Origin of the sequence: Pseudovibrio sp. Ad13 (assembly GCF_001623225.1) — a bacterium.
Taxonomy (GTDB): domain Bacteria; phylum Pseudomonadota; class Alphaproteobacteria; order Rhizobiales; family Stappiaceae; genus Pseudovibrio.
This window is the reverse complement of the sequence record NZ_LMCC01000013.1, coordinates 1-461373: the sequence shown is the minus strand read 5'-3', so window position 1 is coordinate 461373 and position 461373 is coordinate 1. Positions and strand designations below refer to the sequence as shown.

Annotated in this window: 395 protein-coding genes, 4 tRNA genes, 1 pseudogene and 1 riboswitch (1 of these 401 only partly in view); of the genes and pseudogenes, 187 read left to right on the top strand and 213 right to left on the bottom strand. The window is 51.5% G+C overall.

Annotation, left to right across the window (positions count from 1 at the left end; genetic code table 11):
• From PsAD13_RS15855 to PsAD13_RS15775, 17 genes are all read right to left on the bottom strand, one after another.
• On the bottom strand, window positions 1–955 hold the 5' portion of the coding sequence (locus tag PsAD13_RS15855; RefSeq protein WP_153040901.1) for a hypothetical protein. Its footprint begins 740 nt before the window's first position; only the first 955 of its 1695 coding nucleotides appear in the window; the start codon lies at window positions 953–955; the stop codon falls past the left edge of the window.
• Between the two features lie 96 nt (window positions 956–1051).
• Complete coding sequence (locus PsAD13_RS15850) at window positions 1052–4243, bottom strand: DUF4815 domain-containing protein (RefSeq protein ID WP_063318777.1); 3192 nt, start codon at window positions 4241–4243, stop codon at window positions 1052–1054.
• Between the two features lie 11 nt (window positions 4244–4254).
• Window positions 4255–5364, bottom strand: coding sequence for a hypothetical protein (locus PsAD13_RS15845; RefSeq protein WP_063318776.1), 1110 nt, complete (start codon window positions 5362–5364; stop codon window positions 4255–4257).
• On the bottom strand, window positions 5361–6209 hold the full coding sequence (locus tag PsAD13_RS15840) for a baseplate J/gp47 family protein (protein WP_063318775.1): 849 nt from the start codon (window positions 6207–6209) through the stop codon (window positions 5361–5363). The genes PsAD13_RS15845 and PsAD13_RS15840 overlap by 4 nt, the downstream gene beginning before the upstream one ends.
• A 5-nt stretch (window positions 6210–6214) precedes the next feature.
• The gene (locus tag PsAD13_RS15835; RefSeq protein ID WP_063307386.1) at window positions 6215–6619 is read right to left on the bottom strand and encodes a GPW/gp25 family protein; all 405 of its coding nucleotides are present in this window, start codon (window positions 6617–6619) and stop codon (window positions 6215–6217) included.
• Between the two features lies 1 nt (window position 6620).
• Window positions 6621–6827 carry a hypothetical protein gene (locus PsAD13_RS15830; protein WP_063292085.1) on the bottom strand — a complete coding sequence of 69 codons (207 nt, stop codon included), beginning with the start codon at window positions 6825–6827 and terminating at the stop codon, window positions 6621–6623.
• A gap of 11 nt (window positions 6828–6838) precedes the next feature.
• Entirely contained in the window at window positions 6839–7402 is a 564-nt protein-coding gene (locus PsAD13_RS15825) for a phage baseplate assembly protein V (RefSeq protein ID WP_063318774.1), read from the bottom strand.
• Window positions 7395–8132 carry a hypothetical protein gene (locus PsAD13_RS15820; protein WP_063318773.1) on the bottom strand — a complete coding sequence of 246 codons (738 nt, stop codon included), beginning with the start codon at window positions 8130–8132 and terminating at the stop codon, window positions 7395–7397. Before PsAD13_RS15820 ends, PsAD13_RS15825 begins: the two co-directional genes overlap by 8 nt.
• Entirely contained in the window at window positions 8129–8506 is a 378-nt protein-coding gene (locus PsAD13_RS15815) for a hypothetical protein (protein ID WP_063318772.1), read from the bottom strand. Before PsAD13_RS15815 ends, PsAD13_RS15820 begins: the two co-directional genes overlap by 4 nt.
• 48 nt (window positions 8507–8554) lie before the next feature.
• A complete protein-coding gene (locus tag PsAD13_RS15810; RefSeq protein WP_063318771.1) occupies window positions 8555–8986 on the bottom strand; it encodes a hypothetical protein in 432 nt (143 codons plus the stop codon).
• 9 nt (window positions 8987–8995) lie between these two features.
• Entirely contained in the window at window positions 8996–10018 is a 1023-nt protein-coding gene (locus PsAD13_RS15805) for a major capsid protein (RefSeq protein ID WP_063318770.1), read from the bottom strand.
• 43 nt (window positions 10019–10061) lie between these two features.
• Window positions 10062–10430 (bottom strand): head decoration protein, encoded by a 369-nt coding sequence (locus tag PsAD13_RS15800; protein WP_063292079.1) that lies wholly within the window; start codon window positions 10428–10430, stop codon window positions 10062–10064.
• Between the two features lie 65 nt (window positions 10431–10495).
• Complete coding sequence (locus tag PsAD13_RS15795; protein WP_063318769.1) at window positions 10496–11518, bottom strand: head maturation protease, ClpP-related; 1023 nt, start codon at window positions 11516–11518, stop codon at window positions 10496–10498.
• A gap of 6 nt (window positions 11519–11524) precedes the next feature.
• The gene (locus PsAD13_RS15790) at window positions 11525–11749 is read right to left on the bottom strand and encodes a hypothetical protein (protein ID WP_063307380.1); all 225 of its coding nucleotides are present in this window, start codon (window positions 11747–11749) and stop codon (window positions 11525–11527) included.
• Entirely contained in the window at window positions 11746–13398 is a 1653-nt protein-coding gene (locus tag PsAD13_RS15785; RefSeq protein WP_063318768.1) for a phage portal protein, read from the bottom strand. The genes PsAD13_RS15790 and PsAD13_RS15785 overlap by 4 nt, the downstream gene beginning before the upstream one ends.
• Window positions 13395–15479 (bottom strand): terminase gpA endonuclease subunit, encoded by a 2085-nt coding sequence (locus PsAD13_RS15780; RefSeq protein WP_063318767.1) that lies wholly within the window; start codon window positions 15477–15479, stop codon window positions 13395–13397. The genes PsAD13_RS15785 and PsAD13_RS15780 overlap by 4 nt, the downstream gene beginning before the upstream one ends.
• Window positions 15451–15918: a terminase small subunit gene (locus PsAD13_RS15775; RefSeq protein ID WP_063318766.1), complete on the bottom strand. Its 468-nt coding sequence runs from the start codon at window positions 15916–15918 to the stop codon at window positions 15451–15453. The genes PsAD13_RS15780 and PsAD13_RS15775 overlap by 29 nt, the downstream gene beginning before the upstream one ends.
• 285 nt (window positions 15919–16203) lie before the next feature.
• On the opposite strand from PsAD13_RS15775, the gene PsAD13_RS15770 reads away from it, so the two are divergent.
• Window positions 16204–16935, top strand: a complete 732-nt coding sequence (locus PsAD13_RS15770) for a hypothetical protein (RefSeq protein WP_063318765.1) — start codon at window positions 16204–16206, stop codon at window positions 16933–16935.
• On the opposite strand, the gene PsAD13_RS15765 is transcribed toward PsAD13_RS15770, so the two are convergent.
• A complete protein-coding gene (locus PsAD13_RS15765; protein ID WP_063318764.1) occupies window positions 16932–17549 on the bottom strand; it encodes a hypothetical protein in 618 nt (205 codons plus the stop codon). The two genes, PsAD13_RS15770 and PsAD13_RS15765, sit on opposite strands and share 4 nt — an antisense overlap.
• Window positions 17550–17676: 127 nt before the next feature.
• Between PsAD13_RS15765 and PsAD13_RS15760 the strand changes: the two genes are divergently transcribed.
• Entirely contained in the window at window positions 17677–17970 is a 294-nt protein-coding gene (locus tag PsAD13_RS15760; protein WP_063318763.1) for a hypothetical protein, read from the top strand.
• A 421-nt stretch (window positions 17971–18391) separates the two neighbouring features.
• On the opposite strand, the gene PsAD13_RS15750 is transcribed toward PsAD13_RS15760, so the two are convergent.
• Window positions 18392–18946 (bottom strand): hypothetical protein, encoded by a 555-nt coding sequence (locus PsAD13_RS15750; protein WP_063318761.1) that lies wholly within the window; start codon window positions 18944–18946, stop codon window positions 18392–18394.
• 367 nt (window positions 18947–19313) lie between these two features.
• Here PsAD13_RS15750 and PsAD13_RS15740 point away from each other — a divergent pair, with 367 nt between their 5' ends.
• Entirely contained in the window at window positions 19314–19904 is a 591-nt protein-coding gene (locus PsAD13_RS15740; protein ID WP_063318759.1) for a hypothetical protein, read from the top strand.
• A 43-nt stretch (window positions 19905–19947) separates the two neighbouring features.
• Here the strand turns inward: PsAD13_RS15740 and PsAD13_RS15735 are convergent, their stop codons facing one another.
• Window positions 19948–20853: a hypothetical protein gene (locus PsAD13_RS15735; RefSeq protein WP_063318758.1), complete on the bottom strand. Its 906-nt coding sequence runs from the start codon at window positions 20851–20853 to the stop codon at window positions 19948–19950.
• A gap of 345 nt (window positions 20854–21198) precedes the next feature.
• Here PsAD13_RS15735 and PsAD13_RS15730 point away from each other — a divergent pair, with 345 nt between their 5' ends.
• Window positions 21199–22173, top strand: a complete 975-nt coding sequence (locus PsAD13_RS15730) for a hypothetical protein (RefSeq protein WP_153040900.1) — start codon at window positions 21199–21201, stop codon at window positions 22171–22173.
• Between the two features lie 30 nt (window positions 22174–22203).
• On the opposite strand, the gene PsAD13_RS15725 is transcribed toward PsAD13_RS15730, so the two are convergent.
• The 14 genes from PsAD13_RS15725 to PsAD13_RS15655 form a co-directional block, all read right to left on the bottom strand.
• Window positions 22204–22737 (bottom strand): DUF6362 family protein, encoded by a 534-nt coding sequence (locus PsAD13_RS15725; protein ID WP_063318756.1) that lies wholly within the window; start codon window positions 22735–22737, stop codon window positions 22204–22206.
• On the bottom strand, window positions 22738–23004 hold the full coding sequence (locus PsAD13_RS15720; protein ID WP_063318755.1) for a hypothetical protein: 267 nt from the start codon (window positions 23002–23004) through the stop codon (window positions 22738–22740).
• On the bottom strand, window positions 23001–23189 hold the full coding sequence (locus PsAD13_RS15715; RefSeq protein WP_063318754.1) for a hypothetical protein: 189 nt from the start codon (window positions 23187–23189) through the stop codon (window positions 23001–23003). Before PsAD13_RS15715 ends, PsAD13_RS15720 begins: the two co-directional genes overlap by 4 nt.
• Complete coding sequence (locus tag PsAD13_RS15710) at window positions 23186–24547, bottom strand: DnaB-like helicase C-terminal domain-containing protein (RefSeq protein ID WP_063318753.1); 1362 nt, start codon at window positions 24545–24547, stop codon at window positions 23186–23188. The genes PsAD13_RS15715 and PsAD13_RS15710 overlap by 4 nt, the downstream gene beginning before the upstream one ends.
• The gene (locus tag PsAD13_RS15705) at window positions 24544–25572 is read right to left on the bottom strand and encodes a site-specific DNA-methyltransferase (protein WP_063318752.1); all 1029 of its coding nucleotides are present in this window, start codon (window positions 25570–25572) and stop codon (window positions 24544–24546) included. The genes PsAD13_RS15710 and PsAD13_RS15705 overlap by 4 nt, the downstream gene beginning before the upstream one ends.
• Entirely contained in the window at window positions 25572–27209 is a 1638-nt protein-coding gene (locus tag PsAD13_RS15700; protein ID WP_063318751.1) for a DNA cytosine methyltransferase, read from the bottom strand. The genes PsAD13_RS15705 and PsAD13_RS15700 overlap by 1 nt, the downstream gene beginning before the upstream one ends.
• Window positions 27209–27898: a hypothetical protein gene (locus PsAD13_RS15695; RefSeq protein WP_063318750.1), complete on the bottom strand. Its 690-nt coding sequence runs from the start codon at window positions 27896–27898 to the stop codon at window positions 27209–27211. Before PsAD13_RS15695 ends, PsAD13_RS15700 begins: the two co-directional genes overlap by 1 nt.
• Window positions 27895–28938: a toprim domain-containing protein gene (locus tag PsAD13_RS15690; protein ID WP_063318749.1), complete on the bottom strand. Its 1044-nt coding sequence runs from the start codon at window positions 28936–28938 to the stop codon at window positions 27895–27897. The genes PsAD13_RS15695 and PsAD13_RS15690 overlap by 4 nt, the downstream gene beginning before the upstream one ends.
• Window positions 28935–29375 (bottom strand): hypothetical protein, encoded by a 441-nt coding sequence (locus tag PsAD13_RS15685; RefSeq protein WP_063318748.1) that lies wholly within the window; start codon window positions 29373–29375, stop codon window positions 28935–28937. The genes PsAD13_RS15690 and PsAD13_RS15685 overlap by 4 nt, the downstream gene beginning before the upstream one ends.
• Window positions 29372–29692 carry a hypothetical protein gene (locus tag PsAD13_RS15680; RefSeq protein ID WP_063318747.1) on the bottom strand — a complete coding sequence of 107 codons (321 nt, stop codon included), beginning with the start codon at window positions 29690–29692 and terminating at the stop codon, window positions 29372–29374. Before PsAD13_RS15680 ends, PsAD13_RS15685 begins: the two co-directional genes overlap by 4 nt.
• Before the next feature lie 336 nt (window positions 29693–30028).
• Window positions 30029–30400 (bottom strand): hypothetical protein, encoded by a 372-nt coding sequence (locus tag PsAD13_RS15670; protein ID WP_063318745.1) that lies wholly within the window; start codon window positions 30398–30400, stop codon window positions 30029–30031.
• Window positions 30401–30416: 16 nt separating this feature from the next.
• Complete coding sequence (locus tag PsAD13_RS15665) at window positions 30417–30959, bottom strand: hypothetical protein (RefSeq protein WP_063318744.1); 543 nt, start codon at window positions 30957–30959, stop codon at window positions 30417–30419.
• Complete coding sequence (locus PsAD13_RS15660) at window positions 30959–31327, bottom strand: hypothetical protein (RefSeq protein WP_063318743.1); 369 nt, start codon at window positions 31325–31327, stop codon at window positions 30959–30961. The genes PsAD13_RS15665 and PsAD13_RS15660 overlap by 1 nt, the downstream gene beginning before the upstream one ends.
• Complete coding sequence (locus PsAD13_RS15655) at window positions 31324–31809, bottom strand: hypothetical protein (protein WP_063318742.1); 486 nt, start codon at window positions 31807–31809, stop codon at window positions 31324–31326. The genes PsAD13_RS15660 and PsAD13_RS15655 overlap by 4 nt, the downstream gene beginning before the upstream one ends.
• A gap of 149 nt (window positions 31810–31958) precedes the next feature.
• Here PsAD13_RS15655 and PsAD13_RS15650 point away from each other — a divergent pair, with 149 nt between their 5' ends.
• Window positions 31959–32201, top strand: coding sequence for a hypothetical protein (locus PsAD13_RS15650; RefSeq protein ID WP_063318741.1), 243 nt, complete (start codon window positions 31959–31961; stop codon window positions 32199–32201).
• Between the two features lie 60 nt (window positions 32202–32261).
• On the opposite strand, the gene PsAD13_RS27820 is transcribed toward PsAD13_RS15650, so the two are convergent.
• A complete protein-coding gene (locus PsAD13_RS27820) occupies window positions 32262–32447 on the bottom strand; it encodes a helix-turn-helix transcriptional regulator (RefSeq protein WP_063318740.1) in 186 nt (61 codons plus the stop codon).
• 94 nt (window positions 32448–32541) lie between these two features.
• On the opposite strand from PsAD13_RS27820, the gene PsAD13_RS15640 reads away from it, so the two are divergent.
• Entirely contained in the window at window positions 32542–33204 is a 663-nt protein-coding gene (locus PsAD13_RS15640; protein ID WP_063318739.1) for a LexA family transcriptional regulator, read from the top strand.
• Window positions 33205–33210: 6 nt separating this feature from the next.
• Here PsAD13_RS15640 and PsAD13_RS15635 read toward each other — a convergent pair whose 3' ends face one another.
• The 3 genes from PsAD13_RS15635 to PsAD13_RS15625 are packed head-to-tail and all read right to left on the bottom strand — an operon-like array spanning window position 33211 to window position 35004.
• A complete protein-coding gene (locus PsAD13_RS15635) occupies window positions 33211–33636 on the bottom strand; it encodes a hypothetical protein (protein WP_063318738.1) in 426 nt (141 codons plus the stop codon).
• 43 nt (window positions 33637–33679) lie between these two features.
• On the bottom strand, window positions 33680–34141 hold the full coding sequence (locus PsAD13_RS15630) for a hypothetical protein (protein ID WP_153040899.1): 462 nt from the start codon (window positions 34139–34141) through the stop codon (window positions 33680–33682).
• 20 nt (window positions 34142–34161) lie between these two features.
• The gene (locus PsAD13_RS15625) at window positions 34162–35004 is read right to left on the bottom strand and encodes a hypothetical protein (protein ID WP_063318736.1); all 843 of its coding nucleotides are present in this window, start codon (window positions 35002–35004) and stop codon (window positions 34162–34164) included.
• 137 nt (window positions 35005–35141) lie between these two features.
• Here PsAD13_RS15625 and PsAD13_RS15620 point away from each other — a divergent pair, with 137 nt between their 5' ends.
• The 19 genes from PsAD13_RS15620 (at window position 35142) to PsAD13_RS15535 (ending at window position 44715) form a co-directional block, all read left to right on the top strand.
• Complete coding sequence (locus tag PsAD13_RS15620) at window positions 35142–35441, top strand: hypothetical protein (RefSeq protein WP_063318735.1); 300 nt, start codon at window positions 35142–35144, stop codon at window positions 35439–35441.
• On the top strand, window positions 35438–35887 hold the full coding sequence (locus tag PsAD13_RS15615) for a hypothetical protein (protein ID WP_063318734.1): 450 nt from the start codon (window positions 35438–35440) through the stop codon (window positions 35885–35887). The genes PsAD13_RS15620 and PsAD13_RS15615 overlap by 4 nt, the downstream gene beginning before the upstream one ends.
• Before the next feature lie 121 nt (window positions 35888–36008).
• Window positions 36009–36197 (top strand): hypothetical protein, encoded by a 189-nt coding sequence (locus PsAD13_RS27620; protein ID WP_153040898.1) that lies wholly within the window; start codon window positions 36009–36011, stop codon window positions 36195–36197.
• A gap of 1 nt (window position 36198) precedes the next feature.
• A complete protein-coding gene (locus PsAD13_RS15610) occupies window positions 36199–37194 on the top strand; it encodes a hypothetical protein (protein WP_063318733.1) in 996 nt (331 codons plus the stop codon).
• A 131-nt stretch (window positions 37195–37325) separates the two neighbouring features.
• On the top strand, window positions 37326–38303 hold the full coding sequence (locus PsAD13_RS15605; RefSeq protein WP_063318732.1) for a PD-(D/E)XK nuclease-like domain-containing protein: 978 nt from the start codon (window positions 37326–37328) through the stop codon (window positions 38301–38303).
• The gene (locus PsAD13_RS28590; protein ID WP_063318731.1) at window positions 38300–39406 is read left to right on the top strand and encodes a recombinase RecT; all 1107 of its coding nucleotides are present in this window, start codon (window positions 38300–38302) and stop codon (window positions 39404–39406) included. Before PsAD13_RS15605 ends, PsAD13_RS28590 begins: the two co-directional genes overlap by 4 nt.
• Complete coding sequence (locus tag PsAD13_RS15595) at window positions 39406–39801, top strand: DUF968 domain-containing protein (protein ID WP_063318730.1); 396 nt, start codon at window positions 39406–39408, stop codon at window positions 39799–39801. Before PsAD13_RS28590 ends, PsAD13_RS15595 begins: the two co-directional genes overlap by 1 nt.
• The gene (locus PsAD13_RS15590) at window positions 39798–40073 is read left to right on the top strand and encodes a hypothetical protein (protein ID WP_063318729.1); all 276 of its coding nucleotides are present in this window, start codon (window positions 39798–39800) and stop codon (window positions 40071–40073) included. The genes PsAD13_RS15595 and PsAD13_RS15590 overlap by 4 nt, the downstream gene beginning before the upstream one ends.
• On the top strand, window positions 40070–40381 hold the full coding sequence (locus PsAD13_RS15585; RefSeq protein WP_063318728.1) for a hypothetical protein: 312 nt from the start codon (window positions 40070–40072) through the stop codon (window positions 40379–40381). Before PsAD13_RS15590 ends, PsAD13_RS15585 begins: the two co-directional genes overlap by 4 nt.
• Window positions 40381–40710, top strand: a complete 330-nt coding sequence (locus PsAD13_RS15580) for a hypothetical protein (RefSeq protein WP_063318727.1) — start codon at window positions 40381–40383, stop codon at window positions 40708–40710. The genes PsAD13_RS15585 and PsAD13_RS15580 overlap by 1 nt, the downstream gene beginning before the upstream one ends.
• A complete protein-coding gene (locus PsAD13_RS15575) occupies window positions 40710–40997 on the top strand; it encodes a hypothetical protein (RefSeq protein WP_063318726.1) in 288 nt (95 codons plus the stop codon). Before PsAD13_RS15580 ends, PsAD13_RS15575 begins: the two co-directional genes overlap by 1 nt.
• A 137-nt stretch (window positions 40998–41134) precedes the next feature.
• Window positions 41135–41422 carry a hypothetical protein gene (locus PsAD13_RS15570; RefSeq protein WP_153040897.1) on the top strand — a complete coding sequence of 96 codons (288 nt, stop codon included), beginning with the start codon at window positions 41135–41137 and terminating at the stop codon, window positions 41420–41422.
• Window positions 41422–42078, top strand: a complete 657-nt coding sequence (locus tag PsAD13_RS15565; RefSeq protein ID WP_063318724.1) for a hypothetical protein — start codon at window positions 41422–41424, stop codon at window positions 42076–42078. Before PsAD13_RS15570 ends, PsAD13_RS15565 begins: the two co-directional genes overlap by 1 nt.
• A complete protein-coding gene (locus PsAD13_RS15560; RefSeq protein ID WP_153040896.1) occupies window positions 42078–42296 on the top strand; it encodes a hypothetical protein in 219 nt (72 codons plus the stop codon). The genes PsAD13_RS15565 and PsAD13_RS15560 overlap by 1 nt, the downstream gene beginning before the upstream one ends.
• A 346-nt stretch (window positions 42297–42642) precedes the next feature.
• Complete coding sequence (locus PsAD13_RS28515; RefSeq protein WP_275496459.1) at window positions 42643–42768, top strand: hypothetical protein; 126 nt, start codon at window positions 42643–42645, stop codon at window positions 42766–42768.
• 24 nt (window positions 42769–42792) lie between these two features.
• Complete coding sequence (locus PsAD13_RS15550; RefSeq protein ID WP_063318721.1) at window positions 42793–42996, top strand: hypothetical protein; 204 nt, start codon at window positions 42793–42795, stop codon at window positions 42994–42996.
• Window positions 42997–43000: 4 nt separating this feature from the next.
• Complete coding sequence (locus PsAD13_RS15545) at window positions 43001–43507, top strand: hypothetical protein (RefSeq protein WP_063318720.1); 507 nt, start codon at window positions 43001–43003, stop codon at window positions 43505–43507.
• The gene (locus PsAD13_RS15540; protein ID WP_063318719.1) at window positions 43473–43700 is read left to right on the top strand and encodes a hypothetical protein; all 228 of its coding nucleotides are present in this window, start codon (window positions 43473–43475) and stop codon (window positions 43698–43700) included. The genes PsAD13_RS15545 and PsAD13_RS15540 overlap by 35 nt, the downstream gene beginning before the upstream one ends.
• Complete coding sequence (locus PsAD13_RS15535) at window positions 43690–44715, top strand: tyrosine-type recombinase/integrase (protein ID WP_063318718.1); 1026 nt, start codon at window positions 43690–43692, stop codon at window positions 44713–44715. The genes PsAD13_RS15540 and PsAD13_RS15535 overlap by 11 nt, the downstream gene beginning before the upstream one ends.
• A gap of 73 nt (window positions 44716–44788) precedes the next feature.
• On the opposite strand, the gene PsAD13_RS15530 is transcribed toward PsAD13_RS15535, so the two are convergent.
• Both PsAD13_RS15530 and PsAD13_RS15525 read right to left on the bottom strand, forming a co-directional pair.
• Window positions 44789–44865, bottom strand: a tRNA-Arg gene (locus PsAD13_RS15530).
• 79 nt (window positions 44866–44944) lie between these two features.
• Entirely contained in the window at window positions 44945–45250 is a 306-nt protein-coding gene (locus tag PsAD13_RS15525; RefSeq protein WP_057465385.1) for an ETC complex I subunit, read from the bottom strand.
• 585 nt (window positions 45251–45835) lie between these two features.
• Here PsAD13_RS15525 and PsAD13_RS15520 point away from each other — a divergent pair.
• Window positions 45836–47326, top strand: a complete 1491-nt coding sequence (locus PsAD13_RS15520) for an inorganic phosphate transporter (RefSeq protein ID WP_193777056.1) — start codon at window positions 45836–45838, stop codon at window positions 47324–47326.
• Between the two features lie 355 nt (window positions 47327–47681).
• On the opposite strand, the gene PsAD13_RS15515 is transcribed toward PsAD13_RS15520, so the two are convergent.
• The 4 genes from PsAD13_RS15515 to PsAD13_RS15500 all read right to left on the bottom strand — a co-directional run bounded on the left by PsAD13_RS15515 (window position 47682) and on the right by PsAD13_RS15500 (window position 49242).
• Window positions 47682–47758: transfer RNA gene (locus PsAD13_RS15515), tRNA-Pro, on the bottom strand.
• 22 nt (window positions 47759–47780) lie between these two features.
• Window positions 47781–47857, bottom strand: a tRNA-Pro gene (locus PsAD13_RS15510).
• A 21-nt stretch (window positions 47858–47878) separates the two neighbouring features.
• Window positions 47879–47955, bottom strand: a tRNA-Pro gene (locus PsAD13_RS15505).
• Between the two features lie 390 nt (window positions 47956–48345).
• The gene (locus PsAD13_RS15500) at window positions 48346–49242 is read right to left on the bottom strand and encodes a tetratricopeptide repeat protein (protein ID WP_208986665.1); all 897 of its coding nucleotides are present in this window, start codon (window positions 49240–49242) and stop codon (window positions 48346–48348) included.
• A 593-nt stretch (window positions 49243–49835) separates the two neighbouring features.
• Between PsAD13_RS15500 and parE the strand changes: the two genes are divergently transcribed.
• The 3 genes from parE to PsAD13_RS15485 all read left to right on the top strand — a co-directional run bounded on the left by parE (window position 49836) and on the right by PsAD13_RS15485 (window position 54736).
• Window positions 49836–51926, top strand: a complete 2091-nt coding sequence (parE, locus tag PsAD13_RS15495; protein ID WP_063318716.1) for a DNA topoisomerase IV subunit B — start codon at window positions 49836–49838, stop codon at window positions 51924–51926.
• 207 nt (window positions 51927–52133) lie between these two features.
• Entirely contained in the window at window positions 52134–53567 is a 1434-nt protein-coding gene (locus PsAD13_RS15490; RefSeq protein ID WP_063318715.1) for a DEAD/DEAH box helicase, read from the top strand.
• A 110-nt stretch (window positions 53568–53677) separates the two neighbouring features.
• On the top strand, window positions 53678–54736 hold the full coding sequence (locus tag PsAD13_RS15485; protein WP_057465157.1) for a GGDEF domain-containing protein: 1059 nt from the start codon (window positions 53678–53680) through the stop codon (window positions 54734–54736).
• A 13-nt stretch (window positions 54737–54749) separates the two neighbouring features.
• Here PsAD13_RS15485 and PsAD13_RS15480 read toward each other — a convergent pair whose 3' ends face one another.
• The 9 genes from PsAD13_RS15480 to PsAD13_RS15440 form a co-directional block, all read right to left on the bottom strand.
• The gene (locus tag PsAD13_RS15480) at window positions 54750–55160 is read right to left on the bottom strand and encodes a TfoX/Sxy family protein (protein WP_082831175.1); all 411 of its coding nucleotides are present in this window, start codon (window positions 55158–55160) and stop codon (window positions 54750–54752) included.
• A gap of 115 nt (window positions 55161–55275) precedes the next feature.
• Window positions 55276–55935 carry a thiaminase II gene (gene tenA, locus PsAD13_RS15475; RefSeq protein WP_063318714.1) on the bottom strand — a complete coding sequence of 220 codons (660 nt, stop codon included), beginning with the start codon at window positions 55933–55935 and terminating at the stop codon, window positions 55276–55278.
• A gap of 42 nt (window positions 55936–55977) precedes the next feature.
• The gene (locus tag PsAD13_RS15470; protein ID WP_057465160.1) at window positions 55978–56355 is read right to left on the bottom strand and encodes an iron-sulfur cluster assembly accessory protein; all 378 of its coding nucleotides are present in this window, start codon (window positions 56353–56355) and stop codon (window positions 55978–55980) included.
• Between the two features lie 65 nt (window positions 56356–56420).
• A complete protein-coding gene (locus PsAD13_RS15465; RefSeq protein WP_063288640.1) occupies window positions 56421–56816 on the bottom strand; it encodes an SUF system Fe-S cluster assembly protein in 396 nt (131 codons plus the stop codon).
• Window positions 56817–56821: 5 nt separating this feature from the next.
• A complete protein-coding gene (locus tag PsAD13_RS15460; RefSeq protein ID WP_063288639.1) occupies window positions 56822–58069 on the bottom strand; it encodes a cysteine desulfurase in 1248 nt (415 codons plus the stop codon).
• On the bottom strand, window positions 58066–59349 hold the full coding sequence (gene sufD, locus PsAD13_RS15455) for a Fe-S cluster assembly protein SufD (RefSeq protein ID WP_063318713.1): 1284 nt from the start codon (window positions 59347–59349) through the stop codon (window positions 58066–58068). Before sufD ends, PsAD13_RS15460 begins: the two co-directional genes overlap by 4 nt.
• Before the next feature lie 15 nt (window positions 59350–59364).
• Window positions 59365–60117 (bottom strand): Fe-S cluster assembly ATPase SufC, encoded by a 753-nt coding sequence (gene sufC, locus PsAD13_RS15450; RefSeq protein WP_057465164.1) that lies wholly within the window; start codon window positions 60115–60117, stop codon window positions 59365–59367.
• Window positions 60118–60177: 60 nt separating this feature from the next.
• Window positions 60178–61650, bottom strand: a complete 1473-nt coding sequence (gene sufB, locus PsAD13_RS15445) for a Fe-S cluster assembly protein SufB (protein WP_057465165.1) — start codon at window positions 61648–61650, stop codon at window positions 60178–60180.
• Window positions 61651–61801: 151 nt separating this feature from the next.
• Window positions 61802–62959 (bottom strand): cysteine desulfurase family protein, encoded by a 1158-nt coding sequence (locus PsAD13_RS15440; protein ID WP_063318712.1) that lies wholly within the window; start codon window positions 62957–62959, stop codon window positions 61802–61804.
• Between the two features lie 328 nt (window positions 62960–63287).
• Between PsAD13_RS15440 and PsAD13_RS15435 the strand changes: the two genes are divergently transcribed.
• The gene (locus tag PsAD13_RS15435; protein ID WP_057465167.1) at window positions 63288–63947 is read left to right on the top strand and encodes an alpha/beta hydrolase; all 660 of its coding nucleotides are present in this window, start codon (window positions 63288–63290) and stop codon (window positions 63945–63947) included.
• A 69-nt stretch (window positions 63948–64016) separates the two neighbouring features.
• Here PsAD13_RS15435 and PsAD13_RS15430 read toward each other — a convergent pair whose 3' ends face one another.
• On the bottom strand, window positions 64017–64403 hold the full coding sequence (locus PsAD13_RS15430) for an NADH:ubiquinone oxidoreductase subunit NDUFA12 (protein ID WP_057465168.1): 387 nt from the start codon (window positions 64401–64403) through the stop codon (window positions 64017–64019).
• A gap of 169 nt (window positions 64404–64572) precedes the next feature.
• A complete protein-coding gene (locus PsAD13_RS15425; RefSeq protein WP_063318711.1) occupies window positions 64573–65262 on the bottom strand; it encodes a response regulator in 690 nt (229 codons plus the stop codon).
• Between the two features lie 698 nt (window positions 65263–65960).
• Here PsAD13_RS15425 and PsAD13_RS15420 point away from each other — a divergent pair.
• Window positions 65961–69632 (top strand): vitamin B12-dependent ribonucleotide reductase, encoded by a 3672-nt coding sequence (locus tag PsAD13_RS15420; RefSeq protein ID WP_063318710.1) that lies wholly within the window; start codon window positions 65961–65963, stop codon window positions 69630–69632.
• Between the two features lie 129 nt (window positions 69633–69761).
• On the opposite strand, the gene PsAD13_RS15415 is transcribed toward PsAD13_RS15420, so the two are convergent.
• The 11 genes from PsAD13_RS15415 to dctP (PsAD13_RS15365) form a co-directional block, all read right to left on the bottom strand.
• Entirely contained in the window at window positions 69762–71135 is a 1374-nt protein-coding gene (locus PsAD13_RS15415) for an aspartate aminotransferase family protein (protein ID WP_063318709.1), read from the bottom strand.
• 12 nt (window positions 71136–71147) lie between these two features.
• Window positions 71148–72623 carry an NAD-dependent succinate-semialdehyde dehydrogenase gene (locus tag PsAD13_RS15410; protein WP_063318708.1) on the bottom strand — a complete coding sequence of 492 codons (1476 nt, stop codon included), beginning with the start codon at window positions 72621–72623 and terminating at the stop codon, window positions 71148–71150.
• An 89-nt stretch (window positions 72624–72712) separates the two neighbouring features.
• Window positions 72713–73198 carry an Lrp/AsnC family transcriptional regulator gene (locus tag PsAD13_RS15405; RefSeq protein ID WP_244271778.1) on the bottom strand — a complete coding sequence of 162 codons (486 nt, stop codon included), beginning with the start codon at window positions 73196–73198 and terminating at the stop codon, window positions 72713–72715.
• 13 nt (window positions 73199–73211) lie between these two features.
• A complete protein-coding gene (gene doeB / locus PsAD13_RS15400; RefSeq protein WP_208980956.1) occupies window positions 73212–74219 on the bottom strand; it encodes a N(2)-acetyl-L-2,4-diaminobutanoate deacetylase DoeB in 1008 nt (335 codons plus the stop codon).
• Between the two features lie 9 nt (window positions 74220–74228).
• The gene (locus tag PsAD13_RS15395; protein WP_063318707.1) at window positions 74229–75218 is read right to left on the bottom strand and encodes a cyclodeaminase; all 990 of its coding nucleotides are present in this window, start codon (window positions 75216–75218) and stop codon (window positions 74229–74231) included.
• Window positions 75211–76224, bottom strand: coding sequence for a hydroxyectoine utilization dehydratase EutB (gene eutB / locus PsAD13_RS15390; RefSeq protein ID WP_063318706.1), 1014 nt, complete (start codon window positions 76222–76224; stop codon window positions 75211–75213). The genes PsAD13_RS15395 and eutB overlap by 8 nt, the downstream gene beginning before the upstream one ends.
• Window positions 76221–77012, bottom strand: coding sequence for an ectoine utilization protein EutA (gene eutA / locus PsAD13_RS15385; protein ID WP_063318705.1), 792 nt, complete (start codon window positions 77010–77012; stop codon window positions 76221–76223). The genes eutB and eutA overlap by 4 nt, the downstream gene beginning before the upstream one ends.
• A gap of 8 nt (window positions 77013–77020) precedes the next feature.
• Complete coding sequence (locus PsAD13_RS15380) at window positions 77021–77461, bottom strand: universal stress protein (protein ID WP_063318704.1); 441 nt, start codon at window positions 77459–77461, stop codon at window positions 77021–77023.
• Between the two features lie 13 nt (window positions 77462–77474).
• On the bottom strand, window positions 77475–78761 hold the full coding sequence (locus PsAD13_RS15375) for a TRAP transporter large permease (protein WP_063289781.1): 1287 nt from the start codon (window positions 78759–78761) through the stop codon (window positions 77475–77477).
• 11 nt (window positions 78762–78772) lie between these two features.
• Entirely contained in the window at window positions 78773–79336 is a 564-nt protein-coding gene (locus PsAD13_RS15370) for a TRAP transporter small permease (RefSeq protein ID WP_063318703.1), read from the bottom strand.
• A 78-nt stretch (window positions 79337–79414) separates the two neighbouring features.
• The gene (gene dctP, locus PsAD13_RS15365) at window positions 79415–80434 is read right to left on the bottom strand and encodes a TRAP transporter substrate-binding protein DctP (RefSeq protein ID WP_063318702.1); all 1020 of its coding nucleotides are present in this window, start codon (window positions 80432–80434) and stop codon (window positions 79415–79417) included.
• A 307-nt stretch (window positions 80435–80741) separates the two neighbouring features.
• Between dctP (PsAD13_RS15365) and PsAD13_RS15360 the strand changes: the two genes are divergently transcribed.
• The 6 genes from PsAD13_RS15360 (at window position 80742) to PsAD13_RS15330 (ending at window position 89825) form a co-directional block, all read left to right on the top strand.
• Window positions 80742–81926 carry a M24 family metallopeptidase gene (locus PsAD13_RS15360; protein WP_063318701.1) on the top strand — a complete coding sequence of 395 codons (1185 nt, stop codon included), beginning with the start codon at window positions 80742–80744 and terminating at the stop codon, window positions 81924–81926.
• Window positions 81927–82029: 103 nt separating this feature from the next.
• Entirely contained in the window at window positions 82030–82728 is a 699-nt protein-coding gene (locus tag PsAD13_RS15355) for a GntR family transcriptional regulator (protein WP_244275171.1), read from the top strand.
• A gap of 574 nt (window positions 82729–83302) precedes the next feature.
• A complete protein-coding gene (locus tag PsAD13_RS15350; protein ID WP_063318700.1) occupies window positions 83303–84964 on the top strand; it encodes an acetolactate synthase large subunit in 1662 nt (553 codons plus the stop codon).
• Window positions 84961–86346, top strand: a complete 1386-nt coding sequence (locus PsAD13_RS15345; protein ID WP_063318699.1) for an aldehyde dehydrogenase family protein — start codon at window positions 84961–84963, stop codon at window positions 86344–86346. The genes PsAD13_RS15350 and PsAD13_RS15345 overlap by 4 nt, the downstream gene beginning before the upstream one ends.
• A gap of 414 nt (window positions 86347–86760) precedes the next feature.
• Window positions 86761–88755: a BCCT family transporter gene (locus PsAD13_RS15340; protein ID WP_063292032.1), complete on the top strand. Its 1995-nt coding sequence runs from the start codon at window positions 86761–86763 to the stop codon at window positions 88753–88755.
• An 803-nt stretch (window positions 88756–89558) separates the two neighbouring features.
• Window positions 89559–89825, top strand: coding sequence for a DDE-type integrase/transposase/recombinase (locus tag PsAD13_RS15330; protein ID WP_084404729.1), 267 nt, complete (start codon window positions 89559–89561; stop codon window positions 89823–89825).
• A gap of 585 nt (window positions 89826–90410) precedes the next feature.
• On the opposite strand, the gene PsAD13_RS15325 is transcribed toward PsAD13_RS15330, so the two are convergent.
• The gene (locus PsAD13_RS15325) at window positions 90411–90641 is read right to left on the bottom strand and encodes a hypothetical protein (protein ID WP_063318696.1); all 231 of its coding nucleotides are present in this window, start codon (window positions 90639–90641) and stop codon (window positions 90411–90413) included.
• On the opposite strand from PsAD13_RS15325, the gene PsAD13_RS15320 reads away from it, so the two are divergent.
• From PsAD13_RS15320 to PsAD13_RS15280, 9 genes are all read left to right on the top strand, one after another.
• Window positions 90640–90900 carry a DUF4212 domain-containing protein gene (locus tag PsAD13_RS15320; RefSeq protein ID WP_057462081.1) on the top strand — a complete coding sequence of 87 codons (261 nt, stop codon included), beginning with the start codon at window positions 90640–90642 and terminating at the stop codon, window positions 90898–90900. The genes PsAD13_RS15325 and PsAD13_RS15320 overlap by 2 nt on opposite strands.
• A gap of 14 nt (window positions 90901–90914) precedes the next feature.
• Window positions 90915–92702 (top strand): sodium:solute symporter family protein, encoded by a 1788-nt coding sequence (locus PsAD13_RS15315; protein ID WP_063296079.1) that lies wholly within the window; start codon window positions 90915–90917, stop codon window positions 92700–92702.
• Window positions 92703–92807: 105 nt separating this feature from the next.
• Window positions 92808–94637 (top strand): DUF294 nucleotidyltransferase-like domain-containing protein, encoded by a 1830-nt coding sequence (locus PsAD13_RS15310; protein WP_063318695.1) that lies wholly within the window; start codon window positions 92808–92810, stop codon window positions 94635–94637.
• A gap of 116 nt (window positions 94638–94753) precedes the next feature.
• Window positions 94754–95275 (top strand): hypothetical protein, encoded by a 522-nt coding sequence (locus PsAD13_RS15305; protein ID WP_057462084.1) that lies wholly within the window; start codon window positions 94754–94756, stop codon window positions 95273–95275.
• Entirely contained in the window at window positions 95275–96687 is a 1413-nt protein-coding gene (locus tag PsAD13_RS15300) for an exonuclease domain-containing protein (RefSeq protein ID WP_063318694.1), read from the top strand. The genes PsAD13_RS15305 and PsAD13_RS15300 overlap by 1 nt, the downstream gene beginning before the upstream one ends.
• A 459-nt stretch (window positions 96688–97146) precedes the next feature.
• The gene (locus PsAD13_RS15295) at window positions 97147–97611 is read left to right on the top strand and encodes a type III secretion system chaperone (RefSeq protein WP_063304913.1); all 465 of its coding nucleotides are present in this window, start codon (window positions 97147–97149) and stop codon (window positions 97609–97611) included.
• A gap of 26 nt (window positions 97612–97637) precedes the next feature.
• The gene (locus PsAD13_RS15290; protein WP_063318693.1) at window positions 97638–99611 is read left to right on the top strand and encodes a hypothetical protein; all 1974 of its coding nucleotides are present in this window, start codon (window positions 97638–97640) and stop codon (window positions 99609–99611) included.
• Between the two features lie 161 nt (window positions 99612–99772).
• The gene (locus PsAD13_RS15285) at window positions 99773–100765 is read left to right on the top strand and encodes a hypothetical protein (protein WP_063318692.1); all 993 of its coding nucleotides are present in this window, start codon (window positions 99773–99775) and stop codon (window positions 100763–100765) included.
• A gap of 280 nt (window positions 100766–101045) precedes the next feature.
• On the top strand, window positions 101046–101666 hold the full coding sequence (locus tag PsAD13_RS15280) for a 2OG-Fe(II) oxygenase (protein ID WP_208986663.1): 621 nt from the start codon (window positions 101046–101048) through the stop codon (window positions 101664–101666).
• 28 nt (window positions 101667–101694) lie between these two features.
• Here PsAD13_RS15280 and PsAD13_RS15275 read toward each other — a convergent pair whose 3' ends face one another.
• The gene (locus tag PsAD13_RS15275; RefSeq protein ID WP_057465180.1) at window positions 101695–102141 is read right to left on the bottom strand and encodes an Lrp/AsnC family transcriptional regulator; all 447 of its coding nucleotides are present in this window, start codon (window positions 102139–102141) and stop codon (window positions 101695–101697) included.
• Window positions 102142–102289: 148 nt separating this feature from the next.
• On the opposite strand from PsAD13_RS15275, the gene PsAD13_RS15270 reads away from it, so the two are divergent.
• Both PsAD13_RS15270 and PsAD13_RS15265 read left to right on the top strand, forming a co-directional pair.
• Entirely contained in the window at window positions 102290–103360 is a 1071-nt protein-coding gene (locus tag PsAD13_RS15270; RefSeq protein WP_057465181.1) for an ornithine cyclodeaminase, read from the top strand.
• Complete coding sequence (locus PsAD13_RS15265) at window positions 103357–104280, top strand: arginine deiminase-related protein (protein ID WP_063318691.1); 924 nt, start codon at window positions 103357–103359, stop codon at window positions 104278–104280. Before PsAD13_RS15270 ends, PsAD13_RS15265 begins: the two co-directional genes overlap by 4 nt.
• A gap of 76 nt (window positions 104281–104356) precedes the next feature.
• Here the strand turns inward: PsAD13_RS15265 and alr (PsAD13_RS15260) are convergent, their stop codons facing one another.
• The 4 genes from alr (PsAD13_RS15260) to dctP (PsAD13_RS15245) form a co-directional block, all read right to left on the bottom strand.
• The gene (gene alr / locus PsAD13_RS15260; RefSeq protein ID WP_208986662.1) at window positions 104357–105499 is read right to left on the bottom strand and encodes an alanine racemase; all 1143 of its coding nucleotides are present in this window, start codon (window positions 105497–105499) and stop codon (window positions 104357–104359) included.
• Between the two features lie 88 nt (window positions 105500–105587).
• Window positions 105588–106877, bottom strand: coding sequence for a TRAP transporter large permease (locus PsAD13_RS15255; protein ID WP_063292005.1), 1290 nt, complete (start codon window positions 106875–106877; stop codon window positions 105588–105590).
• Entirely contained in the window at window positions 106874–107488 is a 615-nt protein-coding gene (locus PsAD13_RS15250) for a TRAP transporter small permease subunit (protein ID WP_063318689.1), read from the bottom strand. The genes PsAD13_RS15255 and PsAD13_RS15250 overlap by 4 nt, the downstream gene beginning before the upstream one ends.
• Window positions 107489–107568: 80 nt before the next feature.
• A complete protein-coding gene (gene dctP / locus PsAD13_RS15245) occupies window positions 107569–108561 on the bottom strand; it encodes a TRAP transporter substrate-binding protein DctP (RefSeq protein ID WP_057465185.1) in 993 nt (330 codons plus the stop codon).
• Between the two features lie 166 nt (window positions 108562–108727).
• Between dctP (PsAD13_RS15245) and PsAD13_RS15240 the strand changes: the two genes are divergently transcribed.
• Window positions 108728–109687 (top strand): LysR family transcriptional regulator, encoded by a 960-nt coding sequence (locus PsAD13_RS15240; RefSeq protein ID WP_063318688.1) that lies wholly within the window; start codon window positions 108728–108730, stop codon window positions 109685–109687.
• Window positions 109688–109757: 70 nt separating this feature from the next.
• Here the strand turns inward: PsAD13_RS15240 and PsAD13_RS15235 are convergent, their stop codons facing one another.
• A complete protein-coding gene (locus PsAD13_RS15235; RefSeq protein ID WP_244275169.1) occupies window positions 109758–110927 on the bottom strand; it encodes an amidohydrolase in 1170 nt (389 codons plus the stop codon).
• A 1163-nt stretch (window positions 110928–112090) separates the two neighbouring features.
• Window positions 112091–112864, bottom strand: a complete 774-nt coding sequence (locus PsAD13_RS15230) for a DeoR/GlpR family DNA-binding transcription regulator (RefSeq protein ID WP_063318687.1) — start codon at window positions 112862–112864, stop codon at window positions 112091–112093.
• A 245-nt stretch (window positions 112865–113109) separates the two neighbouring features.
• Here PsAD13_RS15230 and PsAD13_RS15225 point away from each other — a divergent pair, with 245 nt between their 5' ends.
• The 6 genes from PsAD13_RS15225 to PsAD13_RS15200 all read left to right on the top strand — a co-directional run bounded on the left by PsAD13_RS15225 (window position 113110) and on the right by PsAD13_RS15200 (window position 120910).
• Window positions 113110–114051 (top strand): ABC transporter substrate-binding protein, encoded by a 942-nt coding sequence (locus PsAD13_RS15225; protein ID WP_063318686.1) that lies wholly within the window; start codon window positions 113110–113112, stop codon window positions 114049–114051.
• 98 nt (window positions 114052–114149) lie between these two features.
• The gene (locus tag PsAD13_RS15220) at window positions 114150–115181 is read left to right on the top strand and encodes a betaine/proline/choline family ABC transporter ATP-binding protein (protein WP_063318685.1); all 1032 of its coding nucleotides are present in this window, start codon (window positions 114150–114152) and stop codon (window positions 115179–115181) included.
• On the top strand, window positions 115178–117184 hold the full coding sequence (locus PsAD13_RS15215) for an ABC transporter permease subunit (protein ID WP_063318684.1): 2007 nt from the start codon (window positions 115178–115180) through the stop codon (window positions 117182–117184). Before PsAD13_RS15220 ends, PsAD13_RS15215 begins: the two co-directional genes overlap by 4 nt.
• Window positions 117181–118074, top strand: a complete 894-nt coding sequence (locus tag PsAD13_RS15210; protein WP_063318683.1) for a phosphotransferase — start codon at window positions 117181–117183, stop codon at window positions 118072–118074. The genes PsAD13_RS15215 and PsAD13_RS15210 overlap by 4 nt, the downstream gene beginning before the upstream one ends.
• A 7-nt stretch (window positions 118075–118081) precedes the next feature.
• Window positions 118082–120526, top strand: a complete 2445-nt coding sequence (locus PsAD13_RS15205) for an FAD-dependent oxidoreductase (protein WP_063318682.1) — start codon at window positions 118082–118084, stop codon at window positions 120524–120526.
• Window positions 120527–120652: 126 nt separating this feature from the next.
• A complete protein-coding gene (locus tag PsAD13_RS15200) occupies window positions 120653–120910 on the top strand; it encodes a hypothetical protein (protein ID WP_063288620.1) in 258 nt (85 codons plus the stop codon).
• Here PsAD13_RS15200 and PsAD13_RS15195 read toward each other — a convergent pair.
• Window positions 120907–121902, bottom strand: coding sequence for a GlxA family transcriptional regulator (locus PsAD13_RS15195; RefSeq protein ID WP_153040895.1), 996 nt, complete (start codon window positions 121900–121902; stop codon window positions 120907–120909). The two genes, PsAD13_RS15200 and PsAD13_RS15195, sit on opposite strands and share 4 nt — an antisense overlap.
• 98 nt (window positions 121903–122000) lie before the next feature.
• On the opposite strand from PsAD13_RS15195, the gene PsAD13_RS15190 reads away from it, so the two are divergent.
• The 7 genes from PsAD13_RS15190 to PsAD13_RS15160 all read left to right on the top strand — a co-directional run bounded on the left by PsAD13_RS15190 (window position 122001) and on the right by PsAD13_RS15160 (window position 131976).
• A complete protein-coding gene (locus tag PsAD13_RS15190; RefSeq protein WP_063318680.1) occupies window positions 122001–123254 on the top strand; it encodes a sarcosine oxidase subunit beta family protein in 1254 nt (417 codons plus the stop codon).
• Window positions 123255–123266: 12 nt separating this feature from the next.
• Entirely contained in the window at window positions 123267–123584 is a 318-nt protein-coding gene (locus PsAD13_RS15185) for a sarcosine oxidase subunit delta (RefSeq protein ID WP_063318679.1), read from the top strand.
• A complete protein-coding gene (locus PsAD13_RS15180) occupies window positions 123565–126567 on the top strand; it encodes a sarcosine oxidase subunit alpha (RefSeq protein WP_063318678.1) in 3003 nt (1000 codons plus the stop codon). Before PsAD13_RS15185 ends, PsAD13_RS15180 begins: the two co-directional genes overlap by 20 nt.
• A gap of 13 nt (window positions 126568–126580) precedes the next feature.
• On the top strand, window positions 126581–127093 hold the full coding sequence (locus PsAD13_RS15175; protein WP_063318677.1) for a sarcosine oxidase subunit gamma family protein: 513 nt from the start codon (window positions 126581–126583) through the stop codon (window positions 127091–127093).
• A 701-nt stretch (window positions 127094–127794) separates the two neighbouring features.
• Complete coding sequence (locus PsAD13_RS15170) at window positions 127795–129069, top strand: aromatic ring-hydroxylating dioxygenase subunit alpha (protein ID WP_063288615.1); 1275 nt, start codon at window positions 127795–127797, stop codon at window positions 129067–129069.
• The gene (locus PsAD13_RS15165) at window positions 129066–130196 is read left to right on the top strand and encodes a hybrid-cluster NAD(P)-dependent oxidoreductase (protein ID WP_063304896.1); all 1131 of its coding nucleotides are present in this window, start codon (window positions 129066–129068) and stop codon (window positions 130194–130196) included. The genes PsAD13_RS15170 and PsAD13_RS15165 overlap by 4 nt, the downstream gene beginning before the upstream one ends.
• Before the next feature lie 133 nt (window positions 130197–130329).
• Window positions 130330–131976, top strand: coding sequence for a BCCT family transporter (locus tag PsAD13_RS15160; RefSeq protein WP_063304895.1), 1647 nt, complete (start codon window positions 130330–130332; stop codon window positions 131974–131976).
• 68 nt (window positions 131977–132044) lie between these two features.
• Here PsAD13_RS15160 and PsAD13_RS15155 read toward each other — a convergent pair whose 3' ends face one another.
• Complete coding sequence (locus PsAD13_RS15155; RefSeq protein WP_063304894.1) at window positions 132045–133082, bottom strand: GlxA family transcriptional regulator; 1038 nt, start codon at window positions 133080–133082, stop codon at window positions 132045–132047.
• Window positions 133083–133171: 89 nt separating this feature from the next.
• Window positions 133172–133315 (bottom strand): hypothetical protein, encoded by a 144-nt coding sequence (locus tag PsAD13_RS27815; RefSeq protein WP_193777054.1) that lies wholly within the window; start codon window positions 133313–133315, stop codon window positions 133172–133174.
• 241 nt (window positions 133316–133556) lie between these two features.
• Between PsAD13_RS27815 and purU the strand changes: the two genes are divergently transcribed.
• Together purU and PsAD13_RS15140 are read left to right on the top strand one after the other, a co-directional pair.
• Window positions 133557–134414 carry a formyltetrahydrofolate deformylase gene (gene purU / locus PsAD13_RS15145; RefSeq protein ID WP_063292011.1) on the top strand — a complete coding sequence of 286 codons (858 nt, stop codon included), beginning with the start codon at window positions 133557–133559 and terminating at the stop codon, window positions 134412–134414.
• A 71-nt stretch (window positions 134415–134485) separates the two neighbouring features.
• Complete coding sequence (locus PsAD13_RS15140; protein ID WP_063288610.1) at window positions 134486–137047, top strand: FAD-dependent oxidoreductase; 2562 nt, start codon at window positions 134486–134488, stop codon at window positions 137045–137047.
• 126 nt (window positions 137048–137173) lie between these two features.
• Here PsAD13_RS15140 and speB read toward each other — a convergent pair whose 3' ends face one another.
• From speB to dctP (PsAD13_RS15120), 4 genes are all read right to left on the bottom strand, one after another.
• Entirely contained in the window at window positions 137174–138172 is a 999-nt protein-coding gene (speB, locus tag PsAD13_RS15135) for an agmatinase (protein ID WP_063288609.1), read from the bottom strand.
• A 20-nt stretch (window positions 138173–138192) separates the two neighbouring features.
• Window positions 138193–139473 carry a TRAP transporter large permease gene (locus PsAD13_RS15130; RefSeq protein WP_063288608.1) on the bottom strand — a complete coding sequence of 427 codons (1281 nt, stop codon included), beginning with the start codon at window positions 139471–139473 and terminating at the stop codon, window positions 138193–138195.
• Window positions 139470–140075, bottom strand: a complete 606-nt coding sequence (locus tag PsAD13_RS15125) for a TRAP transporter small permease (protein WP_063288607.1) — start codon at window positions 140073–140075, stop codon at window positions 139470–139472. Before PsAD13_RS15125 ends, PsAD13_RS15130 begins: the two co-directional genes overlap by 4 nt.
• A 61-nt stretch (window positions 140076–140136) precedes the next feature.
• Window positions 140137–141159 (bottom strand): TRAP transporter substrate-binding protein DctP, encoded by a 1023-nt coding sequence (gene dctP, locus PsAD13_RS15120; RefSeq protein ID WP_063288606.1) that lies wholly within the window; start codon window positions 141157–141159, stop codon window positions 140137–140139.
• Window positions 141160–141301: 142 nt separating this feature from the next.
• Here dctP (PsAD13_RS15120) and PsAD13_RS15115 point away from each other — a divergent pair, with 142 nt between their 5' ends.
• A complete protein-coding gene (locus tag PsAD13_RS15115; RefSeq protein ID WP_063304889.1) occupies window positions 141302–142183 on the top strand; it encodes a LysR family transcriptional regulator in 882 nt (293 codons plus the stop codon).
• A gap of 139 nt (window positions 142184–142322) precedes the next feature.
• Here PsAD13_RS15115 and PsAD13_RS15110 read toward each other — a convergent pair whose 3' ends face one another.
• The 5 genes from PsAD13_RS15110 to PsAD13_RS15090 form a co-directional block, all read right to left on the bottom strand.
• Window positions 142323–143561 carry an O-antigen ligase family protein gene (locus tag PsAD13_RS15110; RefSeq protein WP_063304888.1) on the bottom strand — a complete coding sequence of 413 codons (1239 nt, stop codon included), beginning with the start codon at window positions 143559–143561 and terminating at the stop codon, window positions 142323–142325.
• Complete coding sequence (locus tag PsAD13_RS15105) at window positions 143558–144463, bottom strand: ATP-grasp fold amidoligase family protein (RefSeq protein ID WP_084404728.1); 906 nt, start codon at window positions 144461–144463, stop codon at window positions 143558–143560. The genes PsAD13_RS15110 and PsAD13_RS15105 overlap by 4 nt, the downstream gene beginning before the upstream one ends.
• A gap of 6 nt (window positions 144464–144469) precedes the next feature.
• Window positions 144470–145768, bottom strand: a complete 1299-nt coding sequence (locus PsAD13_RS15100) for an oligosaccharide flippase family protein (RefSeq protein WP_063318675.1) — start codon at window positions 145766–145768, stop codon at window positions 144470–144472.
• 81 nt (window positions 145769–145849) lie between these two features.
• Window positions 145850–146443, bottom strand: coding sequence for a polysaccharide biosynthesis/export family protein (locus tag PsAD13_RS15095; protein ID WP_208986661.1), 594 nt, complete (start codon window positions 146441–146443; stop codon window positions 145850–145852).
• A 165-nt stretch (window positions 146444–146608) separates the two neighbouring features.
• Complete coding sequence (locus PsAD13_RS15090) at window positions 146609–147718, bottom strand: glycosyltransferase family 4 protein (RefSeq protein ID WP_084404727.1); 1110 nt, start codon at window positions 147716–147718, stop codon at window positions 146609–146611.
• A 945-nt stretch (window positions 147719–148663) separates the two neighbouring features.
• Here PsAD13_RS15090 and PsAD13_RS15085 point away from each other — a divergent pair.
• The 4 genes from PsAD13_RS15085 to PsAD13_RS15070 all read left to right on the top strand — a co-directional run bounded on the left by PsAD13_RS15085 (window position 148664) and on the right by PsAD13_RS15070 (window position 153926).
• Window positions 148664–149275 (top strand): sugar transferase, encoded by a 612-nt coding sequence (locus PsAD13_RS15085; RefSeq protein ID WP_063318674.1) that lies wholly within the window; start codon window positions 148664–148666, stop codon window positions 149273–149275.
• Window positions 149276–149518: 243 nt separating this feature from the next.
• Window positions 149519–150769 carry an outer membrane beta-barrel protein gene (locus tag PsAD13_RS15080; protein WP_063318673.1) on the top strand — a complete coding sequence of 417 codons (1251 nt, stop codon included), beginning with the start codon at window positions 149519–149521 and terminating at the stop codon, window positions 150767–150769.
• A 5-nt stretch (window positions 150770–150774) separates the two neighbouring features.
• A complete protein-coding gene (locus tag PsAD13_RS15075) occupies window positions 150775–152988 on the top strand; it encodes a polysaccharide biosynthesis tyrosine autokinase (RefSeq protein WP_063318672.1) in 2214 nt (737 codons plus the stop codon).
• Between the two features lie 245 nt (window positions 152989–153233).
• Window positions 153234–153926: a hypothetical protein gene (locus PsAD13_RS15070; RefSeq protein WP_208986660.1), complete on the top strand. Its 693-nt coding sequence runs from the start codon at window positions 153234–153236 to the stop codon at window positions 153924–153926.
• A gap of 99 nt (window positions 153927–154025) precedes the next feature.
• On the opposite strand, the gene PsAD13_RS15065 is transcribed toward PsAD13_RS15070, so the two are convergent.
• Window positions 154026–155303, bottom strand: a complete 1278-nt coding sequence (locus PsAD13_RS15065; RefSeq protein WP_063318670.1) for a DsbA family protein — start codon at window positions 155301–155303, stop codon at window positions 154026–154028.
• Window positions 155304–155525: 222 nt separating this feature from the next.
• Between PsAD13_RS15065 and PsAD13_RS15060 the strand changes: the two genes are divergently transcribed.
• The 4 genes from PsAD13_RS15060 (at window position 155526) to PsAD13_RS15045 (ending at window position 159637) form a co-directional block, all read left to right on the top strand.
• Window positions 155526–156338, top strand: a complete 813-nt coding sequence (locus tag PsAD13_RS15060) for an IclR family transcriptional regulator (protein WP_063318669.1) — start codon at window positions 155526–155528, stop codon at window positions 156336–156338.
• A gap of 22 nt (window positions 156339–156360) precedes the next feature.
• Complete coding sequence (locus PsAD13_RS15055) at window positions 156361–157671, top strand: selenium-binding protein SBP56-related protein (RefSeq protein WP_063318668.1); 1311 nt, start codon at window positions 156361–156363, stop codon at window positions 157669–157671.
• Between the two features lie 65 nt (window positions 157672–157736).
• On the top strand, window positions 157737–158447 hold the full coding sequence (locus PsAD13_RS15050; RefSeq protein WP_063318667.1) for an SCO family protein: 711 nt from the start codon (window positions 157737–157739) through the stop codon (window positions 158445–158447).
• Entirely contained in the window at window positions 158447–159637 is a 1191-nt protein-coding gene (locus PsAD13_RS15045; RefSeq protein WP_063288589.1) for a cytochrome c peroxidase, read from the top strand. The genes PsAD13_RS15050 and PsAD13_RS15045 overlap by 1 nt, the downstream gene beginning before the upstream one ends.
• Before the next feature lie 91 nt (window positions 159638–159728).
• Here the strand turns inward: PsAD13_RS15045 and PsAD13_RS15040 are convergent, their stop codons facing one another.
• The 4 genes from PsAD13_RS15040 to PsAD13_RS15025 form a co-directional block, all read right to left on the bottom strand.
• A complete protein-coding gene (locus tag PsAD13_RS15040) occupies window positions 159729–160844 on the bottom strand; it encodes an ABC transporter ATP-binding protein (RefSeq protein WP_063318666.1) in 1116 nt (371 codons plus the stop codon).
• A gap of 10 nt (window positions 160845–160854) precedes the next feature.
• Window positions 160855–161742: a carbohydrate ABC transporter permease gene (locus tag PsAD13_RS15035; RefSeq protein WP_063318665.1), complete on the bottom strand. Its 888-nt coding sequence runs from the start codon at window positions 161740–161742 to the stop codon at window positions 160855–160857.
• A complete protein-coding gene (locus PsAD13_RS15030) occupies window positions 161735–162646 on the bottom strand; it encodes a sugar ABC transporter permease (protein WP_063292227.1) in 912 nt (303 codons plus the stop codon). Before PsAD13_RS15030 ends, PsAD13_RS15035 begins: the two co-directional genes overlap by 8 nt.
• Before the next feature lie 72 nt (window positions 162647–162718).
• Complete coding sequence (locus tag PsAD13_RS15025; RefSeq protein ID WP_063292228.1) at window positions 162719–163966, bottom strand: ABC transporter substrate-binding protein; 1248 nt, start codon at window positions 163964–163966, stop codon at window positions 162719–162721.
• Between the two features lie 201 nt (window positions 163967–164167).
• Here PsAD13_RS15025 and PsAD13_RS15020 point away from each other — a divergent pair, with 201 nt between their 5' ends.
• From PsAD13_RS15020 to ptsG, 6 genes are all read left to right on the top strand, one after another.
• Window positions 164168–164887, top strand: a complete 720-nt coding sequence (locus PsAD13_RS15020) for a response regulator (RefSeq protein WP_057464588.1) — start codon at window positions 164168–164170, stop codon at window positions 164885–164887.
• Window positions 164888–164914: 27 nt separating this feature from the next.
• Window positions 164915–166327 (top strand): ATP-binding protein, encoded by a 1413-nt coding sequence (locus tag PsAD13_RS15015; protein ID WP_063292229.1) that lies wholly within the window; start codon window positions 164915–164917, stop codon window positions 166325–166327.
• A 216-nt stretch (window positions 166328–166543) separates the two neighbouring features.
• Window positions 166544–167440 (top strand): sugar kinase, encoded by an 897-nt coding sequence (locus tag PsAD13_RS15010; RefSeq protein WP_063318664.1) that lies wholly within the window; start codon window positions 166544–166546, stop codon window positions 167438–167440.
• 1 nt (window position 167441) lies between these two features.
• Window positions 167442–168482 carry an oxidoreductase gene (locus PsAD13_RS15005; protein WP_063318663.1) on the top strand — a complete coding sequence of 347 codons (1041 nt, stop codon included), beginning with the start codon at window positions 167442–167444 and terminating at the stop codon, window positions 168480–168482.
• Window positions 168483–169061: 579 nt separating this feature from the next.
• Complete coding sequence (ptsP, locus tag PsAD13_RS15000) at window positions 169062–171614, top strand: phosphoenolpyruvate--protein phosphotransferase (RefSeq protein WP_063318662.1); 2553 nt, start codon at window positions 169062–169064, stop codon at window positions 171612–171614.
• Between the two features lie 100 nt (window positions 171615–171714).
• Complete coding sequence (ptsG, locus tag PsAD13_RS14995; RefSeq protein WP_057464597.1) at window positions 171715–173424, top strand: PTS glucose transporter subunit IIBC; 1710 nt, start codon at window positions 171715–171717, stop codon at window positions 173422–173424.
• A 153-nt stretch (window positions 173425–173577) separates the two neighbouring features.
• On the opposite strand, the gene PsAD13_RS14990 is transcribed toward ptsG, so the two are convergent.
• From PsAD13_RS14990 to PsAD13_RS14955, 8 genes are all read right to left on the bottom strand, one after another.
• Entirely contained in the window at window positions 173578–178761 is a 5184-nt protein-coding gene (locus tag PsAD13_RS14990) for a hypothetical protein (protein ID WP_063318661.1), read from the bottom strand.
• Window positions 178762–179107: 346 nt separating this feature from the next.
• Window positions 179108–180178: a Gfo/Idh/MocA family oxidoreductase gene (locus PsAD13_RS14985; RefSeq protein ID WP_063318660.1), complete on the bottom strand. Its 1071-nt coding sequence runs from the start codon at window positions 180176–180178 to the stop codon at window positions 179108–179110.
• 15 nt (window positions 180179–180193) lie between these two features.
• Window positions 180194–181045 carry a sugar phosphate isomerase/epimerase gene (locus tag PsAD13_RS14980; protein WP_084404726.1) on the bottom strand — a complete coding sequence of 284 codons (852 nt, stop codon included), beginning with the start codon at window positions 181043–181045 and terminating at the stop codon, window positions 180194–180196.
• A gap of 11 nt (window positions 181046–181056) precedes the next feature.
• Window positions 181057–182481: a CehA/McbA family metallohydrolase gene (locus PsAD13_RS14975; RefSeq protein WP_063318659.1), complete on the bottom strand. Its 1425-nt coding sequence runs from the start codon at window positions 182479–182481 to the stop codon at window positions 181057–181059.
• Window positions 182474–183574 carry an ABC transporter ATP-binding protein gene (locus tag PsAD13_RS14970; protein WP_063318658.1) on the bottom strand — a complete coding sequence of 367 codons (1101 nt, stop codon included), beginning with the start codon at window positions 183572–183574 and terminating at the stop codon, window positions 182474–182476. Before PsAD13_RS14970 ends, PsAD13_RS14975 begins: the two co-directional genes overlap by 8 nt.
• 14 nt (window positions 183575–183588) lie before the next feature.
• Window positions 183589–184419, bottom strand: a complete 831-nt coding sequence (locus tag PsAD13_RS14965) for a carbohydrate ABC transporter permease (RefSeq protein WP_063291991.1) — start codon at window positions 184417–184419, stop codon at window positions 183589–183591.
• A complete protein-coding gene (locus tag PsAD13_RS14960) occupies window positions 184419–185327 on the bottom strand; it encodes a sugar ABC transporter permease (RefSeq protein WP_063318657.1) in 909 nt (302 codons plus the stop codon). The genes PsAD13_RS14965 and PsAD13_RS14960 overlap by 1 nt, the downstream gene beginning before the upstream one ends.
• Before the next feature lie 100 nt (window positions 185328–185427).
• A complete protein-coding gene (locus PsAD13_RS14955) occupies window positions 185428–186783 on the bottom strand; it encodes an extracellular solute-binding protein (RefSeq protein ID WP_063318656.1) in 1356 nt (451 codons plus the stop codon).
• Window positions 186784–187054: 271 nt separating this feature from the next.
• Between PsAD13_RS14955 and PsAD13_RS14945 the strand changes: the two genes are divergently transcribed.
• On the top strand, window positions 187055–188113 hold the full coding sequence (locus PsAD13_RS14945) for a LacI family DNA-binding transcriptional regulator (RefSeq protein WP_063318654.1): 1059 nt from the start codon (window positions 187055–187057) through the stop codon (window positions 188111–188113).
• Between the two features lie 13 nt (window positions 188114–188126).
• Window positions 188127–190058, top strand: coding sequence for a DUF5054 domain-containing protein (locus PsAD13_RS14940; protein WP_063318653.1), 1932 nt, complete (start codon window positions 188127–188129; stop codon window positions 190056–190058).
• 78 nt (window positions 190059–190136) lie between these two features.
• Here the strand turns inward: PsAD13_RS14940 and PsAD13_RS14935 are convergent, their stop codons facing one another.
• Together PsAD13_RS14935 and PsAD13_RS14930 are read right to left on the bottom strand one after the other, a co-directional pair.
• Complete coding sequence (locus tag PsAD13_RS14935; RefSeq protein WP_057465389.1) at window positions 190137–191333, bottom strand: iron-containing alcohol dehydrogenase; 1197 nt, start codon at window positions 191331–191333, stop codon at window positions 190137–190139.
• A 73-nt stretch (window positions 191334–191406) separates the two neighbouring features.
• Window positions 191407–193029: a BCCT family transporter gene (locus tag PsAD13_RS14930; protein WP_208980913.1), complete on the bottom strand. Its 1623-nt coding sequence runs from the start codon at window positions 193027–193029 to the stop codon at window positions 191407–191409.
• A 164-nt stretch (window positions 193030–193193) separates the two neighbouring features.
• Here PsAD13_RS14930 and gcvA point away from each other — a divergent pair, with 164 nt between their 5' ends.
• Window positions 193194–194087 carry a transcriptional regulator GcvA gene (gene gcvA, locus PsAD13_RS14925; protein ID WP_063318652.1) on the top strand — a complete coding sequence of 298 codons (894 nt, stop codon included), beginning with the start codon at window positions 193194–193196 and terminating at the stop codon, window positions 194085–194087.
• 313 nt (window positions 194088–194400) lie between these two features.
• Window positions 194401–196899 carry a CoA transferase gene (locus PsAD13_RS14920; RefSeq protein ID WP_063318651.1) on the top strand — a complete coding sequence of 833 codons (2499 nt, stop codon included), beginning with the start codon at window positions 194401–194403 and terminating at the stop codon, window positions 196897–196899.
• Between the two features lie 129 nt (window positions 196900–197028).
• On the opposite strand, the gene PsAD13_RS14915 is transcribed toward PsAD13_RS14920, so the two are convergent.
• The 3 genes from PsAD13_RS14915 to PsAD13_RS14905 form a co-directional block, all read right to left on the bottom strand.
• Complete coding sequence (locus PsAD13_RS14915) at window positions 197029–197334, bottom strand: hypothetical protein (RefSeq protein ID WP_063318650.1); 306 nt, start codon at window positions 197332–197334, stop codon at window positions 197029–197031.
• Window positions 197335–197336: 2 nt separating this feature from the next.
• On the bottom strand, window positions 197337–197948 hold the full coding sequence (locus PsAD13_RS14910) for a cytochrome c oxidase subunit 3 (RefSeq protein ID WP_063318649.1): 612 nt from the start codon (window positions 197946–197948) through the stop codon (window positions 197337–197339).
• 93 nt (window positions 197949–198041) lie between these two features.
• Window positions 198042–198965 (bottom strand): LysR family transcriptional regulator, encoded by a 924-nt coding sequence (locus PsAD13_RS14905; protein ID WP_063318648.1) that lies wholly within the window; start codon window positions 198963–198965, stop codon window positions 198042–198044.
• A 151-nt stretch (window positions 198966–199116) separates the two neighbouring features.
• Between PsAD13_RS14905 and PsAD13_RS14900 the strand changes: the two genes are divergently transcribed.
• From PsAD13_RS14900 to PsAD13_RS14885, 4 genes are all read left to right on the top strand, one after another.
• Window positions 199117–200127 carry a TAXI family TRAP transporter solute-binding subunit gene (locus PsAD13_RS14900; protein ID WP_063291981.1) on the top strand — a complete coding sequence of 337 codons (1011 nt, stop codon included), beginning with the start codon at window positions 199117–199119 and terminating at the stop codon, window positions 200125–200127.
• 169 nt (window positions 200128–200296) lie between these two features.
• Entirely contained in the window at window positions 200297–202519 is a 2223-nt protein-coding gene (locus tag PsAD13_RS14895; RefSeq protein WP_063318647.1) for a TRAP transporter fused permease subunit, read from the top strand.
• Entirely contained in the window at window positions 202516–203766 is a 1251-nt protein-coding gene (locus PsAD13_RS14890; RefSeq protein WP_063318646.1) for an FAD-dependent oxidoreductase, read from the top strand. The genes PsAD13_RS14895 and PsAD13_RS14890 overlap by 4 nt, the downstream gene beginning before the upstream one ends.
• Before the next feature lie 10 nt (window positions 203767–203776).
• Window positions 203777–204502, top strand: coding sequence for an aspartate/glutamate racemase family protein (locus PsAD13_RS14885; RefSeq protein WP_063318645.1), 726 nt, complete (start codon window positions 203777–203779; stop codon window positions 204500–204502).
• 5 nt (window positions 204503–204507) lie between these two features.
• On the opposite strand, the gene PsAD13_RS14880 is transcribed toward PsAD13_RS14885, so the two are convergent.
• From PsAD13_RS14880 to PsAD13_RS14865, 4 genes are all read right to left on the bottom strand, one after another.
• Complete coding sequence (locus PsAD13_RS14880) at window positions 204508–216336, bottom strand: LysM peptidoglycan-binding domain-containing protein (RefSeq protein WP_063318644.1); 11829 nt, start codon at window positions 216334–216336, stop codon at window positions 204508–204510.
• Between the two features lie 32 nt (window positions 216337–216368).
• Window positions 216369–219962: a hypothetical protein gene (locus tag PsAD13_RS14875; protein WP_063318643.1), complete on the bottom strand. Its 3594-nt coding sequence runs from the start codon at window positions 219960–219962 to the stop codon at window positions 216369–216371.
• Window positions 219963–220333: 371 nt separating this feature from the next.
• Window positions 220334–222520: a molybdopterin cofactor-binding domain-containing protein gene (locus tag PsAD13_RS14870; protein WP_063318642.1), complete on the bottom strand. Its 2187-nt coding sequence runs from the start codon at window positions 222518–222520 to the stop codon at window positions 220334–220336.
• Window position 222521: 1 nt separating this feature from the next.
• Window positions 222522–222983 carry a (2Fe-2S)-binding protein gene (locus PsAD13_RS14865; protein ID WP_057465391.1) on the bottom strand — a complete coding sequence of 154 codons (462 nt, stop codon included), beginning with the start codon at window positions 222981–222983 and terminating at the stop codon, window positions 222522–222524.
• A 277-nt stretch (window positions 222984–223260) separates the two neighbouring features.
• Here PsAD13_RS14865 and PsAD13_RS14860 point away from each other — a divergent pair, with 277 nt between their 5' ends.
• A complete protein-coding gene (locus tag PsAD13_RS14860) occupies window positions 223261–224256 on the top strand; it encodes an AraC family transcriptional regulator (RefSeq protein ID WP_063318641.1) in 996 nt (331 codons plus the stop codon).
• Between the two features lie 65 nt (window positions 224257–224321).
• Window positions 224322–224849, top strand: coding sequence for an AAA family ATPase (locus PsAD13_RS14855; RefSeq protein WP_057465224.1), 528 nt, complete (start codon window positions 224322–224324; stop codon window positions 224847–224849).
• A gap of 5 nt (window positions 224850–224854) precedes the next feature.
• On the opposite strand, the gene PsAD13_RS14850 is transcribed toward PsAD13_RS14855, so the two are convergent.
• Window positions 224855–225760 carry a LysR family transcriptional regulator gene (locus PsAD13_RS14850; RefSeq protein ID WP_063318640.1) on the bottom strand — a complete coding sequence of 302 codons (906 nt, stop codon included), beginning with the start codon at window positions 225758–225760 and terminating at the stop codon, window positions 224855–224857.
• A gap of 102 nt (window positions 225761–225862) precedes the next feature.
• On the opposite strand from PsAD13_RS14850, the gene PsAD13_RS14845 reads away from it, so the two are divergent.
• The 7 genes from PsAD13_RS14845 to PsAD13_RS14820 all read left to right on the top strand — a co-directional run bounded on the left by PsAD13_RS14845 (window position 225863) and on the right by PsAD13_RS14820 (window position 231835).
• Window positions 225863–226222, top strand: a complete 360-nt coding sequence (locus PsAD13_RS14845; protein ID WP_063318639.1) for a VOC family protein — start codon at window positions 225863–225865, stop codon at window positions 226220–226222.
• Window positions 226219–226620 carry an NAD(P)H-binding protein gene (locus tag PsAD13_RS28125; RefSeq protein ID WP_208986655.1) on the top strand — a complete coding sequence of 134 codons (402 nt, stop codon included), beginning with the start codon at window positions 226219–226221 and terminating at the stop codon, window positions 226618–226620. The genes PsAD13_RS14845 and PsAD13_RS28125 overlap by 4 nt, the downstream gene beginning before the upstream one ends.
• A 20-nt stretch (window positions 226621–226640) precedes the next feature.
• On the top strand, window positions 226641–226928 hold the full coding sequence (locus PsAD13_RS28120; protein ID WP_208986653.1) for a hypothetical protein: 288 nt from the start codon (window positions 226641–226643) through the stop codon (window positions 226926–226928).
• A 324-nt stretch (window positions 226929–227252) separates the two neighbouring features.
• Complete coding sequence (locus tag PsAD13_RS14835; RefSeq protein ID WP_063318638.1) at window positions 227253–227921, top strand: response regulator transcription factor; 669 nt, start codon at window positions 227253–227255, stop codon at window positions 227919–227921.
• Window positions 227918–229231 (top strand): ATP-binding protein, encoded by a 1314-nt coding sequence (locus PsAD13_RS14830; protein WP_057465228.1) that lies wholly within the window; start codon window positions 227918–227920, stop codon window positions 229229–229231. Before PsAD13_RS14835 ends, PsAD13_RS14830 begins: the two co-directional genes overlap by 4 nt.
• Window positions 229232–229436: 205 nt before the next feature.
• Entirely contained in the window at window positions 229437–230753 is a 1317-nt protein-coding gene (locus PsAD13_RS14825; protein ID WP_063318637.1) for a ferredoxin reductase family protein, read from the top strand.
• Between the two features lie 209 nt (window positions 230754–230962).
• A complete protein-coding gene (locus tag PsAD13_RS14820; RefSeq protein ID WP_063318636.1) occupies window positions 230963–231835 on the top strand; it encodes a DUF1989 domain-containing protein in 873 nt (290 codons plus the stop codon).
• Between the two features lie 37 nt (window positions 231836–231872).
• Here the strand turns inward: PsAD13_RS14820 and PsAD13_RS14815 are convergent, their stop codons facing one another.
• Window positions 231873–232859: a zinc-dependent alcohol dehydrogenase family protein gene (locus PsAD13_RS14815; RefSeq protein ID WP_063318635.1), complete on the bottom strand. Its 987-nt coding sequence runs from the start codon at window positions 232857–232859 to the stop codon at window positions 231873–231875.
• A gap of 299 nt (window positions 232860–233158) precedes the next feature.
• Here PsAD13_RS14815 and PsAD13_RS14810 point away from each other — a divergent pair, with 299 nt between their 5' ends.
• The 5 genes from PsAD13_RS14810 to queF all read left to right on the top strand — a co-directional run bounded on the left by PsAD13_RS14810 (window position 233159) and on the right by queF (window position 238424).
• Window positions 233159–235891 (top strand): hypothetical protein, encoded by a 2733-nt coding sequence (locus PsAD13_RS14810; RefSeq protein ID WP_063318634.1) that lies wholly within the window; start codon window positions 233159–233161, stop codon window positions 235889–235891.
• A gap of 219 nt (window positions 235892–236110) precedes the next feature.
• Window positions 236111–236809, top strand: coding sequence for a 7-cyano-7-deazaguanine synthase QueC (gene queC / locus PsAD13_RS14805; protein WP_063318633.1), 699 nt, complete (start codon window positions 236111–236113; stop codon window positions 236807–236809).
• Window positions 236809–237165, top strand: coding sequence for a 6-carboxytetrahydropterin synthase QueD (gene queD / locus PsAD13_RS14800; RefSeq protein ID WP_057465233.1), 357 nt, complete (start codon window positions 236809–236811; stop codon window positions 237163–237165). Before queC ends, queD begins: the two co-directional genes overlap by 1 nt.
• Window positions 237144–237884: a 7-carboxy-7-deazaguanine synthase QueE gene (gene queE, locus PsAD13_RS14795; protein WP_057465234.1), complete on the top strand. Its 741-nt coding sequence runs from the start codon at window positions 237144–237146 to the stop codon at window positions 237882–237884. The genes queD and queE overlap by 22 nt, the downstream gene beginning before the upstream one ends.
• A gap of 72 nt (window positions 237885–237956) precedes the next feature.
• On the top strand, window positions 237957–238424 hold the full coding sequence (queF, locus tag PsAD13_RS14790) for a preQ(1) synthase (RefSeq protein WP_063318632.1): 468 nt from the start codon (window positions 237957–237959) through the stop codon (window positions 238422–238424).
• 128 nt (window positions 238425–238552) lie between these two features.
• Here the strand turns inward: queF and rbsK are convergent, their stop codons facing one another.
• From rbsK to PsAD13_RS28510, 18 genes are all read right to left on the bottom strand, one after another.
• A complete protein-coding gene (rbsK, locus tag PsAD13_RS14785) occupies window positions 238553–239470 on the bottom strand; it encodes a ribokinase (RefSeq protein WP_063318631.1) in 918 nt (305 codons plus the stop codon).
• A gap of 9 nt (window positions 239471–239479) precedes the next feature.
• Window positions 239480–240475 carry a substrate-binding domain-containing protein gene (locus tag PsAD13_RS14780; protein WP_057465237.1) on the bottom strand — a complete coding sequence of 332 codons (996 nt, stop codon included), beginning with the start codon at window positions 240473–240475 and terminating at the stop codon, window positions 239480–239482.
• Window positions 240476–240544: 69 nt separating this feature from the next.
• Window positions 240545–241426, bottom strand: coding sequence for a ribose ABC transporter substrate-binding protein RbsB (gene rbsB / locus PsAD13_RS14775; RefSeq protein ID WP_063318630.1), 882 nt, complete (start codon window positions 241424–241426; stop codon window positions 240545–240547).
• A gap of 29 nt (window positions 241427–241455) precedes the next feature.
• Window positions 241456–242400 (bottom strand): ribose ABC transporter permease, encoded by a 945-nt coding sequence (rbsC, locus tag PsAD13_RS14770; protein WP_057465239.1) that lies wholly within the window; start codon window positions 242398–242400, stop codon window positions 241456–241458.
• Window positions 242401–242405: 5 nt separating this feature from the next.
• The gene (locus PsAD13_RS14765) at window positions 242406–243899 is read right to left on the bottom strand and encodes an ATP-binding cassette domain-containing protein (protein ID WP_063288554.1); all 1494 of its coding nucleotides are present in this window, start codon (window positions 243897–243899) and stop codon (window positions 242406–242408) included.
• A 41-nt stretch (window positions 243900–243940) separates the two neighbouring features.
• Window positions 243941–244360 (bottom strand): D-ribose pyranase, encoded by a 420-nt coding sequence (gene rbsD, locus PsAD13_RS14760; protein ID WP_063288553.1) that lies wholly within the window; start codon window positions 244358–244360, stop codon window positions 243941–243943.
• A gap of 378 nt (window positions 244361–244738) precedes the next feature.
• A complete protein-coding gene (kduI, locus tag PsAD13_RS14755) occupies window positions 244739–245575 on the bottom strand; it encodes a 5-dehydro-4-deoxy-D-glucuronate isomerase (RefSeq protein WP_063318629.1) in 837 nt (278 codons plus the stop codon).
• 91 nt (window positions 245576–245666) lie between these two features.
• A complete protein-coding gene (gene kduD / locus PsAD13_RS14750) occupies window positions 245667–246425 on the bottom strand; it encodes a 2-dehydro-3-deoxy-D-gluconate 5-dehydrogenase KduD (RefSeq protein ID WP_063318628.1) in 759 nt (252 codons plus the stop codon).
• Window positions 246426–246436: 11 nt separating this feature from the next.
• The gene (locus PsAD13_RS14745) at window positions 246437–247822 is read right to left on the bottom strand and encodes a glycosyl hydrolase family 28 protein (RefSeq protein ID WP_063318627.1); all 1386 of its coding nucleotides are present in this window, start codon (window positions 247820–247822) and stop codon (window positions 246437–246439) included.
• Window positions 247812–248903, bottom strand: a complete 1092-nt coding sequence (locus tag PsAD13_RS14740; RefSeq protein WP_063318626.1) for a glycoside hydrolase family 88 protein — start codon at window positions 248901–248903, stop codon at window positions 247812–247814. Before PsAD13_RS14740 ends, PsAD13_RS14745 begins: the two co-directional genes overlap by 11 nt.
• Window positions 248896–251409 (bottom strand): hypothetical protein, encoded by a 2514-nt coding sequence (locus tag PsAD13_RS14735; protein WP_063318625.1) that lies wholly within the window; start codon window positions 251407–251409, stop codon window positions 248896–248898. The genes PsAD13_RS14740 and PsAD13_RS14735 overlap by 8 nt, the downstream gene beginning before the upstream one ends.
• 39 nt (window positions 251410–251448) lie before the next feature.
• On the bottom strand, window positions 251449–252684 hold the full coding sequence (locus PsAD13_RS14730) for an HAD family hydrolase (RefSeq protein ID WP_063318624.1): 1236 nt from the start codon (window positions 252682–252684) through the stop codon (window positions 251449–251451).
• Entirely contained in the window at window positions 252674–253714 is a 1041-nt protein-coding gene (locus tag PsAD13_RS14725) for an oligopeptide/dipeptide ABC transporter ATP-binding protein (RefSeq protein ID WP_063318623.1), read from the bottom strand. The genes PsAD13_RS14730 and PsAD13_RS14725 overlap by 11 nt, the downstream gene beginning before the upstream one ends.
• A gap of 12 nt (window positions 253715–253726) precedes the next feature.
• Window positions 253727–254725 carry an ABC transporter ATP-binding protein gene (locus PsAD13_RS14720; protein WP_063318622.1) on the bottom strand — a complete coding sequence of 333 codons (999 nt, stop codon included), beginning with the start codon at window positions 254723–254725 and terminating at the stop codon, window positions 253727–253729.
• Window positions 254726–254737: 12 nt separating this feature from the next.
• Window positions 254738–255880 carry an ABC transporter permease gene (locus PsAD13_RS14715; protein ID WP_063318621.1) on the bottom strand — a complete coding sequence of 381 codons (1143 nt, stop codon included), beginning with the start codon at window positions 255878–255880 and terminating at the stop codon, window positions 254738–254740.
• 7 nt (window positions 255881–255887) lie between these two features.
• Window positions 255888–256874 (bottom strand): ABC transporter permease, encoded by a 987-nt coding sequence (locus PsAD13_RS14710; RefSeq protein WP_063291949.1) that lies wholly within the window; start codon window positions 256872–256874, stop codon window positions 255888–255890.
• A gap of 97 nt (window positions 256875–256971) precedes the next feature.
• The gene (locus tag PsAD13_RS14705; protein ID WP_244275167.1) at window positions 256972–258627 is read right to left on the bottom strand and encodes an ABC transporter substrate-binding protein; all 1656 of its coding nucleotides are present in this window, start codon (window positions 258625–258627) and stop codon (window positions 256972–256974) included.
• Window positions 258628–258798: 171 nt separating this feature from the next.
• Complete coding sequence (locus PsAD13_RS28510) at window positions 258799–258921, bottom strand: hypothetical protein (RefSeq protein WP_275496458.1); 123 nt, start codon at window positions 258919–258921, stop codon at window positions 258799–258801.
• A 409-nt stretch (window positions 258922–259330) separates the two neighbouring features.
• Between PsAD13_RS28510 and PsAD13_RS14700 the strand changes: the two genes are divergently transcribed.
• From PsAD13_RS14700 to PsAD13_RS14685, 4 genes are all read left to right on the top strand, one after another.
• Window positions 259331–260380 carry a LacI family DNA-binding transcriptional regulator gene (locus PsAD13_RS14700; RefSeq protein ID WP_208986652.1) on the top strand — a complete coding sequence of 350 codons (1050 nt, stop codon included), beginning with the start codon at window positions 259331–259333 and terminating at the stop codon, window positions 260378–260380.
• 373 nt (window positions 260381–260753) lie between these two features.
• Window positions 260754–262139, top strand: coding sequence for a cytochrome P450 (locus tag PsAD13_RS14695; RefSeq protein WP_057465251.1), 1386 nt, complete (start codon window positions 260754–260756; stop codon window positions 262137–262139).
• Window positions 262140–262167: 28 nt separating this feature from the next.
• Window positions 262168–263343 (top strand): hypothetical protein, encoded by a 1176-nt coding sequence (locus PsAD13_RS14690; protein ID WP_063318619.1) that lies wholly within the window; start codon window positions 262168–262170, stop codon window positions 263341–263343.
• Window positions 263344–263421: 78 nt separating this feature from the next.
• Entirely contained in the window at window positions 263422–264435 is a 1014-nt protein-coding gene (locus PsAD13_RS14685) for a hypothetical protein (RefSeq protein WP_208986651.1), read from the top strand.
• Here PsAD13_RS14685 and PsAD13_RS14680 read toward each other — a convergent pair.
• Complete coding sequence (locus PsAD13_RS14680; protein WP_063318618.1) at window positions 264401–265084, bottom strand: protein kinase; 684 nt, start codon at window positions 265082–265084, stop codon at window positions 264401–264403. The genes PsAD13_RS14685 and PsAD13_RS14680 overlap by 35 nt on opposite strands.
• Before the next feature lie 320 nt (window positions 265085–265404).
• On the opposite strand from PsAD13_RS14680, the gene tssA reads away from it, so the two are divergent.
• From tssA to PsAD13_RS14565, 23 genes are all read left to right on the top strand, one after another.
• On the top strand, window positions 265405–266454 hold the full coding sequence (gene tssA, locus PsAD13_RS14675) for a type VI secretion system protein TssA (protein ID WP_057465254.1): 1050 nt from the start codon (window positions 265405–265407) through the stop codon (window positions 266452–266454).
• Between the two features lie 42 nt (window positions 266455–266496).
• The gene (tssB, locus tag PsAD13_RS14670) at window positions 266497–267030 is read left to right on the top strand and encodes a type VI secretion system contractile sheath small subunit (RefSeq protein ID WP_057465255.1); all 534 of its coding nucleotides are present in this window, start codon (window positions 266497–266499) and stop codon (window positions 267028–267030) included.
• On the top strand, window positions 267023–268528 hold the full coding sequence (tssC, locus tag PsAD13_RS14665; protein WP_057465256.1) for a type VI secretion system contractile sheath large subunit: 1506 nt from the start codon (window positions 267023–267025) through the stop codon (window positions 268526–268528). Before tssB ends, tssC begins: the two co-directional genes overlap by 8 nt.
• Window positions 268529–268661: 133 nt before the next feature.
• Window positions 268662–269192, top strand: coding sequence for a type VI secretion system tube protein Hcp (locus PsAD13_RS14660; protein ID WP_057465257.1), 531 nt, complete (start codon window positions 268662–268664; stop codon window positions 269190–269192).
• Between the two features lie 82 nt (window positions 269193–269274).
• Window positions 269275–270126, top strand: a complete 852-nt coding sequence (locus PsAD13_RS14655) for a type VI secretion system accessory protein TagJ (RefSeq protein ID WP_063318617.1) — start codon at window positions 269275–269277, stop codon at window positions 270124–270126.
• On the top strand, window positions 270119–270625 hold the full coding sequence (gene tssE, locus PsAD13_RS14650) for a type VI secretion system baseplate subunit TssE (protein WP_063318616.1): 507 nt from the start codon (window positions 270119–270121) through the stop codon (window positions 270623–270625). Before PsAD13_RS14655 ends, tssE begins: the two co-directional genes overlap by 8 nt.
• A gap of 1 nt (window position 270626) precedes the next feature.
• Window positions 270627–272504 carry a type VI secretion system baseplate subunit TssF gene (tssF, locus tag PsAD13_RS14645; protein WP_063318615.1) on the top strand — a complete coding sequence of 626 codons (1878 nt, stop codon included), beginning with the start codon at window positions 270627–270629 and terminating at the stop codon, window positions 272502–272504.
• Window positions 272501–273661, top strand: a complete 1161-nt coding sequence (gene tssG / locus PsAD13_RS14640) for a type VI secretion system baseplate subunit TssG (protein ID WP_063318614.1) — start codon at window positions 272501–272503, stop codon at window positions 273659–273661. Before tssF ends, tssG begins: the two co-directional genes overlap by 4 nt.
• An 8-nt stretch (window positions 273662–273669) precedes the next feature.
• Window positions 273670–276351, top strand: a complete 2682-nt coding sequence (gene tssH / locus PsAD13_RS14635) for a type VI secretion system ATPase TssH (RefSeq protein ID WP_063318613.1) — start codon at window positions 273670–273672, stop codon at window positions 276349–276351.
• A gap of 130 nt (window positions 276352–276481) precedes the next feature.
• Window positions 276482–277369: an ion transporter gene (locus PsAD13_RS14630; protein ID WP_063318612.1), complete on the top strand. Its 888-nt coding sequence runs from the start codon at window positions 276482–276484 to the stop codon at window positions 277367–277369.
• Window positions 277362–279350, top strand: coding sequence for a type VI secretion system contractile sheath large subunit (locus PsAD13_RS14625; RefSeq protein WP_063318611.1), 1989 nt, complete (start codon window positions 277362–277364; stop codon window positions 279348–279350). Before PsAD13_RS14630 ends, PsAD13_RS14625 begins: the two co-directional genes overlap by 8 nt.
• Window positions 279351–279371: 21 nt before the next feature.
• On the top strand, window positions 279372–279653 hold the full coding sequence (locus PsAD13_RS14620; protein ID WP_063291939.1) for a hypothetical protein: 282 nt from the start codon (window positions 279372–279374) through the stop codon (window positions 279651–279653).
• 40 nt (window positions 279654–279693) lie between these two features.
• On the top strand, window positions 279694–281802 hold the full coding sequence (tssI, locus tag PsAD13_RS14615; RefSeq protein WP_063318610.1) for a type VI secretion system tip protein TssI/VgrG: 2109 nt from the start codon (window positions 279694–279696) through the stop codon (window positions 281800–281802).
• A gap of 8 nt (window positions 281803–281810) precedes the next feature.
• Window positions 281811–282404, top strand: a complete 594-nt coding sequence (locus tag PsAD13_RS14610) for a hypothetical protein (protein ID WP_063318609.1) — start codon at window positions 281811–281813, stop codon at window positions 282402–282404.
• A complete protein-coding gene (locus tag PsAD13_RS14605; RefSeq protein WP_057465268.1) occupies window positions 282401–282691 on the top strand; it encodes a PAAR domain-containing protein in 291 nt (96 codons plus the stop codon). Before PsAD13_RS14610 ends, PsAD13_RS14605 begins: the two co-directional genes overlap by 4 nt.
• A gap of 4 nt (window positions 282692–282695) precedes the next feature.
• Complete coding sequence (locus tag PsAD13_RS14600) at window positions 282696–283511, top strand: FHA domain-containing protein (protein ID WP_208981864.1); 816 nt, start codon at window positions 282696–282698, stop codon at window positions 283509–283511.
• Complete coding sequence (tssJ, locus tag PsAD13_RS14595; protein ID WP_082597106.1) at window positions 283501–283995, top strand: type VI secretion system lipoprotein TssJ; 495 nt, start codon at window positions 283501–283503, stop codon at window positions 283993–283995. Before PsAD13_RS14600 ends, tssJ begins: the two co-directional genes overlap by 11 nt.
• On the top strand, window positions 283995–285332 hold the full coding sequence (gene tssK, locus PsAD13_RS14590) for a type VI secretion system baseplate subunit TssK (RefSeq protein WP_063288533.1): 1338 nt from the start codon (window positions 283995–283997) through the stop codon (window positions 285330–285332). The genes tssJ and tssK overlap by 1 nt, the downstream gene beginning before the upstream one ends.
• Before the next feature lie 28 nt (window positions 285333–285360).
• Complete coding sequence (gene icmH / locus PsAD13_RS14585; RefSeq protein WP_063307289.1) at window positions 285361–286779, top strand: type IVB secretion system protein IcmH/DotU; 1419 nt, start codon at window positions 285361–285363, stop codon at window positions 286777–286779.
• A complete protein-coding gene (gene tssM / locus PsAD13_RS14580; protein ID WP_063291935.1) occupies window positions 286776–290405 on the top strand; it encodes a type VI secretion system membrane subunit TssM in 3630 nt (1209 codons plus the stop codon). The genes icmH and tssM overlap by 4 nt, the downstream gene beginning before the upstream one ends.
• A gap of 50 nt (window positions 290406–290455) precedes the next feature.
• Window positions 290456–293194, top strand: a complete 2739-nt coding sequence (locus PsAD13_RS14575; protein WP_063291934.1) for a hypothetical protein — start codon at window positions 290456–290458, stop codon at window positions 293192–293194.
• Window positions 293195–293239: 45 nt separating this feature from the next.
• The gene (locus tag PsAD13_RS14570; protein ID WP_063318608.1) at window positions 293240–296491 is read left to right on the top strand and encodes a hypothetical protein; all 3252 of its coding nucleotides are present in this window, start codon (window positions 293240–293242) and stop codon (window positions 296489–296491) included.
• A gap of 30 nt (window positions 296492–296521) precedes the next feature.
• Window positions 296522–299668, top strand: a complete 3147-nt coding sequence (locus PsAD13_RS14565) for a hypothetical protein (protein WP_063318918.1) — start codon at window positions 296522–296524, stop codon at window positions 299666–299668.
• Window positions 299669–299747: 79 nt separating this feature from the next.
• Here the strand turns inward: PsAD13_RS14565 and PsAD13_RS14560 are convergent, their stop codons facing one another.
• The 10 genes from PsAD13_RS14560 to PsAD13_RS14515 form a co-directional block, all read right to left on the bottom strand.
• On the bottom strand, window positions 299748–300836 hold the full coding sequence (locus PsAD13_RS14560) for an endonuclease/exonuclease/phosphatase family protein (RefSeq protein ID WP_063318607.1): 1089 nt from the start codon (window positions 300834–300836) through the stop codon (window positions 299748–299750).
• Between the two features lie 157 nt (window positions 300837–300993).
• A complete protein-coding gene (locus PsAD13_RS14555) occupies window positions 300994–302364 on the bottom strand; it encodes an L-serine ammonia-lyase (protein ID WP_063291931.1) in 1371 nt (456 codons plus the stop codon).
• 70 nt (window positions 302365–302434) lie between these two features.
• On the bottom strand, window positions 302435–303712 hold the full coding sequence (locus tag PsAD13_RS14550; protein ID WP_057465273.1) for an aromatic amino acid transport family protein: 1278 nt from the start codon (window positions 303710–303712) through the stop codon (window positions 302435–302437).
• 580 nt (window positions 303713–304292) lie between these two features.
• Window positions 304293–305855 carry an indolepyruvate oxidoreductase subunit beta family protein gene (locus PsAD13_RS14545; protein WP_063318606.1) on the bottom strand — a complete coding sequence of 521 codons (1563 nt, stop codon included), beginning with the start codon at window positions 305853–305855 and terminating at the stop codon, window positions 304293–304295.
• 2 nt (window positions 305856–305857) lie between these two features.
• Complete coding sequence (locus tag PsAD13_RS14540; RefSeq protein ID WP_063318605.1) at window positions 305858–308008, bottom strand: indolepyruvate ferredoxin oxidoreductase subunit alpha; 2151 nt, start codon at window positions 308006–308008, stop codon at window positions 305858–305860.
• Between the two features lie 62 nt (window positions 308009–308070).
• The gene (locus tag PsAD13_RS14535; RefSeq protein WP_082830504.1) at window positions 308071–308592 is read right to left on the bottom strand and encodes a MarR family winged helix-turn-helix transcriptional regulator; all 522 of its coding nucleotides are present in this window, start codon (window positions 308590–308592) and stop codon (window positions 308071–308073) included.
• A gap of 119 nt (window positions 308593–308711) precedes the next feature.
• The gene (locus PsAD13_RS14530) at window positions 308712–309185 is read right to left on the bottom strand and encodes a MarR family transcriptional regulator (protein ID WP_063318604.1); all 474 of its coding nucleotides are present in this window, start codon (window positions 309183–309185) and stop codon (window positions 308712–308714) included.
• Window positions 309186–309215: 30 nt separating this feature from the next.
• Complete coding sequence (locus tag PsAD13_RS14525) at window positions 309216–310502, bottom strand: TRAP transporter large permease (protein ID WP_063288524.1); 1287 nt, start codon at window positions 310500–310502, stop codon at window positions 309216–309218.
• Window positions 310502–311011 carry a TRAP transporter small permease gene (locus PsAD13_RS14520; protein ID WP_063288523.1) on the bottom strand — a complete coding sequence of 170 codons (510 nt, stop codon included), beginning with the start codon at window positions 311009–311011 and terminating at the stop codon, window positions 310502–310504. Before PsAD13_RS14520 ends, PsAD13_RS14525 begins: the two co-directional genes overlap by 1 nt.
• Window positions 311008–312036 (bottom strand): TRAP transporter substrate-binding protein, encoded by a 1029-nt coding sequence (locus PsAD13_RS14515; RefSeq protein WP_057465278.1) that lies wholly within the window; start codon window positions 312034–312036, stop codon window positions 311008–311010. The genes PsAD13_RS14520 and PsAD13_RS14515 overlap by 4 nt, the downstream gene beginning before the upstream one ends.
• A gap of 199 nt (window positions 312037–312235) precedes the next feature.
• Here PsAD13_RS14515 and PsAD13_RS14510 point away from each other — a divergent pair, with 199 nt between their 5' ends.
• The 8 genes from PsAD13_RS14510 to PsAD13_RS14475 all read left to right on the top strand — a co-directional run bounded on the left by PsAD13_RS14510 (window position 312236) and on the right by PsAD13_RS14475 (window position 320704).
• On the top strand, window positions 312236–313195 hold the full coding sequence (locus tag PsAD13_RS14510; protein ID WP_063318603.1) for a PDR/VanB family oxidoreductase: 960 nt from the start codon (window positions 312236–312238) through the stop codon (window positions 313193–313195).
• Between the two features lie 82 nt (window positions 313196–313277).
• Window positions 313278–314633 carry an aromatic ring-hydroxylating dioxygenase subunit alpha gene (locus PsAD13_RS14505; RefSeq protein WP_063318602.1) on the top strand — a complete coding sequence of 452 codons (1356 nt, stop codon included), beginning with the start codon at window positions 313278–313280 and terminating at the stop codon, window positions 314631–314633.
• Window positions 314614–315096 (top strand): aromatic-ring-hydroxylating dioxygenase subunit beta, encoded by a 483-nt coding sequence (locus tag PsAD13_RS14500; RefSeq protein WP_063310949.1) that lies wholly within the window; start codon window positions 314614–314616, stop codon window positions 315094–315096. Before PsAD13_RS14505 ends, PsAD13_RS14500 begins: the two co-directional genes overlap by 20 nt.
• 17 nt (window positions 315097–315113) lie before the next feature.
• Window positions 315114–316733 (top strand): AMP-binding protein, encoded by a 1620-nt coding sequence (locus tag PsAD13_RS14495; RefSeq protein WP_063318601.1) that lies wholly within the window; start codon window positions 315114–315116, stop codon window positions 316731–316733.
• Window positions 316730–317908, top strand: coding sequence for a thiolase family protein (locus tag PsAD13_RS14490; RefSeq protein ID WP_063318600.1), 1179 nt, complete (start codon window positions 316730–316732; stop codon window positions 317906–317908). The genes PsAD13_RS14495 and PsAD13_RS14490 overlap by 4 nt, the downstream gene beginning before the upstream one ends.
• Window positions 317908–319167, top strand: coding sequence for an SDR family NAD(P)-dependent oxidoreductase (locus PsAD13_RS14485; protein WP_063318599.1), 1260 nt, complete (start codon window positions 317908–317910; stop codon window positions 319165–319167). Before PsAD13_RS14490 ends, PsAD13_RS14485 begins: the two co-directional genes overlap by 1 nt.
• A 2-nt stretch (window positions 319168–319169) precedes the next feature.
• Entirely contained in the window at window positions 319170–319976 is an 807-nt protein-coding gene (locus PsAD13_RS14480) for a cyclase family protein (protein ID WP_063318598.1), read from the top strand.
• Window positions 319976–320704 (top strand): SDR family oxidoreductase, encoded by a 729-nt coding sequence (locus tag PsAD13_RS14475; protein WP_063318597.1) that lies wholly within the window; start codon window positions 319976–319978, stop codon window positions 320702–320704. Before PsAD13_RS14480 ends, PsAD13_RS14475 begins: the two co-directional genes overlap by 1 nt.
• Before the next feature lie 64 nt (window positions 320705–320768).
• Here the strand turns inward: PsAD13_RS14475 and soxR are convergent, their stop codons facing one another.
• Window positions 320769–321236, bottom strand: a complete 468-nt coding sequence (soxR, locus tag PsAD13_RS14470; RefSeq protein ID WP_063318917.1) for a redox-sensitive transcriptional activator SoxR — start codon at window positions 321234–321236, stop codon at window positions 320769–320771.
• Window positions 321237–321328: 92 nt separating this feature from the next.
• On the opposite strand from soxR, the gene PsAD13_RS14465 reads away from it, so the two are divergent.
• Window positions 321329–321970: an MBL fold metallo-hydrolase gene (locus PsAD13_RS14465; RefSeq protein WP_063318596.1), complete on the top strand. Its 642-nt coding sequence runs from the start codon at window positions 321329–321331 to the stop codon at window positions 321968–321970.
• 56 nt (window positions 321971–322026) lie between these two features.
• Here PsAD13_RS14465 and ugpC read toward each other — a convergent pair whose 3' ends face one another.
• From ugpC to PsAD13_RS14445, 4 genes are all read right to left on the bottom strand, one after another.
• Window positions 322027–323142 carry a sn-glycerol-3-phosphate ABC transporter ATP-binding protein UgpC gene (gene ugpC, locus PsAD13_RS14460; protein ID WP_063288512.1) on the bottom strand — a complete coding sequence of 372 codons (1116 nt, stop codon included), beginning with the start codon at window positions 323140–323142 and terminating at the stop codon, window positions 322027–322029.
• Window positions 323143–323147: 5 nt separating this feature from the next.
• Window positions 323148–324029, bottom strand: coding sequence for a carbohydrate ABC transporter permease (locus tag PsAD13_RS14455; RefSeq protein WP_057465290.1), 882 nt, complete (start codon window positions 324027–324029; stop codon window positions 323148–323150).
• Window positions 324029–324940 (bottom strand): sugar ABC transporter permease, encoded by a 912-nt coding sequence (locus tag PsAD13_RS14450; protein ID WP_063318916.1) that lies wholly within the window; start codon window positions 324938–324940, stop codon window positions 324029–324031. The genes PsAD13_RS14455 and PsAD13_RS14450 overlap by 1 nt, the downstream gene beginning before the upstream one ends.
• Before the next feature lie 100 nt (window positions 324941–325040).
• Window positions 325041–326291: an ABC transporter substrate-binding protein gene (locus tag PsAD13_RS14445; RefSeq protein ID WP_057465291.1), complete on the bottom strand. Its 1251-nt coding sequence runs from the start codon at window positions 326289–326291 to the stop codon at window positions 325041–325043.
• Between the two features lie 205 nt (window positions 326292–326496).
• Between PsAD13_RS14445 and PsAD13_RS14440 the strand changes: the two genes are divergently transcribed.
• The gene (locus PsAD13_RS14440; RefSeq protein ID WP_063304810.1) at window positions 326497–327549 is read left to right on the top strand and encodes a LacI family transcriptional regulator; all 1053 of its coding nucleotides are present in this window, start codon (window positions 326497–326499) and stop codon (window positions 327547–327549) included.
• A gap of 4 nt (window positions 327550–327553) precedes the next feature.
• Here the strand turns inward: PsAD13_RS14440 and PsAD13_RS14435 are convergent, their stop codons facing one another.
• Window positions 327554–328246: an HD domain-containing protein gene (locus PsAD13_RS14435; RefSeq protein WP_063318595.1), complete on the bottom strand. Its 693-nt coding sequence runs from the start codon at window positions 328244–328246 to the stop codon at window positions 327554–327556.
• 166 nt (window positions 328247–328412) lie between these two features.
• The gene (locus PsAD13_RS14430) at window positions 328413–329906 is read right to left on the bottom strand and encodes an alkaline phosphatase (RefSeq protein WP_063318594.1); all 1494 of its coding nucleotides are present in this window, start codon (window positions 329904–329906) and stop codon (window positions 328413–328415) included.
• Window positions 329907–330127: 221 nt separating this feature from the next.
• On the opposite strand from PsAD13_RS14430, the gene PsAD13_RS14425 reads away from it, so the two are divergent.
• Window positions 330128–331438, top strand: coding sequence for a DUF3422 domain-containing protein (locus tag PsAD13_RS14425; protein WP_063318915.1), 1311 nt, complete (start codon window positions 330128–330130; stop codon window positions 331436–331438).
• A gap of 38 nt (window positions 331439–331476) precedes the next feature.
• Here PsAD13_RS14425 and PsAD13_RS14420 read toward each other — a convergent pair whose 3' ends face one another.
• The 4 genes from PsAD13_RS14420 to PsAD13_RS14405 form a co-directional block, all read right to left on the bottom strand.
• A complete protein-coding gene (locus PsAD13_RS14420) occupies window positions 331477–333099 on the bottom strand; it encodes an ABC transporter ATP-binding protein (protein WP_063318593.1) in 1623 nt (540 codons plus the stop codon).
• The gene (locus PsAD13_RS14415) at window positions 333092–334234 is read right to left on the bottom strand and encodes an ABC transporter permease (protein ID WP_063318592.1); all 1143 of its coding nucleotides are present in this window, start codon (window positions 334232–334234) and stop codon (window positions 333092–333094) included. Before PsAD13_RS14415 ends, PsAD13_RS14420 begins: the two co-directional genes overlap by 8 nt.
• Window positions 334234–335259 carry an ABC transporter permease gene (locus PsAD13_RS14410; protein WP_063318591.1) on the bottom strand — a complete coding sequence of 342 codons (1026 nt, stop codon included), beginning with the start codon at window positions 335257–335259 and terminating at the stop codon, window positions 334234–334236. The genes PsAD13_RS14415 and PsAD13_RS14410 overlap by 1 nt, the downstream gene beginning before the upstream one ends.
• 80 nt (window positions 335260–335339) lie before the next feature.
• On the bottom strand, window positions 335340–337364 hold the full coding sequence (locus tag PsAD13_RS14405) for an ABC transporter substrate-binding protein (RefSeq protein ID WP_084404748.1): 2025 nt from the start codon (window positions 337362–337364) through the stop codon (window positions 335340–335342).
• Window positions 337365–337585: 221 nt separating this feature from the next.
• On the opposite strand from PsAD13_RS14405, the gene PsAD13_RS14400 reads away from it, so the two are divergent.
• Window positions 337586–338473, top strand: coding sequence for a helix-turn-helix domain-containing protein (locus PsAD13_RS14400; protein ID WP_208986647.1), 888 nt, complete (start codon window positions 337586–337588; stop codon window positions 338471–338473).
• Window positions 338474–338502: 29 nt separating this feature from the next.
• Here the strand turns inward: PsAD13_RS14400 and PsAD13_RS14395 are convergent, their stop codons facing one another.
• The 6 genes from PsAD13_RS14395 to dctP (PsAD13_RS14370) all read right to left on the bottom strand — a co-directional run bounded on the left by PsAD13_RS14395 (window position 338503) and on the right by dctP (PsAD13_RS14370) (window position 345205).
• A complete protein-coding gene (locus PsAD13_RS14395) occupies window positions 338503–339273 on the bottom strand; it encodes an SDR family oxidoreductase (protein WP_063318589.1) in 771 nt (256 codons plus the stop codon).
• A gap of 118 nt (window positions 339274–339391) precedes the next feature.
• On the bottom strand, window positions 339392–340762 hold the full coding sequence (locus PsAD13_RS14390) for an alpha-glucosidase/alpha-galactosidase (RefSeq protein ID WP_063318588.1): 1371 nt from the start codon (window positions 340760–340762) through the stop codon (window positions 339392–339394).
• A gap of 221 nt (window positions 340763–340983) precedes the next feature.
• Window positions 340984–342390: an amidase gene (locus PsAD13_RS14385; RefSeq protein WP_063318587.1), complete on the bottom strand. Its 1407-nt coding sequence runs from the start codon at window positions 342388–342390 to the stop codon at window positions 340984–340986.
• Window positions 342391–342401: 11 nt separating this feature from the next.
• Window positions 342402–343664, bottom strand: coding sequence for a TRAP transporter large permease (locus PsAD13_RS14380; protein WP_063318586.1), 1263 nt, complete (start codon window positions 343662–343664; stop codon window positions 342402–342404).
• Window positions 343661–344149, bottom strand: coding sequence for a TRAP transporter small permease subunit (locus PsAD13_RS14375; protein WP_063318585.1), 489 nt, complete (start codon window positions 344147–344149; stop codon window positions 343661–343663). The genes PsAD13_RS14380 and PsAD13_RS14375 overlap by 4 nt, the downstream gene beginning before the upstream one ends.
• A gap of 57 nt (window positions 344150–344206) precedes the next feature.
• The gene (gene dctP, locus PsAD13_RS14370; RefSeq protein WP_063318584.1) at window positions 344207–345205 is read right to left on the bottom strand and encodes a TRAP transporter substrate-binding protein DctP; all 999 of its coding nucleotides are present in this window, start codon (window positions 345203–345205) and stop codon (window positions 344207–344209) included.
• A gap of 133 nt (window positions 345206–345338) precedes the next feature.
• On the opposite strand from dctP (PsAD13_RS14370), the gene PsAD13_RS14365 reads away from it, so the two are divergent.
• Both PsAD13_RS14365 and PsAD13_RS14360 read left to right on the top strand, forming a co-directional pair.
• Entirely contained in the window at window positions 345339–346007 is a 669-nt protein-coding gene (locus PsAD13_RS14365; RefSeq protein WP_063318583.1) for a TetR/AcrR family transcriptional regulator, read from the top strand.
• A gap of 59 nt (window positions 346008–346066) precedes the next feature.
• On the top strand, window positions 346067–347701 hold the full coding sequence (locus PsAD13_RS14360; RefSeq protein ID WP_063318582.1) for an AMP-binding protein: 1635 nt from the start codon (window positions 346067–346069) through the stop codon (window positions 347699–347701).
• A 78-nt stretch (window positions 347702–347779) separates the two neighbouring features.
• Here PsAD13_RS14360 and PsAD13_RS14355 read toward each other — a convergent pair whose 3' ends face one another.
• The 4 genes from PsAD13_RS14355 to PsAD13_RS14340 all read right to left on the bottom strand — a co-directional run bounded on the left by PsAD13_RS14355 (window position 347780) and on the right by PsAD13_RS14340 (window position 352617).
• Window positions 347780–348067 (bottom strand): DUF1330 domain-containing protein, encoded by a 288-nt coding sequence (locus tag PsAD13_RS14355; protein ID WP_063318581.1) that lies wholly within the window; start codon window positions 348065–348067, stop codon window positions 347780–347782.
• A gap of 79 nt (window positions 348068–348146) precedes the next feature.
• Window positions 348147–349646 carry an NCS1 family nucleobase:cation symporter-1 gene (locus PsAD13_RS14350; protein WP_063288494.1) on the bottom strand — a complete coding sequence of 500 codons (1500 nt, stop codon included), beginning with the start codon at window positions 349644–349646 and terminating at the stop codon, window positions 348147–348149.
• Between the two features lie 212 nt (window positions 349647–349858).
• Window positions 349859–351313, bottom strand: coding sequence for a dihydropyrimidinase (gene hydA, locus PsAD13_RS14345; protein ID WP_063318580.1), 1455 nt, complete (start codon window positions 351311–351313; stop codon window positions 349859–349861).
• Between the two features lie 32 nt (window positions 351314–351345).
• Window positions 351346–352617, bottom strand: a complete 1272-nt coding sequence (locus PsAD13_RS14340; RefSeq protein ID WP_063318579.1) for a Zn-dependent hydrolase — start codon at window positions 352615–352617, stop codon at window positions 351346–351348.
• Window positions 352618–353459: 842 nt separating this feature from the next.
• Here PsAD13_RS14340 and cofG point away from each other — a divergent pair.
• The 8 genes from cofG (at window position 353460) to PsAD13_RS14300 (ending at window position 360995) form a co-directional block, all read left to right on the top strand.
• Window positions 353460–354599 carry a 7,8-didemethyl-8-hydroxy-5-deazariboflavin synthase CofG gene (gene cofG / locus PsAD13_RS14335; protein ID WP_193776952.1) on the top strand — a complete coding sequence of 380 codons (1140 nt, stop codon included), beginning with the start codon at window positions 353460–353462 and terminating at the stop codon, window positions 354597–354599.
• Window positions 354596–355870 (top strand): 5-amino-6-(D-ribitylamino)uracil--L-tyrosine 4-hydroxyphenyl transferase CofH, encoded by a 1275-nt coding sequence (gene cofH / locus PsAD13_RS14330; RefSeq protein ID WP_063318578.1) that lies wholly within the window; start codon window positions 354596–354598, stop codon window positions 355868–355870. The genes cofG and cofH overlap by 4 nt, the downstream gene beginning before the upstream one ends.
• Complete coding sequence (cofD, locus tag PsAD13_RS14325) at window positions 355867–356850, top strand: 2-phospho-L-lactate transferase (RefSeq protein WP_063318577.1); 984 nt, start codon at window positions 355867–355869, stop codon at window positions 356848–356850. Before cofH ends, cofD begins: the two co-directional genes overlap by 4 nt.
• Window positions 356847–357497 carry a 2-phospho-L-lactate guanylyltransferase gene (gene cofC / locus PsAD13_RS14320; RefSeq protein WP_063318576.1) on the top strand — a complete coding sequence of 217 codons (651 nt, stop codon included), beginning with the start codon at window positions 356847–356849 and terminating at the stop codon, window positions 357495–357497. The genes cofD and cofC overlap by 4 nt, the downstream gene beginning before the upstream one ends.
• On the top strand, window positions 357497–358267 hold the full coding sequence (gene cofE / locus PsAD13_RS14315; RefSeq protein WP_063318575.1) for a coenzyme F420-0:L-glutamate ligase: 771 nt from the start codon (window positions 357497–357499) through the stop codon (window positions 358265–358267). Before cofC ends, cofE begins: the two co-directional genes overlap by 1 nt.
• A complete protein-coding gene (npdG, locus tag PsAD13_RS14310; RefSeq protein ID WP_063318574.1) occupies window positions 358264–358932 on the top strand; it encodes an NADPH-dependent F420 reductase in 669 nt (222 codons plus the stop codon). The genes cofE and npdG overlap by 4 nt, the downstream gene beginning before the upstream one ends.
• Before the next feature lie 93 nt (window positions 358933–359025).
• A complete protein-coding gene (locus PsAD13_RS14305) occupies window positions 359026–360060 on the top strand; it encodes a TIGR03842 family LLM class F420-dependent oxidoreductase (RefSeq protein ID WP_063318573.1) in 1035 nt (344 codons plus the stop codon).
• 305 nt (window positions 360061–360365) lie between these two features.
• Window positions 360366–360995, top strand: coding sequence for a TetR family transcriptional regulator C-terminal domain-containing protein (locus PsAD13_RS14300; protein ID WP_063304794.1), 630 nt, complete (start codon window positions 360366–360368; stop codon window positions 360993–360995).
• Between the two features lie 12 nt (window positions 360996–361007).
• On the opposite strand, the gene PsAD13_RS14295 is transcribed toward PsAD13_RS14300, so the two are convergent.
• The 5 genes from PsAD13_RS14295 to PsAD13_RS14275 all read right to left on the bottom strand — a co-directional run bounded on the left by PsAD13_RS14295 (window position 361008) and on the right by PsAD13_RS14275 (window position 367051).
• Complete coding sequence (locus tag PsAD13_RS14295; protein ID WP_063318572.1) at window positions 361008–361769, bottom strand: ABC transporter ATP-binding protein; 762 nt, start codon at window positions 361767–361769, stop codon at window positions 361008–361010.
• Window positions 361769–362767 (bottom strand): iron ABC transporter permease, encoded by a 999-nt coding sequence (locus tag PsAD13_RS14290; RefSeq protein WP_063318571.1) that lies wholly within the window; start codon window positions 362765–362767, stop codon window positions 361769–361771. The genes PsAD13_RS14295 and PsAD13_RS14290 overlap by 1 nt, the downstream gene beginning before the upstream one ends.
• A complete protein-coding gene (locus tag PsAD13_RS14285; protein WP_063291891.1) occupies window positions 362764–363636 on the bottom strand; it encodes an ABC transporter substrate-binding protein in 873 nt (290 codons plus the stop codon). The genes PsAD13_RS14290 and PsAD13_RS14285 overlap by 4 nt, the downstream gene beginning before the upstream one ends.
• A 97-nt stretch (window positions 363637–363733) precedes the next feature.
• Window positions 363734–365593, bottom strand: coding sequence for a TonB-dependent receptor (locus tag PsAD13_RS14280; RefSeq protein WP_063318570.1), 1860 nt, complete (start codon window positions 365591–365593; stop codon window positions 363734–363736).
• A gap of 175 nt (window positions 365594–365768) precedes the next feature.
• Window positions 365769–365982: riboswitch (cobalamin riboswitch) on the bottom strand.
• 175 nt (window positions 365983–366157) lie between these two features.
• Window positions 366158–367051 carry a DMT family transporter gene (locus PsAD13_RS14275; protein ID WP_063318569.1) on the bottom strand — a complete coding sequence of 298 codons (894 nt, stop codon included), beginning with the start codon at window positions 367049–367051 and terminating at the stop codon, window positions 366158–366160.
• A 332-nt stretch (window positions 367052–367383) separates the two neighbouring features.
• Between PsAD13_RS14275 and PsAD13_RS14270 the strand changes: the two genes are divergently transcribed.
• Entirely contained in the window at window positions 367384–369051 is a 1668-nt protein-coding gene (locus PsAD13_RS14270; RefSeq protein ID WP_063318568.1) for a formate--tetrahydrofolate ligase, read from the top strand.
• Here PsAD13_RS14270 and PsAD13_RS14265 read toward each other — a convergent pair.
• From PsAD13_RS14265 to PsAD13_RS14250, 4 genes are all read right to left on the bottom strand, one after another.
• The gene (locus PsAD13_RS14265; protein ID WP_063318567.1) at window positions 369048–370172 is read right to left on the bottom strand and encodes a heparin lyase I family protein; all 1125 of its coding nucleotides are present in this window, start codon (window positions 370170–370172) and stop codon (window positions 369048–369050) included. The genes PsAD13_RS14270 and PsAD13_RS14265 overlap by 4 nt on opposite strands.
• A gap of 116 nt (window positions 370173–370288) precedes the next feature.
• Window positions 370289–370822 (bottom strand): regulatory protein RecX, encoded by a 534-nt coding sequence (locus PsAD13_RS14260; protein WP_063318566.1) that lies wholly within the window; start codon window positions 370820–370822, stop codon window positions 370289–370291.
• Between the two features lie 53 nt (window positions 370823–370875).
• Window positions 370876–371688: a ferredoxin--NADP reductase gene (locus PsAD13_RS14255; protein ID WP_063318565.1), complete on the bottom strand. Its 813-nt coding sequence runs from the start codon at window positions 371686–371688 to the stop codon at window positions 370876–370878.
• A gap of 339 nt (window positions 371689–372027) precedes the next feature.
• Entirely contained in the window at window positions 372028–373677 is a 1650-nt protein-coding gene (locus tag PsAD13_RS14250; protein WP_063318564.1) for an EAL domain-containing protein, read from the bottom strand.
• Between the two features lie 249 nt (window positions 373678–373926).
• On the opposite strand from PsAD13_RS14250, the gene PsAD13_RS14245 reads away from it, so the two are divergent.
• Both PsAD13_RS14245 and PsAD13_RS14240 read left to right on the top strand, forming a co-directional pair.
• Window positions 373927–375120, top strand: coding sequence for a hypothetical protein (locus PsAD13_RS14245; RefSeq protein ID WP_063318563.1), 1194 nt, complete (start codon window positions 373927–373929; stop codon window positions 375118–375120).
• Between the two features lie 37 nt (window positions 375121–375157).
• Window positions 375158–377275 (top strand): hypothetical protein, encoded by a 2118-nt coding sequence (locus PsAD13_RS14240; protein ID WP_063318562.1) that lies wholly within the window; start codon window positions 375158–375160, stop codon window positions 377273–377275.
• A gap of 163 nt (window positions 377276–377438) precedes the next feature.
• Here the strand turns inward: PsAD13_RS14240 and PsAD13_RS14235 are convergent, their stop codons facing one another.
• Together PsAD13_RS14235 and aspS are read right to left on the bottom strand one after the other, a co-directional pair.
• A complete protein-coding gene (locus tag PsAD13_RS14235) occupies window positions 377439–379244 on the bottom strand; it encodes an ABC transporter ATP-binding protein (RefSeq protein WP_063318561.1) in 1806 nt (601 codons plus the stop codon).
• A 155-nt stretch (window positions 379245–379399) separates the two neighbouring features.
• The gene (aspS, locus tag PsAD13_RS14230) at window positions 379400–381184 is read right to left on the bottom strand and encodes an aspartate--tRNA ligase (protein WP_063291880.1); all 1785 of its coding nucleotides are present in this window, start codon (window positions 381182–381184) and stop codon (window positions 379400–379402) included.
• 297 nt (window positions 381185–381481) lie between these two features.
• Here aspS and rnd point away from each other — a divergent pair, with 297 nt between their 5' ends.
• Window positions 381482–382705, top strand: coding sequence for a ribonuclease D (gene rnd, locus PsAD13_RS14225; protein ID WP_063288472.1), 1224 nt, complete (start codon window positions 381482–381484; stop codon window positions 382703–382705).
• Between the two features lie 93 nt (window positions 382706–382798).
• On the opposite strand, the gene PsAD13_RS14220 is transcribed toward rnd, so the two are convergent.
• The 5 genes from PsAD13_RS14220 to PsAD13_RS14200 all read right to left on the bottom strand — a co-directional run bounded on the left by PsAD13_RS14220 (window position 382799) and on the right by PsAD13_RS14200 (window position 388942).
• Entirely contained in the window at window positions 382799–384322 is a 1524-nt protein-coding gene (locus PsAD13_RS14220; protein ID WP_084404725.1) for a Ppx/GppA phosphatase family protein, read from the bottom strand.
• Entirely contained in the window at window positions 384300–386447 is a 2148-nt protein-coding gene (locus PsAD13_RS14215; RefSeq protein WP_244272077.1) for an RNA degradosome polyphosphate kinase, read from the bottom strand. Before PsAD13_RS14215 ends, PsAD13_RS14220 begins: the two co-directional genes overlap by 23 nt.
• 318 nt (window positions 386448–386765) lie before the next feature.
• The gene (locus PsAD13_RS14210; RefSeq protein WP_057465335.1) at window positions 386766–387446 is read right to left on the bottom strand and encodes a DnaA/Hda family protein; all 681 of its coding nucleotides are present in this window, start codon (window positions 387444–387446) and stop codon (window positions 386766–386768) included.
• Window positions 387443–388534: an AI-2E family transporter gene (locus PsAD13_RS14205; RefSeq protein WP_057465336.1), complete on the bottom strand. Its 1092-nt coding sequence runs from the start codon at window positions 388532–388534 to the stop codon at window positions 387443–387445. Before PsAD13_RS14205 ends, PsAD13_RS14210 begins: the two co-directional genes overlap by 4 nt.
• 84 nt (window positions 388535–388618) lie before the next feature.
• Window positions 388619–388942, bottom strand: coding sequence for a hypothetical protein (locus PsAD13_RS14200; protein WP_153040894.1), 324 nt, complete (start codon window positions 388940–388942; stop codon window positions 388619–388621).
• Between PsAD13_RS14200 and purM the strand changes: the two genes are divergently transcribed.
• Window positions 388941–390026, top strand: coding sequence for a phosphoribosylformylglycinamidine cyclo-ligase (gene purM, locus PsAD13_RS14195; RefSeq protein ID WP_063291875.1), 1086 nt, complete (start codon window positions 388941–388943; stop codon window positions 390024–390026). The two genes, PsAD13_RS14200 and purM, sit on opposite strands and share 2 nt — an antisense overlap.
• Window positions 390023–390676 (top strand): phosphoribosylglycinamide formyltransferase, encoded by a 654-nt coding sequence (gene purN / locus PsAD13_RS14190; RefSeq protein ID WP_063318559.1) that lies wholly within the window; start codon window positions 390023–390025, stop codon window positions 390674–390676. The genes purM and purN overlap by 4 nt, the downstream gene beginning before the upstream one ends.
• A gap of 157 nt (window positions 390677–390833) precedes the next feature.
• On the opposite strand, the gene PsAD13_RS14185 is transcribed toward purN, so the two are convergent.
• Window positions 390834–392108 carry a hypothetical protein gene (locus PsAD13_RS14185; RefSeq protein ID WP_063318558.1) on the bottom strand — a complete coding sequence of 425 codons (1275 nt, stop codon included), beginning with the start codon at window positions 392106–392108 and terminating at the stop codon, window positions 390834–390836.
• Window positions 392109–392335: 227 nt separating this feature from the next.
• Window positions 392336–394429, bottom strand: coding sequence for a molybdopterin oxidoreductase family protein (locus PsAD13_RS14180; protein ID WP_063318557.1), 2094 nt, complete (start codon window positions 394427–394429; stop codon window positions 392336–392338).
• Between the two features lie 223 nt (window positions 394430–394652).
• On the opposite strand from PsAD13_RS14180, the gene PsAD13_RS14175 reads away from it, so the two are divergent.
• Complete coding sequence (locus PsAD13_RS14175; protein WP_063288465.1) at window positions 394653–395270, top strand: HAD-IA family hydrolase; 618 nt, start codon at window positions 394653–394655, stop codon at window positions 395268–395270.
• An 18-nt stretch (window positions 395271–395288) separates the two neighbouring features.
• Here the strand turns inward: PsAD13_RS14175 and PsAD13_RS14170 are convergent, their stop codons facing one another.
• From PsAD13_RS14170 to PsAD13_RS14160, 3 genes are all read right to left on the bottom strand, one after another.
• Entirely contained in the window at window positions 395289–395852 is a 564-nt protein-coding gene (locus PsAD13_RS14170) for a TetR/AcrR family transcriptional regulator (protein ID WP_063318556.1), read from the bottom strand.
• A gap of 223 nt (window positions 395853–396075) precedes the next feature.
• Window positions 396076–396618 carry a TetR/AcrR family transcriptional regulator gene (locus PsAD13_RS14165; RefSeq protein WP_063318555.1) on the bottom strand — a complete coding sequence of 181 codons (543 nt, stop codon included), beginning with the start codon at window positions 396616–396618 and terminating at the stop codon, window positions 396076–396078.
• A 228-nt stretch (window positions 396619–396846) separates the two neighbouring features.
• Window positions 396847–397455 carry a TetR/AcrR family transcriptional regulator gene (locus PsAD13_RS14160; protein WP_244275176.1) on the bottom strand — a complete coding sequence of 203 codons (609 nt, stop codon included), beginning with the start codon at window positions 397453–397455 and terminating at the stop codon, window positions 396847–396849.
• On the opposite strand from PsAD13_RS14160, the gene PsAD13_RS28365 reads away from it, so the two are divergent.
• Window positions 397339–397611: a hypothetical protein gene (locus PsAD13_RS28365; RefSeq protein WP_244273479.1), complete on the top strand. Its 273-nt coding sequence runs from the start codon at window positions 397339–397341 to the stop codon at window positions 397609–397611. The two genes, PsAD13_RS14160 and PsAD13_RS28365, sit on opposite strands and share 117 nt — an antisense overlap.
• Window positions 397612–397727: 116 nt before the next feature.
• Here PsAD13_RS28365 and PsAD13_RS14155 read toward each other — a convergent pair whose 3' ends face one another.
• From PsAD13_RS14155 to PsAD13_RS14135, 5 genes are all read right to left on the bottom strand, one after another.
• On the bottom strand, window positions 397728–398321 hold the full coding sequence (locus PsAD13_RS14155; protein WP_244272075.1) for a helix-turn-helix domain-containing protein: 594 nt from the start codon (window positions 398319–398321) through the stop codon (window positions 397728–397730).
• A gap of 233 nt (window positions 398322–398554) precedes the next feature.
• Window positions 398555–399169, bottom strand: coding sequence for a TetR/AcrR family transcriptional regulator (locus PsAD13_RS14150; RefSeq protein ID WP_057465344.1), 615 nt, complete (start codon window positions 399167–399169; stop codon window positions 398555–398557).
• A gap of 485 nt (window positions 399170–399654) precedes the next feature.
• Window positions 399655–400263, bottom strand: coding sequence for a TetR family transcriptional regulator (locus PsAD13_RS14145; protein ID WP_063291870.1), 609 nt, complete (start codon window positions 400261–400263; stop codon window positions 399655–399657).
• Between the two features lie 238 nt (window positions 400264–400501).
• The gene (locus PsAD13_RS14140; protein WP_208980904.1) at window positions 400502–401113 is read right to left on the bottom strand and encodes a TetR/AcrR family transcriptional regulator; all 612 of its coding nucleotides are present in this window, start codon (window positions 401111–401113) and stop codon (window positions 400502–400504) included.
• Between the two features lie 364 nt (window positions 401114–401477).
• Window positions 401478–403463, bottom strand: coding sequence for an inositol phosphate phosphatase SopB (locus tag PsAD13_RS14135; protein WP_063318553.1), 1986 nt, complete (start codon window positions 403461–403463; stop codon window positions 401478–401480).
• Between the two features lie 162 nt (window positions 403464–403625).
• Between PsAD13_RS14135 and PsAD13_RS14130 the strand changes: the two genes are divergently transcribed.
• Window positions 403626–404063 (top strand): hypothetical protein, encoded by a 438-nt coding sequence (locus PsAD13_RS14130; protein WP_057465348.1) that lies wholly within the window; start codon window positions 403626–403628, stop codon window positions 404061–404063.
• Between the two features lie 104 nt (window positions 404064–404167).
• On the opposite strand, the gene PsAD13_RS14125 is transcribed toward PsAD13_RS14130, so the two are convergent.
• Together PsAD13_RS14125 and ndk are read right to left on the bottom strand one after the other, a co-directional pair.
• On the bottom strand, window positions 404168–404641 hold the full coding sequence (locus PsAD13_RS14125) for a heme-binding protein (RefSeq protein WP_063310867.1): 474 nt from the start codon (window positions 404639–404641) through the stop codon (window positions 404168–404170).
• 221 nt (window positions 404642–404862) lie between these two features.
• Window positions 404863–405285, bottom strand: coding sequence for a nucleoside-diphosphate kinase (gene ndk / locus PsAD13_RS14120; protein ID WP_057465350.1), 423 nt, complete (start codon window positions 405283–405285; stop codon window positions 404863–404865).
• Between the two features lie 493 nt (window positions 405286–405778).
• Between ndk and PsAD13_RS14115 the strand changes: the two genes are divergently transcribed.
• From PsAD13_RS14115 to PsAD13_RS14100, 4 genes are all read left to right on the top strand, one after another.
• The gene (locus tag PsAD13_RS14115) at window positions 405779–406312 is read left to right on the top strand and encodes a DinB family protein (protein WP_057465351.1); all 534 of its coding nucleotides are present in this window, start codon (window positions 405779–405781) and stop codon (window positions 406310–406312) included.
• Window positions 406313–406418: 106 nt separating this feature from the next.
• Entirely contained in the window at window positions 406419–406856 is a 438-nt protein-coding gene (locus PsAD13_RS14110) for a DUF1801 domain-containing protein (RefSeq protein ID WP_063318552.1), read from the top strand.
• Window positions 406857–406966: 110 nt separating this feature from the next.
• Window positions 406967–407791, top strand: a complete 825-nt coding sequence (locus PsAD13_RS14105) for a hypothetical protein (RefSeq protein WP_063291865.1) — start codon at window positions 406967–406969, stop codon at window positions 407789–407791.
• A gap of 105 nt (window positions 407792–407896) precedes the next feature.
• Window positions 407897–409783, top strand: a complete 1887-nt coding sequence (locus PsAD13_RS14100; protein WP_057465405.1) for an ABC-F family ATP-binding cassette domain-containing protein — start codon at window positions 407897–407899, stop codon at window positions 409781–409783.
• 79 nt (window positions 409784–409862) lie between these two features.
• On the opposite strand, the gene PsAD13_RS14095 is transcribed toward PsAD13_RS14100, so the two are convergent.
• The 5 genes from PsAD13_RS14095 to PsAD13_RS14075 all read right to left on the bottom strand — a co-directional run bounded on the left by PsAD13_RS14095 (window position 409863) and on the right by PsAD13_RS14075 (window position 414406).
• Complete coding sequence (locus PsAD13_RS14095) at window positions 409863–410315, bottom strand: hypothetical protein (protein WP_063318551.1); 453 nt, start codon at window positions 410313–410315, stop codon at window positions 409863–409865.
• Between the two features lie 110 nt (window positions 410316–410425).
• Window positions 410426–410980 carry an AAA family ATPase gene (locus tag PsAD13_RS14090; RefSeq protein ID WP_063318550.1) on the bottom strand — a complete coding sequence of 185 codons (555 nt, stop codon included), beginning with the start codon at window positions 410978–410980 and terminating at the stop codon, window positions 410426–410428.
• Window positions 410981–411056: 76 nt separating this feature from the next.
• On the bottom strand, window positions 411057–411749 hold the full coding sequence (locus PsAD13_RS14085; protein ID WP_063318549.1) for a methyltransferase domain-containing protein: 693 nt from the start codon (window positions 411747–411749) through the stop codon (window positions 411057–411059).
• Entirely contained in the window at window positions 411746–412195 is a 450-nt protein-coding gene (locus tag PsAD13_RS14080; protein WP_063288455.1) for a DNA polymerase III subunit chi, read from the bottom strand. The genes PsAD13_RS14085 and PsAD13_RS14080 overlap by 4 nt, the downstream gene beginning before the upstream one ends.
• A 720-nt stretch (window positions 412196–412915) precedes the next feature.
• Window positions 412916–414406 carry a leucyl aminopeptidase gene (locus PsAD13_RS14075; protein WP_063318548.1) on the bottom strand — a complete coding sequence of 497 codons (1491 nt, stop codon included), beginning with the start codon at window positions 414404–414406 and terminating at the stop codon, window positions 412916–412918.
• Window positions 414407–414690: 284 nt separating this feature from the next.
• Here PsAD13_RS14075 and lptF point away from each other — a divergent pair, with 284 nt between their 5' ends.
• From lptF to rsmA, 6 genes are all read left to right on the top strand, one after another.
• The gene (gene lptF / locus PsAD13_RS14070; protein WP_208986645.1) at window positions 414691–415884 is read left to right on the top strand and encodes an LPS export ABC transporter permease LptF; all 1194 of its coding nucleotides are present in this window, start codon (window positions 414691–414693) and stop codon (window positions 415882–415884) included.
• Window positions 415884–416975: an LPS export ABC transporter permease LptG gene (gene lptG, locus PsAD13_RS14065; RefSeq protein ID WP_063318547.1), complete on the top strand. Its 1092-nt coding sequence runs from the start codon at window positions 415884–415886 to the stop codon at window positions 416973–416975. The genes lptF and lptG overlap by 1 nt, the downstream gene beginning before the upstream one ends.
• A complete protein-coding gene (locus PsAD13_RS14060; RefSeq protein WP_063296522.1) occupies window positions 416975–419377 on the top strand; it encodes an LPS-assembly protein LptD in 2403 nt (800 codons plus the stop codon). Before lptG ends, PsAD13_RS14060 begins: the two co-directional genes overlap by 1 nt.
• A gap of 208 nt (window positions 419378–419585) precedes the next feature.
• Window positions 419586–420527: a SurA N-terminal domain-containing protein gene (locus PsAD13_RS14055; protein ID WP_063318546.1), complete on the top strand. Its 942-nt coding sequence runs from the start codon at window positions 419586–419588 to the stop codon at window positions 420525–420527.
• Window positions 420528–420561: 34 nt separating this feature from the next.
• Window positions 420562–421578 carry a 4-hydroxythreonine-4-phosphate dehydrogenase PdxA gene (pdxA, locus tag PsAD13_RS14050; protein ID WP_063304766.1) on the top strand — a complete coding sequence of 339 codons (1017 nt, stop codon included), beginning with the start codon at window positions 420562–420564 and terminating at the stop codon, window positions 421576–421578.
• A complete protein-coding gene (gene rsmA, locus PsAD13_RS14045) occupies window positions 421578–422417 on the top strand; it encodes a 16S rRNA (adenine(1518)-N(6)/adenine(1519)-N(6))-dimethyltransferase RsmA (RefSeq protein WP_063318545.1) in 840 nt (279 codons plus the stop codon). Before pdxA ends, rsmA begins: the two co-directional genes overlap by 1 nt.
• Before the next feature lie 85 nt (window positions 422418–422502).
• On the opposite strand, the gene PsAD13_RS14040 is transcribed toward rsmA, so the two are convergent.
• The 8 genes from PsAD13_RS14040 to fabD form a co-directional block, all read right to left on the bottom strand.
• On the bottom strand, window positions 422503–423882 hold the full coding sequence (locus PsAD13_RS14040) for a multicopper oxidase family protein (RefSeq protein ID WP_063318544.1): 1380 nt from the start codon (window positions 423880–423882) through the stop codon (window positions 422503–422505).
• 210 nt (window positions 423883–424092) lie between these two features.
• Complete coding sequence (gene gmk, locus PsAD13_RS14035) at window positions 424093–424785, bottom strand: guanylate kinase (RefSeq protein ID WP_063318543.1); 693 nt, start codon at window positions 424783–424785, stop codon at window positions 424093–424095.
• Window positions 424786–424877: 92 nt separating this feature from the next.
• Window positions 424878–425768: a YicC/YloC family endoribonuclease gene (locus PsAD13_RS14030; protein ID WP_063318542.1), complete on the bottom strand. Its 891-nt coding sequence runs from the start codon at window positions 425766–425768 to the stop codon at window positions 424878–424880.
• 245 nt (window positions 425769–426013) lie between these two features.
• Entirely contained in the window at window positions 426014–427189 is a 1176-nt protein-coding gene (mltG, locus tag PsAD13_RS14025) for an endolytic transglycosylase MltG (protein ID WP_063318541.1), read from the bottom strand.
• Between the two features lie 192 nt (window positions 427190–427381).
• Complete coding sequence (gene fabF / locus PsAD13_RS14020; RefSeq protein WP_057460955.1) at window positions 427382–428647, bottom strand: beta-ketoacyl-ACP synthase II; 1266 nt, start codon at window positions 428645–428647, stop codon at window positions 427382–427384.
• 153 nt (window positions 428648–428800) lie between these two features.
• A complete protein-coding gene (locus PsAD13_RS14015; RefSeq protein ID WP_008551920.1) occupies window positions 428801–429037 on the bottom strand; it encodes an acyl carrier protein in 237 nt (78 codons plus the stop codon).
• Window positions 429038–429311: 274 nt separating this feature from the next.
• Window positions 429312–430049, bottom strand: coding sequence for a 3-oxoacyl-[acyl-carrier-protein] reductase (fabG, locus tag PsAD13_RS14010; protein WP_057460954.1), 738 nt, complete (start codon window positions 430047–430049; stop codon window positions 429312–429314).
• A gap of 115 nt (window positions 430050–430164) precedes the next feature.
• Window positions 430165–431118 carry an ACP S-malonyltransferase gene (gene fabD / locus PsAD13_RS14005; RefSeq protein WP_063304761.1) on the bottom strand — a complete coding sequence of 318 codons (954 nt, stop codon included), beginning with the start codon at window positions 431116–431118 and terminating at the stop codon, window positions 430165–430167.
• A gap of 514 nt (window positions 431119–431632) precedes the next feature.
• Here fabD and rpsF point away from each other — a divergent pair.
• The 9 genes from rpsF to PsAD13_RS13960 all read left to right on the top strand — a co-directional run bounded on the left by rpsF (window position 431633) and on the right by PsAD13_RS13960 (window position 440641).
• Window positions 431633–432073 (top strand): 30S ribosomal protein S6, encoded by a 441-nt coding sequence (gene rpsF / locus PsAD13_RS14000; RefSeq protein WP_057460953.1) that lies wholly within the window; start codon window positions 431633–431635, stop codon window positions 432071–432073.
• Between the two features lie 6 nt (window positions 432074–432079).
• A complete protein-coding gene (gene rpsR / locus PsAD13_RS13995) occupies window positions 432080–432325 on the top strand; it encodes a 30S ribosomal protein S18 (RefSeq protein ID WP_008552033.1) in 246 nt (81 codons plus the stop codon).
• Between the two features lie 150 nt (window positions 432326–432475).
• Complete coding sequence (rplI, locus tag PsAD13_RS13990; protein WP_057460952.1) at window positions 432476–433093, top strand: 50S ribosomal protein L9; 618 nt, start codon at window positions 432476–432478, stop codon at window positions 433091–433093.
• Between the two features lie 336 nt (window positions 433094–433429).
• Window positions 433430–434917 (top strand): replicative DNA helicase, encoded by a 1488-nt coding sequence (locus PsAD13_RS13985; protein WP_063296513.1) that lies wholly within the window; start codon window positions 433430–433432, stop codon window positions 434915–434917.
• Window positions 434918–435052: 135 nt separating this feature from the next.
• Window positions 435053–436204 (top strand): alanine racemase, encoded by a 1152-nt coding sequence (gene alr, locus PsAD13_RS13980; protein ID WP_063318540.1) that lies wholly within the window; start codon window positions 435053–435055, stop codon window positions 436202–436204.
• A gap of 33 nt (window positions 436205–436237) precedes the next feature.
• On the top strand, window positions 436238–437641 hold the full coding sequence (gene radA / locus PsAD13_RS13975) for a DNA repair protein RadA (RefSeq protein WP_057460949.1): 1404 nt from the start codon (window positions 436238–436240) through the stop codon (window positions 437639–437641).
• Between the two features lie 81 nt (window positions 437642–437722).
• Window positions 437723–438349, top strand: a complete 627-nt coding sequence (locus PsAD13_RS13970) for a CvpA family protein (protein WP_057460948.1) — start codon at window positions 437723–437725, stop codon at window positions 438347–438349.
• 46 nt (window positions 438350–438395) lie between these two features.
• On the top strand, window positions 438396–439889 hold the full coding sequence (purF, locus tag PsAD13_RS13965; RefSeq protein WP_063288438.1) for an amidophosphoribosyltransferase: 1494 nt from the start codon (window positions 438396–438398) through the stop codon (window positions 439887–439889).
• A gap of 5 nt (window positions 439890–439894) precedes the next feature.
• Window positions 439895–440641, top strand: coding sequence for an SDR family NAD(P)-dependent oxidoreductase (locus tag PsAD13_RS13960; RefSeq protein ID WP_063318539.1), 747 nt, complete (start codon window positions 439895–439897; stop codon window positions 440639–440641).
• Window positions 440642–440715: 74 nt separating this feature from the next.
• Here the strand turns inward: PsAD13_RS13960 and PsAD13_RS13955 are convergent, their stop codons facing one another.
• The 6 genes from PsAD13_RS13955 to PsAD13_RS13930 form a co-directional block, all read right to left on the bottom strand.
• Entirely contained in the window at window positions 440716–441498 is a 783-nt protein-coding gene (locus PsAD13_RS13955; protein WP_063318538.1) for an inositol monophosphatase family protein, read from the bottom strand.
• A gap of 218 nt (window positions 441499–441716) precedes the next feature.
• A complete protein-coding gene (gene der / locus PsAD13_RS13950; RefSeq protein WP_063318537.1) occupies window positions 441717–443123 on the bottom strand; it encodes a ribosome biogenesis GTPase Der in 1407 nt (468 codons plus the stop codon).
• Window positions 443124–443246: 123 nt separating this feature from the next.
• A complete protein-coding gene (locus PsAD13_RS13945; protein WP_063318536.1) occupies window positions 443247–444593 on the bottom strand; it encodes a PQQ-binding-like beta-propeller repeat protein in 1347 nt (448 codons plus the stop codon).
• Window positions 444594–445265, bottom strand: coding sequence for a tetratricopeptide repeat protein (locus tag PsAD13_RS13940; RefSeq protein WP_063318535.1), 672 nt, complete (start codon window positions 445263–445265; stop codon window positions 444594–444596).
• Between the two features lie 227 nt (window positions 445266–445492).
• Window positions 445493–446071: an NnrU family protein gene (locus PsAD13_RS13935; RefSeq protein ID WP_063318534.1), complete on the bottom strand. Its 579-nt coding sequence runs from the start codon at window positions 446069–446071 to the stop codon at window positions 445493–445495.
• 168 nt (window positions 446072–446239) lie between these two features.
• Window positions 446240–446818, bottom strand: a complete 579-nt coding sequence (locus PsAD13_RS13930; protein ID WP_063318533.1) for an NnrU family protein — start codon at window positions 446816–446818, stop codon at window positions 446240–446242.
• A 278-nt stretch (window positions 446819–447096) separates the two neighbouring features.
• Here PsAD13_RS13930 and PsAD13_RS13925 point away from each other — a divergent pair, with 278 nt between their 5' ends.
• Together PsAD13_RS13925 and PsAD13_RS13920 are read left to right on the top strand one after the other, a co-directional pair.
• Window positions 447097–447405, top strand: a complete 309-nt coding sequence (locus PsAD13_RS13925; RefSeq protein ID WP_057460940.1) for a PilZ domain-containing protein — start codon at window positions 447097–447099, stop codon at window positions 447403–447405.
• Window positions 447406–447511: 106 nt separating this feature from the next.
• Window positions 447512–447853 (top strand): TraR/DksA family transcriptional regulator, encoded by a 342-nt coding sequence (locus tag PsAD13_RS13920; protein ID WP_063296616.1) that lies wholly within the window; start codon window positions 447512–447514, stop codon window positions 447851–447853.
• Window positions 447854–447873: 20 nt separating this feature from the next.
• On the opposite strand, the gene PsAD13_RS13915 is transcribed toward PsAD13_RS13920, so the two are convergent.
• The 3 genes from PsAD13_RS13915 to PsAD13_RS13905 all read right to left on the bottom strand — a co-directional run bounded on the left by PsAD13_RS13915 (window position 447874) and on the right by PsAD13_RS13905 (window position 450813).
• Window positions 447874–448512: a class I SAM-dependent methyltransferase gene (locus tag PsAD13_RS13915; protein ID WP_063318532.1), complete on the bottom strand. Its 639-nt coding sequence runs from the start codon at window positions 448510–448512 to the stop codon at window positions 447874–447876.
• Between the two features lie 140 nt (window positions 448513–448652).
• Window positions 448653–450203: a glutamine-hydrolyzing GMP synthase gene (gene guaA, locus PsAD13_RS13910; RefSeq protein ID WP_063304753.1), complete on the bottom strand. Its 1551-nt coding sequence runs from the start codon at window positions 450201–450203 to the stop codon at window positions 448653–448655.
• Between the two features lie 115 nt (window positions 450204–450318).
• Complete coding sequence (locus PsAD13_RS13905) at window positions 450319–450813, bottom strand: MarR family transcriptional regulator (protein WP_057460936.1); 495 nt, start codon at window positions 450811–450813, stop codon at window positions 450319–450321.
• A gap of 308 nt (window positions 450814–451121) precedes the next feature.
• Between PsAD13_RS13905 and PsAD13_RS13900 the strand changes: the two genes are divergently transcribed.
• Window positions 451122–452345 (top strand): tetratricopeptide repeat protein, encoded by a 1224-nt coding sequence (locus tag PsAD13_RS13900; protein WP_063318531.1) that lies wholly within the window; start codon window positions 451122–451124, stop codon window positions 452343–452345.
• 80 nt (window positions 452346–452425) lie between these two features.
• Here PsAD13_RS13900 and PsAD13_RS13895 read toward each other — a convergent pair whose 3' ends face one another.
• Window positions 452426–453718: an RsmB/NOP family class I SAM-dependent RNA methyltransferase gene (locus PsAD13_RS13895; RefSeq protein WP_063318530.1), complete on the bottom strand. Its 1293-nt coding sequence runs from the start codon at window positions 453716–453718 to the stop codon at window positions 452426–452428.
• A 303-nt stretch (window positions 453719–454021) separates the two neighbouring features.
• Between PsAD13_RS13895 and PsAD13_RS13890 the strand changes: the two genes are divergently transcribed.
• On the top strand, window positions 454022–454318 hold the full coding sequence (locus tag PsAD13_RS13890) for a hypothetical protein (RefSeq protein WP_057460933.1): 297 nt from the start codon (window positions 454022–454024) through the stop codon (window positions 454316–454318).
• 67 nt (window positions 454319–454385) lie between these two features.
• On the opposite strand, the gene PsAD13_RS13885 is transcribed toward PsAD13_RS13890, so the two are convergent.
• On the bottom strand, window positions 454386–456416 hold the full coding sequence (locus tag PsAD13_RS13885) for a methyl-accepting chemotaxis protein (protein ID WP_063318529.1): 2031 nt from the start codon (window positions 456414–456416) through the stop codon (window positions 454386–454388).
• Between the two features lie 563 nt (window positions 456417–456979).
• Here PsAD13_RS13885 and PsAD13_RS13880 point away from each other — a divergent pair.
• The 4 genes and pseudogenes from PsAD13_RS13880 (at window position 456980) to PsAD13_RS13865 (ending at window position 460012) form a co-directional block, all read left to right on the top strand.
• A pseudogene (locus tag PsAD13_RS13880) lies at window positions 456980–457246 on the top strand (DUF2312 domain-containing protein).
• Between the two features lie 2 nt (window positions 457247–457248).
• Window positions 457249–457818, top strand: coding sequence for a hypothetical protein (locus PsAD13_RS13875; protein ID WP_063318528.1), 570 nt, complete (start codon window positions 457249–457251; stop codon window positions 457816–457818).
• Window positions 457815–458006 (top strand): helix-turn-helix domain-containing protein, encoded by a 192-nt coding sequence (locus PsAD13_RS28505; protein ID WP_063318527.1) that lies wholly within the window; start codon window positions 457815–457817, stop codon window positions 458004–458006. The genes PsAD13_RS13875 and PsAD13_RS28505 overlap by 4 nt, the downstream gene beginning before the upstream one ends.
• 278 nt (window positions 458007–458284) lie before the next feature.
• A complete protein-coding gene (locus PsAD13_RS13865) occupies window positions 458285–460012 on the top strand; it encodes a M10 family metallopeptidase C-terminal domain-containing protein (RefSeq protein ID WP_084404724.1) in 1728 nt (575 codons plus the stop codon).
• A 134-nt stretch (window positions 460013–460146) separates the two neighbouring features.
• Here the strand turns inward: PsAD13_RS13865 and PsAD13_RS13860 are convergent, their stop codons facing one another.
• On the bottom strand, window positions 460147–460395 hold the full coding sequence (locus PsAD13_RS13860; RefSeq protein WP_063318525.1) for a transposase: 249 nt from the start codon (window positions 460393–460395) through the stop codon (window positions 460147–460149).
• A 219-nt stretch (window positions 460396–460614) separates the two neighbouring features.
• Between PsAD13_RS13860 and PsAD13_RS13855 the strand changes: the two genes are divergently transcribed.
• Window positions 460615–461127, top strand: a complete 513-nt coding sequence (locus PsAD13_RS13855) for a hypothetical protein (RefSeq protein ID WP_063318524.1) — start codon at window positions 460615–460617, stop codon at window positions 461125–461127.
• Window positions 461128–461373: the final 246 nt, after the last annotated feature.

Genomic DNA, 461373 nt, shown 5'->3' with positions numbered 1-461373 from the left:
CATAGGCATAATCAACACTCCCCGTGGAATTGGTATCAGTTCCACACTGAGAGTACGAACCTCCCATGCTTCGAACTTTTGAAGAGCCGCGCTGTCGAGTCGACAACAACCCCCCAAAAGCTTCGTACGTTTTTCCTTGCGAACCGCCGTCAATATACGAGAAAGACTTTAGCCCGCGTTTTGTGAAACGCTTGCCGGTATCTTCAGAAGCATTAGCTGGAGCATATTGTTTGTTTTCAAGAACCAGACTGTCGCTAAATCTGTTTGCAGAAATGTTTTCTGTGTTTTCTGACATGTTGCGATAACGCGCTAACCATCGGTCAGAAGATTTCATGGACCAGTCCGTATCCAACAGGTCAAGGCGCTTCGCTACGAATTTTGTATTCCCCACGGACTTGTAAGGACCATCAGAAACAAAGTGCCATGCATTGTCGCTATCATCATGCCAAAAGTGGTCAATGTTCTCACCTGATCTATCGGCAAATTCACCTTCTGAATCATTCGCAATGATGGCTTTATTGTTGAGATATAGATCACCAAGAACTGACAGCACTTTTTTGAACTTAGCATTCTTCGTTGCATCAGCGAATTTATTGAGATCAGAAGCCTTTGCCAGTGTTGCAAGTTTGGTCGAAAGGCCTTGAACATCACCTATCAGGTGTTCGTGATCCCCACTCGCCAGCTGCGACACAATATTATTGATCTCCTGAACTGAGTAACCGCGCTGCCCCAATGACCACTTTCCTGCAATAAACTGCAAAATGGAGTTGTCAGGCGCATCCGTCACATCAACATCAGAAAGATCATTGAGTTTGTGCGCGTGATTGGCCAAGGCTAGCAGGGCTAATGCCTCTGCCAGTCCATTGATCTTGGCCATCTCATGAGAATGTCCGGCAGTAGCAAGGCTCGCCAAAGTGACTGCAACCTCACCCAGGCGAGCATCAAATGCTTTCACGAACTCATTGATCTTTTTATGATCCTCGGAGACATTCTCTTCGCTGTCGAGCAGTGGCAGGTTTAGATTTGGCGTTGTTTCCATTGATCACTTCTCCTAGATGGTCGCAACTGCACGCAGGTCTTCCAGAACCGGCCTTGCCTTCGGATTGCCAGTTATGGTGATTTTCACGGCTGTCTGGCTGCCAAGGTTTTGGTCCAGTTCATAGGTGGCATCCACTGTGCCCGCCGCATCCAACACTTCACCGGTCTTGTAAGGAGCCTCAACAAAATCTCCTGAACTGTTCTTCAGGAATACTTTTGCTGAGGCGCCATTTGGTAGAGTTCGTTTGACCCGAACCGGGAAGCGGCTTGCATTGCCGGTCTGGAAGGCAACGCCGATATAGTCAGCGGTTTCAGCAAGCTTACCTGCCCGTACCTGAACACCGGGGAAGAGACGAGGGCTTGCGGTTCTGGTCCCCTTCAGGATTGCTGCAATACTGACAGTTTCCTTCACCCATTCATCGAACTGCACACCGGCATAGGCCGCTGTCCGGATCTTTGATCCATCTGCACGAGTGATTTCAAATGTAATGGAACACCCGGTTTCAGGAGTATCGACAGCCGCCGCAATCATCAGATCAGAGCAACGATCCAGATCCACGTTCCCCAACTCGACGCGCTTGGTGGTCTGCGTAAACTCAGCCGCATCTACGCCGCACGTCAGGTCAGAACCATGCACCGGAAGATAGGTTGAGTTGTTCGAGCTCTCAATCTCGGTGCCAACGGTGTAAGGGTTCACACCGAGGAAGCTCTGGTTTTTCTCGTCAAACTCACCAAGCACCGCAGCTGAGATCGAATGCTCATTATCGGGAGTGATCGCAATGAACGCATATTCCCGCGTAGAAAGCAGATAAGGCAGAGATGGAAACGGACATGGTGTCCACTTATTCAGCTCTACCTTGGACATGTCGATGACAGCTTGAGCAAGAATTTCATCAGTAGGAAAACCCGCTCCATTGGTAGCCCGCAACTCAACCACAACAGGTGTGTTTGGATTACCTATCTTGCAGAACCAGAGTTTTACCTGCGCAATATGCCTGTTACCTGCTGGCAAGCTAAAGGTTTGCCCTCTTGGATCGCGGTTTCGCGTAATGATGCGCGTCACCGTGATAATCTGAGGCGGTGGTGGTGGCGGAGGAACGAGAACAAGTGTTGTTACCCGCTGCATTGTTTGAGTGGTGACTTTGCCCTCACCCACAAAGCGAGCAAACGCCTCAGAGCCACCCACACCAAATGCTTCAACCAGCTTCTCACCAGCTGCATGCTTTTTGGCTGGAATGCTCAAGGTAAGCGTTAGCTGTCCATCTCCGGCAGCCGCTGGTTTTTGCACTGGCGTCATGTCCACATTATCAAACAAGATACGGTCAAGGATCTCTCCCCCACCGAAACCTTCAATCGTGACCGTGATATCAATTGCCCGCAAAAACTTGGCATTCTCTTCAGCAGTCCCAACCACCTGTTGCTCAGAGGTAGAAGAGGCCTCAGGCCCGAACACCTCATGGGTCACATCAGACGCCCAAACCTCATCAACATCTGTCCAGAAGTCCTGTGAGGGCTCCAGCTTCATTGAGGCCGGGAATGGTTCATGACTAGCAAAACGGTTGATCAGCTTGCACGTGGTGCTGAGCGGCTGATCAATCACATTTTCCAGCTTGTATGGAAGCATCTCCACGCCCGTGTTGTTGAGGTCATGGATGGTGACGTCCAAGGGCAGCGTGAGCATACCGTTGCGGACTGCTGCGTTTTGCTGAGCGCCAAGATCACGCCAGCGATCATCGGCAAACGGATCAACAAAGATCCCGCGCTTTGCTGCTGGTTCCTTGTCGTGAATATCAAGTTGCAAGCGGTTAAGGGCAATCAGATCGCGAGAACTATTGAGGAGCTGCACAACCTCCCATAGCTTGTCATAAGTGATGTTGTGAGTGCCATCATTCTTAACCAAAGGCAGCCCGTCAAAGTCGTTGTAGACGGTTGCCAGTTTCAAAAGGTTGTCAGGGGTTTTGGGAGCAACTGCACGTGCAGAAGATTGGCCTTCCACATAAACAGCGTTTCCGGTCTGATCCAGACAAACCAGATCTACACGCGGCAGCTTGCGCTTGTAGATTACGACTACCTCACCGCCTGAGCGGCCGCCTGTTAGTTCGATGTCATGAGCAGATACGGTCACAGGCTGAACAGAGTCACGATAGCGATATTTGCAGTGATAACTGGAACCGGGTGACGGCTCATCTCCGGCCAATGACCAATCAACCTTATCGGCAGTCAGCTGGTAGTCAGTACCCCTCACGAATGTTTTGCTGCCTTGTTTGATCTGAACGATCTCTTTCAGGCTGTCATTTTGGAGTGTATCGGAGCCGTTGATAATCTGGCTGCGTGTGACGTCCTCTGTGACTTCCTTTTCAAGCTGAATGTTGACCAGCTCATCAATCGGCCCATAGTGGAGGCGAAACTTCTGCTTTTTGTTGGATGCTACGGTGTAAGTGTGCTGCTCACCGTCAATCTGGAAAGTGTCCCACTTCTCTTCGATCTCAAGGCGCAAGGCATGCTCACGGGAACGTTTGAAGCCTTTGATATTGCCGGTGCCCGCAGCAATGGAAAAGACCACATTGCCGTTAGATTTCTCAATTGCAGTTACGCGGCACCCCTCATCAATGTAGTTGCCATTTGCTCCAAAATCCTGCGCTGCAGATACCTGCGCTACTTGGCTCATTTCGGCAGGCGGCGTCTGGTCTAGCGGTGTGCCTTTTACCAGCGTGTAAACCGGGTAAAGCTGACCTTCCGCGCCATCTCCCGCATAGCCCCACACAAGGCGGGTCACGATCCTTGAAGCCCCCTTCTCGCCTTCCGCTTCTGTACCCGGCTTTAAACCTGCAAGCGTTGGGTCATCCTCGGAGTTGATCACGGTAGAGCTTACGCGCACACCAACAATCAGGTCAGTAGTCAGATCGACTCCTTCCAGAACAGCTGCACCAACCGGACGCACATCGCCTGCCACATAGACAGTCCCACCACCAAGAAGGATTCTGCTTCCTGCCCGGTCAATCTCAATGGCCGCGCCGGACTTACGATCACCATCGCGAGAAACGGTATTGCCAATGCGCTCAGACTGGCGGCGTGCAATACCGAACGCATCATTGAGATCGGTTCCGGTGATAAAGACTTCCTCAGGCCAGACAGCTGCGGAATCGTTTTGGCGCTCAGGCGTGCGATCATGCGCACCTGGCACGAGTGGATGTTCAAAAGCCATTTGAGTGGTCCTTATGCGAAGCTCAGGAGAACCTTTACGCGAGTGCGCTTGGTGAGCCGCAAATCAGTTGTAAGCGCCTGCGAGCAAACAGCTGCAAACGGTGTTTCGATCTGGTCAGGAAGAAGCCAACGCTTTCCTTGTGGCTGGTCAGGCTTTGGCGTGGCTCCAAACAACAGAGCAACGGAGGTGCATTCCTCGCCTGCCCCTTCCCCAAATCCGGTGAGCGCTTCCACATAAACGCGCTGTCCCTGATCGTGGGGAGTGATCTGCTCAGAGCCAATCTTGTAGGTGATGCCGGGGGCAACTTGATGCAAAGCCTTACAGCGCCTTGCCCCAATCATGGAACCATCAGCACGGTAAAAGCCCATGTATCCACCGAGCAGAGCTGTTTGGCGGGCCATAACACGCAACTTAGCGCCGATACCCAAATCCTGCCACGAGGTTTCAACCTCGCTCCATGGAGCTGCCAGTTCTTCCCAAGTCACACCGCCCGAAGAGGTGTCGATATAAACGCCGATTGCTTGTTTTTCAGCAGCGGTAAGCGCCCTTTGAAACTCATGGGTAGTGCCAACGCTCCATTTGGTTGGAACCTCTCCCACCCGTGCCCCGGAGTGCGAAGACAAAAGAGCATTCCCAAGTTTTGAATAAGACAGCTCAGCTGCGCGGATATCATAGCCATTGAAGGCCCGCATGACTTTGGTGCGCCGGGAAACTGACAGACCAACAATCCCGGCGATGCGCGGCAGATCTTCTTCACTGCGTGGGAGCCGGTCCAGTGCCAGCTGATCCCAATGCCATTTACGCCGCCTGCTTGGCGCTTGTTCCAGGAGCCCGCCATAGTCGATGAAGCCAAGCCCCTTATAAACAGCAGCTTCAAAGCCGCGAATGCGCAGCCATTCAAGCCCCTCATCATAGAGCTGGTAGATGTTGTCTACATAAGGGCTTAGGATACCAAGGCCGGTTTCCTGTATCAGGTGCGGCATGATGCGTGGCTGCGGGTTTTGCCACTTCATGCCCATGTTGTTGTAGTGCTGGCGAACGACCTCAAGGCCTTCGTGATTGGTCTGCGAGATCGCCCGCATCCAAGGCGTGGCGTTGGCCGGCAAAAGAGTTTCAGTCATCGCCCGCGCCCCATGGAAGTGGTTGAGATTGAACCAAGCGCAATGGCTTCATTTGGATCCGCGACCACATCAACGAAAGGCGCTTCTACGATCACGTTGTTAATCCCGTCCCCCATGGCCGTGTTGATCAGCCAGGCTCTTGTGAGATCAAGGCCAAGCCGCTCTTCTGCCTCCCACGCAGCCCGCAGTTTTGCCTCCAGCGCTTCCAAGGCAGAATTACGCGCGTGCTCTTCAAGTTGAACCTGAAGGGCCACATCAATGGTCTTGGTCACAGCTGAAACGACAATGAACCGGTCAGAGGTGACTTTGTTGGTTGGCTGGATCAGGTGCCCCAGAACAGTTTCAAGAAGTTCATCGCTTGCATGTCCTCCCGGAACGGCTGACAGCACACCGACATAGAGCGTGGGATCAATGCCGTTGTCCCAGATAGCAACGCCCTTCACGTCAAGATGGGCATCCATGGAAAGCGCTTTGTAACGCTCCTCAGGACCGCCACCAGAACGCCCGACAATGTGAAGCTTGATGCGTGTGCGAAACCGCTCATCTTTTTCGCTCTGCATGCGCGTAACGCCATAAAAGACCGCCAACACATCAAGCGCCACGCCATAAGCGTAATCCACGAAGTAGAGAACAAACTTCTCATTCCCCAGCTGCAGAAGATAGACCACCAGATAAACCAGTTCTTCCTGCAAGATTTTGGCGGGGTCTGTTTCAAGGCCTTCTACGGTCCATGGGATTCCGGCTGCATCAAACTTGGATTTCAGGCGGTTTAAAGATGCTGCAAGGATGGCCTCATAGTCGATATTCTCGATCAACTCAGGTGGTGGAAGCTTGGTCTGGCCCATGTGGCTTAACTTTCCAGTGTTTGCACCTTCCCATCCCGAAAAAACAGGCCGAAGGAAATAGAGCGTTCAACGGTATAATCTGGTGGTGAAAGGTGTGCTTTCGGGCGAAAATCCGCCTCAATAGTTAGGCCAACGTTCCCTAAGCGAACTTGTTCTACGGTGCCTTGCGGTGTCAGGCGCCTCACCTTGAACCGGGGCTCCCACCGGTCAATGGCTACAGCTATCAGCTGCATGAAGACTGCAAAGCGCTTCGGGGTAAGCTTCTTACCCAAGATCTCGACAAAGCCAGCGCCGAACTGCCTGCGCATCACCCGAGAATAGAGCCGGGTTCCAAGGATGACTTCTACCCCTTGGAGCGCTGATTGCAGATTAGAGATCGGTTGCCCAGTGTGCCTGCTCAATCCCGTCATATCAGGCCCCAGTCTTGGTAGGTGCCTTACTGCGACGCTTGCGAGGTGCCTTCTCTTCAGCGGCGTCTTCATTGGCAAGGCTAGCGGCGGCGATTGCCACGTAGTAGTCAGCGGCCTGCTCGGTCATCTCAACAATGCGGTCCTCAGGAACGCGCTCACCATCGATCGTGTCCGCACCCTCACGAATGCGGTATCTTTGCTTCGTCATGTCTGGAGTCCTTAATTAGGGCCTTTGGTGTCAGCTGGTCCCGGCGAAATACCGCCGTGTGTGTGCGTTGAGCCAACGTTCTTGTCATCGTGTGTGACCTTCCCGCCCTGAGTAGCAACACCATCACTGCTGATAATATGCTTCACGCCACCGACGGTGATTTCAATACTGTTCTCAGCTGAGATCTGGAGCTTGCCGTCCTTGATCTGAATGCGGACACCAGCATCCTTAAAAACGTTTGCTTGCATGTCCGAGTTGGGTGTTTCGTGGCCGTCGCTATATCCACCTGGCAGTACTAAACCTTGTCGGGGGTCACCGCTTGGATTGAGCATCCCTACCATCTGCCCAACTTTCAGCGGAATGGAGGTTTTGGAGGTTTCTGGATGCGGTTTCCAAGGTGAGAGATAAGGGTTGCCTTCTTCATCCTCTCCCAGCTTGATACGGTAGCCCTTCTTCGGATCAACTGCGTGAACCGGCCCGACCTGTATCATCTCCGCTATCACTGATCTTAAAGTTTCCAACTCGGCTTGCTGTTGCGTGAGAAGCTCGGTGATGACGTCCCACTGGTCATCCATCTTGAACTGCCTCGTCTAATCCGAGCGTCTCGATTTGGTCAGGATGCATACCGTTCTCCATTCTGAACACATCAAGCGGAGGCGCTTCCGGCTCTAAGGCAGCGCGCATCAAGTCAGCTTTAGCGGCTATGCTCGGATCACCACTGCCCTCCATAAGCTCAAACAGTTCCCCGAATGGGTTTGAGAGCACTTCAGCACCGGTTCTCGGCTCTTCCAAAAGCATGCACTTGAGTTCAAACTGGTGAGCTGCGAGCCGCAATCCATCCTGCTCGTTTGCAATGCGGCCTTTTTTGAAGCCGGTCACCCCCATCAAGAGTTCTCGGAACATCTTCACATACGGATCTCTGGTATCTGATAGTGCGTTGAGGATCTCGCGACCAATGAGATCAAGCTTGAACTCCATGTTGGCATCAGTAACCGGAATATCCTGTACGATGACAGCTTCGCCTGTTTCATCATCTTTGACGGACATTGAAGAGGTAATGCCCCATTCGAAATAGATTTTGGTGTCAGCTTGGCCGAGCAATTCCAGACTATTGCCGCTCGCCTGCATGTCTGCCTCGTCGGTATAAACAGTCAAGAAAGGTTGTTCTTGGCTCGTTTCTGGCAGGCCATCCTCATTGAAATTGAGTGCACCAAAAGCCGAATCCTGAACATTATCGCCCACGCTTGTTTTACCCTTCAGGGCTTCGCAAAGGCAGTGCCGTGCGGCAATTCTAACGATGCTCATGCTTCCCCCAGCTCCAGTACAATGCGCATTTCATCTCGATAACTTGCGTGCAGGACATCAAACCAAGGCTTTCCATCGCGTGTAATTGCCCTGATGGTGTCGCCCTTTTTGATCTCAGGGCCGGTGTAAAGCGACTTTGCGATATGCAATTGAGTCTTCGCCGAGTTGACGCGGCCACGCCATTTCAAAGCATCGCCACCGCTCAAGTTGGTGTTGCGAACATTGCCTACTCTCAAAATCGCTTGGATTGTCGTGTTCCCGCGTGATTGGTCTTGTCTGCCATCCTGCAAAAATTTGAGCTCGATAGTTTCCGCCCATCGTTCATCTGCGGTCTTCACTACTTTCTCAAAATGTTTCTTCGTTTCAGGTGTCATGGCTTGGCCCCATAAAGAGAAAGGCGCGAGTTTCCTCGCGCCTTTGTTTTATTGTGCTTCGGCGGCTTCAATAGCCGCTTGGTACTCTTCGACGGTCCAGTCTTCGTCTGGCGTAATGCCAAGCTTTTTGGCTTTGGTGTCGAGGTCATCAAACTGAGCCCGAACCAGATCGCGAACTTTCTCACGCAGAGTTTCAAGACCAATGTTTTTAGGCGGACGGTAATCAAGCTTTTCAGCTTCTTCACGCAGCTCGTCCATGGTCATGGCGCTATAAGCGTCTTCCCCGCCCACATCAGCTACCGGCTCGGTGTCTGGCTCATCAGCTTTATATGCAAGACCATCATCAATCAGGCTTGTTGCATACGACGCTGGAACCTTAACAGCTTCACCGGGCTCAACAGTGACGACGTCGTCCTTACCCACGACCTCTCCGGGGATCATGAGCCCAGAAAGGTTTGCAATCCACATAGCTTTGGTCATCGTGCCCCCTTACTGGCCCGGAGTGTAGTTCTGAAGGCGAATTTTTCGCAGGACGCCGGGGTTTGTACAGAGAGACATGGCGTTCATCTGAACCTCAATGGAGCGCCCTTTATCGTTTGGATCCTTGAACTGTCGAAGGTAAAGCGGCAGGCCTTCGGAGTTCACCGTATCTTCGTAATCAGCAGGACCGAAACGAGTGATAAACAAATCAGGCACACCAAACGGAACAATGCGAGCCTCATTGTGGGCAATATAGGTGCCCCCACCGGCTTCTCTCGCTTTACGGCCCTGTTTGTAGCGTTCAAACTTGAAGCCACCGAAATCAAATTTATCCGGGGCTGCGTTCCGCAACTTCCCTGCAGAAGAGGTGTTGAGGAAAGTCTCGCGAACTTCAGGACGGTTCCAGATCCATTCATGAAGGTTTCGGCCAGAGAACACATGCATATGCCCGTATGCCCGATCAAGGTCATCTTCAATGCCATACAGCGCATGCATCAAGAAAGAGCCAAGGCTCAGATCTACGTCTTCATGATCGAGGTCAAGCGGAGCTGGGATTGCATAGCCAAACTTGGCATAGAGGTTCGCCAGCGTTTTGCCATTGCGAGTCAGAACGATGCCGTTCAGTGCACCCATACGTTGGTGTTCCAGCGTGTTATCAAGGTCGCGGGTATGTTTGCGCCCCTTCTTCACAACGCGTTCCTGAAGCCGTTCCAACTGATCATTTGTCCCGGTTCTGCGAACGTTCTGGATTTCGTCAGCCGAGATATGATCATTGCGCTCGTAATGAGGGATCTTGAAGGACTCGAGGGTGCGCTCTTCGTCCCCGGTTGTTTCCCCTGGTCCACCACGAGCGGTCGGCTCGACCAGCTGCAAATCGTTGACTTCGCGTTCAATGTCAATATAGGTGGTGTCCACCCCATCTTCTTCGAACAGGCCGGACTTGCCAATCTGATCAGGAACCGAAGGTTCTTCATTGATGGCAAGCGTAAGGTTGTGAACGCTAAAGCGGTCGTCATCCCAGATATCAGGCATTTAAGTCTCACATAATTGGAAGGAAAGTTGGTCTGATTGCGGTTTAGCGTGCGATCAGGCCAGAGGCCTCGAGCTCTGCTAGCTTTGCAGCTACTTTTGTGTCGTCATCAACGGATGCATCGAAGTTCAAAAGGACCTTTTTGACTTCTGCATCCCGGTGCAACACGACTGCTTCAACATCCTGCGACGTTGCATCAACAGCATGGGCAAGAACCGCTTTTGCCGTCTCTGAGCCATCGGCACCAGTTGCCGGAGATGGAACATACTTTTTGGAAGCTGTTTGCTTCCCGACCACAGTGGCAGCCTTCACCACGCCTGAGCCAGCAGCGATGGTCACGGACTCGCGAGAGCGATTGCCGCTTGCTTCGGAAAGTAGAAAAGACCAGTCACGCTGGCGCATTTTCGTTGACATGCAAAACTCCATAAAAAAAGGCCGCGTATGCGACCTGCTTAAGCTTTGTTGCGGGTGAAGATGGCTTAAGAGGCCACCAACTCGCGACGCTTTTTGTAAATAGAACCAGCACTCATTGTCGGCTGTTGTGGCTTGTCTGTGCTGTCCAGACCGGCGCCTGTCTGTCGCATAGAGGAGTAATCGTTCTGCGATGGGTTGTTGTTGGAGTTTGGCGCAATGTCTTCCATCAAATCAAACTTAGCTTTGATCTGTTCGAAGTCCATGCCATCGGCCATGAAGGATTCTGCAAGTTTTGGCTGCTTCTGCGCCTGTGGTAGTTCCATCACTTGCTTTTGCAACTTCATGTAGGTTGTGACGCCTTCTTTCTTGCCTTCTTCCTTGGCAGTAGCAATGCGCTGCGCAATTTCTGCTTCAGTTGCCATTGTAGGCCCATCCTCTTGCGTTTCCGGTTTGGTAGGTGTTGGCTCTGGCTCCTGATCCCACTTGTTTGAGCGGGCCATAGTCACCAGTTCTTTGGGAGCCTTTTCGTACATGGTGAAATTAAAAGGTTGGCAGGACATCAAAGACTGAGACCCTGCCTCATGTGATGTCGCAAAGCCTTGCGCTACAGCGTCCTCGCCTGTCATCCATGTCTCAGCTTTCATTAGCCCGCGAACTTCATCAGCAGCCTTACCACTGAAGTTTGCGTAGATTTTTGCGAACTCTTCTGCTTGCATATTGAGCAACTTCGCGCTCTTTTCGTGGTCTTCTGCGGTGCCTCGCGCCAACCCCGATGGGTCATGGATCATCATAAGCGCACCCGGCTTCATAACGACCTCATCGGCTGCCATTGCAATGAGGGATGCTGCTGAACCTGACATAGCATCAACCTGCAAAGTGACTTTGCCACCATGGGCTTTCAATGCGTTGTAAATGCTCAAGCCTTCCATTGCATAACCGCCACCCGAGTCCATACGAACGGTGACATCATCGTCGCGGCCATGCTCTGCAAGAGCTTCGATAACCTGCATGGTGGTGAAACCTTCATCCCACCAATAGTCTCCGACAAACCCATACATGAAGATCTGCCCGTCTCGATAAATACCCATGGTTCCTCATGCTCTCAGGCGGGCAGCAAAGCGTCTCCGTTTTCGCTTGCCCTGTTTGATTTCACACTGTGCCTTAGCTTGGTCTAGATCGCGTTCAATTCGGTTGAGGTCGGCATCGCGATACTTGACGAAGTCCTCACCAAAGCGACTTTCAGTGACCTGCTCACCGTTGCGCACGGCCTCATAGATTGCCTCCAGTTTTTCAACTTCGGCGCACCAGTCCTTGCTCATTCATCATCCCCAGGTTGCTTGGCTTTGGGCTTCTTAGGCCCGTCTTCGGATTGGCCGCTACCTCCCTGCACTTTTTCAGATGGGTGCATGCGGCCCTGCTTCTTAAAGTCCCCGATCTCTTCATCGATCTCTCTTTGGATTTGGTCATAATCAACCCCATCCAAAGAGCATTCACGGCGGACCGAAGAAACTCCATTTTCAAGCCGTTTTTTGCGGGCGCTTTCCTTCTTGTCATCGTCGGCGGTTGGCTGAGCCGGTCCTAAAACATCAACCTGGCTTACATGCTCCCGATTGGCTCGGAATGCCGAATATCCGCCTTTGAATGGGATGCGAGCTTCTGCGACTTCTTCATCCAACCAGTTGGCGAAAGTCACTTTTGTAAGTGGGGCCACCACCCGGTCACGCCGTCGAGTCACAATGGGCCAGATGGTTGCATACTCCATTCTGACTGAGCTGTAAGTCGCTCCAGTGTGGTCCATCGTTACCGATGATGCGGTGGCGCCTATACGCCGGGCAACCTCTCTCAAGAGGTTTTGGAAGAAGGAAACATAGTGCGGGTTTGGCGTTTTACTCGAGTGAAGCTCAAACTCTTCTCCCGGAGCAAGGTGGTTGACCCTCACCCCATCCGAAAGGTTGATTGTTCCTTCCTGAAGAGCCTCAAGGCGTGACCGCCATAGGTTTGCAAGGTCTTCGCCGATATCTTCGTTGTCACTTCCATCAAGCGCCTGAAATGCTTGAAAGATATCTTCAGAGGCGTCGGGACTTTTGACTGTAGCCGCCATGATCGCCTGCGCGAGTGCAGTAGCAAGAGTCGCGTTTCCCAGCTGCTCCTGAAAGCTCATGTTGTTCAGAACTGCGGTCATCAGAGGGACACCGCGAGAGGCGTCAGGGTTCTCTGAGCGATCCATTAGCTGTACTACTTGACGCAAACCAAGGCCATCAAAGGCGTCCACATCGTGATCGATTAACCCGCCTATTTTGCCTTTGCGCTGGAACCTGTACTTCAGGTGTCGTCCGTTATCATCTTTGAAGATGCCATCTTCCAAACCAATCAACTGGCTGGTTTCCCACTTCAGTTTATGGGGTGAAACGAGCGAAATTTTAGTGCCGGTCCTGATGCCATACTTCTTACGCTCCGCGGGAGACATAAAGCTGAAAACGCCATACGCCTCTCCTTTAGTTGCGTAGATCCGGCAGACACCATCATCCATCTCAGCAAGCTTCTTCTGGCCCGCTAAATCCACTTCAAGAGGGTTGTTTGCATATGCGCGAAACTCCTTTTCAACGAGCTCTGCAAACTCTTTCTCTTCCTTCTTGTCATACCCGAGTTTTGAGAGGTCTGGCTTATAGTTGATCTTGAGCCCTTCCCCGATTGTATCAGTGATGACTTGATCAACTGCACCGGCGATCCATCCGCTGTTGTGCATGAAGTCCGTCGCAAGGGCAGAGGCCCGCGCCGCCGCCGCTCTCACATCCTCGGACCCTGAGCGGATCGGGGCGGAGCGCTTTGCCAACACGCCAGATGGATCGCCACCAAGATAACGCATTGTCGAGCGGGGGTTGCTCGACAAGCGCGGGCTGGTCTTCGCGAGCTGCCGGGTATTGGCAGGCACGCGGACACGAGGTCGCGTCAAACCTTTGCCTGTCATTGAAATCTTCTCCGAAACTTGTTCTTCGAGCGGGGTGCCTTAGGTGCCGGTCGAGTAGTCCCACGACTGGCCTTGTTTGGCGCTTCGGGTCTACTCGTCTGTTTGGGTTCCTTAGGCTCGTTCGGCAATGCCGGTTTAGGTAGGCTCTGTTTACTGCCCGGTTTACTGATCAAACGATCAGGTAGCGATAGACGCGCGGCGGCTGCATAAACCTTGCAGTCCCACGCTTCGTTGCGGATACCGTCTTCTTTAGGCTCCCAGCACCTAACGGGCTTACCTGCATGCTCTTTGATAATCGCTTGCTCAGCGGTCATTTGAGCGAAGTAGTCAGCTGGCAGGTCATCACAGGGGAAGTGAGTTGCGTTCGGCGTTGGCTCACCATCTTCCGGCAGCAGAACCCCAAGCTGCAAGGCGATCAAGTCCTTTGCCGTATCAACCCCCACGATGTAGACATGCTCACCTGAGTTCTTGGTTCGAGATGGCGTTTTGGGCCAGATCTGGCGATGCCCGGCATTGTTCCCTTTACCCTTGATTGCATAGATCCGGCGGTGCTTACGTTTCGCGCAGAACGATTGCACAATCGCAGCCCTATGACCTTGGGAGTCAATGCAAGTCGCCTTGACTGAGAGCCTCTTCCCATCTTCGCGGTGGTAGACCTTACGTAACTCTCTGTCGAACTCATCCCAGACCCGCTTGCCTGCTGTATCGCCATCCAGCACTATATGCCGGATGACCCAGTTTTCATCGTCAAGGCCATAACCAACCACAGTCATTTCAATGCGGTCGTCCTGCGTGTCTGCCCCTACAACAAGCAGGCGCACGCCTTCTGGTATCGCTTCATGGGTGTAGTTCTCCACCCGCTCGGCCAGACCTTCAGCGCTCAATGCCAGCTTGATACCTTTCACGACCTCTGCAAGGGCGGTGTTGGTCCATTTGCGCAGCATTAAAGGTTTTTTGTAGGAGTTGAGGAACTCCTTCACGACATCAAAAAGGGAATGCCTCGTTGAATAGAGTTTGGATACATGGAAACCTGCATGCCCTTCATAGTGCGAAACTTTTTTGCATTCGGGGCAATGAGAGCGCCCCTTTTCGTCCCAATGCCCTGCACCACCCCATTCGAGCGGGTTATGCGTCTTTCCGCAACATGTGAAAGGCTTCGTCTGCCTCCAGCCATAATCTGCTTCATCTGCAATGCGCAGCAGCGCTAACTTACGCTCCTTCTCACTCCATCCAGCACCACACTTTGAGCAAAAGTACTCGGCGGTATTTGAAAGATGGTTGCCGTTATCGTCTTTGTCCCACTGAACTGTTTCGCGGGACCAATAAAGAACTTGCTCTTCATCGCAATGAGGGCAACGAACAAAGCACTTCCGCTGATCGCTGGCCATGTACTCATGATAGATTTTCGATGTTTCTTCATCTGAAGGTGAGCACACACGGACATTCAAGCGCCGCTTGTTAAAGGTTGATGATCGCTCCTCACCCAATGCCAAAGGGTCACCCATGCCACCTGCGTCCGCCGGGTAAAGATCAACCTCATCAGCGAGGGTAATGCGTTTAGGACGTGATGCCAGATCGTTTGGCGAATTAGCGCCCACGAAATCCAATGCTCCGCCTGGGTACTCTTTGTGATCTAGTGTTGTGCCAGAGTCTCTCGACTTGGCGTCCGGTATCAACTCCCTCAGAACCGGTGTTGTATCGACGGTCTTCTGAAAGCGTTCCTTTGAAAAGGAAACAGCAAGCTTTTGCGTAGGCTGCACAAACAATATGGGCGATGGGTCTTGGTGTATGTGGTAACCCGCGACGTTCTGGAGGAACTCAGTCTTCATTAGCTGAGTGCAAGCCATGGCGGTGAGAACCTGCGTATCCTTCTCTGTAACCGCCATCATGGGACCAATCGAAACAGGAACACGTCTTGTCTTCCAGCGCCCCGGATTGGCTGTGTTCTCGCGTGCTACATAGCGGTACTCATCTGCCCACTCTACGAGGTTAAGTCGTGGTGGTGGTTTGAGATCGCGCTGCCGACATTCTGCGAAGACGTCATCAATTCGCTCACCAGCTATCGTCCGCCAATGCTTCAAGGATTTCACTCACTTTTGAAGAGAGGATCTCCTCAATATCTGGAGCCTCAAGAAGTTCAAGATCTGCCGAGATTTCGCCAGGCATAGCGACAAAGTTCGCTCGGATTTCAGCGTATTCCTTGGTCAGTTTCTCTTTGACGATATCTATCGGGATTGCTTTTTTGCGCAGTAGCTCAAGTTCAATTTCAGCTGTTTCAGCTTTGGCGTTGTCCCTACGGATCGCCGCTCTCTCACGCTCTGGTATCTTGTCTTCTGACAGTGACGAGCGAATGAACTTCTCACGCCATTCAAAAACTTCTGCTGTGTTGAAGAGTTTGGGCTTTCCTTTGCCTTCGTCAGAGTGAACCGGGCAACCCTTAACCATCCAGTTTCGGAGCGTTTGGCGCGTGATCCCAAAGAGATCTGCAAGCTCTAACTGGTTTACAATTTTGCCCGACATGCAGTTGAGAACCTCAAAACGTGACGATTTTACATGTTCGCGACCGTGTCAAAGTTACGGAACATTGATTTTATTGACCTTTTTAGGATCGATCGTAGGGAAAACGTGACAAGTAAAACAGCGGTTTTTGAAATTAAAACGGGCCATAACGTGGGCTCCGCCACCGTAGCGGGCTGAAAAAAGCGAAATACGGTCCCTAAACCGGGGGGGTATGCATCGCGCATGCCTTTTGCCGCACCTCGCGCCCCCTAGCCTGCCCTCGCGAATCCAACTATTGGAAGTCGCATGAGCAATGAGAAATACAATCTCTGGGTGGTTCGCGTCCTGATCTTAACCCTGTGTAGCGGATGGGCTTACGTGCTCTTTTCCGCTGTTGCGTCCTTTGATGCATTCAACCCTGCCAATGCCAACCCACCCCATACGTTCTGGACTGATTGGCTCGGCGCCTTTGGCGCGCTCTTCACTGGTCTTACTCTATTGATCTTGATCAGGCACCTTGGAGAACTAAGGAAGAGCAACCGCATACATGAAAGCGACTTTATCTTTCAGACGCGTGGAATGCTCGTAAACGAAGACAAAGCACTATACTCAGCCAGGGAAATTCATGACTACTTATCCAATTGTTCGTCTGCAACATTTGGGCAGCCTCTAATTTCTTCCAACGATGCAGTTACTTGCTTGGCAATCATTAGTGAGCAAACTTTGAGCACCAAAGACGAGCTTAATCACCTATTGACGCTTGAAGCTTCACGCGCACGGCTTAAGTTCTATATTTCATCTGGTCGTTTACTTGTAGATCTCGGCATAACTTCTCTAACGCCTGAAAACACCGAGCAATGTGTAGTTGCTATTGAAGAAGCGAGGAAGAGCTATTCTGATCCGAACAATAATGCAAGGCAATCCGAGCTCTATGAGTTTTTACAAACTGTCATTAAGTATGAGCACTTACTAAACTCTGAACTAACTTTGAAGATTGAAACTAAGCGAGAAGAAATAGTTCGGTCGCTCTCCACTTAACTCTTTAGCGCTAACAAACGCCTAATCTCCGCTTCCATTGCCGGTGCAAAGGAGCGGGTAGCGTTGTCGTACTCGGCCTTTGATGGGCCTATTACCATCTCATCCGGAATGCGAACGCTACTCTTGAGGCTATGGAAGCCTCTGTACCAGCGCTTACTTGCATTGAGGTTTGCCCTGAATACTGCACCGGCCCCATCCATGTTCAAGGTTTTACGGTTAGGGAAGCGTCCGCCCTTCATGAAGGCTTTCTCTAGATAGAGCCGCTGGCCCCTTGGCCGGGCTACTACCCCGCCTCGCTTCAGCTCTCTTGGCTTGAAGTGCTTCAGGCTGATTAAACCACCCTTGGTTGTCAGCACATAAGACAGGCTGGCAGCGTTGCCCTTATAGCTTGCGCTCGCCCTCTTAGGCTTCCCCAGAGCCTTCCTGATTGTACGGGATGGCAAGCCTGTTTGCTTAGGAAGCGTCTTCAGCACGCCTTTGCGCAGCTTGGTGCCGGTCTTGTTGATGACCTTCCTGTAGGCGCGCTCTGCTGTCTTTCTGTTTCCTATCCGCTCAACAGCTTTCTGGAAGCGCAAGTGGTTGTCGTCAACGAATTTTAAGGCGACTGCTGCCATTTGATCCCTCGATAACGCTCCCCTCGCAACCCACAGCATTTAGCATTGCACACTATGCATTCGACCGATTTACAAAAGGACATATGCAGCGTACCTACTTCAGATAGCAAAAAGGATATTTACAATCATGAGTTCTATTTATTGGGTGCGTGCGGGTTTAACTGCTGCGCTAATTCTATCTACTTACATCATCCACCTTCTCCCAGTTGCTTACGTCTGGTGGATGTTCGTACCTATTATCGTGCTTGCAATAATGACCGGGAGAGTTATCTCTACAATGCTTGTAGGATCCACCGGATTTTCATTCTTCCTCACCCCAGTCGGGTTAGGTATTTTTTATTCCGTAATGCTAGTTTTGACGCCTATCGTTGCACCGGTCTATATCCTTTGGAATGTTTTCAAGGCACTGACTGTAAAGTAACAACGCACACGATGTTCTGAGCTTGATCGCTAGGGCGGCACGAACTTGCAACTCCTTGCCCTAGCATACTGATCTTAGAGCCGTTCAGCTCAATATAGCCTCATCAGGTTTTGTGAGTGGTGGCTCTAAGCTGGTGCAAGACTGCGTCTGTTCCATCGTCGATATACTGTGTCATGGACACCTACGTCCAAGACTTCATATTCATTTTCGGTAACCCGTTTTAGAATAATTCGGTCACCAGCTTTTCCATTAATTATGAAAATGTCGGAGAAAGGTTCTAAAACCCGAAAGCGTAAGGAGTTTGTTTGAGGATTTCCCATAAACAGACGGAGTTTATTCTTCACTCCCTTCTGGCGATCCGGTGGGAGCTTCTTAATGCGCTTAATAAAAAGAGGTGTTAAAGCAAGTTCAACTGACATCTTCACCCTAGATTATCAAAGAAATCATCTAAAGCGCTAGTTGAACTGATGCGCACCGAGTTCTGTTTGTTGGAATAATCAGCTCGTAGAGCACGATACAAAAGAGTGTATTTTGTATGTAGCGCCACTTCTTTTTTCAACACCTCGAGCATCCGCAAATTCTGCTTGTTCATGCGGGTTGCTCCTTTAGAGGAGAACTTGGAAAATTCTTTCACCTGTTTTTTTAGAACACCCCTGCTCTTTGCGATTGCTTCAGATAGTTCCGTCGCTCTCATCGCAATGACTTGAATGAGATTGTCCAGCCCCTCTAAATGGTGGGTTTCAACTGGATGGGTCTCAAAAGCTAACTTCGTATCAACAAAATCTCGCTCAACTCGCTGCTGAAGGTCAATAAATTGGGTTTTGAGATCTTGAACGTCTCGATCATGTTTAACTAAGAAACGTTCAATTGAACCATCTGCTTCGAAAACATTGCGCTCAATAGCAGTAGCTGGTGCCAGCAAACTTGCTAGCTCCATTTTTCGCATTGTCTCATCAAGGGCAGTATCAATATCCATAGTGACTCGAAGCATAAGCGACCGTTAGTTTGAGCGCAAATGTAAATCTGCGGCTTTCATTTCTGATTGTGCGGACTAAGTTATTCAAAACTATTTGGCACAATTTACCTAAAAGATCTGCGTCCGCTCTATAAGGCTTCCCATGGACGCGCTCTGCTGTCTTCCTGCTCCCTACTCGCTCAACAGCCTCACGGAATTGTAAATGGTTGTCGTCACCGAAATAGAGCGAGGTTCGTGGCATGAGGCTCTGCTTTTCTAAAAAACTAAATGCTCTTGTCTGCTGATGCAAAATGCTCAAAGCAATGAATTTCACACTCTTTCATTTCAGGCGTCTCCCTATTGCCAAAACAATAAAAAGGAGAATGGCATGCCAGATCTAACTTATGTCCCCCAGGGTGGCTGGGGATTAATTGATGATGACGTGAATAAGCCCGGAGTTTATGCCAAGAATATGAGGGATCGTAATCCTCTAGCTATCGTCAGTTCAGACGGAACAAGAGGAGCATTTTGCCACTATGACGATGATCCCAATCGTTTGAAAGGTCTCAAAAGTATCCTGCAATGGCTAAGTGGTACTAACGATATCCGTGATCAACGATATCTTGTGTATTTTCCGAATATAGATATTGCAGAAGTACTTCATAATAATAGAGGCGAATCTACAGTCGCTTTCACCCTATCTTATTTTAGTGAAGGTTCCGGCGCTGGCCTTTACCTTGTTGGTGGTATCCGACTCCTCGAAAACCAAGATCTCGATGATCCGCAGTTTACGCTTCTTCTTCCTCCGGACAGCTGGAAAGTTCCCAGTTTTCCAAGTGCGTTTAATGTTCTCGATACTGAGCCCAGTGATTGGAAAGGAGGCGGAGCAGTTACCTCTGTGGTTGGCGCCAACCAAGAAGTTATTGATATCTTTGAACAAGTTAGGGACGGCGCTCTAAAAGCGCCATATCAAGGCTGAGCAAGAGAGTTTTAGTAGGGGTAACTGGATCTTCGCCACCCCTCTAAAACTCGTAGCCAGCCACCTTCCCAGCTGCCTCAGTGGCTGCTTTAGGGTCGCCTTTCACGAAGATCAGCACGTTCTGGTGTGTCTTGCCGAGCTTACGCCCGCTCTCAAAGCCTCCGCGTGCCCTCAAAGGCAGGGAACCTGCTTTAGTAACCAAAACAGCATCATTGTAAAAGCGTAGGCCCGCATCTTCACAGGCTTCAATGGTGTCCCGTACAAAGCCCCGGTTGATACCTTCCCGGTCCCTGAAGTCGCCAACCACGATAGCTGCAAAGCGGTTCTCCTTCAGACGCGCTGCAGCCTGCTTCATTGAGGCACGGAAGGCCCCGACAAACACGTCGTAGTGCATGTTCGAAAGGTCTGAGGGATCATCTGAATACTTCTCAAGATCGCCATAAGGCGGGCAGGTCAGTATGAAATCAAAGTAGCCGCGCACATGCTTGTAAAGCTGCACAGCGTCGCCAACCTTCCACTTAGGCCTTGGTTTAATCCCAAGGGCATCAGCCTGCATGTCATTGGCTTCAACCTGCTCAGGGCGCAAATCTACACCTGTATACTCGCGCCCCATGTAGGCGGCCACTAAGCCCCTTACAGATCCACCAGCAAAAGGATCAAGAACCTTTCCCTCAGGCGGACAGAACCAGGCATAACAAAGCTCAGTCAGGACTGGGTCAAATATGCTTTTACTTGCCCATGAGCCGGGTGCTGTGCCCTTCCCGTTGATCTCTGACCACTTAGCCATTGCGCTGGCGTATCCGCTTAGGAGGTCTTCTTTCCTTCCTTCACCGCTATCAATCCCCAGGCCGAGCCAAAGGCGCTTGCGGTCTTGCCATTCCTTGGCCCTTGCGCTCAACACTGAAAAAGGCGGTACGATAAAATCTTGGCTTAGTGCCCCTTTAGTCATTCCATGCTCTCTAAGCTTGATGCTCAGGGCATTCGCTTATGGGCTCTAAGGGCCTCAACTGGTTTAAAGTGGCGCATCTGCGGCACTTGATTTCAATGGGTTTCACAATTGCGCCCGGTTCGTTTTTGAACAGGAGTGCATTGCAGTGGCCACATCTGGTTGATTCCAAAATGATTCTCGACGCATAAAAGCCCCCTGCTCATTAATTGCGGTGAGTAGATATGGCGGGGGCGGTAATATGCTAAGTCTTACCGGGCGGGTGCTGTAGTCATAAACGTGCCCGTAGCTCTGGAGGTTGCTGCCTCCTAGCCTCTCGCTTTGAACCGCTATTTTATTGGATCAATTATGAAACAGTCTTCACAAGATCAGGTGGAAGGAAATACTGAACTTTCTAGTCGATCATTACATCACGCTGAAAATCTCGAACTCAAAAGACAGCTTAATGCGATTGATTCTGAACTGCAAAAATCTCGAGAGCTACTTCATGTCGCTGATAAAGAACGAAAATTTTCAGAAACCAAATTAGAAAATTTGCAAGCAGAAAAGCATCAATTATATTCTCAGGTTAATGACGCACGAAAGCAGCTAGAGCTCAGTAAAGAGGAGTACGCATCTCTTAGTCGAGAAGCTTCACGACTAAATGGAGAAAGAGCAGAACTAAAGAGTCAACGTGATGATATTGTGCGTTTGCACGAAGAGTTGTCTTCAGTCATTGATGTGACAAAGGATGAAAACAACTCTATCACGGCAAAGAACACGGAACTTTCTGAAGCAAACACCGATTTACAACTGCGCCTAACGGACGTACTAAAAGACCGTCGGTCATGGCTTCTTCAAGTTTTTCTACTTGTGCTTTTTTCACTTTCTTATGTCCTTGCAGTAGGCGCATTGTTCTTCAATAATCTAGATTCCTTTTCAATTAGTCCAAGCGTGCTCACCACCATCAACAATGCAATGAATGTTGGGGCAGAGATCGCCATTCCTTTTTTGTTTGGATGTATCGGTGCACTTACGCGTGTCATGATTGCTGGTGTTGGGCAAAAAAAATCAGCTCAGTTAGTTGTTGCATCTGGCATCATTGCAGCGTTTTCATGGGTCTCTATTAAGAGTAAACTTTTTATATCCATCGTTGCCCCACACTTGCTAGATGACAGCAAGCTTCAAGAGCAGGTCGCTTCAGATGGAGAGATCTATACTCTTGTTCTTGTGTCTGCCTTAGTTGGCATGTTTGCTTCTAACATCTATATTTTCATAGATCAGCGTGTTCGCCAGTTAACGGCGGAAGCCGTCAATAATAAAGAAGACAAGCAGCCTGAATAACTGTTTGTCTCTTTTGGGATGAACTTTTCATCAAGCCGCAAGTTGTCTCATCTTATCTGAATAGATACCCGATTTAGGCCGGAACTGTCCAACTAGATTTTCATCAGAGAATGACGTTAAAACGTCTATTTTACAAAGATTTAGAGCAATTATCTCAAGCGCAGAATGAAAACGTAGATGAGCCGTCGATTTTGCAAGGCCCATCTGGTCAAGAACCTTCTTCGGCTGGATTTTATAGGCGTAGCAGAACACCAGAAGCGAGAGCGCTTTTCTCTCTTCATTTCGCTTGATGTAATGCATCCAATCCCATGTCTCTTCCATGCGGGCTATTGCGGCGGCATCCGGCCCAGTCATGTTCCTGGCTCTTTTTTCCGCTTCCGTAAGCTTCTTTGCAACGGCATTCAAAGCCGCTTCCCATTGATCATCATCGCTTGGGTTGAAGTCCGGCCAGAAGCTTTGCGGTTGCCCCGGTCTAACGCCTCGCACCTTCATAAGGCGCATGACAACCTGTGCCTCTATCAGCCGATCTAGGATCACCGCATATAGTGCCTGAATGTCGCTCATTTATTCCTCCGGCTGTTTCAAAAATTCAATAAAGGCAGTTTCTGCTTTGCGGGCTGCTTCAAGGTGTGTTTCGGCGTAACCTTCCGCAACTTTCTTCCAATCATTTACAACCCAACTCCAGCGCCCTCCACCATTTGGGCCAAGCTCCCAAAACATACGCATAGTTGTCGTTTTTCGTTGAGGCGGTTTTGCTGTGAAATCTTGCGGTTGATCCTCCCATGTTGGGCGCCAACGAAACACCGGCTTGTATGGTTTGTTGTCGTTCATGCCGCTTTCTTTTCCTGCTTGATGGCTCGGCTTCGTAAAGCCTCATAGTTCAAGGGGGAAACATAGAGCACCCGATTGTAAAGTGCGCAGATCTGATCTGTAACCTCTGTTCTGTCGCCTGTCTCTCTATCTTCCACCACTGTTCCAACCTCCACTTTCCACACAAAGCGGATTGGGACGCTCATAAGAGCATCCCGTCTTGGTGTCCGCGATCTTCCCTAAAGGTTGTGGTGGGCCCATCAAAAACAAGCTCAGCACAGCGCCCACCTGAGCCCATACGGACTTTATCGGCATGGACCTGTGCCCTGTTCTTCCAGTTGATCAGATCCGTTTGCCATTTGACATGAAGCTCAGTGCCTTCTTTGGGTTCCTTGCGCAGCAGTATGGGCTCAGGGCGGAAGAGAATGAGGATGTTGTCCGCGCTGTCTTCCATGTTGGAGCCGCCAAACAGCTCTTTACGTGTCAGGCGTTGCAAAGGCTCGCGCTCTGTTCTGACCTCATGAGCCAACGCCACCACCGGAATCTCAAGCGTTTTGGCAAGTTCTTTGAGCTCTGAAATGACGAAGCCGCAACGCGCCGGCAGATTGGCATCAAGACGGGCATCTTTGACCCGCATTGCCTTGACGCTATCGACGAAGAGAACACGGGTGCCATAGCGCGCCATGTTTGCTTTTGCGCGTATGTGCAGCTGTTCAATCGTGGTCTTTGCTGTGCTGTCGATATAGAGCGGAATCCGTTTGCAGTCTTCCTTAGCAAGATAGATCTTTTCAAGGTCATCGGCAGACAGGCCACCGCGGCGCATTGCATGGGTGGATATGCCGGACATCGCAGCCACGCGCCTCATGGTGAGCTGTTCTGCTGTCATTTCTTTTGACTGGAAATCTACCGGCCCGTACTCGCAGGCGATGTATTCGCCTATCTGAAGCGCTAACGCTGTCTTCCCCGCTGCACCTTCTGCTCCAATAACGGTCAACTCTCCATCAACAAGCCCACCGCCGAGCAGATCATCTACCTGCCTTATGCCAGTCGAGAACGCCTCGCCTCCAGTTGTTTCAGGCTGTGCTGCGCTCTCATAGACCGCTTCTGCACTCTCACCTAAGCTGACGACGTTTGCCTGCTGTGCATGCCCTGAGATTGCTTGCAGCTCCTCTATAACGTCTTCTGCAAGCTTGATCGCTCTTGTGTCTCCGTTCAGCGCCTTCTGGCCCTTTAGGAATGTCTCTGCAATCAGTTCTTTGTTTCTGCGATTAAAGAGAGGCTTAGTCAGGTCTTCAATGGCCGCTGTAAGCTTCCTCCCCTTAGCCGCAAGCGATTTGATGCGTGCCACCAGATCTGCATCTCCTTCATAAGGGGCGTTTGTCTCTACCAGATGCAGATCGAAGCTGCCTTCCTTGTGGCAAGTGTCCAACCCGGTCCAGACAGCCTTCCAGATAGCGTCATGGAAATGCGCCGGTGTCATTTGGTCCGCAACATCCCAATACAACTCGGGCGAAGCCAAAAGCCGCGCAAGAACCTGCTGTTCGATTGGTTCAAGGTTATTCATGCTGCTTCCCCTCCAAATAGCGGACCTGCGTCATTACTTGCTTCAGTTATTGCTCGCTTGCGCTCTTCCGGTCCCATCCAGTCCCGCTCAATCCTCTTACGGGCAATATCTGCGTAGTCTGGGTTGAGTTCTATCAAGATCGCTTCCATGCCCATCCTAAGAGCCACCAAGGCAGTGGTTCCTGCACCACCGAACGGGTCAAGTACAACGCCACCATTAGGGCACCCGGCCTTCAGGCAACGCTCAACAAGTTCTGGAGGGAAAGTTGCGAAATGAGCTTCAGAGAATGGGCGTGTTGCCATGTTCCAAACTTGGAGGGGAGCTGGTTCGTAATTACGCAGATTGCGAGTTGTTATTTCATCGTCCTGGGTCATGTAGCTGCACCAATCCTTATGCCCTTGTCCTGCGCGGTCTATTGGCGGAGTTCTTTTGGTGCCTCGCGGCTTAGCGCCACCTGAAACAGGCTGCTTCACCGCCGTTAAGTTGTAGTTGTAGTGGGGAGACTTAGTGACAAGCCAGATCTTCTCATGAGCCGTCGCAGGTCGATCCTTGATGCTCTCCGGCATCGGATTAGGCTTAGCCCAAATACATTCTGCTCGTACCCACCAGCCAGCTTCCTGCAAAGCTATGGCAAGTCGGTTTGGTAACATGCAGAGATCTTTAGGCTTCAACACTCCTTGAATAGTAGAGAATGGCTTTTGCGTGAAAGTCCGGTCATCCTTGCCGGTTCGGATGCGCCCGTCGGCATCAGCTTTATGCCCTGCCGGAGTGGTTGCATAGCAGTCACCGTAATTGATCCAGCATGTGCCCTCCGGCTTGAGGACGCGTTTCACCTCTTCGAAGACTTCAATCATCTTGTCGAGATGTTCCTGCAGAGTTGCTTCAAGCCCTAACTGACCTTCGACGCCATAGTCACGGAGCCCCCAGTAAGGCGGAGAGACGACAACACAATCGACGCTGTCGTCCGCGAGTTCCTTTAGACGATCAAGAACGTCGCCCACTAAGATAACAAGCTTTTCCAGCATCAAGCAGCTTCCTTCGTTACTTTCAGGTCTGGAAGGTTTGCCTCGATAATCGCCTTTGCTATTGGCGGGCACACACTGTTACCGCACTTGGCAACCTGCTCTTTCTTGGACAAGGGCTTACCTTTGAACTCAAAGTCGATCTTGTAGTTCTCTGGAAAACCTTGCGCGCGATATAGCTCCTCTGGCGTAAGCATTCTCATACCGATATCGACTATCGCATAGGGCTCGCCACCAATCTCAACAGTTACGAGGCTGAAGCGGTCCTTCGTTGTCACAGTGCCCATTGGCTCCTTAGTATCCTGCCCTACGCTTGTTCCATAATAGGCCATAAGGAAAGCTCGCACCTCAGCGATATGGTTGCCCCCGGCTGTTAGCGTAGGCATTGCAGCATCAGCAGGCTGCCCATCCTTACAAGTGCCGCGCATCATCATGAGGTGACTGGTGACCAACGCTTGGTGAGAACCCGTCTGAAGGATAGTTGAAACCGGCGCCTCAGCTGATCGTCCCACTACACCGGTGTTATGTTGCGCGAGGAAAGCAGAAACCAAGGCGTGCTTTGCTCCGCCTGCAACAACCGTTCCTAAAGGCGCTTCAATATCCATGGTGCGGGGCAGCTGCCCTTCGCGCTCCCCGTATCCGGTTTGAACAAGAGATGCGGCAACCAAAGCAGACTTACCACCTCCTGAGGCTGTTACGGTGCCGAGTGGGCTATCAGCTTCGCCGCCGACGGAGTTTCCAAACTGGCGCTGAATATATGGGACCACCAATGCCCTGCACCCGCCTCTTTCTGTTTTGATGGTTGTGACAGGTTTACCCATGGGCTCCAGACTGCCCCCATGGCTCATGTTTAGAATGAAAGGCTCTGGCGCATCGATGACAAACTTCTTTATTCCTGCTGCAATGCGTTTCAGGGTGTTATCAGCAAGAGGTTTCTTGCGTTCAAAAATGGATGGGCACGGGATTGACCAGTCGATGCAATCTGCTGCCGTCTTCCAAGGGAGCAGCTGTCCACTTTTAACCTCAAGAGTGCTTGGATCTCCATGTGTGGGAGCTGGCCACTTGATTGCCTTCTTGTCCCGTCTGGCTACCATGAACATGCGCTTTCGGATGGTCGGGGCGCCATAGTCGCAAGCCTTTAAGTCCCTGACTTCAACCTGATAACCCAGTTTCCCAAGAGCAACTTTCCATGGTTCAAAGTCTTCCCAACCGCGAAACTCCATAACGTTTTCTAAGACGATTATTCGTGGCCTGTTCTTCCCAAGCTTCTGGCAGAAGTTCACGATGGACCACGCTAGCATTCGCACTGACTTGGAGGTTGGCTTGCTACCCCGAGCCTTTGAGAAATGGCGACAATCTGGAGACGCCCAAAGCAACCCCACAGGACGGCCTGCTGTGTACGCTTTCAGATCAACATCCCAAACGCTTTCAGGTAAATGCACGGTTTCTGGGTGGTTGGCCGCGTGCATGGCCAGCGCAGCTTCACAGTGATTGATAGCAAGATCCGGAGAACGCCCCAGAGCCATTTCAATGCCGGTGGATGCGCCACCTCCACCCGCAAAGGCATCAATGATAATCTCGCCCTGCTGCCCACTCAGATATTCAAGTCTTTCAATGCCAGGTAAGTTCAAGTGTTCCATTATGCTGCCTTCCTCATATCGTCAAAAATTGGCGCGTCCGCATGGGCGAATTCTCGCGCTCTGAGCTGTCTGCAAACTTCTCGTGTGATCTGCTCACCGGTAGCGTGAAAAGCGACACGTCGCGCTCTCTGCGCCTTCTGAGTGCATCCTTTGAGCGAAACACCAAGCGCCTGCGCGAGCCGCTTTTGTTCTTCAGTCCAAAGAAGGTCCATGAGGTTTTCGGCTGGTGGCATGTCCCAGCGGGACGCCTTGTCCAAGTTCCATTTGTCACTACGGTGATGCAGGTCATGCCCTGCTGGTAATGCCGGATAAGGCCAGAACTCAGCCCACTTAAAATGCAGCCACGTTTGCTTTTCGTGCTTATGGCCGATGTACACGTAGCTTTTGGACCAGTCGGTCGGAGCGCTATGCCTTCTTTCAAAAAACTTCTCATGCAGCACGGCTATGCTGTGATGGGCACAAAGACGCGAAGCATGCGCCTGATCATTGAGACGGTCGATCTTGTCGCGCTGGCTCTTCAGCTCTGCAAAGATGATCTCATCAGGGCTCACACAAGCCAGATCAATCCGGTGCTGGCCGCCCATGATGTTCATTTCATGGATTATTCGCCCTTGTGGCCGCAGCTCTCGCAGGCGAAGGACCGTTGCCTCTCTGATTTCCTTTTCTGCGTCGGATTTGGGCAATGTCATGCAGCAACTCCATAGAGATCATTGTAAACGTCCAGCCAGTCAGAGCCTGCCTCAGGCAATGCTATGTCCAGCACTTCCAATCCGGTTTCCTGAAGGTTCTGAGCTGCTCGCTTTGCAGCCTTTTCACCCGGCGCCATCTCCCACGATCCGTCCGGCTTCTGATAAGCCTGATCGCCGTCGCCATAGATCCGCAGCCGGTCTACATCCAAGGGAGGTTCAAAGTTGATGAGGCCCGCCGTAGATAGGCAGGACCAGCAAGGGCGCCCCGTCAGGGCGTAAACCGCAAGGGCTGTCTCAACGCCTTCAGCGATGCCGACTTCCCCGTCAGCAGCTTCCTGAAGCCGCACAGCACCCCCGGCAACCGGACCAAGACCCAGCTTGGCGTTGTCTACGGGGGCTTTCTGGCCTTCCTTGGTGATGAAGATGCGCCAGATCCCGGTGAGATCGCCCATAGTGTCATCAACACGGCAAACAAGAGCGTGGAGCTTTCCTGCGTCCGGATACTTCAATCCCGGGTGGAAACGCAGGCAGTCTGGCCACTGCATTCTTGGAAGCCCGCGCCCCAGCAAGTAAGCTTCTGCAGGAGTACCCTCAATCGGCTTGGCTTGATCCCAAAGCTTTTGTGCGTATTCGGTGCTATCGGCTTCCTGTTGGGCTTGCTCTTCAGCTTCGCGCTCTGCCTTTGCAGCTGAGGCTTTCTTCCGTTCAGCTGCTTTGCTCTTTGCCTCTTCATCCCAAGATCCTTCACCGGAGGGAGGCGCTTCACCAGTCAGAATTTCACAAGCTGCTTTGAAGTCCACGGACATGCAGTGCATCACAACACCGATGGCATCACCTCCACCGCCTGCCCCTCTACAGTTCCACTTCTGCTTGACTGGATTAACGCTAAAGCGGTCTGTGCCGCCGCATGCCGGACAAGGCCCCGTATGCTCTTTACCGCCCCGCTTGAGTTCTGCCCCGCATTTTTGTGCGGCTTCTAGCAAGGGCGTTTTGTTTGCCCTGACCTTGTAGTCTTCCCACTTTTGATCAAGGGCGCTCACTCTGCCTCCCCCTTCTGCTCATAAAGGAAGGTTTGACAGTGCTCACAGTAGGTCTGCCGAAGATCTACTGGAGCGCCGCAGTAGAAGCGCTGATCAAGGGGAGGCTCTCCGCTCCACATTGGGCGTCTGCATTGCTTGTCGGTGATCTCAAGGAGGGTAACAGGAAGACTGTCAGGCGCTTGCAAGCGGGCCTCAAGGGACTGTTGAAAGGTACTGCTCCCCTTGACCCATTTAGTAGAGCTAATTGCTCCCTTACGCCCTGTAAGCTTGCCGCCAGAGCGGCGGATAATACCCGCAATACTGCCGGTGGTGATACCTGTGTATCGAAAGGACAGTTCTTCAAGGATTACCCGTGTAGACCGTGTTCCGTCTGCAAGGCTTTGTACGGCAGTAATCTGGTCCTGCCGGTCTAACTCTTCCCATTTTTGTGCAATCATAAGAACACACCTTGTTCTTGAGGTTCCATGACCGGCATAAGCAACACTTGCAGATAGCCGGTGATCAAAATTCGGGTTTTCGGTGACGCCCCATCAATGCCGGGGCCGCTCCAAGCAAGGCGCTGCAACTCTTCAAGGTCGAGCAAGTCCAGCGCGTTCAGGAAGTCACCCAGCCTTCTTTCCCAAGCCGGGTAATTGGAGAACAGGTCGCTTACCGCGCCGATCAGGGAGCTTTTGAGTTCGATTGGTGGGTTTTCCATCTCGGAAAGCGCGTATAGAACTGCCCACGCATGCTCCCTGCCCCGCAGATTGATCATCTTCTGGATCCGCACTGCGGAGTGCGTCTGTTGAGGTGAGCAAGGCCCAGTTCTGATCCGCTTGCTCGCGTGAAGTACCTCTATGCTCAGTTCTGCGCACAGGCTTTCCGCTTCCCTCGTGTCGGTTGTCGTTACCGCTGGCACGTTGCAACCTCCTCTTCAGATCGCGATTTTGAGAGCGCAACTCCTTGTTCTGAGAACGCAGTTCTTCGTTTGACTCTTTCAATGGCTGGTTTTTTCGACGCTCAACCTGATACTTTTCAGCAAGATCGTTATGCGCCTGTTCTCGCCGCTGATAGCTAGCGATCATCTCATTCAGGCGTTTTTCGACAGTACTCATGCAGCAAATGCAGGATAGGTGTAGGTGACTACCGAAGACCTGTGTGGCAAAGAGCCATTATAGAGCTGTTTCGTCTCGTCGCTCTTTGGTGCTCGCTCCGGGTGGTGCTCATAAAGCGCTTCTAGGTGGCTATGACACTCAACGATTGCCACATCCAAGTCGCTATCAATTCCACCATCACCCGGCACATGCGTGCCATGCTGCAAAAGCCCTGACCATGAGGTAAAGTTGCGACATAAGAAGGATGTGAGAGTTGACTTACCAACCCCAAGAACTTTTGCGGTTTCTCCTGCAGAAGCACCCTGAAGCTTCATCTCTTTCATGAACTCGATTTTCTCTTCAATAGACTTAGAATTCCAAAGGTCCATAACGGCACCTCATAAGCTAGAGATTGGTGAAAAGGTCTGTTGTCTGCACTGCGTAGGAAGGTGACTGGGTGGATCTAAAAAAATCCATCAAAGCAAGCGCTTCCGCTTCATTGTCATCCTTTGGATCCCACCCCAAGAGCTTGCAACGTTGAATGGCTTGTTGCTTGATCCAAGCCCGCCCGTTCTTCACTCCTCTTGGAGCGACTGATCGGCCAATGAAGTGCTTGCGCCACTTCTGCATGGTGATCTTCTGATACGGGATCTGGTTCGCGACGGCTGCCATCTCACAAAGTCGATGTTGTGCGGGCTGCCATTGCTCATTGCCCCGGTTCATCGGCTTTCCACTGATAGCTGGAAGCTCATCTTCAATTGCAAGGTGCGTAACGCCAAAGCTTTCGATCTTTCCCAGCAACCAACCGTAGAAAGAAAGACTTCTGCCGCCGTACCCGCCTGCTTTGTCTTTAGCCCCGCAGTCAAAAACTCCTGAGACTGGTTTAGAAAGACCGGGCTCCCAACGAGCCCAGCCAGTCTTCACACCAAGGTCGAGCGCCAGGTACATCAGGCGGCCTCTGGCTGGTCTTCATTGTCATTGGCTGCCCAACCGAGTGCCAGCTCCATCTGATCAACCAGCTCGGCTTCGTCTTGATCCATATTGGACACAACAGCCTCAACCTGATCCATCAGCTTTTTACGCTTCAGCACTGCATTGAGTTCCCTGGTCGGAACCCCCTTGTCACGGGCGTCCTGCTTGATCTCCTTGATCTTCTCGCGATTGGTTGCGCACTTGGACATGTACGAACCTTTGTCGCTCTCAATGACGGTTTCAACGTCTAGGATTTCTTTGACAGCCGTGGACAGGGCTTCTTTATCGACTTGATTGCTCATGTGCTGCATCTCCTGCGGATTGCTGGTGGTGGTCTGGTTCATTCCGCAGCCATCTGGTGTTGGCTGGCGTTGTAGCTCGCGTCGTAGTTGCGCATCAGTTCCTTGATCTGCTCAAAGCTCTTCTTGATGCGTTCGTGTTCTTTGGGGGAAATTTCACCGTCTTCTGCGGCCTGCACGATCTCTTTCATGCTGTCGCAATGCACGGGCACAACGTTCATTGCCGCGGCTGCCGGGTCCAATTTGGCAACCCCTTCAGCCTTCTTACGCACTTCATAGCCGCAAGCCTCAAGGTGGGCCTTGGACAGGCTTGGTTCCAAGCCAATGGCAGCCATCTCGCGCTCAAGATAGAGTGTGTCTTTGAGGGTCAGGCTGCGCGCTTCGTTGACTTGGTAGGTCTTGCGGATAGTGCCTGAGGAGTGCCCCAACACTTCAGCGGAACTCTCAACGCCAAACGCTGTCACGAGGTTCTTTATCTGCGTGCAAATCCAATTGTTGAACTGGTCAGATGTTCTCGGTGCGTTCATGGAGCGCTTTCCTGTATTTTGCCCCCATGACACAATCGGTGAGAGGGGCTAGCTTAATGGTGTAGCGAAAATGCAGGGGGCTCCTAAGCGAGGCCCAACTCCAAAGAAGCCCCCTGCTCCTCACTGGCTAAATTGCAAGGATCGCCAGCATGGAAGATGTAAAAAGCAGTGCTGAGCCAACTGATCAGGAACCGAGTTTCGGACCTGCGAGAATAAGCGGCTCTCTAGAGGACAGGTTGGCTTTCCTTGAGGCTCTTATGATCACCGCTCTGCAAGAGCTGGAGGGAGATAAGGCCGAGGAGATCATCAGAAGATCCCCTCATAAGGTTGATGGATTGCCCGTCTTCTATGACATTCAACAGGACTACTACCGAGCAGTATTGGGGCAGTAATCCCGGGTCCCGAGGGCAGCTGACTGGGAGGAAAGATCAGCTGCCCCCGCTAGGCAGAGCCTAGGCCGCAAGCGACATTTGGCTTTGAGCTTTTAAGAGGTAGAGGAGCCGCTTTGAGGGATCAGGGATTTCCTGCCCCTGCTCAAAACGGTTAACAGTGGGCTGCTTTACGCCGAGGAAATCGGCGAGTTCGGTTTGCGACCAACCCAGCGTCTTCCGCAGCTCTTTCACTGACTGATTATCCATGGGTTCCATCCTGTATCGTGATGGAGCTAAAATACAAAACGGATTTATCAGTGTCAATACCAAATGTATTTTGTAAGGGGGCATATTGTATGCCATGACACAGGAAATTAAAGACCGACTCAAGGCGGCCAGAGAGAAGGCAGGTTTTGCCAGTGCAGCTGATGCAGCTGACGCTCTTGGCATCAAGACCCCTACTTACACCCACCACGAGAACGGAACGCGCAAGCCGAAGGCAGAGGCTATCGAGCGCTACGCCCGTTTTTTTGGGGTGAGCCTAACCTGGCTGATGTTCGGAAAAGATTTGGCGCCCACTGAACCTGAACAGGCGCGCCCTACCGCGAAGCAACACAAGATCGCAAGTCTGCTAACCCCTTTCACGGTGCCGGTTTATGGCTCAATCTCAGGCCGGGATGAGGACTATCTGGAAGCCACTGGCGAAGCGTTGGATCAAATAGGCGCACCGGGCTCCCTTATGGGCATAGAAGGAGCCTTTGCGCTTTACATGCCGGGCTCATCAATGGAGCCGCGATATCACGAAGGCGAAACGCTTTTCGTGAACCCTAAAAAGCTTCCGCGCCCCGGCGAATATACTGCTGTGTTGCACGAAAAGCAGGGCATCCCTGTCTGGCAAGTTGGTCGCTATGAGCGGGTAGAATCTGGCTTCCGGGTGCTTTCACGCTACAACGGAAGCGAGCTGCGGATCCCAACTGACGAAATCCGCGCCATGCATAAAATTATCGCTACAGGCGAATGGTAGGCAAAGTCAAAACTCAGCTAAAACGCCAGCGATATCGATCGCTTTCCCAGTCCAAAGAGCCAGCTGCACCGGTGTGCCGTTGTCTTTCTCAATCGTAACGTATTCCAGTATCGGAATCGCCTTGCCGTTGATAGCGTAAACGACCGGCTCTCCTCCTTGGTTCTCAACGGCAAAAAGCGGACCATAATCACCGCTCGCGCCTGCCGGATAGCAGAAAACAAAATTTATTTCATCTACTGGCTTCTTAAGGCAACTGACAGCGGGCCAGTTAGCATGGCGGATCAGGTGCAGCTCTATCGCATCTTCTCCAGCAGAGATCACGGGATCTTTCTCAGCAGTTGTGAAATAGTCCCACGCAAACATGCCTGCAATCGTGAGCAACGCAGCGCCCTTCAGGAAACCCCAAATATCGAAGTTGTCTTCATTACTCATCAAAATCCCCTCAGATCTAAGGGGATTCTAACGAGATTCGCGGTTAGGATTGCTGAATTGTTTCAATCAGTTCTTTTTCTTCCAAAAGCTTCCGTTGCTTGAGATTGACTGCCTGATACAGCTCGGAGACTTCAGGCATTCGCCTTACACTCTTCAGACACTCAAGACCACCTTCATAAAGAGCACCAACCAGCATCTTTTCGCGCTTGAAAATGTAAGCCAGGGTGGCAATGTTGTTTTGCGCGACATCCGGCGAATAGGTTGCATGATTGGCGTAAACGAGCTTGATGGCATCTGCAATCTGCTCTTCGTCTGCTATCCGATAAAGGCTCCCTGCGCTCTTTGAGACTTCCTGAAGCAGGTCGTGCACGCCTATAGGATGCTCTCCCGCCTGAAGCCCTCGATTGTGTTTCAAGCCTGCCTGCAATCGCCCGAATGCGTCAGCATAAGCTGCACACTGATCCAAGCAATGGATTGTGCTATCCGTGACCGTTAAGCTATTCATATCAAACTCCTTTAGTAGCTTTATTTAAACAGATCAGCGCCAGAAACGCGCCCGTTTCCTTGGGCTTTAGAGCCACCAGATGACCCAAAATATTTACCTTCAAGTATCTGTATGAGCTTGTCTTTCTGACATAGGAAATCAATATCGACGCGCCATTGACGGTCATTAAACCCGAGCAAATGCGGGGACATTCCGATAGCCTTCAGAACGTCGGCAAACGTCTTTCCAGCAGGGATCGCCTTTAGGGCTCTCTTCAATGCTGCGTGGCGCTTCTCGGACAAAACCGACGGTTTTGGTAACTCGATTGCACCGGGTGCAAGGTCTGCGTTGTAGTCATCAACAGCGGCAACATATTGGGCAAACACCTCCTCAACCGTAACAACTTTCGTCGGCTCGAAAAGATCTACGTCAGTAGATTGAGAATCTGGTTCTGTGTTCCCTTGTTTATTTGTTCTCTTGTTCTTCTTTGTGCTCGCGGGTGTTCCGCCTGCGTTCCGCTCTCGTGCTCGTTTGTGTTCCGTTACTGTTTCGCCGCCCGCTTCCGCGTCCTGATATTTGCCGTAATTACAGATAGTTATCAAACTTTCACCTGTGCCGGTTTCAATCTCTATCATGTTCCATTCTGCGAACCGATTTAGTAACCGACGCGTTTTCCCAACAGAACACCCCCACTTTTTTGAGAGGAAGCGGAAAGAGTAGCAAAGCTGGCCCGCTGCTACATCGATCTTTTTTCCTCGCCGGGAAATGGAGGTTTCACGCCATGCAGCCTGTGAGATCAGCCAACACCAACACCCCCACTCCCATGGGTCTGAAAGAGCCTGATGATCAAAGAGCGCACGGTCAATTCGTATCCAGCCAGTCATTGAAATTCCTCATTACGAACTCAGTGCCCGATTTAAAAATCCCTCCATTCAATACATTTTGTATTTGACAATGTAAATCCGTTTTGTATTATTCACAGCATCAAATGAATTGAACCACTCACAAAATGAGATTCTTGATGGACTTCGAGACGGACATTCAGACGACCTTGGATCTGACCTCCAACGGTTTTCTTTACGCCGAGCAGGTGATTGAAGCGAAGATCAATTGCGCGCTCGATGAAGATTGCGACGGCTTCGTTATTCAGGAGATCAGAGTTGAGGAAGCTGGCTCTGACCGTGAGAGGCGCCTTGATGCCAAAAGCGAAGGTGAAGAGCGCATTCTATGGCTTATGCTTTCTGCAGTCGTTTACCGCAGCGAGCACATCTCGGAACAGTTTTGGGACGCCTACAACAGTGAAATGAGGATGGCAGCATGAAACACTACGTGTTCCCCTTTGAGCTTGTCGCCATGTCGGCCTGCTCTACCAACCGTGCAAAGTTCGGTGAGCTTTTGATCCTAGCTGAGTTCGACAAGATCTATGAAGATCAGGAGCTTGAAGCTCGTATCTTCCTGCCTTGCTTTGAGATCTCAGACCTCGATTACTCCCTGTTCCCTGCCAGCCATCGCCGGATTGACCGTAAGGGACGCCGTTACATTGAACTAGATCTGAAGGACTCCGGCCTTTCTGAGATGGGTTCCGCAATTCTGGAATCGCTGCAGGAGCACATTGAAGAGCTGCGCGATTGGGCAACCCGAGATGGCTCCTTGCTAGTGCATGACCCTGAACTAGACGATTACCGGCCTCTTAGGGAGCTGGACAAGGCAATATCAGTCGTTGATCTGCGCGCCTATCTGGAAAGTAATCTTGCGGAGGCCGCATAATAACGCGCCCCTGATTTGAGCCCTTAAAGGGCAAACTCACAGACAACCAAACACCACCCAACTGCGGAGCCTATCGTTCCGCAGAACGCCACAACTTTGCTTTGCGAAAGGAGGAAGTGCCTTGGAAACCATGACCCATGGGGACTGTCTGCGGTGGGCTCAGAAGTACCGCGATATGTGCCTCACTCATCAAGAAATTCATGAGCAAACCGGGAGTGCCGGCTCTTTGAGTTTCGCTCGGCAGTATGAGCGCCTCGCCAAACACTGGCAGGCAAAAGCTGACAGCTTTGAACAGAAGGAAGCAGCCTAACATGAACGCAGTGACCGACAATGAGGAACGCAAGAAACTTGATCTTGCTGACCTTCGCGCCAACCCGGAGAAATACTTCGGTGAGGAAGGCATCAGCTTTGAAGATCTAGAGGCTGTCATCGCAGCTGAGAACGCAGCATTCAAGGCTGATCTGAGCACTGAGAAAGGCCGGAAGGCGATTATCTCCTTCTCGCGCCAGTGCTCAACTTTGAAAACTGCCATTGATGGTGCGGGTAAGGAAAAAGTGGCTTCGATCAAGGCGCAGGCCACTGCTATTGATGCGCGGCGTAAAACCATGCGCGACTTTCTTGATGCTATGCGCGATGAACGCAGGTTGCCCCTTGATAATTGGGAAGCGCAGGAACAGAGCCGCATCGCTTCCCATCGCGCTATCATTGAGGGGATCATCCAGAACGGCTGCGTCGCTTTCAATGAGAGTTCTGCCGACATTCAAAAGCGGATTGATGCCGTGCGCTCTGTTGATGTCACAGAGGGCGCAATGCAGGAGTTCGCCGATCAAGCAAGCTCAAAGAAAATCACCACTCTCGAAAGCCTCGACAGGCATCTGAAGCAGGCCCTTCACACCGAAGAGCAACAGCGCAAGTTGGCTGCGCTTGAAGCTGAGAAAGAAGCTGAAGCAGCCAAGGCAGAAGCCGACCGCAAGGAGCGCGAAGCGGAAGAAGAGGCAAAGCTTGAAGCTGAGCGGAAGAAAACCCGTGAGGCTGAGGAGAAGGCTGAGAAAGAACGGATCGAAGCCGACAAGGCTAGAGCTGCGGCGAAAGCTGTTGCAGAAGCTGAAGCAAAGCGCAAGGCAGAAGAAGACGCAAAGCTGGAGGCTGATGAAGCTCGTGCGGCAAACATCGAGCACCGCAAGAAGTTCAACAATGCAGCGCTGAAAGCAATCATGGAGGCAGCTGGCATTGGCGAGGATCGCGCCAAGAAAATTGTTCAGGCCATCGCCTCCGGCGCCATCCCCCACGTTTCAATCAAATACTGAGTTTCACATGCAGGGTTTTGGGTTTTGGGCAGCTCTTCCTGCTGCCTTCAAATGGGGAGCAATAGCCTTTGTTGCTTCTCAGTTTTTCACTCACGCTGACCGCTGGGTCGCTACAATCGCGGGATAACATCATGTCTGAGAAAATTTGGGATACCTACACAATCAGCGAGCCGGGTATTTATGCCGAACTTCCGATTGAAAAGTATCATTCCCACATTTGCGCTGGCCCTTCCATCTCTTCTAGTGGGCTGCGCACTATCGCTAACGGCTCACCGGCTGAGTACTGGGCAACTTCCTATCTGAATCCTGAAGCTGAGCCACGCGAAGACAAGGATCACTTTCGGCTTGGGCAAGCTGCGCACACGCTCTTTTTGGGAGAAGGCAAATTTGATGAGCAGTTCGCTGTAAAGCCCGCCACCTACACAGACCCAAAGACGGGCACCGAGAAAAAATGGAACGGTAACGCCAACGTCTGCAAGGAATGGATCGCTGATCAGGAGCTTTCAGGTAAGCGCCTTCTTTCAACCGAGCAGATGCATGACCTCAAGGGAATGGCAGGCATGCTCCCCTGGCAAGCTAACTGCCCCAACTCCGGCTTACGAAATTCTGGGATGGTACAGTCTGGAATCCTTGACGGTGCGATTGAGCGCTCTTTGATCTGGAAAGACCCTGAAACCCACATTTGGTTGAAAGCGCGCCCTGACCTTGTTGACCTCAATGACGCTTACCCGGTTGACCTGAAAACAACGCGGGAAGCCCGGAAAGTACAGAACTCAATCGCAGACCTTGGCTACAACATGCAAGCCGCCTTGGTTGCTGAGGGCCTTCGCGAGGTTTGCGATCTTGATTGTCGTGGGTTTGCGTTCGTTTTTGTACAGACTAGTGCTCCTTACACGGTCGAGGTTGTCGAACTGAGTGAAGAAGATCTTGAGCTTGCTCGCCGTGAACTACGTCGCTCTATTCGGCTGTTTGCCGACTGCCTCGGTAAGGAAGAATGGCCTGCCGGAACCGGAGAGCCTCGTACTTGGATTACCCCTCAATGGTATTCCTCCAAGCTGGAGAACCTTGAAGCAGCAAACGACTTGCCGGTTCTGGAGAAAGCAGCATGAGTAGCACTGCTCTCACATCCAATGGTAACGGTCGCAGTATAACTGCGGCCATGGCTGAGCGCTATGGCATGGATGCCTCTACTTTCGAGCAGACCTTGCGTAGCACAATCATGAAACCGGACAAAAACAAAGAGCCACCCTCCAAAGAGGAGTTTGCTGCATTTCTGGTCGTTGCCCATGAGTACAATCTGAACCCACTTACCAAGGAGATTTATGCTTTCCCTGCAAAGGGTGGCGGTGTTGCTCCGATTGTCTCCGTCGATGGGTGGGCCAACCTCATCAACTCCAACCCTCAATTCGACGGCATGGAGTTTCAAGACGAGCTGGACGACAACGGTGCAGTCATTGCGATCACATGCCGGATGTTCCGCAAGGACCGAACACGCGCTATCTCAGCGACCGAATACATGGAGGAGTGCAAGCGCGGCACAGACCCATGGAGGCAATGGCCGCGGCGGATGCTGCGCCACAAAGCAATGATTCAAGCGGCACGTTATGCATTCGGCTTCTCAGGGATCTATGAGGCGGATGAGGTAGAGCGTGCTTTCGATGCCCCTGAGCGTAAATCGAGCGGACTTGCGCAACGATTAGAGGCGCGACGTGCTAGCCCTCTAGCAGGCCCTCAGGAAGGCTACAACGCTGCAGCTGAAACAATAGAGGGCGAAATCCTCGCCGCTACTGATGAAACCCAAGCGGAGTACATTGCAGATGCACATCAGCAACAAGCTGAAAGGGGAGAAACTGGCGATCAGGCAGGCAAAAAAGCGCAAGAAGCTGCTCAGCAAGACGGACAATGTAATCCTGAAACTATCAAGGGCGGTGGACAAGGAGCGCAAGGGATTAGCGACAATCCACTCTCTCAAGGCGCAACAGCGATCTGGTCACAACTAGACCCTGAAGCCCGCAAATCTCTGGATGAAGACTCCAAAGCCATACTCAAGCTTTTGATGGAAGATCTTGCCAAGGTTGGCAATCCAAAAGCAGCAAAGAATGCCCTCACAGGCCACCAGAAGAGCATTCGCGCAATTGGGGAGCAATCCTTCAGTGAGCTTTGTCAGGCAGCTGTGACGGTTCGCTGCGCCCAGTTTGACGGGGGTAAGTGATGGGCTTCCGTTTACGCCGCCCCAACACTGCTTTCTCCCTCGATCCTTCAGGGAAGGAACACGCGCGCAAAAAGGATGAAGGCCACCTGGCCTTTGTCCGCAAACTCCCATGCCTCATCACTGGCCGGTATGGCGTTGATCCTTGCCATGTCCGATATGGCGACCCGCTTTACAACAAGTCGAGGACCGGCAAAGCCACCAAGCCTGATGATTGTTGGGTGGTTCCGATGATCAGAGGGAAACACGACGAGCAGCACAGCCAGAATGAGCACCTGTTCTGGAAAACCCAAGGCATCGACCCGCTCGCAGTCGCACGAGATCTCTACGCTATCTCTGGCGATGAGAAAGCAGCAAAACGCATCCTGACAGCAGCAAGAGTGAGGAAGGCAGCATGACACACAAAGTCACAGACCTTGAGGAGTTCTGCCTCTCTCACATCATCCGCCCCTACCAAACCCACCCTGATGTTGTGGAGCTGTTTGGCAAGGAGCGCTGCACCCGCCTGCCGGTGAAACTGGAAGAAGTTCCTGAGCTGGCCGAGCGTCATCCTGTGTGGTGGGAGCATGTAAGCGAACGCTTGGCGCAGATCGGTTTTCGCTTTCCCAAGTACCTGCAACATCCAATCGTTGACCTTGTTCAGCGGATACAACTGGAGCAAGCCGCATGAAACACTCTGACGAAGACTTGCAAGCCCTCTGGGATGAAGCCTGTGAAGCAGACAAAACCCTCAGAACCTTCATGGATGAGCACGGTATTGAACGCCATCATTTGTCCCTGCCCGTAGGCTTCCCCTTGAAGACAGAAATCACAGGGGGAGATCGAGCGGTTTACGATCAATACTTCAAACTTGAGTGCGCATCAGGCGCAGCTGGCCGTCGTTACTTCTACGCCAATTGCGAAAACAATAAGCTTGAGAAGGCTGCTGAACGCAAAGCTGCAGAAATGAACCGTAAAGCACCGCAGGAGGCTGCCTGATGGCCGCCTCTCTTGAGAAGGTCACAGCTCTCTATGAGGCAGTAAAGCTGCTTCATAGGGAGAGGAAGAAGATGGAAACTCTCTCGAAGAAAGCTTTTGAAGCCACCGGCCAGAAGCAGATTGAGCGGACATCAACCAATCTCAATTTTCAGGCTCTTGAAGTGACAAAGCTTGAGCATCGGGCACACGCTGCGGCTGTCAATTGCGGGCTAGCAGATCTCCGCGAAGAGGAGCATTACGAGTCCTATGAAGCCTCACCAAGCGCCTGGCACCAGTACAACGTGCAGCCGGACAAACCTGAAGCATTGAAAGAACGGGAGGCAGCGTGATGGGCATCAAAACTGCAAGCGTCGAGCGAAGCAATGCTTGGTTCATACAAAATGAGAAAACTGCTGAGTACTACATCGGCGCAGACCATGAGCTGGCCGGTAAAAATGCTGATCTAAAGGACTGCGACGGCTCCCCCTGCTTTTCCCATAATCTGTATGAAGCCAAGCTTATGACGGAAAAGCAAGCTTTAGGGCGAGCCGAGTTCTTGCGTGAAACAATAGGCAGCAGGTGGACTGCCTTCCAAGCTGATGAACTTGAAGTCGCTGAGTGCTGGGAGGAAGCGTGATGTCTTACACCCGCGAAGACTGGGTAGCCGCATAAGCCGACCTGAAGTCTATTGAAAAGGAGCGTCAAGCTCTCTTAGAGCCGACACACAAATCATTTGTGGCAGCCTTGCTCAAAGTCGAGGAGATAGAGGAAGAGTTGGCTGACACGATTGGAGGTTGTGAAGGATGCGACACTCCAATTTTTGAAGACACCCCCCACTTCACATACGGAGATGACGTCACCGTATGCGCTGAGTGTGCGCCAACCCTGAGCAGCATCCTCGCTGATTATCGGCAGGCTCTTTCGCTCAGAAATCCTGACTATGAAAGCTTTGGCTGTTCGTCGCTTGAAGAGTTCAAGCACAAAGCCGAAGCATGTGAACGCGATCTGAAGGAGAACGGTGACCGAAAGCTATTGACGTCCTATGGGGAGGCTAAATCCTAATGGCCATCAGACCAATCCTATTCTCCGGCCCTATGGTTCGTGCTCTTTTGGAAGGGCACAAGACCCAAACACGAAGGATTGTTAAAGGCGTCCGCAACGACAATACACTGCAGATCAAGAAACCAACAAAAACAAAAATGGGCGTGATCACCCATGTTATTGACGCCCCAAAACATGGACTGCTTCAGCATGCAATAGGCGACCTTTTGTGGGTACGTGAAACATGGGCGCGGATTGAAGAAGTTGAATGTGGTTGCTCTGAGATATGCGGATGCCCGCAAGTCGGTGAAATTCGGTATCGGGCAACTGTTGGTGATGACGAGCGTCGCTGGAAACCCTCAATATTCATGCCACGCCAGCATTCACGCATCACTCTCGAGGTTACTGGCGTGCGGGTGGAGCTACTTCAGAAAATCTCTGCCGCAGATGCTGTATCTGAAGGCATGCAGCTAAAACGCTGGATCACCGGCAACTATCCAGAGCATGATATCGGCGTTGAACGCGAGAACGAAGTTCTCCGGGATAAGTTTCGAAGACTCTGGGACTCCCTCAACAAAGACCGTGGCTTTGGCTGGGATGCAAACCCATGGGCCACAGTAACGGAGTTCAAGGTTCACAAGTGCAACGTTGATGAGTTTTCGAAGGAGGCTGCGTGATGACTACAGAGGCAATACTTAAGTGGCGGTCAATGGAAACATACCAGAGCGGCGGCATGGCCTTGTTCTGGGTCGATACTGGTTACGATCAGTATCCTGTCTACGGCTATATCAACATCGATGGTGAAATCTGGGATGACAACGATGCAGGCTATGGAGATGGAAATAACGCTGTCTTGTGGTCTGAGTTCAGCCCTCCCAAGCCCGACTTAAACTAAGTCCAACTAATGCCTGTGAGTGAAATGGCTAATTTAAATTGGGAAGATGCAACGAGCTACGACAAGTACGATGAGCGCAGAGTGCAAACGTGCTGGTCGCTTAAATCTGGTGCGCTTGTAATCACGATTACAAAAAGAAACATCCGCTACCAAGGAGAGTGGGTATTGAGTTGTCGTAGCGTTGGATTAGACGCGGTCCTGCTTGGGCCTATTGCGCGCTTGGATGCTACTGAGGCCAAGAGGGAAGCGCTGCGGATTGTTATGTCGCGAGTAAGTAAAATTAAGATGGGTGTTCAGGCTTTAAGTACTTTGTCTGAGCAATCCAACAAAGTCCGGTAGGTGAAGAATGAAGTACTTAGCAATCATCATTACGCCATTCATTTGGCACTGGCCGCACATCGATCGGAGTCTGAGTGCTGATTATGTCGTGCGCTTTGGCCCGTTCAACATCACTGGCCCATTTCGCGATTAGTCCAACAACCCCATGAGGTGACGCATGTTGCAGAGGTATCTGACGCAGCAAGACGAAGGAAAAACGTTTAGTCGCGAGGGTGGGTGTTCGGTCAAAATGCTCAACGTTGGACCACATAACGCTGTTGCCGTTGAGCGACAAAGTGGCCGCTACTTTCTATTCATGCTCGATGGTCGAGGTTATGGGGCAACTCATAGTCTGATCGAGCAATCCCATGAAGGCGGGTAAACCAATGGAACAGATCAAACTAAATGAAGATGCGCTCAAGCTAGTTCCTCGCATACCAACACAAGCAATGATGAATGCAGGTCTTTACCAGTCGAGCCATGATAGTGAATGGGAAGATATCTACTCGAATTGGGTAGACATGGTAGAGGCGGCCCCTGAGCACCCAGACGAGGTAATGCAAATCCTTAAGTCCCATCCTTCAGCACTGCGCTCAATCATAGAGCAGAGTATGAAGCCGCTAGAGTGGGAAGAAGGGATATTGATCGGTGCGCAAGTCCCCGCTGGTGAATATCAAATATTCTCACCAGACCGCGTAGATCAAGATTGGAGAATTCAACTTCGATTGAGTCCTCGTAGTTCAGCGTATCCATCATATGAGAAACTTAACTCTGTGAAAAGTAAGGAAGAGGCCAAAGAAGCCTGCCAGCGCCATCACACAGGGCAAATCCTGAAGCTATTCAACTTAGGGGGCGTAGATGCAAAGACTACTAAGCAAGCAGCAGGCAGCTGAGTACTGTGGCCTTTCTGTAAGTGGCTTTGATAACTGGATTGAGAAGGGGCTTGCGCCCCCTCCTCTTCCCGGCACCCAGCGCTGGGACAAGAAGGCCATTGATCTGCACTTCGATAGAATGTCAGGGTTGCAGCCAAAAGCAGACAACGAAAACCCACTTGACAGTTGGCTGGAGGCGCGTCGTGCGAGTTAAGTTGAAAGGCATACACCGGATTAAGAGCCGTGGCCGGTATTACTACTATGCATGGAGAGGTGGCCCAAGACTTCAGGGAGAACCTGGCACTCCTGAGTTCGTTGTAAGCTACAACGCCGTACACCAAAAAGGGAAAGAGGTTTCCCTTGATACGGTCAAAGGACTGGTGGCAACCTATAAAGCGTCAGCTGAGTATCTCAATCTTGCAGATACAACGCGTCGGGACTACTCATCTGTTTTTAAAATGATTGAAGACGACTTTGGAGATATGCCAACTACAGCGCTAAAGGACTCGCGTGTAAGGCATGTTTTCAAGAAGTGGCGGGATGCGCATGCGCAGACACCTCGAAAGGCGGATCGCATGTGGTCTGTTCTGAAGCGGATCTTCTCGCATAGCATAGACAATGGGATCATCGATATAAACCCCTGCGCGGGCGGAGGGCGCCTCTACAAGAATACTCGTGTTTCCTCTGTCTGGACCAAGGATGAGGTGGAATTAATGCGCACAAGAGCGCCCTACTCGATCTGGGCAGCACTTTCACTCGCCTTACACACCGGACAACGTCAGGGAGACATCCTCGCGTTGCAGTGGTCAAACGTTAAAGATCAGCACATCCAGCTAGCTCAGGCGAAAACGGGAAAGGAAGTGAGTATCCGAATCTCACAAGAACTGCGGATCGTTGTCGAGGAGCTGAAGAGAAGACAGAAAGGCAGCGAGCAACTATCTACTTTCGTGCTGACCAACTCACGCGGAAAACCTTGGACAAGTGATGGCTTTAAGACTTCATGGTCGAAAGCTATGAAAGCAGCCGAAGTGTCGGGAAGAACTTTCCATGATTTGCGCGGCACTGCGGTTACAAGGTGGGCTGAAGCAGGAGCAACAGTTCCGCAGATTGCTGCCCTATCCGGGCATAGCCTCAAAGATGTGGAAACCATCTTAGAAAAGCACTATCTGAGCAAAACTCAGACGCTTGGCGATCAAGTAATATTGGGAATGGATCGAGCCAGAAAGTGAACAGAACTGTAAAACACGCTGTAAAACAGTCGGGTCCGTTTTCAAAAGTACGGCTCTAACTCATTGAAATAATTGGCGATCCCTGCAGGATTCGAACCTGCGACCGTCGGCTTAGAAGGCCGGTGCTCTATCCAGCTGAGCTAAGGGACCGCTTTTGCAAGGGCGAGTGGATCGCTCGTTGCGTGGGATGTTTCATAAGGCCGTTAGAGAATAATCTCAATGCTGAAACTTAATGTGTCCACGGAGATAATCTGTCAAAACGGAAATTATCTGAATAGGATGCGCGGCGGTGCTTGCGTTTGCTCTCTTCGTCAACACGGTATGCAACATTGTTGCGTGTTGCGTAGGCGACCGCTTCTTCCTTGGTCGGGAACTTCAGCTTTACCTGCTGCTTCATATCACCTGATGACGTATAGCCCATCAGCGGATCAATGGATTTTGGGGACTGTGGATCGAACTCCAGCACCCAATTGTTGGTTTTGGCTGTTCCGGACTGCATTGCAGTTTTGGCTGGATTGTAAATGCGAGCTACCATGTAACCTCTCTTTTTCGCATTGGATTCGGAAACACACTCTCCAACGCGATATACCAGTTTTCCTGTTTCTTCTCCAATTATGCCATTGGTGTCAATGCACTTGGTCAAGCTATACCGATTTCTCTTAGTAAATAGCTATAGATGCACTCATTGCGGCCTTAAGTGCAATAATTGCGCTAACCGATGCAATAATTGCGGTTTTATTTCCAGTATTACCGGACTTGACGTTGAGCGAATTTTAATTAAGAAATTGCGAAGCTTTCGTGATATTTCTGTGACTAGTTACTTCTCCAAAGTTTATAGGTAATTTTAACTTGAAATATACCGGAGACAAAACTAGTTTGCGCGCGAACTGAGCGTTCACCGGAAATAAAAGCGCTTGAAGGTAGCTTCAATACACAAAGTTCCTCGAGTGTTTTTCTGGTGCCCGCTCATTTGAGGGCAACACTGCCACATTCAAGATGTGCGCTCGCCTGCCTTTGTCCTGTGATGAAGGGAGGGTGCAAAATTGTAGTCAGGTGTTATGCCTGCTACCAGGTGCATGAGAAACTACGCGAAGAAGACGCGGCGAAAAAAGTATACAGCATGTCTAACCTTAGAAAAAAGCCTACTCTAGACAAAGACTTAGAAAAGTTTTCCAGGCTAGAGCTGGCCGGCAATGCAATGGCACGTCCATTGGTTGCTCCTGCGGTCGCATTTGTTTTTCTAATGTTCGCTATGGCGATGGCTGGTTTTTATGTCTCTGACCATCCAAACGCTATTATTATTGTTGCTGCTGCTGGTATTGGTGCTTATCTGGCGATTAATATCGGTGCAAATGATGTAGCAAACAATGTGGGCCCATCCGTCGGCTCAAAGGCTCTTACTATTGGCGGCGCCCTGCTGCTTGCGGCCATTTTTGAGAGTGCTGGCGCTTTGATTGCCGGTGGTGACGTCGTGAAGACGGTCTCCAAGGGCATTATCGACGCAACGCAAATTACAGACTACACAGACTTTGTGAAGCTGATGCTCGCGGCGCTGATCTCTGCGGCTGTCTGGCTGAACCTTGCAACATGGATCGGTGCTCCCGTCTCCACCACCCACTCTATCGTTGGTGGTGTGATGGGCGGCGGTATTGCTGCTGCTGGCTTTGGCTCTGTCAGCTGGGGCACCATGTCCGGCATTGCTGCAAGCTGGGTCATCTCTCCAGTTCTGGGTGGTATTATTGCGGCCCTGTTCCTGGCCTTCATCAAATCCTTTATTATCTACCAACAAGACAAGATTGCTGCTGCCCGTCGCTGGGTGCCGCTGTTGATCGCGATTATGGCCGCTGCGTTTGCTACTTATCTGGCAATGAAGGGCCTGAAGAAGATCGTAAAGATCGACATTGAGGTCGCTCTGCTGCTTGGCGCAATTGCCTTTGTTGCTGCACTGGCTATTTGTCGTCCGTTAATCCGCAAGCAGTCTGAAGGTATGGAAAACCGGAACCAGTCCCTGCGTATCCTGTTCCGCTGGCCTTTGATTTTCTCCGCAGCGCTTCTTTCCTTCGCCCACGGTGCGAACGATGTTGCGAATGCGATTGGTCCTCTTGCTGCGATCGTGCACACCGTTCAGGAAGGTGGCATTGCGAAAGCTGTGACAATTCCTCTCTGGGTTATGCTGATCGGTGCGTTTGGTATTTCTTTCGGTCTGATGCTGTTTGGTCCTAAGCTGATCCGTATGGTCGGCGAGAAGATTACCAAGCTGAACCCGATGCGCGCTTACTGCGTCTCCCTTTCTGCTGCGATCACAGTGATCTTCGCGAGCTGGCTGGGACTACCGGTGAGCTCTACTCACATTGCCGTTGGCGCAATCTTCGGCGTTGGCTTCTTCCGTGAGTGGTACACAATGAAGTCCAAGCGTCGTATTGCTTTCGTGAAAGAAAGCACCGGCATGGAAAGCTATAAGCAAAACACTGTGAAAGAAGACGAAAAGCGCCGCATGCTGGTGCGTCGCTCGCACTTCATGACCATCATTGCGGCTTGGGTGATTACGGTTCCGTTGGCCGCAATCCTGTCAGCCGCTCTGTTCTACGTGCTGGATCTCTTCGTGTTCTAAGCAGGTTTCACAGTTGTACGATTTAAGAAGCCCGGAGGCCCTCGCCTTCGGGCTTTTTCTATGTGCGCATTGGCTGTAGTTTTATGGTGAGGATTGCAGCTTCTCAGTAGAGCATTTTAAAGGGGTCGTAGAGCGCTAGCTTGCACTTAGGGTGGCCCTATGTCGAGACTGAATGAGGAGCGCTGTCAGCAACCTTCCTTGCTCGTTTTAATCAAAGAGCGGTGCTGCTGAATGAGACGTGCGACAGTAGATGCAAATGGAGCGCTACTTTGTGCAGATTTGAGGGCACAAAAGCATAAAAGGCAGCGATGCTGACTATTTAAATTATGAAATTTAGGGGAAGAAGAAGGGAAGATGGTCGGAGCAGCAGGATTCGAACCTGCGACCCTCTGGTCCCAAACCAGATGCGCTACCAGGCTGCGCTATGCTCCGAACTAATCTTCGGGTCGATAGATGGTCGGAGCAGCAGGATTCGAACCTGCGACCCTCTGGTCCCAAACCAGATGCGCTACCAGGCTGCGCTATGCTCCGATCTATCTTCGTGTTGATGAATGGTCGGAGCAGCAGGATTCGAACCTGCGACCCTCTGGTCCCAAACCAGATGCGCTACCAGGCTGCGCTATGCTCCGATCTCATCAACGTGACGCCCCGCGGCGTCTTGTTGAGGCAGGTATATAGGCAGAGTTTTAAAGCTTGGCAAGCGTGTTTTATAGTTTTTCCCAAATCATGCGAGAAAATTTCAAAAACTGCATCCTGCTGTTGAAAAGACTGAAATTTCAGAGGCTTAAACAATGCACGTGAAGACTGTGAAAATTTTAGCTTTTCTGCGACGTGCAGACAAAAAAAGAGGGTGAGCGCAAAAGGCTCACCCCAAGTACATTCCAGAGACCCGCAATCGGGGTCTACAATCGCCAAACAGAGGTCAATAACAAAACTTGAATATTGAACTCATGTTTTAAATCGCAGAAATAACCTGAGTGGTCAAGTCATATTTCAAAAGAAAGCCAGAAGGGAGTGGATTAGTTGCTTGAAGCAATCACGTGGCCGCGCTTAACCAGCCATGCATCTGCCCATTCAGCAGAATTGCGACGCTCTTTTTCTGAGGCGAGAGAAAATGCCTTCTCGTGGAGAGAGACGATCCAGGCGTCATTATCACCGCCAACCACTTGCCGGCGTGCCAGGGTCATCCATTTGAGACCTGTCATGCGTGCGGTTGTCAGTTCTTCTGTAAAGTACAGCAGTTCACCAAATTTGGCCTGCGCTCCGACATGGCCTTTTACGGCTGCAAGCTTCAACCAGCGGGCAGCCAGACGGCGATCATAATCTGGCAGCTTATCGTTGAGATACATGATGCCGAGATTGTACTGCGCATCCGCATCTCCAAAGTAGGAGGCAGCATAAGTGAACACCTCACGTGCTTTGTGCGTGTTCTGTTTAACCGGGCTGTCGCCAATACCTGTCAGGAAGTAGCGGCCCAGTTCAACAAGAGCGCTTGCGACAAATGGGGCTGAGCGTGCTTTGGGGCCATCGGAGGAATATTCGCGCACGACCTGGGAAAAATACTGAAACGCCTGAAGATCATCTTCCGGCACACCGTCTCCTTGCGCGTACATCCTGCCGAGCTTCCAGGCTGCCATAGCCTGTCCGTTTTCAGCAGCGTAGCGAAGTGGAGAGAGTGCCTTGTCTTTTTCACCGGAGTAGTAAGCGCGGGCCCCTTCCCTTAAGGCTTGCTGAGGTGTGACATTTGCCATCTGATTGACGGCAGCCATTGCACTTGCGCTTTTGTTGGTATCCAGAGCATGTGCACTGTTGAGTGCGAGAAGGGTAAGAACCGAGGCGCAGCTCAAGCTTGTTACAAGACGCGTCAACGCATTGTGGTGCGTTCCCATTTCATCTTTAAACAGAGCTTTTATCAAAGTGCCTCACTTGACCACTGCCTACTTGTCAGTGGTTCTGACTTCTTATCTTTTCATACCGTCGTTGTGTGATCAGGCTATGAAAGGAAAAAATGTCAATTTTGTTTCCAAAGGTGACATACCTTCAAATTGTCACAAATGATCTTACAAATGCCTAGCTTTCTATCTGATTGACAAAAATCCTACACAGTTCGACCATCTCTCAAACATGGACAAGGCAAACTATCCAATTTGCCATTCATGAACCAGTGTCAGTTTCCACCATTCGGGTCAGCGCAAAATGCTGTTGCATGCTCGCAACAATCTGCAGCAGATGACGTAACTGCCGTGTGCATGTCCGGTGTAAAGTTTTGATCACAGGCCTTGGGGCAATCACAAATGCTATTTGTATTTTCGCCGCGAATGGCGCATATGGCATCAGATGCCCGCTTTTGGTGGGGTTCGGCACATTCAGGTAAGCGAAAAGGCGTATGTCTGGCGCTTACCCACAAGGAACAAGAGTAGAACTCCGGCAGATCTTTGCCCTTTTCTCTCAGTCCTGCAAGACTGCCGTTTGATTCGAGACTATTTAAGCGCAAGACCAAAGAGGTACGATGAGCACGCCTGATGATCTGTTTGCAGATGTTACCAAAAGCATGGATGAGCTGACATCCTCTTCTGGCAGCACTGAAAAGAAACAAGCACCAGCTGCAAGCGCACCGACCTCACCTGCAAAGCCATCATCCGCAGGCAAGGCCGCTCCTGTCGGTGCTGAGGGTGATTACACCGCAGCTGACATTGAAGTGCTTGAAGGCCTGGAGCCTGTGCGTCGCCGTCCGGGGATGTATATTGGCGGCACGGATGAAAAAGCGCTGCACCACCTGTTCGCTGAAGTGATTGACAACTCCATGGATGAGGCCGTTGCAGGCCACGCCAGCTGGATTGATGTCTCCCTGGGCGATGATGGCTATCTGACCATTACAGATAATGGCCGCGGTATCCCGATTGATCCGCATCCTAAATATAAAGACAAGTCCGCGCTGGAAGTCATCATGACGACCCTGCATGCCGGCGGTAAGTTTGACAGCAAAGTCTATGAGACCTCTGGTGGTCTGCATGGTGTGGGTATTTCCGTTGTAAACGCGCTCTCCGAAGAATTGGTCGTTGAGGTTGCGCGTAACCGCAAGCTGTATCGCCAGACGTTCCGTCGTGGCCTTGCTGATGGCGGCCTTGAGCTGGTTGGGGATGTTCACAACCGCCGTGGCACCATGGTGCGGTTTAAGCCGGATGCGGAAATATTCGGCAAGACACTCAAGTTCAAACCCGCCCGTTTGATGAAGATGGCGCGTTCCAAGGCCTACCTGTTTGGCGGTGTGGAGATTCGTTGGCGCTGTGCCAAGACTCTTGCCGATGAAGCCAATGGAGTGCCTGAGACTGCGACTTTCCATTTCCCTGGCGGCCTGAAGGATTATCTGGAAGAGGCTCTTGGGAAAGAGCGCCGTGTTACTGACGAAGTTTTTGCAGGCCGGACACAGGCGACAGGTAAGCATGGCTCAGTTGAATGGGCTGTTGCCTGGTTTGCTGGCGACGGGTTTGTCAACTCTTACTGTAACACTGTTCCGACACCTGAAGGTGGCACGCATGAAACGGGCCTGCGCTATGCCCTGCTCCGCGGCCTGAAGGCCTATGGCGAGCTGATTGGCAACAAGAAGGCTTCCATTATTACGGGTGACGACGTTTTAACGTCAGCAGCTGGTATGCTTTCCGTGTTCGTGCGCGAGCCTGAGTTTGTTGGTCAGACAAAAGACAAGCTGGCCACGAATGAGGCAACCCGTATTGCTGAAAACGCCGTCCGCGATGCGTTTGACCACTGGCTGACCGCTTCTCCTAATCAGGCAAACAAACTGCTTGAGTGGGTCGTTGATCGTGCTGAAGAACGTTTGAAGCGTCGCCAGGAGAAAGACGTCGCGCGTAAAACTGCAGTTCGTCGCCTTCGTCTGCCGGGCAAGCTCGCAGATTGCTCTACAAGCAAATCTGATGGCACTGAGCTGTTTATCGTGGAGGGTGATTCCGCGGGTGGCTCAGCAAAACAAGCTCGTAATCGTGCAACACAGGCTGTTCTGCCATTGCGTGGTAAGATCCTGAACGTTGCGAACGCTGGCCGGGACAAGCTGGTCGCAAACCAATTGCTGTCAGATCTCATTCAAGCCCTTGGGTGTGGGACGCGATCCAACTACGATGACAAAGATCTGCGCTATGAGCGTATTGTCATTATGACTGATGCGGACGTTGATGGGGCGCATATCGCAGCCCTTCTCATCACATTCTTTTATAAAGAGATGCCGGATTTGGTCAATAACGGTCACCTCTACCTTGCTGTTCCTCCGCTGTACCGGATCAGTCAGGGTGGTAAGACGCTTTATGCCCGTGATGACGAACATCGTGAGCAGCTTTTGAAAACCAGCTTCAAGAAGAATGGCAAGATCGAAATTGGCCGCTTTAAGGGGCTTGGTGAGATGTTGCCTGCTCAGCTGAAGGAAACCACCATGGATCCGAAGCGTCGGACGCTGCTTAAAGTGGTTGTTGGCGAGGATGAAGTGAGTGAAACCCGCAATGCGGTTGAGCAGCTGATGGGCAATAAACCTGAGGCGCGCTTCAACTTTATTCAGGAACGAGCAGAGTTCGCGACTGATCTGGATATTTAAAAGACACTTAATTCTGAATAGTTGCTGAGTTTTGCGTAGGTTATAACTCGGCAACCTTGGCATAACTTGAAGGAATATATCGGTTATACCGCAGAATTTATTGACAACGCTGCTTAGAAATGTAGTGTTCCGCCAAACTGGTTGGAGAAACCTGTAACTCATACGGCTTCCAGCTTCTCTCCTCAATTATCGTAAAGAACATGAAATATGTCGTTTTCCACTCTCGGACTTAGTGAGAAAGTTCTCGCCGCTGTAGAAGCCTCTGGCTATACAGAACCGACTGCCATTCAGGCAGGCGCCATCCCTTACGTTCTCGAACGTAGAGATGTCCTCGGGATTGCTCAAACTGGAACCGGGAAAACGGCAAGCTTTACGCTGCCGATGATTACTCTTCTGGAAAAAGGCCGTGCGCGCGCCCGGATGCCAAGAACTCTTATTCTTGAGCCGACCCGTGAGCTTGCAGCGCAGGTGGAAGACAACTTCAATCGATATGGCGTCAATCACAAGCTGAACGTCGCACTGCTGATCGGCGGTGTTTCCTTTGCTGAGCAGGACCGCAAGCTTGAGCGTGGCGCTGATGTTCTGATCGCAACACCTGGCCGCCTGCTTGATCATTTCGAGCGCGGTAAGCTGCTGTTGCAAGGCGTTGATATCCTCGTGATCGATGAAGCCGACCGCATGCTAGACATGGGCTTCATTCCAGACATCGAGCGCATCTGTAAACTTATCCCGTTCACGCGTCAGACCCTGTTCTTCTCAGCAACTATGCCGACTGAGATTCAGCGTTTGACTGACACGTTCTTGCAGAACCCTGCAAAGGTGGAAGTGGCAAAAGCTTCTACAACAGCGGATACTGTGACGCAGCGCATTGCGGCGGCTGATGCGGAAGACTACGAGAAGCGCGCGAAATTGCGTGAGCTGATCGAAGGTGCTGAAGATCTGCAGAATGCGATCGTGTTCTGTAACCGCAAACGCGATGTAGCTACCCTCTTCCGTTCGCTTGTGCGTCATGAGTTCTCTGTTGGTGCACTTCACGGTGACATGGACCAGCGCTCTCGCATGACCATGCTGGACAACTTTAAAAAGGGTCACATCAAGGTTCTGGTGGCCAGTGATGTTGCTGCACGTGGTCTTGACATTCCAACCGTGAGCCACGTCTTTAACTTTGATCTTCCTATTCATGCAGAAGATTACGTCCACCGTATTGGACGTACCGGGCGTGCAGGCCGTGAAGGCACTGCGATTTCCATTGTGACGGGCAAGGACCAGAAAGCATTGCAAGCGATTAACGACGTGATTGGTAAAGAGCTCGAGTGGGTCGGAGAGCCGGTTGATTTCTCCAAGCCTGCCGATGACAAAAAGTCTCGCCGCCGTTCTACCCGCACTCCAAAAGAAAAAAGCCGCTCACGCAAGCCTAAGGCTGAAGTTCAAGAAGCAGCAGTTCAGGAAACCGAATCTGTACCAGCTGGCCTTGAAGAGCAACCTTTGGTTCCAATGCACGCTGAGCGTCGTGCTGCTCCACCTCGTCCAAGAGGCGGTCGCCGCGCTAATCAACCTAAAGATGATGCGATTTTCCGTAATGCAAGCCATGTTCCGGCCTTCCTGCTGCGGGAAACTCGTTCCAAAGTTCAAAGCCGATAGCCCATTTTCCTGAGGTTAACCACTGGTTAGGTATATCCCATTAAATAAGCTAATGTTAAATTAGCTTATTAATTATGGGGTAGCCCTTTCCGTGACGCGGTGATGCAATCATGAGTCAAGAAGACGAGTTCAAGCGTACGATTGTTTATGCAGACAGTGCGCTCGATTACATCAAGACGAATAAGCTTCCAGCGTTTCCACGCAACTATGAGCTGTGGTATTCTTACGCTTCCGGGTTTAACCGGGCCCTGAACCGGACCATCAATAAGATTCTTGCCCGTGATGGCAAAATTTCTCCTGAAGAGACTCAGAAGATCTATAACCGCTTTTTATCGCCGAACCGTTTGGGTGAGCGCATTGACGAAGTTGGCGACAAGATCTCCGAGGAAGTTCGGGAATTGATTTCTGCGCTTGATAAGGGAACACTCAAAACCACCGAATACGGTGAAGAGCTGGCCCGTACATTGAGCGCTCTTGAGAACGTCAGTGATCGTTCTCAACTTTCCCAACTTGTCATTCATCTTGCAAAACTGACCACTGAAACCGCTGAGAGCAATCAAGAGCTTCGCGAACAGCTGGTTGATTCTCGCCGTCAGATCGGTGTCTTGCAAGAAGGTTTGGAGGCGATCCGTTATGAATCGCTCACCGATGAACTGACCACACTGAACAACCGCAAGCATTTCGATCAGAGTCTTGTGCGTGCGGTTAAGGAGACAGAAGAGAGCCATGCTCCCCTCTCCTTGTTGATTTCAGATATCGATCACTTCAAGCAGTTTAATGACAACTACGGACACCAGACCGGCGACCAGGTTCTTCGACTTGTGGCGCTGGCGGTGAAGCAGAATGTCAAGAACAACGATATTGCGTGTCGTTATGGTGGTGAAGAGTTTGGCATCATTCTGCCAAGAACCACCATTGAAGATGCAAAGGTGATTGCTGAGAAGGTCCGTAAGAACGTTGTGGCGAAAGAACTCGTGAAGCGTTCTACCGGTGAGAACCTTGGTCGCATAACGATCTCTATTGGCATTTCAACTTTCCGGCCTGGCGACAGTGCAGAAAGCATGGTGTCTCGTGCGGACCTTGCGCTTTATGCTGCCAAGAAAGCTGGCCGCAACCTCGTGAAAGCTGAGGAAGAGAAGAAGATCCCCAGCGTGACACAGGTTGCTTAAGCAGCGCTAATTTTTAAAATAGAAACGTATTCGAGACGGCAGATCGTATGATTGCCGTCTTTTTTTGTCGGCTATCCAAGGCCGAAGAGGCTTTCGCACTCTCCTTGGCTTGAGCAAGTTGGCGTATTGCCTTTGCAATCCATCGTGTCAGCTGGACTTCATCCTCGACAATATTCAGCGGAACCGAATAGAAGTTCGTCGGGAAATATTCTCCAAAACACTGATGAATGTAAGGCAGCTGGCCAGTCAGTAAAAAGTCGGCCACGTTATTGGATCCCGCTTTGAGATAGAGTGACTTTTCACGAACGAGGGCAAACATTTTGCCATTCATATAATATCCGTGACCACCAAACATGGGGCGGCAACGGATATTCTTCAGGAATACCGGGCGTTTATCAGATAGAAAGAATGAGGATAAAGACATAAGCAATCACCAAAAGATATAAATATATTGAAAGCTTGCAATATTCAGTCGAAGACCGACAAGATTATTGCCTGTTTCATCCACTCACAGAAATGTGATGTGTTCTTTTGAATGATTATAGCTCGAGACCCATCTGCCAGAAATTGGCCTCAAGTCTAGTGGCCTCTCTAAATATTCTAGACAATTTGGCGTAGCGTGCGTCAGTCGCATAGAGCGCGCCGAGATCATCGATTTCCTTCACCGCATCAGCGGCGAGTTCCTGATACTCATCACTGGAGTATTCTTTGATCCATTCTGCATATGGATTGCTTGGATCGAGTGCCCCATCTTGCTTTGCCAGCTCAGCACCAATTTCACCATAACCAATAGCGCAAGGTGCGAGTGCAACTTTCAGGTCGAGCATATCGCCCTTCATTGCGGTGTCGAGAACATACCGGGTGTATGCAAGATTTGCTGGCTCTTCCGGAGTTGCGACAATCTCGTTTTCAGACAGGCCCCAACTTTCGCAAAGGCGGATATGAAGGCTCATCTCTACTTCAAGGATGCCTCTTGCGGAGGAAAGACATTTTCGCATCTGAGCAAGGTCAGTGGACTTGTACATGCCAAGCGCATAGGCGCGGGCGAACTCAATCAGGAAGAGATAGTCTTGGACGAGGTACTTCTTAAACGCTGCAATTGGCAGAGTTCCATCGCCAAGGCCCTGAACAAATTCATGTTTGGTGTAGGAATGCCACGTCTCGAGATTATCGTTTTTCAATGAATTAAAAAGAGACACGGCATCCCACCTATTGCCGTAGCTGCTCAGACTTGAGCGCTACTAGTTTTTCTGAGCGAACTTTGAAAGATCAGCTGGCAGCAGCTCTACGGATTCACCGCAACCGCATGCAGAGACTTCATTTGGATTTTTGAACGTAAAACCAGAGCGGAATTTCGTCGTTTCAAAACCCATTTCCGTTCCAAGCAGATAAAGCGTAGCTGCTGGATCAACAAAGACTTTTACGCCTTTATCTTCAACGACATCATCGCCCGATTTTGCTTCTGTCACCAGATCCAGTTCGTACTCCATGCCCGCACAGCCACCTGTCTTGATGGCGACACGCAAACCGAGTGGATCGGCATCACTTGCTTCAAGCAAAGTGCGAATGTAATCAGCCGCTTCGTCCGTCAGCGATAGTACCTGAAATCCTGAGGCCATTTTGCACCCTCCATGGGCACCTCAACACAGTCGAGGTGCCATACATTGTAAGCGCTATTCGAACCTTAGAAGAAGTTCAATGCAACGCGAGCTTCGTCAGACATGCGGCTTGGATCCCATGGAGGATCAAAGGTCATATCCACTTGCACGGTGCCAACGCCTGGTACAGAGCTTACTGCGTTTTCTACCCAAATTGGCATTTCGCCAGCAACCGGGCAGCCTGGAGCGGTCAAAGTCATGTCGATTTTGACCGCGCGGTCATCCTCGATATCAACCTTGTAGATCAAGCCAAGCTCGTAGATATCGACCGGAATTTCCGGATCGAATACGGTTTTCATCGCAGCAATGATATCGCCGGTCAAACGCTCCAGCTCTTCCGCAGGAATTGCGGAGCTCTGGTTGATTTCCGGAGTTGTCAAAGGTCCGTCAGAGAACTCGCTTGTTTGTGTGTTGTCTGTCATAGGTCCTAACCAAACATCATCTGCGCTTTACGCAAGGCTTCTACCAGGCGATCGACTTCATCATGGGTGTTGTACAGGCCAAAACTTGCACGGCATGTACTGGTCACGCCGTAACGCGCCAGCAAAGGTTGCGCGCAATGCGTACCGGCCCGAACTGCAACGCCCGCTCTGTCAATCACCATCGAGATATCGTGGGCGTGAACCCCTTCAATCTCAAAGGAGAAAATCGATCCCTTATCCTTGGCGTTGCCAAAGATCTTCAGGGAATTGACTTCCTTTAAGCGCTGCTCTGCATAATCACGTAGGGACGCTTCATGCAATGCGATGTTTTCGCGCCCCAGACTCTCCATATAGTCAAGGGCGGCCCCTAATCCAATAGCCTGAACGATTGGCGGGGTGCCGGCCTCGAAACGATGCGGAGCTTCAGCATAGGTGACGAGACACTCGGTCACGTCCTTGATCATCTCACCACCACCCTGAAATGGGCGCATCTTGTTGAGAATCTCTTTCTTGCCGTAGAGCACGCCGATGCCACTTGGACCGTAGAGCTTATGCCCGGTGATCGCATAGAAGTCACAGCCAATATCCTGAACGTCGACAGGCATGTGCACTGCACTTTGCGAGCCGTCGATCAGCACTTTTGCACCACGTTCGTGTGCAAGGCGCGTGACTTCTTTCACTGGAACCACAGTTCCGGTGACGTTGGACATATGGGTCATTGCGACGATTTTGGTGCGATCTGTCAGGAGTTTTTCAAACTCATCCAGCAGAAACGTACCATCTTCTGCAATGGGTGCCCATTTGATGACAGCGCCTTTGCGTTCCCGAAGGAAGTTCCAAGGCACGATGTTGGAATGGTGCTCCATGATGGAGATGATGATTTCATCGCCTTCCTGGATGTCATCTTCCAAGCCGTAGGACACAAGGTTGATTGCTTCAGTCGTTGATTTTGTGAAAACAATTTCGTCAACGCTTGGGGCATTCAGGAAGCGGCGCACGGTTTCGCGTGCCGCTTCAAAGTTTTCGGTGGCTGTGTTCGACAGATAGTGTAAGCCACGGTGCACATTGGCATATTCCTGGGTGTAGGCTTTGGTGATAGCATCAATCACCGCTGTCGGCTTTTGGGCTGACGCACCATTATCCAGGTAGACCAACGGCTTGCCATAGACCTGAGTTGAAAGGATCGGAAAATCTTTCCGAACCTTCTCAACATCGTATGGAGCTGTGAAAGCCGTGTTGTCGACCTTGGTCATTCGCTCACCATATCATCGGCATGAAGCCAGCTGCGTGTCATTGCTTCCAGCAATTCTACACACTGTTCCTCTTCAAATTCCTCAATAGCTTCAGAAAGGAATGCGAGAACGAGGATTTTGCGTGCCTGAGCTTCTGGAATACCGCGTGCCATGAGGTAGAATAGCAGGTCTTCATCAATGTCGCCGGTAGTGGAACCATGGGCGCACTGAACGTCGTCCGCAAAGATTTCCAACTCAGGTTTGGCATTGATTTCAGCGGTATCGCTCAGCAGAAGCGTTTTGATCATCATCTGACCATCAGTCTTCTGAGCAGCTTGTTCCACAATGATCTTGCCCTGGAACACTGCGCGGGCTTTGTCGTCGACGACAGAGCGGTAGTATTCGCGGCTTTCACATCCTGGAACGGCATGCTTCACAAACAGTGTGATATCAGCATGTTGGTTGTCTTTGAGCAGAGATGTTCCGCGCAGGCCAGCATGGGTGCCCTCGCCCTTGAACTCAAGGAAGAGCTGGGCACGAGAGAGCGATGCGCCTTCATTGTAGATGAAGTGCTGGAAATTAGTTTCCGCACCCAGCTCAATGCTAAGCGTTTCGATATGCTGCGCTTTTGCGCTTTCCACCTGAAGCTTCAGCCAGTGCACATCTGCTTTATCGCCAACCTTGACCTCTGTGAGGGCGTTGGACTGGTAAGCAGCGTCGGCATCGCCTTCAAAGCTCTCGATGATGAGCGTTTTTGCGCCCGAACCGATCTCAACCGTGGTGCCTGCATAGGAGCTGACTTGGGAACCGTCGGTGTAACGAACGATTTCAATCGGTAGCTCAATCTTTGCATTTGCATCGATCTTGATGCTGATGCCGCCCTGAACCAGAGCCTGATTGAGGTGCGCCATGGCATCATCGGTGCCGAGCTGTGCTGCCAGGAAGCCGTTGGTCTGAGCGATGCTCAAGCCTGCAACATCCTGATCTGAAGACAATTCTGGCGCATAACGGCCATTGACGATAGCAATGCGATGGGTCTTCAGATCACCAGCACCCTTCAAAGCATCAGCTTTAGGTGCGGTTTTTGAAGCCAATGCAAATGCATCGTTCATCTTGGTGCGCAGGTCTGTGTAGTGCCACTCTTCAACGCGGCGATGTGGAATACCTTTCGCTTTGAAAGCATCCCACGCCTGTTTGCGTTGATTTGCGTTTTCCTGCGTTGTTTGCGCGAAAATTGCGTCGAACTGAGCGTTCAGGCTCTGCTCTGCTTTAGTCTCTTGAATCTTTGCCGGAGCATTCATCGGTTACCCTCCAGCTCAAGCAGCTTCTTCGCCGACGTAATCAGCGTAACCGTTTTTCTCCAGTTCAAGAGCAAGCTCTTTGCCACCGGTTTTCACGATCTTACCTTTGGACAGAACGTGCACGACGTCCGGTACAATGTGGTCCAGCAGACGCTGGTAGTGCGTGATCACGATCATAGAGCGCTCAGGGGAGCGAAGCTGGTTGACGCCTTCAGAAACAACGCGCAGTGCATCGATGTCCAGACCTGAATCTGTTTCATCCAAAACGCACAGAGTTGGTTCCAGCAGAGACATCTGCAGGATCTCAGCGCGTTTCTTTTCACCACCGGAGAAGCCAACGTTGAGTGGACGCTTGAGCATGTCTGGCGTCACTTTCAGCTCTTTGGATTTCTCACGTACGAGCTTCATGAAGTCAGGGGTGGAGATTTCATCTTCACCGCGTGCTTTGCGCTGTGCATTCAACGCAGTCTTCAGGAAGGTCATGGTTGCAACACCCGGGATTTCGATCGGGTACTGGAACGCAAGGAACATGCCGGCAGCGGCGCGCTCATCGGCACCGAGTTCAGCCCAGTCAACGCCATTGTAGGAGATGGAGCCCTCGGTGATCTCGTAATCGTCTTTGCCTGCCAATACATATGACAGGGTGGACTTACCAGACCCGTTTGGTCCCATGATCGCGTGGACTTCGCCTGGGCGAACGGTCAGGTCAATGCCGCGAAGGATTTTGTTGCCATCAACTTCGGCGTGCAGGTTTTTGATCTCAAGCATCTATCGTTCTCGTCTTTTCAATTCTTCAATAGGTACGAGGCAAACGCGGTGGTCCGCGTTTTAGCCCACACTTCCTTCAAGGCTGATCGAAATCAGTTTTTGTGCCTCAACTGCGAATTCCATCGGCAGTTGCTGGATTACGTCCCGGACAAAACCATTCACGATCAATGCGACAGCTTCTTCCTCATCAAGGCCACGGGCCTGACAGTAGAACATCTGATCGTCGGAGATCTTGGAGGTTGTTGCCTCGTGCTCGAACACCGCTGAGGAGTTCTTGCTTTCGATGTAAGGGACGGTGTGGGCACCGCACTTATCGCCAATGAGAAGCGAGTCACACTGGGTGAAGTTACGTGCGTTAGATGCCTTGCGATGCGCGGAAACCTGCCCGCGGTAGGTGTTTTGAGAGACACCTGCGGAGATACCCTTGGAGATAATCCGGCTGGCAGTATTTTTGCCCAGATGGATCATCTTGGTGCCGCTGTCGATCTGCTGGTGACCATTAGAGATCGCAATGGAGTAGAACTCACCTTGTGAGTTATCTCCGCGCAGAATGCAGCTTGGGTATTTCCAAGTGATGGCAGAACCGGTTTCAACCTGTGTCCAAGAGATTTTGGAGTTCTTTTCGCGGCAGTCGCCACGCTTGGTCACGAAGTTGTAGATACCGCCTTTGCCTTCAGAGTCGCCTGGGTACCAGTTCTGAACGGTAGAATACTTGATCTGTGCATCTTCCAGAGCAACAAGCTCAACCACAGCAGCGTGCAGCTGGTTTTCATCGCGCTGAGGGGCAGTACACCCTTCCAGATAAGACACATAAGAGCCTTTATCTGCGATGATCAGCGTACGCTCAAACTGGCCTGTGTTCGGCTCGTTGATGCGGAAGTAGGTGGACAGTTCCATTGGGCAACGCACGCCTGGTGGAATGTACACAAACGACCCATCAGAGAACACAGCTGAGTTCAATGTTGCGTAGAAGTTGTCGGAGACCGGAACAACAGACCCAAGGTACTTTTGAACCAGCTCTGGATGCTCACGAATTGCTTCGGAGATCGGGCAGAAAATAACGCCTGCCTTGGCTAGTTCTTCCTTAAAGGTTGTTGCTACTGAAACACTATCGAAAACAGCATCAACTGCGACGCGGTTTTCTGGTGCAACACCTGCCAAGATTTCCTGCTCGGACAATGGAATGCCCAGCTTCTTGTAGGTTTCCAGAATCTCTGGATCCACCTCGTCAAGAGACTTGGGTCCCTCACGTTTTTTAGGTGCTGCATAATAATGAAGGTCTTCGAAGTCGATCTTCGGGTAATCAACTCGCGCCCATGTTGGCTCTTCCATCGTCTTCCAACGACGGAACGCTTCCAAGCGCCAATTGAGCATCCATTCCGGTTCGTCTTTTTTAGCCGAAATGTATGCAACGATATCTTCATTGAGCCCTTTGGGAGCAAGCTCACTTTCGATATCGGTTACGAAGCCATATTTATACTGATCAACATCAATTGCTTTGACCTGATCAATTGTTTCCTGGACTGCCGCCATGCTTTGTCTCCATACGCGGTTCAAAGCCGCATTGGGTACGATTATTGGACCCGTTTGCCCTTACTTAACAGATGCTCTGTCGCAACACAGTGCATCCTTATTTATACGAGGGTTTGTCCTCGTTTATTTTTATATACGGCGTTCACCCCTTCTATGTGGGCTTCATTCGTTTATAAATTTTCGTCCAAGCGCCTAAAAAACGCTCAACATCTTGATGGGTTGTCGCCCAACCGAGACTGACCCGGATTGCGCCACGCGCCAATGATTCCGATACTCCCATTGCAAGAAGCACATGGGATGCGCCTACTTTGCCGGATGAACAAGCAGACCCAGATGAAACAGCGACACCAAACAAGTCAAAGTTGATCAGTGCGGTTTCAGCTGAAATCCCTTCAACTGCGAAACACGTCGTGTTGCCAAGACGCGCGACATCTTTACCGAAGATAATCGCATCAGAAGAGAGTTCATTCAGTCTCTCTTCCATATGGTCTCGCAGGCGCGAAATCCTAGCATGTTCATCAGGATTAGTTGATTGCGCTGCCGCAACCGCAAATCCTGCAATACCTGCCGTATTCTCTGTTCCGGCTCTTCTCCACGATTCTTGTCCGCCACCCGTCAGCAGTGGAATGGGGCGAAAATCGCCTTTCCCGAGGATAAGAGCACCAACCCCTTGCGGACCTCCGATTTTATGGGAGGAGATCGACATGGAGTTGCAGCCAATCATGGCCATTGAAAGTGGTTCTTTCCCTGCCATCTGGACTGCATCCACATGGTAGAGATGACCTAAATCTTCTGTGAGAACGCCGATTTCCTGCAGGGGTTGCAAAACACCGGTCTCACTATTGGCAGCCATAACAGATACCAATGCGGTTTCATCTTCTCCCAGCTTCTCAAGCAGTCTGCGCAGTTCACTCACCACCACGCGCCCGTCTTCATCAACGGGAATGCTTTGAACGTTTTGGGCTGCAAACCGACCACCAGCTATAATGGATGGGTGTTCGATTGCGCTCACAAAAACCTGGGTCAGAATATAGGGCTCGCCATTTTTTAGCCAAGTGGGCGATAATGCTGTGACGTTTGCCTCTGACGCTCCACTCGTAAAAATGATATTCGCCGGGTTGCCATCTACCAGATCTGCAATTTTGTGCCTTGCATCTTCGATGATGGATCGGGCGCGCCGACCGCTGCTGTGAATAGAGGACGCATTGCCAGCTGCTTTGTAGGCTTCCTGAAGAGCTAAAAGAGATTCTTCCCTCAGTGGAGCGCTGGCGTTATAGTCTAAATATGTCAGTTCGCGGTTTATTGTCATAGTTTAACACAGAAAATGGGGTTCTTTAGTGCCCTAATTGGGTTTCTATGGAAATGGAAACCTTGATATTTTCCACGGTGCTTACGATAAGGGGTAAAGAGTTCCCTTTGAGTTCGTTGAGGTCTATAACGTGCATGCGCCGAGTTGGATATACCTTTCTCCAATAGAGGCCGATTTTCAGTGTAGCCCTTGAGGTTCATCGTAGAATAATTCTAAACTGGTTCTAATAAACTTGCGTCTCGCAGTCAAGTTTAATCGACAATGATCCGGTATACCAAAAAGCCGGCAGACATTTGCTGCCGACTAAAACAAGAGGATTTTGCAGTATATGCCTGAGGTGATCTTCAATGGCCCTGCAGGGCGGCTAGAAGGCCGTTTCCATCCAGCAAAAAAACGTAATGCTCCGATTGCACTGGTTCTTCATTTGCACCCGCAGTTTGGCGGCACGATGAACAACCAGATTATCTATCAGACCTATTACATGTTTGCGAAACGCGGCTTCGCAGTTTTGCGTTTCAACTTCCGCGGCGTGGGTCGTTCCCAGGGTCAGTTCGACCATGGTCAAGGTGAGCTTTCAGATGCTGCTGCGGCGTTGGACTGGGTACAAACCATCCATCCGGATGCACGTGCTTGCTGGATTGCGGGCTTCTCATTTGGTGCATGGATTGGCATGCAGCTCTTGATGCGTCGTCCTGAAGTTGAGGGCTTTATCTCTATCGCCCCACCAGCCAACTTGCATGACTTCTCCTTCCTGGCACCCTGCCCGTCTTCTGGCCTGATCATTCATGGTGAGCAGGACAAAGTGGTTCCACAGAAGGATGTTCAGGCTCTGGTTGATAAGCTGAAAACCCAAAAGGGTATCATTATCGACCATCAGGAAATGCCAGGTGCAAACCACTTCTTTGAAAACCATGTAGATGGTCTGATTGGGAACTGTGCCGGCTATCTCGATCGCCGTCTCGGCCTGATCGGAGAAGACGCTGGATAATCAGCGATGCTTTACGCATTAAAAAAGCCCGGTCGATTGACCGGGCTTTTTTCGTAACTCGTGTCTGGTTTATTCGCCAGGTGTCCAGGCGTGGTAGTCTCCAGTCACTTCCGGACGTTTTTCCGGTGTCAGGATGGACCCTTTTGGACGATATGCATTTGGTGTGCCTGTCAGGTTTGGAGAGTGAGCGATTTCCCACTCACGCGCGACATAACCACTCTCTGTTGGTGGAGTGTCTGTGCGGTAATGCATCCAACCGTGCCAACCGGCAGGGATCTGGGAGGCTTCAGCAAGGTTTTTATAAATCACCCAACGACGCTTGCCGCCGCGCTCTTTATAATACTTGTTACCAAAGTCATCGGTCCCGACGAACTCACCCTTTCTCCATGTGAAGAAGCGAGTGCCCCACGTGTCACTGTTCCACCATGTGAAGAACGTAAGCAGAAGGTGTTTCATGTGTCTGGCCTTTCCAGATCGGTGGCTTTGTAAATTTTCCCGGAATATGACGAGTGTTTGGGTGCCTGTCCAGTCTTAGAGTACCGTAGTTTCAACTATTCACCGGAAGTCGCTTTAAATATCCTAGGGTCAGTTATTATTTTCACAATTCCGATGACAATTTTGCACGTTACTTCTTGGTACGGCGCGACAAGTACGGGTTTTGACTGAACTTGTCTGCTGGTGAAACATTGCCAACTTCCAGATCCTTGAGTGAGAGAGGTTCGTTCTCATCTCTTTTCGACGATCTGCGCGGCCTTGGCACCATTTCAGATTCGGGTGATGGTGCGTTCTCGTCCTTCTGGTATTCGCGCGCTTTGTTGAGCGCTGCGAACTTGGCCTGATTCTGTTCCAGCCGCTTTGCCGTTCCATCAATAATGAAACCACCGTCGTTGTTGCGAACGAACTGACGGCGATCCTTGCTGATTGATTCTAGCGATTTCTTCAAAACAGAGGATGAAATGGGCGTCACCAGCAGATGGTGGGCCCCAGCTTCCAAGGCGCGCGTCACCAAAGCACGGGTGCCATAGGCCGTAATAAAGACGAGCGGAACATTGATGAGCTCGGGGATTCGGCCTGAACGCATAAGCTTTAAGAGCTGGAAACCGCTGACGGGTTTCATCTCCCAACCGGATAACACCAGATCTGGTGGGTCCGAGATGAGCATTGGTAATGCATCTTTGGGACTGTCGTAGACACGCACGCGCCCAAGCTTCAGGGTGCCTAAGATACCCCTTAGGATTGCTTGGGTGGGTTTTGACTGTTCCACAAGAACCACATCTAACTGAGAAATGTCCTTGCCGAAGGAGGTGTGATGCATATCTGCTCGCTAATTTAACCTAACCAGATACCGAAGGTAATTGAGAAACTATATATGATCTCTCCATACAACTACTGCGTAAAATTGCGTGGGGTACACAGACTTTTTTACCCGTTAAATTTTCTGATCCACTGAATAATTTTTCCTAAAAATATCCCCCAGAAAAAATGAGCTTGAATTTGCATTTTCGCTTGGCTTTGCGGAAATGGCGGGGTTCTGCTGCCTGTGCCCGATTTGGAACACACCAGAGCCTCCCCACAATCCACACAGATTACAATATTTGGTGTTCCGATCCCTCTTATGCACACAACCAGTGGACAGATCGCGCTTGACGATGCTTTCCGATTCAATCTAATTTGAGGTCGAAATCAAGACGTGTTCAGGATAGTGCGGCCTCGGCCGGGAGTTCACCACATTTAAGTAGCTTCGAGTGCTAGGAGTTGGATTAACATTCACTTCCAGCGGTCGCTTTTTTTTGCCAATTGCAGCCTAAATATTGTGTTAATATATTATCAGCACACTAGATATTGTGATAGCATCGAATTGCGTGCCACTTTACCTGCGTTTACTAGGATAAATGCCAGATAGCGGATTAATCAAAACCGGCGGCGGACTTTTGGTTAAAATCTTAGCTATCGGCGCTCTTAAAACCGAGATGCACCGCGGTGACCGTCACCGGGTGCGATAAGGGGCTAAACATGAGAATTGAGCGGCGATATACTGCGGAAGGACAATCCCCCTACGCAGATATTGAGTTTTGCAACGCAACGAGCGAGATCCGTAACCCAGACGGTTCCGTTGTGTTTCGCTTGGAGAACATTCAGGTTCCTAAGCAATTCTCTCAGGTTGCCTCTGATATTCTGGCACAGAAATACTTCCGCAAAGCTGGCGTTCCGGCCAAGCTGAAGGCGGTAGAAGAAAACACTGTTCCATCCTGGCTGTGGCGCAAAGCCCCAGACGACAAAGCCCTTTCCAAGATGGCGAAAGACAAGCGCTTTGGGTCCGAGATCGACAGCCGTCAGGTGTTTGATCGTCTGGCTGGTACATGGACGTACTGGGGCTGGAAAGGCGGATACTTCGACAGTGAAGCTGATGCGCAGGCGTTTTATGACGAGCTGCGGTACATGCTCGCGACCCAGAAGGTTGCTCCGAACTCTCCACAGTGGTTCAACACCGGCCTGCATTGGGCGTATGGCATTGATGGCCCAAGCCAGGGTCACCATTATGTAGACTTTGAAACTGGTGAGCTGACCCGCTCTGCGACCGCTTATGAGCATCCGCAGCCGCACGCTTGCTTCATTCAGTCTGTTGACGATGATCTGGTGAATGAAAACGGCATCATGGACCTGTGGGTTCGTGAAGCACGTCTGTTCAAATACGGCTCTGGCACCGGCACTAACTTCTCCTCGCTGCGTGCAAGCGGTGAGCGTCTGGCAGGCGGCGGCAAGTCCTCCGGCCTCATGAGCTTCCTGAAGATTGGTGACCGTGCAGCTGGTGCAATCAAGTCCGGCGGCACAACACGCCGTGCAGCTAAGATGGTTGTGGTTGATATCGACCATCCGGATATCGAAGAATTTGTGACCTGGAAGGTGCACGAGGAACAGAAAGTTGCGGCCATCGTAACCGGTTCCAAAGTGTGTCAGAAGCATCTTCAGGCTGTGATGAAAGCTTGCGTCAACTGCGAAGGCAGCGGCGACGATTGCTTTGATCCTAAAAAGAACCCTGCCCTCAAGCGCGAAATGCGTGCTGCCAAGAAGGCAATGGTTCCTGATAACTACATTCAGCGTGTGGTTCAGTTTGCACGGCAAGGCTACAAGACCATTGAATTCCCGATCTACAACACTGACTGGGATTCTGAAGCTTATCTGACTGTTTCCGGTCAGAACTCCAACAACTCTGTTCGTGTAACTGACGGCTTCCTGAAAGCTGTCGCTGCAGATGGAGACTGGGATCTGATTGGCCGTATTGACGGTGGCACCCAGAAGACCATCAAAGCAGCTGAGCTTTGGGAACAGATTGGTTACGCGGCCTGGGCGTCTGCTGATCCGGGCCTTCAGTACCACACCACCATCAATGAATGGCACACCTGCCCGCAGGGCGGCGAGATCCGCGCATCCAACCCATGTTCAGAATACATGTTCCTGGATGACACCGCGTGTAACCTGGCCTCTTTAAACCTGCTGCAATTCCGCAAGGAAGACCAGCAGTTCGACTTTGACAAGTTTGAGCATGCGACGCGCCTCTGGCAGATCGTGCTTGAGATCTCCGTCATGATGGCGCAGTTCCCATCCAAGCAGATTGCAAAACTGTCCTACGAATACCGCACCACTGGTCTGGGCTATGCCAACATTGGCGGCCTGCTGATGATCTCCGGTATTGCTTATGACAGTGACGAAGGCCGTGCGCTTTGTGGTGCGATCACCGCGATCATGACCGGTGTTTGTTACGCTACATCTGCTGAGATGGCTGGTGAGCTTGGCACTTTCCCTCGCTATGAGGAAAACGCCAAGGACATGCTGCGCGTGATCCGCAACCATCGCCGTGCTGCCCACAGCGAGAGCAAGGGTTATGAGAACCTCAGCACCCTGCCCGTTCCTCTGGATGCTTCCAACTGCCCACAGGCTGAGCTTGTTGAGCGTGCCCGTCTTGCATGGGATAAAGCTCTGGAGCTTGGAGAGGCACACGGTTACCGCAACGCCCAGACCACTGTAATTGCACCAACCGGCACCATTGGTCTGGTTATGGATTGTGACACAACCGGTATTGAGCCTGACTTTGCGCTGGTGAAGTTCAAGAAGCTCGCAGGTGGCGGTTACTTCAAGATCATCAACCGTGCTGTTCCTGAAGCGCTGCGTACGCTTGGATACTCAGAAGCTGAAATTGCCGAAATCGAAGCTTATGCGGTTGGTCATGGTTCTATCTCTCAGTCCCCTGCGATCAACAGTGCCAGCCTGACAGCCAAAGGCTTTGATGATGCTGCGCTTGAGAAACTAGCCGGAGCACTTGGGTCTGCGTTCGACATCAAGTTTGTCTTCAACCGCTGGACCCTTGGTGATGAGCTGCTGACCAGTAAGCTTGGCGTTTCTGCAGAGCAGCTGGAAGACATGGACTTTGACCTTCTGAGCCACATGGGCTTCAGCAAGGCAGAGATTGAAGCTGCGAACACCCATGTGTGTGGTGCTATGACTTTGGAAGGTGCACCGCACCTGAAAGAAGAGCATTACCCGGTATTTGACTGTGCGAACCCTTGTGGCCGCATTGGTGAGCGCTTCCTGTCCGTTGACAGTCACATCAAGATGATGGCCGCTGCGCAGCCTTTTATCTCCGGTGCGATTTCCAAGACCATCAACATGGCAAACACTGCCAGTGTTGAGGACTGTAAAGAAGCTTACATGCTCTCCTGGAAGCTGGGTCTGAAAGCAAACGCTCTTTATCGTGATGGCTCCAAGCTGTCTCAGCCGCTGAACGCTCAGCTGCTGGAAGATGAAGACGATGATGCAGAAGACACAGTTGATGACATCCTTGCACAGCCACAGGCAGCTCGCGCTGAAGCTGTTGCAGAGCGTGTTGTTGAACGAATCATCGAGCGTACTGTTCGCAACCGTGAAAAGCTGCCTAACCGCCGCAAAGGTTACACTCAGAAAGCTTCCGTTGGCGGCCACAAAGTGTACCTGACAACCGGTGAATATCAGGATGGCCGTATCGGCGAAATCTTCATCGACATGCACAAAGAAGGCGCTGCCTTCCGCTCATTGATGAACAACTTCGCGATTGCGATCTCTCTTGGTCTGCAATACGGCGTTCCGCTTGAGGAATATGTTGACGCGTTCACGTTCACCCGATTTGAGCCTGCTGGCATGGTGATGGGCAATGACGCAATCAAGAATGCGACATCCATTCTTGACTACATCTTCCGTGAGCTGGCTGTGTCCTATCTCGGTCGTAACGATCTGGCACACGTGCCACCGGAAGCATTGGACAGCACGACGTCTACCTCCCGTTCTTCCGCTGAAGGACAGGAAGAAGAGAGCAGCCCTGCGATTGTTTCTCACGGCCTTGTTCGCGGTCAGACCGAAAAGTTCCGTCTGGTCCCAGGTGGTGATCCAGCTGTTCAGCTGGCCGGTGCGATTACAGCTCAGTCTGATGCGATTGCAACAGCCTTCCAGCGCGGTGGTGAAGCGACGACAACAGCACCTGCTGTTGGCACAGCAACACTTGCGGCACAGCCATCCGTGGCCAGTCAGGTCGCTCAGGCCCGCATGAAGGGGTATGAAGGTGAAAGCTGCGCAGAATGCGGCAACTTCACCATGGTCCGCAACGGCACCTGCCTAAAATGCGACACCTGCGGCTCCACCAGCGGCTGCAGCTGATTACTCATTAAAAGCTTATAAAAACAGGCCCCAAAGCAAAGCTTTGGGGCCTGTTTTCGTTTTAGAAAAGAATGAATGGCACATTGCTAGAGCAAGCTGATTGAGACACCAGCCTACACTAAATCAGTATCAACCTAATACAGCTTTCACCGCTCTTACTGTTGCGGCAACGACTGTGTCTGCTTCTTCGTGTGTTAAGCAGAATGGGGGGGCGAAGCCGAGGATGTCGCCTTGGGGCATTGCGCGTGCGATGACTGCGTCCTGAGATAGCAAGGCTGCGGAGATTTGAGCCCCGATTTTGTCGGATGCCTCGAAGAAACTACGGTCGTCGCGGTCTTTGACAAACTCTACGGCGCAGAGTAATCCCTCGCCGCGCACATCTCCCACATTTGCATGATCTCCCAAAGCTTCCTTCATGGATTTGTTGAGATATGCACCAGTGGTTCCGGCTTCCTCAACAAGGTTCAGATCGTCAAGCAATTTGAGGTTTGCGACACCGGCTGCGGCTCCAATGGGATGAGCTGAATACGTCCAACCATGGCCGATTGGTCCATTCTCATCTGTGCCCTGTTCAAGAACCTTCCAGACCTTGTCTGAGATAATAGAACCGGAGAGCGGCGCGTAGGCGGATGTCAAGCCTTTGGCAATGGTGATGATGTCGGCTTCCAATCCATAATGATCAGAACCAAACATGGATCCGAGGCGCCCAAAACCTGTCACCACTTCATCAGCAATCAGCAGAATATCGTGTTTTTTCAAAACGGCTTGAATAGCGGCCCAATAACCAGCTGGTGGTGGAACAATCCCGCCGGTTCCCAGTACCGGCTCACCAATAAACGCTGCAATCGTGTCGGCCCCTTCTCGCTCAATCAGAGCCTCCAACTCAGCAACACAATGGGCGACAAATTGCTCTTCACTTTGCTCCCAATTGTCACGGCGGAAATAATAGGGAGCCTCCGTATGAATGACCTGTTCGACGGGCAGATCAAACTTCTTATGAAACAGCTCAAGGCCTGTCAGCGAACCAGTCACCAGACCCGAACCATGGTAACCACGCCAGCGGGAGATAATTCGCTTTTTCTCCGGCCGACCTAAAATATTGTTGTAATACCAGATCAGCTTGATGTTGGTTTCATTGGCATCTGAGCCGCTCAACCCGAAGTAAACCTTAGACATATTACTCGGTGCACGATCTAAAATCATCTTGGAAAGTGTGATCGACGCTTCTGTGCCATGCCCGACATAGGAGTGATAATAGGCCAACTCTTTGGCCTGTTCGGCGATTGCCTCAGCAATTTCCTGACGACCATACCCTACATTCACACAGTATAATCCGGCGAACGCATCCAGCATTCGGCGCCCTTCACGGTCCTCTATGTAAGAACCTGAGGCAGTCTTGATCACTCGAGTTGACGTTTCACCTCGGGCGTGCTGAGCCAGATGAGTTGAAGGATGGAAAAAATTCTCCCGATCCCATTGTGCCAGCTGATCGTTTCGTAACATGACTTTCCTCCCTTATGCCCAGTCGCGGCAAACGTATTTAACTTCAGTAAACTCTTCCATGCCCAGTCGTGCGCCTTCCCGGCCCAGACCAGATTGTTTGGTGCCTCCAAATGGAATGGGTGCGCCAGTTACCTTTGTGCGATTGACTGCAACCATTCCGAATTGAAGAGCACGGCTAACCCTATAAATCCTGCGCGGATCATCGCTGTGCAGATACGCAACCAGCCCATATTCACTGTCATTGGCGCGGGCGATGACTTCCTCTTCACTGTCAAAAGGAGCTATCGCAGCAACTGGCCCAAAGGTCTCTTCACGCATAATGAGAGCCTTTGCGGGCACATCAACCAGCACCGTTGGCTCAAAAAACAGTGGCCCCAATGAATGTCGGGTGCCTCCGCAAGCAATCTTCGCGCCTTTGGCAACGGCATCGGCGACATGTTCTTCTTGTTTCAGAACAGCTTTTTCGTTCATCAACGGACCAATGTCCGGATCATCCAATCCAGGGCCTATGGAAAGAGATTGAGCGGCTTTGGTAAAACTCTTGCAGAACTCTTCGTAGATCGGACGCTCAACAAATATTCGGTTCGCCCCCAGACAATCCTGACCGGATGTTGCGAACTTGGATTTTATGGCCTCAGCAACCGCATTCTTCAGATCTGCCCCTTTAAAGACAATAACCGGAGCATGTCCGCCAAGTTCCAGGATAAGACGTTTTATGGTGGAGGCGGATTGGCTATAAAGCAGTTTGCCGACAGGGGTAGACCCCGTGAAGGACAGAGCCCGCACGCGGCTATCGCTGGTCCAGGGCTCGACAATTTCTGGAGCTGAACCAGTCACCACATTAAACACACCTGCGGGAACACCGGCTCGCTCAGCCAGTTCCGCTAGGGCGAGTGCGCTGTACGGGGTTTCTGCTGATGGGTGGGCAACGATCGTACAGCCTGCAGCCAAGGCAGCGGCAGCTTTCCGTGTTAACATCGCACTTGGAAAGTTCCAGGGTGTGATCAGGGCAGCAACCCCAACGGGTTCCCGCCAAAGCTCTACTTCTGCATCGGCTAGATGACTGGTGACGCCTTCAATGTTGGGACGCTTGGCTTCCTCGGCATAGAACTCAACAAACGCTGCACCATACTCGATTTCACCACGGGCTTCTGACAAGGGTTTGCCCTGTTCCAGAACCATGATCCGTGCGAGGTCTTCTTTATGCGTAAGCTGAAGTTCAAACCAGCGTCGCAAAATAGACGCTCGTTCTTGCGGTAGTAATCCCGACCATTTGGGAAAGGCATCTGAAGCTGCGGTTACCGCAGCAGACGATTCATCTGCTGAAAGGCCTGCGACATCCCCTAGGTAATCCCCGTTTGCTGGATCAATAACCGCAAATGTCTCATCTGTTTTTGCAGCACACCACTTTCCATTTATGTAGGAAAAGGAACGCACTAGCGCTTTGTCTTGAATGTCCGTCCGTGCAGACAAGGCTGTTTCTGACATGGCGCATCCTCCTTGCTCTACAACAGAATTTGCCTGTTTTTGGCGGAGGATGTGACCGAATGAAGTGTTCGTTACAGAATAATCGTCTGCTAATCGGCCGCGAAAAGAAGATTCAACGGAGGTGCCGCATTTCCCTTTACAGGCTTCGTCACAATGTACGTGAAGTAGCGGGATAACCCGATGCGTGCATCCAGCATGGTGTCGATCAGCCTCTGATAAGCGTCTACGTCTCTGGTTACGATCTGTATCAGATAGTCAAATCCGCCCCCTAATGCCCAGCAAGCCACGACCTCCTCGTAGTTCTGCATGGCTGTTTCAAAGGCGTAAAAGCTCGCAGCCGTATGGTCCACCAGTTCAGCAGCGACGAAAACAGTGACGTGAGGCCCCAGTTTTTTGAGATTAATCCTTGCACCATAACTTTCGATCAGACCAGATTTCTCCAGCTTCTTCAGTCGGTCCCAACAAGGTGTTGGAGACAATCCGATGCGGTCCGCCAAAGCGGCTTTGGTGATGCGGCCCTCATTTGAGAGTATTCGCAGGATATCCAGATCACGCTGATCAAGTTGCATGCTCATCTTTTGATATCTCTCACACTTCAGGAACGCCAATCACAGCCGCACAATCACCGGATTTGATCAGTCCGGGGAAATGACGACTGATGAGGATGCCGCTGCGCTTTGCGTGGTATCTGGTTGGTTCAACACCGGTTCTGTCCATTGGCCAAACACGGGCAACAATGTCACCTTCTCCAACGGGATCTCCCAGATCGACCATAGGTTCGTATAGCCCGCCCTGCTCGCAAAATGTAAAGCAATCTGCGCCTGGCATCCCCAAATTTACGGAGGACTCCAGTTGTTTTTCTCCTTGCAGGATACCGAACTGGATCAAGACGTTACGCAATCCTTTGCGTGCGATTCCGATGGTTTTTGCCGTCGCAGTTCCACCACCGCCCAGTTCTGTTGTTACAAGAACCTTGCCCATGCTTTCAACTGCTGTGTCGTACATGCCTATATTATCGATTTCGAGGAGCTGAACGGAATAAGGTGCGTTAAACGCAGCCATTGCTTCAAAGCAGGCCTTCTCATTGCTCTTATCTTCCAGAATATGAGCTGCTGCGAACGGCACGAAATCAAGGGTCTTACCTCCGCTATGGAAGTCGACAGCGACATCTGTCAGAGGAAGCAGGTAACGTTGAAAGTAGTCGGCAATTTTCTCGGTTGGAGTTCCGTCAGGACGACCGGGAAATGAACGGTTCAGGTTTCCCCTATCAATGGGTGACGTCCGCGTTCCCGCCATAAATGCCGGAAAGTTGAAGGCCGGAACTATGATAATTCGACCAGTTACGTCCTCTGGTTTCAACGCAACTGTCAGTTCCTGGAGGACAACTGGCCCTTCGTATTCATCGCCGTGATTTGCGCCTGTTAAGAGCGCTGTCGGCCCTTCCCCGTTTTTGATGACCGTAATGGGGATCATAACAGAGCCCCACGCACTGTCATCACGGCTATAGGGTAGCCGTAAAAACCCATGATGAATGCCGTCCTGATCCAATGGGATTGTGGGCGTGATGGGATTTGCCTGCATAATTTTCGTCCTAATACACACGGATCAACTATTGATCGCTGTGCCTGCTTTTACGGCTTCAGCTCGGGCTCCGGCCAAGGTGGCAATGGCGGTGTCTTGCACCCCAGTTCCTGTCAGATCGCAAACCGTAATGTCTTTGTCCGACTGCCGCCCGGGCTTTTGGCCAGAAATTACTTGTCCAAGTTCCGCGTACATCTCAGTACTGTTGATCGTGCCAGCTGCTATCGCTGTACGGAGTTCGCCTTGTTTGATGGATTGAGATAAGCGGTCACAAACGAAAACAGAGGCGCCTGGAATAACGCAAGGCGCGAGTTCCGATTTATAGTCGGCATCTGATCCCATGGCGGTGATATGCTGCCCAGGTCGCATCATATCCGCCTTGATCAAGGGCTCTTTGGAGGGGGTTGTTGTTACGACGATATCGGATTGAGCCATAACCTCAGCAATGCCGCCAGCAACGACTTCAATTCCCAATTGAGTTGCACACTCCCGGGCACAAGCAGCAGCTTTTTCTCTGTTGCGCCCCCAGATAACAGCTCGTTCAATATTACGAACAAGCGTCAATGCTTGCAGTTGGAGGCGGGCCTGAATACCACTTCCAAGAATACCGGCAATCTTGCTGTTCTCTCGTGACAGATGCTTGGCTGCAACGGCTCCAGCGGCAGCTGTGCGCACATCGGTCAGATATCCGTTATCGAGCAGTAACGCCTTGACGATGCCGGTCTTTGCATCAAACAACACCATCAATCCGTTCAGGCTTGGCAGACCCAGTTTGGGATTGTCGAAGAAACCCGGGCTCATCTTGATCGCAAAACTGTCTATGCCGGGAACATAGGCAGTCTTCACATCCACTTCCCCATTGTGCTCAGGTACATGGAAGCTCAGGATAGGCGGCATTACAACGTCTTTTGTTGCAAGCAATCGAAATGCATTTTCTACACATGCAACAGCATCCAGATCCAAAGAAACAGCAGAGCGCAGATCTGCCTCCGTCAGGATATTAATCTCAGGCATAAAGGCTTCCATTCACAGAGGTCGGCGCAGCAACATCGACGTTCTCGCCGTCTATCAATCGTTTATGCAGCGCCATATCAATATTTTGTCCGCTAATGAGGCTCACACATTTTCCGGGTGTTTTGATCTTTCCAGCGAGTAAAGCAGCAATACCGACACTGCCTGAGCCTTCAATCACCAGACGTTCCTGACAGTAAGCGTGTCGAATGGCTTCTGCGATTTCTTCTTCGCTGACCAAGACCAAGTCATCTACCAGATCCCGCGTCATCTCGAAGGTATAGGCATTGTTCAGCCCAATCCCACCACCCAATGAATCTGCGAGTGTTGGCACTTCTTCAACAAGGATCGGTTTGCCTGCACGCTGGCAGCTATACATGGCAGCACCGCGCTCCATTGAAACGCCAACAACACGAGTTGAGGGACTGATGGTTTTCATCACCAAAGCCACTCCAGAAATTAAGCCACCGCCCGAGACTGGTACGAGTACCGTATCCAGATCAGGCGTTTGCTCCAGAATTTCCAGTGCAACAGTGCTTTGCCCTGCAATGATATCCCGGTGGTCGAATGGTGGGATCATCGTCATTCCGTCTTCTACCAGCCGATCTACTTCAGCCTGAGCATCGTCCTGAGAACTTCCGGTTATTCGAACTTCAGCACCCAGCGATTGAATTGCCTCTACCTTGTTCTGCGGAACAAGTTTTGACATACAGATGATGCAACGCACCCCTGCTTTTGAGGCAGCATAAGCCAGACCGCGACCATGGTTTCCAGTTGAGACACCGACGACACCAGCTTCTTTTTGAGCTGCGTTGAGTGACAAAATTGCATTTGTCGCACCGCGCAGTTTAAAGCTTCCCGTGATCTGTGTTTGTTCAAGCTTCAACAACACTTCTGCAGAGCAGATCTGGCTCAAGCTGGGTGAGCTGACCAAGGGGGTCGTTCTAACGTGCCCCATTATCTTTTGGCGTGCAGAAAAACTGTCATGAACGGTGATTTTTTGCGTCATTGTGCGCTCATCCGATCTTTGATTGGGTGTTGGAACAGATGGCCAAAACCATGTACGACTTGCTCGGAGTCCAGATGCTGAAGGCAACGCCAGATCATTGCCTGATTTGAAGTCACCACTGGCTTGCCAATCCGATCTTCAATCCTCTGAATGCACACTGCCGCTCGCAACCCGGTACACGAGATGAACAATGCGTCTGCACTCGGCTCCATAGCTGCACAGGCAGCCTCAATAATCGTAGACTCGGAAAGCCGCGCAATCTCACGGTCATCATCGACACCGAGATAGTTTGCACTGGCGATTTGAAGGTCATTATCGGCGAAGTACTGAAACACTTCCTGCGAAATACTGGCAGAGTATGGAGTTAACACGCTGATCCGTTTTGCATCTAAAGCTTCGAGCGCATCAAATGCTGCAGAGCTGGGCGTCACAAATGGGGTGTCAGATTTGCCAGCTTTCAAGTAATCCCCGACAACTGCGTTTCCCAAAACAACTGAAGCAGCCGTACAGCTGTAGGCGATTACGTCCAACGCATCTCCAGGTAATATCTGCGAAGCAGCTTCTGTCAGGCGTGGACCTGTTGCCAGCAAATTCGCTCGTGTACCTGGGTTTTGATAGGTGATCCGGTTTGCGTAAATGCCGATCTGATCAGGATCGCACATGCGTGCGAAATCCCCTTCGCTTGTGTGATCTGTTGCCAAAACAATCAGACCTATCCGTTTATTGACTGAACGGGCGTCAAAGTTGGCTTCAACCAGAGAGGCCTTAGGACGACAATCAAAAACCATGTGCCCTCCTAAACAACAAGGACCGGGCATTCCGCCAAGCCTGTTACCTTGTGAGAGACACTGCCAAGCAAATATCCTTCGAGTGAACCCAACCCTCTGCTCCCCAAAACAATCACATCGTTTTGGTGTTCTCTTGCAAAGCCCACAATCGTACGGGCTGTTGGGCCGGATTTGGCAAAAGCGCGGATGTTTGCACACCCGGCATTCAGGGCAAGTTGCTTCCCCTGCTCTGCCACTTCACGAGCGTGATTGCGCATCACATCATCCACGCTCTCATTTTCATCCGGGCGCACGATTGCGAAGGATGCTTCCAACATTGAATGATGTTTGTAAACGGTCAGAAGAGAGAGCGGGATGTTGCCGCAAACAGTCGCCAATTCAACGGCCTTGAGCAGTGCTCGCTCCGCCCCTTTAGACCCATCAAATGGAACAAGGATAGATTTGAACATCGGGTATTCCTTGTTACTTGGCAAAAGCTAAGTCGCGCAGAAAGAGCGCAATTTGTGGGAAAAAGATCAGAGCAATGGCGACTCCAACCAACATCAGGATAAACGGTGGCGTCCCGCGGATAACCTCAGCATACGGTCGCTTGAACACTGCGATGGCCGTGAAGATGTCACACCCAAATGGCGGCGTTGCTGAGCCTATGGCGACCTGCAATGTGATGATCGTGCCAACCAACACCGGATCCAAACCAACAGCCTTAACAACTGGCGCAAAAATGGGTACCAGCACCAGAATAACGACGATTGGGTCGACAAACATACAGCCAACAAAAAATGCCGCTGAGATGACAAACAGGATACCCATTGCACCCATGTCAGAAATGCCAATCGCAGTCAGGATTTCCTGCGGGACCTGAGCGAATGAAATGATCCAGGAAAATGCTGCGCCTGCGCCGACCAGAATGAACACCACTGCGGTAATTAAACCGGTTGATTGAGCTGTCTTGTAAACATCAGTCAAAGTCATAGAGCGGAACACAAAGACTTCCAGAACCAAAGCGTAAAGCACACACACTGCGGCCGCTTCTGTAGGGCTGAAGATGCCGCCATAAATGCCACCAATAATGATTACCGGAAAACCTAACGGCCACAGCGCCTGCCGGACTGCGGTCAACCGCTCGCGCCAACTGGCTTTAGGCTCAGTTGGGACTTGGTTACGGACAGCGTAAATGTAGCTGTAGATTGAAAACAAAACGAGGATGAGCAGTCCCGGCCCGATGCCTGCGATAAACAATTCTGCAATAGATGTATTTGAAACAACGCCATAAATGATCATTCCAATTGATGGTGGGATCAGAAAAGCAATGTCACTGGCATTGACGATGAGCGCCAGAATGAAGCTGTCTTTGTAACCGGCCTTCAGCATACGTGGACGCAAGGGCGATCCAATAGCCACAACGGTTGCCTGTGTGGACCCTGAGACTGCGCCAAACATTGTGCAGGCCATTGCTGTCGAGATGGCAAGACCACCGCGCACGTGGCCCGTAAAGGCCATAACCAAATCAATCAGGCGGCCTGCGGACTGTCCCCGTGTCATGATATCTGCTGCAAAAATGAACATGGGCACAGCAATGAGAGATGCAGGCCGAATACCTGCAACCATTTGCTGGATCATGGTTTCCATTTGCCCGAAATCACCGAACATCATCAAAAAACCAATGAAGCTCCCGACGATCAAAGGGATCATCATAGGAAACCCAAGAAGAAGAAGAGTAATCATCGAAAGGAATATTGTTGCTGCCATAATACTATCTTTCAGACCTCGATTTCATCTTCTTCATAACCCTCAAGCATGTGGGTCGAGAGATAGATATCGGGAGCAGTCAAGTTCTTGATGGCAGTGAGCAGGTACTGTGTTCCCGTCATGAAAAAACCGAAGGGCACCCAAACCAATATCACCCAAACAGGAATTTGCAGTGCAGGTAACACCCGGCCACGAGAGGCCTGTGTTTCAATGTAGTTGATTGAGTAATAACAGAGCAGGAACAGAAAAATTGCGGTCACCAGCGAGATCAGGACCATCAGAATCTTACGATAGCCAGGAGACAAGCCGTCATAAATGGCACTCATACGGATGTGGCGCCCATGCCGTGCTGCATAACTGATACCAGCGAACGTGATCAGAATAATCAAGATACGGTTCAGTTCCTCGGAAAAGAAGATGGAATTTCCAAGCACAAAACGCCCGATTACATTGGCGATCGTGTTTGCTGCCATCAAAAGAACGCCGACTGCAAGCAAGGCGGATTCAATCCGACTGATCGCTTGGTCGATAACACCCAAAAAGCCTGGCAAGTTTGATTGTGTCTGATCACTCATTCCACCGTCCTGCATTACATGAGGCGTGTAAGGCGAGGAGTGCTCGCCCTACATATCTTGCGCGATAACAACTGACTGTTAGTCTGCAGTCGCGGCCAGATCGGCTTTCATTTGTGCAATGATTGCAGCGCCGCTATCACCTGTCATCTCGATGAAGGTCTTTTCAACCTCAGCCGCGGCTGCCTTGAAACATCTACGCTCATCTTCGGTCAGAACAGTGACTTTCATCTCTGGCTTGGCTTCCATGATCTTAGCAAGCTCAGTTTCAGCGGCTTGTTGCTGATAGACGACGGTATGGTCATATGCAGCAGCTGCTGCCTTTTCCACCAGGTCCTTATCTTCTGCGCTTAAGCCATCAAAGAAATCTTTGTTTGCCATCACCGCGGTGGTGAAATTGTTGTGCCCCGCATACGTGATGTAATCGGTGACCTCATAGATCTTGGTCGAATAGAGGAAGAAAGTCGGGTTCTCCTGCCCCTGAATAAGGTTGGTTTGCAACCCACCATAAACCTCGCCCCATGGCAGTGGTGTCGGGCTCGCACCAAATGCACGATAGCTCTCAACCAGCAGTGGGTTGGTCATTACGCGAAACTTGACTTCATTCAGATCAGCACATGTTTTCACCGGCTTCTTGGTGGTCATTGCCACCTCGCCCTCGGGGAACATGTTCAGCAGTTCAAGGCCTTTTTCAGCATAGAGCGGCTTGAACATGTCATTGATCGCCTTGCTTTCCCGGTAGAAGCGAGCGAGATGCTTTTGATCTGTAGGAAGGAGATAAGGCACAAAGAACACTTGTGCTTCCGGTATCAAAGCGCCGGTGAAGCCTGGAGACTGATCAACAAACTGCAAGATGCCATCTTGCGTCTGTTCCATGATATCAGCAGACTCGCCAAGCGTTCCATAAGGGAACAGCTGGATTTCATGATCAGAGTTTGCTTCAATTTCTGCTTTGAACTTTTGAGCATACACGCCCTGAACATCAGTCATGGCTTCTTCAAAAGCATATCGCCATGTATCAGCCTGCACTGCTCCGGTTGCAGCGAGAACCAATCCCACCGCTGCGCAAGATTGTAACGCCCGTTTAAAGATACCTGTCATTAATTCCTCCCCCAAAATCATCATGATGAATATCTGTTTTACTCGGCATCTTGCGCGCCGTTTCCAGTGAATGCCTGTGACTGTTCATAGGAACTGCCACGTCGGCAGGTTTGCTATGCAACCTCAAACCTACGTGCAAATACTTGATGTACACAACATGATCGATATTTCAGTATAGTCAATAATAAAATTACCCACATAGCTACATTTTGCTAATTTTAATGCTGGTAAATTTGATTTATTTGATTGATCTTATTGTCGCTAGTTATTGTTGTGTACAAATATAATTTTGACAAGGGAGGGCGACATGGGCCTAGAAAATGCTCCATTCAGCAAAACAGAATACGATCGGCGCATTGCTCTGACCCGCAGTGCCATGATGCAGGCCGGGGTTGAGGTCTTGTTTGTGACTGATCCATCGAACCAGGCTTGGTTGACGGGCTATGACGGCTGGTCATTTTACGTGCATCAAGGCGTAATCCTGCCACTGGAGGGAGATCCGTTGTGGTGGGGCCGGATTCAGGATGCAAATGGGGCGCTGCGAACTGTTTGGATGGATGACGACCATGTGCTTGGCTATGCAGATCGCTACATCCAGTCAACAACCTGCCATCCTATGGAGGATCTGGCATCACACCTTGAAGCAAGAGGCTACTCCACATCCCGCATCGGCGTGGAGATGGAAAACTATTATTACTCCGCCAAAGCACATGCGGTTTTGTTTTCAGAGCTCCCCAATGCAGTGCCTGTTGATGCAACGGCGCTGGTCAACTGGCAGCGCGGTGTTAAATCAGAAGAAGAACTTGTTTTCATTCGAAAAGCAGCAGTCATCTCGGACAAAATTATCAGGATTGCACTGGATAAAGCTGAACCTGGGATGAGGAAGAATGAGCTGGTTGCGGATATAAGCCACGCCGGGATTACTGGTGTTGGAGATGACTGGGGAGACTATCCTGCCATTGTGCCTCTGACACCATCTGGAAGGGATGCGACAGCACCTCATCTGACCTGGAACGGCAACCAAATGCGAACTGGAGAGATTACTTTCTTTGAACTCTCCGGTTGCTACCGGCGTTATCACGCCCCACTGTGCCGCTCAGTCTTTCTTGGCAAACCTCCACAATCGATGGTCGACGCCTCGATGGCCCTGACAGAAGGATTGGAAGCTGGCCTGGAGGCGGCCAAAGCTGGAAACCGCGCCTGTGATATAGCCAATGCACTCAACGATGCACTCGCCAAAGTCGGCATTGATCGTGGAGGACGTTGCGGTTACCCGATTGGTTTGAGCTATCCACCTGATTGGGGCGAGCGCACTCTCTCGCTTCGACCTACGGATGAAACAGTTTTGTTGCCCGGAATGACCTTTCATTTCATGCCAGGCCTTTGGCTGGATGACTGGGGGCTGGAGACCACGGAGACAATCGTCATCACCGAGGCAGGCCCGGCCCAAGCTCTTTGCAATGTTGAGCGCAAACTCTTCATAAAAGACTGATTTATAAATACGTCAGGCCAAACAACTAGTGTGCCAAGGGATCAATAGCTTTGCCCTTGGCACTATGAGTATATACAACGAGAACACGAGAAAAGAGTGATCGGTGAACATCTTGGATCTGGCGAATATCGACTATAGCGCACGCGACCGGTTTGACCGGATGTATGATGAAATTAGGGATCGTATCTGCCTGTTGGATTACGCGCCCGGAAAACGACTTTCTGAAACAGAACTGGCGGAAGAATTCGGTGTGAGCCGGACACCATTGCGCCGGGTGCTGGTTCGCCTGGAAAGCGAAGGCCTGCTGCGCTCAGTTCATGGTGTCGGTACCTTTGTAACGGACGTGGACATCAAGGAGCTGGAGCAAACCTATCTGTTGCGCATGGAACTGGCGGAACTCAGCGGAAAATTGTCACCAGCACCTCCCACAAAGGAGATACTATCTGAGTTTGAGGCTTTGACTGCCCGCGCCAAAGAACTGCAGACAAACCCAAATGCCCGCGAGTTCTCGATCCTGATCATGGACTTCTTCCTCACCATCCTCAAGCTCACAGATAACGGACCTTTGCGCGAGATATCGGAGAGGCTCTACATGCAGACAACCCGCATCTGGCTCAAGTCTCTATTTGCATCCGTCATCGATTTGACAGACGAAGTTATCATCTTCAACCGGGAAATGGACGACATCCTGACAGCGTTAAAGCTGGGAGACCTGAAAGCCGTCTCCCTCATCCAAAAAGCCCACATCTCCATGAGCTTCACCCGCATGAGAATCTCTTACCAAAACGTTGAAGACAAGTAGGGCAACAGACGTACTTGCCTCTCTTATCCTACAACGACCGTCAGAATGAAACAGCTGTTAACTATTGACACCAAAGGCATGCCTTAGGAAAACAAGCTACATTAAATAGACTACGCAGTAAGATGGTCGCAACCTACGAACGAATAACCGTTAAGTCCGTTGATAACCTTAATCCAATATTGCGAATGATCTTCGCAGTGCATCCAATCTTGAAGCTGACAGAAGCAGAACTTAAATAATACTCAATAATCTAAAAATAAATAGTTGCCCATCGGTATACCAATCAAATGATTTTAGCTACGGATTGATGTGACTGCTGACGCATTCTCTCAAGAATGCTCAACTTGAAGGTTCACTTATTATAAAACATTGGAGCAAACACAAGTGTATGTACCGAACCTGAACCAAAATCCTGCTACTTAGTAGTCCTTTTGTTTGACGGAGAACCAACCGCCAAAAGATATCCCTACGGAAACTTCAAATATCAGCATACTGCCTTTACTAATTTCTGATCTCATAGAGAGAATATAAGCCTGAAGTTCTAAAGCAAAGCGTTGACTGAACAGGAGATCCCATGCCTGACTCTCATGCCCCGATGAAAGCTTCTGATCGTCTTGTAGCTGCACTGGAAGCGGAAGGTGTTGAATACGTCTTTGCTGTTCCTGGTGAGGAAAACCTTGACGTTCTTGAATCCCTTCGTACCTCTACAATTGAACTGGTGTTGAACCGACATGAGCAAGGTGCGGCCTTTATGGCTGCCACTTATGGGCGCTTGACTGGCAAAGCGGGCGTCTGCATGGCGACGCTAGGACCTGGCGCGACCAACTTTGCGACCCCGGCGGCCTATGCTTTTCTGGGCGGCATGCCTTTGATCATGATCACCGGGCAAAAGCCGATCAAGAAGTCCAAGCAAGGGCAATTTCAGATCATTGACATTGTCAGTTTGTTTGAGCCGATCTGTAAGATGTCCAAGGCGATTGTCCATGGCAATACCATCCCTGCCCTGATCCGTGAGGCTTTCCGCGTGGCGGAAGAGGAGCGCCCCGGCGCGGTCTTGTTGGAGCTGCCTGAAGATATTGCTGTTGAAGAAACTGATGAAGCTGTCTTGCACCCTCATCCCCGTTACTACGCGGTCGCAGATGATACGGTGCTGAATGAAGCAGCTGAGATGATCCGCAATGCAAAAATGCCGTTGTTGTTGCTCGGAGCTGGAGCAAACCGTAAGGACGCTCACTCCATACTCAAGGCTTTCGCCGAAAAGACCCAGATTCCGTTTTTCAACACTCAGATGGGCAAAGGCGTCATTGATGAGCGCTCAGACCTGTTCCTTGGTACTGCTGCGCTCTCTGATGGAGACTATTTGCACTGCGCAATTGCACGGGCTGATCTGATCATCAATGTGGGTCATGACGTTGTCGAAAAACCGCCGTTCTTCATGGAACATGGCGGCACTAAAGTGATCCATATGAACTACAAGGCTGCGCAGGTTGATCAGGTGTACTTCCCTCAGGTTGAGGTGGTAGGAGATCTTGCCCGGTCCGTTGCACGGCTTGGCGATATTCTGGGTGGTCCGCTGGACTTTGATCGCAGTTATTTCCAGCGCATCAAAAAAGAGACAGACCTACACACCTCTGAAGGTGGTGATGTTGCGCGTTTTCCGGTTATCCCACAACGGGTGGTCGCTGATACACGCAGGGTGATGGGTGATTTCGATATTATTGCGCTCGACAACGGGATCTACAAGATCTGGTACGCCCGCAACTACAAGGCTCATCAACCCAATACAGTGCTTTTAGACAACGCATTGGCGACAATGGGCGCTGGCCTACCTTCAGCTATGATGGCAGCCAAGCTTTATCCTGATCGCCGTGTTATGGCGATCTGCGGTGATGGCGGTTTTATGATGAATAGTCAGGAGTTGGAAACGGCTGTTCGGTTGAAACTCAATTTGGTGGTCACTGTTTTGGATGACCGGTCTTACGGTATGATCCGCTGGAAGCAGGCTCATGCAGGGTTTGAAGACTGGGGCTTGCAGTTTGGCAACCCTAACTTTGTCGAGTATGCGAACAGTTATGGTGCTACTGGCCACAGGATTACCCGCACAGAAGACCTGCTGCCAACCTTTGAAGCGGCCTTTACTGCTGGCGGGGTCCATCTGGTTGATATTCCCGTTGATTACAGCGAAAACCAGCGGGTTTTGATTGATGAGCTTGCAGCCAAGGTGTGCCTGATATGAGCAAGACACTGGATGTCGTCAATCCGTTCAACCTGAAATGCATCGGCAGTGTGAAGACCAGTGAATGGGGACAGGTCGATGCATTTCTGGAGACTGCGCATAGTCTCTTTCGTCAGCGTGATGAGTGGCTTCCTGCTTTTCAACGAATTGCCATCCTGAAGAAAACAGCTCAGCTCATGGAGGCTCGTTTTGACGAGTTGGCGTTCCAGATCGCCAACGAAGGTGGTAAGCCACTGGTTGATGCCCGTGTGGAAGTGATGCGCGCCATTGATGGTGTAGAACTTTGCGTACACGAGGTTGGCCAAATGACTGGCCGCGAAATTCCGATGGACTTGACAGAAGCTGGATCAGGTCGCATCGCGTTTACCCAGCGCGAGCCGATTGGTGTGGTCGTGGCTGCGAGCGCTTTCAACCACCCACTCAACCTGATTGTGCATCAGGTGGCACCGGCGGTGGCCACAGGCTGTCCGGTTATCATCAAACCAGCTCCTGATACACCATTGTCCTGTTTGGCTTTTATAGGCATGTTACATGAGGCCGGATTGCCTGCAGATTGGTGCCGTGCCGTTGTTTGTAATAACGAAGTGGCTGAGCAGATGATCACTGATCAGCGGGTTGGGTTCTTCTCGTTTATTGGTTCTGCACGTGTTGGCTGGATGCTTCGCTCAAAGCTGACACCAGGTGCGCGCTGCGCTTTGGAACATGGCGGAGCTGCGCCAGTCATTGTCAGCGACGACGCCCATATCGACGACATGATCCCTCTTTTAATCAAGGGTGGCTTTTATCACTCTGGTCAGGTCTGTGTTTCTGTCCAGCGTGTATTTGCTCCTCCCTCTAAAGCGCAGGAGATCGCACAAAAGCTGGCAGAGGCTGCCAAACTGCTGAAAGTGGGTGATGCGACTGATGCGACAACGGATTGCGGTCCTCTGATCCGGCCTGGTGAGGTGGACCGGGTTGAGGAATGGGTGAATGAGGCTATCGATGGAGGAGCCGAGTTGCTGGCAGGCGGAAAACGCCTGGGCCCGACAATCTATGCCCCCACCGTGTTGCTGAATCCACCCGCTAATGTTCGCGTTTCGCAACAGGAAATTTTTGGTCCGGTGATTTGCGTCTACAGCATTGATAGTATTGCAGAGGCTATTGAGACTGCAAACAGCCTGCCCTTTGCGTTTCAGGCCGCTGTTTTCACTCAAAGCTTAGAGACAGCCTTCCAAGCCGTCCGGCGTCTCGATGCCACTGCCGTCATGGTCAACGACCATACCGCCTTTCGTGTGGATTGGATGCCCTTTGCTGGTCGTCGCCAGTCTGGCTACAACACCGGGGGTATCGGCTACACCATGCACGACATGACACAAGACAAAATGGCAGTCATCCGACTTTGATGTTCCCTACAGAGTTGAACTAAGCATTTCAAAGCCCAGTCGCGATCAGATATCTCGTTTTATGCTGTTTTGAGCCGGGCTCTCAGGCGAAACAGTTGAGTTTGACAGCGCTGCTCTACAGCTCAGCACGAGCACTCTTAACTTAAATCTACAAGCCTTTGAAATTAAAAAAGAATACGTACTTTCAGGTGCGACATAAAAGCTATTGCCACTTGGTGAAGGCAGGAGTAAATGCTCGGCCCCAGCTTTGGTCATTCGAAGCATATATATTTGTTTTGCTTAGAACCATCCTGAGTTGGACACATTGTTTTAAGAGGCCGTCTACACAACTGAGATAGCTTTGCTTTGAAAAATGCAGTCCTCGTCACTCGTGCGCCCTTTTTTTGCATTTTTCGGCGCTTGTTGAAGCACGTGATGAGAATAAAGCACAAGTTTAATCCTCCTGTTTTTATCAGCTCCATATCGCTGATTTTTCTGCTCCTAATTACAGCAGTCATCTGGCCGGAAGGCTCTCAGAGGTTTTACAGCAACATTCAGGATTGGATCGAAACTAATACTGGTTGGCTCTATATTCTGGCAGTTGCGATTTTTCTGCTGTTCATCCTTTTCATCATGGTGAGCCGGTTTGGTGATATCAAACTGGGACCTGACCATGCTGAGCCCGATTACGCCTACAAAAGCTGGTTCGCCATGCTGTTTTCAGCAGGTATGGGCATTGGACTGGTTTTCTTCGGTGTCGCAGAGCCGATCATGCATTTCATGTCTCCACCCGACATGGAAGGGCAAACCATTGAGGCTGCTCGTGAGGCAATGAAGATCACCATGTTCCACTGGGGTCTGCATGCCTGGGCAATCTATGGTGTGGTGGCCCTCTCATTGGCGTATTTCACCTACCGCCACCAATTGCCTTTGTTGCCGCGGTCCGCGCTCTATCCTCTGTTTGGAGAGAAGATCTACGGTCCGATCGGCCATGCGGTTGATACATTTGCGGTATTAGGCACTTTGTTCGGTGTATCCACCTCGCTTGGTTATGGTGCTTTTCAGGTGAATGCTGGCCTGAACTATCTGTTTGACGTCCCTGTTTCGACAACCTCACAAATCATTCTGATCGTACTCATCTCCAGCATGGCAACGGCTTCGGTTTTTTCCGGCCTTGATCGAGGTGTGAAGCGTCTTTCTGAAACAAACCTCATTCTGGCTGTTTGCATTATGGTGCTGGTCCTGATTGTTGGGCCAACCGTGACATTGCTGCAGACTGTTGTGCAAAATGCAGGCGCATATATGGGGGACCTGATCCATAAGACCTTCAACCTTTACGCCTATGACCGAAAAGATGACTGGCTGGGCGGTTGGACTCTGCTTTATTGGGGCTGGTGGATCTCGTGGTCACCTTTTGTAGGCACCTTTATCGCACGCGTTTCCCGTGGTCGTTCCATCCGTGAATTCCTCGTTGGTCTGCTGTTTGTGCCAACAGGGTTCAGCCTGATCTGGTTCACGATCTTTGGGAACACAGGTATTGATCTGATCCTCAATGGAGGGGCAGATAGCCTTGCTGAAGCCGTTTCTACTGATGTGTCTCTGGCTCTCTTCAAGTTCTTTGAGTACATGCCATTTTCATCTGTACTCTCCATGCTGGGCGTTGTGTTGGTGGTGGTTTTCTTTGTAACCTCCTCCGACTCCGGGTCTTTGGTTATTGACAGTTTGACCTCTGGCGGCGACATCAACTCCCCTGTCTGGCAGCGTGTATTTTGGGCTGTTCTACAGGGCGTTGTTGCGATTGTGTTGTTATCGGCAGGTGGGCTGGGAGCTTTACAAACTGCGACGATTGCCAGTGCGCTCCCCTTCCTCATTGTTATGCTGCTGATGTGCTTTGGCCTTTACAAAGCCTTGCAGGATGATGCTTTGCGCACCAAAAACCTGCAAATGCACCACACCACAGTGCAGTACACAAAAAGCACCGTGGATTGGAGGCAGCGCATCGGAACATTGACTGAAAACGCGACCTTAAAAGACGCACGACATTTTATGGGTACTATTGGCAAGCCTGCTCTGGAAAAGGTGCAGGCGGAATTTGAGACACGCGGTTTCAAAGCCACACTGACCGGTACCAAGAACTATCGATTGACCATCGAACAGTCTGAAGAAACGGTCTTTGTGTATGGCCTGCGAAAACGGTACTTCACAACCGCTTTGGCAATTGGCCCGGGTCACCTCATTGACGAAGATGAAAATGAGGACGAGACCGAAGAGGAAGGCACCAACTACTACCGCGTCGAGGTGTTCCTTGCCCAAGGCGGTCAGGAGTACGACGTGCTTGGCTATACCGAGGAACAGTTGATAGCAGACGTGGTCACACAATACGAACGCTTCATGCAGTACCTGCACTTGTCACAATCCGAGTTGCTTTGATACCATTGTTGGCTGTTAGGTTATCCGCAGGAGTTTATGCAACGATCATCGATACGTTCACATTTAAAAAATAGCTATAATCAAAAATGTGTCTCAACTGATACTTGGAGGCTCATCTATGTCTCCAAGTACATTGAGTTTTCGAAGCTATCTTAGAGTGTTGTGTGTTCCGCAAACGGAACACACAACACCGGCATCACCTTACTTCCCCAACACAGGAGATGACGCACTTCATGAGACCTTGGCAGCGGCAACAGGCGCGCGATAAAGACAAGTATGAATCGAGATAGAGAGAACGATGATCGTTGCCCGATGTTTTTTTGCCTTGCCAGCTATCACAAGCCTTATTGACGGACTGGGATACATCAGATGTACCCTAAATTTGGAAGTTATTGCGAAAGCTGGGCTGATCCTTAACAACTCCGAGTTGACGGAAGCCGTATTTCCTCAGAGCATGCCATATGCATCCCGGCCTCAGATAATCAGCGAAGTCGTTGCCCCTGCACCGATTGCACTGCAGACAGAAACACATAGTATTATCTGAAGAAACAACAGCACTGACAGATCTTGAACTCGCACAACTAAGTTTGAAAGAGCACAGAAGCTCTGTGCGATCAGAAGTAATAGTCAAAGTGTGCTCGATGATGCCTGCGCTCTACTTTAGACATCAAAAGCGAAAGTATGACTGATATTATCTTTATCTATTTTATGTTACCACAACAATTGGAATTCACCCTGAATTCCGGACAATTGAGTATACTAACTTGGATTGTTTTGTACCAAACACCATCTGACTTGCTGAGATCACCTACTGTGTCACCGAGGAAGGTTGGCGGTCTGTGGTCGACATTAAGGATATAGCAACACGGGAAATTGTCGGCTGGGCTATGGACAAGTATATGAAGGCAAGCCTGCTCAGTGATGTTTGCAACATAGCTCTGGCAAGGCGCAGAGTGACTATCGGTCTTATTCAGCATAGCGACCTCGAGTCGCCATCTCGCTCCGAGGAGTATCGCAAGCTGTGGCGTGAAACTGGCGTCAGACAATCCATGTGTCGCTTGGGCAAGTGACTTGATAATGCTCTCATGGAGAGCTTTTTTGCCTCTATGAAGAAAGTGCTCATCCAGCGCTTGATATTCTAGTCAATGTAGCAGGCAAAAGCAGCGATCTTTGAATACATTGAGGTTGTTCCACAGCCGCCGACGCCAACATTCGGCAATAAACTACAATTCACATTGTTAGGCATATGAACAAAGGGCTAGGAAAATGGCGGCATAACTACTTTAATCAAACTGCCCGGAAACTGGGACAAACTCCAGTTTAGACAACACTCATGGAAACGTTCTCGGTTCCTTGAGAACTCATGGTGTCGATATTTATGTCACAACAATTTGACAAGTTAAAAAGGAAACCAAGCTACAAGTAGTCTCAAAGTCTTTGGTTGTAATACATAAGTATTCTCTACGTAAGTAGGCGTGTACAAGTTGACCGTGGGGGAACAAACTGGGTGCTGAAGGTGGCTTGTGTGGGAGTCGTTGGAGGATCTTGTGATAGCTCAGTTCCGGCATTGGGAACTGACGCAACGCTTTCTTGTTGAAGTGGGGCGGGTTTAAGGGAGCAAGTGGCTAGCTGTGTAAGTCTGCGAGCTCTAAACTCTACGCAAATGTAAAGCTTAGCTTTCTGGGAATGGTGGTGTTTTGATGGGATTCTACGTCACCTGAGCGGCTTTTCTTGATGGGGTTTGTTAGGCCAAACAAGATCAAAGAATACTCTCCAAGCCAGCTGACCAGTGGGAGGTACTGGTCATCAACAGCAAATCCAGTTTGAGATTTGGGGGCATATGCCGTCCGGTTGAATTTCATCCGGCCCAAACGGGAGGAGAGCATGTCAGATAACTCATCCAACAACGCATATTGGGCTGCCAATATGCGTATCATTAAAATAAGCCTCGTTATATGGGCTCTGGTCTCGTTCGGGTTTGGCATTTTGCTACGCCCGCTGCTGAGCGGCATTCGTGTTGGCGGCACTGATCTGGGGTTTTGGTTCGCACAACAGGGCTCCATTCTGGTCTTCCTGGCGATCATCTTTTTCTACGCCTGGCGTATGAACCGTCTTGACCGTGAACACGGCGTTGAAGAAGAATAGGGGCTTTTCAGATCATGGATCAGTTTACTATCAACTTGCTATTTGTGGGCAGCTCCTTTGCGCTCTACATCGGCATCGCGATCTGGGCCCGTGCGGGCTCCACATCTGAATTTTACGCTGCAGGCCGCGGCGTCCATCCTGTCACCAATGGCATGGCAACTGCAGCTGACTGGATGTCTGCGGCATCCTTTATTTCCATGGCTGGCCTTATTGCGTTTACCGGCTATGACAACTCATCCTTCTTGATGGGTTGGACTGGTGGCTACGTGCTGCTGGCACTGCTTCTTGCTCCGTATCTGCGCAAGTTTGGCAAGTTCACCGTCTCTGAGTTTATCGGTGATCGCTTCTACAGTCAGACCGCTCGTATTGTTGCTGTGGTTTGCTTGATTGTTGCGTCAACCACTTACGTGATCGGTCAGATGACGGGTGTTGGTGTTGCCTTTGGTCGTTTTCTGGAAGTTGACAACACAACAGGCCTGTTGATCGGTGCCTGTGTTGTGTTTGCTTACGCTGTGTTCGGCGGCATGAAAGGCGTTACCTATACGCAGGTCGCTCAGTATGTAGTGCTGATTACTGCTTACACCATTCCAGCAGTTTTCATCTCGCTGCAATTGACTGGCAACCCAATTCCAGGTCTTGGTCTGTTCGGTAATGATGTTGCAAGTGGCGAACCGCTTCTGACCAAACTGGATCAGGTGGTGACTGAGCTTGGCTTCAACTCATACACATCGAACAATGCTGACACCTTCAACATGGTGCTGTTCACGCTGTCTCTGATGATCGGTACCGCGGGTCTGCCGCACGTGATCATGCGCTTCTTCACCGTGCCTAAAGTAGCTGATGCACGCTGGTCCGCAGGTTGGGCGCTGGTGTTCATTGCACTGCTTTACATCACCGCTCCTGCAGTTGGCGCGATGGCACGTCTCAACATCACAGATATGATGTGGCCGAATGGCGGCATTAATGGTGGTGCTGTTGAAGTTGCACAGATTAAGAACGACCCAAAATACGACTGGATGCACACCTGGGAAAAGACAGGACTTCTGGCTTGGGAAGACAAGAACGGCGACGGCAAAATCCAGTACTACAACGACAAGAGTGAAAAAATGCAAACTCTTGCCGGCGAAAAAGGCTGGGTTGGAAATGAGCTGACAAAGTTCAACCGTGACATCCTCGTGCTGGCGAACCCGGAAATTGCAAACCTGCCAGGTTGGGTGATTGGTCTGGTGGCTGCAGGCGGCTTGGCAGCGGCCCTTTCAACAGCAGCAGGGCTCTTGCTCGCAATCTCCTCGGCGGTCAGTCATGACTTGATCAAGGGGGCTATTAAGCCATCAATCTCAGAAAAGAGTGAGTTGATGTCTGCCCGAGTGGCCATGGCGGTTGCGATTGTCGTGGCAACCTATCTGGGGCTCAATCCTCCGGGCTTTGCGGCGCAAACGGTGGCACTGGCCTTCGGTCTTGCGGCGGCATCCATCTTCCCTGCGCTGATGATGGGTATCTTCTCAACCCGCATCAACAACACTGGCGCTGTTGCAGGTATGTTGTCTGGTCTGGTTGTGACCCTTGTTTACATCTTCCTGCACAAGGGCTGGTTCTTCATTCCAGGCACAGCCAGCTTCTCAGATGCTGATCCGCTGCTTGGAACGATCAAATCCACATCGTTTGGTGCGATTGGTGCGGCTGTGAACTTCGCTGTTGCTTACTTTGTTGCAGGCATGACGAAGGAAACACCTCAGGTGATCAAGGACCTCGTGGAAAGCGTACGTATCCCCCGTGGAGCCGGTGCAGCTCAGGACCATTGATAACTCATGCGGGTTGCTGAACCTCAGTAACCCGCTGTCTTTTGATCCTGTCCTGCCCGGCCTATGCTGGGCAGGACTCTATTTCTTCCAGCTGAAGGCGGAGCCATGCCTCTTACATCAGAGCAAGTCCTGCAGTTTCTGAAATCCGTGCATCCCTATGATGTTCTTCCAGAGACAGATCAAGAGGCGTTGTCCAACCAAATAACAGTGTGGGAGCGTGTCCACGGTGCTGGTATTTATGAGCTTGGAGATCAACTGCCAGGGCTGTTTCTCATCTACGAGGGCGGCGTTGAAATCCGTGATAAGAATGATGCCGTCATAAGCCGTCTTGGCATTCGCAATTCGTTTGGGGAGCGTGGTCTGTTTTTGGACGGACGCGCGGTTACGTCCGCAAAAGCCGGTGAGCCAACTGTCCTTTTGGTGCTCCCGCCTGCGTTATTGACAGAACTGATCGCAGCGCATCAACCCGTCGCCCGTTTCTTTGACCGGACTCAGAAGCCGCGGACCCGCGAAAATGATCTGGCGGCCATTCCAATTGAATCGTTTATGGCGCCCAACCCGATTACCTGTCGTCCTGACGACACAGTGCAACATGCTGCCCAGCAGATGAGGGATGCACGCGTTTCTTCGCTTTGTGTAACAGATGCAAAAGGTGGGCTGATCGGGATCATTACGGTGCGGGACCTCTCCTTTAAGGTTTTGGCGCCTGCTTTATCAGTTGAGACACCGGTTGAAGCTGTCATGACGGCTAATCCCACTGTGCTTGCACCATCAGCCATCGGGTCGGATCTTTTACATTTGATGATGGAACGGCGCATTGGTCATGTCCCAATCGTCGAGGGTGAGCGCCTCGTCGGCATGGTGACGCAAACGGATTTGACCCGGTTTCAGGCCATCAGTTCTGCTGAGTTGGTCAGCGAAGTTGCCAGGGCCAAAGATGCCTATGACATAGCACGGGTGACGGCACGCATACCCAACCTGCTGGTACAGCTGGTGGCAGGTGGCAGTCGGCACGAAATTGTCACACGGTTGATCTCTGATATTGCTGATGCTGCAACCCGCCGCTTGCTGAAGCTGGCAGAAGAAAAGTTTGGCGCTCCACCCGTCCCGTATCTTTGGCTTGCCTGCGGCTCGCAAGGGCGCCGCGAACAGACCGGGGTCAGTGATCAGGATAATTGTCTGTTTTTGGATGACCACGTTACCGACGAGCAACGGCTTGGGTACTTTGCTGATTTGGCAAAGTTTGTGTGTGATGGCCTGAACACCAGTGGTTACATCTACTGCCCTGGTGACATGATGGCGACGAACCCGCGCTGGAGCCAGCCGTTATTTGTCTGGAAAACCTATTTTGAAGGATGGATCAACAAACCGGACCCAGAAGCGCAGATGCTCAGCTCTGTCATGTTTGACCTCAGGCCGATTGGCGGCGAAGTCTCACTCTTTGAAGACCTGCAAACACAAACACTGGAAGCTTCAAGCCGTAACTCGATTTTCGTGGCGCACATGGTCAGTAACTCGTTGAAGCATACGCCGCCACTCAGCCTGCTGCGCGGATTGGCAACCATACGCTCTGGTGAGCATAAGAACACGTTGGACATGAAGCATAACGGCGTGGTGCCAGTGGTTGATCTGGCTCGGATCTATGCGCTGCAAGGACAGATCGGGGCGGTTAATACCCGCGCACGGCTGGAAGAAGCTCGTGAGAGTGGCCAACTGAGCAAATCAGGCGCAGGAGATCTTCTGGATGCTTATGACCTGATCGCCGAGACGCGCATCCAGCATCAGGCTGATCTGGTCAAACAAGGCGTTCAACCCGATAATTTTCTGCAGCCTTCTAGCCTGTCAGATTTTGAACGCTCCCATGTCCGGGATGCGTTTGTTGTTGTTAAAACCATGCAGTCAGCAGTCGGGCATGGTCGCGGAATGCTAAGCTAGAGTGCGTTCTGTTTGATTGGATTCAATCAATCGACAAGAATTCGCTCCGCTCTAGACCAATAATAATCAAAGCTGTGGCGAGACAAAAGCGACCACAGTTACCTGGGAGGAATAACATGTTTCTTGAATTGATCGGGACCTTCATTGCAGGCGTTGCCGGAGCTGGTCTTGTGATGTTGATCAATCATGTTCTTGGCGGGCGTTTGCCGCGCTGGTTTGCCCCGGTTGCTGCCGGTGCTGCCATGTTGCTGGCAACAATCTCCAGCGAGTACAGCTGGTTTTCGCGCACCAAAGATACGCTCCCTGATGGCATAGTGGTTGCTGAAACTGTAGAAAGCAAAGCCTTCTATCGTCCATGGACCTATCTGTTTCCCTTCACGGAAAGATTTGTCGCGATTGATACTGCCACGATCCAGACACATCCAGAGCAGCCGGGCATGAAACTGGCGCAAGCTTACTTCTTTGGCCGCTGGTCTCCGGTGAACAAGCTTCCTGTGCTTACCGATTGTGCCACCAGCCGACGGGCAGCATTGGCTGACGGTATCATTTTTGAGGAAGGTGGAAGCATCTCTGGAGCTCAGTGGGTGTCAGTGCCGGAAAATGACAGGATCACCTCAACAATATGCGGAGCGGGGTAATGTTAACAGGCCTCAGTTTACGATTTCGGATCTTCCTCTTGTTCGCGGGTGTTGCCGCAGCAAGCTGTGCCGTTGTCGGGGCTGCGCTTTATTTTGGATACACCCGTATTGCAGAAACAACACCGGCCTCAGGCTTCCTGTTGGCCGGCATTCTATCCATTTTCGGCCTTCTTGCGATTTCGGTCAGCATCTGGCTTCTGTTTGACGAAAATGTTGCCAAACCAGTGCAACGTCTTTCCGCTGCCATCCGCACGACAGCCCATGCCAACGTTGATGCCTCAATTGATTTTGAAGAAGCGAAGTACCTGGGTGATCTTGCGCCCGCGGCTCATGCGGTTGCCTGGCGTTTAACCAATGACAGTGCAGAAACTGATGAGTTGGTTTCTGATGCAACAGCGCAGCTGGCGAGCGAGCGCGAGCAGCTGGCCTTGCTGTTAACTGAGATCCCCGTCGCCATCGTGCTCGTCAGCCCTGCACATAAAATCATGCTTTATGACGGTCAAGCCGCAGACATTCTTGGGCAGGTTCATGTTCCACGTTTGAGTGCATCCATCTTTGATTACTTTATCGAGGAAGAGGTGCGCGCTGCCTATGATCAGCTGATCGAATTGAAAACAGAAATTACTGTTGATGTGAAAGGAGCCCGTGGCAACCTCAATTTTCAGCTGCGCCTTAAAAAACTCCGAGGGATGTCGGGCTATATGATCCTGATTGACGATGCGACCGCACGCATCGCACCAGAGGCTCCGCGACTATTGATTTATGATTTTGAAGCGGCCCAGCACCATTTTGAAAAGGAAATTGAGGAGCGTTCTCTGCGTGATCTCAGCTTCGTCGTTTTCGATACAGAAACAACTGGCCTCATGCCAAATAAAGACGACATTGTCCAGATCGGGGCCGTGCGGGTTGTTAACGGACGTATCATTCCCGGTGAAACAGTGGACCAACTCGTCAATCCGGGCAGACCCATTCCGGCTGCCTCAACCGGAGTTCACCGGATCACAGATGACATGGTAGCAGATGCACCAGACCCGATCACTGCAATTTCTAAGTTCCATGCTTTCGCCAAAGACTCCGTCATTGTCGCGCACAATGCTCCGTTCGACATGGCATTCCTACATCGATACGGCCATTCGTCAGGCCATGCCTGGGACCATCCGATCCTTGATACGGTCCTCTTGTCTGCTGTCTTTTTCGGCGCAGATCAGGAGCACACTCTCGACGCCCTTTGTACCCGCCTTGGCATAGAAATCCCCATAGCTTTGCGCCACACAGCCCTCGGCGACGCCCAAGCCACCGCCCAAGCCCTCTGCAAACTCCTCCCCCTCCTATCCTCCCACGGCTTCAACACCTTCGGAGAAGTCATCGAGCAGACGAGGAAACATGGTCGGTTGTTGAAGGATTTGAACTAAATTTCAAGCGTTAGACGGATATGTTTCCATTTATTCCGAAATTCTACCTGACATTACCACCCAGCTTATCCACTTGAAGTGCTATTTGATCAGAAATAAATCCTGATATGTATAAAACTCCCAAATGGCTTAGTTTTTTAAAATCTCTATTTAATTTTTCATTTAAACACCTTTAATATACTTGGATTAACTATGTTAGTGTACGAAACACAGACTAACGATAGTAAATCCATTCTCAAAAAATTAAATATCTCTATATTTAGAAGATAAATATACGTTCGTCTATTTGCAGCAAAATACCAACATGTACTTCAAATATATATTGGTTGCATCGGCCCCTCAAACTCCATCACACCACTGTGAGCTATGCCTATCGGCACAATCACCTATTGCAACCTGTTCTAATGTTTTGCGCAGACATAAGGCCGTGGACGGCGGCAAGACATAGGGCGGAAAACTATGGTTGGTACGAGTGAAGTATCGAAACTCGTCACGGAAGTGAGTGACTTATTCGTTGATGCATCCGTGTTTGCGGATCCGGCACGTGACAGTTGGCTGTTTCAGTTCACGTCAGGTTTGGACGTGATTGCGACGCTGGAAGAAGACAGACATGCCCTCGCCATCAGTGCGGAGTTGGGCGGAATACCAGAAGAGAACCGGGTTGATCTGCTGGAGTATTTTTTAAAGGTCAATCAGTCTTGGGCGGGCACCGGTAGCCTGCGGTTTGCAATGTTGGCAGATACAGACAAGACCATCACCCTCCTCTGGGATATTCCGATGAATGGGTTGGCTCGTCACGACCTTTTTGCTGCCCTTTCTGAGTTTGCAGAACGTGCGCAAGGTTGGAGGGAGCTTTTGAAAGCTGGCGTTCTCCTTACACAGGAGCTCGCAACAGAAATTCCCCAAAACTCCCTTAAAATCTGATCCCCATAAGAACGAGGGCTTCGCCGATGACCATCCCGCAAGCGACTTCTACGACACCAACAATTGCACCTGCCAACATCCCACCACAGGCTGACACAACAAGCAGCCCGGCGCCGAATTCTCCTCATCCGGCGTTGCAATCGCACCAACAAAAAGCCGTTGAAACACAGTCTGCTGTCAAAGATCAACTCGCAACGACGCAAGGAAACGCTGGTGCTGACAAATCACTATATGATCTGATTTGTGTCGGGCGAGGCACATCGGCAGCAGCTTACCTCACCAGCCTGAAACGGTGTGATTGCTCTATTGTTGCGGACAGCACGAAGAACAACGTGCTTGTGGTTGGCAAAAATGATCCATGGGCCGGTGCACGAGGCTATGAAAAAGGCCATTACACTCAATGCATCAACCAGGCACAGCAGCTGGTGAACCCTGGTGATGAACCAATTGCATCCTCTTGCCTGGACCCGGTTGACAGACAGGAGTGGTCTCAGCTCAATGCGCAACGCATCGATCAGGTTTCTGGTGGGAACATCCTAGATGCTGAGGTCCGTCAGATCAGCCGAGACAGCGAGACTGGTCTTTATAAGGTGCAGACTGATGCAGATAGCGAGCCGCTTCTGGCCAAGAAGGTCATCCTTGCCACAGGCGCCGGCATTGAACGCTCAGACTACGAGTACCATCACGTCCCGCCGGAAGTGGCTGATTTCAGAAAGTCTGGTCACCCCAATGCTGCCAACTGTCTGGATCTGGATCAGTTCCAGCGTAACGAAGCAGGCACACGAGACCTGACCGGACGTGTTGTGGCGGTAATGGGCCCGAATGCGGGTACAGATGCGATTATGGAGCTCTCAACACGCGGCGTTGATAAGGAAAACATCTTCTGGATGATGCAGCCTCATCAAAAGCCTGGCGTAGCGCTGACGTGGGATGTGCGCTCTGTTGGTATTGAGGCCACCTTTACGGCACAGGAAGCGGGTAATGACCGTTCTGATGGCGGCACTGTGTTCCGTTATCAGCAGATCAACAAAGTCTCTGCTGGTGAAAATCGCCCCTTGACCATCAGCACAGATGGTGGAGACTTTGAAGCAGACTACCTGGTCTATGCAGTCGGTCAGCGCGGTGGCGGAACCAGCAGAACCGAAGTGGTTGAGGGCGCAGCTAAGAAAGTCCCGATCCTTGAAAGAGAACTGGCCTCACAGTTGCAGCCAGTCTACGACGTCAACCAGCGTTTCAGTGACCTTTCTTCCGGTGGGGCCTGGCAGCACGTGGTGGGTCTGGAAGTTGCAGGTACGACCAAGACTGAAGGTCTGGAAGTGGTCGGTGCTGCTGCGATGCAGTCCAGCCGTGGGATCCAACACAATTATCTTGATGCAGATTACAGCTCACAGCTTGAAGCTGTCCTTGAGAACAATCCTGAGTTCCGTTCTTTGGCTACAGAACATTTCCCAGCTCTGTTGGATGCAAAGCCATTTGAACAGCTTCTGAAGCCTGATTCCGGTTTAAAAAAACCGGGCGAATATGAGGACCAGAAGGCTGCACTGTTAAGCGCACTTAAAGCAACCGACGCTGAGCAATCTCTGAGCGACGTTAATGAGCTGCTGCATACCTTCGATTTACGGAGCAAAGCGGCAAACGATCTGGGTGGTACGGCTAAACCAATCCGCGTGTCAGACCTGTTGGCGCAAGGCTTGAGCCGCACACAGCCAGCAACAGTTGCAGACCCACGCCTGATTGGTGGAGCACAGCTGAACATTGCGGCACAGACTGAAAGCTTCAAACCACAACAGATCACGACACCAGGTGGCATCAACTTCAACGAAGATCAGCAGACCATTGCCCTTTATGTGGCTCAAAACTATCCGGACATTCCTGCGGACAAAGCCAACGAGTTCGTCGCTAGTGTGATCGCGCAACGCACAGATGGCAACCACTTACGCGGTTTCACACCAGAAGAACGTACGCAGTTTGAAACTGAGTTGCAGGCGCTTTCTGAATAACGCCTGAGTTCATCAAACCGCTGATTGCTCGGTCACAATCTGTTTGATGCAGACGTGACCGCACGATGCAGCATGTTCATTTCAATCAAGTCAGGACAAAGATGAGTACCTTTTTCAAGAAAAGGGCTCATCAGTCCTGCAATTTCTGAGAAGAAACCAGGATGCCAGTCACACTTGCAACATCAACGCCGCAGGTACAAGCAAACCTACAGAATGCGGTGAGTTCAAGCTCTACCGATAAGAGCATAAAGCTGCCAGATTATCAGGAACGGCGCCTGAATGATGTTGGAATCACAGTGAAGTACAATGCAGAACTCTCAAGTCAGAAAGTAGAGAGCTCTTTAAAGGCTGTATCGATACACCGTGTGATCAACAATGAAGTTGCTGTCACAACCAACGCTCTTCATAGCATCATCCCACCGGGGAGTGATGTAGTTATTAATCAAAGTGCCCCTCACATTACACCGGCGTCTCCTTCACAAACAGTCGCGGGCACTCACCAGAGTATCTTGGAGACGAAAACATCATTGTCTTCGCTCCCAGATAGCGCCTTTTCTGTCATAGAAGGGACATGGCATGATGCAAACACAGTCAGCATCGCAGCGCCCGGAAACGTGTTTGGAGCATCTGGATGTCTGTCCTGTGCAGATGTCTTACTGGAAATTCCGATGATAACGGAGTTATCGCCTGCATTCGAAGATGTAACACAAGCCTTTGGCGTGAAAGTCTTTGATAAAGGCGAAACTGTACCAGTGAAGTTCGACAAGTGTGATCTCAACGTCGTTGAATATCAAATTACACCAGCAAACCACCAATACTCTCTCGAAGAAGCCAATGGGTTTTTCGTCGAAAGACATGAGTTCCCTCATATCTTTATGGCGTCGTCAGATCAGGATGAGATCGTTATTACCGTGGGCAAGCAAATCAAAGACGACCAGTTTGCACTGGCCAATATTAAAGTTCCGGATGGCAAAGCTATTATGCTTCCGGGTGGAACCATTCACACAGACAGTTTGTCACGAGGAAACATCGTAATCATGCTCACCGAATGTGTGGGGGCAGATACAGTTCTCATGCACGACAAGGACAGCCAACCGATCACGTTGCGGGTAGACAGCTCAGAACGCATTGGTCTCGCTGAGTGGCATCTATAAAAAGACTGCACTGCCATTTGATTGGGAGATTTCTTTCAAATGGCATTTCCCTATGCACTTGTTCTGCAGATCTTAGAAATCAGGCGCGTAAAACAGATTTTTTGATAGTGAGTTATTATTTCATTGCCAAATCAACACAAGAGATCTCTCCGGTCGATTTGATCCTTTACCATTTAAATTACAGTCTCAAATTTTCTGCACTCAGAACTGAGAATTTTTGGCTTTTCTAACCTGTGCTACAGCTACCACTTGTTTTTTGCTGTGTCAGGGAAGTTGGAAAATGATCAATTTCGATGCTCTCAGAGACTCCAATACTCGTACAACTCCTTTCCAATATCTGGTGGGGGAAAATGTACTGACCAAGAAGCAAGCTGCTGATGTTCGTCGTGATTATCCGGACATCAAACAGACTGGGTACCTGCCCTTGTCAAAACTTGAATCGACTGGCGCATTCAAGCAGCTTGTAGATGATCTTCATAAACCAGAACTGGCTGAAATTCTTTCGGAAAAACTCAGTTTGGATCTTATGGACAAGCCACGGATGATCACTGTGCGACGCTTGTCCAAACACGGTGATGGCCGTATTCACAACGATTCTAAATCCAAGATCTGCACCATGCTCATCTATCTCAATGAAGACTGGGATGACGCCGCTGGAGGTGCCATTCGTGCCCTTAATGGAGACACTGACATGGGCGACTATGCTGAGGAAGTCTCTCCACTCGCTGGGAACGTGTTCGCATTCAAACGCTCAGAAACAAGCTGGCACGGCCATCCTTCTTTCAAAGGCGAACGGTATGTGGTGCAAGTAACGTTTCTCATCTCTGAAGAGGAATTAGCACGGAAAGAGAAACGCAGCGGCTTCCAAACTAAGCTTAAACGCTTGTTGCGGATCAATTAGGAACGCAAACAAGGCAAGTTGCTAGCAGTCAAACACTGGACAGTAAGATGCTTGTTTCGCTGTTCATGACGCCTTCGATGAGGCGGACTTCGCGCAGGACGCGGTCGAATTCTGAGAGGTTTTCGACGCGGATGTCTGTAACCAGATCCCATTTACCGCTGGTGGTGTGGAGGACTTGCAGTTCGGGCAGACCGCGCAGTTTGCGGATGACCTGAGTGGTGTTGCGTCCCATCACTTCAATCATCATGACAGCTCTGATCTCGCCGCTGTCATAATCTTCACGCACTCGTGCCGTAAAACCAAGCAAAGCGCCTGTTTCCAACAGCCGGTCCATGCGTGTTTGTACTGTTGCGCGTGAGACGCCCATAATCTGTGAAAGTTTGGAGACTGGAGCACGGCCATCCAAACGCAGAAGACTGATTAACTGCCGGTCGAGTTCATCATAAATATGTTTCGCCGTATGGTTTTGCTTCATAAGTGCTCTCAACCCATAAGTTTAGCAATAATATAAAATTAACCTAGCAATCTGTCAAAAACTATCTTTCATACTTAGCAACATTGATATGTTTTTTGCAATTTGCACAGTTGATACTAGGGAAACTGTAATTACTTGAGGAAAGCTCATGTCAGCCCCTGCCCCGTCAGAACTCGCGTTCGTTCCATTTGTCAGTGTCGACAATATGATGAAGCTGGTCCATCACATTGGCATTGAGAAAATGCTCTCGGGCATCGCCGACTACGTCGAAGAAGATTTTCGTCGTTGGGAGCTGTTTGACAAGACACCCCGGGTGGCTTCCCACTCCAAAGAAGGTGTTATAGAGCTGATGCCGACCTCGGATGGCGAGACATATGGCTTCAAATACGTCAACGGGCATCCAAAGAACACTAAGGAAGGCCTGCAGACTGTTACTGCGTTTGGTCTTCTGGCAGATGTGTATACCGGTTACCCTGTCCTTGTGACTGAAATGACCGTGCTGACAGCGCTTCGCACAGCAGCGACCTCTGCCGTGGTGGCCAAGTACCTTGCTCCTAAAGATGCTCATACCATGGCGATGATCGGCAACGGTGCGCAGTCGGAGTTTCAGGCTTTGGCGATGAAGGAAATCTGCGGGATCAAAACCCTGCGGCTTTACGATGTTGATCCGAAAGCGACTGAAAAACTCATGCGCAATCTGGAAGGTCGCGGCTTGACCTTGCAGTCCTGCAAAAGCGCAGAAGAAGCGGCTCTTGGCGCACAGATCATCACCACCTGTACCGCTGACAAGCAGAATGCCACCGTGCTTTCCGACAATATGGTTGGGACTGGTGTGCATATCAATGCAATTGGTGGCGACTGCCCGGGCAAGACCGAGCTTGCCAGCGGTATTCTGACCCGCTCTGATGTCTTCGTTGAATATCCCCCTCAGACACGCATCGAAGGCGAAATTCAGCAGATGCCGGAGGATTTCCCTGTCACTGAGATCTGGAAAGTGATCACGGGTCAGGCAGAGGGCCGCAAAGACGAGCGTCAGATTACGCTGTTTGACGGTGTAGGCTTTGCAACTGAAGACTTCTCCGCCCTTCGCTACGTTCGTGACCAGCTTAAGGGCACAGGACTGTACCACGACCTTGATATGCTGGCCGATCCTGACGATCCGCGTGACCTGTTTGGCATGGTAATGCGTGCAGAACCGGAAAGCGGAGACGCTGCATGAACCGTACATCCGTTCAAGCGCCCGGCGCCGTCGTCATGGTTCGCCCGCACCACTTTTCAGTGAATGCGGAGACTGCTGCTGACAACGCTTTTCAGGCTGAGATCACAACAGATTCAGGGCACGCCAAGCAGGCTTATGATGAGCATACTGCAATGGTGGAGCAGCTTGAATCTCACGGTGTGCGCGTTCATGTGTTTGAGGGAGATACTCCGGGACTTCCAGATTGTGTTTTCCCTAACAACTGGTTCTCCACTCATGCTGGTGGACACGTTGCGATTTTCCCGATGAAAGCAGAAAATCGCCGTTTGGAGCGTCGTCACGACATCCTTGAAATGCTAAAATCCGATTACCGTGTTCAGGATGTCATCGACTATTCCGGCCTTGAGCAGGACGGACTTTATCTTGAGGGAACTGGCGCAATGGTGCTCGATCATATTGATCGTGTTGCCTATGCGGTGGAGAGCGACAGAACCAACCCAATCGCGCTGGAACGCTTTTGCACGCACTTCAACTTTGAGCCGATGGTGTTTGCAGCTGAAGACGACAAGGGCACGTCGATCTATCATACCAACGTGCTGATGTGTGTTGGAACCAACTTTGCGCTGATTGGTACAGACATGATCACGGATATGGCGCGGCGCTCAGAAGTTGTGGCACGTCTTGAAGCCACAGGTCGGGATGTGATTGAGCTGAGCAATGCTCAGATCTCTGGTTTTGCCGGAAATGCAATCGAACTGATGGGCAAGGATGGCCCCCTGCTCGCACTTTCGCAAACTGCCTATGATATTTTGACAGAAGAGCAACGCGACAGGATCTCAGCGACTGCAACATTGGTGCCGCTTGCTATCCCAACGCTTGAGTTGGCTGGTGGTTCTGTGCGCTGCACAATTGCAGGTCTTCACCTGTCCCCGCGCAACTAATTTTCGCAAAACGAGATACGCCCGCCAGAGACCCTCCGGCGGGCGTATTTGTATCCGTTGTAGAGATTATCTGAAGTCAGATGAGCAACGTTTCTTTCTTCGTGACATCCTGAACCTGTTTTACGACGCGCGGATTGCGTTGACCCCAATCTGTATAAAGATCAGCCATGATGGTACCTGAGGATGCCTCTGCCATTTGAGTTGTGATTTCAGCAGATTGCTGGCTACCAAACACAACCACTTCCTCTCCCAATGCAACGCCCGTGAGATCTGACACATCCACGACAATGGTGTTCATGGAAATCTTCCCAAGAACGGGCTGTTTTCTGCCCTGAACAAGCACACTGCTTAGTCCTGCAAAGCGTCGCAGATATCCATTGGCGTATCCCAGTGACACTGTCGCAAGCCGCTTGTCTTCATTCAGCACCGTCGCACGGTCATAACCAATCGTGCTGCCAGCGGGGAATTCTCCAAGGCTTATTATTCTCGCCTTTAATGTCATGGTGGTCTTAAAGCCAAGCTCTGGCTTTACAATGCCGTACATCACCGCACCACAGCGCATCATGTCTGCGTAAGGGTTGCATGAGGAGACGAGTGTCAGCGTACTGCCAGCATGGACCAGCAGGTTCTCACGCTGCAGAGACGTATTGGTGACGACCCAATCCACATCTTTATGATAGCGCGCGATGCTCGCCTCAAGTTCCTCAGGTAGATTAGAGGGAAAATGAGTGCTCACGCCTATGATGTGCGGTCCCAACAAATCTACGATATGCTGGCATACCTCTTTGCCCTTTAGGGAGGAAAGCTCCAAGCCATCCCGAGACATTCCCCCTGCATTTAACGAGAGATGGTAGTTTGCAGGTGTGCTGTCATTTCTTCGGACACTGGCAAGTTCCAATGCGCCCTCTAGACTGCCCACTTGCTCCTGAACCTGAAAAGGCAAAGCAGCTTCAGCCTCATCGCGCGTTGTTGCCCGCAACCGGAGCAAGTTACCTTTGTAACCGGTGTCGCGAACAGCCTGCGCTTCTGCGTTTGACGTGATGCCAACGTAACGAACGTTGTTGCGCTGGATGATTGGCATGACGTTCGCGATACCGTGTCCATAGGCATCTGCTTTGACAACTGCACAGAACTTGGTTTTGTCGGGCAAAAGCCCGAGCGCAATCTTTAGATTCGCTTCAATTTGGGTGCACGAAATCTCGCACCAAGATGAATACATTGGTGTTGCCATCTTCATATATGCCGATGTGAAAGTAACAGTAGAGAGCTGCCTCAGCTCATTAGATTGAGCTGAGGCTAAACTCTGATCAGCCGAACACCAGTTCTGGCAACCAAAGCGCAACCTGCGGGATAAAGGTCGTGATTACCAGCGTTGGCAGCCATGCGAATGCAATCATTATCAGCGTCGGCTTCATCATCTTGTTGACCGGAGCGTCCGTCACACGAGCCCCAAGATAAAGCAATGGTGCTGTTGGAGGCGTGATGTTTGCCATGCCCAGATTGACGCCAAGCACCGCTGCAAAGTGAACCGGTTCCATGCCTACACTTTGCACGATTGGCAGCAAGAGCGGCGCGGACAACAGCAAGCCGGAGATATCATCCATCAGCATGCCAATGAGGATCATGACCAGATTGACCATCAGTAAGATGATGATTGGGTTGTCAGAAACTGAGTAAATCAGATCCTTTGCCATTGCCGGAATATTCTCAAACACCAGAAACTGGCTGACAATGAGCACCATAAGCACCATCATCATAACAACGCCGATGGTTGTTCCGGCATAGCGCAGCGTTGGGAAAAAGTTTTCTCTATCAAGACCGCGATAGATAAAGAAACCGATCGGAATTGCGTAGATTACAGCGACACCAGCAGCTTCTGTTGGTGTCATAACACCACCATAGATGCCACCCAGAATGATCACAGGCATCAAGAGCGCAGGCATAGCTTTGAAGCTTCTGGTGCGCAGCTCAAACGTAAATTTGCCGCCCACACGTTCGGTCTTCAGGTCCTTTACATTCCGTAGCATCACGAAGTTTACGATGCAGAGGAACCCGATGAGGATGACCCCTGGAATAACGGTTGCCAAAAAGCACTTGAGCACGGATTGCTGTGTGGTCCAGGCATAGAGAATTTGCGAGGAGCTTGGCGGAATAAGCAGGCCCAAGGGGCTAGCGCTCACTATTAGCGCCGCTGCCATGCCTTCTGGATAGTTCGCTTTGCGCAGATGCGGCATCATGATGGAGCCGATACAGGTCAGCGTTGCTGCTGCTGAGCCGGAGATCGCTCCGAAGATGCCACTTGCAACAACCGCAGCTGCACTCAACCCACCACGGACGTTGCCCACCATTAATTCGGCAAGAGAGACCAAGGGCGCCGCGATGCGGCCTCGCTCCATGATTGCGCCAGCCAGGATGAACAATGGGATTGCAAGCAGGACCAGTGAGCTCACCTTCCAGTGCCCTGTTGGCATAAAGCCGCTGACGTCATGCCCGCCAAAGAGCGCAATGAATAGCAGGACAGCGCCAAAGGACATCGGGACGCTGACGCCAATCACCAGCATGAGGCAGATAAGAATAAGGCTTCCCAGAATAATCATAGTGCTGGCTCTTTTGTTTTTGTTGTCTCTGGCATGACCGGTGGAAGCGACACATCATCTTGCTGCGGTACACTTGGTTGTGCCGCAGATTTGGCTGGGCCGGTTTTGACGAGCACGATCAGATGCAGCAGGCTGTAGAAGGCCATGGTTGCGAAGCCGACCAGCATGGCAAGGCGTGGGACAAAGAACGGAATTCGAAGGGCAATTGTTGCGCGCCACCGGGGATAGCTGTCGATCTCATCAATGATCATGAGTGCGGACCAATAGACCAGTGCCATCGCTATGATGAACTCAATCGAACCAATAACGACGGCTCGTACATGTGCTTTGCGTGGATCCTTGATCACATAGGTCAGCAAGTCTGCATTCACATGAGAGCCATCGTAGGTTCCCATTGCAGCGCCTGCGAAATACATCCAGAAACAGATAATCAGCAGCCACTCTTCATAGGCAAACAGGTCTGAGCCAAATCCATAGCGAAAGATCACCACGAGGAAGAACGTGCCAGCCATGATGATGCAGCCGATGGCAAGCAACCAGGATTTGATCGTTACCAGGCGGTCGACAAATCGAGACCAGCCTGGTGAGAGGTGTTGTGAGAGTTCAGACATGAATGCTCATAGTTCTGGCTTAACTTCAGGAAAAGGAACGGGCAGCAACAGACCACCCGTTCGCATAGGTGTCTTTGTGCTTATTTATCTGCCATCAGAGCATCGATGGTGTCTTTGCCAACGATCTCAGAGATTTGTGGCCATACGTCCGCACGCACTTTCTCAGCGATAGCAGCACGGTCCTCATCAGATATAGTCACAACCTGATAACCGCTTTCCTGAAGCTTCGTGACGTATTGTGCCTCGTTGTTTCGGCCCCAGGCGGCATAATCACGTGCAGCTTTGTCAAAAGCTGACTGGACAGCTGACTGCTGCTCTTGGGAGAGTTTGTCCCACGTGCGGCTGGAGGCGTAGTAGGTGGTGTTTTCGACTACAGCGTTGTATGGGATGAAGGCCTTGCCAACATCAGAGGTTGCAAATGCGCTGTAAGCCAACTGTGCAGTACAGCAGATCGCTCCATCAACCGTACCCGCCTGAATGGCAGGAAAGACTTCGCCCCAGTTCATTGTGGTGGCTTTAAACCCGATTGATTCAACGGTCGCTTTGATGACCTGAGAGCTCCAGACACGAATGTTCATGCCTTTGTCGCCTGTGTTGCCTGCATTGTCAGGCACATCATTTGCTACAACACCGATGAACCCTTCTGGTGCGTTCGCCAGAAGCTTGAGACCCAAGCCGTCAAGACGCTCCGCAAAGATCTTATTGAAGGCAGAACCTTTGTTCAGATAAACTTTTTCGGCTTCATCCCAGCTGCTCACAAGGTATGGCAGAGAGTTGATTTCAAGGACCGGATCACTGTGCGCATACACCACAGAATGCACCAGATCTACGTTTCCACGTGCAGCAGCTTCAAACAGTTCTTCGCCCGCACCGAGCTGGCCTGCCGGGAACACGGTTACTTTCAAATCAACATTGGCAGCTTCAATATCAGTCTTGATTTGCTCCAGCAGTGTGTTGCCGTAATGCTCAACTGGCACAACACCGGCAAGCTTCAAGGTGGTTGCAGCAGAAACGCCGCTTGTCAGGCCGATTGTCAGCGCAGTTGCAACTGCGAATTTTGTGAAATTGGTCAAGTGTCTCTCCTCCGGAAAATCGTTTTTTGCGTATGCCGAGTGCTGGTTGTGTGCGCTACCCCTTTTTGCTGCAACTAACAACCTACGCATAAATTCATAGGACCAAGAGTAGACGCATTAAGCAAATTCATATATTTAATGTAGATATAAATTTGAGTAATATCATATGAATCGAACCTCTCTTGAACGCTTCTGTCGAAACCTCGATTGGAACTTGCTTTATACCTTTCTCATCATTGTTGAAGAGAAAGGGGTTACCAAAGCAGCAAAGCGGCTTTTGCTGACACAACCAGCCATTACCAATGCCTTGAAACGGTTGGAAAATCAGTTTGATTGCATGCTGATAGACCGTAATGCAGGTGAGTTCTCACTGACCAAAGCGGGGCAGCTTCTCTATGAGGAATGTCTTGAGATTTATAGCGGTGTTTCGCGCATTGCAGCAGTCCTTAAAGACGTGCGCGAGGATGTGACCGGACACGTTTCCATCGCAACAGCAACCCATGCGGAGTCGCCTGTGATTGATGCAGCTTTTGTCCGTTTTCACAGGACGCACCCAAAGGCGACGCTCTCAATCAAGGTTGCAACAAGTGGTGATGTGGTGACGCAGGTGAAGCGCAAAACGGCGTCTTGCGGAATAGGCCTCACCACGGCTCGTCAACCCGGCCTGACCTATGAGGTTATCTACCGCGAGAGATTTGCGCTTTATTGTGGGCGTCTTAGCCCTCTGTTTGGGCGTGATGATATTCGCAAGGAAGAGCTTGCCCACGAGCCCTATGTGACTTTCCCCACTGATGAACCCGGCGGAGAAATGAGTGAGTTTGCCATGGCACGCAACAAGCTGGGCATTGAGCATTCTCCTGTTGGCCGGTCCTATCATTTGGAAGAGTTGCGCCGATTGATCGAGATTGGCGTCGGCGTCGGCCCATTTCCGGTCCATGTGGCCTGGCCTTACGTCGAGGCGAAGCGCTTATGGCGCATTACCGACTTTGCAGACCTGCCGGTCTACGACATTGCACTCATTACGAACTCAAAGACCCGGCACAATGCTGCGGAGGCAGCGTTTATTGAAATCTTGCGGGATGAAATCAAAAAAGTGCCTCTGGAAGACAGAAGTTACCTGAACTAGGCCTGACCACTGGGGGCAAACGAATGCCCCATCTCTGGGAGAGATGGGGCTACAAGCTCGTCGATGAGCTTTAATCAGCAAGACCCAAAAGCTGATCAATGATCGTAACGAACAGATCTGCTCCGATCGGGATCAGCTCATCCGGGAAGTCATAGTCAGGATTGTGGAGCTGAGGCTGTGTTTCTCCAGAGCCCAAAAAGAACATGGCAGACTTTGCCCCATCCAATCCAAATCGGCCAAAATCTTCTGACCACCGCATCGGATAATCCAGTTCCTTCAATGGGGTGCCGACCCGTTTTGCTGCCTGAATAATCTGATCACGGCTTTCTGGATGGTTGACACAGGCAAGGAAAATATCATGCCATGTGATTGCAACATCCAGATCAGGAGTTGCCTGCGTGACAGCTTCTTGTGCCCGGTCAATCATATCTTCCATCAATGCATCACTGATGGACCGCAGTGTGACACGCAGCTCTCCAAACCCGGGTGCAATCCCAAACGTTGGCTCCCCTAAACGGGCATGTGTTAGTGTGCTGAGTGTGAATTGATCATTCATTTCTCCCCCGACACCCAGCTTCGCGAGCTGCTCCATTAACACAGAGATTGCCGAGGCCGGAGAGAGACCATCTTCCGGTGCTGCTGCATGAGAGCTCTTTCCGCGCAGGTTGATCTGCATTCCGCGAGATGCGCAATTGGCATACTCCCGGCATATGCTGACTTCTCCCATGGGGCGTCCCGGTAAATTGTGCAGTGAGAAGGCGAAATCGGGTCGGAACTCTGCGAAGTTCGGATCTTCAATCACAGCCGCCGCCCCTGCTCCAGTCTCTTCAGCTGGCTGGAACATCAACACAACACGCCCTTGCTTCGGGCGTCGTGCGGACAGCAAATGTGCTACGCCAAGAACCATCGTCATGTGCCCGTCATGCCCACACAGATGGCCACGGCCCGGGATTTGTGAGCGATAAAGAACCTCAGAGATCTCCTCAATCGGCAACCCATCCAGCTCACAGCGGATCATGACAGTTGGCCCATCTGCAGCGCCACAATACTCAGCAATCACCCCAAAACCGCCAAGCTCGGAAACAATACGATCAGCCCCAATCCGCTCGAGTTGTTCAACTATAAAGCGGCCAGTTTGTTCTTCTTCACCAGAAGCTTCCGGCGCTTTATGCAGCGTTTGCCGAACATCTGTCAGATAACCAATTTGTTCAGCATTCAATTTGAACTGGATCGTGTCCAAAATATAAATCTCTTCTGCCAATATTGCTAATACCACTAATTTACAAAACTTGATGCCATATTAAGAAAACCAACGCCATCAAAGATCTATGTCAAAAAAACTTGGATACTTGTTTTCTGATACCGGCGTTTCATAATGCATAAGATCCAGAAATCAAATCGATTAGATGTATGTCAATATAAGTAATTCTTATACTTAACTCAGAAGTTGCGATCCGTGCGCCAACCTATTTTTACAAACTGATCATCCAAGTTTTCCGATAATCAGATAGTTCCATTATCATCAACTAATTACCAATGAAGCGCCGCAACTCAAATCTTAAGCTGGCATTTATTTAGTATTATGCCCAGCAAGCCCTGATTGAGGGAAACGCTATTAATTTCGATAATCGAAAAAATATTTATAAAAGAGAGCATACCAATCATTATAGTGTAGGTTCTATCTAAGTATGTAGTTTATGCATGGCTGCTAGGCGCTCCTACACATATTGAAAAAACTGTCTCAATTGCCGCATTTATTGCATCAGTAGTGGAATTGAGTTTTGCAAGAGCCCCCATTTAAGTCCATCCTAAATGCAGTAAGTTTCTAAGAGTACCCTCTTTGTTAGACCTCTAGCAATGTGTTGCCTGTTTGGTCGTCTGATAGCGTATTAGGAAAATGCACAACAAGTGCAAAAGAATGGATTTAGTCCAATAGAGTTTCCAGAGTACGTTATCCAACCCACGGAAAAACTTGGAATATCATTTTAACTGACTGTGTGTTCGAGCTGATTGCAACAAACATGCCCTCACCACACCAAACTAGTGAGGATACACAATCCGCTGCCTTGGTTTGCAGCCAGTAAACCAGAATCGCTGCCAAAGTCACGCAGGTAGTTTCTATGAGTATCCTGAGATTCAAAGAGAGAGCAGCATCTGACGTCTATTGATCAACACGAACAGGTAGTCATCGCCTCGCTAAAACAGCAACTGAATTCACAACAAAACGAGGGTAATTGCCATCAAGAGTTGAAAGCGTAGCACCCAATTCATAGGCACTTTCTTATCCTACAAAATAATCCTTCGTCTCAGCGAAAATTTGACTTGTCAAGCACGGTCCAGAAAAACTCCCGAAACAAGCAAATTGGTGTCGCTTTAAGCTCCTTGTAAAAGTATTGGCCATTCTCAATCTGCGACAACGATTTTTGCTTGCCAGATTTTTGCGGCTTGGTGGAATTCTGTTGCGGGTTCTTTCTCGCTTACTAGCACATCGATGAGCGTTGGGTCACATACAGTGATGGGTGCTGATCTGGTGAATTTTCTGGCATCAGCCGCCACAATCTTACATTTCGCATGCTTCATAACTGTGCGGGAAATCTGCGCTTCTTCCAGATCGAACAGCATTAGCCCTTTGCTGGCGTTTATCGCCGCTGCTGACAGGATGGCGTAATCTGTTTCGAAGTTATCGAAGAAGCTCGTGACGGTTGCCCCGAATGCTCCTCCATCATGAGCCCGGAGTTCGCCTCCCGCCATAAAAACCCGATTGTCATTTCGCGTAGCAAGCTTGTAGGCAACTGCGACCGAGTTCGTTACAACCATCAGGCTCTTATGGTCTTGCAACGCTTCGGCAATGAAAGCTGTTGTACTTCCCACATCAAGAAACAGAGAACTACCGTCTTCAATCATACTGGCGACAGTTGCTGCAATTTTCCGTTTTGCCTCCGGACATTCCTGCATCCGCGCATGAAAACTGCTCTCTTGGTCCTCTTCAGCGAATAGGCGAACACCACCATGGACTTTCTCAAGCAGACCTTCTTTCGCGAGGGGTTTGATGTTCCTTCGAATGGTCTCTTCAGATAGTTTCAGCTTCTTGGCAAGTGTGACGATTCGGCTTGTGCCACCTGCCGTTTTTATTGCGTTCAGGATTTCACGTTGTGTCTGATTGTTGATGTTTTCCATTCAATCTAATCCGTATTAATCCTGCATAGACATAGCTTAAGCTCTCTAATCTAAAACATAAAATACCTCATAAAGCCACAATTTCACACATTTTGGATCAGTATCAGTAGATTTTATTGTGTCATTATGTTGATTTCTATAAATACCCCAACGTAAGATAAGTTGTCGTTGCTGGAGTTGATTGGGGTTGGGTTCAAATTCTTGCAACGGATGGATGAATTGGATCATCTGCGGGAGGGGACCAAATGAAATACTCAGTAATTCCATCAATTGCTCTGGTTATGACTTGGGGAGTTAGCTCAGCAATTGCTGAAGTTGAGTCACTAGATCCAATCAAAATCACCACTCATGACTGGTCCGGTCAAATCATCACAACCACCATTATGGGTGAGGTTCTCAAGCAAGCTGGTTACAACATCGAGTATGTTCAAGCGGATTACATCGCTCAATTTGCGGGCCTAAAGACTGGTGATCTGCACGTTGCAATGGAGATCTGGGAGACAACTGGCCGGGAAGCAATGGATGAAGCCATTGAGACTGGAAATGTTGTCAGTCTTGGTGAAAGTGGCATGATTGCCATCGAGGAATGGTGGTACCCCTCTTACATGGAAGAGGTTTGTCCCGGTTTGCCAAACTGGGAAGCGCTTAAGGACTGTGCAGATGTATTTGCCACTGCAGAAACGGCTCCCTTGGGACGGTATCTTGGCGGTCCGGTGACATGGGGCGGCTTTGATGAAGAGCGTGTTGAGGCACTTGAGCTTGACTTTGAAGTTGTCCATGCCGGCACTGATGCGGCTTTGTTTGCAGAACTGGAAGCGGCTTATCAACGAAAAGCGCCAATCATTTTATGGCTTTATGAGCCTCACTGGGCACCAGCTAAGTATGAGGGCAAATTTATCGAATTTCCGCCCTACTCTGCTGCTTGCTATCAAGATGCGACAATCGGTGTAAATCCATCTGCGGCTTATGATTGTAGCAAACCCACTGGCCCCATCTGGAAAGTTGCCTGGGCAGGTCTGAGTCAAAAATGGCCAGGCGCGGCGCAAGCGATTTCCAACTTCAATGTCAGCAATACCGAGATGAGCGCTATGATCTCCAAAGTCGATCTGGGAGGACAGTCAGTCGAGGGTGTTGTTGAAGAGTGGCTTTCTGCCAACAAAGACCGATGGGTTGGCTGGATAAAATAGAGCGTTCAAGATGAGTGGGTTCAGATCGAGGGTCTGTTCCTTCTTGTCTGTGCGAGCTCAGCTTTTTGCCCAATATCAGCGTTTTACGGAGATGTTCCATGGACCAGCCAGTGCTTTTGGATTGTAAAGGTCTCTGGAAGATCTATGGGGCAAACGCAGGCACATTTTTGCAAAATAGGGACAGCTCTCCGGACACATCAGCCTTAGAGCAGGCAAATTTGACGGGTGCGGTTCGTGACGCAAACCTTCAAATTCTGAAAGGTGAGATCTTTGTTATTATGGGCCTGTCTGGCTCTGGAAAGTCCACACTGGTACGCTGCCTGTCCCGCCTCATACAAGCAACTGCCGGTTCAATCCACTTTGAAGGCCAAGACCTTCTGGCAATGTCTGAACGTGAGTTGATCGACGTCCGCCGTAAGAAGATGGGCATGGTGTTCCAACAATTTGCGCTGCTCCCGCATCTAACTGTTTTACAAAATGTTGCATTTCCCTTGGATGTTCAAGGCGTTCACCGACCAGATCGCGAAGCACGTGCCTATGAGATGATTGAGCTTGTTGGTCTTAATGGGCGTGAAACGGCTTATCCGAGAGAGCTTTCAGGTGGGCAACAGCAGCGTGTTGGCATTGCGCGGTCATTGGTTGGCGATCCGCATCTGTGGTTTCTGGATGAACCCTTTTCAGCGCTTGATCCTCTCATTCGCAGAGAAATGCAGAATGAGTTCCTGCGGCTTCAAAACAAACTCCATAAGACGATCCTCTTCATCACGCACGATTTTGAAGAGGCTATTCGGCTGGCTGATCGCATTGCCGTGATGAAAGATGGAGAGATCGTTCAGATCGCGACACCAGAGCAACTGGTGAGCAATCCCGCGACTGACTATGTCGAGGAATTTACACACCATATTCCCAGGACCAAAGTCATTCAGCTTGAAACAATTATGACGGCGGGCTGTCCTGCCGGAACATATGCAGGCGATTTAAGCTATAGCCTGAAGGTTGCAGATGTTGTTTCTGAGGTTGGGAAAACCAGTCGCGCATTTCGGGTGTTGGACGATGACGGTGTACCTGTTGGTACTATCGATCGTGAAAAGATTGTCAGCGTAATGCTTGGGCAGGAGTTGGTGGAATGAACTTCCATCTCCGTGACAGCTTGCGCAACCCTCGTTTCTTTTGGCTTTTGCTTTTTGCTTCAACCTGGCTTCTCTCAAGCTATTCCTTTCCACTTTACAAGGCACTCGATGCCCGCTGGATCATTAAGTTTCCAAGTGCCTGGCAATGGCAACTGGATGAAAAGATCAGCACTTTCATGGCTTGGCTCATGGAAGATGCGGGATTTGGTCTCTTCACTTTTCGCCAGTTGACGCGGTTTCTTTCGGCAATAATTGAAGCGCCATACAACACAATGCGTGCTTTTCTTGCGGATGGGTTTCATTCTGGTCTCGGTCAACAAGCCGTTGAGATCTTCCCTTCCATGAGCTGGATCGCTGTGACCTTTCTTCTGGTCTTATTGGCAGTGAAAGCAGGTGGCTGGAGACTTGCAGCTTTGGTGGGTGGCTGTTTCCTCTATCTGGCTGTTTTCGGTCAATGGCAAAGTGCGATGGTGACTTTGGCGTCAATTGCTATTGCTGTCCCTTTCGGTGTGCTTAGTGGATTGATGCTGGGCATTCTGGCCTATCGTTCGGAGCGCTTTGAGCGGTTCCTGCGCCCATTGCTTGATTTAATGCAGACAGTCCCGATCTTTGCTTATCTTGTGCCGATATTGTTTCTGTTCGGGTTTGGGCCGGTCTCTGCGTTAGTGGCCACGATTATTTATGCCATGCCTCCCATGGTCCGCGTGGTGCTTGTTGCATTACAATCCGTACCTGAGCCGCTGCATGAAGCCGGGCGTATGGCTGGTTGTACGTCGCGCCAGATGATGTGGAAGGTGTTGTTGCCTTCTGCTCTGCCAACCTTAATGGTGGGTGTTAATCAGGTCATCATGCTCTCGCTGAACATGGTGATCATCGCCTCCATCATTGGCGCTGGTGGGCTGGGTTACGATGTTTTGGCTGCACTGCGTCGTTTAGACATTGGGGGAGGCATTGAAGCTGGCTTGTCAATTGTCGTGATTGCAATTGCGCTGGACCGGCTAAGTCAGGCTTTTTCGCTGAATGTTCACTCGCAGCCCCAAGGTTCATCTGTAACACAGATGACGCCTCTGATGTACGCTGTCATTGCATTGGCACTCACGGTTTTACTAGCACTTCTGGGGAAGGTGTTTCCTGCAATTCAAAGTTATCCTGAGGCCATGGTTCTCACCACTGGCTCTTTCTGGGATGAGGCCATCAAGTGGATCAATATCAATTTCTTTGAGGTTTTTGAAGCAATCAAGACGGGGTTGCTGACCTACCTTCTTCTTCCAATAAAACGTTTCTTTGTAGGCATTCCCTGGGCTTGGGGCATCATAGCGCTCGGGCTTATCGGGTGGCGCGTTGGTGGTTGGCGACTAGGTTTTTTATGCGCGACACTGGTAGGTTTTGTTGCTGCCAATGGATTGTGGCGGGATGCAATGATCACCGTCTACCTCTGTGGTGTTTCAGTGTTAATTGCAGCGGCAGTTGGGATGCCGCTCGGCGTGTGGGCAGGACAATCTGAGCGGGCAGACAGAATCCTCAGTACTCTGGTTGACACTCTGCAGACACTCCCAAGTTTTGTCTATCTGATCCCTGTTGTCATGCTTTTCCGCGTTGGAGAGTTTTCCGCCATGGTTGCTATCGTGCTTTATGCAATGGCCCCTGCTCTGCGCTACGCCGCCCATGGGATCCGAGAGATTAGTCCGCAAGTGATTGAGGCTGGCAAGGTATCTGGATGTACACGCTGGCAGTTGCTCTGGCGTATAAAGCTTCCTTTGGCTGTTCCCTCACTGCTGTTGGGATTGAACCAAACGATTATGCTGGCATTGTCCATGCTGGTGATCACCGCTCTCGTTGGCACGCGGGATCTGGGGCAGGAAGTTTACATTGCACTCACGAAAGCAAATACAGGCCAAGGCATTGTCGCAGGCTTGGCCGTAGCCTTTATTGCAATCATCGCAGATCGGATTTTGTCCGCGCTTGCGAAATCCTCTCGAGCAAGATTGGGGTTGGCAACATGAGCGAAACACTGACAAAGGAATTAGCCGTAACAAGAGCCCTTGAACTGCCATTTTGGAAGAAACCAACGAATGCCGAAATTCTGGGCGGTGGCATTACGAACTTCAACGTGAAGATCACTGATGAAGGACGCACTTATGTGGTACGCCTTGGAGATGACATCGTAGAACATGGGGTTATGCGGTTCAACGAACTCTCAGCTTGCCGGGCTGCCCATGCCGCAGGCATCGCTCCTGCTGTCCGTTACTTCCAAAAAGGTGCGCTGGTTCAGGATTACGTTGACGCTGAACCGTTGAGCGAAGCCGATATCCAAGATCCGCAAAGGCTACGCTCTATCGCCGGTGTCCTGACCAAAGTTCACGGGGAAGCAACGCAACTGATACGTGGCCCTGTCCTCGCTTTTTGGGTCTTTCACATCCTGCGCAATTATGCAGAAACGCTTCGCCTTATGGACTCGGATCATCTGCCGAGCCTCAATGCGTTGATGGCCAAGGCTGAAAAGCTTGAGCGTGCGGTTGGGAAGGTGCAGTTGGTTCTTTGCCACAACGATCTTCTTCCAGCGAACATCTTAAATGAGAATGGGCGACTTTGGCTGGTGGACTGGGAGTACGCTGGCCTGAACTCTCCCCTGTTCGATCTGGGAGGTCTAGCAACAAATGCCAGTCTGTCTGAAGGTCTGCAAGAAATACTGCTCGAAGCATACTTTGACGAGCCGATCTCCGATGCACTTTGGGGCCAATACAGTGCCATGAAATGCGCATCCTTATTACGCGAAAGTATGTGGAGCATGGTGTCTGAGCAGACATCCAAAATACAGTTCGATTACGCCAGCTATACCAGAGAAAACTTGCTCCGGTTTGAGCATGCATATGCTGATTTGCAGTTGAAGTGAGGTTGAGATGAAAGAATTGCCAAAAACGGCGAAGGCTGTGATCGTAGGTGGCGGCATTGTCGGGTGTTCGACCGCTTACCACCTTGCAAAACTGGGCTGGGATGTTGTTTTGCTTGAGCGGAAAAAACTGACGTCCGGCACGACTTTTCACGCTGCCGGGCTGGTTGGGCAATTGCGTTCAAATGCCAATATCACTCAACTCCTTGGGTATTCCGTTGATCTTTATAAGCGCCTTGAAGAGGAGACCGGACAGGCAACTGGTTGGAAGATGAATGGCGGCCTTCGCCTTGCCTGTAATCATGAGAGATGGACTGAGGTGCAACGTCAGGCAACGACTGCGCATTCCTTTGGTTTAGATATGCAGCTTCTGACACCTAAAGAAGCTCAGGATCTCTGGCCTTTGATGCAAGTCGATGATGTTATTGGCGCGGCTTATCTGCCAAGTGACGGCCAGGCAAATCCTTCGGATATAACATTGTCTCTTGCCAAGGGGGCTCGCTTGGCAGGGGCACAGATTTTTGAAGACACGAAAGTGCTGCGTGTTGATGTCGACAAGGGGGTAATCAGAGGCGTTGAAACCAGCCGAGGCCGGATTGACTGCGCTGTTGTCGTTGCCTGCTGCGGGCAATGGACGCGAGACTTTGCAAAGCATGTTGGTGTGAATGTGCCTTTGGTACCAATGCAGCATCAGTACATGGTCACCGAGCCGATACCTGGCGTACCCAGAGATTTGCCAACGCTTCGAGATCCGGACCGACTGACCTATTACAAGGAGGAGGTCGGCGGCCTTGTTATGGGCGGATATGAGGCCAATCCCCTTTCCTGGGCCGAGGATGGCATTCCAAAAGACTTCCACTACACATTGCTCGACAGCGACTTTGGGCACTTCGAACCGTTGATGGAGCTTTCTCTTGGCCGGGTTCCGGCTTTGGAGACTGCAGGTATCAAAGAACTCATCAACGGACCAGAGAGCTTTACACCGGATGGTAATTTCATCATGGGTGAAGCTCCTGAACTCAAAAACTTTTACGTCAATGCAGGCTTTAATGCGTTTGGCATCGCCGCTGGCGGAGGCGCTGGAATGGCACTGGCAGAATGGATCGCAAAAGGCGAACCACCCTTTGATCTGTGGCCTGTCGACATTCGCCGATTTGGACGCCCGCACTTTGATAGCGACTGGATACGCACACGGACAAAAGAAGCCTATGCCAAACACTACACAATGGCTTGGCCTAGTGAGGAGCATGAAAGCGGCCGTCCCTGTCGCAAATCACCGCTCTATGAGTTTTTGAAAGCAGATGGCGCGGTGTTTGGCGAAAAACTGGGATGGGAACGCGCCAACTGGTATGCAGATACTCAAAATGGAGAAGCTCAAAAAGATATCTATACGTTTGCGAGGCCCAATTGGCACGAACCTGTTGGCCGCGAACATAACGCAGCCCGCTCCTCTGCGGTGCTCTTTGACCAGACGTCCTTTGCGAAATTTACACTCAAGGGACCTGATGCAGTCGACGCGCTCAGTTGGATTGCGGCAAATGACGTAGATAAGCCGATTGGCTCACTGATCTACACGCAGATGCTCAACGATCATGGCGGTATTGAATGCGATCTTACCTGCGTGCGAATGGCAGAAGATGAGTATTACATTGTCACGGGAACAGGTTTTGCCACTCATGATTTCGATTGGATTTCCCGCAATATTCCAGAGGGCATGAATGTTCAGCTGGTAGATGTCACATCAGCTTATGCGGTCCTTTCACTTATGGGCCCCAACTCTCGCGAGATCTTGAAACGCGTAACTCGTGATGACGTGAGCAATGATCATTTTCGGTTTGGCCAAGCACGCAAGATCGGTATAGCAGGCTGTCCTGTTCATGCGTTGCGCGTGACCTATGTTGGGGAGTTGGGTTGGGAACTGCATTTGCCCGTTGAATATGCAACAACCGTTTACGCTGCACTTCATGAAGCAGGACAGCAGTTTGGGTTACGCAACGCTGGCTACAGAGCAATTGAAACGCTGCGTTTGGAGAAAGGATACAGGGCCTGGGGAAGCGACCTAGGTCCCGACCACACACCAGAAGAAGCTGGCCTAGGCTGGGCAGTGAAGCTCAAGAAGAATATAGCCTTCAAAGGCCGTGGTGCTATTGAAGAACAACGAACGCACGGTGTCAAAAAGATGCTGGCTACTTTTGTGGCGGATGGTGACATCATACTGTCAGGCCGCGAAACGATTTATCGCGACGGCATCCGGGTCGGCTGGCTGTCATCCGGTGGCTTTGGTCATACGTTGCAAAAATCCATCGGCTTGGGCTATGTCCGCAATACCGATGGTGTCGATCGTGAGTTTGTTCTTGGTGGCAAGTATGAGCTGGAAGTTGCAACAGAACGCGTACCCTGTGACGTGCACTTAACGCCTTTGTATGATCCTAAGATGATGCGCGTAAAAGCTTGATCCGACTGCGGTTCTAAAGTTTACGATAGGATTCAATAGCGAGCTTCACAATAATACTGGTTTACAGAGAAACGTGGAGCTGACAAAACTTGGAGATAGGTTCAAACTGCATACTTCATTGAGGCCATGATTTACATCTTCATCATTTTTGGGGCTGCATTCGGATTGATTGCTGTTCCTCTAGGGTTTTTCATCGGCCTTCAGGTTTCGCCAATACTCGCGAATATTCTTCTGTTCCCCTTCATTACGGCCAGTTGGCTGCTGGATGTGCCTCTTGGAGAAATGTCTGGCCTGCTGCGCATTTGCCTCACAGTGCTGTCTTCAATTATCTGGGCAGGATTGTTTGGCTTTGTTGGTTCGCTGCTCAAGAAGAAGCCTTCTTAAGCGGTTAAGGAATTACGAAATGCGCTTGCGGTCATACCAGTGTGTTTCTGGAAGACCTTGTTAAAGTGGGATGCATCAAAAAAACCGGATCGGATGGCAACATCAGTGATGGTTGCCTCTGTTTCTCCCAGTAAGCGTTTGGCTTCTTCTACTCGTATATGACTGAGTGCTTCGGCTGGGGATTTATCAAGGTCAGACTTAAATTTCATTTCAAGGCTGCGCCGTCCAACGCCCAACATCTTACAAAGCTGCTCTATGCTGCGCAGATTTTCCGTTTCCTGCTGCATCATCAGCACCGCCCTTTGGACCAGATTATCTTTGGCTTTAAGCGACGTTGGCAGGAACGGTTGGGCTTTGCTGTCATCTTGAGCTTCATCCACCATCAGAATATGAAGGCTCTTGCGGGCTTGCCGCAGACCGACATGACGCTCAACCAGATGGGCTGCAACATGCACTGCACTGGTTCCCCCTGAACAGGAAATGCGGTCCCGGTCCACCACAAAAATGCGATCAGAAACTGGCTCCAATCCATCAAATTGCTCAAGGAAGTCCGTCCGGTGAAACCAGCTCACACAACATTTATAGCCGTTCATCAAACCGGCACGGTGCAGAATAAAGCTACCAGTACACAAGCCGATCAACGGCACGCCCTTCGACACAGCAGATTTCAGATAGTGCACATAGCGAAGATCAAGGCGTTCAATGTGGTCGATCAGCCCTCCTACAACCACCAGGTAATCAAAATGGGCTGGATCAATCAAGTTGGTATCAGGATGGATGCGCACGCCGCAACTGGCGCGGATGGGCTCCATATCAGGTGCAATGACGCTCCAGCTGCATAGGATTGGCCTGCTGCTATCGCCTTCATCGGCAGAAAGGCGCAGGACATCAATAAAGCTGGCGAAGGCCGACAATGTGAACCGGTTGGCCAGAATGAAGCCAACATTGAGCGCTGGTCGGGGCTGCCGCTTGGTCCGTGTTGTGTTCTCCACCTGCACCTCCTGCGCAAAAATACCTCATAATATTCGCAGGGGTACCATACACATTTTTACATAGCGGGCAATCTCTCTTGAATTCCAAGGAGGTAGCCTTGTCAAAATTTTCCGCAATGTCGCTCCTGAAAGGAGCGCTCACAGGCTATAAAAACGTTGAGCCGCAATGGCCTGACGCTGAGCTGAAAAGCGAATATGACGTCATTATCGTAGGTGCTGGTGGGCATGGCCTTGGGGCCGCCTACTATCTGGCAAAAGAACATGGCATCACCAATGTGGCGGTGATTGACAAGGGATGGCTTGGCGGCGGCAACACTGGCCGGAACACGACCATCATTCGCTCAAACTACCTTTATGATGAAAGTGCGCGCCTTTATGACCATGCAGTCGACCTTTGGGATGGGCTTAGTCAGGACCTGAACTATAATGTCATGTTCTCGCAGCGCGGTGTGATGATGTTGGCGCACAATGTTCATGATGTGCAGAGCTTCAAGCGTCACATTCACTCCAATCGTTTGAACGGCGTTGATAATGTCTGGCTCACTCCTGAGCAGGCCAAAGAAAAGTGCCCGCCCCTCAACATCGCGGCCAATGCTCGTTATCCTGTGATGGGAGCCGCGTTTCAGCAGCGTGGCGGGACAGCACGCCATGACGCGGTGGCTTGGGGTTATGCACGCGCTGCAGCGGCAAGAGGCGTTGATATTATTCAGAACTGTCCGGTTCTTTCTATCGAACGAGGACCAGACGGATCTGTCACAGGCCTTCAAACTGCACGTGGTTTTGTGAAGGCTAAAAAAATCGCGGTTTCTGCAGCTGGCGGAACCTCTGTGGTGATGGATACTGCCGGTGTGCAGCTTCCTCTAGAAAGCTATCCTCTTCAGGCGCTTGTGTCTGAACCTGTTAAGCCGATCTTTCCTCAAGTGGTGATGTCCAACAGTGTGCACGCCTATATCAGCCAGTCTGACAAGGGCGAGCTGGTGATTGGTTCTGGAACAGATCAGTACGTTTCTTACTCTCAACGCGGTGGTTTGCCGTTGATAGAGCATACGCTTGCTGCCATTTGCGAAGTGTTCCCGATTTTCCGCCGTATGCGCATGCTGCGCAAATGGGGCGGTGTGGTTGATGTGACGCCTGACCGTTCTCCAATCCTTGGAAAGACCCCTGTACAAGGCCTCTACCTCAATTGTGGTTGGGGTACGGGCGGCTTCAAGGCGACGCCGGGCTCTGCGCATGTTTTTGCGCACACAATTGCAAACGATGAACCTCACCCTATCAACGCGCCGTTCACGCTATCGCGTTTTGAAACAGGTCGTTTGATTGATGAAGCAGCAGCTGCTGCCGTGGCGCACTAAGGAGACAGCCTGATGCTCTTAATCCACTGTCCTTATTGCAAGGAAAAGTTACCTGAACTGGAATTTGAATATGCCGGGCAAGCGCATATCGCACGCCCGGAAAATCCAGCTGAGCAAACAGATGCTGAATGGCACGACTATCTGTTCATTCGCTCCAATGTACGCGGAGATCATGCCGAGCAATGGCGACACTCACATGGTTGTGGGCGTTATTTCAACGCTCTGCGGAACACTGTGAGCGACAAATTCATCGCCACCTATGAGATTGGACAGGCCTGCCCGACTAGCCACGCAGAAGGTGAAGAGAACAATGAACAACTGGAGAGTTGACGGCAAAGGCCGCATCAATCGCGACAAGCGTGTTCGCTTCACTTTTGATGGCGTTTCCTACCAAGGATATGAAGGCGATACGGTTGCCTCTGCCCTGCTTGCCAACGGCGTTCATCTGATGGGGCGCTCGTTTAAATATCACCGTCCGCGTGGTCCTGTGACTGCCGGATCAGAAGAGCCAAACGCGTTGATTGGAACGTCCCGCTCTGGTGCAGGTCGCTTTGAACCGAACACCCGCGCTACCGTTCAGGAGCTTTACGAAGGGCTGACCACTGTTAGCCAGAACAAGTGGCCGAGCCTGAACTTTGATGTGGGAGCGGTGAACGACAAGCTCCACAAGCTGTTTGCAGCCGGGTTCTACTACAAGACCTTCATGTGGCCAAAGAGCTTCTGGGACAAGGTATATGAACCTGTTATCCGCGCGTCTGCAGGATTGGGCGTCTCCCCAACCGAACCGGATGCTGACACCTATGCCTCGCGTTATCTACATACAGAACTGCTGATTGTTGGTGCTGGGCCTTCAGGGCTTGCAGCTGCTTTAACGGCGGCTCGCAATGGAACTGATGTGGTCCTTGTCGATGAGAACCGGGAGCTTGGAGGCTCTCTGCTTTCGGAGGCTCCATCTGCCATTGATGGGAAAGACACCGAGAGCTGGCTTGCAGCAGTTATTGCTGAGCTTGAAGCCTGCAACAACGTTCGTATCATGACCCGTGCGACTGCTATTGGCTATTACCATGAGAACATGGTGGGCGTTGCTGAAAAGCTCACAGATCATATGGAAAACCCGCCTGTAAATGCTCCACGAGAACGGATGTGGCGTATTCGGGCGCAAGAGGTCATTCTTGCTCAAGGCGCACTTGAACGCCCGTTGGTGTTTGATGGCAATGATCGCCCCGGTGTGATGATGGCAGGTGCGGCGCAGACCTATCTCAACCGCTATGGCGTGAAGGTTGGCAATGCTGCTGTTGTGGTTACTTCCCACGATTCAGCCTGGTACGCCGCCTTTGACCTCGCTGATGCAGGTGCGAAAATCCCCGCGATTGTTGATGTGCGCACCACTGTGAATGACTACTTGCAATCGGAGGCCCAAAAACGCGGCATAGCGGCGAAGGTGGGCCACAGTGTAACGTCAGTAAGCGGGACAAAGCGCGTCTCCGGGGTGAAAGTCGGCAGGATTTCTGGCGATCAGCACGTTACAGACATCATTTCCATCCCTTGCGATGCAGTTTTGATGAGTGGTGGGTGGACGCCATCCCTTCACCTGTTCTCTCACACCAAAGGCAGTTTGCATTGGGATGAAGAGAACGAAGTCTTCTTGCCTGGTGAGCGGACCGAACGGTGCCATATCGCTGGTGGTGGGCGTGGGTTATGGAGCCAGCAGGCCGCTTTTGATGATGGTGTGCATGCAGCTCAGCAAGCTTTGATTTCATTGGGACAGAATGCGCCAGGTCTTTCCGTTGATGTTGATGGGGATCGCGCTGGTTCCGGTATTGTTATGGAAGAGCTGCCGAGCAACGATGACAAGCTGGCACGCCGGGCTTTTGTGGACTTTCAGAACGATGTGACAGCCAAGGATATTCGCCTTGCTGTGCGCGAAGGTATGCTCTCCATTGAGCACGTAAAACGCTTTACGACCAATGGCATGGCGACCGATCAGGGCAAGATGTCAAACATGAACGGTTTGAAGATCGCTGCTAATGAGCTTGGGCGCCCTACTCCCAAGGTTGGCCTAACTACATTCCGTCCGCCTTATACACCCACGACATTTGGAACGTTTGCCGGCTATCACAAGGACGAGCTGTTTGAGGTGACGCGCAAGACCAACATTGACAGTTGGGCTGAAGAGAACGGTGCTGTATTTGAGCCTGTCTCCTTGTGGCGCCGTGCGTGGTATTACCCCAAGGCTGGTGAAGATATGCACGCGGCGGTGGCGCGGGAATGCAGAGAAACGCGCGCTTCTGTCGGCATGTTTGATGCCTCTACTCTCGGCAAGATTGAAGTTGTCGGGCCGGATGCTGCCGAGTTCATGAACCGGATGTATACCAACCCATGGACAAAGCTGGCATCTGGTCGGTGTCGCTATGGTCTACTTCTGGGTGAAGATGGTTTCATTCGGGATGATGGTGTTATCGGACGGATCAGTGAAGACCGCTTCCATGTGACGACCACAACTGGTGGTGCGGCGCGTGTTTTGACCATGATGGAGCACTTTTTACAGACCGAATGGCCTGTTCTGGATGTGTGGCTCACATCTACGACCGAGCAATGGTCAACCATTGCGCTGAATGGGCCGAATGCTCGTAAGGTGCTGGAACCATTTGTAAAAGGTACAGATCTTTCTGCTGAAGCCTTCCCGCATATGGCGCTTCGTGAGTGCACTGTGGGTGGTTTTGAAGCGCGTCTCTTCCGCGTCAGCTTTACTGGTGAACTGGGTTTTGAAGTGAACGTTCCATCTGAGCATGGGCGCGCGCTTTGGGAGATGCTTTATCAGGAAGGCAAGAAGTACGACATGTGTGTCTATGGCACTGAAACTATGCATGTTTTGCGGGCAGAAAAAGGCTTTATCATTGTTGGGCAGGACACCGATGGCACTGTTACGCCAGCGGACGCAGGCCTGACCTGGGCCATTGGCAAGAAGAAGCCAGACTTTGTCGGCAAGCGTTCCTTGACGCGGCCTGATATGTTGTTGCCAAACCGAAAGCAACTGGTTGGTCTTTTGACGGAAGATCCAAGTGTAGTGCTGGAGGAAGGCGCGCAGATTGTTGAGAGCGGTGACACTGCTATCCCTGCTAAGATGTTGGGGCATGTGACGTCTTCGTACTGGAGTGAAGCACTGGGGCGTTCCATTGCTATGGCTTTGATTGAAGGTGGTTTTGAGCGGAATGGCACCTCAATAGATATTCCAATGCCAGGTCAAACCCATCGTGCAACTGTCAGCGGGACCGTGTTTTACGATCCTGATGGCGACCGGATTAAGATGTAAGGGAGTGGCACACATGGCTTTCAATAGTACAGTTGAAACACTGCCAGCAATGGGCCGTTTTAGTTTGCGTTGTAAGCGTGAAAACACCGTTGCTATGTCAAAAGCACTCGGTTTTGAGCTGCCCTCATCCATCAGCGAGAGCGCTCAGTCAGGCGACTTGTTCGCCCTAAAATTGGGACCCGATGAATGGATGCTGACCTGCCCAATGGAGGCACGTTCAGAAATCGAGCAATCATTGGCAGCGATCTATCCGGACGCTGTTCATAGTCTGACAGACATTTCCAGTCGGGAAGTCAGTATCCGAATTTCAGGTCCTGAAGCTGAAGAGCTGCTCTCTACGTCCTGTCCACGAAACCTCGCTGAACTGAAGAGTGGTCGTGGGGTGCGGACTATTTTTGATAGTGTGCAGGTGATCCTGACACGAGAAGGTCAAAATCAGTTTCGACTGGATATTTGGCGATCGTTTGTGCCCCATGTGATGGGGCTGCTGACGGTAGCAGTTGCGGAGTTTGAATGCGGCCTTTAGGGCCGCATTTTTCTTGAGCGCATTTATCCTGCCTCTCTTCAATTTTATTTGAGCTTTTGCTCATACCTCCCGCAGATCAGCCTGACGTTTTCGTCAGATGCCTAAGTATTTTCTGCAGCATTTCTGCCCAGAATCTCTGTCATTCAACCTATCAATTCACCGTGTGGTTGAGGCTGACTTGAATTTGCAGCGGGAGCAACGTAGAGGCGTCGCATTTTTACTGTCAATGTGCCTCAAACTTCCTGCCTCCATGAGATTAATTCGAACTAGATTTCCTGATTACTCTCGAGTTTCACGGGCCTGACGCAAAGAAACTGCCCATGAAATTTTAGAGAACTGTCACACTGTAAGAGGGAGGCTTAAAGTGTATCAGTCAGCATTTTCCAATGCTTGTGCGAAACACAGGCCTTGCCGCAAATCGACGAACTCCTGGCTCGTCTGTGCTGAGCCAGCTTCAGTTCATTCCACCGGTTTTGATCATGTGTGGCTGAATTCAAGTCATGCCTCTTTGGTGTTCTCTGAATTCTCTTTAACAAACTACGCTAAGCCTCTTTACAAGCACGCTAATTCCAAATCGCTTCATACAGAAGTGATTGACGTTCTATCGACTTGTTCTTCACGATCAGGCCAGACACCTGATCATCTCAGCAACCTGCACCGGTCAACTTCCCAGGCATCATTTTAAGCCGAGGTATCTGAACATGAGCGTTCCGTCTTACATTCAAGATCTTATAGCTCACCGCGAAAAGGGCAAAAGCCTCAACGCCCCCTTCTATAGTGCTCCCGACATTCTTGATCTGGACATGGAGGTCTTCTTTCGCAAACACTGGATTTTCGTAGCTGTTGAACCTCAGCTTCCGGAACCGGGCGATTGCATTACCGTTGAAATCGGCAAGACATCCGTCCTGCTTTTGCGCGGTGATGACATGTACATCCGCGGCTTTCATAACATCTGCCGGCATCGTGGTGCGAAGCTCATTGATGAGCCTGAGGCCACAATCGGCAATATTGTTTGCCGCTATCATGGGTGGACATATAACGAGGATGGCGAACTCATTCTGGCCGAGCATATGGGCAAGGACTTCGACAAGACCTGTCATGGCCTGAAGACCGTTCATGTGCGCTCAATTGCAGGTCTCATCTTTATTTGCCTTGCGGAGAACCCTCCGGAAGACATTGAAGAGATGGCGCAGATTATGGAGACCTATATTGCGCCTCATGATATTGCCAACTGTAAGGTGGCCTACACGGCTGATCTGATTGAAGAAGGCAATTGGAAGCTGACGCTTGAGAACAACCGTGAGTGTTATCACTGCGAAGGCACTCATCCGCAGCTCACCGTCCCACTCTCCGAGTTCGGTTTTGGCTTTTCGCCTGATGAAATGGATGAGCGGCGCACGGCTGACGTCAACAAGTATCTTTCTTTGCTTGAGAGCGAGCATAAGCGCTGGGAGGCCGCTGGCCTGCCTTCTGCCGAGGTGGACAAGCTGGCCAATGCCACCAGCTTCCGTTGTATTCGCCTGCCTTTGATGGGCGAAGGCGAGTCCCATACTCTGGACACCAAGATCGCCAGCAAGAAGCTGCTCGGAAACTTCAAGGACGCCAAGCTTGGTGGCTTGAGCTTCTGGCATAATCCCAACTCCTGGCACCATTTCATGAGTGATCACATCGTGACCTTTGCTGCTTTCCCGTTGTCGCCGGATCGTACGCTGGTGCGGACCACGTGGCTGGTGCACAAGGATGCGATTGAGGGAGAGGATTACAACCTCGACAATCTGAAGCAGGTCTGGATGATGACCAACCAGCAGGATGCGGATCTGGTGCGGTTGGCACAGCTTGGCAGTGAGGACCCTGCTTATGAGCAAGGCCCATACTCGGAATACACAGAGCCTCATGTGGAAGCACTTTGTGACTGGTATATTGAACGCCACAAAGCGCACATGCCTGCCGGTGATGTTGAAATGGCGGACGCATGACTCAGAACGTAACTTTTGATGATCTGAAGACCGTCACGGACTACGATGAAGAACACTTCACCGAAGCGACCCGGATCCCCATGTGGGATCCGGAGGTGGATGATGTTCTGGTCTGCCGGCAAGTGCGGCAGGAAACGCATGATGTGAAGACGTTCCTGTTTTCTGCGCGTGAGCCTCGAGTTTTCAGGTTCTATCCCGGCCAGCACATGACCTTCGAGCTTCCGGTCGAAGGCATGATCATGCGCAGTTACACAATATCTGCTTCTGCTGCGCGGCCTTATCGTGTTGAGATCACGGTCAAACGGGTGCCGGGTGGTCCGGGCTCCAACTGGCTTTTGGACAACATGCTGCCGGGCAAGGAAGTGAATGTCTCAGGCCCTGCTGGTGAGTTTACCACTGATGCCACGCAGGAAGAGAAGCTGTTATTCATTTCTGCAGGCAGTGGCATCACCCCCATGATGTCAATGACCCGTACGGCCTGTGATCTTGCAGAGCCGACAGATCTGCATTTTGTTCATGCCGCACGCACACCTGCGGATATCATCTTTAGACATGAACTGGAGTTGCTGGCTGCACAAAACCCTGCCTTCAAGCTCTCATTTACTTGCAGCACGACATCTGGATACAACAGCTGGAGCGGGTTTGAAGGTCGTTTGAGCCTTCAGATGCTGTCACTTATGTCGCCAGACTTTAAAGACAGGAAGATCCTATGTTGCGGCCCTGCCCGTTTCATGGAAGGCGTGCAAAACATGCTGCAGGAAGCAGGCTTCGACATGGCTAACTACCATGAAGAAAGCTTTGACTTTGGGGCTGAGACAGCTGGTACCTTTGAGGATCAGATTTCTGCGCCGGAAATCAGTGACCAAACCTATCGGGTCACCTTCACCAAGACCGGACACGTGGTTGAGTGTGGGCCGGGCATGACAATCCTTTCTGCTGCGCGTGAAGCTGGTATTTTGCCGATGGCATCCTGCCAACGCGGTATTTGTGGTACATGCAAATCTCAACTGGTTTCGGGTGAAACCGACATGCAACATGGCGGAGGCATTCGAAAACGAGAAATTGATCAGGGTAAAATCCTGATTTGCTGCACAACACCTTTGTCAGACATTGAAGTGGACCTTTAGTGTTTGGCACTCCCCCATCCATTGATAAGTGACAATAAAAAAGTGTATCTAAATCAATAAGAACGATAAGAAGGGTCCAGCCCAAGGATCTCTCCTGACCACAAGATAAACGGTCCAACACAGGAGAAGCTTCATGACTGATTTACGCAATTCCGACCGGCCTCCGGCGGATATTATGGATAGTCCATCGGACGACATGGCAGACTCGGATTACAGTCTTGGCCAAGATAACATTGAAGGAAAATTTGGACCCATTGGGTTTGACATTCACAATCCAGTATTCGCTATTTCAGCTTTAGCTGTCGTTGCATTTGTTGCCTACACCTTACTTTTGCCAGAGCAAGCAAACTCCGTTTTCAGCACACTCTTTTCTACTGTCACGAAGAGCTTTGACTGGTTCTTTATTGGCGCTGCCGACATTTTTGTTATCCTCTGCCTTGTAATCGTGGTGAGCCCTTACGGCAAAGTGCGCCTTGGTGGCAAGGAAGCTACGCCAGATTTCAGCTATCTGAGCTGGTTCTCCATGCTGTTTGCAGCTGGTATGGGCATCGGGTTGATGTTCTACGGTGTTTCTGAACCGATCAGCCACTTTGCCTCCTCACTGGGTGGCACAACTGTTGGTGCTGATGGCGTGCGAACCGATTGGGCGCCGCTTGGTGCAGCTGCCACACAGGAAGAAGCGATCCGTTTGGGTATGGCTGCCTCTATCTTCCACTGGGGTCTACACCCATGGGCGATTTATGCTGTTGTTGGATTGAGCCTTGCGTTCTTCAGCTACAACAGAGGCTTGCCGCTGACAATCCGCTCTGCTTTTTATCCGATTTTCGGCGAACGTGTTTGGGGCTGGCCAGGACATATCATCGATATTCTTGCCGTTTTCGCAACCCTGTTTGGTCTCGCAACCTCTCTTGGTCTTGGTGCTGTTCAGGCGAACTCCGGCCTCAACAAGCTGTTTGGCATGCCAATTGACAGCACATGGCAGGTCATACTGATTGCTGCAATCACTGCGATTGCGCTCGTCTCGGTTGTGCGCGGTCTTGAAGCGGGTGTGAAGCTGCTTTCCGAAATCAACATGGGACTGGCTGCTCTGCTGGTGCTCTTTGTTGTTATTGCGGGTCCGGGCCTGATCTTGCTGCCAGATGCTCTGAACTTCCTCGGCGCTTATTTGCAGTATCTTCCTGCTCTTTCCAGCCCGGTTGGTCGTGATGATGTCAACTTCATGCAGGGTTGGACATCCTTCTACTGGGCTTGGTGGATTTCCTGGTCACCTTTCGTGGGCATGTTCATCGCACGTGTCAGCCGTGGTCGTACTGTTCGTGAGTTCCTGATTAGCGTTCTGCTCATTCCATCATTGGTATGCGTGCTTTGGATGTCCATCTTTGGTGGTGCTGCGATCAACCAGATCGTGAATGATGGCTACACTGCTGTTCAGCAAGCTGCGCTGCCAGTTCAGCTGTTCACAATGCTGGAAGCTATGCCATGGGCAACAATCACAAGCTTTGTCGGTATCGTGCTTGTGATCGTCTTCTTTGTCACCTCTTCCGATTCAGGTTCTTTGGTGATTGATACGATTGCTGCAGGCGGCAAAGTGGATGCACCGGTTCCTCAGCGTGTATTCTGGTGTCTGTTTGAAGGCCTGATTGCGATTGTGCTGCTGCTTTCTGCGGGCGGACTGAAGTCTTTGCAGTCCATGGTGATCTCCACCGGACTGCCTTTCACAATCGTCTTGCTTATCATGTGTGTTGCAATTTGGAGAGGACTTGCAAGCGAGCCGCGCTAGGTTATCGCGATAACTTAGCCTCTTAACTTTCAATGCCGCCGCAACCTTTCAGGTTCGGCGGCATTTTTTTAGGCGACTTTTTCTTCCGTCACAGAGACGCGTCGTAAGACCTGCGGCGTACAGCCGTACCGGCGGCGGAACATGCGGCTGAGGTGAGATGAATCGCAAAAGCCGCAATCAACCGCAATTTGTGCAACTGATTTCTGGCTTTTCTCAATCAGGTGTCGTGCTAAATCCAGCCGAATATTGAGAAATGCGACCTGTGGTGATGTTTCCAAAGACAGGCGGAAGTAACGTTCTATCTGGCGCTTGCTCTTGCCCATGCGCTGCGCAATTTCCTGAATGGAAATCGGCGTGTCGATGTTTTGCTGCATGATGTGCAGGGCGCGCTGTACAATGGGGTTTTGTGTTTTCAGATCAAGCGGGATGCCGGGTTGAGGCTTTTCGGCCTGATGGGCATCATCAATGATCATGATGTGCAGGCTTTTATTGGCATGTGCGCGGCCTACATGTTTGTCCACCAGATAGGCGGCAAGATGGGCGGAACTGACACCACCTGCGCAAGTGAGACGGTCCCGATCAACGACGAAGATCTGGTCGGTGACCGGATCAAGGCCATCAAACTGCTCTTTGAAATCAGAGTGGCTGAACCAGCTGACGCAGCTTTTGTAGCCGTCCAGCAGTCCGGACCGATGAAGTAAAAACGCACCGGTACACACGCCCACAAGGGGAATTCCGGCAGCGGCAGCTTCTTTCAGGAAGTTTTGATAGGCCGGGCTGAACTCCGTGCTCTCATCAATGAGACCGCCCACCACAACGATGTAGTTGAAGCGTCGCGGATCTCCTAGTCGCTCTTTGGGGTGAACGGAAACGGCGCTGCTGGATGGGATCGGGTCCATGGTGTCTGACAGGACTGTCCAGTTGCACAGGATCGGGCGACTTCGATCACCCTCATCTGCTGCGAGGCGCAGGACATCAACGAAGTTGGCAAATGCGCAAAGGGTGAAGCGTTTGGCGAGAATGAACCCAACAGAAAGACGGGTCTTCTCCTGCTTGGAAACTGGTTTACGCAAAGCGTTGGTCGGATGCGATAGTGCCTGTGTCATACGAGATGCTTCTCTTTATATTCAGACCGACAAACTGCAATGATTACATTGCCTGTCTGCAGCCTGAGCCCATCCAATCCAGGTCAGTTTTAACGTGTCTTCAGCGGCGTATTTTTCCAATTGGTCTGACCATGCTGGCCTACGTCTTTCTCGAATTTCGTCATCATGCCCAGTCTCCTAACCTGCGTCAGGAGGCCGGATTTATGGGCTTTGGCGACCACGCGTAAGCCCATGCAGTATTTATACTTAATTTGAGTCAGCTTGGCTACGCATTCCATCTGCACTCGCATAAAAATTGATCAGACGTGATGTGTTGATGGATGCTCAATTAAATGTCGTAGGGGTAATCCCTATCTGACGCAAATCTCCTATTTCTGAGCGGAAAACCTCTCCAAATTGATAGTTTGAAGACGCAAAGAGTTCAGCAAAACGCTTTGTTTCATTTGGGATTTTGATTGGGAGAGACCTGTTTCAGTGAGTGATACATCCTTCATCCTTCGCTTCACCTGTGTGGATCAGCCGGGCATTGTCTCGACAGTGACGTCAGCCCTGGCCGCTCGCGGTGCAAATATTGTTGAGGCGAACCAGTTTTGTGATCGCAAGACAAACCAGTTCTTCCTGCGGGTTGCCGTGCGTGTGCCTGAGCACATCGACAAAGCAGCTCTTGAGCTGGCCCTGTCGCCTGCCGTTGACCGGTTCAAAATGCGGCTGAAGGTGGAAGATTTCTCACGTCGTCCCAAGGTCATCATCATGGTCTCCAGATTTGACCATGCGCTGCTGCATCTGCTTTACCAGATCAAAGTGGGTTGGCTTGATGCTGATGTTGTCGCCATTGTGTCCAACCACGCGGACAGCCAAGGCGTTGCGGACCACGAGGGTATCCCGTTTTATCACTGGCCTATCACCAAGGCGAACAAGCTTGAGCAGGAAGCCAAGCTGAGTGATCTTATTGAAAAAACGAATGCGGAACTGGTTATCCTTGCGCGCTACATGCAGGTGCTGAGCGATGAGATGTCCAGCAAGTTCTTTGGCATGATCATCAACATCCACCATTCATTCCTGCCAAGCTTCAAAGGGGCAAAGCCCTATCATCAGGCTCATGATCGCGGAGTGAAGCTGATTGGTGCGACCGCTCATTATGTGACGCCGGATCTGGATGAAGGTCCGATCATCGAGCAGGAAACTGAACGGGTGACGCATGGCATGACGGCTGAAGATTTTGTGGCCGCAGGCCGGGATATTGAATCCCGCGTTCTTGCACGAGCCGTCAAATTTCATCTGGAGGGCCGCGTCATGTTGAACAACAACAGCACGGTGGTCTTTACCTCCTAGCGGCCACTTCTCCACACCCAACACTGCTCTGCCAACGCACCGAGAATTCATAGAAGTAAAGGATCGAAAACATGTCCGCATTTCCTAACAAAGCGAAAGTTGTGATTGTTGGCGCTGGCGGCATTGTTGGAGCTTCCGTCATCCATCATCTGATTGAAAATGGCTGGGACGACATTGTCGGCATCGATAAATCCGGCATTCCGACAGACATCGGATCGACAGCTCACGCCTCTGATTTCTGTTATGCCACCAGCCACGATCTTTTGACCTGCTGGACCACCATGTATTCCATGGATTTTTACGAGAAGATGGGTCATTACGCCCGTATCGGTGGGTTGGAAGTTGCTCGCGTGGATGATGATGAGCGCATGGGCGAGCTCAAGCGCCGAGTGGATTCAAGCAAAGCCTTTGGCACCAATGTGAGCATCATCAGTGCTGCTGAAGCCAAAGAAAAATTCCCACTTTTGGAAGAAGATCAGATCCAAGGCGCCTTGTGGGATCCTGATGCCGGTCTTGTTGTTCCGCGCTCTCAAACGGTTGCAGGCAAGCTTATCGATCAGGGTGAAGCGACCGGGAAGCTCAAGATCTTTGCCAACACATCGGCGCTGGAGCTCATCACAGATAATGGCCGTATCACGGGGGTGAAGACAGAGCGCGGGACCATCCATGCTGACCATGTTGTGGTGTGTGCTGGCCTTTGGGGGCGCCTTATTGCGGAGATGGCTGGCGAGGATTTGCCTGTCATGCCAGTGGACCATCCCCTGACTTTCTTCGGTCCTTATAATGAGTTTGAAGGCACAGGTGCTGAGATCGGCATGCCTTTGCTGCGCGATCAGGGCAACTCTGCCTATATGCGTGATACGGGTGATCCGAAGAGTACAGAGGGCGGGCAGATTGAATGGGGCTACTATTACGAGGAAAACCCTCGCCTTGTGCATCCGCGTGACATTTTGGAAAAAGAGCAGGCTCGTCTGTCTCCCTCCCAGCGAGATCTGGTGCTTGAGGATGTGATTGAGCCGCTGGAAAAGGCGATGGAGCTGACGCCGGTTCTGGCTGAGCTCGGATTCAATGAAAGCCATTCCTTCAACGGGCTTTTACAAGCCTCTGTTGACGGTGGTCCATCCATGGGAGAAAGCCGGAAGTTGCGCGGGCTTTGGTATGCTGTCGGCATCTGGATTAAAGACGGTCCTGGCATGGGCAAGCTGATTGCTGACTGGATGACCTATGGCAAAACCCATGTGGACCATAACTCGGTGGACTTTTCCCGCTTCAACGAGTTCCAGCTCAAGGAGCAGTACATCCATGACCGGTGCTGGGAGACTGCGAAGAAGATCTACAATCCACCTGTTCATCCCCGCGAACCTTTCGCCAATGCCCGTGGCATCCGTCGCTCACCGTTTTATGAGCGGGAAGTTGAGCTTGGTGGCTACTTCATGGAGCTTGGAGGTTGGGAACGTGCCCATGGCTATGCCGCCAATGAGCACTTGCTGAACAAGCATGGCAACCGTGTGCCTGAGCGTGAGAACGAATGGGACAAGCGCCATTTCTGGCGTGTTTCCAATGCGGAGCATCTGGAGATGAGCGAGGATTGCGGCATTATCAATCTCTCTCATTTTCACATGACTGACATTTCGGGTCCAGATCACGTTAACCTGATGGAATGGCTGTGCGCAGCTAAAATCGGCGGTGACAAGAATATTGGCAAAGGCATTTACACACATATGCTGGATGATGATGGCCATGTGCGTGCTGATTTCACGGTGTTTCGTATGGAAGACCGGTGCCGACTGGTGAATGGAGCAGATGCTGGACCGCGTGATCTTGTCTATATGCAGCGTGTTGCAGATAATAATGGCTGGAATGTCTCCATCACAGATGTGAGTGAGGATTACACGACCATTGGTATCTGGGGGCCAAACGCTCGTGAAAACCTGCAGAAGGTCGTTGAGGACCCTGACGCCCTTACACCAGAAAACTTCCCGTTTGCAGCTATTCGCGAGATCACCATTGCTGGCAAAACCGTCTCTGCTTTCCGCATCTCTTATGTGGGTGAGCAAGGGTGGGAACTGCATATGCGCTATGAGGATGGTTTGGCTGTCTGGGATGCTTTGCGCGAGATTGGCGTGATTGCCGTGGGTGTTGAGACCTATGCAAACTCGCGGCGCCTGGAAAAGTCATTACGCCTGCAAAATGCGGACCTGCACACGCAGTACAACCTATTTGAGGCCGACCTATCCCGGCCTAAGGTGAAAACGGCTGACTTCCGCGGTAAAGATAAGCACGCAGAGTATCGCGCCCGTGAGGCTCAGCCTGCCACGTTGTGTACACTGGTGATGACAGACAACACCGATAAAGACGGCGTCGCGCGCTACCCAGTTGGCAACCTGCCTGTGATGCATCCGGATACGGGGGAGACACTGGTGGATGATCTGGGACGGCGGTCTTATACAACATCCATTGCCTACGGCCCGAGCATCGGCAAAAACATAGCCCTCGCCTATCTGCCGCAGGAATACTGCGAGGAAGGGCGACAGCTGGAGGTGTCTTACTTCGATGAAATCTATCCGGTTGAAGTTGCCGGAGTGGGATATGCGCCGCTCTACGACCCGGAGAACCTGAAGCCTCGAAGCTAGATTGTGCGTTGAGCACGCAAAGATTTGAAGAAATGCAATGGCCCCGGATCTGTTTCAGATCCGGGGCCATTTTCTTGTCGTGCACAGTGTTAATTCGCGCCGCGATGGGCGTCGTTCCTATCGGCTTTAAGCAGTTTCAGTTTCTGGTGCGCTTACCGCGGCTTTCTTGTTGTGAAAGATGAAGCCGATGAAGTTCAAAAGAAGCTGGGCTGCAAGAATTTGCGTGGATTCAGATGGGTCATAGGCAGGAGCTACTTCCACAAGGTCCATGCCAACCACATCACCACGTTTGCTGAGGCCCTGCAGAATTTCAAGCACGTCGTAATACTGGAAGCCACCGTGACTTGGGGTACCCGTACCGGATGCGATGGACGGGCAGAAGGCGTCGATATCAACTGTCACATAGTAACGCGCGCCTGCCGGAATGCGCTCCAGTACAGCTTCTGCTCCCAGCTCCCGCACCTGACGGACCGACAGGATGTCAGAGCCTCTTGCGCGAGCATCGTCATAGCCTTCCTTGGCGGTGGAGGACACATTGCGAATACCCAACTGGGTCATTCCTGAGACATACTCTTTCTCAATCGCACGGCGCATAGGATTGCCGTGGCCCTCCGTCACGCCATGGCGTTCATCAACGAAATCAAGATGTGCGTCGATCTGGATTACATGGATCGGACCTTTTTCAGCACAATCTTCCTCAAAGGCGCGGATGCATGGGATGTTGATTGAATGGTCACCGCCAATCACTACAGGAAGCGCACCAGCATCGAGGATTTTCTTGACCCCAAACTCAATGTTCGCATGGCTTTCAACGGTCTTGGTGTGGATGATGTCCGCGTCTCCAATGTCAACGATACGGACATCGCTGCTGAGATAGGTGGCGTCATCTTCATGGTCGTACGCACCAGCATGGCCGAATGAAAACAGCGTGGACGCTTCGCGCACGGAACGTGGTCCAAAACGTGCGCCTGAGCGCCATTGTGCGCCAAAGTCAAACGGTGCACCCAGAACCGCTACATCCGCATCAATTTGATCCCAATCCGACACATACTCTTTTTTTCCAAAGGTCGAGATTCCAACGAATGGCAGATTGAGGCGCCCGGATTTATAGCCGTGATCAGACATATTTCTTCTCCGTTAGTTCATTATCTGTAGGCGAGTTCTGGCAAGAACAACGCAATTTGTGGGAATGCCATCACAAGCCCTGTTGTCAGCAGCAAGATCAGCAAGAATGGGGGAACTCCGCGGACAACATCCACAAATGGTCGGCGGAAAACAGCAATTGCCGTGAACAGATTGCACCCGAATGGCGGTGTGGCAGCTCCAATGGCAACCTGCAGTGTGATAAGTACTCCAACCAGCACCGGATCAAGACCCGTTGATTTGATCAGTGGGGCAAAGATTGGCACCAAAATCAAAATCACCACGATGGAGTCGACAAACATACAGCCGATGAAGAACGCCAGAATGATCGCCGTCAGCGTCATTATCGGTCCAGCCTCATTGAGCCCGAGCGAACTGATGATTGTCTGAGGCACCTGCGCGAAGGATAGGGTCCAGGAGAAGGCCGCGCCCGCTGCGATCAGGATGAACACCACCGAGGTGATGGCCCCCGTCGACAGAGCGATATCCGGCAGATCGCGAAGGCGGATGGATCTGAAGATCAAGGCTTCCAGAACAACGGCGTACAGCACACAGATGGCCGCAGCTTCTGTTGGTGAAAAGACACCGCCATAAATTCCACCGACGATGATCAATGGGAAGCCCATGGGCCAGAGTGCGCGCCTTACCGCATCAAACCGCTCTCCCCAGTCAGACCTTTCCAGTACGGGGATGTCGTGTCTGTACGCATGCCACATGCAATAGGCAGAAAAGAACACCACGATGATGAGGCCCGGAACGATGCCAGCGATGAAAAGCTGCGAGATCGATGTGCCGGACACAACACCATAGATGATCATGCCGATAGATGGCGGAATGAGATAAGCCAGATCAGCCGCGTTGACGATCAACCCAATGGTGAAGCTATCTGAATAGCCAGACTTCAGCATACGTGGCCGCATCGCGCCGCCAACCGCAACAACGGTTGCCTGCGTAGAGCCACAAACTGCCCCGAACAATGCGCAGGCACTGGTTACCGAGATGGCCAGCCCGCCCTTGATGTGCCCCATAAAGCGCATCACCACATCAATCAGGCGATCAGCGGAATGACCACGTGTGATGATATCAGCGGCAAGGATGAACATTGGGACTGCGACCAAGGCAGAGGGTTTGACCCCGCCAATCATCTGCTGGACCAGTATCTGCGGACTAAAGTTTGGGAAGTAGATCAGGAACCCGATAAAGGCTGCCGAGATCAGCGGCATTTTCATCGGGAAACCGAACAGCAGCAGAACGACCATGACTGTTAGCATGAGCTCTGTCATTTTGCGGTCTCCTCTTCCTTCTCAACGAAGCGTGCAACTGCGGCGGCCGTTTCCGGATCCTCATAGCTGTCGACCTCCAGATAGGAGACGTAGATTTCCTCTTCCGACAGATTGAGGTTTCGCAGAGCTGTTAAGAGATATTGGAGGGTTGCTAAGCCCAACCCGATAACCACCCAGATGTAAGTCAGATAAAGCGGCACCTGCAGTGCAGGCGTGACCCGGCCCCGGCTGGCAACTTTCGCTACATATTCAACGGCATACCAGGTCAGCGTCGCCATCATGGTTGCGGTTGTTATGGTGATCAAAATCATCAGGATCTTGCGAAGCTTCTGAGGCAGAGCATCATAGATGGCCGACATGCGGATATGGATGCCCTTTCGTGTGGCGTAACCAAGCCCCATGAAGGTGATGATGACGATCAGAAACTCATTGAGCTCTTCGGAGAAATAGATCGACTGGTGAAAGACGTAGCGCCCGAACACATTTGCGATGGTGTTGACGGCCATGGCGATAACGCCCCAACTGAGGATGAAGACCTCAATCTTGCTAATCACACCGTCAACTTTCCCGAGGAGCTTAAAGGGGACAGAACGGGGTTCCATCTTTACCCTCCTCCAGTGTACCCACACCCCGCCTTTTAGTGATGGGATGTGGGACTTCCTATTATTGGTGAGTTGATGCAATCTCAGTTTTCAAGGTCTTCAACAGCTCTTCACCGCGAGATCCGGCAGCGTCTACATAGGCACTGGCCGTTGCTTCACTGCGAGCACGGAAGACGTTGCGTTCTTCTTCTGAGAGGACCACCAGATTGATCTCAGGCTTGTTCGACTTAATGGTGTCGAGACGTTTCTGGTTGAAGTCAGCGACCACACCATCAATGAAACCTGACATTCCAGCCATTGTTTCTTTAACAAGCTTTTGACGGTCTGGAGAGAGTGTGTCGAACCAGTCAGTTCCGGCAACAACGGTGGTGACGAGTTCCTGTTCGCCAGCCCAGATCAAGTAATCCGTAACCTCATAGAACTTCATCTCTTCGATGGTTGGAACAGGGTTTACCTGTCCATCTACCGCACCAAGCTGCAGTGCGCCAAAGACCTCACCAAATGGCAGCGGTGTTGGGCTCGCGCCCATATTCTTGTAGGTCTCCAACAAAATCGGAGAGACCATAACGCGCATTTTGAAGTTGGAGAAGTCATCCGGATTGCGGATTTCTTTGTTGGTGGTCCAGACCTGAGGACCTTCTGAATACATGGTCAGGACTTCCAGGCCACGCCTGCGGAAATCCTCGTTCAGATCACCGTAAATGGTCTCAGAGTTGTTCAGAATGTTTGAGACTGCTTTGGCGTCAGATGGAAAGAGATATGGCAGCAGAAAAATCTGACTTTCCGGGACGATGGTGCCCAGATTACCGATGGATACGTTGGTGAACTGGATGAGGCCATCCGTGGCCTGCTCTACCGTATCCGTTGGTGTGCCAAGCGTTCCCATCGGGTAGATCGTGATGGTCACGTCCCCATCGGTCTTGGTTTCAATGCGCTTCTTAAACTCCTGCGCATAGGCATCCATGATCGAGCCTGGAATTTCCTCGATGGCGAATTTCCAGTCTTCTGCATAAGCGCTTAGCGGGACTGTGCCCAGAACCATTGCAGCTGTTAGTGTCTTTAGCGATTTAAGAATTGAGTTCATTTCATCCTCCCACAGAACTAGTTCCCAATCTTCCTCGCCGCTAGCACACTAGATGTTGAACCTAGAAAAAATATCAAATAAGTTATGTTTACATGAAATATATCAATGTAATTAAATTATCTGAGAACAGGAAGATCATTAGATGAAACTTCTCCGAAACAATCTGCTCGAAGCATTTTGTGCTGTCGTGGAATGTGGTGGTTTTTCTGAGGCGCAGTTCAGGCTGGGTATATCTCAATCGGCGATCAGCTGCCGCATCCGGGATCTGGAACTTGCGCTTGGATATCGCGTCTGTGAGCGCGGTCGCAGTGGTTTCCAACTCACTGAACGCGGTAAGATCGCCTATGAGAAAGCGTGCGAAATTATCCGCCTTGTTGAGGATTTCGACGCTGAACTGCTTGAGTTGCGTGGGACGATTACCGGACAGCTGCGCATTGGCATTGTCGACACGGTGATCAGCCTTCCGGGGTTTCCGCTAGTCCCTGCGTTGCAGCGGTTTTTCTCAAAGGAGAACGACGTCAATCTGGAGCTGGTTGTTGCCTCTCCGAATGACTTGAAAGAAGGGCTGATTACGGGAAGTCTGCATATCGCGATCGCACCGTTTAAACGAAAGCGCGATGAGCTTGAATACATCAAAGTCTGCAGCGAAAATCACTATATGTACTGCGGTCAGGCACATGACTTGTTTGCATGTGACACCGATGAAATCTCGCCGGACATCCTGAATAATCACGCTGTGTGCCAGCGCTCCTACGACATGATCGTTGCACGAGATGCCAAAGCCCCAGAGCCCAAGGCAATTGTCACGAACATGGAAGCGGCAGCGGCTCTCATTTTGAGTGGGAAGTTCCTCGGTGTCCTCCCCGATCACTACGCCACCCAGTGGGTCAACACCGGCGAAATGCGCCTTCTGGAGCATCCAGATCTGACCTGGACATCAGAGTTTTACATCGCCTCACGCAAATCCCAAGCGCACAGACAAGCGGTCGAGTGGTTCATCAAGGCCTTGCTGCATGGATTGTAGGCGTTAGCAGTCAAACACTGGACAGTAAGATGCTTGGAGAGCCTGACGACATTGATCGTCAAGAAGAAAAGCTAACTTGCATCCCTGAATAGATTCATGTCTTACAAAAATCTGGGCTTGAATTAAAAATTTCCCTGCTTCAGGAATTAACTTTTTTATGTAACTGCTTACGTATCACTGTAAATGTCGCCAGTAAGAAAATTGTGATCCAGAATTCCCGTTTTCGAACTGTGTAGGTATACATCCAAGCTCCTGCCTGACCGACTATAAACGGAAAGAAGAAAACCAAGAAACGTTCCATTTCGTTGTTCCACTTCAGAATAAAGACGCTTCGCATGATATGATAAAGAAAGAAAAAATACCCCATGAATCCGACAACACCTGAGGTTGCCAGAAGCGCGACATAGGTGCTGTGGATCTCGAACTCGTGGTAAACCCCCTCAATGTTGCCAAGGCCAACACCCAAGATTGGACGATCTGAAAATGCAGTAAAGCCAGCCAAAATATTGCTGAAGTAAAAGCCTGTGGAGAAGTTCTCCAAGCCTGATTTCGTGAATTTTGCCTCAAAACGCCACATTGCACCTTCCACTGTTGAAAGAGAAAGGGAAATTACAAAGAAAACCAGAACGCCTATCACAATAGAAGAAATGACAAACATGCTGCCAACTCGTGCATCTGAGCTTTTACGTGAAACAACCATAAGAATGAGCAACAGGAGAAGAAAACCAATTACAAGGCCTAAAAGTGAGGCACGTTTTCCTGTCAAGATGAGCGCTAACAAGATTGTCAAAACCATTGAGGCATTTAAAAACGTTCGTGGGATCAAGCCTGACAATATGGCCGCTAAACCAATCGTAGAGAACACCAAAAAGTAGTTTCCGGCCTGCCCTGTATTACGGAAACTACCTGCCAATCCGCCAACAACTGGGTTCAGATGTGGGAAGACAAAGAGTACTGCAATACCGTATAGCGCCAATAGCGAGGCGCCCAAAAGGAGCGCTTTAGTTAGCTTTCTGGCGAAGGCTAAATCCATTTTCTCAGGTAATAAGTTAAGAAGTGCGAGCGAAAACAGAACAGCAAATATATGAACGCATAACTCGATGTAAGCGCCCTGCTGATCATCAGCAAAAGTGCCTGAAATGAAAAAAATTGCAAAAATCGGTAAGATGCTGAGATAATGGCGCGTTATGCGAATTCTTCCACCATTTCGCATAATCATCAGAAATGACAGGCCAATCAGCAGGATGAGGATCAGATCTCCTATTGAGACACGCCCTCCAATTCCTTGCCCTGGAGGTGACAAGGTTTTAGTCAGCCCTGATGCCACAGTCGCCAGCCAAACGCAAAAGAGAGCAATTTTTGAAGTACTTAGCGTCATTGTTTGCCCGACGTTTTTTGCATTCCGGCTGTCTGGTCAGCAGTAAAGCCGACTTTCCCGATTTGCCTTCCCAACTGAGCATCTCCTTCTGCTGGAGAAAAACGCTCAGCACCATTTCCTGGGAAGAATGTCATTTCGCCTAGTTTGAGGCCCTTTGGCATGAAATAGAAATCTACGCGGACAAATCCGAAGCCTTTTGACAGCTGGCGTGCTGCCTCAAGGGCTTGACCAAGCAAGGCTGGCTTGCGCATTGGGACCGGATTGCGCTCATAGCACATTGAATAAGGGAGAAGTTGCCAACTCGTATCATACAGTTGGCGCGTGTGATGGGTGTACCGGCCATGATCGACCTGAACAGCAAAAGGCTCACCGTCTGCACAAAAGAACTTGAAGTCCTTAGGTGGATTGCCTGTTTCATCACGTAGCAAAGGCTCTACGATAATCCGTTTGCTAAGTCCTTTGTAGTTAGGTTCACGGCTGCGCTTGTAGTAATCCTCTGAGAACCAACTACGGAAAATCTCCAAGTCTTCCATAGAGAAGGCTCGACCATTCTGGGCAGTCCTGATTAAAGCTTCACCACTGCCATGGGTGGACTTGGCAATAAGCTCACCTTCGAAATGAAACGCTTCAATATCCCAAGTATTTTTAAATACGCCGAGCGTTGGTACAATCAAATGCTCCATACCAATCTCAGCGAGCCATTTTTTGACTTCGGCCTTGTCGGTCACCCGACTTGCGAGTGCAAGATCCCCCCGAAAATCCCATTTTTGCGCAAGGATATGCTCGTTAAAACTGCGTGGTTTCCGCGGGTTCGGAAAATATCCCAAGCGTTTCCGTGCGTTCAAGACAGAAAGTGCGTTATCCCAGAAACGTCCGGTTGGAAGGAAGTTTTGTAGCTTCATGAGCTGTCACTCCTGGTCACGAGGTGAGAGTGTTAGATAAGAAAGTCGCCACACTCCGCAAGCTAACCAGCGAAGGCCCAGTGACCATGAAAGAATGGCTGCAGAGGATGCAATCGCTGCACCGTTGATGCCTAGATACGGGATCAACGTCGCGTTTGCAGCAACGGAGAAAACACCCGATGCAAAGAAGATCCAAGCTGTGCGCTTCTGGTGTCCTTGCATATAAAGCGCTTGCATAGTTGCTCCGTTTGCGGCCACAGCCACATTAGCAGCGCAAAGGATGAGCATCACCGGATAGGCTGCCAGATATTCTGGCCCTGCTAACAAGGTGATAATTTCGTCTCCCCAGACTGCGAGTGCCACGAGAGCAAACAGGCCAAAGGCGATTGAGAAGAAAACACTTTTGCGAAGGTATCCTGAGATTTTCGAGGGAGCTGCTGATCTGTCTGCTGTCGCAAGATAGGGCGCGTAAAGATGACCGATGGCTTGCACACCGAATGTGACAAGCACTGATGCCTGAGCGGCAATGCGGTAGATTCCAGCTTCTTTTTCTCCGGCAAGCACACCCAGAAGTATCGTGTCGATCTGCCGATTGAAGATCAGAAGTCCAGTCACAATTGCAAAGGGAGCGACGAGGTGTAGCCATTCACGGCCACCCATACGGTCTTCTTGTGGGACCGGTAGAAGGTTGCCAAGATATGGGCGGGAAAGTACCAGGCTCACTACTGTGATCGCGATTGCAGCTGCGATGTAGGCTCCAACAGCGAACCTCCAGCCTTGTGCCTGCATTTGCTCTGTCAACAAAAATGCAGTTGCCAGGACGAGCAGTGGCACAAGTACGGTTCCGACAAGGATTGCTGCATTAGGCCGGAAGCTGCCGCGCAGAACCCCCTCCATCAAGCCTGTGAGGCACAGGAACGGCAGAGCCAGAGAGAAGAATGCGACACTTACAACAAAGGCGTTTGCGTTTTCACTTAATGCAACAGCTGTCCAAAGGCACACCATTGGCACGCCTGCGTAAAGAAGCGACAAGCGCAGTCCTGTTGCCAGGAGAGGTCCTGCCTGCTCTGCTCCGCTGCGTTCTCGGGCAATGGCCACGTGCTTGGTGATCAACGTGGATGCACCGTTTTTAATCGGGATTGCCAGCAACATTATTGTTGCGAGCCCGAACGCAAAGACACCAAAAGCTGAAGGTCCAAGTATTCGTGCCAGATAAATTGTCATGGCAGCACCTGCCAAGGCCTCAGTGCCTTTGAGGGCCAGCACCTTGATGCCAGCCTGATGTCTGAGCAGGCGAGCGATCATAGCAGTGGTTCCTTTTCAGAACACCTGAACCGTTTTGGCTTAGGAGCCAGTCGCATGGTTTTCATTTTGGTTTGCACGGGCTTAGAAATATCTCTCTGGAATACGGATGCTATCACCAGGGCGCAGATATAGACGTGCACCTGTCAGGTTCACCGGCACTTCATAATTGCTGCCAACAGGCCGAATGAAGATGTTTGATGTATTCGCGCGATAAGAATATCCACCAGCAACAGCAATGGCGTCCTGAAGGGTCAGTCCGTTCTTATAGGAGTACTCTCCTGGCCGTGCGACTTCTCCCTGAATGAAGAACGGGCGTGAGCTTATAACTTCCAGGCTCACACGCGGTTCTTTCAAATAACCGTCTTTGAGTGCGGTGATGATGCGGGATTCCAGCTCTTTTACACTGCTGTTGCCAGCTGGAATATCACCGATGAGAGGTAGATCGAGCTTCCCCTGATCATCGACAACAAACTCACCTGAAAGATCAGGCTCTCCAAACACCATGACACGCAGCTTGTCACTTGGACCAAGCCGATACACCTCAGGCTGTGAAAAGACACGGCCAGATGCCATCTGGCTTTGCGTGTTATGTTCTGCGAACTCGCCCGAAGCGCAGCCCTGCAGAAGGCCAAGGATAACGAGACCTGTTAAGCCATTGAGCAGTTTTTGCTTCACACCAATTCCCTTTTCTTCTGTCTCAACTCTCTTTCATCCTGCAGCTGGCGTGGTTGCGAACCAATGCCGAACAAGAAAGAGTAAACCGATGATTTTACGTACCAAAGTTGATCTGGAATGAACCTTAAAGGCATTCTGAACCGCTTACGGCACTGAGATTTTGACCTAGGCCGTCGCCTGCAAAATAGAGGTGTAGTGGTCAACTACTATTCTCTCATCAAAGGTCTGTTCAGCTTTTTTGCGTGAGGCTTGACCCATCTCATTTATTGCGGTCTCACTCATCATAAGAAACTGCCGCATTGCAGTTTCAATTGATTGCGTACTTCTTGGCTCACAGAGGAAACCATTCTGGCCTTCATCAACCACGTCCTTGCATCCGGGAATAGTCGTTGTGATGATGGGACGGCCCATAGCAGCGGCTTCAAGCAACGACCTTGGTGTGCCTTCCTTGTAGTAGGAAGGAAGCACAACACAGTCGGCATCAGCGACAACCGGACGAACATCTTTTACTGATCCCAGGTATTCAACGACCCCATCGGCTGTCAGCCTTTTCATATCGTCTTCACTTAATGCACCGGCCTTTCCGGAGCCTGACGGACCCAATAAGACGAAGCGGGCATCCGGGAAGTTAGGAGCTAGTGCACGAGCCGCCTCAACAAACTCCATAACCCCCTTCTCGCGCAGCATCCGCGCGACGAGTGTAAAAGTTCGGCGATGACTGTTGCCCGGAAGAGCCATTGAATGGAAATTTGTAAGATCAACGCCTGACCCAGGCAAAAGGCAGGCTTGATCTTTTGAAATCAGGCCTGTTTTGATAAAGAAGGCAAGATCCTCAGGGTTTTGAAGGAAAACCCGTGGGCATCTGCGAAATGCAGATCGATAGAGCCCTTTGATCAGACGGGCGAACAGATCATCACGGTCAAAGACACTGCCCATTCCTGTAATGTTCGGGATAAACGGAATACCGAGCAAGCGCGCAGACAGAGCTCCGTAAATGTTGGGCTTAATTGTAAAGCCCAGTGCAGCATCGGGTCGATACCGTCGTGTAATGCCGAAAATCCGCAGGAGCAGCTTTAGTTCAGCGACAACAGAGGTTCCAGTGGCATCCATGGGGAGCTCTATGTATGTCACACCCATTTTTTTGAAATCTGGCGTGTAGTCATCGCGAGGGGCCGCTGCAATCAGCTCATGCCCTTCTCGCAGTAACTGCTCAATCAAAGTACGCCGGAAGTTAATTAGTTTAAAGCTGCTGTTGGCAACAAGAAGTATTCTCATTTGTCTTGTTCAATCAAGTAAACTAGGTATAACAACAAACCCACCTGCCCTTGCTGCTGCCCCTTCAGAGCGACTGAGCAACCCAAATACAAGTTGATTTCTGATCCATGCTGGCCTGCACTGCAGTGCCTGAGCACGATTGCTGTAAGATTAAATTTTTACTGAACATTCCCAGTGAACACTTGGCACCCAAAGCAACCTAGGACGTAAATATTTTACAAGAAGCGATTAAGTCAATTCAATAAAATGATTTTGCGAAGTATTGTGAGGATTACGCAAATTGAAATCTAACTTAATAAATTACCATTACCATTTCATTCTAATTATACTAAATTATCTACTATAACATAGCGTTTTTCTCTTAACATATCTCACGAATATTCTGAAAAACTGAGAGGATAGATTGAATTTTTCAAAACCAGTAGTCGTGCATGGGCAATCTAATTCCCATATTATTGAAGCGCAAAAACGTATGTTTTCCGCCAAAAAATACGCAGGATACAACTGGGCGGCATTTTATGGAAATTTTATGAAACATACCTCAATGCCGTTAAAGTATATATTAGTTAAAATTCTCGTATAATCGCAGATTAAAATAGTTAAACTATTATATGTATATTTATAAATTAAGTTATGTGACAATCTATATTTATCATATTGACTTTATTACTTGGAATCAAATACCTACCCCAATTGAAATCAGAATAGCATTGGTAAGAATTCTACGAAAACTCTAACTAATGCGATGCGTAGATCTGGTTTTCTGTTGCGTCATTCAGCAGGTGGTTGAGCTTTGCAGGGGATATAGGCAAAGCAAGACTGGTCTGCAGTAACGCAAACAGTTCGTGAGGTAGCTCTTCTGAGGGTGTTGGGGGCTTGCTCAAATTGAGACCATGGCGGGATGAAGTATTTCTTTCCGTGAGCGACAGTAGTTAGAAGTGCACCATGATTAGAATATTCGATGTAGTCTTTAGTTTTGCTATCTTGCTGATTGTATCACCCATCATGATCTTGGTAGCTATCTTGGTACGCACCAGACTGGGCAGCCCAATCATTTTCAAGCAAGATCGTGCCGGACTAAACAGCGAAGTCTTCCAAATTTACAAGTTTCGGAGCATGACCGAGGAACGTGATGCATCTGGCAAACTTCTTCCGGACGATCAGCGACTAACTTTATTCGGTCGTATCTTGCGTGCAACAAGCATTGATGAGCTTCCAGGTTTCCTGAATGTTTTGAAGGGCGAAATGTCTGTTGTTGGGCCTCGTCCTCAACATGCTGGCTTTTTGAAGTACTATTCGAAGCGTCAAATGATGCGTCACTTTGTGAAACCAGGAATTACTGGCTGGGCACAGGTCAACGGACGCAACAGCATCGATTGGGATTCCAGATTCGAGCTGGATGTCTGGTACGTCGAGAACAAGAGTTTTTGGCTCGATATGAAAATCATCTTCATGACCATGATCATCGTTCTGCGTAGAGAAGGCATTAGCGCTGCGGGGCACGCAACCATGCCAGAATTTCAGGGCAGCCAACTTTCAGTGTCGCAGAAGGACTGAACTTTGCGAGTGAAAAGAGTGGGTTAAGTTCCGCTTTTTTCCTCGGTGGTGAGGTCAAAATCGTTCAAGCAACGCCCAGAACATGCAGGCGCACAGTACGTCACTTTCATCTCATTAGACACGACATAAACGCATCGAGCTAGCACGAGCCTCTCTCGTCGGTCTGGGCCCGTCACAGAACAAAAAAATGAGTTCCAATCAAATGTGTAGCGTAAAGATATATCTGCTTTCCTTGGTGCTTACATGAATGGCATGAAGTTCACTTTTGCAGCCTGCATGGCCGTTTCAGCTCTTGATGCTGCGACGGCTTCAGATCTTTCCAGCGCTCTCTTGCAAAACGGGGGCGGATATAGCCTGCGCTCTCACCCAGAATACAATGCTCAAGGTATTCGGCATGCAAACTGGGTTTTCATGCCATCCCTAACCTCCGGGCTCTCTTTCGACAACAATCTTTATAAAACGAGAGATCATCAAGAGAGCAGCATGGTGGGCGTCTTTGCTCCAGCACTTGCGATCAACTCTGACATGTCACGTCACCGCATTCACTTTGGCTTGTCCGGGCAACGTAAGCAGGTATTTTCCAATTCGGATGCCTCCACGTTGTCAGGACGCGCTTCAGCTGGAGCACAGCTTGAAGTCCTTAAAGACTTTGCATTGGACTTCGGCACAAGCATTGAATCCAAACAATATGGGTTGGGTGATGCGGATGGCGCTTCAGACGCAAAACACGGTGTTAGACGTGACGCTTACTCTGCTTCTGCCCGGGTTTCAAAGGTCTTTAATCGCCTGAGGTTCATTGGCGGCGGTTCTGTAAATCATTACAGCTACCATGACGTTGAGGCCAAAGATGGCGGCACCATTGATCAAGACGCACGCGATGGCACACGATATAACCTGCTAGGCAAAATCAATTACGCCTTTTCGCCGGGGTTCAGCGCTTTTGTCAGCGCGGAATTTGATGCGCGCGACTGGAAGGCGTCTGGTGCAGAAAATCGAGACTCAAATGGGTTTGAGTTTCTGACGGGACTGGAGCTGGATAAGCGCGGCAATCTGCACGGCGCTGCTGGTATCGGGTACCTCAGACAGGATTATGACCTGGGCAGCCGCGGAGACATTTCAACCTATTCGTTCAATGTTGATGTTCAATGGATGCCCTCTCCGCTCCTGGTCGTAAACTTCGACGGACGTCAAGCGGTGGAAGAGAGCTCACTTGGCGGATATGTCAGCAAACTCACCTCAACTGCTAAAGTTTCAATGGATTACGAACTCCGACGGAACTTTGTCATATCACCAATTTTCTCTTTCAAACGCGAGGACTTCGCAGGCACCAGCCGCCGCGACGATACACTGCGTGCGAGACTGGAAACAAAACATCTCATCAACCGCAACCTGAAGTTCGGTGCCTACTATGACTTTGAGAGGCTCAAGTCTACTGAAGCTGCAAGCAGCTACAGCCGGCATCTGATAGGGATCAACGCAAGAGTAGAGTATTGAGATCCATGCAAAATTCCCTAGCATCGAATGCCACACCAGAAGACACAATCAATCTTCGACTGGTTTTTCAGTTTTTGCGCAATTACTGGCTGGTGATCCTCAGTGTCACTGGCATTGTCACCATCCTTGGTGTCACTTATTCTATGGTAACTTCGCCTAAATACACAGCAGTTACCTCAGTCTACATTGAAACAAGGGCTGCGAATGTAGTTGACGTTAAAGCAATACTTAGTGGTTTTGGCTCCGACGACAAACTCTTGAAGAGTCAGATCGAAATTTTCAGCTCAAATGCTGTTGCTAAGCGCGTCATCAATGAACATGACTTAGAGAATTCATCAGAGTTTCAACTCACTCCTTCTTATCTATCGGAGGTGTTTGCGAAGATCACCGGTGAACCTCCTGCATCAGCCAGTCTTGAGCAACGAGTTCTCAACGGGCTTAATGTTACGTTGAACCGCAATACCACCGTTGTGGACCTCTCTTATCAAGCAAACTCTCCTGAGATGGCTGCTAACCTAGCAAATGGTTTTGCTGATGCTTATCTAGCAGACCGATTGGCAACCAAATACGATGCCATTCGCGAAGCAAGTGAATGGTTGAGCGTTCGCCTGTCCGAGCTCGGCGTGAAAGTCCGCAGTTCTGAGCAAGCTGTTGAACAATTCAGAAGTGAATTCAACCTGCAGGTTGCGGGTGGTGGGACGATCAATGAGAGACAGATCGCCACATTGAATCAACAACTTGTATTCGCGCAAACAAAAACTGCTGAAGCTCAAGCCCGAGTCGACCAAATTGAGAAGGTCCGTGTCCGAGGTGGCTCTACCTCATCGTTTGCTGATGCTGCACAATCTGCGGTGATTACTCAGTTACGTGCAAAAGCATCTGAAGTAGAACGCAAAGAGGCAGCACTTACTGTAAAATATAGTCATAAGCATCCAGCAGTGGTGAGTGTTCGCTCTCAGTTGATTGATCTGCGTCAGCAAATTGAAAAAGAGTTGCAGCGTATTGTTGACACCGCTCAAAATGAACTAGCAGTTGCAGAACGTCGTGAAACTTCAATCTTTGACAGCCTTGAAAAATTGCGTGATGTAACAAGTACAGAAAATCATGCGCAGGTGTACTTACGTGAGTTGGTTCGAGAAGCAGCTGCAAACAGAACTCTTTATGAATCTTTTCTTGCACGCCTTAAGGAAACTCAAGAGTTTGAGAAGATGGATTCTGTTAGCAGTAGGGTATTGAGCCGCGCAGAAATTCCGAGTCTCGCCAGCTTTCCAAATAAGAGATTGTTTCTCGTTGTCTCTCTAGTTTTGGGTCTGATTATCGGAACTTTGCTTGCACTTATCATCGAGCTTTTCGACAGCACATTAAAAACAAAAGAAGACGTTGAAAGCCGCATCGGCCTCCCGCTCTTTTCGCAAGTGCCACTGATAGACCATTACGCTATTAAGTCGCGTATGACCTCAATCTTTGGCTTCTTAATGGCTAAAAGTCCACGTACTCAACGAAATTATAAAAGCAGCCATGCATTAAATAAAGGAATTTTTAAGTTTGCATCCGCAAACCCACTGAGCCATTACGCGGAATCCATTCGCGAATTGCGATCACGGGTCAAATTCTCGCGTCTAGACAACCCGATCAAGACACTGCTGATTACCTCGGCCATTCCAGGAGAAGGCAAATCCACCATTTCACGCAATCTGGCTCACTACACTGCGAAGGCTGGAGAGCGGGTGCTGTTTATTGATGCCGATATGCGTCGTCAGATCTCGGCAGATGCGCCGGGAGATCCGAAAGAAAAGAGCCTTGCAGATGTCCTTACCGGAAAAGTGACCTTTGCTGAGGCTACCAAACATGAAGAAGGCTCAAACCTTTATTATTTGCCTGCTCCAAGTCACCGAGAACTCTGGGAGACAGCCGAACTGCTCTCTTCCAAAGCAATGAAAACGCTGTTGGACGGAGCGAGTAAGTCTTTTGATCTGGTCATCATCGATAGTCCTCCAACATTACCACTGATTGACAGCCGTGTACTCTCTCATGTTGTCGACGCCACCGTGCTGGTTGCTTCATGGAACCACACGGACGGCGGTTTAGTTGAGCAGGCAAAAGACCTCCTGGATCAAACTCCAGGAAAGACGCTCGGAGTCATTTTGAACAATTTCGATGTGAGCAAAGCCAAACTCAACAAACACCAGGCGTCTTATGGATATGGCTATTATAAGTAATCGATTAGCCAGGATAGCCAAGTAAGTTCCACCCTCCATGGTCTAGCAGGACTGACCATGGAGGGTACTCTCAACTCTCCAGAAACACTGCGATATCGCTTCAAGTCCGCCCATTTTCCTGAGCCACGATTTATCAGTGCGTTATTATGTTATCTCTTGCCACTCTGACCTGCTACGCATTGCATCCCGGTTTATTTGTGATGTAGGAAGCTGAATGCTCGGCTCTTATGATCAGGGGATGCACCTTGTCTGAACAAATCGAAAATGCAGCCAGAAAACTGGCTGATCTCTTTGACACTTCCAGTCCTCTGTTTCCAACGGCCAGTGGGTCACCTAAAGCTTTTGCGAATGGGTTAGAGGATGCGCAAAAACGTATGGGAGAGCGTTATACTGCGCTATGTGAGCTGGCTGCATTGCTGGATCGCGAGACTGAAAAGAGTGAAGTGGCGCAGGGAGCTGCAATTGATCTGTTCCAGTGCTCGGGCTTTTTCTATCTGGCATTGATGCAATACTCTGAAAACCTGCCAAATTCGCTGCTGATGGCGGGCTATGACATTTCGGTTGGCCGCATGCCTCCGGTTGTCTCAAAGGCGCTCAAGCACGTTTCCTTCACGATGAAGAGTGCTATTGCGGAGGACATCACCTTCATGTGCCCTCACCTTTCTAACCTCACCGAGAAGGATGAGTTTGAAGGACGAGCACAAGTGATTTTGGATAAAGTTCTGGCGCAAGCCATTGCCCGCACAGCTCATGCGGTCTCTTCACTGGAAGAAAACGAAAAACTCGACGGTTATGAGATCACTGAGGACGACAATGCCCTGCGTGCGCATTGTCAGACCTGTACCGAGTTGCTTGCAAAACTCGTCAAACATTCTGCTAACCCACGTGAGCATGCAGAACGCGTTAATGCGTTTCAAGCATTCCTTGGTAACGCCTAAACGAGCCTGATTGATCAAGCCATGGGATCCTTCCGTATCCCGTGGCTGCCTTGGCATCTCTACCAGGTTTTGCTTCTCAAATGACACCTGATGAGAACGTCATCTGACAGTTAGAGTGGCATCGCATATGGCGTCTTCGACTGCCCAGAGGCGGTCCTGCCCCCATATACCGGTGGCTCCAACTCGAAAGCTTGGTACGCCCCAAAGCCCGAGTTCTTTAAGTTCCTTGCGGTTTTTCTCTGTTCTTGCACGCCAATCTTCATTGTCGACGTCCAGACGTGCCTGCTGCCAATCCAGACCGGCATCTGCGAGGATGCGTGACAAGCCTTTATCTGTGCTTGCATCAACACCTTTCGCCCATACACCAGTCATAAAGGCGCTGCAAAACTTTCTAAGCCTGCCATTCTTCTCAGCAAACTCGAGCAGTGAATAACCTCGCTCGATTGCTGTTCCCAGTGGGTCGCAAATCCGGCCAAATGGAATGGCATGCAAGCGGGCTTCACGCGCGGCATCGGCCAAAATGTACTTCCGCTTCATAGGCGGTACTGGCAAGCCGCGCATGACCATGGGTAAGACGGGCCGAATGTTCAGCTTTACCCCCTGTCGATCAGCCAGGGCACATGTGCGATCAAATGCCAGATACGAGTACGGACTCCGGAACGAAAGGAAAAAATCGACCTCCATATGTGCTGGCGGTCTATGAGAATGTCGCCTTTGCGCTACAGCTGGCGCCAACTTGAAGGCTGAAGGCCCAAGTCCAAGTTCATGCAGGCGATCCTGGAGATAGTGTAGCCGGTCGATGCCCCAATACCATTCACCGCCATAATAAAAGGTCGCACCAAGATAGTGACCGTACTTTGCCAGGAGCGCATCACCGCAGGTTTTGGCTTGATCAACCTTGTCGCCCTCCACTGAAGATTGGAGTTTTTCTCCAGACCACAATTTAGTGCTTATTTCCAGCAGCTTACTCACGCATGCATCGTTGGCGAGTTCCTCTGCCATTAGCGTTTCAGCTTGACTGATTTGAGCTTCATCTGGGGCTTCAAAAGGCCTGCCTGTCAGGCCGTAATGTTTGGCAAGGAAGGCCGCATCCACTCGAGCATATGCTTCCAACGCTGACCTTTCTGGTACGGCCCAATCAGGCGAGTCGGAGATCAGATGGATCTTCAGGGTGACTGCATAGTGCTGCTGAAAGTCGCCAAGTATTTGAAGTGTTAGGTGAGCGTATGGATCCGCAGCATGATGAAAATAGTGTACTTCATGCGCCTCACCTCGCCGGCTTCGTTGTTTTTCGTAGGAGGCCCGTTTTCGCTGCACTCTGGTTTCACTTGTAATGTATTCTGCAATTCTCGACTTTATTGCTGAGTGAAACGACATAGAGACGGCTCCTCCATCCAAGAGTGAGGGGCAACGTTAACCTGCTATTTCTTTTGCTGCAACGAGGCGTTTGATTGATGTCTGCAAACCTAGCGGACGTTCAATGACGCATATTCGTAATACGTAAGCTACAAAAAGGCGCCTTATCCCTGTCAAATTTCACGGGTTGTCGGATAAACTTTTCTCAGAATACGCTTCAAACGTCCATATTGTGAGAATCTCATGCAGGAACGTTTGATACAGCTACTGGAATCTGTTGCTGGAGCCGCCAAGCCGGTCAGTGCGAACGATCTTGCGCAGATGACCAAACTTCCCAGAGCAACGATCTATCGGAATCTGTCGTCTCTGCTTCACTGCGGCTTTCTGGATGAGGTTGAGGACGGCAAACGGTATGTTCTGGGTATCCGGTTTATCAAAATTGCCCTCACAGGAAAATCAGAGTCACATGTGATCAAAGCTGTCTCTGCTATGATCCACCGGCTGGTGATTGAACTTGGTGAGACGGCTTTTTTGGCACGGTATCGTGGTGGCCGTGTGGACCTTATCCATGTTGAGCCTCCCAATGATCCATCCATATCTTATATTTACCCCGGCCTCGGGACCCGGCCTGTTCATGCTTGCTCCTCCGCCAAAGCCATTGCTGCTTTCATATTGCCCGAACTGCGAGATGAACTGCTGCGAACCGAACGCGTGCAATTTACGCAAGCCACTCTCATTGACAGTTCTGATATCGCTGCTGAGCTGGAGAACGTGCGGCGCGATGGCTTTGCGCTTTGTGATGGCGAGATTGATGACGGTGTCACCAGCATTGCCGTGCCCATTATGGTTGATCGACTTGGAGCACTCTTCAGCATGGGTGTTGTTGGCCCCCAAAACCGCATAAAGCCGCGACTTCACACGCATATTTTACCTGTACTCAAAGAAGAAAACATACGCGCCGCAGCTGCCATTCAGCACTGCTCAATTGTTGATGCCGAGAGGGCAAATTTGGAGGCTCTCTCCGACGAGTTGGAGGCAACTCGAAATACTCAGTAATTAATTTCTATGGGAGGATCTTATGAATAGAAGAGAATTTGGTGCACTGGTTGTTGCTGCTGCAGCGGCTGCCGGACCGTTTAGAGCTTTTGCTGATGAAACCTGTCAGTCACCTTATATGCCCAAGATTACCGGGCAGGAAGAATTCGTTTATGTCTGGACACTCGGCGTTGAGGGAATGGGCGATGAGCAAGATAAGCTTGTTACCATTGATCTACGACCGGATTCGCCCATGCGAGGTCAGGTGATCAACAGTCTTTCTGTCGGCGGACGGAATGAAGCGCATCATGGCGGCTTCTCAGCAGATCGACGCTATTTCTGGACGGGCGGTCTGGATACCAATCGCATCTTCATTTTCGACGTGCACACCGATCCCTCAAAGCCATCTCTGCACAAAACTATTGAGAGTTTCGTCAAGGATTCTGGCGGTGTTGTTGGACCACACACTTTCTTTGCCCTTCCCGGCAGCATGATGATCACCGGGCTTTCCAATGATGACGATCATGGCGGACGCACTGCACTGGTTGAATACAATGACGCCGGCGACTATGTGGCCACATATTGGATGCCAACTGCCGGTGATATGCAGGGTGCCGTCGCTGTGGGAGATGCTGTTGCGGACGGCTACGGTTATGACATTCGCGCGCTCATTCGCAAGAACATCATGTTGACCTCCTCCTTTACGGGCTGGTCAAATTACATGATGGATTTTGGCCAGATGCTGCAAGATACAGATGCGATGAAACGGTTTGGCAACACAATTGTTCAATGGGATCTGCATACTCGTCAGCCGCGCAAGGTCTTCAATGTCCCGGGAGCACCGCTAGAGATCCGCTTCCCGTGGGGGCCAAACGCAAACTATGCCTTGTCTACCACTGCACTTACTTCCAAACTCTGGTTGATTTATGAGGACGACAGCGGAGAATGGCAGGCCAAGGATGTTGCCGATATCGGCAATCCTGCGGACATTCCACTTCCGGTCGACATCTCCATTGCGGCGGATGACCAGACGCTTTGGGTCAACAGCTTCATGGATGGCAAAACACGGCTTTTCAATATTTCTGACCCGCATAACCCCTCTCAAATTTATGAGAAAACCATTGACCGTCAGGTCAACATGGTCAGTCAGAGCTGGGATGGAAAACGGGTCTATTTCAGCTCCTCTTTGCTTGCGAACTGGGACAAGAAGGGTGACGATGATGTGCAATATCTGCGTGCATACACCTGGGATGGGAAAGAGCTGATCGAAGACTTTGATATCGATTTTTACAAGCTCGGCCTTGGCCGTGCGCACATCATGCGTTTTGGCAGTTCTGAGCTGTACACCAGCTAGGTCAAACCCGTTTTGGGGCAGCACGCGTGTTGCCCCATGCCTTTCCAACTCATTAGGTCTGATGCATGCGTGTATTGAAAAAGCTCCTCGTTTTCAGTGGTGTTACCGCAACACTTCCAGCACTCTGGTACACCTTAATGGCCGGGCAAGCTGCTCCCACTCGCCCATTTGCAGATGTCTTTACCCCTCATGAAGAGTTTCAGTTTGATCCTCCCAAGCCGGGTTCTTACACACTGAACAGGTTTAAGACGGCGCCAGATGGACGGGTTCTGGATGTAAATGGACAGACACATTCACTTGCAGCGCTGACCAAAGGCAAGATCAATCTGGTGAGTTTTGTCTATCTGATGTGTGGCGATGAGAATGGATGTCCTATCGCCATGTCGACGCTCTTTGAAATACATGATACCAGCCAAAAGCTCCCTGGATTGAGGGAGGACGTTCAGCTCATAACGATCAGTTTTGATCCTGCCCGCGATACGGTGGAGGCTATCAACTCCTTTGCATACCCCTTGCAAATCGACGCGAATGCCGATCAGAAGCTTAAATGGCACGTCCTTACGAGTTCAGGCCTGACTGATCTGCAGCCAATTCTGGATGGGTTTGGTCAAGTCATTGACCGATCAAACGATCAGGAGGTCATCAATCATCTTTTACGGATGTATCTGGTTGATCGCGAAGGCATTGTACGCAACGTCTATGGGCTTGGAACCATAGACCCGAGACTCCTAATCACTGATGTGGAGACACTTCTACTGGAAGAAAGCAGGCCATAATGCGCCAGTGGTTTCTTACATGCCTGATTGGCAGTCTCATGTGTTGGGCAGATGACGCACAAGCACAATCACATTGCATAACAGACCCGGAAAACTGGTCTGCAGTGGCTTTGAAGCGGAGCCTTTCTACCCCGCTTGGACTTCCGCCCGTCCCCCATCCACATGACAACCCGCCGAGTGTCGCGAAGATTGAGTTGGGCCGGAAGTTGTTTTTCGATCGGCGTTTGTCGATCAATCGCACAATGTCTTGCGCCATGTGCCACGTTCCAGAACAAGGGTTCACCAACTGGGAACTGAGCACAGCCATTGGAGTTGAAGGGCGCAGTCTTAAGCGAAACTCACCAAGCATTTTGAATGTTGGCCACCTGAATGTCCTGTTCCACGATGGCCGGGATCATGCATTGGAGACACAGTTTATCGGTCCGTTAACTGCACTAAATGAAATGGCAAATCCGTCTGCAGGGCATGTTGTTGCTCTTTTGAGGGAGCTTGCGGACTATGCGCAGATGTTCGAGGATGCCTTCGAGGCTCAGGCGTCTCTCGACAGGATTGGGATGGCCCTTGGCGCGTATCAGAGGTCAGTCCTTGCGGGGAACAGTCCATTTGATCAATGGTACTTTGGTGGTGATGATACTGCTGTTAGTGCCGATGTTAAGCGTGGTTTTCAGGTTTTCACCGGCAAAGCAGGTTGCAGTGCTTGCCATCTGATCAAAGATGACTACGCCCTCTTTACGGATGAGCTTTTCCATGACACCGGATATGGTCAGATGCTTGAAGAGAAGCGCCAAAATCCCCCGACAAACATTCCTGTGCAAGTTGCCCCCGGAGTGGTGCATCAGATGGAGTTTTCAAAAATCCGATCTGTCAGCGCTGAACGCGAAGCCGATCTAGGACGCTATGAGGTAACAGAGGACCCAGTTGACAGATGGAGATTTCGCACGCCTTCACTGCGCAACCTCACAGTAACGCCGCCTTATATGCACGACGGCCATCTCAGTACGATTTCGCAGGTTATTGAGTTCTACGACCAAGGCGGATCACAACTGAGTGGTCAAGACCCACGCATCCGCCCGCTTGGTCTCACAGGAGTTGAAAAACAAGACCTCGAAGCCTTTCTGCAAAGCCTGACCTCTCCTGATCTCGACTGCCTGATAAGCGAAGCAAGAGTATTGCCACCTGATAATCACTAAGGCAGTAACCTAGGTCGATCCACTCAGACTTGCAGTGCGTGTTGCTGAAGAAGCAGTATCAAGAGGTTAAAAAACTCGTCTATTCAAAAACTCACAAGTGAATCAACTCCTCACTCTCCCCGTCAAATAAACACACCCTTCCCATGTCTACAGAGAAGGTCATGCTCTCTCCCGGGTCACACGCAAATAAGGGGGAGACCCGGGCTTTGGCGGGGTGGTTGGCTAGGCGGATGAGGCAGAGAGTGTCGGCGCCAGTGGGTTCCAGGAGGTCGACGTCGCATTCGATTTCCGGGTTTGTGGAGCCTACGAAAGCGTTGTGGGTGATCATTTCGGGGCGCAGGCCGAGGATGATTTTTGTGTTCTCGCGTATTTCGAGTTGTTTTGAGTTTGGCAGCGGGAGGAAGTAGTTTTTTGGCTCGCCCTTCAGAACGGCTGGCAGGATGACGCCGAACTGGTCTTCTTGCTTCACCAGATCCACTTCCACAAAGTTCATTGGTGGTGCGCCGACGAAGCCGGCGACGTACATGTTTGCCGGTTTGCTGTAGATCTCTTGCGGGGTGCCGATTTGCTGGATCACGCCGTCTTTCATGATGGCGATGCGGTCTGCCAGCGTCATGGCCTCGATCTGGTCATGGGTCACATAAACCATGGTGGCCTTGAGAGACTGGTGGAGCTTCTTGATCTCTGTGCGCATTTCGCCGCGCAGTTTGGCGTCCAGATTGGAGAGCGGCTCGTCGAACAGAAAGATCTTGGGGCGACGCACGAGGGCACGACCCATGGCAACGCGCTGGCGCTGTCCGCCGGAGAGTTGCGCTGGTTTGCGGGCAAGCAGGTGCTCAATTTGCAGCATGCTGGCGACTTCGCGGACGGTGGCTTTGCGCTCTGCCTTGCTGATCCTGCGCATTTCCAGTCCGAACGCGATGTTGCGCTCCACCGTCATGTTTGGGTAGAGCGCGTAGCTTTGGAACACCATGGCGATGTCTCGATTTTTGGGGTGGACGTCGTTGACCACCTCGCCATCCAGCCGGATGGTGCCATCTGCGATGGGTTCCAGTCCGGCGATGATGTTGAGCAGCGTTGATTTTCCGCAGCCGGACGCGCCGAGCAAAACAAGGAATTCGCCATCTTTTACATCAAGCGAAATGTCCTTCAAAACTTCAGTTGAGCCAAAGGATTTTGACGCATGTTCGATGGATATGGTCGCCATAAATGAGCCTTTAGCCTTTGACTGCGCCAGCGGTGAGCCCGCGTACGAAGAACCTGCCTGCGATGATGTAGACAACGAGGGTTGGCGCGGCGGCTATGAGCGCGGCTGCCATGTCCACATTGTACTGTTTTACGCTGGTGGTGGAGTTGATGAGATTGTTGAGCGCCACTGTCACGGGCTGAGACCCGCCTGAGGTGAAGCTGGCACCAAAGAGGAACTCGTTCCACACCTGCGTGAATTGCCAGATGACCGAGACAACGATGATGGGAACCGAGAGCGGTAGCATGATGTGCCAGAAGATGCGGAAGAACCCTGCCCCGTCCATGGTGGCGGCCCGCACCAGCTCTTGCGGAACCGAGACGTAGTAGTTGCGGAAAAACAGCGTGGTGAAGCTGATGCCGTAGATGGTGTGCACCACGATCAAGCCAGTGATGGAGTTGGCGATGCCCAGATAGCCGAGCGTTTGAGCCATAGGCAGGATGACGATCTGGAACGGGATGAAACAGCCGAACAGCATCAGGGCGAAGATGATGTTGGCGCCGCGGAAGCGGAAGAGCGACAGGGCATAGCCACTTAAGGCGCCGATCAGGGTGGAGATCGCAACCGACGGCACGGACATGATCACCGAGTTGAGGAAGTACGGGCGCAGGCCCTCGCAGCGTACGCCGATGCAGGCGCTGGACCATGCCTCGCGCCAGGCGGTGAAGTTGAGCTCGTGTGGCAAATCCAGCAGGGCTCCGGCGCGGATCTCGGCTAGATCCTTCAGCGATGTAGAGAGCACCACGTAGATTGGGCCCAGATAGAGCACGGCGGCGGAGAGCAGCAAGGTCCAGATGAAGATGCGGCCAAGCAGGTGGCGTTTGCCGTTGGCTCCGGGGAGTGTTTTGGGCTCAGCCATGTCGCTTTGCCCTTAACTCTGAATAAAGATAGGGCACGATGATTGCGGCAACGGTGGCCAGCATCATCATGGCGGAGGCGGCACCAAGGCCGATCTGGTTACGGCGGAAGGCCATCTCATACATGAAATTGGCAGGCAAAGTGGAAGAATAGCCCGGGCCGCCGTTTGTCAGCGCCACCACAAGGTCGAAGCTCTTGATGGATAGGTGCGCGAGAATGACGAAGGCGGAGAGGAACACAGGTCTCAGCGAGGGCAGGATGATGCCGAAGTAGATGCGTGTGGTGCTGGCCCCGTCCAGATGTGCGGCGCGGATGATATCCTCATCGACAGTGCGTAGGGCGGAGAGGAACAGGGCCATCACAAAGCCTGATGCCTGCCAGACCGCGGCGAGGACCACTACATAAATTGCCATGTCGCGGTTGACGATCCAGTCGAACTGGAAACTCTCCCACCCCAGTTTTTGCATGTAGCTTTCAATGCCGAGGGACGGGTTCAGGATCCATTTCCACGCTGTGCCCGTCACGATGAAGCTGATCGCCATGGGGTACAGATAGATCGTGCGCAGCGCCCCTTCTGCGCGGATACGCTGGTCCAGCAGAACGGCCAGCACGCAGCCAATGGTGATTGAGAACAGGATGTAAAGACTGCCGAAAATCAGCAGGTTATCGAAAGCCACATTCCAGCGATCCATAGCCAGCAAGCGCACATATTGCTGGATGCCCTGAACATCAAAAGTGGGCAGCATGCGAGAGTTGGTGAGCGAGATGATGCCCGTCCACGCGATGAAGCCGTACACAAAAAACACGAGGAGGAGGAACGGCGGAGCGACCACCAGTTGCGGCAAATATCGCTGCAATCTGTCTAAAACAGACATCTGCTGCTTGCGCTGCTGGGGGTTGGACATAAGGTTCTCTTTGCTCACTGGGTGCTGCGGTCTTATCAGGATCTACGCTTTACTCTGACTGCCCTAGGGAAATCAATCTGCTAGGATTACGGTCTCGGCAAGTTGATTGACAGCCTCTTGCGAAGACATATCCGTATTGAAATGCTCTGTGACCACATCCAGAAAAGCCCCACGCACGGCGCCGGACTGTACAAGCTCGTGAGCGATGGAGCCAACCACGGTGCCCCGGGCCTCATTGAGAAGAAGGTCTTCGCTGGATTTCATGGCGCATTCATCAAACCCATCAAGGCTCACGCCTAGTCGGGCGGGAATGGAGCCTTTCAGCAGGTTGAAGTCCTTCTGTACCTGCTCATCCAGCAGCGTAGAGGCCATCAGCTGCTGTCCGGCTTTCTGATCTGGGTGGGAGACTTTGAACATAGCGAAGCTGTCGGAGTTGATGATATAACCACCCTTGGAGGGGGACGAGACGCAGATGAAGTCTTCACCGTACTTAAGACCTGCCGTCAGAAATTCGGCCTTGGCCCAATCGCCCATAATCTGCATGGCCGCCTCACCGCGCATCACCATGGCGGTGGCAAGGTTCCATTCGCGGCCCGGAGCGCCGGGGTCCACATAGGTGCTGAGCTTGCGCATCTGGTCGAACACCTTGATCATGGTGTCGGAGTGCAAGGCCTCCTGATCCAGATCCAGATAGACCTTCTTGTAAAAATCCGCGCCGCCGATCCCCAGCAACACCACTTCAAACAGGGTAACGTCCTGCCAGGGCTGTCCACCATGGGCGAGCGGGATAATGCCAGCGGCCTTGATCTTATCCGCCACCTCGTTGAACTCTTCCCATGTTTGCGGAGGTGTGACGCCGACCTGATCCAGCACTTTCGGGTTGGCCCAGATCCAATCCACGCGGTGGATGTTCAAAGGCACGGCAACATATTTACCCTGATATTGAACGGTTTCTTTCAAAAGGTCTGGCAGCAGCTCATCCCAGTTCTGCTGCTGTGCAATAGCATCGAGCCCTTCAAGCGCGCCCACTTCGGCCCATTCCTGAATGTTCTGACCTTTGATCTGAGCAACAGATGGCGGCACTCTGGCCAGCGCACGGGCACGCAAGACGGCTGCCATGGCGTCTCCGCCTCCACCAGCAACAGGTGCGTCATCCCACACACCGCCACGGGCCTCAAACGCCTGTTTGAGCGAAAGGGCTGCGCGTGCTTCTCCGCCTGATGTCCAGAAATGCAGAACTTCAGCGGTTGGTGCGGCTTGCGCCGTTATGCTACCGAATAAAACAGCAAGTGCGACCAAGCTGAGACGCGGGCTGCCCATTACATTCTCCCGATGGGTATTCTCAAGGACGCTTCTAGCAAACTCTTTCTTCAATTTATCGCGTATAAACACACAATCCAATGAACTTGCACGTGCAAGACAACCTGACGCATACACATTCCTCTCGCAGCGGCCAAATGTTTTGTTATACAGCACTGGGCCAGAGTGAGCTGGTTGGGACTGAAATGGGTACACCGAGGTATGATGCTCTCGAACAAAACACTGCTGATTGTTGACGATGATGAGGAAATCGCCAGCCTGACGGCAGACTTCCTGAAAGATCGTGGGTACACCGTGTTCACTGCAAACTCTGCAGAGGAAGCCATTGAGCTTCTGGACACCAACCACATTGATCTGATGGTTCTGGACATCATGTTGCCGGGAGAAAACGGGCTGACCCTGTGCCAGCGCGTGCGCCAGACCTCCAGGATGCCAATCATCATCATCTCCGCGATTACAGGTGATACGGAGCGTATTGTCGGGCTGGAGCTTGGCGCTGATGATTATCTGGAAAAGCCGTTCAATCCTCGTGAGTTACAAGCTCGTATCTTCGCTATTTTCCGCCGTACAGAAGACGTTGAAACAGCGGCAGCGCCCAAAGCACAGCGCTTTGAGTTCGCCGGTTGGAAGCTGGATGAGGCAACCCGCCACCTGACCGCACCAGATGGTGTGCTGGTGCATTTGAGCTCTTCCGAGTTCGACGCTTTACTGACCTTTGTGAAGGCACCGCAAAAGCCGATCTCTCGCGATACACTGGGCCGCGTGCTGCGCGGTGCCAAGGTGGATTCCCACGATCGCAGCATTGATATTCTGATCAGCCGCCTGCGCAAGAAGCTGGCACAGACGGACCCGAGTACGGATTTCATCACCACTGTGCGCCATCAGGGCTATCTGTTTTCTCAAAGCGTAACGCGGGTGTAGGTCCATGGCACTGAAAAGAGCGTGGCCATGTCAGGATTGATCCTGAGCCTTCTGCCCAGATCCCTTGAACGCCGTATGGTTGTGGTTCTCATCACCGCCGTGCTCTCGGTTTTCGTGGTTTTGGGGCTCACGCTCAACGCCTACAACACGCGCGAGTTAGCACTGGCGAACTCCTTTGAAGCCGGTGCAGAACTGAGCCAATACATGCGCGGCACTGCACCCGCTCCTTTTGCGGGCAAATATCTGCAGGTTGTTGAAGCTGGCAAACCAGTGCTTTCAGGTGATGTCTCCTCTCTTCCTTTGACCTTCAATAACGATGGTCTCAAGCTCGCAGCCAAACTGGTGTTTACCGGTGCTTTGCCTCGAGCAGATTTGATCTCGGACGACCAACCCAATCCAGCCTATCAACTTGATAAGATGGGCGCCTTTGCTCAGGCAGTCACACGGCAGGACAAGGCTGTTCAGCTCTATCTGACGCTTCCAAACCAGCAAGGCAACCGCCTGATCACGTTCCCGAAGCTCTGGCAGGACCGGATGACGGAGCCGGTGCTCTTCATCATCGCCGCGCTTTGCATCACACTGGTGTTTGTGCTGGCCCGCAGCCTCATTCACTACACCGCCGCTCCGTTCCGGTCCCTGGCAAAGTATGAGCGGGCCGAGCTGAAACCGTGGGACACCGAGGAAGCCGTTGCCCTTCAGGATACGCTGGTGCGAGAACAGGAAGCCCGAGCGCAATTGCTGGAAGAGCAAAAGCGCATGCTGGCCTCCATCAGTCATGATTTGCGCACCCCTGCCACTCGTTTGCGGCTCAGATTGGAGCAGATCGAGTCCACATCTCTGCGCAATCGCATGCTGCATGATGTGGAGGAAATGACCCGTCTCATCGCGGCCTCGCTTGATTTTCTAAGGTTCAACGCCTTGCTGGAAGAGCCTCAGCACCTCTCCCTCGCCGCGCTGCTGCAATCGCTTTGTGATGACTATATGGACACGGGCAATGATGTTGTCTTCGTCCCCCAGCGCCATAAGCTGACGGACCAAAGCCGCAATATTTTTGGTGGCGGCGGCGAAGTTGAGTTGGAGGTTGAGGGCCGCGCAGTCATGAACGGCCAACCCACTGCTTTGCGCCGTGCCTTCAGCAATCTCATTGATAATGCGCTCAAATATGGTGGTGCTGCCATTGTTGAGATGCAAAATCTTGAGAATGATCAGCTGCTTGTTTCCATCAGCGATCCCGGTCCCGGCATTCCGGACCATCTGCACGAGAAGGTGTTTGAGCCCTTCTTCCGCAATGACAGTGTGGAGCGCACCCGCTCTTCCAGTGTTGGCCTCGGCCTTTCCATCGTCAAACAGATCATCAACGCCCATGGCGGCGAAATCAGCCTTGGCGAAACACCGGAAGGCAAGTTCTGTATCTTCGTGAAATTGCCGCGCGAGTTGTAGGTGCACTCGCCTTCTGCGTAGTTTCCCTCATAGAACCCGCCATTTTGGGGAAAGACCCGCAAAAACAACCTGTAATGTAACAAGTTGATACATCAGGTTTGCGAGCAAGGCACTTTCATGATTTCCCTAGGACATCATTTAGAAATCCGTCGTTAAAAGCGGAAGGTACCATCGCTGCATTTGCGCAGTGTGACCCGGACTTTAATGGAGTACAGGATGAAAGCGCTATTTATTGGCCAGTCCTACATCGACGTGACCTTTTTGTCAGAGACCATGCCGGAAGGTGACGAGAAGGCAATTGCGCAGGATTACGCTGTCAGCTTTGGCGGCAACGTCGTCACCGCGGCTTTCGTCTGCGCAAAGCTGGGCGTCTCACCTGACCTGCTGTGCTCCATGGCAGATGACTGGCTGTCTCGCATGTTCCGCGATATGGCCGCGAAATACTCCATTCCGATCCACAGCTGCAAAGTGAAGGAAAGTTCTCTCTCCTTCATCATGCCAAAAGACGGCAAACGCGCCATCGTGCGTTGTCGCGACAATGACTTCCTGCATCCGGTTCCTGAACTCAACCTGGCTGGCTGTCAAGCGCTACACGTCGACGGTCACATCCCTCATGCTGCTTTGCACTACGCCAAACTTTGCCGCAAACACGGCATCCTGACGTCTCTGGATGGTGGTGCTGTTCGCGAGAACACCGAGGAACTGCTCGACTACATTGATGTGGCGATCGTTTCTGAGTTGTTTTGTGAGCAGCTTGGCAAATCACCGGAAGACACACTGGAATATTTGCGTGCTAAAGGCGTGAAGGTCGGCGGCGTTACTCAGGGTGAAAAAGGCCTGCTGTGGTACGAAGACAAGTGCCCGATCAAGCGCCAAGCAGCTTTGAAGGTGCCAAAAGAACGGGTCATCGACACCAACGGTGCGGGTGATACTTTCCACGGTGCCTATGTCTATGCATATCTGGCAGACCCAAAAGGCTCTTGGGAAGATCACTTCAAAACAGCGCGCGCAGCTTCTGCCCACGCCATTCAGTTCCTCGGCAACGAGGCCTCCCTGCCAACCGTTCTTGACCTCGACAACGTGCAGAAGAATTTTCCAGCGAGTGATGCATAATATGAGTTCTGTTCAGCCTGTTAAAACGGCTCTCGTGGGCTTTGGTGTTTCCGGCCAAAGCTTCCACGCACCCCTGCTGACCTTTGTTGAAGGCATCGACCTTGCCGCGGTGGTTTCCAGCAAGCCGGACCTTGTCAAAAGCAAGTTGCCCGACTGCACGCCATACACTTCCTTCGATGAGCTGTTGGCACAGCCGGACATCGAGCTGGTCGTTCTCAGCCTGCCCAACACGCTGCATTACGATCACGCTAAAAAGGCGCTGCTGGCTGGTAAGCATGTGGTGGTTGAAAAGCCGTTCACCATCACCAGTGCGGAAGCGGAAGAGCTGATCGACATTGCAGAGCAGAAAGACCTGAAGCTCTCCGTCTATCACAACCGACGCTTCGACTGTGATTTCCTGACGGTTCAGGACCTGCTGGAAACAGGTCGCCTTGGTAAAGTGCACTCGTACCTGTGCAACTACAATCGCTATCGCCCGGACATCAAAGGCCGCTGGCGCGAACAAGATATCCCCGGTGCTGGCATCCTGTATGATCTGGGTGCCCATGGCATCGATCAGGCGCTGAGTTTGTTTGGCACGCCAAAATCAGTTCAGGCAAAACTTCGCGTTCAGCGCAAAGACGCGGCAGCGGTGGATCACTTCCATCTTGTGCTCGGCTATGACGACTGCGACGTGATCCTGCACGGCAACTGTCTCAGCACTGAGCAAGGTCCGCGCTTTCAGGTGAGCGGGGATAAAGCCACCTACATCACCTATGGCATGGACCCGCAAGAGGACATGCTGAAGGCTGGCGGCGGACCTGCGAGCCCGACCTGGGGCGTTGAAGCAGAAGACGACTGGGGCACGCTTTATGACGAGACGGGTGAAGGTACGCCGGTACCAAGCCAGAAAGGTGGATACGAACGGTTCTACGCAGGTATGCGGGACGCCATTCGCAACGACACTGAGGTACCAGTCTCCCCTCGTGATGCGATGCAGACCATCCGCATCATCGAAGCGGCTTATCTGAGCGAAAAAGAAGCCAGAACTGTCTTGCTCTAAAGATCAAATTTTGACCTGCGGTGGCTCCTCGCTGGCGCAGGTTCCTCTCCCCGCAGTTCAGCACATAAGCGCGCACCAAAACACGCTTTGAACGCAAAATTCACAAAACAACGCAAATAAAAACGCAAGGCTGAATCCGGTTCTGCAGCCCCTTCAGGTATGGGCGTTTTTGAGATTTCGGGAAGCTGGAGCGTGTGCAGATCGTCATTACAGGTGAAACAGCCCGGATTGGCGGTTCTGTAATGTATCAAGCTGTTGTTACAGCATTGTTGCAAATGTATGGGAGGGTGCTGCCGACTGCATGTAATTGCATGATGTATATTAGTATATAATTCGAGTTAATCTTATCTATACATAAAGTCGACTAGCACTGATATCCATCAGTAAGTCGTTCTCTATGTAATGAGAAATATTTCCCTTTGTAACAATTCGTAACACCCCGTAACACTAGTCTTTTTACGTATTGTTGTGCGGCCTTACGCAAATGATCCTCGCGTAAAAATCGCCTCTTGTCTCTTCAAGACTTAGTGGAAGCTTAAGAAGGCGCGCATTCACCTAATATAATCGGGAGATAAAACGGTGAAGGATCCAAAAAATAAATTTTCCATCAATTTGCCTTTGAAGGGCATAGTTCAGGCTGTCACCGACCTGCCCGATCCGGTGTTTGCTGAAAAGATGATGGGTGATGGCGTTTCCATCGACCCGACAGACAATGTTCTTTACGCCCCATTCGCTGGCAAGATAACTCAAATTCATAATTCACATCATGCAGTTACGCTGCAGCAAGGTGATGTTGAACTGCTGATGCATATCGGCCTCGACACCGTTGCCCTGAAAGGCCGCGGCTTCGAATTGCACGTCGCTGAGGGAGGTCAGGTCGAGCAAGGTCAACCCCTTATCACCTTCGATGCAGACCTCATCGCCCGCGAATGTGTTTCCGTTCAATCCGCAATCGTCATCACCAGCGGTCAGGAAATCACGACCCTCGCTCCTCTCGGCACCGTTCAGACAGACCTCAATCAGGTCGTCTTCACTGTTCCAAGCAGCAACGATCCTCAAGGCACCACCGCTCCAGCGCAGGAAACTGCCACTGAGCCAACCGGCCCTGCCATCATCGGCTCCATCAAGATCCCCAACGCCACCGGCCTCCACGCCCGTCCAGCCGCCCGTTTGGCTGTTGAAGTGCGCAAAGCAGATGCGAAAGTTACCTTTACCGTCAACGGCAAAACCTGCAGTGGCTCTTCTGTCACCGGCATTATGTCATTGAAAACAAAGCTGGGTGACGAGCTTGAGATTGAAGCTGTTGGTCCGGATGCGCAGCAAGTGGTGGCAGATGTTATCGCTGCTGTGAAAGCTGGTCTTGGCGAAGAAATCACCAGCTTCTCCGAGGCTCCGCAGGAAGACGTGATCGAGGAAGCGCCTCTTCTTCAGGTCAAATCCGGCGAAGATGGCGTTCTCATCGGCTTCACCGCCTCTCCGGGCCGCGCTATCGGTAAATTGGTCAAGCACAACAAGGCTCTACCGGAAGTCACTCGCGAAAGCATCGGCCCAGCTGAAGAGCGTGCCGCGTTCAAAGCCTCCGTCAAATCTTCCATCGCAGACCTGCAAAGCATCATCGACCGCCTGAACAAGAACGATCAGCAAGACCTGGCAGAGGTCTTCAACGCCCATATTGAGTTGCTCTCCGACCCAGAACTCTCCGAAAAACCACTGGCAGACATCGCCAAGGGCCAAGGCGCAGCCTGGAGCTGGAAGCTGGCTTACGAAGCACAGGCTGAAACCCTCGCCAAAATGGACGACCCGCTGCTCGCTGGCCGCGCCGTTGACGTCCGCGACATCGGCCTGCGCGTACTGAAAAAGCTGCTTGGCGTTGATGATGGCGGTGAGATTTTAGAGGAAGGCACCGTCCTTCTTCAGGAAGACGTCACACCTTCCGAGATCGTTGCTCTGGACCTCACCAGGATCGTTGGTCTGTGTACCACCCATGGTGGGTCTTCTTCTCACGCGGCCATCATCGCCCGCTCTAACGACTTGCCTTACCTCGTCAATGTCGAAGACGCCATGAAGGATCTGGAAGACGGCACTGTCCTTCTTCTGGATGCAAAGCGCGGTAAAATCAAAGTTTCTCCGACTGACGCCGAGCAAGCTGCCTTCACCAAGAAGATCGAAAACGCAGCCAAACAAGCCGAAGAATACCAGCGCGATGCGCATAAACCAGCCATCACCAAAGACGGTTTTCGGGTGGAAATTGCAGCCAACATCGGCAGCGTAGAAGATGCTGAAAAGGCCGTTGCAGCTGGTGCTGAAGCTGTTGGTCTGCTGCGATCCGAGTTCCTCTACATGGAGCGTCTCAACGAACCAACCGAAGAAGAGCAGGCCGAAAAAGTTGGCGCAATTCTTGAGGTTATGGGCAAGGAACGTCCTGTCATCATCCGTACGCTGGATGTCGGCGGCGACAAGCCTTTGCCTTACATGCCTATGCCGCATGAAGAGAACCCATTCCTCGGCGTTCGCGGTGTGCGTATCGGTATTGAGCGCCCAAGCATCTTGCGTCGTCAGGTTCGCGCGATCCTCTCTCAGGCACACAAGGGTCATGCACGCATCATGTACCCGATGATCAGTGCGCTGGACGAGCTGCGTGCCGTCAACGCGCTGGTGCGTGAAGAGCAGAAGAACCTTGGTGTTGAGCATGTTGAAGTCGGCATCATGATTGAAGTGCCGTCTGCCGCCCTCATGGCCGACAAGCTGGCACAGGAAGTGGACTTCTTCTCCATCGGCACCAACGACCTCACCCAGTACGTCATGGCCATCGACCGCGGCCACCCGGGCCTCGCATCCCGCGCAGATGCCCTGCATCCTGCCGTTCTGCGCATGATCGAACTCACCGTTCGCGCTGCAGAAGATGCAGGCAAATGGGTTGGCGTTTGCGGTGGTCTTGCCAGTCAGATTGAAGCCGTGCCGATCCTTATTGGCCTCGGCATCAAAGAACTTTCCGTCAGCGTACCTGCTTTGCCGGAAGTGAAACACACAGTTCGCACTGTATCCATGGAGGAGTCCCGCAAGCTCGCGCAAGCAGCTTTGGACTGCGCGGATACCAGTGACGTGAAAGATCTCCTCAAATCACAGCAGTGATGCAGGAGTAAATGTGGGAGTTGGTGTTCCAGTCGGGAATACCTAACAAAATCAGGGGGCATGGCGTGCTCGCACACCATGCAACTCTGGGGGAAAAACAATGAGTACATTCTCAAACGCATTTGGAGCCTTACAGAAGGTTGGTAAGTCCCTGATGCTGCCAGTGTCGGTTCTTCCAGCTGCTGGTATCCTTCTCGGCGTCGGCGCAGCTGACCTGCCGTTCATTCCGGAATTCATCAACCACCTGATGGCTCAGGCTGGTGGCTCGATCTTCGGTAACCTGCCAATCATCTTCGCAGTTGCCGTTGCACTCGGTTTTGCCAAAAACGATGGTGTTGCTGGCCTTGCAGCCGTGGTTGGTTACGGTGTTCTTCTTGCAACAATGGGCGTTGTTGCTGAGACACTTGCGATCGAAACCAAGCCGATCCTCGGGATCACCTCCATTGATACCGGCGTGTTCGGCGGCATCCTCGTGGGCGCGCTGGCTGCGTTCATGTTCAATAAGTTCTACCGCATCAAGTTACCAGATTATCTCGGTTTCTTCGCGGGTAAGCGCTTTGTGCCGATCATCACCGCGTTTGCCTGTATTTTCCTCGGTGTTATCCTGTCGTTCGTATGGCCTCCAATCGGTGGTGCCATCAACGCGTTCTCCCGTTGGGCAGCAGAAGAAAACCCAGAAGTTGCGTTCTTCATCTACGGTGTGATTGAGCGTGCGTTGATCCCATTCGGCCTGCACCACATCTGGAACGTTCCATTCTTCTTTGAAGCTGGTTCCTACATTGATCCGGCAACAGGTCAGGCCGTGACCGGCGAAATCCAGCGTTACCTTGCTGGTGACCCAACTGCTGGTAACATGGCTGGTGGCTACCTCTTCAAAATGTGGGGTCTGCCTGCTGCTGCACTGGCAATCTGGCACTGCGCGAAGCCTGAAAACCGCACCATGGTTGGCGGTATCATGATCTCAGCTGCGCTGACCTCCTTCCTGACCGGCATCACTGAACCAATCGAATTTGCGTTCCTGTTCGTTGCGCCAGTTCTTTACATCGCACACGCCATTCTGGCAGGTGTTGGCTACTCCCTGATGATCATGCTCGGCATCAAGCACGGCATGACCTTCTCACATGGTTTCATCGATTACGTTCTGCTTTATCCACTCTCCTCCAACGGCTGGATGTTGGTCGTGTTCGGTCTGGGTTACGCAGCTCTGTACTACGCTGTATTCCGTGTTCTCATTGTAGCCCTGAACCTGAAAACTCCAGGCCGCGAAGCTGCAACTGAAGCCTCCGCAGCTGTTGCTAGCGGCGATGAAGATGCAATGTCCGCAGCGCTTGTGAAAGCCTTCGGCGGTGCAGACAACATCACCAATCTGGATGCATGTATCACCCGTCTGCGTGTCAGCACTGCTGATGTTTCCAAGGTTGATGATGCAGCGTTGAAAGCACTCGGTGCTCGCGGTGTGATCCGCGTTGGTAATGGTGCTCAGGCCATCTTCGGAACGGCTTCTGAGAACTTGAAGACCGATATGGAGATCTACCTGCAAGGCGGCGGTGCCTCTGCACAACCTGCTGCCGAGCAAAGTCTCGATGCTGCAGCAATCTTTGGTCAGCTTGGCGGCAAGGATAACGTGGTAGCTGTTGAGGCTGTTGCAAATACCCGCGTACGCGTGGAACTGCGCGATATCGCCGGCGTGTCCATGCCAGAGCTGTCACAGGCTGGTATTCAGGTCATGAAAGCGGGAGACAAAGCGCTCCACCTCATCGTTGGCGACAAGTACACCAAACTCGCCAAGGATCTCTCTGCTCAGATTTAACTGACAGAGACATAAGGTGCCTTTGAAGGTTTACCCTCCTCCCGAACCTTCAGGGGCACCCACCACCAAAAGCAGCACTCCCCGCCCGGCGAGTGCTGCTTTTTTGTCCACCTTTCCCAATACAATGCTGACAACTAACAACGGCGCCTACTTTTACTTCTTGCGCTTCAGCAGATTCTTCAGTTTTGCGCGTCTGCTGGTGTGGCTGTTCAGGATTTTTTCCAGGTTGCCGACTTTTTCGCGCAGGGTGTCCATTTCGTATTTGACTTTGCGGATGTTTTTGTCGTTGAGCAAGCGTGCAACCTGATAATCAGATGCGCTCGCTTCGTTGCGGACCTTGTCAAACTCAGCCTGAGCCTTCGCGTCGCTAATCGTGTTGCGTTTCAGATTGAGCAGGATGAGTTTTTGGTCAATTTCTTTGATCTCTTTTTCATAGCCCGGCACAAGTTGCGAGGTTGCGAGACCTACGCGGTGCGCATCATGTAGAGTGTCCAAGACAACCTTGAGGTATTCGATGCTTTCATCGCCATCGTCTAATCTGGCATTCGTGAGGTGATCTTTTGCGGCGGCGGCGTGCTCTTCGGCTTTCTGGAGGATCATCCCGTAATACTCTGCTTCAGATGCATCCAGCAGGTCTTTAACATTTGCCTTGGCTGTTTCCAGAAGCTGGTCAGTGGACGCGATTGCCTCTTGAAGGTTGGCTTTTTGCTCTTCATCATCGGCTGGGCCGAAGCTGTCCTCACGTTCCAACTCCAGCTCTTCTGATGGCTTGAGTGTTTCTTCAGGTTGATCCTCTGATTTAGATTGCACCGAACCAGACCTGCGCTTAGGACCTTTCGTTCCCTGTTTGTCGAGAAGTTCCTCCATTTTATCAAGGTAGTATTGGAGTGTATTTAACGCTGCCTGAGCACGTCTGATCTCGCCTTTGAGGAGAAAGTCTTTTGCTTCAAAGGCCGTTCGGATACCGATGGTGTGATACTTACCGTAGTTTACTGCGTCGTCGGCATTCTGGATCGTGCTGCTCAGCTTATTGAGATCGTCCAGATCCGTTGTTACATCTTCAACTTCCTGTTCCAGCTCAGGAATTTTGTCTGCAATGGCTACACCGGAATCGTGCCTTGATTGCAGAGCTTCATTAACAACGCGCAGGGCAAATAGTTCAAACTCGGCTGTTTCGTAGTCTTCCTCATCCATCAACCTTTGAGCTGCTGCTGCGTGTTCAGCACCACGCACCTGCATTGCTCCGAAAACTTCCCGGTCCATGCCATCCTTGATGTCTTCTTTCATGGCCTCAAATTCTGCCAGACGCTCGTGGCTTTCCTTGATGACAGTGCCAAGTTTTTCCGGATCTTTTGCGAGCGGTACAGCCTCTTTGAGAAGCTGAAGCATCAGATTTTCCTGACTGATTATGTAATCGCCTTCCTTATCAGGACCGAAGCGATCATTCTTTTTGATGAGAGCAATGCCCCGATCAATGGCCTGCAGAGCTGAGCGTTCAGCATCATCAAAGGCGGCAGCAAGGTGTTTGATCTTCTCGAGTTCAGGGCGACGCTCTACGATCTTTGCAATGCGCCCTCGATAGACCTCAAAGCCTTCTGCAAAGCTTGCTTTGGTTTGAGCGTACAAATCAGCATAACTTTGTTGCTCATCTTGAACCACATCAACGGCTGCATCCGCCTGATGAAGAATGTCCAGTCCGTTAACGTAATCGTTTCGCTGCACAGCAGCTCTCAACTGCTCGATTAAACCCTTGGCTTCATTATATTTTACATCGAAATCAGAAAAATCGAGTCCCCATTCATCATAGGGGTTCAAGGATTCACTGACCATATCAATCTTGTTCTGAAAATACTCAACGCGTTGAGCCATACCTTTTAGTTTAGACGTCGCAATCTGTTTGCTTACATTATGGAGGCCATCCATCGCATTGAAGCAGTCTAGTGCTGATTTGAGCAAGCGCCGCATTTCTTCAATGACTTTTACATAGTCTGGGCGTTCTACAGAACGGGAAATATTGCGTGCCTCTTCCACTCTCTGCTTTAAGTCTTCGAATTGTTGATTGAACACCCCTTCAAAATCACCACGGCAGAACGAAATCCAGTCATTGTAAGAGGTTTGAGCGGTTTCTGAGAGCTTGTCAGCATCTGCCAAAATTTCATCTCTCTTTATTCTGAACACAGTGTTCTCAGCTTCGCTTTGAAGGAGTTCTTCCAGTTCTGCATTAGCGTTCGCGATACCTGCATCGGCGACGATGTCCCGCATCCCAGCTATGGCTTCTTCAACTTTTGAAAGCTCTTTTACAGCTGCTTTTCCTGCTTCTGCGCTCAAGAGATCTTTAGCGCTGTCAAGTCCCTCAAAGATCAAGGTTTCCACGTTGTCATATGCTGCCTTTAACTCAGGAAATTTAGCAACCAGACTCATCTGATTGGAAGCATCCATGTAGTCAGACTGAGCACGTGCGTATTGAAGGACAAGGTCAGTATGTTCCTGTTCTCTGATGCTCAAAGCCAGTTCTGCACTCTTGAGCAGTTCCTGGCGATGGACTTCAGCATTGTCAAGTGCGACCCGAGCTGTGGTAGTATCTTGATTTTCAATGGATATTTTCATCTCTGCAATATTGTCCATTGCTGTGAGGTAGGCATCATCGAAGGTGGAAAGATCGATATCCCATCCGCGCAGTTTTTCGTGAACCTTGTAGATCCCTTCGATAACTGAAAGGTAATATCTTGCGCCTTCTGAGAGACCAGACAGTTCTGACGTCAGGATTTGCTTGCTGACATCAAAGGCGTTTTCCATTTCACGGTATGCTTTTTTGGCTTCTGAGATTGGTACTCTTGCGCTTGCGAGGAACAGCTCCTGGTTTTCTCTCATTTTTGGACCGGGAGTTGTCATCTTGCCTGCGTTGAGTGCCCAGTCGGTAGCTTCACTGAGGCTGGAGTTTGCTTGTTCGAAGGCCGTTTGGAACCGTTGCAGGTAGTCCCCCTCACAGAAGCGTTCCCAAACTTTATGCCCCTCGTTAACCGCGGTTTTCATCTGTTTGATTTCGTCGAGCAGTAGCTTTAACTCACTGGCAAACAACACCAGATCTTTGTGATCCTGTTTTTCCGCCAGTTGCTCCTCAGTCAAGTTTTCCTCTACGATTTCCCATTCAGAGGCATCAAACTGCAGGCCTTCTGGCTGCATTGGTTTTGGTGGGTTGGTGAGGAAGCCGTTGAGGTTGGTCATGGCTTGCTTCAAGTCAGCAAGCGCACTCATGGCGTCGGTGATGCGGCTTTGATTGATATAATCGAGCGCTTCGTTTACGTAGTCTGCGGCCACCATCTTGTAGCTCAAGAATTCCCCGCGGAGTTCTTCATTTACGATAGCTTTAGCAACGTTTTCAAAGGATTGAACCCTTTCAGCTGCCTCTTTTACCTCCAACTTGAGCTCTTCAACCTTTGCTGCGGTTTGGGTACCTCGTTCGTAGGCTATTTCCAGACCGCTGAGTGCGATATTGGAATTATCGATTGCGTCGTCGGCTTCATCGTATTTCTTGCGTTTGAAGAGGATTTCGGCCTGATTGGCGTAGGTCGCCGCCCGTTCGTATAAATTATCGAAAATTGCAGCTTCTTCTTTGTCTTTAAAGACGTCATCGCGATCATTGAAGTAGACGATGTCCTCGCGCAGCTTATCCAGCGTTTGAGCGAACAACTCGGCATTTTCTTCCTTGGTGGCTGCGGTTTTGATCGTATTAAGGTATTGAAGTTTCTTCACTTCTCTCTGCAGGCCTGGTATGGCTGCCTGCCCATAAGCGATTTCCTGATTGGCCTCGCTCAGATTTTCTTTAGTGATGGCAGTTTCAGCCTGACTGATGTGATTTTCCACTTCACCAACAACTTCATCAAATCTCTCCAGATGTCGAATGTGTTTATCATCCGTGTTAGCGAGCATCACATACTCCTGACGGCGGGTGATCATTGGTGCCACTTGCCTTTGCAGGAGAGAAAGCTGTTCTGCTGCGATATCAATGGCAGACTGGGCTTCTATGGTGAGGCCGCGCATCGCAGACAGATCATGTTTGGCGCGTATAAGCTTGGTTTCTGCCGCTGTTACATCTCCTGACAGCAGATCATTTTGCGCTTCTGTAATGGCTGCGCGCGCAGACTTATCCGCATCTTTGAACTGCGGCAGAAGACCGCCGTTTCCTTTGATGAGATCTTCCTGAGTGAGCAGTTCATCCGCTTCCTTCGTCAGCTCAATTGCATCGCCTGCAAGCACCTTCAGTTCGCTTTGGTTGCCGCCCTCAATCTGAGACGTTTCTGATGAGGATGCCAGATTTTGCAGCATAACTTGCTGGAGCGCACTGAGGTGGGCCTCAGCGCTTTCAATGGCTTTCACAGCCTCAACACCCTTGCCAGCGGATGCAGAGGCAGAAGCTTGTTTGCAGTCCGCCAATACAGCATCGTGCTCTTTCTCAAAGTCGCCCAACACTTTGGGATCATTTTCAATTTCAGATTTGCGCGCACTGAGCTCGGCTGTTGCTGCTTCCGTAGCCTGAACCCTGTTTTCGACGTCTTTTTTCGCTGTTTCCGCCTGCGTTTGTGCTTTGGTCTGTACTTCTCTGAGGATTGCGAGATTGTTGGAAGCAGCGAGCATATTTTGCTTAGCCGTCGCGACGCTGCCGCCGTTCAGCGCCTTGTTCAGCTCTGTTAAGCTGTCACCGGTTTGGCCGTAAACATCATCCAGCCGTGACAGGTCGATACCCCAAGATTCTGCTGCTGAACGCTGCTTGTATATGTCATCTGTTTTCTTCTGAAGTTCGGCAGATAATCCCTTCATGCCTTCAAGGCTGATCTCCTGACCTTCCTTGAAGTTGGTTTGCATGATCCGGAGGTATTCTTCTCCGCGATCCATGAAGGGCTGCATTTTATCGAGATCGACGAAGCCTTTCTTGTTCGGCTTGTTCATGATCTCATTGGCTTGCCTGATGTTGGCTTCGGCCAGCTGTTTAGCGTCATCGAGCACCTTTTTCGTGACGTCTTCAATGAACACATGGCGTCGCTTGCCTGCTATATGTACTGCTTTAGCAAGTGACTTTAAGTTTCTGCTTGCTTTAGATAATTCTTTTTGATGAAGTGCTTTTTGTGCAGCAATATCTTTTAGATCGGACTGCTCTGGAGCGGCCTCTGGCGGTGTTTCCTGAGCTTCGGAGACCGCTACTTTTTCATGCTCGTTTTCAACATCTGATACCTGTTCGTCCTCCGCTACATCAAACTCGACACTGTATCCGACTTTGATTGCTTTCAGGACTTCATGTGCCCAGTTCTCGTGCTCTTGAGGGAGGTTATTCTCAGGCATTTGGAAACTCCGAAGTTCGGTGAAACTGCTGTTTCGCACTCTATTCGCGTTACGCATAATTATGCGTTGTCGCACTTCGGATATGGGAAAATTCAAGTCTTTCGCTGAACAATGCGTTGCGGATACTTGATTAAGTTAATGTAAGTTTAGATGCAGCCTGAATCTGTATTTGAGGCAAGATTTAAATACGCAATTTGGAGTGCTTTACACGCAGTAAGCAAAGCGATAAGTGGCTTTGCGTTGGTTTGCGTTGAAATGTGGGCACACAGACGCCTGTATGAGCTAGCATTCCTGATAATATGAATCAGAAATGCTAAATAACACGTTGTTATACAACACTATTTATCTAGTTCTTATTCAAGAATTTTTGCCCGACATCGGCAAACAAGGCTAAGTCGTTTGCTGCGTCGGTTAGCGTTGTTTCGTAAAACTCTCCATCCACTATGGCTTTATAGAAGGCGTCCAACTCAATCCGGAACGGGTCTTCATAGGACGGGCCAATCACCTCTTTGGTGGTCTGCTCATCGGTTGAACGAGTGATACTAAGTTGTGTCGGTAGATTACGAATGTACGGCGTATCATAGGTCACATGGTACCGCTCCGTCTGGGTCAAAACTTCGATGCCTGCATCGAATTCAGCAATGTCAGAGATGACAGCTTCGTACAGCGCGGTGAAGTGACCATAATCAAACAGGACCATCACTGTTTCCCCACCATGCTGTTTGGCATAGCTCACCGCCTTTGGCATGCCGAGCAGATCACGCATGGCGGAGAAGCTGTGTGAGGACAGCCCCGTCAGGACCTGATAGGCGCGCAACTGATCTTCGCTGGCGTTCTCCCCCATGATCTCACGAAGCATGGCTGTGGTGCGCTGCTGGCCTTCTTTGATGATCTCCTGCGGGACATCGCTACCGCGTACAACGGGGCGGGTCTGGCGGGTGAAGTATGGCGCTTCGCGGATGATATCACGGATGCGGACATGGCGGATGTTTGCCAGATCCGGCATCCGGTCCTTCAAAGCGAGGAAGCTGCGGGAATATCTGCGCATGTAGCCAACGAACACCACGCTGCTGCTGTTCTTTTGCGCTTCCAACAACGGTGGGATCTGGTGTTTGTTGAGGCAAACCGGCTTTTCGATGAAGACATGCTTGCCGGCTTTCATCGCCTCTGACAGAAGGTCCGCGTGCAAGTGATCCGGTGTCAGAATGAAGATTGCATCCAGCGAGCGGTCCGCAATCAGGTCTGAGGCTGCAGCATACCGCTTTGCGACGCCGTAGCGGTCGCTGATGTACTCCATAAGCTCGTTAGAGACATCGCTGATGGCCGAGATGGTAAAGCGGGCATCATCTGCAAGAAGTGGCAGGTGCATCAACTGAGCGACTTCGCCCAAGCCGATAATTCCGACGGACAGTGACATTGTTCTTCCTCAGACTTAAGCGAGTTTTGCAATAAAGGAGAAGTTGCGACGGGCGAGGTCCAGAGGTGTTTCACTTGCGTTTTCAGCAATATCTTGCTCAACAACAACCGGTCCCCGGAAGTCCCTTGCCCGCAGAACGTCCATAACCGCCGCAATATCAACGGCTCCGTCTGCAAGTGGGCACATGACCCCTGCAGCCAGAGACGCAGGAACGCTGAGTTCGCCAGACAGAACGCGCGTGCGTACAGCTGGATCAACGTTTTTCAGATGCATGTAATCAATGCGATCCCATTTGCGCTGCATATACGCCAGTGGGTCCTGACCCCAGAACGCATGGTGGCCTGTATCAAGACACAGATTGAGCGGCGTGTTTTGCAGCAGATCGTCGATCTGGTCTTCCAGCTCAACGCATGTGCCGATGTGGGGGTGGAAACTCAGCGCAACGCCATAGACTTCAGCAAGCATTGCATGGGCCTTTGTGAGGTCCTCATACATTTGTTCGCGTGCGGCCTGTGTCATCACACCGAGCTTATCTGGCGAGTAAACGTTGCTTTCATCCATCACCACCAGATGCTTAGCGCCAAGGGATGACAGGAGTTGACCTTGTGCCTGCATGTCTTCATGGAACCGGGCGCTGGTTTCCGGCTGGGAGAACGTGTGCACATGGGTTGCGCCGATCAGGGTGAGATCATGCCTCGTCAGCATGGCTTTGAGCACCTCTGTCTCCTTTGGCAGGTACCCAAGCGGGCCAAGCTCAGTCCCCTGGTAACCTGCGCTTGCTACTTGAGCCAGATACTCCTTTGGCGCGTATGCGTTGCCTGTTGGATAACAGACGCCCCATGAACACGGTGCATTCCCGATCAACATGCCGTGCTGTCCTATTCCGTTACTATGTATATTGGATTGGAAAGAGCCCGGATAATGGGCTGTTCCAGTATGTCTGCTTCAGTGAGCCCCAAAGGAAGCTTTTTGCCTTTGAACGCCCCTAAAAATTCTCCAAGCTGCTCGGTGTGGTTTTCACGCGCAACGATCTCAGTTCGCAGGAATCCTGTAGCTGGCTGGTTGAAGGAGATCTGCTGTTCATCATTGATGAGAACATCTTCTTTCCGCAAGCCGGATGCATCCACCCAGCGCAACACATCCCCTTTGGCGCCTTTGACGTGCACGGAGAAACTTGCGGTACCTGTTGGCACTTTATCCCCCATGCGCACCAAACCGGAGGTGAGCGACAGGTGCGGGCCGTCTGGCCCTTCGGTCACATAGCCGAGCCCTGCTTTCATGGCGTTCAGAACAGCTTGCTCGCTGAGTTCATCCAGCCAGAGCACTGTCGTCGGGCGAGCCAGCACAAGCGGGCCTTCCGGTAACAGGTGGTCGGGTTGATGGTAGTCGCTGCCACCGATCAGGGAAATCTGATGCCCTTCACTGAGGCGCTTTTGATAGCGTGCCAGTGACACCCAGTTGTACATGAGCCATGCAGATTGCCAGACCTCCATACAGTCGGTCTCTGGCAGCTCGTAGGTCCAGTCAATCGGCGGTTTGTCGTGATTGATGGAGAACAGGCCGCCGCGATCATGAGCCGCTTTGGCGACGATGTGGGCGTGATCTGGCCTGGTCATGCGGAAGTCGAGCCAGTCATCAATGCCGAAGACATTGGCGTGACCGACTGCGGTTGTGACTTCCATGCCCCTTACGAAGACCAGATCCTGTGAAGAATGCGGGTGGAAATATCTGCGCTGGGTGGTGGTGTTGTGGTCTGCGATTGCCAGAAAATCCAGCCCTGCCTGTTTTGCAGCGGCGTGGAGTAACTCCGGTGCACCACGCGCATCGGAGTGGAAGGTATGGCAGTGCAGATCTCCCTTGTACCACCCTGCCCCTTGGCGCACCGGATTTGGTGTGACGGGCTGCGGCGCAAGCTTTCTGGGTGCCTGATCAAAGGAGATGGTGAGGTCAACATCTGCGCCATTTTCCGGCACTTTATAAAGGCCCAGGATGATCTGCCATGTGCCCGGCTTGATCTGGCCGTGGACATAGCCCGGAGTGGCATCATCCAGTGCGATGAAGAAGCTGTCGCGGGCGCCCCCGCTCCAGCCACGAAACCCCGAGACTGCCGGAAACGGCGTGATCTCGGGATCAAGGCATCCAAGATCGATGATACAATCCTTGGCCTTGGGGTAGTTCAGCGACACGTCAAAGCGTGTCGTTCCTTCCGGCACCTCAAATTCCAGATAGAAGTACGGATCTTTGAGCTGATCCGCCTTCGTGATGTGGTGCTGCAATTTGAGGTGGTCCAGAGTGTCACTCATTGTCCAATGCCAATCTGTTTCCGTCTGCATCAAACAAGGAGATATGCTGGCTGGAAAAGCCGAGTGCTACATCTTCTGACAGGATGATGTCGTCATCCGTGAAAATGCGGGCGGTGAAACGGGCAGCATCTGGACGCTCGATGGTGACGAGCTTTTCCGCGCCCATGTTTTCATTGGCAAACAGTTTGCCGCGCACCACGTTTTCTTCTTCAGCTGTTGCCCGCAGATGTTCCGGGCGGACCCCCAGCGTGATGTTGGGGTTGATGGCAACGGCTTCTGCAAAGGACTTTTGTATCGGCAAGGCCACAACTTCCAGACCGTCAGCTTTCACCTTCAGGCTGTTGTCTTCCACCATCGCTTCCACTGGCAACAGGTTCATGGGCGGGTTGCCGACGAAGTTTGCCACGAAGGTGGTGGCTGGTTTGCGGTAGATTTCCATTGGGGTTGCGAACTGAACGATCCGGCCCTGATCCATGACCGCAACGCGGGTGGCGAGCGCCATGGCTTCGGCCTGATCGTGCGTGACGTAAACCGAGGTCATGCCCATGCTGTGCTGCAAATGGTGCAGGAAGCCGCGCGCTTCCAAACGCAGCTTGGCATCCAGGTTGGAGAGCGGCTCATCAAACAAGTAGACCTGACTGGGGTTCACCAGTGCACGGGCAAGTGACGTGCGCTGTTGCTGGCCGCCAGAGATTTGCGCTGGCAAACGGTCCAGCAAATGGCCGATCTTCAGAACATCCGCCACTTCCTGCGCACGCTCGCCGCGGGTGGCTTCATTCTCACCGCGTACCTTCAACGGATAAGAGATGTTCTGGCTGATGTTCATGTGCGGGTAGAGCGCATAATCCTGAAACACCATGGATATTTTGCGGTCGCGCGGATGCAGACCGGTTACATCTTTATCACCGATATAGATGCGCCCACTGGTTGGCGTTTCCAGCCCGGCGATCATGCGCAAGCTGGTGGTTTTTCCGCAGCCGGACGGTCCCAACAGGCAGATGAACTCGCCGTCGTTGATCTCAAAGCTGGCATTGGAGACTGCATTAAAATCGCCGAAAGACTTGGTGACGTTTTGAAAGGAGATAGAAGCCATTTTTGTTCTTCCGATTATGCTTTAATGCCGCCGAAGAACCGGAAACCAAACTTCCAGTTTACGAACAGATAGAGAGAGATGACAGGGAACGAGTAGATCAGCGCATAGGCTGCAAGCAGCGTGACGATTGGCGTTCCGGCTTCTGAATAGAAGGAGTAGATGGCCACAGAAGCAGGCATCAACTCGTCAGAGCGCAGCAGAATGAACGGGATCAGGAAGCTGCCCCAGATATTGACGAACGCCCAGACCACGACGACCACGATCCCCGGACGGATGACTGGCAGTGCCACATCCCGGAAGGCCTGCATGGAGGACGCTCCAGCGACCATGGCGCTTTCCTCATAGGACTTTGGAATGCCGTCGATAAAGTCGCGCAGGATGAACATGGCTGTTGGCAGCAGACCGCCAGCGAAGACGAGGATTACAGCGACATGGGTGTCGATGAGGCCGAGCTTGGAGACGATCAGGAAGATTGGAACCATCGCCGCACTGCCGGACACCACGGAGGAGAAAAGCAGCAACAAGTATGTGATGCTTTTTTTGCCGGGAATGTCAGAGCGTGACAGAGCATAGGCTGCCAAAGTTGCAGCAAACCCGACAAGAACCACGCCGCCAATGCTTTGGATGAACGAGTTCAGCAATCCGCGCATTGCAAAGGTGTTTTCAAAGACGGTGAAGAAGTTCTTCAGCGTAAACGGGCTTGGAATTTCCAGTCCGAGTTCTGCCCGCGCGTTGAAGGGAGCGAACAGGAACCAGATCAAAGGCAAGGCAAAGCAGATGCCGATCAGGGCTGCAAGAACAGAGAAGCTGATACGAGACAGAATTTGCTGGAATGAGAGGGTCATTATTCCGCTCCCTTATGTTTCTGTTTTGCGATGCGCAGATAGAACAGAGCAAAGGCAAGGTTGATCAACATGATGACCACGCCAACGGCGGCCCCTTTGCCAAACTCAAAGTCTTTAAAGGCGACGCGATACGTGTAGATGGACAGCAGCTCGGTGCGGTACGACGGGCCGCCTTGTGTCAGCAGGAACGGGGTAAACACGTTGAACGTCCACATGGTGATGAGGATCAGATCTGTCACCACGTGCCCTTTGATGAGCGGCAAGGCGATGTCTTTGAATTTTTGGAAAGACGTCGCGCCAGCAACATCAGCTGCCTGAAAATAGCTTGGCGGAAGAGAGGCAAACGCGGAGTTGAACAGCATCATGGAGAACGCTGCACCGCGCCAGGTGTTGAAGAACACGATCACCCAGAACGGATTGTCCAGCAACCAGTCTCCCGGCTCCAGCCCGAGTGCTGTTGTCAGCATATTCAAGGTGCCGTTGTCGTAATCAAGGAAGGCGAACCAGGCGAAACCGATTACGACTTCTGGCAGAATCCAAGCCACGATGACGGCAGATTCAGAGAAGAGCTTCACGTATTTGGGAGTTGATTGCAGCAACCAAGCGAGGATCATGCCCAGCAGTGCCTGCCCGATAAGAGCGGAGAGCAGCACAAACTGAATTGTAAGAATGAGCGAGAACCCAAACTGGCCTCGTGTGAAGAACGTTTCCATGTTGAACAAGGCGACGTAATTATCAAACCCGACAAACTCGGGGTTGAGAGCTGTTTTACCAAGCAGAGTTCTGTTGGTGAAGGAGACAAAGATCACCCAGAAGAAGGGGACGATCACAAATGCGCCGACAAGAGCCGCAGCGGGCGAGAAAAACAGCGTTCCCGCGCGCACAGACAACAAAGAGAAGTTCTTCAAAATACACCTTCCCAAGAAGGGAGATTACTGGATCGAAAGATCAGGGAGAGGATAAGGGCGCGCAACAGGAGCGCGCCCTGCCCCGGAGTTGGGGTAAGCCTTATTTGCTTACGGTGTTTCCTTCACCAACAATGGCGGTGACGTCAGACTTGTACTGCGCCATGGCCTGTTCTGGTGTCTGCTCGCCGGAGACAACTGCTTCTGTCATACGCTGAACTGCAACAGACACTTTGTTGTAGTAGGCGTTGTTTGGGCGGGCTGTGGTCAGTGGCAGAAGTGTCTGAGAGGTTTCTGTCAGGAAGTCAGAGTTTGGAATCCAGACATCATCACGAATACGAACGCGCGGGTTGATCGCCTGGAATGCATCCAGCTGCTCTTTGGAGTTCATGTAGGACAACAGTGCCCAGGACTCTTTTGGAGCTTTGGAGTTTGGATTGATCACAAAACCCGTACCACCGGACATGGTCACGAAGTCCTGACCGCGGAAGCCTTTGCCTGGCTCCTGAGCAGGCATCTTCTTCCAGGTCATGTTGACGTCACGGTCTTTGACTTCAAATTCAGCGCCCGGCTTGGTGACTGAGCGGTAGAACCAGTCGCCTTCAACCAGCATTGCTGTTTTACCATCGCGGAAGTTTGCGAATGTGCGGTTGCGGCCATCACCAAGCAGCTGAGCGCGTTTGTCGCCAAGCTTTTCATCAACGTAGATGGTCTTATAAAGGTTCAGCGTATCGAGAATACCTTGTGAGGAAACGATCCACTTGCCGTTCTCATCCAGCATGCCTTCACCGGTGCCCAGAATGGCCATCCAGTAGCCCTGCATGGTGGTTGCTTCGCCCATGGAAACACCCGCATTCAACTGAAGCGGAGCGGATTTAGGCATTGCTTTTTTGATGGTGCGCGCTGCATCCAGAACGTCTTTCCAGGATGTTGGCTGCCATGTGTCAGCGTCAATACCTGCCTGTGCGAAGATGTCTTTGCGCACAAAGATCATGCGGCTGTCAGTGCCAAGCGCGATACCATAGACTTTGCCGCCGTAGGACATCAGCTCTTTGGAGCCATCAGAAATGTGAGACCAGCCTTCCCACTGGTTCACCTCTGCGCCAGCAACCTCTTCTAATGGCTTCAGCAGACCGGCGTCTACGAAGTTTGGAATAAGGAAGCCGTCGAACGATGATACGTCCGCGCCTGCGCCGGTTGAAAAGTCCAGAGCAAGCTGCTGTGTCAGCTGCTCGTCTTTTCCGGCAAACTCTTTAAAAATTACTTTTACGTCTTTGCCTGTGGCTTTCATCATGGTTTCAAAACCAGGAATGACGCTTGTTTTCAGCCAGACAGCAGCTGCACTGTTCACGCCGCCTTCCACACAACGGCAAGTGATGGTGACGTCCGTTGCCATTGCTGGCCCGGCCAATGCTGTGGCAGCTGCAAGACCCAATGCATAACTACGCAATTTACTCATCTAAATTATCCCCCCAGGGCATCCTGTGTTGGTGTGCCTTGTCACTAATCTTGAGAAATCGATCAGTGAATTTAAAATGAACACGTTTTCATTATTCGTCAACACTCAAGAGAAAATCAAGAGGATTCTAAAATATTACGCCAGCAAATATTTTACAGAAACGGCACAAAACTGTCATATTTTCGTCGTGCATAAAGAATGTTCGATTGACATCCTAGGGTTATATACGGCATTAATAGTGAACACGTTTTCATAATTTGAGTGGTTTTGAGTGTCAGAGCATCCAAACATCCAAGAGGCGAAACGCCCCGAACGCACGACGGCAGATACAGTTGCCAAACTTGCAGGCGTATCGCGAGTCGCTGTTTCACGCGCTTTCAATCCACATGCCTCTTTGAAGAAGGAAAAGCGTGATCTGATTCTCAAGATCGCGAAGGAGCTGGGTTACACGCCAGACATGGCGGGCCGCGCGCTGGTGACACGCCGATCCCATCTGGTGGGGGTGATCGTACCGGATGTGTGCAGTCCATGGGAATCGCAGGAGATCGACGCGCTGACCACTGCCCTGCAAGGGGAAGGGTTTGCCACGCTGCTCTTCAAGACCCGCACTGACCAGAGCATGGATGAGCGGTTGCTGACCTATATGAAGGGCTTCAATCTAGACAGCATCATCGCTTTTGCCGAGAACGTTTCACCTGATACACTGACCCATTCGCTGGGCCGGGCCGTGCCGATTTACGTGAGTTATTCGGAGGATGGCAGTTTGCCAAACCAGCCGGGCTCCACGTCTGTCTTCGACCGCTTGATTGTGGACCAGAAGACTGGCATCGATCAGGCTGTTGCTTTGATGCAGGCTTATGGGTGCAAGAATTTTGCCTATCTTGGTGGTACGACCACATCCCTTGCAAATACAGAGCGTGAGCGCGCGTTCAAATGCATCATGAAAGAGCGTGGTTTGCCAGAGCCGCTGGTGTTGCAGGGCGACTATACCTATGAGACCGCCCTCGCCTCCACGCTGGACCTGTTCAAGGTTGGCGAAGGCGTTGATGGCATTTTCTCTGCAAATGATGTTGGTGCATTTGGTGTGATTGATGCTCTGCGCTTTCAACTGGGCCTGCGGGTTCCTGAGGATGTGAAAGTGGTTGGCTTTGATGACATCGCTCAGTCCGGATGGCTGAGCTACAACCTCACCACTGTGAAAATTGATCTTGAAGATCGTGTCCGGGCTCTCGTACGGCTCATCTTGCGGCGCCTTAAAGACCCCAATGCCCCAGCCATGACCGAGACACTGCAGACCCGCCTGATTGTGCGCGGTACTGTCGGCTCATAAGAAGCAAAGAAATATGTCCCCAAATACTATTCACCTGATTTTCAAAACCCATCTGGATATCGGCTTCACTGATCATGCGGAGAAGGTCCGGCAGCGTTATCACGGCCATTTCTTACCGCAAGCGCTTGATACAGCTGAGCATTTCTATTTCGAAAACCCGCAGGATCCTAAATTTCGCTGGACGACGGGCGCATGGTTGATCTGGGATTATCTGAACGAGGCGCCTGCATCTGACGTAAAGCGTCTGGAAGCCGCCATTGAGAAGGGTTTGATCCGCTGGCACGGTTTGCCGTTCACGACGCATTCTGAACTTATGTCACCTGCTCTGTTTGAGGCTGGTCTTTCCTATTCCAAAGAGCTGGATGAGCGGTTTGGAGTGAACACCATTGCTGCAAAAATGACGGACGTCCCCGGGCATACGCTCGGCATTGTGCCATTGATGGCGAAAGCTGGCATCAAGTTTTTGCATCTGGGGGTCAACACCGCCTCTCCAACACCAAAACTGCCGGATGTGTTCCGCTGGCAGGCCCCTTCCGGTGAGGAGGTTCTGGTGCTCTACCAGAACTCCTATGGCGCAACCCAGTTTATTCCGGGTGTTTCTGATGGCCTGAGCTTTGCACATACGGAAGACAATATCGGACCGCAGAACATTGGACAGACGGTGAATGTGTACCGTGCGATGGAGCGGCAGTATCCGGACTATCAGATCAAGGCAGCGACGCTGGATGAGTTTGCCGAGGTGCTGTGGCCACACTGGGAAAGCTTCCCCGTTGTAACGCAGGAAATCGGCGACAGCTGGATCCATGGCAGTGCGACTGATCCTGTAAAGTCAGCACAGTACCGGGCATTGCAGCGGGTTTATGATCGTTTCGCTGACGACAAAATCACGCTGGAGCGGCTTTCCTTTGGCCGCAAACTTTCCATGGTGGCAGAGCATACGTGCGGGGTAGATATCAAAACCTATCTACGCGATGAACAGGCGTGGGATCGTGGGGATTTTGACGCTGCACGCCAAAACGACCCGCGCTTTCAGTATGCTGAAGCGTCCTGGGCTGAACAGCGGGCCTATTGTAAGGATGCCGTTGCTGCGCTTGATAAGGGTGATCAGAAGGTTGCCAGGGCAGCGCTTAAAGAGCTGTGTTGCCCTCTTCCGCATGCTGGTCCGTTTGAGATTATCGATGAGGCCGGGTTTGGTGGCTGGTCCATGGAGATTAATAGTGACACCGGTGCTATCAAGCGGCTTACAACACCAGATGGGAAAGACCTGTTTGGGCTGGATGACAATCTGCTTTCGTTTGCCCATGAAACCTATGATGCCAGCGATGTCAAAGCGCATATGGATGCCTATCTGACCCACGAAGAAGAATGGGCCATTCTGGATCACATCAAGCCGGGATTGGATAAGGCTGGGACTGCGACATCCAAAAGCCATTGCCCGAAGTTTGAAGGGCTTGCGGTTGCCGACGATCACGTCGTTCTTTCCTATGTCATGGCTTCGGATATTCCCGGCGCGACTTCCAACATTCAGCTGGCACTGAATGGGTCAAACGACAAGCTGGAGATAACGCTGCGGCTTTACGGTAAGATTGCCAATCGTATGCCTGAGGCTGGGTTCCTGCGGTTTGCGCCAGATGGTGCGGCACGCTGGCAGTTCGATAAGACCGGATATTGGGTGGATGCGCATGATCTGCCGGATATGAGTGGCGGTCAGTTGCAGGCGATCTTTGGGGCAAAAGCACAGGCAGATCAGGAGATCCGCATTGTTCCGCTGGATACTCCGCTTGTGGCCCCTGCTGATTTGCCGTTTATGCCGTTCCAGCACAGGGCACCTGCTTATGATCAGGGGCTTCGGTTCAACATCTACAACAACAAGTGGAGCACCAACTTCCCGATGTGGTGGGAAGGTGACTTTAGCGCCCGGTTTGTGTTGGAGATTGGCGCTTAATTCGCCAGAGCCACAATAAAAAAGCCAGCTCACGGCATTGGACGTGAGCTGGCCTCTCGGGAGCGTAGGAGTTTCAGTTTATTCAGCTGCAACAGACTCGCTGTCGGAGCCGCGGGCATCCCACAAGCCCTGATAGATTTCCATCATCTCAGCAATGGTTGGCGTGACCGGGTTGTTGCCAGGAGAACCTGAGGCGAGCGCCTGCTCTGCCATGGTTTCGCAGCGGTCCATGAATTCCTGACGATCAATGCCAAACTCTTCCGGCGTTGGTACGGAGAGCTCATCATTCAGGGCACGCAGCTCAATCAGGAGCTTGCGATTTGCCATAGCATCATCATCCTGCTGGGATGCAAAACCCAATGCGCGTGCAGCCTGAGCGTAACGCTCTGGAGCAGCTGGAATTGAGAAGGCTGTCACATCTGGCAGAAGCATCGCATTGGAAAGGCCGTGCGGCACGTGGAAGAACGCGCCAATCGGGCGGCTCATGCCGTGCACCAGAGCAACGGATGCGCTTGAGAACGCAACGCCTGCAAGGGTTGAGCCGAGCATCATCTCTTCACGTGCTTTTTCGTTGTTGCCGGTGTGGTAGACTTCACGCAGGTTCGGGCCGATCAGCTTCAGGGCAGCCAGTGCCTGACTGTCGCTGTATGGATTTGCCTTTTTGCTGACATAGGCTTCGAGCGCATGGGTCATGGCATCAATGCCGGTGTCCGCGGTGATGCGTGCTGGCAGGCTCATGGTGAGTTTGTAGTCCACCAGTGCGGCAACAGGCATGAAGCCGATGCCGACACACAGCATCTTTTCGCCGCGCTCTTCATCCGTGATGATGGTGAAACGAGTGACTTCTGTGCCGGTGCCAGCAGTTGTAGGAACTGCAATAACTGGCAGGCCCTGCTCCGTGACGTCTCGTGGGAAGCGGTAGTCGCGCATTTCCCCGCCAAACTTTGCCAGAATCGCAATGGCTTTTGCGCTGTCGATCGGGCTGCCGCCGCCAAGAGCTACGATGCAGTCATAGCTGTCTTCCCGCGCCTTTTCCACACCCGGAAGGATGGAGGCGACGGTTGGCTCAGGCAAAGTGTCTGCAAAAACTTCGCTTTCAATGCCCTCGGCCTTCAGGCTTTCCTGCATAGATTCGGAATATCCCAGCTGAACCATCATGGGATCTGTGACGATGAGAGGCTTTTTGCAGCCGATTTTTGCCAGAACTGCAGGCAATTGAAGGGCGGCTCCCGCACCAACTTGCATGATGCGCGGCAGAATGATCTGAGATGTCATGAGAATGAACCTTTGGTTATTATCACCATCTGGGATGCCGGGAACATCCCAGATGGTTCGGGGTGAGAGCGCCTTACTCGGCCGGGGCTGCAGCAGGGGCTGCATTGCCAGCTGAATAAGGATGCTCTTCGTCATCTATGGTGGAGATGATTTCTGAGACCTCGAGGTGGAGTGATTTGAGCAATCCCCACGTGGTCAGGATCAGCACGAAGGAATACGGCAGGGCCGCCACGATCGAGGCTGTTTGCAAGGCTCGCAAGCCACCGGCGAACAACAGCACCGCAGACACGGCGCCAATGGAAAGGCCCCAGAAGATGCGGTAGCGGTTGGCCGGATTCTCGTCGCCCATGGACAAGATGGTGCAGATAACGAGCGTCGCGGAATCCGCAGAGGTTACAAAGTACGTCACCAGCAGAACTGTACACATCGCCGCGCCGAGGATGGTGAGCGTGGAGCCCAGATCCATCAGTTCGATGGTTGTGTAAAGAGCCGAGGTGATGTCCGCGTTCACCGCTTCCGTCACGCCGCCAGCGCCGAACAGTTCAAGGAACATTGCGGTGTTGCCGAAGGTGGTGATCCAGAATGTGGAGAGCAGTGTTGGTGCCAGCAATACGCCGAGCAGGAATTCTTTAACCGTACGGCCTCTGGAGATGCGCGCGATGAAGATGCCAACAAATGGCGCCCATGCGATCCACCAGCCCCAGTAGAAGATGGTCCAGCCACCCTGCCAGCTGTTGCTCGGATCAGTTTCGACCCAGAAGCCAAGCGGAATTGCGTTGGTCAGGTAGTCGCCCAGATTGGTTGCGAAAGACCCGAGAATGTAAACTGTCGGGCCAAAAATGAGGAAGAACACAAGCATCACCATGGTGAGGTGCATGTTGAATTCACTCAGGATTTTGATGCCCTTGTTCACGCCACTCAGGACGGACATGGTTGCCAGTACGGAGATAACCGCGATGATGATGATCTTGTTGGTGATGCTGACTTCAAAGCCGAACAAGTAGTTCAGGCCGGTATTCATCTGCTGGGCTCCCAACCCAAGAGATGTCGCAATACCGAAGACTGTACCGAAAACTGCAAGCAGATCGGCAGCGTGACCGATTGGACCGTAAATCTTATCACCAAAAATCGGATAGAGCCCTGAACGAACGGACAGCGGCAGGCCCTTGCGATAGTGGAAATAAGCTAGTCCCAGACCGGAGAGTGCAAACAGTGCCCAACCATGCAAACCCCAGTGGAAAATACTGATCCGCATTGCAATCTGAGCGGCTTCTACGGAGCTTTCCTGCCCTTCTGCGATAAACGGATTACTTTGGAAGTGGTAGATCGGCTCTGCGATACTCCAGAACAGAATCCCGATACCGATGCCGGCCCCAAAGAGCATCGAGAACCAGGAAAAGAAGCTGTATTCCGGCTTTTCGTCATCTTTGCCCAAGCGAATATTGCCGTAACGGCTCATGGTCATCGCGAAAGCCAGAAACAGGAAAAAACTGACCAGACCAATATAGTACCAAGATAGATTATTTGCGATGAAACCTTTGGCTGAATTGTAAAGTGAGCCAGCAGTTTCAGGAACCATTACAGTAAATAAAACAAACGCAATGACGAGTACTGTAGACCCGACAGCCATAACAGGATTTACACCTGTAAACAGGCCCTCCCCCGTCCTTCTTTCAGTATTGCTGTTATTATACATTTGTCCCCCTCAAGCTTTATTTTTGCTGTCCTGATTGAAGGTTGAATTTTTGCCGGAGGGTTAAATTGTTATCAATCAACAAAAAAAGACCCAATGGTATAAAAATATTTATGAATAGTTTTACGTAGAGTATGAAATTCTACCCATACGAATGGGAGAAGTTAATGAAGAAGAATTTACCCCCGCTCAATTGGCTCAGGGCATTTGAAGCGTCGGCGCGTCATCTCAGCTTTACGCATGCATCAACAGAGCTCAACCTTACGCAGGCAGCGATCAGTCACCAGATCAAAGGCCTGGAGTGTCAGTTGGGATCTGTGCTGTTTAAACGATTGCCGCGTGGCCTGGAGCTGACAGATGCGGGGGCGGCGTATTTGCCGGCAGTCCACGAATCCGTGGAGCGCCTGAAGGCGGCAACGGAGGAAATCTTCGGTCAGGGGCAGAACAATCTGCTGACTGTGAAGATCAACATGGTGTTCTTCATGCGCTGGCTTGCCCCGCGTATGAAAGAGTTTCGCAAGCTGCATCCAAAGATCAACCTGCGTGTCACCTCCAACATCTGGCTGGACAACAAAGAAACCTCCGGCGACTGCGATCTGGAAGTGCGCTACGGGCGGGGAAAATGGCCGTCAGTTCAATGTGACCGACTGACACGAGACGAGTTATTTCCGGTTTGCAGCCCTTGTTACCTGGAAGAAAACGGACCGTTAGAGTCGCCAAAAGATCTTGCAAATCATAGTGTTTTGCATGTGATTGGCTATCAGGAAGGCTGGGGATACTGGCTGAAGCAGACCAAGCACAGTGATGTGGAACTGCGGCAGAGCTATCAGTTTGATACGCTTGTCACGGCTCTGGAAATGGCAGCTTTAGGAGAAGGCGTTGCTTTGGGCAGAACAAGTCTTGTGGAAAATGCACTGAAGTCCGGCCAGCTGGTTGCTCCACTGGAAAATCGCGTTCCGACGGAAGAAGCGTTTTATCTGGTTTACTCCAACACAAGCCTTGAGCACCCGCATGCTGTCACCTTCAGAAACTGGCTGTTGCAAGTAATACATGAGGGGTAATCTCCCTTTTGGGCAGGACACTGTCCCCGCTGCACAGGCGGCATAAAACAGGTTTGGTGGAAGAAATTTCAGCTTCCACCAGTCCGGCAAAGGCAAAATCAAACAGTTCAGAATTAGACGAGCTACAAAAATTTTTATGCCTGCACCGAAATTTAAATTGCTGGTTTCTACGTAGGTGCCTGCCTATTGTTTTTCCAATGAAGTGAACCGTTGCTGCGAAGCATTTCACCCATAACAACCTGAAATCAAAGACATAATTGTGTCTGGAATAAACTGAGAACTGCCGATGGGCGGTTTCTGAGGATGATGTTGCATGGAAAAAAGACTTCCCCTTGAAGGTGTCAGAGTTGTTGACTTCGGTCAGCAGATTGCAGGTCCAGCTGTTGCTATGATCCTTGCGGATATGGGCGCAACTGTTATTCACGTCGATCCGCCTCAAGGGCCTCAGTGGGATCACCCGGCAAATGCGATTTTAAATCGTAACAAGAAATGCATCCGGCTTGATCTGAAGTCAGAAGCTGGCTTGCAAAAGGCGTTTGACCTGATTGCAGCAGCCGACGTGGTGCTTGAAAGCTTCCGCCCTGGCAAGATGAAAGACCTTGGTGTCGATTTTGCTGCGCTACGTGCTGAACGCCCTGAGCTGGTTACACTTTCAGTCCCAGGATTTGCCAGCAATGATGAGCTGCGCCGTGAATGGAAAGCAACGGAAGCTATCGTGGCCGCCACATCGGGCGCGTTCACCGACATGGGCTTTAACCGTGTTCTTATGGGTCTGAACCCAAGCTTCTCACCGCTTCCACTGGGCTCTTCTTATGCCACAACAATGGCGGCCAGCTCTGTCGTGATGGCGCTGCTTGCCCGTGAGAAGACAGGCCGTGGTGATACGATTGAAGTGCCGATTGCAGCTGCTCTTATGGAAGGCCTTTCTTACAATTCAGTTGTGATTGAAGGCATGCCAGAGCGCTACATGACGATGCGCGAGCACGAGATTACTCATCGCCGTGAAAATGATATCGAGATGGATCTTTCCTATGAGGATCTACAGGAATACCTCGATCCGTTCTACCGGACCTATGAGTGTGCAGATGGCCGTTATTTCTATGCGGTCTGCCCGTCTCACCGCAACCACGCCCGCCGCTGCCTGCAGGCTCTCGGGATCTACGAGGAGCTGCTTGCTGAAGGTCTGCCTGAGGTAAACAACCTGCACCTGCCAATTGCTGAGTGGGACGGGGAAACGTCCATTGGTGTTTATCCGCTTCCGAAAAAGTGGGCTGATATCATTTCTGTGAAAATGAAGAAGGTGTTCCTCACTAAAACCTCTGATGAATGGGGCGTTATCTTTGGTGAAGGCCAGATTCCGGGCGCTCCACATCGCACCACACAGGAATGGGTGAACAGCGAGCACTGCAACACGTCCGGTCTGATTGTCGAAGTGAACGACCCTGAATACGGCCTGATGAAACAGCCCGGTCCTGTTGTGTGGTTTGAGGAGATTGTAGACTACCTGCTCACTCCAAAACCCCGCGAGAACGTAACCTTTGAAGAGGCTTTGGCAACTCTTAAAGCCGTTGGCGACACGGGCTCTTTGCCTGCCCCAACAGCTCCAGCGGCAGACAAAGACGGCTGGCTCAATGATCTGCGTATTCTGGATCTGACTAACGTGATTGCGGGTCCGCATTCCACAGCGTTCCTCGGGCGATTTGGTGCTGAGGTGATCAAGCTGGATCCGGTGAAGCCGCTTTACGATCCGCTAATTGGTACGCTGTTTACGTTCCAGACCAACATTGGCAAAAAGAGTGCGCTGGTGGACATTACTACGGGCGAAGGCCGTGAGGCTTTTGAGCGTCTGGTGAAGTCCGTTGATCTTGTGGTGATCAATGCCCCTGACCGTCAGATGAAGCCGCTAGGCCTTGACCATGACAGTTTGCAGGCGATCAATCCGGGCGTTCTGTTCTGCCGTCTGGACTGCCTTGGCGGACCAAAGCCGGGACCGAAGACCAACTACATTGGTTATGATGACATCATTCAGGCCAATAGCGGCATCATGAGCCGGTTTGGCGGCGTTGATACACCGGAAGAGCATGCGCACCTTGGTACGCTTGACGTAAACTGTGGCTTTGCTGCTGGCCTTGGTATGGCGCTGTCGCTTTATCACAAGCACAAAACCGGTCAGACCTCCCGTGCGCGGACCTCTCTGTCAGCGGTGACCAATCTGGCGCAGATCAAATTTGCGTTTGATTATGAAGGCCGTGCCCCGTTTGATGAAGCCTCCGGACGTGATGCCCTTGGCAACCACGCGCTGTCACACTTCTATAAAGCCTCTGATGGTTGGATCTTTATGGATGCAGAAGACCACGAGCTTATCGACCTTGCACAGGTTGAAGGTCTGAGCGGTGTGGAAGAAGCCAATGACACCGCTGAGTTCCTGCGAGTTGCCTTTGAACAGGACACTGCAGAAAGCTGGTGTGAGAAGCTGAGAGCAGCGGATATTGCAGCGGCTCAACCTCTGGGCATCGAGCATCTGCGTGACACGTACACCCGTACGGCTGATGGTGCGGTTGGTATTGATCGTGGCAGTTACGCATTTTCCACCTATGAGGATCACCCAAGTGGGCACCGCGTGACGCTGATCGACCATTACTCCATCCGCCCGGAAGAAGCCGCTATCCGCGCCTTGCCTAGCACTGAGGCTTACGGCAATTCCACACGCGAAGTGCTTGCCGGTGTTGGATACAGCGATGAGCAGGTGGACGACATGATTGAACGGCGGATTGCTGGCACCGGTTGGGGCCGAGAGTTCCTGCCGAGCTGATTACTTAAAAACGTATATCCCTTTCCCATAGTAGGGGCCCACACATCAGGGATATGCTTTAATGGAACCCCCTCACAGCGCTTCAGGCCTTGTGAGGGGTTTCTGCTTTTTGGTGTCTTGCTCAGGTCTTTAATGCGTAAGCGCTGCTGAGCCGTAGGTGAGCAGGGCTGCACAAATCATTGTTAAAGTGAAAATCATTGAGGTGAGCATGGAGAGCCATGCAGGGCATCTGGTCAGGCCAAGGTATCGGGTCAGGATGATCCGCGCCTTAAACAGGATCAGCGCAGCGATGATCAGCGGGCCCACATAGACAAGCAATTCGCTGCTGAACAGGCTGAGGCCGTAGCCGAGCAGAGTGAGTGCAACCAAGACTACCCAGGCTTTGAGCAGATCGTTCACCTGGATGCTTTTGGGGGATGTTTTGTTGGTGTCCATGCTTACAGCCCCTGCCCCATGAGATAGAAAATGGGGAAAATAATGACCCAGATCAGATCAACCATATGCCAGAAGGCGGTGCCCGATTCCATATTGTCCTCGGTGGGCCACAGGGCGATGATGCCGAGTATGATCAGGCCAAAGATCACGTGGGCCAAATGGAACCCGGTGACCAGATAATAAAGCGTATAGAATGTGTTGGTCTCAACATTGAGGCCAAGGGCAAGCTTTTCCTTGTACTCGAAAATCTTGAGCGCGATGAACACGACGCCAAGACTTCCTGCCCCCAGCAATGCCAATCTTGTCTTCACAATCTCTTTGATTTTAGCAAAGCGTACCGCGATGGCGGCGAACAAGCCTGAGGTGAGCAGGATGATTGTGTTCAAGGTAGCAAGAGGCACGTTCAGGTGCGTGCGTGCCTCGCGGTAAATCTCAGGATTGAGCAGCTCATTGCCGGCGAAGGCCCACAGCGCTCCGCCAAACACGAGGATTTCGCTGACGATCAGGATCCACATCATGGGATCGCCGGGCAGATTTTCCAATGCCCATGGGGAAACAGGCTGGTGATAGACCCGTTCTGCAGTCTCGTTTTCTTTCTGGCAAGCCTCGTCCATTACGCCCTTCCAGCCGATATGAGTGTTTGAGGCAAAAGTAGATCGGTTTGCCTGCGTGGTCCTTGTTGGAGCGCTAACTGTAGCTGCTCTTTGCTATCTGATTGGCTGATTGATGGTTTGTTCCACCCAGTTTTGCCAGGAGGAGACGAAAGAGCTTGCCAATCGGGACAGTGGACGCTGGTGCGGCACGAGGATGGAGTAGCCAAAAGGCACTGTTGGCTCGAAGGGCAAAAACACGATTTTAGAGGCATCCCCGCGGCTGCGCTGATAGCTGACCGCACTCAAAGCATCGACAACTGCGCAGATCTGCCCGGCTTCGACAAAATGGAACAGCGGCAGGAAGTATTGAGTATCGATGCGGATATCAAAATGCGCATCACTGGATTGGAACGCGGCTTTGGTAGCCTCAAAGGTGGAGTGACTGGGCTGGAGCACGCCCATGGGCACACCATCCAGATCCTTCGCGTGGATCACCTTCTTGTTTGCCAGTGCTGATGTTTTCGGGACAGCGCACAGGCAGGTGCATGGGATTGTGGTGTTGTGAGACAGGACATCTTGCTCCGTTCCCACAGCCGCATCACAAAAGCCGATGTCAAAGCTTTGCGCGGCGATCAGGTTGAGGATTTGCGGTGAGCTGCGCGTTGCCAGAGTGATCTTCACTTGCGGTTTGTCCTCGATGAAGTTGCTGATGAATTCGGGCAGCAGATAGGAGGATGGACCGGGCATGGCAACAATACTCAACGAGCCTTGCACCTGATCGCGCATGTTGCTGAGGTTCTGCTCAACCGTCTTCAAACGATCCAGAATGCTAGACGCCTCCGAGAGCAAATAATGGGATTCCGGGACAGGAATCAGTCGGCGGCCTTCACGCAGAAAGAGCGGCATTCCCAAATCATCTTCCAGCGCTTTGAGCGATGCGCTGACGGCGGGCTGGGTGCGATGCAGGTTTCGCGCAGCATGGCTGACGGATCCGGTTTTCATAATTTCGCGGAAAACCGCCAATTGCTGCAGGTTCATGGGCACCTCAATATATATAAACAAAATCTATCATAACCATAATATTTCGAATTTGCTTTTATGAATAAGGCTAACCACCATGAGGCCAATAATTATAAATACCTATCACCTTGAATTGAGCTTACCTGAATTTATTAGAGGGGGGATACTCATGGGATTATTCAGTAAATGCGCCGGGATTGCGCTTGCTTGCACGATGATCAGTGGTGCAGCGGTTGCGCAGGACATCAAATTTTTCCGCATTGGTACGGGAGGTGCTGGCGGAACCTACTTCCCGATTGGCGGGATTATTGCCAACGCGATCTCCAACCCTCCGGGCTCTCGTCCGTGTGATCAGGGCGGCAACTGCGGTGTTCCAAATCTGGTGGCAATTGCGCAGTCAACCAACGCGTCTGCACACAATGTGAACGCTATTCAGGCGGGCCAGATGGAAGCGGGCCTAACCGGTGCTGCGACACTTCATTTCGCCTATCACGGCTCTGGCAAGTATGAGGGCAACGCCAAGCCTGATCTTCGTGTGATTGCAAACCTTTACCCGGAAGATCTGCATCTTGTACTGCCAAAGGGTGGAGAACTGGACAACCTTGCGGACCTGAAAGGCAAGCGGGTTGGTATTGCGCAGGCAGGTTCTGGAACGCAGATTGCAGTTGAGCTTATTCTCGGTGACCACGGCGTCAATCGTGACAATATTGATGAAGCTGAACTCAACAACTCTCAAAGCGCTGAGCGGACAGCTGATGGTCAGTTGGATGCTTACTTTTATGCTGCGGGAACCCCGGTTGCTGCCATGATCCAGTTGGATAACACCAAGGGCATGGATCTCTATTCCTTCACTGAGGCTGAAGTTGCTCAGGCGAACAAGACTGTTCCCTACTACATTCCTTCCACCATCCCTGCTGGCACTTATCCGGGCGTGACGCATGACACCAACACGGTGGCAGTGAGCGGCATGTTTGTGACCAATGCTAATATTGATGAGGAACTGGTCTACGAGATCACCAAGGCGCTTTGGTCCAAGACCGCCCGTAAACTGCTGGATAACGGACATCCGAAAGGCAAGGTCATCACCATGAAGAGTGCGCTTGATGGCATTGATGGCATTGGCGTGCCGCTGCACCCGGGTGCTGAGCGTTACTACAAAGAAGTTGGCCTGCTCGATTAATCACAGTCTGACTTAAAACGGCAGCGGGAGTATTCTTCCGCTGTCTTTTGTCGCCACCGGTGGTTTTGCTTTGCCGCGTTCTTTTTACTCGCGCAGCTGCTGCAGTTGGAAAAAGCGATCCAACGCTCCCTCACCACCGCATGACGCACCCCAGACCCGGGAGGGTTCCATGCCCCTACAATCGCACCTTGATAACAAGGCTCTGGAAGAGCTGGAGAAAAAGTATGACTCCGCTCTCCATACCCGTGACAACGGGCCAATCCTGACAAAAGTGGTTTATTGGGCGACCATTGCCTATGCGCTCTATCACTTCTGGACTGCCGGATTTGGCACGCCGGTTGATTATGTTCACATGGGCATCCATCTGGCCGGGTTGTATTTCTTCATTTTTCTGGCGTTCCCCTTCCTCAAATCTGATCGTGCCTTGGCCAATACGCCCGGTAAGTTCCTGAGCTTTGGTAATGTGCCGCTGCTTGACTGGGTGATCATGATACTGGCGATGATGGGATCGCTGTATCTGTGGTTCAGCTGGCGCGGGTTTGACCTTTTTGGAATTCAGGTTTCTGAGCAGGCTTTGCGGCAAGGCAATCCAGCCGGACCGGATATCTTCTTCGGCACCATCATCATTTTAACTGTGCTGGAGATCGCGCGCCGGACCATTGGTATCGTGCTGCCGCTGATCATTGTGGTCTTCATCGGTTATGCGCTTTTGGGGCCATATATTCCAATCCAGATCCTGAAGCATCCGGGCGTTGACTGGCGGCAGTTCGTCAACAACATGTACTTCCCGTTTGAAGGCATTTTTGGCGTTACGCTCTGGGTCGTTTCAACTGTTGTGTTTCACTTCGTGCTGTTTGGTGTTGTGGCGCAGCGCATGGGGCTTGGGCAGTTCTTCGTTGATAATGCGATGATCCTAGCCGGACGCTATACGGGCGGACCTGCGAAGGTTTCCGTTGTCTCCTCCGCTTTCTTCGGCACTATCTCCGGTTCTTCCATCGCCAACACGGTTTCCACCGGTTCGCTGACCATTCCCAACATGAAGAAACTTGGGTATCCGGGGCACTTTGCAGGCGGTGTTGAAGCGGCGGCCAGTGCGGGTGGGCAAATCACTCCGCCAATCATGGGGGCTGCGAGCTTCCTGATGGCCGAGTATCTGGAAGTGCCTTATACCACCATCGTGATTGCAGCGATTGTGCCTGCTCTGATGCACTATATCGGCGTCATGTCCATCGTGCATTTCACCGCAAAACGCCTTGGGCTGGAAGCCTACCCTAAGGACCAGATCCCGCAGTTTGTGCAGGTTTGGCGTGAGGGCTGGTTTACAGTGCTGCCACTCATCGGGCTGCTTGTTGTCTTGTTCTCTGGCTATTCGCCCAACATGGCTGCGTTTATTGGCATTTCGCTTTGTGTTGTTGTTGGCTTTTGTGCCATCGATAAGCCGCTGTCTCTGACTGTGCCACTTGCCTTGCTGGGCTTCATTTTCTGGAAGGCCTCGCCTTATTCCGGTGAAGGGTTCTCGCCAACGATGGCCGGGGTGCTTGGCGCGCTGACCTTGCTGGGCTGTTTGCATCGCAATGAACGGCAGAGCTTTAAAGACCTGTTCGACAGCTGCCATGTGGGCGTGCAGTACGCACTGGCCGTGGGCGCAGCCTCTGCTGCTGTGGGCATCGTGGTCGGTGTGATCAACACGACCGGTGTTGGCTTCCGTCTTGGCTTTATGGTCACCAATGGCGCTGCGGATATGGCAGCCTCATTAGCTCCGCTGCTTGACTGGACCTCTCTGGAAGTGTTCGGGCAAGCCTCCATTCAGCAGTTCCTGTCTCTGGTTCTGATCGCTATTGCCTGTATTTTGATGGGTGCTGGTCTGCCAACAACGGCGCTTTACATCATGCTTGTTGCGGTAGCTCAACCGGCTCTGGCACAACTGGGTGTGCCTGCTTTGGCAACGCATATGTTCGTGCTTTATTATGGTGTTATCTCCGAGATTACGCCGCCGGTTTGCGCCTCAGCGTATGCTGCGGCGGGCATTGCAGGGGCGAACCCGTTCAGGACTGGTGTGAGTGCCTTTACCTTAGGCCTTGGCAAACTCATGGTGCCAATGGTGTTCGTCTATGCGCCAACCATGCTGATTGTTTTGCCGGAATACTTCACTCTCGTCTCGTTCTTGCAGGTGACGCTGACCTGTGCGCTGGGTGTGTTTGCTATTGCAACAGCTGTGTCCGGTTACTTCATGGCTCCGCTCAACGGTATGTGGCGTGTGCTGATGGCTATTGGCGGATTGATGCTGGTTGCTCCAAGTCTGGGGTCTGATCTGGCTGCAATTCTCGTCATCGCGCCTGTCTTGTTCCAGCAGGTTTCCAGCCAGCGCAACTTGCAGGCGGCGACACAATGACAGAAACTGTAGTACCTGATGTCACTGTGCTTGGTGCGGGGTTGGTTGGCATTTGTTGTGCTCTGTCTCTAGCCGAGAAAGGCTTGCGCGTGCATATGGTTGACCGGGATGCTCCCGGTCAGGCCACCTCTGCTGGCAATGCGGGGATTATCTCGCCGTGGTCTGTGGTGCCACAGTCCATGCCGGGTCTTTGGAAGAAGGTGCCCGGCTGGCTGATGGATCCGCAAGGTCCGGTGACGATCAAGCCCAGTTACCTGCCTCGCGTGGCCACATGGGGCCTGCGGTTTCTCTATGAGGGACGACAGGAGCGCATTCAGCCGATTGGCGAGGCCATGCATGCCCTTAATCATGACTGCATTGAGCTTTACCGCCATCACCTTTCAGGCACAGGGCACGAAGGACTGCTGCAAGACAGCTGGTATGTGCATGCATTTCGGGATGCCTCCCAGATTGATCTGGATGGACCGGATTATGCCATGCGCCGCGCTGTGGGGGCTGAGATTGAGGAGATTGGCGCTGCGGCCTTACGAGATCTGGAACCTGCTTTAACCCATGAGTTTGAGGCCGCCGTTCTCATCAAGGGACAGGCCCGGGCTGTTTCCCCCGGTAAAATCGGTGAAGTGCTTGCCGACAAGCTACGCCAGATGGGCGGAACCATTGAGCAAGCCGAGGTGCACTCCATCACGCCAAACGACGGCGGCGGCTGGAGGTATGTGACGGAGACAGGCGCGCATTTTGCACCGAAACTGGTGCTTTCCATGGGCGTCTGGTCTGCCAAGCTGCTGAAACCACTTGGGGTCAAGGTACCGATGGAGGCTGAGCGTGGCTACCATGTGTCCTTCAGCAATCCCGGTGTTGCCCTCACGCATTCCATCATGGATATGGACATGAAGTTTGTCGCCTCCACCATGGAGAGCGCCATTCGGGTTGCCGGAACGGCTGAGTTTGCCGGGCTTGATGCACCGATCAACCAAAAACGGCTGGATGGATTGGTGGGGCTTGCCAGCAAGCTGCTGCCAGATTTGCGGATGGATGACATCAGCACATGGTCCGGACAACGTCCCAGCTTACCCGACAGTTTGCCTTGCATTGGCGAAATTGACGGATTTCCGGATTTGATCGGCGCGTTTGGCCACAGTCATTACGGCCTGATGATGGCCCCAAAAACTGGAAGATTGGTTGCCGATCTGGTGACCGGCACCACCCCCAACATCAATATGACCCCCTATCACGTGACACGGTACTAAAGGATTTCGCATGACCATTCATCCTGGTGGCCAGAACATTTGCGGCGTTTCAATCGGCGTTCTTTCGCTGGAAAGCTATTTCCCGAAACCTCCCGGTCACATCAAGAACCCGTCGAGCCTGCCGTTTACAACAACCTATGAGATCCTGCATGGATTGACAGTTCAAAAACTGCTGGCTGATCCCTCGCCTGAATTGCTTGAGCCGATCCTCAGCGCCGCTAAACGGCTGGAAGATCAGGGTGTGCACGCAATCACCGGGTCCTGCGGATTTCTGGCGATCTTTCAAAAGGAGATCGCAGCGGCGGTTTCTGTTCCGGTTTTTGTGTCTTCGCTCATACAGGTTCCCCTTGCCTACCACATGACCAATGCACCCGTTGGGGTCATCACAGCGTCCGCAGCCTCTTTGACGGACAAGCATCTGGAAGGTGTGGGCGCTGCCCATGTGCCGATTGTGGTTCAGGGGCTGGATGAAGCCCCTGAGTTTTCCGCGGTGATCTTACGCGGTGAACGCACGCAGATGGACCTTGGCAAGGTGACAGAAGAGTTGTTTGCTGCGGCAGATAACATGATTGAGCGATCACCGGATATTGGGGCCGTTGTTTTGGAGTGCACCGACCTGCCTCCTTATGCGCATCAACTACAAGCGCGGATCAAACGGCCAGTGTTTGACATCATCACCCTTGCCAGCATGGCGCACTCAGTGGCCCATCGGCATGCCTTTCCCGGATTTATCTGAGTGTCTTACACCCCTTCTGTTTCGCTTTCATAAGATGGCAGAGGTGGAATGATGTCATCGGTGCACAGGTAGAGGTTTTGCAGGTTGAGCAAGGGCATGGGGTTTTCCGTCAGATTGGACATGATATTCATGGCAATGTTCAGCTGAGCTGCATTGCAGGATGGTTTATGCGCCTGTGCCCACGCCGTGATTGAGTTGGCAAAGTTTTCAAGGATATCGCCCTCAGGTTCGCCGTTGTTCTGGATGGTGACGGGGGTTGGCGGCAGAAGAGCGATTGGCAGATCGATTGGCTCTTCTGTGAGGCCTTGGGCAAGATGATAGCTGTAGCCAATGTTAAGCTGCAGCGTAATGTCACCAGCATACTCACCATGAAACAGCATGTAGAAGAGATGTTCCAGATGCTCCTTCAGACTCCGCTGATAAGGCTCATTTGTGGGGTTGCCGAGGTATGCGATGTTGAGCGGCTGAAAGCTGGACAATGTTGGGTGGAACGGATTTTTAAAGGTAGCCGTTGGCGTTCTGAACACGAAACCATCTGTGATTTTGCCGTGGATGTCGCTGTTGCGGATCATGTACATGGAAGCCAACGCATCTTGCCGCGCGAGCACCTGCATGCCCGGCATGACGACCTGACGATCACTCAAGGGCTGTGCAATATCCTGTGTCAGATAGGTCTGCTTAATCTTCGTTTTCTGGGTGTAATAGTAGGTGTAGGTCTGCTTACCCTCAACACACGCACTGCTGTCCAGATGGCTTGTCCAATCCGGAATTTCGACCACAGGGTCTCCGGTTAGTCCTGCAGGCGGATTGCAATCCTCCAGTATCAGTTTGACGACCCAGCGCTGTGATGTTTGCTCCGTTGGAGTGCTATAGTCCTGATTTTCCTCCAGAAAGCTGAAACTGATTGTTTCGCTGCCCTCTTTTTGTGAGGTTGCTGCAAACATCGCAAAGCTGCTGCTGGCGTTTGCTTTGCAGATTATGTCTTCGTTGACCTTGATGATCACAGCCAGAGCCTGTGCCGCCTTCTCGATGGCATCAGCCGCCTGATTACCAGCGTTTATGATTGGAACATACTGGTCCAGCGTCATGGTCAGGTTGTTCTGGATGGTGATGAATTGCGCGAGTTCGGCAAAGGCATCCATGAAACCGGTGAGTTCACCTTGCGGTTTGTCTTTGAGGTTGAATTGGATTTGCCCATGAGCTTTGTCCTGCAGGTAATGGAAGTTCAGGCCGTAACTGTATTCGTAGTTCCATTTGGTGATCTGGGAGAGTTTCTTAGCCTTCTTGTCATAGGTAGGGCCAGCTTGAGAGACCATGCGCGGCGTTTCCGGGAAACTGCGCAGCAGGATGGGCACTTTGAAAGACCCAAGCGGCTTTTCAAGAACCGGAGTGCCTTCCGCGTGGATCGGAGAGAGCCAGCTTGAGGCTTTGTAGTCGGCTATGCCCTGAACCGGGCTGATCTGATGTTCGAGAGACGTGACTTTGTAGCTCAGATCCAGCGAGAGGCATTCCGTTGTCTCTCCCAGTTTTTCTGAGGCCTGAAGCAGGAAGGTGAGCGGTTGCTCTGCACCATCTTGCAATTTCAGTTTGGCAGACGTGAGCGAGAAAAGGCTTGAGAGAGATTTTGCGGGTGTTGGCTCCTGCGCGGCTTCCTGTGCATCCGGTGGGCAATCTGCCACGCTGTTCAGGTTGATGTTGCCGTAAAGCTGCGGAGTTTCTTCATCGCCTGTCAGCGGAATGTTGGCGGTTATGTCCGCCCCGAACGAGAGGACAGCCTGTGTTGTGTAGAGATTGGAAAGCTCCTCCAGCAGCGTTTGTTTGAAGGTCTCTTGTGCGGAGGTTAGCCGTGTACTGGTGCCATCCTGATAGATGGGTGCCAGCATGCGTGCCGTGATCTGCGCAAGGCTTTTCTTTTGCTCCGTCAATGCCTCCATAAAGCCGCTGACGACTGCAGGGCTCTCACCAGTGCAGGAGATGCTTTTCGGTTTATTGGCTGCGAGTTTGTCGATGAACAGGATTGAGGAGGAGTATTTGGGAGACAGCAGCGCGTCAAAAAATTCAAAGTACTGTTTCAGCCAGACGTCCATCTCAACATTTGAGAAGGTGCTTTGAACCGAAGTACCTGTGAATTTTCCTGTACTTGCGTCAAAATCATCCAGTCCGGCATAGGGATAAACCGAGGCACTGCGAGAGATCAGCGTGTTACTGACTGGAAGCGGTGCGTATATTTCTGGTTGGCTTTCATCTGTGATGTGGAAGGAGATTGGATCTCCCTGCTTTGTGCCAATACGCACACCCCAGGTTGCATTGGAAGACACGCTAGCGGATGGCGCATATCGGCTGATACCGGAGGCGACCATCATTGTGAAATCCGGACCATGGATAGACTGCGCTACACACTGCGCAAACTCTGCCAGAATGTCTGGCTTTGGCTTCGTCGGCTTTTCGGAGTCTACGTCACCTTTTTTAGGTTTCGGGGCACTGACGGTGGTTCTGATTGTTATGGTGTTGGCAACAGATCGTGTCAACGGATCGGCTGCATAATCACCGACCGCTATGCCGTGGGTTCGTTTGAAGACAAGCTGTGTTGTGAGCTCAATGATTGGTTCCTGATTGAGGCTGCTCATTGGCACTGTTACAGGCAATGAGAGCGGCGGAATTGTTTCAATAGTATCGGTTTCTTCAGGGTTGCTTTGCCTGATCAGGAATTGTTCGATGTCTTGCCACCAACCGACCAGCTGTTCAAGTTCGTGTGCTGAGAGCTGATAGGTGTTGAGCGATAGTGTCGAGTTGACCTCTATTGCAAAACCGTTGGGGTCATTAAACTGGGCCAGCATATCTTCAACGATAACCAGTGCTGAGTGCGCTCTTTGCTGTGCGATCTCCGGATTTTGGCCTTTTTGCGGGAAGAAGGGTCCACTATCAAAGCTGAAGGTGATGAGGATCGTGAAGTTTTCCGGGTTCGTTTCAGCGCTACCCTCAGGCTGCACTGTCCAGTTTGCAGAGGTCGAGGGCCATTGCGAGAGCGGGATGATCTGATCTGTGTAGCCCTGAAGTGCCGGCTTGCTGTTCAACTTTCCTGCGTGCTTTGTGGGCTCGTCCAGTGTTGATAGGATCGTATTGCCGTAATAGTCGTTCCATCCGAGTTGAGTTTGCAGGAGCAATCCGTTGGCACTGTACGGGTTAAGTGTCGTGGCTTCTGAGGCGTTTTCGGTTTTTACAAGGCTGAGATACGATATTACGCCATGATACATTTCCGCATCGCCAGCAGACGCTTCCAGAACATATCGGATCTTTCCCTCATTGGGCGAGGTAGACTTGCCTGAGGCACCAATGGGCAGGCCCATGTTGCTTGGTCTGAAGTCCTGATTTCCCAGAATCTTATAGGCCAGCAGGCTGTAGTTGTTGAGAAGCAAGGCCGTCGCGTAGTCATCTCCTGTTCCACCCTTGGGTATCTCCGGCGCCTGCTCACGTTGTGCATTTAGCGCCTGAACGCCGGGATGTTCTCCGGGTTGAACAGTCAGCGGGCCAGCACGCAGAGTGAGTGTTTGACCGGTGACGAGCAGTTGCTCCATCTCTGCGTTCGCGCTGGCAACAACGATGGGCTCTGTGCCGAAGTAATCCGCAATATCTGACAGGCATGTGCAGCTCGACAAGTCGTTGCTCAAAGTCTTGGAGCCAATTGTCAAATCAATCACAGGCAACCGTATTGGTGCGCCAGCTGAAACTGTTTCGCCAGTCAGACGCGGGTTTACCTGCTTTAGCTCTTCAACACTTGTCCCAAAGCGCAAGGCGATACTTGCGAAGGATACATCACCGCTTTGTGGAACCCGATAGGTGCCCTGCTCGATACTGATGGTTTTGCCCGGTATCAGCTGGATTTTGCCGTTCGCTGATGTGTCCTGATCTGAAGTCAGAGTGTTGGCGATGAGTGAGTTGAGGTTGGAGTGATAGCGTAGCGCAATGCTTGCCAGCGTATCATCATCAGTGGTCGTGTGCTCCACCAACTCGCCTTTGGCAGCGGCCGTCAATGATGTACCTGAGCCTGCGATTGGCTGAGCAGTTGCGAGCCCGTTGACGTAGGCGTGCATGTACTCCTGATCTTCATGGATGATGACCAGAGACAGCGTCGCCTCGCCTTTTTCGTTAAAGATATCCGGCGGTAATCCGGTCTGCCCGTCATCAGCGGTGTAATAGAGATAGAAGCCACCCGAGTTGGTGATGCCAGCTTCCCAAAGCAGTTTGACCAGTGACATGGACGTGTTGAGAAGCGTCGGGCTCTGGCTTTCCCTTACCGCCTCAGACAACAACTCTCCGCTTGGATTGGTCACCGTGGAGAGGTTGATTTGCGACAGGCCGAAGGTGACATTGCTGCCGCCCTCACCCACAAAATGTGTACCGCTGCTTTGTGAGCCTTTGCTGTAACCGAGCGTAAGAGATACAAAGCTATGATCCGCAGGCAGGCTTTGCAGCAATCGCTCCAGAATGACAACGCCAGCTGAACTCACCCCATTCAGCTCATAGGTAGTTTTCAAGGCCGCATCCGGCGCCGCTTTAGCTTCCGCCGCTGGAGCGCTCGATGTTTGAGCTGGCAGTTTCTTGATGGAGAACTCAATTGTTGAGGCCCAGCCATAGTTTGTCAGCGGGGTTTTGCTGGCCTTTCCAGTTGCAGCATCCATCGACACCTGCTCAACAAGGAGCTGAGGAGGCACAACTGCGTTGTTTTGTGCGCTGTTGGCACCAAGTGTCGTTAGTGCTGCAGAAAGCGTCCACAAACGCAGATATTGGGTGTTGGATGGCTTTTGAGGGTCGTTTGTGGGAACGTTGATTGGCTCTGCGCTTTGCCAATTGATGAAGTGCGGGATTGGGAAAGCGCTTGGTTGCTGCTCAACCTTTGCAAGGAGTGAAAGTTCCTCTGGTCCAGCTGACAAGTACTCTGTCTTCCCGTAGGCGTTGACAGCTTCAATGCGTTGATAGTCCTTGCTTGCAGTCGCCTCATTGTCTGACGGTACATCCACCTCGTATTTCAGGGTGGTTTGGTCATTTCCAAGTGTGATCCAATCTGCATCCTTTGGCTTGCTCAGCAGCAAGGAGAGACTGCTTGTCAGCGGCGTTGGGATGGCGAGCTGCTGACCGGACAGAGCGAACAGGCCAGCCTCATTCGGCAGACTGAGCTTTCCAGCCTCATCCTTTTCAACCCAGATGCCATCAACAAGTGGTGTAATGCCACCTGTTGGCAGACGCATACCGTGGAAATAATAGCGTGAGGCCATGCCTGACAGGTGGGTGATGCCACCCGTTCGCTGCACTTCCTTGATGAGCTCTCCAACGGAGAACTGAGGCAGATGTACGATGCTCAAACTGCCAGCATCCGATCCTGCGTTGGAGCCCGTGGCGCCTGCAAACAGATCGGTGAGCTCTCCGTTTGCGGTGATTGCCAGCGCTTCAACATCAGCGTCAAACTTTTGCGCGATGGATGAGAGGGTATCTGTGTCCGTTGTCTTTTGCGTGAACGCTGGCATCTGCAACGTAGAGCCGACAACCAGAAGGTCCTGCTGGGCTTGCACAGCACTGCTGCTGGTCAGTTCATCAATGATAATCCCAAGAGCTGATGCGACTGCATTTAATGTTTGCCCACCAGAGACTGTATGCTTCTTCTCAGTTCCATCTGATGCGGTGTAAACAATCTGAGCTCCGCTGCGCAAAAGGCCCGCGACTGCCTTGTTTTTACTCATGAGGTCAGAGGCTTCGACAGTCGCATTATATGGGTTGTTGCTAGCTAATTTTTGGAAGGAACTGTTCGCAGGGATCACAAGCGGTGCAGTCGGAATTGTGACGTTGAGGCCTGCTGTCAAAGGGTGGCTGTTGTTGGCTTTGAAGAGGTCTGTGAGGGTAAAGTCTGCTCCGGAAAAGGCACCTTGGCTGTTGACCCAACTCACAATGCAACTGGATGTTTTTCCAGCTGGGAGCGGATAATTGAAGTCGCGTAGACCGCTCAGGAGGTTTTGCATCATCTGCTTCATAATCAGCATGAAGTAGTTTTTATATATATATGATGCTATTGATGTTTTACTGCCACCTACATCAATCTCAAAGGGGGATTTTCCACTCTCTTTTTCCACCTGAACACTGAGCTGGTTAAAGTAAACTTTTAAGTCTTCCAGGTACTCGGTGGTTATGGAATTGTAGTCTGCAAAAGTATAGGAGAGCGATGTTTTGCTGTCTTGTTCCAGCGCGATGCTGAGTGATGGCAACATGGGGAAATAGGTCGCTTGCGCCTCTCCTGGACGGGACGGCAAAGCAATATGGAGCATGAACTGTTGCTGCAGGAACGTGGTGATGTCCTGCTGGGTCAATGCGTCTGACGAGCCTTCCAACTCACCCAGCCTGTTCAGTATGGCGTTGATCTCAATCGCGCTGATTACGTGGTTATCGACCTGGTCTGCACTGGGGGTTTCATCACCCATGGTCGCGGCTACAAGCCAGCGGGTTACCATCTTGGCCAGAGCCTCGAATGCAGTGTCTGTTTGCTGCCCTGCGGCCTTCTCATAAAGCTCCGCATCTTCCGGAGTTGCTGGTGCGGGTGCTGAAATGAACAGGTTGGCGACGTAACACGGCAACTGTGGCGCTCGGGCCTCTTTAGAAGACGACCAGTTCTCATCCTTTGCCAGGGTCAAGCCGTAGCCCAGATGGATCTCCAGCGGGTTTTGAGAGGGATCCGCAGCGGGTTGCAGGTTTGCCCAGTTGAACTCTACTGGAGCTGCCTCATAGGCTCCCGTCAGCATTAGCAAGCGGCTGTAGAGCGCGAGGCGGTCCGCTAATGGTGCAGCAAGCAAGCCTTCGTAGGCTTCAGAACCATCAAGCCAGGGAGCTTTACTCGGATCCTGGAGAGCACCTAGTTTGAAGGTGGTATGAACGTGCGCGGAGAAACTGAAGCTCACTTTGATGGTGAACAGGCCAAGATCGATCTTCGCAGAGGCGCGGACATCCACCTTAGCTGAAATTGTGAGGGGGATCGGCTCGTATGAGGCAAGCTTGATCTGTGCGCTTACCTCGATCCTGATATTGACCGAAGCCTTGATAATAGCAAAATCTATGGTGCCATACAGTTTACCAATGATGCCAAAGGTTCCTGTGAGGGAGAAGAAATATTCGCCCTGCAGTGACAGAGCATCGCTGCTGCCTGAGTGATGATCTTCATAGGCATTCCACTTTGCTAGGATGCCTTGCAAAATTCCGAAGGCGGTGAGGCTGAAGCCCGCTTTGAGAATGCCCATATCAACGGACTTGCCGAGCCCCAGCTGCGCGCCGAAGCCGAAGACCAGATTGGGGTTGAAGAAGCCTTTTGTGGAGACTGGCAGCCCTTTGACAGAAGCAGCAGGCAACTTGCCAAAGTAGAACCCTCCTCCGCCTTTCACCGGAATACCCGGCGGTACGATGGCCTCAACTGAGAAAGAATGCGAGAAATTGTTGTTCCAGGGGAAACCGACATCAATCTGGAAGTCACCGTTGGTGTAGACCTCAATCCCGAATGTGGGCAGTGTGATTGTCACGGCCCCAACATCAATGCGGCGCATGATTTCCGGCAGTTCGATGGAGGCTGAAAATTTACCAAGGCCCGGCGAGACTTTTTTATAGATGACCTGAAAATCCAGACCGGAGAAGACCTTAGCCGCTTTTCCATTACAGGCAATGCGCAGTGCATAGAGACTTGGGTCTGTCAGAACCACTTGCAAGGTGAACGTGTACTTCGCGCCGGTGCTTTCAAGGTCGCCTTGATGTTCCTGCCCTAGTTCTTTGCTGGAATCGATCCTCAGAACACCGAAGTCCGTTGCAAACAGCCAGTTGATGTCACCAGCAAAGCCGATGTCGGGCACCTTCTTCACTGAGGGTTTGTGAAGGTCTCCCAGAATATCGACAGCTTGCTGCACGGTGGTGACGTCTTGCAGGCCTTTGACGTCCACATGCTGCCCGCCGGCGAGTAAACGCAGGTCAAGATACTTGTTGCCAGCACCGCCGGGGCTAGGTGTTGTGGAGGGTTGATCAGCTCGCCATGACGGCTGTTTTTTTGCTTCCAGCCCGTTATGAGACAGCCAGGGAAAATCACCTTTCAGCTGCACGAAAACGCCTGATTTCTTTTTATAGGTGAGCGAAATGCCGGTCACTGAGGCGATTAAAAGGTCGATAGGACCAATTTTCACATCAAATTCAACGCTTCCGGTGTTAAAGTCCCATTTGAGTTCAAAATCAGAAAGTTTGACATCATTTAACAGGTCAAATGGCGCGGCGAGCCCAAACTTTGTTCCGGTCATCCATTCCACAAAGGTTTCCACCATCGCACCCAGAGTGGTCGTGTCTGTGAACTTGACTGTCGCACATTGATCAGCCAATACCTCTGCCGAGAACGCGCCCCAAGTGATCCCGAAATGTGAATGCATTTTGGCATATTCATAAAATACGGTGAGCTCGATGTTCTCCCAAAGCACATCAGCTGTCAGCAATGCGTATTTGCCGTTTTCTTTTGCAGTTTCATAACGGGTCAATGATTTAGCTGGTTCAATGAAGACAATCTCTTCGCGGTCATCAAGCACCGGAATGCGCGCTTTGCTGCCGGATAACAGCAGCTCACGTCCCCCTGTATCTCCAATTTTTGCCGTGAAAGTCACATCCGGGAGCCATTTTGGCCTCACGTCTTTGTTGAGGCTCACTGTTCCCCCAAACTCATAACTGGCCGCGGATGTTCCGGTGCCCGTTGAGAAGGTTACATTCAGATCTGAGAGGTCTACATCGATAGCATCCGGTGCCCAGTTACTGCCGAAATAGGCATCAATGATCTGGCTGATCTTGATGGGTGTATCGCCCTGTTCTCCGCGGAACGTCCAGAGATGGTTGTGCGTGTCGAATGTGGCTGTCACATTAACTGGGACGGGCTGAACATTTGGCAGACCATCAAAAAGCATTGTTGAGGCTTTGATGGAGCCTACCGAGCTGGTTCCAACACCTTTGACTTGGATGTAGATGTCGTTGAGCTCGAACTTTGCAGGTGGCAAGGTGATTTGCCAGCCTTTCAAATTTACGCCAGCCTCAACGGAATAGGTGCTGCTGTTCTTGTTCTGGCCGGGAGAATATTCCAGTGACAGGTTTGCAATATCGGCATCAACGTCAAGGTGATAGCCGCTTGGCAGCAGTGCATTCACGAAGTCCGAGACAGGCAGGTTTGCCCCATCCGGGCTGAGTGTCGCAGTAACAGTGGTTTGCGGATAGGTGGCAGAAAGATCGAGAATTGCTGGGTTACTGCTTGAACCGATCACAGCATCTGTGGAGGCCACCCAGCTTATCTGACGTTTGCCGGTTGGCTGTGAAGCGGTGATCTCAAAACTCAGGTTCTTCAGGTTCAATCCACCAAACAGATCCCATTCCTTGCTGTCTTTCAGGGAAACCTGAAAACTGTCTATTCTCTTGTTTTTTTGGTCATAGTTGAAGCGCAGACCATCCACATTTAGCTCGTTCAGGTCGGCAAATTCTGAGGGGATCGAGTTTGCAAAGTTCATCCCGCCGATGAGCGTGAATATGGAGTTCAGCGAAGGGGCTGCCTCCTCTGCAAATGCTCCCTGCACCACCATCTTGTTTTTGGCAGAGCTAGGGAAATCCATGTGGAATGGAATGAGCGTGTCGCCGACCTCAATAGAGGTTTGCACACCACCTGTGAGACGCGCACCATTGCTGGAGAACTCGACGGACAGACCTGTGTCTTCCAGTGCGAACCATTCGACGCCTGGTAACTCAAGCTTTTCCAGCGAGATTTGGAGTTGGACTTTGTAATTACTATGATTTTTACTCGCTCGCCCTGTGCTGGAAACGGTAAATGTGACTTCCAGTTCTGTGCCGAGAAAATCCGAGGTCTTTCCCTGTACGATGATCTTGCTGAGCTTTTTTGAGGTGTAGACAGGTTTGATCGTCACGGGGCTTTTTACGGAGCCAATTGTCAGTCCGCCTGAGCCCAGTACTGTTTGCAGGAAGGTGTGGAACGGTCCCTCTTTCAGCACATTGGGGATTAGAACGAGCATCCCATTTTTTGTATTGTACGTCAGTGAGGTTTGCAGTGTTTGCAGATCAGAAAAAATGCTGTCAGAGACGCCACGTGCGACCGAAGCAAGAGCAAATCTGGCCGCTAAAAATCCAAGTGCTTGTAATAGTTTATCGTTTTGAGGAGCAGTGTAATACTGTTTGAGCCCATCAAAATACTCGAAGTACTCGCCCTTTTCTGAGCGAAACTGGGTCACCATATTCGATATGGTTTGCGCCAGTTCATTGGGCGGCATGGTTGCTTTGTAGCCCTCTTGAAACGCGGATGTTCCGAGAGCAATCTGGTTTTTGGAGGTATCTAAAAGCGTTGCGGTGGTTGGTGTTGTACTGCTGGCAGCTTTGCCCTTGCCGTTTCCAAATGTGCTTGGATAAGGGTTGGACGTGAAATTGCCGAGTTTGAAGAACGGCTTACCCAGGTTTACAGCCCGATTGGCGCTTTGAGTGCCTTCCAGAACGCTTGGCAAAGTGGCTGCGCCATACAAATAGTCAATCACGTCTGGCGGCAGATCAGACAAGGTGGTGACAACAGTTGCACCCGATTTCAGTTTGCTGAGGAAAGCAGCCCCAGCAGAGCCTGACAGGTCCTTATTCAGGTAAATACCGGTACCTGAGCCAGAGGTATTTCGGAACACTTGCTGGTTCTTGCAGTAAGCGTTGATGTTCTTTGTCAGCTCATCAAGAGATGTGGTTGCACCCTGCTTCGCCGCGTTCTTTTGAGGAAAATATCGTGCGAGTGTTTGCCATGTGGAACTGCTCAAATCATCCAGGACAGCAATGACAACCGGCTTTTGGGTAAAGCCTTTTTGCTTTTGCAGGAGTGCGGCTGCAGCGATGAGCTCAAAGGCAATCCCTTCTGCATTGCCGACAAGCGATGTTTTGTCTGTCGATGACCCTGGCAGGCTCGCAACCGGAAAGAACTCGATGCCGGATTGGCCTGATTTTCCAAGAGCATTGCTGATGTTCTGCGCCGCACTCAATGCCTTGGTGTTGACCTCCGGGATCTTCCTCAGGTCCGCCCAGTTGAGCTTTGTGGTCAGATTCTGTTTGAAACTGCGATAAGCAAACTGTGAGCCTTGCAGAACGAGCTGATCATCGAGGTTTATGGTCTGTTTCAGGCCCGGTAGCACCACCAAGGAGTTGGTGGAACAAGTCTTTTCAGCCTGCGTGCAGGTTTCGGCTGTCCAAAGATAAGGTTGAAGCAGGACAAAGTAGCTGCATTTCACTGCAGTCGCGATGCTTGTATTGTCGATGTTGGGAATGTTACCGCCGCCACATAGACATAGCGGCATCGTGCCAGACAGGCCCGGCACGGAACGGTGGGTTATCTCGCCAACGGTGGTTTCCTGATAAGCGTGAAAGGTGATTGTAACGCCGTCCAGCGTCATTGATGCGCGGGTGGTCGGGTCAAAGCCGGGTAGCAGCTGCGCCAGTTCCTGCAGGAGCGTTTCTTGGCCACTGTCGTAAATCAGGTCCACATCTACCTGAAATCCAAGGGAAATCATTCGCTTTAGGAGGTTGATGGTATTGGCGGCGCTGCCTGATCTTTGGTCTTGAGAGAGGAAGTAGCGCAGCTTTTTACCGCGCAGGAAATCCGTGAGCCGTCCAAGAATGTGACTGGAGAGCGTCGCGTTCAAATCCTGTGCAGCAGACGCAAACAGTTGCACCAGATTGGCAAGCTCTGAGGACAGGCTCTCTTCGTCTGGCGTGGCTACGCGCTCGAGTGGTTCGATTGGACTGTGCTCGTTCATCTTGCTGCACCAGTGCTGATTAAAGGAGTGATTTATTTGCTGTCGGCGGGCTCGTTGTTGTAGACCGCGTACCAGGTCAGACCTGTGGTTTTGGCCGAGCCCTCGTTGCTCTCATCTGGCTCGGAGAACAGATAGAACGATGTGGCGCCGCTTGGCGGGATCTTGGCCAGCCCCAGAAACTTGATGGCGATCTCATTGAGAACAAACATGTATTGCTTGTTGGCATCAGCCTCTTTGTTATTGGGGTTCTCCGTGTAGAGCAGTTGGATCGGGCCGTAGGACATTGAAAGCACGTTCTGCAAGCTGATGAGCGAGGCGCCGTTGGAGGAGCCCGGCATATGGATGGCAGTCTTGGATTTGTAGGTTTCGCCCGTGGAGTCGGGTGACCATGCCAGCAGCAAATCAGCGGTGAGGCCCAGTTTGCCTGCGAGGTCTCCGGCGGTGCCGAGGCTGACTTCGAACTTGAGGCCGTTCCATGTGTCTGACAGGCCTTGCTGGCGGACGCTGGTTACAACATCCAAGTATCCCATGGAAGCTGGCGTTTTATCTGCGCTGTCGGAGCTGACAAACCCTTTCAATTGCAATGGCATAGTGGCAACAAGGCTACCGCTGCGAGGTGTGCTGTTTTTGCTGTCGAATGTCAGCTGAGCGCTGTCCCAAGTGATCTTCTGGCTTTCGTAGGCACTCGTTTGTGCAAAGCTCATTTGCAGGCCGAGCTCGTTAAAGGCCAGTCCATTCTGGCTGGTTTGCTGGTCTGGCTCATTGCCAAAGGAGAATAAGTCAACTGGCTCGTTCTTGCCTGCGCTGAGGATCGCGAAATCGAGGGAGCCAGTGAAGGCGAAGCGGATGAGTGGCTCTGTTAGATTTTCCTGCGTTTTTTCATGTTTGGAGACGGTGTTCATTCGCGCGGATGTGAACTCTGTTTGCTCCAGGATGTTGTTGTCGACCGTGAACAGATAGGGATGGGTTGCAGCCATGGTGTAGGACGGGTGGTTGTTGTTGTCCTGATAACTCGCTTTCATAATCAACGACTTGTACTGGCTGCCTTTGGGCTGTGGTTGGCTTGCCGGTAAAACGGGCTTTGAACTGACGGTCTCACTGCCAAAAATCCTGGTCATGGAGAGCTGTGCGAAGGAGGAGAACTTCTTTATTGCCGAGTTCTCAAAAAGCACTTTGAGCGAGAGCAGGATGAAATCATATGTGCGCGTTGCAGAGGGCACAACTGGCTCCGGGCTCGTTGCTCCCTTTGGTACAATGAGGTCACTGTCTTCATAGTAAATCAGCCCATAGACCGAGCTTTGCTTCTTTATTTCGATTTTTTCACCACTTGCACCTGCCTTGATCTGATTGATGCGGATAGCGAGATGGTGGGCATAAAACTTTGCTGGATCGCGCACACCGGCCACAATCCCAGCCAATTGCTCGGGTGGTGATTTGATACGCGCGCGTAGCATAAGTACGCCGGTCCAGTTGGGGTCGGCAGCGGTCAGGTTGAAGCTTTCGAAGTACTCTGTTGCCGGGTTCTCATAGGCTGCTTTGAAGTAGTCCTGAAGCCATGAGGAGACATTGACCAGCTGGGCTTTGTCTGGTGTGTTTTGGCGCTTGGTTGTTGGAGCGGCGAAGGTTTCTTTTTGGGTCCATTTTTGCGGATTGGAGATGAGGTTGTCTTTTTCACTGCCCTTCGGGTCGTAGAGTGGACCGCGTATTCCTTTAATAATCAATATGTTGGCGTAGTCGCCGAAATCTGGTGAATTGCCGACATCGGCTTCGATTTGCCAGTCTTCAATGTTCAGCGTGTTGAGGAAGGTTGAGCCTGCTTCACCTAATTCTGATGGGTTTACGGCGACCAAAAACAGCTGATTGGTCTGGAAGGCCTCTATGAGTTTGGGGGATAAATCTTTGAAGGCAAAATCAGAAGGTGTTGGTACTTTGATTTGAGCGAGTTTGACTTCCTTCCAGTGACTGGCGTCTGTGGGTGATTGCAGCGTGGCGATGACGCCCAGTGGGGTTGTCAGGGTTGCATCCCCCTCTCCTGTTTGCGCCTTAGCCTCTCTGGCGTTGGATTGACCGTTGGTCAGAGACGCAATCACCTTGCGGCGGGTTGGAGCAATGATGCTTTTTTCAAACAGGGCGACATCACACTGAGAATAACTCGGGTCGCCCTCATCCGTACCGGCGTAGGGGAACATGGGGAAGGCCTGATCTTCCATTGGCGGCAGTGTGTAGGCCGGACTGACAGTGCCCAGCAACTCCTTGTTTTCCTGCCAGATTTCATCATCATAGCCGTGCAGTGCGCTGCCGTGGGGCTGCGCCACATAGGTGATGGATGTTCCGCTTTTTTCTGCGGCGTTATCTGGCGGGAACACCTGTACATACGACGTTTTGTAGTTGCCTTTGAGCGGGGCTCCTTTGGGTGCGGGGCGTCCAACGGGAGACGACAAAGGCAACGGGAAAACCGGTGCGTAGGCAGGCTGATCGGGTATAAACCGCAGCCGTGCTCCCTCAGAGAGCGCGTGTTCTGCAGCACCAGGAACTTCCAGAAACTCCGTGCCGCCCAGTCCGCACATGAAGCGGGCTTTTGTATCGTCGTGTGCGACAGGTGCACAGACGAGGAAATCACCAACAGGACTGGCGATAAAGCTATGAAGTGATGAGGCATTCTCGTAGCTCGGGGTGAGGATAATGCCTGCTGGCTGTGCATCACTCACATGGCTGTCAGCGGTGATACTCTGTAAAACAACGGGAGCGCCGTAGGTGGTCCGGTAGAAGCTGTTCAGGGTTGGTCCCTGCCCGCTTTCCTCTTCGGCGCGAAAATAGAAGGCGCAGCGGTTGGGATCTGTTCGATTGTGCGTCGGGTAGATGTTCAGCGCATCGGTGACATCCACAATGAGCGTCATAGGCAGAGGATTACGGCTGCCATCATCGCCTGTACCCAAGGCGAAGCGTTGGCCATTGACGCCGGTTTTGGTCTCCGCATCTTTCGTAACCCATTGAAAACCCAGATTCCATTGATCATGAAGAGCGCCGCGCTCGAACTCGGCATCAAACACAATGGCACCGCGATCCGGGCCGGAGCAGCGGATGTCTGCCTTGCTCACCGACCCCGTATCCGGGCTGAGATATCCTCCCAACTGGATGGCAGATTCTGAGAGTTGCAGGTTCTCTTCATCTTCAGAAACACCAATGTAAGCGCTTGAATAGAACTCGATGGTGAGTTCGGGTGCCAGAAGGTAGGACAGACTGCTGGTTGTCACTGTTCCCGCTGCATTAATGGAGAAGAAGGCCGGGCGTTGGCCGGTGTAGTCACGAGGGACTGGAAGCGGCGTTAAGTCTCTGGGAAGCCACATGAAACCGCGCAGTACATTCATGCTTTGCAAGTAGGCATGCAGGCCAGATACCAGGTCCTGTTGACTGCTCTCTTTGCCTCCACATTCAAGTGGATCCGGGCAGTAAATGAAGGAGCCTGAATAGGTTTTGCTGGTGAGCGCGTCTTTGAGTGAAATGCACTTGGGGAGTTTGGCTCTTCTGGTGGCTACCTTGCTGACAACAAACGCAAAACCACCGGCGTTGTCGCCAGAGTTTGGAGCCAGATAAAGGCTTTTGCAGGTTTGTTGCAGGAAATCCATTGCTCAGCTCCCAAAGCCCATTCCATCAACGGGGATAAAGACAGAATTCGGGAGCACTGCTCCGCGCTTTTAAGGGGAACATAGGGTGCAGGCAGGCTTCAATTTGCGACAATTGAAGGTTCACAAAGTGAGCTGAAAAGGTTTCATCTGTAAGAAGTTGTTTTCGCTTCACAGATCAGAATAGATTTGATTTTACTTATAAAAAACAGAGCGTTAGTGCGTCTTACACACCAAATAAGTTGTGAGCTGAAAAATGATCGTGTTTTTGTGCGTTGGTTTGCGTTTTTTACGTGTGAGCTGCGTTTTTTTGTAAAACACACAAAAGGCAGGCTGATGGATATTCAGCCTGCCTTTTACTCTGCCAAATCAGTTTAGGCGAAGGTGACGCCTGCCTTGGTCATTGGGAGTTCGGTTACACGTGGTCCTTTCGCTGCAATGGCATTTGCCAGTGCTGGAGCGGATGGTGGTGTGCCCGGTTCGCCGACGCCTGTTGGGGCTTGTGTGGAGAGGACAATGTGTGTTTCAATCTCGCCGATATCCCCGATGCGGAGCGGTTCGTAGTCCGGGAAGTTTTGTTGGATAACTTCACCGTTCTCCAGCGTGATCTCATCGCGCATGGCGTGGCCGAGGCCGTAGCCGATGCCGCCTTCCATCTGTGCCTTGATCACATCCGGATTGACCGGGATACCGCAATCAACGGCGCAGGTGACTTTTTCGATCTTCACGCCGTTTTCTGCATCACCTGAAATTTCGACAACTTCGGCAACATAGCTGCCAAAGGATTTGTGGACCGCAACACCTTGAGAGCGACCCTCAGCGCCTTTGCCCCAGTTGCTTTTTTCAGCAGCCAGTTTGAGAACGCCCGTCAGTCGTTTTTGATCTGGCGTATCGCCTGCCAGATGGGCCAGACGGAACTCAACCGGATCACGGCCCGATGCTGTTGCAACGGCATCCATCATGGCTTCCATGACGTAGGCGGTGTGGGTGTGACCAACGGAGCGCCACCACAAAACGGTTGTGGCTGGTTTGATGTCCGTCAGACCCGCAAACATGCCCGGAATGGAGTACTGCGTCGGGGTGACGCCTTCTACGGAAAGATGATCGACCCCATCATGAACCGAGAACGCCTCAAACGGGGTGCCCTTGGAGATGGATTGACCTGCAACGCGGTGATCCCAACCTGCGATGTTGCCATCTACATCAAGACCAACACGAACTTTGTGCGCAAATGCCGGGCGGTAGTAGCCACCGGTGATGTCATCTTCGCGGGACCACACCAGTTTGACCGGGCGGCGGCGATCCGTCATCACAAAGGAAAGCGCTGCTTCTACCTGATAATCGACCGTTGGTGTTGCACGGCGACCGAACGAGCCGCCAGCGAACATGGTGTTGACCTGCACCTTGTCCATTGGCACCTGAAGGATTTGCGCAATCGCTGCATGTGGTGAGGTTGGCATCTGACAGCCGTCATGCAGGATCACGCCGCCATCTTCTGTCGCCTCAATGGTGCAGGTGAGCGGTTCCATTGGCGCATGTGCGAGCAATGGGAAGTAGAAGGTCTCTTCCACCACCTTGTCTGCGTTTTCAATCGCACCTGCAATCTCGGCCTGATCGTTTTTGGTCAGGTTGTATTCCGGCACTGTGTTGAGCGCAGCCATCAGCTCTTTGTAGACGTCTTCAGAACTGCGGCTTTCAGCTGCTGAATTGTCCCAGGTGACTTCCAGAGCTTCACGGGCTTGAAGAGAGGCCCATGTGTTTTCTGCGTAAACTGCAACACCAGCTTTGTTGGGCAGTGTAGCTGCACGGATGAAGCCTTTGACATCCTTTGCGGCGCTGTCGTCAAAGGACGTGACAGTTGCACCTTTGCGGGTGGCCCGTTTGATGGTGACGACCATCTGATTATCAAGCTGGATGTCCATCGCGTATTTGGCGGTGCCGTTGATCTTTGGCGGTGTGTCCTTGCGGCGCACACTTGCGTTGCCGATCAACTTGAACTCGGATGGATCTTTCAGGCGCGGGTTTTCAGGTGCTGTCAGCTTGCTCGCGGCGGCTACGAACTCGCCGATTGGCGCTTTGTTGCCGCCACCTGAGATCACGCCATCTTCCAGCTTGAGCTGGGCGGCGGGCACATCCCATGCCAGTGATGCGGCTTGCAACAGCACTTCACGGGCCGCGGCGCCTGCCTGACGATACTGCTTGAAGCTGTTGAACATGGCGGTGGAGCCGCCGGTACCCTGGATAGGTCCGAATGCCGTGTTGTTGTAAAGCTTCGGGTTGGATGGGGCGAACTCATACTCTATCGCATCCATGCTGACGCCCAGCTCTTCTGCAATGAGTGTGGTGAGGCCGGTTGCCGGACCCTGCCCTTTTTCAAAATGTTTGACGATCGCAGTCACGGTGCCATCTGCTGCAATCTTTACAAACGGATTGAGCATGGTGGTGTCTGCAGCATTTGCAGCGGCCATAGAGCCGGATGGGGCCACACCAATAACAAGAACGGCGGCAGCAGAGGCTGCTGCCCCTTTGAGGAAGCCACGACGAGAGGACAACACGCTCATATCAAGCCTCCATAATTTCTGATGCACGTACGATTGCGGAGCGAATGCGCTGGTAGGTGGCGCATCGGCAGGCGTTGCCGTCCATGTAATCGTCAATTTCTTCCAGTGTTGGCTTTGCGTTTTCAGAGAGCAGGCCAACGGCAGACATGATCTGGCCGGACTGACAGTAACCACACTGGACCACGTCCAGCTCTGTCCATGCCTGTTGCACGGCTTGTGCTGGCGTGGACTTCAGGCCTTCAATTGTGGTGATCTCAGAATCTTCCACATCTTCAATAAACGTTTGGCAGGAGCGGACCGGTTCGCCATCCAGATGAACGGTGCACGCCCCGCATGAGGCGACACCACACCCGAATTTTGTTCCGGTGAGCTTGAGTTCATCGCGGATCACCCAAAGAAGCGGGGTTCCTGGTTCGGCGTCGACCTTATGCGTCTGGCCGTTCAGCTTTAAAGAAATTGCCATCAAAAAAAATCCCTTTTTTGATCCGTAGCGGTTGGCTGGGTCAGCAATAATCTCAGGCACTGTTTGAATGGGGCAGTGTTGTATGCGGAATGCGCTATTCTGCTTTTTGAGCCTGAAACAAATGATCTGTAGTTATCCCTAGCACTCGCCTCTCTCGCTTTCAGTGGCAGATCGCGCCAAAGTACTGCCATATCGCGCCACTATGTAAATTGGTACTGGCACACCTAGCAAAAATTCGAGATGAAAGAGTGGCAAGACCAATGAGACCGAGCCCAGCATGACGAAACACGCACATCTTTACCCAGGCGCTGCCATGATGGCGCAAATCATTCAGTACCTTGACCTGTCTGTTGATCGGGTGATGCGCCGTGCCGGAGTTTCCATTGAGCAGCTGGGTCCGGCAGCCAAGGGCATCACACAGGCGCAGTATTTCGCCATCTGGCATGCGTTGCATCAGGAATATGGCGGCAACGATCTGGCAATCAAACTTGGGCACACCATCAAGCAAGGCAGTTTTGTTCCACACGCCTTTGCGTTTTCCTGTAGTCCAAACATTGAGGAAGGCGTGAAGCGTCTTGCGCTGTTTAAGCCTTTGATTGCGCCGATCCGGCTGGAAGTTGAGCGTACAGATAGTACGGTGTCCATCCTGTTTACTTCCAGCGATCCGACGGAACCGTTTCCTGAAATTCTGGCTCAGTTCGAGATTGTCTACTTCACCAATTGCAGCCGCACCTTTACCGGAGAGCAGATTGTGCCGCTCAGTGTGGGAGGCCCTGTTGGCGATCTGGACTGGTCTGCTGTTGAAGCGGAATGCGGGGTGAAGGCAACTCCTGCTCCGGTGGCGCACATCACCCTTTCGCTGCAGGATGCTACTCGTCCGCTGATCACGCAGATGGAAGGTATGTGGGATACGTTTGAAGATGGGCTGCGCCAGAAATTGCAGAGCACGGGCAGTTCTGATGAAATGTCCCGCCGCGTGAAGAATGCGTTATTGGAAAGCCTGCCAGCGGGCCAGAACACCATTGACGTGATCAGCCAGAACCTGAATGCCAGCAAGCGGACGTTGCAGCGCAAGTTGAAGGAAGAAGGCAAGAGTTTTCAGGACATTTTGAGCGAGACCCGCGCCGAACTCTCCCAGCACTATCTGGTGCGCAGTGATCTGAGCATTCCGGAAATCTCCTATCTGCTTGGGTACAAGGATACCGGCTCGTTCTTTCGCGCGTTTCACAACTGGACGGGCAAGACGCCGATGGAAGTGCGTGGGATTGCTTAAGGGTGCCCTAATTTAGCCTCTCATGAAGAAAGCTTCATGAAACCTTGGGCTGGTAAGAGCCCGGCATGGCTATTCTATTTGTTCTTTCGGGATTGCCTGGTGTTGGTAAAACGACCTTGGCAAAGGCCCTTTCTCCGCGCCTGCAAGCCGTTCATTTACGTATTGATTCACTTGAGGCTGCCCTCAAGACCTCCGTTCTTGCGATCTCACCAGCAGAAGATGCCGGTTATGTTGCAGCAGCAGCCGTTGCCAAAGACAACTTGCTGCTGGGCAACAATGTGATTGCGGATGCGGTGAATCCAATTGAGATTACCCGCAACATCTGGCTGGAAGCAGCGCTTGGCGCTAAGGTGAAAGCGCTCAACATTGAGGTGATCTGCTCTGACGAGGCTGAACACAAGACACGTGTTGAGACCAGACACAACGATATCTCCGCGATGTCCCTGCCCAGTTGGGAGGATGTACAGCGGCGACGCTATGAGCCGTGGAAGAAGCACCGCCTTGTGGTCGACACCTTTGAAAAACCCGTCGAGGAAAGCGTCGAAGAGATCGTTGAGGCCTTCAGCCAGCTGGTGCGTTACGGGTCTTACTGAAGCTCTCACGCGAACTGGCGGAGTTTCGGGCGGATCATGCTCACGCAGGTTTCCAGAAACAGGCGTGTAAGCCGGGACTGATTTTGCTTGCCAGTGTGCATGGCGTGCAGGTCTATTTCAGGGAATCTCCACTCCGGCAGCACCTCCACCAGACTGCGCTTTTTCAACGCGTCCTGACAGAGAATGGATGGCAGCTCCCCTATTCCCAATCCGGACTTAATCGCAGATTGAAGCGCTGAGTAGTCGTTGATGGCAATGTCTGGTGCAAAGCGAATGGTCCGCTCTTCGCTTTTCCTGCTCAGTTGCCAGCTGATTTCCGGCTTTTGCCAGAACCCGAAGCCGATCAGGGCGTGTTGCATCAGGTCTTCAGGGCGCTGTGGAGTTCCCTGCTCTGCGATGTAAGAAGGAGAAGCGACCAGAACGTGGCGGTAGGCGGCGAGCTTTGTGAGTGTCAGTCCGGAATCTGGTTTTGGACCGACGCGGAAAGACAGATCAACATCATCCTCGATAAAGTCCAGATTGCGCTCTGATACGATCATGTGGATGCGTACCTGCGGATATTGCAGGCGAAACTGCCCGATGACGGGAATGAAGAGAGCTTCGGCCAGATTGGGTGGCACGGTGACCTTCAGGTCTCCCAACACGACTGACTGGCTCTGTTCCACCACGCGATCTGCTGCTTTGAATGCTTCCAGTCCCGGTAGGCAGGCTTGATAGAACTGGTCGCCGATTTCCGTCAGACGCATGCGCCGCGTCGTGCGTTCCAGAAGTTTTGCTCCGATCTGCGCTTCCAGATCCGCCACCTTTCGGCTGACGGTTGAGAGCGGCAGGCGCAACACCTTGGCAGCTCCGGAAAAGCTGCCTGCTTTGGCAACTTCAGCAAATATCGCGATTGCATTCAGGTCCTGCATCATATTCCCATATTTGGAATTATCATTCCCATTTCAAGCAATATTACCACACTAAGAAGAATAGTAGAATGCGTTCCAATCAAAACATGAAAGGAACGCGGGATGGGAAACCAGGATAAATCCATCAACTACATCGAATTTCCTCTGCTGAAAAATGAAGAGACCAAGAGTTTCTACAGCTCTGTGTTTGGCTGGGTCTTTGAAGACTGGGGGCCAAGCTACATCAGCTTTTCCGGTGCTGGTGTGGAAGGAGGTTTTAATGGAGAAAGCGGGTTTCCGGTTCAGGCTCCCGGTGTGCTGGTGGTGCTTTATGCGGCGGATCTTGAGGGCACGCTAAAGGCCGTCCGTACAGCTGGCGCGGCGATCTTGCAGGACATCTATTCTTTCCCTGGCGGGCAGCGGTTTCATTTTGCAGATCCCAACGGGAACGAACTTGCGGTGTGGACGGAGGCTTCGTCATGAACAAGCGTATTTTGGTCACCGGAGCCAACGGGACAATCGGCCTGCATCTCCTCAGAGAGTTAAAGCAAACACCGTGGCATGTGCGTGCTTTGGTGCGCAGTGCGGAAAATGCACGGCTGGTTTCATCCATGGGCGCTGAGGCGGTTCGGGGAGATTTTGCTGAACTGCCTTCTCTCTCTGAGGCGATGGCGGGCATTGACACACTGGTACTGATCACTTCGGCCAACCCACAGGCAGCACAACAGGCCTCAGCTGTGCTTCATGCGGCATTGGAGAGCGGTGTGGCAAAGTGGTTCGCATTTCGGCCATCAAAGCAGGTGCTACCGGGCCAACAGCGAACACTGTGTTGCATGCAGCAACCGAGGATGAGCTTGTTCGCTCCGGGATGGAGTATGTAATCCTGAGGCCTAACCTTTTTATGCAGAACATGTTTCTGGCAACGCAAACCATAGCAGAACATAGCAGCTTCTTCTTTGGCATGGGTGATGCCCGGATGGGGATGGTAGACACACGCGATGTGGCTGAGTGCGCCGCAGAATGCGTGCTGAATGATCATTTCAACGGCAACATCTATGAGGTAACGGGAGCAAAGAGCCTTTCTTATTTTGATGTTGCGTCGGCACTCAGCGAAGAACTCAAGCGCACCATCACCTATGTGCCTGTCATGCCGCAGGATGTGTATGATGGTATTGTTGGTGCGGGTTGAGATGAGTGGATTGCAGGCATCTCTCGCGATTATGCGCAGGCCTATCGCAGTGGTTGGGGGGACTTCACAACGGATGCCGTTTCTACAATCTGCGGGCGCCCACCGCGCAGTATCAAAACTTTCATCCGTGAGGTGTTTTGCGCCAAGGCCGCTTTGAGCGTGTCGATTGGGCCGCCTTGACCAACCATATGGCGAGCTACCAATTATCCGTCAATTGTAACCGCTTATGCGATTTCTTCAGGCACAATTCAGTTTCATGTTCTTTGTAGATGTGAAAGAGTTGAGGCAAATATTGGGTGCACTTCGCCCTAGTGGAAGGAACACATGCGCGTATTGTTGGTTGAGGATGAGCGGCTGATTGCGGATGCGATCAAGGCTTTTCTGGAGCGGCATGAATTTATAGTGGACTGGGTCGATGATGGTCTTTTGGCAGAAGACGCTCTGAGAACCGGAGAGTTCGACCTGGTTATTCTGGATCTGGGGTTGCCGGGTCAGGATGGTCTGGAGTTTTTGCGGGCCGTTCGTGATGACAAGGCAGATGTGCCTATCCTGATCCTGTCTGCGCGGGAGACCACCAAGAACCGGATTGACGGGCTTAATCTGGGTGCAGACGATTATCTGACCAAGCCGTTTGATATGGAAGAGCTTCTGGCCCGCTGCCGCGCACTGGTGCGGCGCTCTGTTGGGCGCTGGCGCATGTTGTTGCAGCATGGGGCGTTGACGCTGGATCTGGACCAGAAAAAAGCCTGCTACAACGGGGCTGAGGTGGTGTTGCAGCCCCTCGCCTTTCGCTTGTTGACCATTTTGTTGGAGCGGCGGGGCCGTGTGGTTTCCAAGTCTGATCTCATGGAAAAGCTTTATGGCTGGGAAGAGAATGCGGAGAGCAATGTGCTTGAGGTTTATGTCTCGCAAATCCGCAGGAAAACCACGTCTAAGCTGATCCGGACCATCCGCGGCGTAGGCTATATTGTTGATGAGGACGTACCGGCATGAAACTTTCCTCCATCCGCAGCCGCATCCTCATCTTTCTGATCCCGCTGCTGTTTGTGGTCTGGGGCGTCTTTTCCGCCATTGTCTACAATATGACAGAGGAAGAGCTTTACGAGACCCATGATGCGCAAGCCTTTCAGCTTGTCAGCGCGATTGCACAGCTGGAGGGGGATACCATTTCTCCCAAGCATCTGGATGATCATCATGAACTTAATGATTACTTCGTGGTCATCCGCGATGGAGACGGCAACGATTTATATAAGTCATCCGACCAAGTACAGCTACCCCAGTATCTAAGGCCGGGTGCTCAGGAAATTGAGCATGAGGGCGATAGCTGGGTGATCTGGAATTTTCCGGGCGAAAAGACTGACAGGCAATACATCATCGGTATCGTGTTTGATGAAGCCATTGAGCTGGCCGACCAGACTGTTGCCACGGTTTCCATCCCTTTGGGGCTGGTGCTGGTGTTTTCCATCATCGCAACGGTTTTCATCGTCAAACGCGGGTTACGTCCGCTCACCACTCTTTCTGAGACACTGCAAACTCGGGAGCCTGAGAGTCTTGGCAAGCTGACAACGGAGAAGCAGGCAGATGAGCTTGTGCCGATTGTGAACTCCCTGAACATGCTGTTTGACAAGATTGAAGACTACCTTGCTCGCGAGCAGCGGTTTATTGATGATGCGGCGCATGAGATCAGAACACCGCTGACCGTGGTGAAGGCCCAATGTCAGGTGATTGAGCGGGACGCGCTGGATGATGCGACACGGCTGCGGTTTGATAACATCATTGAAGGCGTTGACCGGGCGACACATCTGGCCGCCAAGCTTTTGGAACATGCCCGTGCAGGTCAGGATGCCCACAAAGAGATAACAGAGCACGACTTGCTGCCTGTTCTTCAGGAAAGCCTTGCACAGCAGGCCCATGCGGCACTTGATAAAAATGTGGAGCTGCAACTGCTTCAATCAGAACATGTGGCAGCTGTTGTTGATCCGGAAGATCTGGGCGCTGTGCTTGGTAATCTGATTGGCAATGCAATCCGTCATACACCGTCTGATGGTGAGGTGATCGTGGTTCTTGAGCGCGGTGATGATCATATTCAACTGAGTGTTGAAGACAGTGGACCGGGTGTGCCTGAGAAATACCGTGAGAAGGTGTTTGAGCGGTTCTTCCGCATGCCGGGGCAATCAAGTTCAGGTGCGGGCCTTGGCCTGTCTATTACGCAAACTCTGTGTCGCCGCAATGGGATCGAGATTTCCCTTGGCAAGAGTGAGCGACTGGGCGGAGCCTGTTTTATGCTCAAACTGAAAAAGTAGTGTCGTAAACTTCAGGTAGGTTTCAGCTTCCAAGTGAATTTAGGGGAAGCACTCAGATTGAAACCTACTCCGAGGCTGCATCTGTAGCTTCATTTGGGGTGATCTGATTATGAATGGTGTGCGATGCCCCCCAACGGTGTCACTCACCTTTCATAGCCAGAGTTTCATCTGAGTGCGCATCGTTAACTCAGATGAGCGTACCGGAATGAAACCGATTGGCCTGACCTTCATTATCGCCAGCATCCTAGTCCCCCTTTTGATTTTCTCCCAGTTTGGTAGCCAAGCAGACTCAGGTGCTTTGCTGAGCCAGTATTTTGGCATGGTCTCACTGATCTTCATGGGGCTGGTTCAGGTGATGGCCACACGGATGAAAGGCGTTGAGGCTCTGTTTGGCCCGCTGGACCGCGTATATGTCTTGCATAAATGGCTGGCTATTTTCGCAATTGCTGCTGCTTTCCTGCATGAAAGCATTGATGCAGATGCGCTTTCAAGCGGCGATACGGATGGACTGGCGAAAGAGCTGGGCGAGATCGGGTATAATGGTATTTTAATCCTCGGCCTTGGTTCTCTGGCGACCTTCATCCCCTATAATATCTGGCGTTGGACCCACCGTTTGATCGGTATTTTCTTCGCCCTTGCTGCTGCGCACTTCCTGATGATCCCCAACGTGTTCTCTTGGAGTGATCCGCTTGGTCTTTACGTCGCCTTCTTCTGTTTTGCCGGTGTCGCGTCCTTCTTGTACCTGACTTACAAAGGCATGGCCGGGCGCACAAAGACCTATGAGGTAGAAGATGTTCAGATTTACGGGCGCATCACCAGTGTGACACTGAAACCTGAAGGCAAGCCTATTTCTCATGATGCCGGTCAGTTTGCTTACCTCTCCTTTGATCAGGAGGGCATGGGCGAAGTGCATCCTTACACGATTGCATCTGCGCCGCGCGAAGACGGAAGACTGCGGTTCTGCATTTCTGCGCTGGGTGATTACACATCTCGTGTGCACGAGCTTCAGGTCGGCACAAAAGCTCAGATCAGCAAGGGATATGGCGGGTTCCGCCCAATTGCTTCCAATCGGGACCAGATCTGGATTGCGGGCGGTGTCGGGATCACACCTTTCCTGTCGTGGGCGCAGACTTTGAGGGGGGATGAGACCGGACAGTTCTACCTTTACTATGGCGTCCGTAACCGGTTGGAGAACCCGTTTGAGGAGGAGCTGGAGGCACTGCAAAGCCGTCTGCCGAACCTTCATGTGCAGTACTTTGAGTCTGACATGGGCGAGTACATCGACGCGCGGTTGCTGAAAATCCTGCAGGGAAAATTCTTTGATGTGATGCCAATTGCGTTTTGTGGTCCGGAAGTTATGCGCAAAGCGTTGATACGGAATTTGAAAGCCCTGAAGTACCCAATGCGCTTGTTTCATTATGAAGAATTCCAGATGCGCTCCGGCCTTGGTTTCCGAAAGCTGTTTAAGTTTCTGCTTCAGCAAGTTAACCGGCATTCCGGCAAGTTCGCCCCGGCCAAGTAGAGCTTGGCCAACATGAGGATCGCTGCATTTTCTGGCGGTGCGGCGATCCGCTCCTTCAAGCTAGGTGCAAGGTTTAGTTGTCTGGCTTCATGGTGCCTTCGAAAGGTGCCGGGACTGAAGGGATCAGTGAAATTAAATCAATATATTAATTGAGATTTGGAGGGTTCAATCAGAACCAATAATTCTGCTCTTTTTAGGATCATTGGCTCATGACAAAAATCGCCTCCCGCTCGATTACGACCGACATTCCTGCTCCTTCCGAAGATCGTCGCTCCAAGTCTCCTATTGTTTGTTACGAAGTAGATCATTTGCCTGCCTATAACGCTGAGCTTTATCAGCAGGCCAAAGAGAGCCTGGAGAAGATCGGGGAAGTTGTGGTGCCACCGCGTGATGGCGGTCATTTCAAGGTGCCTGCTGGCCACTTCTTCCGGATTGTGAGCGTTGAAGGCCCGCAGGTTGGCGATCTCAACTTGTGGAATGCCAATGACATTAATGAGCGGTTTTTCAGCGGCAAGACCCGTCAGCTGCACGCCTCGCACCTTTCAACCGGAGACCGGCTCTGGAGCACCATGCCGTATCTGCGTCCGATGGCGACGATTACACAGGATACGCTGGACTGGTACGGCTGGGATGAGGATGGTGCGGGCGTCCATGATGTGATTGGAACGCGCTGCGACCCTTACACCAACCACATGCTCAAGAACGTGGATTACAACCATTGTTGCCACTCTAACCTGACCCGCGCACTGGCAGATGCAAAGGGGCTTTCGTTAGATGGTGCTGAGCCTCATGTGCATGATGTGATGAACGTTTTCATGTGCACCGGCTTTACCCGCGACACCCACCAGTACTTCATGAAAGCCAGCCCTGTTCGTCCGGGTGATTTTATTGAGTTCTTTGCGGAGATCGATCTTCTGGGTGCGCTTTCCACCTGTCCGGGTGGTGATTGCGGCAGCAGTCACTCTGATGACAATACGCCGTGCTATCCGCTTCTTGTCGAGATCTTCAAACCGGCAGAGGATAGCTTGAAAGGCTGGTCTGCCGCAAAACGCAGCGGTTATGCTGGCGGGCACCAAGCCTGATCCTGTTTGATTTGGCCTGACGCAGTTGTTTTTCGTGTTACGGCACGAGGACAGCTGCGCCGGATAGCCGTCCCCCTCGCAAATCTTCCAGTGCCTGATTGGCCTGTTCAAGTTTGTAGGGAATGCAGTGGGTTAGCACGCCTGCTTTTTTGGCGAGGGGAAAAAACTCCAACCCGTCTTCGCGGGTCAGGTTGGCAACGGAAACAACCTCCCGCTCCTCCCACAACAATGCATAGGGCATTTGCGGGATGTCGCTCATATGAATGCCGCCGCACACCACGCGCCCACCTTTGCGCAGAGCTCTCAGCGCTGTTGGAACAAGTGGCCCCACGGGAGCAAAAATGATGGCCGCATCTAATTTTTCGGGTGGCTGGTCTTCAGAGCTGCCTGCCCAAGTGGCTCCAAGCTCTCTTGCAAAGTTCTGCGCCTGCGTGTCGCCTGATCTGGTGAACGCATAGACATCACGGCCTTGCCAGATGCAGACTTGCGCGATGATGTGAGCAGCGGCGCCAAAGCCGTAGATGCCTATCTTTTTGCCTTTGCCAGCCTTTTTTAAAGAGCGCCAGCCAATCAATCCGGCACACAAAAGTGGAGCAAGGGATACGGGATCGGCTTTGTCGTCCAACTCAAACGCAAAGTGACGATCTGCGATGGTGTGCGTTGCAAAGCCGCCATCGCGTGTATAGCCCGTGAATATGGGATGATCGCAGAGATTTTCCTGATGGCTTTGACAAAATGAACAGCAGCCGCACGTATGCCCGAGCCAGGGAATGCCTACTCTCGTGCCGATTGTGAGGTCATCAACACCTGCCCCATATGCCTGTACCCTGCCGACAATTTCATGGCCGGGAATGAGCGGGAGCTTTGGTTTCGTCAGATCGCCATCCACGACGTGAAGGTCTGTCCGGCAAACTGCGCAGGCTTCAACCTCAATCAGGATTTCGCCGGCGCGCGGTGTTGGTGGCGCAGCACGTTCCTGCAAGACAAGTGGCTTTCCAATTTCGGTCAGAACCATTGCTTTCATGAGGGCATTCCTTCTCACGCAGGCTTGGATTGTGCTCAGATTATACGCTGTTGCCCTAAGAAAGTCTGGCGTGGTGTTTGCGATTCCCCGTTGTTGCTCTGTGCCGCAGAATTAGATCAAGAATAAGAGAAAACCGAACCATTTATCACAACGCATATTTCATCTGGGTCCGTCATAACAATCTGGTGCGCGTGCACGCGACGACTTGTTGGAGTGGAGCCTTGCGGAGATGCCATGTGCGTCTGACCGCTGGTTTTCCTGTTTGAATACCTCTCATAATTAGGGTGAGTGAACCTCCGATGCCAGAACCTGAAGCCAGTCCTGTTCCACCAGAAGCCCAAATGAACTCAACAGAGGAAACATGGGCTCAGCAAATCTACAAGTTATGGGGCGAGGTCCTTCCGACCTGGTCTGAAGCCTTCAGTGAGGTTTACGAAACAGAACGCGAGCGGGAACGGGCCGAACTTGCAGAAGCAACTGCGCGGATGGATGAGCAAGACCATCGGGAGGCTGAGAAGGAAGCTCGACGCGAAGCCGCTATTACTATGGCATTAGATGATAGCGAACGAGCCTTTGAAATTAAAAATGAGATGCAACTGTTCTCAAGTAATCCCATTGAAGCCGTCGACATGCCTGACGCACCTGACACATCCTTGAGCAAGGTGATTAGCGAACAGATTGCTACTTTCAAACTACAAAAAGAAGAACTCTTCCTCGAAGTTCAGGTCTTTAAGGGCCTGGAAGACGAGAAGTTGGCGTTTACGACGGTCAATGAACTGATTGGAATGCTTTTAGACAAAGCCTATATCCAAAGCGGCGTTTACAACTTTGCGGCTTGTGAGGCGACACTAGCTGAGGTGGAACACAAACTCAAAGACATGAAGAGCCTTCTAAGAGATGCTCAGGTGCATCCGGCAACTTATGTGAGCAGCGAAGATCAGGTTCTGATCGGACAGGATGTCAAGAAGGTAAAGGAAATTATCTACGACCTGCAAGGGGCAGGTTATACCGGTTTGGCAACAAGTTTGCTCATTGAGATGAACCTGTATCAAGATGCCGTCTCTCGGCCAAGTGACCCTCGATGGACGGAGTTCTTGTCAGATGCGGAGGCCTGTAAAAAAGCGCTGCCGGAACTCCGTAATTCGGCCAAGTTTATTGAGACCCTGTGTGAAAGCATGACCATGGCGCAGCCAACCACTGCGGCAACAGATACGCTTGATGATCTTCACGACTATCAAAGTGACAGTTCTCGCGATCTGTCAGCAACCCTGCGTGCTGTCACAACTTTGAAGGGCGTAGCGACCCGCCGAGAAAGGTGGATCAAACAAGACGAATGGGCACAGAAAAATCTGGATATACGTACCCAAGCCTATCGAAAACAGCTTGAGAAATTCGTCGTGTTCGATGCAGACCACCAGGTGGTTACGAAAGAGAGCAAAACGGAAGCTCGTGCACGTGCCGTTCATACTGAAGGGCTGAACAAGGATGTGATGGCAACCATCCCAAAGCGACCCAGAGATAGGAGTATTAAGGCAGTTCCCCGTGCAACGATTAACAAGCTGCTGGAATCTTTTGAGTTTTTGGATGAGTTACGATCATCTGGTGTGACTGGCATGGAAGCCATTGCCCTTGAAGAGTTCATCAAGACAGAAGACATTTTGGAAGGCATCAATACTAATCCGACCGGGTATGACGACCTTCAGACGGACACCCAGGATATTCTCGATAAGGTTGCTGCCACCAAATCCGGTAAGAAAGCGATCTATTACATCGAAGCCAAGATGAACCTTGAAGAAGATGTTCGTCTTTTGCGAGAGCAAGCACCCGATTTGAACATCAACAAGGCTCTTGGTCGGTGTCGTAACCTGAAAGGATCGCGATTACAGCCACTCTTGAGACAACTCGATGAAGCCGTCGGCTTCAGAGCAGTCTTTGACATGAAAGTCGATCCGATTGAGAAGTTTTTCAAGCAAATTCCTGGGTTGCTCGCTAAGTTGGGAGCAGCCCGCCCAGAGCTTGCTATGAAGTTCAAAAAGGTTTGGCAGCCCAAGCAAGAAAAATTTTATCACGGTGAGCTGGAACTGGAGTTGAAACAGGCCAAAGTGACCGCTCATAACGCTGCCACCGTCGATGATTTGAAAGAAGCCATCTCACAGGTGAACACCGTTAAGATTAAAGCAGATAAGTATGTTGAAGAACTAAAAGCTCGCATTGCGCTGCTCGGCGAAGATGTGGATGGACCTGCCACCACCCCAGAGCAGGATGAGTTCTTTGAGAAGATCGAAGAAGACTACAAAAATGGTATTCAGCTTGAGATTGACCGCAAGGTTGCCAAGGGTAAGTTCAATGAAACCTCTGGTCCTATGAAGAATGAGCTGGAAATGCTCACGGCAAAGGCAAAGAGCTGGAAAGGGGCAAAGGCGCTTCTGACACGGTTCCCACGTATTGATACAACTAACTATGATCCGACCCGTTTCAAGGATCTCTTGGAAGAAGTGAAGCTGCTTGAACAGGAAAGTGCGGTCAACTCCTCTTACGAAGAAAATATGGGGCGGCTGAAAGAGCTGAAGGGCATGTATGATGCCATGCGCAGCGAGTTAACAGGCTTTAGAGAGGACATCGCCAAGGATGTGGTCAAGGCCACTGAAAAGGCTATTGCTCGTATGGAGTCTGCGAAGACCTTTGCTGAAGGCGACTTCATCACCGGCGTTGCCGGCCAGCAGGAGGCTGATGAAAACTACGTCGATACCAGTAGTTTGAAGCGGTTTACCACCTGCGTATCAAAACCAATTGTACCGGGTGAATTGAAGACATACGCGCAGATCATCGGTGACAGTAAGAAATCACTTCAAGAGCGTAAGAAGGCCCGTGAAGATGCCTTGCGCCTTGTGCGGCCTTTGCTGGCACGGCTAGACAGCGACAAGGCCATCAAGCTTTATCGTCGCCATCCGTTCGGTTTGGACAATGACATAAATGTCCTGAGGCCCGTTCTGGTGCAGCTTGAAGTTAAATTGTTGACTCTCGCGTCCTGATGCATACGAACCCTGCGGCACTGCATGTGGGCGCAGGGCACATTACACGCAACTTTAAAGTGTGATTTGCATTTATACTCAGCAGGTTATCCATGAGATGTATGCAGAGGGTGAAATAGTCCTTTTCCTTGAGGTTTTAGTCTGGTAGTTACCGATTTGCTCAGCAATGAGTGCCGGTCGCAGCCTACCCGGTAACAGCGAAAACAAGGACTAAACCTTATGAAGACTATCGTAATCTGCTCAGGCGGATTGGATTCGGTCACGCTTGCCTACAAGGTTGCGCGTGAAAACGAATTGCTCGGCCTCGTCTCTTTTGACTATGGCCAACGGCACAAAAAAGAGCTGGACTATGCAGCGCATGCTGCAAAGCAGCTTGGTGTGCCACATCATATTCTGGACATGAGCCAGATAGGAGCGCATTTAAGTGGCTCCGCTCTAACCGATGATGTTGATGTTCCTGACGGCCATTATGCCGAAGAGAACATGAAGGTCACTGTGGTTCCCAACCGAAACGTAATCATGCTGTCTATCGGCTTTGGCATTGCGGCTGCTCAGCAGGCCGATGCTGTGGCTGCGGCGGTTCATGGGGGTGATCATTTCATCTACCCGGACTGTCGCCCTGGCTTTATCAAAAGCTTTGAAGCCATGCAGAAGCTGGCTCTGGACGGCTATGCCAATGTGAGCCTTTACACGCCATTTGTAGAAATCTCCAAAGGTGCCATCGTTGAAGAAGGTGCCCGGATCAACGTGCCGTTTGAGGACACGTGGTCCTGCTACAAAGGCGGAGAGAAACATTGCGGGCGGTGCGGCACCTGTGTCGAACGGCGAGAAGCCTTTGATCTGGCAGGTGTTGAGGACCCAACAGAATACGCGGATCCCGACTACTGGAAATCCGTGGTGGAACGAGCGGAACCATAATGTACAAAATCACCAAGGAATTTCACTTCTCGGCGTCGCATCAACTCTGCGAAATGCCGGAGGGACATCCCTGTGCGCGCCTGCATGGCCACAACTACATTGTGGTGATTGAACTTGCCAGCAAGGATCTGGATGAACATGGCTTTGTGGTGGACTTCACTGAACTGAAGCCACTCAAGCGTTTCATTGATGATGAGCTGGATCACCGTCACCTCAATGAGGTGTTCGGACACGATCAGGTTACCTCTGAGTTTCTCGCCAAGACCATCTATGAGTTCTGCAAAGGGCACTGGGTGGAGACCTGCGCTGTGCGTGTGAGTGAAACGCCGAAAACATGGGCGGAATACCGACCATGAGTAAACTCAGTATCAGTGAGATCTTCGGGCCAACCATTCAGGGCGAAGGTGCTTTGATTGGTGAACCGACCGTGTTTGTACGCGCTGGCGGCTGTGATTATCGTTGCAGCTGGTGTGATACATTGCATGCGGTGGACAGCGCCTATCGTCATACCTGGGACCAGATGGACAGTGCGGACGTCTGGCACAAGATTGAGGAACTGTCCGGTCATCAACCGATCACAGTTTCCCTTTCTGGCGGCAACCCTGCTATTCAGGATTTTTCGCAAGTAATCTCACTCGGTAAAGCGAAGGGTTACAAATTCGCAATCGAGACGCAGGGATCAGTTGCACGGGACTGGTTTGCAGATCTGGACACGCTGGTGCTGAGCCCGAAGCCGCCTTCCTCTGGCGAAACTGTCAATTGGGACAAGTTCGATGCCTGTCTGGATGCAGCCCTCAACTCGGCCACCTGTGTGATCAAAGTGGTTGTGTTTGATGATGTCGATTACGACTGGGCCAAGGACGTTGGTGAGCGCTACCCTTATCTGCCGATGTACCTGCAACCGGGGAACCATACCCCTCCTCCACCCGAGGATGATGATGCGACTATTGACATGGACGGCATCATGGATCGCATGCACTGGCTGGTGGACAAAACTGTTTCCGACCAATGGTTCAAGCCACGCATTCTGCCGCAGCTGCATGTGCTGCTGTGGGGCAACAAGCGCGGTGTTTAAGGCATATTCCGGCAAGTTGATGATCAGCCTTTGATGACGGAAATGCATGAGAACGAAGAATTCGAGAGAACAATGAGCAAAGACGATATCTATAAAAATCTGACCATGCTGGGCGGTGATACTGTTCAGCCGCAGTCCCCTGAAGAAGCGGTTCTGGAACGGGTTCCAAACCCACAGCAGGGCACGCCTTATGCAATTCGCTTTACAGCGCCAGAGTTCACCTCCCTGTGCCCGATCACCAACCAGCCGGATTTTGCTCATCTGGTGATTGATTATGTGCCGGACCAGTGGTTGGTTGAGAGCAAATCTTTGAAACTGTTCCTGACATCCTTCCGCAACCACGGTGCGTTCCACGAAGATTGCACTGTGTCCATCGGTAAGCGTCTTGTTGACACGTTAAACCCGATCTGGCTGCGCATTGGCGGTTATTGGTATCCGCGCGGTGGTATTCCGATTGATGTGTTCTACCAGACCGGTGAAGAGCCAAAAGGCATCTGGATTCCAGAACAGGGCGTGCCGACCTATCGCGGTCGCGGCTAAATACCTGTTTAGGATGTACTCAGTTGGGGTTGTGAAAAGGCTGCCAACCCCAACTTTGCTTTTCTGAAAGGCCTTAGAGCATAGCGAATTCTTGTCATTTGATTGAGTTCAATCAAATGGAACGCGCTCTATGCACCCATCAGAGCTTCGACTTCAACCAGTGTTGGCGCGGATGTGGCTGCACCATGTTTGGTGGTGGAGAGTGCACCGCACGCTGCTGCGAAACGGACTGCTTCAGCCAGAGATTTGCCGCTATCCAGCGCATACGCCAGACCGCCGTTGAAGCAATCTCCTGCTGCCACGGTGTCGATCGCGTTCACCTTGAACGGCTCCACGAAGCCTTCACTTGTCTCATCCTTGAAGTAAACGCCGCGTGCGCCCAGTTTCACAACAGCAGCAGCAACACCCTGTTCGCGCAACAGGTTTGCAGCATGGGCTGCGTCTTCTGCATTGGATGGGCGGAAGCCTGTGAGGATTTCGGTTTCTGTCTCGTTGGGCGTTACAACATCTACGTTTTGCAGGAAACCTTCCGGCAGACCATCGACGGGTGCAGGCGCTGGATCGAAGATCACTTTGCCGCCTGAGGAGCGGACTTTTTTAGCGGCGCTCAGGCAAGTTGCGACCGGAATTTCCAGCTGCATCAGCATGATTTTAGCGTTCTTCAGCACATCTGATGTGCGTTCCAGATCGCTTTCATCAACAGCAAGATTTGCGCCACCAATCACGGTGATGCTGTTTTCGGAATTTGCGTCCACACCGATCACCGCGATGCCGGTGCCGTGGTTTTCATCCAAATGCACATGCTCGGTTGAGACGCCCATGTCCGCCAGATGCTGGGCTGCGATGTCGCCAAACCCGTCTTTACCGATGCGGCCTACCAGTTGTGCATCACCACCCAGCTTTGATGCTGCAACGGCTTGATTGCAGCCTTTGCCGCCCAGGTTGATGGCGTAGCTGTGTCCATGCAGTGTCTCGCCCGGCTGTGGCAGCCGGTCAGAACGGGTTGTGATATCAACATTGATGGAACCGACAATGACGATGGACATGAATACTTCCTAGTTAACAACAGAGCTGCGGACGATCAGTTCAGGCACCAATTGGATGACTGGCGGCATTTCTGTCTTTTCTTCCAGATGATTGATCAGCGCTTCTGCAGCGCTCAACCCAAGCTCGAAGCTGGGTTGTTTGATGGTTGTGAGCGCTGGCGCCATGTAGGAGGCATACTCGACATCATCGTAGCCGATGACGGAGATATCCTCTGGAATGCGCAGGCCACGTTCGTGAATGGCGCGGTACGCCCCCATTGCCATCAAATCGTTGAAGGCAAAGATGGCTTCGGGCTGGCTATCGGCGTCCAATATCTGCTTCATGCCTTCATACCCGCTGGATGCGGTGAGAAGGCCTGCGGCTTGCCACTTGCTTTCTACCGGCAACCCGGCAGCGTTCATGGCATTTTCAAAGCCTTTGTAGCGTTCAATAGAACGGGGATGATCTTCTGGCCCCATAAGACAACCGATTTTGGTCAGGCCGCGCTTGATCAGGTGTTCTGTAGCCAATCTGCCGCCCAGTACAGAGTCATCCTGCAAAGTGCAGGCGTTTGGGTGCGGGGCAGAATCCAGAATGGCTTTGGGTAGTTTACCGAGCTTACTGATCTGCTGGTACAGCGCCGGGTCTGTCTTGGTGGTCATCACCATGAGGGCATCAATGCGGCGCTGAAGCAAGGTGTTGAGGTTTGCCAGCTGCCTGTCGGACTGATGACCTGAATTGCACAGGATGAGACTGAAATTGTGTTGGTAGCATCCCTCTTCCACGCCGCGTACCACGTCTGCGAAGAAAGGGTTGGAACTGCTTGAAACCAGCATGCCGATGATGTTCGTGCGCTTTACCTTGAGCGCGCGCGCCATCATGCTTGGCTGGAAGCCGAGAGCCTGAATAACTTCCTCGACTTTTTGTTTGGTCAGGGGTGCAACATAGCGCGTCTCGTTGATCACGTGAGACACTGTAGATGCGGATACCCCCGCAGCTTGTGCAACATCCTTGATACTGACCATTTCCGCTCCGGTTTTAAGGGTCGGGTCTGGCGCTTACGCCAAACCCGATCTTATTCAGATTACTTGCACTTACTTGGTAACAAGCTTCAGCGCAACTGGGGTATACGCATCAACTTTTTCACCTTTGAGGACTTTGTCCGCAGTGTCGACGCCGATGGAACCAATCATGCCAGCTTGCTGCGCAACAGTTGCCAGCATTGTACCTTCTTCAACAGCTTTTACGCCGTCATCAGTACCATCAAAGCCAACAACAAGGATGTCGCGGTTTGCCGATTCAATTGCCTTGATTGCGCCCAGAGCCATTTCATCGTTATGTGCGAAAACAGCGTTGATTTCTGGCTGTGCCTGCAGGATGTTTTCCATCACGTTCAGGCCTTTGGTGCGGTCGAAGTCTGCTGGCTGAACTGCAACCAGTTCAATACCGGAGGCGCCGTGCATTGCTTTTTTGAAACCTGTGCCGCGGTCACGCGCAGCAGATGTTCCTGGAACACCTTCCAGCTCAACAATCTTACCGCTGCCGCGCAGGGTTTCAACGATCAGCTCACCAGCCATTTCGCCGCCGAGGATGTTGTCGGATGCCACGTGGGACTCCACTTTGCCGCGTGCTGCGCCACGGTCGAGTGTGACCACTGGTACGTTTTTGCGGTTTGCAGCGCGGATGGAGCTGGAAACAGCGTCAGAGTCTGTTGGGTTGATGAGCAGGATCGAAACGTTCTTGCTCAGCACGTCTTCCACGTTTGCCAGTTCTTTTGCAGGATCGTTCTGGCTGTCGAGAACAACAATCTTGTAGCCGAGCTCATTTGCGCGTGCTTCAGCACCTTCTTTCAAGGTCACAAAGAACGGATTGTTCAGGGTGGACACGACCAGAGCCAGTGTGTCCTGTGCCATTGATACTGCTGTGGAGCCGAGAAGAAGAGCAGCACCTGCTGCCAAACTTACTAGTTTTTTCATAGAAACCTCCCGAGGTTCAGTTTGATTGCTCACGCGTTTGATTTGCCACGGCTGTCGACGACAACCGCCAGAAGGATAACCGCACCTTTCGCGATCATCTGGTAGTAGGATGAAACATCCATAATATTCAGTGCGTTATTCAACACACCGATAATGAGGGCACCGATGATGGTGCCAAAGATCCGCCCCTTACCGCCTGCAAGGCTTGTGCCGCCGAGAACCACAGCTGCGATTGCATCGAGCTCGTATCCCAGACCGGCAGTCGGCTGAGCGGATTCAAGGCGGGCAGTCAGGATGATGCCTGCTAGTGCGGCGAGCGCTCCGCTGAGGGCGTAGACAAGAATTTTGACTTTTTTGACATTGATACCGGACAGACGGGCCACGTTTTCATTGCCGCCAATGGCGTAAACGTAACGACCGAAACGGGTCTGGCTGAGAACGAACCAGCAGAGCGCGAAGATGACCACCATCAGGATCACCGGGTTCGGAATGCCAAGAATGTAGCCGCCGCCGAACTGGTAGAAGCTTTCAGCCACATCAAAGTAACCCGTAGAGATTGGGCGGCCTTGCGTATAAACCAGCGTCGCGCCGCGGATCATGGTCATGCCAACCAGCGTTGCGATGAACGGCTGAACGTTGAAGTAGCTGATGATCACGCCACTTGTTGCACCAAGGCCCGCGCCAACCATAATGGTGGCGATCAGTGCGATGATGAGCGGCGTATCCATGCCAATGAGACTTGCGCAGATGGCACCAGCGAAGGCCAGAATGGAACCAACCGCCAGATCGATGCCCGCAGTCAGGATCACAAAGGTCATGCCCATAGCGATGACTGCATTGATCGAGGTCTGACGCAGGATGTTGAGCATGTTGTCGATGCCAAGGAAGTTGGCATTGGCGAAGGACACTGCGGCCATCAGGATGATCAGGCCAATCAGAGACTTATTTTCACTGATAAAGTCGTTGAGCTTCATCTGTTTTACCCGTTCGTTTGGCCAGCAACGGCGCAGCGCATAATATTTTCTTGAGTGGCTTCGGCTCGTGAGAACGATCCGGTCAACTTGCCGCTGGACAAGACGTGGATGCGATCAGAGATACCCAAAAGCTCTGGCATGTCGGAGGAGATCAGCAGGATGCAAAGACCCTCTGCCTTCAGCTTGTTGATGAGCGTGTAGATTTCGCGTTTTGCGCCTACATCCACGCCGCGCGTGGGCTCATCAAGAATGAGGACCTTGGGTTCCGGCACCAATGACTTGGCGATGGAGACCTTTTGCTGGTTGCCGCCGGACAGATTGGAGATGATGGTGTTTGCATCTCTGGTCTTGATGGCGAACGCTTCGATGTACTCGCTGATGGTGACGGCTTCAGAGGCTTTGTTGACGAACCCGAGCACATTGCAGAACCGGTCCAGCCCTGTGAGGGACATGTTGGTGCTCAACTCCTGTGACTGGACGAGACCTTCCTGCTTGCGGTCTTCAGTGACGTAGCCGATTTGTGCTTTGACACCATCCTGTGGTGATTTAAGGCGGATTTCTTTGCCATCGATCTTAACTGTGCCGCTGTCGATTGGGTTTGCACCAAAGATTGCCTTGGCAAGTTCTGTGCGCCCTGCTCCAACAAGGCCTGCGAACCCGACAACTTCGCCAGCATTGGCTGTGAAGGAGACTTCTTTTGCGCCATGCGCAGTCAGTTTCTCAACCTCGATACGCACATCACCTGGAGCGGCTGGGACAAACGGATATTGATCGGAAAGTTCCCGGCCCACCATGTGGCGGATCAGGTCGTCCTCAGTGATCTCGGAGACTGGCCCCTGATGGACCATCTCACCATCGCGCAGAATGGCGATGTCATCACACATCTGGAATATTTCGCCCAAACGGTGTGAGATGAACACGAGACCTTTGCCTTGCGCCCGCAGCTCGTCTACGACTTCAAACAGGATTGCTGTCTCAATATCGGTGAGCGCGTCTGTTGGCTCATCCATGATGATCACTTCAGCGTTCAGCGAGAGCGCTTTGGCGATCTCGACCATTTGCTGCTGCGCGATGGAGAGCTTGCCCAGTGGCGTTTTAGGATCGATATCCTGTTTCAACTGAGCGAGGTATTTTTTGCTTTCCCGCTCGATCACATCCCACTGGATTTTACCCAGTTTGGTGGGTTCCCGGCCCAGATAGATGTTCTCGGCAACGGACAGTTCAGGCAGCAGATTAAGCTCTTGGTGGATAATACCAATTCCGGCATCCATGGACTGACGTGCCGTGGTGAACCTGACCTTTTTGCCCTTGTAGGTCACCGTGCCTGCATCGCGCTGATAGATGCCCGATATAATTTTCATCAGGGTTGATTTACCAGCTCCGTTTTCACCGGCCAGCGCCACAACGCGCCCAGCCCGGATCGTCAGATCAACGGATTTGAGCACGTTGATCCCGGAGAAGGATTTTTCAATTCCCTGAAGTTCAAGAAGGGTTGTCACTGGGTGTCCTCTCCCAAAGCCCGAATTATCTCAGATTTCCCTCAGAACGTTACGCCTGAATAAAAAATCACATTGGCGTAGGGCGTGCATTCTCCCGTGCGCACCACCGCCCGGCATTTACCAGTTAATGCCTTGAATTCCTCATGAGAGACAGTTGTGGTCTCTACGCTGTTGCCTTGACACTTTGCGATTTCGGCAATGAGTGAACGCAGGCGCAAGTGATAAGCTGGCTGGTGTTCAATCAGCTCTTCAGCAATGACAACCCGCTCTACCTGCATCTCAGCTGTGATCGCGCTTGCCGTTTCCAGCATGCCCGGCAAACCCTTTGTAATGGCAAGGTCGATGCGCTCGACATCCTTGGAAATTGGGAGCCCGGCGTCTCCAACACACAGACCATCCCCATGGCCCATATGAGAGATAATGCTAGAGACCGGAGCGTTTAAAAGTACGCCCTTCTTCATTGCAGCAGTTCCTCCGCGTTGTCTCGATTGAAGAGACGTTAGCAGGCGCGTATGGGTTACGCAACCGTTTGCGCAAACGTTTGCGCGAGTCAATTTCTGGAATTCCTCTAGTTTAATTCAGGCATACTGAAAGAGCATTTGCCCTGATCAACAAGGGTTAAGCGCAAAAATATCAGAGGTTATATGGCTTTATTGCGGATGCACTCTGGTCGCCTGAAGCACGCTAAAAGCAAGAGCCTGCCCTACAACTGAGACAATTTGCGCCTATTTTTCCATACTTAGATCTTGGGGATATTGAACCAAGCATCCTTCAGGCAATCAAAAAGCCCCGCTCCTTTTCAGAGCGAGGCTTGAGTCATTTCAAAGACTAGCAGTTGTTTATTTCAGATCAGGAACTGCGATGTGGTCCATGTCGGTGAACTCCTGATTTTCACCGGTCATACCCCAAATGAAGGTGTAGGACTGGGTGCCGACACCGCTATGGATGGACCAGCTTGGGGAGATCACTGCCTGCTCGTTGTGAACGAACAAGTGGCGGGTTTCCTGCGGTTCCCCCATCATATGCACAACGGCGGCATCGTCTTTCATGTTGAAGTAGAAATATACTTCCATACGACGATCATGGGTATGCGCTGGCATGGTGTTCCAGATGGAGCCCTGATGCAGTTTGGTCATGCCCATGAGCAATTGACAGGTTGGGAGTACATCCGGCACGAAGTACTTGTTGATCGTGCGTTCATTGCAGTTTTCAGCATCGCCCAGAGTGACCGGAGAGGCTTCTGCCAGTGTGACCCTCTTGTTTGGATAGGTTTTATGAGCCGGGGCACAGTTGTAATAAAGCTTGGCCGGGTTCTGCTTATCGATGCTTTTGAAAGACACATCTTTTGCACCCATACCAACGTAAAGCGCTTCTTCCTGTGCGATTTCGTAGGTTTCACCATCTACTGTGATGACAGCCGGGCCACCCACGTTGATGAAGCCGATTTCGCGGCGTTCCAAAAAGTAGGAAACGCCCAGCTTCTTGCCGTAGTCTGCCGCCAAGACGACTTCTGTGTTCACCGGCATCACACCACCTACTATGATGCGGTCTACGTGGCTGTAGGTCATGGTGATTTCATCGGCAGCAAATATGCTTTCAATGAGGAACTCACGGCGCAAGCCTTCTGTATCCAATGTTTTAGCGTGGTCGCTGTGAATTGCTTGTCTTACTTCCATGGTGTTCTCCTAAAATTCGGCAATTGAGCGCACTTTTCCAGTCGCTCAATTTTTCAACTGCGCGTTATTTGCATTTGGCTTTGTATTTCAGTTAGCGGGCGAGCCAACCGCCATCGACAGCAATGGTGAAGCCGTTGACATATGAGGCTGCCTCAGACGCGAGAAATACGCATGGTCCTGCAACATCCGCCGGTTCGCCCCAGCGCTCCGCCGGAATGCGTTCCAGAATGGCCTGATTACGATCAGCATCTGCCCGGAGCGCTGCGGTGTTGTTGGTTGCCATGTAACCGGGTGCGATCGCGTTGACGTTGATGCCGTGTTTCGCCCACTCATTTGCCAATGCACGGGTCAGGCCCAGAACAGCGCTTTTGGAGGCTGTGTAAGATGGCACGCGAATACCGCCCTGATAGGAAAGCATGGAAGCAACATTGATGATTTTGCCGCCGCTGCCCTGCTTCACGAACTGCTTTGCAACCAGCTGAGAGAGGAAGAAGAGTGAGCGGATGTTGAGGTTCATCACCGCATCCCAATCGTCTTCTGAGAAGTCCAGAGCCTCTTCGCGGCGGATGATGCCTGCGTTGTTGACGAGAATATCAACCTGACCTGTGGCCGCAACAGCATCAGCCACGATGCCCGGCAGAGCTTCCTTGTTACTCAGGTCGGCACGCAGATCGAAGAACTTGCGGCCTGTTTCCGCCATCAAGTCCACGGTCTCTTTTGGTTCGACCACGTTGACGCCGACCACATCACAGCCCGCCTTTGCCAGACCAACGGCCATGGCCTGACCGAGGCCTGTATCACAGCCGGTTACAATTGCGGTTTTTCCATTCAAATCAAACTGTTTCAGCATATGTCCTATTCCTAAACAACACTGTGAGAACTTGCAGGTTTGCTGAAGCAAACGTTGGTGACATGGCCGAGTTCCGCCTCTTCCGTCGACCAGCCTTTCGGCAGCGGTGCGGGTCTGTGGATCACAACATCATTGCAACGGACGTTGTTGGCATGATCCAGCCAGAGGCCCGGCAATCCGTTCGGATAGGGTTCAAGGCCGAGGACTTGCCCTGCCTCGTTTTTGACCCATGCGTTGCGGCGGCCTTGCTCGGGATTATCAAGCAGGTTCACATCGTGCGGGCTTGGGCGCAGGTCGAGATAGTAGGCATCCGAGAACTTGCCGGTTTCCAGTGTGAGCTGGATGTTGCTGAGCGAGACGCTCTCGATCTTCTGGGTTTCGTGACCGACAATGTTGATCGCTCCTTGAGCGCGACCCGTGATGCCATCAGCAGATACATCGCGCACGTAACCCGGCACGTCGCCAGCGACACGCGGCAAAGCATTAATGGTGATCGCCTCTCCGCTGCCCCAAAACCCATCCGGCGTCTGCTCACACTGCACGGTGCAGTTGGAGAAGCGAATACGCTCGATATCTCCGCCATCACGGGAGAAGATGCCAAAAGCGCGGTTGGATTCGGTGATTGTGCAGGTGGTGAACAGAACATCCCGCACATCCTGATAGGTTTCCGTGCCGATCTTTAGCGCGCAAGACTTTGAGGAGAGAATGGAGTTGCTGACGATGATCCGTTCTGCCGGACCGTTGAGGCTTTCATCTTCTTTGCGGCAGGTTTTTACGCAAACCGCATCATCGGCTGCGCGGATCACGCAGTTGAAGATGGAGGCATCGGTGCAGCTGTCGAAGTTGATGCCATCGGTGTTTGGCATACGCATATCATTGAGAATGCGTAGACCTTCTGCCTTTACCTGATGACAGGCGATCAGGTGGATGGTCCACATGGGTGCTTCGACAATGGAAATGCCAGTCAGACTGACGTCTTTGCAGTTTTCGAAGACGACGATACGCGGGCGTAGCATCTTGGGCCAGAACGTCCCTTCAAAGAGACCTTCACGACCGCACCATTTTGCGCTGTGGCCATGAATGGACCCGCTGCCGGAAATAGAGATGCCTTGCTGATCGCGCGCTGTGATGAAGGCGCGATCGGAGTCCTCTGCGATGACAGAGACTTTGCCTGCTTCATAGTCTGCATAGTTGGTGGAGCAGGAAACCTCACAGCCGTTTGGCAGGTGCAGGCCTACAAAAGACTTGAGTTTCAGCGCCTTTGAGACCCACTGCCCTCTTGGCAGCACGACCTGACCACCGCCAGCTGCGTGAACTGCATCAATTGCTTGCTGGACGGCCTGCGTTATGTCTTTTTCGCCGTCTGAGACAGTGACATGGTGTGTATTAAGCGACATCTTGCAATAATTCCTCAGCGGCAAGAAGTTCAATCAAAAGAAGGCTTGCCAGTGCCTGCCCGTATGGTGTGGGAGTGTTCGGAATGTTCCGATAGAACTCAAAATCGTGCCCCATGGCCGTACCATCGGAGACTTCCTGCACGATCCCAGTTGCATCAATCCGCTGCAGAACCGCAGCCGCAGCCTTAAGCGCTGGTTGCAAGTAGCTTTCCGGCAGGATACCTGTTCTCACGCCCCGCAGCAGACCGTAGGCAAAGCCTGCGGTGGCGGAGGTTTCTGGTGGGGAATCCGGCTGATCTAGAAGAGTTGGCCACATGCCGTCTTCCAACTGGAGAGGCAGCAAGGCTTCCACCTGACGGCGGTAGAGCGCTTTAATCTGGCGTGCTGCCGGACCATAACGTTCGCCGACCAGCTCAAACAGTTCCGGCACGGCTATCGTGATCCACGCATTGCCGCGGGCCCAGAAAGCTTGCGCGTAGTTGTGGTTCCCCAGGAACGTCCAGCCATGATACCAGAGGCCGCTCACCGGATCTGACAGGTACCGGCCATGGACAAGGAACTGGTAGTAGGCTTCTTCCACCCAATCCGGGTGGTTCAGCCAATCACCAGCCACCCCCATGAACAGGCCTGCCATGAACAGCGTGTCATCCCAGAGCTGACCGTCATTCTCCCGCTCCTTGACCAGATGCTGGAAGCCGTCATCAACGGTTTTCGGCATATCGTTGATCAACCACTCAGCCCAATCGGTCACAATCTGCTTCCAGCGCTGGTTGTTGGTTTCTCGAGCCAGCAAGGCAAGGCAGAGCATGGGTGCTGTTGAGTTGATCTGGCGCGGAGGCAAACCGCGGGCGATCTGCATGTCATACCAGTTGGCGAGGTTGCGCTTCATGCGCTCATCACCTGTCTTGCAGGCATGCTTGTAAAAGCCGTAGAGACCCACACCGACTTCCCAGTCCCATTCATCAAAGTGAATGGAGCCGTCATTGTCGAGTTCTGACGGGGTATCGTTGATGCCCTTCAGACTGCGGAAGCCATCTGCTGTCAGAGCCAGAGCGTCTTCAAGCCTGGATGTCTCAAACATGAGCTTCCTCCTGAGTTAAGCTGGACTGATCAAGCCGTTTCAGACCGATGCGTGGAACCGGGCTGAGGTTTTCGAAGACACTTTGCTTGCCGTTGACACGCAACTCGCCTTCCCAATTGAGTGAGAGGTTGCCCTGCCCCTTGATCGCAGCGCTTAAGGACAATGTTTCTGCATTCCAGCTGATGTTGCAGGCGAGCAGACGTGCCTTGAACTCTGCGAAGGTTTCGGTTTGAGCTGCCCCTGTTACGGTCACCCATGCATTGCGGCGTCCTGAACTGCGGAACTCAACACCGGCAAAGCAGCCGGTTTGCAGTGGCTCCATGCCATTTGCGGTGTAGAAGGCGGTGAAACCATCTTTGACACGAGCAAAGAGCCAGTTGCCAGTGAGCTCATGCTCATCGCAGATGTGCAGAGGTGCATAGAGGTGGGTGAAGTCAACCTCGTTTTCGGCGGCATTGAAAATCATCAGACCAGCCGCGCCCGTTTGATCCGCACGCGGAAGCGTTCCGTTGCCGGACCAGTAAGAAGGCCGACCACTGCCCCAAACCTGGGTTTCACCTGGATGGTTGATCCAGAACCGTGCGTATGGATTGCCTGCGAGCATGACATCCTGCACATGCTGCTGGTGGCCGTGTTGCCCGGTTTTGTGGTCTACGACGGTAGAAAGCTGTGCGTCCGCAGTTTTGTAAAGCTTCAGCTTACCTGCGTGCTCATGGCCCTGCGCGTAGCTGGTTTCCAGTGCACGTCCTTCAGGTACCGACGCATATGTGCTGGTTTCTTCCGGTGGCGTGTAGTCGCTCAGCGCAATCAGCGTTGAGGCGAAGTTGCCGGAGGACACAAACCCGTTGCCCCATGCGAAATGGCAAAGTGTTGCCAGTTCACTTGCCGGGCCTGCGAAGATATCCTTGTCGTAACACCGCCCCATGGAGCCAGCAGGCAGGCCGGACTGGGTGTGCAGGGCCATCATCTGGAAGATGGAGTCCATGAGCGCTTTGGAGCGATCACGGATGTCAGCATCCGGTGCCAGATGATACAGTGCTGTCAGGCCGATAAAGTCGATCGGGTAGTATGGAATGGAGTTCCACTCTGCCAGACCGTCCCGTTCCACGGTTTCAAACCACTTCAACAGCCGCTCATAGCCAACCTGTTTTTGCTGCTGGCCCTGTCTGCCAGAACAGAGGAAGAGATCTTCCGGGAACATGGTTCCAGCAAGGTACTGGGAGGCATGGAAGCAGAGCGTGTGGTTTTCACTCCAGAACCACATGGCATCGTTACCCGGTTCATCAAACCAGTAGCGGAAGCCGAGAATTGTAGAGCGGACACGGCGCCAGGTTTGCTCTGAGAACTTTGTCCATGCATGATCTTTCCAGATCCAGAGCAATGACAGGAACGCAAAGTCGGCGCAATCTTCGCGGCGGGAAATCTTGCTCAGCGCTTCAAGAAGCAGCTTCTCGGCTGTGTCCAGATCAATGCCCGCATGTAGCTTTGCCAAAGCATGGGAGAGATGGCTTTCGCCTGTCTGTGCGCTGGATGTTAAGAGCTCATTGCGGCGCTCTTCCAGTGTTGAGCCAGTGCCCTTTTCCAGATCCTTCAGACAGACAACGCCCACTTCCCGTGCAACACCAAGGCCTTGGGTGAACAAGGTGACCCGCACGAGGTTGGTGGCCGGAGCCAGATCATCGACACGTGGACCGACCAGACGATTTGCGCCTTTAGGCAAGGTGTAGGTGCCCTTACTGCCCGCCAGCGTTGGCTTCAGCAATGGCAGGGTTTCAACGTGGATCTGAGTGTCTTCTGGCAAGGAGCCTTCAAACTGCAGTTCCACATCTCCTTCAGAGTAATAGAGCTTGTCTGGCTGGACGCTGGAGATAAACGCTTCAGCTGTTTTCAGGGCCTCCGCATCGTATGTAGCGCTCAGGCCGACTTGCAGATCAGCGTCAGTTTCCTCTGAGCCCTCATAGAGAAGCTCGAGAGAATAAACGGTGTCGCGCTCGGCAATGTCTTCCAGATGCACGATGATTTCATTCGCACCTTTGGACAGAGCAAGCGTTTCAAGGCTTTCCTGCGGTTTATTGCGAACCAGAGGCTCGAATGCAAAACCGGGCTCACCGTTCACCCAAACACGTACACCGCCGGCTGTGCGGACGCGGAACTGATAGTTCCCTGTAGCTGGTGCGTTCACCACACAGCGCAAAACGCGTTGCAGATGGGTTGGGCAGAACCAGAAGCCACTGAAGTCCAACACGGACTGTGACGGCTGGATGCGAGTTTCAGCCAGTTGGGAATCATGCGGACACGGAACATCCCTGCCCTTCATGTCATTCCAGAAGGCAATGCGGCATGGGAGGTCGCCGACATCGGTAAAACCGTTGATGTAGGTGTAGTTCACCTTGTCGGGCAGAGTATCTGCCTCGCCAGCAAAGGGTGTCTCCGTCAGCCCAGAGACCTCCCAATAGCTTAAGGGCTCACCCTTTTTGATCTGCCAGGGGAATTGTGTCTTTGGCACAAAACCACTCCTTGTAAATGGGGTATCTTTTAAAGGACTTCAGGTAAGCGAAAGCTCGATTTGCTCGATACAACTGACCAGCTCGTGAAGCGATGCAATGGTACGGGTTGACTCTTCACTGGCATCTGTCGGCATCACATTGCGGCGCTGCGTCCATTTATGGAAGATGCTCTTGTGACCTGCTTCGTTCGCACCTTTGATGTCACGTTCAAGGTTGTTGCCAACCATGACGATACTGCCTGCATCTGCTTCGCTCAGGCCGAGTGAAGACATAGCGCACTCAAACATTCTGTAATCTGGCTTCAGAACACCCACATCACCTGAAATGGTGTGGCTTTCGAAATGGTCCCACAGGTCGTGCTGTCCCAGAATATTCTCAAAGGTTGCGCTTGGGCCGTCAGCCACGAGAGCAAGGCGGTAGCCGCGGGCAGCCAGCGTGTTCAGCGCTTCACGGGCATGTGGCAGGAGCTCAGCACCGTAGGCGACATCACTGCCTTCCTTTTTAATCTCAGTGCCTTCATCGATGAGCGTGTCACCACAATCCAGAAAGATGGCTTTGAGATGCGGAAGGATTTCGCGCAGATCATTGATGAGGTACTTCACACGCTCAGGGATCCAGCTTTCCGCACGAACCCATGGCACCAGATCGCCTTCAGCACAATCCCAGCGCAGAGTTTCGCCGTAGGATGGTTCCATCATCAAACGCTGCATTTGCAGGCGTGCGAGGCGGTGTTCATATGGAGTGACCTCACCAAACTCTTGCGAGAATGGATTCCCCATATGAACACCATGTAACCCCGCCCCCAACGAGCACTCGTAACGGGTGTGAGCTTCACGTTCCTTCATGGCATCACGGGATGCAAAGTGGGCGTGTTTGCCAGGTTCCGCCCAAAGCGTGACGCGGCCATTTTCAATTGGCAGCGCGTCACCGTTCTTCATTTCAACGCGCTTGCCGTGCTGAGATGCTTCAACGGCGACAACCTGATCGTCTGCATCGAGATGAACCCAGATGTGTTCCAGGTCGTAAAGATGCTGAATGTCATAGTCCCAGAAGATCGCGTATTCGATGACGCGGTCAGCTTTAGGCGCAATCTCAAACTTGCTGCTTGGAGACTTGGCTGCCTCCAAAAAGACCGTGAACCCAATAGCGGTCGGGCGCCATGGTTCTGATCTGTCCAGTCGCAGCACTGGCGCAAATTTACGCGCAAGGTTGAGTTCGTCGGTTTCCTGAAGACCCTGCCTCAAGGCAATGAGGCTTCCGTTTTTATTGGTCATAGTTGGCCCCTTGTAGCTTCAGGTCAGCAGAGTGGTGGCAGCGGACGAACCTACCACCTGCTGTTTCAGTCAATTCCGGATTGGACATGTGGCAAAGCTCAGACGCATGCGGACACCGGCTGGCAAACGCACAGCCCACTGGCAGGTTCGCCGGATCGGCTACCTCCCCTTTCACGAGGCCACGTTTCTTGGCACGGGCACGCTTTGGGTCAGGGATTGGGATAGCGGCCAGCAGTGCTTCTGAGTATGGATGCAGCGGCTGTTCAAAGAAGCTGGCTGTGTCTGCCACCTCAACCAAACGCCCTGCATACATCACGCCAATGCGATCACTGATGTGTTCCACCATACTCAGGTCATGGGTGATGAAGAGATAGGTCAGCCCCATCTGCTCTTGCAGGTCCTGCAGCAGGTTGATGGTCTGCGCAGCGATGGACACATCCAGTGCTGATACGGATTCATCAGCTGCGATGAATGTCGGGTTCAATGCCAATGCGCGAGCAATGCCGATGCGCTGGCGCTGACCACCACTGAATGCGTGAGGATAGCGGCTCATGTTCTCAGGGCGCAGGCCCACTTTGCTTAACAGATCCGCAACACGGTCTTCCAGTTCGCTCTTGTTGGTCAAGCCGATGTTGACGAGCGGTTCGCTGACCAATTGCAGCAGTGTCATACGTGGGTTGAGCGATGCATAAGGATCCTGAAAGATCATTTGCATGTGCTGGCGTAACTTGCGCATTTCAGCTTCGGACTTGTGCGTCAGGTCATGCCAGACACCATCCGGATCTTTGAAGCGTATTTTCCCGCCGGTCGGTTCATAAGCTCGCAGCAAAGCACGTGCGGTGGTGGATTTTCCGGAGCCACTTTCACCCACAATGCCCAGAGTTTCGCCTTTTCTGATGTAAAAAGACACGTCATCTACGGCTTTGACTGCGCCCTGCTCTCTGCCCAGAAATCCCTTTTTAATCGGGAAGTGCATCTGCAGTTTTTCAACACTGATCAGCGCATCATCAGGTACATGAATATTTGTCATGAGAGTTCGCCCTTATGCCTGATGGAGATGGCAGCGCGCCATCTGATCGTTTTCAAAATACGTCAGCTCAGGGATCTGGCTGGTGCATTTGCCTGCCACCTTTTCAGCGCAGCGCGTGTGGAACACGCAGCCTGTTGGCAGGTTGAACGGATCAGGCACCATGCCTTCGATTGTTTGCAGACGGCGACGCTTTTGCCCATCCAAACGCGGGATGGATTGCAGCAGTGCACGGGTGTACGGGTGCTTTGGATTGTAGAAAATGTCATCTACGGCAGCCGTTTCCACCGCATTGCCCAGATACATAACCGAGACACGATCTGCGATTTCTGCCACCACACCGAAGTTATGGGTGATGAAGATCACTGCCATGTTCAACTCGTCCTGCAAGGACATGATGAGATCGAGGATCTGCGCTTCTGTGGTCACATCCAGCGCGGTTGTCGGCTCATCAGCCAGCAACAGGCTTGGGTTACAGGAAAGCGCCATGGCGATCATGGCACGCTGTCGCATGCCGCCAGAGAGCTGATGTGGGTACTTTTTGAGCATTTCCATAGGCTTTGGCATTTGCACCATAGCCAGCAGATCTGCTGCCCGTTCCACCTGTGCCTTCTTGGAAAGGTCCGTATGCAGGCTTAGCGTGGTCATGATCTGTTTGCCGATGGAATGCACCGGACTGAGAGCTGTCATAGGCTCCTGAAAAATCATACCTACGTGGCCGCCACGCAGTTCACGCATCTTCCGGCTTTCTCGCTTTTCAGCAAGGATATCGACAACTTCGCCATCGCTCTTGCGGAACTTTACAGAACCATTGGTGACTGTTGCGTTACGGGGCAGCAGGTTCATGATGGAGCGGGCACTCAGGGACTTTCCGCTGCCGCTTTCGCCTACGATGCCGAGCACTTCACCTGGTTTGACCGAAAAGTTGACGCCATTAACGGCTTTGACGGTCCCCTCACGCATTTCAAAGCAAATGTTGAGATCTTTGATTTCGAGAATGGTTTCATCCTGCATGATCCGTTCTCCTTATTTCTGATAGGGATCGGCAGCATCACGCAAGCCATCGCCGAGGAAGTTGAAAGCAAGGATTGTCACAACAATCGCCACGCCAGGAATGAGGAGCCACGGTGCCAGAGCGATTGAGCGCAGATTCTGAGCATCCTGTAGCAGCACACCCCAACTGATGACCGGAGGACGCAGACCCAGACCAAGGAAGCTGAGTGCTGTCTCACCGAGGATCATCTCCGGGATTGCCAATGAGATTGCTGCGATCACATAGGACGTCATGGATGGCAGCATGTGACGGGTCACGATGCCGGTTTTGGAGGCACCAGACAGACGAGCTGCCAGCACGAAATCCTGATTGCGGATGGTCATGAAGTGGCCACGCACCACACGGGCAAGGTTGGTCCAGCCGATTAATGCCAGAATGACCGTGATGAGCAAGTAAACGAGGATCGGATCCCAATTCACCGGAAGAGCAGCTGCCAAACCAAGCCAGAGCGGGATGGTTGGAATGGAGCGGACGAGTTCGGCCATGCGCTGGATGACGGTATCAATTGTTCCGCCGATGAGACCTGCCAGACTGCCGAGTGTAATACCGATCACGAAGGAGAAGAACACGCCGATCAAACCAACGGAGAGCGTGACACGAGCGCCATAGACCAAACGAGAGAACAGGTCACGACCGAGTTTGTCTGTCCCCAGGATGTAAACCCGGTTGCGACGACCTTCGACGCCGAACAAGCGCAGTTTGGTTGGGACGAGACCCCAGAACTTGTATTTGTCACCTTCGACGAAGAACCGAATGCGATTGATCTTGCTGGTATCTTCCTCAAAAGAAAGACGAGCGGTTTCCGGATCACGTTGGCGCTTCAGGCCATAGACGAACGGGCCCTGGAACGTGCCATCCTCGCTAAACAGGTGGATGGACTGCGGCGGCACGAACGGGTGAAGCCTGTTGTGCTTGAATGGATCATACGGCGCCAGAAAACCAGCGAATGCAGCAACCAGATAAAGCAGGATGATCACGCCCAGAGACCACAGGGCCAGTTTATGTTTTTTGAAACGCCACCACATCAGGGTCAGTGGCTTGGCGGTGTAGGAGGAGTTCTCCTTCACCTCGACTGCAGGTTCAACAACAGTATCACTTAAAGTTTGCTCTGACATAGTGCCCTCACGAATGACGAATGCGTGGATCGGTCAGCACCAGCAGGATGTCTGAAAGCAACGTGCCGATGATGGTGAAGACGCTCAGTATGAGAATGAAGCCACCAGCCAGATACATGTCCTGGTTCTGCAAGGAGCGCAGAAGCAGTGGGCCGGTTGTCGGGAGGTTCAGCACCACTGCTGTGATGACATCGCCAGAAATGAGTGCAGGCAATGCCCAACCTACGGTGGAGATGAACGGGTTGAGAGCAACGCGCACCGGGTAGCGCCAGACGACCTGTCGTTCGCTTAAGCCTTGTGCATAGGCGGTCTCAACATACGGTTTGCCCAGCTCTTCCAGCATATTGGCGCGCATGATGCGCAACAGGCCAGCTGCACCACCGGTAGAGAGTACGAGAACGGGTACCCAAAGGTGGGAGAGAAGGTCGCCGAATTTAGCAAAGGACCACGGTGCATTTTCGTAGGCTGGCGAGAACAATCCGCCAACGTGGAAGTTGAAGTAGAGGAAGCCCATCCACATCAGCACCAAGGCGAGTAGGAAGTCTGGAATACCGCGCCCGAGGAAGCCAAGAACGGTGAACAGATGGTCAAGGAATGAATACTGACGCGTGGCGGAATATACGCCGATTGGAATAGCGATCGTCCATGTCATCAACAATGAGAGCATGGAGATCAGCAGGGTGAGACCGATACGATCCCAGATCAGCTCAGATACCGGAAGTTTCCAGTCGAGAGACAGCCCGAAGTCACCATGAAGCAGGATTCCGCCGATCCATGTGAGGAACTGCTCGTACATTGGACGGTCCAAACCAAACTCATGACGAATGTGAGCAGCTGTTTCCGCATCAATAACTTCACCAGTTTCTACCAGTTCTGCAATGTATGCTGTTACATAATCACCCGGTGGAAGCTGAATGATAACGAATGTGGCAATCGTGATAACGATCAATGTCGGGATCGACCACAGTAGGCGATGCGCAATATAACCTGCCATATCCCTTTTCCGTTTTATTGTACTTGTAAGGACGCATTGAAGTTGTGAACTGGCGGCGGCATCGGGATCGCCACCGCCAGTTCAACCGCAAGGCAGGTTAATCTTGGGAGAAATAGAGCTGCTGCGGATATGCGAGGCCAACGCCGCGTAACGCGTCGTCGTGGACGAACCCCGCAGGGAAGTTTTTCAGGCTGTTTTTGCGCACGTAGATTGCAGGCGTTTCACCAACGAGCCCCACATGCCAACCGTATTGTTTGTGCAAGGTCACCATCTGCTGCGCATAGGTATTAGCTTCTTCAAGGCTATGTGCAGTCTGGGCGCTTTCCCATGCTTTCCAGACTTCTCTGATCGGATGATCTTTCGGCGGCTCTTCACCGGCCTTACCGTTGGTGCTCCACCAGTTGAAGTAGCTCTGTGCAAAGCCATAGCGACCAAGGAACCGAAGCGGGTCAGCTGTAATGACGGAGGAACGATCAAACGTGTCGAGGACCATATCGAAGTCCGCCGTATCAACGTGCTGCTGGTAGAGCGTGCGATCGATGATACGCACCAGAACTTCAATGCCAACATCCTGCCAGTAGGTACGGACCACTTCGAGCAGTTCACCCTGGATGTCCCAGCGAGTTTCCAGCACGAGGCTGAGACGACGGCCATCTGGCATCAGACGATAGCCATCCCCATCTTGCTCGGTCAGGCCGATCGCATCCAGAAGCTCTGCAGCTTTGTCCGGGTCATACTCTGTCCAACGCGCTTCAGCTTCCTCGTCGTAGAATGGAGAACCGGAGATCGGCGAAGCCTGACGCGCCTCACCTAAACCGGAGAACGCCAGTTCGTTGATGGTTTCGCGGTCAACTGAGATGTTTAGTGCTTCGCGGAAGCGAATGTCTTCAAACAGAGCCTGCTTGACTTCATCTTTGGAATTGAGGTTCGGAATGATCGACCATGTCAGCGCCTTGGTCCATTTTTCAATGGTGTAGTCGCCCTTGGCCTCGTTTTCCTTCAGCAATGTGAAGTCAGCCACATTGATGTGGCGGTTTTGGAGGTCAATCTCGCCCTGAATCGCCATGAAGTTGATGGCTTGCGGATCCTGGAACAGGCGGTGCTCAATCTGGTCGATGTAAGGAAGCTGGTTTCCTTCTGCATCCACGCCGTAGTAATAAGGATTGCGCTCCATAACCACGGTGTCGGAGGGCGGTGGTGTCTTCACGCGCCATGCGGTGAGAACCGGCATATTGGGGTTGAACCACCACGCCTGAATTTGGCCTTTGGAATCCCAAAGATCTGTCCATTTCTTGGCACCATACTTGGCAATGGCTGCCTCCAGCTTGGCAGGATCAGCGTAGGCTGGGTGGTAGTCTTTGAGGTAGTGGAATGGCTCAATAAAGCCTGGGCGATCCAAGCCCGGACGGCCTGTGCTTTCCTTGGCCAGAACGGTCAGGAACAGCGGGTATGGCTTCTCAAAGGAAACAGTGAAGGTATAATCATCAGCAAAAGACAGCTTCATTGGCACACCGTTGGAGGTGTACAGCGCTTTGATGGATGGCATCAGGTCTTCGTTGAGGAAGACGTCTTCATACCAGAACCGCACATCGCGGGTGGTGACGGGAGCACCGTCAGACCAGCGCAGACCTTCGCGGATTGTAAAGGTGAACTCACGAGCGTCCTCACTTGCAGAGTATTCGCCGATCCAGCCTGGAACCAGAGACAGGTTCTTGTCTCCATCCATGTAGGTTTCAACCACACGCTCTTCCATGAGCTTGGTTGGCCCCAACGGTCGCTTGGACCTTTGAACGCACGCTTCAGGACACCACCATAGGTCCCGATGCTGTCGTAGACAGGAATAACGCGTGGATTTTTCGGCAGACGCTCTTCAACCGGTGGCAATTGACCGGCTTCAACCAACTGCTTGAGCATGGGCGCCTCGTTATAGGCCCAGCCATTGGCGGCCAGAAACGGCAGCGTCAAAGCAGCAATCGACGTGAGTGTAACGCTCTTCATCAAATTCTCCCCCAACACGTTTTGCCAGATCCTCCCCGCCAAAACGCATTACTTCTATTAATGCAACAAGCCCACCCCACTGCACATCGCAGCCTGAATATGACCTTGTTGACAATCGGTTACCTGGCAAAGATGACAGGAGCCCCGTTTGACAACAAGGCGCCTTTATGAAAACTTTTTCATGATTGGTTCTTCAACTTACTTGAAGGTCATCACTCAATCTGGCTCATTTGCCACCAAAAGTTGGGCAATGCAGATTTTCTTGTATTTATTCATCAGCTTAGATCATAATAACGAATGCGACTGCGAAGTTGTTTGTGTATCAAATGCGTATTGGATAAGTAATATTCATCAATCAGTTCCTTTCAGTGATACACAGCAGCACGCACGTAGGCGTTGCACATGAAAAGATTTTCATTCAATAATTGCCTGTCTTATTGATGAATGGTGGAAGTCGCGTGGCAACGGGTATCAAGCAGATCGCAAAGCTTGCGAACGTCTCAATCAGCACTGTTTCCCACGTTTTGAACGCTTCTGCTCCCATCGGCAGTGAAGTGCAGGAACGTGTGTTAGGCATCGCGCGTGAGACCGGTTACCTCGCTAAGCGGAGACGCAAAGCTTCTATCTCCCTGCTCTCTACAGTGCTGCTGGTTGGCACCAAGAAAGCCTTCCCTAAGTCTGACCGCAACTTCGTGGCCTGGACCATGCTGAACGCCTTCAGGAAAGAATGCCAAAGCCGTGGTATTCGCCTCATTCCTCAGATCGAGGAAGAAAATGAAATCAATCCGGACAATATTGTAGAGGCCGTTGCAAAACACCGCCCCCAAGGCATCGCAGTCATGCAGGATGACAGGCAATGTCTCATCGATATGCTTTACAAACTGCCGTCTGCCTCCGTTATTCTGAGTGGGCAGGATCAGTCGATGAGAGTGGATACTGTTGCCCCCAGCAACCGTTTTGGGGCAAAGCTGGCGACTGACCACCTGCTGGAACTGGGCCATAAAAAGATTGCGCTGCTCACCTGGGGCAATCGGCGGGTTGCGAAACAACGGACTGAAGGGTTTCTGGATGCCTTCAGACAAGCTGGGCTCGACGTTCCTGTCTCCGATATTATTGATGTTGGCGACTATCAGCAGGATGTGGTGGAGACCAACTTCAGCAAATGGCTGAGCGAATACAATGGTCCCTCCCCGTACTCCGCGTTCTTTTGCTCAGCAGACAACGTTGCGCTTGGTGCGATGAAAGCCCTACAGACCCACGGCTACTCTGTCCCCAACAATGTTTCAATTATGGGCTTTGACAATGCATTGTTTGGCGAACTGTCCAGCCCTTCCCTCTCTACCATCCACGTTCCCATGGAAGAGATCGGTCACGTCGCGCTGAATCTGTTGGAAGAAGCTTTAACCCTGCCTGATGGCGAGCGCAGTGCGCGCCGCGTGGAGCTTGGGTGCCGCTTGATCCTGCGCAACAGTACGGGCATCCCAAACTCGTCTTTTTCCAAGTCATAACACGCCAACACGTTCCCTTAGGGGACCTCTTTTAGATTCAAGTAAGGTTAGAAGACGTTTTCTGCAGCCATATTTTGGCGGGTTTACCTTGCTTTCTATTGTCATCACATCAGGCCTAAAGCCCTATAGCTCTTACTTTTACCGCTGTGTCTGATGAGACCAAAACCATTGGTTACTCAGAGTGTTTTCTCTTGATTAGCAATCAAACAAAATTTGCGGCGTCCCGAAAGCAAATCTCTAAGAGGGCTGTTCTATATTCCCGCAAAGCACTATTGCGCATGGGTTCTCACCTACTTCTCCTATCGGCTTGCGCTGATGATGTTGGGAAATGTGCGGAAGTATTCCAATTTCCGCCGCAACATGAATGTAGATAATGGAAAACAAGATTTCATTATATCGTCCGCCAGCACCCTATCCGGGAGAAGCCGCAGAAGGCTGGAGAAACTTCAGTAATTATTTGAGCTCTGACCCTCTTGGTGTCATCCCAAAGGAGCTGTACGAGTGCGCGATTTTTCAGTTTGACGATGATGACCCGCGTAAATTCCTCGTAAATGAGCCCAAGTTGCTGTCCAGAGTCCTGGAAGAGCAACAAGCGATTTTCCCAAAAGGCGGCGGAATTGCAGAGTTGTTGAAGCCGATCCTGCATAATGGTCTGGTTTCTGCAGAAGGTGTTGACTGGCAAGACCAGCATGAAATGGTTGCGCCTATCTTTTCCAACACAAGCGTCCGCATCTCGTTTGGCTATCTGCAAGAAGCACTCAGCTCCTTTGTTGAGCGTTTTCAGCAACACGCTGAAACTGGTCAAACCGTCAAACTGGCTGAAGAGATCAACTTTCTGGTTGCCGATGTTAATTTCCGCTGTGTGTTCTCAAAGCCCATTGAGATCCAGCTGGAGCACCAATGTTTCGACTCCATAATGAAATATGAGGAGGAAGTTGCTGGGACAGCGTTGGATCTGAAGCGCTTTACCGGTCGATCACAGCCTGTGTTTACAGAAGCTGCCTTGAAGACCGCAGAAGACGTGCGTGCTGTCATTTCGCAGATCATTGACGAGCACATGCATAACAAGCCTCCGAACTCTCAAAACTTCTTTCAAGTGTTTCAGGATGCCCGTGTTCCATCGACCGGCAAGCGTTTTACGAAATCACAACTTGTTGACCAGGTCGCGAGCATTTTCCTCTCCAGCCACGAAACAACATCTGCAGCGTTGTGTTGGTCTGTCTATATTCTTGCGCAATGCCCAGAGATAGTTGAGCGCATTCGAACAGAAGTGCAGCTGGTGACAGCTTGTGGCCGTATCTCTTATGAGCACCTGCCCCGCCTGCGTTTTACGCGTGACGTCTTTAAAGAGGTCCTGCGTCTTTATCCACCCGTGCTTTATCTTTCCCGCGTTGCCCGAGAAGACACGACACTTGGGGACACTCTAATCCCTAAGGAATCCATGGTAATCATCAGTCCATGGGTTGTTCATCGCCACCGTTCATTCTGGGAAAATCCAGATATGTTCGATCCTGATCGATTTTCGCGCGGAGAAGCGAAAGCAACACTTGGGAGCTATTTCCCCTTTGGTTTGGGCCCGAGAATGTGTACGGGCGCCAGCTACGTCACCTTCCTTGGAATTAAAGTGATCGCGCGATTGTGTACCATGTTTGATTTTGAAACGCTCAACACTGATGACGTGCGCCCAGACAGTACTCTTTATTTAAAACCGTCGAGACCTGTTTTATGTAAAGTACATAAAAGGAAGTTTAGTAAGTAGTCGGAAGATCAAACGTCGAGGTTACCCAATGGACCCCAAAGAACTACAACAGCTAAAAGCAGGCATTCAGAAGGCACGTAAGCAAGAAGTCAACTTTGCGTATTCGCCAAACAAGAATCCAAAGGAAGACGACGCTTTGATGATTCACCCGCGGAAAAAGCCAAAGATGCTTTTGGTCGCGGTGAAGAAAGAGACCCAGAACCCCAAGAGCATGTGTGGGGTTGTGACCATTAAAAGTAAGGAAATGACCATCGAATGCGTTGGTAAGCCACCTACCCAAGGGCTTATCAAGATGATGCGTAAGTTCCTAATCAGCCAAAAGCTGAACTTCAAGATCCATGTAAAAGATGAAGAGGGCAACACCGTTCACTCTGATCACGCAGAGGAAGAAGGTGCAGAGACTCCAGATCATATGCTGGATACGTTCTCTCATGAAACTGATGAAGTTTCAGACTCCGGCAGTGATGAAGCCTTTACTGATGAAGAACTGGCTGCCAGCGGCGAAAATCTGGAAGACACTGAAGACGACGAGGACACATCTGCTGAAGATGCCGCAGCAGCTGTCGCGGAAGACGCAGCACAAGAAGAAATTCTGCGCGACAAGCTGACGTCGATCCTGGCTGCACTCACCCATAAAGTTGAGAAAGCTCTCGGCAAGGATGAGGAATATGATGGCAAGCTGAGGCAGCAACTTGCAGCGGTTGAAGCCTCCGTCAATGCACTGGACGATCCCGGTACGCAATCAGGTGTGAAAGCGATGCTTGCTCTGTTGGCGCAGGCTCCAACACCAGAGAAGGTCGACCAGAAAGAGGTCTTTGCCGCGATCAAAGAGTTTCAGGTTCAGCGTGCAAATGTTGAAACAGACATTGGTAGTCTCCTTGCCAAGCTGAAAGCACATACGGACCCACGTATGCGGCTCATTCAGGCTAAGGGCCCCTCTCAGGCATTGACTGGTGCAGCCAGTGTCCTGCAAGGAAATCTGGATGCAGTGCTCAGTGATCTGAAAGACTGGGGCGCAGCTGATCCAAAGCAGAAAGTTGCTGTTACGAAAAAGCTCTCTGCAAGTATCACAACGCTCAACAAGCATATGGCCTCAGATAGACTGATCGACCTGCTCGAGAAAAACCCACTCGGTGTAACAGTTTCAATCAAGAAGCCGATTGAAGCTGCGCTGAAAGATATCGAACAGAAGATTTCTATCTGATCTAAACGCCCCATGCTGCAGTCTTTGTAGCATGGGGCGACCTTTGTTTACGGGAACAAGCTGAAGGAGCACCCCGCATTGCCTTGCTTCTGTTTTTGTCCAGATATCATTCCCGACATCAACCTCAACCTACTTGTTCCTCTTGTGTTGAAGGCAGGAGAAGCGACGGCGTTGCCGCGCATCAAAGGGCCTTCTCTTCGTGTCACATCCCCCCATCTGTTCATGCGGTTTCGTCCGTTCAACTTCCTGAGCCTTGCGCAACTTTTGGCGTTGAACGCCAGCATCAATCATCGCCTGACTGCAGCTGCAGACCTGGCTCTTCGCGTGACAGAGTCTGCGTCACTTCCCGCCGCTAAGCTAAAACTGAAAAAACTTGCGCAAACCTCAGCGAAGTTTGCACTCCCTCTTGCGCTGAAGCTTGGTTCCCTTCCCGGCCATATCCTTGCGAAGCTGGGGCTTGCCGCGCAACTCATCCTTCAGATTAAGGGGCTCGGACTGAACCCGTTTAATCTCAATCTTGGCAAGTTGAATCTCATCCTCCCGAAAGCAAAGATCAATCTACCTTTGCTTGGGCTCGTTGATCTGGGACTGAAGCAGAATTTGAACATGAATGCTCAGGCTGACCTGAAGGCTCTTGCTAAGATGTTGGCTGACTTTGGCAACTGGAACCTTGGCTTCAAGTTCGACCTGAAAGCAGCATTCAAAATTTTGGCCGCTTTGAACATTATTGGTCTTTTACAGCTGGCCTTTGGCGAAAGCCTGTTTTCAGGAAACGTCAAAGCCTGGGCCCGCATTACTGCAAAGCTGAGCCTCTTTTCCAGATTGCTGCCACAGCTGAACCTGAAACTGCCGACAGCTAAAGTGGATTTGAGTGATCTTGACCTGAACATTGGTCAGGCTGACTGGCTTCGCAATGCAAACCGTATTTCCATGAGGGCATCTGCACGCGCATCACTTCGAGCATCCGCACGCCTCAATGCGGGTTTATTTGCCCGAACGGAGGCTGCCATTGGGCTTGCCTACGCCCTCTCCGCAGCTCTTAACATCAAGCCCACGACTAGGTGCTGTAGTCGCTGTGCGTTAATATTCTAACGCGCTCACCCGGCACAAATTTCAGCAGTTGAGTAACCATTTGCCGCCAGTCTGGCGGTAATTTTCTGAGGTCAGGATTGCTCTGCCGAAACGCAATGGCAGCTTCATATGTGTCCTTGATATGATCCCGATGCCCAAACATCTCGTGTATAATCAAGCCTAGTGCATACAGGTCTGCTTTCTCGGTGATTTGATCCGTACCTAACCCGAGTTGTTCTGGTGCGGCATAGTTCAAATGACCAGTAAAACTGCTACGGGGTCTTATAAACGGCAGCTCGTCAGCAAAGGCACAATAGGCAAAATCCAGAATGACTAAGCCATGCTCTCCCTGGTTGCTTAGCATGATGTTGTTGGGAGCGAGATCCAGGTGAGCAATCCCTGCGTTATGGAGATGATTGATCGTCAGAACCAATTGTTTACAGAGTTGGACACATTCTTTTGAGGACAGCAACGCCTTACTCATCCTGTCGGCAAGAGTTTGGCCTTCCACCAACTCCATCACCAGCTTGATGTTTCCGTTTCCGTCTTCGGCTTTCAGCTCCACAAACTTTGGCGCAATGGTGCCTGACAGGCGCTGCAAGGCTTTCGCTTCTCTAAAAAAAAGTTGCTGCGGAGCAGATGATGAGATGATCGTCTTCTCTGCCAACATGCGTTTTGTCGACGGGCACTTGTAAAACCTGACAGTGCTTGTTGATGTGTTCTTTGCAGGTTCCAACACAATATCCTTATATCTGTCAGAGTGTTCTGGTTGCAGAGATACTTTTCCCTATCAAGTCAACGAGTTAATAACGATATTACCAGTTCCTCTTATACTGTACACACAATGAAATGATCTTGCGGAATATTATAGGCCCATCTCGAGTGGTCGCCCCACTCATTTGGCAACCTCTACCAATCCTATGCGCAAATAATTGGTAGTGATCGGACTTCCAGTCCCAATAAGCAGTAGCAGAGCGGGATAGATTTCGAATGGATCCAACGGCTTCCCTTCAACCTATTGAGGAGAATGCACCTTGCGGGCCGGATCTTGAATACGATCCTGACTTCCTGACGATGGAGACTGCTGCCAGTGGCACCCAAGATCACCAGATCGGGGAAGCCATTATCAAAGGGGAAGAGCCTGACTGGAAGGAAGCGCTGCGCCTCTCCACCCAGCTGCTTACACGGACCTACGATCTTCGCGTTGCCATCATTCACGCACAATCTCTAATTGCAATTGAAGGGTATCCAGGCTTCGCCAAAGGCATGGATTTCATTGCACAAATGCTGGATTCCTTCTGGGATACGCTACATCCAGAACTTGATCCTGCAGAGGGGCATGACCCGATCATGCGTGCGAATGTCCTTTCCGCTCTCAACGACAGACGCACAACGCTTGCTTTGATCAGAAATGCCGCTTTAGTTCAGTCTCGTATCTTCGGAGCATGGTCTCTCAACGAGATCGCTATTGCCCGCGGGGAGACTGAACTGCCTGATGGTCGTGATAGGCCGGACATTGCCTCTTATGACGCTGCTCTCAGAGAGACTGATCGCGAAAACATTGCAGAGGTTGTTAATGCAATCGAAACCGCGATCAAAACATCCGAGCATATCCGGGATTTTTTCGCGCAGCACGGTGGCCTGATCCTTGACGACCTGCTGCGAGAGTTGCGTCAAGCGCAGTTTTTATTGGCTCCAGCACTGGAAATCGAAGAGGAAGAGGAGGAGGAAGATGGAGAACCTGACTCTGAGGAAGATGGACCAGTCAAAGCCCGAACAGGCAAGAAAAGCGCAAGTTTTACTGGAACAGTTATAAACCGAACTGACGTGTTAAGGGCTCTTGATGAAGTTTGTGCGTATTACAAGCGTAGCGAACCTTCAAGTCCGGTTCCACTTCTACTGGGTCGGGCCCGACGTCTTGTTGATCTCGACTTTTATTCCATCATCAAGGACCTCGCTCCAGATGGGGAAGCACAAGTTTTGAATATCAGAGGGGTACGCCCCGACGACGATGACGAGCATTCTGGTTCAATCGAATAACCCAGGTCTGAATAAGAACAAAAGTACCGGGAACCCGATCACATGGCAAAACAAAGTAGTCAGAAATTTATAGCGAGGAACAGAGCCCCTCGAGTGCAAATTGAGTACGATGTTGAATTGTACGGTGCAGAGAAGACCATCCAGCTGCCTTTCGTGGCTGGCGTGATGGCTGATCTTTCTGGCAAGCCCGAAGATCCACTTCCTCCTGTAGGGGATCGTAAAGCCCTTGAGATCGACGTCGACAACTTCGATGAACGCATGAAGTCGATGAAGCCACGTGTGGCATTCCGGGTTCCCAACACCCTCACAGGCGAAGGCAATCTCAGTGTTGATTTGACCTTCGAGAGTATGGACGACTTTTCTCCGGCAGCCGTTGCCCGCAAAGTTGACGCTTTGCGTACCTTGTTGGAAGCCCGTACTCAACTTGCAAACCTGATGACCTATATGGACGGCAAGTCCGGTGCCGAGGAGTTGATCGGTAAGGTTTTGAATGATCCTGCCCTTTTGCAAACACTAGCTGCCACACCGAAGGAAGGTGATGCTGCTGCTGAAGAGAAGGACGAAAATAATGGCTGAAGCTGAAAAACAACCGGAAGTCGAAGCCGAAGAGGCACAGGTTGAAGCTATTGATCCCAATAACTTTGAATCTCTCCTCACTCAAGAATTCAAACCCAAGTCAGACAGCGCAAAAGAAGCCGTGGAAGGTGCAGTGGCAACACTGGCTGAGCAGGCTTTGGCAAACACGACGCTGATTTCAGACGATACGCTGAAGTCAATCGAGTCAATTGTTGCCGAACTTGACCGCAAACTTTCCGAGCAAATTCAAACGATCCTTCACCACGAAGATTTCCAGAGCCTGGAAGGTACCTGGCGCGGACTTCATTATCTCGTCAATAATACTGAGACTGACGAAATGCTGAAGATCCGGGTGATGAATATCTCCAAAAAAGAACTGAGTAAGACCCTGAAAAAATACAAGGGTACGGCTTGGGATCAGAGCCCGGTCTTCAAGAAAATCTACGAAGAAGAATACGGCCAGTTCGGTGGTGAGCCTTATGGTGTGCTGATTGGTGATTACTACTTCGACCATACGCCACCAGACGTGGCACTTTTGAACGAAATGGCAGAGATCGCCGCGGCGGCTCATGCTCCGTTCATTGCAGGTGCAAGCCCTAGCCTCTTCCAAATGGAATCCTGGCAAGAACTCTCAAACCCCCGCGATCTCACCAAAATCTTTCAGACACCAGAATATGCCGCATGGCGATCACTACGAGAATCTGAAGATTCCCGTTATATCGGCCTTGCAATGCCGCGTTTTCTGGCCCGGCTGCCTTATGGCCCGCTTACTGAGCCAGTGGATGAGTTTGATTTTGAAGAGGACACATCAGGTGCCTCCTCCTCGAAGTACGTCTGGTCCAATTCTGCTTTTGCAATGGCAACCAATATCACCCGTTCATTCAAGATGTACGGCTGGTGCTCCCGCATCAGAGGTGTTGAATCTGGTGGCGCTGTTGAAGGTCTGCCTTCACATACGTTCCCAACGGATGATGGCGGCGTGGACATGAAGTGTCCAACTGAGATTGCTATCACTGACCGCCGTGAAGCTGAACTTGCAAAGAATGGCATGATGCCATTGTTACACCGTAAGAATTCAGACTTAGCCGCGTTCATTGGGGCACAGTCTTTGCAGAAACCAGCAGAGTATACGGACCCTGATGCGACAGCAAATGCGAACCTTGCAGCTAGGTTACCTTACTTATTTGCAAGTTGTCGGTTCGCTCACTATCTAAAATGTATTGTTCGAGACAAGATTGGCTCGTTCAAAGAACGTCAGGATCTTCAGAACTGGCTGCAAGATTGGATTATGCGTTACGTAGATGGCGATCCTGCAGGTTCCAGCGAGCAGACAAAGGCGGAAAAGCCTTTGGCGTCAGCCGAAGTGGTCGTCGAAGCCGATGATTCAAACCCAGGCTACTACAGCGCGAAGTTCTTCCTGCGTCCTCATTACCAGTTAGAAGGTCTGACGGTTTCCTTGCGACTGGTTTCAAAGCTTCCGTCAGCCAAGGGAGGATAAACCTTAGGCTGACGCGGAAGACGGCAGCGTTTTTATCAAACCCATTCAAAACGCTGTTAATCGGCACTACGCCTCATGCGGCAAGCCGTTTAGTGCCACAACAAAGTAAGCAACAAAAAGTGGAGCAAGCGTCATGTCAATTGATGCATATGTAATCTTTGAGGGGCCCGGTGCCGGTGCTATCGCCATTGAAGGCGAAACACAAGATGATGAAATGGCCAAAAAAAAGGCCTTCGAGATCGCCACTTTCAGCATGGGTGCTGAAAACACTATGGACATCGGTTCCATGCGTGGCGGTTCTGGCGCTGGTCGCGTGAAGTTTAAAGAATTCCAGATTGAAAAGAAAAGTGACCGCGGTTCGCCAGGCCTTTTCCTTGCTTGTTGTAACGGCGGTATTTACGAGACAGTGACACTTTTGCTTCGCCGTTCTGGTGGTGCATCCGGTAAAGCTGGTGTGATCTTCCTTACCTTCACAATGAAGCTGGTTGCCATCAAGGAAATCAGTTGGGAAGGTAACGACGAAGAGTGTAAAGAATCCATCCAGATGGAATATGGTGCTGTTCAGATTGATTACACCATGATGGATACCACTGGTGCGATGGGCAAGACACTTACCGAAAAGTGGAGCCGCATCAAGAATACTCGCGACCTCGTCGTCAAATAATCGAGTATTTTCCCTACCTTATCTGTTTGCCGGGGCTTCCCCGGCAAACCTTCCTCATCGCAATAATCTGGAGTGATCCCGTATGCCTGCGAAGGAACATCTAGCCACAGGTAATTTACAAGAAGCGCTCAAGATCACTCAGGAGCAAGTGCGAAAAAAGCCTGAGGACGTCAAAGAACGCATCCTCCTTTTCCAGCTCTATTGCGTCAATGGAGACTGGCTCAAAGCCAAAAAACAACTTCCAATCATCCGGCAGTTTGATGAAAGTGCCGTGCCTATGGTGGAGACTTATTCCCGCTTGCTGGATATGGAGCAATTGCGCGAAGAAGTCTTTTCAGGTGACAAGACGCCCCTGCTCTTTGGCGAACCCAAAGAATGGCTTTTTTTTCTGGTTCAAGCCCTCAAGTTCGATAGTGAGAAGAACGAACAAGCGGCAATTGAGCTTCGGGATAAAGCCTTTGAAGAAGCAGACGCAATTTCCGGAACCATCAATGGTGAAAAGTTCGAGTGGCTGGCAGATGCCGACCCGCGACTTGGCCCCGTTCTTGAGCTTATGATGAGCAACGCCTATTACTGGGTTCCGTACTCCGCAATCAAATCCATCAGAATTCCAGAGCCTCGTGATCTGCGGGACATGTGCTGGACACCTGTGAATCTTCTTTGGGTCAATGGTGGCCCTGCAAATGGTTTCATTCCAACACGTTACGTTGAGACTGTTCATTCAGACGACCCAAACCTCAAGCTTTCCCGTTTAACTACCTGGAACGAAGACAGACCGATCGGGCAACGTATGTTTGCGCATGAAAGCGCAGAGATCCCTCTGCTTGAGGTGCGAGCGATCAACTTTGACACTGAACTGGATATTCATAAGGACATCGGCCCCGTAACGGGCACAGATGATGCCGCATCTTCAACGGAGGGAGGCCATGGCTGAACGCCCTCTTGCTGATCGGTTGGTCCCGTCTTTGTTGGATCGTCTTACAGATGACAACCCGTTTCAGCAGGTGGAGCCTCGTGAAGCCCGTGTCACCAGTTCGGTTAATCTTCGGTATTCCATTCAACGTGATTTGGAGTGGCTTTTTAACACAACCCGCCTGGCATCAGACATTGATTTGACACCCTATCCCGAAGTCCAGTCCTCCGTCTTAAATTTTGGAATTCCAGACCTAGGCGCGATGACAAGCAAAAGTGCTGAAGAGATTGAAGACATCTTGCATGAGGCAATCGTACATTTCGAGCCACGTCTTATTGCAGAAAGTCTTTTGGTTTCTATCGTTGAACCTAATAAGCCACGCCGTTCCAATCGTCTGGATTTCCAGATTGAGGGGCAGTTGTGGTCTCAACCTTTGCCACAAGCCTTGTACCTGCGCACTGAGTTCGACCTTGATGTGCATGCGGTGCAAATAGCTAAACCGCGCCAGCGAGGTTCTTGACATGAAGCCTTGGCTGCTTCCGTATTACAACAGAGAATTACAGCATATTCGCGAAAGTGCCTCTGAATTTGCAGAGGCTTACCCCAAGGTCGCTGGGCGTCTTGGGTTGAGTGGTTTTGACTGTGCTGATCCGTACGTTGAACGTCTTCTGGAAGGCTTTGCGTTCCTAACTGCGCGTGTTCAATACAAACTGGATGCCCAGTTCCCTCAGTTTACGCAGCACCTTCTGGAAATGGTGTATCCGCACTTCCTGGCACCTGTTCCGTCCATGCTCATTGCAAGTTTAGAGCCGGATATGACGCAGGGCTCCCTGAAGGATGGATATGTTATTCCTCGCGGAACACAGTTACGCAGCCGTAAGAGTGCACGCGGAGCGACGCCTTGTATTTATAACACCGCTCATGAAACAACCCTTTGGCCAATTACGATAGAGGCCATTGATTATCTGGCGAGCCCAAGTGAGTTGGCCGCTCAGAAGGTTGAAGTGAAAAATGGAGCTAAAGCCGGACTTCGCATTCGATTGAAAACGGTTGGCAATATTCCGTTTAATGAGCTCGCGCTGGACGAACTTCCGCTTTATCTGCGGGGCGGTGGCTCACAACCGGTGAAACTTTATGAGCAAATCATCGGTAATTGCACTGGTGTTGCGATCCGCCCAACAAGTTTGCCTACGCCCTGGGAAATCAGCCTTTCCTCCGAGATCGTGAACACGCGTGGGTACGGAGATGAGGACGCACTTCTTCCTTACGGACCGCAATCCTTCAGTGGGTACCGTCTGTTGCAGGAGTACTTCGCATTTCCGCATCGTTTCCTGTTTGTTGAACTGACCAATTTGCAACCTGCCGTTCGGCAATGCGAGACGGATGAGATGGATGTCTTTCTGCTCTTTGATCGGATTGACAAAGATCTGGAACGTGCCGTTGATCGTGCCAACATCTCATTGTTCTGCACGCCCGCAATCAACCTGTTCTCAACGCGCCTTGACCGTTTGCATATCAACGATAAGCGCAGCGATCATCATGTGGTGCCTGACAGATCGAAACCGCTCGACTACGAGATTTATCAGTTACAAGAGGTTGAAGGGTTCAGCTCACAAGGCGATGCCCCACAGATCTTCAAGCCGTTCTACAGCCTATCAAGTACGCAAGACTTACAAAGTGAAGGCGCCTATTACACGGTGAACCGCAAACAGCGGCTTGCAACGGCCAAACGCCAGATGACAGGTGGGCGGAGTAATTATCTTGGCACCGAAATTTTTGTCAGTCTCGTAGATGCGAAAGATGCTCCCTATAATCTGGCACTCAACCAGCTGGGCATCCGCGCACTTTGCACAAACCGGGATCTGCCATTGATGATGCCGATTGGTGCGGGAAAGTCTGATTTTTCCCTTCCGGAAGGTGGGCCAGTTGAAGCGGTCAAATGCATTGATGGTCCTAGTCGCCCACGTCCCTCAAACATCTTTGGTGAGACCGCATGGCGTTTCATCAATCATCTTTCACTGAACTACCTCAGCATTGCAGACAACAACGATACTGATGGTGCGCAAGCACTGCGTTCCATCCTGCATCTGTATGCGCCACTGGGTGACAGTTCCACAACACAACAGATCGATGGCGTACGCTCAATCAAATCCACACGAGCTGTTCGCCGCCTCCCCGGACAAGGCCTTTCATCCGTGGCGCGCGGACTTGAGCTCAATATTACGCTTGATGAAGCCGCTTTTGAAGGCACGGGTGTGTTCTTGCTTGGTGCTGTGCTCAATGAGTTCTTTGCCCGATACGTTTCGATCAACAGCTTCACTGAGACAGTGATCAGATCCAACGTACGCGGTGAAGTTATGCGCTGGCCCTGCCAGATCGGGAGGCGTCACAGACTATGACCGGCTCGCAAACACCACCTCCCCCCGGCTCATCTGGCCCACCCAAACCTCGCGATGGGCAAGGCGCATTGCCCGTACCGGTTAAAGCAGACGTAACGCCTGAAGTTCGGTGGAAGCAGCGTTTGCGCTCGGCTGAGAAAGATTACCTCAGTTACGAATTTTTGCCTTTGGTGCGGCTTATTGAGTGTTCTAACCCGGATATGCCTCGGATCGGAACGTCACGGCGCTGTCAGGACGACCCTGTTCGATTTTCTCATGAACCGCATTTGCAGTTTGAAGCCTCAACGATCACAGCATTCAAGCAAGGTGTTGGAACAAAACCCAGCCGGTTAACCAGCAGGTTTTTAGGGCTATTTGGACCCAACGGTCCAATGCCGCTTCATCTGACTGAGTATGCCTTTAAGCGGGAACATCAACACCGCGACACCACTATGCGTGCATTCGCGGATGTCTTTCACCACCGTATCCTGAGCTTATTTTACCGCGCGGCGATTACGGGAGAGCCCGCGTTCAGCTTTGATCGCCCCGAACAAGACCGGTATTCGATCTATACCGGAGCGCTCGCGGGATTTGGACCAACTGAGTTTCGGCATCGTGATGATCTGCCGGATGTGGTGAAGTACCACTTCGCTGGCCGTCTCGCCTTGCAAACCCGCGGAGCTGATGGGTTGCTGGCTATTTTGAGCTGTTACTTCAACCTTCCCGTCGCTCTGGAAGAGTTTATCGGAGAGTGGCTGTATCTACCCAAAAATCAAGTGACGGCCCTCAACGGCTTTCGCAATGCCGGACTTCTCGGTGTTGGAGCTGCACTGGGGGGGCGTGTTTGGTCCAGCGACACAAAGTTCCGTGTGGCGTTCGGTCCTTTGAGCTTACGTGACTATGAAGGTCTGCTTCCTGATGGCGTTTCCATGCCGCGTTTGCTTTCAGCCGTCAGAGCCTATTGCGGCGATGAGCTGGAGTGGGATGTGGCTCTTGTCCTTAAGCGCAATCAGGTGCCGACTACCCGGCTTGGACAATATGGAAAGCTTGGCTGGACCACCTGGTTGTCTCCTAAAAAACAAGGAGATCCGGTCCGAGATCTCAATTTACGCCCACGACAAGTCACTGAAAAATCAAAAGCATCTGTTCACAACAACAATCGTGCGAAGGCTGCCTAGGAGTTCCCATGAGTGATATCAAACGAGCGTCCCTCTTCGGTAAATTGAATCCGACCTGCTATCAGGCAATCGACAGCGCTACGACCTTTTGTAAGATGCGCGGCAATCCTTATGTGGAGTTGGAGCATTGGTTCCAGCAGTTGTTGAGTGGTCAAGATTCAGATCTGCACCGCATCTTGCGGGATGCAGAGATCGATGAGGCCCGGCTCGCGAGTGATCTCACCAAAGCCTTGGACAAGTTGCCCCGAGGAGCCAGTTCTGTCAGCGATCTGTCTCAGCACGTGGAAGAGGCCGTTGAACGCGGTTGGGTTTATGCCACTTTGATGTTTGGTGATAATGCCATCCGCAGCGGTTACCTTCTGATTGGCATCCTAAAAACACCGGGCCTTCGCAATACGCTCTTTGGCATTTCGCGTCTGTTTGAGAACATTTCAGCTGATGATGTTGCGACACGATACAAAAAGATCACAGAAGGCTCTCCTGAAGAGGGAAAAGCCAAGGATGGAACGCAACTTGATGCTGGCGAACAGAAAGCCACTGCTCCGGGGCTAAAGTCAGCTGATGAAGCGTTAGACGCCTACTGCACAGACATCACGGCAAAGGCAAAAGCTGGACAGTTGGATCCGGTTATTGGCCGTGAAGAAGAAATTCGCCAGATCATCGACACGCTGATGCGCCGTCGTCAAAACAATCCGATTCTGACTGGTGAAGCTGGGGTTGGTAAAACGGCTGTGGTTGAAGGTTTGGCCATCCGCATTGCAGAGGGCGACGTGCCCCCATCCATCAAGGATGTGCGCGTTCTATTGCTTGATGTCGGGTTATTGCAGGCTGGTGCTGGCGTAAAAGGCGAATTTGAAGATCGCCTGCGCAAGATACTGGATGCGGTGCGCTCCTCTGTACAACCGATCATCCTGTTCATTGATGAAGCCCACACGCTCATTGGTGCAGGAGGTGCTGCGGGAACCGGTGATGCAGCCAACCTCTTGAAACCAGCCCTTGCCCGTGGTGAGCTTCGGACGATCGCCGCAACAACATGGTCTGAATACAAGAAGCACATTGAGAAGGACCCTGCCCTTGCTCGCCGCTTCCAGAACATTCTGGTTGAAGAACCAGATCCAGACAAAGCCGTTGCTATCATGCGCGGTGTAGCTGCGATGCTTGAAGAGCATCATCAGGTCCAGATTCTGGATGAAGCACTTGAAGCTGCTGTACATTTATCGATGCGCTTCATTCCGGCACGGCAGCTGCCAGATAAGGCAATCAGCCTGATAGATACAGCCTGTGCCCGGGTCGCTCTTTCACAACATGCCACGCCAGCCGCTGTAGATGACTGCCGTAAGCGTCTCGTTATGATTGAGACGGAACGGGATATCCTTGATCGAGAAGCGCAGTCCGGGTTTGATGTCGGAGACAAGCTAACTGACGTGCACAAGAAGCTTGCAGAGCTTGAGAAAGAGCGTGAGGCTCTTGAAGCTGAATGGTTGAAAGAGCAATCGCTTGTTACAGAAATTCTGAAACTGCGTGAGGTGTTCCGTCAGACCAATGGAGATGAGAACGCAGATACGGCTCCAATCAAGAAAGAGCTGGATCAGAAACTTGAGGAACTGACCGAACTACAAGGTGAGCATCCCCTCATTCTTCCTGAAGTAGATAGCCAAGCTGTCGCAACGATTGTTTCTGACTGGACGGGTATCCCAACCGGGCGCATGGTCTCTAACGAGATTAAGACTGTGTTGCATCTGAGCGATATCCTGAGGAAACGGATCATCGGTCAGGATCACGCCATGGAGGTGATCGCTCGCCGCGTAAAAACCTCCCGTGCCAATCTTGATAATCCAAGTCGCCCAATTGGTGTGTTCCTTCTGGTTGGACCAAGTGGTGTTGGTAAAACCGAGACAGCCTTAGCGCTTGCAGAGACCCTTTATGGCGGTGAGCAGAACCTTATCACCATCAACATGAGTGAGTTTCAGGAGTCCCATACAGTCTCCACGCTCAAGGGCTCTCCACCAGGTTATGTGGGTTATGGTGAAGGCGGCGTTTTGACGGAAGCTGTGCGCCGTAGACCTTATAGCATTGTGTTGCTGGATGAGGTGGAAAAAGCCCACCCCGATGTGCACGAACTCTTCTTCCAGGTCTTCGATAAAGGCATGATGGAGGATGGCGAAGGCCGGAAGATCAACTTCAAGAACACTTTGATCCTGCTGACCGCCAATGTGGGCAGTGACCTCATTTTGGATATGTGCGCAGACGAAGATCTGACACCGGATCCAGAGGGAATTGCCAAGGCTTTAAGACCCCCACTCCTGAAAGCCTTTCCGGCAGCCCTTTTGGGCCGGCTTGTAACCGTGCCTTACTACCCGCTAAGCTCTCCTGTCATTCATAAGATCATCAATCTGCAACTTGGCCGAATTGGTGATCGTATCCTTGAGAACCACAATGTGACGTTCACTTGGGATGACTCAGTTGTTGCTTTGATTGAGAGCAGGTGTGCGGAAATTGAGAGTGGTGGCCGTATGATCGATGCGATCCTGACCAACACCCTTCTCCCGGATATCAGTACAGAATTCCTAAAGAACATGAGTGAAGACAAGAAGATCACAGAACTCAAGGTTCTGACTGATGGTGATGCTTTTGACTACAAGTTCAAGAAGTCACCTGTGGCTAAAAAAGATAAGCACAAGAAGAAATAGGCTCTTCACAGACCATTCAGATAAATCTGAAAGCAAAATCAAAACATAGGCTTATTACTTTTTTTACCACAGAAACTAACTGAAACAAAACACGTCGGAACTACTTTTCCAAGTGACGAGGAGTCCAACGATGCAGAAAGTTAAACAATCGGCGAGGAGAGGGTCGACACGCATTCCTGCGTGGCGTCTTACTTTGCGCCGTATTGTTCGTTCTGATGCCTTTCAGTACACCTTTCTCATCTTGATTGTTGTCAACGCCATCAGCCTGGGTCTGGCGACGTCTCCCTCCGTGCGACGCTTGACCGGAGATGGTCAGATCATTTTTGATGATGTGATTATCGGACTTTTCATCTTGGAATTTGTTCTGAAAATCATGGCTTTTGGCACGCGGTTTTTCAAAAGCTGGTGGAACATCTTCGACATTTCAGTGGTTAGCTTCTCACTGCTCCCACAGTCGGGTTATCTCAGCGTTTTGCGTGCCCTTCGGGTTATGCGGGCCATGCGTGTCCTGTCCTTCCTGCCACAATACCGGCAAGTGATGCAGGCTCTGTTGGACGCGCTGCCCGGCATGTTCTCCGTGATGATCGTTCTGGCGCTGATTTATTATGTGTTTGCGGTGATGGCGACTGGCCTGTTCGGCGCAAGTTTCCCGGACTGGTTCGGGGACATTGGCCGATCCTTGTACTCGCTGTTCCAGATCATGACGTTAGAGAGCTGGTCCATGGGGATCGTACGTCCCGTAATGAAGATCTATCCCTACGCCTGGGCTCTTTTCATACCCTTTATCTTCCTGACTGCATTTGCGGTGCTCAACCTGTTTATCGGTCTGATCGTCAGCTCCATGCAGGGCATATATCAGGAAGAACACAGTGAAGACGTCGAACGCCTTCGCCTCCTCGTATCCGCAGAAAACCGTGCAATCGCCGCTCAATTGGAAGCTGCGCAGTTACAGGTAATCAAAACCCTCGAACGTCTTGAGGACCAGATAGAAACCAATAAGAGAGATTCTGATGAGTGACTCTGACAAGGACGATGATCTTGACGCACTGCTCAATGACATCATAGAGGAAAGTGATGCTCCCACAGAAGGTGAAACCGCTGAAGGTGCATCCGCAAGTGTTTTTGAGCCAGATTTTGGCGAGGTCACATGTGAAGCCCCAAAGCTCAACATCACGCTGGATAGTCCGTTCCATCTTGCTGTGATCGGTGATTTTTCTGGTCGTGCCAACCGTATGGCTCTTTACAATGCTGATGAGCTTGCTGTGCTCAAGGGGCATAATGTTGATGTCGATACTGCAGAAGATCTCCCTGCCCGTTTCAAGATCAACATTGAACTTGACCTTGCTGGTGATGAAAAAGTCATTCGGTTTGAACCGAGCTGCATTGAAGACTTCCATCCTGACGAAATAATCGATGAGTTCGAGATATTTGATGAGCTGAAAGCGCTGCGTTCTTCCCTCAAGAACCCCGGAACATTCAGCAATGCGGCTGCAACCATTGATGAGTGGCTGGAAAACAAAGGCGAAAAGCCTGTCTCACAGCGCAACTCGCGTGGATCAGTCATTCCAGTTGACAAGAAGCTGAGTGACTTTTCAGCTCTCATTGATCGCCCAGTTGAAGAACATGAAGAGGCCGACGACTTTACAGATCTGATTGGTAAGATTGTCTCGCCCCACATTACTCCAGCCGACAACCCGCAGCTCGATGATTACCTTGAGATCGTCGAGACTGTAATGACCACAACATTGCGTAAAATCCTTCAAAATGCAGATTTTCAGTCTCTGGAGAGTGTTTGGCGCGTAATTGATATGTTGTCACGCCGAGTTGAGACCTCAACGGCACTCAAGATAACGCTCTATGACATTTCTGCGGAAGATTTTGCAAGAGACCTCAGCGCGACCAACAAGCTTGAAGAAACAGGTTTGTATCGTCTCTTCGTGGAAAATGCGCTGCAGGATGAAGGTGTTGGCACACCGAGTGCAATTGTTGGCCTTTACACATTCGACATGACGCCACCTCACGCAGAGCTTCTGGGGCGTATGTCAAAGATCTGTGCGCATGCGCATGCACCTTTCCTGACATCCCTGGACCGCAACAATGCCACCAGAAAATTTGCTGAGCTTCCTAAGATTACCGAAAAGACGTGGCAGAGTCTGCGTGCCATGCCAGAAAGCAATTACATTGGCCTGAGCTTGCCACGCTTCATGCTTCGAATGCCTTATGGCGCAAAGACCGACCCTATTGATGCATTCAGCTTTGAAGAGTTTGACGAGCAAGTTGGCCTGAAAGCCATGTTGTGGGGCAACCCTGCAGCCCTGATTGGTCTTGTGCTTGCAAAAGACTATGAAACCAATGGCGGCGGCATGAAGCCAGGATCGATCCTGACACTCAACGAAATGCCCTTCCACTACGTTCACGACCAGTACGGTGATCAGGTTGCCCTGCCCTGTACTGATCGCATGATCAGTCATCGCAGCGTCGAGCCACTAATGAGACAGAGCTGGATGCCTATTGTCTCTATGAAGGGGCAGCCCGAAGTTCGCATAGCCTCTCTTAATGGCCTGGCCGGTGACACAATTTCTGGACGCTGGTGCGATCAGATTGCAGTGACCAAAGCTGCCGAGACACCAAGCCCAAGTGCTGGCGCGCGTGTCAGCATCAGTGGTGGCGACGGCTTAACCCCAGGTATTCAGGCAACAAAAGGTGCTGTTGTTGTCGAGACCATCATTGATCCTAAGAAAACACCAGAAACCATCTTCAGAATTGAGGCTGATCCGCCAGAACCTAAGGTGAGTGAACCTGAAGCGGCAGAGGACGAAGAAGACGACGTTGAAGAGGTACCAGCACCTGCGCCAGCCGCAGCAGCTGCCCCGCCTGCGCCTGTCCATGACACAACAGAGTTGGACAACCTCCTAGCCGATCTTTCAGCAGACGATGAGGAAGAAGCGGATGAAGAGGGTATGGATCCGGAACTCGAAGCACTGCTTGCTGATCTGTAACAATTGATAATGGAGTTTCAAATGGCCGAACTCATTGAGATAGAAGAAGTACCTGAGATTTACGTCATGGAGTACGGCGGCAACTATTATCTTGTTCGCGGCGCCGCTTATCTTGACCAGATTCTGTTTGGCAAAGAGCCACTCAGCTTCCCCGTGCTCATCAAATCCGTAAAAACCTGGGATGAGGTTCTCGTGAATTGGGAGAATACCGGGGGCTCCATGCCCTGGATCCTCAATCCCAGCATTGTTGAACGGATGGAACGAGACAATCGCAAACTGACCTCAGACAGCTTCAACGCCTGAGACCGAACGAGAAACGTTTTAGAAATAGGCAGGTCCTGGAATGTGTGCGAGCAAAGTAACTGAAAATCGGCTGTTCACGATCAGCTTCGATGGTGGAGATGACAGCTTCCACCTTTGGAAGATGAAGATGACCAGCGAAATGAGTGAGCTCTACGAAATGGTCGTAGATTGCCGATCATTCGAGCATGACCTGAGCCTTGATAAGATGCTTGGGCAGACACTTACGGTTGAAATGAAAAAAGTGTCCGGCACAAGCCTGTCTTCTGACCAGTATCTGAATGGGTTTGTAACCAAGGCCATCTATACGGGACAAGATCATGGCTATTCAACTTACCGGCTTATTGTACGCCCGTGGCTTTGGTTTTTGACTCTTACCAGCAACTGCCGGATTTTTCAGGAAAAGTCGACGCCAGACATCTTGAAAGAAGTCTTTCAGGAAGCTGGTTTTACCGACTTCAAAAACAAGCTGAGTGACAGTTATGATCCCCGGCCCTATTGCGCTCAGTTTCAAGAAACCGACTTCAACTTTATCTGCCGCCTGATGGAGCAGGAAGGGATCTATTATTACTTTGAGCATGAGGATGGCCAACACACGATGGTATTGGCAGATTCCTATAGCGCTCATGAAGACATCAAAGGCGAGTCCAGCCTTCCCTTCTATTCTGAGGAAGATCATTTCCGTCGCGGAGCTGATCACTTTTGGGATTGGCGACACAATGAAGAGATCCAGACCGATGAAGTTGAAATCAATGACTATGATTTCACTAAGCCCACGAGTGATTTGAAAGCTAATGCTAGCGAAAAGAAGTCCCACCAGCTGTCTGGCCGCACGCGTTACATGTATCCAGGCCATTACGAGGAAGTCAGTGTAGGTGAAAAGCGAGCCAAGGTGCGCGTTGAAGAAGCCAGTGCGGCTTACGCCAAGGTATATGCGCGCGGCAACGTCCGTGGATTGCGACCCGGATACCTTTTCAAATTGGATCAGTTTTCAGACGACCCAAGTCAGGAAAAAGAATACCTGATCACGAAGGCGATCTGTGAAGTCTCCATCGAGTTTGCGCGCGATGAAGAGCAGGAATTTTATGACGCAATCACCTACGAGATTGAGGCAGTCGATTCCAGCGTTCAATACCGTAAAGCCTCTACTACACCCTGGCCTAATATGAACGGGTTGCAGTCCGCAGTTGTTACTGGCGCGGATGGTGAAGAGATCTGGACCGATGAGTATGGCCGGATCAAAGTGCAGTTCCATTGGGATCGTGACGGACAGAACGATGATAAATCTTCTTGCTGGGTGCGTGTAGCGCAAATGTGGGCAGGTAAAGGTTGGGGTGGTCTCCACATTCCCCGTGTTGGGCAGGAAGTCCTCGTTGATTTCTTAGATGGTGATCCCGACCGACCTATTGTTGTGGGCAGTGTTTACAATGGAGAGCAGACTGTTCCTTATGACCTGCCCGGTGAAGCCACAAAGTCTACGCTTAAGAGTGAGACATCCAAGGAAGGCGGCGGGAACAACGAGTTCCTGTTTGAAGACAAGAAAGATGAGGAACTCGTTCAGCTCACGGCTGAAAAGGACTATGAGCGCACCGTTAAAAACAATGAAACCGTCAAGATTGGTTTCGACAAGCAAGAAGATGGCGACCAGACAATCGAGGTCTATAATAATCGCAGTCTGACGGTTGATCAGGGTGACGAGACCTACACAATCAAGACCGGTGGCCGAACCACAACTGTCGAAAAAGACGATGCCCTCTCAGTCAAGTCTGGCAATCACACTATTACAGTTGAGAGCGGCGACCAGAGCATCTCCATGAAGCAAGGTGCGCAGACTGTTGAAGCCATGAAAGACATCGGTGTGACCTCGCAAACCGGCGATGTGAAAGTGGACGCATCTGCTGGATCGGTGAAGGTCTCCGGAACCCAAGCCATTGAGCTCACCTGTGGTGGCAGCTCGATCAAAATGGATCCCATGTCCATCACCCTTACCGCTGGCCCCAGCTCGCTCAAACTTGAAGCCGCTCAGGCAGAGTTGAAAGGCTTGATGGTGACCGTAAAGGGTGATGTTCAGGCGACCGTTGACGGGACATTGACCACCTTAAAAGGCGCTGGCATCACGACGGTACAAGGTGCTCTCGTCAAGATTAACTGAGGCGCATTATGGAAAATAGCGTGACAAATACTACACTGCTCCTCAACTCCTACAAGGATCTACTGGAAAAAAGACCTTTAGAACTTGGAGATGAAGCAGTACCATTGATAGAGGGACAGAAGCCTTCTATCGAAGTTGTGGATACCTTGGCAGAAGCGGAGCTCATGTCTGACGCTATTAAGGTTCTCGCTCACGCCCTGAGTAAACCACGCGCAGTGTGGTGGGCCAGTCAAGTCAGCAGAGCTACCTTTCCTGAAGGCAGTCAACCGCCCGATAAAGACGAAATAGCGCTGAAAGCCGCCGAGGATTGGGTCCGCAAACCCGAAGAAGACATGCGCCGTGCAGCAATGAAAATTGCTGATGACGGAGGATATAAAAGCGCCGCTTCTCTTGCCGCGGCAGCGGCTGGTTGGAGTGGCGGTAGTATGGGATCTCCCGAATTTGACCCTGCACCTCCCCCAGAAAACCTAACTAGTATTGCTGTAGGGTCATCTATAGTTTTGTCTGTATACGACAGTAACGTGGAGGACCCTGAAGAGTTCTTAGTCAAAGCTTACAAGTTGGGACGAGCGCTCGCAGATAATGAAATAGAGGCCCTATGAGTTTCCCAGCAGCACGCATGACAGACATGCACGTCTGTCCAATGGTGACCGGTATCGTTCCTCACGTAGGAGGCCCGATATCTCTTGGAGCACCGACGGTTTTGATCGGAAACTTACCAGCGGCGCGCATGACTGACATGTGCGTGTGTGTTGGGCCTCCAGATACAATTATGAAAGGCAGTGTCACCACTTTGATCGCCGGACTGCCGGCGGCGCGCATGCTGGATGTCACTGCTCACGGCGGCACCATCATCCTTGGCTGGCCCACAGTTTTAATCGGGGGCTAAGGATATGACTGATAACACGAGCATGGTTTTAGTACTCATTTTGACCAAGGGGCATGAGTTGGTCGACACAGGAAAATGCACGCGCATACTGCGACAGGAACGCTGCGTCATTGGACGTGGAAGCAGTGCGGATTGGATTCTTCCCGATCCTGCAAACCAGCTTTCGCGCCGTCATTGTGTCGTTGAGTGGAACGACGGGGCCTACCGCGTCGTCGATACCAGCTCCAATGGAACCTTTGTTAATGATTGGGACGAACCAGTTCCCAACGGTGAGGCCTGTGGCCTTCAGGATGGCGATGTTATCAGGGTCGGAAACTATTACATCAGCGCACAAATGTTGCCAGAAGATGCTGATGCCCGTCTGAAAGTGGATGACTTTCTTGCAGAACCTGAGAACCCTGATCCACTTGCAAATCTTCTTCCTAAAGAACTCGACATGGAGGATGACGACTGGGTCGATGACCAGATCGTTACCCCTGAAGACGAACTTTCCGAGGTTCTGAATGACCCACTGGAGTCTCCAGAATCTATTCTCAGAAAAGCGACTGAAACACTGGACTCCTACCCTGCCAGCGCTGGGAAAGAACCTATTCCGCCAGTTAGTTATGGATTTGAAGGATACAAATATTCCAGCTCAGTACCGTTTGAAAGTGAAAGCGGCATTTCGAGTGAGGAAGGTGCAAGTGCGTGGGATCACAACCGCACGGAATCCGATTCATTTAAATTGCCCAGAACGCATCACCAGACCATTCCTGAGGACTGGGATGTAGCCCCGAAAAAAGACATTCAGAACAAAGCTCGTAAACCAAATGACGATTAGCCACATCAAACGCATTGCGTACATTTTGCTTTTGAGTATCGGTCTGGCCTCCTGCTCCGCCGAGATGCCGATGCCTGTCATGATCACGACGACAGTCATCGCGGACAAGGAGTTGAACCAGAACGCAGATGGGATGTCGACGCCTGTTCAGGTGAAGATCTTTTACCTTACGTCTGATGCCGAGTTTAAAACTCATGACTTTTTCACTTTGTTTGAAAAAGGAGACCAGGTTCTCGGCAAAAACCTGCTTGCTATGAAGGAAGTTTTCATAGCTCCCGACAAGATCATGAAGGTAGCAGTCAAGGTTGACCCCAGTGTGGCATTTGTCGCTGTGCTCGGTGCCTTTCGGAAAGTGGATACAGGAACATGGAGTTCGGTGATTATGGTTCCAAACAATCAGCCATCGAGCCTCATTGCGTATTTGAGCAAGCTTGAAATTACTCTGCAGCCCGACAAGACAGTAAAAGAAGGATGGTTCTATTAATGACCACTCATAACAAAGTTGTCTGGTCAGAAGGTCTGTTTCTACAGCCGCAGCACTTTCAGCAGCATGATCGCTATCTGGAACAGCTGGTCAGTGACACTATCTCGAGCATTCGCCCTCACCCCTGGGGCCATACAGAGATGAAAATAAATCAGGAAGCCCTGAAACTGGGCCAGTTTGCACTCAATTTTGCCAGCGGTCTGATGCCGGATGGTACGCCTTTTAAAATGCCACAGGAATGTGACGCTCCTGCGTCTATTCCAGTTCCTGAAAGCGTAAAAAACTCGGTCGTTTATCTTGCATTGCCTATTCGCCAACCTGGTGCCTACGAATATGAATATCCAGGTGTGCAAGAAACCGCTGCGCGCTATGTGGTGCATGAATCCGAGGCGCGAGATGCAATCACCGGCAGTGACGCCAGCGTCCAGATGGAAACTGGTCGGCTACGGTTCTCTTTTAAGTTCGACTTTGAGGATCTGGAAGGCTGGATCTGCTTGCCTATCGCTCGTGTGATTGAAGTACGGGCAGATAAGCAAGTTATTTTAGATGACGAGTACATCTCCACGTGCCTCGCCTCACATTCCTCCTCAGTGCTTTATGGATACATTCGCGAGATCTGGGGCATGCTGAGCCACCGGGCAGATGCACTTGCAGGGCGTGTTTCGAACTCCGGCAGTAAGGGTGTTGCAGAGATTTCGGACTTTCTGCTTTTGCAGACCGTCAATCGCTATGAACCACTCTACGCCCACTTTGCGCAAACACCCTCGCTCCATCCTGAAGCGCTGTACCGGATTTCGATCCAGCTGGTTGGTGAGCTTGCAACATTTACAGCGGCAGCACGGCGCCCCTCAACACTTCAGCCTTATCGGCACGAAGCCCTGACAGAGACATTTGCTCCTGTGATTGCTCATTTGCGACAGCACCTTTCTGCTGTTCTGGAACAGACTGCCGTGCCGATACCGCTGGAAGAGCGCAAGTACGGCGTTCGTGTTGGCATGCTGCTCGATCGCAGCCTGATCAAGTCGGCTCGGTTTGTGCTTGCTGTTAGTGCTGACCTGCCATCGGAAGTGATCAATCGACACTTCCCGGGGCAGATTACGATTGGATCTGTCGAACAGATCCGAGACTTTGTGAATTCCGCTTTGGCCGGCATCGCAGTGAAGCAACTGCCAGTCGCGCCAAGACAGATCCCGTACCACACGGGCACAGCATATTTCGAACTGGATCCGGCCTCATCACATTGGGACGAAATCCGTGTTTCTGGCGGTCTAGCGATGCATGTCGCGGGTGATTTCCCGAAACTTGTGATGGAACTCTGGGCGATCAGAGAGCAATAAGCGGCTAACGGACTGAGGAGTTGAGATTATGGCAAAGAAGGATTTCACTGCCCTTTCGGTGGACTCAGTCGACACTGTCATCTCGACTGATGCACCCAATCCTGATCATCCTGACGCAGGTAGTACCAACCTTCCGGCGCAAACGCCTGCAGGCTATTGGTTCCTTGGCGCTGACGATATTCAATTTGTCCCACTTGGGAATAATCCTCTTATCAAAGCAGCCTCCAGTTTGTTGGCCTTAGCTGCCCGCTTGCGAAATCACGCTCAGCATCGTGATGTGAATGCCCTGCGCTCTCATGTTATTTCTGAGATCCGCTCTTTCGAACACAACGCTATGCTAAACGGTCTTTCTTCTAAGACCATTCGCATTGCCAGATATGTGGTCTGTGCAACCCTTGATGACATAATTCTCAATACTCCGTGGGGTAGTCGCAGCATTTGGGCAACGCAAAGCCTTGTCAGTAACTTCCACAAGGACGTGTCCGGTGGCGATCGATTTTATGATCTATTGAGGAAGACGCAGGCCAACCCAAGTCGTGACAAAGATCTTCTGGAATTATTGTATCTTTGTATTTCTTTGGGGTTTGAAGGTCGCTTGCGGATCATGCCGCAAGGCAGCAATACGATGTCGCGCCTGCGTTATGGCATATCACGCCTCATTCGCTCGCTGCGAGGAGATCAGGAAACTGATCTATCACCTCACTGGAGAGGTGTTGAAGATGCGTATCGACCTTTAAAGTGGTCTATTCCTGTATGGGGTATCTTCTTTGGAGCAGCACTCCTCGCCCTGCTGATTTATGCTGTGCTTGCGCTTTGGCTTGGAGAGAAAAGTGAGCGCATTGCGTTCCAGTATGAGTCTTTAATCAACACAAGCCCAATTGATCTGACTCACCAACCTGCTCCGCCACGAGCAGCTCTACCGAACTTGCCACAACAACAGGCAGCACCTGGAACACCTTCCTCACCTCAAGTCGTTCGTAACAGCACGTTGCCTGCTTATCTGCAAGTTAGCAGGTTCCTTGCTCCTGAGATCCGGCAAGGTCTTGTCGTCGTGATGGATGTGCAAGGCAACGTGGTGATACGCCTGACAGGTTCTGGCATGTTTGCAACTGCTAGAGATACGCTCACTGCCCGCTTTATTCCAGTCGTCAATCGTGTCGCTGAAGCGGTGAACACGCAGCCTGGTACCATCAATGTAGTTGGCTTTTCAGACAATATTCCAATTCGAAATGCCCGTTATCCGAACAATGTTGCACTTTCCAAGGCGCGTGCTCAAACAGTTGCAGATCTCATCAAGGTCAGACTGACAGACAGGACACGTGTCAAAGCCATCGGCAGAGGATCAGCTGATCCAATTGCGACCAATGCAACAGCTGAAGGGCGTGCTCAGAACAGGCGCATTGATATTACGCTTATTCCGCCTTCTGGCCAGGGAGGCCAGCAATGAAGAAACTCAAACGCTTTTTCCCCTTTTGGTTTGTTACGCTCCTCATCACACTAATATTGTGTGCGGTCATCTGGATTTATGGCCCAAGTCTATCGATCTTCGGCGCAAAACCTTTTGCGATGGCTGTCGTTCGTATGCTGATCGTCATGGGCCTTTTGATGATCTGGGCCGCGATCAATATTGGACGCCTTTCCCGGCGAGCAAGAGAAGCAGAAGCCAAGAACGAAGAAGAAGAGGAAGAAGAAGAGCCTGAAGTCGATCCTGAAGAGCTGGCGAAGAATGAAGCAGCGCTGGTCTCTGGCAAGGTTGAGAAGAGTCTGAACATTCTCAAAACGGCAAGTGTCGATGGTAAACTAGGCCGTAAGGTGATCTATCAGCTGCCCTGGTATCTGATGATTGGGCCAGAGGAATCTGGCAAGACCACTGCTCTTTTACGTTCTGGAATGAAGTTTCCACTGGCTCACAAACTGGGCCAGAAAGTGGATGCAGCGACGATTGAGCCCACTGCAGAATGCGAATACTGGTTCAGCAACAACGCGATCATCGTTGACAGCGCTGGCCGTTATACCATGCAGGACCAAGATGAGGTCATCGATGCTTCTGGCTGGAACACACTGCTTTCATTGATTAAGAAAAACCGCCGCCGTCAGCCGCTGAACGGCATGATCATTGCGATCAATCTTGCAAAGCTCGCAACAATGCGTTCGGATCAGCGTCTGGATATGGCGCGGACGGTCAAACAACGCTTCAAGGAAGCTGAGAAGCAACTGGGCCTTCGCTTTCCCATCTACGTGATGTTCACTAAGCTTGATTTGATCGCCGGTTTTGCCGACTACTTCCAAGTCCTTGGCAGAGATGAGCGACACCAAGCCTGGGGTATGACTTTCCCCGTTGATGACGGCAAATCCTCCGAGAATGCGATCAGTCATTTCGATGAGGAATATGAGTTGCTCATGGAGCAGCTCAACTCGCGCGTCTACGACTACCTGAATAAAGAAACGGACATACAGCACAGAAGTCTGATCTTCAGCTTCCCGCAACAAATGGCCTCGCTGCGAACCGTGCTGAATGATTTCCTGACCGAGATGTTCCGTCCTAATCGTTATGAGGACCGCAGCTTTTTGCGTGGGGTTTATTTCACCTCTGCCACCCAGGAAGGTCAACCTGTTGACTTGCTTGCAGGTTCGATTGCGCATGCCTATGGGATTGGCCGACAGGCACTTCCCTCTGCTCCCTACGAGAAACACGCGTATTTTCTGGAGCGCTTGTTCTTTGACCTGATTTTTGGCGAAGGCAACCTTGCGGGCGAGAGCAAGCAAGTGATGCGCAAACAGAAGATCCGCAAGCGCCTCTCTTTTGCTGCTTGTGTGATCGTTCTTGCATTTTTAACAACGGTTTGGGTCATCAGCTATGAGATGAACCAGGAAAACATCATCAACCGCGCCCAAGCTGACTTGAAAGAATACCCCAAATTTGCTGACCGAATTGATGCTGTGCGCGTCAATGATGCCAACTACCTATCTGTGTTGCCGTTGCTGAACTACCTTCGAGACCTGCCAGGCGGCTTTGCGGATCAGCAGGAGAAACCACCTCAAAATGAACGTTGGGGCCTTAACCAGATTCCGAATGTTTCAGAGGATGCGGATGCGCTTTATCACAACGGACTGGAGCGCTATTTGCGACCACGCATGATGCTCCGCCTTGAGCAGCAAATGGTCGCAAACATAGACAATCCAGAATTCCTGTTTGAAGCCTTGCGGATTTATCTGGAACTGGCGGATAAAGGTCCCCTGGAACCGGAGGTTATTCAGCGTTGGGAAGAAACTGATTGGCAGTCCCTTTACAGTGACCCTCGACAAGTAACAGAGCGCGACCAACTTTCAAATCATCTTGCAGCGTTGCTGGACCAGCCCTTTAAGGTGCGAATTGATGTGAATACAGAGTTGGTTAGTCAGGTTCGAGAGATTCTGAATGCAACTCCAATCGCGGAGCTGGCTTATTCCTTTATCAAAGCAGGACAAGCCGCTCAAAGTCTTCCGGAGTGGCGTCCTGACGAAGCTGCAGGATCTGCTGTAACTCGCGTCTTCACACGATCTTCAGGCAAACCTTTGAGCGAAGGTATTCCTGGCCTTTACACTTATGAAGGTTTCCGTGGTGTGTTCCTTCCTCAGTTGGTTGATAGCATTCAGAGTTTCGTTCGAGAAAGCTGGGTGCTGGGTCCAAACGGTCAGTTGGAAAACAAGGAAGAGACTGTCACCCGTATCGAACGTGGCGTTTTAGGGCTTTATCTGGATGACTACGCGCGCATGTGGGATGCGATGCTGGCTGACCTGCGCATTGTGAAGTTCACAAGCCTGTCGCAGGCGACAGATGTCATTAACACCGCTTCCGGGCCCAATTCACCTATCCGCAATCTTCTCGTCTCAGTGGCTGAGCAAACACAGCTTACTCGGACTGAAGCTCCATCCAGTGCTACCGGCGTTGCTCAGAACGTTGCAGGCGGAGCAGCTCGTATTGCGCAGGAAGAAGCCCGCGCGACCACCAACCTGAGACAGCAGCAGCTTGTTGAAGTGCTTGGTGAAGCTGTTCCGACGAGTGAAGGTGGCCCGAAACCGGTTCCACCGGGCACTTCTGTGCAGGCGCGCTTTGAGCCTCTTGATAGTTTCACGTTAGGGTCAGGGAGTGGCACCACTCCACTCGACGCTTTGTTGATGAAGGTCACTGATCTTTATCGTGAACTTAACCGGATTTTATTGGCTAACAACACTCAGCAAGACGCCCTAAGCTATATTCTTGGCGGCGGGAGTGATGCGGTTAAAACACTGAAAGATGAAGCACCTAACGTTCCTATGCCGCTGCAAAGCTGGATACTGGAAATGCTTCAGTTCTCCTCACAAGTTACCGTAAACGATGCTCAAAAAGCCATCAATGCAGCCTGGGATTCAGAGGTTTTACCTTTGTGCAGCAATGCTCTTTCTGGCCGCTATCCGGTGGCAAATGGTCAGCAAGCTTCGGTGATGCTGGACGACTTTTCGACCCTGTTCAAACCGGGTGGCAAGATTGAAGCGTTTTTCAATACCAACATCAAATCATTCGTCGATACCTCCTCCACACCGTGGAAATGGAGAGAGAGCGACAACGCCAAGATTGATGTCTCAAAAGACAACCTTGAAGTCTTCGAAAAAGCTAACAATATTCGCAACGCATATTTCGCAAATGGGGGGGATAAACCATCTGTTGCATTCACGATGACACCCTTGGATCTGGACGTCGGATCAACCAGAGTTGCCCTCACCGTGGATGGGACAACAGTGAGCTATGCGCATGGTCCAACACGCCCGATTGAGTTGAATTGGCCTGGCGAAGGTGTACCAGCTGCAAGTCTCGCATTTTTCCCTGCGATTGCCGGAGAATCGAACTCCATCAATCTCAGCGGACCATGGTCCCTCTTTCGTTTATTGGAAAAGGCAAGCGTGACAAAAACTGAGCTACCCGATCAATACAAGGTGAGATTTACGCTTGGAAATCGATTTGCCACCTTCAACCTCATGGCCAACAGCGTGAACAATCCATTCTCAGCCAGGCTGCTTCAGAATTTCACCTGTCCTAAGGAGCTCAATACATAAAATACAGGTTTAGTGGTTCTCGATAATAATAAAACCAATTGGAGCCTCGAATGTCTGACGATCAACTAACGCCCCAACAACTTGAGTGGGTGAAATCAGTTTATAGAGCACTCGGCTGGGCCTTTAAGGAACAGGATGAGGCTGAGCGTGAGACAGCCGCAGCAATCAAAGAAAAAGAAGAGAAAGAGATTGCACAGGCGACAGCTAAGACAAAAGCTGAAGACGACAAAAAAGTTGAAGCGGCTGTTACAGAAGCAACTGCTGAGCGCATAAAAGCAGAGAGTGATGAAAAGCTCAAAGATGTCACCGCGCAACTCTCTGAGTTAAAAGCCGACGTTAAAGACCATTTTGTTCATGAGAATGAAGACACCGATGCAGATGCTCTGGCAGCGCTTGCAAGCCAGAGTAAGCAGCTTCTGGAACGTCTCAACTCTATTTATGGACATAAAAAAGATTTTGAAAATTATCCAAGCGAAGCAATTGCTTTTGACAAAAGCTATGAAAATGCGAAAGCGCTCATTCAAACCGCTGCTTTGGAGATCAAAACCAAAGATACGGATGGTGCACATAACAGCCTAATAGATGCCGAATCCACCGTTGATGATATGCAGACGCTTTGGCAAGGCGTTGTAGCCGCGGCCAAGAGCAAACCAGCAGAACCTCCTGTTCCGGCTGAGTTGAAGCCATATGTCATGGAAGTTGGTCAGGGTATCAAATCGATGACCGGTATTGGATTTTCCGGACCAGCAACACGCCTTGGAAAAACCTTGAAGGACGTCAGAGCAGCGAAGGTGCCCAAAGACGATCCTGCCTGGGAAATCCTGCTTTATGAGAATGAGATGGCCATGGCTGCGGTTGGGGAGTTTGATCAGCTCAAGAACCATATTCAAAAGCTGGCGACAAGTTTGCGCAACTCCGGTGTTGCGGACGCTGCTGGCGACATTGAAACCACACTTGATAATTACATGTCGGACGCCTCAAGAACGGTCCCGACCATTCGCAGTTTGCTTAGTTCTCTCAAGGCCTCCGCAGCACACAAGAACAGCATGAGAAAAGAAGCGCGATGGGATGCGGCGCAACTTGGTGAGCGTACAGAGCGCTTCCGCGATGATTTGAAGAAACTGGTCCTTTACGACAAGCAGGGAAATCTGGTCACCAAACCTGATGAACGTCGTGCGATCAAGCGTGCGGGAGATGTCCCTGGCTTGAATCAGGACGTGATGATCCAAATTCCACGTCGCCCCAAAGATGCGAAGGAAATTCCGCGCAAAACCATCGACAGTCTTCTTCAAACATTTGACTTTCTTGATGAGTTGAAAGCATCCGGTGTGACAGGTGTGGAAGATATAGCTGTTGAGGAGTTCCTGAAAGCTGAAGCCATCCTTTCCGGCATTCAGAAGGATCCCGGTGCCTATAAAAAGCTGACTAAAAACCTAGATAAGCTACGCGAGAAAATCGACAAGATCTCGAAAGGCAAGGAAGGTGCTTATTACATCGAAGAACGGTTGCGCCTCACGGATGACATCGATGAACTGGAAGAAGAAGCCCTCTCCATGAACATCGAAAAAGCGCTGGCTTCATGCACTGAAATGGAGGCCAAGCAATTACACCCACTCGAAGAAGGTGTTCGTAAGGCCGTCAAAAACCGAGAGTTGTTCGACACCAAAGTTAAGATCATCGAGAACCAGTTTACAGAGATCCCAAAACTGCTCGCACAAATGGGGAAAGCAGATCCCAGCCTTGCCAAGATGGTTGGTTCTCTATTCGCGCCAGATGAGATCAAGCAATATCATGGTGATCTGGATGTCTTTTTCGATCAAGCGAAAGACCTTGCCTACAACGCAACCACAAATGACGAACTGGCTCATTCACTTGATCTGGCGAACCGCCTGATCTTCCGCGTTGACCGTTTTGTCCACGAACTGGAAGGCCAGTTGAGCCATCTTCACAAGCTTGCTGAGATGGAGAAGAGAGGCGAGAAAATCACAGATGCAGATCGCTTCAGTAAGGCAGAGCTGAAGTACTTCAAAAAACTGGAAGTCGATTACAAGAAGGGTGTTGCCCGACAGAAAGATCAGAAGGAAGCTAAGAACGCCTTCCTCACCAAATCCGGCCCGCTTAAAGATGAGCTGGATATGATGACGTCGAAAGATATCTCCATCAAGCGTATCCTTGCTTACTACAAGGGTGTTGATCGCGTTGACCCCAGCAAGTTTGATACATCTCGTTTGAAAGAACTTCGCATGGAAATCGCGGAGCTGGAAGATCAGTCTGACGCTTCTCATACGCACAAAGAAAACCTTGCTAAACTGAAAGAGCTGGAAGGTGCTCTGGATGCAATGCGTGGTGAAATTACGGGCTTCAGAGAGGACATTGCGAGAGACATCTCAACGTTTTCTGATAAATGCATCGCACGCCTGATCAAAGCCAAGCAGTATATCGACAGCTCTTTTGTCAATGCAGTGAAAGACAAGCAGGATGCCGGTGAAGAAGCGGTGGATGTCGCTGCTTTGCGAAAGTTCTCGTCGTGCATTTCTCAACCGTTGGCCCTTGCAGAGTTGCCAAAGCAAGTTGCAGCTATTGCTGACAAATCAAAAGACCTGAAAGAGCGCAAGAAAGCCCGCGAAAATGCCCTAAGGCAAGTGCGGCCACTGATTGCGCAACTGGACAACAGTCAGGCTATTCAGCTCTATATGCGACACCCCTTCAGCGATCTGCCGAATGATCTGAACATACTGCGTCCTGAGCTGATTCAGCTGGAAGTGAAGCTGCTCTCTCTTGGTGGCTAAGATACAACAAGAAGGATCGAAAACGATCCCACACTGGAGTTTATCATGACGTTAACTCCGTCTCAAATTGACTGGCTCTCACAGGCTCAAGGCGGCGTGGAGAACTTCGAATCTGATAGTGAAAACGAAGAGAAGAAATCTGCAGAACTGACCAATATTTTAGCTAAATTGGATGCAGATAAGTCGGTTATTCACCAAGCTCAGGATTTTCAAATTGAGCTCGCCCGAAGTCCAAATGTTTTTAAGCGCAAGCTGCAAAAAAGCAAAATGGACTTTATGACCGGTGATATGAAAACCGAGGTAGATTCCTACGCGGACGTGACTTCTGAAACGCCTCTCATTCAATCTGAAAATGTTGATGCGCTCAATGCCGCTTTCGGCAAAATCCTCGAGCGGCAGGCAGAAATGATTGCGGCGAAGAAGAAGGATGGGAAGACACGGCTTTTCAGTGATGCAGATATCACCCGGGAACTTTGGACTCCGCTGGTTCGCGAAGGGATCATTCCCTCCAACATTGTGCCGGATAAATACAGTCAATTTGTGCAGATGTTCCAGGGTGCCTCTGAGATCTATGAGGGAAAGCTGGAGCAACATAGTGAAACGGCTTCAAAGTATGAGAACACGCTTGAAGCCATTGGGTTTGCCCGTGATGTCGTCTCACTGGCCGGAAGTCTTGGCAGTAGCGCACTGACCATTGCCAACTTTGAAGACCAATCTCGTTCACTAGCAGAAAAACGCGAAATTGCAGCCAAACGTCAGGTTCTGAAGGGGAAGCAGGGTCAGATTGCCGGAGACCTTCGGACTGAGTTCAAAATGGGTGCAAACACTTCGGATGCAGAGGTGCTGGAAGAAGCTGCCCGACGTGGTGAATATAGTTGCGAGATCAAAAGCTACCAGAATGTAGAAGCAGCCCAATCACAGCTCGTTGAGCAGCTAATGGGGCAAAACAAGCTTTTCGAAGAGGAAAAAGCTTTACTGACGATGTCCACGTCGTTGCTGGATGGCGGTCTTGCCATGGCAGAAAAAGGTATCCAGTTTTCGGAGAGACAAAAGAACGCAAGAAACACACTCGCCTTTGCCCAAGACGCTGCTGATATCGTTGCTGGCCAACTTAAGCTTGCATTGGAAGCAACAGGCAAAACCTACGAGCAAGAAGAGCACCAAACCACAGACCAGATAGAGTTTGAAGGCGCTGCAGATAAGGATACGCTCCAGAATATTTCTTATGCCGCAGGTGCTGTGAGTGTCGCTATTGAAGCCAACCAAGTTGCGCGGAAGATTGCCTTAGCAACGCAAGCAAAAACGAACAAAGAGCGAGAGAATGCAGTTTTGCAAATTGCCGGCTCTATCGCAGACTCCCTTGCTGAGGCTTTTTTTGCAGCAGGTGACGTTCAAGGCCATGTCGATACGGGTAAACAAGATTCTGCACTGACTCTCAAGGATGAAAGCAAAGCATATGCCTACGGTGATCCTGGGCCTGGTCCTGGAAATGAGAATGACCAGACCGAACTGATTGGTGTTTCAATCAAGGCTTTTTTTGTCTTAGGTGTCAACACCGGCACTGCTGTTAAAGCGCTCAAAGATAAGGATTACAAAGCCTTTTCTGAATCCCTTGTTCTAGGTTTAATGCAGCTAGCTTCTTCTGCTACCACGGGCCCCCTTGCCGCAATGGCCAAGCCTGATCTTCCTCTCAACACTGATGAGGAAAAGGAAGAACTTAGTGAGCTCTCAGCCCGCGAACTTATGGATCGGAAGCTGGAACGATCTGGTTGTACGTTTAAACGAACGGAGCGCGAGGCGTTTCTTGATGGTTTTCAAGATCCACAATACTTGCACAAAATCACGAATAATATGCGTGAAATGCAAGATGCCTTCCGTGAGGCAAATGACAAGAAGAAGATGGATGCTGAAACGGTAAAGCGAACGAATGCTGCCATTCAGAAGATGGAAGCGAAGAAATCCTGGGACGCACTTGCCGATTTTAAGAAGAAACAGTCCAACAAGAAAGAACGCGAAGAGTTTATGGAAAAGCTCGAAGCGGATGTGGAAGCAGAAACAAAAGCGCTGAAAAACCTGATCGAGGAGGCTTCCCCTCCTCCTGATCCTGAAGACACGAAGGCTCTTCAGAAATCAATGGAAGCGGTCGAAAGACTGATTGCTGACATCAAAGCCTCTGAAATGAAATACAAGCTGATTGAAAAGATTGCCAAGGGTGGTGTTCAGGTTCTGGTGCGTGTTGTTCCGGCAACGGGCATGGTTGAGGCTTGCAGAAAACTTGCCTTTGACGCAGTTGCTCTTGGTAAGAAAGCAGCTGAAGTTGAAAAGTGGCGCAGAAACGTGAAAATGGCTCAAACCGCCAATTCGCCCTATTACCACGCTTGTAAGGAGCGCCATACACAGGCCGCGGTTCAAGTCAGTCAGAAGACAATCAATACCTTCCTATCTATCATTGGCGTGGCTACAGAGGCCACGCGTCTGGCCGATTCAACGCAAGCCTCTACGGGGCTTTCTCTTGCAAAGAACATGGGTCAGGCGCTCTCTGATTTTGGCTATAAAACTTACGGACGCGCTAAGGTCGTTTTTGGATGGCGGAAGTATCTTGATGCCCGCAAAAGTCCAGAGAACCGCAAGAAGGCCCGCGAGGCCATTGCTTGGAACTCGACACTTGCCAAGTGTGTGCTTGCCTACGGCATTGTTGAAGAACGGGACCCGATCGCACAGCAAGTTGGACGCAACTGCGGTTTGACACCCGAGGTCTTGGTATCAAACAGTGATGTTTGTGCTGCGGTTGTGCGGTATTTTGAGACGCTTTACAGTGAAGATCCTGTCGTCTTGCGGCGTGTTCCGAAGGTTGCAAACTGGCACCCTGGAACACCGGATCTGACACTCAAGAGTTGGTTCAGCTTTAAACGTGCAGCGACCAAGAAAGCCTATCCTTTGATGGCTAAGGAAAGCTGTAAGACGCCAGCTATCGAGCAAGCTTTGAAGGCACTGCACACCTTGTGTGGTGGAGATCCGTTCAACTACCCTTCTGTTCGGGATGACATGATTTCCGAAGATAACTGGCAGGAAAAGATCCTGACCTATGCTCAGGATGTTCAAAAGCATCTTGAGACTCTTGAACTGGAGTTCAAGGGATATCGCCCAGTCACTGCTGAACCAAAAGACAAGAAGACACAGGCTTGGACGGGTGGCCGATTACATACCGAAATGATGGAAGTCGCGGATTCTTTACGAGCACAAGCAACGTTGATCCTCCGCGATGCCAGAGCAGATGTGAAGACTTATAGTTCTTAACCCGTTCTCCTGAACACGTTGGAGTTTGTCATGCCCCTTACCGGAAAACAGCTCGATTGGCTCAAAACAGCGCAACAAGGCGCCGGCAATTTTGAACAAAATGCCGAACGTGTTGCAGCCAAAGCTGGACGATTGAATGACATTATGACCAAGCTGGATGGAGACAAAGAAACCATTCGCGAGGCACAGAACTTTGAAGTAACGCTGGCGCGGAATGAAAAATGGTTCAAGCTCCCCGGCTCGGGTACTAAAATGCCCTGGATGACCGGGGATATGCAGACAGAGATTGACACCCGCGCTGATATTCGTGCCGATAGCGGGGCAATTAATGCTGAGACTTTGAAGAAGCTCAACGCTTCCTTTGAACGCATTTTGGCACGACAAGCCGAGATGATTGCGGCCAAAGATAAAGATGGCAACGAGATGTTTTCTGAAGAGGACATCACACGCGAACTCTGGACTCCGCTGGTTCGTGAAGGGATCATTCCATCAAACCTGGTCCCTTCCCGCTACAGCCAGTTTGAGAAGATGTTCAAGGGTGGTGCAAAAATCTATGAGCAAAAGCTTGATGAACATAGCGAAACCGCTTCCAAACACGAAAATACATTAGAAGCCATTGGTTTTGCGCGTGATGTCGTGACGCTTGCCTCATCTATCGGATCCAATGCAATCACTCTGGCCAATCTGAATACAGTTGCGGGTGATGCGCCTGACAAAGACCAGATTTCTGCCAAACAGGATGTCCTGAACAACCAGAAAGGCCAGGTAACAGGCGATTTGCGCAAGTCGCTTGGAATGGATGCGAATGCAAGCTCAGAGGATGTCATCAAAGCAGCAAAAGATGCCGGGAAGTATGGAGATCAGCTTCAGAAGGTAACCAATATTGATTCAGCTTTAAACTCGCTGGGAGAAAATCTCTCAAAGGACGCCAATTGGGTGGCTGAACAGCGTGCGTTGTTTACTGCAACGACTACATTGCTCGACACCGGTCTTGCAGCTGCGGAAAAAGGTATTGTCTTTTCAGAGCAGAAAGGCAAAACAGCCGCAGATAAGCTGAGCTTTGCGAACGAAGCTGGCGAGATGATTGGTGAAGAGATCAAAAAGGTTCTCTCTGCTGGCGCTGCTTTTGACAAATCCGCGTCTGACCGCAAAGGCGAGGATGACCACGGCAATATCTTTGAAGGTGTTTCTGGCCTGATTGATGTTGCTATGGCTGGCGGGCGCGTTTCAGAGAAAATTTTGCAGGCTACACAAGCTCCTGACAAAGACGCCAAGCAAGAAGCGGTGATGTCCATCATCGGAACCCTGGCAGATTCCCTCTCCACGGCAATTTCGTCAGGCTCGCAGTTGAGCGGTACGGAATCCACCACTCCCGAGATTGTTGGTGAAGCGCTTAAAGCTGCAATGATTGCAACGACTGATGCCGGTACAGCGACAAAAGCGTTGATTGATGGCGACTATCAAGCCTTTGCAGAAGCCCTCACAGGAGGCCTGGCAAACCTCGCCAGTGCTACTGGTTCTGATGCCATTGGTGATGCCATCACGAGCAAGATTCAGCCAGATCAAGGTGAGTTGACAGAAGAAGGCGAAGCTGAGACTGAAGGCCTGACACCGCAGCAAATTCTTGAGAAAAAGCTGAAACTTGCTGGTCCAAGCGCGGGTGTCCAGAGCGTTGAGAAGAGCATGGAGCTTCTTTCTGACGAAGACATCATGGCAAATGTCAACGCTTTGCTGACCGGCGGTCTCGATAAGTTCAAGAAGCCAGGCCGCGATGAAAAAGACGCTGAGATCGTCAAGAAGAATACAGCAGCTGCGCTGAAAAAGATCGAAGAAGAAAAAACAGGCAATGCACTTGCTAGTCTGAAGGAAAAGCTTGCTGATCCTAAAGAGCGCAAGGCTTACATGGACGAAATCGAGAAGCGCGCAGACGAGGAGCACAAAGCTCTGCAAGATCTTATTGCAGAAGCTTCCTCACCTGATGATCCGAATGATGAAAAGGCCGTTGAGAAATCTTTGAAGGCCATCGACACTCTGCTTGCTGATATCAAAGCCTCTCAAATGAAGATCAAGATGATCGAGACCATTGCGAGTGGTGGTGTGAAGGCTGTCACAACGATCTTCCCAGCAACAGGCCTTGCAGAAGCGATCAGAAAATTGACCATGGATGCAATCGCATTGGCGAAGAAATCTGCTGAGGTCGAGAAATGGCGCAAGAACGTCAACATGGCTGAAGCAAGTAACTCGGTCTATTATCATGCCATCAAAGAGCGACATACACAGGCCGCTATTCAGGTGAGCCAGAAGACGCTGAACACCTTCTTCTCCGTTGTTGGTGTTGCCGCTGAAATTGCACGCTTGGCTGATGCAACACAGGCTTCTGCCGGCATCTCGGCAGGTATGAACATGGGCCGTGCGCTATCTGATTTCGGTTATAAAACCTATGGCCGCGCGAAGATTATTTATGGCTGGAAGAAGTATCAAGAAGCGCGGATGGACCCTGCAAACCGTAAAGCGGCACGTGCTGCGATTGCAGGCAATTCCACGCTTGCCAAGTGTGTGCTCGCCTACGGAATTGTGGAGGAAAAAGACCCCATTGCCCGCCAGGTTGGCCGGAACAGTGGTTTGACGCCGGAGGTGCTGGTTTCCAGCACAGATGTATGTTCTGCAGTTGTGCGGTACTTTGAGACGCTTTACAGCGATGATCCTGTTGTACTGCGCCGAGTGCCAAAGGTGGAGAACTGGCATCCTTGTACGCCTGATCTGACCCTGAAGTCCTGGTTCTTGTTCAAGAAGGCAGCTACCACGCGAGCCTATCCACGAATGGCCAGAGACAGTTGTCTGACACCAAACATTGATCGTTCCATCAAGGAGCTGCATAACCTTTGTAATGGCGATCCATTCAAGTACCCAGAGGTGCGGGATGAGCAACTGAGCAAACCGGATGGTATGAAAGCGGTGTTTGATTATGCCACACAGGTTGATACAGAGCTGGATAACCTGAAGAAGGCTTTGGATGCCTACTCTCCGGTGACAGACAAGCCGGAAAACCCCAAGATCGAGAAGTGGTCAGCAGGGCAACGTCATTCAGAGATGGAAGCCGTTGTTGATGCGATGTCAGCTCAAATTGAGCTCGTACACCGTGAAATCACGGCAGATCTGAAGCTCTATAAGACCTGATCCACCCCGTAACTTAAACAGCAAAGAACCGGCCTGAACTTTCAGGCCGGTTCTTTTTTTGCAGTGTTGTAAGCGGCTATCAGAAACGTTTCAGGAACCGCATCAGGACTGGCCAGTGATCGCTGGCGCCCTGATTATTGTCGGGATTAAAGCGCTTTGGGCGTACTCTGTTTCTTGCATCCTGTGCGTACTGGCTCGGGTGCGTGACAACTGTGTGGAAGCTGCCCAAATCAGCAAACCATGTACTGTTGCTGTCTTGATCGGGACGCAATGCACCAGAAACGAGGATCATATCCAGGAAGGACCAGCTCTGATCCTTATAGTAAAATGCGCTGCCCGGGGCTGCACAGCCGACAATCTCAGGCGGATAACTCCAGTTCCCTTCTCTCGCCAGGGCCTGAAACTCACCATTTTGAATGTCTGTGCAATTGAAATTGAAGTCGCCAGCAGCAACCACATTTGCGTCATCAGGAAGCTTTGCGCGCTCCTTGTTCAGTACTTCCATCGCATCTTTCCGGCATTGGTAGGCCGCGCCAGATGGAAAGTGAACACCAAAGACGTACATTGTTTCGCCGTCTGGCATCTCAAACTGAGCTTTCACAATATCCCGCGTTGGCTGGCAATCGTGGGGATTGTCGCCATCTTCGCCGAACACTTTAATTGTCTCTGGCTCCCCCTTAAGCGGCAAGCGCGAGATGATGCCAACATCGATACCGCGATTGTGCTCATTGTTGGAGGTGTCCAGCTGAATGACTGAGGTGTAGTCCAGACCGGCCAGTGCTTTATTGACCAGATCATCAAGCACCTTTTTGTTTTCTGTTTCAGGTAAAACCAGAATGTCCGGTGTTTCCGGGAAGGAACGAATGACAGCGCCCAGTGTCATCAATTTTTGCTTGTAGCTTTCCTCGCCCCAGTTCAGCTCAATGCATTGTTTGTAATAGTGAGAACCTTTATCATTATAGCTTTCACACGCGTCTTCATGATCCTTACCACGGGCTTCTTTTGCTTCTTTGGAAAGGTAGGTGTCATCTCGTGGATTGTTCTCATCATCAATGGTGTCGAAGAGATTTTGCACGTTGTAACTGACGATCGTGACAGGCTTGTCTTGAGCAAAGGCTGTCGGCATGGCCAATCCGATGATCGTTGCACCCAGTAGCAAGGATTTCATGGGTTTCTCCCTTTTTTCTTTTGGGAGTACCAAACATGGGTTAGTGGCCCGTTCCGAGTGTTCTTGCAGTTTTAAGTGTTTCCGCAAAATGGCTGAGCAAAACAAAAAAAGCTGACCTAAAGGCCAGCTTTCCTATCTTAAACACATTGGTTGCTGCTTACTCTGCTGCGACCGGCACCACTTTAAGCGCAAGACCACCCTGTGAGGTTTCTCTGTATTTTGCCAGCATATCCTTGCCGGTTTCGTACATGGTCGCGATGACTTTATCGAGAGAAACACATGGATCTGAGTTTCGGCGCATAGCCATACGTGTTGCGTTGATCGCTTTGACAGAGGCTATTGCGTTGCGCTCGATGCAAGGCACCTGAACCTGCCCGAGAACAGGGTCACATGTGAGGCCCAGATTGTGCTCCATACCGATTTCAGCTGCAATGCAGACCTGAGCCGGGCTCGCACCCAGCAGCTCTGCAAGGCCTGCTGCTGCCATGGAGCACGCAACACCAACCTCACCCTGACAGCCAACTTCTGCACCGGAGATGGATGCATTGGTCTTATACAGCGCTCCAATGGCGCCTGAGGCGAGGAAGAATTTTGTGTAGTGCTCAGGCTCAAGACGCTCAATAAACTTGTCATAGTACGCGAGAACCGCAGGAATGATACCTGCTGCACCGTTGGTTGGTGCTGTTACAACGCGGCCACCTGCTGCATTTTCTTCTGATATGGCCAGCGCGAACATGTTGACCCAGTCAACCGTCGCCATCGGGTCGTTGCTGCTGCGCTCTGTCGCCGTCAGCTGACGGCGTAGTGCTGCTGCACGGCGTGGGACTTTGAGCGGACCCGCCAGCAGACCTTCCGTGTTGCTGCCACGCTTTATGCCATCGCGCATCACATTCCAGATACGACCAAAGCTCTCACGCAGTTCTGTTTCACTGCGGAATGCTTTTTCGTTTTCCAGAACAAGCGCGGAAATGCTCATACCGTTTTGGCGGCAATGCTCCAGCAATTCTGAAGCGTATTTGTATGGATAAGGCACCGAAACTTCGTTTTCTGAAGCCTTACCGAAATTCTCTTCATCCACGATGAACCCACCGCCGATGGAATAGTAGGTTTTGGAGAAGATCTTTTCTCCACCTGCAAAGGCATGGATGGACATGCCGTTTTCATGCAACTCAAGTGCTGGACGATTAAATGTGATTGCATCATTCGGGAAGTCAACCACGTGGCAATGCATGCCAACCGGGAGGCGACCGGTTTGTTCTACGCGCTGAATGAACTCTGGAATGCTGTCAATATCAACGGTTTCCGGAGAGTTGCCACCAAGCCCCATAATAATTGCTGTGTCTGTGTGGTGGCCTTTGCCTGTCAGAGACAGAGAGCCGTATATGTCAACTGCAATACGCGTCACATCACGCAGTTTATCCTGAGCACGCAGGCTATCAATGAACTGCTTTGCCGCTTTCATAGGCCCGACTGTGTGGGAGCTGGATGGACCTACACCGATTTTGAAGATGTCAAAAACGCTGAACATAACGTGAACCTCAGTGGGAGAGAAAAACCGGTGTCCGAAGACACCGGTTTATTTTTGTTAGTTGGCCTTCTTAGAAGAGGCCTTTTACGATCGCAGAGATTGCGACAATGCCCATGATGGTGATGAAGATGTTGGACAGCGCACCGTCGTACTTCTTCATGCTTGGGACTTTTTTGATTGCGTACATTGGCATCAGGAACAGGATTGCTGCGATGAACGGAGCACCCAGGCCTTCAATCATGCCAAGAACGGATGGGTTGATGATTGCAACACCCCAGACGGAGAAGAAGAAGAATGCAACAAGCAGTGTGTTGAATTTCTTTTCGCCCAAGCCTTCAACAGCTTTTGGAGCAGCTTTCTTAGCAATGCCTGCAAGACCTTCTTTTGCGCCAAGGTAGTGACCGAAGAAGGAAGAGAAGATTGCAAGGAACGCAACCAGTGGGCCCATGAAGGAGATCAGCGGGCTGTCAAACACGTTTGCAAGGTAAGACAGGACTGGCAGGTTCTGCTGTTTTGCTTCCATCAGCTGTTCAGGTGTCAGTGCAAGAACGCAGCTGAATACGAAGAACATAACGAAGCCGAGGAGCATCACAGATGCGCGCTTCAGGATGATATCGGACTTTGCCACCGCATTATCGCCATGTGCTTCGCGCTGAGCCAGAGCCATGGAGGAGACGGCTGGGCTGTGGTTGAAGGAGAAGATAAGCATTGGAATGGTGAGGTACACCACTGTCAACAAAGTGCCGGTTTCTGGGATCATATCAAAGCTCATGGCTTCAAAAGACCAGGATGGGATCAGGTATACAGACATACCGAACAGGATGATCACCAGTGGGTACACCAGAAGCTCAGTTGCGACGAGCATCAGGCGGCGACCAAGGATCATTACGCCCATCATCATTGCAACGAGAATACCAGAGAGGAGCCAGCGTGGAACTGCAGGCATTGCCAGCTGGTTGACGATGAAGCTGTCGATGGTGTTGGTAATCGCGTTACCGTAGATCAACACGATTGGGTAAATCGCGAAGAAATAGAAGAAGGTAATCAGCAAGCCTGCTGCTTTACCAAAGTGTTCTTCAACCACGTCGGTGATGTCTGCATCTTTGTTCTTGGAGGAAAGAACAAAGCGAGCCAGTGCGCGGTGAGAGAAGTAGGTCATTGGACCTACGAGAGCTGCGATCAGGATCAGCGGCCAGAAGCCTTCAAGACCTGCACGGATTGGAAGAAACAGAACACCGGCACCGACGGCGGTACCGAACATGGACAAAGACCAAGTAAGATCTTCTTTTGTATATTTAACCGTTTCTTTCGGGGCGACTTCGACTTCGGTCGCATTGATGCTTGACATTTCTTTTATTTCCCCATGTGCCACTCATGTGCCCTAGGAGAATTTCCCAATCTCTCTAGGACGGGGACCTGATATACTTATGTTAAAATTTTAAGACCATACGTTTTAATACACATCCTGCGCGCCATAATAACGCAGCGATACTGAATACGACTTCAGTTTAATAGCGCGAGACCCTAGTGCACGTGCAACAATCTGCCGCGGCGCTGTAAATAATTATATTAAATAGGATTTTTCACCGAACTCCTATTAATCAGCTTTGGCTCTTCGTCAGACCTGCAGCTCACGCAATATACGCGCATTCTAATATATGCAGTCAACACACTGTTTCCCAAGCGTATATCACTGACCTAGAGGTACTTTGGCGTCATTTGAGTAATTCGCATAAGTAAAATTGCATTCAGGTGTATGCCTGAATCTAATGCGTTCACCTGTCCTCAAATGATGACAATATGCCCCTTGCACGCGCACTTTGTGCGCCTGGAAAAACACCGTATTTTCGCTAAGGCACACAAATGCATACATTAATTATAATCGGAGGAAAAATTTCAAATGCGACATTCTTTCCCCCTGTTTTCAATCAGAGGGTTTGAATTGTCTTCAATGCACCTTCTAAGGCTTCGCCTTTTTCATCCAAAAGCGCGGCTTCTCTGAGACGTCTGAGCCAATCTGCGGCGTCTTTTCTGTCTTTCAGGAGTGTGAGAGAGGAAAGAACCCGGTCAAATTTGGAGTACCCGCGTTTATGTGTGTCCGAATATCCTTTGATGAGCCGGCGACAAGTGAGGATCTCAACAGCCAGATCGTAGTCTGAGTGCACGGTTTTTATCGCAAGATCCCGCCAGTTTTGGAGATGTTCTGTTTCAATTTCATGGCGCAGAAAACTGCGGCGCCAGGGTTTCAGGCTGCTGATGAGCCAGAGGCTGAGGAAGCCTCGGACGGAGTGCGTTCTTATGCGTCGCCCTTTGTTCACCCTTCTATCCAGCCAGCTAAACACTTTAGGACGGGCTTCAATCCATTTACCGAGCCAAATTGGCAGAGTTCCGCAGATTTCCTCCATGCGTGGGTGGAGATATTCTGTCAGTTCCAGCTGATTTTCTGCGCCTAACCCAATTTCCCTTTCAACGCGTTGCAAACGTGTTTTTTGCGTTTTTATGTCGGCAACACGGATCGTATCGTCATAACACATAGCATTTGCGATATACTTGGCCGCGACTCTGGTGAATTCCCAGTTGCCATTTTCGGTATCACTTGCCAGTACGATTTCGAGGTGATTGAGATACTCCTCACCGTATTCCAGATCCTGAAACTCAACGGTCTTACGCAGCCCTGCCAGCGCCATCTCGTGAACCTGTTTTGGAAGCGCTTCAATGCGGGATAAAAGCAGTTGCCAGGCTGTGCGTTTTTTCTCAGGTCCGCGGACTGTGAGTGCCTTTTCAGGCTTGGGTTGTTCTGGTCGTCTGGTACCAGCGCTTCCAGCAGCAGCTGATGACTGGGCATGATCAAAGCTCGCATTGAAAGAGGCCAGACTTGCTTTGACGCCTTTACCGCCTTTGCGGATGGTGTCTTCATAGGTGCTTTTGGGAAACGGAAGTGCTCCGGAACCGGCAAGTGCGCCGAACAGGCTGGAGGAGATCACGCTGCCATTGTCTGCGGCGACCTCTTCCATATTGAAGGCGACCAGTTTTTGGGAGGCATTTCCGAGACGAGAGAGGACGACATCACTGTCCTGCTCCCCTTTGCCCGGCACGATCTTTTCCGAGACCGCCAGAATGCGGTGAGATGAAGCAATGAGTGTCGTCTTATCAGCAGTTACGAAACCACGGATAACAGCGCGGCCTGCTTCCATGAGTTCGGCGCAAATGACGATGTCAACATCGCCTTGCGCTGGACTGAGGGAGAAGACAGGGGCTTTGCCAGTATCAGGTGCCATTTCGACGTAATAGATTGTTGCGCCCGTGCGCTGGGCGACACCTGCGACAGAGGTGGACTGGGCTTTATAGCCATTGGCTTCAGCTAAGCTGACGATCCAGTCTGTGAGGACACCACCGCCCTGCCCGCCAACGGCGAAGATAGCGATTTTCGTGATGGTGCGGGTTTCATCCTCGCCTGTTCCCAAGGCCTGCCATTGAGTGTCGATATCCATACTTATGCCTCCTCAATGATCAGAGATCGGCGCTCTCGCCAGTTTTGCAGCGCGGAAATGATGCGACCGCGTATCTTACTGAAGAAGCGTTCGGATTTACCTGGGTTGTGAATGGTGTCGGCCTGATAGAAGGATGGGCAGAGGATGGCGGCGTCCGCAACCTCTCCGCAATTGCCGCAACCAACGCAGTTCTGGTCGATGTGGGCGACGGGATCATCACGCAGCGGGTCGTCCAGATCTTTGACTGTCAGCGACGGGCAGCCGGATAAGCGCATACAGGCGTGATCCCCTGTACAGACATCTTCATCAACACCAAAGCGGGTTTTGACGACGCGCTTTTGCTCTTTCACGGCCTGATTGATGATCGGCTTTTCGCGGCGCTGTTTGTTGAGCATGCATTCTGAAGACGCGATGATGACCTTTGGTCCTTTGACATCGGTGGTCAACGCTTCTTTCAGGATTGATTGCATCTGGGTGACGTCATAGGTGCGGTCAAGCTGACGAACCCATTTGACACCGACGCCTTTCACCGCTTCGGTAATCGGGTGTTTGGTGGACTTGCTTTTGTTGTTTGCCCTTGAGGACAGGATGTCCTGCCCGCCTGTGGCCGCTGAATAGTAGTTGTCGACAATGACGATCACGCCGTCATTTTGATTGAAGACCGCATTGCCGATAGAGGTGGTCAGGCCATTGTGCCAGAAGCCGCCGTCTCCCATGAACGAGATGGACCTGCGATCCGTTTTTGTTGTGTTGAATGCAGAGGCCGAGGCCGGGCCTAGTCCATACCCCATGGTGGTGGAGCCAATGCCAAAAGGGGGCATGATGGAGAACAGGTGGCAGCCGATATCGGAAGCTATGTGATGCGGGCCAAGTTCATCTTCCACCAGTTTGGTGGCAGCGAAAATTGGGCGTTCCGGACACCCCACGCAGAACCCGGGCGGGCGCATGGGAACGACCTCTTGCAGCTCTTTGATATCTGGCAGGGCTCCAGGTGTGTTTGGTGCGCGTCCTTTGCCGGGCAACGCATCGCAGTGGGTTGCAAGGAAGGTCTGGATGCTGTCCAGCATCACCTGTCCGGTATATTCACCAGCTTCGGGGAATGGCCCTTTCCCTTCCAGTTTGGTGGTGAGGCCTTCCTTTTGCAGCATGGCGCCGACGGCTTGCTCCAGATAATCAGGATAGCCCTCTTCCACCACCAGCACGGCCTCTTTGGTGCGGCAGAACTCGGTGATTTCAGCTGGAACAAGCGGATAGGTTACATTCATGACGTAGAGCGGGATTTGCGTTTCGCCGTTGATGTCGGCAAGGCCCAAACGCTGTAATGCGCGGATGACGCCGTTATACATACCGCCTTGCAGGATAATCCCGACATTGCGGCCTTGAGGTCCAAACAGCTCGTTCAATTTATGCGTTTGAATATAATCCAGCGCGGCAGGTAAGCGCTTTGTTACCTTCTCCTGCTCATGGAGGAAGGAGGCTGGTGGCAAGACAATGCGGTTCAGGTCACGCTTTGGATTCTCCAGCGCGTCTACCACACTCATGGATGGGCGCTGGTTGTCTTTGGTGGTGAACTCACCATGGACATGACAGCTGCGGATGCGCACCTGAAGCATAACCGGTGTGTTGGAGGCTTCGGATAGCTTAAACCCATCGCCAACGGCTTTGACGATGGACGGCAGATTGGGACGAGGGTCAAGCAGCCAGATCTGGCTTTTCATTGCAAAGGCATGGCTGCGCTCCTGCATGATGGAAGAGCCTTCGCCGTAGTCTTCTCCGACAATAACAAGGGAACCACCCGTGACGCCGCCAGACGACAGGTTTGCCAATGCGTCAGAGGCAACGTTGGTGCCGACTGTCGATTTGAAGGTGACTGCGCCGCGAATGGGATAGTGAACGGACGCGGCCAGCATGGCGGCGGCGGCAGCCTCGCTGGCGCTGGCTTCAAAGTGCACGCCCAGCTCGCCAAGAATATCCTGCGCATCAGCCAGAACATCCATGAGGTGACTGATTGGCGAGCCCTGATAGCCGCCAACATAGCCTACGCCATTTTCCAGCAGTGCTTTGGTGATGGCCAGAATGCCTTCACCGCGGAACACTTCGCCCTCACCTGCGCGAAGTTTTTCGACCTCTTTGACAAAAGATCTTTCTGCCATACTCTCTCCCCAGAAAGCATGACAGATCCAGTTGGTGCGAGCTCAATGAAGAAAAACGCGCCCTAGAAGTCGTGCTTTCGTATGTTTGCCAGCACCTTGCGCAGTGTCACCAAAAAGGCGTCATGCTCGGCTTGCGAGACGCCAGTGAACATTGTGCTGTATTCATCGCGCATATGCGGCCACATTTCAGCAAAGGCAGACCGTCCAGCCTCAGTCAGAAAAATATGGCGCACGCGGTTGTCCTGCTCGCTCGCTTTACGGTGGATCAGGCCTTCCTTTTCCATCGCATCCAGCGTGCGGCTCAAAGTCGATTGTTCGATCACCGAATAAACCGAGAGTTCGTTGATCATCAGCCCGTCCACGACTGACAGAACAGCGAGTGCTCTCATCTTGGCGACCGACAACCCTGATCTGCTCAGTTTTTCGCGCAGACTCTCGTTGTATCTGCCCATAATCCGGTTCATCAGATAGGGCGCAAAATGGCCCAGCCCGACCTCTCCCAGAGTTCTCGGCGTGGATACAGGTTTTGAGTATTGTCCGTCCTGTTCAGTTTCGGGAGCTTGATCACCGAGAATCTCGTTCATGTGGTGCACTCTTTCTTTTTTGAACAAGCCCCACCTCTCTCGTAGAGCTTGAAAATGATTATATGCATTTACATATTTATATCAACTGCAATCCTGTAGATTTTAGCGCAAATATGTGATCATTCATTGTTTTCGAGAGTCTCGATCATGCGAGAGAGAAAACCTTTCACCTGCGTAATATCATTCATGCCAAGCTGACGGATCAACCGCTCTTCATGAGCACTGGCCTGCGTGACGAGTTGACCGGCGAGTTCCCTGCCCTTCTCGCTTAAAAAGATGCGGACACGGCGGCGGTCTGCTTCATCAGAGCGGCGTGTCACCAGCCCTCTTTCTGTCATCTGATCGATGGTTTTGGTGAGGTGAGATTGCTCCATCAAAGCGAAGCGGGCCAACTGAGTGACCATCTGGCCGTCATTGTCTCTAAGACACGCCAGTACGCGCCATTCCGGGACACGTACGCCTGCGCCCCGGATTTCTTCGTGAAACTGCCCGCTTGCCAGATGGCTTGCCGATGCCAGCAGATACAAAAGGTACCCGTCTACAAAGCCGGATTCCTTTTCATACGTGTCGATTTCATTCAGGTCTGCGTCCACCGGCCAGCCTCTTCTTTTGTTTTTGCCGCGCTACATTGAGTACGGAATGATAAGTGCGAGTCCCGGAACTGCAATTAGCAGGATCAAGCGCACAACATCCATAGCAACAAATGGAACTACACCGACAAATATCTTTTCGACCGGCACCTCAGGCGCAACTGAGCGCATAACAAACACGTTCATGCCGATTGGAGGCGTGATGAAACTCATTTCCGTGACGATAATGACGAAGATACCGAACCAGATTGGGTCAAACCCAAGACCTGTGACGATTGGAAAGAGAATCGGCACTGTGAGCGTGACCATGGACAGGCTTTCCAGCAAGCACCCCAGCACCAGATAGATCAGCACGATCATGGTGATGATGGCATAGGGCCCGACGCCAAGGGCATTTACCCATGTGCGCAGGTCCGTCGTCAGACCGGAAATGTTCACATAGTTTAGGAAATAGAGAGCCCCGAACAGAATGAAGAACATCACAGCTGTGGTTTTGGCTGTCTCAAACAGGGTGTTGAGCGTCTCCCGATAGGTTAGTTTGCCCCGCATTGCGGTCAGAACCAGCGCTCCGCCTGCTCCGATGCCAGCCGCTTCAGTGGCTGTGAAGACGCCGAGATAGATGCCCCCCAGCACGCAGACAAACAAAAGCAATGCCCACGACACACCGCGCAGAGCGATGATCCGCTCTATCAGGGGCAGTTTGCTCTGAACTTCCAGCTCCTCCTTAAACATGAAGAGCGACAAGCGCACGGCAAGCATATAGCCGATGACACCGACAAGGCCCGGCAGGATGCCAGCCAGGAACAGCGCGCCGATGTTTTGCTGTGTGAGAATGCCGTAGATGACAAGAATGACGGAGGGCGGAATCAAAATACCCAGCGTTCCACCTGCTGCGATGGAAGATGTTGCCAAGCGGTCCGAATACCCAAACCGGCGCATGGCTGGCAGAGAGACGCGTGCCATGGTTGCGGTGGTCGCCAGAGATGATCCGCAAACTGAGGAAAAGCCGCCACAGGCCACGATGGTTGCCATGGCCAGACCGCCCTTACGGTGCCTCAGCCATGCGTTTGCCGCCGTATACATGTCACTGGCGATGCCAGACTGGACGATGAGATTGCCCATGAGCAGGAACAGGGGCACGACCGACAGGGTGTAGCTTCGACCGCTGTCAAAATAGACCTGTCCGACAAGGTGAAATGCAGGAGGCAATCCAATGATGGACGCAACTCCGAAAAAACCAACGGCAGCCATTGCAAAAGCAATTGGCACGCCTACAAAAATCAATGCCATCAGAATGGCAAGACCCAGATACCATTCCATCAGGAACCGCCCCCAACACCTCTAGGAATTCTCAGGACAGCAAGCACGAATGTGATGAATGCGCAAAACGCACAAATGACACCGGCTGCTTTTGCAAATGGAGCAAGAGGGATGCGTAAATACACCGTCACTTCCTGATAACTCGCAAGCTGCGTTCCGTGTTGCCAGAGCTCCCAGGCCACAACGGACAGGACCACAGCTACAAACATGCGTGAAAAGAACATTTGCAGGGCGGCTACTCCGCCTTTGAATTTGGAGGTGAACAGGTCTACCGTGATGTGTCCATCATCCAGACACACTGCTGGAAGGCCTGTAAAGATCACCGCCATGAGCAGCAGTTCTGTATATTCCGGCGCTCCGGGCAATGGACTTGAAAACAGGTAACGGCCAATCACATCAATGACCGTTACAGCGACCAGCGCCAGAAGCAGTATTCCGCAGAGCACAGAGGCGCCCGAACGAAGCTTTCGTCGGGCGCGCGCTGCTAGATCAACCAGATTCCCACTCATTTTTCAGAGGCAACCGCTGCAACTTCTTTTTGGAGCATGTCCATGGCAACTTCAAAGTCGATGCCTTTTTCGCCGTAGGATTTGGCAACACCGTCAAACATTGGACGGGTGGCTTCTTCCAGTTGAGCACGCTCTTCTGCGGTGGCATCGTGAATGGTCACTTTGCCTTCCATCTGCTCCAGACCCCATGCATCCGCAGCATTCCATGCAGCGCCCGCAAGACGGGAGAAGGCTTCACCAGAGATGGCCTCAATGGCTTTCTGATCCGCTTCTGACAAGCTGGAGAACTTGGCGTTGTTGGCGATGAAGAAGAAGGAGACGTTGTACAGACCACCTTCTACGCGCAGGCCGTTGCTGAGCAAGCCATCCAGTTTGAAGAACGGGATGGATTCAGTCGGGAACACGATGCCGTCCGCAATGCCGCCAGACAGGATCTCATAGGACTGCGGTGCTGGTGCCTGAATGGCGACCATGTCCATAGCCTGAACCAGCTGGTTGGTGATGCTGCCGGCGACGCGGATCTTTGCGCCTTTCAGCTCGCTCAAAGGTGAGACGGCACGGTCGGTTGTGTAAAGCAGACCGGGACCGTGGGTGAAGACGCCCAGAACCTTTGAGCCACGGTGCTCGTTGGCTTTTGCCAGCGTGCTTTCATAGAGACGCCAGTAGGCAACGGACAGGCTGGTGGCGTCCGTTGCAAGGAATGGCAGTTCTGCAATCTGTGTGAGTTTAAAGCGGCCTGGTGTGTAACCGTGCACGCCGTATGTGAGATCAGCAATGCCGTTTGCGGCGAGGTCAAAGTGAGCTGGTGGCGGGCCGAGCGGTGCGTCGAGGATTTGCACAGAGACGCGTCCCTCTGTGACTTCCTTCACTTTGGCCGCCCAAGGCACCATCATTCCTTTTACGATCGGGTGTGCCGGCGGCAGCCAGCTGGACATGCGCAATACGGTTTCCTGCGCCATGGCAGATGCGCTGACAGAGAGCGCGGTAATAGTTGCAGCTGCAAATATCTTGAGTTTCTTATTCATGTTCTCCCTCCCCAGAGAATACAGGATGAATGAGAAAAATGTGCACACATACCGTGGGTTAATCAAGCACAAATATGAAATGGAAACTATTTCCAGTTCATGCATTGACATTGTTTTATATGATATCGCATATTATATTTCTCATTTATGCGAGAGGAGACTCTCCTTGTTTTGGCTCTGAGGGAGGACGCCAAAAAGCATGAAAACACTTATTATTGAGGGGGTTCGGACGGCCGCCCCAAAAATCAAACAGTTTGTTCTCAAAGCCGAAGATAATGCGCAGCTTCCGCAATTTGAAGCTGGTGCACATATCGCAGTTCAACTTAAGGATGGTTCTTCTCGTCAATATTCTCTGATCGATTTTGGTGAAAACTTACCCTACGAGAATCAGCGATACACGCTCGGTATACTTTTGGAGCAAGACGGAAGTGGCGGTTCGGCTTACATGCATTCTTTGCGGGTGGGCGACGCTGTTCAGGTTGACCTACCAAAGAACGATTTTCCGCTGATTGAAGACGACAGACCGGTTGTTTTGATTGCAGGCGGCATTGGTGTGACGCCGATCATCAGCATGGCTGCTGCGTTGAAGCGCGCAGGCAAAGCCTATGCCCTGCACTACTCTGGCCGCACGCTGGACGGGATGGCATTCAGGGATGAGCTTGCAGACCTCTGCGGTGATGCTTTGAACATCCATAGTGATGACGATCCTGAGCGCTGTCTGGATCTAGGCGCTCTCATTCCAACGCTCGATACTCGCAGCCATATCTATGTATGTGGCCCGAAGGGGATGATTGAAGCCGTGCGCGAGACGGCGCTGACTGCTGGCTTTGGCAAAGAGCAGATCCACTTTGAACTGTTTGCTAGCCCTGCATCTTCAGGCGATGATGCCAGCGGCGGGTTTGAGGTGGAGGTGAAATCCTCTGGCGAGGTGTTTTGGGTGCCACAGGATAAATCCATCGTGGATGTGCTGGAAGACGGCGGCGTAGACCTTGTTTACGATTGCCAGCGCGGGGACTGCGGGATTTGTCAGGTGGATGTGCTTGAGGGTGAGCCAGACCACCGGGATGTGGTGCTGAGTGATGATGAGAAAGCGGCTGGTGACGTGATGCATATTTGCGTATCGCGCGCCAAGTCCAAACGACTGGTGCTGGATTTGTAAAAGATAATTTCGCGTATTTTCCGGAGGGACGCATTTTTAGCTCCGGTCAGTATGCGCTCTAAGCTTTTTGGGAGGGGAGCTTATGACCATGAAATACAAAGATAACCCGCAGGCGGTGGCCAACCTTGTGCGCCCCGCTGAGGTTCATCGTGATCTTTACATCGACGATGAAGTGTTTGCCCTGGAGATGAAGCATCTGTTTGTCTCCACATGGGTTTATGTGGGGCATGAAAGTCAGGTGCCCAATGCTGGTGATTATTTCGCGACCGATGTTGCTGCTCAGCCTATTTTGCTGGCACGGCATACGGATGGCGAGGTGTATGTGCTGCACAATCGCTGCCCGCATAAAGGCACCAAGATCGTCATTGATCGTACAGGCAATACGGGCAAGTTTTTCCGCTGTCCTTACCATGCGTGGTCGTTCCGCACCAATGGCAAGCTGCTTGCGATCCCGCTGAAGAAGGGGTACAAAGACACCGGTTTTGAGCAGAGCGAGGCTGGGCAAAGCGGTCTGCCGCCTGTGGGTGCGGTGAAGAACTATCGCGGCTTTATCTTTGTGCGCATGAACCAAGAGGGCATCAGCTTTGAGGAGTACTTCGGCGGCTCCCTCTCCTCTCTCGACAATATGGTGGACCGCTCTCCGATTGGTAAGCTGGAGGTGGCTGGCCCGCCGCTGCGCTACATGCACAATTGCAACTGGAAGATGCTGGTCGATAACCAGACAGACACCTGTCACCCGATGGTTGCTCATGAAAGTTCCGCTGGCACCGCGGTTGAGATCTGGGAGAGCATAGACAAGGACGAGAACACCAAAACGCCTATGGCGATGGAGGTGATTGCGCCATTCATGTCGCCCTACGAGTTCTTTGAGGATATGGGTATTCGCACCTGGCCGAATGGTCATGGTCATACAGGTGTGCATCATTCCATTCACTCGGATTACTCTGCTATTCCGGGCTATCTGGAGATGATGGTGGAGGCCTATGGCGAAGAACGTGCCAAGGCTATTTTGGGTGAAAACCGGCATAACACGGTCTATTTTCCGAACATCATGATCAAAGGCCCTATCCAACAGTTGCGTGTGTTCATTCCACTAGCCGCCAATAAGACGCTGGTTGAAAGCTATATCTTCCGCCTTGTTGATGCACCGGACATGCTGCTTGAGCGCACGGCCATGTACAACCGCCTGATCAACGCGCCAACCTCCATTGTGGGGCACGATGATCTGGAGATGTATGAGCGCGCTCAGGAAGGCTTGCATTCTCAGGAGCTTGAGTGGGTGAATGTGCAGCGCCTTTATGATGCTGACGAAGACCTGGATGAAGAAGCCGTTGAGAACGGGACAACGGAACGCCAGATGCGCAATCAGTTCCATGCCTGGAAGAAGTTTGTTGTTGCAAGCATGGAGGCCGAAGCTCGTGACCTTACCGACGCGTGATGACCTGACCGACTTTGTCTACCATGAAGCCCGGGTGATTGATGAAGGCCGCTTTGATGAGTGGCTGGAGCTTTGGGGCGCTGACAGCTACTACTGGATGCCGCTGGATTATCAGCAGGACAACCCGAAAAACATGACCTCGCTTATGTATGAGGATGCATTTTTGCGGAAGCTTCGTGTTGAGCGCCTCAATGGCCTGCGCACCTTTTCGCAAAAACCCAAGAGCCGCTGCTCTCATGTTTTGAACCGCCCAAGCATCGAGGCTTTTGATCCGAAGGCGGGCCAGTTTATCACCCGCACTGCTGTTCATTATGTGGAGACGCGGCTCGATGACCAGTTCTTGCTGGCGGCTACGGTTCATCATCATTTTGAGATGGCCGAGGATGAGCTGAAAATTAAGCTGAAGCGGGTTGATCTGCTCAACTGTGATGCTGCCTTTGGCAACATCCAGCTGTTCATTTGAGAAAACAGGTTGTTTGAATGATTGAGCATAAATCTGTTTTCGATGCATTTTGCGCCACTGCTGAAAAGTGGCCAGATCGTCCGTTTGTGAATGCGTTGCCTGAGACTGCCGAGCTTTACAGCATTGAGGCTGGAGAGACCTTCTACGCAGAAGCATTGGTTCAGGCGCAGGGTGCGGTGGCGCGCTATCGGCAAGCTGGCCTTCAAGCTGGAGACCGTGTTCTGGTTCTGCTTGAAAATCGTCCCGCCTTCTTTCTGCACTGGTTGTCCCTGAATGCGCTTGGTGTGGTGATTGTTCCGATCAATCCTGACCTGCAAAGCTCTGAGCTTGAATACATCGGCAGACATGCAGAGCCTGTTCTAGCGATCTCAACACGTGAGCGCAAAGCAGATATGGAACAGGCAGCGCGTGACAGCGGGCAAGGCTTTGCCTGTGCCACACTGGATGATGCGCTGCCCGTTGTGCGCACGCCTTCAGATGAGATCTATTCGCCTGCGCAAGAAGACCCTGCGGCGATGCTCTACACCTCTGGCACCACCGGGAGCCCGAAAGGCTGTGTGCTGGCTAACCGCTACTTTCTGGAAGCGGGGCATTGGTACGCCAATGCAGGCGGCACGTGTGCGCTGAATGAGGATGGCGAGCGGATGATTACTCCCCTGCCGATCTTCCATATGAATGCGATGGCATATTCTGCCATGGCGATGATTGCTGTTGGCGGGTGCCTGACAGTTCTGGACCGGTTCCACCCGCGTTCCTGGTGGCAGAATGTGCGGGATAGTGGCGCGACTTGCCTACATTATCTGGGCGTTATGCCATCGATCCTGATGAGCCTACCAGAAGCGCTGGAAGACAAAGCCCATTCTGTTCGCTTTGGCTTTGGGGCGGGTATTGATGCCAAGTTGCATGTTCCGTTTGAGGAGCGCTTTGGTATTCCTCTGGTGGAAGCGTGGGCCATGACGGAAACAGGCGCTGGATCTGTGATTGCTGCCAATCAGGAGCCTCGTAAGCGCGGCATGAACTGTCTTGGTAAGCCCGGCCCTGAGATGGATGTGTGCATCATCAGTGATGACGGTGTGCCTGTTACGGGAACCGAGTCTGGTGAGTTGCTGGTGCGGCGCAAGGGAGATGATCCGCGTGTCGGGTTCTTTTCGCATTACTTCAAGGATGAAGCGGCCACCAATGAGGCCTGGGAGGACCACTGGTTTCATACGGGTGATATCGTAAAGCGGGATGAGGATGGTGATTTCTTCTTCGTGGATCGCAAGAAGAACGTGATCCGGCGCAGCGGCGAGAACATTGCTGCGGTGGATGTGGAGTCTGTTCTCATGCAACATCCGGACATTGAGGCGGTTGCTGTTTGTCCAGTGCCAGATGCCATTCGCGGGGATGAGGTGTTTGCCTCTATCGTCTGGCGCGGCGAACAAACGAAGGACGCCGCAGAAGCGATTGTGCGCTGGGGACTGGAGCGCATGGCTTATTACAAGGTGCCCGGCTACATCGCGTTTTGCAGCTCGCTAAAACTGACCGGCACGCAGAAGATCCAGCGGGCAGCCCAAAAGCAGATGGCACTTGAACTGCTTGAAACATCAGAGGCGTTCGACACCATCCATTTGAAGCGGAGGCAGCTGGTTTCATGATCAAGCCACGCAAACGCATGGGGTATGACGGGGTTGTTGTGGCAGCCCCTGCCAGCACACCCTATGAGCGTTACTCTACCGAGACTGCGCATTGGTGGATTGCCAAGGCGCTGCGGCAATCGATCAAATCTGCCGGTCTTGCACCGCGCGATATTGACGGGTTTTCTGTCGCCAGTTTCTCGCTGTTTCCTGATACGGCTGTTGGCCTGACTCAGCATCTGGGATTGGTTCCGCGTTGGCTGGATCATATTCCGCAGGGCGGCGCCAGTGGCCCAAGCGCGCTACGCCGGGCTGCGCGGGCGGTGCAATGCGGGGATGCCTCTGTGGTGGCTTGCGTTGCGGGGGATACCAACCACGTGGACAGTTTCCGGCGTATGCTCTCCAGCTTTTCACGGTTTGCGCAGGATGCCTCTTACCCTTATGGCGCTGGCGGGCCGAATGCCTGTTTTGCGCTGCTGACTGACTATTACATGCGTGAGTTTGGCGTGGGCCGCGAAGATTTTGGCCGGATCTGCGTTTCTCAGCGGGACAATGCGTTGCGTAATGAGAATGCGGTGATGAAGAAGCCACTGACCATGGAGGCTTATCTGGCAGGGCGTGAGATCAGTGATCCGATTACCCTGTTTGACTGCGTGATGCCTGTTGCTGGTGCTGAAGCTTTTTTGGTGATGCGCGAAGAAGATGCGGTCGCCTCTGGGATTCCGCATGCGCATATCAGCGCGACCATTGAGCGGCACAATGCTTTTGCTGAAGATCCAATCCAGATGCGCGGCGGATGGGAGATGGATATTGATGAGCTTTACGGGATGGCGGGCTATGGGCCGGAAAACGTTGATCTGTTGCAGACCTATGATGATTATCCGGTCATCGTAATGATGCAACTGGAGGACCTGGGCTTTTGCGCAAAAGGTGAAGCGGCTCGGTTTATTGCGGATAAGGACCTAACGGTTTCCGGTGACTTTCCGCACAACACCTCCGGCGGACAGCTTTCAGCTGGTCAGGCCGGAGCTGCTGGCGGGTTTATCGGTTTGGTAGAAGCGATCAGACAGGTAACGGGTACGGCTGGGGCGACGCAGGTGGCGAATGCCAGGCGGGCTTTGGTTTCCGGCTTTGGGGTGATCAACTACGACCGCGGCGTGTGCACCAGTGCGGCGATTTTGGAAGGGGCGCGTTGATGGTCACACCGCTTCAAAAACCACCCAAAAAGAACCCGCAGGTACGCACCCGCGTACCCACATTGCCTTCTCATTATCGTAGCCGTTCTGCACTATTTATGGCCGCAGCTGCCGCTGAGGGGCGATTTATGCTGCAGGTCTGCGCAGAGCCGGATTGTGGGTTTGTTCAATACCCTGCGCGGGATGCTTGCAGTTCCTGTCTGTCTGATCGGCTCGTTTGGCAGGATGTGTCGTCGCGCGGAAAGCTGATTGCAACGTCTACTGTGCGTACGAGCACCAACACGTATTTCCGTGAGCGTACACCGTGGCGGCTTGGGACAGTGCATCTGGAAATTGGCCCCTCCGTTATGTGTCACCTTCACAGTGAGGTGGCGGTGGGGGATGAGGTGCAGCTGATTAATCGGCTCGATAAATCCGGACAAAGTGTTTTGCTTGCCTTGCCCATGGAAAAAGCTCAATTGCAGGAGGATGATATGCAGCTTCGTGAATTGACGTGCGATCCGAAGTTCCGACGCATTCTGATCACAGATGCACGCAATCCGAATGCGTATGCGCTGGCAAAGAGCCTGCTGGAGGCTGGAGCTTCTGCTGTGTTTGTTGGAGAGGCTGAGAGTTGGCGCCCCTACCCTGACCGCGCCAAACTTGAGTCTCTTCAAGGTGTTGAGCTGGTTTCTTTAGATGTGACTGACACTTCCTCCGTTCAGGAACTTGCAGGCGAGTTTGGTGGCAAGGTCGATATTTTGATCAACAATGCCCGCTTTGTGCGGCCCGGTGGTATTCAGGGTCGTGGGGACGTGGGCTTTGCTATGGATGAGATGCAGATCAACTATTTCGGCATGATGCGGCTTGCGCAGGCCTTTGCCCCTGCCATGGCCGGACGCAGTGCGGATGGGGTGAACAGTGCTGTGGCGTGGGTGAACGTGCTCTCCGTCTACTCGCTGGTGAGCAACCCCGGCTTTGGCAGCTTTTCAGCCTCCAATGCAGCCGCGCATTCACTCTCACAATGTTTGCGGGCGGAGATGGCGGCTTCTGGTGTGCGGGTGGTGAATGTTTATTGCGGGCCGACTGAGGATGAATGGCATCAGCCTTTGCCACCACCCAAGGTGCCTGCGGGTGCGTTGGCGCGGGAGCTGGTGAAAGCTCTGCAAGCAGGGTTGGAGGATGTGTATGTGGGTGACATTGCCAAGGACATCCGGCGCAAGTTCATGGAGAGCCCGAAGGTGCTTGAAAAAGAAATGACAAGTCTGGAGGCACTGTGACCATGGAAGCCTTGAAAGAAAAACTGGTGAACCCGGTTGAGCTGCTGAGCTCTGCTTTGCTTTCCGGTGATGTGGAAGTGGTGGACCTGACGCATACGCTTGATCCGGATTTTCCCGTGATCGTGCTACCCCCCGAGTTTGGCCAGTGCGCGCGCTTTCGCATGGAAGAGATCTCCGCCTATGATCATCGCGGTCCTGCATGGAAGTGGAACACCTTCACTTGCTCTGAACACACAGGCACACACTTTGATGCGCCGATCCATTGGATTTCCGGCAGGGATTTACCCAACAACACGGTGGACTCCATTCCCCCTGAACACTTTGTCGGGCCAGTGGTGGTGATTGATTGTTCTGAAGGGTCTGCACAGGATGATGACTTTGAGCTGACACCGGAGATCATTGCCCGGTGGGAAGCTGAACATGGGCGGATTCCGGCGGACAGCTGGGTGTTTATGCGCACAGACTGGAGCAAGCGCCGTGGTGCGGCTTATCTGAATATGCGCGATGACGGGCCACATTCACCCGGACCGACACCGGACGCAATTCGGTTTCTGATTGAGGAGCGCGGCATTCGCGGGTTTGGGACAGAGACTGTGGGGACAGATGCGGGCCAAGGTGTGCATTATACGCCGCCCTATCCGGCACATTTTTATCTGCATGGGGCTGGCAAGTATGGATTGCAATGCATGTGTAATCTAGACCAGTTGCCCGCCACGGGTGCCATGATCTTATGTGCACCGTTGAAGATCAAAAACGGGACAGGTAGTCCTCTGCGCGTTCTGGCACTAGTGCCGAAGGGAGGCCGTTGATGTCTGGTAAATTCACAGCGGTCATTACAGGCGGCAACAAGGGCATTGGGGCTGCGCTTGCCAAGGAAATGCTAGAGGCTGGTTACACGGTCATTTGCCTTTCTCGCCGGGAACCGGAGTTCACTCATCCCAAACTGCATTTCCATCAGGCGGACTTGCTGGATCAGGCGCAAGTGAGCGCTGCTGCTGAGGCGATTGCAGCTGAGCATGAGGTGACGCATCTCATTCACAATGCGGGGCTTATCTTCCCCAATTTGATTGAGGATGCCGAGGCTGACGATATTGCCGGACTTGCCCAGCTTCATCTGGGATCAGCGCTGACGCTGCTCAAAGCCTTCTTGCCGAGCATGAAGGCGAAGCAGTTCGGACGGGTGTTGTTTAACGGCTCCCGTGCTGCATTGGGAGCGAAGACACGGACGGCCTACAGTGCATCTAAGGCTGGAATGATCGGGATGGCGCGGACGTGGGCGCTGGAGCTGGCGCAGCATCAGATTACGGTGAATGTGGTGGCGCCTGGCCCGGTGAAGACAGATAATTTCTGGGGCATCATTCCCAAGGGCAGTGAGCAAGAGCAGAAACTGGCAGATGGCATTCCTGTTGGGCGCATTGGCAGGGTAGAAGACATCACCAATGCCTTCCTTTTCTTTGCGGACCCGAAGTCCAGCTTCATCACCGGACAAACGCTGTTTGTCTGTGGTGGGATGAGTGTGGGAACTGCTCTGCTGTAATTGCGTGCAGTTAAAGTTCTGAATCAGATTCAGGTCATGACTGCAGGTGATTGATGCCGCTGAGTCAGTGTTCTTCTGCTGGCATTTTCCGACGCCACCCAAGCAAGTGGGCGCCTGCTCCATCACTGCTGAGTTTGTCTTCCGGGTTCAACAGGTGGCAGTCTGTCAGGGAGAGGCAACCGCAGCCGATGCATTCGTTAAGGCCCGCTCTCAGGTCCTGAAGCTCTGCAATGCGGTTGTCCAGATCCTGCTGCCACCACGTGGAGAGTTTGGCCCAATCCGCTGCCGAGATCTTCTTCTCGTTGGGCAGTTGATCCATGGCCGCTTTGATTTCCTTAAGAGACACGCCCAGCTTTTGCGCGGCCTTGATCACAGCGATCTTACGCAGGACGGCTGCGGAGTATCTTCTATGGTTTGCGTTGTTGCGCCAGGAGCTGATGAGCCCCTTTTCTTCATAGAAGTGAACAGCAGAGACTGCAATGCCACTGCGCTCTGCAACCTGCCCGACGGTTAACCCTTGCAAGGAGACCATTGTCATTCCTCTATTTTTCGCCTTGACCTCAACATTACTTGAGGAATTAGAAGAGATCATGACAGTAATCAAGGCCCAATAAGGAATGGCAGATGAACAAGATTTACGCGGACCTGTGGCAAGTCCCGCTCGAAAAGCGGTTCGGAACGCTCCTCTCGCATGCATATTTTTTAAAAACGCCAGCCAGAAACATCCTAATCACAGCCTTTGAGAATTTGGATGAGGCGGCGCAGTTGCGCGCGTTAGGTGGAGTCAATGAGCATTATCTCACGCACAATCACGAGATCACTGAGGGTTTGAGCGAGCTGAAGTTCGTTCTTGGTGCAACGCTGATCGGACATGAAAACATTCAGAAGTTCTTTAGTGGTGATGTCCAGCCAGATTTACTTTTAAGGGGTTCAGGGCCATTTGTGGGCTCTGACGGAATTCAGGCGATTTACACTCCGGGGCATACGGACAACAACCTGTGCTTCTATTACCCCTCACCCACTGGCAAGAATTATCTGTTTACCGGTGACACGATCTATCTGGACAATGGCCGTTTCAAAACACTGGTCATGTCCAGTGATGGCGGCAACAAGCAAGAGCTCGTCACCTCACTGAAAAACCTGCGGGTCCTGCCGGTAGATGTGATCTTTTGCAGTGTCGCCATGGGGAACTATGAGATTGTTGAGGTCACCCAGCCTGAATGGCACGCTCTGATGAATGAGAAGATTGCAGAGCTGGAACGCTGATGCAAAAAAGCCGGAGTGTTTCCACCCCGGCTTTCAGAATTCTGCATTCCTGAGACTTACGCGATGCGCATTTCTGAGGAAGGATCAAACGGGATGGCTTTGTCCATATTGATCGCGAATGGCACGTCCTGCCCGGCAACGACCTGTGCATCCGCACGCATGCGTGCATTGCAGTCTTTGCCGCCGAGAGATGACATCACGTAGGTATCAGAACCAGCTGGCTCCGTTACGATGACGCGGTTTGTGATCTGCTCGATGTGGTTTGCCTTGCGGTCAGCCCCTTCAGGGTCGGTGATCGCTTCTGGACGGATGCCCAGCACGATTTCCTTCTGATCAAAACCTTTCAAAGCTTCGGTCGGATTGGAGAACTTGAGGTTCACCTGATCACTGAGGCCCGTTGGAAGCTGGGCGAAGATGCCATCACCACTAGCAACAACCTTAGCTGGAACAAGGTTCATGCTTGGAGAGCCCATGAAGCTGGCGACAAACAGGTTTGCCGGGTTGTCATAGATCTCTTTTGGCGTACCCAACTGCTGTACGTACCCACCGTTCATGACAGCAATGCGCGTGGACAGCGTCATTGCCTCAATCTGATCGTGTGTCACGTAAACAATGGTTGTTCCAAGCTTTTGGTGCAGTTTCTTGATCTCCGTGCGCATATCAACGCGCAGTTTCGCATCAAGGTTGGAGAGTGGCTCATCAAACAGGAACACATCCGGATCACGCACCAATGCACGGCCCATGGCCACACGCTGGCGCTGACCGCCGGAGAGCTGGCCCGGCTTACGGCCCAACAGCGGTTTGATCTGCAGCATCTCGGCAACGTCGCTCATTGCCTTTTCGCGCGCTGGCTTGGCAACACCATGCATTTCCAGACCGAACGTGATGTTCTGACCGACCGTCATGTTCGGGTACAAAGCATAGGACTGGAACACCATTGCGATGTTACGCTTGGACGGGTGAACCCCGTTCATGGTCTGCCCTTTGATGGCGATGGTGCCGGAGGTGATATCCTCCAGACCAGCAATCATGTTGAGCAGAGTGGATTTTCCGCAACCGGACGGCCCGACGAGCACGAGGAATTCCCCTTCCTGCACGTCGATATCGATGTTGTGAAGCACCTTGGTTGAGCCGTAAGACTTGGTCGCATTGTTGATTTTCAGAAAGCTCATAGGTCTTATCCCTTCACCGATCCGGCCATCAGGCCTCTTACGAAGTAGCGGCCAGCCACGATGTACACGAGCAGTGTCGGCAATGCGGCGAGGATCGCTCCGGCAAAATGAACGTTATATTCTTTGACGCCCGTTGACGAACTGACGAGGTTGTTCAGCGCAACCGTCATTGGCTGGCTGTCCAGATCAGCAAACGAGGCACCGAACAGGAAGTCGTTCCAGATGTTGGTGAACTGCCAGATGACAGAGACAACAATGATTGGACCGGAACTTGGCAGCATAATGCGCCAGAAGATGCGGAAGAACCCTGCCCCATCAATCTGAGCTGCGCGGATCAGCTCTGTCGGGAACACCTGATAGTAGTTCCTGAAGTACAGCGTGGTGAAGCCGAGGCCGTAAACCACATGCACCAGCACCAGACCCGGCGTTGACCCTGCAATGCCGAGGAAGCCAAGCACACGCGCCATTGGGATCAAAACGATCTGGAATGGAATGAAGCAGGCAAACAGCATCAAACCGAACAGAATGGTATCACCCTTAAAGCGCCACTTGGTCAGCACGTAACCGTTCAAAGCACCCAGAACGGTTGAGATCGTAACTGCCGGAAACACCATTTTGAGGGAGTTCCAGAAGTACGGCTTCAGACCTGTCGGTTCTACGCCGATTTGCGCGCTGTTCCAGGCTTTGAACCAGGGTTCCAGCGTGAAGACCTGAGGCAGTGACATCATGTTTCCGCCAGTGATCTCTGAAAGAGGCTTAACGGAGTTGAGAACCATAATGCCAAACGGCAGCAGGTAGAATGTCGCGAACAGGATCAGCATCAGGTAAATGAATGCACGGGTGATGCGCCCTGTGCTGATGGCATTATCTGTCGAGGCTACGGACATTATTTTTTCTCCCGCAGTTCGGCATAAAGGTAAGGCACCATAATCGCAGCGATGGTCATAAGCATGATAACAGCGGAGCTGGCGCCAATGCCCATCTGGTTGCGGGTAAAGGTGTAGGAATACATGAAGGTCGCCGGTACTTCCGTCGCTCTGCCCGGTCCACCACCCGTCAGTGCCACGACAAGATCGTAGGACTTAATGGCAAGGTGAGACAGGATCACGAAAGCTGACAGGAAGGCTGGACGCAGTTGCGGGATAATGATCCGGCGATACATGTTCCAGTTGGATGCCCCGTCGATTTGTGCGGCCTTCAGGATTTCGTTATCGATGCCACGCAGTCCGGCCAGGAACATGGCCATAACAAAGCCACTTGTTTGCCAGACAGCTGCAATCACAACCGTGTAGATGGCGAAGTTACGGTCCTTGATCCAGTTAAACTCGAAGCTCTCCCAGCCCCACAAGTGCATTGTGTGCTCAAGGCCGATGCCCGGATCGAGAAACCACTTCCATGCTGTTCCCGTTACGATGAAGCTGAGTGCCATCGGATACAGGAAGATTGGACGCAAGAAGCCTTCTCCGCGGATCTTCTGGTCCAGAAGAATCGCAAGACCCAAGCCGATAGCTGTGCAGACTGCGATATACAAACCTGCAAAAATGCCAAGGTTTTTGATGGCAATGGACCAATGCCGTAGCCGGAACAGCTTTTCATAATTCTCCAGTCCGACCCAGTCATAGACTGGCAGAATACGGCTTCCTGTGAAGGAAAGGTATACGGAGAAAATGATAAATCCATAGACAAAGACCAAGATCAAAGCCAACGAGGGTGATAACACCAGTTTGGGAATGAGATTTTGGAGTCTTGTCCGCAGGTCCGGTTTTACTGCCGTTGGCGTCGCATATTCAGCGGCCATGGCAACGGATGAGTTGGTCTGATCGACCATGATCCCTGCCCCCAGATTCTATGTTGTTTTGGGAAAAATGGGGCCAACACATCGTCGGCCCCACTTAAAATTACTTAGCGATGGAGACAGCGTCTACCAGCTCATCAACAGCGGTAGCGGAATCGAACTCACCGTTGAAGTGTGCTGTTACAACGTCATAAATGGCGTTTTTAACAGATGCTGGTGCAGAGTGACCGTGCGCCATGGAACCATAAAGGTTGCCGCTTGCAGCAGCTGCAGCCAGATCTTTCATGCCCTGTTTTGCACATGCATCAAACGCTTCGTCGGAAACGTCTGTGCGTGCAGGAACGGAGCCCTTCACCACGTTGAATGCAGACTGGAAGGCAGGAGACAGGATTGCGCTTGCAAGGGCAGCCTGCTCTTTAGACACTTCACCACCCTGATCGAACATAGCGAACTGGTCAGCGTTGAAGGTTACCTTGTCCTGAGTGCCAGGGAAACGGAAGCAGAGGAAGTCTTCGCCTGGCTTTTTGCCAGCACCGAGGAACTCACCTTTTGCCCAGTCACCCATCATCTGGAAGCCAGCTTCACCGTTGATGACCATTGCAGTTGCAAGGTTCCAATCACGACCAGAGAAGTTGTCGTCTACGTTTGCACGCAGAACAGACATGCGATCAAACGCTTCCTTCATGGTGTCGGAACCAAGAGCAGCTTCGTCCAGATCAATGAAGGCAGCTTTGTAGAAGTCTGCGCCACCAGTGGCCATGACGATTGCATCAAACAGAGTTGCATCCTGCCAAGCCTGACCGCCGTGTGCGAGCGGCGTTACGCCTGCTGCTTTCAGCTTCTCAAGCGCTGCTGTGAACTCTTCCCAAGTGGTTGGAGTTGCGATGCCGTTTGCATCCAGAACTGCTTTGTTTGCCCATACCCAGTTGGTGGAGTGCACGTTTACTGGTGCAGCAATCCACTTGCCATCGTACTTTGCAAAGCGCTGAAGTGCTGCAGGTACAACTTCGTCCCAGCCTTCTTTAGCTGCAACAGCGTTGAGGTCTGCCAGAGCGCCTTCTTTTGCCCAGTCCTGAATGTCGAACCCAAGCATCTGAACGGCTGTTGGTGCGTTACCAGCGGTTACGCGTGCACGCAAAACAGTCATTGCGCTTTCGCCGCCGCCACCAGCAACAGGCATATCTGCCCAGCCAATGCCCTGAGTTTCCAGATCCTGCTTCAGAACGTTAAGCGCAGCTGCCTCACCGCCTGCTGTCCACCAATGCAGGACTTCCACGTCTGCTGCCAAAGATGGAGCAGCTGTTGCTGCCAACAGAGCCAGAGCCGATGTGGTTTTTACTAGTAGTTTGTGCATGTGTTGCCTCCCGATCACAACTTAAAATTTCTACACAAAAATACGACTAACATAGTACTTATAACGTTACAAATATCGGATCTGTCAATGCAAAAAGTGAACCCATTGACTTGAATGATCTTTTTTGTATCAAATGATACTCACCTATTTTGTTGTATCGTTATAACGAAGATCTAACTGATTTACGGGAGGTAACTGGCTTCACATGTCGACACAAAAACCGCCAAATTCCTCCACTCATACCACCTCGAAACCTACGCAGAAGACAATTGCGGAGATCACCGGCCTTGCGGTGACAACTGTCTCGCGGGCACTTCAGGGTGATGAAAAGATTGCACAGGCAACCCGGCTGCGCGTAAGTAAAGTTGCTGAAGAAATCGGCTATGTTCCGGACCGTGCTGCGCAAAGATTACGCACCGGAAAGACTAAAGTAATCTCACTGATTCTTGACCCCCATAACGAGATTCTGGGGTTTGGGAACTCGCTGATCACAGGTGTGGCTCATGCATTGGCCGGGACTGACTACCATCTTAATGTGACACCGCAGTTCCTTGGTGGTGATCCGATTGAGCCTGTTGAGTACATTGTGCGCAACAAACTGGCTGACGGAATCATCTTTTCGCGGACGCGACCTTTTGATGAGCGGGTACGTTTTTTGAGAGAGCGCAGCTTTCCGTTCACCACACATGGGCGAACTGAATTCGGCTATCAACACTCATATGTGGATTATGACAACGAGAAGTTCGCTTACGAATCTGTCTTGCGATTGATGCAAAAAGGGCGGCGTAGGATTTGCGTTATTCTACCGCCCAACCATTTTACGTTCCATCAGCATCTGAATTACGGGTATATGCGGGCTATTCGGCAAGAAGGTTTGCAGTGCTACATTCCTGAGGGCATCAACCTTGATTCAGATATGCCTGAGATCTTTGAATGGGCGCAGACGATTGCCGGGACAAGCGATGCACCGGATGGATTTATCTGCCCTGGTGAGACTTCTTTCCTTGCGATCGCGAACGGGTATCGGCAGGCAGGCAAAGAGCGTGGGCGGGATTTTGATGCGGTTGTGAAATCAAGTTCACAAACGCTGCATCAGATTGATTCACAGATCGACAATATCAGCGAGGATATTCGGCAGGCCGGTGCTTTGCTGGGAGCAAATCTGCTGAAGACGATGTTGCACCCGGACGGCCCGTTTGAGCAGACCATCCAGGATCCGGACATCACATTCCCAGCTCTCAAATCCTATCAGGACTGAGTTCTCAGGACGCGACTTTCGGTGCTTCCTCTTCGATCCAGAGGTCATCGCCTTCCGGATAGGTAAAACCTGTTTCTAAGGCCAGTTGCTTCAGGAAGCCTATCATGTAGTCGGTGCGTTCGCGCGCGACTTCACGGCCTTCCTTGGTCTGCATGGTTTTGTGCAGTTTGAGCAGTTTGAGCGCGAAATGATCGACGCCGAATGTCTTGTCGTCGAGGTCGCGTTCGCTGGCGAAAAGGTCGCCACCATGGAACAGGTTGGAGTTCATGGTTTTGGCGATATAGAAAGTGCGGGCAATGCCGATTGCGCCGAGGGATTCCAGACGATCTGCGTCCTGAAGGATCTTGGCCTCAATCGTTTGCGGCTCGATTTCAGCTGAAAAGCTATGTGCCTCAATGGCATGCTTGATCTTCTCGATTTTTGCTGCAGAAACACCCAGCACAATCAGGATCGGTTCAGCCGCGTCAGCTGACAGCTTGGAAGCCTTTGCACGATCCGGTGAATTCTTGGGAACATTGACCAGATCATGTAAGTAGGCAGCTGCAATCAGCACCTCCTCATCGCCCTCACCGCGACGCTGAGCGATGTCCAGCGCTGCCAGTTTTACGCGGCGTGCATGGTACAGATCATGGCTTGCATCATCACTCTGATCGTGCGCTTTCAGCGCCGCTTCCAAATTCTTTTCGAACTCAATCATCGGAACTCACAGTTATCAAATGAGCCCGAAACCTACGTCAGGTCAGTGTGCATTTCGAGGCAAAACTGGTCTGAACCCCCGATAAAATTCCGCGGGCTCAGGCTGAGGTTATCGATCGCCGCTTACATGATACAACCAAGCATCACGACAACACTTCTTTATCACGCTAGCGGTCTTTGGCGTTTGCAGCGTAGTTCATGACATTGAAGATGTAATTCTGCTCGATTGTGCCATCAAACAAGTGCGCCCATGGACCTCTTGCATAAACCGCAACATCTTCCCCCGAATGGGTTTCTGAGGGCGTTGGAAGCAAGGATTGCTGTTTGAAATCGGGATCTGTTGCTTCTTCCTGTGACAACACTGAACGCGTGCCGAACCAGTTGTTTTCTTCTGTCAGGATTGAGCCGGGGCCGTTCAGATAACTGGCAACGGAATATGGTTTTCCATCCAGCATCAGGTGCATTTCATTGGTGTGTTTGACGCCGTTATTGTCAATGCCCATGCACAGCCCGTTGATCGGCGTACCGCGTCCGCAATAGCCGTTGAACGACAAGGTGTGGGCATGGTCCGCAGTGACGATGATCAGAGTGTCCTGATCGCTGGTCATTTCTTTCGCCATGGCGACAGCGTCTGCAAATGCGACACCGTCTGTGAGGGCGCGATAGAGATTTCCGGCGTGATTGGCGTGATCGACACGACCGCCTTCAACCGTGAGATAATAGCCGTTTTCATTATCTTGAAGTGCTTCAATGGTCCATTTCACCATATCAGCCAGAGAAGGTTGGTCTTTTCTATCATACTCATACTGCATATGACCTGCTGCAAAAACGCCAAGAACCAGCTTGTCAGCAGAGGGATCAAGGTTATTGAAGGAGGCCTCATTCCAAGCGTAAGACACGCCAAGCGCCTTGGCTTCTTCGATCAGGTTGCGCCCATCTTTGCGATTGCCAGCGGTGCCCTCGATGGTTTTTCTGGTTTCAGGCAGCATATGACGTTGCCCGCCCCCAAAGGCGACGTCAATAGTGCCATTCTTGACCTGCTCAATCAGCTGTGCAGCGATGTCCGGCACATCGCATCCCTCAGGTAGATCGGAGTCATCCTCGAACCTGCGATTGGCGACGTGGGCATAGGCTGAAGCTGGTGTTGCATCCGTGAGGCTGGCCGTTGAGATGATGCCGACCGCCTTGCCTTCTGCGGCCATCACTTCTGCAATGCTCGCGATACTAGCGCTTTCAACGGCTGAGCAGTCGCCAACATTCAATGTTTCATCCACCCCGAGGACACCGGCTTTGGTCTTCACGCCTGAATGGAATGCTGTTCCGGTGCCTGCGGAATCTGGTGTTTGCGCATTTACATTGTAGGTTTTGACCAAGGCGCTGTGAGGAAATGTTTCTTGTGGCAACACATTTTCTTCACCCAGCAATCCGTTCTGCTGGCCTTGAAATATCCGCGTTGCATAGTTTGTCGAAATTCCGTTGCCATCTGCAATCATCAAAATGATGTTTTTGGCCGGTTTCGTGATTGGCTGCTGAGCAAGTTTGCTCTCAATTTCCGCCTCTGCAGCCTCAAACCATCTGTTGTTTTTTTGAGGAAAATCAGACTCTGCCCAAGCATAGGATGCGGAACAGGCCAGCAGGAGCGCAACAAGTGGCGTTTTCATTTCAAATCCTCAAAAGGTGATGTTTCGGGCGCAGTGTGTACTTTACAATTCTTAGGGTTCGATATGCTGAACAGGAAGAATTCGAGTTATTTTTCTTCTTGATTGCAATGGCCCAAGCTTCCGCTGCGACAATCCGGCGCAATACGTATTTTTGTGTAGATCAGCAGAGTTGTCTGCTTCACACTTGGCCTTTCTGGCTTGAAGACCAAGAGGGGCATGCTTTGGGTAAGGTTGACGATATGTTGGAAGAGGCATGTGCTGTGCAGCAACTTCCGGAACATCCACTACGCCAAGCCATTCTTGCGGAAGTTCATGCCCGTCCCTTCGTTCCCATGCATGGTGAATGGCAAATTCTGCAATACGCCTTCATGGTCGACCAAGATAAGAAGCAAGCAGAACAGCAAGCTCTGCTTAGGTTTACATCAGAGGAAACAAACCCGGCATCAAGGGCCTCAGAGCACTATCTCCATCAGACTTTCGAAGATTATTCTTTACGTTGGGAGCAACACAGCGAGTTTTCTACCTATGCCGTGGAACGGCCTCTTCCTTCTAGCTTCCGCACACAAGATATAACTCTCTTTACCAAGGGCCTGCTTGATCCTCCTGGGAAGTTGATTGCAGCTGTTCAGTTAACGATAAAAGTCGCAGCTGAGCCGGAGGCTGGCGATCTGTCTGAAAAGTTTGACCTTGCGAGCTTGAGTGTTTCCCAAATCATTGAAGGACGTGCGACGCTGGTCACCGACTTCAAAGCCGGTGATGATGGTATTGTTTCGTTTCTGCTGCTGGATCATGGGCTGTCTCCGTTGGAACTGGGAGCAACCGTGCGGCGTGTTCTGGAACTGGAGACCTACAGAACACTCTCTTTGTTGGGGCTTTATGAAGCGCGGAAGCAGCAGATCGTTGTAAGCCGCATTGAGCAGGAACTCGTGGGCATAACCGCTCAACTGCGCAATTCAGGAGATGCAGAAGCACATTCTCTGGCGCATAATGAGGAGCTGCTGGCAGACCTTTCTTCTCTTGCGGCAGATCTGGAAGCTTCTGCGATGGAAAGCCTTTTCCGATTTGGGGCAACACGGGCCTATTCCGATATTGTCGGGCGGCGTCTGGACACTCTTGGGGAGAGCAACGTCTCTGGTTACGACATGATCGGGCGGTTTTTAAATCGGCGGCTCGCGCCAGCTATGCAGACGTGCCGTGCTATTGAAGAGCGACAAGCCAACCTTTCGCGAAAGCTGACGCGAGCTGTCGGCCTGTTGCGCGCCCGGGTGGATGTGGAGCTTGAACGGCAGAACCGAGACTTACTGAAGTCGATGGATCAGCGTGCGAAGTTTCAACTTCGATTGCAGCAGACGGTGGAAGGGCTTTCGATTGCAGCAATCTCTTACTACGTCATCAGCCTGATCGGATACGCTTTGAAAGGCGCCAAGGCTGTTGGCTCCCCGCTTGATCCGGCTGTTGGTATGGCCGCATCTGTGCCGCTGGTGGTTGGTGTGCTTTGGTATGCCTTGAGAAGGCTGAAAGCTGCACACTAGAGCTTGATGGCGGCGGTTATCGCCGCCATCATGAGCACTTACAGATAGGCCGCTGAGACCAGACGTTGTGTGTATTCTGTCTGCGGCCGATGCAGAACATCCAGTGTGTTACCAGCTTCGACAACGTTTCCGTGCTGCATCACCATGACGTTGTGACAGAGTGTTTTCACCACTTTCAAATCATGACTGATGAAGAGATAACTCAGCTTCAGCTTCTCTCGCAGGTCTTTCAGCAACTCGATAATCTGCGCCTGAATGGACAGGTCCAATGCAGAGGTAGGTTCATCCAGCAGTATGAATTTCGGTTTTAAAACGATGGAGCGTGCAATTGCGATCCTCTGACGCTGGCCACCTGAGAACTCATGGGGAAAGCGGTCCATGGTGCTGCGTGGCATCTGTACAGCATCCAGCGCTTCAGCCACCATGGCCTGCCGTTCCTTATGACTTGCCCCGATGCCGTTGACCTTAAGGCCCTCACCCACAATCTCCCCCACAACCATGCGGGGATTAAGCGAGGAAAACGGGTCCTGAAACACAACCTGAAGATCGGTTCTAAGAGGCTTCAGCTCTTTTCTGGTGAGGTTGTCGATCCTGTTTCCATCAAAGGTGATAGTGCCAGAATCTGCTTTTAAGAGCTGAAGGATGGACATGCCCAATGTGGACTTTCCGGAACCAGACTCGCCAACAATGCCAAGCGTTTCGCCTGATCTGATGTTGAGCGAGATGTCGTTGACTGCCACCAGCTCTTTGGTTTTGCGCCTGAACAAGCCACCATGTTTTGAGGTGAACGTGACACGGACCTTATCTGCATCCAACAGCTCGTAGAGGCCCTCCTCCAATTTATCTGGCACACCGGACGGCTCACTTTCAATCAAGTGCCGGGTGTATGGATGGGATGGTGTCTCAAAGACCTCTTTGGTGTTTCCGGTTTCAACAATCTTTCCTGCGCGCATCACACAGACACGGTCACTCACCTGACGCACCACATTCAGATCATGTGTGATGAGGATGATCGCCATGCGGTGGCGCTCTTGCAGCTCTCGCATGAGTTTTAGGATTTCAGCTTGGACAGTCACGTCAAGAGCAGTGGTTGGCTCATCTGCAATGAGCAGGTCAGGCTCGTTTGCCAGTGCCATCGCGATCATGACACGCTGGCGCTGACCGCCAGAAAGCTGATGCGGATATTGACTGAATCTGGCTTCAGGGTCTGGGACCTTCACCTCATCCAACAGCCGGAGCGTTTCTTTTTTAGCGGCAGCCTTGGAGATTTTGCGATGTGAGCGGATCATCTCAATGATCTGATCCCCAATACGGTACACTGGATTGAGGCTTGTCAGAGGTTCCTGAAAGATCATTGAGATGCGATTGCCGCGGATCTTTTGCAGCTCCAACTCACTCATGGTCGTCAGGTCTCGATCCTCGAAACGGATCATGGAACCTTGAGCCAGTGTCGCGTTTTCGGCGAGCATGCCTATGATTGCGCGGGCGGTGACCGATTTGCCGGAACCGGACTCCCCGACAATGGCCAATGTCTCGCCTTTTGCCACGGCATAGCTCACCCCTTTCACTGCTTCCACTGTTCCGGTCACCGTTTTGAAGGTGACGGCCACATCGCGGATGGTGAGCAGGTCTTTGTGTTGGGTTTGGTCGATACTAGGCATTGCTGTAGGGATCCATTGCATCACGAAGGCCATCGCCTGCGGCGTTGAAGGCGAGTACGGAAATGATGATCATGCCGACTGGAGCCATCATCCACGGCGCAGCGCTAAACGACTGGAAGTCGAGGACCTGGTTGAGCATGCTGCCCCAGGACACCATCGGCTGTTGAATGCCCACGCCCAAAAACGACAGGAAACTCTCCAAAAGAATGATCTCGGGCAGCTGGTAGGTTGCCCAGACAATGATGTGCGAAGATGTGTTGGGAACGATATGTGCACTGATGATGCGGCTGCTTGAGGCTCCAACGGCTTCTGCTGCGCGGACATATTCCAGATTGCGCATGGAGAAGACCTTCCCGCGCAGTTCGCGGCACAGATCTGCCCATCTGAGCAAGACGAGGATGCAGGCAAACATGATGAAGATCGTGACCGGCTCCGCACGGCGCGGCAACAAGGCGACCAAAGCCAGATAAAGCGGGAGATCGGGGAAGGCCTTGATGAACTCGACCATTCGCTGAACCACAAGATCATACAGGCCACCGAAGTATCCTGAACTCACTCCAAGAATGATCCCGATCACGCAAGCGGCCCCCATCACCATGAGCGCCATGAGCAGTGTGATGCGTGTGCCAAAGATCATGCGTGAGTAAACGTCACGGCCCAGATTGTCAGTGCCGAGGATATGGAACTTGCTGCCATCTGTTGTGCCAAACAGATGTGTTGTGAAGGTGAGACCCAGAAACTGCCAGGGTTCTCCTTCCACGAACAAAGCAACATGCGAGATCTTATCAAAATCAGGAATAAACGTGATCTCAAAGGTTTGCATGTTCATTTCTTCTTTGAAGCCCGTGACATACGGCGTTGTAAGGCCGCCATCAGGCGCGAAGAAGTGAAGCGTTTGCGGTGGTGAGTACAGCGCTGCCCGGTTGGCAGTTTGCGGTCCATACGGCGCGATGAAACCAGCGAAGATCGCTGCCAGGAAGATCAGCATACAGGCGATGAAACCTACCATGCCGTACTTGTTACGGATGAAGCGACGAACGACGAGACCCCAATAAGAAATAGAGGGCCGGTCTTCTGCCAGTTGCTGAGCGTCTACGCTGCCGTGTTCGATTGCGTCGGTGTCGATCTGGGTCATCACGCATTTCCTTCCATAGCAGCTTGACGGACACGTGGATCGATGAGAGCGAGCAGCAAATCCGCAACCAGATTTCCGACAACCATGATGGTGGCAACGAGCATGAAGATTGCAGCGACCACATACATATCGCGCTCGGCGACTGAGGAGAGGATCAGCGGGCCGATGGTTGGAACGCCCAGAACGATTGCGATCTCAATCTCACCTTTGACCATATACTCAAAGCGGCTGCCGATGTTCATGATGACAGGGTGCAACGCATTGGGGATGGCATGCACCAAGATGATGCGACCGCGAGACAGGCCTTTGGCGCGAGCTGTTTCGATGTATTGAGATTTCACCACATCCAGCAGGTTGCCGCGCATCATACGCAAGGTATAAGCCTGCCCGGCCCAGATGGAGATGAGCAAGATTGGCCAGACGTGTTTGAAGAAATCCCAGAGCTTATCGAGTGACCAGTGGTCCTGCAGAAGATACTCGGGTGATTGCAGTGCTCCGATGTAAGGAGAGTGCCAGACGAAGGCGAGATAATACAGAATTATCAGCGAGATAACGAATTTCGGAATAACAATGCCAAGGAAGGCAACAATTGTCGAAACGGTATCGCCGATCTTGTACTGGTTCATGGCTGCATAAACACCAAGCGCACCGCCAATGAACTGAGCCAGCACCATGGCAGTGAAGGCCAGAGCGAGTGTGCGCGGCAGACGCAAGCCGATGACTTCTGTGACCGGCTTGGAGAAGAAAAACGAGTCTCCGAAGTTGCCAGCGGTGACGATACCGACAATCCATCGCCAGTATTGCACGACAACGGGCTGATCCAGCCCTAACTGTGTGCGTAAAATTTCCGCCTGAGGTTCCAAAACTGCACGTGACTGTCCGGTTTGGGCGGCTGTTGTCGCCATCCACATGTCAACATAGTCACCTGGAACAGCTTGTATGATCGCGAAGGAAACAATGGAGATCCCGACCAACAAGACCAGTGTTGCAGCTGCACGTTGCGCTAAAAAGCGTAACAAGCCCATTTATCTAGCCCTCCCAGCTATTGAGCATTTATTGCTTATTGCGTTGGAAGACGGGCCAAAATTGACCCGCCTTTCCTGCCTTAATATTCAGCGATCGTTCCTGGGAGGAGTTCTTTCAACTGCTGATCCTTTGGTGTCCAGAGGCGCTCGCGCACAACACCATCTTCTGCCCATTCAAACATGTTGACGGGTGTGCCCGGATGCGCGTTTCTGATGCGTTTGTTGACGAGAAGCGCAGCAGGAGCCTGAACGGTGCCAATGGTGTAGGCATTCTCAGTCCACAGACGCTGGATGGTTTTGGCTGCATCAGCTGCTTCAACCGCATCCCAGGTGGACAGAATGGTCTGATAGGCATCGACCATCTCGATTTCAAAATCCATCAGGTTTCGCGTACCATCTGAACCAGGAAGGTGCCGGTCAGGACAGCTGTTTGCGATTGGCAGATGGAAACAGGTTTCACGAGTTGGGAGCGCCCATTCTTTCCGGCGTATCAACATGTTGAAGTCGCCGTTCTTCGACGCTGTATCAATTGTATCTACGTTGCGGATCAACACACGAATGCTTGCTTCTGCCAGCATCAGAATGATGGCATCTGCTTGTTTTTTCTCAGTGACCTGTCTGCGATCTGTCATCATGTCGATTTCCAGATCAGCCCCTGAACCTGGCATGTTGCGAATGCCGTTGCCATCGGTGTCTTTGAGGCCCAAAGCATCCAGCATGGCGTTGGCTTTTGCCAGATCATACGGGTAGTAGACGGTGCTGTCGTAATCGTAATAGGGAGATCCGCTGGAGAAGCCACCGGAGTATGGATACATGAACGGACCACGCGCGACTGACTGGCCGATCGCCTGACGATCAAGCGCATGACTGAGAGCAACGCGGAAGTCTTTTTGCCGGAAGAACTTGCGGAGTTCAGCGTCCACTTCATCCTGAACACCGTTTGTTTCAGAGAAGTTCAGTTCCAGACGCCATGAGAGAACACGTGGGCCAAAGTTGGCTTTAACCGGTGCATCTGCAGACAATGTCTGCTTGAGTGCTTCCACGAAGTTGCCCGGGTTTTCCATGTTAGAAAAATCAGCAGTCCCGGCGACAGCTTGCGTTGTGCGGTCTGACCAAGTGGACAACTTGAAGTGCATCTCGTTCAGGTATGGCAGCTGATTGCCAGCTTCATCGGTTTTCCAATAGAACGGATTACGGCGCAAGATCACCAGTTCATCTGCCTTGTGGCGCACTGGCACCCAGCCTCCCAGAACAACTGGTGGAACTGCGTCCGCAGGCATTGCATTGCGGTAGTCTTCGTAACTGGCATCCTTGTTGTATTTTGGATGTTTAGCTTTGAGTGTGTGCGAGGGACCGGGGCAACCTTGAATATAGGCCAGAGATTTCAGAATTTCCGGGCCTTGTGGTTTGGTGAAAGTGAACTTGAATGTGTAAGCATCAATCACCTCCAGCGTTGTGCCCTCACCAAGGCCACCTTTTGGCAGACGGGATGCAATATTTTCATTTTGAACGTTGTCGTCCCACCAGAAGCGGATGTCTTCTGTATCAAAGGGATCACCATCGGACCATTTGATACCTTCAACCAGATGCATGGTCAGTTCGGTTTTGTCGTCGCTCCACTCCCAGCTTTTAGCTAGGTTTGGTAGCGGACCGGACTGCTCCTCTGCCTTTACTTGCCAGAGCGGGCCGTTGCGTACCAGACATTCCTGAATGGCCATGTTGATGCCGCCCCAGCCATGATGCTGACCAGCGAGCCAGTTCCAGCCTTCCGGACGACCGCCGATAACATGACGGAACACACCGCCGTAAACGCCGATACCCTCAGACATGGCTTTGGTTGACATAACCAGCGGCTCTGCTGGCAGTCGCTCGCCAACAGGTGGCAACTTGCCAGCTTTGACCAGTTCACTCAGGAACGGGGCTTCGCTATAACCATTCAGTTTCTGATAGGTCCACAAATCACTGCGAGACAGCAGATCATATTCCAATGTGGACATGGACTGCTCAACCGGCATTTTGTCGGCCAGTGCTGAACTTGCCGCGATTGCGCAGGCACTTACGCCTGCTGCTAAGCAAAGTTTAGACACAAGGTTTGTCGAAGACATCAATTCCTCCCCCATTTCATTACTCCCAACACCATCATGGCCACCCGCGCCGTCTCTTTTCCTCCGGCTTTCTATTCATAAATTCCGATTTTCTTCGTAGACGCTTTTAAACTGCGTATTTCTCTATACTATACACATGGGAGAATATTGAGAGCCGAACTCTCGTATTAATATCGATTCATTCGGCTTTTCAAATATTGATGCAAGAGGAGGGTGTACAATTGAGTATTAGCGATGACTTATATCGCCAATATCTGGATCAGAGTGTCATACCCTCGACAGATAATTTTCTGATTATGCGCCATAAGCCTCACGTATTCTCCAAAAGGCCTTATCATCACCACGCTTCTATTGAAGTGAACTTCCTGATCAACTGTGAAATGGACTATTCCTTCTCAGGAAGTCATGTGACTGTTCACCCCGGTTACATGATTTGCTTCTGGGGCGCCGCACCGCACGGCGTTGTTGGGGTGCGCGGGGATGGCGATATGGTCAATCTCTACATCTCCTTTGCACAAATATTACAGTGGGGTTTGCCGACACGCATCACTGATGCACTCATTTCAGGAGATGTGATTTGCAACAAGGCGCCTTGCCCGATTGATGCGGTGCGCTTTGGCCATTGGGCAAGTGAGTTCAAACGAGATGACATCAACTGGCGCAAACTGGTTCTGAGTGAAATCTCGTCGCGGTTTACGCGTCTGGCGCTGGACGGTTGGAACACACTGCATCATGACTATCGTCAGTCCAGCACGGTGGTTGGTCGTGGAAAGTCCATGTTGCATGTGGAAGAGATGTTGCGGTTCATTTCAGAGAACCATACCTCGGACATTTCTGTCACTGATGTTGCTGACTGTGTTGGTTTATCGCCGAGCCATGCAATGACCTTGTTCAAGCGCATTGTAGGGCTGCCAATCAAGGAACATTTGACGCGGGTCCGGCTTTCTCATGCACGCATGTTGCTTGCTGAATCTGAGATGAAGATCTTGTCCATCGCTATGGATGCCGGGTTCAGGTCTCTTTCGAGCTTTTATGAGGCGTTCCAAAACCACTTCAGCACTTCTCCAGCTGCGTTTCGCAAAAAGGCAAGAAACATTGGCAAGATATAGCGGGCAGCTGCCTACCCGCTACTTTCCCTTTAGCCTGTCACGACAACACCGCCATCAATGACAAGGGCTTGGCTGGTCATCATCCGGCTGGCTTTGGATGCCAAAAACAGTGTTGCATCAATGATATCGTCCGGTTCGAGATGCTCCTTCAAACACTGACGGCCCAGATGGGCTTTCAGATCTTCCGGCGTTGCCCAGAGGTCTTTCTGTCGTTGTGTGAGGACCCAACCCGGCATCAGAGCGTTGACGCGGATGTTGTCTGGTCCCAGCTCACGCGCCAAAGCTCTGGTCAGACCAGTGATGGCTGCTTTGGACGTTTCATAAGCCGGATAGCCTGCGTTGCCCATCATGTAGGAGATGGATGAGAAGTTGATGATGGAACCACCACCAGCCGCTTTCATGCCTGCGGCGGCGGCCTGAGCGGTAAAGAAATGGGGACGCAAGTTCACGTGCATAGATGCATCCCATTGATCTACCGTGAACTCTTCAAGGGTATGGCGAGTATCGTTTGCAGCATTGTTCACCAGCACAGTAATCGGGCCATGAGCCTTTTCAGTCTGCTTGATGGAGGCCTGAAGTGCATCAACATCGGTGACATCACATTTGATGAATAGAGGTGCTACGCCGTGCTTTTCCTTCATATGCTCAGCAAATTCTGAAGCATCAGAGCGCTGCACAAAGGCGACTTTGGCACCTTGTTGCATGAAGCCATCAGTGAGGCTTGCGCCGATCCCTGCCCCGCCGCCAGTGATGAACACACTTGCGTCCTTCAGATCATGAAAAGTGACGTTCCCAGACATTTATTCCCCCAGGGAGTGCTTGGCACCCATCTTTGATATATCAGAATATACATAAGCGGCAGCCTCGTTTCAGGCAACCGCTTATGTCATCGCATTTTTCTAATTGGCAGCGCTCTTGCTATGCAGTTTCAAGCACTTGCTTCTGCGTCCAGGCTGGCAACCAGTCTTTATGCGCTTCCAAAAGCTCATCCACCATGGCCCAGATTTGGTCCAGATCCAACTCCGCAGCGGTGTGCGGATCAAGCATTGCAGCGTGGTAGATATGCTCGCGCTTCTCCGTCATGAGTGCCTCAACAGTCAACTCCTGAGGACCAATGTTTGTACGCATCAGAGCGGCTAATTGTGCTGGCAATTTTCCAATGTGCGTTGGCTGGATGCCGTTGCGATCCACAAGACAAGGCACTTCAACTGCGCAATCCTGTGGCAGCGAGGTGATGTAGCCTTTGTTTTGCACGTTGCCGTAAATAACTGCTGGCTCACCAGTCCAGATGGAGTTCATGATCGTTGAGGCGTATTCATGGCTGCGCTCTACTTCAATGCTCTCTGCATTTTTGTAGTCTTCCACCTGAGACTTCCAGCGTTCAATTTGCTCTACACAACGGACCGGGTATTCGTCGAGCGGGATGGAGAACTTCTCCAACAGGTCCGGGCGATCACGTTTGATAAACCATGGAACATACTCAGCAAAATGCTCTGAGCTCTCTGTTACGAAATGGCCAAGACGGGTCAACATCTCGTAGCGCACTACGTTTTGACAGCGTGGGTTCCACGTGGATGGTTTCGGATAGCGGCCTTCGCGGTAGCCTTCAATCAGCCTTGGAGTGAGATCCTCGAATGTGCCGTCTTCCTTGATCTCTTCCAGATACTGATAGAATGCCATGTGATTGATGCCTGCACATCTAAAGCGGATATTTGCAGAGTCGATATCAAGGTCGTGGGCCAACTCTTTGACTGTACCCTGAACAGAGTGGCAGAGGCCTACTTGTTTGATTTGTGGGTACTTTCGCGCGATGGCCCAGGTATTGATCGCCATTGGGTTCACGTATTGAAGCATGACCGCATCCGGGCATACTTTGAGTATATCTTCGCAGATGCTCCAGAGGTGCGGAACGGTGCGCAGGCCGCGCATTATTCCGCCGATGCCGAGGGTATCCGCGATGGTCTGGCGGAGGCCGTACTTCTTGGGAATTTCGAAGTCGGTGACGGTGCACGGCTCAAAGCCACCAATCTGGAAAGCAACGACTACAAAGTCAGTAGAATCAAGCGCTTCCATCTGATTGGTGTGCGTTGAAACTGTTGCGCTCACTCCCAGCGTTGAAATCAGTTTACGCGCTACAATCTCAGATTCACCAAGGCGTTCCTCGTTGATATCCATCAGAGCGACATGTGCTCCAGAGAGCGCTGAACGCTGCAGAATATCACCAATGATGTTCTTCATAAACGTGGTGGAACCGGCACCAATAAAGGTGATTTTGGGGTTTCGGGCCATGCTTTTCTCCCATTTTCTGAAGAGCTCGCCAGCACTTCAGATTGCATAGTTCTTGAGGGGATAACCGGAAAGCCTTGAGACGGGCGTCTCTGAGCTGTCCTTTGATGAAAAACTATGGATCAGCGCCTCTCTTTTCTTCCTGTTTTCTATTCTAAATTTCCGGAAACCGCGGCAATTCTGGCTCTGTTTTGTATTATTGACCCCAAAACCGCACGTATTGGCTACGCCATTGCCTCTGTGGCCGTTGCAAGCCGAGAAGAGATAAACCCGTTATTATCCAAAACCTTAGCCGTTTTGAAGAGGTGTTCTTCGCCATAGCGTGGGCCGATGAGCTGGATACCGATTGGAATGCCGTCCTGGGTATCATGAGTGGGGATACTCATGGCCGGAAGGTCAAAAAAGTTTACAGAGCCGAGGTAGGTGTTTGTTTTTGCTATCTCTTTAAGGCTCTCAACGGATTTGATATCCGCACCTGCCTCGAATGCGTTTTTTGTGCAAACGGGTGAAAGGATTACGGGATATTTGCGTTGAAATTGGTCAATCAGGCGATGGTAGTGCGATCTTGCGGCTAAAGCCTGCGCATAGCCATGATAGTCCATGGGCGGTACCAATTGCGTGTAGTACTCAAATATTGCCTGTAGTTGCTCTGAGCCAAAACGCTCGATCACGCTCTCCTTCTGGAGTGCGACTTCGGTGATCAAAAGCGATGTGTAGTGTGTGTAGGCTTCTTCGATAAAATCAATGCTGGTGTTATCCACCTTGTACCCCTGCTGCGCCAGAACCTCGCCTGCTTGCTTCAGAGCTTCATTGATTTTCGGGTCAGCATCCGGTGGTGTGATGAGTGCGACCCTGTTTGGGAAGATCTTATCCTCAATCATATCCGGCAGTGACCATGTATCCAGATCGGAATAGCCTTTCATCACATCGTAAGCGAGTTTGAGATCATCAAGCGAACGTGCGAGTGGTCCTTGTGCTGAGGAGAGCTGGATGGTGATTGGGCGTTCTGCAGCTCCGGTGGCATTGTAAAACGGTATGCGTCCATGAGAGGGGCGCAAGCCCAGCACACCGCAGCAAAAGGCTGGCAGGCGTATGGAACCACTGAGGTCGGACCCATGGGCGATGTATCCGACGCCAGCTGCCAGTGAGCTCCCTGCTCCACCGCTTGAACCACCTGGCGTGCGGGATGTATTCCACGGGTTGAGGGTCTGGCCGAACAAGGTGTTGTCTGTATGAAAGCGCCATGACATTTCTGGTGTGTTTGTGCGCCCAATCGGATTTGCCCCTGCCTGTTTCAATCTCTGGACAAGAGGAGCATCCTGCTTAGCAATCAGGCCCGCAAATGCTTTCACACCGTTGTTTGTGGAGGCGCCGGCCTGATCGACGTTTTCTTTGATGGTGACGGGAATGCCGTGGAGTGGACCTAACGGCTCGCCGCGCTGCACCGCCTGGTCTGCCTGCTCTGCTGCCTGACGAGCCTGATCATCAAAGCGTGTGGTGATGGCATTCAGATGCGCGGTTTCATCAATGCGCGTCAGATGCTGCTCTATTACCTCACGGCATGTAATCTGCCTGTCACGGATTGCTTGAGAAACTTCGCTTGCCGTCATTTTGAAGATGTTTTCAATCATTTACGGGTTCCTCAGCTTACAAAAAAGAGTGAGAGATCAGGCAGGAAGGTGACAAGCAGCAACACGCAGAGCATGATCAGGACAAATGGAATGACTGACCTTGTGACAGTCCAGAAACTTTCCCTGAACGCCTGAGAAGCAACGACAAGATTGATGCCGACAGGTGGTGTCAGCAGGCCAATCTCCAGATTGATGATCATGATCACGCCCAGATGCACTGGATTGATGCCGTAGATTGTTGCCACTGGGAGCAGAATGGGCGCCATGATCAGCAGCGCAGAGATGATCTCCATAAAGAACCCAACCATCAGCAGAAGGATGTTGAGGCCGATCAGGAACATCCATTTTTCTTCCACGTGCGAGGACAGCCATTCTGCCAGCAGGCTTGGCACCTGCTCTGTGGTCAGCACCATGTTCAAAGTCGCGGCAATCGCAAGAATTGGGAGCAGGCCGCCGAGCATCTGGGTTGTGTGAATGACAGCATCCCAGAGCTGGGCCAGTGTGAACTCTTTATAAATGAACAGCTCGACAACGAGCGCATAGGCCAAGGCGATGGCAGCACTTTCTGTGGCTGTGAAGTATCCAGAGTAGATGCCCCCAAGCAGAATGACTGGCAAGAGCAGGGACCAAATTCCGTTGGTGATTGCACTGCCAGCTGCGCTCACGTCAAAGCCTGTGCGCGGGATCGTTCTGTTGGCCCAGGCTGAATAGATCGCCAAAGCGATGGTAAGCAAAAGCCCTGGAATGACGCCCGCCAGAAACATGTCAGTGATTGAGGTTTCGGTGACCAGACCGTAGATGATCATCGGAATGCTGGGCGGGATGACGACACCGAGTGTTCCTGCACTCGATAACGCTCCCAGAGAATAACTGGTGGAATATCCCTGCTCTCGCAGCGCCGGATACAGCACAGACCCGACCGCGAGCAGCGTAACCATGGAGGAGCCCGAGATTGCAGCAAAGAAGGCGCAGGAGAGGATTGTTGCTACGCCGAGACCTCCTGACAAAGATCCAGTCAATGCTTTGAGGACTGTGACGAGCCGCTCTGCAATGGCACCGCGACTCATGATGGAGCCGCACAGCAAGAATACGGGAATGGACAGAAGCGCTTCGCGATCCAGCGCGGCCCAAAAGTCCTCCGCCATGAACATCAGCTCGCCATCGCTATACAGAAGCTGTACTGCCCCGCCGAGCACCATCAAGATAACAATGAGGTTCTGCCGCAAGATCAGCATCACCAGAACAGTGAGTGTGAGAAGGAGCGCATAGGTCATGCCGCGTCTGCCTCTTCTGGCTTCAAAGAAGGCGACAGCGCAAAGCCGAAATATCTGAGGGCATTGGAGCAGAAGGCGTAGGGCATGATGGACTGGAACCACCAGAGCGGCCAATCCACCACGGGCACCAGGAACCCGATTTCATAGGAGGACTGCACGAGCCCAAACGAGACATAGCCCGCGAGCAGGAAGAGAGCGCCGCTCAAGACGTCTCCCAGCCGCTGCAGAAGGTTTTGCCAAACTGCCGGCAACAGCTGGTCAGTGATCTTGGGGCGAATGTGGTTGCCGGTGGATGTTGCAAGGCCAAGGCCCAGCATGCCAGCAAAAATGGCTGCAAACAGCGCGATCTTGCTGCTGTGCATCAGTGAGAGATCAAAAAACTCTCGTGCAACGACATCCGCCAGCATGGCTAACACCACGATGATGTAAGCCAGAGCAGCAAGTGTCGCTTCAAATCGGTACAGCAACAGGAAAAATCGCTTCATGCAAATTGAAAAGAGCCCTCAAAATGTAGTGGGCTCTTCCTTTCAGGTGTCTTGGAATCAAAGCACACAGGCTTTCTTTGCCTCTAGAATCTTAGGCCAGACTTCTTGTGCCTGCCCGCCGATTGAGCTCACCAGTTCCTCACGCAATGGCAGGACGGCTGTTTTCCATTCTTCGCGTTGCTCCGCTGAAAGCTTATGGACGTGCCCGCCCTTTTCCTGAAAACCTGCGAGCATGTCCTTTGCCATGGAGCGGACTTCATCTCGAAGACCCTGGACAGGCACCAGAGCGTTGGTGATGCTGTCCTGTTCGTTCTTACTCAACTTTTTCCAAGTGCGCATGCTCATGACCAGTGCTCCGGACTGATGTAGGTGCGCAGAAAGCGTGAGATGGGGAGCCATCTTGCCCATGCCCATGGCCACGTAGGTCATGGCTGGCAGTGTTCCGCCTTCCACCATGCCGGTTTGCAGTGCAGACGGCGTTTCGGCAAGTGGCAGAACGACACCGTTTGCGCCCATACCCTGCCAGAAGTTGACCGAGTATTTGGCAGGTGCTGCACGTACTTTCACGCCTTTCACATCACCAGGAGCCAGAAATGGTTTTTTGCCGAAAGTGTGAATCCAGCCCAGCTCATTCCATTGCAGGAACTTGAAACCCTTTTTTTCAAAGAGAGGTTCAAAAACAGGTGTCAGGTGTTTGTCCATTGCGCAATCAATTTGCGCGTAGCTGTCCCACAGGAACGGAACACCCATGAGAGCCATTTCCGGGACAACCGTGGAGAACGCCGTCATGGAGCTGCCGAGAATATCTATCCGTCCGCGAATGGCTTTTTGGACCATAACCGGTTCTGTACCGAGTTGACCTGCATGAAATAATTTCGCGCTTATTGCCCCGTCTGAGTTGGCCGATATTTTGCTCGCAATGGCCTCCACATGGTTGACCCATGGGGTACCTAAAGGCGCACTGGTTGCAATTTTAAGCTCTTTGGCAGCCTGTGCCACGCCCACAAATGCAGTGAAAGAAAATGCCACCCCCAGCAATAATTCGCGTAATTTCATAGTCCCCCCAATATGTTCCCAAATCACACATGCATTCTGCTATTATCAGTGGCCCCAAGCCAAGAGATGTTATAGTTTGGCAACACAATTATCATTATCAAAAACAGAACTTATCATCTAGTTTGAGTGTAAAATGAAATCTTATAAGCCAAAACAAAAACGAGGCTATGAGGCGGAGCAGAATTTCCTGCAAGCTGCAAAAACGATTTTTGCCAAAGAGGGTGTAGCGCGGGCGCGGGTTTCAGACATTGTTCAACTTGCAGGTTCGTCTACGGGTAATTTCTACTTTCGCTTCAAGAACAAGGAAATGTTGTTCGAGCGCCTTTTTGAGATTTACGAGGAGCATGCTCAGCGCCTTATTCAGGATCTGCAGGATCCCCTCGGCTCGCTTGAGAGTACTATCTACTTTGTGACAGCTCTGAATCACAAACTGCTGCAGGAGAATGTTGGCCTGTATCGCGCTGCTCATGAGATCTCAGCAAAGGAGCCTGAGACCTGGAAGCGCTTCCAGCAGCTGACCATCATGACAGCAGAGCGTATTCTTGAGCTCAGCGCCCCTTATAAGGACCAGATTCCATTTGAGGACTGGGAGATGCAGGTGCGTCAGACGGTTCAGCTCATTACCGGGTTCACCGCCAATCAGGCCATTCGCAATGCCGGCCCTGCCCGTTTTGGGTCGCAGGCAATGGTTGATATGCTTTTCATGGCAGCTATGGGCTCACTTGGCCTTGCTCCTCCTCGGGATTTTGAAGAGGAAAAAGAAAAAATCCATAAGATATTGAATGATGAACGATATTCCTAAAGCGTAAGCTGAAAGAATATTCTAATATACGCGTATAGGTTTTAATTTTGGGAGGAATTATGACTGATACACTTAGTGCTCCAACCTGGACACCTACTGTATTCACCAAGCCAATTGATGTGAACGGTTACAGGTCTGTGATCGAAATATTTGAAGAGGCCAATGGCCGATTTGCAGACAATGTCGCCTTCACCAATTTTGGCCAGTCACTTACATTTAAAGACGTTGATGAGAAATCTCGCGCAGTTGCTGCCTATTTGCAGAATGAGCTGGGCCTGAAGAAAGGCGACCGCGTCGCCATTATGCTGCCAAATATTCTGGCGTTTCCGGTTCTCATGTTCGGCATATTGCGCGCCGGGCTGGTGCAGGTGAACGTCAACCCTATGTACACACCGCGCGAGCTGAAGCATCAGCTCAACGATGCGGACACCGATACGATCTTTATTTTCTCGGGCTCCAGCCCGACGCTTGCAGAGGTTGTTGCGGATACATCAATCAAAAATGTGGTGATTGCCAATGTAGGTGATGCGTCTGGTATGGACATGCCCTCACCGCCTCCACACGAGATGTTTGCAGACCGCCTGACAGTCTCAGATGTTCTTGAAAAAGGTGAGCAGCTGGACTTCACGCCGCCGCAGATTAATCCGAGTGACCTGATTTACCTGCAGTATACGGGCGGCACCACGGGCCTTTCTAAAGGCGCTGCGCTGAGCCATGGCAATCTGGTGGCCAATATTGCACAGTTTGATGCGGCGACAGACGGGTTTATGCGGGCTGGTGAGGAGATCGTAATTACGGCGCTGCCGCTCTATCATATCTTCGCGTTGATGGTGAATTGCGTGTCATTTTACTGGTTGGGATCCCGCAACGTGCTGATCACCAATCCACGCGATATGCCGGGGTTTGTCGAAGAACTTAAGAAGTGGAAGTTCAGCGTGATCACCGGAGTGAACACGCTTTTCAATGGCCTGCTGCATACCCCGGGCTTTAATGAGCTGGACTTCAGTAACTACAAATTTGCCATGGGTGGTGGATCAGCCATTCAGCGGGCAATTTCGGATAAGTGGAAACAGGTTACCGGTCACCACATCATTGAAGGATATGGTCTGAGTGAAACCTCGCCGATCCTTTCTGTGAACCCGTTTGATAGCACCGAGTTTACTGAGACCGTTGGCCAGTCCATGCCGAAAACGGAGATCAAGCTGCTGGATGCGGAGGACAATGAAGTTCCGCTTGGCCAGCCGGGTGAGCTTTGTGCACGCGGGCCACAGATTATGCAGGGATACTGGCGCAAGCCGGAGGCAACCGCTGCGGTGATGACGCCGGACGGGTTCTTCCGTACCGGTGACATTGCGATCATGGACAAGCGCAACAACTTCAAGATTGTCGACCGCAAGAAAGACATGGTGCTTGTGTCTGGCTTCAACGTATACCCCGCAGAGGTTGAGGCTGTGATAGCTGAGATCAAGGGTGTGGTTGAAGTGGCTGTTGCAGGTACATCTGACGAACGGACTGGCGAAGCGGTGAAAGCGTTTGTTGTGCGCAACAACGAGGACGTTACGCCAGAAGCCGTGCAGGATTACTGCCACAACGCGATGGCAGCTTATAAGGTGCCGAAATACGTGGAGTTTTTGGAAGAACTTCCGAAGTCTACCGTGGGTAAAATCTTGCGCCGGGAATTGCGAGAGAAATAAGTTTCTCACCAGAAGACATAAAAAGAGCCGCAGTTTGATCGCTGCGGCTTTTTTCGTTTCATCCGATGCAGATGCCCGTTAAGCGCCTTCCACGATGATGATGTTGGCAATGCCAGCGTTCTCGCGGTGCTTCTTGGCCGCCTGATACTCTTCGCTGTTGTAGCACGCCATTGCGGTTTCCATGTCGGCAAACTCGATCACCACGTTGCGGGGATGGTTTGTGCCTTCCAGATCCTCAAACTTGCCGCCGCGGGCCAGAACGTTGGCACTGTACTTTTTGAAGGCGGCAGAAGCTCCGTCTGCGTAGAGCTTGTAGGGTTCAGGATCTGTGACTGTGACGTGAGCGATCCAATAGGCTTTTGGCATTTTCTCTTCCTTTGAAACAGGAAGAAGCGGCGCATGATACGCCGCCCCTTCTTCTCGTTATTTAGTGTGTGTTTGCCTGTTACTTGTTCAGGATTTTCGCCAGAATTAGGTAGGCGATACCTGCCACGAACAGACCAACGAACCATGCATAGGTGTAGATGGTTGCGAACAGTGGTGAGGCTGGACCGGAAAGGCCTACGCCTGCCAGGAAGCCTGGAAGGTTTGGCAGGATGCCGATGATCAGCGCGAGCACGCCCGCCCAGTTCCAGCCGTTTGAGCCGGAATAGATGCCGTTGTGCTTGAACAGGTCTTCCACGTTGAGCTTGGTTTTACGCAGCAGGTAGTAGTCTGCCAGCATAATCCCCGCAATCGGACCCAGCAGCGCTGAGTATGCGATCAACCAGCCGATGATGTGGTTCACGAGGATCCATGGGAACATCACAAGGCCAATAGCTGCTGTGATGTAACCGCCGGTGCGCAGGTTGATGGATTTCGGCGCCAGGTTGGAGAACCCGTGTGCCGGAGCCACAACGTTTGCCGCCAGGTTGGTGGTGAGTGTTGCAACGATGAGTGCGAACAGAGCGATGATAATGCTCATGCCGCCCATTTTCTCAGCCAATACAATTGGATCCCAGATTGGTTCACCGAAGATCACCACAGTTGCGGAGGTCACCGCAGAGGCGATGAACGCAAACAGCGCCATTGGGATTGGAAGGCCAACAGCCTGCCCCATGAACTGGTCTTTCTGGCTTTTTGCATAGCGCGTAAAGTCCGGAATGTTCAGTGCAAGGGTTGCCCAGAAGCCGACCATACCTGTGAGGCTTGGCCAGAAGACGGACCAGAACTGGCCTTCTTTAGGCTGACCTTCAGCAAACTGGCTTGGAGTGGAGAGCATTGCACCGAACCCACCAGCATTGACATAGGCCCATGCCAGCAGCGCCAGACCCATTGCGAGCAGGAATGGTGCTGCATAAGTTTCCAACCAACGGATGGATTCTGTACCGTTTTTGATGAAGTACAGGTGCAGTGCCCAAAACGCCATGAAACAGGCAAACTGGCCTGCATTGATGCCCAGAATTGGGAGCGGGTCACCGGCCAGTGCTCCACTCATGAGCGTGTTCAGGATCACGTAGATCGCGGAACCACCAACCCATGTCTGAATACCGAACCAGCCACAAGCCACGATACCACGGGCGACTGCTGGAAATTTTGCACCAGCTGGACCGAAGGACGAGCGCAGCAAAACCGGGAACGGAATACCGTATTTGGTGCCTGCATGGCCGATCAGAACCATTGGAATGAGAACGATTGCGTTGGCAAGCAGGATCGTCATGACCGCCTGATCCCAACTCATGCCTGCGCCAATCAGATAGGACGCGAGCAGATACGTTGGGATACAGACCACCATACCGACCCAGAGCGCGGAGATGGAAACCCAGTTCCATGTACGAGCCACTGCAGCAGTTGGCAGCTGATCTTCGTTGTAAAGATCACCGTCGATTCCGACGAGTTCCTGATGGATAATACCAAACTCGTCCGGGACGACATTCCCGGTTGAGCCTAGAGTTGAATCCGACATCGAGTAATTCCCCCTCAGATTAAAAGCAGCAGATCCCCTCTAAAAATACTACTGCGTTTAATGACCAGCCCGCGTACCCCACGCGGACCTGATGGCATATCGCAGTGCTCTGAAGCTCCGCGACATGCTCTAAATTGCTGTTTTCGGGCGCATCCTTATCCGAAAGCCAGTGCCCTCTGTTCTGAGATGCGCCTTTTGCTCTGTGTGCAGGCTTATACGCCTGCTGGCATCAATTCTGGCCGGCGCTCAACTTTGCGCGGCGCTGTGATTTCCTTCCACTTGGACAGAGCGGCGCCGACCGGAGCATTTGGCTCGCGACCAACGAATTCACCGTGACCTGGTTCGGTTTTAACCGTGCTTTCCTCAATCGCGACTTTGCCGCGGGTGAGTGTGAAACGTGGCAGACCGACCACTTCCCTGCCTTCAAACACATTGTATTCGACGCAGGACTGCTGATTTGTAGCAGTGATTGTTTTTGAGCGGTTAGGATCCCAAACAACAATGTCGGCATCCGCCCCTTCAAGAATTGCACCTTTTTTAGGATACATATTCAGGATCTTGGCGATATTGGTGGAAGTGACAGCTACGAACTCGTTCATGGTCAGGCGACCTGTGCGCACGCCGGTTGACCAGAGCATTGGCATGCGGTCTTCCAAACCGCCTGTACCGTTCGGGATCTTGGTAAAGTCGCCAACACCAAAGCGTTTCTGCTCCAATGTGAAGGCGCAGTGGTCAGTTGCGACCACCTGCAATGAGCCAGACTGCAAGCCTGCCCAAAGGCTATCCTGATGCTGTTTGTTGCGGAATGGAGGCGACATGACGCGCTGCGCGGCGTGGTCCCAGTTCGGGTTGGCGTACTCGCTGTCATCCAGTGTCAGGTGCTGAATGAGCGGCTCCCCATACACACGCATGCCTTTTTGACGGGCGCGGCGGATGGCTTCATGGGCCTGCTCACAGCTTGTGTGCACGATGTAGAGCGGCACACCAGCCATATCTGCGATCATGATTGCACGGTTGGCGGCCTCACCCTCCACTTCCGGCGGGCGAGAATAAGAATGCGCTTCCGGGCCGTTGTTGCCTTCTGCCAGCAGTTTTTGCTGCATGGTGGCGACCACATCACCGTTTTCAGCATGGACAAGCGGCATCGCACCAAGCGCAGCACACCGCTGGAAGGATGCGAACATTTCGTCATCATCCACCATCAAGGCGCCTTTGTAGGCCATGAAGTGCTTGAAGGTGTTGATGCCACGATCCACCACTTCCTGCATCTCATTGAAGACCTGCTCACCCCACCATGTGACGGCCATGTGGTAGGAGTAATCCGAGCATGCTGCACCGGATTTTTGCTGCCAGATGGCAAGCGCTTCCATCATGGATTGGCCGGGGGATGGCAGACAGAAATCCACCACCATGGTTGTGCCACCAGCAAGACCAGCCCTTGTGCCGATTTCGAAATTGTCTGCAGAATGCGTTCCCATGAACGGCATTTCCAGATGCACGTGCGGGTCAATCCCGCCCGGCATGACATAACAACCAGTGGCATCCAGCGTTTCATCACCGGAAAGGTTCTCACCGATCTCGATGATCTTGCCACCGTCAACCAGCACATCAGACTTGTAGGTTCTATCGGCAGTTACAATCGTGCCGCCTTTGATAACTTTAGACATATTGCAGTCCTCAACTCTTTCAAATCTATGGGTTATTCGGCTGGCTCGGTGGTATCTTGCTCAATTTCCGCGTACTCAAGCACTGCATGGAACAGCACGTCAGCACCTGCGGTTGCCCACTCTCTTGAAATCTCTTCGTCTTCGTTGTGGCTCAAACCATCCACGCATGGGCACATGATCATGGCTGTTGGCGCTACACGGTTGATCCAGCAAGCATCGTGGCCTGCGCCGGAAATGATGTCGCGATGGGAATAGCTCAGGCGCTCTGCTGCATTGCGCACGGCAGAGACACAGCCTTCATCGAAGGTGACCGGATCAAAGTGACCCACGGCTTCGATCTCAATGCCCAAACCAAGTTCTTCTGCGATTTTCGGTGCCTCAGCTTCCAGTTTAGCTTTCATGCCATCCAGAACGTCCTGATGCGGGGAGCGGAAATCGATGGTGAAGACGGTTTTACCTGGAATCACGTTGCGGCTGTTTGGATAGACGTCGCAATGTCCAATGGCGCCAACGGCTTCCGGCTGGTTTTCCATTGCAATCTGGTGCACCAACTCTGTGATGCGCGCCATGCCGAGACCTGCGTTTTTGCGCATTGGCATTGGGGTTGAGCCGGTGTGGCTATCCTTTCCTGTGAGGGTGATCTGCAGCCACCAGAGGCCCTGCCCGTGGGTGACAACACCGATGTCCTTTTCCTCGATTTCGAGGATTGGCCCCTGCTCAATGTGGAGTTCAAACATGGCGTGGAGTTTGCGGGCGCCTACGGGTTCCTCACCTACATAGCCGATGCGCTTCAATTCATCGCCAAACTTCTTGCCTTCTGCGTCTTCGCGTTCATAGGCCCAATCCTGCGTGTGCATGCCAGCAAACACGCCAGAAGCCAGCATTGCCGGAGCAAAGCGGGTGCCTTCTTCATTGGTCCAGTTGACGACTTCAATTGGGCGTTTGGTTTTGATGCCACGCTCACGAATGGAGCGGATTACTTCCAGACCTGCAAGTACACCAAGCACACCATCATACTTGCCACCGGTTGGCTGCGTATCCAGATGAGAGCCGATCATGATCGGGTCAAGGCTCGAATCTTCCCCTTCCAGCCGCGCAAACATGTTGCCCATGGTATCGATGTGCATTGACATGCCTTCAGCCTCACACCAGCTGGTGAAAAGCTTGCGGCCCTCGGCATCTTCGTCTGTAAGCGTTTGCCTGTTGTTGCCGCCACGAACACCGGGTCCGATTTGGGCCATATCCATAAGGCTACGCCACAGTCTGTCACCATTAATACGATGATTTGAGCCAAGTTTACTCATAAGTCTCTCCGATAACGCTTTTACAACGTCGTTTTATTCAACTTACCCGCGCTCTATTCTTTGAAAACGCAACGGGCTCGCCATAGTTATCTGGTCTCCCGAAGGAGTATAAAACTGATAAAACCGATGAGGACTTTCGCAGGATTCAAGCTGTATCTCTTTTTTTGACAGGACGGACGGATTGCAACCGCACATAAACAGGCTGCAGGCAAAATATGTCAAAAATTCAATCTACTAGATTTCCCGCAGGGTTATTTTTCCCATTTGGAACAGAGTAGGTATCGTATGCAGAGGTGGCCCCCTCATACAATAGCTTAGTTCAGCTTAAATCTTGGATATTCCCCTCCCAAAACTTTGGGTAAATTGGACCAAACAGTCAATTATCTGTCAACCCACCTTCAAAAATGGATCAATTTCACCAGCCGACTTCAAAATTTCTCCTGATATTCCAATAGGTAAAACACTTAGAGGCCCTCCCAAAACTGCGAGATAAGCGCGTCGCAGGTAAGAAAACTCCACAGCTTACTAAGTTTTTTTGATGTTTTTTTCTAAATCATCGGAATCAAAGTTTCCCCATCTACTTATCAAGGGAAACAACACACTGGAAAGGCGGATATTTATGCATGTACTGCTAAAATTTTGCACAAATAAGATTTTGATAGTTCAATATTGCAAAGCACCTTTACAAAAATCATTGCAAAATAAAGCTTTCCGTTGCTGAAACAGACCCTTAACATTGTTTGTTTTATTTGCATTGCAGCATATTTATTCTAGCCGAGAGATAATTCTCCCTTGACTAACTGTTAGTTGCAGATATTTTTTGACCGAGAGGTAAAAAAATTATGCTGACTGCTGACCAAGCGCGATACCTGGGGGAAGTGCAAGGCTCAGATCTTCGGGATCTGATGCAACAGGCTGCTACAGTAAAGCTTCAGTATTGGGGCAACACTGTCACCTACTCCCGTAAAGTTTTTGTACCACTGACAAACATGTGCAGGGATACATGTACGTATTGCACATTTGTCAAACACCCCAGTTCGCCCGAAGCCAACATCATGACACCGGAGCAAGTGATGCGTACGGCGCGTCAGGGTGAAGAGACCGGATGTAAGGAACTGCTGTTCAGCCTGGGTGAGAAACCCGAACTGCGCTACGAACAGGCGAAAGCAGCTCTGGCAACGCTTGGCTACAGTTCCATGGTCAGCTATCTGGCAGATGCTTGTGAGATGGTGCTGCGGGAAACAACTCTCCTGCCCCACGTGAATGCGGGTACGCTGAGCGATGAAGAGATTGATCAGCTGCGCCCCTTTGCCGCCTCCATGGGCATGATGCTGGAGACAACCAGTCGCCGATTGATGAAAGAAGGCCAACCGCATTACGGCTGTCCGGATAAGGCTCCTGTCCAGCGCCTGCGTACACTGGAACGTGCTGGACAAAAGAAGATCCCGTTTACCACCGGATTGCTGATCGGCATTGGCGAGACGTGGAAAGAGCGCATTGAAGCGCTGGAGGCTATCAATGAAAGCCACGCTCGCCACGGGCATATTCAGGAAGTGATTATCCAGAATTTCCAGCGCAAGCCGGGTATCGGAATGGAAAATCATCTGGAACCTTCGCTGGATGACATGCTGCGAACACTCGCCGTAGCCCGGTTGATCCTTTCGCCTGAGATCAGTCTTCAGGCACCACCGAACTTGAGTGAACGGCATATGGAATACCTGAGTGCGGGTATCAACGACTGGGGTGGCATTTCGCCGGTTACCATTGATTTCATCAACCCACAGCACCGCTGGCCGGTGATTGATGAGCTTGCTCATTCGACCCAGTTGGCAGGGCAGAAACTGGAAGAGCGCCTGACCGTCTATCCGAGTTATTTGCACGATAAAACCGAGTTTGTTGACCCTGCTGTGCTTTCAAAATCACAAGGGCTTTGGGAACAGATGGGTTCCTCTGCCTCGCTTCAGTCAGGAGGCACCCTATGACCCTTCACAATTTCCCGCAGCGCACCGGTGATACGCCAGAGTTTCGCAGTGTCAGCGCTCCCGTTCGTGATATTTTGGGCAAGGCGCTGGCTGGTAATGAGGTTTCTCAAGCTGAAGGCGAATGCCTGTTCCGGGCCACAGCAGAAGAGTTTCCAGCTATCGCCTATGTGGCGGATACCCTTCGTCAGCGGCGCAATGGTGATCGGGTGGGCTTTGTCGTTAACCGGAACATCAACTTCACCAATGTCTGCTACATGGGGTGCAAGTTCTGCGGGTTTGCCAAGCGAACCGAAGATCCGGGTGCTGAATGGCTGGTGCCTGAGCAAGTTGTTGCACGGGCACAAGAGGCCTGGGACCGAGGGGCGACTGAGGTCTGCATTCAGGGTGGACTACACCCGAAAATGGAAGGCACTTATTATCGTGAGCTCGTGTTGGCGATCAAAAAAGCGCTGCCGGACATGCACATCCATGCGTTTTCGCCGTTTGAGGTTTGGTATGGTGCGGCCAAGACCAAGCAGTCTTACACGGACTTTCTTCAGGACCTGAAGGATTGCGGGCTGGGTTCCCTGCCCGGCACAGCGGCTGAAATTCTGGACACAGATATTCGCCAGCAGCTGACCCGCAATAAGTTAAGCACTGAGAAGTGGGTAGAGATCATTAAAGCGGCCCACGAGGTTGGAATTCCCACCACCGCAACGATCATGTACGGCCATATAGATGGACCGGAGCATTGGGCGGCTCACATTGCCTTGCTGCGCGATATTCAAAAGGAAACCGGAGGCTTCACCGAACTGGTGCCCCTGAGCTTCGTGCACTCCGAGAGCCCGCTTTATACGGCGGATCCGAAAAACGTGCGCCCCGGCCCGACTGATCTGGAAGTACGCAAGATGCATGCAGTTTCGCGGATTATGCTGCATGGCTGGATCGACAACATTCAGGTTTCCTGGACCAAGCTTGGTGCAGAGTTTGCCTCTGATCTTTTGCAATGCGGTGTGAATGATCTGGGCGGCACTTTGATGAATGAGAGCATCTCCCGTTCTGCTGGCGCTGCTCATGGGCAGGAAATCACAGCCTATGAAATGTGCCAAGTCATTCAGGAAGCAGACAGAGAGCCTGTTCAGCGCAACACCATTTATGGCGTGATCAATGATTTTGCCGATGGATTGCCAGAACAACAGGCGCCTCTGATTGCCCGCGCACACTCCGGACTGCTGAACTTCCTGACTGAGGCTGATGGTGCGCCTGTACAAGCGATCGGAGGTGCTGGATGAGCTCAAACACACCTATCAAAGTTACTCTGATTGCCGGAGGGGTCGGCGGCGCCAAAATGGCGGAGGGCCTGTATCATCTGGAGAATGTGGAACTTTCCATCATCGGCAACATTGCAGATGATGAGGCTTTCCACGGTCTCTGGGTTTCGCCGGACATTGATACCCTCACCTACACACTGGCCGATGTGATTGATCGCCAGCAAGGTTGGGGTGTGGCGGATGAAAGCCACCGCGCGTTAGACACGCTATCAAAACTGGGTGACGATACATGGATGTCACTGGGAGACCGTGATTTTGGTCTGCACATCTACCGCACACACAGGCGTCGGCAGGGAGATCGCCCAACGCATATTGCACGTGATATCGCCAAGAGCTTTGGTCTTCAGTGCGAGATGATTTTGCCAACGGACGACATGGTTCAAACGCGTGTGAGAACGGAGGCTGGTTGGCTGAGTTTTCAGGAATACTTCGTCAAAGAGCGCTGTGCGCCTGAGGTTCGGGAACTGCACTACGATCATATTGAGGATGCACATGCGACCGAGGAAGCCCTGAACGCACTTGCGGAAGCAGACTTAATTGTGGTCGCGCCAAGCAACCCTCTCGTGAGTATTCTGCCAATCCTGAAAGTTCCCGGTATTCTGGAAGCAGTAAAGGCCTCGAAGGCTCCCAAGATTGGTGTTTCGCCGATCATCAATGGAGGGGTTGTGAAAGGCCCTGCGGATCGGATGCTATCTTCCCTTGGCTATGAAGCGTCAGCCTTTGGTGTTGCCCAGATCTATGCGGATTTTCTGGATTGCTTTGTGATTGACAACGCAGATGAGCAACATGTGACTGCCATCAATGGCCTTGGTCTGCGCACTTCTTTAGACACGATCCTCATGAAGACGCGCGATGATAAAGTGCGGCTAGCAGCGTCGCTGCTTGCCATTTCCGGTGTTGGCAGCGGGGATGCTTTCGAGGCTCAGGAGCTGAACACATGACGGAAACCGCAGTTAAAACGCTCGTTGTTGTTCCGGTAAAGGATTTTGCGAGAGCCAAGTCGCGTCTGGGACCGGATCTTGATGCCAATGAACGGGCCATCGTGGCTGCGAACTTGTTTGCGCAGACCATTGCTTTCCTGCAGGACGCGCAGGCACGCAGCAGCACGCCCTTTGACATCGCGGTGGTCACCAGTTCAACGACTATCGCAAGAACCGTGACTGATCATCGCCTTCACCTGATCTTAGAGGGACAGGAAGATGGACTGAACGCTGCGCTGACGACTGCTGCTCTTTGGGCAAAAGCGCATGATTACGAGACACTCTGCGTTTTACCTGCCGATATCGCAGCTCCTGACTTTGGTGAGTTTGAGCGACTTCTGGGCCTTGCGGGCTCTCCCAGTTCACTGGTTCTTTGCCCGGCGCATGACTACGGTACCAATGTGCTGATTGTAACGCCGCCGGATGCCATTTCGTTCACCTATGGCAGTTCATCCTTCCTGAAGCATCAGGCCCAGGCGGCAGAGCTTGGTTTGAACTGCGTGATCGCCCCGTCCTCCTCCTTTTCCAGAGATATCGATTACATGGAAGATTTGAGCGCACACCAGCCTCGGCTCCTTGAGAAACGTTCTGACCGGAGAGCTGTTTGATGCATACACTTTCTCTACATGCGATCCCGAACATTCCAGAGATCAATCCCGGTGATGATCTTGCTGCTATTTTGGGCGATGCCATTGAGGCAGCTGGGCTTTCTTTGCAAGACGGAGACGTCCTAACATCTGCGCATAAGATCTTTTCCAAGGCGGAAGGCCGCATTGTAAGACTGTCAGATGTCACTCCTTGTGAAGAGGCGCAGACCTATGCGGAAGAGCTGAACAAAGACCCGCGTAAAGTTGAGATCATCCTGCGGGAAAGCACTCGCGTGGTTCGTCATTTCAAGCGCCCAACACAGAATGAAGGGACGATGATTTGTGAGCACCGTCTGGGCTTCATTTCCGCCAATGCCGCAGTGGATGAATCCAATAGCGGCACAAATGAAACACTCATTTTGCTGCCTGAAGACCCGGATGCCAGTGCAGCGCGGATGCAGGCGGCGCTTTCCAAACGCTTTAACGCTGAGATCGGCTTTGCCATCACGGACACATTTGGACGGCCGTGGCGACTTGGCCAGGTGAACGTGGCTGTGGGCCTTGCCGGTGTTCCGGCAACAATCAAAGAACAAGGCAACTCGGATGCACATGGGCGTTTGCTCAGCGTGACCGAACCTGCCTTTGCAGATGAGTTAGCCGCTGCTTCCGGTCTGGTGATCAGCAAAGCCGGGCAGACACCTGTTGTGCTGTTCCGCGGACTGAACTGGACGCTGGAGACGAGCTCGGCACAGGATTTAATAAGATCGAAGAAGGAGGACATGTTCCGATGACATTAGCGATTATCGGAGGAACCGGGCCACAGGGTCAGGGGCTTGCACTCAGGTTTGCTCGCGCGGGCGTTTCCGTTGCGCTTGGCTCTCGTGATGCAGCTCGCGGCAAGGAAATTGCCGAGGAGTTGATGACCAAGCTCCCAGAAGGTTCTGCGCAGATCGACGGCATGGGCAATGAGGATGCAGTGGCAGCAGCGGGTGAGTGTGTGGTGCTTGCTGTGCCTTATGCAGCACACGATGCAACGCTTAATGCTTTGAAGCCGCACCTTGCTGGTAAGATCCTGATCGACATTGTTGTTCCGCTTGCGCCGGGTGACCCAAAGACCGTCGAAATGCCACCAGAAGGCTCTGCTACTGAGGCTGCACAAGCATTGCTTGGGCCAGACATTCCGGTTGTGGGCGCATTGCACAATGTTTCTGCCACGACTTTGAACAATCTGGATTGGCCGATCAACTGCGACATCCTCGTATGCGGTGACAGCCTTGCTGCCCGCAAGGTGGTGATGGAGCTGGTGAACAAGCTGGATGTGAAAACCTACAATAGCGGCAATGCAAAAGCAGCACGTTGCATTGAGGCGATCACCCCAATCCTCATTCGTCAGAACATTTCAAAAGCTGTGCCGTTTACACATGCGGGAATCCGCATCTGGGCACCGGATCACTAAGACTTTTTCGGGCGTATCCTTCTTCGAAAGCCAACTGCCGTTTTTCGAGGGTACGTTTTGAACAACACCTTACTATTTGTGGAGGAGAGACACATGGACTTTGGTATTTGCTTTAAAGGGTTTGTAGAACCAGAGCGCGCTAAGGCACTGGTTCGTCAGGCCGAAAATGCTGGTTTCAAGTATTGCTGGTTCTACGACAGTCACATTTTATGGCGTGAGAGCTTCGTTGCTATGGCAATGTGCATGGAACACACCAAAAACATGCGTTTTGGACCGTGCGTGACCAACCCGAACACCCGTGACTGGTCTCATGCAGCCAGCTTGTTTGGTTCGCTTGCCAAACAGTCCGGCGGTCGTTTTGATATTGGTCTGGGCCGCGGCGACAGTGCTGTGCGCGTGATGGGTAAAAAACCTGCCCCGCTGAAGCGTCTGGAAGAGTTCACTCACACTGTTAAAGCCCTGATCCGTGGGGAAGAAGCACAGTACGGTGAATGCCCTGAGCCAGTGAAGTTCCCATGGGCGGATGGTTATGAGCTCCCTGTCTGGGTTGCGGCTTATGGACCAAAGGCGCTGAGTTCAGCCGGCCGCGTAGGCGATGGCCTTATTCTTCAGATTGCGGAGCCTGGCATTTGTAAATGGCTTGGCGATCAGGCAGTTGCAGCTGGTGAAGAAGCTGGTCGTGACATGAGCAACTTCGGCATTATGGCAGCTGCTCCTGCTCACACCGGCACACTGGAAGAAGGCATTGAGAAGACCAAATGGTTCCCTGCTATGGTAGGTAACCACGTAGCGGATATCGTTGAGAAGTATGGATCAAACACCGATCAGGTGCCTGCATCTCTGACGTCTTACATAGAGAACCGTCGTGGTTATGACTACTCCAAGCACGGTCAGAGCGACAATCCGTTCCTCGACTTCATTACCGATGATATCGTTGAAAGCTTTGCGGTTCTCGGCCCACCTGAAAACCACATTGAAAAGCTGAACAAGCTTAAAGATGCGGGCATCACTCAGTTCAATATCTATCTGGACAGTGGTGACGAAGAGAAGATCATCGCAGATTACGGCGAAAAGATCATTCCGGCCTTTAACGCAGACAGCGCAAAAACACCGGAAGCTGTCAGCTAAGCAAACACGGGCCGGGTTCCATATGAGCCCGGCCTTTCTCTTTCCAGAGCAGGCTGTGTTCATGTGGATGCACGCATCAAGCTCTAACTCTTTATTTTTACGCGTATTCTTGTCCGAGAACCGGAACCACTTTTCGGGAATACGCTTTATTGCAGAAAAACAACAATTATTGGGTGAGCTGCCTCATCACGACTTTTCTACTAGTGTTTAGCTTGATATGAGCACTGTGTTTTCGTAGGTGCTAACCTACTCATATACCGAGCGGGTATTTTTAGGTTCGGTGCTTAAGAAATTTGGAAAAGAGTATGGCTAAGGCTTCTGAAGCAAAAGGCAAAACACGAATTCAGATGGAAAAGACTGAGAAGATCCTCGCAGCTGCGCTGGATGTGTTCTCAACCTATGGATTTCGTGGATCTACGATCGATCAGGTCGCTCAGCAAGCTGGTTTATCCAAGCCGAACCTTTTTTATTATTACGATAGCAAAGATGCCATTCACGCAGAGCTGATTGAACGGTTGCTGTACATCTGGCTTGATCCGCTGCATCAGCTCAATCCTGAAGGTGAACCCATTGAAGAGATTTGCGCGTATGTACGCCGCAAACTGGAGATGGCGCGGGATTACCCGCGGGAAAGCCGCCTGTTCGCCAATGAAATCTTGCAGGGTGCTCCGCGCATCAAATCTTTGATTGCCGGCCCCTTGAAGTCATTGGTGGATGAGAAGACAGTTGTTGTTCAAGGCTGGATGAATGAGGGCAAGATCGCCGAGACAGATCCCTACCACCTGCTGTTCTCAATCTGGTCCACGACCCAGCATTACGCTGACTTTGACAGTCAGGTGGAGACGTTGCTTCCGGCAAATAAGTCCAAGGACCGCTTCAAAGAGGCTGCGGCATACCTTGATCGTATGTTCCGCAAGAGCCTTGCACCCGAATAATCGAAGGTCTTTTTACAAACGTGTTGTGGGGGTGATCACAGGCCCCTGCTCTGTTTGCAGAATATGGGCTTTGACACGATAAACATCCTGCACGCGTTCTTCGGTCAACACGTCTTTTGGCGTGCCATACGCGACCAGCCTTCCTTCTTTTAGCATCGCGAGCCGCGTGCAAAGGCGCGCTGCGTATGTCCAGTCATGCAGGCTGACAAGCATGGACGTGCCTTGTTGTTGCAGCTTTTGAAAAATCTCCTGCAGCTCCAACTGGTGTTCCGGATCAAGTCCTGCCGTTGGCTCATCCGCAATGATCAGTGGTGTTTTCTGCATCAAGGCCCTGCCAAGCAGAGCACGTGCTTTTTCGCCGCCAGACACCTGTAAGATTGAAGCTTTTCTGATTGCTTCCAGCCCCAAACTTGCAATCGTTTCTTCCAATTCCACCTTGTGTTTGAGCGTCCGCACGGAGCCCCCAATAGCTTCACAGCCCAAAGCCAGAATGCGTTCTACAGACAAATCCCACGCAACGTCACGCTCCTGCGCCATGTAAGCAACATGCTTGGATAGCTGCTTGGCCGAGATGCTTTTGAGGAGCTGGTTGTCGTAGCTGATCTCTCCATAAGACAGGATTAATCCGACCATGGCTTTCATCAGTGTGGATTTGCCTGAGCCGTTGGGGCCGATCAAGCCAACGATCTCACCTTTACCAATCTCCAGATTGATTGAGGACAGGATGTTCTTGGGACCGTAGTTGACGGAAAGGTCTTTGAGTTGAAGCAGCATCAGATCAAAGCCCTGCGTTGTTTGATGATCAGCCAAAGGAAGAACGGCGCACCGACAATTGCCGTCAGCACTCCGAGCTTGAGGTTTGATTGTGGGCCGAACAGTTTCACTGTGATGTCTGCAAGCGTGAGCAAGCAAGCCCCTGCAATGGCACTTGGCAGCAGAAGGCGTTGCGGCTCTCCGCCCACCATTTTACGTAGCAGATGAGGGACAATCAGACCGATGAAACCGATTGTTCCAGTCACAGCTGTCACAGCACCAACACTGGCCGCGGTTCCCGCAATGGCGCAAAACCGCAGATGTGGTAGAGACACGCCCATGGTATGAGCAGTTTCCTCACCCAGAGACAACGCATTGAGGCCTTTGCCCGTGATGAGCAAGAGGCTCCAGCCGATCACGATGAACGGCGCAATGATGTAAAGGTGTTGCATGGACCGGTCGTTTAATGAACCCAGCATCCAGAACACGATTTCCATGGCTGCAAACGGGTTAGGCGACAGGTTGAGTGCCAATGACGTGAGCGCAGTCGCTATGCTTGAGATCGCAACGCCTGCAAGGATCAGTGTCAGCGTCTGCCCTCGCCCGCCTGCCAGCATGGGCAGCAAAACTGCTGCAATCGCTGCGCCGAGCAATGCAAACGCTGGCAGTGCGAAGGGCATGGTAATTGTCAGTCCTGTGTAAATAGCTATGACTGCGCCCAGACTTGCGGAGGAGCTGACGCCGATCAAACCAGGTTCCGCCAACGGATTGCGCAGGAGGCCCTGCAATACAGCACCGGACAGGCCTAGTGTTGCACCCGTGATTAAGCCCAGAAGGGCGCGCGGCACGCGGATTTCCCAAAAGACGATGGAAACGAGTGTTTTTTCTGCGGCGACTGCTGCTTTAATCAGCTGCATGAATGTTAAATCAGCAGCGCCGATCATGAGCGAGGTTACAAACAAGACAGCAGCGATCAGGCATAGTGTCATAATCAACGGAGCATCCGGATGCTTTGTCATTCGGCTTGCGCTCCTAATTTGGTGGCTTGGTTGGCCAGTTTACCAATAGCTTGCGTCACAAACGGCAGACCACAAATGGTGTATTTGTCTTCAACCATGACGCGGCCACTGTTGCCGAGTGTTCGCTTCAATGCCGGGTGAGCGAGGAGTTCAAAAGCCAGTGCTGGTTTATCTGAGAACTGAGTGCCCTCAACAAGCAACTGTGGGTCTTCGAGGATCAGCAGCTCCAGAGGCAGTTTACTTGTGCCCTTCAAGCCCAGATTATTGGCAATATTCTGCAGGCCTGCCGTTGTGATCAACTCATTGACGAGGCTACCATCTCCCGCCGTGTACCCATTGGCGTAGTAGACCCCTGCCCGTGCCTGTTCATCTGGCTGGACGTCGATTAACTGTTGGATTTCGGAGGTGAACTGCTGTGCAAGCGCTTCAGCTTGTTGTTCACGTCCCAATACCTTACCGAGACGTCGTAGCTCTTTGGCGATGTCTGAGATCGTGCGAACGGGCGGCACTTGAACCACCGTTATTCCGAGACCGCGCAGCATCTGGACTGTGGTTTGGTTTGTGTATGTCCCTGCGATCACCAGATCAGGGTTCATCAGATAGATTTCTTCCGCCCCGCCGAAGTTGACCGGATAGGCCTTTGCCTCTTTACTCATGACGGAGAGCGTTGGGTCAGATGCTAATTTGGAGACTGATACAAGTTGTTCTTTGCCCGCAAGTAGCATGGAAAACTGGTCGGTGCACAGGTTCATGGAGACAACTCGCCGGGGTGCCTCCGCCTCGCTCTGGTCCGCTCGTACAACAGCAGGACTGATTGCCAGAGCCATCAGAAACGCCATTTGCATGATCTTTTTGATCTTATTTCGCATTTCGACCTTTTGAAAGGCGTACAGACATTGGAAGGCAGCCCGAGCAGAGCCATCCCCTGCAAGATGCCGCTCAGCTTTCACCGAGCGGCATACTTAATCAGAAACTGGCAGTAAGACCAGCGTAAACGGAAAGACCCGGTGTCTGATAGCCGTTAATTAGCTCATAATCCTGATCTAATAGGTTCTCACCGCGAACATATAACTCTACCTCTTTGCTCACATCATATGAGGCTTTGGCACCTAACAGGAACACATCTTCCATAGCTACGATGTTGGGCCAATCAGATCCAAGATTTTCACCAAGATAGGTACCATTCACATTCAGCGAAATGTCGTCTGTAAAACCATAGTTCATTGCCACACTCAGATCATGAAGAGGAACATGAGCTAAACGTTCCTTATCTGGACCAACAGAGTAGGTGTATGTATAGCCTGCGGTCAAAACCAAGCGATCGGTTGGCTTATAACTAACTTCCAACTCTACACCTTGACTGCGCGACGTCCCTTTTATCTGATTATATTTGCTGATCGAATTATCATAATCAATCAAGTCGTCAGTCAAAATATTGAAATAAGTAGCGGAGGTTGAAAGCTGCCCATCCAGCCATTTCTTATCTACGCCGACATCGAAGCTAAGGCTTTCTTCTCGCTCAAGCTCATGATTGCCATAGCTAGGGTGATTAAGTTCGTAAAGCGAGGGAGCTCTAAACCCATTCCCAACACTGGTTCGAACTCTCAAATCTTCATTAATTTCATAAGAAGCAGTCAATCGTTTCGAAACAAAACTGCCAAATTCACTATGTTGATCAAAACGCACTGAACTAGCCAAATTCAACCCACTGAGTGGTTCAATCATAAGCTGAAGGAAAGCTCCACCAATGGAACTGCTGTCGTCGATCGGGTCATTTGTTTTTGAGAACTCTTGGGACCAATCTCCCCCAAAATTGAGCTTTGTCTTTTCGTTAACTTCGTACTCACCAAGGTAGTCGAATTTAACTCTCCTCCCCTCAAAAACAGATTTTTCTTTGGCCGCGTCTGCAAAATCCTGTTCACGCTTGATATCTGTAACCTGAACCGAAAAATCAGAATAAAACCGATCTTCAAACGCCAAGTAGTTCGCGCCTACCTTTACTGAAATCTGCCGATAATGCATGTCATCTTTGACGTTCGGCTTACCTGGGCTGTCAAGTTCAGTGGTCCCCTTGGTACCTCTTGCTGCAAAGTAAACGTTGAGATTCTCAGTTAGATCAAAGGAACCTTTTACTGTCAGCGTCGTATTTTCATAACCATCATCATCGGCTGCCTTACCTTTTGGTGAAACCGCACTAAACCCACTTGTACGAAAATGCTCGACACCTAACGCAATATCAGCACGATCTGATGCTCCTCGAACACCATATGAAACATTTTTTGTATCGTAAGAACCTACTTCAACTCGTGCAGATTGCTTAACTGTTCCTGCTGGAGCACGCTTAGATACAATATTGATTACCCCTGCAATCGCCTGTCCTCCATAAAGAGCACTTTGTGAGCCTTTGAGTATCTCAATACGTTCTACATCTGCGAGCAACATATGCTGAAACGCTGTCGAAGGTTGCCCACGTGTTGGGTCTGTTAGATCCAAACCATCAACCAGAACTTTAATGTACCTACCATTTTGACCTCTCATGCGAAGAGTAGACAGTGTACCGGCTCCGCCATTCTGAGTGAGAGAGATGCCCGGGAGCTGCGCGAGGTAATTCTGAACAAACGTAGCGCCGTCATTCTTTAGGTCTTCTTCGGTGACAACGTGGGTAGTGGAGCCGACTTTGCCGGCTTCGGTTTCCGTTCTGTTGGCGATGACAATGATTTCATCGAGCTCGGTCTCGTTTGCGGATGAGATAACTGTTGAGCTGAAGAGAGCTGAGAGAGCTACACCAGATTTGAGGGTAGCTGCGATCCAAGATGTGTTACGCACGAGTTTGGTCCATCATTCACAGCATCCATGATGGATGCCATGCTGTTGATTGCATTGTGCGTCTTTGAAGAAATCTGGTTCTAACCTTTTGAAATAAAGTCAGATTCATTGCCGCTCAGACGCACTGTGAATGTCACCTGAACGGAATACCGCCCCTTAGCACGCCCCGTGCCGTGGGTGAGTGACTGCATCTGGCAGGTCTCCTGGCTTGCGCGTCCTTACTGTTGCTCCGCCTTCCCAACACTGCTTTAAACAGCTGCGTCAGTGGCATGTGTGAGCAACAACTCTACGCTTACAGTTGCGGGGGCAGCCACGGCTTTTCCAATCGGACCGTGTTCCCTTTTCATTTTTATCTAATCGACAAAAATACCAAATGCCCGGCTATTGATCAGATTTCAGGGGCTTTCGTCAACTGGCTGAATAGCGAACTTGATAAAATTCGACCAATTGCCTGCAAAACTCACAGAAATTGCTGATGCGGCCACACTACCAGATCTTGCGGTGCGGCCACTTGAGGTCGCACCTGCTTGTGGTACTTAGGCAGCATGGTTGCATATCGTCTGTTTAACTCATGAAAATCAAAGCACAGCCGAGAATGACGAGGAGTGCACCAATCCATGCCCCAATGGCAGGAAACTCTTTGGTTTGCCACCACAGGACAGGCAGCATCATCGCTGGAGTGGTTGCAGACAGGGTAGAAACGATGCCCACCTCTCCGCCACTCAGCGCATAGAGGATCAACGTCATGCCGATACCCATGCCAAGCATGCCGGACAAGGAGGCCAGTGCGACAATCTCTTTGTTGATTGGGTTCGCCAGTCTGAAAGGACGGCCCGGCAGGTAAAAGAGCACCAGCAAACCAAAGGCTGCAATGGTGCAGCGCATAAGCGAGATGGCGACGGGATCTGCTCCACTTTCCATAACGGGACGAATGATGATTGACCCGACTGATTGGGAAAGTGCGGCCAACGTGCCAAAGAGGACACCAATGGCAACAGGACCTCTAATCGCCTCCCATTTATGAAGCTGGTCTTTGCGCTTTCCAAACGCAATGGCGAGGATAACGCCGACCAGAACGAATGAGATACCAACAAGTGCCTGAAATGACAGTTCCTCTGACAGAAACAGCCAACCAAGAAGCGCTGACATGGGTGCGTTCATGGAAAACAGGATGGCTGTGCGGCGCGGCCCCATACGATTGAGCGTGAGGAACAACAAAGTGTCCCCCATGAAGATGCCGACAAAGCCAGAGAGAAAGATGAGAGAAGCGTGGCTTGAATCAACCGTATTCCATGTGCCTGTTGCAATGACATAGATACCCAGAAACACCACAACAAACCACATACGCACACAGTTGAAGCCAATGGCTCCAAGGTGTGCTGCAGGCTTTGCTGAAATGAGACCACCAATAGCCCAGGTGGCAGCGGCACCGAGCGCGGCAACTTCAAATAAAAACATGGGGTGACCTAACCGACGAAACTACGGCACGGCGCAGTTTGTTTATAAAAGCCAACCAGCTCTACTGCTCTTGGATTTGCCGCGCAAGCGCAGTCTGGTGAATTTTAGAACAGACCAACAGCTATTCAGGCAATAATATTTCACATCTCAGCAAAAACACAGATGAGCACCGTTAACTAAGTTAGTTTCAAGTGCCCTACCTCAATCTTGAACTTTGCAGGTGCATTCGGTAGAGATTCTACGTAGAGATTACATTGCTGTTCCTGCCTGATTTGCGTTTTTGACGCTCTCTCCGGCTCATTTGATTACACGTTCTAATCTGGAGATTTTCCATGAAAGATATTGAAATTGCCCGCGCAGCAGGCATGAAACCCATTGCGCGCATCGCTCAAAATCTGAAGATCCCGGAGGACGCTCTTGAACCTTATGGCCGGTTTAAAGCCAAGGTTAATCTGGATGAGATGCCAGAGCTGAGCAGCAATCCATATGGTAAACTCATACTTGTGACAGCTGTTTCCCCAACACCAGCGGGAGAAGGCAAGACTACGACAACTGTGGGCCTGGGCGACGCGCTCAATCGCATCGGGCTGAAAACAACCATCTGCTTGCGTGAACCCTCGTTAGGCCCGTGTTTTGGCATGAAGGGTGGAGCTGCGGGTGGCGGTTACGCGCAGGTGGTGCCTATGGAGGATATCAATCTCCATTTTACAGGTGATCTGCATGCAATCACCGCTGCGCATAACCTGCTTTCTGCGATGATCGACAACCACATCTATTGGGGCAATGCAGAGAATATTGACCAGCGCCGGATTGTCTGGCGCCGGGTGGTCGATATCAATGACCGCTCATTGCGCTCCATTACCACTGGGCTTGGCGGCGTCAGCAACGGGTTCCCAAGCGAGTCTGGCTATGACATCACCGTGGCTTCTGAAGTGATGGCCGTGCTTTGCCTTGCTGAAAGCCTGCAGGATCTTCAGGAGCGTTTAGGCCGCCTGTTGATTGGGTATCGCAAAGATAAGACACCGGTTTACTGCCGGGATTTGAAAGCCGATGGCGCGATGACCGCGCTGCTTAAAGACGCTTTCCGCCCTAATCTGGTTCAGACACTTGAGAACAACCCTGCCTTTATCCATGGCGGGCCGTTTGCCAATATCGCCCATGGCTGTAACTCAGTGATTGCGACAAAGACCGCGCTGCGTCTTTCTGATTATGTGGTGACGGAAGCTGGTTTTGGTGCTGATCTTGGCGCTGAAAAGTTCTTCAACATCAAATGCCGTCAAGCTGGTTTGACACCAAATGCCGTTGTTGTTGTGGCAACGGTTCGCGCACTCAAAATGCATGGCGATGTTGCCAAGAATGATCTGACAATAGAGAACATCCCCGCACTTGAAAAAGGCATGAGCAATCTGGAACGACACGTCAAAAACTGTAAGCGCTATGGCGTTCCTGTGATTGTGGCGATCAACCGGTACGGCCCTGATACAGATCAGGAAATTGACGTGATCATGTCACGGATGGAAAAGCTCGGTGTTAAAGCCGTGCCCTGCACACATTGGGCCAATGGCTCAGCAGGCACCGAGGAGCTGGCAACCTCAGTCTCTGAAATCCTCCAGACGACACAGTCAGAGTTCAAACATCTTTATGAAGATGATCTGGCTCTTTGGAAGAAGATACGCCGGATTTGCAAAAAGATTTATGGCGCCTCAAAGGTCACCTGTGAACAGGCTGTCAAAGATCAGCTCAAGTCCTATGAGGAACAAGGCTACGGCCACCTTTCAGTATGTATGGCCAAGACACCATATTCCTTCTCGACCGATCCAGCCTTGCTTGGCGCGCCATCAGACTACAGCATCCATGTGCGTGCGGTTCGACTTTCCGCGGGGGCTGGATTTATTGTGGCACTGACTGGCGATATTATGGTGATGCCGGGCTTGCCGCGCCATCCGGCAGCAGAGACCATTGGGCTTGATGAAAACAGCCAGATTGAAGGCTTGTTCTAGTCTACATCAGACCGGTGTGGGCCGCGGCGAAAGCGGTCCAGATAAACTGTCGACTGTAAGTCATCGCGATCATAATCCCGGTAATGCCCGAACTTGAAGTATTGGGTTTTACCGGCAAACTCATCATTACCAATGTAACCGGTAACGCGTGCGATGAACCTGTTGTTGGCCCAAATCTCGATGATCCCCTGCCCAACACGGCTTCCTTTGACGCGATATCGCATATCAACCCATCCGGTTGTTGGATCAGGCAGTACCGGGTCATCTGAGAGTTCGATCTGAATACCTGGATAATCTGAGTAGGTTTGTGGGTCCGCCAGAAATGGAAACTTAGAGGTGTCCTGTGCTTCAATCGCTTTTTTCAGCTCAGGAATTGAAAGGCCACTGCCAAGGAACTCGTCTGAGGTGCGGCTGGCGTCATTTCTGTTGCGAAAACCTTGTCGATCCAAACTCAGCATTTGCTGGAGCTCCTGCGAGAACCCCTTAAAGTCCTGCTGATAGCTGCCCTCTGCCTGCGCAACCAGTTTGCGAATGTCATTGTGCTGGACAGTGATGTGAAAAACGCCGTTGTCAAACCGTTGCGCCAGAAATGGGCTGCCGCCAGAGTCTTCCTTCCATTGACCAATCACCCAGCGGGTCGATCCGGCAGGCCAGACGGTTCCATCAATTTTAAAGCTGAATGAGTACCAAACCTCATCGCCAAAATTACAACGCTTTTGACGTGCCTCCCAAAGTTCATTTTTCAGGTTGCCTTCTGAATCCAGCTCATCATCGCCGAACACACTGATTGCCAGCGCATGCCCACCATCACGCACCACATCGCTTTCAATCTGGAAATTTTCTGGCCTGTTCATGCGGTGAATATCCCAGTCACTTGCACTTGGGTATTCATCAAAGTCATCAATCATGACGGCACACCTTGACTGACGCATTTCATCGATGTGAACACCTCCGTCTTGTTGCGGCGTCACGATGACATCAGTTTTGTCGGACGGCTTGTCTTTTGGAGTTAGGTCGTCGGCAACTGAGAACTGAGGGCTCACCAACAGGCATAGACCTGCAAGCACCGGGATGAGCAGACCGTATCTTCTGAAAGTATTGCGTAGATCTGAATCCGGCATCTTTTCTCCCAAAGGCACGGTGCTGGATTGATTGCAGATCAGGCCAATCTAGAGAAGAATTATTGCTGCGCTCCCAAGAGGCTTTCGGGATTTTTCAGAGGATTTGACGAAAATCTTCAGGAAACAGGCTCGTAGATGATGTCTTCAGCCTCTTCCAAGGTCATATCAATGATCTTTTGAGCAAGCGAAAAGGGGAAGCCTGCGCGGATCAAACTGCCAAGCTCTTTGTCTCGTCGCTCTTCTTTTGGTTTTGTCCGCCACGGCCCAATGCGCCTGCGTTTGGCATAGGCAATCGCTGCGCGTTGGTCATCATGGTTTTCGTCGTCAAAAGCTGTCTGAATATCGTCTCCAGACACACCTTTGGCATTCAGTTCCAGCTTTATTCGGGAGCTGGATTTGCCTTTGAGTGTCGCCGATCTGATTTTGCTTTGTGCAAACTGAAGATCATCGACGAACCTGTGATCACGGCAAAACGTGACCACAGGTTCAATCAGCTCATAAAACTCATGGGGATCTTCATCTGCTTCTCTGGCACGTTTATCTATTTTACGCTTCAAAACACGTCGTAGACTGTCCTCCGATGCACTGTATCTGTTTAGATAATGCAGCGCTGCCCGGCGCAGATATTCAGATGAAACTTTCTTGCCCACGTGACCTCATCTCCAACGCAATAGAGATGAGCTATCACATATTCCGCTGTGGTTTAGCCCACGAACGCACGTTCAACAACAAAATCACCTGGGTTGTTGTTGGCACCCTCGGTGAAACCGCGTTGTTCCAGCAATGCCTTGGTATCTGCAATCATGTGCATGGAACCGCAAATCATGGCCCGGTCTTCTGCGACGTCTAAGACTGGTACTGACAGGTCGTCAAAGAGCTTACCACTTTCAATTAGATGCGTGATGCGCCCTTCCCGCTTAAAGCGTTCGCGGGTGACGGAGTTGTAAAGATGTAGTTTGCCAGCAGCAACTTCGCCAATCAGCGGATCATTGCTGATGTCAGCCACCAGCTCCTCCCCATAGCGTAGCTCAGAGATTTCGCGTGTGGTGTGGGTCAGGATCACCTCATCAAATTTCTCATAGGTCTCAGGATCACGGATCAAGCTAGCAAATGGAGCAATGCCGGTTCCAGATGAGAACATATAAAGACGTTTTGCCGGAGACAGAGCGTCAAGCACAAGTGTTCCGGTGGACTTCTTCTTAAGAAGGATGTGGTCACCTTCCCTGATCTTCTGCAAGTGCTGGGTCAATGGGCCGTCAGGAACTTTGATGGAGAAAAACTCCAGCTCTTCATCCCAGGACGGGCTGGCGATTGAGTATGCACGGAAGAGCGGTTTTCCGTCGATCATCAAACCGATCATGACGAATTCACCAGAGCGGAATCTGAAGCTTGAAGGACGCGTGATTTTGAACCGGAAAAGACGGTCCGTGAAATGGATCACTTCCGTTACTGTTTCTACAAAGACATTTGCAGGAACTGCGCTCTCCAATTCCGCACCCTTTATGATCTGGTTCATCGTTCGCCTTGCTCCGATTAATGAGGTTGGCAAAGGCTAACCCAAGCTGAAGGCTGTGCTGAGGCACATGCAGCTAATAAACCGCGTGCGAGTGAATATTTCTTTTCCAGTTGCTTCTTTCCGTAGAATACTGTCTTTCGCCTCCCTTTCCGGAGCTTTTGGGAGATAGCCAAGACTGCTAGAAAGTGCGGTGAAGCGGGTTATCAGACATGCGCTACATATAATTATGGAATATATTCATATTATTCAACAAGCGCGGTAAGTTATGCGCATGGCGGCATGATTTATGCCCTTCAGAGGGCATTGATCTGAGCCGTATTGAAATAGAGGTAAGTTGGGTTAGTCGACGTCGCTTTGAGAAACGATCTGATCCAGCGCTTCATCAGAAGCTTGTTTCTTTTCTTCAAGCACCTTCACCGGATTACGTCTATCTGTGAAGATATCCTCCGCAAACTCAAGGTATTTGCGGGCTGGCAATGGTTTGGAGAAGATGTACCCCTGGGCAGAAGACACTCCGAGCTCGCGCAGAAGTACAATTTGCTCATACTTCTCAACGCCCTCTGCGATGATGCCCATATTCATCGTATCCGCAAGTTCGGCTATGGCATCGACAAGACGGAAGGCATTCTCTTCGCTGCCTAATGGGTCGATGAACATCTTATCGATCTTGACGATGTCCATGCCCAGTTTTTGCAAGTAAGCCAGACCGCCATGACCTGTTCCCACATCATCAAGTGCAACACGAATGCCATGGGCTTGTAGCTCTGCGATGATCTTTCTCGCGAGGTCGATATCTTCAAGAGGCTGACGCTCTGTCACCTCCATGACCACCTGATTGAGCGCAATTGGAGAGTCTTCGTAGATATCCAGCAGATCGTCAACGATAGACCGGTCATTGAAGTGTCCTGCGAAAAGGTTGACCGAAAGCTTCAGTTCCGGATGCTGAGAGTATAACTCTCCCAGATCATCAATGGACTGGCGCATAATGCTTCGGGTCATTTCGAAAATATGGCCCGATGTTTCAGCGTAGGTCATGAACTGACCTGGAGAGACCATTTTACCGTTGGGGAGTTGCCATCTCATCAGCATTTCACAGCCCTGTAGCTCACCAGTTACGATGTCCACGACAGGCTGATAGTACGGTATGAACTCGTTGTTACGGATGGAGGCAACAAAGTCGTCTTCCGCATCTTTTTCAGGCTTCCAGGAAAGCCAGACGCCCAAGGCAATCAGGAAAATAGCAATGCCTGAACAGGCGATCACAGCCACGATCTTGAGCTCGCCTACCAGACTCATGACCGCATTGCGATCACTTCGGATCCGCACATTAATCGGGTAGATCGTTGAGGCTGCAAACTCTTCGATGAAGTTGCTGCCCATGATGACAGGAAGGTTGCTGTTGTTTGTCGGATTGACCCAAACATGATCGCGCCCTAACCGGACTTCGATTTCAGAAGCATGGCGCAGATAATCTGGGCCCGGTTCGATCGCGAGTACGGTTGGAGAAATATTGGCAACCAGACGCCAGCCATTTCTAAGTTTCCAGGAGACCAGCGCCGTGCGGATACCCTGATACTCCATCCAGGACATACCAATTCCAACACGCGGGGCATCTGGCTTGAGTGCAGGGAGAATACTGTTACCGCGGCGAACCTGAGCCGGCACGTAACACATGGGGACACCACGGTGATCCACGATCCCTATTGCATTGATAATGACGTTTTCTGAGAGGGTCTTTTCAAATTCACCCTGATTTTGGCGTGTGCAGGATGTCAGGCCTTTCACCTGCATCTGGCGCAGTATTTCTACAGCACCGGAAATCGCGGCCTCGCTTCTTGAGATGTAACGATCTGCGATCGCGTTCATTTCGTTCCGCGCCTGGTGCATCGCGAAGTTCTCAAGGATCATATTGCCAATGAGCAATGGCAAGAGCGCCAATCCCAAAGCAACCAAAATTGCGCGGACAAATACGAAATAATGGCGAGACACAACCACGACCTTAAAAATGCAAAATACGGCTACCTATTTCTATGATTAAGGCTTACTTAAAACTGTAAAAATCATCCAAACACCCTAAACGATCCCCAGATGCTTTCCAAAATGGCTGTGAAATGCAGGGTTCCACCATGTTTTCTCTCAGAGTGGTTTGACTTTTTGCAGTGATATACACGCGCCCCTAACTCTCAATATGCCACTTAGCACCCAAATGCCTCTTAGCGGTCAATCTGGAGCCGAGCTATGCGCAGTTCTGAGTTACGTCGCCATCGTACCTTCCTGGTATTCTTCTTTACCCTCCTCTTCAGCAGTTGCCTTGCTCTTGCAGCGTCAGCACAGATCAATACTGATAATGCTGTCGCAAAGGCCTTTCTTCAGAACCTTCAGGATCGCGGGTTGACCTTGACGCACGTAGGACCGGTTACTGTCGATAATGAAGTGCTTTCTATTGGCGGTATTGAAGGTTATCCGAATGTAGATCAGACAAAGCGTTTCAAGATTGGCGATCTGGCGCTGGCTCAGGCATCCGTGGAAAGTGACGGGCGGATCTTTGTCGGGGCATTTGCAGCTTCGAAGTTCGAGGTTGACGAACCAGACTTCAACTTCACGGCAGACAAGATCGCGATTACGGATCTTTATCTTCCCAATGCCAATGATCTAAGCAATCCAGCATCAAACCTCCCCATGTCACTCTATTCCACTGCAGAGATTATGGGATTGTTGTTTCAGGATCGTTCAACGGGCCAATCTATGCCTATTGAGCGGGTCAGTATCGACTTTGACGTCAACAATGGCGGCTTCCCTATCATTGCCAGTGTTCAGGTTGCTCATATCGTTTTGAGCCGATCTATGTTTGCACCACCACAACAGCAAATGCTTGATGAGTTGGGCCTGACTCAAGTGGATGCAGATATCGACTTTGAAGGTGAGTGGAATGGCGACACGGGCGAAGTCAATATTCCGAGTGCAGCTGTTGTGCTGAAAGATCTTTTCTCTGTGCAGGTCTCCCTGAAACTGGAAGGCCTTACAGATACAGTTGTTGAGCAGATCACCGAGCTTGCCACTAAGGATAACGTCATTGCACTGGATTTATTACAGAGCGCAGCCATCTCCAGCTTCAATCTCTCACTCGTCGATGAAGGCAGTCTGGATGACATGCTTGAACGTCAAGCTCACCGACACGGACAATCGCGTTCTGCCTATACACAGCAATTGACGGAGAAAGCAGAAAAGCAATTTGCGAGAATTCCTGATCGCGCAAAGCAGCTGGAGTTTACGGAAGCGATTTATAGTTTCTTGCAAAATCCGCAGAGTATCACGCTGAGTGCTACCCCTAAGGCACCGATAAGCGTAACACAAATTCTTGGGGTATCTGCGATTTCCCCCGCTTCCATCATTTCTTTGCTTGGCATCGCCCTTCAAGCAAATGTAAACTAGCGGGGAACCCTCCTACTAGCCATAAAAGGTTTATTTAATGCCTTTCCAAAATTTCAAACGGCAGGGATTTTTTGCTGTTTCAATCACTGTATTAGGTTTATCCGCCCAGCCTGCTCTTTCCAGTCCTGCATCAGACCTCATTGATAAGTACAATGACTGGTTCCTTGCAAATGGCGCAGAAATTGCAACATATGCGAAGGCGGTAGAAGACGGATCAAAGACCGAAATTCTTGATCATAAAATCGAAGGAATGTTCACTCTTTCCCTCGATGAAGACAAGCCTAACCTTGGCGTCTACTACATCATCAAGACGCCAAAGGCGATTTATGATGGCTCTTCGCGTGACGGTGGCACCTTCAGCTTCCAAAACGTAACCACCGATGAGATGCAGCTTGAGCTCGGCTTTTTTGAGAAAGCAGAGAATTTCAAAAATGTTGCAGAGGCTCAAGCCTCCGACGATGTCATCAAAGTTATTGCTGACGCCAAAGATTATGTCATTTCCGGTTATTCTGTGAACTGGATTGACCTGCCTGTTCTGTCAGATGGTGTTACCACAGAAGAGTTTCAGCAGTTGCTCGCCGCCGCAACCAGTGTTTCTTATGACCGCAGCAGCTTTGCTGAAGTTGTCGCTGATATGGCAATGGCCGACGCACTTACAGGGACATACACCATTAAGAACGGCGTTTACTCCGGCGCGGAAAATGGTGTTGTGGCTTTGGCCTCAATTGAAGGAATTGAATATAAAACAACAACTTCAATGACGACAGGTGGCCGAGAGGTCTCAACGGTTTCTGAAACGGTATACAACGACTTTTCAGTCAAAGATCAAGACGTACGCCCGCTTCTGGCGCTTCTTGGTGCGGCCAAGGCACCTTCTGATAGGCTGCTGAGCGAGTACCGGGTTGGAAGCTTCTCAAGTACAATAAAAACTGAAGGTGCCAGCGCCTCTGAACCATTCGGTTTTCTAGAAGTGAGTGCTGGTGAAACTACCACCAAAGATGTGCGCATGTCAGGTGGTGATGCTGCCAAGCTTTGGGCTGCGTTTGAGAGCCTCAAAGACAAGCCAGAGGAAGAAGAGGCTGTTGATCAGATTTTCAGTATGCTTGATGCGCTCGGCTCATACTCCGTCGCATATTCAGACATAAACGACATGGTCATCAAAGCGTGGGACCCAATCCGCGCTCGCATGAAAGACACCCAAACACCAAGTTTTGAAGCATCACTGAAACACGCCTCAACGACAGACCTGACAACAAACAGTCTTGGTCAAGTCAAACTTGAAGGCTTACATGGTGCTGTAGAAGGCGACGATGCAGTGTTTGACTTGGACAGCTTTGAACTAGCTGATCTTGCATGGCCTAGCCTGCGTACCATGGTTGAGAGCACTCTTGCGGCAGAAGCTGATCCTGCTGCTGCGATGAAGGCCATTCCAACGATCGGACGCATTTCTCTTGCTGGCCTAAACATGCAGGCAAAAGATCTGCCAACACCAGTCTCCCTTGGTGAGCTTACTATTGAGATGGGCAATCACATTGGGCCTATCCCGACAAGCCTGTCTGAAGTCATTGGTGGTCTGAGCTTTGATGCTGCACTCCTTCAAGAGCCGATGGTTCTGGGTGTACTTGACCGTCTTGGCATAGAGCGTGTTAATCTCACACAGGACTTCAAGATTGCGTGGGATGAGAACACTCAGGATCTGTCTCTGGAAAAATTCGAGTTTGAGCTTGAAAACGGCATAAAACTTCGTGCTGACATTCAGCTTGGCGGAATTCCACGCTCTCTCTTTGAAAACCCACAGGAGGCAGAAGCTGTTGTGGCTCTGGCGACCTTCAAAGGCGCACAGATCGAAGTGATGGATTCACCGCTTATCAGTGAACTTCTTGCAACTCAGGCAGAGCAAGCAGGTCTTCCTGCTGAATTGCTGGCTTCAATGATGATTGATGGTACCCTCCAGCAGGCTGGTCCACTGGCTGAAACCGAATTTGCTCTGGAACTGGCAAAAGCAGCTAAGAGCTTTGCTGCCAAGCCAACCAACATCCGCGTGACACTTGCTCCGCAGACAGCAGTTCCAATCATGCAGCTTGGAGGTATTGTGGCTCTTGCACCTCAACAGCTTCCTGAAATGCTGGGCGCAACTGTGAGCTACACCGAGTAAGCTCAAATAAGATGAAATAAAAAGGCCGCTGTGATATCACCTATCACAGCGGCCTTTTTTGTAGTCTGGAAGAGCCTTACGAAAGCTCGATGGCGCTTCAAGTCGGCCTTATCAACCAATGCGTCGGAAGAACTGACACCCATCCGTCGCCTTTGATGCGCTATCAAGCGTCCGGAGACGCTTTCTGAGTTACTTGATTGCTATTGGTGAACTGGAGTTCACATAGGTGCCTGTAATAACCATCCATCTCATACAACTGATCGTGCGTGCCGCTCTCTAAGAGTTTGCCATGCGACAACACATGGATGGTATCCGCATCACGAACGGTTGAAAGACGATGCGCAATCACGAGTGTGGTACGCCCCTTCATCAGGCGTGCAAGCGCGGTTTGTACTTTATTTTCTGACTCAGCATCCAAAGCAGATGTTGCTTCATCCAGCAATAGAATGGGTGCATCAGAAAGCATTGCCCGTGCAATCGCCAAGCGCTGTCGCTGACCACCGGAAAGGCGTGTGCCGCCCTCGCCTGCATTGCTGTCGTAGCCCTTTTCCATCTTCTCGATGAATTCGTGGGCATTCGCATTCTTTGCAGCCTCAATCACTTCCTCATCCGTGGCGCCAGGCCGGCCGATAAGGATATTCTCCCTGATCGTACGGTCAAACAGGAACGTATCCTGTGTCACGATTGCGATATTGCCGCGCAGACTTTCCATGTTGAAGTCACGAATGTCCTGATCATCGATCAGAATTCCACCCTTATCGATTTCATAGAAACGTTCAATCAACGAGAAGACTGTTGATTTACCCGCTCCAGATGCACCAACAAGGGCAGTCACTTCACCTGAGTTTGCGACCATACTCAGGCCATTCAGAGCTTTTGTCTCACCATAATCGAACTCGACTTGTTTGAACTCGATCCGTCCTTTGATGACCTTCATGTCAGGCTTGTCTAAGGTTCTCTGACTTTCTTCTGGCATATCCAGAAGCTCGTACATCAGACGCACACCAACAAGCTTTGTATTCAGATTGACCTGAAAGCGAGCGAGGCGTTTGATTGGCTCATATGCAAGCAAAAGTGCTGTGATGAAAGCAAAAAACGCACCTGGATCCTGATCCAAGGCAATCACGCTATAACCGCCATACAGGATGATGATGCCAATTGCGATACCGCCCAGAGTTTCCATCAATGGTGATGTTCTGGCAGTTAGCTTCGCAATCTTGTTGGACTGCTGTTCAACACTGGAGACCGCGCTGTCCATCGCCGCATGCATGTTTGCTTCGTAGTTAAAGGACTTCACGACGCGAATGCCCAGAGCCATTTCCTTTACCAAGGAAAGGATGATTGTCTGAGAAACAAACTGGCTCTTCGCGATCTTCTTCACACGGCGAACGAGCTTAGAGACGACATAGACAGCTGGAGGCATGATGCCCAGTGCGATGAGTGAGAGCAGCGGATTCTGCCAGATCATGACAGTCACCAGACCGATCACGGACATAACATCCCGTCCAGCGGACAGTATGATCAGGTCCATAACGCCTCTGGCAGCGCCTGTGTTATGTCCAAATCGTGTGGCCAGATCACCAAATGTCGTATGGTCGAAATATCGGACCCCCAATCGGGTCACTTTTTCAAACATGTCACGCTGGAGTTTGGCGACAATTGAGTTGCCAATCCTGCTCAGTACAACAGTCTGACCGTAGGTCGCAATACCTTTGGTCAGGAAGATGGTCATCACTGCACCAGAGATAATGTAGACCATGGTGATGTCACGGTCGATAAAGACCTGATTGATAACGTTTTTCATTATGGCTGCACTGCCCGCACCTGCGGCGGCAGCTACAATCATGAAGGCAAACGCAATCATGTATTGGAATTTGTATTTCCCGAAATTTTCTCGGAGAAGGCGGCGAATAAGGCTGGGAGCGCCTTCTTCATCCGCAAACAGCTTTTTGCTTATGGCGTCGAACACCTAAAACCCTCAGCTTTTCCAGCGAAATTAAGTATGACGACTTAATTTGCTACCGGTAGAAGATGAAAAGGCGACCGTAGATCTACGACCGCCCTTCCATGAGATTTATAACATTATGACGTGAACCGCCATACCTGCTTTTCTGCCAGCGGCTCTTATGCTTCTGGCAAGTTCAGGCGGATATGAAGATCGCGCAGCTGTGCCGGGAACACATCGCCCGGAGCACCCATCATCAAATCCTGTGCCTGCTGGTTCATTGGGAACAAGGTCACCTCACGCAGGTTCTTTGCACCAACAAGCAGCATAACGATACGATCAACGCCAGCAGCCATGCCGCCGTGTGGAGGCGCGCCGTACTGGAATGCGCGGAACATGCCACCGAATTTTTCTTCGAGCAGGCTTTCATCGTAACCAGCGATTTCGAAGGCTTTTTTCATGACTTCGACCTGGTGGTTACGGATCGCGCCTGAGCCGATTTCATAACCGTTACAGACAACGTCGTACTGGTAGGCGTTCAGTTCAAGAGGCTCAACATTGTTGAGGCCGTCCATTCCACCTTCCGGCATGGAGAATGGGTTGTGACAGAAGTCAACTTTCTTGTTTTCTTCGTCCCATTCGTACATTGGGAAGTCAACAATCCAACACAGTGCGAACTGGTCTTCATCAATCAGGTTCAGCTCTTCAGCAGCGCGAGTACGCGCTTTGCCAGCGAAGTCTGCGAACTTTTTAGGATCGCCAGCTGCAAAGAACACCGCATCGCCTTCATCCAGACCAAGCTGGGTGCGGACTGCTTCAGTGCGCTCTGTACCGATGTTTTTCGCAATTGGGCCAGCACCGGCGATTGCGTCTTCTTCTTTACGGAAGAAGATATAACCAAGGCCTGGTTGGCCTTCGCTCTGTGCCCATGAGTTCATGCGATCACAGAATGCGCGGGAACCGCCCTTTGGAGCTGGGATTGCCCAGACCTGAACCTTTGGATCGCTCTCGATCATACGTGCAAACACTTTAAAGCCGGAGCCTGCGAAGTGTTCAGTCACGTCCTGCATTTCGATCGGGTTACGCAGATCCGGCTTATCGGAGCCGTATTTGCGGATCGCTTCTGCGTAAGGAATGCGTGGGAATTCTTTGGTAACTGGCTTACCTTCAGAGAATTCATCAAACACACCACGGATAACTGGTTCCATGGTGGTCAGCACGTCTTCCTGAGTAACAAAGCTCATTTCCACGTCGAGCTGGTAGAACTCGCCTGGCAGACGGTCAGCGCGTGGATCTTCATCACGGAAGCAAGGTGCAATCTGGAAGTATTTATCAAAGCCAGACATCATAAGCAGCTGTTTGAACTGCTGGGGAGCCTGTGGCAACGCGTAAAACTTACCAGGGTGAATACGGGAAGGCACCAAGAAATCGCGCGCGCCTTCTGGGGAAGAAGCCGTCAGAATTGGTGTCTGGAATTCGTTGAACTCAGCATCATTCATGCGACGACGCATGGAATTGATGATCTTGGTCCGTGTCATCAGGTTTGCGTGCAGAGTGTCGCGACGCAGGTCGAGGAAACGGTACTTTAGACGAATATCTTCTGGGTATTCCAACTCACCGAATACTGGCAAAGGCAGCTCTTGAGAGTCGCCCAAAACTTCCATATCACGAATGAAAATTTCGATCTCGCCGGTGCCAAGGCCCTTGTTGACGGTATCGTCAGAGCGCTTCTTAATGTCACCATCGATGCGGATGCACCATTCGGAACGTACGGTTTCAGCCAGTTTAAATGCTGGGGAGTCCGGATCAACAACACACTGCGTAAGGCCGTAATGGTCACGCAAGTCGATGAACAGCAGGCCGCCGTGATCGCGTACACGGTGCACCCAGCCAGAAAGGCGAGTGGTTTCACCTACATTATTCGCCCGCAGCTCTCCGCAGGTATGGCTTCGATAACGATGCATAGCGTCCTCAGTGGTAATCTAGTGAATCATAAAATTCAGAAACTGGTTGACCTCGTCAAAAGGTCATCCGGCTGGAAAAGACATGTCAGCATCCTAAAGTCAAGTAAGTCTGTAACTTTGGCGCTGTTTCTTGCGGACATTTCCCGAGTTTCCTCTACCTACGTGGTTTTCGCGAGGCTCCGGCTGCGACCCTTTGGTTCATAGAGAGCAAAAATCGACATTTACAACCACTTGATGAGAAAACGAGAAACTTAGATAGGGACAAGCCCGTTCGCTTACGCTATAGACTTTGACACCATGAAGATGATCACAACTACAGAAGAGCTTGCGCAAGCGTGTGCCAAGCTTGCTAATTCAGATTTCGTAACAGTTGATACCGAGTTTTTGCGGGAAACGACCTTCTGGCCAAAACTCTGCGTCATTCAGATTGCCAATCCAGATAATGCTGTGTTGGTTGATGCTCTGGCTGAAGATCTGGATCTTGAACCTTTTTTTGCATTGATGCGCAATACGGACATCGTGAAGGTGTTCCATGCTGCACGGCAAGATATTGAAATAATCTACCATCTGGGTGGCTTTGTGCCTTCACCTCTCTTCGATAGTCAGGTTGCAGCCATGGTTTGTGGCTTTGGGGATTCAGTTTCCTACGACCAGCTGGTTTCGAAAGTGACGGGTGAGCGGATCGACAAATCATCCCGGTTTACAGATTGGTCCCGGCGTCCATTGACGAACAAACAGCTTGCTTATGCACTGGCTGATGTGACCCACTTGCGCGACGTCTACCAGTTCCTGAAAGAGCAACTGGAACAGAAGGGCCGCAACCACTGGGTTGAAGATGAGATGGCAACGCTGTCTTCCATTGATACCTATCGCAGTGATCCTGCGAAGGCCTGGCAGCGCATGAAGTTGCGCGTCCGCAAACCACGCGATCTGGCTGTTTTAAAGGAACTGGCCTTCTGGCGCGAACAGGAAGCGCAAAAGCGTGACATTCCTCGTAGCCGCGTTATCAAAGATGATGCGATTTTTGAGGTTGCAACGCAGAAGCCTCAGACATCTGAAGCTTTGGGGCACTTGCGCACAATCCCACGTGGTTTTGAGCGCTCCAGACATGCTGAGGACATTCTCAACGCGGTAAAACGCGCTATGGAGATTTCTGAGGACGATCTGCCAGAAGTTCCAAAAGGACGGCCTTCTCCGGACGGAGCGTCTGCAGCTGTCGATTTGCTGAAGGTGCTTTTGAAGATGAAGAGCGAAAGCTTTGGTGTGGCACCGAAAGTTATCGCGACGGTCGATGATCTGGACAAGATTGCATCAAGTGGAGATGCGCAGGTTCAGGCTCTTTCCGGCTGGCGCCGAGAGCTTTTTGGTGAAGATGCGCTGCGCTTGAAAAAAGGCGAAATCGGCCTTGCTTTTAATGGCCGTCAGGTCGTCATTTGCGAACAAGGTGAACCGGTTGAGCGTGTTGAAAACAGCTCTCGCCGTCGTGGTGGCAACAAGAACAACAAGCCAAAGTCTGATTAAGATTTTGAATCCACTACTCATCATAACTTACTGATAAATAAGAAAAGCCCCGGCAAAACTTGTCGGGGCTTTCTTGTATCTGTCTCAGATTTATTAAAGCACTCTGACTTCGGCTTCCAGATCCATAACGCGCCCTAGTTGGTTCAAGCGCTTTGTCAAACGATCCCCTTGCATGTCCGCAAGTTCTGCCGGGAGAGCCAGTACGAGTTTGTCGTTCACCAGCGACAGCTTGCTCTTGAGCAACACGCCATTCATGGAAGCGCTGATCAATGCCGCAACACGCAACGTTGCGCCAAGCATACGTGCCAGCTTCATGAGACGTGGATTACTCAGGCTACGAATGGCCGGCGAAAGCGCATCATCCATCAGGCCTTCGTAGCGATAGAACACTGTCAGTGCCAGATATGCCCTACCCGCATGATCAATGCCTACAAACCCGCCATTAGAAATAATGTTCAGTGATTGCTGACGACGGTAGTCCGGATGCGCACGCCAGCCGATATCCGTTAACTGACAGGCCGCGATGCGCAGGCGGCGTTCGCCTTCGCTTTCGTCCACACCAGCCACACGCATGGCCTGCTCGCTCCACTCAACCACTTCGGCTGAATAAGAGGGATCACGGGCACGCAGCACACCCAACTCGTGGGCTGCTGTGAGCAAAGGGTCTTGCTTTTTGCCGTCTTCATCAAGCTGATCATACAAGTACCCTTCCCGCACGCCGAGTGCAGAAAAGACGACCTGATCTGCCTGACAATGCAACAAGGTCTGCCGCATCACGGTTGCACCATACGGCAGCAATCCACGACGCGCTTTAGAGATCACCTGAATGCTTGACTCGTTGCTTAGGTCATCCCGCATGAGCTGCTCGCAGAAATCAATCATGACTTCAGCAGGCACTGTGTAGTCATGCATCACATGCAGCGGATAGCCCTGTTGATACAAGTGCAAACGGCCAAGTGAACGCCACGTTCCACCGATCGCATAGAAGTTGCGGTCTTTTGCCTTACCCAGCCAGTCGGCTTTTTCCAGCTCTTCACGGGCGATCTCATTGGCCAGTGCCAGATCTTTTTCTGAGGATTCCTGCAGCCGAATTCCGCCAAGCGGAAATGTGCGTCCATCACCGATGCCATGAGCACTGATGTCGACCAGCTCTAATGATCCGCCGCCCAAATCTCCGACAAGGCCATCTGCCCGCCAGAAACCAGAGAAAACCCCCATTGCTGAGTAGAATGCCTCATCGCGGCCAGACAGGATCTGAACGTTGGCACGGCAGATGTTTTCTACTTTTGCAATGAACTCTGCGCCATTTTCAGCTTCGCGAGCTGCTGCTGTTGCCAGAATGTGCAGTTTGATGACACCGACATGATCGCAGACACGGCGAAACCGCACCAAAGCACGCAGTGCGGTGGCAACATTTTCTTCACCCAGACGACCAGTCGCGCCTACACCGCGCCCCAGTCCTGCCAGGATTTTTTCATTGAACAACGCTGTCGGGTTACGCGCCAGTCTTTCATAAATTACAAGACGGACAGAGTTGGAACCAATATCAATGATTGCTATTGGTCCCGGGTCTGTAAATCGTCCTCGAGGCTCATCACTCGTCGAGATATCTGTCACTATTTGGCCGTTCTACAAAAAGTTTTGGGCTATCGCCCTGTAGCGAGCTACCACGACCAGACAGAGATGGGTTCGTCATAAAGAACTTGTGTGCGTTGAACGGATCTTCGTCTGGTTCTGCAACAATGCGCTCATGACTACCGTCTGGAAGCAGACGCCAGCTTTGTTGATTATCTTCTAGATTTGCAACCATGATCTGATCAAGAATCTGCTTGTGTACTGTTGGCGTTTTAACAGGAACAAGGGTCTCGACCCGACGATCCAGATTGCGCGGCATCATATCCGCTGATGAGATATAGACATGGGCTTCATCAGAGGGCAACCCGTGACCATTGCCAAAGCAGAAGATACGGCTGTGCTCAAGAAATCTTCCCACAATTGATTTCGCACGGATGTTGTCAGAGAGCCCCGGCACGCCCGCACGCAGGCAACAGATACCACGCACGACCAGATCAATTTGTACCCCTGCCTGACTGGCCCGGTACAATGCATCAATAACACCTGGATCTACCAGAGAGTTCATCTTCATCCAGATCTGACCCGGACGACCTGCCTTGGTGTGGGCAATCTCTTCTTCTGTGTGCTGAATGATGCGCTTGCGCAGGCTCATTGGAGAAACGGCCAGTCGCTCCAACTCGCCCGGTTCTGCGTAACCTGTGATGTAATTGAACACCTTAGCAGCATCACGCGCCATTGCAGGCTCTGCGGTAAAGTAGGACAGATCGGTATAGATGCGTGCTGTGATTGGGTGATAATTGCCGGTGCCGAAGTGGCAGTAGGTTCTCAAACCACCCTGCTCACGGCGGACAACCATGGAGACTTTCGCATGAGTTTTCAGCTCAAGAAAGCCGAAGACGACCTGTACTCCAGCGCGCTCCAAATCTCGCGCCCAACGGATGTTGGCTTCTTCGTCAAAGCGGGCTTTGAGTTCGACAAGCGCGGTGACGGATTTGCCAGCTTCTGCCGCTTCTGCAAGGGCTTTGACGATCGGGGAGTTGTTGGATGTGCGGTAAAGCGTTTGCTTGATTGCGACGACATCCGGGTCCTGAGCGGCTTGGCGGAGGAACTGAACGACAACGTCGAAGCTCTCGTAGGGATGGTGGATCAGGATGTCTTTTTGTTGGATAGCCGCAAAACAATCCCCGCCGTGTTCGCGGATACGTTCCGGATAACGCGGAGTGTATGGCGGGAACTTGAGATCATCGCGTTTGACGTTCACAGCCTGAGACAGGTCATTCAGCGCCAAAAGTCCGTTGGCAAGGAAGGTTTCCTCTTCGGTGACTTCAAGCTCATTTGCAACGAAGGCACGCAGACTTTCTGGTGTGCTTTCTTCGATTTCCATGCGGATCACAGACCCGCGGCGGCGACGTTTCAGGGCGGTTTCAAAAACGCGCACCAAGTCTTCCGCTTCTTCCTCGATTTCCAAGTCGGAGTCGCGCAATACGCGGAACGCGCCTTTGCCGCAAACTTCATATCCGGGGAAGAGATTGCCGATGAACAACGAGATGATCGTCTCAATTGGAATGAAACGAGTTGCTTTTGGCCCGGCATCACGCGGTGTTGGCAGGACAACAAAGCGGCCAATCTGGCTTGGCATACGCAGCAGCGCAGTCATACCTGCGCCTCCATCCACCGGACGCAGATCCAGGATCAGCGAAAAGCCCAGATTTGGGATGAACGGGAAAGGATGCGCTGGATCAATAGCCAACGGGGTCAGAACCGGGAAAATATGCTGAAGGAAGTAGTCTTCCAGCCAATCCGTTTCAGACTGGCTCATGTTCTGCGCTTCAACGATGAAGATACCTTCATCAGCCAGCTCAGAGCGCAGTTGACGGAAGCGGGCTTGCTGCTCACTTTGAAGCTTACTTACCTCAACAGAGATTTGCTCCAGCTGTTCGGTCGAGGTCAGACCATCATCAGAAATGGTCGTCACATCCGCTCGCTGCTGACCGCGCAGGCCAGCAACACGCACCATGAAGAACTCATCCAAGTTGTTGGCAGAAATGGACAGGAACCGGAGCCGCTCCAAAAGCGGATGGCTCGGGTTCATGGATTCTTCCAGAACACGGCGGTTGAACTGCAACCACGAGAGTTCACGGTTTACAAAGCGCTCTGGTTTTTGCATCAGAGCCAGCCCTGCACTCACCTCAAAATCTGCGGTGTCAGTGGTCTCGTCTTCCAAAGCGTTCATTTCCGTAAACTCATTCATTCCATGTACCTCCGCAGCCCGTGGACCGGGTCACCTGTATGGGCGCACCTCGCCCTTAGAATATCTGACGATTGCGCTGTCCGTTGTATGATTCTGGTCATTTAGACCATACATTTTTGACGGGAAAATAAAGCTTAGAGCATGTTGCAGTGCAGCAGCAAGCTCTAAGCTTTATTTACAGGCGTATCTGGAGCCGAAAACCGGCAACCACTTTTCGGAGATACACCTTGGTTCCTACTCGCCCATGCTCTCCAGTATTTTGGAGGCCATGACGCGGGAGATCTTTCGACCCTTCGCCAATGCATGTCTGTCCAGCATGTCTACAACGTTGCGTGCTGCATCCAGTGACCGTTCAATTCTTATCACGAGGTAATCTATCACACTGGAGTCAACAGTTACCTGACGATCTGAAAAATGTTTGGTCATGACCATTGCGAGCAGCATGTCGTCCGGCTCTTCCACCTGCACCGGGGTCGCTGCCCGAAAACGGGACGCCAGATCCTTGGTTTTAAGGTCAAACGTGTTTGGCCACTCGCGGGTGGTCATCAACATGTTGCCACCGGACAGGCGTACTGCGTTGAACAGATGGAACAAAGATGCTTCATCAAAACCTGCGTGCAGGTCTTCAACCGCAACCGGGCCGGCTTCTGCCAATGCCGTAAGGTCAAGAAATTCCAGTTCATCTCCGCCCACGATCTGAGCTCCGCTGAGCTCCTGCCATGCGTTGACCAGATGTGTTTTACCCGATCCGATCGGCCCTTGCAGGGTTACGATCGGAGATGGCCACTCCGGCCAATTGGTAATCAGATTGAATGCAGCCTGATTTGACGTTGAAACCAGATAATCATCAACCCCCAATGCCTCCTCATGGGGCAAGACCAAAGGCAATTGTTGTGGCCCTGTCGATCCTGTCATTCCAGTCCTTCCGTCTTATTGGTATTTTTGTAGTGACCTGCATATAGCGAACTTGCAAGATATTGCCTGAGAGCAAATCTTGCTAGTACCCCAACCACTGCTGCAGCTGGAATTGCTATCAACATCCCCACAAATCCCATTAAAGAACCAAAAGCGAACAGTGCAAACATGAGCCAGACAGGGTGAAGACCGACACTTCCACCTAAAAGTTTGGGCTGAAGGACGTTTCCCTCCAGAAACTGACCAACAACAAATACGCCCAGCACCGCTCCGATCATGAAATAATCAGGCCAGAACTGGACCAAAGCAACACCAATTGACAGACCGAAACCGACAATCGCACCGACATAAGGAATGAAACTGATTAAGCCAGCTGTGAGGCCGATCAGGAGACCAAATTTCAGGCCAACAAGTAACAGAGCAACAGCGTAGAAGGTGCCCAGTATCAGGCACATCATCACCTGCCCGCGAACAAACCCGGCCACTACTGAATCCATATCACTTGCCAGTGCGCGGATGGTTTGCTGGTAGTCACGTGGCAGCCAGCTGTCGATGCGTTCGATCATGTTGTCCCAGTCGAGCAGGAGATAGAACGCGACAACTGGTGTTACGACAGCAAGACCGATGATAGAAATAAGTGCTTGCCCGCCGCTCCAGATGGAAGACAGCAGTCCGCCAACGAAGTTTGCGGCCTGCCCGACGAAGGCACCCCAGTCGATTTTGTTGGTTTGGCCTGACAGGTTTGCAAGTCTGTCCATTTGTGGCCCAAGGCTTTCACGCAGCAAATTTTCAAGATTTCCGGCCAGTTCTGGTAGGTAGTCCAGAAATGCGATCAGCTGTTTGCCGAGAATTGGCAGGAGGATCAGCAGCGCTGCGGTAAAAACGATCAGGAATATCAGGAGGATCGTAACAGTTGCCCAGATGCGCCCGAACCCGTGGGTTTCCAGATAATCCGCAATTGGATCGAGAAGATAGGCCAAGGCCATACCTGCGACAAACGGTAGAAGGATGCTTTGAAACACCGACAAGAACAGGATGAAGGCTATAAAAGCCAGCAACCAGAAGAATAACCGTTTGTTTGTACTCATAAACTATCTCCAGGTGGAGGCATGGAGCCCATCAACTTGCTGGTTTTCCGGCAGCGCGGTCGCTCACAGAGGCATCTTTAAAATTTAAGATGGTTGTAGTTTCCATAGGTTGATTACGTCAAGTCGCAGCATCAGGTTTGCCAGAGTAGCTACTCCACCTTTTCGCCCGCTTAATTTAGGAGCATCTTTGAGAGGGGTGAAAAACTTTCCCCTAAATGAAGAGTTTTTCAAAGCTCCATTAATTTGCAAAAGCTTAGCTGGTTCTGCACAGATCTGCGTTTTTCTGAGATACCAGCGTGGTTTCCTTCCCCTTTCGGCCTTGCAATTCCCTGCAGTTTTGTTTTTATGCCGCCAAATTACATAGGCGGTCATGCCGCTATACTCTTGATGATGCGGAGCAGTATCCATGAGCCAGGACCAGAACGGTAATAACGGCCTTACCTATTCACAAGCGGGGGTCGATATCGACGCCGGGAACGCACTGGTCAAACGGATCAGCCCACTGGTTAAAGCAACGCGTCGCCCGGGTGCTGACAGTGACATTGGCGGCTTTGGCGGTCTTTTTGATCTGAAAGGCGCCGGGTTTAAAGACCCTGTTCTTGTGGCGGCCAATGATGGCGTGGGCACCAAGCTTAAGATTGCCATCGACACCAACGTGCATAGCGGTGTGGGGATTGATCTGGTTGCCATGTGTGTGAACGATCTTGTGGTGCAAGGTGCTGAGCCGCTGTTCTTCCTTGATTATTTTGCCACTGGCGCGCTGGATGTCGACATGGCGACCGATGTTGTGGCGGGGATAGCAGAGGGCTGTAAAATCTCTGGTGCCGCGCTGATCGGTGGTGAAACGGCTGAAATGCCAGGCATGTACGCGGCTGGTGATTATGATCTGGCTGGATTTTCCGTTGGCGCGGCTGAGCGCGGAACGCTGCTGCCGTCCAAGGATATTGGCGAAGGCGACGTTTTGCTTGGTCTGGCTTCCTCCGGTGTGCATTCCAACGGCTTCTCTCTGGTTCGCAAGATCGTTGAAGTTTCCGGCCTGACATGGGCTGACAAAGCGCCGTTTGATGCTGACAAGACGCTTGGCGAAGCGCTGATGGAGCCAACCCGCATTTATGTGAAGCCCCTGCTGGCCGCGATCAAAGAAACCAATGGCATCAAAGCCTTGGCGCATATCACTGGTGGTGGTCTTCCTGAAAACCTGCCGCGCGTTCTGCCTGACGGGCTTGCTGCACGGATCGATCTTTCTGCTATTTCCTCCCCTGCTGTGTTTGGCTGGCTCTCAAAAGCTGGCGGCATTGAACAGTTTGAAATGCTGCGCACCTTCAACTGCGGTGTTGGCATGGTGGTCGCGGTTGCTGCTGACAAAGCTGACGCTGTTCGCGACGTGCTTGAGCGTGAGGGTGAAACTGTTGTGACGCTTGGCAAACTGGAAGCTGCGCAGGATGGAGCTGAGCAGGTTGTGTTTGACGGCTCGCTGGGTTTTGCTAAATGAGCACGCAGCCTAAAAAACGCGTAGGTGTTTTGATTTCAGGGCGAGGCTCCAACATGCTGTCTCTTATTGAGGCAGCAAAAAACCCTGATTATCCAGCGGAAATCGTTGTGGTGGGGTCTAACCGGCCAGACGCAAAAGGGCTGGAGCGCGCTGCTGACGAGGGTTTTGCCACCTTTGCGTTGGACCACAAACTTTATGGCAAAGACCGTGAGGCATTTGAGCGTGATCTGAATGCGATGCTTGAACAGCACAACATAGACCTGCTTGTTCTGGCTGGCTTTTTACGTTTGCTAACACCATGGTTCGTAAGCCAGTGGCAAGGCCGGATGATCAATATCCACCCTGCTCTCTTACCAAGCTTTCCGGGTCTGCATACGCATGAGCGGGCGTTGAAGGAAGGCGTTCGCATTCATGGGGCGACTGTGCATTTTGTAACAGCGGAAATGGATGTGGGTCCGATCATCGCGCAGGGAGCTGTCCCCGTTCTGGACGGGGATAACCTGGATGATCTGGCAGCGCGTGTGCTGGCTGTTGAGCATGAGATCTATCCCAAGGCATTGGAGGCTGTGGCCAGTGGCAGAGCTTCCGTTGATGGCTTTCGCGTGAAGATTGCAGGTGCTAAGCAGGACGATAAAAGCCTTATTTGTTAATGAGATAAGGTTCTCATAAAGAGACACAAAAAAGGCCGTAGGCGCTCCCGCCTCCGGCCTTTTTTCGTTTGCGTTACTATGTGCGTTCGTTTGCGCGATTTGCGTTTTTTCTACGTTGAAAGCGGAGTTGGTCCTACGTTACCGCCTGTGAGACTTGTCAGATCCGAAGTTCACCCTTTTGCAGCACCAAGTCATCCAGTTTCACAAACTGAGATTGCGTCGCAGTGCTCCGCTCGGTCTGAGCTTCAGGCTGTTCGATACCGTCTTCATCAGGTGCGATCTGCATATCAGCATAGGTGACAGTTGGTTCCACTGGCGGTGTCACCTGCTGGGATGCGTGAGCGACCGGCCTGTTGAACTGAGCGAAATATGACTCAAACGTTTTGAACTCGCCTGATGTCTGCAGTTGAGCCATATAGCCATCGATGTAGGCTTCCTTCCCTTCCATGAAATTATTTAGTTCGTCCAGGCTTTGGAAGCTGGTTCCCAAATTACCATTCGTGATTTCAAGAGTACGCCGCGCGGAGTAGCTTTCAGTGTTCTCACCCAAGTTCTGAGCTTCCACGTTCTGGTAGACAGTCCCTGTGTTCAACTGCGCATATGTTGGCGCCACTGTCGTCTTTGGCTCCAGATGATCGTATGGGTGTTGCGGCCGCGGGGTATCGTACTGATGCGGTTGTGGGCGCGGAGTGTCGTATAGAGGTTGTGGTGGCTGGCGTGGAACATCGTAAAGAGGCGATTGCTGAACACGTGGAGCTTCACTCTGAGAGTTGGCAGTCGGCACATTCTCTTGCTGCACTCCAGAGACTTCAGCGCTTCGGGTGCTGCTTGCATATCCCAATATTCGACTCTGGGCACTGGAGACCGCAGCATCCATGGCTTTCAAGCTGCGGATATCGACTTTGGCGGCATCCCCCAGTGTGCGATGAGATCCGTCGTGCTCGTTGAACTCAGTCCTGTCAAAAACGCTCGCTTGAATACCGGCCATCATCGCTTTCAGATCAACGAGACGCTCGGTCCCGGATGAGGCGTGCTTTATTGTGTCTGCAATCGTCTGCTCTGCAAGCTCCAGAAAGGGAGCCCAGTTTTCTTTCGCTTGTTCCGGAGCACTTTGGGTTCGTCCCAGAAGGTTCCCGATGTTTTTTGTCGCGTCGGTGAGAGATTGTTTCACATTGGCAAGGCGGCCATGCGACAACGCACTTGCTGCAGATTTAAGATTATCTCCCAAACCGCGCATGTGCTGCGGCGTGTCAACCACAACGGAGTAAATCCGTTCCCCTGTCTGCGGGTTGCCTTGTTTACTGCCAATAGAAACGATCAAGTCATCAGTATTTAGATTTAACGAGGTTGCATGCTCGACACGAGCCTGATTTACCAGATTTTCAACAGCACCGTGAAAATTACTAGAGTTACCAATAGTTAATCCGCTCATTGCACACCCTTTATTATTATGAATTTGACGCAGAGTCATCAAATTCAATCAGAACTCGCTAATTGGAACTACTTTACGTTTCCTGGCGGAGTTAAGAGTGTCGCTTAGTACTATGAGGGCTCTTTTTTGTTCACATATGCGTTCAATTTTTGTGAACCGAGGAAAATATCACACGTGCATATTGAAGGAGCGAGATCACCGCTCCCAATATGTCGAGGATATCTGCCTTACGCTTTGCGCACCGCGACGTGGATGTCGTGAAAGGCAGCGCCGCCGAAGGGAGCGGTCTGGTCGGCGCTGGTGAGGGTGTTGATGCCGTTGCCACCTTCGTGTGCAGCATTGGGCCAGATGCCTTCTGCGATCAGCGTGCCCTTTTGAGGACGATCCCCCACGGAGGCGTGCAGGATGACTTCGCCGCGATGATTGGAGAGGATGACCTTGTCGCCCTCCTCCACGCCCAGCGCGGCTGCGTCTTCCGCGTGCAGCATGACTGTTGGGCGGCCTTCCTTCTTCACGGAGCTTGGGGTCTCGTTGAACGTAGAGTTCAGGAACGAGCGTGAGGGAGATGTGGCGAGGCGGAACGGATAGTCCCTGGTCGGCGCTTCGTTGATGTCCCAATGATCCGGCAAGGCTGGCATTTGTTGCCATGGGCCCATTGGACCGTTGTTTGGTGCAGGCACCTTTGCCCAGTCCGGCTTGAAGCGGAACTTGCCATCCTCATAGCCAAAGCCGTTTATGTAGTGTGCTTCATTGAAGTCTGGCTGACAGTCAAGCCAGCGGTTTTCTTCCAGCTCGCTCAAGCCGCCCGGATACTTGGAGTTTTTGAGCATCCAGTCGATGTGCTCGCGGGCTGTCATCTTGTGCGCTTCGTGCTCTTCGCCGCCGAGGCGTTCAATCAGTTCGTTCAGCACATAGAGGTTCGGTTTGGCTTCACCCGGGGCGTCGACCAGTTTTGGACCGAACAGGAGGTTCTGGTGTCCGCCACCTTTGTAGATGTCGTCATGTTCCAGAAACTGGGTTGCTGGCAGGACGATATCAGCCATAAGCGCGGTTTCAGTCATGAACTGCTCGTGGACCACGGTGAACAGGTCTTCGCGGGCAAAGCCTTCTTTCACGAGGGTCTGCTCAGGAGCCACTGACACCGGATTGGTGTTCTGGATCAGCATGGCGGTGACTGGCGGGCCGTCCATGAGCGCTTCGCTGTCGCCTGTAAGAACCCGACCTACCTGAGACATGTCGAGTTTGCGGATGGAGCTGTCGTGGAGCGAGTGGGCTTCGACCATGGCCATGTTGAGACCGTAGATGGCGCCGTTGTTATGAAACGCGCCGCCGCCCTCATATTGGTAGTGACCGCCGACAACCGCGATACAGCTGGCGGCATGCATAGAAACCACGCCGTTGCGCTGGCGGGTGAAGCCGTAGCCTAGGCGGAAGTAGGTTTTCTTTGTTTCGCCAACCAACTTTGCGAGTTCTTCGATCTGCTCTGCGGAAAGACCTGTGATCTCGCTGGCCCACTCAGGGCTGCGGGTCTTTAGGTGTTCTTCCAGTTCGGCAGGTGCGTCGGCGTATTTTTCCATGTAAGCGCGATCGGCATAGCCATCGCGGAACAAAACATGCATGACAGCGCAAGCGAGTGCGGCGTCGGAACCCGGCTTCAGGACAAGGCCGATGTCTGCCTGTTTCATTGTCTCGGTCTTATAGACGTCGATGACAACGATCTTGGCTTTACGGGTCTTGCGGGCCTTGATGGCGTGGGTCATGACGTTGACCTGCGTCGCCACCGGGTTGGTACCCCAGATCACAACAGCATCGGCAAGAGCCATTTCGCGCGGGTCCGGCCCAGCGAGCTTGCCGGTGCCAGCGATGTAGCCAGTCCACGCCATGTTGGTGCAGAAGGTCTGGTACATGCCGGAATAACTTTTGGCGTTGCGCAGGCGGTTGATGCTGTCACGCTGTACAAGACCCATGGTACCGGCAAAGAAGTATGGCCAGACGGTTTGCGGGCCGTGTTTCTTCTCAGCCTCCAGAAATTTCTCTGAGACTTCCTGTAGTGCCTCTTCCCAGCTGATCTCTTCGAACTGGCCGGAGCCTTTCGGGCCTGTGCGGCGCAAAGGTTTGGTCAGGCGGTCAGGATGATGCAAGCGCTCGGAGTAGCGGGCGACCTTGGCGCAGATGACGCCAGCGGTATAATCGTTGTCACGGGTGCCATGAATACGGCCTACACGCCCATCTGCATGCACTTCGACCTCGATTGCGCAGGTGGACGGGCAATCGTGTGGACATGCGGAGGCAAACCTTTGTGGTTTTTCGGGCTTAGACATGCGTGGCGTACTCAATAAAACTGGTGTTCTAGACTTGTTCTCGTTGCACAGACAGATCGCGGGTAACACTCAAATTGTCAAGAAAGCGCAGGCAAAAAATTCTTGAGTTGACGATTTCTTGAGGTCCTGCGCGGTCTTTGCGGTGTTCCTGTATTTCCTAATGCTTGCAAGAGGTGCCTGTTCTGGTCTTTCATAGGGAATGGTTTGAAGCTTGAGGCAGTCCATGTTGCAGGATATCGACGTAATTGCGTGGGATTTTGACGGGGTTCTCAATCGTAACATTATCAATGACCGCTTTATCTGGGTGCAGCAGTTTGAAGAGGATCTCGGCATCTCATGGCACACCTTTGCTCAGGAGATGTTTACGGATGACTTCAACGAGGTTCTGGTTGGGCATGAGGATCTCAGAGACCTTCTCTCCCGTTGGGCGGATAAGACCGGTTATCCCGGCGACCTTGATCATTTCCTGCTGTACTGGTTTGAAAAGGACGCCCACCCGGACTTTGATCTGCTGGCCTTGATGCGCAAGCTTACCAAGACCCATGTCCGCCAGGTGATTGCGACCAACAACGGGGCGCGGCGTACGCGCTATATCGAAGAGCAGATGGGTTACAAGGATCGTGTGGAGACGGTGTTTGCCTCCGGGCGTATGGGTGTGGCCAAGCCCAGCGCCGAGTTTTTCATACATGTTACCAAGGCCCTTAAGGTTCCTGCCAACCGGATGCTTTTGATTGATGACCGGGAAGAGAACATTATGTCCGCGTTGGACATGGGGTGGCGGGCGCTGCATTTTACTCCCAACACCCGCGAGCAGATCATCAAGGTGCTGGGGTCGTTTTAGTGCATCTTAGTGGGTCTCTTACTTCCTCACCGCTTCCCATGCCATCTTCACCAGAAACTGCCTGTCTTTATCACAGACAACCCGCTCTGTGCTTAACAGCGTATAGGCCGGGCCTACGATGAGCGCGGAGGCAACGGACCACGGAATGGGTTTCACTGCTCCCAGCACTTGCCAGGTGGCATAGAGCGCCTCTCCCTGCAAATGAACGTTCTCCATCTGTTGCTTGATGGTTTCGAACTCACCTTCCGTCTGGGCTTTGACCTTCAGCTCCTCAAAGAGGCGAAACAGATCAGGATTGGCACTGCCCCACCGCAGCAAGCCATTGACGGAGGCTTTGATGGTGTCTTCAGCGCTAGCGGTTTGAGGTGTGTTGCGTGTCTCTCTGGTCCAACCGGCAACGGCCTGATCCCATAGCGCGACGGCGATATCCGGTTTTCCCTTGAAGAAGTGATAGATGCTGCCGGTCGTCGCTCCGCTTTTGTTGCGGATTTGTGCAATCGAGGTGCTTGTGTAGCCCTGTTTTAAAAACAGCTCCAGCGCAGCATCCAGTATGGATTGATATCTGTTGTTTTCATTGGCCACTAGAACACCATTCCAACCCTGACGAGAGTACCGCTCTATCCCAAGTTAGAACGCCATTCTAATATATGAGCGCAGTGTCAGGTCTGCAAAGAAGAACCGTGGCAGTGCAAAGAGACCTTTAAAAGCAATGGAAGGATTTGAACCTGATGCGTCGTGTTTTTGAGTTTACAGGTCTTGCGTGTCTTCACCTGAGAAGCAGTCATCATGCTGCGGAGAAACGCCTTCAGAAATTGATGCCTTTTTTCAGATGGTTGGCTAGCACTTCCAGGCTTAGATTTGCCATTTTGTAAAGGTCTTCATGGGACATGCCGTGCTGTACCATAATGGAGAGACCCTCAAAGATCGTTGCGTAGAACTTGGCCAGTGAGGTGGCTTCGTCATCGGTTTGAAGCTCACCTTTGCACTGGGTGAATTTGTAGATGAAGTGCTCCATGCCCTCGAGCTTCATCTTGCGCAGCTCCTCCGACAATTCCGGATCCAGCTCTGCGATGTCCATGAGGGTATGGAACCGCATGGCAGTGCCAGCATCATATTGCTCTCGGGAGAGTTCAATAAACTCGTAAAGCACAGCTTCAACTGCCGGGTATAGTTCTGAGTGGAGCGCGAGCACAGACCGGAGCTGGCGGTAGAATTTGGAGAAGTACCAGTGCATGGCAGCTGCACAAAACTGCTCTTTGGTGGCAAAATGCTTCTCGATAAAGCCTCTTGAGCTTCCGCTTGCAACAGCAAGGTCTTCCAATGTGGAATGCTGGAACCCTTGCAGCATAAAAACCTTCACGCAGGAATCTAAGGCGGTTTCGAGTTCAGGTGACAATTCACCATCGCGTATGGGATCTAATGAGGACATGGCGCCAGTATACGTTTTGGGTGGGGGGCAGCAATCTCGTTCTCCCGCTATGGGAAATGAGTACAGAAGAGGTCTCTCCCGTCTTGGTGGATTTCTTTCATCTTCTGTAAAGAGCTAAGGCAATGGGCAGTGAGAAGGCAGTGGCACTCACTTTGATTTCTTCTTGGAGCCCTTCTTTTTCTTGGCCTGGCCGGTCTTCATATGCAATTCTAAAACGCCGAGGCTCGCAACCGCAACCTTGTACATCAGATCACACGGGGTTCCGTATTTGATCAGCTCATAAAGACCTTCAATCACTGTCAGGAAGTAGTGTGCCAACACCTCGATGTCGGCGTCGTCCTTGAGCTCCAGCTTGCACTGCTTGAACTTGTCGAGAACCTGATGTTCCCAATCATCCTGCAGTTCCTCGAAGGAGTTTTTGACGAACTCATCAACGTTGGAAATGTCAATGAACGTGCGGACAAATAACCCTTTGTTGGCGTGGACCTGATCGCAGCTGATTTCGATGAAAGCAAACAGTACCGCTTCCATGGCCGAATAGATGTCCTGGTGCATGGCCATTTCGGTGCGCATGTGGCGGCTGTACTTGATGTAGTACCAGCGCATGGCTTCAGCTGCGAGTTCCTGCTTGGACGTGAAGTGTTCCTTCACACAGTCTCCCGAGCATCCGGCGGCTTTACCTATATCATCCAGAGTGCAGGTTTCGTAACCCTTGAGGAGAAAGACTTTGACACACTGGTCGAAGAGCCTTTCGATTTTGGGAGTTACGTTTCCGGCCTCTATCATATCGCACGGTCTCATGGCCGCGAGTATATGGTGTCGGAGGGTCTCCTCAACGCTGTTTTAGTCACATGGAAAACAACAGTGCAAAGACATAGGGCTTACTGCGCCTATAACTTTCACCTTCTGTAAAGGATTTGAAACGACCGCGATTGAGTATTCTTTTGAAGTATCCTTACACGCCTCAAATTCATATGTTCACTTTATGTTCTTAATCTTATATCGACAGAGAACATAAAGATAACTTTTTAATTGATGCGGTAGGAATCCAGGACTTTCATGCTCATATCAACCACGCGATAGAGCTGCTCTTTTTTGGCGCCATCCTTACATTGACTGGCCAGTCCCTGCAGGGTTGCTGCATAAAAGCGGGCGAGCGTTTCGATATCAGTACCGGTCTTGAGGCTTTCTTTGCAATCGGTGAGTTTGCGTGTAATCGCGCCTACCATGGTGTTGCGCAGATCGGTGATCTCTCTGGTCAGAATACTGTCCTGGGTGGAGATCTCCAGTAAGCCAGATGACAGAAGGCATCCGTCTGACTCTGTTTTATCGCAGAGCACATCGACGCATTCGTAAAGGGCGACACGAATGGCATCACAGCAGTTGGAATGCATGGCAAAGCCAGAAAGCAGCCTGCGGCCATAGTTTTGCAGATACCACCTTGTGGCTGCTGCATAGAGTTCTTCCTTATTGGAAAATGCCCCTTCTACAAATTCATGAGGAACGCCCATGGCGTCCACGACATCATCTAGGGAAGTGGCATCATAGCCTCGCTTCCAAAACATTTTGACCGAGGCTTCCAACATGGCCTCTATGTCCGGAGATATTGTTTCCACGTGCATTTCATCCTTTATAGGCATAAGTACATATTACGCGGCCATGGATAAAGAACAACTGATTATTAATGCTAGGAAAATTACGATTAAGGCCTGATAGACAAGATCCGGACAAATTGAGTATTTCGCCTTTTCGCAGCCTCATTTCGTGCCGGATTTGAGCGTTTTATTTCACAAAAAAGCGGACTGACACTGAGGGCTGCCAGTCCGCTTGTTCTGATCGTTTTTGCTCACATGCACTAGTGTATGACAGGCTGGTTCTCCAATCTTTCAAGGCTGGCATCAGCGAGATTATACAGGTCGGTGCGATCTACCCCATCACAGGCCTGCTTAATGAGGATCGCCATGACTTCGGTATAGAACTCGGCAAGCTCATTGGGTCTAAAACCTGAGGTGAAGCGCTGTTTGCAGTTCTCCAGTTTTTGATAGATGCGTCCGTGGACCTGCTCTTTGAGGTGCGCCATTTCTTTGGCGATGACGCCGTCGGTATCAGAAATCTCCATAAGCTCAACAGAGAGCAAACTGCCATGTGGGCAGTCATCTTCACAAAACAGTTCAATGCATTCGTAAAGGGCAATACGGATGGCTTCGACAGGGTTGGAATGCATGGCAAAGCCGGAAAGGATCTGATGCTCGTATCTGGTCAGATACCATTTGACCACATTTGAGAACAGATTGGCCGTGTCATGAAAAGTCTTGGATAAACGCTCTGTTGGAACGCCCGTCGCTGTACTGATTTGCCCAAGCGACGTTGCTTCCACCCCAAAATTTGAGAACTCGTGGATGGAGGCTTCGAAGGTTTTTGTCAAACTGATCGGGGTCGGTCGGTTCGTCTTAACGGTCTCGATTTGCATCGAAAATCTCCCGTATCTTTATTGAACGAGCATTCAATCTTAGGCCCATTTACGTATGCAGCAACTTACCCTCAGGCGAACGAAATCTATCCTTAACAAAGAGGAGCGGTTTGCCTCAGCTTTAGTGAAAAATGATGTAACCAACTGTTGTGGCGTTATATTATTACGATTTATTTTATCGATTCTTTGTTCTGCTAAAGGAGTATGACCTAACGTCTGCTGTCTTCGATTGTGGCAAGATTTCGATGGTTTGTCGCAGCGAAATAGAAGCCTGTTACAAAGTCAATCAGGGCAATTGAGTGTCCAGATTAAAGCGGCAGGCTGAGACGAGCCATGATTGCCTGCTCCAAAGCCTCAGTTCAAAAAGCCTTTTGAAAAAATACAACTCAAGGGGGGCAAAAGTTGACAGGCACCCTCACCTAAAAAAAGAGCCTGACAGATGTTCATTTCTGTCAGGCTCTTCGGTCGAAATGTGCTGGGCGTACTCATTTTCGGTAGGCTTCCAGCAGCTCCAGGCTTAAATCAGCCACACGGTAGAGCTCATCGCTTGGGATGCCGTCTGCTGCCTGACTGGCGAGGCCTCTGAGCGTTGTGATGTAGAAGCGCGCCAGCACGGGAATGTCTGCTGTGTCCTTCAAGTGGGTCTTGTTGCTGTTCAGCTTCATCAAGATGGTGGCATAGACCTTACGGCGCAGAGACAGCAGCTCCGAGATCAGGATCCGGTCACTGTTGTTGACGGCTGCCAGAGCGTAGGACAACAGCTTGGCGTGCTCACACTGCTTGTTGCAGAACAGTCCGATGCATTCGTAAAGCGCACCGCGCAGGGCTTCCGTGGGATTGGAGTGAAGCGCAAACTCTGACAGGAGCTGTCTTCCATACTGATCCAGGTACCACATCACTGCAGTGCGATAGAGATGTTCTTTACTCTCAAAGTTCTCATTGAGGAAATGATAGGAAACACCTGACTGGCGGCACACATCATCAATGGACGTGCGATGCACACCGAGGCGCCAGAATACTTTGAGGGATGCTTTGAGTGCTTCCTGCATTGACTGTGGGAACGTCTCGGTGAAGTTAATGGTATCACTATCCATCGTCAGCCTCCCTTGGTGTTGGGCAATTCATACCAAAAGCATAGGTGACAGGAGGCTTGGAACAACAAACTCAAGAGTGCATGGGAAATACCCTTAACAGTATCATTCACGATACTCTGATATATTATGTAAATGACATTCTTTAGCTTGCGTAATATTGCAAAATAAAAAAGGCGTGATTGCGTAATTTTATTAGCAATTCACGCCTAATAACGCATTTTTTGCGCCATTTACTTTATCAGAAACGACGAGATGCCTGCAGTACGCTCAAACTGTGTTCTGCGATTTTATGCAGTTCTGTCGGGCAGTTAACGTCTCTTGCCTGAACAGCCATGCCTTGAATTGTGGCGCCAAAGAAGCTGGCAAGGGCCGGAAGGTCAGTTCCTTCGACAAACTGGGTTTCACAGGCTTTAAACTTATCTGCGATGATCTTGATGGTTTGCTGGCGTAAATCAGCCAATTTACGTGCCAATGCGCCTTGAGCATTAGAACTTTCGACCAATCCGGTAGCGATCATACAACCAGAAGGATGGTCTCCACCGACGAAAACCTCCACACATTCATAAAGAACGGTCCGGATTGCTTCATAAACACAGGAATGCAGAGCAAGGCCAGACAGCATTTGCCGGCCATAGCTTGCCGAATACCTGTCGATTGCAGCCAGGTACAGTTCCTCCTTGGAGGAATACGCTGCATACAGACTTGGTGGTGTAATACCCATGGCAGTGACTAGCTCATTTATCGAAGTCGCCTCATAGCCCTGTTGCCAGAACAGGACACTTGCGATCTCCAGTATTTTTTCTTTATCCAACCGACGGGGTCGACCGCGGGGGGCTTTTTCCATTTCCATAGCGATCACTATATATATTGATTGAAATTTTAATCAATCATAGTTTTACCAAGGGTCTTCCTTGGGTTTCTGGCATTATATCACCTCCTTCACCCACACATTACTGATGCATATCAAACTGTTATGCAAAAACCCGGAGCCGATTTCGCCGCGTTTTGGCGCCTATCTCTCCAGCTAAGGTATAATGACAGATTGTCGCAGCCCCTTGCGATCAGCCGGTCCGTTCCCCAATACCCCAGTGATAACGAGGTCCAGTGTTCAGCTTCCACTTTCACGTATGGGATCAGGAAGTCTCTTTCTTTGCCCCACAAAAAAGAGCGGCACTAAGGCCGCTCCTGATGTTGCATTTGCTTTGAGGTGTTGGCTACGCCTTAACGGCAGCAGACAAGCCCAGCAGGCTTTTGGAGTCGAGCACGTTGTCCAGATTGGCCTGAACTTTAAACATTCCGCCTTCACCAACCTTATAGCCAGCCACACCGGTGCAGGCTTTTTGCACGGTCTTACCGCCCATCACCTCAGAGGACAGGCTCATCAGAGCGTTTTGCGCTTCTGTGCGCTGTCCGTAAATCTGTGGCACAATCGACTTATCATTTTGCGGACGACCTGCATTCAGGCTTTCCACTTCCATGAGACGCGCTTTGACGGCTGCATCCAGATAGCCTGTACGATCCTTGCCGGACATGCAGTTGATTGCAGGAACGGCTCCGGTTTCATTGGCAATCAGGTTGACCAGAACGGCAACACCATAAGCATTTCCCGCGGAACGGCGTTGCTTGCCATCGTTGACTGCCTCATGCAGCTGGGTACTGTAACTCTCAAGACGGGCAACTTTACCTGGATCGTTGGCCCCTATTGCATCGGCTTTGGCCTGCTCCACCATTTCGTCCAGTTTACCAATGAGCGGTTCGTTGTGGTTGTCAGCCCATTTCCAGCCGGTGAGACGATCCCCCAGATGCTTGCCGATGGAGCCAGAGAACAATCCCAGTTTCGCAAAGCCGTTGACACCCATGCTGAACGGCAGCACTTCGACCTCTACATTGACTTCAGTTATGCCTTCACCCGGCAAGTCTACCGTGATGGTTTGCTCGCCCTGTGCGCGGCCCCATGCTTCCTGCTGGCCGGTTTCATAGGTCTTTGCCTTGGATGCTGCGGTCAGCAGTGAGGTTGAAACAATTTTCAGCGGGAAAGGCTCTCCCGGGTGATCTGTGCGCCATGCTACAATGTCAGCTGCTTTGGTGGATGCCGCTGCTGTCACCACTTCCTGGGTTCGGGTGTCTGCGCCCTTTGTGGCCAGCTCAGCATCATGTTTGACACCGAACGGGAAGTTCACGCCATGACGAACTGCTGCGTAGGAGGTGGTTTCGCCTTTCAGCTCGCTGACCCACAGGTTTACCGCGTGATCTGTTTCAGAGGTTGCCGTTGAGCTGATGCCGTGTTTTTCATCGGCCTGATAGCCCCCTGCCAAAACTTCCAGTTTTGCTGCTGGCGTTGTGGTGGCTGTGAAGGAGCGCTCTGTCAGTGTAGCATCGCCTGAGGCACCCAGTTCTCTTTGCGTTGCCACATCCAGCTTGACGGTCTCAGTCGTGGTCTGCCAGTTGGCCTCAGTCTTGTTCAATGACTGGGTTATGTGAGCGGACATGTGCTGCTGAAACTCTTTCTTCAGCGTTTTGATATCACTCTTGGATAGTGTTGTCCCCTCAGCAGAAGCTGCCAGTTTGTAAGCTGAGATGACTTCCTTCTGGATGTCTTTGTTCAGTGCTTTGGAAGCCTTGGCGACACCTTTGATATCATCAGGATTTTCTGCAATCTTTGCATCCAACCGATCAAACGCTTCGTTGATGCCCACTTCTGCTTTGATCTCGAAGACATCACCGTTTCCACAAACACCAGCACTCAGCAATTCTTTAACAGCGTGGTGTGCGGCTGGTCTTACATGGGTTTCGGCCCGTTCCTTGATGTTTTCGACAGATGTCGCAAGGCTCTTGTTGTTTTCGGTAAACTGAGCTGTTTTTGTGTTCACCAACTGTTTGGTGGCACCCGCTGCAGCCGGAGCGGTTTCCGCTTGGGATGCACGTGAACTGCCCGTGAAGAACGCCTTGATGCGGGTGAGGACGCTCTGGGTCTCTCTGCCCTCTGCCGGGATGTTTACACGTGCTGCCAAGCTGTGATGGGAAGAGCCTGAGATTTTTTCTCTGACATATGCAACAATTTTAAACAGGCCACCATCCTGGCTCCGCACTTCAGTTGATTTTACGGCTGTGTTTTCAGCGGCATTGGTGTTTGCCTGATTTACAGATGTAGTTTCAATAGGTTGGACAGTTGTCGATGCAGCGACCGTCGGAATTCCCATGCCTAGTTCCCTTAGTTTTGTCTTTTAGCGGCGCTTTGAGCGCGTTCTTGAGACAAAGCATATGGAAAGCTGAGAGGCGTGATGTGCCCTTTGGCACGCCTGTGGGTTGATTGTCTCTGTTAGACAGAGTTCAAATCAAACATCCCGTTTAAAGGAGCACCCGTGTCGAACTTTCAAACAGCCGCTAATGAATTCCTTGAAAGCATTGATTTAAGCCCGATGCTGGAGGATGACCTCGACGGCGAACTCGTGCTTGAAATTAATCAGAATTTCTCTCTGGTATTCGGCTTTGATCAGACCACAGAAACATGCGTGCTCCGCATTCTCTTCAATGACTTGCCAACTGATACCCGTGTTCTCACAGAACTGCTGCAAAACAGCAATACGCTGGATGTGGCGGGTTACAATCTGACCTTTGGTCTTGAGGTTGCCCATTCCTCAGCCTATGGCGAAATCCGTATTCCAGACAGCGACATTGACGTTACGCATCTGAAGCAGGTTTTCCCGGTCTTCCTTCAGGTCTCAGAATGGTATGCTGAAGTAAAAGCCGGTGCGGCTCCTGAGTTGTCAGGCCAGGACCACCCGCAAATGTGGATGTAACTCCTGAGGCTCGCCTCGTGCCTTTGAGACAGAGATAGCGCAAAAACAAAGCCAGCTCCGCACAAACGGAACTGGCTTTGCTAAATTCACTCGGTTTGCTGAGATCAGCGCATGGCTTCTACAGCTGCCTTTGCGCAGGCTGCGTCATTTTCCATTGAGCTGCCCGCAACACCGATGCCACCCACCAGAGCACTTTCACCCACAATGATTGGCAGGCCGCCTGCAATGCCAAGAATACCCGGGAACTGTTTGAAGACCGGTGCCTTCTCCAGAACCTCGTTCACCTGCTCTGTTGGCATGCCCCAGGACAAAGATGTGTTTGCCTTGAGCGTTGCGCCTTTGTAGCTGGCAGGCAGAGCCTCATCCATGCGTGCAGACGCCACAACATCCTCTCCCCGATCCAGAATAACGATGGACATGTTCCAACCGTTTTCCTTTGCCAGAGCCACACAGGCGCTTACGCCTTTGCCTGCAGCATCAAGGCTCAAATAAGGACGGGTATGGTCCTGAGCGGTTACCGCGCTTGCCACCAGTGCCAGAGATGCCCCTAAAAGAAGCGATTTTGCATTAATATTCATGAATTTATCTCGCGTTCCGTTTTCCCACGTGCGCGCGGACTTAATTTTAAAATTGTGTCCGAAGCAAGGGTGCCCAGCGCAAACCTGAGTTTATCCAGTAACTTTTATGAACCGTCTGCCGATACGATGGAATTTTTGACAAGAAAAGACCCGCCTGACGCAATCAAGCATCAAGCGGGCCTTTTTTGAATTCAGCAGACAGCTGAAATCGATGAGCTAGATTAGCCTACGACTTCGGTGCCGGAGAACCAGTAAGCGATTTCTTCAGCAGCTGTTTCAGGAGCGTCAGAACCGTGTACGGAGTTTTCGCCGATGGACAGAGCGAATTCCTTACGGATGGTGCCTTCAGCAGCATCTGCGGGGTTGGTAGCGCCCATGACTTCACGGTTTTTCGCGATTGCGTTTTCGCCTTCCAGAACCTGAACGATAGTTGGAGCGGAAGACATGAATTCTGTCAGTTCACCAAAGAAAGGACGCTCTTTGTGTACTGCATAGAAACCTTCTGCTTCACGCAGGGACATCCAAACGCGCTTGGATGCAACAACGCGGAGGCCAGCTTCTTCGAGCTTAGCGGTGATAGCACCGGTCAGGTTGCGTTTGGTTGCGTCCGGCTTGATCATGGAAAACGTGCGTTCAATCGCCATCGTTATTACCTGCAGTTTGTCACGAGCTTGCGAAGGGCAGCTCTCATTAAAAATCTTTTTCCTGTAGCGCCTTAACAAAGCGCCACAAAGGTTCGCGCGAGATATACTTAAACTCTCCCTTAAAAAGCAAGAGGGTATATCCGTATTCCCACGTTGTCCTGCGTGAAAACTGCAGAAAACAGGCGATTATGACTCATTGATGACGGTTGTAATGCTGTTATCAGCCCTGCTCCGAGGCACCCCTCCCGTCTCTTCCTTATGGCCCCCTTTGATTTTAAGGGGAGGTTTTCCCAAGGAGGCAATGTCGCGAATGCAGGCTTTTGGCGAAAAGAGTTGAGGTTCCAACAGGTTCTGGCACTGCATGGACAACTACGTCTTTCGGGTTGCGACTACACGTCTCCCCCTACGGCTGATTTTGTTTGAGATGGGTCAATTTATAGAGGTTCAAAGGCGTGCATTGTTCTTGCAACAGACATAGCAAGAGGACACCCCTATGAAAGCAGCATTTGTAATGTATGCCTCCTATAACAAGTGGGCTAACGATCTATTGCTTCAGGAATGCGACCAGATCACTGCGGAAGAGTACCACCGTGATCTTGGCGTTTATTTCAATTCCATTCATGGCACCATGGATCACCAGTATGTGGCAGATAAAGTCTGGCTTTACCGCTTTACCGGCCAGGGCGACCCGATTGACAGCCTTGACGAACAGTTGACCGGCGACCTTGCAACCTTGCAGGAAAAGCGCCGTCTGCTGGACGACCGTATCTGCTCGGTGATTGATCAGATGCAGGAGAAAGACTTCCTGCGCACCATGATTTATCGCACTGTGCGCAAGCCACTGGTGATGCAGCAGCCCCTTGGCGCTGCGCTGTTCCACTTCTTCAACCACCAGACTCACCACCGCGGACAGGTGCATGCCATGCTGACCCAGCTGGGCCGGACACCTGCGGCGCTGGACATGATCTACTTCCAGCGTGAGACCGGGCAATGGATGGCAAAAGAAGAGGACATGATTACCGCCTGACGAAAGGCAGCTGATTTCGCCTGATAATCAGGCGTGTGCTCTTGTTTCTCCCTGAAGAGGTCAATTATGATCTGGTATTGATCATGATCTTTTCAGGGATGCATTTATGGAGCGTGTTACAAAGCCCGGCAAACAGTCAGCTCAGGCGCCTTTGCCTGATGACGTTGCGGCGGTGTTTGCCGCTTACCCTGAGGATAAACGCGTCCACCTGCTGGACCTGCGCTCGCTTATCCTGGACTGCGCCCAGCGCTTATATGGCCCCTCCTCTTTGACTGAGGCTCTGAAGTGGGGGGAGCCTTCCTATCGCCCTTTGCCAAAGCATGGCGGCACCACGGTGCGCCTTCACTGGAAACCAAAGTTCGGCGACCAGCTCGGCCTGTTCGTGCACTGCCAAACCACCCTCATTGCTGACATGCGCACCCTTTATGGCGATGTGCTGAGTTTTGAAGGCAACCGCTGCCTCTGGGTGCCTGTAAATGGCACTTACCCACGTGATCCAGTCGAGCACTTTGTGGCGGAGGCGTTCAGGTATGGGAAGAGGTAGGAGTTGCTCTCTCCAAGCCTAAAAGAAAGCACTTCTTTCATTGATTGAAGTAAAGAAAATACATTAAATTAGAAAGCTGAATCTGATTTAATTCTAATGGGTTAGGTATATTGAAGATCAATTTTTCTTCTTTTGACTGGTGGCATATTTTTTTGCTGTTTTTTTTCGCGGTATTTGCGCTCACCTTCATTACGTTTTCGGCTTACGGAGCCCTGTCGGTATTCGGAGTACTAAGAGGTGCTACCATCGACATCTCACCATCAGAAGACTTTCTAGTGGCGGCACTAGGCGTTGCTGCAACTGTTATTGTTGCGATAATTACTCTGCTCTCAGTTTTGGCAATAAAACAACAAACCGCCACAGCCCAAGAGCAAGCCGAGTACGAACGTCACAGACGAGCGGAAATGTATCGTGCTCGCCTGCCTTTTGATCTTGTAGACCTCAGTAAGTTTATTGACCTTCTCGCATCTCATTACGACCGATTAGTCAACGAAATAAACCGTAGAGAAGAAGCAAGCGAACCCGAAATCTCAATTAAAGAAATTAATGAAATTGGCTTCAGAGACCTTAAAGATCCACGTCGTTACATGGATTCACTTTGTGGTTATCTGGAGTATGGCGATCAGCAAATTGCAACGTCGATCATATCAGTAATGCATGAATTGCAAACAACATATTCCAGCGCATCGTTCAATGAAGAGCGCGACTTAGTATTTGATGCAGAGAGCTATCAATCTGAATTGATCAACTTAGCCAAACTCAAATCTGAAATATTGGATATTCTCATGCAAATGAGGAAAGTCGGCACAGAAGAAATACTTGATATCTTTCAGCCGTCTTTTGAGCGAACCATACGTTCATGGGCATTCAATTCGACTGTAAGCCCCGAGCAAGTTCGATACTGCTTGGATTATTATTCGAGAAATTACGCCTGATCAAATTTAATCCTGCTTCCTGAAACCACGCCAGTATCAGAAAAACTTAAAAATTGGATTGGTTCCCCCTTGCACAACAAGAGGTTTGCGGGCAAACAGCGTGGCATGCTTCAGGTTTCTAATCTTACATATCGCATTGCCGGGCGTCTTTTGATCGACAATGCCTCCGTTACTATTCCAAGTGGTGCGAAAACCGGTCTTGTCGGGCGCAATGGCGTTGGCAAATCTACGCTGTTCAAGCTGCTGTGCGGTGAGCTGTCCGTTGAGAGCGGCAGTGTGCACATGCCGCAAAAGGCGCGCGTGGGTCAGGTGGCTCAGGAAGCGCCGGGCACGCAGGAAACGCTTTTGGAAGTGGTTCTGGCGGCTGATACGGAACGCACCGCTCTTTTGGCTGAGGCCGAAACAGCTGAAGATGCGCACCGGATTGCGGAGATCCATACGCGACTTGTCGATATTGAGAGCCACAGCGCTGAAGCGCGGGCCTCTGCGATCCTGAGCGGACTGGGCTTTTCTTACGACGAGCAGCAGCAGCCGTGTGCCAATTTCTCTGGTGGTTGGCGTATGCGTGTTGCGCTTGCAGCCTTGTTGTTTTCCAAACCAGACCTGATGCTGCTTGATGAGCCGACCAACTACCTCGACCTTGAAGGTACGATGTGGCTGGAGAACTTCATTGCGCGTTATCCGTACCAAGTTGTTCTGATCAGCCATGATCGCGACCTTTTGAACAATGCGGTTGACAGCATCGTGCATATGGATGGTGGCAAGCTCACCTTCTATCGCGGTGGTTATGACAGTTTTGACCGTCAGCGCCGTGAAACCATTTTGCTGCAGAAGAAGGCGGCTGATAAGCAGGAAAAGGCACGCAAGCACATTCAAAGCTTCGTTGACCGTTTCCGTGCAAAGGCCACCAAAGCGAAACAGGCGCAGTCTCGCATCAAGATGCTTGAGAAGATGCAGCCGATTTCCGTGTTGGATGAAGGATCAGGACTGGAGCTGCATATCCCGCAGCCTGAGGCCAAGCTTTCTCCGCCGATCATCAAGCTGGAGCAGGCTTCTGTTGGCTATGATGACACGGTGATCCTGAAGAACCTGACGCTGAACATTGACCATGACGACCGCATTGCTCTTCTTGGTGCCAATGGTAATGGTAAGTCAACCTTCGCCAAGCTGATTGCCGGGCGCCTTGGATTGATGTCTGGTGATATGACTAAGGCCACCAAGCTGAGCACTGCGTTTTTTGCGCAGCATCAGCTGGATGACCTGATGCCCGAAAGCAACCCGATTGAGCATGTGCGTCCGCTGATGCCGGGCGCGTTGGAATCCAAAATCCGCGCGCGTGTGGACCGGTTTGGTTTGCCGACAGACCGGATGCTGACCCCTGCCAAGGATCTTTCCGGCGGTGAGAAAGCCCGGTTGCTGCTGGGCCTTGCCACCTTCCACGGGCCGAACCTTGTTATTCTCGATGAGCCGACCAACCACCTTGATATCGACAGCCGTGAAGCCCTTGTACACGCGATCAACGATTATGATGGTGCGGTCATTCTCATCAGCCATGACAGACATCTGGTAGAGGCCTGTGCAGACCGGCTGTGGCTGGTTGCCGATGGCGGAGTGAGAAACTTCGACGGCGACATGGCGGAGTACCGCAAGTTGATCCTGAAGGGCGACAGTGGCTCCAAGTCCAAGGTTGCGGTTGAGGAGGACAGCGAGAAAGCGAATGCGCAGGCGCGCCGGAAGGAAGCTGCTGAGCGCCGTGCCAAAACTGCTCCGCTGAAGAAGAACATTGAAGCTGCGGAAAAAGAGATCTCCAAGTACCAGAAGTACATCAAAAAGCTAGATGCCCTGCTGGCTGATCCGCGCATCTACACCGAGGCACCGGACAAGGCAAAACAACACGCCATCCGCCGTGCTGCCTATGTGAAGGTGCTGGAAGAGACCGAAGAGAACTGGCTGAAGATGTCCGCTGAACTGGAAGAGCTGACAGGCGGCTAGGCTTATCGCTTTCGAGAGAATGTTATGAACCCGGGACTGGAAACAGTGCCGGGTTTTTTATTGCTACGTGTAGAGCGCCTTATGCGTCCCTGTCAGACATACCTATGTCGGTAGCTTCCCCCAGCGGGAAGGACCGGCGTAGCCCAAATTTCATGGCAAAGGCCAGGATCAAAGCAATCAAGGCTAACATGAGTGTTGCGAAGTAAGCGTCACTTGGCTGGTTGGTGCAGACACTTCCCTTGCAATGCATTGCGACCAGAGATGGCTCGCGCCTGTCGCCCTGCAACTTAAGCAGTTTTAAATATGTGCGCTCGCTGAGGATATGGCTTTTGTCGCGCTCGTTCATCACCACGATCGCTTTGCCCGCAACCTCTAGACTGAGCTTTGCAAATTCAACAGTGTGCTCTTGAGCATCTTGCTTGTAGGAACTTGAATATCTGAGCGCAGGCCACCAAGCCTGCATAGGGACGAAAGTGTGCAAGAGAATTGGCAAACACACCAACAGCCCAAGCTTCACCAGCGGTTGCGTCATCAGGCCTCTTCCAATTCAATAAGCTAGTTATAACAATAGGTTAACTTAATTTTCTAATATACAGATTCACCGGCTTCACAAACTGATTCAAGTGAACGGTTCTCGTCATGTTATGCCTCTGAAACCAGTTTTGACAAGGCTTTCACTCGGTCGTTCTTGGAGCCTGTCAGCTCCACCGTTTCGGACAGGACATCCAGCAATCCGAGCGTGTCATCGCGGAGAATTTGTTTCAGGCGGATGTCGGTTTGTTTCCGGAGTTTTGGGTATTCGATGGCGGCGGTGATCTCATCAGGTGAGATAAGCGGGAGGAAGATGATCAGGTCCAGAGTGCTGAAGGCTTGTTCGATCTGCCTCAGGAGCTGACCTGACGGCTCCCATTCATCGCCGTCTTGTTCACTCAGCACTTCCAGATAAGCCATGAAATCCAGCGGGCAGCGATCGAAGATTATGTTTTGCTCTACACCAGAGGTGAGGATCGTTTTCAGGCTATGACTCAGCTGCTCTGTGAAGCTTCCGATGGTGGGCTCATCTGAGAGTGCAATGCCCTGCTCTGCCAGGTCCCAATAAGGTTCCTGAGTGGCTTCATAGGTCAGGTTTTGATCGACAAAGTCTTCTATGAGTGTTGTTTTGCCGCTGCCGTGGGTTCCGGTGATTGCGATCCTCATGCTGTCCCCTGAAGATAAAACGCCTCTCTCCGTGCTCGAAGTGAGGCGCTTGATTGTTCTCTGCTGGCGCTCGGCTCTAAGCCTTGCGTTTCAGCTCCAGCCAGATGTGGGGGATGTTGCGGCCATCGTCTTTGTGTTGAACGAAGGTTGTTCTTGAAGCCTCTTCGAAGCCATCACCGTAATACTCTGCGATCTCTTCATCTGTCAGTGGCCATGGCGGGCCAGAGCGGTCGCCGGTGCCATCATAGTACCGCCCAAGGATGATCAGCGAGCCGCCGGGGGCGACGAGGCCTTTGAGAGGTTTGACCACATCACCACGCATTTCGATGCCGATGGCCTGCAGGGTAAAGCATTCGTAGACCAGATCGAACTTGCCAACCCAATCTGCTGGCGGGTTGAACAGATCTGCACAACGGAACTCGATTTCACCAGATGGGAAGCGCTTTTGCGCCCATTCGATAGCTGTGGGCGCTACATCAAAGGCGGAGGTTTTCCAACCAGCCTCATGAAGCGCATTGGCGTTATCGCCCAGCCCGCAGCCCACATCCAGCGCGGTGCGCCCCTCACCCTTGTTGTGTTCCAGCCATTCCACTAATGGCGCTTTTGGCTTCAGCTCGGCCCACGGGATCTCGTTGGTGTCGCCATCGGCAGTGGTGTAGACTTGCTCAAACCAGCTTTTGCGGTTTTCCCAGCCCCCACCATTTGCGCCTTCCAATGTATCCAGACGCGCGCGTAGTTGTTTTCGATGGTCTATGTCGTCAGTGGTCATGCTTTGCGATCCCATCCGCCATTGTCGGTCTGCGCCCAGTATGTGAGTTCATGGTCGCCGTTCTTGACCTCCAGCCAACGCTGCCGGGCTTCTTGTAAGGCATCCTGATCGTTGCCGTCGAACATGTAAACGACGCGCTTGTACTGCGCCGGATCTGGCAGAGGCGCGCGGTCTACGAGAAAGCGGACGATTGCCTCATTGGGGTTGTCGTTTTCCGTTGTCAGGTAGATGGGCTGAAATTCCGGATGGCCTTCCTTTTTGGTGCCGTGAGGCAGGAAACCATCGTCAGAATAGGTCCAGAGGTAAGAATCAATGGCATCACACCGTGCTTCCGTTCCAAACTGGATGGTGACAACCCATTCTCTCTCCAAGCACTTTTCAAGGAGAGTGGGCAAGGCCCGTTCCAGCGGAAATTTAGAGAGCTGGTAGAACAGCACTTCACTCATATTCTGGTTTCCCGTTTATCCGGCAGGCTTTTTGCGTCCTGCAGCCCAATACGCCGTGCGACGCATGCTGCATCAGGCTGCGCATGGAATATGTAAAGCCCAAATCACTGTGTTTCTCAATTGACCACATTTTATCCTAAAAATTGTCGTGAATGATCCCAATTACATCGGGATATTCATAGGAATCGTTGATAAACCCAACCCAGACGCTTTAAAGGGCTAGACTTGACCGCATTCCTGGGGAATTTCGGTGTGGTGTTAAGCTTAGCGAAACCGACGCCAAATTATGGAGGGTGAAATGCTCTCATCTCTGTGGTGTTGTGGGACCGCAGGCATTGTATATTTAGGAAACGACCAAATGGCAGCGCGTATTGTATTGTTCTTTGCTCTTGTATCCGGTCTTGTTGGCGTAACAGCTGCAGTGGGTGCAATGCTTCCAGAAGCCTCCAGCTCCTGTACTCATTATCAGACCTGCTGATTGACTGGAAAACCAACTTACTCTTTCAAATATAAAATTTTCTTTGAATATAGCGCTTAGCGCGTTTAACTCTTTTAAGATCAAGAATGCCCCTCTTCAGTTTGAAGTGGGGTTCTTTTTTTGTCGTCCTCAAGACGTTGCTGCTGCCTTTGTGATGAGCAGCAAAAAGGCCGGCCACAACTTCTGTGACCGGCCTTTGTTCGTTTAATTTAGCGCAGGCATTTTGTTGCCTGATGCAAGGCTTAGCCTTCGTAATGATCTTTGATCATGCGGTTCAGTGCGCGCACGCCGAAACCGGATGCCCAGCCCTGAGAGATTGCGTTTTTCTTGGAGCCCATTGCAGTGCCGGCCACGTCGATGTGTGCCCACTTAGCCTCATTCGTGTGACGCTGCAGATAAACAGCTGCAGTGCTTGCACCACCCCAACGGCTGCCGCCGGTGTTACGCATATCTGCATTTGGAGTGTCGACCATCTTGTCGTACTCATCACCCAAAGGCAGACGCCACATTTTTTCTGCAGTGGTTTCACCAGCTTCGCAGATCTGCGCTGCCAGCTCATCATCAGCAGAGAAGACACCTGCGCGATGGCCGCCCAGAGCAACCAGACAAGCGCCTGTCAGGGTTGCAAGGTCTACCATGAATTTCGGCTCAAAACGGCTTTGTGTGTACCAAAGCGCATCACCCAGCACCAAGCGGCCTTCCGCATCGGTGTTGAGGATCTCAACGGTCTGACCAGACATGGTTTTGACGATATCGCCCGGACGGATCGCGTTGCCATCCGGCATGTTTTCCACCAGACCCAGCACGCAGATTGCATTGACTGCAGCTTTACGGCCAGCAAGAGCTTTCATGAGACCGATGACAGCTGCTGCACCGCCCATATCGCCCTTCATGTCTTCCATGCCAGCGCCCGGTTTCAGGGAGATACCACCGGTATCAAAAACAACGCCTTTACCAACGAATGCGATTGGAGCTTCGCCTTCCTTGCCGCCATTCCATTTCATGATTGCCAAACGGGAAGGACGAACTGACCCCTGACCAACGGCCAGCAGTGCATTCATGCCCAGTTCCTGCATCTCTGCTTCGTCAAGGATTTCAACTTCCACACCGAACTCAGAGAGCTGCTGAGCTTTTGCAGCGAACTCAACCGGGCCAAGCGTGTTGGCAGGCTCATCAACAAGAGTACGTGCGAGAAGTGTGCCTTCTGCCACAGCCTCAGCTTCTGCCCAAAGTGGCTCAACGGCGGCTGCATCCTGCACCTTCAACGTGATTTCGCAGGCTTTGTCGCCGTCTGCTTCTTTTTTAACAGTGCGATAGGTGTCGAACTTGTAACCACGCAGCAAAGCACCTTGCGCAAAGTCTGCTGCCTGCTGAGCTGTTGCGGCAGCTGGGAAGGTCACTTCTGCACCTTCCGCTTTGAGCGCAAGCAATTTGCCAGCAACTTCACCGCCCAGATTAACCCAGTCCTGCTCTTTCAGATCGTCAACTTTGCCAAGGCCTGCAACGATCAAACGGTCTGCATCCATACCTTCTGGAGCGAGCAAGTGCATGATACCGGATTTCTTACCTGTGAAATCAGCCGTTTTAGCAGCACGCTCAACAGTTTTTCCAGCGGAGCCCATCACACCCTCAGCTTCTGCTGCAAAGCTGAGTTCTTCACCTGCAAAGACGACCTGAACGGGTGCTGTTGCATCAGAATACTGCGCGATCTTAATGGATGTGAATTGCGTCATTATGTCGTTTCTTTCCTCGGGATGACCTGCGATAGGCAATTTCTAGCAGAATATGCTAGCAACCACAGGCGGACGCGTGGTCCAGCTACTCTTAAAATTCATGGCAGAACATGGCGCGATAATGGTCCCGTTTCAAGGCTATGTGAAGAAACTTGCGAGTTTATTCATTAAAAGATCCGGTGATCCGGCTTTCTGCCGTATTCCGTGTTATTGAGTGGACTTGAATCATTTTGCGGCTTGGCCTCCCCCATAACGAACAAGAAAAGGTTCTGTTGCACGGCACAATGAAAACTATTGAACGCTACATCGTCAAACGCAGCTTTACCGCCTTTATTGTGACACTGGCCGCCATGACTGGCGTCGTCTGGTCCACCCAAGCGCTGCGCCAGCTGGATCTGGTCACCTCAAAAGGCCAGACCCTTTTGCAGTTTGGTTACATCACTGCACTGGCTCTGCCTTTTCTCATCCTGATCGTTGCGCCCTTCGCAATGATGCTGGCGTTTATAATCGTGCTCAACAGCATGTCCCGCGACAGTGAGCTTATTGTCATCAACGCTTCGGGCGCTTCCAAGTCGCTTGTTCTCCGGCCAATCATGGTGTTTTCACTCGCAATCACAGCCCTGATGTATTTCCTGTCCATGTATCTGTCCCCGACAGGCTTGGCGGAATTGCGCAGTGAGTTGACGCGCGTGCGTGTTGATTTGGTCGCCAACATCATCAAGCCTGGACGTTTCATTCCGATCGAAGAGAATCTGACCTTCCATATCCGCAACAGAAGCGGTGATGGGATCCTTGAAGGTCTCTTGCTGGATGATGCCCGCGATCCGGAAACCTCATTTACCTATACGGCTGAGACGGGACGGATTATCGAGGCTGCGGACAAAACACTGCTTGTCATGCTTGATGGGACGATCCAGCGCCGCCCGAAGGGTGGACAGGATATGTCCATCGTCAGCTTTGAGAGTTATGGCTTCGATTTGTCCTCGATGATTCCCGAGGCTCGCGAGCCAACATTCAAGGCAAGTGAGCGTCCAACCTTCGAATTGCTGAGCGCAAGCCCTGATGATTCTTACGCTGCAAAGCATTGGGACAAGCTAGTTGTGGAATTCCACGACCGTTTAAGTGTCCCGCTTTACCCCATTGCCTTTGGTCTGATCATCTATGCTTTCCTGGGTTCTCCCAAGACCACTCGTCAGGATCAAGGCCTTGCAATAACAACAACAATCGCGGTTGCGACCCTGCTGAGAACAGCAGGTTTTGGCGCAACGCTCATCGTGAGTTCGGCTCCTGATATGTTCCCATTGCTCTACGCAATCCCAATAATCGCAATTGCGCTTGCTGCGTGGTCCATTAGCCTGAACAGAAGACCTTGGTTTGTTCAGCGTCTGGTCGATGGAACACAAAGCCTCTTTAATGGCATTGGTCGTGTGTTCTCCAAATTGGTAGGCCGCAAGAACCAAGGGACAGCAGGACTGTAATGACCGGAAGAACGCTTAGTCTTTACATATCCAAACGGTTTTTGAAGTCGATTCTGGCCCTCTTTCTGTTTGCTGCCGTTTTGATCTTGCTGTTTGACGTGCTTGAGCTTGTTCGCCGAGGTGGCGACCGTGAAGGGTTTTCTCTTCTGCGCATTGCTGCAATCTCTGCTTTGCGCGTTCCACTTCTGCTTGAACAGGTTATTCCGTTTGCCGTCCTTTTTGGCTCTATCTGGGCGTTTGTTACGCTCTCTAGAAGCCTTGAGCTCGTGGTCGCACGTGCGGCTGGTATTTCGGTCTGGCAGTTTACTGCCCCTGCTCTTCTGACTGGCCTGTTCATAGGCGTTGCTGCTGTGATTGGTTACAATCCTGGTGCTGTATATCTGCAGCAAAAATCAGATGAGGTGGCAGAAGGCTTGTTCAGTGTGGAGCAAACCTATTTGCTTGAAGGATCTGGAGAGGTTTGGCTCAGACAGAACGGCACCGATGGCGAGTCAGTTCTTCATGCACGCCACACCAGCGGGCAAGGCGCGACACTCAATGGTGTCACGATCTTCTCGTTTGATCGCCAAGGCCAGTTTTCAGAGAGAATCGAAGCACGGCGCGCCGTTCTAGCTGAGGGCATGTGGCGGCTAACTGATGCTGTTGTCTATGCTGTAGACACTGATCCACAGCATTATGGGAACTACTCTGTCAGTACTTTTTTGACCCCAACCGAGGTCAAGGAGAGCATAGGTTCGCCGGAATCTATTAGTTTTTGGAGTCTTCCACGCTTTATTGAGTTATCCCAAAGGGCTGGACTACCCGCGTATAGGTATTCTTTACAATATCAGACTCTTCTAGCCAAACCCCTGTTACTTGTGGCAATGATTGTCATTGCTGCTGCTGTTTCGCTGCGTGTATCGCGTTTTGGGGGGATTGGCCGCTTGATCATTTGGGGCATTATTGCTGGTTTCGTGCTTTATGCCGTTTCCGAAGTCTCAAAGGATCTGGGCGGTGCTGGAATCGTTCCCACAACGGTTGCAGCATGGGCACCTGGCGTATTTGGGGTTCTTATGGGTTTTACAATTCTGTTAAATCAGGAGGATGGTTGATGGGTTCGGCCTTGATCCTGAAACAGAAAATCAAGCGAGTTGGTGCTGGCTGCGTATCGCCAGAATACCTTCGCACTGTCTCTGCAGTTGCTCTGCTGTGCGGCGCTGGCCTTGCGGTCCTCAGCGCGCCTGCAGTTGCGCAGATCGACCTTTCACAGTCTGCCCAGCAGGCTGTTGACACATCTCAACCAATGTTGCTTGAAGCTAAAGAGCTTCGCTATGATTTTGACAATGACGTCATTATCGCGACGGGTAGTGTTGAGATCTATTTTGACAACTACACATTGCTCGCAGATCGTGTGACTTACAATCGTAAGGACGGGAAGTTTTCTGCGCACGGCAATGTGGAAATGACAGAGCCTGATGGCAATCTCATTCTTGCAGACAATCTGACTTTGAGTGATGATTTCTCTGAGGGCTTCGTCAATGCTTTGCAGATTGACACTCCTCAGTTTACGCATTTCGTTGCCGAGAGCGCTGAGCGCTCTAATGACAACGTCACCACATTGAGGAATGGTACTTACTCTGTCTATAAGAAGGCTCCCAAGCCTCCGTTATGGCGGATCAAATCAACAACGATCATCCACAATCAGCAAAAGCAACGCATCTATTTTGAGGGTGCTTCCATTGAGCTGTTCGGGAATACGATTGCCAAGATTCCTTACTTCTCAATCGCAGATCCATCAGTCGGCCGTAAATCTGGCTTCCTACTTCCGCGCTTTGTTACCAAGAATCGCCTCGGTTTTGGTGCCGCGATTCCATATTATTGGTCCCTTTCGCCAACATACGATCTAACCGTGACACTCACGCCGCTCACGCAGCAGGGTGTATTGGGCCAGCTGGATTGGCGGCAACAGTTTGATACTGGTTCCTACAATGTTTCACTTGGCGGGATCTCTCAGGCAGACCCAAGTGCCTTTAATGGCTCCAGCGGCGATGTACGTGGTCGCTTTATTGTCAATACGGACGGAAGCTTCGATCTGAGTCAACGCTGGGAAGCCGGTTGGGACATTACTTATGCAACAGACCGGGCATTCCGCGAGGACTATGGGTTTGCACGATTTGGTAGCGCTCAGGAAGTTTCCAAGCTTTTCTTGAATGGTCAAACAAAGCGGAATCTCTTTGACGCAAATGCATATGCCTTCCAGATTTCGCAGGAAGACAACCCAAGCCCAACGCAGCCGATGAATCCGATTGGGCCATTCTCTCAGGTCAATGCAGATCTTCAAGAGAAGCAGCCTTTTGTTCATCCTGTCATAGACAATGCCATTTATTTTGAGAAGTCTGTCGTTGGTGGACAACTAAACTACGATGGCAACCTCACAAGTCTGACGCGCCAGACAACTGACGCCTTCTCTGTGAATGGCCAGAACCGCTTCCGTGGTGTTGAAGGTACGTTTAGTCGTCTAAGCGCAAATCTGACTTGGCAGCGCACACTTATCGATCCGATTGGTCAGGTGTTCACACCGTTTGCCTATGCAAAGACCAACCTGTATTTCCTCGCGAACGCAGATGATAATGTGACAGCTCTTTCAGATGAGTCCATTGTCTTCCGCGGAATGCCTGCGATTGGTTTGGAATACCGTTATCCGTTCCTTGCAACATTTAACGGTGGCAATCAGGTTATCGAACCGATCGCACAGATCATTGTTCGTCCAAACGAGGCGGAGATTGGGGAACTGCCAAACGAAGATGCGCAGTCCATCGTGTTTGATGCTTCCACGCTGTTTGAGTGGGATAAGTTCTCAGGCTTCGATCGTAACGAGGGTGGTACTCGTGCAAACTTAGGTTTGCAGTACAAGCTGCAGTTTGACAAAGGCTCGTTTATCAGCGGTTTGTTTGGTCGCTCCTTCCAACTTGCCGGCCAGAACTCCTATTCAGTTCCAGGCATTCTCGATTCAACAGGCGACTCCGGCTTGCAGACTGCAGGGTCTGATTATGTGACGAGCCTTTATTTCGATGCCAATACTGGCTTTCGTGTGGGTGGTAACGCACGCTTTAGCGAACATGACTTTGGTGTAGAACGTGCGGAAGTCAGCGCAAGTGGTCGTTATGGTCCAGCTTCGACAGTTCTGTCCTATGCCTATTTGGCGGAGCGTCCAGACGCTGGGATTGATGAACAGCGCTCTGAGCTTGTTGGTGCCTTGAATCTGAACTTGCAGGAAAACTGGCGTGTCTTCGGTTCACTGCGTTATGACATGATCAACGAAAACATTGTTCAGGACACTGTTGGTCTTGGTTATGACGACGAAGGCTTCTCCGCTTCACTCTCCTATGGTGAAGACAGAAGCCGGAACAATGGTGAGCCCGTAGAGCGGATCTTCTTCTTCCGATTCGGCCTCAGAACTATTGGTGATACCAGCCTTTCGACCTCAACTTCTGACTCATCCCCAAATGATTGAGTAAGTAGATAAGCTTAAACCTCTGGCTGTGCACAGGAAATAGCCAGAGGCATGACAGAATGTCGCCTACATTTGTTATTATTAGTTTGAATAAATTTTTCCGGGCTGCACCCTTCTAATTTGAGTCAAGCTGTGCCAAATATGCACCAGTGCTATCTAGGGAGCGTCCATTGAGGGCAATCGCCTTTGGGACGGAGAGCTTAACAAAATGAAACTTACTCGCTTCTGTGCTTCGCTTGTTGTCGCTGCCAGCATGCTGGCGCCACTTGGTCCGATGCTTACTTCTGCGGAAGCCGCAAGTAAAATCGTTGCTGTCGTCAATGGCCGTCCGATTACCAGTTATGAACTGCAACAGCGGTCAAAGCTTATCACGCTCACCACACGGGCACCGTCCAGCGTTGCCAAAAGGAAAGCTAAGGATGAGCTGATTGATGAAGCGCTGAAGCTTGAGGAAGCAAAGCGGGTCGGAGTTTCAATCGCTGACAAGAAAGTTGATGATGCTTTTGCAACAATCGCACAGCGCGTTAAACTCTCGCCTTCTCAATTCAAGCAAGCGCTTTCTCAAAGCGGCGTTAATCCTCGCACACTGAAAAATCGCCTTCGTGCTGAAATTTCCTGGTCTGAAGTTGTCATGCAGCGTTTTCGCGCGACCGTTCGGATTAATGAGTCAGACGTGATTGCTGCGCTTCAGGGCAAAGAAAACAAAGATGACAATGGCGCGACCAGCGTTGAATACGATCTGCAGCGCATCATTTTTGTCGTTCCTAAGAAGTCCAGCAAGTCCTTCAAAAACAAGCGCGTCACTGAAATGAAGAAGCTTCGAGCCCGCTTCACATCCTGTGAAGAAGGAACGCGCATTGCATCCGGTTTGAATGAAGTCATCGTGCGCCCAATCGGCAAACGCCTTGAAACTGATCTGCCTGCGCCTTTTGTGAAAAAGCTGAATGAGATCTCTATCGGCCGCGTCACAGCGCCTACCCCTGTAGACTCCGGATTTGAGATGATTGCTCTTTGTGGTAAAGAGACAATCAACAGTGATGCGACTGCGCGAAGCACTATTGAGGGCGAGTTGCGGAATAAAAAAGGGCAACAGCTTTCTCGCCGTTACCTTCGCGACCTGCGCTCCAATGCTGTAATCGAGCAGCGCTGATCGCCTGATCAGCAGCAGGAGATGTTTTTTTATTATGCGCAGAGTGAAATTGGCGCTCGCCCTGACAATGGGCGAGCCTGCAGGTATTGGACCTGATATTACGCTTAAAACGTGGAAAGTTCGCTTTGAACAAGCTGTTCAGCCGTTCTACGTCCTATGCGATCCAGAGCTCCTCAAAGCCCGCGCAAAGCATCTCGGATTGAAAATTCCAATCAAAGTGGTGGAACCAGAAGCCGCCTGTGACTGTTTTGATGAGGCACTTCCGGTGGTTCCTCTCTCCGGCCCAGTCCAGGTTAGTCCCGGCGCTCCTTCTGGCACAAATGCTGCTCTTGTCATCGAATCCATCGAGACTGCGGTACGGCATGTGAAGGATGGCAGGGCTTCAGCGGTTGTCACCAACCCTATCTCCAAGAAAATCCTTTATGACGCTGGTTTTCATCATCCGGGTCACACCGAATTTCTTGGCGATCTGGCGAAAACCTACTGGGACAAGGACGTGGAACCAATCATGTTGTTGGCTGGTCCTGAGCTAATGGCTGTTCCGCTTACGGTCCATGTTCCAATAGTGGACGTACCAAAGCTGGTGACGAAGGATCTCATCGTCGACCGTTGCCGGGCCATCAACAAAGACATGATCGAACGGTTTGGCATTGCCTCACCACGTATCGCGATTGCAGGTCTCAACCCTCATGCAGGTGAAGGTGGTGCTATGGGGACGGAAGAGATCGAAACAATTTCTCCAGCTATTGCCCAACTGCGCAGTGAAGGCATAGATGCTCGTGGTCCTTTGCCCGCTGACACCATGTTCCACAGTGAAGCGCTGGATACCTATGATGTGGCTGTGGCCATGTATCATGATCAGGCACTCATTCCTGTCAAAACTCTGGCCTTTGATGAAGCTGTGAATGTGACACTCGGCCTCCCCTATGTGCGCACATCACCTGATCACGGAACCGCATTTTCCATTGCGGGAACGAATAAGGCCTCTCCAAACAGCTTGATGGCTTCCCTGCGCCTTGCAGCAGCCCTCGCACAACCTGAGCTCGTTTAATGGCACAAATTGATGATCTGCCACCTCTGCGTGAGGTGATTGCAGAGCATGGGCTCGATGCCCGCAAATCCCTTGGTCAGAATTTTCTTCTGGACCTCAATCTTACCTCGCGCATCGCCCGCAGTGCTGGAGATCTGAGCAACTGCACCGTTGTTGAAGTTGGCCCAGGCCCCGGCGGTTTGACACGCGCTCTGCTTGCAGCTGGTGCCAAAAAAGTGGTTGCGATTGAGAAAGACACGCGATGCTTGCCTGTGCTTTCTCAGATTTCAGAGCACTACAATGGCAAGCTGGAAGTGATTGAGGGTGATGCCCTCAAGTACAATCCTGCTGAGCTTGCTGACGGCCCGATCAAGATTATTGCTAACCTGCCTTACAATGTGGGTACGCAACTGCTGCTTGGGTGGCTGACAACTGATGAGTGGCCTCCGTTTTGGGACTCTCTGACATTGATGTTCCAGAAAGAAGTCGGGCAGCGCATTGTTGCTGAAACAGGCAATAAAGCCTATGGCCGCCTCGGTGTTTTAGCAAACTGGCGGTGTCATACGGATATACTTTTTGATCTGAACCCAAAGGCTTTCACCCCTCCACCAAAGGTGACGTCCGCTGTTGTGCAACTACACCCGCGCGAGAAGCCTCTGGAGTGCCCTTTGAAGGCGTTGGAGCGAGTAACCGCCCATGCCTTTGGTCAGCGCCGTAAAATGCTCAGAGCAAGCTTAAAAGGCCTTAAGCCAGATGCAGAGGCTCATATCGAAGCTGCCGGCCTCAAGCCAACTGCCCGCGCAGAAGAGATCGATGTGGCCGGCTTCATTGCCTTGGCACATGCTTTTGACAAGGAATAGAGCAAGCTCGTTCAGTTTCTAACATGATAAAGCCCTGAGCTCGGATAAGATCTCAGGGCTTTTGGGTGTCATCGCAGAAGTGATTTTACTCCACGCGCATGAAGGCGGTCATGCCGCTTTCCTGGTGTTCAATGATGTGGCAGTGCATGAGCCAGTCGCCTTCGTAGTCCGGGCGCACGGCGACTTGAACGCGTTCGTCTGGCAGCACGAGCGCGGTGTCGGTCCACCATGGGGCGAGCTGGCGTTTGTTGCTCTTGAGCAGCTGGAAGGTCATACCGTGGATATGGATCGGGTGCGTGTGCGGGGTTCGGTTGATGAACTCAAACACATAAGACTTGTCGCGCTTGAGAACTTCCACCGGATCCAGCGGGCCGCGCTCTGCGCCTTGCCATGCCTCTTTGTTGACCGCCCAGAATGAGAATCCCAGACTTCCGCAGATTGGGTTGGCTGGTCGTTTTTCCGCTGTGGCAGAGAACTCCAGCGGGATATACTTCGCGTTTTTCAGATCAGGCTGCGGGATCGGGTTGGCTGGCAACTGTTTGATCTCACGCAGGTCGCGGTTCAAGGATTGCCCAATCGCTCTCAGTGACAGCACTGGCCATGGGGAGGACGACGAGCAGTTTGTCAGCTCAATTTGCTGCCCTTCTCCATCTGGAATGCGCATTGCGATGTCCGCACGCTGCCCCGGCCCAAGTGCCAGCTTGTTGACAGTAAATGGCTCAACCGGATTACCGTCCATGGCGATAACTTTTGCATCTGTGCCTTGTGGGAAGGACAGTTTGTAAATGCGAGTTACATCAGTGACGCACAGGCGCAGGCGGACAAGAGAACCGGCTTTTACCTCCATAACTGGCGCAGATTGCCAGTTAGAGGTGCGGAGTGTTCCAAACGTCCCTGCCCGCGCGGATTTGCGTGGTTGGAACAATTTAACAAACTGACCATCACTGCCAAGGCGGAAGTCACGCAGGTTCACCGGGATGTCATGATCGAACCCCGGATCTTTATCCTCTTCCACGATCATCAAGCCAGTCATGCCGTAAGATAGCTGTTCCAGCGAGTTGCAGTGCGGGTGATACCAGAATGTACCAGCATCATGTGGTGTGAAGCGATAATCAAAATGATCGTCGGTGTACACGTAGTGCTGGGTCAGGAATGCCACGCCGTCCATATCATTAGGCAGGCGCATGCCGTGCCAGTGGATGGTTGTCGGCTCTTCCAGCTTGTTAATGAGACGGCTATGGAACGGTTGCCCCTGCTTCACGCGCAGGGTTGGCGGCATTGCATTCCCAAAGGTGAACATGTTTTTAGTTGCAGGCGCACCCCTCATCAATTGATGGTCGATGTTGCGTGCAATCATGTCATGCCGTTTTGGAACTGCCCAAAGGCTGGAGGCGCCAGCCAAGCCGCCAGCAACAGCAGCCCCACCAAACAAAGCGCCCTTCAGCGCCTGACGTCGTGTGATCATCGCTCTTTGTCCTCAAGTTCAGCCCGCCTCTGTACTTGGCTGGTCAATGGCTATTCACTCACGACGGCTGCTGTTTTGCAGGGCACTTGCTCTTGCAAATAACGCCCTGCTTGTATCTGGCTCATAATTTGATTCAAGTAGCTAATAGTTTGAATCACAAAACCACGTCAACATTCTGAATTTACAAGATTTTGCATTGTTCTTGTCTGATTATTCAGCAATGGTGGCCTTCAGGTCGGCAATCATACCTTTCATCTTCCCAGAGAGCTTTGGCAGGCGAACCCGTTTCAGACGTTCACTTGCGATGATTGACTGCACTGTTGCAACGGCTTTATCCAGGTCATCATTTACAATGATATAGTCAAACTCCTGCCAACCGGAGACCTCGTTAATCGCTGTCTTCATGCGGCGTTTGATGGCTGCGTTATCGTCATCCCCACGGCCCGTCAGGCGGGCGTGCATTTCTGCGATTGATGGTGGCAAAACGAAGATCGCAACAACGTCGTCTCCAGCCTGTTCCTGCAGTTGGCGCACGCCTGCGATATCAATATCAAACAGGATATCCTTACCTGCGTTCAGACTGGCATCAACCGGTTCACGCGGAGTGCCGTAATAGTTGTCGTGGACCTTGGCCCATTCCAGCAGTTCGTTGGCTTTGATCTTGCGTTCAAAGTCATCAGTTTCCAGAAAGTAATAATGAACGCCATGCTCTTCAGTTGCGCGGCGTTGTCGGGTCGTTGCTGACACAGACAGCGCCAGTTTGTCGTCATCAGCCAGCAGCTTGTTTGCAATCGTTCCCTTCCCCGCTCCGGACGGCGCAGCTAACACCAGCATGAAGCCGCGGCGCGCCTCTTCGATATCCTGAGCTGATACGGTTGTCCCATCTGATTTTTTAGAGGTCATATTGGTTTTGTCTTCTTTTGCTTATCTGCACTTCAAACTTTTGTCTTCATGTTCTGCTGCGAAAACCGATCCCTGACTTTCGCAGCACCGCTTCACTCGATGTTTTGAGTTTGCTCGCGAAGCTGGTCGATCACTGTTTTCAGTTCCAGCCCGATCGCTGTCAGCTCGACGCTGTTGGATTTTGAGCAGAGAGTGTTTGCTTCGCGGTTAAATTCCTGTGCCAAAAAGTCGAGACGCCGTCCGATGGCTCCGCCTTTGACGAGCAGGTCACCAACAGCTTCCACGTGCGCGTAAAGGCGGTCCAGTTCTTCACGGATGTCTGCTTTGGTGGCAAGAACAGCTGCTTCCTGATGTAAGCGCTGAGGATCAAGCTGACTACTTGCCTGAATCAGTTCGTTGACCTGAGCTTCAAGGCGGGCGCGAATGACCTCAGGACTACGGGAGGGCAATTTTTCAGCTTGTTTAGCCAACGCCTCAATGGTATCGACTTGGCCTTTCAGAAGAGTGGCAATTGCGCTACCTTCGCTCCTGCGCATTTCAACAAGCGCGTTCAGTGCTTCATCAAAGGACGACAGAAGAGCCGCAATCTGGGCATTTTTTTCTTCTTCACTTTCTTCAGCCTCTTCAAACTCCAAAACACCTTTGTAGCCCAGAATACCGTCGAGTGTTGGTTCGGGTGCATCAGGCAAGCGATTGCGGAGAATGGATATGGCTTTGAGCACTTGCTCCAGAGCTTCTTCATTCACCACCAGCGCCGAGTCAGACTGCGAACGTTGCATCTGCAGGCCTACAGAGACGTTGCCTCGTTTCAGTTTCGCAGCAAGGCGCTTACGCACTTCCGCTTCTACCCCGTCCAGCCCCTGGGGCAGACGCAAGCGGGCATCCATGCCTTTGCCATTGACGGAACGGAGTTCCCACACCCAGCGTGTCTCTTCATAGCTGCTTTCCACCCGTGCAAAGCCGGTCATGCTCGCCAGTGCCATCCCTTGAAACTCCTCATCTGAACACCGTCTATTCGTTGGCGTTCTCATTCAATATTTGCTGGCCCTGAGCTTACCCGTGAAATTGGTCCATGCCCATGAGGTATGTCGTTGCCCCAGCCTTTGCGCCTAACCTAATCTGAAAACCAATATGCATCTTTCAGGCATGATGCTTGCTTTCAACAAAAAACCTGCCCGGTGTCTCAACTGGGCAGGCTTTTCTCATTTTGTCCTGCAAGGTTTGCAGATCAGTTCTTTTTCTTTTCCGCAGCCTGTTTGGCACGGATCTCTTTTTCAACCTTACGCCAGTTGGCTACATTGCGCTGATGTTGCTTGTAGCTCTCTGCGAAAGCATGGCCACCAGTTCCGTCAGCGACAAAGTAAAGATCCTTTGTACGGGCCGGATTTGCGACAGCTTCCAGAGCTGCTGCACTTGGGTTGCCGATTGGCCCCGGAGGCAGTGCTTTGATCTGATAGGTGTTGTAAGGGTTCCTCTCTTTCAGCATGGAGCGCGTGATCGCAGAGCGGTCTTTTGTCCAGGCATCTCCACCGAACAGGCCATAAAGAATGGTCGGATCAGACTGCAACGGCATACCTTTGCGCAGGCGATTGACGAAGACAGAGGCAACTCGTGGATGCTCATCCACCTTGGAGGTTTCCTTCTCCACGATAGAGGCAAGGATCACGAGTTGTTCTGGCGTATCAATCGGCAGGCCCTGAGAACGCTTTTCCCAGATGCGGGCAATGTGATCATCCATTGCCTTTTCCATCTGCTCAATGATGCGCACCTTTGAGGTTCCACGCGTGAATGTATACGTTTCTGGCAGCAAGGAACCTTCTGCAGGGATTGCAGAGATTTCACCGGTCAGGATCTTATTTGCATTCAAACGGTTGATGATCTGGACACTGCTCCAGCCTTCTGGAAAGGTTACAGAGTGGTACACCGCACGGCCACTCACGAGATCTTCCATAACGGTCTTCATGGAAATCCCAACCGGGAACTCGTACTCACCTGCTTTGATCTTGTTCTCGTTTTTGAACAGGCGGGTGCCAGCTTCAAATACGAGTGAATTGGTAATAACGCCTTCGTCTTCCAGCTTTCCAGCAATTTGCGGCAGGCTCATCCCACTCGCGACAATGAAAATCGTCTCTTCTGTCAGCGGTCCGGTCGCGTCAAACTCTCCCTTACCCCAATAAAGCGCAGCACCGGCAACGATAATGCCGAGCACAGCTATGGAGAGAAGAAAGTTGATGGTGATGACAACTGGATTGCGTGCGTGACGGGAACGCGGTGGAGGTGGTGGTGCAGCTTCTGGCTGAATAGCGCGGCTGGGACTGCGCGGCGCAGATGACCCACCCGGTTGAATATGAAGATCGGATTGATCTTTTGGCCCATTTGAGTTGTCTTCAGGCGATTGAGCCATTGTAACCCTCTATACGGGAGCGCTCTAAGCACTCCATTACTAGCGTATCCCTATCGAAAACCGATGCCCACTTTTCGCAGATACGCTTTAAATACTCATTACAGAGCCTAACCCATTCGGGAGCCGCAATATAAAAGGCCAGATTCCGCCATGCGGAGTCTGGCCCTTTTATTTCTTGATCAAGAAAGCGAGTTATGACTCGACTTTTTTGAGAACCAGAGACGCGTTTGTGCCACCAAAGCCAAATGAGTTAGACAGAGCATAATTAATCTCCATCTTCTTGGCTTTATTAGGGACCAAGTCAATCTCAGTTTCAACTGATGGATTTTCAAGGTTGATCGTTGGTGGAGCAATCTGATCACGGATCGCCAAAGCGGTGAAGATTGCCTCTACTGCGCCAGCGGCACCCAACAGGTGGCCGGTTGCAGATTTGGTGGATGACATGGTCAAAGACCCGGCATCATCACCAGCCAAACGCTCAACTGCACCCAGCTCAATCTCGTCACCCAGAGGTGTTGAGGTGCCGTGTGCGTTGACGTAATCAACATCACCGAGAGAAATGCCAGCGCGTTTCAGCGCAGCTTTCATACAACGGTACCCACCGTCGCCATCGGATGCCGGTGCCGTGATGTGGTATGCATCACCGGACAGACCGTAACCAACAACTTCAGCGTAGATTTTTGCACCGCGCGCAACAGCGTGCTCGTATTCTTCGAGAACAACAACGCCAGAACCGTCGCCCATGACAAAGCCATCACGGTCTTTATCGTAGGGACGAGAACCTTTTTCAGGCTCATCGTTGTAGCCAGTAGACAGTGCTTTACAGGCGTTAAACCCGGCAATTCCCAAACGACAGATTGTGCTCTCAGTGCCGCCAGCAACCATAACGTCTGCATCATCCAATGCGATCAGACGGGCAGCATCGCCAATAGCGTGCGCACCAGTGGAACAAGCTGTAACCACTGAGTGGTTCGGGCCTTTGAGTTTGTGCTTGATGGACACATAACCGCTTGCAAGGTTGATCAAGCGGCCAGGAATAAAGAACGGGCTAACACGACGCGGGCCCTTCTCTTCCATCATAATAGCTGTTTCAGCGATACCCTGAAGACCGCCAATTCCAGACCCAATCAGGGTACCGGAACGGTTCTGCTCTTCTTCGGTTTCTGGATTCCATCCCGAATCTGCAATTGCCTGGTCGGCAGCTGCGACAGCATAAATGATGAAGTCATCTACTTTACGCTGTTCTTTTGGGAGCATGAAATCGTCTGGATTGAAGGTTCCATCGGTTCCATCGCCAAGTGGTACCTGACAGGCGATTTTGGTTTGAAGGTCTTCAATTTCGAAGCCCTCGATGCGCCGTGCACCGCTCTTACCTTCAAGAATTCGCTGCCAAGAGATTTCTGCACTGCTGCCCAGTGGGCTAACCATGCCAATGCCTGTGATAACGACTCGACGCATATTTCCTGCACTTTAATTAGATTGGCGCTGTCAGCCCTTTGTGTCGTACCGGAAGACATAAGTGTCATTCTCTGCGACAGGCATGCAGCTGAAAAGGAAACAGGCGCGGCGAGCGCAAATGACCCACCGCGTGCCTAGCTTTTTGAAACAGGATTAGCCCTGTTTGGATTCGATGAACTTTACAGCATCGCCAACGGACTGAATGGTTTCAGCAGCATCGTCCGGGATTTCAACGCCAAATGCTTCTTCGAAAGCCATTACCAGTTCAACGGTGTCCAGGCTGTCTGCACCAAGATCGTCGATGAAGCTTGCAGATTCAACGACCTTGTCAGCCTCTACGCCGAGGTGTTCGACAACGATCTTCTTTACCTGCTCTGCAACATTGCTCATTTTAAGTCCTCAATTGGTTTTCAAGGTAGTGTTTCGGTCCGCTTCGCGGGGCCTTGTTTCACTCGGCTCCCGTGTTGCATACTCTGGTTCTTTTGAAAAGACGCAACGGCCCATATGTTAAGCCGCTTCCAAAGAAAACCGCAGCTTTTCCGTTCCTCTTTCCAAGAGGTCACTTCTAATCGGCGGGTTCCTAGCACAATTAGCACTGGTTTACCAGCCGCCAGTAGTGATTGCCCCATTTGTAAGAGGATCGGACCGGCTGCGTATTTCTTCGTTAAATCATCGCCATACCGCCATTCACGTGCAGTGTCTGACCGGTAACGTACGCTGCTTCATCACTTGCGAGATAAACAGCTGCACCTGCGATTTCTTCAGCAGTGCCCAAACGACCAGCTGGAACGTTGCCCAGGATCGATTCGCGCTGCTTTTCGTTCAGCTCGTCGGTCATCGCGGTTGAGATGAAACCTGGAGCAATTGTGTTTACGGTGATCTTGCGAGACGCCACTTCCTGCGCCAAAGACTTGGACATGCCGATCATGCCAGCTTTTGCAGCAGAGTAGTTCACCTGACCTGCGTTGCCGGTAACACCAACAACAGAGGTAATTCCGATAATGCGGCCCTGACGGCGCTTCATCATGCCTTTGATTGCAGCACGACAGATGCGGAATGTTGCGGACAGGTTCACTTCAAGAACCTGATCCCATTCTTCGTCCTTCATGCGCATGAAGATGTTGTCACGGGTGATACCAGCGTTGTTCACTAGGATATCGAGAGTGCCCATCATTTCTTCAGCCGCTGGTACAAGCGCATCAACACTGTCACGATCAGACAGGTTTGCTGCTTTAATGTGAACGCGGTCACCCAGATCAGATGCCAGCGCTTCCAGCTTCGCTTCGCGGGTACCGGACAAGGTTACAGTTGCACCTTGCGCGTGAAGAGCGCGTGCAATCGCTTCACCGATACCACCGGTCGCGCCGGTTACGAGAGCGCCTTTACCTTCTAAATTGAACATGCCGTTGGTCTCCTCGGCTTAAAATCCGTTTGAAGAAAGCTCATAGGGAGGAACCATAGGTTCCGTCTATACGCAGTGCAAAATGCGGTGCCTTTGAGCCTTCAAAATCTGTGTATTAGCTTTCGACGCCTTCAAGGCGTGCAACAAGTGCATCAATATCTTCTGCCGTGTTGATCGCAACACCTTCCAGAGATTTGACGACACGGCGCACCATGCCACTGAGAACCTTACCAGTGCCGACTTCAACGAGCGTGGTCACTCCGTTGTCGGCCATCCAGGTTACAGATTCGCGCCAGCGTACAGTTCCAGTCACTTGCTCTACCAGACGAGTGCGGATTTCTTCCGGATCAGTGATTGGTGCAGCAAGAACGTTTGCAACAAGTGGAACAACCGGTGCTTTAATTTCAACTTCAGCCAATGCCTTTGCCATTGCGTCTGCAGCAGGTTGCATCAAGGAGCAATGGAACGGTGCGGAGACCGGAAGCAGAACAGCGCGGCGAGCGCCTTTGCCTTTTGCGATTTCACAAGCACGTTCTACGGCTGCCTTATGGCCAGACACAACAACCTGACCGGTTGCGTTGTCATTGGCTGCCTGACAAACTTCGCCCTGGGCGGCTTCTTGTGCAACTTCCATCGCCTGATCGAAGTCCAGCCCCAGTAGAGCTGCCATTGCGCCCTCACCTACTGGCACTGCTTTTTGCATTGCGTCACCGCGAATGCGCAGCAGACGTGCTGCATCGGCAATGCTCAAAGAGCCCGCTGCAGCCAGTGCAGAGTATTCACCAAGAGAATGGCCTGCTACAAAACTTGCAGCTTTGGAGAGGTCAACGCCTTTTGCCTCAAGCACACGCATGGTGGCGAGACTTACAGCCATCAGAGCTGGCTGAGTGTTTGCAGTGAGGGTCAGCTCGTCTGCCGGACCTTCCCACATGATCTTGGTCAGAGACTGACCGAGAGCTGCATCAACTTCCTCAAATACAGCGCGCGCTTCCGGGAACGTGTCGGCAAGTTCTTTACCCATTCCAACCGTCTGGCTGCCCTGTCCGGGAAATGTAAATGCAATAGTCATTTATAAATAGCTCCGTCGCACTCTATATTGCGTCAATGTGGGCCAATCGCCTCAAATGTGGGTGGTCCACTTTGTATTCCAAGATGGGGCGGCTATAAATTCACCAAATACGTGCAAATTATGACCGCCGCCAAAATTAGTAGCACTGCAGATGCCCTATTGGTCAGCTGCTTGCACCTTCAAGAAACCCAAGGAAAACCTTGGTTGCCTGCGTATTCATCGGGGCGACATGAGCCGCCTTGCACGCGCAATGTCAAGACTGCATCTGGAAAAAAGGTCTTTTTCCCCGATAGTACTTGTCTTTTGTAGGGGATTGGCTATAAAGCCCATCTCGTTTCTGGTATTAGGCCGGAGGCTTAAAGGAAGGCAGCCCTTTGGGGTTGTAGGAGTTGAAAGATATCCGTCTTCCCGTGTCTCCGCTCTTGTGTAAACATCTTCTGGGCCTTTTTCTGAGGGCCGTTCGAAGGGGCTTTGCGCCAATACCGGAATTGTTTAACTCAGAAAGGCAATCCACATGGCGCTCTATGAGCACGTGTTCCTGGCTCGTCAGGACATTTCTACTCAGCAGGTTGAAGCCCTCGTTGAACAGTTCAAAACTGTTCTCGAAGAAAACGGCGGCAAAGTCGGCAAAATCGAAACTTGGGGTCTGCGTACTCTGACTTACCGTATCAACAAGAACCGTAAGGCTCACTACACTCTGATGAATGTAGATGCTCCACACGCGGCTGTTGCTGAAATGGAACGTCAGATGGGCCTGAGCGAAGACATTCTTCGTTTCATGACCATCCGTGTAGAAGAGCTGGACGAAGAACAGTCCGCTATGATGCAGAAGCGTGATCGCGACGACCGTCGTCGTGGTGACCGTAACGATCGTGGTCCACGTCCGGACCGTGGCGATCGCGGTGATCGTGGCCCACGCCCTGATCGTCGTCCTGAAGCACCTGCAGCGGAGTAATTGAAAATGGCTGAATCTTCTTCCGCAGGACGTCGTCCTTTCTTCCGTCGTCGTAAGACCTGCCCATTCTCCGGCGCGAACGCTCCGAAGATTGACTACAAGGACATCCGTCTTCTGCAGCGCTACATCTCTGAGCGCGGCAAGATCGTTCCTTCCCGTATTACCGCAGTATCTGCGAAGAAACAGCGTGAACTGGCTCGTGCCATCAAACGCGCTCGTTTCCTCGGCCTGCTGCCTTTCGTAATCAAGTAAATCTTGGTTATTGGGTCAGGGTGTTTTGCACCCTGGCCTTTTTCATGATCCCGACGTGTCGGGATCACGGTTGAGAGATTGATCGCATCAGCGAGAAGCTCTCTCTAACTGCGGATCACACTTTCCGCAGGACAGCAAAGGAGATATTCCATGAAAGTTATCCTTCTTGAGCGTGTGGCTAAACTTGGCCAGATGGGCGAAACCGTAGCTGTTAAAGACGGTTACGCACGTAACTTCCTGCTGCCTCAGGGCAAAGCACTTCGTGCAAACAAAGCTAACCTTGAACGCTTTGAAAGCGAACGTGTACAGCTTGAAGCTCGTAACCTTGAGCGTAAAACTGAAGCTGAAGCAGTTGGCACAAAGCTGGCTGGCGCAAGCATCGTTGTTATCCGCGCTGCTGGCGAAACTGGTCAGCTCTACGGTTCTGTTGCTACCCGCGATATCGCTGGTGAACTGACCGAAGCAGGCTTCAGCGTTGTTCGCTCCCAGGTTTCCCTGCGCGCGCCAATCAAGACCATCGGTCTGCACGACGTATCCATCGTTCTTCACCCTGAAGTTGAAGTTGAAATCTCTGTTAACGTTGCTCGTTCTGAAGACGAAGCTAACCGTCAGGCAGCAGGCGAAGACCTCACAGGCCGTGAAGAAGACAACTTTGAATTCGACGAAGATCTCGACGAAGACGAAGAGCTGGAAGACGGCGAAGAAAACGCTGAAGAAGCTTCTGACGAAGAAGAAGCTGAAGGCGAAGAAAAAGAAACCGAAGAATAATTTTTCTTCACTTTTCGATGAAAAAGGCAGGGTCTCCGACTCTGCCTTTTTTTATGCACTGATCTTGGCAGAATCGGCAAAGGCCCCGCTGATTCTATTCCTCAAAAAAGAGTTTGTTAATAATTGTAGTTGGGGCGAAAATCCCTGAATACGGCTGATTTTAAACAATTATTCTAAGCTTTTCTCGCGTCTAGAGAGTAGCGACTGTCAATTGGCAACCTGCAATTTTCCCCGCTGATTTAATTTTGTTAAAGAACTGGGCTTAAGGTGCGAAGGCCCCCTTTTCCTGCCCGCCTTAAAGCTGTAACCAAGTTGCCAAGCGGCACGAGGGGCGGAATGAAGGGCACAGTCCAAAAATTAGAGAAGGCTAGTGAGACCATGAGAGTGGTCCCGCATAATGCCGAGGCAGAGCGCCAGCTTCTTGGTGCCATTATGGTAAACAACGAGACCTATTATCGTGTCTCGGAGTTTTTAGAAGCGCGCCATTTTTTCTTAGCTCCCCACAAGGATATCTATGACAAATGCGGAGCGTTGATTAAGGCAGGCAAGATTGCCTCGCCTATTACGCTCAAAACGTTTTTCCCGGCAGATGAGAAGATTGCAGACCTGTCTGCAACTCAGTATCTGCTGCGTCTTGCAGGTGATGCAACTTCTGTGATCAACGCAGAAGACTACGGCAAGACCATTTACGATCTGGCGACTCGCCGTAACCTGATCACCATTGGCGAAGACATGGTGAACATTGCCTATGACGCGCCAATCGACATGCCACCGTCCTCTCAGATTGACGATGCTGAGCGTCGTTTGTTTGAACTGGCGGAGACTGGCCGGTCTGATGGTGGTTTTCAGGACTTTGGCAGTGCACTGACCGAAACTATTGAGATGGCTGCAGCAGCCTTTCAGCGTGAAGGCGCCCTTTCCGGTGTTTCAACAGGTTTGCGTGACCTGGACAAACTCATGGGTGGCTTGCAATCTTCGGATTTGGTCGTTTTGGCTGGTCGTCCTGCGATGGGTAAAACATCGCTGGTTACGAACATCGCTTATAACATTGCTGAAAATTATCAGACTGAAGAGATGCCAGATGGCACTGTTCGGACTGTAAATGGCGGCGTTGTTGGCTTCTTCTCTTTGGAAATGAGTGCCGAACAGCTGGCTACTCGTATTATTTCTGAGCAGACAGAGATTTCTTCCTCCAAGATTCGCCGCGGCGACATCAACGAGATTGAATTTGAGAAGCTGGTTGCGGCAACACAGCATATGCAACACGTTCCACTTCATGTGGATCAAACAGGTGGTATTTCCATCGCGTCCCTCGTTTCCAAAGCCCGACGGCTGAAGAGACAAAAGGGGCTGGATATGATCGTGGTCGACTATATTCAGCTGCTATCTGGTTCCTCCAAGAATCAGGGCAACCGTGTTCAGGAAATTACTGAGATCACCACCAACCTTAAAGCGCTGGCGAAGGAACTTAATGTTCCGATCATCGCGCTGTCCCAGCTCTCTCGTCAGGTTGAAAACCGTGACGACAAACGTCCACAAATGTCTGACCTTCGTGAATCTGGCTCGATCGAGCAGGATGCGGATGTGATCATGTTTGTGTATCGTGAAGAGTATTACATGGGCAAAAAAGAACCGCCTGAAGGCACTCCGGAATACGAAGAATGGAGTGGCAAGATGGAGCAGTTGCGCGGCAAGGCGGAAGTCATTATCGCCAAGCAGCGTCACGGTCCAACTGGCATTGTTGATCTGCAGTTCCAGGGCGAGTTCACTCGCTTCTCCGATCTGGCAGACGACGCCCATATTCCTGACAGAATTATGGAGTAAGGCTGGTTCATCCTACTGAATTAGCGATTGGCCCGGGGTAACGCACATCAGTTGTGCAGTGCTCCGGGTCTTTCTTTTTAAATTCAGATATTTTTTGTAGGTTATTGCGCATTCAAAGAATCTGAGGGCAATCGCGTGACACATTCTGCCGCTCCTACATCTGCCCGCGCAGCTCATTCTGCTGGCGGTGCTGCAAAGCTAACCATCGACCTTACCGCTCTACGCTCGAACTGGTGTTATTTGAATGGCAAGGTGGGTGATGGCTGTACCTGCGCTGTGGTACTCAAGGCCAATGGTTATGGGACTGGTGCTACAGAAGTTGGCAAAACACTTTATCACACCGGAGCCCGTGTCTTTTTTGTCGCGCTTCCTGAAGAAGGAATCGACCTGCGCAAAGAACTGCCACATGCAGAAATCTATGTGCTGAATGGCCTCTTCCGTGGCCGTGAGAAATTCTATTACGATTTCAATCTCAAACCGGTCTTAAACAGTCTTGAGGAAGCAACTGAATGGTCTGCCTTTGCGCAAGGTCTGGATGAAGAACTGTCTGCGGCTTTGCACTTTGATACAGGCATGCATCGTCTGGGCATGTCTATTGAAGATGCGCTGAAGACTGGTGAGTCGCCTCATTTCCTTAAGGGCATCAAGATCGATCTGATCATGAGCCATCTTGCTTGCGCCGATACGCCTGACCACGAGCTCAACGCAAAGCAACTGGATCGTTTCCAGCGGGTTTGTGAGTTGTTTCCGGGCGCCCGCAAATCCTTGAGCAACTCTGCCGGTATTTTCCTGGGAGCTGATTACCACTTCGACATGGTTCGCCCAGGCATTGCGCTTTATGGAGGAAACCCAGTTCCTGACGACAGCAACCCGATGCTTCCGGTTGCACATGTACTGGCGGAAATCATCAGTTTGCGTGAAGTTCCCACTGGCGATCCTGTGGGTTACGGGGCTTCCCGTGTAACACCGCGAAAAAGCCGGATTGCCACCATAAATGCAGGTTATGCGGATGGTTTGCACCGACTGGTTGGCAGCTCTGACGACCAGCCTGACGGCGCACGGGTTTATATCGGCGGGCATTTTGCTCCCATCTTTGGCCGTGTCTCCATGGATATGATTGCAGTTGATGTGACGGATATTCCCGAGGAACATCTGTCACGCGGTGCACCGGTTGAGATTATGGGCGCACATGTAAACGTGGATGAATTGGCAAACTTTGCTCAAACCATCCCATATGAATTGCTGTGTAGCCTTGGAGCACGCTATACACGCCACTATAAACGCTAGCGAGCTAAACACTGGCAGGAACCTGAATTCGATATGGCGAAACGCTCCCTTTCATTTGTCTGCCAGTCTTGTGGGGCAACCACACTCAAATGGGCAGGCCGCTGCGAATCTTGCGGTGAATGGAACACAATTCAGGAAGAGCAAGAGGCCAGCGGCATCGGAGCCGGGCCCAAGACCGCTTCGCGCTCCAAGGGACGTGTTGTTCCACTGGTTGGTCTTTCGGGTGAAACCAAAGACGCTCCGAGAATTATCACAGGCGTGGCCGAGCTGGACCGTGTGACTGGCGGCGGCTTTGTAAAAGGTTCTGCTCTGCTGGTAGGCGGCGATCCCGGTATCGGCAAGTCCACCCTCTTGACGCAAGCCAGCGCACATCTTGCCTATCAAGGGCACAATATCGTTTATATCTCTGGCGAGGAAGCGGTGGATCAGGTGCGTTTGCGTGCAGAACGTCTTGGTTTGCGCGATGCTCCGGTTCAGTTGGCTGCCGAGACAAGCGTTGAAGACATTCTTGCAACTCTGGAAGCCAAGAAGGGTGATGAACGCGCTCATCTTGTGATCCTGGACAGTATCCAGACGCTGTGGACCGAGATGGCCGATTCTCCGCCAGGAACAGTAACGCAGGTTCGAGCTTCTGCGCAGGCTCTGGTCCGCTTTGCCAAAAAAACCGGAACAACGGTTGTTCTTGTTGGTCATGTGACGAAAGACGGCCAGATCGCTGGCCCACGCGTTGTAGAGCACATGGTTGATGCTGTGCTTTATTTTGAAGGTGATAACGCACATCAGTATCGTATTTTGCGTGCCGTGAAGAACCGCTTTGGCCCGACGGATGAAATTGGCGTCTTCGAGATGTCCGACATGGGGCTACGAGAAGTAAAGAATCCCAGTGCTATGTTCCTTAGTGAACGAAGCGCAACTGCTCCAGGTTCAGCCGTGTTTGCCGGGATAGAAGGTACGCGGCCATTGCTGGTCGAAATGCAAGCACTTGTTGCACCCTCCCCCCTTGGCACACCACGCCGAGCGGTGATCGGGTGGGACAGCGCGCGCCTTTCTATGATTTTGGCCGTGCTTGAAGCACGCTGCGGTGTTAAGTTTGCGCAACATGACGTTTATCTGAATGTCGCTGGTGGACTGAGAATTAATGAGCCAGGAGCTGACCTCGCCGTTGCGGCAGCTTTAATCTCATCGCTTAGTGGGGTTGCTCTTCCCCTCGAATGCGTCTATTTCGGCGAAATCAGTCTGTCTGGTGCAGTTCGACCAGTTGCTCAGGCAGCTTCCCGATTAAAGGAAGCTCAGAAGCTTGGATTCGGTCAGGCGGTTATCGCCGACGGGAATATGAAAGAAGGCTCCAATGCTCTCGGTCACGTTAAAGGACTTGAGGAGCTGGGAGATCTGGTAGCAAATATTGTTGCCAGTGCACAGAAAATGGAAAACGCTTAAGGGTTTAACCTAGGCTGATTTTAACCGGCAGGCATTTTTGTTGGTTTGCCTGCCAGTCAAACAAGGGACTTGTGTCGACAGATGCCGATCACACTCTTAGACGGAATTCTACTGGTTATCATGCTGATCTCTGGCGTTCTTGCTATGATTCGCGGGTTCGTACGTGAGGTGCTTTCTATTGCATCATGGGTCGCAGCAGCAGTCGCCGCCTATCTTTTTTATGGCAGCCTGAAACCATTTGTGTTGCAGCACGTAACCAATGACACACTGGCAACTGCCATTGCTGCAGGTGCTGTCTTCCTCGTGACATTAATCGTGGTGAGCTACATCACCATGCGCATTTCAGACTTCGTGCTGGACAGCCGAATTGGCGCGCTCGACAGAACTCTCGGTTTTGTCTTTGGCGCAGCCCGCGGCTTCCTTCTTGTTGTCGTTGCACTGCTGTTCTTTAACTGGTTTGTACCAGAGCCACGCCAACCAAACTGGATCATGGATGCCAAATCCAGACACCTGCTGGTGACCAGTGGTCAAAGTTTGGTTGCCGCACTGCCGGAAGATCCTGAACGCGCAATTATGGACCAGATTCGTAAGCAGGGCGGCACGACCGGCTCTGCAACAGGCGCATCCAGTGATGAAGAAGCCCGTTACTCCCCAAGTGAGCGGCGCGGACTGGACCAGCTGACGGCCTCCGGCGAAGGCCGGAACTAAGCTTAATTTTGATATTTGGCCCAAGTAAGAACCAAGGAGTGATGCCATGAGCAGTGGCGTATCAAACAATTCTGCCGCTTTGAAAGAGCTACAGGCAGATTTTGACGGCGATACCCTGCACGAGGAATGCGGTGTTTTTGGCATTCTTGGACATGATGATGCAGCAGCACTGACCGCTCTGGGGCTTCATGCGCTTCAGCACCGCGGACAGGAAGCTGCAGGCATTGTGACATTTGATGGCGATCAGTTCCGCTCAGAACGTCATATGGGTCTTGTGGGTGATCATTTCACTCAGCAGGAAACCATCGACAACCTGAAGGGTCCGTATGCGATCGGCCATGTGCGCTACTCCACCACTGGTGAAGCTGCACTGCGCAATGTGCAGCCGCTGTTTGCTGAGCTTGATGGTGGCGGGATTGCGATCTGTCATAACGGTAACTTCACCAATGCGATGACCGTGCGCCGTCAGTTGATCAAGGACGGTGCGATCTGCCAGTCCACGTCTGACAGTGAAGTGGTTCTGCAGCTGGTTGCCCGTTCCCGTGAGAAAAAGATCGTAGATCGCTTCATCGAGGCCATCAGCCAGATGGAAGGTGCTTACTCTCTTGTCGCACTTACCCGTAAAAAGCTGATTGGTGCGCGTGACCCTTATGGAATTCGCCCATTGGTTCTTGGCGATCTGAATGGTGCTCCGATTTTTGCAAGTGAAACATGTGCGCTGGACATCATTGGCGCTAAATTCATTCGTGAAGTTGAGAACGGTGAGGTTGTTGTTTGTACACCAGGTGGTATCGAAAGCTACTTCCCATTCGGCAAGCGCCCTTCCCGCCCAGATATCTTTGAGTACATCTACTTCTCCCGCCCGGACAGTGTTTTGAACGGTCATTCCGTTTATGACGTTCGTAAGCGTTTTGGACGTGTGCTGGCGCAGGAAAGCGCCGTTGAAGCAGATGTAATTGTTCCGGTACCAGATTCTGGCGTTCCAGCAGCTCTTGGTTTTGCAGCCGAAAGCGGTGTTCCGTTTGAGCTTGGCATCATCCGCAACCACTATGTGGGCCGCACGTTTATTGAGCCGACACAGCAGATCCGTACGCTTGGTGTTAAGCTCAAACACTCTGCCAACAGAGCGCAGATTGAAGGCAAGCGTGTGGTGCTGGTGGATGACAGCCTTGTACGCGGCACCACCAGTGTGAAAATCGTTCAGATGATCAGAGATGCTGGCGCGAAAGAAGTTCACTTCCGTCTGGCCTCTCCGCCAATCAAATTCTCCGATTACTACGGCATCGATACGCCGGTTCGCGAAAAGCTGCTGGCTGCCAAGTATGATCTTGAAGGCATGCGCAAATACATTGGCGCAGATACCCTTGCCTTCCTGAGCATTGACGGCGTCTACCGTGCCATGGGCCATGAGAATGGCCGTGACAACGAAAACCCGCAGTTCACTGATCACTGCTTTACCGGGGACTATCCGACCCCGCTTACAGATCTGTCTGACGATGTGGACACACGTCAGGCTCCCCGCCTTGTAGAAACTGGTTAAGTTCAATGAGTTCGAAAAGACTTGAAGGTCGTGTTGCTGTTGTCACGGGAGCCTCCCGTGGCATTGGTTATTTTGCTGCAAAAAAGCTTGCTGAAGAAGGTGCGCATATTGTTGCGATCGCACGGACTGTTGGCGGACTGGAAGAACTGGATGACGAGATCCAGAAGGCCGGTAACTCAGCTACGCTTGTGCCAGTTGACCTGACTGATTTCGACGCGATTGACCGTTTGGGCGCTGCTATCTTTGAACGCTGGAAAAAGCTCGACATTCTTGTCGGTAACGCCGGTATTCTCGGCCCGACTTCTCCATTGGGTCATGTGGACCCGAAGAAGTTCGATGACGTGATGAAAATCAACGTGACTGCGAACTGGCGTCTTATTCGTTCGCTTGATCCATTGCTACGTCAGTCCGATGCGGGCCGTACGGTCTTCCTGACCTCAGGAGCACCACACAAGTGTCGTGCCTATTGGGGACCATACTCCATGTCAAAAGCGGCTCTGGAGGCGCTTGTACGCACGTATGTGAACGAAACGCAGAAGACCAGTGTTAAGTCCATGCTCATCAATCCAGGCCCGATGCGGACTGGCATGCGTGCAAAAGCAATGCCGGGCGAAGACCCAATGACACTGCCGCATCCTTCCGAGATCTCTGAGGACATCGTGCGCTTCTGCTTGCCAGAAAGCCAGGAGAATGGTCGCCTCTACGATTTCCCTAGTAAAGAACTGCGGGACTTCGTGCAGCTGACCAGCTAAACGGCATAAGCCTACAAATTCGGAAAAGCCCCGGTGATGAGCCGGGGCTTTTTTATTGCGCTATCTAAGGTACTTTAGATAAAGCACTTATCAGTTAGCGCTTTGGTCTGATCAAATACACCCGGGCAAGCAGCAACAACTTTACAGCCGTTCATGACTGCGTTGGCGACGTCAATTTCCTGACACTTCCCGCCAGCTTCTTCCAAAAGGAGCAGGCCTGCCATGCAGTCCCAGGAGTTCATGTGCTCTTCGATATAGCCGATGAGACGGCCAGAGGCGGCATATGCGAGCATAAGACCACCGGACGCGTTGCGGAAAAAGATCCCACCTTCATCCAGCAGTGCATCAACTGCGCTTTTGACAGCCTGATTGCGCCCGCGAGCACTGAAGCCCAGACCGATTGACCCATTGGACAATGAATCGCTCGTGGACACTTTCATTGGCGTACCGTTGAGTGTTGCCCCTTTGCCTTTTTCAGCTGCAAACAGTTCATCAGCACACGGATCATAAGTGACGCCAATGTATTTCTCGCCATTTTTGACGCAAGCAATGATCACACACCACTGTGGAATGCCGGAGACAAAGTTCGCCGTACCGTCTATCGGGTCGATGATCCAAGTATACTCAGAAGTACCCGGTTTGGGATCACCCTCTTCTCCCACGATGCTGTCATCTGGAAATGCTTCGGCAATAGCTTTGCGGACAAGAATTTCAGTATCGCGATCGGCCTCAGAGACCATGTCCTGATGACCTTTACTCTCAATATTGAGGGTTTCCAAACGCGTAAAATATTCGTGCGCGTAGGCACCAGCGCGCTTAACCAGAGCGTTGGCGAACGTAAAACGGTCTTGTGACATGATAATCCTATTAAATGTAGGGAATGCGGAAAGAGAGCGCGATTAAAAGCAGAATCAGGAAGAATTGCAACTTATTAGCGGCACTGACTGATACTTCTAGAGAAAAATTCAAGTACGCAGCAGTGGTCAGAACCCTGACAGTTCCTGGTTCTCTAGGATTTGGCAAAATAAAAGGACAGCTGACTGCTGCCCTTTTATGAAATTAAGTGAAAGCGAAATCACCTTCTCTTCTTGTGGTATGGATTGTCGCCCTTTCTATAGGACAGACGAATGGGCGTTCCTTTGATGTCGAAACGCTCGCGGATACCATTCACAAGATAACGGGTGTAGCTCTCCGGCAGGTTGTCTGGCTTGGAGCTGAACACCACGAAGTGCGGTGGGCGTGTTTTTGGCTGTGTCATGAAACGCAAGCGAACACGACGTCCAGACACAGCTGGCGGTGGATGGTGGATCAGAACGCCTTCCAGCCAACGGTTAAGGCCGGATGTACCAACTCGTTTATTCCACATCTCATAGGCGCGGAACACAGCCTGCATGAGCTTATCGAGGCCCTGCCCGTTGATACCGGATAGGGTGACAATCTCAACACCACGTAGCTGATTCAGATAGCGTGCTTGTGAATCCTTGATATGGCCCCAAGCATCCTCACGATCCTCAATTAAGTCCCACTTATTGAGTGCAATAACGATTGCGCGACCTTCACGGGCACACAGATCGATAATCTGCAGGTCCTGCTTCTCAAAGGAGATGGTGGCGTCGAGCGTTACAACAACAACTTCAGCGAATTTAATAGCGCGAAGGGCGTCCGCAACGGAGAGCTTTTCCAGCTTTTCCTGCACACGAGCCTTTTTGCGGATACCTGCCGTATCGAACACCTTTACGTGGTGATCCTGCCATTCCCACTCAACAGAGATACTGTCGCGGGTGATGCCAGCCTCAGGTCCGGTCAGAAGGCGCTCTTCACCCAACATCTGATTGATGAGGGTAGACTTGCCTGCGTTTGGACGACCAACAATTGCCATACGTAAAGGACGCTCAACGGTGCCAACTGGCTCGTCAATTTCTTCGTCCTCAACATCAACATCTGTACGCGCTTCGGTTAATTCGGAAGAACTTTCCATCTCTTCTGCAGCGTCTACAATCGGGCGCAGAAAATCATAAAGATCGGACAGGCCTTCTCCATGTTCCGCAGAGAGGGGAACAGGGTCACCCAAACCCAGCGTGAACGCATCATAAAGGCCGCCATCGCCTGCTTTGCCTTCCGCCTTGTTGGCGCAAAGAATTACAGGGGTGTCGGCCCGGCGAAGAAGGTTCGCAAAGTGCTCATCAAGTGGCATCAAGCCAGCGCGTGCATCAATTAGGAATAAGCATGCATCCGCATCCCGGATTGCTTCTTCTGTTTGAGCGCGCATACGCCCTTCGAGGCTTGCTGCCTCTGCTTCTTCCAGGCCGGCAGTATCAACGATCTTGAATCGCAGATCGCCCAAGCGTGCATCACCGGACCGACGGTCACGGGTCACACCTGGGGTATCATCAACAAGCGCTAAGCGCTTGCCTACAAGGCGATTGAAGAGCGTCGACTTGCCAACATTAGGTCTGCCAATAATGGCGACTGTCGCAGTCACGCGAATACTCCTCGTCTGGTATGCAGCATTTAGAGTAGTTCGCCTTATGCGCCCTATTCTAAGCTTTTATTTTTGAACGTATCCCAGTTTCGAAAACCGGTATCCACTTTCCGTAGGATACGTTTAGTTGAGCGCTGCAACCGCTCCGTCACTGGTAAGGACGACCATACGTCCACCAGCGACAATTGGTGATACAAATACGCCACTGGTCACTTTCCGCGATGCGGATGCCTGACCGGTTTTTGCATTCACAGATGCAAGATAACCGTTGCTGGACATGGCGATCAGCTGGCCGTTGGCCAGAATTGGACCTGCCCAGTTGACATTCTTGGCGCCACTTTCGCCAGCTGGCAACTTGGCGCTCCAGATAAGATTGCCGGTCTTGCTTGAGATTGCATGCAATATGTCATCCAAGCCGATCAGGAATACTGTACCGCCGGAAACAACCGGAGTATGTACAGCCCCAAAATCAGCCTCCCACAAACGCTCGCCATCTTTCAGAGCAATGCCCAGTGTGCGGCCAGCAACGGAGGTTGCAATAACCTTGTTGCCTTCAATGACCGGGCTTGCAGAAACATCTGTCAGGCCAGAGAGCGCGCGTGTACGGAAAGACCGTGCAACGGTATCAATCCATTTAGGTTCACCGCTGTTAATGTCAAGTGCCATAACCTCGCCTGAGGAAAACGGCACAACAACAGTGCTGCCAGAAATTGCCGGATTTGCAGAGGACAGCAGGCCTGCCTGCTCTGCGATACCAGCAAAGGACCATGCCTGTTCCCCATCTGACTGGTTGAGGCCGATCACTTCATTGTCTTGTGTTACAACAACAACTTTGCCATTGGAAGCCGCCGGAGCACCGCGAACTGGTGTTTCCAGTTGCTTGGTCCAAAGAACGTTGCCGCCTTTATCCAGAGCATAAACATTGCGGTAAGCGGTTGCGACGAAGATCTTGTCTCCATCAAGCACGACACCACCACCTGCGGCGACTTCATTCTCGCCTTCCAGCCCCAGGTTCTTTGTAAAGACTTTGGCACCGCCTGTTGTCAGAGCAACAAGGTTGCCATCAGACTTATAGACGTAGATGCGCTGGCCATCAGAGACCGGGCGTGCTGCGGTACGTGGATTGCTTGACCCCATACCAAAGAAGCCCGGAGAGCGGACCTTACCGATGCTCGAAGACCATGCAACGCCACCGCCGACATTGACTGCGATGTTGCCTGGATCATTGCTCTTAGGTCCAGCAGCAGTTGGCCAGGTTGAGCCACCTGTCGCTGCACCGATCTTAGCATCTCCACCTGCAGCAGATGGCTTTAACGCGCCTTGATACAGTGGCTGACGGTCTCCTTCGAGAAACTCATCATCGCCGCCGAATGGATTCAGACTGGAAAGAGAAGAACAACCAGCCAGCGTCAGCGCAAGCGCGCCGGTTCCAATCAAAGCCTTCCAAGACTTTCTTTTGGTCTCGCTCACTTATTCAGTCCCCTTTTCGTCTTTGCCCAATGCAGAGGTAATTAGTTCAAGATAAATTTGTGCACGTCCGGAAACATCTGACGGAGCGGCTGCATCATTCACAATTTCGCTGAAGCGCGTACGTGCCGCGTCCAGATCACCTGCCTTGTATTCTGCTGCGCCCAGAATTTCCAAAGCAGAAAAGCGCCATGTGTTACCAGCAACAGCCAGTACTTCTGTGTGTTTTTTCACCGCGGCAAGGTCGCCGTTATCCAGCAGCAAGTAAGCCGCACGGATGTTGGCAAGGCCCTTGTAGATGATTGGTGTCGAGCTGTCAGCAGCGACCGCTTCAAAAGCCTTGATGGCTTCGTCAGGTTTACCGTCCAGCGCCAGCTCGGTTCCGATGCGCATCTTGGCCATCATAGGATAGCCGCCAATGCTGCCTTCCATAGAAACGAAAGCTGCCTGCGCTTCTGTATAGTTGCCTGCGTCTGAAAGTTTGATAGCTTCCAAAAATTCAGTGCCTGCTGCCTGAGACTGTTTGTTCTGCCAGTACTCATAGCCGCGAAAACCTGCGGTACCTACAACGATAAGACCTGCTGTCAGATATACAACCGGAGCAAAGCGCTTCCAAAGCTTTGAAAACTGGTCGCTTCTTACTTCTTCATCGACTTCACGAAAAATGTCGGACATAATTTCAAATGTTCCTGCAGCAACGATTCTTAGGTTCGTGGTATCCCAATGGGCGGCGTCACATTAAAACTAAGAGCGCCGCAGGCAAACCTCTTTCTCTACCTCTTTCAACCGATTAGTGGCTTTATTAGGGCAATGAAAGAGTTTTCCCTACCAACATTTACAAGTGTAATTGCCGAGAGGGACCACTTTGATGTCTGTCTTGAAACCTTACCCCATGCAAAAGGTCAAGCGATGATCGGCACCCCAATCAAAATTGCATGTAGTTTCCACACGAACAGGCCGTAGAAAATCAAACCGAGGCCTACGGAAATCACATCGTTTCGCGTTGCGTTTGGGTAGTCTCGGCTTGGTGGATTGATACGCTCGCGGCGAGCAATGGTAATTCTTACAAGAATTGCCCAGATCAAAAATGAGCCAAACAATAGCACAGAGTAAGGTTCCCCGTTCGCAAACAGGTGAGCCACAGCCCAAAGCTTTGTTGCGTTGATCAACGGGTGCTTGGTGACGCGTGTGATATTACCTTTCAATTGAGAGGCAAAGAAGAGTGGAAAAACAGGCAGCATCAACAGCATGGTGACGTGACTGCCCCAGCTTGGTGCGATATACCATGGCGCATAATCACCATTCCAAGCAGCACTAAAGCCGTAGACGATTGCGACCAGACCACCTAATGAGATGAGCGTATACAGCCCACGATAGCCGTTGAACGACAGACGTTGAACCAACATGTCTCGAAGCCCTGAGAACGACGGGATCAAATGCACCGCGATGAATGCGGTGAGGCCTGAAATCAATAATGTCATAAATTGTTCTCCCCCAAGATCAATTGAGGGCAAAGGTATTTCACAGAGTGCTTAATTGCAAAACAATCTTTGGATCAGCCAAAATACTCGGCCTAAAGCAAAACCGGGTGCGCAACTGATCAGTCACGCACCCGGTTTTGCTGAAACACTCGCGATTTGAGAGTTTGCTTAAGTCAGGATCGGCATACCGATCAGCAGCGCATGTAGTTTCCAGACAAACAAACCGTAGAGGAGCATGCCCAACACAACGCTGATGATGTCATTGCGCAGAGCGTGTGGGAACTCTTCGACTGCAGTGTTTTTGCGATTGAATTTCTTCAAGGAGATCCGCGCCCAGATCGCCCAGACAAGAAAGCCACCGAACAAAGCAACGGAATATGGCTCACCATTGACCAGTAAATGGGAGATTGCCCAGATCTTTACCGCCAGAATAACGGGGTCTTTGGTCCGCTTGGCGATGTTACCGCGAATAAATTTCGCAAAAACCAGAATGAAGACTGGTAAGAGCAATGTCATAGCCAGATGACGTAACCAGAATGGCGTTACGTACAGCGGAAACAGATCTTCCTCACGCGCCAGAACGAAGCCGTAGATCATGGAGAAAAGGCCTGTCAGCACGATCAGTGAGTAGATCGCCCGATATGGATTTAGTCCAATGCGCTGAACGACTGAGTCACGGAACCCAGGAAAAGATGGGACGAAGTGAATTCCCAGAAAGATGAAAAGCCCAACTAATAACAGCGTCATCGAGTGACCCTTTAGATTTGTATTTTACGTTAAAGCCCTTAGATAGGCTTGTGCACTGTGACCATACGCAGTGAAATATCAATAAGCCTGATCGTCCCTGCGTAAGGTGTTTTCTACATTTACCCAATTCTTTTTCGCAGAACCCTTGAGCTCATGCTGCTTTTCTCGCTAAATCAGGGTGAGTTGTTTATCTGCATATATCATAACTTGACTGTTTGACTCCTATATTTACGCAAGATCTAAGGTTTCACAAACAGAAACAGTGCCTGGAAAGTTCTATGTCCGAAAGTGACAGTGCAACAGAAACTAGTGAACGTCGCCGCGTTCGCCGTCGGCGTACGCTTAAGGAAGGGCGCATTGTTTTCGCGAGCCAGTCGATGGTTTTCGACTGTGTTATTCGAGATTTGTCCGATTTTGGTGCCCGCTTGAAGATGGAAACAACGATCGATATTCCCGATGAGTTTACACTCTATCTGGTTCATCTGCGCCAGCGCGTGCAAACCGAAGTCCGCTGGAGGACAGCGGATACACTGGGTGTAGAGTTTGTGGGCGAAAAAGAAACCGTTTCCAGCCTGATGAAAATCTAGTCCACTCCCTTAAACGTCCACTATGTTGGGCGTTTTGTTTTGCTTGCACAGTTTCTCAATTCGCGCTCATACTAACTACCTGACGGTTTGGGCGGGAGATGATCTGATGACACTGGCTCTCAATGATGCAGAGACGTTACTTCTTGCACGAAAGGCGGAACTGACAGAGCTCACTGCTATCTCTGAGGGAGACCGTGCAACGGTTACGCTTGACCAACAGTCCGTTGGCCGCCTCTCCCGCATGGACGCTATGCAACGGCAAGCGATGGCTCAAGCCAACGACCGCCAACGCGCCAGAGAACTTCAGCGGATCGATAGCGCCCTGCAGCGGATCAAAGAGGAGGAGTACGGCTTCTGCCTTGAATGCGGAGACGACATTCCCGAAGCCCGACTGCGCGTAGACCCAGCCGCTCTTTATTGCATCAGCTGCGCGAAGTTGTTTGGGTAGCCTTGACGCTCAGACTACCTCTAACGCGCTCGCCAAATTGTACTGACACCCTTCTTATTTTCTCTTGCCCAGACAAGATCAAACTCTGAAGCCATCATTGAGAGTCCGTCTGTCTTACGGCGTAGGTCGAGGTAGATGATGCTCTGTTTTCTGGTAACTTGCTTCAATGTTTCAAAATACGTTGAAATTGGAAAATGCCAACCATAAGCGAGAAAAGACACAACGACATCAAAAGTACCATCAGGAAACGCGTTATGATCCAAATTGATAAGACTGACGTTTTCAGGTGCAATCCCATTGAGCTGCAAATTCTCGGCTGTGCGCGTCAGGTCGTTGTATATTTCTGCATGAAGCTTAAAACCATATTTGATTTCTGTGTCTTTGCCATCTTTGTCTAAGCCGACGAAACAATGATCCGCCCCATAAAGCTCCTTTAAAACGAGCAGGCCAAATCCGAGGCCGCAGCCGATATCCAGGAATCGCCCTTTCGCAGCAAGATCCGGGACGTGATCCTTCAACATTCGAACAGCTTTGGCGATGTGTTTTCGGTATAGACGAAGGACTGCGTCTTCATCCTTGCCAATCAAATCGGTTCGCTGGCAAAGCAAGAGTTCTCTATGCTGTTCAGTTAGATATAACTCCGCATCAGGTAGATCCATTGACGACTGCCCCCAAATTCCAAAACATCAAACAGTATGAACGAACTTATAAAATTAGAAATCCATGCAAAATTAGAAGCCGCATTGGTCTCTTGACAAGAAAAAACCGGGAAAGTTGCCCTCCCCGGTTTCTGATGAGTTTATTCCCACTCAATGGTTCCCGGAGGCTTTGAGGTCACATCATAGACGACGCGGTTGATACCGCGGACTTCGTTGATGATGCGGGTTGCAGCCCGCCCAAGGAATTCCATGTCATAGTGATAGAAATCTGCTGTCATGCCATCAACCGAGGTCACTGCGCGCAAGGCACAGACGAACTCGTAGGTACGACCATCGCCCATAACGCCAACGGTTTGAACTGGCAGCAGAACAGCGAATGCCTGCCAGATGGCGTCGTAGAGACCAGCTTTGCGGATTTCATCCAGATAGATGGCATCTGCCTGACGCAGGATATCCAGTTTCTCACGGGTGATACCACCCGGACAGCGGATCGCAAGACCCGGACCAGGGAATGGATGGCGTCCAATGAAGCTGTCTGGCAAACCAAGCTCACGACCAAGGTCACGAACTTCGTCTTTGAACAGTTCACGAAGTGGCTCAACCAGCTGCATGTTCATGCGCTCTGGCAAGCCGCCCACGTTGTGGTGTGACTTGATGGTCACGGATGGACCGCCCGTGAAGGAAACACTCTCAATCACATCAGGATACAACGTGCCCTGTGCGAGGAAGTCCGCGCCGCCAAGCTTTTTCGCTTCGTCTTCGAACACTTCAATGAAGAGCCTGCCGATGGTCTTGCGTTTGACTTCCGGATCACTCTCGCCTTCCAGCTGACCAATGAACAGATCAGCAGCATCCACATGTACCAGCGGGATGTTGTAGTGATCTCGGAACATGGATAGAACCTGCTCCGTTTCACCCATGCGCATCAAACCGTGATCAACATAGATACAAGTGAGCTGGTCGCCGATTGCTTCATGGATCAGCACTGCAGCAACAGAACTGTCAACACCACCGGACAGGCCGCAGATGACTTTTTTGTCGCCAACTTGCTGACGAATACTCTCTACCGCCTGCTGGCGGTATTCAGCCATTGTCCAGTCGCCTGAACAACCTGCAATCTTATGCGTAAAGTTCTCGATGAGCTTCGCACCATCGGGAGTGTGAACCACTTCTGGGTGGAACATAACACCGTATTGCTTTTTGGCTTCATTTGCATAAGCAGCAAATGGTGCACCTTCAGAGGTTGCAATTGCCTCAAAACCTTCGGGCAGCTCGACAACACGGTCACCATGGCTCATCCAAACCTGATGTTTGGAGCCAATTTCGTCCCAAACCCCATCAAATAGTGGGCTTTTCCCTTTAATTTCAAGGAAGGCGCGGCCAAACTCGCGATGATCAGAGCCTTCCGCTTTGCCGCCATTCTGGACACAAAGGGTCATCTGACCATAACAAATTCCGAGGACAGGAATACCAGCCTCAAATACGATCTGGGGTGCGCGTGGGCTCCCCATTTCAGTCGTGGATGCCGGACCACCTGACAGGATCACCGCCTTTGGATTCATCTCCTTAAAAGCAGCTTCTGCAGACTGGAACGGAACGATCTCGGAGTACACACCAGACTCGCGCACACGGCGCGCGATCAGCTGAGTGACCTGAGAACCAAAATCAATAATGAGGATGCGGTCTGTCATGCGCAGCTTCTACTCTGTGCGCATTGATTTGGAAAGGTCTTTTACGCGGAAAAATCGCGGTTCCGTTAAGGGCAGATGATGTTTTTCTGTGTGCTTTGCCCGAAGGTCCAGTCAGCTACAATATCGACTGCTCGTGTTCTTCGATACGGCTCATCATTTGCCCCAATCTGATGCGCTCCTGCACATCTAACTGCGGCAGTAGATTCTTCTCAAGCTGTTCGAGTTGGGCCTCAAGAGCTCGCAAAACAACGCGTCCATCTTCTGCCAAGTTCAAACGGACAAGGCGACGGTCTCGAGGGTGCTCATGTTTTTTGATGAGATTTGCTTCTGACAGGCGCTTTACAGCACGCGATACAGCCACCGTATCCAATCCAATAACTGGCCCCAACTCCCGTACAGACACAGCACCCATCCGCTCCAGTGCACTCAACACGAGCCACGAGGGAAGCGATAAACCATATTGCTTCTGTAAATGTTCGGAAAGCCGGCGCTCAATAAAGCGGCCAGTCGCGATGATGCGCAGAGGCAAATAGTTCAACAACTCGACGTTATGTTCGTCTTCAAACAAACTTGCCTGTGTCGTTATTTTCGCACGGTATTTCTCCGCCATAACCCTTTGCCCTGCGTCGGATGCTTTGCTTCATTCCATTGACCGATAAGAAAACGGAAAATGGTTAAGCTGTCTTGAATATTGGTGATTTTTCCCAGGCACTAGCCCCTGAATGTGGTTTTGATGCGTTCAATATCATCTATCCACGCCTTCCTTCAGGATCAACCCGTTCCACCTTTGACGCTGATTTGCCAACCGCTTAGGATTCATCGTGCATAGATACGAATTTGATTCGCAGAATTGCCTGTCAGCAGATCCATCCGAATGGATCTACGGGCGGCACTGCCCAACGAGGGGGTCCGTAAAAGATGACAGAGACACTGCGCGGTACACCGGACACTAACGCCCGGCAAGAAAAAATCAATGCTGCACTTGATGCTATTGCCTACCTGGAACAGGACGAGCGCTTTGATGAAGTGATCCCAGTCTATCAGGATCTTGTTGGACGCTACCCTGATGATGTCGAACTTCTTTTCAAGATGGCAACGATTATGTTGCGCAATGGAGATTTGCGGGAATCTGTCGCCCATTTGCGTAAAGTGTTGTTCATGAAGCCAGAACACTTGGCTGCACGCTCCAACATGGGCAATGCACTGCTTTTGCTGGGGTATCTGGAACAAGCTAAAGAAGCCTTTGATGCGGTGGTGGAAGCTGAGCCGGAGAACCGGAATGCGCTTTATGGGCTCGCAACCATTTTGATCAAGATGCATGGGCATGCAGAAGCAGAACCGTATGCCCGACGCCTTGTTCAACTGATCCCAAACAGTGCCCCTGCTCTTTCACTTCTTGGCGATGCTTTGAGTGCGGAGACCAAGGCGGAAGCGGCAACCCTGAACTATCGGGCTGCGCTCAGAGTTGACTCACAATATGTTCCTGCTCTAGTTGGCCTCGCAAAGCTGCTCATCATTCGCAAAAAGAGTGAGGAAGCACTGGCGCATCTGGACAAGGCTCATGACCTGCAGCCTCGCAATGTTGAAGTGCTTGTCGCAATGGGGCACGCGTACTTGCTGGAAGAAAACACCTCCAGTGCAGTAGAGAGCTTTGAGCTGGCTCATGCGTGTGAACCTGAGAACGCGGCTGCGCTCGTTCATCTGAGCATTGGCAAGCGCAAACTTGGTCTTGTTTATGCCGGAGTTTATCACGCGGCTGCCGCATGGCGGCTTGCACCAGGCAATAAGCAAGTCAGCAACGCACTTGGCGCAGCTCTTGCTGCAGCTGGTGCTACTGATGCCGCTCGCGATGTCTTGACCTCTTCATCCAGAAACAGTCAGTTCTTGGAGGCAACTGAAGCTGCGATCAAAGAGGTCGAATATCTTGCTGAGCAAGGTTATGAGCGGCCTGTTCGCGAGGAAAAAGTTACACCTGAGCCTTCAGAGCACAGCAAAAGCATAGAAGCCAGAGCTTTGGAAGAGCCCGGTGAAAGCGTATTTGAGGCACAGAGTGAAGATGCCGCTTCTGAAGAGCTAGCGGAAGATGTCGTCAAGGGTAAATCTGAGGTACCTGATGAGCATGAAGAGAAAGCCTCCAGCTAATCACATGGTTTGTTTGCCGTTTCGAAGCATGTCGCATTTCATATGCGACATGCTTTTATATTAAAGCCAAGGTGCTGATATCAAATACGTTCCATCATCGCGATGAAGAAGCCATCAGTACCGGTATGATAAGGCGTCAGAGTGATCATACCGCCATCCTTAAACAGTGGACGACGGGATGCTATTGCACCAAAATGCTCTTCCCAAACCGGCGCAAGATCAACAAGCTTGAAGTCAGCGTGCTTTTCAAGGAACGCTTTGACTTGCAGCTGATTTTCCGCTGGCACCAAAGAGCAAGTTGCATAAATCAGCTTGCCACCTGAACGCACAAAGCGTGTCGCAGTTTCCAGAACCTGAGCTTGATCTTCAACACGTCCAATCAGAGCGTTTTCTGTTACACGCCACTTGGTATCTGGACGACGACGCCATACGCCAGTACCTGAACAAGGCGCATCCACGAACACGCGATCCATCTTGCCTTCGCAGATATCAAGAGAGCCGGTTTGCGGGTCAATCGTCTGGATATTTCGCACCCCTGCGCGGGCCATACGGTCATAAAGTGGCGCTAGACGCGTCTTATGGGCATCATAAGCGTAGATCTGTCCTTTGTTCTGCATCTGCGCAGCCAAAGCGAGGCTTTTACCGCCCCCACCTGCGCATAGATCCAGAACCTGTTCACCCGGTTGAGCACCTGACAGGATAGACGCGATCTGAGAGGCCTCATCCTGCAATTCAAACCAGCCTTTGCGAAAGCTTTCTTCAGCTTGAACGTGAGGTGATTTGCGCGGCCCAATTACAGGTTCAAGACGAACGCCTACAGGAGACAATCCACTTACTTCTGGATGAAGGTGAGACAAACGCTTGAGGACTTTTTCCTGCGAGCTTTTGACCGTGTTCACGCGCATATCAATCGGCGCACGTTCAGAAAGAGAACGCCCAACTGCCAGCGTCTCGTCACCAAAGTTATCCTGAAAGTGCGACCAGAGCCATTCTGGAACATTTGCTGAGATCTGGTCGTTATCGCCGACTTGCTTGTTTTCAATCAATGCGTCACGTTCAGCGTCTGATAGCGGTTCTGGTGCGTGACGGTCTTCTTCCATCACCTGCTCCAGCTTTTCTACCTGATTGCCCCAGCCCCAGATGTAGGTTGCCAAAACAAGCGCGCGCGCACTGTCAGATCCCATCGCCTGTGCATGGGAGAGTTTGTGGCGCAGCGCATCAAAAACCAGATTGCCGATAGCAACCCGATCACCGGATCCTGCAAACCTATGCTTGTTGCCCCAGTCCTTCAGGGCTTCCTGCACAGGACGGCGGCGCTCATTAATCTCTGTCAGCACTTCAATTGCAGCCGCAATTCGTCCACCGTCGCGCATGAATGATCCTTAATTCCGTGAATTCTATTTTACGATTTATTTGTTTGGCTTTGCAGCGTGTATGCCAATACTCAAGGCTTTTCAATAGTGCATAGCATGTGTGAGGCAAACCTCACATCAACTCATTCAACAATTTCTTGGTTGTTGCATAACTCATATATGTTGAATTTAGCAGATAACAGTAAAAATACAGATATTTACGGCCTGCTTCCGCTACCTCATGACACATAGCGTATTTTAATAAAAACGTAGATCCTGCCTCGCAACTCATCAAATCACTGTAAACAATGCGTGTTGCGTTTCATGTTTTATCAGGTCTCCATCTTTCTGCTTGGCAATGCAATATTGTATTTCCTGAAAGCAGACCTCATCGGTGCTTCGATTGCATCCAACTCATCAGTTGGTTTGAAGCAGAACCACTACGTGTTTGCAGCAGGCGCATTTACCATGGATGCGTTGCTCTCTTCGGTTCTGACACTGGGATGCCTTGCTCTTCTGGAACTGGCATCTTCTGTCTCGGCAACATGGTATTACTCAGTGGTGTGCCTTTTGACATATTTAAGCATCCTGAGCTTCTTCACTCTCAGAATTCACCGATAACTACGACATAAAAAATGGCTCACTCGAAACCGGAATGAGCCATCTAAATATTAGCATTTGATTGTTATCAGGCGCTTTTTACATTGCGCAAGAAGCTTGCAATGTTGTCCCGCAACAGGTCTGCTTGCTTATTCAAGATCTGAGAGGATGACAGAACCTGACTTGCAGTTGCGCTGGTTTCTGATGCGGCAGATGATACACCCGCCATGCTTTCAGCAACATTTTGAGTGCCTACAGCTGCTTGCTGCACGTTCTCACTAATCTCAGTGGTTGCTGCCCCCTGCTGCTCAACAGCAGCTGCGATAGTTGCTGTGATATCATTGACGTCAGACATGGTTTTCGTGATCGCGTTGATCGCGCCAACGGCTTCCTGAGACGAATTCTGAATGCCTACAATCTGGCTGGAGATTTCTTCGGTCGCCTTTGAGGTCTGATTGGCCAACTCTTTCACTTCAGCTGCAACAACAGCAAAGCCCTTGCCAGCTTCGCCGGCACGAGCTGCCTCAATGGTCGCATTCAGAGCCAACAAGTTGGTTTGCTCTGCGATCGCTTGGATGAGTGTGACCACTTCGCCAATACGCTGCGCAGCACTATCCAGACTGGAGACTTTATCATTTGTGACCTGGGCCGTAGATGTAGCATCTGCGACGACTTTCTGAGTCTGACCGACCTGGCGACTGATCTCATCAATGGATGCGGCCAGCTCTTCTGCTGCCGACGCGACTGTTTGTACATTGGTAGACGCTTCCTCAGAAGAGGCGGCAGCCGTTGTTGATTGCTCAGTGGCATGCTCAGCGATGCCAGTCAGTGCCTTGGCAGAGACTTCCATTTCAGTTGAGTTATCCGCGACTGTCGTCAGACTTTCCTGAATGGTCTCATCAAAGTCAGTAATAAGCTCATCAATATGCTTTTGGCGAAGTGCACGGGCTTCTTGCTCCTGTTCGGATTCACTTTGCAGATTCATGCGCTCAACTGCATTGCTAACAAAGACTTCCAAAGCCTTCGCCATCTGTCCGATCTCGTCTTTACGGTCAGTGAAGGCGACAGGATCATCTACATTGCCCTTTGTCAGAGAGTTCATCCGTGCAGTGATACCGACAACAGGTCTTGCAATGGAGGAGCCAACAAACCAGAGAACGACGACACCAAAGGCAAGACAGATAAGCGCCGTAATGATAGCGTTGTTTCGTGTTGCGTTGGCAGCTGCGAGCAGTTCAGACTTATCCACGGACACAATTGCGGACCAGACCTGCTCTGTACCACGCAGTGTCAGCGGATAGGTCGCTATTTCCTTATCACCAAGCTCAACAACAGTTGGCTGCGTACCTGCCTCAGTGAGGAGTTGAGCTATCTCAGCTGGGATTTCTTCGCCTTTCAACTCCGAATTGGAGTGAGCAACCCATTTGCTATCGTTGCTAACGAGGCCGACAAACCCACTTTTGAATTTTCTGGAAGCTTCCAGACTTGCGATCAAGCCGTTGAGGAACACGTCGCCAGTGATAACACCAATTGCATTACCATTGCTATTGAAGACAGGTGACGACATGGAGACAGCCATTACGGTGTCCCCTTGTGATTCAAAACTGTACGGCGGTGTGACAACGTCATGCCCAAGCCTGAGGGGAAGACCATACCAGCTATCAGCATCAGCTTCGTCCGCACCTGCAATACGCCACCCAACCTTGCCATCCTTGCGAGAGAAGTAAGGTGAGAAACGGCCGGTTTTTCCGGAATAATCCTGACCAGCGTGACTAGCATCTTCGCCAATCATATTTGGCTCGAAGGAGGTGGTCAGGCCATCAATGGACGGATTGTTGGCAAAGAAGTCTCGGGCGATCTGGGCGATCTGCTCACGAGTTAGATCGGCATGGCGCAATGTTTGTTCGAGTTGATCTGCAAAACTTGCCGTGATGATTTGTGCTTCGTTAATTGTTTGATTGGCCAGATCCGCTTGAACCTGGGCATTCTCAATAAGTAATTCCTGACCGGCCTCTTCTGAGGAATTGGACATAAGGACGGAAACAACTGTGATAAGTGCAATAAAGCCAAGCAAAAACACGGCATTCGCAGCGGCGAATATCCTTAGGCGCAGTGACATGATTATTTTCCATTGAATTAGTTCAATTTATTCTCAACCTCTCTATCCCTGAAAAATTAATCGCGACTTAAGTCTAGTTATTTTCAAAGGAAATCTAGTAATACATTTTGACGCACTCAATTGTGATCTATTTAAACCATTGCATTATATAATATAATTACCTCAAACGAATATCTGACCAATATAGAAAACTAAATTCTCTACGTGAGATCACCCTGGATATAGATGAATATTTATATTCAATATGCACGCATCACATATCTAAAAGATCAATTACGGCACGCGTTTCGATACTTCAATTTACTTTGCCGGCGAAATTTAATCTAATATATTAGCTCAATTGCGTGCCTTTGTAGCCCTAGGCCAAGAAGCGCAATTACATCCCCACTGCAGGTCAGATCATTTACCTACTTTCTAAATGGCCGTTTCGGCCGTGGCTATGACAAAGCGCCAGCTGAACTGAAGCCAACCATCCTCACCATCTCAAGGATGGAACATGCTGCTCGTTCAGCGAGAAGCAATCAATCTTAGAACCCTTTCAACCCAAATCACGGGACACCCAAATGGCAGATGCAGGCGGCGGCGCAGTCGGGCAACTCAGAGCCTTTGTAGAGTGCATTGAGCGCCTCGAAGAATAAAAGGCCATCCTCGCAGATGACATCAAGGACGTTTACGCAGAAGCCAAGGGCAACGGCTTTGACGTGAAAGTCATGTGCAAAATCGTATCCCTTCGCAAACGCAAACCTCATGAGCGCGAGGAAGAAGAAGCGATCCTCGATCTCTACCTCGACGCCCTCGGTATGGCAGGCCCTGTCGCGGAGAATGCTTAAGCATGACAGAGCCGATGAACTTCATTCCGTTGCCAGAGGGCAACTACATCAACCTGACACCCCCGGCCTCCTCCAGGATCACCTGGCGCACTCTGGGCATTGTGTTGGGCCGCGTGGCTGCCCTGCCCAATCTGACGGATGCATGCCTTTCGCAGGCGCAGTTCAACACAATGGCAGCGCGGTTCACACCGCGCGCGCTCCGCCCCTTGATGATGACAACCGGCCTGCAGGTTATCCTGGCGCATCTGGCCTACACGGAAGCAGAATGCGATCAGGCACAAACATTGCTGCACCGTCCAACCGGCGGCCTGTGTGAGCTGGCAAAGGCGCTTAGTGAGCTCATTCCGCGCCCGGACAAGCTGAGCATGGTTGAAACTGCCAAGCTGGAGGAGATCCGCCGTGCAGCGATAACGACCACCCTCAACCAACTCTCTCGCAGAAGCATGTCAGGCCCAACCTTGCCGCTCACTTCCACCATCAAGCCCCAAAGCCCTGAAATGGCCGCTCTGGACTGGGCGGAGATGATGGAAGAGAGCTGCGCAAACTTCGAACTGAAAGGGGTAGCCGCATGAACCCGATCGAACTTCTCACCACAGCAGAAGCCGCAGCCCGCCTGAGAATTTCCCCGCAAACCCTAAACATATGGCGTTGCAAGGGAACGGGACCTGCGTTCTGCAAAATCGGACGTACTGTGCGCTACACCACTGAAGCGCTTCAAGAGTACCTTATCCAAAACACCTGCAGGCACACGGGAGGTTGAAACCTTCCCCTGCAATCAGTCGCGTGAAACAGCATCCAGAACAAGGAGGCCAATCCAGGGAAAACCAAAGCACTGGAAGTACTTAAGAAAATCAATACTGAAATTTGCAAAGATTTACACCGAATGACTCATACATGTAAAATATACTAAGAACACCCTTACCTAATATAAGTAATGATTAAATATATTAATGAATACTATTTATGTAATTAAATATTGCAAGAATCATATTTAATTTTATACTTACATGATTGCTTTTATATTAAAGGATGTAGAAAATGTGTAAATTATGCATGATGAATCAACTACATGTAACTGCAGAAAGCATATCCTACAACTCAAGTATCACGGAGCAAAAAGCGGCCCTCAGCGCGCAAGCTGCCGATCAGGTTACAACACAGGTCGAGGTGGCGGATTTTTTAGCAAATACTCTAGTCTTGAATGAGGGAGAAGATGCTGACGCAGGGCCGTCGACGCAATACCTCATTGCCGCAGGGGATAGCTTTTCAGGTACACTTGAAACCAATGGGGACCGCGACTGGGTGGCGATCGACCTTAGTGCGGGATCAAATTATACGGTCAACCTTAATGGGAGCGGAGCTGCGCCGGTTACAGATACTTATTTAAGAATATACGATGCCTCCGGAAACCTAGTTGCGTTTGACGATGACGGCGGGTCTGGTTTAAATTCATCTTTAGACTTCCTGGCATCCACGTCAGGCAGATTTTACATCAGCGCCGCTGCCTACTCAGATGGGCAGACCGGAAGTTATACTGTCAGTGTGGAGGAGACCTTGCCTCCATCACCGCTGGATGCGCTCGATTGGGGTGGTTCAGCTGTAGATACAACAAATATTTCTGTCTACTTTGCGCAAGCTGGTGAAGTTTTTGATGGCCAAAGTTCAGATGGCTGGACGCAGGCGCAGATCGATGGTGCGATGGCGTCGTTAAACGACTTATCGCAAGGGACAAATCTCACTTTTTCGGTAGCAAGCAGCTCAAATAATGCAGAGTTTAAATTTGTAACATCTGCCTTTGGCGGCAGTACTTATGCCTATATGAATCCTCCGAGTGAAGCAAATCCAGGTGTAGCCGTTTTCAATACCTCTAATATGAATTTAGCAAACCTAGATCCAGGCTCACTTGAGTACTTTGTGTTTCAACATGAAGTTGGTCATGGATTGGGTATGTCGCACCCTCATGATACTGGGGGCGGTTCCAGTGTGATGAACGGGGTTTCTAGCTCACGCGGCGATTACGGTGACTTCAATCTCAATCAAGGTATCTATACCATGATGAGCTATAATGTCGGCCATGCAGAGCTTTATCCGGAATGGCCGAGTGATTATGGCGCGACGGTGGGCCCTATGGCGTTCGACTTGGCGCTTCTGCAGGAGAAATACGGAGCAAAAGACGCGAATATAGATAACAATACATATCTCCTACCAGAACTTAACGGTTCCGGCACATTTTATTCGTGCATCTGGGACACCGGCGGCATCGATACAATCGCGTATACGGGCTTCAGCAGCGTCAATATCTCGCTTGTAGCCGCTACTCTTGATTACAGCAGCACAGGTGGTGGTGTACTCTCCTATGCAGAAGGTGTGCGCGGAGGGTATACCATCGCCAATGGTGTTGAGATAGAAAACGCTTCCGGTGGCGCTGGCAGTGATACTGTGGTTGGAAACTCCTTGGAGAATGTACTTCAGGGCTTCTCCGGCGATGATTTCCTTGATGGAGCTCAAGGAGATGACCTTTTAGAAGGTGGTGCGGGACGTGATACCTTTAGTTTCACGAGTATAGGTGACACTGACACCATTGCTGACTTTCAGGACACAATTGACTTTATTCAGCTCGGCTCTGAATTTGGTGCCCTTTCCTTTGCAGAGCTGTCTTTGACCAATAGAGATGCCGACGTCATTGTCGCCTTTGGAGATAGTGAGATCATTTTACAAAATACGGATCTCTCACTTATTGGCGCCGAGGACTTCATCTTCGTTTGATTTAAAATCCCAACATTGGGGGTGTAAGGTAAGCGTTTGGCGAAGGCGACTTACCAACCAGCAACGGGCCCTGTTACGCTGACTTTGCAGCGTAACACCACGGCATGAGGGCCTTGATGTGGGTGATCTTGTGATCAGAGACTTGGGTAAGAACCCGAGCGAGCCAGGCTTGAGGGGGCGACATTGTTGAGCTTAGCTGCTTCGATGAAGGTATAGGCGATTGCAGCAGCTTTACCACCACCTTCTGATCCCATGAAGAGATAATTTTTCCGCCCAAGAGCCACAGGTCTCATTGCCCGCTCGGTCGTGTTGTTGTCGAGATAAGGCAGTGTTTTGGACGGGCGCGTGAGGGCCAGAAGCCGCCATTCGGGCGGTTCCATCATGGGTTGAACTGTTATTTCAAGTCAGCTCACGCTCATTAGCTTTCTTTACTCTCTGCTCACCCTTTCGCTCAAATGCAATAGTGAAAACACTTGAAGTTTCTGTAGTCACACTATGGATCAGGAAATTAATGATACCCCCCCGAAACTCCATTTGATCAGGAGAAATTATACGACACCGTCGTTCGGGTCTTTTTAAGAGAAGGCCTTGTGCACGCGACCATGCAAGATGTTGCAGAGGAGTTAGGTGTGTCCGTCGACATAGTAACTCTTCATATAGTGGTTGAAGAACAGCCAGTTGTTGAAGCTTTCCGTTGGTATTACTTCAAATTTGGCCGACAGTTAAGAGCTACCATGGCGTTGCATTCCAACCTTAGGTCAGCGATGGAAGCATTTCTTATTGAATTTGTTGAAATGTGTCTAGATCAATTTGCAAAGTCACAGGCCAATTTTAAACATTCCATATTTGACCTAGGGCCAACGACTGAAGAAATTCAGAGCGCCATAAATGAAATGCAGGTGGATTGGCAGCGGCAAGTGCACGACAAATTTCAAGAGCTTCGCCACGACCTGGTTAATCCAGACAAGGCCGAAAGCCTTGCTGTCTTCTACATCACTCTGGTCGAGGGTATTTATGAGATGATAAACTACGGCACTCCAGAAGGGCAGTTATATGAAGTTGTCGAACTCAGCCTAGTTATTCTCGAAAAACATATGAACCCTAACTCGGGTTAAATGGCTCAAATGCCTGAGCGTGCAGAAACAGCTTCCGTTTGCAACTCTGATTATGAAATGCGTAGGCACAGATTTCTACGACAAGAGCTAACGAGGGCGGTGGTTTCAACTGGTGATCGCAACACTTTAATCTTTGAATAAAGATGGAGTGTTCGACATGACGTATCGCCGCCGTATTTACTATTCTGCCGCACAACGAGCCGAGATTTGGGATCGCTGGCAGCGGGGAGAATCGATGAGTTCGAG

Coding starts and splice junctions, on each gene's coding strand:
- PsAD13_RS15850 (WP_063318777.1), bottom strand. CDS start 4,243: ATGGCTTTTGAACATCCACTCGTGCCAGGTGCGCATGATCGCACGCCT.
- PsAD13_RS15845 (WP_063318776.1), bottom strand. CDS start 5,364: ATGACTGAAACTCTTTTGCCGGCCAACGCCACGCCTTGGATGCGGGCG.
- PsAD13_RS15840 (WP_063318775.1), bottom strand. CDS start 6,209: ATGGGCCAGACCAAGCTTCCACCACCTGAGTTGATCGAGAATATCGAC.
- PsAD13_RS15835 (WP_063307386.1), bottom strand. CDS start 6,619: ATGACGGGATTGAGCAGGCACACTGGGCAACCGATCTCTAATCTGCAA.
- PsAD13_RS15830 (WP_063292085.1), bottom strand. CDS start 6,827: ATGACGAAGCAAAGATACCGCATTCGTGAGGGTGCGGACACGATCGAT.
- PsAD13_RS15825 (WP_063318774.1), bottom strand. CDS start 7,402: ATGGATGACCAGTGGGACGTCATCACCGAGCTTCTCACGCAACAGCAA.
- PsAD13_RS15820 (WP_063318773.1), bottom strand. CDS start 8,132: ATGAGCATCGTTAGAATTGCCGCACGGCACTGCCTTTGCGAAGCCCTG.
- PsAD13_RS15815 (WP_063318772.1), bottom strand. CDS start 8,506: ATGACACCTGAAACGAAGAAACATTTTGAGAAAGTAGTGAAGACCGCA.
- PsAD13_RS15810 (WP_063318771.1), bottom strand. CDS start 8,986: ATGACCAAAGCTATGTGGATTGCAAACCTTTCTGGGCTCATGATCCCC.
- PsAD13_RS15805 (WP_063318770.1), bottom strand. CDS start 10,018: ATGCCTGATATCTGGGATGACGACCGCTTTAGCGTTCACAACCTTACG.
- PsAD13_RS15800 (WP_063292079.1), bottom strand. CDS start 10,430: ATGTCAACGAAAATGCGCCAGCGTGACTGGTCTTTTCTACTTTCCGAA.
- PsAD13_RS15795 (WP_063318769.1), bottom strand. CDS start 11,518: ATGGGTATTTATCGAGACGGGCAGATCTTCATGTATGGGTTTGTCGGA.
- PsAD13_RS15790 (WP_063307380.1), bottom strand. CDS start 11,749: ATGAGCAAGGACTGGTGCGCCGAAGTTGAAAAACTGGAGGCAATCTAT.
- PsAD13_RS15785 (WP_063318768.1), bottom strand. CDS start 13,398: ATGACAGGCAAAGGTTTGACGCGACCTCGTGTCCGCGTGCCTGCCAAT.
- PsAD13_RS15775 (WP_063318766.1), bottom strand. CDS start 15,918: ATGTCGGGCAAAATTGTAAACCAGTTAGAGCTTGCAGATCTCTTTGGG.
- PsAD13_RS15770 (WP_063318765.1), top strand. CDS start 16,204: ATGAGCAATGAGAAATACAATCTCTGGGTGGTTCGCGTCCTGATCTTA.
- PsAD13_RS15765 (WP_063318764.1), bottom strand. CDS start 17,549: ATGGCAGCAGTCGCCTTAAAATTCGTTGACGACAACCACTTGCGCTTC.
- PsAD13_RS15760 (WP_063318763.1), top strand. CDS start 17,677: ATGAGTTCTATTTATTGGGTGCGTGCGGGTTTAACTGCTGCGCTAATT.
- PsAD13_RS15750 (WP_063318761.1), bottom strand. CDS start 18,946: ATGGATATTGATACTGCCCTTGATGAGACAATGCGAAAAATGGAGCTA.
- PsAD13_RS15740 (WP_063318759.1), top strand. CDS start 19,314: ATGCCAGATCTAACTTATGTCCCCCAGGGTGGCTGGGGATTAATTGAT.
- PsAD13_RS15735 (WP_063318758.1), bottom strand. CDS start 20,853: ATGACTAAAGGGGCACTAAGCCAAGATTTTATCGTACCGCCTTTTTCA.
- PsAD13_RS15730 (WP_153040900.1), top strand. CDS start 21,199: ATGAAACAGTCTTCACAAGATCAGGTGGAAGGAAATACTGAACTTTCT.
- PsAD13_RS15725 (WP_063318756.1), bottom strand. CDS start 22,737: ATGAGCGACATTCAGGCACTATATGCGGTGATCCTAGATCGGCTGATA.
- PsAD13_RS15720 (WP_063318755.1), bottom strand. CDS start 23,004: ATGAACGACAACAAACCATACAAGCCGGTGTTTCGTTGGCGCCCAACA.
- PsAD13_RS15715 (WP_063318754.1), bottom strand. CDS start 23,189: ATGAGCGTCCCAATCCGCTTTGTGTGGAAAGTGGAGGTTGGAACAGTG.
- PsAD13_RS15710 (WP_063318753.1), bottom strand. CDS start 24,547: ATGAATAACCTTGAACCAATCGAACAGCAGGTTCTTGCGCGGCTTTTG.
- PsAD13_RS15705 (WP_063318752.1), bottom strand. CDS start 25,572: ATGCTGGAAAAGCTTGTTATCTTAGTGGGCGACGTTCTTGATCGTCTA.
- PsAD13_RS15700 (WP_063318751.1), bottom strand. CDS start 27,209: ATGGAACACTTGAACTTACCTGGCATTGAAAGACTTGAATATCTGAGT.
- PsAD13_RS15695 (WP_063318750.1), bottom strand. CDS start 27,898: ATGACATTGCCCAAATCCGACGCAGAAAAGGAAATCAGAGAGGCAACG.
- PsAD13_RS15685 (WP_063318748.1), bottom strand. CDS start 29,375: ATGATTGCACAAAAATGGGAAGAGTTAGACCGGCAGGACCAGATTACT.
- PsAD13_RS15680 (WP_063318747.1), bottom strand. CDS start 29,692: ATGATCAATCTGCGGGGCAGGGAGCATGCGTGGGCAGTTCTATACGCG.
- PsAD13_RS15670 (WP_063318745.1), bottom strand. CDS start 30,400: ATGGACCTTTGGAATTCTAAGTCTATTGAAGAGAAAATCGAGTTCATG.
- PsAD13_RS15665 (WP_063318744.1), bottom strand. CDS start 30,959: ATGTACCTGGCGCTCGACCTTGGTGTGAAGACTGGCTGGGCTCGTTGG.
- PsAD13_RS15660 (WP_063318743.1), bottom strand. CDS start 31,327: ATGAACCAGACCACCACCAGCAATCCGCAGGAGATGCAGCACATGAGC.
- PsAD13_RS15655 (WP_063318742.1), bottom strand. CDS start 31,809: ATGAACGCACCGAGAACATCTGACCAGTTCAACAATTGGATTTGCACG.
- PsAD13_RS15650 (WP_063318741.1), top strand. CDS start 31,959: ATGGAAGATGTAAAAAGCAGTGCTGAGCCAACTGATCAGGAACCGAGT.
- PsAD13_RS27820 (WP_063318740.1), bottom strand. CDS start 32,447: ATGGATAATCAGTCAGTGAAAGAGCTGCGGAAGACGCTGGGTTGGTCG.
- PsAD13_RS15640 (WP_063318739.1), top strand. CDS start 32,542: ATGACACAGGAAATTAAAGACCGACTCAAGGCGGCCAGAGAGAAGGCA.
- PsAD13_RS15635 (WP_063318738.1), bottom strand. CDS start 33,636: ATGAGTAATGAAGACAACTTCGATATTTGGGGTTTCCTGAAGGGCGCT.
- PsAD13_RS15630 (WP_153040899.1), bottom strand. CDS start 34,141: ATGAATAGCTTAACGGTCACGGATAGCACAATCCATTGCTTGGATCAG.
- PsAD13_RS15625 (WP_063318736.1), bottom strand. CDS start 35,004: ATGACTGGCTGGATACGAATTGACCGTGCGCTCTTTGATCATCAGGCT.
- PsAD13_RS15620 (WP_063318735.1), top strand. CDS start 35,142: ATGGACTTCGAGACGGACATTCAGACGACCTTGGATCTGACCTCCAAC.
- PsAD13_RS15615 (WP_063318734.1), top strand. CDS start 35,438: ATGAAACACTACGTGTTCCCCTTTGAGCTTGTCGCCATGTCGGCCTGC.
- PsAD13_RS15610 (WP_063318733.1), top strand. CDS start 36,199: ATGAACGCAGTGACCGACAATGAGGAACGCAAGAAACTTGATCTTGCT.
- PsAD13_RS15605 (WP_063318732.1), top strand. CDS start 37,326: ATGTCTGAGAAAATTTGGGATACCTACACAATCAGCGAGCCGGGTATT.
- PsAD13_RS28590 (WP_063318731.1), top strand. CDS start 38,300: ATGAGTAGCACTGCTCTCACATCCAATGGTAACGGTCGCAGTATAACT.
- PsAD13_RS15595 (WP_063318730.1), top strand. CDS start 39,406: ATGGGCTTCCGTTTACGCCGCCCCAACACTGCTTTCTCCCTCGATCCT.
- PsAD13_RS15590 (WP_063318729.1), top strand. CDS start 39,798: ATGACACACAAAGTCACAGACCTTGAGGAGTTCTGCCTCTCTCACATC.
- PsAD13_RS15585 (WP_063318728.1), top strand. CDS start 40,070: ATGAAACACTCTGACGAAGACTTGCAAGCCCTCTGGGATGAAGCCTGT.
- PsAD13_RS15580 (WP_063318727.1), top strand. CDS start 40,381: ATGGCCGCCTCTCTTGAGAAGGTCACAGCTCTCTATGAGGCAGTAAAG.
- PsAD13_RS15575 (WP_063318726.1), top strand. CDS start 40,710: ATGGGCATCAAAACTGCAAGCGTCGAGCGAAGCAATGCTTGGTTCATA.
- PsAD13_RS15565 (WP_063318724.1), top strand. CDS start 41,422: ATGGCCATCAGACCAATCCTATTCTCCGGCCCTATGGTTCGTGCTCTT.
- PsAD13_RS15560 (WP_153040896.1), top strand. CDS start 42,078: ATGACTACAGAGGCAATACTTAAGTGGCGGTCAATGGAAACATACCAG.
- PsAD13_RS28515 (WP_275496459.1), top strand. CDS start 42,643: ATGAAGTACTTAGCAATCATCATTACGCCATTCATTTGGCACTGGCCG.
- PsAD13_RS15550 (WP_063318721.1), top strand. CDS start 42,793: ATGTTGCAGAGGTATCTGACGCAGCAAGACGAAGGAAAAACGTTTAGT.
- PsAD13_RS15545 (WP_063318720.1), top strand. CDS start 43,001: ATGGAACAGATCAAACTAAATGAAGATGCGCTCAAGCTAGTTCCTCGC.
- PsAD13_RS15540 (WP_063318719.1), top strand. CDS start 43,473: ATGCAAAGACTACTAAGCAAGCAGCAGGCAGCTGAGTACTGTGGCCTT.
- PsAD13_RS15525 (WP_057465385.1), bottom strand. CDS start 45,250: ATGGTAGCTCGCATTTACAATCCAGCCAAAACTGCAATGCAGTCCGGA.
- PsAD13_RS15520 (WP_193777056.1), top strand. CDS start 45,836: ATGTCTAACCTTAGAAAAAAGCCTACTCTAGACAAAGACTTAGAAAAG.
- parE (WP_063318716.1), top strand. CDS start 49,836: ATGAGCACGCCTGATGATCTGTTTGCAGATGTTACCAAAAGCATGGAT.
- PsAD13_RS15490 (WP_063318715.1), top strand. CDS start 52,134: ATGTCGTTTTCCACTCTCGGACTTAGTGAGAAAGTTCTCGCCGCTGTA.
- PsAD13_RS15485 (WP_057465157.1), top strand. CDS start 53,678: ATGAGTCAAGAAGACGAGTTCAAGCGTACGATTGTTTATGCAGACAGT.
- PsAD13_RS15480 (WP_082831175.1), bottom strand. CDS start 55,160: ATGTCTTTATCCTCATTCTTTCTATCTGATAAACGCCCGGTATTCCTG.
- PsAD13_RS15470 (WP_057465160.1), bottom strand. CDS start 56,355: ATGGCCTCAGGATTTCAGGTACTATCGCTGACGGACGAAGCGGCTGAT.
- PsAD13_RS15465 (WP_063288640.1), bottom strand. CDS start 56,816: ATGACAGACAACACACAAACAAGCGAGTTCTCTGACGGACCTTTGACA.
- PsAD13_RS15460 (WP_063288639.1), bottom strand. CDS start 58,069: ATGACCAAGGTCGACAACACGGCTTTCACAGCTCCATACGATGTTGAG.
- sufD (WP_063318713.1), bottom strand. CDS start 59,349: ATGAATGCTCCGGCAAAGATTCAAGAGACTAAAGCAGAGCAGAGCCTG.
- sufC (WP_057465164.1), bottom strand. CDS start 60,117: ATGCTTGAGATCAAAAACCTGCACGCCGAAGTTGATGGCAACAAAATC.
- sufB (WP_057465165.1), bottom strand. CDS start 61,650: ATGGCGGCAGTCCAGGAAACAATTGATCAGGTCAAAGCAATTGATGTT.
- PsAD13_RS15440 (WP_063318712.1), bottom strand. CDS start 62,959: ATGACAATAAACCGCGAACTGACATATTTAGACTATAACGCCAGCGCT.
- PsAD13_RS15435 (WP_057465167.1), top strand. CDS start 63,288: ATGCCTGAGGTGATCTTCAATGGCCCTGCAGGGCGGCTAGAAGGCCGT.
- PsAD13_RS15430 (WP_057465168.1), bottom strand. CDS start 64,403: ATGAAACACCTTCTGCTTACGTTCTTCACATGGTGGAACAGTGACACG.
- PsAD13_RS15425 (WP_063318711.1), bottom strand. CDS start 65,262: ATGCATCACACCTCCTTCGGCAAGGACATTTCTCAGTTAGATGTGGTT.
- PsAD13_RS15420 (WP_063318710.1), top strand. CDS start 65,961: ATGAGAATTGAGCGGCGATATACTGCGGAAGGACAATCCCCCTACGCA.
- PsAD13_RS15415 (WP_063318709.1), bottom strand. CDS start 71,135: ATGTTACGAAACGATCAGCTGGCACAATGGGATCGGGAGAATTTTTTC.
- PsAD13_RS15410 (WP_063318708.1), bottom strand. CDS start 72,623: ATGTCAGAAACAGCCTTGTCTGCACGGACGGACATTCAAGACAAAGCG.
- PsAD13_RS15405 (WP_244271778.1), bottom strand. CDS start 73,198: ATGAGCATGCAACTTGATCAGCGTGATCTGGATATCCTGCGAATACTC.
- PsAD13_RS15395 (WP_063318707.1), bottom strand. CDS start 75,218: ATGCCTGAGATTAATATCCTGACGGAGGCAGATCTGCGCTCTGCTGTT.
- eutB (WP_063318706.1), bottom strand. CDS start 76,224: ATGACGCAAAAAATCACCGTTCATGACAGTTTTTCTGCACGCCAAAAG.
- eutA (WP_063318705.1), bottom strand. CDS start 77,012: ATGGTTTTTGATTGTCGTCCTAAGGCCTCTCTGGTTGAAGCCAACTTT.
- PsAD13_RS15380 (WP_063318704.1), bottom strand. CDS start 77,461: ATGTTCAAATCTATCCTTGTTCCATTTGATGGGTCTAAAGGGGCGGAG.
- PsAD13_RS15375 (WP_063289781.1), bottom strand. CDS start 78,761: ATGGCAGCAACAATATTCCTTTCGATGATTACTCTTCTTCTTCTTGGG.
- PsAD13_RS15370 (WP_063318703.1), bottom strand. CDS start 79,336: ATGAGTGATCAGACACAATCAAACTTGCCAGGCTTTTTGGGTGTTATC.
- dctP (WP_063318702.1), bottom strand. CDS start 80,434: ATGACAGGTATCTTTAAACGGGCGTTACAATCTTGCGCAGCGGTGGGA.
- PsAD13_RS15360 (WP_063318701.1), top strand. CDS start 80,742: ATGGGCCTAGAAAATGCTCCATTCAGCAAAACAGAATACGATCGGCGC.
- PsAD13_RS15350 (WP_063318700.1), top strand. CDS start 83,303: ATGCCTGACTCTCATGCCCCGATGAAAGCTTCTGATCGTCTTGTAGCT.
- PsAD13_RS15345 (WP_063318699.1), top strand. CDS start 84,961: ATGAGCAAGACACTGGATGTCGTCAATCCGTTCAACCTGAAATGCATC.
- PsAD13_RS15340 (WP_063292032.1), top strand. CDS start 86,761: ATGAGAATAAAGCACAAGTTTAATCCTCCTGTTTTTATCAGCTCCATA.
- PsAD13_RS15320 (WP_057462081.1), top strand. CDS start 90,640: ATGTCAGATAACTCATCCAACAACGCATATTGGGCTGCCAATATGCGT.
- PsAD13_RS15325 (WP_063318696.1), bottom strand. CDS start 90,641: ATGCTCTCCTCCCGTTTGGGCCGGATGAAATTCAACCGGACGGCATAT.
- PsAD13_RS15315 (WP_063296079.1), top strand. CDS start 90,915: ATGGATCAGTTTACTATCAACTTGCTATTTGTGGGCAGCTCCTTTGCG.
- PsAD13_RS15310 (WP_063318695.1), top strand. CDS start 92,808: ATGCCTCTTACATCAGAGCAAGTCCTGCAGTTTCTGAAATCCGTGCAT.
- PsAD13_RS15305 (WP_057462084.1), top strand. CDS start 94,754: ATGTTTCTTGAATTGATCGGGACCTTCATTGCAGGCGTTGCCGGAGCT.
- PsAD13_RS15300 (WP_063318694.1), top strand. CDS start 95,275: ATGTTAACAGGCCTCAGTTTACGATTTCGGATCTTCCTCTTGTTCGCG.
- PsAD13_RS15295 (WP_063304913.1), top strand. CDS start 97,147: ATGGTTGGTACGAGTGAAGTATCGAAACTCGTCACGGAAGTGAGTGAC.
- PsAD13_RS15290 (WP_063318693.1), top strand. CDS start 97,638: ATGACCATCCCGCAAGCGACTTCTACGACACCAACAATTGCACCTGCC.
- PsAD13_RS15285 (WP_063318692.1), top strand. CDS start 99,773: ATGCCAGTCACACTTGCAACATCAACGCCGCAGGTACAAGCAAACCTA.
- PsAD13_RS15280 (WP_208986663.1), top strand. CDS start 101,046: ATGATCAATTTCGATGCTCTCAGAGACTCCAATACTCGTACAACTCCT.
- PsAD13_RS15275 (WP_057465180.1), bottom strand. CDS start 102,141: ATGAAGCAAAACCATACGGCGAAACATATTTATGATGAACTCGACCGG.
- PsAD13_RS15270 (WP_057465181.1), top strand. CDS start 102,290: ATGTCAGCCCCTGCCCCGTCAGAACTCGCGTTCGTTCCATTTGTCAGT.
- PsAD13_RS15265 (WP_063318691.1), top strand. CDS start 103,357: ATGAACCGTACATCCGTTCAAGCGCCCGGCGCCGTCGTCATGGTTCGC.
- alr (WP_208986662.1), bottom strand. CDS start 105,499: ATGTATTCATCTTGGTGCGAGATTTCGTGCACCCAAATTGAAGCGAAT.
- PsAD13_RS15255 (WP_063292005.1), bottom strand. CDS start 106,877: ATGATTATTCTGGGAAGCCTTATTCTTATCTGCCTCATGCTGGTGATT.
- PsAD13_RS15250 (WP_063318689.1), bottom strand. CDS start 107,488: ATGTCTGAACTCTCACAACACCTCTCACCAGGCTGGTCTCGATTTGTC.
- PsAD13_RS15240 (WP_063318688.1), top strand. CDS start 108,728: ATGAATCGAACCTCTCTTGAACGCTTCTGTCGAAACCTCGATTGGAAC.
- PsAD13_RS15230 (WP_063318687.1), bottom strand. CDS start 112,864: ATGGAAAACATCAACAATCAGACACAACGTGAAATCCTGAACGCAATA.
- PsAD13_RS15225 (WP_063318686.1), top strand. CDS start 113,110: ATGAAATACTCAGTAATTCCATCAATTGCTCTGGTTATGACTTGGGGA.
- PsAD13_RS15220 (WP_063318685.1), top strand. CDS start 114,150: ATGGACCAGCCAGTGCTTTTGGATTGTAAAGGTCTCTGGAAGATCTAT.
- PsAD13_RS15215 (WP_063318684.1), top strand. CDS start 115,178: ATGAACTTCCATCTCCGTGACAGCTTGCGCAACCCTCGTTTCTTTTGG.
- PsAD13_RS15210 (WP_063318683.1), top strand. CDS start 117,181: ATGAGCGAAACACTGACAAAGGAATTAGCCGTAACAAGAGCCCTTGAA.
- PsAD13_RS15205 (WP_063318682.1), top strand. CDS start 118,082: ATGAAAGAATTGCCAAAAACGGCGAAGGCTGTGATCGTAGGTGGCGGC.
- PsAD13_RS15200 (WP_063288620.1), top strand. CDS start 120,653: ATGATTTACATCTTCATCATTTTTGGGGCTGCATTCGGATTGATTGCT.
- PsAD13_RS15185 (WP_063318679.1), top strand. CDS start 123,267: ATGCTCTTAATCCACTGTCCTTATTGCAAGGAAAAGTTACCTGAACTG.
- PsAD13_RS15180 (WP_063318678.1), top strand. CDS start 123,565: ATGAACAACTGGAGAGTTGACGGCAAAGGCCGCATCAATCGCGACAAG.
- PsAD13_RS15175 (WP_063318677.1), top strand. CDS start 126,581: ATGGCTTTCAATAGTACAGTTGAAACACTGCCAGCAATGGGCCGTTTT.
- PsAD13_RS15170 (WP_063288615.1), top strand. CDS start 127,795: ATGAGCGTTCCGTCTTACATTCAAGATCTTATAGCTCACCGCGAAAAG.
- PsAD13_RS15165 (WP_063304896.1), top strand. CDS start 129,066: ATGACTCAGAACGTAACTTTTGATGATCTGAAGACCGTCACGGACTAC.
- PsAD13_RS15160 (WP_063304895.1), top strand. CDS start 130,330: ATGACTGATTTACGCAATTCCGACCGGCCTCCGGCGGATATTATGGAT.
- PsAD13_RS15155 (WP_063304894.1), bottom strand. CDS start 133,082: ATGACACAGGCACTATCGCATCCGACCAACGCTTTGCGTAAACCAGTT.
- PsAD13_RS27815 (WP_193777054.1), bottom strand. CDS start 133,315: ATGGGCTTACGCGTGGTCGCCAAAGCCCATAAATCCGGCCTCCTGACG.
- PsAD13_RS15140 (WP_063288610.1), top strand. CDS start 134,486: ATGTCCGCATTTCCTAACAAAGCGAAAGTTGTGATTGTTGGCGCTGGC.
- speB (WP_063288609.1), bottom strand. CDS start 138,172: ATGTCTGATCACGGCTATAAATCCGGGCGCCTCAATCTGCCATTCGTT.
- PsAD13_RS15130 (WP_063288608.1), bottom strand. CDS start 139,473: ATGACAGAGCTCATGCTAACAGTCATGGTCGTTCTGCTGCTGTTCGGT.
- PsAD13_RS15125 (WP_063288607.1), bottom strand. CDS start 140,075: ATGGAACCCCGTTCTGTCCCCTTTAAGCTCCTCGGGAAAGTTGACGGT.
- dctP (WP_063288606.1), bottom strand. CDS start 141,159: ATGAACTCAATTCTTAAATCGCTAAAGACACTAACAGCTGCAATGGTT.
- PsAD13_RS15115 (WP_063304889.1), top strand. CDS start 141,302: ATGAAACTTCTCCGAAACAATCTGCTCGAAGCATTTTGTGCTGTCGTG.
- PsAD13_RS15110 (WP_063304888.1), bottom strand. CDS start 143,561: ATGACGCTAAGTACTTCAAAAATTGCTCTCTTTTGCGTTTGGCTGGCG.
- PsAD13_RS15105 (WP_084404728.1), bottom strand. CDS start 144,463: ATGAAGCTACAAAACTTCCTTCCAACCGGACGTTTCTGGGATAACGCA.
- PsAD13_RS15100 (WP_063318675.1), bottom strand. CDS start 145,768: ATGATCGCTCGCCTGCTCAGACATCAGGCTGGCATCAAGGTGCTGGCC.
- PsAD13_RS15090 (WP_084404727.1), bottom strand. CDS start 147,718: ATGAGAATACTTCTTGTTGCCAACAGCAGCTTTAAACTAATTAACTTC.
- PsAD13_RS15085 (WP_063318674.1), top strand. CDS start 148,664: ATGATTAGAATATTCGATGTAGTCTTTAGTTTTGCTATCTTGCTGATT.
- PsAD13_RS15080 (WP_063318673.1), top strand. CDS start 149,519: ATGAATGGCATGAAGTTCACTTTTGCAGCCTGCATGGCCGTTTCAGCT.
- PsAD13_RS15075 (WP_063318672.1), top strand. CDS start 150,775: ATGCAAAATTCCCTAGCATCGAATGCCACACCAGAAGACACAATCAAT.
- PsAD13_RS15065 (WP_063318670.1), bottom strand. CDS start 155,303: ATGTCGTTTCACTCAGCAATAAAGTCGAGAATTGCAGAATACATTACA.
- PsAD13_RS15060 (WP_063318669.1), top strand. CDS start 155,526: ATGCAGGAACGTTTGATACAGCTACTGGAATCTGTTGCTGGAGCCGCC.
- PsAD13_RS15055 (WP_063318668.1), top strand. CDS start 156,361: ATGAATAGAAGAGAATTTGGTGCACTGGTTGTTGCTGCTGCAGCGGCT.
- PsAD13_RS15050 (WP_063318667.1), top strand. CDS start 157,737: ATGCGTGTATTGAAAAAGCTCCTCGTTTTCAGTGGTGTTACCGCAACA.
- PsAD13_RS15045 (WP_063288589.1), top strand. CDS start 158,447: ATGCGCCAGTGGTTTCTTACATGCCTGATTGGCAGTCTCATGTGTTGG.
- PsAD13_RS15040 (WP_063318666.1), bottom strand. CDS start 160,844: ATGGCGACCATATCCATCGAACATGCGTCAAAATCCTTTGGCTCAACT.
- PsAD13_RS15035 (WP_063318665.1), bottom strand. CDS start 161,742: ATGGCTGAGCCCAAAACACTCCCCGGAGCCAACGGCAAACGCCACCTG.
- PsAD13_RS15030 (WP_063292227.1), bottom strand. CDS start 162,646: ATGTCCAACCCCCAGCAGCGCAAGCAGCAGATGTCTGTTTTAGACAGA.
- PsAD13_RS15025 (WP_063292228.1), bottom strand. CDS start 163,966: ATGGGCAGCCCGCGTCTCAGCTTGGTCGCACTTGCTGTTTTATTCGGT.
- PsAD13_RS15020 (WP_057464588.1), top strand. CDS start 164,168: ATGATGCTCTCGAACAAAACACTGCTGATTGTTGACGATGATGAGGAA.
- PsAD13_RS15015 (WP_063292229.1), top strand. CDS start 164,915: ATGTCAGGATTGATCCTGAGCCTTCTGCCCAGATCCCTTGAACGCCGT.
- PsAD13_RS15010 (WP_063318664.1), top strand. CDS start 166,544: ATGAAAGCGCTATTTATTGGCCAGTCCTACATCGACGTGACCTTTTTG.
- PsAD13_RS15005 (WP_063318663.1), top strand. CDS start 167,442: ATGAGTTCTGTTCAGCCTGTTAAAACGGCTCTCGTGGGCTTTGGTGTT.
- ptsG (WP_057464597.1), top strand. CDS start 171,715: ATGAGTACATTCTCAAACGCATTTGGAGCCTTACAGAAGGTTGGTAAG.
- PsAD13_RS14990 (WP_063318661.1), bottom strand. CDS start 178,761: ATGCCTGAGAATAACCTCCCTCAAGAGCACGAGAACTGGGCACATGAA.
- PsAD13_RS14985 (WP_063318660.1), bottom strand. CDS start 180,178: ATGTCACTGTCCGTCGGAATTATCGGCTTGGGCGAAGTCGCTCAGTTG.
- PsAD13_RS14980 (WP_084404726.1), bottom strand. CDS start 181,045: ATGTTGATCGGGAATGCACCGTGTTCATGGGGCGTCTGTTATCCAACA.
- PsAD13_RS14975 (WP_063318659.1), bottom strand. CDS start 182,481: ATGAGTGACACTCTGGACCACCTCAAATTGCAGCACCACATCACGAAG.
- PsAD13_RS14970 (WP_063318658.1), bottom strand. CDS start 183,574: ATGGCTTCTATCTCCTTTCAAAACGTCACCAAGTCTTTCGGCGATTTT.
- PsAD13_RS14965 (WP_063291991.1), bottom strand. CDS start 184,419: ATGACCCTCTCATTCCAGCAAATTCTGTCTCGTATCAGCTTCTCTGTT.
- PsAD13_RS14955 (WP_063318656.1), bottom strand. CDS start 186,783: ATGAGTAAATTGCGTAGTTATGCATTGGGTCTTGCAGCTGCCACAGCA.
- PsAD13_RS14940 (WP_063318653.1), top strand. CDS start 188,127: ATGTCCCCAAATACTATTCACCTGATTTTCAAAACCCATCTGGATATC.
- PsAD13_RS14935 (WP_057465389.1), bottom strand. CDS start 191,333: ATGACATCTCAGATCATTCTGCCGCGCATCATGCAAGTTGGTGCGGGA.
- PsAD13_RS14930 (WP_208980913.1), bottom strand. CDS start 193,029: ATGTATAATAACAGCAATACTGAAAGAAGGACGGGGGAGGGCCTGTTT.
- gcvA (WP_063318652.1), top strand. CDS start 193,194: ATGAAGAAGAATTTACCCCCGCTCAATTGGCTCAGGGCATTTGAAGCG.
- PsAD13_RS14920 (WP_063318651.1), top strand. CDS start 194,401: ATGGAAAAAAGACTTCCCCTTGAAGGTGTCAGAGTTGTTGACTTCGGT.
- PsAD13_RS14915 (WP_063318650.1), bottom strand. CDS start 197,334: ATGGACACCAACAAAACATCCCCCAAAAGCATCCAGGTGAACGATCTG.
- PsAD13_RS14910 (WP_063318649.1), bottom strand. CDS start 197,948: ATGGACGAGGCTTGCCAGAAAGAAAACGAGACTGCAGAACGGGTCTAT.
- PsAD13_RS14905 (WP_063318648.1), bottom strand. CDS start 198,965: ATGAACCTGCAGCAATTGGCGGTTTTCCGCGAAATTATGAAAACCGGA.
- PsAD13_RS14900 (WP_063291981.1), top strand. CDS start 199,117: ATGGGATTATTCAGTAAATGCGCCGGGATTGCGCTTGCTTGCACGATG.
- PsAD13_RS14895 (WP_063318647.1), top strand. CDS start 200,297: ATGCCCCTACAATCGCACCTTGATAACAAGGCTCTGGAAGAGCTGGAG.
- PsAD13_RS14890 (WP_063318646.1), top strand. CDS start 202,516: ATGACAGAAACTGTAGTACCTGATGTCACTGTGCTTGGTGCGGGGTTG.
- PsAD13_RS14885 (WP_063318645.1), top strand. CDS start 203,777: ATGACCATTCATCCTGGTGGCCAGAACATTTGCGGCGTTTCAATCGGC.
- PsAD13_RS14880 (WP_063318644.1), bottom strand. CDS start 216,336: ATGAACGAGCACAGTCCAATCGAACCACTCGAGCGCGTAGCCACGCCA.
- PsAD13_RS14875 (WP_063318643.1), bottom strand. CDS start 219,962: ATGGATTTCCTGCAACAAACCTGCAAAAGCCTTTATCTGGCTCCAAAC.
- PsAD13_RS14870 (WP_063318642.1), bottom strand. CDS start 222,520: ATGAGCGTGTTGTCCTCTCGTCGTGGCTTCCTCAAAGGGGCAGCAGCC.
- PsAD13_RS14865 (WP_057465391.1), bottom strand. CDS start 222,983: ATGGCAATTTCTTTAAAGCTGAACGGCCAGACGCATAAGGTCGACGCC.
- PsAD13_RS14860 (WP_063318641.1), top strand. CDS start 223,261: ATGACGAAACACGCACATCTTTACCCAGGCGCTGCCATGATGGCGCAA.
- PsAD13_RS14855 (WP_057465224.1), top strand. CDS start 224,322: ATGGCTATTCTATTTGTTCTTTCGGGATTGCCTGGTGTTGGTAAAACG.
- PsAD13_RS14850 (WP_063318640.1), bottom strand. CDS start 225,760: ATGCAGGACCTGAATGCAATCGCGATATTTGCTGAAGTTGCCAAAGCA.
- PsAD13_RS14845 (WP_063318639.1), top strand. CDS start 225,863: ATGGGAAACCAGGATAAATCCATCAACTACATCGAATTTCCTCTGCTG.
- PsAD13_RS28125 (WP_208986655.1), top strand. CDS start 226,219: ATGAACAAGCGTATTTTGGTCACCGGAGCCAACGGGACAATCGGCCTG.
- PsAD13_RS28120 (WP_208986653.1), top strand. CDS start 226,641: ATGCAGAACATGTTTCTGGCAACGCAAACCATAGCAGAACATAGCAGC.
- PsAD13_RS14835 (WP_063318638.1), top strand. CDS start 227,253: ATGCGCGTATTGTTGGTTGAGGATGAGCGGCTGATTGCGGATGCGATC.
- PsAD13_RS14830 (WP_057465228.1), top strand. CDS start 227,918: ATGAAACTTTCCTCCATCCGCAGCCGCATCCTCATCTTTCTGATCCCG.
- PsAD13_RS14825 (WP_063318637.1), top strand. CDS start 229,437: ATGAAACCGATTGGCCTGACCTTCATTATCGCCAGCATCCTAGTCCCC.
- PsAD13_RS14820 (WP_063318636.1), top strand. CDS start 230,963: ATGACAAAAATCGCCTCCCGCTCGATTACGACCGACATTCCTGCTCCT.
- PsAD13_RS14815 (WP_063318635.1), bottom strand. CDS start 232,859: ATGAAAGCAATGGTTCTGACCGAAATTGGAAAGCCACTTGTCTTGCAG.
- PsAD13_RS14810 (WP_063318634.1), top strand. CDS start 233,159: ATGCCAGAACCTGAAGCCAGTCCTGTTCCACCAGAAGCCCAAATGAAC.
- queC (WP_063318633.1), top strand. CDS start 236,111: ATGAAGACTATCGTAATCTGCTCAGGCGGATTGGATTCGGTCACGCTT.
- queD (WP_057465233.1), top strand. CDS start 236,809: ATGTACAAAATCACCAAGGAATTTCACTTCTCGGCGTCGCATCAACTC.
- queE (WP_057465234.1), top strand. CDS start 237,144: ATGGGCGGAATACCGACCATGAGTAAACTCAGTATCAGTGAGATCTTC.
- queF (WP_063318632.1), top strand. CDS start 237,957: ATGAGCAAAGACGATATCTATAAAAATCTGACCATGCTGGGCGGTGAT.
- rbsK (WP_063318631.1), bottom strand. CDS start 239,470: ATGTCCATCGTCATTGTCGGTTCCATCAATGTTGATATCACAACCCGT.
- PsAD13_RS14780 (WP_057465237.1), bottom strand. CDS start 240,475: ATGGTCAGTATCAAGGATGTTGCACAAGCTGCGGGGGTATCCGCATCT.
- rbsB (WP_063318630.1), bottom strand. CDS start 241,426: ATGAAAAAACTAGTAAGTTTGGCAGCAGGTGCTGCTCTTCTTCTCGGC.
- rbsC (WP_057465239.1), bottom strand. CDS start 242,400: ATGAAGCTCAACGACTTTATCAGTGAAAATAAGTCTCTGATTGGCCTG.
- rbsD (WP_063288553.1), bottom strand. CDS start 244,360: ATGAAGAAGGGCGTACTTTTAAACGCTCCGGTCTCTAGCATTATCTCT.
- kduI (WP_063318629.1), bottom strand. CDS start 245,575: ATGGAAGTAAGACAAGCAATTCACAGCGACCACGCTAAAACATTGGAT.
- kduD (WP_063318628.1), bottom strand. CDS start 246,425: ATGCTGAAACAGTTTGATTTGAATGGAAAAACCGCAATTGTAACCGGC.
- PsAD13_RS14745 (WP_063318627.1), bottom strand. CDS start 247,822: ATGTCGCTTAATACACACCATGTCACTGTCTCAGACGGCGAAAAAGAC.
- PsAD13_RS14740 (WP_063318626.1), bottom strand. CDS start 248,903: ATGTTTGAGACATCCAGGCTTGAAGACGCTCTGGCTCTGACAGCAGAT.
- PsAD13_RS14730 (WP_063318624.1), bottom strand. CDS start 252,684: ATGACCAATAAAAACGGAAGCCTCATTGCCTTGAGGCAGGGTCTTCAG.
- PsAD13_RS14725 (WP_063318623.1), bottom strand. CDS start 253,714: ATGACAAATATTCATGTACCTGATGATGCGCTGATCAGTGTTGAAAAA.
- PsAD13_RS14720 (WP_063318622.1), bottom strand. CDS start 254,725: ATGCAGGATGAAACCATTCTCGAAATCAAAGATCTCAACATTTGCTTT.
- PsAD13_RS14715 (WP_063318621.1), bottom strand. CDS start 255,880: ATGTCAGAGCAAACTTTAAGTGATACTGTTGTTGAACCTGCAGTCGAG.
- PsAD13_RS14710 (WP_063291949.1), bottom strand. CDS start 256,874: ATGGCAGGTTATATTGCGCATCGCCTACTGTGGTCGATCCCGACATTG.
- PsAD13_RS14705 (WP_244275167.1), bottom strand. CDS start 258,627: ATGGAAGAGCGTGTGGTTGAAACCTACATGGATGGAGACAAGAACCTG.
- PsAD13_RS28510 (WP_275496458.1), bottom strand. CDS start 258,921: ATGCGTTTTGGCGGGGAGGATCTGGCAAAACGTGTTGGGGGAGAATTT.
- PsAD13_RS14695 (WP_057465251.1), top strand. CDS start 260,754: ATGGAAAACAAGATTTCATTATATCGTCCGCCAGCACCCTATCCGGGA.
- PsAD13_RS14690 (WP_063318619.1), top strand. CDS start 262,168: ATGGACCCCAAAGAACTACAACAGCTAAAAGCAGGCATTCAGAAGGCA.
- PsAD13_RS14680 (WP_063318618.1), bottom strand. CDS start 265,084: ATGTTGGCAGAGAAGACGATCATCTCATCATCTGCTCCGCAGCAACTT.
- tssA (WP_057465254.1), top strand. CDS start 265,405: ATGGATCCAACGGCTTCCCTTCAACCTATTGAGGAGAATGCACCTTGC.
- tssB (WP_057465255.1), top strand. CDS start 266,497: ATGGCAAAACAAAGTAGTCAGAAATTTATAGCGAGGAACAGAGCCCCT.
- tssC (WP_057465256.1), top strand. CDS start 267,023: ATGGCTGAAGCTGAAAAACAACCGGAAGTCGAAGCCGAAGAGGCACAG.
- PsAD13_RS14660 (WP_057465257.1), top strand. CDS start 268,662: ATGTCAATTGATGCATATGTAATCTTTGAGGGGCCCGGTGCCGGTGCT.
- PsAD13_RS14655 (WP_063318617.1), top strand. CDS start 269,275: ATGCCTGCGAAGGAACATCTAGCCACAGGTAATTTACAAGAAGCGCTC.
- tssE (WP_063318616.1), top strand. CDS start 270,119: ATGGCTGAACGCCCTCTTGCTGATCGGTTGGTCCCGTCTTTGTTGGAT.
- tssF (WP_063318615.1), top strand. CDS start 270,627: ATGAAGCCTTGGCTGCTTCCGTATTACAACAGAGAATTACAGCATATT.
- tssG (WP_063318614.1), top strand. CDS start 272,501: ATGACCGGCTCGCAAACACCACCTCCCCCCGGCTCATCTGGCCCACCC.
- tssH (WP_063318613.1), top strand. CDS start 273,670: ATGAGTGATATCAAACGAGCGTCCCTCTTCGGTAAATTGAATCCGACC.
- PsAD13_RS14630 (WP_063318612.1), top strand. CDS start 276,482: ATGCAGAAAGTTAAACAATCGGCGAGGAGAGGGTCGACACGCATTCCT.
- PsAD13_RS14625 (WP_063318611.1), top strand. CDS start 277,362: ATGAGTGACTCTGACAAGGACGATGATCTTGACGCACTGCTCAATGAC.
- PsAD13_RS14620 (WP_063291939.1), top strand. CDS start 279,372: ATGGCCGAACTCATTGAGATAGAAGAAGTACCTGAGATTTACGTCATG.
- tssI (WP_063318610.1), top strand. CDS start 279,694: ATGTGTGCGAGCAAAGTAACTGAAAATCGGCTGTTCACGATCAGCTTC.
- PsAD13_RS14610 (WP_063318609.1), top strand. CDS start 281,811: ATGGAAAATAGCGTGACAAATACTACACTGCTCCTCAACTCCTACAAG.
- PsAD13_RS14605 (WP_057465268.1), top strand. CDS start 282,401: ATGAGTTTCCCAGCAGCACGCATGACAGACATGCACGTCTGTCCAATG.
- PsAD13_RS14600 (WP_208981864.1), top strand. CDS start 282,696: ATGACTGATAACACGAGCATGGTTTTAGTACTCATTTTGACCAAGGGG.
- tssJ (WP_082597106.1), top strand. CDS start 283,501: ATGACGATTAGCCACATCAAACGCATTGCGTACATTTTGCTTTTGAGT.
- tssK (WP_063288533.1), top strand. CDS start 283,995: ATGACCACTCATAACAAAGTTGTCTGGTCAGAAGGTCTGTTTCTACAG.
- icmH (WP_063307289.1), top strand. CDS start 285,361: ATGGCAAAGAAGGATTTCACTGCCCTTTCGGTGGACTCAGTCGACACT.
- tssM (WP_063291935.1), top strand. CDS start 286,776: ATGAAGAAACTCAAACGCTTTTTCCCCTTTTGGTTTGTTACGCTCCTC.
- PsAD13_RS14575 (WP_063291934.1), top strand. CDS start 290,456: ATGTCTGACGATCAACTAACGCCCCAACAACTTGAGTGGGTGAAATCA.
- PsAD13_RS14570 (WP_063318608.1), top strand. CDS start 293,240: ATGACGTTAACTCCGTCTCAAATTGACTGGCTCTCACAGGCTCAAGGC.
- PsAD13_RS14565 (WP_063318918.1), top strand. CDS start 296,522: ATGCCCCTTACCGGAAAACAGCTCGATTGGCTCAAAACAGCGCAACAA.
- PsAD13_RS14560 (WP_063318607.1), bottom strand. CDS start 300,836: ATGAAATCCTTGCTACTGGGTGCAACGATCATCGGATTGGCCATGCCG.
- PsAD13_RS14555 (WP_063291931.1), bottom strand. CDS start 302,364: ATGTTCAGCGTTTTTGACATCTTCAAAATCGGTGTAGGTCCATCCAGC.
- PsAD13_RS14550 (WP_057465273.1), bottom strand. CDS start 303,712: ATGTCAAGCATCAATGCGACCGAAGTCGAAGTCGCCCCGAAAGAAACG.
- PsAD13_RS14545 (WP_063318606.1), bottom strand. CDS start 305,855: ATGGATATCGACACTCAATGGCAGGCCTTGGGAACAGGCGAGGATGAA.
- PsAD13_RS14540 (WP_063318605.1), bottom strand. CDS start 308,008: ATGGCAGAAAGATCTTTTGTCAAAGAGGTCGAAAAACTTCGCGCAGGT.
- PsAD13_RS14535 (WP_082830504.1), bottom strand. CDS start 308,592: ATGAACGAGATTCTCGGTGATCAAGCTCCCGAAACTGAACAGGACGGA.
- PsAD13_RS14525 (WP_063288524.1), bottom strand. CDS start 310,502: ATGGAATGGTATCTGGGTCTTGCCATTCTGATGGCATTGATTTTTGTA.
- PsAD13_RS14520 (WP_063288523.1), bottom strand. CDS start 311,011: ATGAGTGGGAATCTGGTTGATCTAGCAGCGCGCGCCCGACGAAAGCTT.
- PsAD13_RS14515 (WP_057465278.1), bottom strand. CDS start 312,036: ATGAATAAGAAACTCAAGATATTTGCAGCTGCAACTATTACCGCGCTC.
- PsAD13_RS14510 (WP_063318603.1), top strand. CDS start 312,236: ATGAAAACACTTATTATTGAGGGGGTTCGGACGGCCGCCCCAAAAATC.
- PsAD13_RS14505 (WP_063318602.1), top strand. CDS start 313,278: ATGACCATGAAATACAAAGATAACCCGCAGGCGGTGGCCAACCTTGTG.
- PsAD13_RS14495 (WP_063318601.1), top strand. CDS start 315,114: ATGATTGAGCATAAATCTGTTTTCGATGCATTTTGCGCCACTGCTGAA.
- PsAD13_RS14490 (WP_063318600.1), top strand. CDS start 316,730: ATGATCAAGCCACGCAAACGCATGGGGTATGACGGGGTTGTTGTGGCA.
- PsAD13_RS14485 (WP_063318599.1), top strand. CDS start 317,908: ATGGTCACACCGCTTCAAAAACCACCCAAAAAGAACCCGCAGGTACGC.
- PsAD13_RS14480 (WP_063318598.1), top strand. CDS start 319,170: ATGGAAGCCTTGAAAGAAAAACTGGTGAACCCGGTTGAGCTGCTGAGC.
- PsAD13_RS14475 (WP_063318597.1), top strand. CDS start 319,976: ATGTCTGGTAAATTCACAGCGGTCATTACAGGCGGCAACAAGGGCATT.
- soxR (WP_063318917.1), bottom strand. CDS start 321,236: ATGGTCTCCTTGCAAGGGTTAACCGTCGGGCAGGTTGCAGAGCGCAGT.
- PsAD13_RS14465 (WP_063318596.1), top strand. CDS start 321,329: ATGAACAAGATTTACGCGGACCTGTGGCAAGTCCCGCTCGAAAAGCGG.
- ugpC (WP_063288512.1), bottom strand. CDS start 323,142: ATGAGCTTTCTGAAAATCAACAATGCGACCAAGTCTTACGGCTCAACC.
- PsAD13_RS14455 (WP_057465290.1), bottom strand. CDS start 324,029: ATGTCCGTAGCCTCGACAGATAATGCCATCAGCACAGGGCGCATCACC.
- PsAD13_RS14450 (WP_063318916.1), bottom strand. CDS start 324,940: ATGGCCGCTGAATATGCGACGCCAACGGCAGTAAAACCGGACCTGCGG.
- PsAD13_RS14445 (WP_057465291.1), bottom strand. CDS start 326,291: ATGCACAAACTACTAGTAAAAACCACATCGGCTCTGGCTCTGTTGGCA.
- PsAD13_RS14440 (WP_063304810.1), top strand. CDS start 326,497: ATGTCGACACAAAAACCGCCAAATTCCTCCACTCATACCACCTCGAAA.
- PsAD13_RS14435 (WP_063318595.1), bottom strand. CDS start 328,246: ATGATTGAGTTCGAAAAGAATTTGGAAGCGGCGCTGAAAGCGCACGAT.
- PsAD13_RS14430 (WP_063318594.1), bottom strand. CDS start 329,906: ATGAAAACGCCACTTGTTGCGCTCCTGCTGGCCTGTTCCGCATCCTAT.
- PsAD13_RS14420 (WP_063318593.1), bottom strand. CDS start 333,099: ATGCCTAGTATCGACCAAACCCAACACAAAGACCTGCTCACCATCCGC.
- PsAD13_RS14415 (WP_063318592.1), bottom strand. CDS start 334,234: ATGACCCAGATCGACACCGACGCAATCGAACACGGCAGCGTAGACGCT.
- PsAD13_RS14410 (WP_063318591.1), bottom strand. CDS start 335,259: ATGGGCTTGTTACGCTTTTTAGCGCAACGTGCAGCTGCAACACTGGTC.
- PsAD13_RS14405 (WP_084404748.1), bottom strand. CDS start 337,364: ATGTCTTCGACAAACCTTGTGTCTAAACTTTGCTTAGCAGCAGGCGTA.
- PsAD13_RS14395 (WP_063318589.1), bottom strand. CDS start 339,273: ATGTCTGGGAACGTCACTTTTCATGATCTGAAGGACGCAAGTGTGTTC.
- PsAD13_RS14390 (WP_063318588.1), bottom strand. CDS start 340,762: ATGGCCCGAAACCCCAAAATCACCTTTATTGGTGCCGGTTCCACCACG.
- PsAD13_RS14385 (WP_063318587.1), bottom strand. CDS start 342,390: ATGATTGAAAACATCTTCAAAATGACGGCAAGCGAAGTTTCTCAAGCA.
- PsAD13_RS14380 (WP_063318586.1), bottom strand. CDS start 343,664: ATGACCTATGCGCTCCTTCTCACACTCACTGTTCTGGTGATGCTGATC.
- PsAD13_RS14375 (WP_063318585.1), bottom strand. CDS start 344,149: ATGAAGCGATTTTTCCTGTTGCTGTACCGATTTGAAGCGACACTTGCT.
- dctP (WP_063318584.1), bottom strand. CDS start 345,205: ATGAAATTACGCGAATTATTGCTGGGGGTGGCATTTTCTTTCACTGCA.
- PsAD13_RS14365 (WP_063318583.1), top strand. CDS start 345,339: ATGAAATCTTATAAGCCAAAACAAAAACGAGGCTATGAGGCGGAGCAG.
- PsAD13_RS14360 (WP_063318582.1), top strand. CDS start 346,067: ATGACTGATACACTTAGTGCTCCAACCTGGACACCTACTGTATTCACC.
- PsAD13_RS14355 (WP_063318581.1), bottom strand. CDS start 348,067: ATGCCAAAAGCCTATTGGATCGCTCACGTCACAGTCACAGATCCTGAA.
- PsAD13_RS14350 (WP_063288494.1), bottom strand. CDS start 349,646: ATGTCGGATTCAACTCTAGGCTCAACCGGGAATGTCGTCCCGGACGAG.
- hydA (WP_063318580.1), bottom strand. CDS start 351,313: ATGTCTAAAGTTATCAAAGGCGGCACGATTGTAACTGCCGATAGAACC.
- PsAD13_RS14340 (WP_063318579.1), bottom strand. CDS start 352,617: ATGAGTAAACTTGGCTCAAATCATCGTATTAATGGTGACAGACTGTGG.
- cofG (WP_193776952.1), top strand. CDS start 353,460: ATGCTGACTGCTGACCAAGCGCGATACCTGGGGGAAGTGCAAGGCTCA.
- cofH (WP_063318578.1), top strand. CDS start 354,596: ATGACCCTTCACAATTTCCCGCAGCGCACCGGTGATACGCCAGAGTTT.
- cofD (WP_063318577.1), top strand. CDS start 355,867: ATGAGCTCAAACACACCTATCAAAGTTACTCTGATTGCCGGAGGGGTC.
- cofC (WP_063318576.1), top strand. CDS start 356,847: ATGACGGAAACCGCAGTTAAAACGCTCGTTGTTGTTCCGGTAAAGGAT.
- cofE (WP_063318575.1), top strand. CDS start 357,497: ATGCATACACTTTCTCTACATGCGATCCCGAACATTCCAGAGATCAAT.
- npdG (WP_063318574.1), top strand. CDS start 358,264: ATGACATTAGCGATTATCGGAGGAACCGGGCCACAGGGTCAGGGGCTT.
- PsAD13_RS14305 (WP_063318573.1), top strand. CDS start 359,026: ATGGACTTTGGTATTTGCTTTAAAGGGTTTGTAGAACCAGAGCGCGCT.
- PsAD13_RS14300 (WP_063304794.1), top strand. CDS start 360,366: ATGGCTAAGGCTTCTGAAGCAAAAGGCAAAACACGAATTCAGATGGAA.
- PsAD13_RS14295 (WP_063318572.1), bottom strand. CDS start 361,769: ATGCTGCTTCAACTCAAAGACCTTTCCGTCAACTACGGTCCCAAGAAC.
- PsAD13_RS14290 (WP_063318571.1), bottom strand. CDS start 362,767: ATGACAAAGCATCCGGATGCTCCGTTGATTATGACACTATGCCTGATC.
- PsAD13_RS14285 (WP_063291891.1), bottom strand. CDS start 363,636: ATGCGAAATAAGATCAAAAAGATCATGCAAATGGCGTTTCTGATGGCT.
- PsAD13_RS14275 (WP_063318569.1), bottom strand. CDS start 367,051: ATGTTTTTATTTGAAGTTGCCGCGCTCGGTGCCGCTGCCACCTGGGCT.
- PsAD13_RS14270 (WP_063318568.1), top strand. CDS start 367,384: ATGAAAGATATTGAAATTGCCCGCGCAGCAGGCATGAAACCCATTGCG.
- PsAD13_RS14265 (WP_063318567.1), bottom strand. CDS start 370,172: ATGCCGGATTCAGATCTACGCAATACTTTCAGAAGATACGGTCTGCTC.
- PsAD13_RS14255 (WP_063318565.1), bottom strand. CDS start 371,688: ATGAACCAGATCATAAAGGGTGCGGAATTGGAGAGCGCAGTTCCTGCA.
- PsAD13_RS14245 (WP_063318563.1), top strand. CDS start 373,927: ATGCGCAGTTCTGAGTTACGTCGCCATCGTACCTTCCTGGTATTCTTC.
- PsAD13_RS14240 (WP_063318562.1), top strand. CDS start 375,158: ATGCCTTTCCAAAATTTCAAACGGCAGGGATTTTTTGCTGTTTCAATC.
- aspS (WP_063291880.1), bottom strand. CDS start 381,184: ATGCATCGTTATCGAAGCCATACCTGCGGAGAGCTGCGGGCGAATAAT.
- rnd (WP_063288472.1), top strand. CDS start 381,482: ATGAAGATGATCACAACTACAGAAGAGCTTGCGCAAGCGTGTGCCAAG.
- PsAD13_RS14215 (WP_244272077.1), bottom strand. CDS start 386,447: ATGCAAAAACCAGAGCGCTTTGTAAACCGTGAACTCTCGTGGTTGCAG.
- PsAD13_RS14210 (WP_057465335.1), bottom strand. CDS start 387,446: ATGACAGGATCGACAGGGCCACAACAATTGCCTTTGGTCTTGCCCCAT.
- PsAD13_RS14205 (WP_057465336.1), bottom strand. CDS start 388,534: ATGAGTACAAACAAACGGTTATTCTTCTGGTTGCTGGCTTTTATAGCC.
- purM (WP_063291875.1), top strand. CDS start 388,941: ATGAGCCAGGACCAGAACGGTAATAACGGCCTTACCTATTCACAAGCG.
- PsAD13_RS14200 (WP_153040894.1), bottom strand. CDS start 388,942: ATGGATACTGCTCCGCATCATCAAGAGTATAGCGGCATGACCGCCTAT.
- purN (WP_063318559.1), top strand. CDS start 390,023: ATGAGCACGCAGCCTAAAAAACGCGTAGGTGTTTTGATTTCAGGGCGA.
- PsAD13_RS14185 (WP_063318558.1), bottom strand. CDS start 392,108: ATGAGCGGATTAACTATTGGTAACTCTAGTAATTTTCACGGTGCTGTT.
- PsAD13_RS14180 (WP_063318557.1), bottom strand. CDS start 394,429: ATGTCTAAGCCCGAAAAACCACAAAGGTTTGCCTCCGCATGTCCACAC.
- PsAD13_RS14175 (WP_063288465.1), top strand. CDS start 394,653: ATGTTGCAGGATATCGACGTAATTGCGTGGGATTTTGACGGGGTTCTC.
- PsAD13_RS14165 (WP_063318555.1), bottom strand. CDS start 396,618: ATGCTGCAAGGGTTCCAGCATTCCACATTGGAAGACCTTGCTGTTGCA.
- PsAD13_RS14155 (WP_244272075.1), bottom strand. CDS start 398,321: ATGCACGTGGAAACAATATCTCCGGACATAGAGGCCATGTTGGAAGCC.
- PsAD13_RS14150 (WP_057465344.1), bottom strand. CDS start 399,169: ATGCAAATCGAGACCGTTAAGACGAACCGACCGACCCCGATCAGTTTG.
- PsAD13_RS14145 (WP_063291870.1), bottom strand. CDS start 400,263: ATGGATAGTGATACCATTAACTTCACCGAGACGTTCCCACAGTCAATG.
- PsAD13_RS14140 (WP_208980904.1), bottom strand. CDS start 401,113: ATGGAAATGGAAAAAGCCCCCCGCGGTCGACCCCGTCGGTTGGATAAA.
- PsAD13_RS14135 (WP_063318553.1), bottom strand. CDS start 403,463: ATGGGAATTCCGACGGTCGCTGCATCGACAACTGTCCAACCTATTGAA.
- PsAD13_RS14125 (WP_063310867.1), bottom strand. CDS start 404,641: ATGAATATTAATGCAAAATCGCTTCTTTTAGGGGCATCTCTGGCACTG.
- ndk (WP_057465350.1), bottom strand. CDS start 405,285: ATGGCGATTGAACGCACGTTTTCCATGATCAAGCCGGACGCAACCAAA.
- PsAD13_RS14115 (WP_057465351.1), top strand. CDS start 405,779: ATGAAAGCAGCATTTGTAATGTATGCCTCCTATAACAAGTGGGCTAAC.
- PsAD13_RS14110 (WP_063318552.1), top strand. CDS start 406,419: ATGGAGCGTGTTACAAAGCCCGGCAAACAGTCAGCTCAGGCGCCTTTG.
- PsAD13_RS14100 (WP_057465405.1), top strand. CDS start 407,897: ATGCTTCAGGTTTCTAATCTTACATATCGCATTGCCGGGCGTCTTTTG.
- PsAD13_RS14095 (WP_063318551.1), bottom strand. CDS start 410,315: ATGACGCAACCGCTGGTGAAGCTTGGGCTGTTGGTGTGTTTGCCAATT.
- PsAD13_RS14090 (WP_063318550.1), bottom strand. CDS start 410,980: ATGAGGATCGCAATCACCGGAACCCACGGCAGCGGCAAAACAACACTC.
- PsAD13_RS14085 (WP_063318549.1), bottom strand. CDS start 411,749: ATGACCACTGACGACATAGACCATCGAAAACAACTACGCGCGCGTCTG.
- PsAD13_RS14080 (WP_063288455.1), bottom strand. CDS start 412,195: ATGAGTGAAGTGCTGTTCTACCAGCTCTCTAAATTTCCGCTGGAACGG.
- PsAD13_RS14075 (WP_063318548.1), bottom strand. CDS start 414,406: ATGACGCAATTCACATCCATTAAGATCGCGCAGTATTCTGATGCAACA.
- lptF (WP_208986645.1), top strand. CDS start 414,691: ATGAAAACTATTGAACGCTACATCGTCAAACGCAGCTTTACCGCCTTT.
- lptG (WP_063318547.1), top strand. CDS start 415,884: ATGACCGGAAGAACGCTTAGTCTTTACATATCCAAACGGTTTTTGAAG.
- PsAD13_RS14060 (WP_063296522.1), top strand. CDS start 416,975: ATGGGTTCGGCCTTGATCCTGAAACAGAAAATCAAGCGAGTTGGTGCT.
- PsAD13_RS14055 (WP_063318546.1), top strand. CDS start 419,586: ATGAAACTTACTCGCTTCTGTGCTTCGCTTGTTGTCGCTGCCAGCATG.
- pdxA (WP_063304766.1), top strand. CDS start 420,562: ATGCGCAGAGTGAAATTGGCGCTCGCCCTGACAATGGGCGAGCCTGCA.
- rsmA (WP_063318545.1), top strand. CDS start 421,578: ATGGCACAAATTGATGATCTGCCACCTCTGCGTGAGGTGATTGCAGAG.
- PsAD13_RS14040 (WP_063318544.1), bottom strand. CDS start 423,882: ATGATCACACGACGTCAGGCGCTGAAGGGCGCTTTGTTTGGTGGGGCT.
- gmk (WP_063318543.1), bottom strand. CDS start 424,785: ATGACCTCTAAAAAATCAGATGGGACAACCGTATCAGCTCAGGATATC.
- PsAD13_RS14030 (WP_063318542.1), bottom strand. CDS start 425,768: ATGGCACTGGCGAGCATGACCGGCTTTGCACGGGTGGAAAGCAGCTAT.
- mltG (WP_063318541.1), bottom strand. CDS start 427,189: ATGGCTCAATCGCCTGAAGACAACTCAAATGGGCCAAAAGATCAATCC.
- fabF (WP_057460955.1), bottom strand. CDS start 428,647: ATGCGTCGAGTCGTTATCACAGGCATTGGCATGGTTAGCCCACTGGGC.
- PsAD13_RS14015 (WP_008551920.1), bottom strand. CDS start 429,037: ATGAGCAATGTTGCAGAGCAGGTAAAGAAGATCGTTGTCGAACACCTC.
- fabG (WP_057460954.1), bottom strand. CDS start 430,049: ATGTTCAATTTAGAAGGTAAAGGCGCTCTCGTAACCGGCGCGACCGGT.
- fabD (WP_063304761.1), bottom strand. CDS start 431,118: ATGACTATTGCATTTACATTTCCCGGACAGGGCAGCCAGACGGTTGGA.
- rpsF (WP_057460953.1), top strand. CDS start 431,633: ATGGCGCTCTATGAGCACGTGTTCCTGGCTCGTCAGGACATTTCTACT.
- rpsR (WP_008552033.1), top strand. CDS start 432,080: ATGGCTGAATCTTCTTCCGCAGGACGTCGTCCTTTCTTCCGTCGTCGT.
- rplI (WP_057460952.1), top strand. CDS start 432,476: ATGAAAGTTATCCTTCTTGAGCGTGTGGCTAAACTTGGCCAGATGGGC.
- PsAD13_RS13985 (WP_063296513.1), top strand. CDS start 433,430: ATGAAGGGCACAGTCCAAAAATTAGAGAAGGCTAGTGAGACCATGAGA.
- radA (WP_057460949.1), top strand. CDS start 436,238: ATGGCGAAACGCTCCCTTTCATTTGTCTGCCAGTCTTGTGGGGCAACC.
- PsAD13_RS13970 (WP_057460948.1), top strand. CDS start 437,723: ATGCCGATCACACTCTTAGACGGAATTCTACTGGTTATCATGCTGATC.
- purF (WP_063288438.1), top strand. CDS start 438,396: ATGAGCAGTGGCGTATCAAACAATTCTGCCGCTTTGAAAGAGCTACAG.
- PsAD13_RS13960 (WP_063318539.1), top strand. CDS start 439,895: ATGAGTTCGAAAAGACTTGAAGGTCGTGTTGCTGTTGTCACGGGAGCC.
- PsAD13_RS13955 (WP_063318538.1), bottom strand. CDS start 441,498: ATGTCACAAGACCGTTTTACGTTCGCCAACGCTCTGGTTAAGCGCGCT.
- PsAD13_RS13940 (WP_063318535.1), bottom strand. CDS start 445,265: ATGTCCGACATTTTTCGTGAAGTCGATGAAGAAGTAAGAAGCGACCAG.
- PsAD13_RS13935 (WP_063318534.1), bottom strand. CDS start 446,071: ATGACATTATTGATTTCAGGCCTCACCGCATTCATCGCGGTGCATTTG.
- PsAD13_RS13930 (WP_063318533.1), bottom strand. CDS start 446,818: ATGACGCTGTTATTAGTTGGGCTTTTCATCTTTCTGGGAATTCACTTC.
- PsAD13_RS13925 (WP_057460940.1), top strand. CDS start 447,097: ATGTCCGAAAGTGACAGTGCAACAGAAACTAGTGAACGTCGCCGCGTT.
- PsAD13_RS13920 (WP_063296616.1), top strand. CDS start 447,512: ATGACACTGGCTCTCAATGATGCAGAGACGTTACTTCTTGCACGAAAG.
- PsAD13_RS13915 (WP_063318532.1), bottom strand. CDS start 448,512: ATGGATCTACCTGATGCGGAGTTATATCTAACTGAACAGCATAGAGAA.
- guaA (WP_063304753.1), bottom strand. CDS start 450,203: ATGACAGACCGCATCCTCATTATTGATTTTGGTTCTCAGGTCACTCAG.
- PsAD13_RS13905 (WP_057460936.1), bottom strand. CDS start 450,813: ATGGCGGAGAAATACCGTGCGAAAATAACGACACAGGCAAGTTTGTTT.
- PsAD13_RS13900 (WP_063318531.1), top strand. CDS start 451,122: ATGACAGAGACACTGCGCGGTACACCGGACACTAACGCCCGGCAAGAA.
- PsAD13_RS13895 (WP_063318530.1), bottom strand. CDS start 453,718: ATGCGCGACGGTGGACGAATTGCGGCTGCAATTGAAGTGCTGACAGAG.
- PsAD13_RS13890 (WP_057460933.1), top strand. CDS start 454,022: ATGTTTTATCAGGTCTCCATCTTTCTGCTTGGCAATGCAATATTGTAT.
- PsAD13_RS13885 (WP_063318529.1), bottom strand. CDS start 456,416: ATGTCACTGCGCCTAAGGATATTCGCCGCTGCGAATGCCGTGTTTTTG.
- PsAD13_RS13875 (WP_063318528.1), top strand. CDS start 457,249: ATGACAGAGCCGATGAACTTCATTCCGTTGCCAGAGGGCAACTACATC.
- PsAD13_RS28505 (WP_063318527.1), top strand. CDS start 457,815: ATGAACCCGATCGAACTTCTCACCACAGCAGAAGCCGCAGCCCGCCTG.
- PsAD13_RS13865 (WP_084404724.1), top strand. CDS start 458,285: ATGTGTAAATTATGCATGATGAATCAACTACATGTAACTGCAGAAAGC.
- PsAD13_RS13860 (WP_063318525.1), bottom strand. CDS start 460,395: ATGATGGAACCGCCCGAATGGCGGCTTCTGGCCCTCACGCGCCCGTCC.
- PsAD13_RS13855 (WP_063318524.1), top strand. CDS start 460,615: ATGCAAGATGTTGCAGAGGAGTTAGGTGTGTCCGTCGACATAGTAACT.